This window comes from Microbacterium marinum (assembly GCF_014204835.1).
Taxonomy (GTDB): Bacteria; Actinomycetota; Actinomycetes; order Actinomycetales; family Microbacteriaceae; genus Microbacterium; species Microbacterium marinum.
Genome location: NZ_JACHMD010000001.1, coordinates 1,526,809 through 1,972,163, shown reverse-complemented (window position 1 = coordinate 1,972,163; position 445,355 = coordinate 1,526,809). Strand labels below are relative to the sequence as shown.

Annotated in this window: 480 protein-coding genes, 8 tRNA genes, 1 other RNA gene, 1 pseudogene and 2 riboswitches (2 of these 492 only partly in view); of the genes and pseudogenes, 198 read left to right on the top strand and 292 right to left on the bottom strand. The window is 69.4% G+C overall.

Going from position 1 to position 445,355, the window contains the following annotated elements:
• Positions 1–178 carry the 3' portion of a globin gene (locus BKA24_RS09740; RefSeq protein ID WP_343066059.1) on the top strand. 272 nt of this gene lie to the left of the window's left edge, so only the last 178 of its 450 coding nucleotides appear in the window; its start codon lies beyond the left edge, outside the window; the stop codon is at positions 176–178.
• A gap of 2 nt (positions 179–180) precedes the next feature.
• Here the strand turns inward: BKA24_RS09740 and BKA24_RS09735 are convergent, their stop codons facing one another.
• Positions 181–846 carry a DUF8185 domain-containing protein gene (locus BKA24_RS09735; RefSeq protein WP_184217541.1) on the bottom strand — a complete coding sequence of 222 codons (666 nt, stop codon included), beginning with the start codon at positions 844–846 and terminating at the stop codon, positions 181–183.
• A 55-nt stretch (positions 847–901) separates the two neighbouring features.
• Between BKA24_RS09735 and BKA24_RS09730 the strand changes: the two genes are divergently transcribed.
• Positions 902–1,768 carry an acyl-CoA thioesterase domain-containing protein gene (locus tag BKA24_RS09730; protein ID WP_184217540.1) on the top strand — a complete coding sequence of 289 codons (867 nt, stop codon included), beginning with the start codon at positions 902–904 and terminating at the stop codon, positions 1,766–1,768.
• 23 nt (positions 1,769–1,791) lie between these two features.
• Here the strand turns inward: BKA24_RS09730 and BKA24_RS09725 are convergent, their stop codons facing one another.
• The 5 genes from BKA24_RS09725 to msrA all read right to left on the bottom strand — a co-directional run bounded on the left by BKA24_RS09725 (position 1,792) and on the right by msrA (position 5,811).
• Complete coding sequence (locus tag BKA24_RS09725) at positions 1,792–2,271, bottom strand: thioesterase family protein (protein WP_184217538.1); 480 nt, start codon at positions 2,269–2,271, stop codon at positions 1,792–1,794.
• Positions 2,264–3,943, bottom strand: coding sequence for an energy-dependent translational throttle protein EttA (gene ettA, locus BKA24_RS09720; RefSeq protein ID WP_184217536.1), 1,680 nt, complete (start codon positions 3,941–3,943; stop codon positions 2,264–2,266). The genes BKA24_RS09725 and ettA overlap by 8 nt, the downstream gene beginning before the upstream one ends.
• A 174-nt stretch (positions 3,944–4,117) precedes the next feature.
• A complete protein-coding gene (locus BKA24_RS15635; protein WP_343066057.1) occupies positions 4,118–4,630 on the bottom strand; it encodes a DUF6993 domain-containing protein in 513 nt (170 codons plus the stop codon).
• A 40-nt stretch (positions 4,631–4,670) separates the two neighbouring features.
• Positions 4,671–5,135 (bottom strand): single-stranded DNA-binding protein, encoded by a 465-nt coding sequence (locus BKA24_RS09710; RefSeq protein ID WP_184217534.1) that lies wholly within the window; start codon positions 5,133–5,135, stop codon positions 4,671–4,673.
• Positions 5,136–5,286: 151 nt separating this feature from the next.
• Entirely contained in the window at positions 5,287–5,811 is a 525-nt protein-coding gene (gene msrA, locus BKA24_RS09705) for a peptide-methionine (S)-S-oxide reductase MsrA (protein WP_184217532.1), read from the bottom strand.
• A gap of 120 nt (positions 5,812–5,931) precedes the next feature.
• Between msrA and BKA24_RS09700 the strand changes: the two genes are divergently transcribed.
• The gene (locus BKA24_RS09700) at positions 5,932–6,168 is read left to right on the top strand and encodes a hypothetical protein (protein ID WP_184217530.1); all 237 of its coding nucleotides are present in this window, start codon (positions 5,932–5,934) and stop codon (positions 6,166–6,168) included.
• A gap of 18 nt (positions 6,169–6,186) precedes the next feature.
• On the opposite strand, the gene yczR is transcribed toward BKA24_RS09700, so the two are convergent.
• Positions 6,187–7,602 (bottom strand): MocR-like transcription factor YczR, encoded by a 1,416-nt coding sequence (gene yczR / locus BKA24_RS09695; RefSeq protein ID WP_184217529.1) that lies wholly within the window; start codon positions 7,600–7,602, stop codon positions 6,187–6,189.
• Between the two features lie 61 nt (positions 7,603–7,663).
• On the opposite strand from yczR, the gene yczE reads away from it, so the two are divergent.
• From yczE to BKA24_RS09660, 7 genes are all read left to right on the top strand, one after another.
• Entirely contained in the window at positions 7,664–8,272 is a 609-nt protein-coding gene (gene yczE / locus BKA24_RS09690) for a membrane protein YczE (RefSeq protein WP_184217527.1), read from the top strand.
• A 41-nt stretch (positions 8,273–8,313) separates the two neighbouring features.
• Positions 8,314–8,386: transfer RNA gene (locus tag BKA24_RS09685), tRNA-Arg, on the top strand.
• Between the two features lie 47 nt (positions 8,387–8,433).
• Positions 8,434–9,051, top strand: coding sequence for an oligoribonuclease (gene orn, locus BKA24_RS09680; RefSeq protein ID WP_184217525.1), 618 nt, complete (start codon positions 8,434–8,436; stop codon positions 9,049–9,051).
• Between the two features lie 34 nt (positions 9,052–9,085).
• Positions 9,086–9,161 (top strand) — tRNA-His (locus tag BKA24_RS09675).
• 26 nt (positions 9,162–9,187) lie between these two features.
• The gene (locus BKA24_RS09670) at positions 9,188–9,538 is read left to right on the top strand and encodes a metallopeptidase family protein (RefSeq protein ID WP_184217523.1); all 351 of its coding nucleotides are present in this window, start codon (positions 9,188–9,190) and stop codon (positions 9,536–9,538) included.
• Positions 9,538–9,828, top strand: coding sequence for an ATP-dependent Clp protease adapter ClpS (gene clpS / locus BKA24_RS09665; protein WP_184217521.1), 291 nt, complete (start codon positions 9,538–9,540; stop codon positions 9,826–9,828). The genes BKA24_RS09670 and clpS overlap by 1 nt, the downstream gene beginning before the upstream one ends.
• A complete protein-coding gene (locus tag BKA24_RS09660; RefSeq protein WP_184217519.1) occupies positions 9,825–10,313 on the top strand; it encodes a DUF2017 family protein in 489 nt (162 codons plus the stop codon). Before clpS ends, BKA24_RS09660 begins: the two co-directional genes overlap by 4 nt.
• A gap of 4 nt (positions 10,314–10,317) precedes the next feature.
• Here the strand turns inward: BKA24_RS09660 and BKA24_RS09655 are convergent, their stop codons facing one another.
• The 6 genes from BKA24_RS09655 to gatC form a co-directional block, all read right to left on the bottom strand.
• Complete coding sequence (locus tag BKA24_RS09655) at positions 10,318–10,893, bottom strand: nucleoside/nucleotide kinase family protein (protein WP_184217517.1); 576 nt, start codon at positions 10,891–10,893, stop codon at positions 10,318–10,320.
• Positions 10,877–11,197: a hypothetical protein gene (locus tag BKA24_RS09650; protein ID WP_184217515.1), complete on the bottom strand. Its 321-nt coding sequence runs from the start codon at positions 11,195–11,197 to the stop codon at positions 10,877–10,879. Before BKA24_RS09650 ends, BKA24_RS09655 begins: the two co-directional genes overlap by 17 nt.
• Positions 11,198–11,230: 33 nt before the next feature.
• On the bottom strand, positions 11,231–12,505 hold the full coding sequence (dinB, locus tag BKA24_RS09645) for a DNA polymerase IV (protein ID WP_184217513.1): 1,275 nt from the start codon (positions 12,503–12,505) through the stop codon (positions 11,231–11,233).
• 73 nt (positions 12,506–12,578) lie between these two features.
• Positions 12,579–14,096, bottom strand: coding sequence for an Asp-tRNA(Asn)/Glu-tRNA(Gln) amidotransferase subunit GatB (gene gatB / locus BKA24_RS09640; protein ID WP_184217511.1), 1,518 nt, complete (start codon positions 14,094–14,096; stop codon positions 12,579–12,581).
• Complete coding sequence (gene gatA, locus BKA24_RS09635; protein ID WP_184217509.1) at positions 14,096–15,607, bottom strand: Asp-tRNA(Asn)/Glu-tRNA(Gln) amidotransferase subunit GatA; 1,512 nt, start codon at positions 15,605–15,607, stop codon at positions 14,096–14,098. The genes gatB and gatA overlap by 1 nt, the downstream gene beginning before the upstream one ends.
• Positions 15,604–15,903: an Asp-tRNA(Asn)/Glu-tRNA(Gln) amidotransferase subunit GatC gene (gatC, locus tag BKA24_RS09630; RefSeq protein ID WP_184217507.1), complete on the bottom strand. Its 300-nt coding sequence runs from the start codon at positions 15,901–15,903 to the stop codon at positions 15,604–15,606. The genes gatA and gatC overlap by 4 nt, the downstream gene beginning before the upstream one ends.
• 56 nt (positions 15,904–15,959) lie before the next feature.
• Here gatC and BKA24_RS09625 point away from each other — a divergent pair, with 56 nt between their 5' ends.
• Complete coding sequence (locus BKA24_RS09625) at positions 15,960–17,660, top strand: long-chain-fatty-acid--CoA ligase (RefSeq protein ID WP_184217505.1); 1,701 nt, start codon at positions 15,960–15,962, stop codon at positions 17,658–17,660.
• Between the two features lie 26 nt (positions 17,661–17,686).
• Here the strand turns inward: BKA24_RS09625 and ligA are convergent, their stop codons facing one another.
• Positions 17,687–20,080 carry an NAD-dependent DNA ligase LigA gene (gene ligA, locus BKA24_RS09620; protein WP_184220665.1) on the bottom strand — a complete coding sequence of 798 codons (2,394 nt, stop codon included), beginning with the start codon at positions 20,078–20,080 and terminating at the stop codon, positions 17,687–17,689.
• Between the two features lie 59 nt (positions 20,081–20,139).
• Between ligA and BKA24_RS09615 the strand changes: the two genes are divergently transcribed.
• The gene (locus BKA24_RS09615) at positions 20,140–21,162 is read left to right on the top strand and encodes an epimerase (protein WP_184217503.1); all 1,023 of its coding nucleotides are present in this window, start codon (positions 20,140–20,142) and stop codon (positions 21,160–21,162) included.
• On the opposite strand, the gene mnmA is transcribed toward BKA24_RS09615, so the two are convergent.
• On the bottom strand, positions 21,119–22,216 hold the full coding sequence (gene mnmA, locus BKA24_RS09610) for a tRNA 2-thiouridine(34) synthase MnmA (protein WP_184217501.1): 1,098 nt from the start codon (positions 22,214–22,216) through the stop codon (positions 21,119–21,121). The two genes, BKA24_RS09615 and mnmA, sit on opposite strands and share 44 nt — an antisense overlap.
• Positions 22,217–22,226: 10 nt before the next feature.
• Positions 22,227–23,411 carry a cysteine desulfurase family protein gene (locus tag BKA24_RS09605; RefSeq protein ID WP_184217499.1) on the bottom strand — a complete coding sequence of 395 codons (1,185 nt, stop codon included), beginning with the start codon at positions 23,409–23,411 and terminating at the stop codon, positions 22,227–22,229.
• 51 nt (positions 23,412–23,462) lie between these two features.
• Here BKA24_RS09605 and glgX point away from each other — a divergent pair, with 51 nt between their 5' ends.
• From glgX to glgB, 3 genes are all read left to right on the top strand, one after another.
• Positions 23,463–25,550 (top strand): glycogen debranching protein GlgX, encoded by a 2,088-nt coding sequence (glgX, locus tag BKA24_RS09600; protein WP_184217497.1) that lies wholly within the window; start codon positions 23,463–23,465, stop codon positions 25,548–25,550.
• 75 nt (positions 25,551–25,625) lie between these two features.
• On the top strand, positions 25,626–27,701 hold the full coding sequence (locus BKA24_RS09595; protein ID WP_184217495.1) for a maltotransferase domain-containing protein: 2,076 nt from the start codon (positions 25,626–25,628) through the stop codon (positions 27,699–27,701).
• Positions 27,698–29,836, top strand: a complete 2,139-nt coding sequence (glgB, locus tag BKA24_RS09590; protein ID WP_184217493.1) for a 1,4-alpha-glucan branching protein GlgB — start codon at positions 27,698–27,700, stop codon at positions 29,834–29,836. Before BKA24_RS09595 ends, glgB begins: the two co-directional genes overlap by 4 nt.
• Positions 29,837–29,890: 54 nt before the next feature.
• On the opposite strand, the gene BKA24_RS09585 is transcribed toward glgB, so the two are convergent.
• Both BKA24_RS09585 and BKA24_RS09580 read right to left on the bottom strand, forming a co-directional pair.
• On the bottom strand, positions 29,891–30,820 hold the full coding sequence (locus BKA24_RS09585) for a tetratricopeptide repeat protein (RefSeq protein ID WP_184217491.1): 930 nt from the start codon (positions 30,818–30,820) through the stop codon (positions 29,891–29,893).
• Entirely contained in the window at positions 30,820–32,592 is a 1,773-nt protein-coding gene (locus BKA24_RS09580; protein ID WP_184217487.1) for a DUF8094 domain-containing protein, read from the bottom strand. The genes BKA24_RS09585 and BKA24_RS09580 overlap by 1 nt, the downstream gene beginning before the upstream one ends.
• A gap of 159 nt (positions 32,593–32,751) precedes the next feature.
• Here BKA24_RS09580 and BKA24_RS09575 point away from each other — a divergent pair, with 159 nt between their 5' ends.
• Entirely contained in the window at positions 32,752–33,825 is a 1,074-nt protein-coding gene (locus BKA24_RS09575) for an AI-2E family transporter (protein WP_184217485.1), read from the top strand.
• Between the two features lie 4 nt (positions 33,826–33,829).
• Here BKA24_RS09575 and BKA24_RS09570 read toward each other — a convergent pair whose 3' ends face one another.
• The 8 genes from BKA24_RS09570 to rpsB form a co-directional block, all read right to left on the bottom strand.
• Positions 33,830–34,111: a hypothetical protein gene (locus BKA24_RS09570; RefSeq protein WP_184217483.1), complete on the bottom strand. Its 282-nt coding sequence runs from the start codon at positions 34,109–34,111 to the stop codon at positions 33,830–33,832.
• A 4-nt stretch (positions 34,112–34,115) separates the two neighbouring features.
• Entirely contained in the window at positions 34,116–34,745 is a 630-nt protein-coding gene (locus BKA24_RS09565; RefSeq protein ID WP_343066053.1) for an aggregation-promoting factor C-terminal-like domain-containing protein, read from the bottom strand.
• Between the two features lie 159 nt (positions 34,746–34,904).
• A complete protein-coding gene (locus BKA24_RS09560; protein ID WP_184217481.1) occupies positions 34,905–35,459 on the bottom strand; it encodes a DivIVA domain-containing protein in 555 nt (184 codons plus the stop codon).
• Positions 35,456–36,484 carry a phosphatidate cytidylyltransferase gene (locus BKA24_RS09555; RefSeq protein WP_184217479.1) on the bottom strand — a complete coding sequence of 343 codons (1,029 nt, stop codon included), beginning with the start codon at positions 36,482–36,484 and terminating at the stop codon, positions 35,456–35,458. Before BKA24_RS09555 ends, BKA24_RS09560 begins: the two co-directional genes overlap by 4 nt.
• A 6-nt stretch (positions 36,485–36,490) precedes the next feature.
• Entirely contained in the window at positions 36,491–37,045 is a 555-nt protein-coding gene (frr, locus tag BKA24_RS09550) for a ribosome recycling factor (protein ID WP_184217477.1), read from the bottom strand.
• 56 nt (positions 37,046–37,101) lie between these two features.
• Positions 37,102–37,821, bottom strand: coding sequence for a UMP kinase (gene pyrH, locus BKA24_RS09545; protein WP_184217475.1), 720 nt, complete (start codon positions 37,819–37,821; stop codon positions 37,102–37,104).
• Positions 37,822–37,906: 85 nt separating this feature from the next.
• Positions 37,907–38,734: a translation elongation factor Ts gene (tsf, locus tag BKA24_RS09540; protein WP_184217473.1), complete on the bottom strand. Its 828-nt coding sequence runs from the start codon at positions 38,732–38,734 to the stop codon at positions 37,907–37,909.
• A 79-nt stretch (positions 38,735–38,813) separates the two neighbouring features.
• Entirely contained in the window at positions 38,814–39,710 is an 897-nt protein-coding gene (gene rpsB / locus BKA24_RS09535; RefSeq protein WP_184217471.1) for a 30S ribosomal protein S2, read from the bottom strand.
• A 285-nt stretch (positions 39,711–39,995) separates the two neighbouring features.
• Between rpsB and BKA24_RS09530 the strand changes: the two genes are divergently transcribed.
• Positions 39,996–40,496 carry a murein hydrolase activator EnvC family protein gene (locus tag BKA24_RS09530; RefSeq protein WP_184217469.1) on the top strand — a complete coding sequence of 167 codons (501 nt, stop codon included), beginning with the start codon at positions 39,996–39,998 and terminating at the stop codon, positions 40,494–40,496.
• 1 nt (position 40,497) lies between these two features.
• Here BKA24_RS09530 and BKA24_RS09525 read toward each other — a convergent pair whose 3' ends face one another.
• From BKA24_RS09525 to BKA24_RS09485, 9 genes are all read right to left on the bottom strand, one after another.
• Positions 40,498–41,394 carry a tyrosine-type recombinase/integrase gene (locus BKA24_RS09525; RefSeq protein ID WP_184217467.1) on the bottom strand — a complete coding sequence of 299 codons (897 nt, stop codon included), beginning with the start codon at positions 41,392–41,394 and terminating at the stop codon, positions 40,498–40,500.
• A 77-nt stretch (positions 41,395–41,471) separates the two neighbouring features.
• Positions 41,472–42,632 carry a DNA-processing protein DprA gene (gene dprA / locus BKA24_RS09520; RefSeq protein WP_343066052.1) on the bottom strand — a complete coding sequence of 387 codons (1,161 nt, stop codon included), beginning with the start codon at positions 42,630–42,632 and terminating at the stop codon, positions 41,472–41,474.
• Entirely contained in the window at positions 42,629–44,152 is a 1,524-nt protein-coding gene (locus tag BKA24_RS09515) for a YifB family Mg chelatase-like AAA ATPase (RefSeq protein ID WP_184217465.1), read from the bottom strand. The genes dprA and BKA24_RS09515 overlap by 4 nt, the downstream gene beginning before the upstream one ends.
• A complete protein-coding gene (locus BKA24_RS09510; protein ID WP_184217462.1) occupies positions 44,149–44,511 on the bottom strand; it encodes a YraN family protein in 363 nt (120 codons plus the stop codon). The genes BKA24_RS09515 and BKA24_RS09510 overlap by 4 nt, the downstream gene beginning before the upstream one ends.
• Before the next feature lie 87 nt (positions 44,512–44,598).
• Positions 44,599–44,922, bottom strand: coding sequence for a DUF2469 domain-containing protein (locus tag BKA24_RS09505; protein WP_184217460.1), 324 nt, complete (start codon positions 44,920–44,922; stop codon positions 44,599–44,601).
• 63 nt (positions 44,923–44,985) lie between these two features.
• Entirely contained in the window at positions 44,986–45,645 is a 660-nt protein-coding gene (locus tag BKA24_RS09500; protein WP_184217458.1) for a ribonuclease HII, read from the bottom strand.
• Positions 45,642–46,388 carry a signal peptidase I gene (gene lepB, locus BKA24_RS09495; protein WP_184217455.1) on the bottom strand — a complete coding sequence of 249 codons (747 nt, stop codon included), beginning with the start codon at positions 46,386–46,388 and terminating at the stop codon, positions 45,642–45,644. The genes BKA24_RS09500 and lepB overlap by 4 nt, the downstream gene beginning before the upstream one ends.
• Positions 46,389–46,527: 139 nt before the next feature.
• Entirely contained in the window at positions 46,528–46,875 is a 348-nt protein-coding gene (rplS, locus tag BKA24_RS09490; RefSeq protein ID WP_184217453.1) for a 50S ribosomal protein L19, read from the bottom strand.
• A 152-nt stretch (positions 46,876–47,027) separates the two neighbouring features.
• Positions 47,028–47,498: an MFS transporter permease gene (locus BKA24_RS09485; protein WP_184217451.1), complete on the bottom strand. Its 471-nt coding sequence runs from the start codon at positions 47,496–47,498 to the stop codon at positions 47,028–47,030.
• Between the two features lie 51 nt (positions 47,499–47,549).
• Here BKA24_RS09485 and map point away from each other — a divergent pair, with 51 nt between their 5' ends.
• A complete protein-coding gene (gene map / locus BKA24_RS09480; RefSeq protein ID WP_184217449.1) occupies positions 47,550–48,332 on the top strand; it encodes a type I methionyl aminopeptidase in 783 nt (260 codons plus the stop codon).
• Positions 48,333–48,336: 4 nt separating this feature from the next.
• Here the strand turns inward: map and trmD are convergent, their stop codons facing one another.
• From trmD to rpsP, 4 genes are read right to left on the bottom strand one after another with little or no spacing between them, the layout of a single operon-like run.
• The gene (gene trmD, locus BKA24_RS09475; protein WP_184217447.1) at positions 48,337–49,032 is read right to left on the bottom strand and encodes a tRNA (guanosine(37)-N1)-methyltransferase TrmD; all 696 of its coding nucleotides are present in this window, start codon (positions 49,030–49,032) and stop codon (positions 48,337–48,339) included.
• A 1-nt stretch (position 49,033) separates the two neighbouring features.
• Complete coding sequence (gene rimM / locus BKA24_RS09470) at positions 49,034–49,642, bottom strand: ribosome maturation factor RimM (RefSeq protein WP_184217445.1); 609 nt, start codon at positions 49,640–49,642, stop codon at positions 49,034–49,036.
• 1 nt (position 49,643) lies between these two features.
• Entirely contained in the window at positions 49,644–49,874 is a 231-nt protein-coding gene (locus BKA24_RS09465) for an RNA-binding protein (RefSeq protein WP_184217443.1), read from the bottom strand.
• A gap of 4 nt (positions 49,875–49,878) precedes the next feature.
• Positions 49,879–50,298 (bottom strand): 30S ribosomal protein S16, encoded by a 420-nt coding sequence (gene rpsP, locus BKA24_RS09460; RefSeq protein WP_184217441.1) that lies wholly within the window; start codon positions 50,296–50,298, stop codon positions 49,879–49,881.
• Between the two features lie 185 nt (positions 50,299–50,483).
• Between rpsP and BKA24_RS09455 the strand changes: the two genes are divergently transcribed.
• Positions 50,484–51,641, top strand: coding sequence for a glutamate--cysteine ligase (locus tag BKA24_RS09455; RefSeq protein WP_184217438.1), 1,158 nt, complete (start codon positions 50,484–50,486; stop codon positions 51,639–51,641).
• Positions 51,642–51,664: 23 nt separating this feature from the next.
• Here BKA24_RS09455 and ffh read toward each other — a convergent pair whose 3' ends face one another.
• Together ffh and BKA24_RS09445 are read right to left on the bottom strand one after the other, a co-directional pair.
• Positions 51,665–53,218, bottom strand: a complete 1,554-nt coding sequence (ffh, locus tag BKA24_RS09450; protein WP_184217436.1) for a signal recognition particle protein — start codon at positions 53,216–53,218, stop codon at positions 51,665–51,667.
• A 12-nt stretch (positions 53,219–53,230) separates the two neighbouring features.
• Positions 53,231–53,779 carry a TetR/AcrR family transcriptional regulator gene (locus BKA24_RS09445; protein ID WP_184217434.1) on the bottom strand — a complete coding sequence of 183 codons (549 nt, stop codon included), beginning with the start codon at positions 53,777–53,779 and terminating at the stop codon, positions 53,231–53,233.
• A 58-nt stretch (positions 53,780–53,837) separates the two neighbouring features.
• Here BKA24_RS09445 and lipB point away from each other — a divergent pair, with 58 nt between their 5' ends.
• From lipB to BKA24_RS09430, 3 genes are all read left to right on the top strand, one after another.
• Entirely contained in the window at positions 53,838–54,479 is a 642-nt protein-coding gene (gene lipB / locus BKA24_RS09440) for a lipoyl(octanoyl) transferase LipB (protein ID WP_184217432.1), read from the top strand.
• Positions 54,476–55,498, top strand: a complete 1,023-nt coding sequence (gene lipA / locus BKA24_RS09435) for a lipoyl synthase (protein ID WP_184217430.1) — start codon at positions 54,476–54,478, stop codon at positions 55,496–55,498. The genes lipB and lipA overlap by 4 nt, the downstream gene beginning before the upstream one ends.
• Positions 55,499–55,635: 137 nt before the next feature.
• Positions 55,636–56,034, top strand: a complete 399-nt coding sequence (locus BKA24_RS09430) for a hypothetical protein (protein WP_246367074.1) — start codon at positions 55,636–55,638, stop codon at positions 56,032–56,034.
• A 15-nt stretch (positions 56,035–56,049) separates the two neighbouring features.
• Here the strand turns inward: BKA24_RS09430 and BKA24_RS09425 are convergent, their stop codons facing one another.
• From BKA24_RS09425 to smc, 4 genes are all read right to left on the bottom strand, one after another.
• Positions 56,050–56,550 carry a DUF2004 domain-containing protein gene (locus BKA24_RS09425; protein ID WP_184217428.1) on the bottom strand — a complete coding sequence of 167 codons (501 nt, stop codon included), beginning with the start codon at positions 56,548–56,550 and terminating at the stop codon, positions 56,050–56,052.
• A 46-nt stretch (positions 56,551–56,596) separates the two neighbouring features.
• Positions 56,597–57,469, bottom strand: coding sequence for a signal recognition particle-docking protein FtsY (gene ftsY / locus BKA24_RS09420; RefSeq protein ID WP_184217426.1), 873 nt, complete (start codon positions 57,467–57,469; stop codon positions 56,597–56,599).
• 23 nt (positions 57,470–57,492) lie between these two features.
• On the bottom strand, positions 57,493–57,837 hold the full coding sequence (locus BKA24_RS09415) for an excalibur calcium-binding domain-containing protein (protein ID WP_221417304.1): 345 nt from the start codon (positions 57,835–57,837) through the stop codon (positions 57,493–57,495).
• Positions 57,838–57,946: 109 nt separating this feature from the next.
• Positions 57,947–61,447, bottom strand: a complete 3,501-nt coding sequence (gene smc, locus BKA24_RS09410) for a chromosome segregation protein SMC (protein ID WP_184217424.1) — start codon at positions 61,445–61,447, stop codon at positions 57,947–57,949.
• A gap of 353 nt (positions 61,448–61,800) precedes the next feature.
• On the opposite strand from smc, the gene BKA24_RS09405 reads away from it, so the two are divergent.
• Positions 61,801–62,142 carry a hypothetical protein gene (locus tag BKA24_RS09405; protein WP_184217422.1) on the top strand — a complete coding sequence of 114 codons (342 nt, stop codon included), beginning with the start codon at positions 61,801–61,803 and terminating at the stop codon, positions 62,140–62,142.
• Between the two features lie 59 nt (positions 62,143–62,201).
• Positions 62,202–63,284 carry a GNAT family N-acetyltransferase gene (locus BKA24_RS09400; RefSeq protein WP_184217420.1) on the top strand — a complete coding sequence of 361 codons (1,083 nt, stop codon included), beginning with the start codon at positions 62,202–62,204 and terminating at the stop codon, positions 63,282–63,284.
• Positions 63,285–63,324: 40 nt separating this feature from the next.
• Here BKA24_RS09400 and mutM read toward each other — a convergent pair whose 3' ends face one another.
• The 6 genes from mutM to BKA24_RS09370 form a co-directional block, all read right to left on the bottom strand.
• Positions 63,325–64,218: a bifunctional DNA-formamidopyrimidine glycosylase/DNA-(apurinic or apyrimidinic site) lyase gene (mutM, locus tag BKA24_RS09395; RefSeq protein ID WP_184217418.1), complete on the bottom strand. Its 894-nt coding sequence runs from the start codon at positions 64,216–64,218 to the stop codon at positions 63,325–63,327.
• 12 nt (positions 64,219–64,230) lie between these two features.
• Entirely contained in the window at positions 64,231–64,926 is a 696-nt protein-coding gene (rnc, locus tag BKA24_RS09390) for a ribonuclease III (protein WP_184217416.1), read from the bottom strand.
• Positions 64,927–64,936: 10 nt separating this feature from the next.
• Positions 64,937–65,146, bottom strand: coding sequence for a 50S ribosomal protein L32 (gene rpmF / locus BKA24_RS09385; RefSeq protein WP_018188062.1), 210 nt, complete (start codon positions 65,144–65,146; stop codon positions 64,937–64,939).
• Between the two features lie 2 nt (positions 65,147–65,148).
• Positions 65,149–65,706, bottom strand: coding sequence for a YceD family protein (locus BKA24_RS09380; RefSeq protein ID WP_184220649.1), 558 nt, complete (start codon positions 65,704–65,706; stop codon positions 65,149–65,151).
• 65 nt (positions 65,707–65,771) lie between these two features.
• Positions 65,772–66,269 carry a pantetheine-phosphate adenylyltransferase gene (gene coaD, locus BKA24_RS09375; protein ID WP_184217414.1) on the bottom strand — a complete coding sequence of 166 codons (498 nt, stop codon included), beginning with the start codon at positions 66,267–66,269 and terminating at the stop codon, positions 65,772–65,774.
• Between the two features lie 39 nt (positions 66,270–66,308).
• Positions 66,309–68,462 (bottom strand): ATP-dependent DNA helicase RecG, encoded by a 2,154-nt coding sequence (locus BKA24_RS09370; protein ID WP_184217412.1) that lies wholly within the window; start codon positions 68,460–68,462, stop codon positions 66,309–66,311.
• A 50-nt stretch (positions 68,463–68,512) separates the two neighbouring features.
• Between BKA24_RS09370 and rsmD the strand changes: the two genes are divergently transcribed.
• Positions 68,513–69,070, top strand: coding sequence for a 16S rRNA (guanine(966)-N(2))-methyltransferase RsmD (gene rsmD / locus BKA24_RS09365; protein WP_184217410.1), 558 nt, complete (start codon positions 68,513–68,515; stop codon positions 69,068–69,070).
• A 6-nt stretch (positions 69,071–69,076) separates the two neighbouring features.
• On the opposite strand, the gene thiL is transcribed toward rsmD, so the two are convergent.
• The gene (gene thiL, locus BKA24_RS09360; protein ID WP_184217408.1) at positions 69,077–70,045 is read right to left on the bottom strand and encodes a thiamine-phosphate kinase; all 969 of its coding nucleotides are present in this window, start codon (positions 70,043–70,045) and stop codon (positions 69,077–69,079) included.
• A 22-nt stretch (positions 70,046–70,067) separates the two neighbouring features.
• On the opposite strand from thiL, the gene BKA24_RS09355 reads away from it, so the two are divergent.
• Positions 70,068–70,559 (top strand): DUF3515 family protein, encoded by a 492-nt coding sequence (locus BKA24_RS09355; RefSeq protein ID WP_184217405.1) that lies wholly within the window; start codon positions 70,068–70,070, stop codon positions 70,557–70,559.
• Positions 70,560–70,565: 6 nt separating this feature from the next.
• Here the strand turns inward: BKA24_RS09355 and BKA24_RS09350 are convergent, their stop codons facing one another.
• From BKA24_RS09350 to leuC, 6 genes are all read right to left on the bottom strand, one after another.
• Positions 70,566–71,645, bottom strand: coding sequence for a D-alanine--D-alanine ligase family protein (locus BKA24_RS09350; protein ID WP_184217403.1), 1,080 nt, complete (start codon positions 71,643–71,645; stop codon positions 70,566–70,568).
• Positions 71,545–72,657 (bottom strand): NAD(P)H-dependent glycerol-3-phosphate dehydrogenase, encoded by a 1,113-nt coding sequence (locus BKA24_RS09345; RefSeq protein WP_184220646.1) that lies wholly within the window; start codon positions 72,655–72,657, stop codon positions 71,545–71,547. Before BKA24_RS09345 ends, BKA24_RS09350 begins: the two co-directional genes overlap by 101 nt.
• Positions 72,658–72,682: 25 nt before the next feature.
• Entirely contained in the window at positions 72,683–73,444 is a 762-nt protein-coding gene (locus tag BKA24_RS09340; RefSeq protein WP_184217401.1) for a 1-acyl-sn-glycerol-3-phosphate acyltransferase, read from the bottom strand.
• A 4-nt stretch (positions 73,445–73,448) separates the two neighbouring features.
• Positions 73,449–74,813 carry a UDP-N-acetylglucosamine 1-carboxyvinyltransferase gene (gene murA, locus BKA24_RS09335; protein ID WP_184217399.1) on the bottom strand — a complete coding sequence of 455 codons (1,365 nt, stop codon included), beginning with the start codon at positions 74,811–74,813 and terminating at the stop codon, positions 73,449–73,451.
• Positions 74,814–74,879: 66 nt separating this feature from the next.
• Positions 74,880–75,476, bottom strand: a complete 597-nt coding sequence (gene leuD / locus BKA24_RS09330; RefSeq protein ID WP_184217397.1) for a 3-isopropylmalate dehydratase small subunit — start codon at positions 75,474–75,476, stop codon at positions 74,880–74,882.
• A gap of 2 nt (positions 75,477–75,478) precedes the next feature.
• Positions 75,479–76,924: a 3-isopropylmalate dehydratase large subunit gene (leuC, locus tag BKA24_RS09325; RefSeq protein WP_184217395.1), complete on the bottom strand. Its 1,446-nt coding sequence runs from the start codon at positions 76,922–76,924 to the stop codon at positions 75,479–75,481.
• Positions 76,925–77,159: 235 nt separating this feature from the next.
• On the opposite strand from leuC, the gene BKA24_RS09320 reads away from it, so the two are divergent.
• Positions 77,160–78,479, top strand: a complete 1,320-nt coding sequence (locus tag BKA24_RS09320; protein ID WP_343066047.1) for an O-acetylhomoserine aminocarboxypropyltransferase/cysteine synthase family protein — start codon at positions 77,160–77,162, stop codon at positions 78,477–78,479.
• Complete coding sequence (locus BKA24_RS09315; protein WP_184217391.1) at positions 78,476–79,786, top strand: LLM class flavin-dependent oxidoreductase; 1,311 nt, start codon at positions 78,476–78,478, stop codon at positions 79,784–79,786. Before BKA24_RS09320 ends, BKA24_RS09315 begins: the two co-directional genes overlap by 4 nt.
• A gap of 72 nt (positions 79,787–79,858) precedes the next feature.
• On the opposite strand, the gene BKA24_RS09310 is transcribed toward BKA24_RS09315, so the two are convergent.
• The 5 genes from BKA24_RS09310 to BKA24_RS09290 form a co-directional block, all read right to left on the bottom strand.
• Complete coding sequence (locus tag BKA24_RS09310; RefSeq protein ID WP_184217389.1) at positions 79,859–80,773, bottom strand: ABC transporter substrate-binding protein; 915 nt, start codon at positions 80,771–80,773, stop codon at positions 79,859–79,861.
• 46 nt (positions 80,774–80,819) lie between these two features.
• Positions 80,820–81,545 (bottom strand): ABC transporter permease, encoded by a 726-nt coding sequence (locus BKA24_RS09305; RefSeq protein ID WP_184217388.1) that lies wholly within the window; start codon positions 81,543–81,545, stop codon positions 80,820–80,822.
• Positions 81,542–82,213, bottom strand: a complete 672-nt coding sequence (locus BKA24_RS09300; protein WP_184217386.1) for an ABC transporter permease subunit — start codon at positions 82,211–82,213, stop codon at positions 81,542–81,544. The genes BKA24_RS09305 and BKA24_RS09300 overlap by 4 nt, the downstream gene beginning before the upstream one ends.
• 16 nt (positions 82,214–82,229) lie before the next feature.
• Positions 82,230–83,072, bottom strand: coding sequence for an ATP-binding cassette domain-containing protein (locus BKA24_RS09295; RefSeq protein ID WP_184217383.1), 843 nt, complete (start codon positions 83,070–83,072; stop codon positions 82,230–82,232).
• A gap of 90 nt (positions 83,073–83,162) precedes the next feature.
• Positions 83,163–84,245 carry a TerC family protein gene (locus tag BKA24_RS09290; protein WP_184217381.1) on the bottom strand — a complete coding sequence of 361 codons (1,083 nt, stop codon included), beginning with the start codon at positions 84,243–84,245 and terminating at the stop codon, positions 83,163–83,165.
• Between the two features lie 203 nt (positions 84,246–84,448).
• Between BKA24_RS09290 and BKA24_RS09285 the strand changes: the two genes are divergently transcribed.
• A complete protein-coding gene (locus BKA24_RS09285) occupies positions 84,449–85,009 on the top strand; it encodes an RNA polymerase sigma factor (RefSeq protein ID WP_184217379.1) in 561 nt (186 codons plus the stop codon).
• Positions 85,006–86,109, top strand: coding sequence for a DUF4349 domain-containing protein (locus BKA24_RS09280; RefSeq protein ID WP_184217377.1), 1,104 nt, complete (start codon positions 85,006–85,008; stop codon positions 86,107–86,109). Before BKA24_RS09285 ends, BKA24_RS09280 begins: the two co-directional genes overlap by 4 nt.
• Positions 86,110–86,183: 74 nt before the next feature.
• On the opposite strand, the gene BKA24_RS09275 is transcribed toward BKA24_RS09280, so the two are convergent.
• Positions 86,184–86,259: transfer RNA gene (locus tag BKA24_RS09275), tRNA-Glu, on the bottom strand.
• A gap of 117 nt (positions 86,260–86,376) precedes the next feature.
• Between BKA24_RS09275 and BKA24_RS09270 the strand changes: the two genes are divergently transcribed.
• The gene (locus BKA24_RS09270) at positions 86,377–87,015 is read left to right on the top strand and encodes an MBL fold metallo-hydrolase (RefSeq protein WP_184217375.1); all 639 of its coding nucleotides are present in this window, start codon (positions 86,377–86,379) and stop codon (positions 87,013–87,015) included.
• Between the two features lie 64 nt (positions 87,016–87,079).
• Here the strand turns inward: BKA24_RS09270 and BKA24_RS09265 are convergent, their stop codons facing one another.
• The 4 genes from BKA24_RS09265 to BKA24_RS09250 are packed head-to-tail and all read right to left on the bottom strand — an operon-like array spanning position 87,080 to position 91,190.
• Positions 87,080–87,349 carry an HPr family phosphocarrier protein gene (locus BKA24_RS09265; RefSeq protein ID WP_184217373.1) on the bottom strand — a complete coding sequence of 90 codons (270 nt, stop codon included), beginning with the start codon at positions 87,347–87,349 and terminating at the stop codon, positions 87,080–87,082.
• Positions 87,350–87,380: 31 nt separating this feature from the next.
• Positions 87,381–89,435, bottom strand: a complete 2,055-nt coding sequence (locus BKA24_RS09260) for a fructose-specific PTS transporter subunit EIIC (protein ID WP_184217371.1) — start codon at positions 89,433–89,435, stop codon at positions 87,381–87,383.
• Entirely contained in the window at positions 89,428–90,411 is a 984-nt protein-coding gene (locus tag BKA24_RS09255; protein ID WP_184217369.1) for a 1-phosphofructokinase family hexose kinase, read from the bottom strand. Before BKA24_RS09255 ends, BKA24_RS09260 begins: the two co-directional genes overlap by 8 nt.
• Positions 90,408–91,190 carry a DeoR/GlpR family DNA-binding transcription regulator gene (locus tag BKA24_RS09250; RefSeq protein WP_184217367.1) on the bottom strand — a complete coding sequence of 261 codons (783 nt, stop codon included), beginning with the start codon at positions 91,188–91,190 and terminating at the stop codon, positions 90,408–90,410. Before BKA24_RS09250 ends, BKA24_RS09255 begins: the two co-directional genes overlap by 4 nt.
• A gap of 320 nt (positions 91,191–91,510) precedes the next feature.
• On the opposite strand from BKA24_RS09250, the gene BKA24_RS09245 reads away from it, so the two are divergent.
• On the top strand, positions 91,511–93,631 hold the full coding sequence (locus tag BKA24_RS09245) for a YhgE/Pip domain-containing protein (RefSeq protein WP_184217365.1): 2,121 nt from the start codon (positions 91,511–91,513) through the stop codon (positions 93,629–93,631).
• Positions 93,632–93,731: 100 nt separating this feature from the next.
• Here the strand turns inward: BKA24_RS09245 and BKA24_RS09240 are convergent, their stop codons facing one another.
• Positions 93,732–94,505, bottom strand: coding sequence for a hypothetical protein (locus BKA24_RS09240; RefSeq protein ID WP_184217363.1), 774 nt, complete (start codon positions 94,503–94,505; stop codon positions 93,732–93,734).
• 148 nt (positions 94,506–94,653) lie between these two features.
• Here BKA24_RS09240 and BKA24_RS09235 point away from each other — a divergent pair, with 148 nt between their 5' ends.
• A complete protein-coding gene (locus tag BKA24_RS09235) occupies positions 94,654–96,666 on the top strand; it encodes a DUF262 domain-containing protein (RefSeq protein WP_184217362.1) in 2,013 nt (670 codons plus the stop codon).
• Between the two features lie 8 nt (positions 96,667–96,674).
• Here the strand turns inward: BKA24_RS09235 and BKA24_RS09230 are convergent, their stop codons facing one another.
• From BKA24_RS09230 to BKA24_RS09195, 8 genes are all read right to left on the bottom strand, one after another.
• On the bottom strand, positions 96,675–96,920 hold the full coding sequence (locus tag BKA24_RS09230; protein WP_184217360.1) for a hypothetical protein: 246 nt from the start codon (positions 96,918–96,920) through the stop codon (positions 96,675–96,677).
• Positions 96,921–97,017: 97 nt separating this feature from the next.
• A tRNA-Gln gene (locus BKA24_RS09225) sits at positions 97,018–97,089 on the bottom strand.
• A 73-nt stretch (positions 97,090–97,162) separates the two neighbouring features.
• Positions 97,163–98,677: a glutamate--tRNA ligase gene (gene gltX / locus BKA24_RS09220; protein WP_184217358.1), complete on the bottom strand. Its 1,515-nt coding sequence runs from the start codon at positions 98,675–98,677 to the stop codon at positions 97,163–97,165.
• 49 nt (positions 98,678–98,726) lie between these two features.
• Entirely contained in the window at positions 98,727–99,959 is a 1,233-nt protein-coding gene (locus BKA24_RS09215) for an MFS transporter (protein ID WP_184217356.1), read from the bottom strand.
• Positions 99,952–100,719, bottom strand: a complete 768-nt coding sequence (locus BKA24_RS09210; RefSeq protein ID WP_184217354.1) for a fumarylacetoacetate hydrolase family protein — start codon at positions 100,717–100,719, stop codon at positions 99,952–99,954. Before BKA24_RS09210 ends, BKA24_RS09215 begins: the two co-directional genes overlap by 8 nt.
• Positions 100,720–100,721: 2 nt before the next feature.
• Complete coding sequence (locus BKA24_RS09205) at positions 100,722–101,822, bottom strand: branched-chain amino acid aminotransferase (protein WP_184217352.1); 1,101 nt, start codon at positions 101,820–101,822, stop codon at positions 100,722–100,724.
• 50 nt (positions 101,823–101,872) lie between these two features.
• Positions 101,873–102,925, bottom strand: a complete 1,053-nt coding sequence (locus tag BKA24_RS09200; RefSeq protein WP_184217350.1) for a 3-isopropylmalate dehydrogenase — start codon at positions 102,923–102,925, stop codon at positions 101,873–101,875.
• Positions 102,926–102,979: 54 nt separating this feature from the next.
• Complete coding sequence (locus tag BKA24_RS09195) at positions 102,980–104,527, bottom strand: MFS transporter (protein WP_184220644.1); 1,548 nt, start codon at positions 104,525–104,527, stop codon at positions 102,980–102,982.
• Positions 104,528–104,592: 65 nt separating this feature from the next.
• Here BKA24_RS09195 and BKA24_RS09190 point away from each other — a divergent pair, with 65 nt between their 5' ends.
• Entirely contained in the window at positions 104,593–105,135 is a 543-nt protein-coding gene (locus BKA24_RS09190; RefSeq protein WP_184217348.1) for a TetR/AcrR family transcriptional regulator, read from the top strand.
• Between the two features lie 186 nt (positions 105,136–105,321).
• Here the strand turns inward: BKA24_RS09190 and serA are convergent, their stop codons facing one another.
• The 9 genes from serA to BKA24_RS09145 all read right to left on the bottom strand — a co-directional run bounded on the left by serA (position 105,322) and on the right by BKA24_RS09145 (position 115,447).
• Positions 105,322–106,926 (bottom strand): phosphoglycerate dehydrogenase, encoded by a 1,605-nt coding sequence (gene serA, locus BKA24_RS09185; RefSeq protein WP_184217346.1) that lies wholly within the window; start codon positions 106,924–106,926, stop codon positions 105,322–105,324.
• A 123-nt stretch (positions 106,927–107,049) separates the two neighbouring features.
• The gene (locus BKA24_RS09180; RefSeq protein ID WP_184217343.1) at positions 107,050–107,394 is read right to left on the bottom strand and encodes a hypothetical protein; all 345 of its coding nucleotides are present in this window, start codon (positions 107,392–107,394) and stop codon (positions 107,050–107,052) included.
• Positions 107,395–107,398: 4 nt separating this feature from the next.
• Entirely contained in the window at positions 107,399–107,875 is a 477-nt protein-coding gene (locus tag BKA24_RS09175; protein ID WP_184217341.1) for a hypothetical protein, read from the bottom strand.
• 257 nt (positions 107,876–108,132) lie between these two features.
• A complete protein-coding gene (gene ilvC, locus BKA24_RS09170) occupies positions 108,133–109,158 on the bottom strand; it encodes a ketol-acid reductoisomerase (protein ID WP_184217339.1) in 1,026 nt (341 codons plus the stop codon).
• A 45-nt stretch (positions 109,159–109,203) separates the two neighbouring features.
• Positions 109,204–109,713: an acetolactate synthase small subunit gene (ilvN, locus tag BKA24_RS09165; RefSeq protein WP_184217337.1), complete on the bottom strand. Its 510-nt coding sequence runs from the start codon at positions 109,711–109,713 to the stop codon at positions 109,204–109,206.
• Between the two features lie 2 nt (positions 109,714–109,715).
• Complete coding sequence (locus tag BKA24_RS09160) at positions 109,716–111,518, bottom strand: acetolactate synthase large subunit (RefSeq protein ID WP_184217335.1); 1,803 nt, start codon at positions 111,516–111,518, stop codon at positions 109,716–109,718.
• A 39-nt stretch (positions 111,519–111,557) separates the two neighbouring features.
• Complete coding sequence (ilvD, locus tag BKA24_RS09155; RefSeq protein WP_184217332.1) at positions 111,558–113,264, bottom strand: dihydroxy-acid dehydratase; 1,707 nt, start codon at positions 113,262–113,264, stop codon at positions 111,558–111,560.
• 9 nt (positions 113,265–113,273) lie between these two features.
• Positions 113,274–114,041, bottom strand: coding sequence for a trehalose-phosphatase (gene otsB / locus BKA24_RS09150; RefSeq protein WP_184217330.1), 768 nt, complete (start codon positions 114,039–114,041; stop codon positions 113,274–113,276).
• Complete coding sequence (locus BKA24_RS09145; protein WP_184217328.1) at positions 114,038–115,447, bottom strand: trehalose-6-phosphate synthase; 1,410 nt, start codon at positions 115,445–115,447, stop codon at positions 114,038–114,040. The genes otsB and BKA24_RS09145 overlap by 4 nt, the downstream gene beginning before the upstream one ends.
• A 73-nt stretch (positions 115,448–115,520) precedes the next feature.
• On the opposite strand from BKA24_RS09145, the gene BKA24_RS09140 reads away from it, so the two are divergent.
• Positions 115,521–115,775 (top strand): cytochrome c-type biogenesis protein, encoded by a 255-nt coding sequence (locus BKA24_RS09140; protein ID WP_184217326.1) that lies wholly within the window; start codon positions 115,521–115,523, stop codon positions 115,773–115,775.
• A gap of 7 nt (positions 115,776–115,782) precedes the next feature.
• On the opposite strand, the gene BKA24_RS09135 is transcribed toward BKA24_RS09140, so the two are convergent.
• From BKA24_RS09135 to BKA24_RS09125, 3 genes are read right to left on the bottom strand one after another with little or no spacing between them, the layout of a single operon-like run.
• The gene (locus BKA24_RS09135; protein ID WP_184217324.1) at positions 115,783–116,964 is read right to left on the bottom strand and encodes an acetyl-CoA C-acetyltransferase; all 1,182 of its coding nucleotides are present in this window, start codon (positions 116,962–116,964) and stop codon (positions 115,783–115,785) included.
• Positions 116,961–117,611: a CoA transferase subunit B gene (locus tag BKA24_RS09130; RefSeq protein WP_184217322.1), complete on the bottom strand. Its 651-nt coding sequence runs from the start codon at positions 117,609–117,611 to the stop codon at positions 116,961–116,963. The genes BKA24_RS09135 and BKA24_RS09130 overlap by 4 nt, the downstream gene beginning before the upstream one ends.
• Before the next feature lies 1 nt (position 117,612).
• The gene (locus tag BKA24_RS09125; protein WP_184217320.1) at positions 117,613–118,386 is read right to left on the bottom strand and encodes a 3-oxoacid CoA-transferase subunit A; all 774 of its coding nucleotides are present in this window, start codon (positions 118,384–118,386) and stop codon (positions 117,613–117,615) included.
• Between the two features lie 100 nt (positions 118,387–118,486).
• Here BKA24_RS09125 and BKA24_RS09120 point away from each other — a divergent pair, with 100 nt between their 5' ends.
• Positions 118,487–119,275 carry an IclR family transcriptional regulator gene (locus BKA24_RS09120; RefSeq protein ID WP_184217318.1) on the top strand — a complete coding sequence of 263 codons (789 nt, stop codon included), beginning with the start codon at positions 118,487–118,489 and terminating at the stop codon, positions 119,273–119,275.
• Between the two features lie 6 nt (positions 119,276–119,281).
• Here the strand turns inward: BKA24_RS09120 and BKA24_RS09115 are convergent, their stop codons facing one another.
• The gene (locus BKA24_RS09115; RefSeq protein ID WP_184217316.1) at positions 119,282–120,697 is read right to left on the bottom strand and encodes a dihydrolipoyl dehydrogenase family protein; all 1,416 of its coding nucleotides are present in this window, start codon (positions 120,695–120,697) and stop codon (positions 119,282–119,284) included.
• Between the two features lie 133 nt (positions 120,698–120,830).
• Here BKA24_RS09115 and BKA24_RS09110 point away from each other — a divergent pair, with 133 nt between their 5' ends.
• From BKA24_RS09110 to BKA24_RS08960, 32 genes are all read left to right on the top strand, one after another.
• On the top strand, positions 120,831–121,613 hold the full coding sequence (locus tag BKA24_RS09110; protein ID WP_184217314.1) for a glycosyltransferase family 2 protein: 783 nt from the start codon (positions 120,831–120,833) through the stop codon (positions 121,611–121,613).
• Between the two features lie 8 nt (positions 121,614–121,621).
• Entirely contained in the window at positions 121,622–122,428 is an 807-nt protein-coding gene (locus BKA24_RS09105) for an endonuclease/exonuclease/phosphatase family protein (RefSeq protein ID WP_184217312.1), read from the top strand.
• Positions 122,425–123,027, top strand: a complete 603-nt coding sequence (locus BKA24_RS09100; RefSeq protein WP_184217310.1) for a DUF2238 domain-containing protein — start codon at positions 122,425–122,427, stop codon at positions 123,025–123,027. The genes BKA24_RS09105 and BKA24_RS09100 overlap by 4 nt, the downstream gene beginning before the upstream one ends.
• Positions 123,012–123,227, top strand: coding sequence for a hypervirulence associated TUDOR domain-containing protein (locus BKA24_RS09095; protein WP_184217308.1), 216 nt, complete (start codon positions 123,012–123,014; stop codon positions 123,225–123,227). The genes BKA24_RS09100 and BKA24_RS09095 overlap by 16 nt, the downstream gene beginning before the upstream one ends.
• Before the next feature lie 61 nt (positions 123,228–123,288).
• Positions 123,289–124,287, top strand: coding sequence for a magnesium/cobalt transporter CorA (corA, locus tag BKA24_RS09090; RefSeq protein WP_184217306.1), 999 nt, complete (start codon positions 123,289–123,291; stop codon positions 124,285–124,287).
• Positions 124,288–124,400: 113 nt separating this feature from the next.
• Positions 124,401–124,877 carry a DUF2975 domain-containing protein gene (locus BKA24_RS09085; RefSeq protein ID WP_184217304.1) on the top strand — a complete coding sequence of 159 codons (477 nt, stop codon included), beginning with the start codon at positions 124,401–124,403 and terminating at the stop codon, positions 124,875–124,877.
• On the top strand, positions 124,877–125,101 hold the full coding sequence (locus tag BKA24_RS09080) for a helix-turn-helix domain-containing protein (protein WP_184217302.1): 225 nt from the start codon (positions 124,877–124,879) through the stop codon (positions 125,099–125,101). Before BKA24_RS09085 ends, BKA24_RS09080 begins: the two co-directional genes overlap by 1 nt.
• A complete protein-coding gene (locus BKA24_RS09075; RefSeq protein WP_184217299.1) occupies positions 125,098–128,685 on the top strand; it encodes an SCO7613 C-terminal domain-containing membrane protein in 3,588 nt (1,195 codons plus the stop codon). Before BKA24_RS09080 ends, BKA24_RS09075 begins: the two co-directional genes overlap by 4 nt.
• A gap of 261 nt (positions 128,686–128,946) precedes the next feature.
• Positions 128,947–130,176 (top strand): tyrosine-type recombinase/integrase, encoded by a 1,230-nt coding sequence (locus BKA24_RS09070; RefSeq protein WP_184217297.1) that lies wholly within the window; start codon positions 128,947–128,949, stop codon positions 130,174–130,176.
• Positions 130,177–130,223: 47 nt separating this feature from the next.
• Positions 130,224–130,448 carry a helix-turn-helix domain-containing protein gene (locus tag BKA24_RS09065; protein WP_221417303.1) on the top strand — a complete coding sequence of 75 codons (225 nt, stop codon included), beginning with the start codon at positions 130,224–130,226 and terminating at the stop codon, positions 130,446–130,448.
• 25 nt (positions 130,449–130,473) lie between these two features.
• Positions 130,474–130,722, top strand: coding sequence for a hypothetical protein (locus BKA24_RS09060; RefSeq protein ID WP_184217295.1), 249 nt, complete (start codon positions 130,474–130,476; stop codon positions 130,720–130,722).
• The gene (locus BKA24_RS09055; RefSeq protein WP_184217293.1) at positions 130,719–131,255 is read left to right on the top strand and encodes a hypothetical protein; all 537 of its coding nucleotides are present in this window, start codon (positions 130,719–130,721) and stop codon (positions 131,253–131,255) included. Before BKA24_RS09060 ends, BKA24_RS09055 begins: the two co-directional genes overlap by 4 nt.
• Complete coding sequence (locus BKA24_RS09050) at positions 131,252–131,839, top strand: hypothetical protein (protein ID WP_184217291.1); 588 nt, start codon at positions 131,252–131,254, stop codon at positions 131,837–131,839. Before BKA24_RS09055 ends, BKA24_RS09050 begins: the two co-directional genes overlap by 4 nt.
• Positions 131,839–132,054, top strand: coding sequence for a hypothetical protein (locus BKA24_RS09045; protein ID WP_184217289.1), 216 nt, complete (start codon positions 131,839–131,841; stop codon positions 132,052–132,054). Before BKA24_RS09050 ends, BKA24_RS09045 begins: the two co-directional genes overlap by 1 nt.
• A 10-nt stretch (positions 132,055–132,064) precedes the next feature.
• Entirely contained in the window at positions 132,065–132,496 is a 432-nt protein-coding gene (locus tag BKA24_RS09040) for a hypothetical protein (protein WP_184217287.1), read from the top strand.
• A complete protein-coding gene (locus BKA24_RS09035; protein WP_184217285.1) occupies positions 132,493–132,990 on the top strand; it encodes a hypothetical protein in 498 nt (165 codons plus the stop codon). The genes BKA24_RS09040 and BKA24_RS09035 overlap by 4 nt, the downstream gene beginning before the upstream one ends.
• The gene (locus BKA24_RS09030; RefSeq protein WP_184217283.1) at positions 132,987–133,433 is read left to right on the top strand and encodes a hypothetical protein; all 447 of its coding nucleotides are present in this window, start codon (positions 132,987–132,989) and stop codon (positions 133,431–133,433) included. Before BKA24_RS09035 ends, BKA24_RS09030 begins: the two co-directional genes overlap by 4 nt.
• Before the next feature lie 33 nt (positions 133,434–133,466).
• Complete coding sequence (locus tag BKA24_RS09025) at positions 133,467–133,691, top strand: hypothetical protein (RefSeq protein ID WP_184217281.1); 225 nt, start codon at positions 133,467–133,469, stop codon at positions 133,689–133,691.
• 6 nt (positions 133,692–133,697) lie between these two features.
• Entirely contained in the window at positions 133,698–134,270 is a 573-nt protein-coding gene (locus tag BKA24_RS09020; protein WP_184217279.1) for a phage tail tube protein, read from the top strand.
• A gap of 15 nt (positions 134,271–134,285) precedes the next feature.
• Positions 134,286–135,035, top strand: coding sequence for a phage tail tube protein (locus BKA24_RS09015; protein WP_184217277.1), 750 nt, complete (start codon positions 134,286–134,288; stop codon positions 135,033–135,035).
• A gap of 95 nt (positions 135,036–135,130) precedes the next feature.
• Positions 135,131–135,784: a hypothetical protein gene (locus tag BKA24_RS09010; protein WP_184217275.1), complete on the top strand. Its 654-nt coding sequence runs from the start codon at positions 135,131–135,133 to the stop codon at positions 135,782–135,784.
• 32 nt (positions 135,785–135,816) lie between these two features.
• Positions 135,817–136,221 (top strand): hypothetical protein, encoded by a 405-nt coding sequence (locus BKA24_RS09005; protein ID WP_184217273.1) that lies wholly within the window; start codon positions 135,817–135,819, stop codon positions 136,219–136,221.
• A gap of 11 nt (positions 136,222–136,232) precedes the next feature.
• Positions 136,233–140,321 (top strand): phage tail tape measure protein, encoded by a 4,089-nt coding sequence (locus BKA24_RS09000; protein WP_184217271.1) that lies wholly within the window; start codon positions 136,233–136,235, stop codon positions 140,319–140,321.
• Complete coding sequence (locus BKA24_RS08995; RefSeq protein ID WP_184217269.1) at positions 140,321–141,265, top strand: hypothetical protein; 945 nt, start codon at positions 140,321–140,323, stop codon at positions 141,263–141,265. The genes BKA24_RS09000 and BKA24_RS08995 overlap by 1 nt, the downstream gene beginning before the upstream one ends.
• Complete coding sequence (locus BKA24_RS08990; RefSeq protein ID WP_184217267.1) at positions 141,262–143,502, top strand: hypothetical protein; 2,241 nt, start codon at positions 141,262–141,264, stop codon at positions 143,500–143,502. The genes BKA24_RS08995 and BKA24_RS08990 overlap by 4 nt, the downstream gene beginning before the upstream one ends.
• Before the next feature lie 11 nt (positions 143,503–143,513).
• Complete coding sequence (locus BKA24_RS15795) at positions 143,514–143,648, top strand: hypothetical protein (protein ID WP_281385744.1); 135 nt, start codon at positions 143,514–143,516, stop codon at positions 143,646–143,648.
• Positions 143,645–144,322, top strand: coding sequence for a hypothetical protein (locus BKA24_RS08985; RefSeq protein ID WP_184217265.1), 678 nt, complete (start codon positions 143,645–143,647; stop codon positions 144,320–144,322). The genes BKA24_RS15795 and BKA24_RS08985 overlap by 4 nt, the downstream gene beginning before the upstream one ends.
• Entirely contained in the window at positions 144,322–145,047 is a 726-nt protein-coding gene (locus BKA24_RS08980; RefSeq protein ID WP_184217263.1) for a hypothetical protein, read from the top strand. Before BKA24_RS08985 ends, BKA24_RS08980 begins: the two co-directional genes overlap by 1 nt.
• A gap of 131 nt (positions 145,048–145,178) precedes the next feature.
• Complete coding sequence (locus tag BKA24_RS08975) at positions 145,179–145,598, top strand: hypothetical protein (protein ID WP_184217261.1); 420 nt, start codon at positions 145,179–145,181, stop codon at positions 145,596–145,598.
• Between the two features lie 21 nt (positions 145,599–145,619).
• Positions 145,620–146,939, top strand: a complete 1,320-nt coding sequence (locus tag BKA24_RS08970) for a hypothetical protein (RefSeq protein ID WP_184217259.1) — start codon at positions 145,620–145,622, stop codon at positions 146,937–146,939.
• 45 nt (positions 146,940–146,984) lie between these two features.
• Positions 146,985–147,521 (top strand): hypothetical protein, encoded by a 537-nt coding sequence (locus BKA24_RS08965; protein ID WP_184217257.1) that lies wholly within the window; start codon positions 146,985–146,987, stop codon positions 147,519–147,521.
• Positions 147,518–148,480: a hypothetical protein gene (locus BKA24_RS08960; RefSeq protein WP_184220920.1), complete on the top strand. Its 963-nt coding sequence runs from the start codon at positions 147,518–147,520 to the stop codon at positions 148,478–148,480. The genes BKA24_RS08965 and BKA24_RS08960 overlap by 4 nt, the downstream gene beginning before the upstream one ends.
• Before the next feature lie 57 nt (positions 148,481–148,537).
• Here the strand turns inward: BKA24_RS08960 and BKA24_RS08955 are convergent, their stop codons facing one another.
• From BKA24_RS08955 to BKA24_RS08775, 38 genes are all read right to left on the bottom strand, one after another.
• A complete protein-coding gene (locus tag BKA24_RS08955) occupies positions 148,538–149,011 on the bottom strand; it encodes a hypothetical protein (protein WP_184217254.1) in 474 nt (157 codons plus the stop codon).
• The gene (locus BKA24_RS08950; protein WP_184217252.1) at positions 149,008–149,538 is read right to left on the bottom strand and encodes a hypothetical protein; all 531 of its coding nucleotides are present in this window, start codon (positions 149,536–149,538) and stop codon (positions 149,008–149,010) included. The genes BKA24_RS08955 and BKA24_RS08950 overlap by 4 nt, the downstream gene beginning before the upstream one ends.
• A 59-nt stretch (positions 149,539–149,597) precedes the next feature.
• Positions 149,598–150,356: a hypothetical protein gene (locus BKA24_RS08945; RefSeq protein ID WP_184217250.1), complete on the bottom strand. Its 759-nt coding sequence runs from the start codon at positions 150,354–150,356 to the stop codon at positions 149,598–149,600.
• Positions 150,353–150,760, bottom strand: a complete 408-nt coding sequence (locus BKA24_RS08940; protein ID WP_184217248.1) for a hypothetical protein — start codon at positions 150,758–150,760, stop codon at positions 150,353–150,355. Before BKA24_RS08940 ends, BKA24_RS08945 begins: the two co-directional genes overlap by 4 nt.
• Positions 150,757–151,161, bottom strand: a complete 405-nt coding sequence (locus tag BKA24_RS08935) for a hypothetical protein (protein ID WP_184217246.1) — start codon at positions 151,159–151,161, stop codon at positions 150,757–150,759. Before BKA24_RS08935 ends, BKA24_RS08940 begins: the two co-directional genes overlap by 4 nt.
• Positions 151,151–153,760 (bottom strand): bifunctional DNA primase/polymerase, encoded by a 2,610-nt coding sequence (locus BKA24_RS08930; protein WP_184217244.1) that lies wholly within the window; start codon positions 153,758–153,760, stop codon positions 151,151–151,153. The genes BKA24_RS08935 and BKA24_RS08930 overlap by 11 nt, the downstream gene beginning before the upstream one ends.
• Positions 153,761–153,836: 76 nt before the next feature.
• A complete protein-coding gene (locus tag BKA24_RS08925; protein ID WP_184217241.1) occupies positions 153,837–154,784 on the bottom strand; it encodes a hypothetical protein in 948 nt (315 codons plus the stop codon).
• A 21-nt stretch (positions 154,785–154,805) separates the two neighbouring features.
• Entirely contained in the window at positions 154,806–155,765 is a 960-nt protein-coding gene (locus BKA24_RS08920; protein ID WP_184217239.1) for an AAA family ATPase, read from the bottom strand.
• Positions 155,766–155,826: 61 nt separating this feature from the next.
• Positions 155,827–156,861: a hypothetical protein gene (locus BKA24_RS08915; protein ID WP_184217237.1), complete on the bottom strand. Its 1,035-nt coding sequence runs from the start codon at positions 156,859–156,861 to the stop codon at positions 155,827–155,829.
• A 177-nt stretch (positions 156,862–157,038) separates the two neighbouring features.
• On the bottom strand, positions 157,039–157,419 hold the full coding sequence (locus tag BKA24_RS08910; RefSeq protein ID WP_184217235.1) for a WhiB family transcriptional regulator: 381 nt from the start codon (positions 157,417–157,419) through the stop codon (positions 157,039–157,041).
• Positions 157,403–157,693: a hypothetical protein gene (locus BKA24_RS08905; RefSeq protein WP_184217233.1), complete on the bottom strand. Its 291-nt coding sequence runs from the start codon at positions 157,691–157,693 to the stop codon at positions 157,403–157,405. Before BKA24_RS08905 ends, BKA24_RS08910 begins: the two co-directional genes overlap by 17 nt.
• Complete coding sequence (locus BKA24_RS08900) at positions 157,690–158,103, bottom strand: hypothetical protein (protein WP_184217231.1); 414 nt, start codon at positions 158,101–158,103, stop codon at positions 157,690–157,692. Before BKA24_RS08900 ends, BKA24_RS08905 begins: the two co-directional genes overlap by 4 nt.
• Before the next feature lie 121 nt (positions 158,104–158,224).
• Positions 158,225–160,183 carry a helicase-related protein gene (locus BKA24_RS08895; RefSeq protein ID WP_184217229.1) on the bottom strand — a complete coding sequence of 653 codons (1,959 nt, stop codon included), beginning with the start codon at positions 160,181–160,183 and terminating at the stop codon, positions 158,225–158,227.
• Positions 160,180–160,419 (bottom strand): hypothetical protein, encoded by a 240-nt coding sequence (locus BKA24_RS08890; RefSeq protein ID WP_184217227.1) that lies wholly within the window; start codon positions 160,417–160,419, stop codon positions 160,180–160,182. The genes BKA24_RS08895 and BKA24_RS08890 overlap by 4 nt, the downstream gene beginning before the upstream one ends.
• The gene (locus tag BKA24_RS08885; RefSeq protein ID WP_221417302.1) at positions 160,416–160,682 is read right to left on the bottom strand and encodes a hypothetical protein; all 267 of its coding nucleotides are present in this window, start codon (positions 160,680–160,682) and stop codon (positions 160,416–160,418) included. Before BKA24_RS08885 ends, BKA24_RS08890 begins: the two co-directional genes overlap by 4 nt.
• Complete coding sequence (locus BKA24_RS08880; RefSeq protein ID WP_184217222.1) at positions 160,679–161,248, bottom strand: hypothetical protein; 570 nt, start codon at positions 161,246–161,248, stop codon at positions 160,679–160,681. The genes BKA24_RS08885 and BKA24_RS08880 overlap by 4 nt, the downstream gene beginning before the upstream one ends.
• Positions 161,249–161,398: 150 nt before the next feature.
• Positions 161,399–161,845 carry a hypothetical protein gene (locus BKA24_RS08875; protein WP_184217220.1) on the bottom strand — a complete coding sequence of 149 codons (447 nt, stop codon included), beginning with the start codon at positions 161,843–161,845 and terminating at the stop codon, positions 161,399–161,401.
• Between the two features lie 14 nt (positions 161,846–161,859).
• Positions 161,860–162,168 (bottom strand): hypothetical protein, encoded by a 309-nt coding sequence (locus tag BKA24_RS08870; RefSeq protein WP_184217218.1) that lies wholly within the window; start codon positions 162,166–162,168, stop codon positions 161,860–161,862.
• Complete coding sequence (locus BKA24_RS15790; protein WP_281385743.1) at positions 162,165–162,293, bottom strand: hypothetical protein; 129 nt, start codon at positions 162,291–162,293, stop codon at positions 162,165–162,167. The genes BKA24_RS08870 and BKA24_RS15790 overlap by 4 nt, the downstream gene beginning before the upstream one ends.
• Positions 162,290–162,472 carry a hypothetical protein gene (locus BKA24_RS08865; RefSeq protein WP_184217216.1) on the bottom strand — a complete coding sequence of 61 codons (183 nt, stop codon included), beginning with the start codon at positions 162,470–162,472 and terminating at the stop codon, positions 162,290–162,292. The genes BKA24_RS15790 and BKA24_RS08865 overlap by 4 nt, the downstream gene beginning before the upstream one ends.
• Before the next feature lie 15 nt (positions 162,473–162,487).
• The gene (locus tag BKA24_RS08860) at positions 162,488–162,850 is read right to left on the bottom strand and encodes a hypothetical protein (protein WP_184217214.1); all 363 of its coding nucleotides are present in this window, start codon (positions 162,848–162,850) and stop codon (positions 162,488–162,490) included.
• Positions 162,847–163,383: a hypothetical protein gene (locus BKA24_RS08855; RefSeq protein ID WP_184217212.1), complete on the bottom strand. Its 537-nt coding sequence runs from the start codon at positions 163,381–163,383 to the stop codon at positions 162,847–162,849. Before BKA24_RS08855 ends, BKA24_RS08860 begins: the two co-directional genes overlap by 4 nt.
• Positions 163,380–163,910: a hypothetical protein gene (locus tag BKA24_RS08850; protein WP_184217209.1), complete on the bottom strand. Its 531-nt coding sequence runs from the start codon at positions 163,908–163,910 to the stop codon at positions 163,380–163,382. The genes BKA24_RS08855 and BKA24_RS08850 overlap by 4 nt, the downstream gene beginning before the upstream one ends.
• Positions 163,911–163,913: 3 nt before the next feature.
• The gene (locus BKA24_RS08845; RefSeq protein ID WP_184217207.1) at positions 163,914–164,468 is read right to left on the bottom strand and encodes a hypothetical protein; all 555 of its coding nucleotides are present in this window, start codon (positions 164,466–164,468) and stop codon (positions 163,914–163,916) included.
• A gap of 2 nt (positions 164,469–164,470) precedes the next feature.
• Positions 164,471–164,800 carry a hypothetical protein gene (locus tag BKA24_RS08840; protein ID WP_184217205.1) on the bottom strand — a complete coding sequence of 110 codons (330 nt, stop codon included), beginning with the start codon at positions 164,798–164,800 and terminating at the stop codon, positions 164,471–164,473.
• Positions 164,797–165,168, bottom strand: a complete 372-nt coding sequence (locus tag BKA24_RS08835; protein WP_184217203.1) for a hypothetical protein — start codon at positions 165,166–165,168, stop codon at positions 164,797–164,799. Before BKA24_RS08835 ends, BKA24_RS08840 begins: the two co-directional genes overlap by 4 nt.
• Positions 165,169–165,263: 95 nt before the next feature.
• Complete coding sequence (locus BKA24_RS08830) at positions 165,264–165,662, bottom strand: hypothetical protein (RefSeq protein WP_184217201.1); 399 nt, start codon at positions 165,660–165,662, stop codon at positions 165,264–165,266.
• Positions 165,659–165,877, bottom strand: coding sequence for a hypothetical protein (locus BKA24_RS08825; RefSeq protein WP_184217199.1), 219 nt, complete (start codon positions 165,875–165,877; stop codon positions 165,659–165,661). Before BKA24_RS08825 ends, BKA24_RS08830 begins: the two co-directional genes overlap by 4 nt.
• A 118-nt stretch (positions 165,878–165,995) precedes the next feature.
• Complete coding sequence (locus BKA24_RS08820) at positions 165,996–166,295, bottom strand: hypothetical protein (protein WP_184217197.1); 300 nt, start codon at positions 166,293–166,295, stop codon at positions 165,996–165,998.
• On the bottom strand, positions 166,292–166,552 hold the full coding sequence (locus BKA24_RS08815; protein ID WP_184217195.1) for a hypothetical protein: 261 nt from the start codon (positions 166,550–166,552) through the stop codon (positions 166,292–166,294). The genes BKA24_RS08820 and BKA24_RS08815 overlap by 4 nt, the downstream gene beginning before the upstream one ends.
• Entirely contained in the window at positions 166,549–167,046 is a 498-nt protein-coding gene (locus BKA24_RS08810) for a hypothetical protein (RefSeq protein WP_184217193.1), read from the bottom strand. Before BKA24_RS08810 ends, BKA24_RS08815 begins: the two co-directional genes overlap by 4 nt.
• Positions 167,046–167,342 carry a hypothetical protein gene (locus BKA24_RS08805; protein ID WP_184217191.1) on the bottom strand — a complete coding sequence of 99 codons (297 nt, stop codon included), beginning with the start codon at positions 167,340–167,342 and terminating at the stop codon, positions 167,046–167,048. Before BKA24_RS08805 ends, BKA24_RS08810 begins: the two co-directional genes overlap by 1 nt.
• On the bottom strand, positions 167,339–168,031 hold the full coding sequence (locus tag BKA24_RS08800; RefSeq protein ID WP_184217189.1) for a hypothetical protein: 693 nt from the start codon (positions 168,029–168,031) through the stop codon (positions 167,339–167,341). Before BKA24_RS08800 ends, BKA24_RS08805 begins: the two co-directional genes overlap by 4 nt.
• 257 nt (positions 168,032–168,288) lie before the next feature.
• Positions 168,289–169,455 (bottom strand): hypothetical protein, encoded by a 1,167-nt coding sequence (locus BKA24_RS08795; RefSeq protein ID WP_184217187.1) that lies wholly within the window; start codon positions 169,453–169,455, stop codon positions 168,289–168,291.
• 493 nt (positions 169,456–169,948) lie between these two features.
• Complete coding sequence (locus tag BKA24_RS08790) at positions 169,949–170,089, bottom strand: hypothetical protein (protein WP_184217185.1); 141 nt, start codon at positions 170,087–170,089, stop codon at positions 169,949–169,951.
• Positions 170,090–170,114: 25 nt separating this feature from the next.
• The gene (locus BKA24_RS08785; RefSeq protein ID WP_184217182.1) at positions 170,115–170,435 is read right to left on the bottom strand and encodes a hypothetical protein; all 321 of its coding nucleotides are present in this window, start codon (positions 170,433–170,435) and stop codon (positions 170,115–170,117) included.
• Positions 170,436–170,465: 30 nt separating this feature from the next.
• A complete protein-coding gene (locus BKA24_RS08780; protein ID WP_184217180.1) occupies positions 170,466–170,891 on the bottom strand; it encodes a hypothetical protein in 426 nt (141 codons plus the stop codon).
• Between the two features lie 46 nt (positions 170,892–170,937).
• On the bottom strand, positions 170,938–172,515 hold the full coding sequence (locus tag BKA24_RS08775) for a hypothetical protein (protein ID WP_184217178.1): 1,578 nt from the start codon (positions 172,513–172,515) through the stop codon (positions 170,938–170,940).
• A gap of 873 nt (positions 172,516–173,388) precedes the next feature.
• On the opposite strand from BKA24_RS08775, the gene BKA24_RS08770 reads away from it, so the two are divergent.
• From BKA24_RS08770 to BKA24_RS08685, 18 genes are read left to right on the top strand one after another with little or no spacing between them, the layout of a single operon-like run.
• Positions 173,389–174,249 carry a DUF2637 domain-containing protein gene (locus BKA24_RS08770; protein WP_184217175.1) on the top strand — a complete coding sequence of 287 codons (861 nt, stop codon included), beginning with the start codon at positions 173,389–173,391 and terminating at the stop codon, positions 174,247–174,249.
• A complete protein-coding gene (locus tag BKA24_RS08765; RefSeq protein ID WP_184217172.1) occupies positions 174,246–174,542 on the top strand; it encodes a hypothetical protein in 297 nt (98 codons plus the stop codon). The genes BKA24_RS08770 and BKA24_RS08765 overlap by 4 nt, the downstream gene beginning before the upstream one ends.
• A complete protein-coding gene (locus tag BKA24_RS08760) occupies positions 174,539–174,916 on the top strand; it encodes a hypothetical protein (protein WP_184217170.1) in 378 nt (125 codons plus the stop codon). Before BKA24_RS08765 ends, BKA24_RS08760 begins: the two co-directional genes overlap by 4 nt.
• Positions 174,913–175,143 (top strand): hypothetical protein, encoded by a 231-nt coding sequence (locus BKA24_RS08755; protein ID WP_184217168.1) that lies wholly within the window; start codon positions 174,913–174,915, stop codon positions 175,141–175,143. Before BKA24_RS08760 ends, BKA24_RS08755 begins: the two co-directional genes overlap by 4 nt.
• Positions 175,137–175,364: a hypothetical protein gene (locus tag BKA24_RS08750; protein WP_184217166.1), complete on the top strand. Its 228-nt coding sequence runs from the start codon at positions 175,137–175,139 to the stop codon at positions 175,362–175,364. Before BKA24_RS08755 ends, BKA24_RS08750 begins: the two co-directional genes overlap by 7 nt.
• Positions 175,361–175,702 carry a hypothetical protein gene (locus BKA24_RS08745; protein WP_184217164.1) on the top strand — a complete coding sequence of 114 codons (342 nt, stop codon included), beginning with the start codon at positions 175,361–175,363 and terminating at the stop codon, positions 175,700–175,702. Before BKA24_RS08750 ends, BKA24_RS08745 begins: the two co-directional genes overlap by 4 nt.
• A complete protein-coding gene (locus BKA24_RS08740; RefSeq protein WP_184217162.1) occupies positions 175,699–175,929 on the top strand; it encodes a hypothetical protein in 231 nt (76 codons plus the stop codon). Before BKA24_RS08745 ends, BKA24_RS08740 begins: the two co-directional genes overlap by 4 nt.
• On the top strand, positions 175,929–176,414 hold the full coding sequence (locus BKA24_RS08735) for an NUMOD4 domain-containing protein (protein WP_184217160.1): 486 nt from the start codon (positions 175,929–175,931) through the stop codon (positions 176,412–176,414). The genes BKA24_RS08740 and BKA24_RS08735 overlap by 1 nt, the downstream gene beginning before the upstream one ends.
• On the top strand, positions 176,395–176,649 hold the full coding sequence (locus tag BKA24_RS08730) for a hypothetical protein (protein ID WP_184217158.1): 255 nt from the start codon (positions 176,395–176,397) through the stop codon (positions 176,647–176,649). Before BKA24_RS08735 ends, BKA24_RS08730 begins: the two co-directional genes overlap by 20 nt.
• On the top strand, positions 176,646–176,915 hold the full coding sequence (locus BKA24_RS08725) for a hypothetical protein (protein ID WP_184217155.1): 270 nt from the start codon (positions 176,646–176,648) through the stop codon (positions 176,913–176,915). Before BKA24_RS08730 ends, BKA24_RS08725 begins: the two co-directional genes overlap by 4 nt.
• Positions 176,912–177,097 (top strand): hypothetical protein, encoded by a 186-nt coding sequence (locus BKA24_RS08720; protein WP_184217153.1) that lies wholly within the window; start codon positions 176,912–176,914, stop codon positions 177,095–177,097. The genes BKA24_RS08725 and BKA24_RS08720 overlap by 4 nt, the downstream gene beginning before the upstream one ends.
• Positions 177,094–177,348 carry a hypothetical protein gene (locus BKA24_RS08715; RefSeq protein ID WP_184217151.1) on the top strand — a complete coding sequence of 85 codons (255 nt, stop codon included), beginning with the start codon at positions 177,094–177,096 and terminating at the stop codon, positions 177,346–177,348. The genes BKA24_RS08720 and BKA24_RS08715 overlap by 4 nt, the downstream gene beginning before the upstream one ends.
• Entirely contained in the window at positions 177,345–177,668 is a 324-nt protein-coding gene (locus tag BKA24_RS08710) for a hypothetical protein (protein WP_184217148.1), read from the top strand. Before BKA24_RS08715 ends, BKA24_RS08710 begins: the two co-directional genes overlap by 4 nt.
• Complete coding sequence (locus BKA24_RS08705; RefSeq protein WP_184217145.1) at positions 177,665–177,901, top strand: hypothetical protein; 237 nt, start codon at positions 177,665–177,667, stop codon at positions 177,899–177,901. The genes BKA24_RS08710 and BKA24_RS08705 overlap by 4 nt, the downstream gene beginning before the upstream one ends.
• Positions 177,898–178,641: an exonuclease domain-containing protein gene (locus BKA24_RS08700; RefSeq protein WP_184217143.1), complete on the top strand. Its 744-nt coding sequence runs from the start codon at positions 177,898–177,900 to the stop codon at positions 178,639–178,641. The genes BKA24_RS08705 and BKA24_RS08700 overlap by 4 nt, the downstream gene beginning before the upstream one ends.
• Positions 178,642–178,670: 29 nt before the next feature.
• On the top strand, positions 178,671–179,105 hold the full coding sequence (locus BKA24_RS08695) for a hypothetical protein (protein WP_184217141.1): 435 nt from the start codon (positions 178,671–178,673) through the stop codon (positions 179,103–179,105).
• Positions 179,102–179,332, top strand: a complete 231-nt coding sequence (locus BKA24_RS08690; RefSeq protein ID WP_184217138.1) for a hypothetical protein — start codon at positions 179,102–179,104, stop codon at positions 179,330–179,332. The genes BKA24_RS08695 and BKA24_RS08690 overlap by 4 nt, the downstream gene beginning before the upstream one ends.
• Positions 179,329–179,625 carry a hypothetical protein gene (locus tag BKA24_RS08685; protein ID WP_184217136.1) on the top strand — a complete coding sequence of 99 codons (297 nt, stop codon included), beginning with the start codon at positions 179,329–179,331 and terminating at the stop codon, positions 179,623–179,625. The genes BKA24_RS08690 and BKA24_RS08685 overlap by 4 nt, the downstream gene beginning before the upstream one ends.
• 56 nt (positions 179,626–179,681) lie before the next feature.
• On the opposite strand, the gene BKA24_RS08680 is transcribed toward BKA24_RS08685, so the two are convergent.
• Positions 179,682–179,936 (bottom strand): hypothetical protein, encoded by a 255-nt coding sequence (locus BKA24_RS08680; RefSeq protein WP_184217134.1) that lies wholly within the window; start codon positions 179,934–179,936, stop codon positions 179,682–179,684.
• Between the two features lie 275 nt (positions 179,937–180,211).
• Between BKA24_RS08680 and BKA24_RS08675 the strand changes: the two genes are divergently transcribed.
• The 10 genes from BKA24_RS08675 (at position 180,212) to BKA24_RS08630 (ending at position 192,879) form a co-directional block, all read left to right on the top strand.
• Complete coding sequence (locus BKA24_RS08675) at positions 180,212–181,645, top strand: DNA sulfur modification protein DndB (protein WP_184217132.1); 1,434 nt, start codon at positions 180,212–180,214, stop codon at positions 181,643–181,645.
• A gap of 64 nt (positions 181,646–181,709) precedes the next feature.
• On the top strand, positions 181,710–182,294 hold the full coding sequence (locus BKA24_RS08670) for a hypothetical protein (protein ID WP_184217130.1): 585 nt from the start codon (positions 181,710–181,712) through the stop codon (positions 182,292–182,294).
• Entirely contained in the window at positions 182,284–183,981 is a 1,698-nt protein-coding gene (locus BKA24_RS08665; RefSeq protein ID WP_184217127.1) for a hypothetical protein, read from the top strand. The genes BKA24_RS08670 and BKA24_RS08665 overlap by 11 nt, the downstream gene beginning before the upstream one ends.
• A gap of 49 nt (positions 183,982–184,030) precedes the next feature.
• Positions 184,031–185,527, top strand: a complete 1,497-nt coding sequence (locus BKA24_RS08660; RefSeq protein ID WP_184217125.1) for a hypothetical protein — start codon at positions 184,031–184,033, stop codon at positions 185,525–185,527.
• Positions 185,528–185,575: 48 nt separating this feature from the next.
• A complete protein-coding gene (locus BKA24_RS08655) occupies positions 185,576–186,727 on the top strand; it encodes a hypothetical protein (protein ID WP_184217123.1) in 1,152 nt (383 codons plus the stop codon).
• Positions 186,728–186,739: 12 nt separating this feature from the next.
• On the top strand, positions 186,740–187,207 hold the full coding sequence (locus tag BKA24_RS08650) for a hypothetical protein (protein ID WP_184217121.1): 468 nt from the start codon (positions 186,740–186,742) through the stop codon (positions 187,205–187,207).
• A 2-nt stretch (positions 187,208–187,209) separates the two neighbouring features.
• Positions 187,210–188,382, top strand: a complete 1,173-nt coding sequence (locus BKA24_RS08645) for a phage major capsid protein (protein WP_184217119.1) — start codon at positions 187,210–187,212, stop codon at positions 188,380–188,382.
• A gap of 93 nt (positions 188,383–188,475) precedes the next feature.
• A complete protein-coding gene (locus tag BKA24_RS08640; protein WP_184217117.1) occupies positions 188,476–188,880 on the top strand; it encodes a hypothetical protein in 405 nt (134 codons plus the stop codon).
• On the top strand, positions 188,873–189,859 hold the full coding sequence (locus BKA24_RS08635) for a hypothetical protein (RefSeq protein ID WP_184217115.1): 987 nt from the start codon (positions 188,873–188,875) through the stop codon (positions 189,857–189,859). The genes BKA24_RS08640 and BKA24_RS08635 overlap by 8 nt, the downstream gene beginning before the upstream one ends.
• Positions 189,856–192,879: a hypothetical protein gene (locus BKA24_RS08630; RefSeq protein ID WP_184217113.1), complete on the top strand. Its 3,024-nt coding sequence runs from the start codon at positions 189,856–189,858 to the stop codon at positions 192,877–192,879. Before BKA24_RS08635 ends, BKA24_RS08630 begins: the two co-directional genes overlap by 4 nt.
• On the opposite strand, the gene BKA24_RS08625 is transcribed toward BKA24_RS08630, so the two are convergent.
• Positions 192,876–193,178 carry a hypothetical protein gene (locus tag BKA24_RS08625; protein WP_184217111.1) on the bottom strand — a complete coding sequence of 101 codons (303 nt, stop codon included), beginning with the start codon at positions 193,176–193,178 and terminating at the stop codon, positions 192,876–192,878. The two genes, BKA24_RS08630 and BKA24_RS08625, sit on opposite strands and share 4 nt — an antisense overlap.
• Positions 193,179–193,297: 119 nt before the next feature.
• Here BKA24_RS08625 and BKA24_RS08620 point away from each other — a divergent pair, with 119 nt between their 5' ends.
• Genes BKA24_RS08620 through BKA24_RS08610 form a run of 3 tightly spaced genes read left to right on the top strand, consistent with a single transcriptional unit; the run spans position 193,298 to position 196,217 of the window.
• Entirely contained in the window at positions 193,298–194,221 is a 924-nt protein-coding gene (locus tag BKA24_RS08620) for an immunoglobulin domain-containing protein (RefSeq protein ID WP_184217109.1), read from the top strand.
• A gap of 2 nt (positions 194,222–194,223) precedes the next feature.
• The gene (locus BKA24_RS08615) at positions 194,224–194,718 is read left to right on the top strand and encodes a hypothetical protein (RefSeq protein WP_184217106.1); all 495 of its coding nucleotides are present in this window, start codon (positions 194,224–194,226) and stop codon (positions 194,716–194,718) included.
• Entirely contained in the window at positions 194,715–196,217 is a 1,503-nt protein-coding gene (locus BKA24_RS08610; RefSeq protein ID WP_184217104.1) for an Ig domain-containing protein, read from the top strand. The genes BKA24_RS08615 and BKA24_RS08610 overlap by 4 nt, the downstream gene beginning before the upstream one ends.
• Positions 196,218–196,467: 250 nt before the next feature.
• Here BKA24_RS08610 and BKA24_RS08605 read toward each other — a convergent pair.
• Positions 196,468–196,543: transfer RNA gene (locus tag BKA24_RS08605), tRNA-Lys, on the bottom strand.
• 93 nt (positions 196,544–196,636) lie between these two features.
• On the opposite strand from BKA24_RS08605, the gene BKA24_RS08600 reads away from it, so the two are divergent.
• Positions 196,637–197,470 carry an inositol monophosphatase family protein gene (locus BKA24_RS08600; RefSeq protein ID WP_184217094.1) on the top strand — a complete coding sequence of 278 codons (834 nt, stop codon included), beginning with the start codon at positions 196,637–196,639 and terminating at the stop codon, positions 197,468–197,470.
• Positions 197,471–197,474: 4 nt separating this feature from the next.
• Complete coding sequence (locus tag BKA24_RS08595; protein ID WP_184217092.1) at positions 197,475–198,035, top strand: hypothetical protein; 561 nt, start codon at positions 197,475–197,477, stop codon at positions 198,033–198,035.
• A gap of 76 nt (positions 198,036–198,111) precedes the next feature.
• Here BKA24_RS08595 and ssrA read toward each other — a convergent pair.
• Together ssrA and BKA24_RS08585 are read right to left on the bottom strand one after the other, a co-directional pair.
• Positions 198,112–198,484, bottom strand: a transfer-messenger RNA (tmRNA) gene (ssrA, locus tag BKA24_RS08590).
• Between the two features lie 117 nt (positions 198,485–198,601).
• On the bottom strand, positions 198,602–199,015 hold the full coding sequence (locus tag BKA24_RS08585) for an NUDIX domain-containing protein (protein WP_184217090.1): 414 nt from the start codon (positions 199,013–199,015) through the stop codon (positions 198,602–198,604).
• A 42-nt stretch (positions 199,016–199,057) separates the two neighbouring features.
• Here BKA24_RS08585 and BKA24_RS08580 point away from each other — a divergent pair, with 42 nt between their 5' ends.
• Genes BKA24_RS08580 through BKA24_RS08570 form a run of 3 tightly spaced genes read left to right on the top strand, consistent with a single transcriptional unit; the run spans position 199,058 to position 201,423 of the window.
• Positions 199,058–200,539, top strand: coding sequence for an SDR family NAD(P)-dependent oxidoreductase (locus BKA24_RS08580; protein ID WP_184217088.1), 1,482 nt, complete (start codon positions 199,058–199,060; stop codon positions 200,537–200,539).
• Entirely contained in the window at positions 200,536–200,754 is a 219-nt protein-coding gene (locus BKA24_RS08575) for a putative acetyltransferase (protein WP_343066041.1), read from the top strand. Before BKA24_RS08580 ends, BKA24_RS08575 begins: the two co-directional genes overlap by 4 nt.
• Before the next feature lie 9 nt (positions 200,755–200,763).
• Positions 200,764–201,423 carry an SIMPL domain-containing protein gene (locus BKA24_RS08570; RefSeq protein ID WP_184217076.1) on the top strand — a complete coding sequence of 220 codons (660 nt, stop codon included), beginning with the start codon at positions 200,764–200,766 and terminating at the stop codon, positions 201,421–201,423.
• On the opposite strand, the gene smpB is transcribed toward BKA24_RS08570, so the two are convergent.
• The 4 genes from smpB to prfB form a co-directional block, all read right to left on the bottom strand.
• Positions 201,424–201,900: an SsrA-binding protein SmpB gene (gene smpB / locus BKA24_RS08565; RefSeq protein ID WP_184217074.1), complete on the bottom strand. Its 477-nt coding sequence runs from the start codon at positions 201,898–201,900 to the stop codon at positions 201,424–201,426. It lies immediately after the preceding gene.
• A 95-nt stretch (positions 201,901–201,995) separates the two neighbouring features.
• Positions 201,996–202,910, bottom strand: a complete 915-nt coding sequence (gene ftsX, locus BKA24_RS08560) for a permease-like cell division protein FtsX (protein WP_184217064.1) — start codon at positions 202,908–202,910, stop codon at positions 201,996–201,998.
• A complete protein-coding gene (ftsE, locus tag BKA24_RS08555; protein ID WP_184217062.1) occupies positions 202,907–204,007 on the bottom strand; it encodes a cell division ATP-binding protein FtsE in 1,101 nt (366 codons plus the stop codon). Before ftsE ends, ftsX begins: the two co-directional genes overlap by 4 nt.
• Positions 204,008–204,069: 62 nt before the next feature.
• Positions 204,070–205,182: a peptide chain release factor 2 gene (gene prfB, locus BKA24_RS08550; protein ID WP_184217060.1), complete on the bottom strand. Its 1,113-nt coding sequence runs from the start codon at positions 205,180–205,182 to the stop codon at positions 204,070–204,072.
• A gap of 26 nt (positions 205,183–205,208) precedes the next feature.
• Here prfB and BKA24_RS08545 point away from each other — a divergent pair, with 26 nt between their 5' ends.
• The 5 genes from BKA24_RS08545 to opgC all read left to right on the top strand — a co-directional run bounded on the left by BKA24_RS08545 (position 205,209) and on the right by opgC (position 211,807).
• A complete protein-coding gene (locus BKA24_RS08545; RefSeq protein ID WP_184220638.1) occupies positions 205,209–206,483 on the top strand; it encodes an MFS transporter in 1,275 nt (424 codons plus the stop codon).
• Between the two features lie 100 nt (positions 206,484–206,583).
• The gene (locus tag BKA24_RS08540; protein WP_184217057.1) at positions 206,584–208,590 is read left to right on the top strand and encodes a glycosyltransferase family 2 protein; all 2,007 of its coding nucleotides are present in this window, start codon (positions 206,584–206,586) and stop codon (positions 208,588–208,590) included.
• 1 nt (position 208,591) lies between these two features.
• The gene (locus tag BKA24_RS08535) at positions 208,592–208,924 is read left to right on the top strand and encodes an STAS domain-containing protein (RefSeq protein ID WP_184217055.1); all 333 of its coding nucleotides are present in this window, start codon (positions 208,592–208,594) and stop codon (positions 208,922–208,924) included.
• Positions 208,917–209,336: an ATP-binding protein gene (locus BKA24_RS08530; RefSeq protein ID WP_184217053.1), complete on the top strand. Its 420-nt coding sequence runs from the start codon at positions 208,917–208,919 to the stop codon at positions 209,334–209,336. The genes BKA24_RS08535 and BKA24_RS08530 overlap by 8 nt, the downstream gene beginning before the upstream one ends.
• Positions 209,321–211,807, top strand: a complete 2,487-nt coding sequence (gene opgC / locus BKA24_RS15785) for an OpgC domain-containing protein (protein WP_184217051.1) — start codon at positions 209,321–209,323, stop codon at positions 211,805–211,807. Before BKA24_RS08530 ends, opgC begins: the two co-directional genes overlap by 16 nt.
• 34 nt (positions 211,808–211,841) lie before the next feature.
• Here opgC and BKA24_RS08520 read toward each other — a convergent pair whose 3' ends face one another.
• The 4 genes from BKA24_RS08520 to BKA24_RS08505 all read right to left on the bottom strand — a co-directional run bounded on the left by BKA24_RS08520 (position 211,842) and on the right by BKA24_RS08505 (position 213,389).
• Positions 211,842–212,249 (bottom strand): pilus assembly protein TadG-related protein, encoded by a 408-nt coding sequence (locus BKA24_RS08520; RefSeq protein ID WP_184217043.1) that lies wholly within the window; start codon positions 212,247–212,249, stop codon positions 211,842–211,844.
• The gene (locus tag BKA24_RS08515; RefSeq protein WP_184217040.1) at positions 212,249–212,713 is read right to left on the bottom strand and encodes a TadE/TadG family type IV pilus assembly protein; all 465 of its coding nucleotides are present in this window, start codon (positions 212,711–212,713) and stop codon (positions 212,249–212,251) included. Before BKA24_RS08515 ends, BKA24_RS08520 begins: the two co-directional genes overlap by 1 nt.
• On the bottom strand, positions 212,688–213,077 hold the full coding sequence (locus BKA24_RS08510; protein ID WP_184217038.1) for a TadE/TadG family type IV pilus assembly protein: 390 nt from the start codon (positions 213,075–213,077) through the stop codon (positions 212,688–212,690). The genes BKA24_RS08515 and BKA24_RS08510 overlap by 26 nt, the downstream gene beginning before the upstream one ends.
• A 123-nt stretch (positions 213,078–213,200) precedes the next feature.
• Entirely contained in the window at positions 213,201–213,389 is a 189-nt protein-coding gene (locus BKA24_RS08505; protein WP_184220917.1) for a helix-turn-helix domain-containing protein, read from the bottom strand.
• Positions 213,390–213,470: 81 nt separating this feature from the next.
• On the opposite strand from BKA24_RS08505, the gene BKA24_RS08500 reads away from it, so the two are divergent.
• Positions 213,471–213,869 (top strand): DUF2510 domain-containing protein, encoded by a 399-nt coding sequence (locus BKA24_RS08500; RefSeq protein ID WP_184217036.1) that lies wholly within the window; start codon positions 213,471–213,473, stop codon positions 213,867–213,869.
• A 77-nt stretch (positions 213,870–213,946) separates the two neighbouring features.
• Here the strand turns inward: BKA24_RS08500 and BKA24_RS08495 are convergent, their stop codons facing one another.
• The 26 genes from BKA24_RS08495 to BKA24_RS08370 form a co-directional block, all read right to left on the bottom strand.
• Positions 213,947–214,582: a hypothetical protein gene (locus BKA24_RS08495; protein ID WP_184217034.1), complete on the bottom strand. Its 636-nt coding sequence runs from the start codon at positions 214,580–214,582 to the stop codon at positions 213,947–213,949.
• Positions 214,579–215,298 (bottom strand): hypothetical protein, encoded by a 720-nt coding sequence (locus BKA24_RS08490; protein WP_184217032.1) that lies wholly within the window; start codon positions 215,296–215,298, stop codon positions 214,579–214,581. The genes BKA24_RS08495 and BKA24_RS08490 overlap by 4 nt, the downstream gene beginning before the upstream one ends.
• 1 nt (position 215,299) lies before the next feature.
• Positions 215,300–215,698, bottom strand: coding sequence for a phage holin (locus BKA24_RS08485; protein ID WP_184217030.1), 399 nt, complete (start codon positions 215,696–215,698; stop codon positions 215,300–215,302).
• A gap of 5 nt (positions 215,699–215,703) precedes the next feature.
• On the bottom strand, positions 215,704–216,117 hold the full coding sequence (locus BKA24_RS08480) for a hypothetical protein (protein ID WP_184217028.1): 414 nt from the start codon (positions 216,115–216,117) through the stop codon (positions 215,704–215,706).
• A 52-nt stretch (positions 216,118–216,169) separates the two neighbouring features.
• Positions 216,170–218,884: an immunoglobulin domain-containing protein gene (locus BKA24_RS08475; RefSeq protein ID WP_184217026.1), complete on the bottom strand. Its 2,715-nt coding sequence runs from the start codon at positions 218,882–218,884 to the stop codon at positions 216,170–216,172.
• A gap of 4 nt (positions 218,885–218,888) precedes the next feature.
• Positions 218,889–221,183 (bottom strand): phage tail tape measure protein, encoded by a 2,295-nt coding sequence (locus BKA24_RS08470; protein ID WP_184217024.1) that lies wholly within the window; start codon positions 221,181–221,183, stop codon positions 218,889–218,891.
• A 4-nt stretch (positions 221,184–221,187) separates the two neighbouring features.
• The gene (locus tag BKA24_RS08465) at positions 221,188–221,325 is read right to left on the bottom strand and encodes a hypothetical protein (RefSeq protein ID WP_184217022.1); all 138 of its coding nucleotides are present in this window, start codon (positions 221,323–221,325) and stop codon (positions 221,188–221,190) included.
• Between the two features lie 107 nt (positions 221,326–221,432).
• Complete coding sequence (locus BKA24_RS08460) at positions 221,433–221,798, bottom strand: hypothetical protein (RefSeq protein WP_184217020.1); 366 nt, start codon at positions 221,796–221,798, stop codon at positions 221,433–221,435.
• 16 nt (positions 221,799–221,814) lie between these two features.
• A complete protein-coding gene (locus BKA24_RS08455; protein ID WP_184217018.1) occupies positions 221,815–222,375 on the bottom strand; it encodes a hypothetical protein in 561 nt (186 codons plus the stop codon).
• On the bottom strand, positions 222,372–223,376 hold the full coding sequence (locus BKA24_RS08450; protein WP_184217016.1) for a phage tail tube protein: 1,005 nt from the start codon (positions 223,374–223,376) through the stop codon (positions 222,372–222,374). The genes BKA24_RS08455 and BKA24_RS08450 overlap by 4 nt, the downstream gene beginning before the upstream one ends.
• Positions 223,373–223,687: a hypothetical protein gene (locus BKA24_RS08445; RefSeq protein WP_184217013.1), complete on the bottom strand. Its 315-nt coding sequence runs from the start codon at positions 223,685–223,687 to the stop codon at positions 223,373–223,375. The genes BKA24_RS08450 and BKA24_RS08445 overlap by 4 nt, the downstream gene beginning before the upstream one ends.
• Positions 223,688–223,699: 12 nt before the next feature.
• Positions 223,700–224,164 carry a hypothetical protein gene (locus BKA24_RS08440; protein ID WP_184217011.1) on the bottom strand — a complete coding sequence of 155 codons (465 nt, stop codon included), beginning with the start codon at positions 224,162–224,164 and terminating at the stop codon, positions 223,700–223,702.
• A complete protein-coding gene (locus BKA24_RS08435; RefSeq protein ID WP_184217009.1) occupies positions 224,161–224,526 on the bottom strand; it encodes a phage gp6-like head-tail connector protein in 366 nt (121 codons plus the stop codon). The genes BKA24_RS08440 and BKA24_RS08435 overlap by 4 nt, the downstream gene beginning before the upstream one ends.
• Positions 224,527–224,598: 72 nt before the next feature.
• On the bottom strand, positions 224,599–225,018 hold the full coding sequence (locus BKA24_RS08430; RefSeq protein ID WP_184217007.1) for a hypothetical protein: 420 nt from the start codon (positions 225,016–225,018) through the stop codon (positions 224,599–224,601).
• Positions 225,018–226,265 (bottom strand): phage major capsid protein, encoded by a 1,248-nt coding sequence (locus tag BKA24_RS08425; RefSeq protein WP_184217005.1) that lies wholly within the window; start codon positions 226,263–226,265, stop codon positions 225,018–225,020. Before BKA24_RS08425 ends, BKA24_RS08430 begins: the two co-directional genes overlap by 1 nt.
• A gap of 10 nt (positions 226,266–226,275) precedes the next feature.
• Positions 226,276–226,953 carry an HK97 family phage prohead protease gene (locus tag BKA24_RS08420; protein WP_184217002.1) on the bottom strand — a complete coding sequence of 226 codons (678 nt, stop codon included), beginning with the start codon at positions 226,951–226,953 and terminating at the stop codon, positions 226,276–226,278.
• A gap of 3 nt (positions 226,954–226,956) precedes the next feature.
• Complete coding sequence (locus tag BKA24_RS08415; RefSeq protein WP_184217000.1) at positions 226,957–228,123, bottom strand: phage portal protein; 1,167 nt, start codon at positions 228,121–228,123, stop codon at positions 226,957–226,959.
• Positions 228,120–228,308 carry a hypothetical protein gene (locus BKA24_RS08410; protein ID WP_184216998.1) on the bottom strand — a complete coding sequence of 63 codons (189 nt, stop codon included), beginning with the start codon at positions 228,306–228,308 and terminating at the stop codon, positions 228,120–228,122. The genes BKA24_RS08415 and BKA24_RS08410 overlap by 4 nt, the downstream gene beginning before the upstream one ends.
• Before the next feature lie 11 nt (positions 228,309–228,319).
• Positions 228,320–229,750, bottom strand: a complete 1,431-nt coding sequence (locus BKA24_RS08405) for a terminase large subunit (protein ID WP_184216996.1) — start codon at positions 229,748–229,750, stop codon at positions 228,320–228,322.
• A gap of 40 nt (positions 229,751–229,790) precedes the next feature.
• Positions 229,791–230,420: a hypothetical protein gene (locus tag BKA24_RS08400; RefSeq protein WP_184216994.1), complete on the bottom strand. Its 630-nt coding sequence runs from the start codon at positions 230,418–230,420 to the stop codon at positions 229,791–229,793.
• A 681-nt stretch (positions 230,421–231,101) separates the two neighbouring features.
• Positions 231,102–231,758 carry a M23 family metallopeptidase gene (locus BKA24_RS08395; protein WP_184216992.1) on the bottom strand — a complete coding sequence of 219 codons (657 nt, stop codon included), beginning with the start codon at positions 231,756–231,758 and terminating at the stop codon, positions 231,102–231,104.
• A 152-nt stretch (positions 231,759–231,910) separates the two neighbouring features.
• A complete protein-coding gene (locus BKA24_RS08390; protein ID WP_184216990.1) occupies positions 231,911–233,041 on the bottom strand; it encodes a hypothetical protein in 1,131 nt (376 codons plus the stop codon).
• Positions 233,028–233,270, bottom strand: coding sequence for a hypothetical protein (locus BKA24_RS08385; protein WP_184216988.1), 243 nt, complete (start codon positions 233,268–233,270; stop codon positions 233,028–233,030). The genes BKA24_RS08390 and BKA24_RS08385 overlap by 14 nt, the downstream gene beginning before the upstream one ends.
• Before the next feature lie 253 nt (positions 233,271–233,523).
• On the bottom strand, positions 233,524–234,030 hold the full coding sequence (locus BKA24_RS08380; RefSeq protein ID WP_184216986.1) for an XRE family transcriptional regulator: 507 nt from the start codon (positions 234,028–234,030) through the stop codon (positions 233,524–233,526).
• Positions 234,030–234,221, bottom strand: coding sequence for a hypothetical protein (locus BKA24_RS08375; protein ID WP_184216984.1), 192 nt, complete (start codon positions 234,219–234,221; stop codon positions 234,030–234,032). The genes BKA24_RS08380 and BKA24_RS08375 overlap by 1 nt, the downstream gene beginning before the upstream one ends.
• A gap of 51 nt (positions 234,222–234,272) precedes the next feature.
• On the bottom strand, positions 234,273–234,446 hold the full coding sequence (locus tag BKA24_RS08370; RefSeq protein WP_184216982.1) for a transcription initiation factor IIB family protein: 174 nt from the start codon (positions 234,444–234,446) through the stop codon (positions 234,273–234,275).
• Positions 234,447–234,509: 63 nt separating this feature from the next.
• Between BKA24_RS08370 and BKA24_RS08365 the strand changes: the two genes are divergently transcribed.
• Positions 234,510–234,839 carry a hypothetical protein gene (locus BKA24_RS08365; protein WP_184216980.1) on the top strand — a complete coding sequence of 110 codons (330 nt, stop codon included), beginning with the start codon at positions 234,510–234,512 and terminating at the stop codon, positions 234,837–234,839.
• 26 nt (positions 234,840–234,865) lie between these two features.
• Here BKA24_RS08365 and BKA24_RS08360 read toward each other — a convergent pair whose 3' ends face one another.
• From BKA24_RS08360 to BKA24_RS08270, 20 genes are all read right to left on the bottom strand, one after another.
• Positions 234,866–235,045: a hypothetical protein gene (locus BKA24_RS08360; RefSeq protein WP_184216978.1), complete on the bottom strand. Its 180-nt coding sequence runs from the start codon at positions 235,043–235,045 to the stop codon at positions 234,866–234,868.
• Positions 235,046–235,065: 20 nt separating this feature from the next.
• On the bottom strand, positions 235,066–235,947 hold the full coding sequence (locus BKA24_RS08355; RefSeq protein ID WP_184216976.1) for a hypothetical protein: 882 nt from the start codon (positions 235,945–235,947) through the stop codon (positions 235,066–235,068).
• A gap of 10 nt (positions 235,948–235,957) precedes the next feature.
• Positions 235,958–236,185: a hypothetical protein gene (locus BKA24_RS08350; protein WP_184216974.1), complete on the bottom strand. Its 228-nt coding sequence runs from the start codon at positions 236,183–236,185 to the stop codon at positions 235,958–235,960.
• Positions 236,178–236,300 (bottom strand): hypothetical protein, encoded by a 123-nt coding sequence (locus BKA24_RS15780; protein ID WP_281385742.1) that lies wholly within the window; start codon positions 236,298–236,300, stop codon positions 236,178–236,180. The genes BKA24_RS08350 and BKA24_RS15780 overlap by 8 nt, the downstream gene beginning before the upstream one ends.
• Positions 236,297–236,614 carry a DUF3310 domain-containing protein gene (locus BKA24_RS08345; protein WP_184216972.1) on the bottom strand — a complete coding sequence of 106 codons (318 nt, stop codon included), beginning with the start codon at positions 236,612–236,614 and terminating at the stop codon, positions 236,297–236,299. Before BKA24_RS08345 ends, BKA24_RS15780 begins: the two co-directional genes overlap by 4 nt.
• Entirely contained in the window at positions 236,592–237,053 is a 462-nt protein-coding gene (locus tag BKA24_RS08340; RefSeq protein ID WP_184216970.1) for a single-stranded DNA-binding protein, read from the bottom strand. The genes BKA24_RS08345 and BKA24_RS08340 overlap by 23 nt, the downstream gene beginning before the upstream one ends.
• 2 nt (positions 237,054–237,055) lie before the next feature.
• Positions 237,056–237,280 (bottom strand): hypothetical protein, encoded by a 225-nt coding sequence (locus BKA24_RS08335; protein WP_184216955.1) that lies wholly within the window; start codon positions 237,278–237,280, stop codon positions 237,056–237,058.
• A complete protein-coding gene (locus BKA24_RS08330; protein ID WP_184216953.1) occupies positions 237,264–237,908 on the bottom strand; it encodes a hypothetical protein in 645 nt (214 codons plus the stop codon). Before BKA24_RS08330 ends, BKA24_RS08335 begins: the two co-directional genes overlap by 17 nt.
• A 336-nt stretch (positions 237,909–238,244) precedes the next feature.
• On the bottom strand, positions 238,245–238,538 hold the full coding sequence (locus BKA24_RS08325; protein ID WP_184216951.1) for a hypothetical protein: 294 nt from the start codon (positions 238,536–238,538) through the stop codon (positions 238,245–238,247).
• Positions 238,535–238,741, bottom strand: a complete 207-nt coding sequence (locus BKA24_RS08320) for a hypothetical protein (protein ID WP_221417300.1) — start codon at positions 238,739–238,741, stop codon at positions 238,535–238,537. Before BKA24_RS08320 ends, BKA24_RS08325 begins: the two co-directional genes overlap by 4 nt.
• 17 nt (positions 238,742–238,758) lie before the next feature.
• Positions 238,759–240,078, bottom strand: coding sequence for a DNA cytosine methyltransferase (locus BKA24_RS08315; protein ID WP_184216947.1), 1,320 nt, complete (start codon positions 240,076–240,078; stop codon positions 238,759–238,761).
• Positions 240,075–240,467 carry a hypothetical protein gene (locus BKA24_RS08310; protein ID WP_184216945.1) on the bottom strand — a complete coding sequence of 131 codons (393 nt, stop codon included), beginning with the start codon at positions 240,465–240,467 and terminating at the stop codon, positions 240,075–240,077. The genes BKA24_RS08315 and BKA24_RS08310 overlap by 4 nt, the downstream gene beginning before the upstream one ends.
• Positions 240,464–241,168 (bottom strand): hypothetical protein, encoded by a 705-nt coding sequence (locus BKA24_RS08305; RefSeq protein WP_184216943.1) that lies wholly within the window; start codon positions 241,166–241,168, stop codon positions 240,464–240,466. Before BKA24_RS08305 ends, BKA24_RS08310 begins: the two co-directional genes overlap by 4 nt.
• On the bottom strand, positions 241,165–242,025 hold the full coding sequence (locus BKA24_RS08300; protein WP_184216941.1) for a PD-(D/E)XK nuclease-like domain-containing protein: 861 nt from the start codon (positions 242,023–242,025) through the stop codon (positions 241,165–241,167). Before BKA24_RS08300 ends, BKA24_RS08305 begins: the two co-directional genes overlap by 4 nt.
• Positions 242,022–242,177 carry a hypothetical protein gene (locus tag BKA24_RS08295; RefSeq protein ID WP_184216939.1) on the bottom strand — a complete coding sequence of 52 codons (156 nt, stop codon included), beginning with the start codon at positions 242,175–242,177 and terminating at the stop codon, positions 242,022–242,024. The genes BKA24_RS08300 and BKA24_RS08295 overlap by 4 nt, the downstream gene beginning before the upstream one ends.
• A complete protein-coding gene (locus tag BKA24_RS08290; RefSeq protein ID WP_184216937.1) occupies positions 242,174–242,329 on the bottom strand; it encodes a hypothetical protein in 156 nt (51 codons plus the stop codon). The genes BKA24_RS08295 and BKA24_RS08290 overlap by 4 nt, the downstream gene beginning before the upstream one ends.
• Entirely contained in the window at positions 242,326–242,487 is a 162-nt protein-coding gene (locus tag BKA24_RS08285; RefSeq protein ID WP_184216935.1) for a hypothetical protein, read from the bottom strand. Before BKA24_RS08285 ends, BKA24_RS08290 begins: the two co-directional genes overlap by 4 nt.
• Complete coding sequence (locus BKA24_RS08280) at positions 242,480–242,911, bottom strand: hypothetical protein (protein ID WP_184216933.1); 432 nt, start codon at positions 242,909–242,911, stop codon at positions 242,480–242,482. The genes BKA24_RS08285 and BKA24_RS08280 overlap by 8 nt, the downstream gene beginning before the upstream one ends.
• 37 nt (positions 242,912–242,948) lie before the next feature.
• Entirely contained in the window at positions 242,949–243,101 is a 153-nt protein-coding gene (locus BKA24_RS08275; RefSeq protein ID WP_184216931.1) for a hypothetical protein, read from the bottom strand.
• A gap of 112 nt (positions 243,102–243,213) precedes the next feature.
• Entirely contained in the window at positions 243,214–243,483 is a 270-nt protein-coding gene (locus BKA24_RS08270) for a helix-turn-helix domain-containing protein (RefSeq protein WP_184216929.1), read from the bottom strand.
• Between the two features lie 119 nt (positions 243,484–243,602).
• Between BKA24_RS08270 and BKA24_RS08265 the strand changes: the two genes are divergently transcribed.
• The 3 genes from BKA24_RS08265 to BKA24_RS15940 all read left to right on the top strand — a co-directional run bounded on the left by BKA24_RS08265 (position 243,603) and on the right by BKA24_RS15940 (position 245,822).
• Positions 243,603–243,860: a helix-turn-helix domain-containing protein gene (locus BKA24_RS08265; protein WP_184216927.1), complete on the top strand. Its 258-nt coding sequence runs from the start codon at positions 243,603–243,605 to the stop codon at positions 243,858–243,860.
• Positions 243,861–244,084: 224 nt separating this feature from the next.
• The gene (locus tag BKA24_RS16000) at positions 244,085–244,408 is read left to right on the top strand and encodes a helix-turn-helix domain-containing protein (RefSeq protein WP_484502669.1); all 324 of its coding nucleotides are present in this window, start codon (positions 244,085–244,087) and stop codon (positions 244,406–244,408) included.
• Positions 244,374–245,822 (top strand): recombinase family protein, encoded by a 1,449-nt coding sequence (locus BKA24_RS15940; protein ID WP_343066037.1) that lies wholly within the window; start codon positions 244,374–244,376, stop codon positions 245,820–245,822. Before BKA24_RS16000 ends, BKA24_RS15940 begins: the two co-directional genes overlap by 35 nt.
• A gap of 149 nt (positions 245,823–245,971) precedes the next feature.
• Here BKA24_RS15940 and BKA24_RS15935 read toward each other — a convergent pair whose 3' ends face one another.
• From BKA24_RS15935 to BKA24_RS08240, 3 genes and pseudogenes are all read right to left on the bottom strand, one after another.
• Positions 245,972–246,883 (bottom strand): type II secretion system F family protein, encoded by a 912-nt coding sequence (locus BKA24_RS15935; protein WP_184216920.1) that lies wholly within the window; start codon positions 246,881–246,883, stop codon positions 245,972–245,974.
• Positions 246,880–247,737 (bottom strand): type II secretion system F family protein, encoded by an 858-nt coding sequence (locus tag BKA24_RS08245; protein ID WP_184216917.1) that lies wholly within the window; start codon positions 247,735–247,737, stop codon positions 246,880–246,882. The genes BKA24_RS15935 and BKA24_RS08245 overlap by 4 nt, the downstream gene beginning before the upstream one ends.
• Positions 247,734–248,417 (bottom strand): annotated as a pseudogene (locus BKA24_RS08240) (TadA family conjugal transfer-associated ATPase); the annotation flags it as partial. The gene BKA24_RS08245 and the pseudogene BKA24_RS08240, both read right to left, overlap by 4 nt.
• Positions 248,418–248,578: 161 nt before the next feature.
• On the opposite strand from BKA24_RS08240, the gene BKA24_RS08235 reads away from it, so the two are divergent.
• From BKA24_RS08235 to BKA24_RS08225, 3 genes are read left to right on the top strand one after another with little or no spacing between them, the layout of a single operon-like run.
• The gene (locus BKA24_RS08235) at positions 248,579–249,685 is read left to right on the top strand and encodes a tyrosine-type recombinase/integrase (protein ID WP_246367070.1); all 1,107 of its coding nucleotides are present in this window, start codon (positions 248,579–248,581) and stop codon (positions 249,683–249,685) included.
• On the top strand, positions 249,685–250,017 hold the full coding sequence (locus tag BKA24_RS08230) for a helix-turn-helix domain-containing protein (RefSeq protein ID WP_221417299.1): 333 nt from the start codon (positions 249,685–249,687) through the stop codon (positions 250,015–250,017). Before BKA24_RS08235 ends, BKA24_RS08230 begins: the two co-directional genes overlap by 1 nt.
• Positions 250,018–250,019: 2 nt before the next feature.
• Positions 250,020–252,458 (top strand): site-specific integrase, encoded by a 2,439-nt coding sequence (locus tag BKA24_RS08225; protein WP_184216913.1) that lies wholly within the window; start codon positions 250,020–250,022, stop codon positions 252,456–252,458.
• A 110-nt stretch (positions 252,459–252,568) separates the two neighbouring features.
• Here BKA24_RS08225 and BKA24_RS08220 read toward each other — a convergent pair whose 3' ends face one another.
• Both BKA24_RS08220 and BKA24_RS08215 read right to left on the bottom strand, forming a co-directional pair.
• Positions 252,569–254,020: a hypothetical protein gene (locus tag BKA24_RS08220; RefSeq protein ID WP_184216911.1), complete on the bottom strand. Its 1,452-nt coding sequence runs from the start codon at positions 254,018–254,020 to the stop codon at positions 252,569–252,571.
• Entirely contained in the window at positions 254,010–257,498 is a 3,489-nt protein-coding gene (locus BKA24_RS08215) for an AAA domain-containing protein (RefSeq protein WP_246367067.1), read from the bottom strand. The genes BKA24_RS08220 and BKA24_RS08215 overlap by 11 nt, the downstream gene beginning before the upstream one ends.
• A gap of 942 nt (positions 257,499–258,440) precedes the next feature.
• On the opposite strand from BKA24_RS08215, the gene BKA24_RS08210 reads away from it, so the two are divergent.
• Genes BKA24_RS08210 through BKA24_RS08195 form a run of 4 tightly spaced genes read left to right on the top strand, consistent with a single transcriptional unit; the run spans position 258,441 to position 263,025 of the window.
• The gene (locus BKA24_RS08210) at positions 258,441–259,937 is read left to right on the top strand and encodes a DHA2 family efflux MFS transporter permease subunit (protein ID WP_184216907.1); all 1,497 of its coding nucleotides are present in this window, start codon (positions 258,441–258,443) and stop codon (positions 259,935–259,937) included.
• A complete protein-coding gene (helR, locus tag BKA24_RS08205; RefSeq protein WP_184216905.1) occupies positions 259,934–262,207 on the top strand; it encodes an RNA polymerase recycling motor ATPase HelR in 2,274 nt (757 codons plus the stop codon). Before BKA24_RS08210 ends, helR begins: the two co-directional genes overlap by 4 nt.
• A gap of 27 nt (positions 262,208–262,234) precedes the next feature.
• Positions 262,235–262,447: a hypothetical protein gene (locus BKA24_RS08200; protein WP_184216903.1), complete on the top strand. Its 213-nt coding sequence runs from the start codon at positions 262,235–262,237 to the stop codon at positions 262,445–262,447.
• Between the two features lie 44 nt (positions 262,448–262,491).
• Positions 262,492–263,025 (top strand): GNAT family N-acetyltransferase, encoded by a 534-nt coding sequence (locus tag BKA24_RS08195; RefSeq protein ID WP_184216901.1) that lies wholly within the window; start codon positions 262,492–262,494, stop codon positions 263,023–263,025.
• A 344-nt stretch (positions 263,026–263,369) separates the two neighbouring features.
• Here the strand turns inward: BKA24_RS08195 and BKA24_RS08190 are convergent, their stop codons facing one another.
• Complete coding sequence (locus tag BKA24_RS08190) at positions 263,370–263,870, bottom strand: ATPase, T2SS/T4P/T4SS family (protein WP_184216899.1); 501 nt, start codon at positions 263,868–263,870, stop codon at positions 263,370–263,372.
• Positions 263,871–263,985: 115 nt separating this feature from the next.
• On the opposite strand from BKA24_RS08190, the gene BKA24_RS08185 reads away from it, so the two are divergent.
• Positions 263,986–264,067 (top strand) — tRNA-Leu (locus tag BKA24_RS08185).
• 75 nt (positions 264,068–264,142) lie between these two features.
• Positions 264,143–264,913 carry a VTT domain-containing protein gene (locus BKA24_RS08180; protein WP_184216897.1) on the top strand — a complete coding sequence of 257 codons (771 nt, stop codon included), beginning with the start codon at positions 264,143–264,145 and terminating at the stop codon, positions 264,911–264,913.
• A 12-nt stretch (positions 264,914–264,925) separates the two neighbouring features.
• Here BKA24_RS08180 and ku read toward each other — a convergent pair whose 3' ends face one another.
• Positions 264,926–265,789: a non-homologous end joining protein Ku gene (gene ku / locus BKA24_RS08175; protein ID WP_184216894.1), complete on the bottom strand. Its 864-nt coding sequence runs from the start codon at positions 265,787–265,789 to the stop codon at positions 264,926–264,928.
• A 60-nt stretch (positions 265,790–265,849) separates the two neighbouring features.
• Here ku and BKA24_RS08170 point away from each other — a divergent pair, with 60 nt between their 5' ends.
• Positions 265,850–268,234: an ATP-dependent DNA ligase gene (locus BKA24_RS08170; protein ID WP_184216892.1), complete on the top strand. Its 2,385-nt coding sequence runs from the start codon at positions 265,850–265,852 to the stop codon at positions 268,232–268,234.
• A gap of 10 nt (positions 268,235–268,244) precedes the next feature.
• On the opposite strand, the gene BKA24_RS08165 is transcribed toward BKA24_RS08170, so the two are convergent.
• The 4 genes from BKA24_RS08165 to murI form a co-directional block, all read right to left on the bottom strand.
• Complete coding sequence (locus tag BKA24_RS08165; protein WP_184216890.1) at positions 268,245–269,156, bottom strand: cation diffusion facilitator family transporter; 912 nt, start codon at positions 269,154–269,156, stop codon at positions 268,245–268,247.
• 87 nt (positions 269,157–269,243) lie between these two features.
• On the bottom strand, positions 269,244–269,849 hold the full coding sequence (gene rdgB / locus BKA24_RS08160) for an RdgB/HAM1 family non-canonical purine NTP pyrophosphatase (protein ID WP_184216888.1): 606 nt from the start codon (positions 269,847–269,849) through the stop codon (positions 269,244–269,246).
• Positions 269,849–270,586: a ribonuclease PH gene (gene rph, locus BKA24_RS08155; protein WP_184216886.1), complete on the bottom strand. Its 738-nt coding sequence runs from the start codon at positions 270,584–270,586 to the stop codon at positions 269,849–269,851. Before rph ends, rdgB begins: the two co-directional genes overlap by 1 nt.
• Positions 270,583–271,410 carry a glutamate racemase gene (murI, locus tag BKA24_RS08150; protein WP_184216884.1) on the bottom strand — a complete coding sequence of 276 codons (828 nt, stop codon included), beginning with the start codon at positions 271,408–271,410 and terminating at the stop codon, positions 270,583–270,585. Before murI ends, rph begins: the two co-directional genes overlap by 4 nt.
• A 40-nt stretch (positions 271,411–271,450) precedes the next feature.
• On the opposite strand from murI, the gene BKA24_RS08145 reads away from it, so the two are divergent.
• Positions 271,451–272,782, top strand: a complete 1,332-nt coding sequence (locus BKA24_RS08145; RefSeq protein ID WP_184216882.1) for a nicotinate phosphoribosyltransferase — start codon at positions 271,451–271,453, stop codon at positions 272,780–272,782.
• Here the strand turns inward: BKA24_RS08145 and BKA24_RS08140 are convergent.
• The 3 genes from BKA24_RS08140 to BKA24_RS15930 are packed head-to-tail and all read right to left on the bottom strand — an operon-like array spanning position 272,761 to position 276,207.
• A complete protein-coding gene (locus BKA24_RS08140; RefSeq protein ID WP_184216880.1) occupies positions 272,761–273,027 on the bottom strand; it encodes a DUF3039 domain-containing protein in 267 nt (88 codons plus the stop codon). The genes BKA24_RS08145 and BKA24_RS08140 overlap by 22 nt on opposite strands.
• Positions 273,028–273,067: 40 nt before the next feature.
• Positions 273,068–274,621, bottom strand: coding sequence for a hypothetical protein (locus BKA24_RS08135; RefSeq protein ID WP_184216878.1), 1,554 nt, complete (start codon positions 274,619–274,621; stop codon positions 273,068–273,070).
• Positions 274,597–276,207 (bottom strand): ATP-binding cassette domain-containing protein, encoded by a 1,611-nt coding sequence (locus tag BKA24_RS15930; protein WP_343066033.1) that lies wholly within the window; start codon positions 276,205–276,207, stop codon positions 274,597–274,599. Before BKA24_RS15930 ends, BKA24_RS08135 begins: the two co-directional genes overlap by 25 nt.
• A gap of 193 nt (positions 276,208–276,400) precedes the next feature.
• Between BKA24_RS15930 and BKA24_RS08125 the strand changes: the two genes are divergently transcribed.
• From BKA24_RS08125 to BKA24_RS08115, 3 genes are all read left to right on the top strand, one after another.
• Entirely contained in the window at positions 276,401–277,093 is a 693-nt protein-coding gene (locus BKA24_RS08125) for an NTP transferase domain-containing protein (RefSeq protein ID WP_184216876.1), read from the top strand.
• 66 nt (positions 277,094–277,159) lie between these two features.
• Positions 277,160–278,038 (top strand): hypothetical protein, encoded by an 879-nt coding sequence (locus BKA24_RS08120; RefSeq protein ID WP_184216874.1) that lies wholly within the window; start codon positions 277,160–277,162, stop codon positions 278,036–278,038.
• Positions 278,039–278,047: 9 nt separating this feature from the next.
• Entirely contained in the window at positions 278,048–278,263 is a 216-nt protein-coding gene (locus BKA24_RS08115) for an SCO4848 family membrane protein (protein ID WP_184216872.1), read from the top strand.
• Position 278,264: 1 nt separating this feature from the next.
• Here BKA24_RS08115 and BKA24_RS08110 read toward each other — a convergent pair whose 3' ends face one another.
• Positions 278,265–279,536 (bottom strand): hypothetical protein, encoded by a 1,272-nt coding sequence (locus BKA24_RS08110; RefSeq protein WP_184216870.1) that lies wholly within the window; start codon positions 279,534–279,536, stop codon positions 278,265–278,267.
• A gap of 115 nt (positions 279,537–279,651) precedes the next feature.
• On the opposite strand from BKA24_RS08110, the gene BKA24_RS08105 reads away from it, so the two are divergent.
• Positions 279,652–280,668, top strand: coding sequence for a glycosyltransferase (locus BKA24_RS08105; protein ID WP_221417568.1), 1,017 nt, complete (start codon positions 279,652–279,654; stop codon positions 280,666–280,668).
• Between the two features lie 33 nt (positions 280,669–280,701).
• On the opposite strand, the gene BKA24_RS08100 is transcribed toward BKA24_RS08105, so the two are convergent.
• The 3 genes from BKA24_RS08100 to BKA24_RS08090 are packed head-to-tail and all read right to left on the bottom strand — an operon-like array spanning position 280,702 to position 284,921.
• A complete protein-coding gene (locus tag BKA24_RS08100; RefSeq protein ID WP_184216867.1) occupies positions 280,702–282,144 on the bottom strand; it encodes a CDP-glycerol glycerophosphotransferase family protein in 1,443 nt (480 codons plus the stop codon).
• Entirely contained in the window at positions 282,141–283,379 is a 1,239-nt protein-coding gene (locus BKA24_RS08095; RefSeq protein ID WP_184216865.1) for a CDP-glycerol glycerophosphotransferase family protein, read from the bottom strand. Before BKA24_RS08095 ends, BKA24_RS08100 begins: the two co-directional genes overlap by 4 nt.
• Positions 283,380–283,427: 48 nt before the next feature.
• Positions 283,428–284,921 (bottom strand): S1C family serine protease, encoded by a 1,494-nt coding sequence (locus BKA24_RS08090; RefSeq protein WP_184216862.1) that lies wholly within the window; start codon positions 284,919–284,921, stop codon positions 283,428–283,430.
• 103 nt (positions 284,922–285,024) lie between these two features.
• Here BKA24_RS08090 and BKA24_RS08085 point away from each other — a divergent pair, with 103 nt between their 5' ends.
• Positions 285,025–286,233 carry an aminotransferase class I/II-fold pyridoxal phosphate-dependent enzyme gene (locus BKA24_RS08085; protein WP_184216860.1) on the top strand — a complete coding sequence of 403 codons (1,209 nt, stop codon included), beginning with the start codon at positions 285,025–285,027 and terminating at the stop codon, positions 286,231–286,233.
• On the opposite strand, the gene BKA24_RS08080 is transcribed toward BKA24_RS08085, so the two are convergent.
• Together BKA24_RS08080 and BKA24_RS08075 are read right to left on the bottom strand one after the other, a co-directional pair.
• Complete coding sequence (locus tag BKA24_RS08080; protein ID WP_184216858.1) at positions 286,234–287,043, bottom strand: carbon-nitrogen hydrolase family protein; 810 nt, start codon at positions 287,041–287,043, stop codon at positions 286,234–286,236. It abuts the gene before it with no gap.
• On the bottom strand, positions 287,040–287,561 hold the full coding sequence (locus BKA24_RS08075) for a DUF6328 family protein (RefSeq protein WP_184216856.1): 522 nt from the start codon (positions 287,559–287,561) through the stop codon (positions 287,040–287,042). Before BKA24_RS08075 ends, BKA24_RS08080 begins: the two co-directional genes overlap by 4 nt.
• An 82-nt stretch (positions 287,562–287,643) precedes the next feature.
• Here BKA24_RS08075 and BKA24_RS08070 point away from each other — a divergent pair.
• Positions 287,644–287,717, top strand: a tRNA-Met gene (locus BKA24_RS08070).
• 81 nt (positions 287,718–287,798) lie between these two features.
• Here the strand turns inward: BKA24_RS08070 and BKA24_RS08065 are convergent.
• A complete protein-coding gene (locus BKA24_RS08065; RefSeq protein ID WP_343066029.1) occupies positions 287,799–288,269 on the bottom strand; it encodes a MarR family winged helix-turn-helix transcriptional regulator in 471 nt (156 codons plus the stop codon).
• Between the two features lie 73 nt (positions 288,270–288,342).
• Between BKA24_RS08065 and idi the strand changes: the two genes are divergently transcribed.
• From idi to BKA24_RS08030, 7 genes are read left to right on the top strand one after another with little or no spacing between them, the layout of a single operon-like run.
• Positions 288,343–288,891: an isopentenyl-diphosphate Delta-isomerase gene (idi, locus tag BKA24_RS08060; protein WP_184216852.1), complete on the top strand. Its 549-nt coding sequence runs from the start codon at positions 288,343–288,345 to the stop codon at positions 288,889–288,891.
• Positions 288,888–289,952 (top strand): polyprenyl synthetase family protein, encoded by a 1,065-nt coding sequence (locus BKA24_RS08055; RefSeq protein WP_343066028.1) that lies wholly within the window; start codon positions 288,888–288,890, stop codon positions 289,950–289,952. The genes idi and BKA24_RS08055 overlap by 4 nt, the downstream gene beginning before the upstream one ends.
• Complete coding sequence (locus BKA24_RS08050) at positions 289,949–290,803, top strand: squalene/phytoene synthase family protein (RefSeq protein ID WP_184216850.1); 855 nt, start codon at positions 289,949–289,951, stop codon at positions 290,801–290,803. The genes BKA24_RS08055 and BKA24_RS08050 overlap by 4 nt, the downstream gene beginning before the upstream one ends.
• Positions 290,800–292,353, top strand: a complete 1,554-nt coding sequence (gene crtI, locus BKA24_RS08045; RefSeq protein ID WP_184216848.1) for a phytoene desaturase family protein — start codon at positions 290,800–290,802, stop codon at positions 292,351–292,353. Before BKA24_RS08050 ends, crtI begins: the two co-directional genes overlap by 4 nt.
• Positions 292,354–292,357: 4 nt before the next feature.
• Entirely contained in the window at positions 292,358–292,687 is a 330-nt protein-coding gene (locus BKA24_RS08040) for a lycopene cyclase domain-containing protein (RefSeq protein WP_184216846.1), read from the top strand.
• Positions 292,684–292,992 (top strand): lycopene cyclase domain-containing protein, encoded by a 309-nt coding sequence (locus BKA24_RS08035; protein WP_184216843.1) that lies wholly within the window; start codon positions 292,684–292,686, stop codon positions 292,990–292,992. The genes BKA24_RS08040 and BKA24_RS08035 overlap by 4 nt, the downstream gene beginning before the upstream one ends.
• Entirely contained in the window at positions 292,989–293,864 is an 876-nt protein-coding gene (locus BKA24_RS08030; RefSeq protein ID WP_184216841.1) for a prenyltransferase, read from the top strand. The genes BKA24_RS08035 and BKA24_RS08030 overlap by 4 nt, the downstream gene beginning before the upstream one ends.
• Positions 293,865–293,879: 15 nt before the next feature.
• Here the strand turns inward: BKA24_RS08030 and BKA24_RS08025 are convergent, their stop codons facing one another.
• Both BKA24_RS08025 and BKA24_RS08020 read right to left on the bottom strand, forming a co-directional pair.
• Positions 293,880–296,804, bottom strand: coding sequence for a UPF0182 family protein (locus BKA24_RS08025; RefSeq protein WP_184216839.1), 2,925 nt, complete (start codon positions 296,802–296,804; stop codon positions 293,880–293,882).
• 79 nt (positions 296,805–296,883) lie between these two features.
• A complete protein-coding gene (locus BKA24_RS08020; RefSeq protein ID WP_184216837.1) occupies positions 296,884–298,005 on the bottom strand; it encodes a S16 family serine protease in 1,122 nt (373 codons plus the stop codon).
• 126 nt (positions 298,006–298,131) lie between these two features.
• Between BKA24_RS08020 and BKA24_RS08015 the strand changes: the two genes are divergently transcribed.
• On the top strand, positions 298,132–299,541 hold the full coding sequence (locus tag BKA24_RS08015; RefSeq protein ID WP_184216835.1) for a zinc-dependent metalloprotease: 1,410 nt from the start codon (positions 298,132–298,134) through the stop codon (positions 299,539–299,541).
• Between the two features lie 790 nt (positions 299,542–300,331).
• Here the strand turns inward: BKA24_RS08015 and BKA24_RS08010 are convergent.
• Together BKA24_RS08010 and nudC are read right to left on the bottom strand one after the other, a co-directional pair.
• Positions 300,332–302,044 carry a UvrD-helicase domain-containing protein gene (locus BKA24_RS08010; RefSeq protein WP_184216833.1) on the bottom strand — a complete coding sequence of 571 codons (1,713 nt, stop codon included), beginning with the start codon at positions 302,042–302,044 and terminating at the stop codon, positions 300,332–300,334.
• A complete protein-coding gene (gene nudC / locus BKA24_RS08005; RefSeq protein WP_184216831.1) occupies positions 302,041–302,940 on the bottom strand; it encodes an NAD(+) diphosphatase in 900 nt (299 codons plus the stop codon). The genes BKA24_RS08010 and nudC overlap by 4 nt, the downstream gene beginning before the upstream one ends.
• A 64-nt stretch (positions 302,941–303,004) precedes the next feature.
• On the opposite strand from nudC, the gene BKA24_RS08000 reads away from it, so the two are divergent.
• Complete coding sequence (locus tag BKA24_RS08000; RefSeq protein WP_221417297.1) at positions 303,005–304,252, top strand: protein kinase family protein; 1,248 nt, start codon at positions 303,005–303,007, stop codon at positions 304,250–304,252.
• A 4-nt stretch (positions 304,253–304,256) separates the two neighbouring features.
• Here the strand turns inward: BKA24_RS08000 and BKA24_RS07995 are convergent, their stop codons facing one another.
• Positions 304,257–307,544, bottom strand: a complete 3,288-nt coding sequence (locus tag BKA24_RS07995) for an ATP-dependent DNA helicase (protein WP_184216828.1) — start codon at positions 307,542–307,544, stop codon at positions 304,257–304,259.
• The gene (locus BKA24_RS07990; RefSeq protein WP_184216825.1) at positions 307,541–310,615 is read right to left on the bottom strand and encodes an ATP-dependent DNA helicase; all 3,075 of its coding nucleotides are present in this window, start codon (positions 310,613–310,615) and stop codon (positions 307,541–307,543) included. The genes BKA24_RS07995 and BKA24_RS07990 overlap by 4 nt, the downstream gene beginning before the upstream one ends.
• A gap of 140 nt (positions 310,616–310,755) precedes the next feature.
• Between BKA24_RS07990 and BKA24_RS07985 the strand changes: the two genes are divergently transcribed.
• Positions 310,756–310,977: a DUF3107 family protein gene (locus BKA24_RS07985; RefSeq protein WP_184216823.1), complete on the top strand. Its 222-nt coding sequence runs from the start codon at positions 310,756–310,758 to the stop codon at positions 310,975–310,977.
• A 1-nt stretch (position 310,978) separates the two neighbouring features.
• Positions 310,979–311,266 (top strand): hypothetical protein, encoded by a 288-nt coding sequence (locus BKA24_RS07980; RefSeq protein ID WP_184216821.1) that lies wholly within the window; start codon positions 310,979–310,981, stop codon positions 311,264–311,266.
• Between the two features lie 27 nt (positions 311,267–311,293).
• Here the strand turns inward: BKA24_RS07980 and BKA24_RS07975 are convergent, their stop codons facing one another.
• Positions 311,294–312,010: a ferritin-like fold-containing protein gene (locus BKA24_RS07975; RefSeq protein ID WP_184216819.1), complete on the bottom strand. Its 717-nt coding sequence runs from the start codon at positions 312,008–312,010 to the stop codon at positions 311,294–311,296.
• A 187-nt stretch (positions 312,011–312,197) separates the two neighbouring features.
• Between BKA24_RS07975 and BKA24_RS07970 the strand changes: the two genes are divergently transcribed.
• On the top strand, positions 312,198–313,709 hold the full coding sequence (locus tag BKA24_RS07970) for a DEAD/DEAH box helicase (protein ID WP_184216816.1): 1,512 nt from the start codon (positions 312,198–312,200) through the stop codon (positions 313,707–313,709).
• 36 nt (positions 313,710–313,745) lie between these two features.
• Here BKA24_RS07970 and BKA24_RS07965 read toward each other — a convergent pair whose 3' ends face one another.
• Positions 313,746–314,621, bottom strand: coding sequence for a PHP domain-containing protein (locus tag BKA24_RS07965; protein ID WP_184216814.1), 876 nt, complete (start codon positions 314,619–314,621; stop codon positions 313,746–313,748).
• Positions 314,622–314,674: 53 nt separating this feature from the next.
• Between BKA24_RS07965 and BKA24_RS07960 the strand changes: the two genes are divergently transcribed.
• Genes BKA24_RS07960 through BKA24_RS07950 form a run of 3 tightly spaced genes read left to right on the top strand, consistent with a single transcriptional unit; the run spans position 314,675 to position 318,946 of the window.
• On the top strand, positions 314,675–315,688 hold the full coding sequence (locus tag BKA24_RS07960) for an endonuclease/exonuclease/phosphatase family protein (RefSeq protein ID WP_184216812.1): 1,014 nt from the start codon (positions 314,675–314,677) through the stop codon (positions 315,686–315,688).
• A gap of 46 nt (positions 315,689–315,734) precedes the next feature.
• Positions 315,735–317,171 carry an aminopeptidase P family protein gene (locus BKA24_RS07955; RefSeq protein WP_184216810.1) on the top strand — a complete coding sequence of 479 codons (1,437 nt, stop codon included), beginning with the start codon at positions 315,735–315,737 and terminating at the stop codon, positions 317,169–317,171.
• The gene (locus BKA24_RS07950) at positions 317,168–318,946 is read left to right on the top strand and encodes a gamma-glutamyltransferase family protein (RefSeq protein ID WP_343066026.1); all 1,779 of its coding nucleotides are present in this window, start codon (positions 317,168–317,170) and stop codon (positions 318,944–318,946) included. The genes BKA24_RS07955 and BKA24_RS07950 overlap by 4 nt, the downstream gene beginning before the upstream one ends.
• On the opposite strand, the gene BKA24_RS07945 is transcribed toward BKA24_RS07950, so the two are convergent.
• A complete protein-coding gene (locus BKA24_RS07945; RefSeq protein WP_184216808.1) occupies positions 318,928–319,599 on the bottom strand; it encodes an alpha/beta family hydrolase in 672 nt (223 codons plus the stop codon). The genes BKA24_RS07950 and BKA24_RS07945 overlap by 19 nt on opposite strands.
• The gene (locus BKA24_RS07940; RefSeq protein WP_184216806.1) at positions 319,596–320,333 is read right to left on the bottom strand and encodes a YflT domain-containing protein; all 738 of its coding nucleotides are present in this window, start codon (positions 320,331–320,333) and stop codon (positions 319,596–319,598) included. The genes BKA24_RS07945 and BKA24_RS07940 overlap by 4 nt, the downstream gene beginning before the upstream one ends.
• 72 nt (positions 320,334–320,405) lie before the next feature.
• Between BKA24_RS07940 and BKA24_RS07935 the strand changes: the two genes are divergently transcribed.
• From BKA24_RS07935 to BKA24_RS07925, 3 genes are read left to right on the top strand one after another with little or no spacing between them, the layout of a single operon-like run.
• The gene (locus tag BKA24_RS07935; RefSeq protein WP_184216804.1) at positions 320,406–321,677 is read left to right on the top strand and encodes a magnesium transporter MgtE N-terminal domain-containing protein; all 1,272 of its coding nucleotides are present in this window, start codon (positions 320,406–320,408) and stop codon (positions 321,675–321,677) included.
• Positions 321,677–322,204, top strand: coding sequence for a DUF1003 domain-containing protein (locus tag BKA24_RS07930; RefSeq protein ID WP_184220611.1), 528 nt, complete (start codon positions 321,677–321,679; stop codon positions 322,202–322,204). Before BKA24_RS07935 ends, BKA24_RS07930 begins: the two co-directional genes overlap by 1 nt.
• On the top strand, positions 322,201–323,328 hold the full coding sequence (locus BKA24_RS07925) for a P-loop NTPase (RefSeq protein ID WP_184216802.1): 1,128 nt from the start codon (positions 322,201–322,203) through the stop codon (positions 323,326–323,328). The genes BKA24_RS07930 and BKA24_RS07925 overlap by 4 nt, the downstream gene beginning before the upstream one ends.
• Positions 323,329–323,338: 10 nt before the next feature.
• Here BKA24_RS07925 and BKA24_RS07920 read toward each other — a convergent pair whose 3' ends face one another.
• Positions 323,339–323,737: a twin-arginine translocase TatA/TatE family subunit gene (locus BKA24_RS07920; RefSeq protein WP_246367064.1), complete on the bottom strand. Its 399-nt coding sequence runs from the start codon at positions 323,735–323,737 to the stop codon at positions 323,339–323,341.
• 73 nt (positions 323,738–323,810) lie between these two features.
• On the opposite strand from BKA24_RS07920, the gene BKA24_RS07915 reads away from it, so the two are divergent.
• Positions 323,811–324,449, top strand: a complete 639-nt coding sequence (locus BKA24_RS07915) for an O-methyltransferase (RefSeq protein WP_184216800.1) — start codon at positions 323,811–323,813, stop codon at positions 324,447–324,449.
• A 60-nt stretch (positions 324,450–324,509) separates the two neighbouring features.
• Here the strand turns inward: BKA24_RS07915 and BKA24_RS07910 are convergent, their stop codons facing one another.
• The 3 genes from BKA24_RS07910 to dapE all read right to left on the bottom strand — a co-directional run bounded on the left by BKA24_RS07910 (position 324,510) and on the right by dapE (position 327,038).
• Positions 324,510–324,683 (bottom strand): DUF3117 domain-containing protein, encoded by a 174-nt coding sequence (locus tag BKA24_RS07910; protein WP_184216798.1) that lies wholly within the window; start codon positions 324,681–324,683, stop codon positions 324,510–324,512.
• A 94-nt stretch (positions 324,684–324,777) separates the two neighbouring features.
• Positions 324,778–325,977: a hypothetical protein gene (locus tag BKA24_RS07905; RefSeq protein WP_184216796.1), complete on the bottom strand. Its 1,200-nt coding sequence runs from the start codon at positions 325,975–325,977 to the stop codon at positions 324,778–324,780.
• The gene (gene dapE / locus BKA24_RS07900) at positions 325,959–327,038 is read right to left on the bottom strand and encodes a succinyl-diaminopimelate desuccinylase (protein WP_184216794.1); all 1,080 of its coding nucleotides are present in this window, start codon (positions 327,036–327,038) and stop codon (positions 325,959–325,961) included. The genes BKA24_RS07905 and dapE overlap by 19 nt, the downstream gene beginning before the upstream one ends.
• Positions 327,039–327,113: 75 nt before the next feature.
• On the opposite strand from dapE, the gene dapD reads away from it, so the two are divergent.
• On the top strand, positions 327,114–328,058 hold the full coding sequence (gene dapD / locus BKA24_RS07895; protein ID WP_184216792.1) for a 2,3,4,5-tetrahydropyridine-2,6-dicarboxylate N-succinyltransferase: 945 nt from the start codon (positions 327,114–327,116) through the stop codon (positions 328,056–328,058).
• Positions 328,059–328,087: 29 nt separating this feature from the next.
• Here dapD and BKA24_RS07890 read toward each other — a convergent pair whose 3' ends face one another.
• From BKA24_RS07890 to BKA24_RS07850, 9 genes are all read right to left on the bottom strand, one after another.
• Positions 328,088–328,495 carry an SHOCT domain-containing protein gene (locus BKA24_RS07890; protein WP_184216790.1) on the bottom strand — a complete coding sequence of 136 codons (408 nt, stop codon included), beginning with the start codon at positions 328,493–328,495 and terminating at the stop codon, positions 328,088–328,090.
• 47 nt (positions 328,496–328,542) lie between these two features.
• Complete coding sequence (locus BKA24_RS07885; protein ID WP_221417552.1) at positions 328,543–329,814, bottom strand: citrate synthase; 1,272 nt, start codon at positions 329,812–329,814, stop codon at positions 328,543–328,545.
• A gap of 125 nt (positions 329,815–329,939) precedes the next feature.
• The gene (gene dapC / locus BKA24_RS07880) at positions 329,940–331,046 is read right to left on the bottom strand and encodes a succinyldiaminopimelate transaminase (protein ID WP_184216786.1); all 1,107 of its coding nucleotides are present in this window, start codon (positions 331,044–331,046) and stop codon (positions 329,940–329,942) included.
• 7 nt (positions 331,047–331,053) lie between these two features.
• A complete protein-coding gene (gene fdxA / locus BKA24_RS07875) occupies positions 331,054–331,374 on the bottom strand; it encodes a ferredoxin (protein ID WP_184216783.1) in 321 nt (106 codons plus the stop codon).
• Between the two features lie 9 nt (positions 331,375–331,383).
• Complete coding sequence (locus BKA24_RS07870; protein WP_184216781.1) at positions 331,384–331,767, bottom strand: histidinol dehydrogenase; 384 nt, start codon at positions 331,765–331,767, stop codon at positions 331,384–331,386.
• Positions 331,768–331,793: 26 nt separating this feature from the next.
• The gene (locus BKA24_RS07865) at positions 331,794–332,108 is read right to left on the bottom strand and encodes an AzlD domain-containing protein (protein ID WP_184216779.1); all 315 of its coding nucleotides are present in this window, start codon (positions 332,106–332,108) and stop codon (positions 331,794–331,796) included.
• On the bottom strand, positions 332,105–332,833 hold the full coding sequence (locus BKA24_RS07860) for an AzlC family ABC transporter permease (protein ID WP_184216777.1): 729 nt from the start codon (positions 332,831–332,833) through the stop codon (positions 332,105–332,107). Before BKA24_RS07860 ends, BKA24_RS07865 begins: the two co-directional genes overlap by 4 nt.
• 17 nt (positions 332,834–332,850) lie before the next feature.
• Complete coding sequence (gene typA / locus BKA24_RS07855; protein ID WP_184216775.1) at positions 332,851–334,764, bottom strand: translational GTPase TypA; 1,914 nt, start codon at positions 334,762–334,764, stop codon at positions 332,851–332,853.
• Between the two features lie 83 nt (positions 334,765–334,847).
• On the bottom strand, positions 334,848–336,623 hold the full coding sequence (locus BKA24_RS07850) for a dipeptide ABC transporter ATP-binding protein (protein ID WP_246367061.1): 1,776 nt from the start codon (positions 336,621–336,623) through the stop codon (positions 334,848–334,850).
• A 44-nt stretch (positions 336,624–336,667) separates the two neighbouring features.
• Between BKA24_RS07850 and BKA24_RS07845 the strand changes: the two genes are divergently transcribed.
• A complete protein-coding gene (locus tag BKA24_RS07845; RefSeq protein ID WP_184216771.1) occupies positions 336,668–337,276 on the top strand; it encodes a PH domain-containing protein in 609 nt (202 codons plus the stop codon).
• Positions 337,277–337,284: 8 nt separating this feature from the next.
• Here BKA24_RS07845 and BKA24_RS07840 read toward each other — a convergent pair whose 3' ends face one another.
• The 5 genes from BKA24_RS07840 to BKA24_RS07820 all read right to left on the bottom strand — a co-directional run bounded on the left by BKA24_RS07840 (position 337,285) and on the right by BKA24_RS07820 (position 344,925).
• Entirely contained in the window at positions 337,285–338,484 is a 1,200-nt protein-coding gene (locus tag BKA24_RS07840) for an ABC transporter permease (RefSeq protein ID WP_184216769.1), read from the bottom strand.
• Between the two features lies 1 nt (position 338,485).
• The gene (locus tag BKA24_RS07835; protein ID WP_184216767.1) at positions 338,486–340,003 is read right to left on the bottom strand and encodes an ABC transporter permease; all 1,518 of its coding nucleotides are present in this window, start codon (positions 340,001–340,003) and stop codon (positions 338,486–338,488) included.
• 173 nt (positions 340,004–340,176) lie between these two features.
• Positions 340,177–342,012 (bottom strand): ABC transporter family substrate-binding protein, encoded by a 1,836-nt coding sequence (locus tag BKA24_RS07830; RefSeq protein ID WP_343066023.1) that lies wholly within the window; start codon positions 342,010–342,012, stop codon positions 340,177–340,179.
• 265 nt (positions 342,013–342,277) lie between these two features.
• Positions 342,278–343,963, bottom strand: a complete 1,686-nt coding sequence (locus tag BKA24_RS07825; protein ID WP_184216765.1) for an alpha-amylase family protein — start codon at positions 343,961–343,963, stop codon at positions 342,278–342,280.
• Positions 343,960–344,925 (bottom strand): TIGR03885 family FMN-dependent LLM class oxidoreductase, encoded by a 966-nt coding sequence (locus BKA24_RS07820; protein ID WP_184216763.1) that lies wholly within the window; start codon positions 344,923–344,925, stop codon positions 343,960–343,962. Before BKA24_RS07820 ends, BKA24_RS07825 begins: the two co-directional genes overlap by 4 nt.
• 100 nt (positions 344,926–345,025) lie before the next feature.
• Here BKA24_RS07820 and BKA24_RS07815 point away from each other — a divergent pair, with 100 nt between their 5' ends.
• Positions 345,026–345,811, top strand: a complete 786-nt coding sequence (locus BKA24_RS07815) for a CPBP family intramembrane glutamic endopeptidase (RefSeq protein WP_184216761.1) — start codon at positions 345,026–345,028, stop codon at positions 345,809–345,811.
• 235 nt (positions 345,812–346,046) lie between these two features.
• Positions 346,047–347,051, top strand: coding sequence for a type IV toxin-antitoxin system AbiEi family antitoxin domain-containing protein (locus tag BKA24_RS07810; RefSeq protein WP_184216759.1), 1,005 nt, complete (start codon positions 346,047–346,049; stop codon positions 347,049–347,051).
• Positions 347,052–347,120: 69 nt separating this feature from the next.
• Here BKA24_RS07810 and gcvP read toward each other — a convergent pair whose 3' ends face one another.
• From gcvP to BKA24_RS07785, 5 genes are all read right to left on the bottom strand, one after another.
• Positions 347,121–349,925 carry an aminomethyl-transferring glycine dehydrogenase gene (gcvP, locus tag BKA24_RS07805; RefSeq protein WP_221417547.1) on the bottom strand — a complete coding sequence of 935 codons (2,805 nt, stop codon included), beginning with the start codon at positions 349,923–349,925 and terminating at the stop codon, positions 347,121–347,123.
• Positions 349,926–349,978: 53 nt separating this feature from the next.
• Complete coding sequence (gene gcvH, locus BKA24_RS07800) at positions 349,979–350,359, bottom strand: glycine cleavage system protein GcvH (protein ID WP_184216755.1); 381 nt, start codon at positions 350,357–350,359, stop codon at positions 349,979–349,981.
• The gene (gene gcvT / locus BKA24_RS07795) at positions 350,356–351,474 is read right to left on the bottom strand and encodes a glycine cleavage system aminomethyltransferase GcvT (RefSeq protein ID WP_184216753.1); all 1,119 of its coding nucleotides are present in this window, start codon (positions 351,472–351,474) and stop codon (positions 350,356–350,358) included. The genes gcvH and gcvT overlap by 4 nt, the downstream gene beginning before the upstream one ends.
• A gap of 7 nt (positions 351,475–351,481) precedes the next feature.
• Positions 351,482–352,837: an L-serine ammonia-lyase gene (locus BKA24_RS07790; RefSeq protein ID WP_184216751.1), complete on the bottom strand. Its 1,356-nt coding sequence runs from the start codon at positions 352,835–352,837 to the stop codon at positions 351,482–351,484.
• A gap of 89 nt (positions 352,838–352,926) precedes the next feature.
• Positions 352,927–353,016, bottom strand: a riboswitch (glycine riboswitch).
• 1 nt (position 353,017) lies between these two features.
• A riboswitch (glycine riboswitch) is annotated at positions 353,018–353,104 on the bottom strand.
• A gap of 75 nt (positions 353,105–353,179) precedes the next feature.
• The gene (locus tag BKA24_RS07785) at positions 353,180–354,349 is read right to left on the bottom strand and encodes a MarP family serine protease (RefSeq protein ID WP_184216749.1); all 1,170 of its coding nucleotides are present in this window, start codon (positions 354,347–354,349) and stop codon (positions 353,180–353,182) included.
• Positions 354,350–354,488: 139 nt separating this feature from the next.
• On the opposite strand from BKA24_RS07785, the gene BKA24_RS07780 reads away from it, so the two are divergent.
• The 6 genes from BKA24_RS07780 to BKA24_RS07755 are packed head-to-tail and all read left to right on the top strand — an operon-like array spanning position 354,489 to position 360,965.
• On the top strand, positions 354,489–355,169 hold the full coding sequence (locus BKA24_RS07780; protein WP_184216747.1) for an NUDIX hydrolase: 681 nt from the start codon (positions 354,489–354,491) through the stop codon (positions 355,167–355,169).
• 10 nt (positions 355,170–355,179) lie between these two features.
• Positions 355,180–356,493 (top strand): quinolinate synthase NadA, encoded by a 1,314-nt coding sequence (nadA, locus tag BKA24_RS07775; protein WP_184216745.1) that lies wholly within the window; start codon positions 355,180–355,182, stop codon positions 356,491–356,493.
• Positions 356,490–358,013 carry an L-aspartate oxidase gene (gene nadB / locus BKA24_RS07770; protein ID WP_184216743.1) on the top strand — a complete coding sequence of 508 codons (1,524 nt, stop codon included), beginning with the start codon at positions 356,490–356,492 and terminating at the stop codon, positions 358,011–358,013. Before nadA ends, nadB begins: the two co-directional genes overlap by 4 nt.
• Positions 358,013–358,867: a carboxylating nicotinate-nucleotide diphosphorylase gene (nadC, locus tag BKA24_RS07765; protein WP_184220605.1), complete on the top strand. Its 855-nt coding sequence runs from the start codon at positions 358,013–358,015 to the stop codon at positions 358,865–358,867. Before nadB ends, nadC begins: the two co-directional genes overlap by 1 nt.
• Entirely contained in the window at positions 358,867–360,006 is a 1,140-nt protein-coding gene (locus BKA24_RS07760; protein ID WP_184216741.1) for a cysteine desulfurase family protein, read from the top strand. The genes nadC and BKA24_RS07760 overlap by 1 nt, the downstream gene beginning before the upstream one ends.
• Positions 360,006–360,965 (top strand): glycosyltransferase family 2 protein, encoded by a 960-nt coding sequence (locus tag BKA24_RS07755; protein ID WP_184216739.1) that lies wholly within the window; start codon positions 360,006–360,008, stop codon positions 360,963–360,965. The genes BKA24_RS07760 and BKA24_RS07755 overlap by 1 nt, the downstream gene beginning before the upstream one ends.
• A 10-nt stretch (positions 360,966–360,975) precedes the next feature.
• Here BKA24_RS07755 and BKA24_RS07750 read toward each other — a convergent pair whose 3' ends face one another.
• Entirely contained in the window at positions 360,976–362,850 is a 1,875-nt protein-coding gene (locus BKA24_RS07750) for an ABC transporter ATP-binding protein (protein WP_184220602.1), read from the bottom strand.
• Positions 362,851–363,033: 183 nt separating this feature from the next.
• On the opposite strand from BKA24_RS07750, the gene BKA24_RS07745 reads away from it, so the two are divergent.
• Positions 363,034–364,485, top strand: coding sequence for a DHA2 family efflux MFS transporter permease subunit (locus BKA24_RS07745; protein WP_184220599.1), 1,452 nt, complete (start codon positions 363,034–363,036; stop codon positions 364,483–364,485).
• A 58-nt stretch (positions 364,486–364,543) separates the two neighbouring features.
• Here the strand turns inward: BKA24_RS07745 and BKA24_RS15765 are convergent, their stop codons facing one another.
• Positions 364,544–364,666 carry a hypothetical protein gene (locus tag BKA24_RS15765; protein WP_281385741.1) on the bottom strand — a complete coding sequence of 41 codons (123 nt, stop codon included), beginning with the start codon at positions 364,664–364,666 and terminating at the stop codon, positions 364,544–364,546.
• 86 nt (positions 364,667–364,752) lie between these two features.
• On the opposite strand from BKA24_RS15765, the gene BKA24_RS07740 reads away from it, so the two are divergent.
• Positions 364,753–365,301, top strand: coding sequence for a type 1 glutamine amidotransferase domain-containing protein (locus tag BKA24_RS07740; RefSeq protein ID WP_184216737.1), 549 nt, complete (start codon positions 364,753–364,755; stop codon positions 365,299–365,301).
• 26 nt (positions 365,302–365,327) lie between these two features.
• Here BKA24_RS07740 and BKA24_RS07735 read toward each other — a convergent pair whose 3' ends face one another.
• Positions 365,328–365,879 carry a copper resistance CopC family protein gene (locus tag BKA24_RS07735; protein WP_184216735.1) on the bottom strand — a complete coding sequence of 184 codons (552 nt, stop codon included), beginning with the start codon at positions 365,877–365,879 and terminating at the stop codon, positions 365,328–365,330.
• A 164-nt stretch (positions 365,880–366,043) separates the two neighbouring features.
• Here BKA24_RS07735 and BKA24_RS15615 point away from each other — a divergent pair, with 164 nt between their 5' ends.
• The gene (locus BKA24_RS15615) at positions 366,044–366,352 is read left to right on the top strand and encodes a hypothetical protein (RefSeq protein WP_246367058.1); all 309 of its coding nucleotides are present in this window, start codon (positions 366,044–366,046) and stop codon (positions 366,350–366,352) included.
• Between the two features lie 2 nt (positions 366,353–366,354).
• On the opposite strand, the gene BKA24_RS07725 is transcribed toward BKA24_RS15615, so the two are convergent.
• Complete coding sequence (locus BKA24_RS07725) at positions 366,355–366,702, bottom strand: helix-turn-helix domain-containing protein (protein WP_184216733.1); 348 nt, start codon at positions 366,700–366,702, stop codon at positions 366,355–366,357.
• 72 nt (positions 366,703–366,774) lie between these two features.
• Here BKA24_RS07725 and BKA24_RS07720 point away from each other — a divergent pair, with 72 nt between their 5' ends.
• Positions 366,775–367,113, top strand: a complete 339-nt coding sequence (locus BKA24_RS07720; RefSeq protein ID WP_184216731.1) for a DUF7882 family protein — start codon at positions 366,775–366,777, stop codon at positions 367,111–367,113.
• Between the two features lie 122 nt (positions 367,114–367,235).
• Entirely contained in the window at positions 367,236–367,433 is a 198-nt protein-coding gene (locus BKA24_RS07715; RefSeq protein WP_184216729.1) for a hypothetical protein, read from the top strand.
• A 40-nt stretch (positions 367,434–367,473) separates the two neighbouring features.
• On the opposite strand, the gene BKA24_RS07710 is transcribed toward BKA24_RS07715, so the two are convergent.
• Together BKA24_RS07710 and BKA24_RS07705 are read right to left on the bottom strand one after the other, a co-directional pair.
• Positions 367,474–368,247 carry an alpha/beta fold hydrolase gene (locus tag BKA24_RS07710; protein WP_184216727.1) on the bottom strand — a complete coding sequence of 258 codons (774 nt, stop codon included), beginning with the start codon at positions 368,245–368,247 and terminating at the stop codon, positions 367,474–367,476.
• Positions 368,248–368,321: 74 nt separating this feature from the next.
• Entirely contained in the window at positions 368,322–369,293 is a 972-nt protein-coding gene (locus BKA24_RS07705) for a helix-turn-helix transcriptional regulator (protein WP_184216725.1), read from the bottom strand.
• Positions 369,294–369,391: 98 nt separating this feature from the next.
• On the opposite strand from BKA24_RS07705, the gene BKA24_RS07700 reads away from it, so the two are divergent.
• Together BKA24_RS07700 and BKA24_RS07695 are read left to right on the top strand one after the other, a co-directional pair.
• Complete coding sequence (locus BKA24_RS07700; RefSeq protein ID WP_184216723.1) at positions 369,392–369,847, top strand: VOC family protein; 456 nt, start codon at positions 369,392–369,394, stop codon at positions 369,845–369,847.
• 95 nt (positions 369,848–369,942) lie between these two features.
• Positions 369,943–370,572 (top strand): hypothetical protein, encoded by a 630-nt coding sequence (locus BKA24_RS07695; RefSeq protein ID WP_184216721.1) that lies wholly within the window; start codon positions 369,943–369,945, stop codon positions 370,570–370,572.
• Between the two features lie 7 nt (positions 370,573–370,579).
• On the opposite strand, the gene BKA24_RS07690 is transcribed toward BKA24_RS07695, so the two are convergent.
• Together BKA24_RS07690 and BKA24_RS07685 are read right to left on the bottom strand one after the other, a co-directional pair.
• The gene (locus tag BKA24_RS07690) at positions 370,580–370,888 is read right to left on the bottom strand and encodes a hypothetical protein (protein WP_184216719.1); all 309 of its coding nucleotides are present in this window, start codon (positions 370,886–370,888) and stop codon (positions 370,580–370,582) included.
• Positions 370,888–372,402, bottom strand: a complete 1,515-nt coding sequence (locus BKA24_RS07685; RefSeq protein WP_184216717.1) for a PspC domain-containing protein — start codon at positions 372,400–372,402, stop codon at positions 370,888–370,890. Before BKA24_RS07685 ends, BKA24_RS07690 begins: the two co-directional genes overlap by 1 nt.
• Positions 372,403–372,516: 114 nt before the next feature.
• Between BKA24_RS07685 and BKA24_RS07680 the strand changes: the two genes are divergently transcribed.
• Together BKA24_RS07680 and BKA24_RS07675 are read left to right on the top strand one after the other, a co-directional pair.
• On the top strand, positions 372,517–373,770 hold the full coding sequence (locus BKA24_RS07680) for an ATP-binding protein (RefSeq protein ID WP_184216715.1): 1,254 nt from the start codon (positions 372,517–372,519) through the stop codon (positions 373,768–373,770).
• Positions 373,763–374,422 (top strand): LuxR C-terminal-related transcriptional regulator, encoded by a 660-nt coding sequence (locus tag BKA24_RS07675; protein ID WP_184216713.1) that lies wholly within the window; start codon positions 373,763–373,765, stop codon positions 374,420–374,422. Before BKA24_RS07680 ends, BKA24_RS07675 begins: the two co-directional genes overlap by 8 nt.
• Positions 374,423–374,460: 38 nt before the next feature.
• Here BKA24_RS07675 and BKA24_RS07670 read toward each other — a convergent pair whose 3' ends face one another.
• Both BKA24_RS07670 and BKA24_RS07665 read right to left on the bottom strand, forming a co-directional pair.
• Positions 374,461–375,147 carry a peptidase M56 family protein gene (locus BKA24_RS07670; RefSeq protein ID WP_184216711.1) on the bottom strand — a complete coding sequence of 229 codons (687 nt, stop codon included), beginning with the start codon at positions 375,145–375,147 and terminating at the stop codon, positions 374,461–374,463.
• A gap of 71 nt (positions 375,148–375,218) precedes the next feature.
• Positions 375,219–375,767: an RNA polymerase sigma factor gene (locus BKA24_RS07665; protein WP_184216709.1), complete on the bottom strand. Its 549-nt coding sequence runs from the start codon at positions 375,765–375,767 to the stop codon at positions 375,219–375,221.
• Positions 375,768–375,869: 102 nt separating this feature from the next.
• Here BKA24_RS07665 and BKA24_RS07660 point away from each other — a divergent pair, with 102 nt between their 5' ends.
• Both BKA24_RS07660 and BKA24_RS07655 read left to right on the top strand, forming a co-directional pair.
• The gene (locus BKA24_RS07660; RefSeq protein ID WP_184216707.1) at positions 375,870–376,271 is read left to right on the top strand and encodes a hypothetical protein; all 402 of its coding nucleotides are present in this window, start codon (positions 375,870–375,872) and stop codon (positions 376,269–376,271) included.
• Between the two features lie 5 nt (positions 376,272–376,276).
• Positions 376,277–376,633: a hypothetical protein gene (locus tag BKA24_RS07655; RefSeq protein WP_184216705.1), complete on the top strand. Its 357-nt coding sequence runs from the start codon at positions 376,277–376,279 to the stop codon at positions 376,631–376,633.
• Between the two features lie 29 nt (positions 376,634–376,662).
• On the opposite strand, the gene ychF is transcribed toward BKA24_RS07655, so the two are convergent.
• Positions 376,663–377,736 carry a redox-regulated ATPase YchF gene (gene ychF / locus BKA24_RS07650; RefSeq protein WP_184216702.1) on the bottom strand — a complete coding sequence of 358 codons (1,074 nt, stop codon included), beginning with the start codon at positions 377,734–377,736 and terminating at the stop codon, positions 376,663–376,665.
• A gap of 62 nt (positions 377,737–377,798) precedes the next feature.
• Here ychF and BKA24_RS07645 point away from each other — a divergent pair, with 62 nt between their 5' ends.
• Together BKA24_RS07645 and BKA24_RS07640 are read left to right on the top strand one after the other, a co-directional pair.
• Positions 377,799–378,416 (top strand): 3'-5' exonuclease, encoded by a 618-nt coding sequence (locus BKA24_RS07645; RefSeq protein ID WP_184216700.1) that lies wholly within the window; start codon positions 377,799–377,801, stop codon positions 378,414–378,416.
• A 49-nt stretch (positions 378,417–378,465) separates the two neighbouring features.
• A complete protein-coding gene (locus BKA24_RS07640) occupies positions 378,466–379,782 on the top strand; it encodes a DNA recombination protein RmuC (protein WP_184216698.1) in 1,317 nt (438 codons plus the stop codon).
• On the opposite strand, the gene BKA24_RS07635 is transcribed toward BKA24_RS07640, so the two are convergent.
• Positions 379,760–380,050 (bottom strand): hypothetical protein, encoded by a 291-nt coding sequence (locus tag BKA24_RS07635; RefSeq protein ID WP_184216696.1) that lies wholly within the window; start codon positions 380,048–380,050, stop codon positions 379,760–379,762. The two genes, BKA24_RS07640 and BKA24_RS07635, sit on opposite strands and share 23 nt — an antisense overlap.
• 137 nt (positions 380,051–380,187) lie before the next feature.
• Complete coding sequence (glpX, locus tag BKA24_RS07630) at positions 380,188–381,177, bottom strand: class II fructose-bisphosphatase (protein WP_184216694.1); 990 nt, start codon at positions 381,175–381,177, stop codon at positions 380,188–380,190.
• A gap of 188 nt (positions 381,178–381,365) precedes the next feature.
• On the opposite strand from glpX, the gene fbaA reads away from it, so the two are divergent.
• Positions 381,366–382,397, top strand: a complete 1,032-nt coding sequence (fbaA, locus tag BKA24_RS07625) for a class II fructose-bisphosphate aldolase (RefSeq protein ID WP_184216692.1) — start codon at positions 381,366–381,368, stop codon at positions 382,395–382,397.
• Between the two features lie 51 nt (positions 382,398–382,448).
• On the opposite strand, the gene BKA24_RS15925 is transcribed toward fbaA, so the two are convergent.
• The 3 genes from BKA24_RS15925 to BKA24_RS07610 all read right to left on the bottom strand — a co-directional run bounded on the left by BKA24_RS15925 (position 382,449) and on the right by BKA24_RS07610 (position 386,489).
• Entirely contained in the window at positions 382,449–384,821 is a 2,373-nt protein-coding gene (locus BKA24_RS15925) for a peptidoglycan DD-metalloendopeptidase family protein (RefSeq protein WP_184216689.1), read from the bottom strand.
• Positions 384,822–384,933: 112 nt separating this feature from the next.
• Positions 384,934–385,458 (bottom strand): DUF6264 family protein, encoded by a 525-nt coding sequence (locus BKA24_RS07615; protein ID WP_184216687.1) that lies wholly within the window; start codon positions 385,456–385,458, stop codon positions 384,934–384,936.
• Positions 385,455–386,489: a 4-hydroxy-3-methylbut-2-enyl diphosphate reductase gene (locus BKA24_RS07610; RefSeq protein WP_184220594.1), complete on the bottom strand. Its 1,035-nt coding sequence runs from the start codon at positions 386,487–386,489 to the stop codon at positions 385,455–385,457. The genes BKA24_RS07615 and BKA24_RS07610 overlap by 4 nt, the downstream gene beginning before the upstream one ends.
• Positions 386,490–386,574: 85 nt before the next feature.
• Between BKA24_RS07610 and xseA the strand changes: the two genes are divergently transcribed.
• From xseA to BKA24_RS07575, 7 genes are read left to right on the top strand one after another with little or no spacing between them, the layout of a single operon-like run.
• Positions 386,575–387,873 (top strand): exodeoxyribonuclease VII large subunit, encoded by a 1,299-nt coding sequence (gene xseA / locus BKA24_RS07605; RefSeq protein WP_184216685.1) that lies wholly within the window; start codon positions 386,575–386,577, stop codon positions 387,871–387,873.
• Between the two features lie 10 nt (positions 387,874–387,883).
• A complete protein-coding gene (locus BKA24_RS07600; RefSeq protein ID WP_246367055.1) occupies positions 387,884–388,105 on the top strand; it encodes an exodeoxyribonuclease VII small subunit in 222 nt (73 codons plus the stop codon).
• Positions 388,105–388,722 carry a DUF4245 family protein gene (locus BKA24_RS07595; protein ID WP_184216681.1) on the top strand — a complete coding sequence of 206 codons (618 nt, stop codon included), beginning with the start codon at positions 388,105–388,107 and terminating at the stop codon, positions 388,720–388,722. Before BKA24_RS07600 ends, BKA24_RS07595 begins: the two co-directional genes overlap by 1 nt.
• The gene (locus BKA24_RS07590) at positions 388,719–389,366 is read left to right on the top strand and encodes a carbonic anhydrase (protein ID WP_184216679.1); all 648 of its coding nucleotides are present in this window, start codon (positions 388,719–388,721) and stop codon (positions 389,364–389,366) included. The genes BKA24_RS07595 and BKA24_RS07590 overlap by 4 nt, the downstream gene beginning before the upstream one ends.
• Positions 389,367–389,396: 30 nt before the next feature.
• Positions 389,397–390,794: a class II fumarate hydratase gene (locus BKA24_RS07585; RefSeq protein WP_184216677.1), complete on the top strand. Its 1,398-nt coding sequence runs from the start codon at positions 389,397–389,399 to the stop codon at positions 390,792–390,794.
• 10 nt (positions 390,795–390,804) lie between these two features.
• A complete protein-coding gene (locus tag BKA24_RS07580; RefSeq protein ID WP_184216675.1) occupies positions 390,805–391,785 on the top strand; it encodes an ATP-binding protein in 981 nt (326 codons plus the stop codon).
• Positions 391,782–392,438 (top strand): response regulator transcription factor, encoded by a 657-nt coding sequence (locus BKA24_RS07575; RefSeq protein ID WP_184216673.1) that lies wholly within the window; start codon positions 391,782–391,784, stop codon positions 392,436–392,438. Before BKA24_RS07580 ends, BKA24_RS07575 begins: the two co-directional genes overlap by 4 nt.
• A 62-nt stretch (positions 392,439–392,500) precedes the next feature.
• On the opposite strand, the gene phoH2 is transcribed toward BKA24_RS07575, so the two are convergent.
• Positions 392,501–393,856, bottom strand: a complete 1,356-nt coding sequence (gene phoH2, locus BKA24_RS07570; RefSeq protein WP_184216671.1) for an RNA 5'-3' helicase PhoH2 — start codon at positions 393,854–393,856, stop codon at positions 392,501–392,503.
• 187 nt (positions 393,857–394,043) lie between these two features.
• On the bottom strand, positions 394,044–394,829 hold the full coding sequence (locus tag BKA24_RS07565) for an isoprenyl transferase (protein WP_184216668.1): 786 nt from the start codon (positions 394,827–394,829) through the stop codon (positions 394,044–394,046).
• Positions 394,830–394,949: 120 nt separating this feature from the next.
• Between BKA24_RS07565 and trhA the strand changes: the two genes are divergently transcribed.
• Complete coding sequence (trhA, locus tag BKA24_RS07560; RefSeq protein WP_184220591.1) at positions 394,950–395,654, top strand: PAQR family membrane homeostasis protein TrhA; 705 nt, start codon at positions 394,950–394,952, stop codon at positions 395,652–395,654.
• Here trhA and BKA24_RS07555 read toward each other — a convergent pair.
• Positions 395,626–395,913 (bottom strand): hypothetical protein, encoded by a 288-nt coding sequence (locus BKA24_RS07555; RefSeq protein ID WP_184216666.1) that lies wholly within the window; start codon positions 395,911–395,913, stop codon positions 395,626–395,628. The two genes, trhA and BKA24_RS07555, sit on opposite strands and share 29 nt — an antisense overlap.
• Positions 395,914–395,972: 59 nt before the next feature.
• Here BKA24_RS07555 and BKA24_RS07550 point away from each other — a divergent pair, with 59 nt between their 5' ends.
• The gene (locus tag BKA24_RS07550) at positions 395,973–396,377 is read left to right on the top strand and encodes a DUF4307 domain-containing protein (protein WP_184216664.1); all 405 of its coding nucleotides are present in this window, start codon (positions 395,973–395,975) and stop codon (positions 396,375–396,377) included.
• 70 nt (positions 396,378–396,447) lie between these two features.
• On the top strand, positions 396,448–396,930 hold the full coding sequence (gene greA, locus BKA24_RS07545; RefSeq protein ID WP_184216662.1) for a transcription elongation factor GreA: 483 nt from the start codon (positions 396,448–396,450) through the stop codon (positions 396,928–396,930).
• A gap of 10 nt (positions 396,931–396,940) precedes the next feature.
• On the opposite strand, the gene ilvA is transcribed toward greA, so the two are convergent.
• The 3 genes from ilvA to BKA24_RS07530 form a co-directional block, all read right to left on the bottom strand.
• The gene (gene ilvA / locus BKA24_RS07540; protein ID WP_343066017.1) at positions 396,941–398,185 is read right to left on the bottom strand and encodes a threonine ammonia-lyase; all 1,245 of its coding nucleotides are present in this window, start codon (positions 398,183–398,185) and stop codon (positions 396,941–396,943) included.
• On the bottom strand, positions 398,182–399,372 hold the full coding sequence (locus BKA24_RS07535; RefSeq protein WP_184216658.1) for an AI-2E family transporter: 1,191 nt from the start codon (positions 399,370–399,372) through the stop codon (positions 398,182–398,184). Before BKA24_RS07535 ends, ilvA begins: the two co-directional genes overlap by 4 nt.
• Before the next feature lie 61 nt (positions 399,373–399,433).
• The gene (locus BKA24_RS07530; RefSeq protein WP_184216656.1) at positions 399,434–400,003 is read right to left on the bottom strand and encodes a LemA family protein; all 570 of its coding nucleotides are present in this window, start codon (positions 400,001–400,003) and stop codon (positions 399,434–399,436) included.
• Positions 400,004–400,268: 265 nt separating this feature from the next.
• On the opposite strand from BKA24_RS07530, the gene BKA24_RS07525 reads away from it, so the two are divergent.
• Both BKA24_RS07525 and BKA24_RS07520 read left to right on the top strand, forming a co-directional pair.
• Entirely contained in the window at positions 400,269–401,288 is a 1,020-nt protein-coding gene (locus BKA24_RS07525) for a putative oxygenase MesX (RefSeq protein ID WP_184216653.1), read from the top strand.
• On the top strand, positions 401,288–402,316 hold the full coding sequence (locus tag BKA24_RS07520; protein ID WP_184216651.1) for a methionine synthase: 1,029 nt from the start codon (positions 401,288–401,290) through the stop codon (positions 402,314–402,316). Before BKA24_RS07525 ends, BKA24_RS07520 begins: the two co-directional genes overlap by 1 nt.
• 77 nt (positions 402,317–402,393) lie before the next feature.
• Here BKA24_RS07520 and BKA24_RS07515 read toward each other — a convergent pair whose 3' ends face one another.
• Together BKA24_RS07515 and BKA24_RS07510 are read right to left on the bottom strand one after the other, a co-directional pair.
• Positions 402,394–403,746: an HNH endonuclease signature motif containing protein gene (locus BKA24_RS07515; protein WP_184216649.1), complete on the bottom strand. Its 1,353-nt coding sequence runs from the start codon at positions 403,744–403,746 to the stop codon at positions 402,394–402,396.
• Positions 403,747–403,795: 49 nt separating this feature from the next.
• A complete protein-coding gene (locus tag BKA24_RS07510; RefSeq protein WP_184216647.1) occupies positions 403,796–404,338 on the bottom strand; it encodes a P-loop nucleotide/nucleoside kinase family protein in 543 nt (180 codons plus the stop codon).
• A gap of 69 nt (positions 404,339–404,407) precedes the next feature.
• Here BKA24_RS07510 and BKA24_RS07505 point away from each other — a divergent pair, with 69 nt between their 5' ends.
• Both BKA24_RS07505 and BKA24_RS07500 read left to right on the top strand, forming a co-directional pair.
• Entirely contained in the window at positions 404,408–405,235 is an 828-nt protein-coding gene (locus tag BKA24_RS07505; RefSeq protein WP_184216645.1) for a hypothetical protein, read from the top strand.
• The gene (locus BKA24_RS07500; protein WP_184216643.1) at positions 405,232–405,429 is read left to right on the top strand and encodes a hypothetical protein; all 198 of its coding nucleotides are present in this window, start codon (positions 405,232–405,234) and stop codon (positions 405,427–405,429) included. The genes BKA24_RS07505 and BKA24_RS07500 overlap by 4 nt, the downstream gene beginning before the upstream one ends.
• On the opposite strand, the gene BKA24_RS07495 is transcribed toward BKA24_RS07500, so the two are convergent.
• A complete protein-coding gene (locus BKA24_RS07495) occupies positions 405,430–405,603 on the bottom strand; it encodes a DUF1272 domain-containing protein (protein WP_246367319.1) in 174 nt (57 codons plus the stop codon).
• A gap of 147 nt (positions 405,604–405,750) precedes the next feature.
• On the opposite strand from BKA24_RS07495, the gene BKA24_RS07490 reads away from it, so the two are divergent.
• A complete protein-coding gene (locus BKA24_RS07490) occupies positions 405,751–406,095 on the top strand; it encodes a VOC family protein (RefSeq protein ID WP_184216639.1) in 345 nt (114 codons plus the stop codon).
• A gap of 178 nt (positions 406,096–406,273) precedes the next feature.
• On the opposite strand, the gene BKA24_RS07485 is transcribed toward BKA24_RS07490, so the two are convergent.
• Both BKA24_RS07485 and BKA24_RS15605 read right to left on the bottom strand, forming a co-directional pair.
• Positions 406,274–407,629 carry a DUF222 domain-containing protein gene (locus BKA24_RS07485; protein WP_184216637.1) on the bottom strand — a complete coding sequence of 452 codons (1,356 nt, stop codon included), beginning with the start codon at positions 407,627–407,629 and terminating at the stop codon, positions 406,274–406,276.
• A gap of 231 nt (positions 407,630–407,860) precedes the next feature.
• A complete protein-coding gene (locus tag BKA24_RS15605) occupies positions 407,861–408,334 on the bottom strand; it encodes a DNA alkylation repair protein (RefSeq protein ID WP_343066014.1) in 474 nt (157 codons plus the stop codon).
• A gap of 248 nt (positions 408,335–408,582) precedes the next feature.
• Between BKA24_RS15605 and BKA24_RS07475 the strand changes: the two genes are divergently transcribed.
• Positions 408,583–409,410, top strand: coding sequence for a GIY-YIG nuclease family protein (locus BKA24_RS07475; RefSeq protein ID WP_184216633.1), 828 nt, complete (start codon positions 408,583–408,585; stop codon positions 409,408–409,410).
• Between the two features lie 101 nt (positions 409,411–409,511).
• On the opposite strand, the gene BKA24_RS07470 is transcribed toward BKA24_RS07475, so the two are convergent.
• From BKA24_RS07470 to BKA24_RS07440, 7 genes are all read right to left on the bottom strand, one after another.
• A complete protein-coding gene (locus BKA24_RS07470) occupies positions 409,512–410,144 on the bottom strand; it encodes a hypothetical protein (RefSeq protein WP_184216631.1) in 633 nt (210 codons plus the stop codon).
• Between the two features lie 98 nt (positions 410,145–410,242).
• Entirely contained in the window at positions 410,243–411,052 is an 810-nt protein-coding gene (locus BKA24_RS07465; protein ID WP_184216629.1) for a hypothetical protein, read from the bottom strand.
• Between the two features lie 190 nt (positions 411,053–411,242).
• Positions 411,243–413,714 (bottom strand): hypothetical protein, encoded by a 2,472-nt coding sequence (locus BKA24_RS07460; protein ID WP_184216627.1) that lies wholly within the window; start codon positions 413,712–413,714, stop codon positions 411,243–411,245.
• A 59-nt stretch (positions 413,715–413,773) separates the two neighbouring features.
• Entirely contained in the window at positions 413,774–414,025 is a 252-nt protein-coding gene (locus tag BKA24_RS07455; protein ID WP_184216624.1) for a hypothetical protein, read from the bottom strand.
• Between the two features lie 11 nt (positions 414,026–414,036).
• On the bottom strand, positions 414,037–414,807 hold the full coding sequence (locus BKA24_RS07450) for a hypothetical protein (protein ID WP_184216622.1): 771 nt from the start codon (positions 414,805–414,807) through the stop codon (positions 414,037–414,039).
• A 203-nt stretch (positions 414,808–415,010) separates the two neighbouring features.
• Entirely contained in the window at positions 415,011–416,759 is a 1,749-nt protein-coding gene (locus BKA24_RS07445; RefSeq protein WP_184216620.1) for a DUF2075 domain-containing protein, read from the bottom strand.
• Positions 416,746–417,120, bottom strand: a complete 375-nt coding sequence (locus BKA24_RS07440; protein ID WP_221417295.1) for a nucleotide pyrophosphohydrolase — start codon at positions 417,118–417,120, stop codon at positions 416,746–416,748. The genes BKA24_RS07445 and BKA24_RS07440 overlap by 14 nt, the downstream gene beginning before the upstream one ends.
• 65 nt (positions 417,121–417,185) lie before the next feature.
• Between BKA24_RS07440 and BKA24_RS07435 the strand changes: the two genes are divergently transcribed.
• Positions 417,186–418,265 carry a type I restriction endonuclease gene (locus BKA24_RS07435; protein WP_184216618.1) on the top strand — a complete coding sequence of 360 codons (1,080 nt, stop codon included), beginning with the start codon at positions 417,186–417,188 and terminating at the stop codon, positions 418,263–418,265.
• Positions 418,240–418,644 (top strand): hypothetical protein, encoded by a 405-nt coding sequence (locus BKA24_RS07430; RefSeq protein ID WP_184216616.1) that lies wholly within the window; start codon positions 418,240–418,242, stop codon positions 418,642–418,644. The genes BKA24_RS07435 and BKA24_RS07430 overlap by 26 nt, the downstream gene beginning before the upstream one ends.
• 20 nt (positions 418,645–418,664) lie before the next feature.
• Here BKA24_RS07430 and BKA24_RS07425 read toward each other — a convergent pair.
• From BKA24_RS07425 to BKA24_RS07385, 9 genes are all read right to left on the bottom strand, one after another.
• A tRNA-Leu gene (locus tag BKA24_RS07425) sits at positions 418,665–418,737 on the bottom strand.
• 128 nt (positions 418,738–418,865) lie between these two features.
• Positions 418,866–420,278: an FAD-dependent oxidoreductase gene (locus tag BKA24_RS07420; RefSeq protein WP_184220586.1), complete on the bottom strand. Its 1,413-nt coding sequence runs from the start codon at positions 420,276–420,278 to the stop codon at positions 418,866–418,868.
• Positions 420,279–420,298: 20 nt separating this feature from the next.
• On the bottom strand, positions 420,299–421,597 hold the full coding sequence (locus BKA24_RS07415) for a S8 family serine peptidase (RefSeq protein ID WP_184216614.1): 1,299 nt from the start codon (positions 421,595–421,597) through the stop codon (positions 420,299–420,301).
• Positions 421,594–422,067, bottom strand: coding sequence for a DUF501 domain-containing protein (locus BKA24_RS07410; RefSeq protein ID WP_184220583.1), 474 nt, complete (start codon positions 422,065–422,067; stop codon positions 421,594–421,596). Before BKA24_RS07410 ends, BKA24_RS07415 begins: the two co-directional genes overlap by 4 nt.
• 84 nt (positions 422,068–422,151) lie before the next feature.
• On the bottom strand, positions 422,152–422,661 hold the full coding sequence (locus tag BKA24_RS07405; protein WP_184216612.1) for an FtsB family cell division protein: 510 nt from the start codon (positions 422,659–422,661) through the stop codon (positions 422,152–422,154).
• Between the two features lie 40 nt (positions 422,662–422,701).
• Complete coding sequence (gene eno, locus BKA24_RS07400; protein ID WP_184216610.1) at positions 422,702–423,982, bottom strand: phosphopyruvate hydratase; 1,281 nt, start codon at positions 423,980–423,982, stop codon at positions 422,702–422,704.
• A 136-nt stretch (positions 423,983–424,118) separates the two neighbouring features.
• Positions 424,119–424,784 carry an O-methyltransferase gene (locus tag BKA24_RS07395; protein ID WP_184216608.1) on the bottom strand — a complete coding sequence of 222 codons (666 nt, stop codon included), beginning with the start codon at positions 424,782–424,784 and terminating at the stop codon, positions 424,119–424,121.
• Between the two features lie 254 nt (positions 424,785–425,038).
• Entirely contained in the window at positions 425,039–426,031 is a 993-nt protein-coding gene (locus tag BKA24_RS07390; protein ID WP_184216605.1) for a DUF1648 domain-containing protein, read from the bottom strand.
• Entirely contained in the window at positions 426,021–426,377 is a 357-nt protein-coding gene (locus BKA24_RS07385) for a GntR family transcriptional regulator (protein WP_184216603.1), read from the bottom strand. The genes BKA24_RS07390 and BKA24_RS07385 overlap by 11 nt, the downstream gene beginning before the upstream one ends.
• Before the next feature lie 64 nt (positions 426,378–426,441).
• Between BKA24_RS07385 and BKA24_RS07380 the strand changes: the two genes are divergently transcribed.
• A complete protein-coding gene (locus BKA24_RS07380) occupies positions 426,442–427,692 on the top strand; it encodes an APC family permease (protein ID WP_343066011.1) in 1,251 nt (416 codons plus the stop codon).
• Here the strand turns inward: BKA24_RS07380 and BKA24_RS07375 are convergent.
• From BKA24_RS07375 to BKA24_RS07355, 5 genes are all read right to left on the bottom strand, one after another.
• Complete coding sequence (locus BKA24_RS07375) at positions 427,676–428,479, bottom strand: SGNH/GDSL hydrolase family protein (RefSeq protein WP_184216599.1); 804 nt, start codon at positions 428,477–428,479, stop codon at positions 427,676–427,678. The two genes, BKA24_RS07380 and BKA24_RS07375, sit on opposite strands and share 17 nt — an antisense overlap.
• A gap of 240 nt (positions 428,480–428,719) precedes the next feature.
• Positions 428,720–429,175 carry a YdeI/OmpD-associated family protein gene (locus BKA24_RS07370; RefSeq protein WP_184216596.1) on the bottom strand — a complete coding sequence of 152 codons (456 nt, stop codon included), beginning with the start codon at positions 429,173–429,175 and terminating at the stop codon, positions 428,720–428,722.
• Positions 429,176–429,230: 55 nt separating this feature from the next.
• Positions 429,231–430,487, bottom strand: coding sequence for a histidine--tRNA ligase (hisS, locus tag BKA24_RS07365; protein WP_221417535.1), 1,257 nt, complete (start codon positions 430,485–430,487; stop codon positions 429,231–429,233).
• Positions 430,488–430,707: 220 nt separating this feature from the next.
• The gene (locus BKA24_RS07360; RefSeq protein WP_184216592.1) at positions 430,708–431,517 is read right to left on the bottom strand and encodes a MazG nucleotide pyrophosphohydrolase domain-containing protein; all 810 of its coding nucleotides are present in this window, start codon (positions 431,515–431,517) and stop codon (positions 430,708–430,710) included.
• Positions 431,475–432,620 (bottom strand): Na+/H+ antiporter NhaA, encoded by a 1,146-nt coding sequence (locus BKA24_RS07355; protein ID WP_184220580.1) that lies wholly within the window; start codon positions 432,618–432,620, stop codon positions 431,475–431,477. Before BKA24_RS07355 ends, BKA24_RS07360 begins: the two co-directional genes overlap by 43 nt.
• Before the next feature lie 94 nt (positions 432,621–432,714).
• Here BKA24_RS07355 and BKA24_RS07350 point away from each other — a divergent pair, with 94 nt between their 5' ends.
• The 3 genes from BKA24_RS07350 (at position 432,715) to gdhA (ending at position 438,573) form a co-directional block, all read left to right on the top strand.
• Positions 432,715–434,163: a basic amino acid/polyamine antiporter gene (locus BKA24_RS07350; RefSeq protein ID WP_343066009.1), complete on the top strand. Its 1,449-nt coding sequence runs from the start codon at positions 432,715–432,717 to the stop codon at positions 434,161–434,163.
• Positions 434,164–434,245: 82 nt separating this feature from the next.
• Complete coding sequence (locus BKA24_RS07345; RefSeq protein WP_184216590.1) at positions 434,246–436,915, top strand: phosphoenolpyruvate carboxylase; 2,670 nt, start codon at positions 434,246–434,248, stop codon at positions 436,913–436,915.
• Between the two features lie 299 nt (positions 436,916–437,214).
• The gene (gene gdhA / locus BKA24_RS07340; protein ID WP_343066008.1) at positions 437,215–438,573 is read left to right on the top strand and encodes an NADP-specific glutamate dehydrogenase; all 1,359 of its coding nucleotides are present in this window, start codon (positions 437,215–437,217) and stop codon (positions 438,571–438,573) included.
• Positions 438,574–438,834: 261 nt separating this feature from the next.
• On the opposite strand, the gene mfd is transcribed toward gdhA, so the two are convergent.
• The 3 genes from mfd to BKA24_RS07320 all read right to left on the bottom strand — a co-directional run bounded on the left by mfd (position 438,835) and on the right by BKA24_RS07320 (position 443,752).
• Positions 438,835–442,422, bottom strand: a complete 3,588-nt coding sequence (gene mfd, locus BKA24_RS07330) for a transcription-repair coupling factor (protein ID WP_184216586.1) — start codon at positions 442,420–442,422, stop codon at positions 438,835–438,837.
• A 42-nt stretch (positions 442,423–442,464) separates the two neighbouring features.
• Positions 442,465–443,049, bottom strand: coding sequence for an aminoacyl-tRNA hydrolase (pth, locus tag BKA24_RS07325; RefSeq protein ID WP_184216584.1), 585 nt, complete (start codon positions 443,047–443,049; stop codon positions 442,465–442,467).
• Positions 443,050–443,116: 67 nt separating this feature from the next.
• Positions 443,117–443,752 (bottom strand): 50S ribosomal protein L25/general stress protein Ctc, encoded by a 636-nt coding sequence (locus BKA24_RS07320; RefSeq protein WP_184216582.1) that lies wholly within the window; start codon positions 443,750–443,752, stop codon positions 443,117–443,119.
• 226 nt (positions 443,753–443,978) lie between these two features.
• Here BKA24_RS07320 and BKA24_RS15760 point away from each other — a divergent pair, with 226 nt between their 5' ends.
• Together BKA24_RS15760 and gndA are read left to right on the top strand one after the other, a co-directional pair.
• Positions 443,979–444,101 carry a hypothetical protein gene (locus BKA24_RS15760; RefSeq protein ID WP_281385740.1) on the top strand — a complete coding sequence of 41 codons (123 nt, stop codon included), beginning with the start codon at positions 443,979–443,981 and terminating at the stop codon, positions 444,099–444,101.
• Between the two features lie 129 nt (positions 444,102–444,230).
• Positions 444,231–445,355, top strand: partial view of an NADP-dependent phosphogluconate dehydrogenase gene (gene gndA / locus BKA24_RS07315; RefSeq protein WP_184216580.1) — the 5' portion only. Its footprint extends 471 nt past the window's final position; only the first 1,125 of its 1,596 coding nucleotides appear in the window; it begins with the start codon at positions 444,231–444,233; the stop codon falls past the right edge of the window.

Below are 445,355 nucleotides of genomic sequence, written 5' to 3'. Positions count from 1 at the left end.
CGCGCACATGCGCGCGGCCGTCGATGAGCTGGAGCTCTCCCCCCTGCACGAGTCGACGCTGTGGGACTACCTCCAGCGCGCCGCGCACGCCATGGTCAACACCTTCGAGCCGACAGGGATCGGGCCGACCCGTCCCGGCGGGGCAACCGATCTCACGGTGCACCCCGAGCCCTCCTGAGGTCAGCGACCGCCCGTCGTCCGCACCGCCGTGAGCCCGGTGGGGTTGCCGGCTCGCACCAGGACATGCCCCCGCTGCATGGACAGTCGCGTCCAGGTGCCGGTCCGGTGGACGCCGACCGCTTCCTCGCCGCCGAGGAACCCCATCGCATCGGCGGCGAACGCTGCGCCTGCGGGGGTGGCGAGGAGCGTAGCATCCGTCCGCCCCCACACCGCGGACCGGACACTCCGGACGACGTCATCCCCGGGATTGGCGGGCAGCATCCGCGCCACCTCGTCGACGCCACGGCGGGCGACCTCCCGCATCGCCCCGGTGGCGAGCTCTCCCACGCGCAGCCAGCCCGACCGCGGCGGCGAGATGCCCGCCCAGGCGGCCGAGATCCCGCTGTCCGGAAGGGCCACCCGGCCCTCTTCCCCGGCGCGCAGGGCCCCGGCATCCACGACGAGGTCGCACTCGAGCTCGGGATCGGTGTGGACGAAGCGCATGGCGAGGACCGTCGGCGTCTCCTCCCCGAACCCACGGGGAGACAGCGGTGCCGTCGAGACGGCCATGACCCCGGATGCCGCCCGCAGTCGGACGGCCGGATCGGACAGTCGCGCCGCTCGACCGGCGAAGGTCAAGAGGTCAGCCGCCGCGCGCGGATCGGGGAAGACGAGCTCGTGGGACATCCGACCTAAACTACCAAGCGAGCGTGTGCGTGGCCGCTCGGAGCGGAGCGTGACGGTGAGTGGACCGAGCCTCGTCGACGGGCTTCTCGCCGTCCTCGACCTGTCCTCGAGCGACGCTCGCACGACGGAGGACATCTTCACCGGCGTCTCGCAGGTGATGCCCCTCGGGCGGGTCTTCGGCGGCCAGGTTCTCGCGCAGGCCGTCGTCGCCGCCGAGCGCACCGTCGAGGAGGGACGCGCGGCGCACTCGATGCACGGCTACTTCCTCCGGCCCGGCGACTCCGCTCGCGGGATGACCTTCTCCGTCGACCGGATCCACGACGGGCGCTCCTTCTCCACCCGGCGCACGCAGGCCTTCCAGGACGGCGTCCCGATCTTTTCAATGATCGCCTCGTTCGAGACGCACGCCGATGGACTCGAGCACGCCCACACCATGCCGGCGGTCCCCGGTCCCGACGAGATCCCGAGCGAGATGGACATCGAAGGGCTCCACCCGATGTCCAAACGCCATTTCGACCGCAGCCCCGTCGAGATCAGACACGTCGATTCCCCCATCTACGAGTCGGTCGTGGGCGCGCATACGGCGCACCAGGCGGTCTGGATGCGCACGCGCGGCGCCGTCCCCGACGACCCGCGCCTGCACCGCGCGGCGCTCGCCTACATGAGCGACCTGACCATCCAGGAGTCGGTCCTGCGGGCGCATGGCGTCGCCTGGGGAACGCCGGGGCTGAAAGTGGCGAGCCTCGATCACGCGATGTGGTGGCATCGCCCGGCCCGGGTCGACGAGTGGCTGCTCTACGTCCAGGAATCGCCGAGCGCCCGAGGCGGCCGAGGGCTCGCGACGGGACGGATCTTCGCGCAGGACGGCTCGCTGGTCGCGAGCGTGGCCCAGGAGATCATGGTCCGGGTCCCCGCGAGCTGACTCCTCGTCGCGCCGGACGCGCGTCAGCGGCGCCCGAGCGCCGGGAGCGGGTCACCGAGATACGGCTCCCACGCAGCCCGCGTCTCCGGCGACAGCCGGACGGGTCTTCCCGTCGCGGCATCCACCTGGACGATCACGGTGGAGGCCCGCGCGTACAGCACGACGGGGTCGGTGCCCACCGGCGAGAACACCTCGTAGTTCACCTCGGCACTCGATCCGCCGATCTTGCCGAACCACATCTGGATGTCGATCGGATCGCGCTGGTACGGCACCGGCGCGAGGTATTCGATCTCCTGCCGAGCGATCAGCGTCAGCTGCGCCGCGCCATGACTGGCGTCGATGACGGCCGTCGGGACGGCACGCTCCGTTGCGCCCGGGAGCCAGAAGGCTCGCACCCGCGCCTCTTCGAGGAGCTTCAGCATGGACGCGTTGTTGACATGGTTGTACGCGTCGAGATCGCCCCACCGCAGATGGATGGGGACGCGGATGCGGGCGTCAGTCACGCGTCAGCTTGCGGTACGTCGACTTCGCCGGGTTGGCCGCATCGGCACCGAGGCGCTCGATCTTGTTGGCCTCGTACGCCTCGAAGTTGCCCTCGAACCAGTACCACCGGTCAGGGTTCTCCGCCGTGCCCTCGTAGGCGAGGATGTGCGTCGCGATGCGGTCGAGGAACCACCGGTCGTGAGTGATGACCACGGCACAGCCGGGGAACTCGAGCAGGGCGTTCTCGAGCGAGCTCAGCGTCTCGACGTCGAGGTCGTTGGTCGGCTCGTCGAGGAGGAGCAGGTTGCCGCCCTCCTTCAGCGTCAGCGCGAGGTTCAGACGGTTCCGCTCGCCACCGGAGAGCACGCCGGCTTTCTTCTGCTGGTCCGGCCCCTTGAAGCCGAACTTCGAGACATACGCCCGCGAAGGGATCTCGGTCTTCCCGACAGTGATGATGTCGAGGCCGTCGGAGACGACCTCCCAGAGCGTCTTGCTGGGGTCGATGTTGGAGCGCGACTGATCGACGTAGCTGATCTTCACCGTCTCACCGATCTTGAGGTCACCGCCGTCGAGCGGCTCGAGGCCGACGATCGTCTTGAACAGCGTCGTCTTGCCGACGCCGTTGGGGCCGATCACGCCGACGATGCCGTTCGGCGGGAGGCTGAAGCTGAGCCCGTCGATCAGCGAGCGACCGTCGAAGCCCTTCTGCAGCTTCTTCGCCTCGATGACGACGTTCCCGAGGCGCGGCCCCGGCGGGATGGTGATCTCCTCGAAGTCGAGCTTCCGGGTCCGCTCGGCCTCGGCGGCCATCTCCTCGTAGCGCGCGAGTCGCGCCTTCGATTTGGTCTGGCGTCCCTTGGCGCTCGAGCGCACCCACTCGAGCTCTTCCTTGAGTCGTTTGGCGAGCTTCGCGTCCTTCTTGCCCTGGACGTCGAGTCGCTCGCCCTTCTTCTCGAGGTAGGTCGAGTAGTTGCCCTCGTATCCGATGAGGCGGCCGCGGTCGACCTCGGCGATCCACTCGGCCACGTTGTCCAGGAAGTACCGGTCGTGCGTGATCGCGATGACGGCGCCCTTGTATGCCTGGAGGTGCTGCTCGAGCCAGAGCACGCTCTCGGCGTCGAGGTGGTTGGTGGGCTCGTCGAGCAGGAGCAGATCGGGCTTCTGCAGCAGGAGCTTCGCGAGGGCGACACGGCGCTTCTCACCACCGGAGAGCGGAGCGATCGCGGCGTCGGCGGGCGGTGTGCGCAGGGCGTCCATGGCCTGAGCGAGCTGGGAGTCCAGGTCCCAGCCGTCGGCCGCGTCGATCTCCTCCTGCAGCGTCCCCATCTCGGCCAGCAGAGCGTCGAAATCGGCATCCGGGTCGGCCATGAGCGCGGAGATCTCGTTGAATCGGTCGAGCTTGGGCTTGATCGCCACGCCGTCCTGGATGTTCTCCAGGACGGTCTTCGTCTCGTCGAGCTCGGGCTCCTGCATGAGGATGCCGACGGAGAATCCGGGCGAGAGCTTGGCCTCACCGTTGGAGGGTGTGTCGAGCCCGGCCATGATCTTGAGGATCGTCGACTTACCGGCGCCATTCGGGCCGACCATGCCGATCTTCGCGCCGGGCAGGAACGCCATGGTCACGTCGTCGAGGATGAGCTTCTCGCCGACGGCCTTCCGGGCGCGGACCATGGAATAGATGTATTCGGCCACGAGGGCACCACCTTCGAGTCAGAGGGACCGCACTGAGGCGGCGGCTCGTCGTCAGGAAGCCTGCGGGAGGAACCTCGGAACGAGCGGGAAGTCTGATCCCAGCCTAGCAATCCACGAGGTGCCGGCGCAGTCGGCGGGTGCGCGGGACCGCGGGACGCCGCCCCGGCGGAGCCATCACCAGTCGATGGTGCGCGTCTCTCCGACCAGGCAGTTCTCCGCCGGAAGCTCCGGGAGCACACGGGTGATCGGACCCCTCACCGACGGGCCGACCTGACCGACGAGACATTCCGTCCCGATGTGCACGGAGAACTGGATGCTGTCTGCAGGATCGTCCACCGAAGTTCGGTCGAACGTGACCTCCATGGCGTCCTTTGCGAAACCCGCATCGACCAGCGCATCGATGTAGTCACGACCGGCGACCGATCGGCCTGCATCCCACACACCCTCGACGACGTCGGTGAAGCGCTCGAGGTTGGCCGACGCGTCCCCTCCGGGGATCTCGGGCGCCGGAGTGGGCGTTGCGGTCGGGGACGGCGCCGTGGGTGCGGCCGTGACGGTCGCCGTCGGCGATGAGCTCGCCGACGGGCCCGCACCCCCCGGTGTGCAGGCGGTCACGGATGCCGCGAGGAGGACAGCCGAAGCGACGACGAGCAGACGGGACGGGGTCTCGTGTTGGTGTCGGCGCACGGGCACAGTCTAGGGGGTGCGGGCAGCGAGTCCGCTGAGATCAGAACGGCCCCTCCCCCGGCGCCGGCGCCCAGCCGGACGATGAGGCGACGGTGGCGTCCACAGGCTCGGCCGGGGTCTCCGGTGAGGTCGGTGCCGGCGTTTTGACGGTCGGCCGGCCGGTGAAGACCGTGGTGCCGAACTTGAGCTCGGGCCCGATGGCGGCGGCGACGATCTCGGCCGAGGTTCCGCTGCGATCGCCGTTCTCCCACCGTCGGATGGTGAGCGCGCCCGAGACGATCACGCGCTGGCCTCGACGGATCGACGCGAGCACGTTCTCGCCGAGGCCGCGGAACGCGGAGACGTCGTACCAGCTCGTCGCTCCGTCGACCCACTCTCCGGACTTCGTGTCGAGGTGCCGGTCCTGGGTCGCGACCCGCAGTGCCGCGATCGTCGTGCCGTCGGCCAGGCGCCGCAGCTCAGGTTCCGCGCCGACGTTGCCGACGATCGTGATGTGGTCCTTCATGGTGTTCCTCTCTCGAAACCGGATGCTCCGGCGTCCGCGTGCCCGGCGGACGCCGGAGCACACTCATGCTGGGACAGGTGCGGCTGGCGGAGACGACGATGTCCTCGCCCCGGGGAACCGGGACGAGGACATCAGGGGTGTGGAGGAGGCGTCAGGCCTTGACGTACTCCGCGAAGCGGGCGCGCACCTTGTTGACCTTCGGCACGGCCACGGCCAGGCAGTAGCCCTGTCCGGGGTTCTTCGCGAAGAAGTCCTGGTGATACTCCTCGGCCGGATAGAAGGTGGTCAGGGGCTCGGTCGTCGTGACGATCCCGCCGTCCCAGAACTCGGACGCGCGTTCGAGGGCCCGCGCGAACTCCGCGCGCTGCTCGTCGTCGGCCGGGAACATCGCGGAGCGGTACTGGGTTCCCACGTCGTTGCCCTGGCGGTTCAGCTGGCGCGGATCGTGCATCGTGAAGAACGCGTCGAGGATGACGTCGGCGGGGATCACGTCGGGATCGAAGGTGACTCTCACGGCCTCGGCGTGTCCGGTCGTCCCGGTGCATACCTGCTCGTAGGTCGGGGCGACGGCCGTGCCTCCCACGTAGCCCGACTCCACCTCGCTGACTCCTTCCAGAGCGCGATAGGCGGCATCCAGGCACCAGAAGCATCCGCCGGCAAGAACGTACGTCGTCATTTCGAGGTTCTCCTTGTGTGTCGTTTCGTCGTTCAGCACAACGCCCGGCGGTCGGCGGGTGTTCCCTCGCGGGCGATGTCGGAGGGTCCGCCTAGCGTTCGGAGCATGGAGGTGAAACGAATGATCCGATCGCCGGCTCCGGCCCTGCCGGTCCGCTTCCGAGGATACGAGCTGCGCGCCGTCGGACTCGACCTCTGGCGCGTCGTCGACGCCCAGGGTCGCGTGATCGGCCATGTGGCGATGCGAGGCGATCGGGTCGAGGCGCGGCGTTTCCACCCCACCCGGGGCGCGTTCCTGCCCCTCGGGGACTTCTGTCGGCTCGAAGACGCCGTGGCCGCGCTCCATCACTCGCGGTGATGCGACCGTCGCGGGCGCTCAGACGATCGCGGCCATCACGTCGGTCGCCTCAGCGGGGGCGCCTGCGCGCACCGAAGGCCACACCTGGGCGAGGACGTCGACCGCGTCGCGGAGCTGCCGCGGAGGCGCCGTGAAGGGAATGCGGAGATGACCGTCGTGGCCGCCGTCGAGGGCGAAGCGCGGGCCCGCGGAGAGGTGCACGCCCCGATCACGCGCCGCCATCACGAGTGCGCCGCTGAGCGGTGCGTCGAGCCCGACCCAGAGCGAGACTCCCCCCGCGACGTCGGGCACGTGCCACTCGGGAAGGCGCGTGCGCAGCTCCGCGACGACGGTGTCACGTCCGGTCCGCAGCAGCGCGGCACGCTGGGGCAGGATCTCGGGCATCATCCGCAGCAGACGCGCAGCGATGGCCTGCTCGAGCTCGGGCGTGCCGAGATCGCGGTGCGGGCGGAGCCCGACCAGCCGGCGCACGAGCGCCGCATCCGCGCGGACCCATCCGATGCGGAGTCCGCCCCACACGGACTTCCCGAGCGACCCGATCCGGACGGCTCCGATGCCGAAGTCTCCCTCCGGGACGCCCGAGGGGTCGATGGCGAGCTCCGCGGTCGTCTCGTCCAGCACGAGCGTCGTCCCCGCTCGCGCGGCGGCCGCGCGGATCGTCGCGATGTCCCGCGCGTCCATCGACCGACCGGTCGGATTCTGGAACCACGGCATCAGGTAGCCGATGGTCGGGCGCGCGCGGCGGAATGCCTGCTCGGCGCGATCGAGGTCCCAACCGCTGTCGGTGCTGACGGGCAGGCCCGTGAGCCGCGCGCCGGTGGCACGCACGGCCTCCGCTGCGTGGGGATAGGTCGGCGTCTCCATGAGGGCGATGTCGCCGCGGCTGAGCAGTCCCGCGGTGACGAGGTGGATCGCATGCTGACCGCCGTTGGTGACGAGGATCTGCTCGACGGTGGTGGGGATGCCGCGGGCCGTATAGCGATCGGCGATCGCCGCACGCAGCGCGGTGCTCCCGACGATGTCGTAGCCGGGCCGTCCCACCAGGGAGGCGGCATCGGCGGCGGCGTCGGCGATCACCCCCGCGAGCCCGGGCCACGCTGCGGGGCTGGCCTGCTGGAGGTCGATGCCGTCGGCACCCGAGAGCACCCGCCCCGAGGCGCGTCGCGCCTGGGGCAGGGTCACGCTGCCCGAGCCGCGCGCGCTCTCGATGTGACCGCTGCGTCGGAGGCTCCGGTATGCGGCGGCGACCGTCGTGCGGCTGACCTCCAGGATCTGCGCGAGCTCGCGCTCGGCGGGGAGCGCGGTGTAGGCGGCGAGTCGGTTGTCCAGGCACAGCAGGCGGATTCCGTCGGCCAGGGCCTCGTAGGTCGGCATCCTGGTCCGCCAGCCGCCCAGCGCAGCGGAGAGGGCGCGGGCACCGATGCGCGAATCCATGAGGCCACCGATCGAAGATTGGACTGCTGTGATGGGTCCAATCGTACGGTCAAATGGATGCATGCTGTTGCGCCTGATCCGACTCTTCCTCGGCCTCATCGTGTACGGGGTGGGCTGCGCCCTCCTGGTGCAGGCCGGAGTCGGCCTCGATCCGTGGACCGTCCTGGCGGAAGGTCTCTCCCTCCAGACAGGAATCGGGATCGGGTGGATCGTGGTGATCCTGGGCGCCGTCGTCCTCCTCCTCTGGATCCCCCTGCGCCAGCGCCCGGGGTTCGGCACGATCGCCAACATCCTCGTGGTCGGCACGGTCATGCAGGGCGCATTGGAGATCATCCCGCCGGTCGAGGGCTTCGTCTGGGGCGTGCTCGTGTTCCTGCTCGGCATCGCCGCGATCGCCGTGGCATCCGCCGTCTACATCGGCACACGGTTCGGACCCGGTCCCCGTGACGGTCTCATGACGGGACTCCACGCGCGGCTGGGATGGCCGATCTGGCTCTGCCGCTTCATCGTGGAGGGCACCGTGCTCCTGACCGGGTGGCTGCTCGGAGGGACGGTCGGGCTCGGCACAGTCCTGTTCGCGGCGCTCATCGGACCGGCGGTGCACCTCGCGATGGACCTGTCGGCGCGCTGGGAGACGCGCCGCGCACCGGGGACGCTCGTGGCGTCCTGACTCGACGCAGCGGCAGGAGCGGTAATCTGGGCGGAGTCCTTCCCTCCATAGCTCAGTGGACAGAGCGAGCGGTTTCTACCCGCCAGGTCGGGGGTTCGAATCCTCCTGGAGGGACTCTCGGTCACCGACACCGGTCGTGGCCGCATCGGGAGGAGCCCACCGTGGCAGCGGAGAACGACCGACTCGTCTGGATCGACTGCGAGATGACGGGGCTCGACCTGAGCGTCGACGAACTCGTCGAGGTCGCCGTCGTGATCACCGACTTCGAGCTGAACGTGCTCGATCCGGGATTCCAGATCGTGATCAAGCCCGATGCCTCGGCTCTCGAGAACATGAACGACTTCGTCACGAAGATGCACGAGTCCTCGGGTCTGCTGACCGAGATCCCGGGAGGTGTGAGCCTCGCCGACGCGGAGTTCCAGGTGCTCGAGTACATCCAGCGGTTCGTGCCCGAGGGCAAGGCTCCCCTGGCGGGCAACACGATCGGCACCGATCGGATGTTCCTGGCTCGCTACATGCCGCGCGTCGATCGGTGGCTCCACTACCGCAACGTCGACGTCTCCAGCGTGAAGGAGCTCGCCCGGCGCTGGTATCCGCGGGCATACTTCAACGCGCCCGCGAAGGACGGCGGTCACCGCGCCCTCGCCGACATCCGCGAGAGTGTGCGCGAGCTCGCGTACTACCGCGACACGGTCTTCGTCCCGGCACCCGGACCGTCCAGCGACGATGCGCGAACGGCCGCTGCGGCCGCGGTGTCGTCGTTCGCTGCCGGGGTGTAATACACTTGTGGGGTTGCCCGGAAACGGGCACATGGTGGGTATAGCTCAGTTGGTAGAGCACCTGGTTGTGGTCCAGGGGGTCGCGGGTTCAAGTCCCGTTACTCACCCCATTCACTCCCCTCGGGAGGGCGTGGTCATGGTCGAGTTGGATGCCGAGGCATTCGAGGGCCTCGTGTCCGCCGAGATCGATGCGCTCCCCGCCGAGATGCTCGCCGGACTCGACAACGTCGTGTTCGTGGTGGAGGACCGTCCTGAGGACGGCAGCCTCGATCTGCTGGGCTTGTACGACGGGCTCGCCCTCACCGAGCGCGACCGATACGGCCTCGGCGAGCTGCCTGACCGCATCATTGTGTACCGCGAGCCCCATCTGGACGCCTGCGACGACCTCCCCCAGCTGCGCGACGAGATCCACACCACCCTCGTCCACGAGATCGCCCACTTCTACGGCATCGACGACGCGCGCCTGCACGAGCTCGGGTGGGCGTGATGTCGACCGCGATGCCGATGGAGGATCTGCACGTCGATCTCCGAGCCGCCTCCTCGGGTCCGTGGCAGACCGTGGTCTGGAACGATCCGGTGAACCTCATGGGGTATGTGGTCCACGTGTTCCGCACGTACTTCGGCTACTCCGCTGAGGAGGCCAACCGGCTGATGCTCGCGGTGCACCACGACGGCCGCGCGATCGTCGCCGAGGGCGGGCGCGAGCAGATGGAACTCCACACTCAGGCGATGCACGACTACGGGCTGTGGGCCACGGTCCAGCAGGCGGGGACATGAGCGGGCCGCGGATCACCCTCGAGCTCAGTCTGCTCGAGGCGGCACACCTCGCCGATCTGGTCGGACAGTTCGACGAGCTCCTCGCATCCGGGCCGGTCGGCGATCCCGCCGTCGATCGGTTGTCCCCCGCCGCGTACCGAGACGATGAGGCGGCCTCGGCGGAGTTTCGGCGCCTGACCGAGGGTGACCTGCACGCCCGTCGTCGAGCGGATGCCGCACTCATGCGTGCGAGCCTGCGTCATCGGGGTGCGGTCCCGCTCATCGACGATCTCGACCGGGCGGAGGCGGAGGAGTCGCTCACGGTGGTCCTCGACGCGGAGGCGACATCGGCCTGGCTGAAGACCCTGGCGGCGCTTCGACTGGTGCTCGCGAGTCGCCTGGGGATCGTCGACGATGACGACCACGAGGGCGGGGATCCCCGCTACGGCGTGTACGACTGGCTCGGGTACCGGCTCGACGGTCTCGTGCAGGCGCTGGGTTCCTGAGGCGTCAGGGCAGTTCGACCGTGAGGTCGGCGAGCGAGCCTGGCCAGTGCGTGAGGATGTGACGATCCTCCTGGAGCGCCCACCGTTCCCAGTGGGGTCGGAAGGTCTCGCCGTCCCGCCGCAGCGCTCGCTCGCGCCGCGCCGCCGCCGGTGCGTCCACCCACACCCGCAGGTCGGCGATGCCGGCCGTGTCCGCCGTGACGGCGCCCGCGCCCTCGACGATGAGGACGTCCGCCGGACCGCGACGGCGTTCGCGCCCCCATGCGCCCTTCGTCCAGTCCCATCCCCGCCAGACCAGGGGGCGTCCGAAGCGCGCCTCCCGGAGCATCCCGGCGAGGGCGTCGGATGCCGCCGCGAGGCCATCCCACCCGGGGTAGACCTCATCGAGCCCGAGGCACGCGACCGTCGTCGGGGGTGACCAGAGGTCCTTCAGGCGGCTCGCGAGCGTGCTCTTGCCCGCCCCGGAGCGGCCGTCGATCAGGATGATCAGAGGTCGACGCGACCGCTCCTCCGCCGCAGCGTGGAGTCGCTGGGCAGCCGTGGTGATCGCCGCGCCGAGGGGATCAGCGCTTGAGGGCACGGATGATGCGGCTGAGCGCCCGTCCCGCAACCCAGATGAAGGGGATGCCGACGGCGAGCAACGACACCAGGTTGGGCTCGAACCGGAGGTCATCGCCCTTGCGGATGTACGCACCGACCGGGATCACCACTCCCCCACCTCCGCCGCCCGCACCACCGGAGGTGTCCTCGCCGGCGCCGAAGCCCGACCAGGCGAGTGCGACGGGGATCACACGGATGCCGTCGATGTCCTGCTGCTCGCCGTAGACGGTGTCTGCGCCGAGGGAGGCGAATTGCTTGCCGAGTTCGAGAGGGAGGGTGGCCATGTGTCCACGGTAGCCGTCGGAGCCGCTTCGCGCTCAGGTATCTCCGGCGTCCGGATTGCGCGGTGGTCGCGGGTTGGTGGGAAGCGCGTTGACGTCACGACGAGGCCCGAGCGTGCTCGCCCTCGTCACGGCGCCGCGGCCGAAACGAGAACGAGCGTCGTCGAGGGCGGCATCGACGCGGCGCCAGTCTTCGTCGTCGTCCCAGAGCGCCATCCCACCGAAGCCACCGCCGACGAGCTTCTCGGCCCGCACCCCAACCAAGCGGACCGGCTGAGACAGCTCGATCTTCGAGAACAGCTCGATGGCGACGTCGCCGATGCGCTGCCCCACATTCGTGGGCTCCGGCACGCTGACCGAGCGGGACAGGGTCGTGAAGTCCGACAGACGCACTTTGACGGCGATGGTGCGAGCCTCCCACCCCCCTGCGCGGAGCCTGCCAGCAACCCGATCGGCGAGACGTCGGAATTCGCTGCGCAACGTGGCCATGTCGGCGACGTCTTCCAGGAACGTCTCTTCGTGTCCGATGCTCTTTTCGGTGTGCTCGGTCTGCACCGAACGCGGATCATGTCCGCGCGCGAGCTGTGAGATCCGGGCGCCCAGCGCGGGTCCGAGCGCCCGGTCGAGCACCCCGCGGGGCGTGCGGAGGACGTCGGAGACCATCCGGATGCCGCGGGATTCGAGGGCCTCGACGGCTTTGGGCCCGACGCCCCAGAGCGCCCCAACGGGCCGTGACGCGAGGAAGGCCTGGGTCTCCGCCTCGCTGACGATGAGGAGGCCGTCCGGCTTGGACGCCGTGGAGGCGATCTTGGCGACGTGTTTGGTGGCGGCGACGCCGACGCTGCAGGTGAGGCCGGTCTCCGCCAGCACACGAGCGCGCACCATCCGGCCGATCCGGCCCGGGCTGCCCCACAGTCTGCGGGCGCCGCCGACGTCGAGGAAGGCCTCGTCGATCGACAGCGGCTCAACGAGGGGGGTGATGTCGCGGAAGATCCCCATGACCTTCTTCGACACCTCCGAATAGCGCTCGAAGCGCGGGACGACGACGATCGCCTGCGGGCACAGCTGCAGTGCACGGCCGACCGACATGGCGGACCTCACCCCGAAACGGCGCGCTTCATAGGACGCACTCGAGACGACGCCGCGCCCCTCCATCCCGCCCACGATCAGGGGCCTGCCCGCGAGCGACGGGTCGTGGAGCACCTCGACGGACGCGTAGAAGGCGTCCATGTCGACGTGCAGGATGCGTGTCCCGGTGTCGTCGGCATCGTCGGCAGAGACGATCCGCCCCGTCCCGTCGCCGCGCCCCATACCTCCATTGTCGACGATGCCGCCGACACCGAGCCCGGATCGGGCATCGGCGCGGCGGCATCGACGATCGGAGTCAGGCTTGCCCTGCGCGCTCCAGGATGAGCTCGCGGACGCGTGCGGCATCCGCCTGGCCCTTCATGGCCTTCATGACGGCTCCGATGACGGCGCCGGCGGCCTGCACCTTGCCGTCCTGGATCTTCGCGAGGACGTCAGGCTGCGCGGCGAGGGCCTCGTCGATCGCGGCGATGAGTGCACCGTCGTCCGAGACCACCGCGAGCCCCCGCGCGTCGACGACCTGCTGCGGCGTGCCCTCACCGGCGATGACGCCTTCGAGCACCTGGCGCGCGAGCTTGTCGGTGAGCGTGCCGGCATCCACCAGCTTCTGCAGTTCGGCGACCGACGCGGGCGAGACGAGAGCGGCGGGCTCGGCGCCCTGGGCGTTCGCGACGCGGGTGATCTCTCCTGTCCACCACTTGCGGGCGGATGCCGGCGACGCTCCGGATGCGATCGTCGCCTCGACTTCGGTGAGCAGCCCGCCGTTCGCGACGTCCTGGAACTCGAGGTCGGTGAAGCCCCACTCGGACTTGAGTCGGCGGCGGTACACCGCGGGCGCCTCGGGCAGTGCCGCCCGCAGCTGTTCGATCAGCTCTTCCGACGGCTCGACGGGGAGCAGGTCGGGCTCCGGGAAGTAGCGGTAGTCATCCGCATCGGACTTGGGACGACCGGGCGACGTGCGGCCGGTGTCCTCGTGCCAGTGGCGGGTTTCCTGCGTGATCGTGCCGCCCGCGGCGAGGATCGCCGCCTGCCGCTGGATCTCGTACCGCACCGCGCGCTCGACCGAGCGCATGGAGTTGACGTTCTTCGTCTCGGTGCGGGTCCCGAGCTTCTCCTGGCCGCGGGGGCGCAGCGAGACGTTGGCGTCGCAGCGGAGGTTGCCGCGCTCCATCCGCGCCTCCGAGATGCCGAGCGAGCGCACGATGTCGCGGATCGCGGCAACGTAGGCCTTCGCGACCTCGGGTGCCCGGTGCTCGGTGCCGAAGATCGGCTTCGTGACGATTTCGACGAGCGGCACGCCGGCGCGGTTGTAGTCGACGAGCGAGTACTCGGCGCCCTGGATGCGGCCGGTCGAGCCACCCATGTGGGTGAGCTTGCCGGCATCCTCCTCCATGTGCGCGCGCTCGATCGGGATCTGGACGACGTCGCCGCCCTCCAGCTCGATCTCGACGCTGCCCTCGAAGGCGATCGGCTCGTCGTACTGCGAGATCTGATAGTTCTTGCCGAGGTCGGGGTAGAAGTAGTTCTTCCGCGCGAACCGGCTCGACGGCGCGATCGAGCAGCCGAGAGCGAGGCCCAGGCTGATCGAATACCGGACCGCGGTCTCGTTGACCACCGGCAGCGAACCCGGCAGGCCCATGTCGACCGGGGCGACGAGCGTGTTCGGCGCGGCGTCGTGGTTCGCCTCGTTCGCCGGGTTCCCGGCGGGCGAGAACATCTTGGTCTCGGTGTTGAGCTCGACGTGGACCTCGAAACCGAGCACGGGCTCGAACAGCTCGAGCGCCTTGTCGAAGTCCATCAGCGCGTCCTTGGCCATCAGCGGGCTCCTCCGAGGATCGGGGCACGGTCGAGGATCGGACCGCCCCAGCTGTCGACGAGCAGCGCTTCCAGCGCAGCCCCGACGCGGTACAGGCGGGCGTCCTCGCGGGCGGGGGCGACGAATTGGATGCCGACGGGCAGACCGTCTTCAGCCGCAAGACCCGACGGGATCGAGATCCCCGGCACGCCCGCGAGGTTCACCGGGATGGTCGTGACGTCGTTGAGGTACATCTGGATCGGGTCGTCGAGCTTCTCACCGAGACGGAACGCCGTCGTCGGCGCAGACGGCGTCGCGATGACGTCGACCTGCGCGAACGCCTCGTCGAAGTCGCGCTGGATGAGCGTCCGGACCTTCTGGGCGCTGCCGTAATAGGCGTCGTAGTAGCCCGCCGACAGGGCGTAGGTACCGAGGATCACGCGGCGCTTGACCTCGTCGCCGAATCCGGCGTCGCGGGTGGCGGCCATCACGTCCTCGACGGTGCCGCCGGGCACGTCGACCCGCATGCCGAACCGGACCGAGTCGAACTTCGCGAGGTTGCTGGAGGCTTCTGCGGGCAGGATCAGGTAGTACGCGGCGACACCGTACTCGAAGTGCGGTGCGCTCACCTCGACGATCTCGGCGCCGGCGGCCTCCATGGCGGAAAGCGACGCGCGGAACGACTCCGAAACGCCCGCCTGGAACCCGGTGTCGTCGAGCTCGCGGATGACGCCGACCTTCAAACCCTTCAGCACCTCACCGGTCGCGCCCTCACGGGCCGCGGCGGCGAAGGACGGCCAGGCGTCGGTGAGCGAGGTGGCGTCGTGCGGGTCGTGCCCGCCGATGACGTCGTGGAGCAGTGCCGAGTCGAGCACGGTCCGCGAGACGGGTCCGACCTGGTCGAGGCTGGAGGCGAGGGCGATCGCGCCGTAGCGGCTGACACCGCCGTAGGTCGGCTTCATGCCGACCGTTCCGGTCACGTGCGCGGGCTGACGGATCGATCCGCCGGTGTCCGAGCCGAGGGCCAGCGGCGCCTCGAAGGCGGCGACGGCCGCGGCCGAGCCGCCACCGGAACCACCGGGGATCCGGTCCAGGTCCCACGGGTTGCGCGTCGGGCCGTACGCGGAGTGCTCCGTCGATGACCCCATCGCGAACTCGTCCATGTTGGTCTTGCCGAGGGGCACGAGTCCGGCGGCACGGGCGCGGGCGACGACGGTCGCGTCGTAGGGGGACATGTACCCCTCGAGGATCTTCGATCCGCTCGTGGAGGGCATGTCGGTCGTGACGAGCACATCCTTGATGGCCAGGGGCACACCGGCGAGGTCGCCGAGTTCTTCGCCGGCCGCGCGGCGACGGTCGATGTCGGATGCCACCTCGACGGCGTGATCGGAGACGTGGAGGAACGCGTGCACCTCGCCGTCGACGGCAGCGATCCGATCGAGGTGGGCATGCGTGGCCTCGACGCTCGAGATCTCGCCCGAACGCAGCTTCGCGGACAGGTCCGCAGCGGTCAGCTTCAGGATGTCGCTCACTGCTCCTCCCCCAGGATCGCGGTCACGCGGAAGCGGCCGTCGGCGGCATCCGGCGCATTCTGGAGCACCTCGTCGACGGTGAGCATGTCACCGGGGACGTCGGGGCGGAAGACGTTCCGGAGCGGGATCGGGTGGCTCGTCGCGGCGACCTCGGGGGTGGCGACCTCCGAGACCTTCGCGATGTTGTCGACGATGGCGTCCAGCTGGCCGGTGAGGCGCTGCACCTCGTCGTCACTCAGCTGGATCCGGGCGAGCACGCCGAGATGGCGAACGAGATCGGGGGTGATTTCTGACACTCCCCCAGTCTAGTTCGGGCAGCACGTGCGCCCGGAGACGGCCGTAGGCTGGCGGGGTGACTACGACGTACGACCCGCCCCGTCCGTGGATCGCCAGCTACGCGGACGGCGTCCCCGACGACCTCGACGCCATCGACGGCTCGCTGGTCGACATCGTCTCGCGTTCGGCGGCCGATCATCCGACGGCGCCGGCGCTGGAGTTCTTCGGGCGCACGATCGACTACGGGACGCTGCAGGCGCAGGTCGAGCGGGCCGCGGGATACCTGCACGAGGCGGGTGTGCGCCGGGGCGACAGGGTCGCACTCATCCTGCCCAACTGCCCGCAGCACATCGTCGCCTTCTACGCCGTGCTGCGTCTGGGTGCCGTCGTCATCGAGCACAACCCGCTCTACACGCCGCGCGAGATGCGCAAGCAGTTCGAGGACCACGGGGCGAAGGTGGCCATCGTCTGGAGCAAGCTCGTCGAGTCGCTCCTCGAGTTCCCGGGAGATCTCGCCCTGCGGACGATCGTCGCGGTCGATGTGACCACCGCCATGCCGTGGCGACTGCGCGTCGCCCTCCGGCTGCCGGTAGCAAAAGCCCGCGCCTCGCGGGAGGCCCTCCACTCGCCGATCCCGAGGGCCCGCGTCCGTGGAACCTGGAACGATGCGGTGTCCCACGCCGCGCTCCCGGCATCCCACCCGGGCCCCGACACCGACGACCTGGCGCTGATCCAGTACACCAGTGGCACCACCGGCAACCCGAAGGGCGCCGCCCTCACGCATCGGAACCTCCTCGCGAACGCGGCCCAGGCCCGCGCATGGGTGCCGACCATCACCCGCGGAGAGGGGTGCGTGGTCTACGCCGTGCTGCCGATGTTCCACGCGTACGGACTGACGCTCTGCCTGACCTTCGCGATGTCGATGGGCGCGCGCCTCGTCCTGTTCCCGCGGTTCGATCCCGATCTCGTGCTCGCCGCGCACAAGCGGCATCCCGCCACCTTCCTCCCGCTTGTGCCGCCGATCGCGGAGCGCCTCCTGGCTGCAGCTCGTGACCAGGGCGTGTCGCTGGCGGGAACCGAGGTCGCGATCTCGGGTGCGATGGCGCTTCCCCACGAACTGGTGGTGCCGTTCGAAGCCGAGTCCGGCGGGTTCCTCGTGGAGGGCTACGGGCTCTCGGAGTGCTCGCCGGTCCTCATGGCGAACCCCGTGGCGGACAATCGCGTACCGGGGACGGTCGGTCTGCCTCTGCCCGGAACGGAATGCCGGGTGGTGGATCCCGACGACCCGACCGTCGATGTCGCCCCCGGTGAGCGTGGCGAACTGCTCGTCCGCGGACCGCAGGTGTTCTCCGGCTACTACGGAAAGCCCGAGGAGACGGAGAAGGTGTTCGTCGACGGCTGGTTCCGGACGGGCGACATCGTGACGATCGACGACGCGGGGTTCGTCCGCATCGTCGACCGCATCAAGGAGCTCATCATCACGGGCGGCTTCAACGTCGCCCCGACGGAGGTCGAGATCGCGCTCCGTCAGCACCCGAGCATCGCGGATGCCGCGGTGGTGGGTCTTCCCAGCGTGCGCTCCGGCGAGGACGTCGTGGCCGCGGTGGTCGTGAACCCGGGGGCGAGCTTCGACGAGGCGGCCGTGCGGGAGTTCGTCCGCGGCATCCTCACGCCGTACAAGGTGCCGCGGCGGCTCGTTGTCGTCGAGGAGCTCCCGAAGTCTCTCATCGGGAAGGTGCTGCGCAAGCAGGTCCGGGAGCAGCTGCTCGCCGACTGAGCCGGCGTGGAGACCGCTGGCGCCGGTCAGGCCTCCGGCGCGGGTCCGAGGGCGGCGGGCCCCTGCTCGACGAGCACGCGGAATTGCGTGGCGTCGATGATCCGCACGCCCAATTGCTCCGCCTTGGCCAGCTTCGAGCCCGCACCCGGCCCGGCCGCGACGAAGTCGGTCTTCTTCGAGACGGAGGATGCCGCTTTGCCGCCGGCCGCGAGGATCGCCTCCTGTGCACCTTCACGCGTGTAGCCCTCGAGTGTGCCGGTCGCGACGACGGTGATGCCCTCGAGCACGCCACCCTCCACGACTGCCGCGCCGGGGCCGGGATGACCCGGCGTGGCGAGCTGCGCGCCCGCCCGTTCCCATCGGTCGACGATCTCGCGATGCCAGTCGACCGAGAACCAATCGATGAGTGAATCGGCGATGATGCCGCCGACGCCCTCGACCGCAGCGAGCTCGTCGCGAGACGCGGCCCGGATGTCGCGGATCGACCCGAACCACTGCGCGAGCGCGCGCGCCGCGACCGGGCCGACGTGCCGGATGCTGAGCGCGACGAGGAACCGCCATAGCTCTTTGGTCTTCGCCTTCTCGAGCTCTTCGATGAGCGTCAGCGCCTGCGCGGACGGCTGCGGGCCGGTGAGGCCGTCCTTCTTCTCGGCAGCCGACGGGTTGCGACGGAAGGGAGCGCGCCGGATCACCTCGCCGCTGTCCTCGTCGATCTTGGGCGCGCCCGTCTCGCCGTCGCGGACGACGACCTCGATCGGGACGAGATCGTCGAGGGTGAGCTCGAAGAGCCCTGCTTCGGTGGGCAGCGCGGGCTCTGCAGGGTCGAGCGGCTGCGTGAGCGCCGCCGCGGTGACTTCGCCGAGAGCCTCGATGTCCAGCGCACCGCGCGAGCCGATGTGCTCCACCCTCCCCCGCACCTGCGCCGGGCAGGCGCGTGTGTTCGGGCACCGCAGGTCGACGTCGCCCTCCTTCGACGGGGCCAGTGGAGCGCCGCACTCCGGGCATTCGGTCGGCATCACGAACGCGCGCTCGGTGCCATCGCGGAGCTCCGCGACCGGTCCGAGCACCTCGGGAATCACGTCGCCGGCCTTGCGGAGCATGATCATGTCGCCGATCAGCACCCCCTTGGCCTTGACGACGTCCTGATTGTGGAGCGTGGCCTGCCGGACGACGCTGCCGGCGACGTGCGCCGGCTCCATCTGGGCGTACGGGGTCGCCCGACCCGTCCGGCCCACGGACACGATGATGTCGACGAGGCGGGTCTGGACCTCCTCGGGCGGGTACTTGTAGGCAATCGCCCACCGTGGCGCGCGGCTTGTCGAACCGAGCTCGTCGTGCAGGGCGAGCTCGTCGATCTTGACGACGATGCCGTCGAGTTCATGGGCCACCGAGTGGCGCTTCTCGCCGTACTCCTTCACGAAGGCCACGACTCCGTCGACGGAGTCGAACGTGCGCGGATATGGGCTGACCGGGAGCCCCCATTCGGCGAGGAGCTCGTACACCTCGCTCTGGGACGCGACCGGGGGGTTGGGCCAGGCGCCGATGCCGTGGACGAACATGCGAAGCGACGCGAGCCGCGCCTCCCCTGCCTCCAGCTCGAGACCGGACTTCTTGTCGAGCTGCTGCCGCAGCCCGCCGCTCGCCGCATTCCGCGGGTTCGCGAAAGCGGGGAACCTCCGCGCCGCGCTCTTCTGCGTCTTCTCCTCGTCGAACCGTGGGCGCGCAGCGGCATCCGACACCACGCGCTCGCGCAGTCGCGCTTGGAGCGCGTTCAGCTGCTCGAACTCTGCCACCGGGATGAACACCTCGCCGCGCACCTCGACGAGGGCCGGATGCCCCGAGCCGTCGAGGCGGGCGGGGATGCCGGCCACGCGCACGGCGTTCACCGTGACGTCTTCACCGATGCGGCCGTCGCCGCGCGTCGCGGCCGAGACGAGCACACCGTGCTCGTAGCGGAGGGAGATCGCGAGGCCGTCGATCTTCAGCTCGGTGAGCCAGCGGACATCGCGCCCAGCGGATGCCTGCGCCTTCCCGCACCACTCGCGCAGTTCGTCCTCCGAGAAGACGTTGTCGAGGCTCAGCATCCGCTCCGCGTGGGTCACAGGCGCGAGCATCGACGCGTCAGCGGCACCGACCGTCTGCGTCGGCGAGTCCTGCCCCTGAAGCTCGGGGTGCGCCCGCTCGAGCGCCTCGAGCTCATGCATCCAGGCGTCGTAGGTCTGATCGTCGACGAGCCCCACGTCGCCGCCGTAATACGCCTCACGGGCACCGAGGATCTGCTCGGTGAGGGAGCCCGCGCGCTCGCGCGCCTCGTCGAGGGTCAGGTCGGGGAGTTCTCCGTCAGCCACATCGACAGTGTAGGGAGCGGTGCGGACACCGCCCGTCCGGTGGCGCGGGCCGATGCGATGCGGTAGGCCCATCGGCCGTGCGCGGAAGCCCTGCCGCGTGGGCCCCGCCGTCACCGACTACCGTCAGAGGCATGGACTCTCCCTCACCGCGCGCGGTCGTCGCCGGCGCGTCGGGTTTCGTCGGCCGACATCTCGTCGAGGCCCTGGCATCCGATGGATACGACGTGATCCGCATCGGGCGCAGCGAGCAGGTGCAGTGGGACGACCAGCCCGCCGTGGATGCCGCCGTCGACGGCGCCGACGTGATCGTGAACCTCGCCGGGAAGTCGGTCAACTGCCGCTACACGGATCGGAACCGGGACGAGATCCTCACGTCCCGGACCACGACGACGGCGGCGTTGCACGGAGCCGTCACCCGTGCGTCGGCACCACCCCGGCTCTGGCTGAACTCGTCCACCGCGACGATCTACCGCCACGCGACCGACAGACCGAACACAGAATCGACGGGCGAACTCGGCGCAGGGTTCTCCGTCGACGTGGCCCGCGAGTGGGAGCGCGTTTTCTTCGAAGGCGACCTTCCCGCGACGCGCCGGGTCTCCCTGCGCATGGCGATCGTGGTCGGGGACGGCCCCGCCACGCGGATGCTGCTGACCCTCGCGCGCATCGGGCTCGGCGGGCCGCAATACGACGGGTGGACGCCGCCCCACCGGCGGTATCGCGGCATCGGCTCAGGGCCGACCGGAGGCCGAGCGCCCTGGTACCGGACCCGCGGACGGCAGCGGTTCAGCTGGATCCACATCGACGATGTGATCGGGGCCATCCGCTTCCTCGACCACATCACCGACCTGAGCGGCCCCGTCAACCTCGCCGCTCCGACGCCCACCGACAACCGCACGCTCATGCGCACCCTCCGTCGGGTCGTCGGCGCACCGTTCGGGCTACCGTCGATGCGGTGGATGCTCGAACTCGTGATGTGGGTGCTGCGAACGGAACCCGAACTCGTCCTCAAGAGCCGGTGGGTGCTCCCGGAACGCCTCACCGAGGCGGGCTACCGGTTCGTGCACACCGATCTCGAGCAGGCGCTCCGCGAGGTCGCGGCGAGCGGGCGGGTCAGGCGTCGACCGGCACCGCGGACACGGTCCGCGCGATCGTGAACTGCCCGATGACGCGGGTCCCGTCGTAGAGCACCGCGGTCTGTCCCGGGGCCACGCCGTCGAACGGCTGCTCCGGGACGACGCGGAGCTCGCCGCCTGTGAGCGTCGCATGCGCCGGCACCGGCTCGGCGTGCGCCCGGATCTGCACGTGGCAGTCGAACGCCGCGGCATTCGGTGCCCGTCCGGCCCAGCTCATCCGGTCACCGGCGATCTCGGCTGTCGCGAGGGCTTCCTTCGGGCCGACGACCACCGTGTTGTTGACCGGGCGCACCTCGAGGACGAAGCGCGGCTTGCCGTCGGCTGCGGGAACGCCCAGCTGCAGGCCGCGACGCTGACCGACCGTGAACGCGTGCGCCCCCTCGTGGCGGCCGACGACACGGCCGTCGCGATCGAGGATGTCGCCCTGCTCGGCGCCGACCTTCTCGGCGAGCCACCCGCGGGTGTCGCCGTCGGGGATGAAGCAGATGTCGTGGCTGTCGGGCTTCTGCGCGACGGTCAGTCCGCGCTCGGCTGCCTCGGCACGGACGACGGCCTTCGACGGCGTCGTCCCCAGGGGGAAGTAGGTGTGCGCGAGCTGCTCTGCGGTAAGAACGCCGAGCACGTACGACTGGTCCTTCGCCTCGTCGGACGCCCGGTGCAGCTCTCGGCCCGAGGCGGTGTCGACGAGTGTCGCGTAGTGCCCCGTGCAGACCGCGTCGAACCCGAGCTCCAGCGCTCGCTCGAGAAGCGCGGCGAACTTGATCTTCTCGTTGCAGCGCATGCACGGGTTGGGCGTCCGGCCCGCGCGGTACTCGTTGATGAAGTCGTCGATCACGTCATCGCGGAAACGCTCCGAGAAGTCCCAGACGTAGAACGGGATGCCGAGCAGGTCGGCCGCCCGCCGCGCGTCCATGGCGTCTTCGATCGTGCAGCAGCCGCGGCTGCCGGTGCGGAGCGTCCCGCCCGCACGCGACAGCGCCAGGTGCACGCCGACCACGTCGTGCCCGGCATCCACGGCGCGCGCCGCCGCGACGGCGGAGTCCACGCCGCCACTCATCGCCGCCAGTACTCGCATGCCGTCCAGTCTACGAGCGGCTCGTTGCGCGGGCGCTGGAAGCGCGGGCGCGGGCGTAGGCATCCGGGAGTGCGCCGAGCAGCGCGGCCACGTCGTCGGCCGACGACGTACGGCCGAGCGAGATCCTCAGGACGGAGCGCGCGGCCCGGTCGTCGTAGCCGAGGGAGAGGACCACGTGCGAGGGTTCGGCGACTCCCGCCTGGCAGGCGGACCCCGTCGAGACCTGGATCCCGCGCTGATCGAGAAGGAAGAGCATCGTCTCGCCGAGCGCTTCCGGGAGCAGGACATGCACGTGGCCGGGCAGCCGGTCGGTCTCCGATCCGAGGAACACCGCGTCCGGGACCACGGAACGGATGCCGCGCCGCACGCTGTCAGCGAGATCCCGGAGCCGGGGGCCTTCGGTGTCGCGTTCCGCCGCGGCCGCCTCGAGGGCGACAGCCAGGGCCGCCGCACCGGCGACGTCCTGACTTCCTGACCGGAGACCGCGCTGCTGCCCGCCGCCGTGGAGGACGGCCGCGAGCCGCGCGTGACGGGAGACCACGAGCGCACCCGTCCCGACGGGCGCTCCGACCTTGTGGCCGGAGATGCTCATCGCGACGAGCCCGTCGGGGGTGCGGTGACCGCCGCGCAGCTCGGAGAATCGGAGATCCAGATGCCCGATGGCGCCCACGGCATCGAGGTGGAGCGGAGTCCCCGCCTGCGCCGCAGCGTCGGCGAGGTCGGCGGCGGGCGATATCGTGCCGACTTCGTTGTTGGCCACGAGTGCCGTGGCGAGGGCTGCGCCGGCGGATGCCGTGGCGAACCGTTCCGGCGCGATCCGGCCGTCCGGCTCGAGGGCAACCGAGCGCACCCGGGCGCCCTGGGCGGCGACGAGCCATTCCACCGTGTCGAGCGTGGCGTGGTGTTCGCCGTCCGGGAGCACGATGTCGTCGTGACCCGTCGTCCGCGCCCACCAGAGGCCTTTCACGGCGAGGTTGACCGACTCGGTGCCCCCGGACGTGAGCACGACCTCGATCGGGTCGCAGCCGAGCACGGCCGCGATCCGTTCGCGCGACTGCTCGAGGATGCGCCGCATGTCTTGTCCGGCCCCGTGCACCGACGATGCGTTCCCGGCGTGATCGGCGACCGTCAGCCAGGCGTCTCGCGCCTCGGGTCGCAGCGGGGTCGCGGCGGCGTGATCCAGATACACCGCCATGCCGAGGTCCTCTCATCGGGGTGCGTGGTCGTCATCACTACTGTAGAACGCATGGGATTTCCGGAGGCCGACGTCCGTGCGAGCACCGGGGCCGACCTTCACGACCCCGCCCTGGACGACCTCGGGGTGCGGCTGCATGACGGCGGGGGCACACTCCGCATCTGGTCCGCACACGCGGATGCCGTCGAGCTGGTGGTGTTCGACGACCTCGACCTGGACTGGATCGTCGAGGTCGCTCCGATGCGTCCCGTCGGTGGCGGCGTCTGGGAGGTCAGTTCGTCCGCCCTCGTCGCCCATGCCAAATACGCCGTGCGTGTGGATGGACCGCATGGCGCGGGGATGACGTTCAACCCGGCGACTCTTCTCGCCGACCCGTACGCACGCGGCCTCGTCTCCCCCGGTATCGGTTCGTGGCGCTCGGCCGTCGTCGAGACGTCCTTCGACTGGGGAGACGCCGCCCCACCCCGCACACCGTGGGACCGCACGGTCATCTACGAAGCCCACGTGAAGGGTCTCACCAAGCGGCATCCCGATGTCCCCGCCGCCTTGCACGGCACGTACGCCGGTCTCGCCCACCCCGCGATGATCGATCATTACCACCGGCTGGGCATCACGGCGCTCGAGCTCCTCCCGGTGCACGCCCACACGAGCGAGCCGCGCCTGCTCCAGCTCGGTCTGACGAACTACTGGGGCTACAACACCGTCGGATTCTTCGCTCTCCACAGCCCCTACGCGACAGCGGCCGCCCGCGCCGAGGGACCGAGCGGGGTGCTCCGCGAGTTCAAAGGGATGGTGCGGCTCCTCCACGAGGCGGGACTCGAGGTCATCCTCGACGTGGTCTACAACCACACCTCGGAGCAAGGGCTCGGCGAACCCCGCTCGAGCCTCCGCGGGATCGACAACCGCTCGTACTACCGCCAGCACGATGACGGCAGCTACATCGACGTCACCGGCTGCGGCAACTCGCTCGACACCTCGACCGGCGCGGCGTCCCGTCTCGTGCTCGATTCCCTCCGCTACTGGGCCGAGGAGGTGCGCGTCGACGGCTTCCGCTTCGACCTCGCCCCCACCCTCGGCCGCGACGCTGAGCACACCTTCTCCCCCGAACATCCGCTGCTCCGTGCGATCGCCGAGGACCCCCGCCTCGAGGGGGTCAAGAAGATCGCTGAGCCGTGGGACGTCGGGATGGGAGGCTGGCAGACGGGCAACTTCGGCGCGGGCTGGTCGGAGTGGAACGATCGCTACCGCGACCGCGTCCGAAATTTCTGGCTGAGCGACATCGACTACGCACGACGTGCGGACACCACGCCGGTGGGAATCGGTGGCTTCGCCTCTCGCCTGGCGGGTTCGGCCAACACCTTCTCTCCCGAGCGCGGTCCCCTGGCCGGCGTCAACTTCATCACCGCGCACGACGGCTTCACCCTGCGGGACCTCGTGTCCTACGACGTCAAGCACAACCTCGGCAACGGCGAGGAGGGGCGCGACGGCGCCGACACCAATCGCTCGTTCAACCACGGTGCCGAGGGTCACACTGACGACGCCCGGATCCTGTCCACGCGGCGGAAGGCGATGCGGAACCTCCTCGGGACCCTGCTGCTGTCCGCGGGCGTCCCGATGATCACGGCGGGCGACGAGTACGCGCGGACCCAACGGGGCAACAACAACGCGTACTGCCACGACTCCACACTGACCTGGCTCGATTGGGAGCACGCCGCCTGGCAGCAAGACCTGTTCGCGCACGCGGCGCGACTGATCCGCCTGCGGCAGGAGAACCCCGCCCTGCGCCCGGTGCGGTTCGCGCACGCCGAGATGTCAGTGCCGAGCGCGTCCGTCATCGACTGGTACGACGAGACCGGGCGGACGATGTCGATCGACCGCTGGACGGACGCCTCCCACCGAACCCTCCAATACGACGCACGATCGACCCCGGAGCACGAGGAACCCAATCGCATCCTCCTGGTCATCCACGGACGGGAGGACGGGGCGGAGGTGGTGCTGCCCGAACTCGACGGTGTCTCCCGGTACGTCTCGCTGTGGTCGAGCGAGGACGAGCATCCGCGCGAGGGCGGAGAGCACCTCGCGCCCGGATCGATCGTCACGATGTCCGGCACGTCGATGCAACTCTTCCGGAGCGAGTAGCACCCGGGTTTAGGGGTTTCCCGCCTCGAGCGCAAGCCGGTTTCCGAGCCGGAGTGCTCCCGGTAGGTTCGTGACGTGGCATCCACGACGCAGTCAGCATCCGTTCGCAGCACCGCCGAGATTCCGCTCCGGTCGGTCAAAACCCCCCGGAAGGATGCCGCGACGCGCAATGCGCGGCTCCCGATCGGGCCCCATCGTCCCAGTGTGCCCGGTGGCCGGTTCGCCCCGTCTGCCGTCGTCGGCGAGGCGGTCCCGTTCACGGTGACGGCCTTCCGCGAGGGTCACGACCGCATCGGCGTCCACCTCCGGCTGACCTCGCCGAGCGGGGAGTCTACGCTCCACCGGCTGTCGCCGCTCCACGATGGTTTCGACCAGTGGCGAGTGCATGTCGCCCCGCTCGAGCAGGGGCTCTGGAAGTTCCGGTTCGAGACGTTCGCAGACGATTTCGCGACGTGGCAGCACGCCGCCGATCTGAAGATCGCCGCCGGTGTCGACGCCGCGCTGATGAGGGAGATCGGAGCGGCGCTCTTCGAACGCGCCGCCGCCGAACGCACGCGTCCCCCGGCCGAGAAGGCCGCGCTCACCGCCGCCGCACGGGCGCTGCGCGACGACGCGGTTGCCGATGACGCGGCGCTGATCATCGTGCGCGATCCGCAACTCGCGCGCGCATTCGCTGATCGCCCGGTCGCCTCGCTCGTCTCCGTCCACGAGGAGCAGAGCCTGCTCGTCGAGCGCGAACGCGCCGGCGTGGGTGCCTGGTACGAATTCTTCCCCCGCTCCGAGGGCGCCGAGCGCCGGGAGGACGGCACGGTGCGCAGCGGGACCTTCCGGACGGCTGCGCTGCGCCTGCCTGCCGTCGCTGAGATGGGATTCGACGTCGTCTACCTGCCGCCGATCCACCCGATCGGTGAAGTCAACCGCAAGGGCCCCAACAACTCCCTCACGACCGCGCCGGGCGACCCCGGCTCCCCCTGGGCGATCGGGTCGTCCGCCGGCGGTCACGACGCCGTCCACCCCGACCTCGGGACGCTCGAGGACTTCCGGGACTTCGTGGCCGCGGCATCCCGCGTCGGGCTCGAGATCGCGCTCGACCTGGCGCTCCAGGCGGCACCCGATCACCCCTGGGTCACAGCCCACCCGGAGTGGTTCACGACCCTCCCCGACGGATCGATCGCCTATGCCGAGAACCCGCCCAAGAAGTACCAGGACATCTACCCGATCAACTTCGACAACGACCCCGAGGGTATCCGCGCCGAGGTCCTGCGGATCGTCCGGCACTGGATCGACCAGGGGGTGAAGATCTTCCGCGTCGACAACCCGCACACGAAGCCTCTCCAGTTCTGGGAGTGGCTGATCCGCACCGTGTGCGCGGAACACCCCGACGTCGTGTTCCTCGCCGAAGCGTTCACCCGGCCGGCGCCGCTGCAGGCGCTCGCCCAGAGCGGCTTCCAGCAGAGCTACTCGTACTTCACGTGGCGCAACACGAAGGAGGAGCTCGAGGAGTTCCTCGGGTGGATCTCGGACGACACCGCCGACTTCATGCGGCCCAACCTCTTCGTCAACACCCCCGACATCCTCACCGAGTACCTGCAGTTCGGCGGACGCCCCGCGTACAAGGTGCGGGCGGCGATCGCGGCGACGGCGGGGGCGAGCTACGGCGTGTACGCCGGCTACGAGCTCTACGAGAACGTCGCTCGGCCGGGCTCCGAGGAGAACATCGACAATGAGAAGTACGAGTACAAGTTCCGCGATTGGGCGGCGGCCGAAGCCGCCGGCGACTCGCTGGCGCCCTACCTGCGCCGCCTCAACCAGATCCGCCGCGAGCACCCCGCGCTGCGTCAGCTGCGCGGCTACACGACGCAGTGGAGCGAGGACGACGCGATCCTCACCTACGTGAAGCACCTCGATGCCGCGCTCTCCCCCAGCGGCGCCGCCGACACGATCATCGTCGTCGCGAACGTCGATCCGCATTCGGCGCGGGAGACGACAGTGCACATCGACTCCGAGATCTGGGGCCTGCCCCGAGGTGTCGACTACGAGGTCGAAGACCTCGTCACCGGACAGACCTGGGTCTGGAACGAGCACAACTTCGTGCGCCTGGACGCTTTCGTCGAACCCGTGCACATCCTGGCAGTGAAGGAGCGATCATGACCCGACCCGACGACGTCACCCTCGAGACCGTGGCGGCGGGGTCGTACCACGCGCCGCACGACGTGCTCGGTCCGCATGGGGTCGCCGATGGGTGGGTCGTCCGCGCACGGCGTCCGTTCGCCGATGCGGTCGTCCTGGAGCGCGCCGGCGAGGAGCCCGTCGCACTCACCCACCTGGCGCACGGGATCTGGGAGGGCGCGCTGGAGGCGCAGCCGGGCGCGTACGAGATCGTCGCGTCGTACGGCGGCGCCCCGGACTACCGCGCCGACGACCCCTATCGCCACCTCCCCACCCTCGGCGAGGTCGACCTCCACCTCATTCGGGAGGGTCGCCACGAGCGACTGTGGGAGGCCCTGGGCTCGCAGGTGCGCCGCTTCGACGGTGTGAGCGGGGTCTCGTTCGCCGTGTGGGCGCCGAACGCACGTGCCGTCCGTGTCACGGGAGATCTGAACGGATGGGACGGAACGCAGCACGCGATGCGCTCGCTCGGTTCGAGCGGCGTCTGGGAGCTCTTCGTTCCCGGCATCGGCGTCGGCGTCGCCTACAAGTACGAGATCCTCACGTCCGACGGACGGTGGATCATGAAGGCCGACCCGATGGCGCGCCGCGCGGAGGTGCCGCCCGCGACCGCCTCCGTGGTCACCGAGAGTTCCTACGCGTGGCAGGACGATGCCTGGATGACCGAGCGGGCGGAGACATCCGTCCACAGTCGTCCGATGTCGACGTACGAGCTGCACCTCGGATCGTGGCGCCCGGGACTCGGGTACGTCGAGGCAGCCGACGAGCTCGTCGCGTACGTCACGTCGCAGGGATTCACCCACGTCGAGTTCCTCCCGCTGGCCGAACACCCGTTCGGCGGCTCGTGGGGATACCAGGTCAGCGGCTACTACGCCCCGACGAGCCGGTTCGGGACGCCCGACGAGCTCCGCCACCTGATCGACCGGCTCCACCAGGCCGGCATCGGCGTCATCATGGACTGGGTCCCCGGTCACTTCCCCAAAGACGAGTTCGCGCTCGCGCGCTTCGATGGCGCCGCACTCTACGAGCACCCCGACCCCCGCCGCGGTGAGCATCGCGATTGGGGCACGTACATCTTCGACTACGGCCGCAACGAGGTCCGGAACTTCCTTGTCGCGAACGCGCTGTACTGGTTCGAGGAGTTCCACGTGGACGGCTTGCGGGTGGATGCCGTCGCCTCGATGCTCTACCTGGACTATTCGCGGAACGAGGGCGAGTGGGAGCCCAACATCTACGGTGGGCGCGAGAACCTCGAGGCCATCCGCTTCCTCCAGGAGGTCAACGCCACGGCCTACAAGCGCTACCCCGGCATCGCGATGATCGCCGAGGAGTCGACGAGCTTCCCGGGCGTCACCGCTCCGACCGATGCGGGCGGGCTGGGGTTCGGGTTCAAGTGGAACATGGGGTGGATGAACGACTCCCTCGTGTACATGGGGCGCGACCCGCTGTACCGGTCGCACCACGAGGGCGAGCTGTCGTTCTCGTTCGTCTACGCCTTCAGTGAGAACTTCGTCCTGCCGATCAGCCACGACGAAGTCGTCCACGGTAAGGGGTCGCTGTTCACACGGATGCCGGGAGATCACTGGCAGCAGCTCGCGAACATGCGCGCCTTCCTGGCGTACATGTGGGGCCACCCCGGCAAGCAGCTGCTGTTCATGGGCCAGGAGTTCGGGCAGATGTCGGAATGGTCCGAATCCCGAAGCCTGGATTGGTGGATGCTCGATCAGCCCGCGCACGCGCAGCTCCAGCAGTTCGTCGCTGCGCTGAACCGGGTGTACCGGGCCGAGGCGCCCCTGTGGGAGCGCGACAGCGACGGGTCTGCGTTCGTCCGGGTCTTCCCGCACGCGGCGAACGCGAACATCCTCGGGTTTGCTCGGCACGACAGCGCCGGAGGCAGCGTGGTCGTCCTGTGCAACTTCTCGGGTTCCCCGATCCACGACGTGGATCTCACGCTGCCCGCCGCGGGCCCGTGGGAAGAGATTATGAACAGCGATGCGCAGGAGTTCGGCGGCTCTGGGGTCGGCAACCTCGGCGGCGTGACGACCGACGCGCACGGCAACACCCGCCTCGTGCTTCCGCCGCTCGGAGTACTCTGGCTGCGTCACCGCGGCGCGTGAGAACGAGGAAGGGCCCGGCCGCATGGCCGGGCCCTTCCTCGTTCTCTCGGTCTCTCAGAAGAGCAGGCTGGTGAGCTGGCGACGCGCCTGCAACACCCGGGGGTCCTCTTCGCCGACGACCCCGAAGAGTTCGAGCAGCCGGTCGCGCACCGTGGTCCGGTCTTCCGGACCCGACGCGGCGAACAGGTCGAGCAGGCGTCCGAAGGCGTCCTCGACATGACCGCCGGTGACGTCGAGGTCGGCGACATCGAGCTGGACGCGGACGTCCGCCGGTGCGGCGGCGGCCGCCGCCCGCGCGGCCGCGAGGTCGAGGCCCTGGACGCGGCCGAGCAACCGGACCTGGGCGAGCCCCGCCTTCGCGTCCACGTCACGGGGGTTCTCTGCCAGGGCTTGCTCATAGGCCGATGCCGCGGCCGCGAAATCGCCCCTCTCGATCGCGTCGAACGCCTCCTGATGGAGCGGAGGCAGCGCCGGCTCCTCCGGTTCCTGTACGTCGCCGCCGGTGGGCATCACTCCGGTGACGCCATGGGTCGCGGCGAGCTCCAGCAGCTGCGTGAACACTTCCCGGACCTGCTGCTCCGGCACCGCACCCGTGAACAGCTGCACCGGCTGACCCGCGACGAGTGCGACCACCAACGGAATCGACTGCGCGCGGAAACTCTGTGCGAGCTGCGGGTTCGCGTCGACGTCCACCTTCGCCAGGACGAGGCGCCCGCCGAACTCCTCGACGAGCTTCTCGAGGACCGGACTCAGCTGTTTGCAGGGACTGCACCACTCCGCCCAGAGGTCGACGACGACCGGCACGGTGCGGGAGAGCTCCAGCACCTGGCCGAAATCGGCATCCGTCACGTCGAAGACGAGCGGCGGGCGATCGGGTGAACCCGCGGTCGGGGCCCCGGCCGCAGGGGGTGTGGCGGGGCGGCCGCGCAGCGAGGAGAGGTCTACGGCGCCACGAAGGACCGCGCCGGGGGCGGGAGTGCTCATCAGTCGACCACCTTGGCATCGAGGATGTTGGAACGGGAGGCGATCAGCTGGATCTTCTCGTTTGACCCCTGCGCGGGCACGAAGAAGTAGAGCTGATCGGCGTAGCGGGTCGTGAATCCCGATTTCGATTGCGTGACGCCCGAGAGCGCCTTCACGACGACGTTGTCGCCGAGTTTGATGACGGCGTCCTCGTCGGTGGGGACGACGCTTTCGCTCTCCACGACCGTGACGGCGACGATGGCGCCGCTGTCGAGCGTCACCAGCGAGAGCGGCTCGGCGGCGCCCGCGCGCGCCCGGAAGGAGACCTTTCCGGTCTCCTCGCCCGTCTTGTTGAAGTTCTTCAGCAGTGTGGCGCGGTTCTCCGCCACCTGTGCGCGGAAGGGGTCGTTCTCGCCGTCGAAGACAGCCGCGAACTCGCTGTCATCGCCGTTGTTGAGGACGTCGGCGTACGCACCGGCCACCGCCTCCGGCGCCATCACGAGGAACGGGGAGTTCGGCTCCACGGCCACCGCGCCGACGTAGCCGGCGGCGAGATTCATGCTGGCGTCGGCGCGCAGGCTCGACAGATACGTCAGCTTGTAGTCCGACCAGGGGTCCTCCTGGCGCACCGTCATGATGGTCGCAGCGCCGTCTGACTCCTCGACGACTGCCAGGAACATCCGCGGCCAGCCGTCCTGCGCCTGCGGGAGGAAGGCGGTCACGGGCGCGGACGGGATCGCTGCGAGCGGCGCCTGGTCGTCGATCTCCTTCTGCAGGGTGTAGTTGGTCTTCCGCTCCGTGAGGGCGGGCCCCGCCAGACGAGCGGATGCGGCATCGGCGTCGGCGGCCTTGTCTGCGGCGTTCACCTGCTCGGCGATGCGGTCGAGGATCCGCTCGGCCTGGGTCTGCGTCACCGCGGGCGCGCCCTGGCCCTCGGGGACGATCACGGACTCGGTGGGGCTGGGTGTCGGGCTGCTGCCCAGCTCCGGCCAAGCTCCTGGCGTGCAACCGGCCAGCAGGGCGACCGTCACCGCGGCCGTCGGCACGGCGAGGACGGACTTGCGTCCGAGGGACAGACGGCGCCGGCGCGGGGTGGAGGCGATAACACCCTTTTCCGATTGCTCCAGCGACAGGTCGATGGGTTGAGTCGCGGCCAGCGGGAGACCCTTGCGTCGGGGCCCGCGCGACCTGCGGACGTGTCGGAGGGCGAGGATGTAGAGGAAGATCCCGACGAGGAGGACGATGCCGCCCGCCACGATCAGCGGGCCTGCCCACGGTGTCGTGGCGCCCGTGGGCCACGAGATGCTGAACGACGACGGAGCCGGCGCGACGCCGTCGGTCGCGATGAGCAGGCTCATGTCCTCCGGGAGCTGCAGCGTCGTGGCGAGGTCGCCCTCCTGCTGGAACTCATCGAGCCAGAGGTCCGAGCCCACCGGGTCCGCCGTCAACGACTCGCCCTCCCCCTGCTCCACCGTCGCGGAGACGAGTTCGGAGGTCGGCTCCCCGGCGTCGCTCATCGTGACATGCGTGTAATCGGTCGGCGCGAGCCACTGCGTGAGATCGCCCGTGCGAGCGTAGGCCGCGAACACCGCGTCCCCATCGACGCGGAGCGTCTGCGCACCCGGCCGGCTGTCGAAGACCGATCCGTCCACCAGCACATACGGCGCATCGTCGTCGGTCGTCACGGAAGCGGTCTGGGTGGCGGGAGCCTGCAGGATCGTGCGCTGGGCGATGCCCGCTCCGATCATCAGGGTCGCCAAGACGAAGGCCGTGATCGCCCACACGAATCGCACGAATCGATACCTCTCTCCCGGTGATCGCCGTCCCAGAGGGCGAACACTCGACGTTCCAGCCTAGCGAAACGTCCTGGCAAAGGCGTGGGAGGGCGGGTCTTCCTTCATCTGCGGGCAGCCATGGCTAGGGTGAGACCCAGTCACCTTGGAAGGTCGCCCGTGAAGATCCAGCACCCGTTCCGCACCGCGCTCGTCGCCACTCTCGGCGTCGGGGTCGGCATCCTCCTCATCACCGGCGTCCAGAACCTCTCGACCGTGCTGCTGTACATCGGCACCGCGCTGTTCCTGGCGCTAGGCCTCGATCCCGTGGTCACCTGGTTCGAGCGCCGCGGACTCCCCCGCTGGAGTGCCCTGCTCGTGACGTTCGCGGCGCTCCTCGCCGTCGGCACCGGACTCGTCCTCATGGTGATCCCGATCCTCACGGGACAGATCGCGTCGCTCATCACCCGCGTCCAAGAGATGGTGCAGAGTGCGATCGACGGTGAGTGGAACCCGGTGAACGCTGCCAGGGATTGGCTCGGCGACACCTTCCCACTCCTCCAGGTCGACGTCGTCCTCGACTACGTCAACGACTGGTGGACGTCGCTGAACTTCGCGGAGATCGGCGCCGGCATCGGAACGGGGCTGTTCTCGGTGGGCGCGGGGATCGTCGCCTTCGTGACCGGCGCGATCATCGTCACGATCCTCACGATCTACTTCACCGCTTCGATGCGCTCGCTCAAGCGTTCCGTCTACCAGCTCGTCCCGGCATCCAAGCGCGAGCGCTTCATCGACCTGTCCGACCAGATCACGGCCTCCGTCGGCTACTACGTCATGGGGCAGGTGACCCTCGGCGTGATCAACGGCATCCTGAGCGCGATCTTCCTCTCCATCGTCGGTGCCCCCTTCCCGGCGGTCCTGGCCGTCATCGCCTTCTTCTTCTCGTTGATCCCGCTGGTGGGAACCCTGACCGGTTCGGCGATCATCGTGCTCGCCTGCCTGGGCCTGGCATCGCCTCTCACCGCGCTGGTGGCCCTCATCTGGTACCTGATCTACATGCAGGTCGAGGCGTACTTCATCTCCCCGCGCATCATGAGCCGGGCCGTCTCCGTCCCCGGCGCCGTCGTCGTGATCGCCGCCCTCGCGGGCGGATCGCTCCTCGGACTCCTAGGTGCACTCATCGCCATCCCGGTCGCCGCCAGCGTGCTCATCATCTATCGGCAGGTCGTCATCCCCCGCCAGAACGAGCTCTGAGCGGTCAGGCGACCCGCCAGCAGGTCTGATGCCAGTGGCGCCGCGCCGCGAGGTCCGCGGCGTCGCCCAGGACGCCGTCGGCACGCCACACCACCAGATGCGCCACACCCACCGCGATCGTGCGACCGCAGCCGGGACACGTGTACTCCTTACGCGCCTGCGGTGCGGACAGCGGCTGCACCGTCCACTCGGCGCCGCGGCGACGCTCGGTGCGCTTCCACCCGCTCAGCAGGCGGTCGAACGACGCATCCGGTTCGGACGGACGCCGGCGATTGGACCGCGGCATCCGCTCAGTACCAACCCGACCGCTGCGACATCGCCCAGGCGCCGCAGGGTGTGCCGTACCGGCCCTGGATGTATCCCAGCCCCCACGTGATCTGGGTGGCGGCGTTGCTCTCCCAGTCCGCAGCCACACTCGCCATCTTGTTGCCGGGGAGGGCCTGCGGGATGCCGTAGGCGCCGCTGCTCGCGTTGTACGCATTCACCCGCCAGCCAGACTCCTTATTCCACAGGGCCACGAGGCAGGCGAACTCGTCATCGCTCCAGCCGCGCGCGGTCACCATGCCGTACGCGACGCCCTGAGCGCTTGCCGGATCCGGGGTCACGAACGGCGGCGACCACACCTCCTGCGTCTGCGCGGCGCCCGACTCGCTCGATCCGCCGACCGGTTCCGGCGTCGGAGTCGGTGTCGGTGTCGGCGTAGGCGTGGGCTTGATGTAGACGCTGTAGTCGCTGTCGCGTTCCAGCGCGATGACGGCCGTGTCGCCCGCGTTGTAGACCTGCGCGTCGGCGATCGCGGTGGCGTACAGCGAGGTCGGACTGAGTGGCGCGGCCTCGGCGGGCGCGGCGATCGACGTCAGCGGGACGACGTACGCGCCGACGAACGCGGCACTCGCGAGGGCGGCGAAAGCCCCCAGCACGCCGCGTCGACGGGACCAGCGCGGCGGAGGCGCACTCGGCCGCCGGGACGCCGTCGGCGTGCGCCGAGCCAGATTCCCGGAGGTAGGAACCACCTCATCACCACTGGTCACAGTGAATCCGATCTTAGCCACGGGGCGAGCAGGGGTGCCAGGCGTGCGTCAACCGACCGCGAGCATGACATCGACGACGGCGTCGAGGACGGCGTCGACCTGCGCCTCGTCGTAACCGCCGAGCTGCATGCGGAACGCGACGCCGCGCACCTGCTCAACGGAAAGCCCCTCCCCGTTCTCGAGGTAACGGGCGATCCGTCCGGCGACGAGATCGACCTCATCGATGCGGTATCCGAAGCGAAGCCCGGAGACGCGCTGAAACTTCTTGCGCTTGGGCCGGGACAGGCGATCGAGCACCTCCTGGGCGAGCGTTCGCGACGCGCCGACCCACGCGCGCGCACCCCGACGCGACATGGCGTCCGCACGCTCGCGCTTCGCGAACGCATCCTCGATTCGGGCCAGGGCTGCGTCGACGGCGGCGGGCTCGTAGCCCTCGCGCACGAGAGGGAAGCCCGCTGCCCGAACCTGAGCGGACGTGACCTGCGCTGACTCCGATTCGAACGCGGTGCGGGCTGCGCCGAGGAACGAATCCACGGCGGCGGGGTCGTAGCCCTTGCGACGGCCCGAGACGGCGGGGAAAGCGGCGGACGGGGTGTCGTTCATACGAGTGCGCTCATCGGTGACAGGAGGAAGAACAGGGCGATGCCCGGGACCATGGACGGGAGGATGGAGTCGAGACGGTCGAGGACGCCGCCGTGCCCGGGGAGGAACGAACTCATGTCCTTGATCCCGAGGTCGCGCTTGATCAGCGACTCGCCGAGATCGCCGACCGTCGCGGAGAGCAGGATCGCGAGCCCGAAGACGAGCCCCGCCCAGATCGGGATCTGGAGCATGAAGACGCCGAGGAGGGCTCCGGCGATCAGGCTCGCCACAACGGCGCCGGCGAACCCCTCCCACGTCTTGTTCGGGCTCACACGCGGGGCCATCGGGTGTCGGCCGAAGGCGATTCCGCTCGCGTATGCCCCCGTGTCGACGGCGACCGCGACGACGAGAACGGCGAGGAGCCAGTACTCCCCGTGATCCTGCTTCAGGATCGCCAGCGTCAGACTTCCGTGGAAGGCGACATAGATCGGCACGAACCCGCTGAGAAGCACGTCCGAGACGACGTCTCCGTAGCGACGCCCGTCGCGCGCTGTCATCTGCGCGACCAGGCGCCAGATGATCACGAGCACGACCGAAGCGAAGGTGACGAGCCAGTGCGTCAGATATCCGGCGAACACCGCCGCCATGATCACGACACCCGCGAACATCTGCGGGATCACGTCGATGCGCCGGCCCGCCTGCTGCAGCGCCCGTGAGAACTCGAAGATGCCGAGGAGGCACAGGGGCACCGCGAAGGCGATGAACGCCCACTTCACGAACAGCAACGAGCCGAGGACCACGACGCCGATGCCGACGCCGATCAGGATCGCCATGAAGAGGTTGCGACCGGAGCGGGCGTTGATCCGCTCGTTCGCCTCTTCGAACTCGACGCGCGCCCGCTCCATCTGGTGCTCGAACTCCGAACGCGCGTTGCGCATGTGGCTCGAGAACGCCGTGGGCTCGTTCAGCGCCGGTCCCCCGCGTCGCAGCGGCCGCGCAGGCGGCCCCTCGGGCGCGGGCGCCGACTCCGATCGTTCGTCGCTCATGGGTTCTCAGACCTCGAGGAGCTCTGCCTCTTTGCGCTTGAGCGCCTCGTCGATCAGGTCGACGTGCGTCTTGGTGAGCGCGTCCAGCTCCTTCTCCGCACGAGCCAGGTCGTCGTCGCTGACCTCGCCCTTCAGAGCGTCGAGCTCGTCCTTCGACTTGCGACGGATGCCGCGGACGTGCACCTTCGCGTCCTCCGCCTTCGACTTCACGAGCTTGACGTACTCCTTGCGGCGGTCCGCGGTGAGCTCGGGCATCGTGACGCGCACGATGTTGCCGTCGTTGGTGGGGTTCGCACCCAGGTTGGGCATGTCGCGGACGGCCTGCTCGATCGCCTTCAGCGCCGACTTGTCGTACGGCGTGATGACGAGGGTCCGAGCCTCAGGGGCGTTCAGGGACGCGAGCTGCGCGAGCGGCGTGGGGGTCCCGTAGTAGTCGACCTGCACCTTCTGGAACAGCTGAGGGTTGGCCCGGCCGGTGCGCACGGTCGCGAAGTCCTCCTTCGCCGCCTCCACCGCTCGGTCCATGCGGGTCTTCGTGTCGGCCAGGGTCTCGGCGATCACGGTCACTCCATTCGTCGGTACGTCCGGTCAAGTCTAGTCGGCGCGGTGCCGTCTCCTCAGACGCTGACGAGCGTGCCGATCGACTCGCCAAGCAGGGCGCGGGTCACGTTTCCGGCAGGCTCCATGCCGAACACCCGCATGTCCATGCCGTTGTCCATGCAGAGGCTGAACGCGGTCGAGTCGACGACCTTCAGCCCGCGCTGCAGAGCGTCGCGGTAGGTGATCGTGTCGAGCTTCTGCGCCGTGGCATCCGTCTTCGGATCGGCGGTGTAGACGCCGTCCACCCCGTTCTTGGCGACGAGCACCTCGACGGCGCCGATCTCCAAGGCACGCTGAGCGGCGACGGTGTCGGTGGAGAAGTAGGGCAGCCCCGCGCCGGCGCCGAAGATGACCACCCGCCCCTTTTCGAGGTGGCGCTCCGCGCGACGCGGGATGTACGGCTCCGCCACCTGGGTCATCGAGATCGCCGACTGGACCCGGGTGGCGGCGCCCGCCTGCTCCAGGAAGTCCTGCAGCGCCAGGGCGTTCATCACGGTGCCGAGCATGCCCATGTAGTCGGCACGCCCGCGGTCCATGCCGCGCTGGCTCAGCTCGGCGCCACGGAAGAAGTTGCCACCACCGACGACGACGGCGATCTCCACGCGGTCGACGGCTGCGGCGATCTCCTGGGCGATCTGGCTGACGACGTCGGGGTTGACCCCCAACTGGCCGGCGCCGAACGCCTCTCCGGACAATTTCAGGAGGACGCGGCGGCGTCCGGTGTTCTCATCGATCACGCGGGATCCTCTCGTCTGGTGAAGACTATCGAACGGCACGGAAAAGGGGTTCGCATCTTGCGATGCGAACCCCTTGCCGTGATGCTTACGCGCCGACCTTGAAGCGGGCGAAGCCGGTGACGGTGATACCGGCATCGGCGGCGACCTTCGCGACGGACAGCTTGTTGTCCTTCGCGTAGTCCTGGTCGAGCAGGGCGACCTGCTTGAAGAAGGCGTTCACGCGGCCCTCGACGATCTTCGGGAGGGCGGCCTCCGGCTTACCCTCGCCGCGGGAGATCTCCGTGACGATCTCGCGCTCCTTCTCGACATCGGCCTCGGGGACCTCGTCGCGGGAGAGATACGACGGGTTCGCGAACGAGATGTGCTGCGCGATCGACCGAGCGGTCTCGGCGTCATCGCCCGAGTAGGCGACGACCACGCCGACCTGCGGGGGCAGGTCCTTGCTGGTCTTGTGGAGGTAGATCTGGAACGCGTCGCCCGACAGCGTGCGGACGCGGCGCAGCTCGACCTTCTCACCGATGATCGCGGCCTCGTCGCTGATGAGCTCCGCGACGGTCTTGCCGCCGGCGTCAGCGGCGAGGGCGGCCTCGGCCGAGTCAGCGCCCGCAGCTGCGGCCGCATCGAGGACCTTCTCGGAGAGCGCGATGAAGCGGTCGTTCTTCGCGACGAAGTCGGTTTCGGCGTTCAGCTCGATCAGCGTGACCTTGCCGTCCTGCTCGCGCGCAGCGACCAGGCCCTCGCTCGTGGAGCGGTCGGCACGCTTCGCGTTGCCCTTCGCGCCCTTGAGGCGGAGGATCTCGACAGCCTTCTCGAGGTCGCCGTCGGCCTCCTCGAGCGCCTTCTTGGTGTCGACCATGCCCGTGCCGAGCTGCTCGCGCAGAGTCTTGATGTCGGCGATGGTGAAGTTTGCCATGGGTGGCGGCTCCTCAGTTGTGATGGTGATTGTCCAGATGGCGGTCGCCCCGCTGATGTCGGGGCGACCGCCGGAAGGATTACTCCGCGGACTTCTCCTCGGCCGGAGCCTCGGTCTCCGCAGCGGCGGTCTCGGTGGACTCGGCGGCGGGAGCCTCGGTCGTCTCCGCGGCGGGAGCCTCGGTCGTCTCGGCGGCGGGCGCCTCCTCGGCGGCCGGAGCAGACTCCAGGAGCTCGCGCTCCCAGTCGGCAAGGGGCTCGGCGTCAGCGGACTCGTCGGTCGGCTGGTGACGCTGGATGAGGCCCTCGGCGGCGGCGTCGGCGATGATGCGCGTCAGCAGGCTGACCGAGCGGATCGCGTCGTCGTTGCCCGGGATCGGGAACTGGAACTCGTCCGGGTCGGCGTTGGTGTCGAGGATGCCGATCACGGGGATGCCGAGCTTCTGAGCCTCGCTGACGGCGAGGTGCTCGCGCTTCGCGTCGACGATCCAGATCGCGGAGGGCGTCTTGGTGAGGTTGCGGATACCACCCAGCGACTTGTGGAGCTTGTCGAGCTCGCGCTTCTTGAGCAGCAGCTCCTTCTTCGTGAAGCCGCTCTCAGCGGGGTTCTCGAAGTTGAGCTCCTCGAGCTCCTTCATGCGAGCGAGACGCTTCGACACGGTCGAGAAGTTGGTGAGGAGGCCACCCAGCCAGCGCTGGTTGACGTAGGGCTGGCCGACGCGCGTGGCCTGCTCGGCGATGATCTCCTGCGCCTGCTTCTTGGTGCCGACGAAGAGCACGGTGCCGCCGTGGGCGACCGTCTCGCGGACGTACTCGTACGCCTTGTCGATGTACCCGAGCGACTGCTGCAGGTCGATGATGTGGATGCCGCTGCGCTCGGTGAGGATGAAGCGCTTGACCTTCGGGTTCCACCGACGGGTCTGGTGTCCGAAGTGGACGCCGCTGTCGAGCAGCTGGCGAATGGTGACGACAGCCATGGCCGTTCTCCTGTTCTTTGGGTTGATCGCGTCGGACCGGTGGTCGCGACGAGCCTGGTGCCCGGCACGCACCCGCTCCGTGAGGAGACCTGAGGGTGGGTTGCCGCGTCATCGACGCCGGGAGGCGTCGGGCCGCTCTGGGCACGCGTAGTCACCCCGACATGCGAGGTGCCCTGCCAGTGTAGCAAGAGCGCGGCCTCCTCCCCGCCGCTGCGCGGCCCGAGTTTCTTCGCAGATGCCGGACAGACGTGGGCGCGCTGACGGCGCGCGCCACACGATGCTCGGATGAGCGTCCGTGCCACCCGTCTGCTGTCCGCCGTCCTCCTTGTCGCGGCATCCCTTCTCCCCGCTCATGTGGCCCGCGCGGTGGACGGGGCTCCGGTCTGGGATCTGCCGATCGCAGGCGCCGCGGTCGTCGCCCGGTTCGAGGCGCCCGCCCACCGGTACGGGCCCGGACACCGCGGGATCGACCTCGCGCCGCCCTCAGCCGACGCCGGCGTCCTCGCGCCGGCCGACGGCGTGGTCGCCTTCCGTGGCGATGTCGCCGGCCGGGGCGTGATCACGATCGATCACGGCGGTGGCTGGGTGACGAGCATCGAGCCTGTCATCACGGATCGCGGTGTCGGAGACGCGGTCCGGCGCGGCGATCCGATCGCCGCCATCGACCGCGGAGGTCACGCCGCCGCGGGCACCGTGCACGTGGGCGTCCGGCTCCACGGCGAGTACGTGAACCCCCTGCTGCTGGTGCGCGGGATCCCGAGGGCCGTGCTGCTGCCGTGCTGCTGAGTCAGGCGCGGGGGTGAGCGAGGCGGTACGCCGCGGCGAGACGCTCTGTGGATACGTGGGTGTAGATCTGCGTGGTGCCGAGGCTCGCATGGCCCAGCATCTCCTGGACGGCCCGGAGATCGGCGCCGCCGTCGAGGAGGTGGGTGGCCGCCGAGTGTCGCAGCGAGTGCGGGCCGACGTTGCTCGCCCCGACGACGGGGGCCAGGGTGCGTCGGGTGAGCTCGTAGACGGTTCTCGGGTTGAGCCTTCCTCCGCGGGCGCCGAGGAAGAGCGCAGCCTCGCTCTCGTCCGCGACAAGCGAGGGTCGGCCGCGAACGAGATACGCGTCGACGGCGGCTCGCGCGGGCGCTCCGAGCGGCACCACCCGCTCTTTCGATCCCTTACCGAGGACGCGCACGGTCCCGCCGGAGGAGTCGAGGGAGGCGAGGTCAAGCCCGCAGACCTCGGAGACGCGGAGCGCGCCACCGTACAGAACCTCGAGGACGGCGGCGTCGCGCAGCGCGACCGACTCGCCCGCATCGGCGGTCCGGCGCATATCGTCGAGCGTGTGGGAAAGCGTGGCGGCGGATGCCACGGTGGGCAACGTCCTCCCACGCTTCGGGGAGATCAACCGCACGGTCGGATCGCTCGAGACGACACCGTGCTCGAGGGCCCAGGCGAAGAATCCGCGCACCGTCGCGGTGCGTCGTGCCAGCGTGCTGCGGGCGATGCCGTTCTGCGTGGCGACCCATTGCCAGTCCCGGAGGGCATCGATGTCGATGACCTCGAGAGGGACGTCGCCGGTCATGGCGATGAGATCGTTCAGGTCGGCCCGGTATGCACGCACCGTCGCGGGCGACAGCCGACGCACCTGCGACAGGTGGTCGGTGTAGGCCGTGGCCGCAGCGGAGATCTGCACGCTTCTTAGGATGCCGCGCCGTCACCCGGGACGGGCGGAGTGCGCACGGGTGTCGTCGACCGGGCCGCGCGGCGGTGTCAGCGTCCGGTGCTGAGCCAGCCGGCGGCTGTCCGTCTCGCCGTCCCTTCGAGTTCGGCGAAGCCCAGCAGGGTCTGCGCGTCGTCCACCGAGAAGCCGGCACGCCGGGCGACGTCGGCGAGCGGCCGGGGAGACCGGGTGCTGAGTGCGTCGGCGAGCCTGCTGGTGTGGTCGGTCCGGGTTCCTTCCGGCAGCCGCGTCCCCGCCGTCTCGCCGAGGAGCTCACGGACCTCGTCGACCGATGTCACGCAGCGCGCGTCATACTCGCGCAGCAGGCGGTGGCACCCCGCGGATGCCGCACTCGTGACCGGGCCCGGCACCGCCCCGAGCGGTCGGCCGAGCGACGCGGCGTGGCCCGCGGTGTTCAGCGACCCGGATCGCCAGCCGGCCTCCACCACCACGGTCGCCGCCGACAGCGCGGCGATGAGCCGATTGCGTTGCAGGAATCGCCACTTCGTCGGCGTCGTGCCGCAGGGGGCCTCGGCGATGACGGCTCCTCCGCTGGCGGCGACCCGCCGGAGCATATCGGCGTGACCGGCGGGATACAGCCGATCGACGCCGCCGGCCAGCACAGCGATGGTGGTCCCGCCGGCGGCCAGGGCTGCACGGTGGGCCATCCCGTCGATTCCGTACGCCCCGCCGGACACGATCGCGATGCCGGATGTCGTCAGCCCTGCGGAGAGCTCCGTCGCGACGTGCTCGCCGTAGGCGGTGGCGGCCCGCGCGCCGACGAGGGCTACCCCCGGCGCACCCGCCGTCGCGCCCAGCGCGCCGCGCACCCAGACCGCGTGCGGGGCGTGCGCTCCGAGATCGGAGAGGCCGACCGGCCATGCCTCCTCGAGCGGAGTCAGAAGACGGGAGCCGGAGCGCCGCGCTCGGTCGAGAGCATCGTCGACGGTGCTCACACGCGGCATCCAGCGGGCCAGTCCCGCCTTCCAGCGTTCATCGGAGGTCTGCCGTCCCGCCCCTTCGAGAGCGAGATCGAGGGCATCGGCGGCGCCGAGCGCGTCGATCGCGGCACCGGCGACCGCGTCGCCCGGCTCCGTGAGGCACGTCCACACGGCGCGCGCATGGCTCTCCCGCAGAGCCTCCTCCTCGGCGAGCACGCCCTCGGAGACGAGACCCGCCATCCGCTCCCGGATCCGCTCGAGCGCGATCACTCCGCGACCCCGCGCTTCAGGTAGAGCGCCCGGCCGATGTCGGCCGGAGTCAGGGCGTCCCGCTCCGCGAGGTCCGCAACCGACCAGGCGACCCGCAACACCCGGTCGTAGCCGCGGATCGTCAACGCTCCCCGACGCAACGCCTCATCGAGCGGCCGACGGACGGCGGGGCCGGGCGCGCAGGGCCCGGATCGGAGCCACTCCCCCGTCGCTTCCGAGTTCGTCGCCCACCCTGTGCCGTGCAGTCGGCGCTGTGCGCGGTCGCGCGCGGCGGCGACGCGATCCCGAGCCGCGGCGGTGGTCACGACGTCGGTGTCGGCGGCGGCGGTCACGGCGACCCGAGGCAGGTGCAACTCCATATCGACTCGGTCGATCAGAGGGCCGCTCAGTTTGCCGAGGTACCGCCTGATGGCGAGCGACGGGCAGGTGCAGGCACCGCCGCGCACACCGTAGTTTCCGCACGGGCAGGGGTTGGTCGCGAGGAGCAGCTGGAAGCGCGTCGGGAAGGTCGCCTGGAAGCCCGCGCGATGGATCTCGATCACCCCGCGCTCGAGGGGTTGCCTCAGCGCGTTCAGTGCGTGGCCCCCGAACTCGCCGGCCTCGTCGAGGAACAGCACGCCGCCACTTGCCCTCGCGATCGCGCCCGGTACGGCCGACCTGCTGCCTCCACCCACGAGGGCAGCAGCACTCGCGGTGTGATGCGGCGCCTCGAAGGGCGGCGTGCGCGGCAGGGCCGTCACCGGCATGCCCGCGAGCGAACGCACCGCCGCGACGTGGAGCGCAGCGGCGTCGTCGAGATCGGGGAGGATGCCGGGCAGGCGACGCGCGAGCATCGTCTTGCCCGCGCCAGGAGGGCCACTCATCATGACGTGGTGCCGGCCGGCAGCAGCGACCAGGAGCGCGTCCACCGCGTCCTGCTGGCCGATCACCTCGGCGAGCTCGGGGGCGTCGGCCTCCTGTTGTGGGGAGGTCGCCGCCTCCACCGGGGCCTCGTCGATGCAGGGGACGTCGAGGCCATGCAGCCTCGCGACATCGCGGAGACTGATCGCGCCGCAGACGTGCATCTCGGAGACGAGCGCAGCCTCCGCGGCGTTCGCCCACGGGACGACGACCTGCGTGAAACCGGCCCGGGCGGCGGCGACCACCGCCGGGAGGACACCGGGCACGGGGCGCAGGCGACCGTCGAGCCCCAGCTCGCCGATGTGCACGGTTCGTGCCAGCGAGGCGGCATCCAGAGCCAGCTCCGTCGCGACCGCCGCGATCGCGACGGCGACATCGAGCCCGGTGCCGCGCTTGGGGAGGTTCGCCGGGGACAGGTTGACGGTGACGTGACGTCGCGGGAGGGCGAGCTCGCTGTTCGCGCACGCGTTCTGCACACGCTTCTGCGCCTCGGCGACCGCCTTATCGGCGAGGCCGATGATGGAGAACCCGGGAATCTGGTTCGACAGGTCGGCCTCGACCTCGACGAGGTCGCCGGTGAGGCCGCTGAGGACGACTGACCACGTGCGGCTGACGCTCATCGGAGGTCCTCGAGGTGCTCGAGGACCGCGGTCGCCGGGTCCTCCCCCGTGATGCCGATCAGGTCGAGTCGCAGACGAAGTCCGCGAGCCGCCTCGGGATGGGCCACTACCCACGCGCACGCCAGGCGCCACAGCCGATCGCGTCGCCGGAGATCGACCGCCGCGAAGGGGTGGCCGAACCACTCGGTCCTGCGCGTCTTGACCTCGACCACGACGAGGTCGCGCCTGCGGGCCGCGACGATGTCGAGCTCGCCCTCGCGGTGACGCCAGTTGCGGTCGATGATCCGATAGCCGCAGTCCTGGAGGTAGGCGGCGGCCCGCTGCTCCCCCGCGCGACCCCGGTCGTCTTTCGCTGCCATGACGCCAGACTGGCGAAGCGGCACACTCCCGAGCCGGTCAGGACACAGACTGTGGAGTCCGCCGGGGGGGCGGACGCTGGGGAGGAATCAGCCGTCGAGTGAGAGCTCGTCGGGCAGCTGGAAGTCCCGACGCTGCAGCTCCTCGACGTTGACATCCTTGAACGTCAGGACGCGCACCGACTTGACGAACCGGTCTGCACGGTAGATGTCCCACACCCACACGTCGGTCATCGAGATCTCGAAGTAGAAGTCGTGCTCCGTGTCACGGCGGAGGACGTTGACCTCGTTGGCGAGGTAGAAGCGTCGCTCGGTCTCGATCACATACTGAAACTGACCGACGACGTCGCGGTACTCCTTGTACAGCGCCAGCTCAAGCTCACGGTCGTAATCCTCGAAGACTTCGTCATCCATGGTGAGTCCATCCTAGGAGAGCGCCGAGGCGATGACGCGCCCCGGCGGCGCGGATGGTGATCGTCAGAACAGTGTCGGAGCGGCGGCGATCGACCACGAGGCGCGATGGTGGATGCTGAGCCCGTGGGCGCTGATCGCGGCGCGGTGCTCGGCGCTCGCGTATCCCTTGTTCTGCGCCCATCGGTATGCCGGATGCTCCTCGTGCAGTGACATCATCAGTTCGTCTCGCGCGACCTTCGCGATGACGGATGCCGCGGATGCCGAGGCGCAGTCACGGTCGGCCTTGATGATGGGCATGACACCCCGTCCGATCGGGGCGATCGGAGTGATGTAGTCGTGGTTGCCGTCGAGGATGACGAGCGCGTCGTCGATCTCCACACCGAACTCTCGCAGCCCGTCGATCGCGCGCACGGCCGCCAGGCCGAGCGCTCTGATGATGCCGACGCTGTCGACTTCCGCAGCGCTGGCCCACCCGACGGCGCTCGCGGGAACCCACTCCCGCACGCGGGCGGCGACCGAGGCGCGCCTGCTCTCGACGATGAGCTTGGAGTCGCGGAGGCCTTCGGGCACGCGCCGCCGACTGAGTGCGGCATCCGCCACCGCCGCACCGACGGCGACCGGTCCGGCGAGGGCGCCGCGGCCCACCTCGTCGCACGCGATGACGAGCGCGTGATCGCGCAGGAGGCGCCGCTCGACGCTCAGGCGGGGTGCGACGACGGTCACTGCGGCTCCGTGTCGGGGACGCCGCTGAACACATCGTGATGGCCGTCGATCATCCCGAGCCGGTCGAGGGGCCACGTCTTGATGAAGGCGCGACCGACGATGTTCTCGATCGGCACGAATCCCTGGCCGGGCTGGTCCTGGTGGTAGCGGGAATCCTGGGAGTTGTCCCGGTTGTCGCCCATCACCCACACCGAGTCCTCGGGCACGGTCACGTCGTACTCGAGCTCTCTCGGGGCGCTCTGCGAGGCGCCGAGTTTGAGGTAGTCCGCCTCATCGAGTGGCACGCCGTTGACCGTGGTCTGGCCGAGCGCATTGCAGCAGACGACGTGATCGCCCGGAAGGCCGATCAGACGCTTGACGAGATGATCCTCGCTGTCAGATGCGGTCAGACCGACCAGCGACGTGATCCAGTCGACGGCTGCGGCGAGCGGGGGCTGGGGCGGCTCGTAGGTCGCCGGGAGCCATCCGCCGGGATCGCGAAAGACGACGACATCACCCCGGTCGTAGCCGCCGAATCGAGGGGTGAGCTCGTCGACGAGAATGCGGTCCTGCTCCTGCAGTGTGTTCTCCATCGAGCCGGACGGAATGTAGAACGACCGGACCAAGAACGTCTTCACGAGGAACGAGACCAGGATGGCGACGAGGAGGATGACGAGGATGTCGCGAAGGAAGAGCCACGGCCCGCGGCCTGCTTTCGCCCGTGCGGGCAGATCCGTCGAGGGCGACGCGGGTTCCGTGCTCATGCTGTCCTTCACCGGCCCGTCCGGCGATCGGTGGGCACAGTCCAGGGTCGCACATCCCGACCGGAGCAGACGGCGAAACTGCCGTCAAACGACGGATGCCCCGAGACCGTGGTCCCGGGGCATCCATCGTGAAGAGCGCTCAGCTGTCGCGCTTCTCCTTGATCTTGGCCTTCTTGCCGCGCAGTTCGCGCAGGTAGTAGAGCTTCGCGCGACGCACGTCACCGCGGGTGACGACCTCGATGTGGTCGATCACCGGGCTGTGCACCGGGAAGGTGCGCTCGACGCCCACCTGGAAGCTGATCTTGCGGACCGTGAAGGTCTCGCGCACACCGTCCCCCGAGCGGCCGATGACGACGCCCTGGAAGACCTGGATACGCGAGCGGTTGCCTTCGGTGATGTTGACGTGCACCTTGACGGTGTCGCCGGCGTTGAAGGTGGGGATGTCGGATCGCAGCGAGGCTGCGTCGACGGAGTCGAGGATCTGCATGATCGTCACTTCCTGCGACCGCCCCAGGTCGACCGCGAGAGTAAGAGGGAAAAAGGATGCGGTGCCCCCGACGCCTGAGTCGGCGTCGTGCTCCCCTGAGGCAGAGACCGGTCAGGGCACGAGGATCCATTCTGCCATGGATCCTCTGCGCCTCAAAACGCGTCGTCGGCCGGTGGGCGGCGTTCCTGAAGCACCACCACGGGCGGCGACTGCTCGGCTGCCGGCGCCGTGTATCGGCGCAGCAGCACCGACGGTCGCGCCTCCTGGAACAGCTGCCAGAGCGAGGACCAGAGAACCGCCAGATATACCGCTGTCGCACCGATCAAGAACGGCCAGAACCACGCCTGGACGAAGAATCCGACGGCGATCGTCAGGAGGTGCCACAGGGCGACACCGCCCACGTCGAGCCAGGAGAGCGAGCGACTGTGTCGCACGGTCCCCCGCATCCGGACCAGGAACGTGAGGAGCAGCTGACCGAGAAGCACCGAGGGGATCGCGATGAACAGCACCCACGCCAACGCCCACCCGCCGGCGTCGGAGACGATCCACCCGATGAGGATCCATACCGGCAGGACGACGGCGGACGGAGCCATCCACTGGAACATCGCTCGACGCAGCCACATGCTCCGATGCTACGCCGACCCGGCAGAATGGAGCCTGAGGGAAGGAACCCCATGATCGAGCTGCGCACACCCCCCGAGATCGAGGCGATGCGCCCGGTCGGCCGATTCGTCGCCGAGGCTCTCGCCACTCTCCGTGAGGAGACGCGCGTGGGCACGAACCTGCTCGCGATAGATCGACGAGCCCATGACCTGATTCGCCGGGCGGGGGCGCAGTCCTGCTATATCGACTATCACCCCTCCTTCGGCGCGAGCCCGTTCGGCAAGGTGATCTGCACGTCCGTCAACGACGCCGTGCTGCACGGCCTGCCTCATGACTACGCCCTCCGCGACGGGGACCTCGTCTCGCTGGATTTCGCGGTGTCGATCGACGGCTGGGTGGCTGACTCCGCGATCTCCTTCGTCGTGGGCACGGCGCGGGAAGAAGACCTCCGCCTCATCGACACGACCGAGCGCGCGCTGGCGGCTGCGATCGACGCCGCCGTCGTCGGCAACCGCATCGGCGACATCTCTCATGCGATCGCCGAGGTGTCGCGCGCCGACGGCTACGCCATCAACACCGACTTCGGCGGACACGGCGTCGGCAGGGTGATGCACGGGGACCCGCACATTCCCAACGATGGAAAGCCCGGTCGCGGGTATCCGCTGCGCGCCGGCCTCGTCGTGGCGCTGGAGCCCTGGCTCCTGCAGTCGACCGACAAGCTCCTCACCGACCCCGATGGGTGGACGCTCCGCAGCGTCGACGGCTCACGCGGAGCACACTCCGAGCACACCGTGGCGATGACGGAGGATGGCCCCCTCGTGCTGACCGACCGCTCCCACCTCGGCGTCGACTGATCGATCAGTCCGGGAGGAGGTCGGGCCGCCGCGTGCGTGTGCGTTCCACCTGCTGCGCGTGGCGCCACTCGCCGACGCGGCCGTGATGCCCGCTCAGGAGGACGTCCGGAACGTCCAGACCGCGCCACGACGCCGGTTTGGTGTAGGAGGGGTACTCGAGCAGGCCGTCCTCGTGCGACTCCTCCACGAGACTGAGGGGGTTGCCCACCACTCCGGGGACGAGACGGCCGACGGCCTCGATCATCGCCATCGCCGCCACCTCGCCGCCGTTGAGGACGTAGTCGCCCAGGCTGACGAGACGCACGCGGCCGAGCCCGGCGGCGTAGCTGAACACCCGCTCGTCGATGCCTTCGTACCGACCGCACCCGAAGACGAGGTGGCGCTCTCCACTGAGCTCGCGGGCGGTCGCCTGCGTGAACCGTTCGCCCGCCGGTGACGGGAAGATGATGACGGGATCGTCGGAGGCGCCGTCGTCGGACGCGATGGCATCCAACACCTCACCCCAGGGTTCGGGTTTCATTACCATCCCGGCGCCGCCGCCATAGGGCGTGTCATCGACCGTGCGATGCCGATCGTGCGTGTGGTCTCGCAGGTCGTGAACCCGCACATCGAGGATGCCCGATCCTCGGGCGCGCCCGAGCAACGAGACTTCGAGGACGTCGAAGAAGGCGGGGAAGATCGTGACGACGTCGATGCGCACGTCAGTCTCCGGACGTTCCTTCCGAGGACGCGTCGACCGCTTCGGTCTCGTCCTCGTCGGTGGGCAGGTCTTCGAACAGGCCTGCAGGCGGCGTCACGACGATGCGGCCCCCGGCGGCGTCGACCTCGGGGACGATCGCCTTGACGAAGGGCACGAGCACCTCGCGGCCATCGCCGAGCCGGACGGTGAGGAGGTCCTGGGCCGGCAGGTGGTCGACCTGAGTGATCCGACCGATAACCTGGCCATCGCGCACCACGTCGAGGCCGACGAGCTGGTGGTCGTACCAGGCGTCGTCTTCGACGCGTGCGGTCTCGTCATCGTGGTCGAGCCAGAGGATCGCCCGCACGATCGACTCGGCGGCGGTGCGATCCTCGATTCCTTCGAGGAAGACCACGGGATGCGAGTTCATCCATTTGAACTCGCGAACGGTCACCGTCTTGCCGTGCCAAGGAGACGACTCCGGCACCTGGAGGGTGAAGACCGCACCGGCGGTGAACCGACCGTCGGGGTCGTCCGTGTAGAGCTCGAGCTTGAGCGCACCCTTCAGGCCGTGCGCTTTGACCAGACGCCCCACGCGCAGCTGCGTGTGAGCGGAGCGGGCGGCCGACATCTCAGTCGTCCGCCACATCGACGCGGACGCGTCGCCCGTCGGCGAGAGCCGACACCAGCGTCCGCAGGGCTTTCGCCGTGCGACCGCCGCGCCCGATCACGCGACCCCGGTCATCGGGGTGCACGCGAACTTCCAGGACATCGCCGCGGGGCGACGTGCTGGAACGGATGGTCACATCGTCGGGGTGATCGACGATCCCCTTGACGATGTGCTCGAGCGCGGCGGGCAGCAACGGATTACTCGGCGTCGGTCGACTCGGCCGGCGCGTCGGTCGCAACCTCGGCGGCGGGCTCTTCGGCCTTCTTCTCCGCCTTCGGCTTCACGACGGACTTCTTGGACGAGTCCACGACGAACTCTTCCTTCGCCGCGGCGGTCTTGACCGTCGAGACGGCGTTCTTGTCGCCCTTGAACTTGCCCCAGTCGCCGGTCAGCTTGAGGATGGCCGCGACCTGCTCGGTCGGCTGCGCGCCGACGGAGAGCCAGTACTGGGCACGCTCGGAGTCGACCTCGATGAACGAGGGCTCCTCGGTGGGGTGGTACTTGCCGATCTCTTCGATCACGCGGCCGTCGCGCTTGGTGCGCGAGTCGGCGACGACGATGCGGTAGTAGGGGGCGCGGATCTTGCCGAGGCGCTTCAGACGGATCTTGACAGCCACAATTCTCCTGAATGGTGTTGTGAAAGGTGATGAACGTCGCCTGGAGCGTGGGGTGCACACCCGGCGGGAGCTCTGCGGTGGACCTCCGAGCTGGATAGAGGGTCGAGCAAGGCGGTCCAACCGTCCATTCTGCCAGATAGCGAGGGATGCCGCGAACACGTCGAACGGCGTGCCACACTGGCCCCATGACGGTCAGCTTCGCGCCCTCCGCTCGCTCGACGGTCGGCATCGAATGGGAGATCATGCTCGCCGACCGCGACAGCGGCGACCTGGTCCCCCGGGCGCCGGAGGTGCTCGAGGTCGTGGAGGCGGCGACCGAGCACGAGCGTCACACCGTCACGGGCGAGCTCCTCACGAACACGATCGAGGTGACCAGCGGCGTGGGCGACACGGTCGCTGCCGCGGTCGACGACATCGCCGATGCCATTCGCGCAGTCCGTACCGTGACCGACCCCCACGGCATCGAGTTGCTCTGCGCGGGGAGCCACCCCTTCGCGCGCTGGTACGACCAGCAGGTCACCGACAAGACGCGGTATCACAAGCTCGTCGAGCGCACCCAGTGGTGGGGGCGGAACATGCTCATCTGGGGCATCCACGTCCACGTCGGCGTCGAGGACGTCGCGAAGGTCTTCCCGATGATCAACGCGCTGTCCGGATACCTCGGTCATCTGCAGGCGCTGTCGGCCTCGAGCCCGTTCTGGGCCGGTGACAGAACGGGCTACGCGTCCAATCGCGCTCTCGTCTTCCAGCAGCTCCCGACCGCGGGTCTCCCCTGGCCGCTGACGTCGTGGTCGGAATACGAGGGGTACCTCGAAGACATGGTTCGCACCGGGGTGATGGAGGACGCCACGGAGGTCCGCTGGGACATCCGTCCCGCCCCGAGATGGGGGACGATCGAGATCCGCGCGTGCGACGGGATGTCGACCCTCCCCGAGCTCGCTGCCGTCGCCGCTCTCGTCCAGGTCCTTGCCGAGCACTTCTCCCGCATGATCGACGAGGGCCGGGAGCTCCCGACGATCCAGTCGTGGTTCGTCCGCGAGAACAAGTGGCGCGCGGCGCGCTACGGGCTCGACGCCAAAGTGATCGTTGATGCGGCCGGCACCGAACGCCTCGTCGGAGAGCATCTGCGCGAACTGGTCGATGCTCTGGAACCCATCGCCGCCGAGCTCCACTGCGCGAAGGAGTTCGCGGGCGTGCGCACGATCCTCGACCAGGGAGCGAGCTACGCCCGTCAGATCAGGGTCGCGGATGCCGCCGACGGCGACCTCCGCGAGGTCGTCCAACACCTCATCCGGGAGTTCCGGGGCGGTCCCACGCTCCGCGAGACCGTCTCGCTGGGCTGAGCCCGGAGGACCCACCTCCGGGCTCAGCCCTTGCCGAAGAGCTTCTGGATCTCCGCGAGATCAGCCTCGGAAGGCTGCGACGCCCCACCCAGGCCGAAGCCGGAGCCGGTCGGAGCGGAGGCGGCAGCGGTCAGCCCGGCATTCTCCGCAGCGCGCTTGGCCGGGTTCCCCGAGCGCGAGCCACCGGAGGACTTCTGCTTCTTGTTGCCGCGCTTGCTCGAGGCGCCGGGCTTGCCGCCGACCGCTCCCATGCCGGGCATGCTGGGGACGCCACCTCGCGCCACGGTCTTCATCATCTTCGCGGCCTGGTCGAAGCGCTGCACCAGCTGATTCACGTCGGTCACGGTCATTCCCGATCCCCGCGCGATGCGCAGTCGACGGGACCCGTTGAGCACCTTCGGGTTCCGACGCTCCACCGGGGTCATCGACCGGATGATCGCCTCGGTGCGGTCGATCTCGCGTTCGTCGAAGCTGTCGATCTGCTGCTTCATCTGGCCCATGCCCGGGAGCATCCCGAGCATCTTCTTCATCGAGCCCATCTTCCGGACCTGTTGAAGCTGCTCGAGGAAGTCCTCGAGGGTGAACTGCTCGCTGGCGAGCTTCTCGGCGACCTTCTGCGCCTCCTCCTCATCGAAGGCCTGCTGCGCCTGTTCGATGAGTGTGAGGATGTCGCCGAGGTCGAGGATCCGGCTGGCCATGCGGTCGGGGTGGAACGCCTCGAGGTCGTCGAGCCCTTCGCCGGTCGAGGCGAAGATGATCGGGCGCCCCGTGATCGAGGCGACCGAGAGGGCCGCGCCGCCGCGCGCGTCGCCGTCGAGCTTGGAGAGTACGACGCCGGTGAAGTCGACACCGTCCTGGAAGGCCTTCGCGGTCGCGACGGCATCTTGACCGATCATCGAGTCGATGACGAAGAGGACCTCGTCGGGGTCCGTGGCGCGACGGATGTCGGAGGCCTGCTTCATCAGCTCGGCGTCCACACCGAGACGGCCGGCGGTGTCGATGATGACGACGTCGTGCTGCTGGCGCCGGGCGTGCTCCACGCCATCGCGAGCGACCTTGACGGGATCACCGGTGCCGTTGCCCGGCTCCGGGGCGTAGATCGCGGCACCCGCGCGCTCCGCGACTACCTGCAGCTGGTTCACGGCGTTCGGTCGCTGCAGGTCGCAGGCGACGAGAAGCGGCGTGTGGCCGTCCTTCTCGAGCTGCTTGGCGAGCTTTCCCGCGAAGGTCGTCTTTCCCGAGCCCTGGAGACCCGCGAGCATGATGACCGTCGGGGGCTGCTTGGCGAACTGGAGCCGTCGCTGCTGGCCACCGAGGATGCCGACCAGCTCCTCATTGACGATCTGGACGACCTGCTGCGCGGGGTTGAGCGCCCGGTTGACCTCGTCGCCCAGCGCACGCTCGCGCACCTTGCCGGTGAAGTCCTTGACCACCGTCAAGGCGACGTCGGCATCGAGGAGAGCGCGACGGATCTCGCGCACCGTGCCGTCGATGTCGGCCGCGGAGAGCTTCCCCTTGGTGCGGAGCGTGCGGAAGGTCTCGGTGAGCCGATCGGAGAGCGTGCCGAAAGTTGCCATGATGACGCAAGTTTACGCGAGCGTGAGCCTCGCGATGTCGAGCGCGTCGCCGAGCCGCACGGACAGCGGTCGACGGCCCGCCCCGTCCTGCGCCCACTGCCGGACGGCGGCCATCACCGCGCCGGCGTGGGCCGCGCCGACGACGTCCGCGCGCAGCGCGCCGACGCCCTGTGCGCGGAGGCGCTGGGAGATGGCCGCGGCGATCCTGGCCTGCCGCAGGCCGGCATCCCGTTCCAGCTCATCACCCACCTGCATCGCATCGGCGTTCTTGAACGCGAGTGCGAGGGCGTCCGGGGTGAAGTCGGAGGCGATGGATTCCACCGCTTCACGCAGACCCGTGTCGTCGAGCCGCTTCGTGAGCTCGTCGATCCGCGCGTCGAAGCCGGCCCAGAGGATCGCCGCCTTCGATTCGAAGTAGTTGAAGAAGCTCGACCTGCTCACGCCCGCGCGCGCCGCGATGTCGGCGACCGCCGTCCGCTCGTATCCCTGCTCCAGGAAGAGCTCGCAGGCGGCCTCGGAGATCGTCTCCCGCGAGGAGGCTTTCGGGCGGCCGGTCGACATGGGATCACTGTACCGATGTATGTTGTTGGACACCGTCCAAGAACTACCGGAGGCATGGATGATCGATATCCGGACCGTGGGGCTCGCACCCTCCTTCGTTCCGTACCACGCGGGCTGGGACCTCCAGCGCCGCACGCACGCCGAAGTCGCATCGGGACGGGCGAGGGACACCCTCCTCCTCCTCGAGCACGAGGCCGTCTACACCGCGGGTGCGCGCACCCTCCCCAGCGAACGACCGACCGACGGAACGGCGGTGGTCGACGTCGACCGGGGCGGCAAGATCACCTGGCACGGGCCGGGTCAGCTCGTCGGATACCCGATCGTCCGGTTGCCTGACCCCGTCGATGTCGTCGCTCATGTGCGCCGGATCGAGGATGTCCTCGTCGCGGTCCTCCGGACCTGGGGCATCGACCCTCTCACGGTGCCGGGCCGGAGCGGGGTCTGGGTCCGGGCGAACGGACGGCTCGACAAGATCGCCGCCGTCGGCGTCCGTGTGGAGCGGGCGACGACGATGCACGGCTTCGCGGTGAACTGCAGCAACTCCCTCGACCCGTTCTCCGCCATCGTGCCGTGCGGTATCACGGATGCCGGGGTGACCTCCCTCAGCGATGTGCTGGGCGCGGTGGTGACGCCGGCCGCGTTCGCGGAGGCGCTCTCCCCCGCGTTCGCCTCGGCTTACGGCGTCGGAGTCGCCGCGTGAGCGCCTGCGGTCAGGCCGACGGTGCCGGTGCGAGCGCGCCCGGCGGGCGGAAGCTGCTTCGCCTCGAGGTCCGCAACGCGCAGACACCGATCGAACGCAAACCCGAATGGATCAAGACCCGCGCGGCGATGGGACCCGCGTACCGGGATCTCCACACACTCGTGAAGGACGAGGGTCTGCACACCGTCTGCCAGGAGGCGGGGTGCCCGAACATCTACGAGTGCTGGGAGGACCGCGAGGCGACCTTCCTCATCGGGGGTTCGCAGTGCACCCGGCGGTGCGACTTCTGTCAGATCGATACTGGAAAACCTGCGGCCTACGACATCGACGAACCCCGCCGCGTGGCCGAGAGCGTTCGGCGGATGCAGCTCCGGTACGCGACGGTGACCTGCGTCGCCCGAGACGACCTGCCCGACGGTGGGGCGTGGCTGAACGCCGAGACCGTCCGCCAGATTCGCTCGCTCAATCCGGGAACGGGAATCGAGCTCCTGGCGACCGACTTCAACGGCGACCCGGGCCTGTTGAGCGAGGTGTTCGAGTCCCGTCCTGAAGTCTTCGCCCACAATGTCGAGACGGTGCCGCGGATCTTCAAGCGCGTTCGTCCCGCCTTCCGTTATGAACGATCGCTTCGTGTGCTCACCCTCGCCAGGGATGCCGGTCTGATCACGAAGTCGAACCTCATCCTCGGGATGGGCGAGAAGCCCGACGAGGTGGTGGAGGCAATGAAGGACCTGCGGTCGGCAGGGACGGACATCCTCACGCTCACGCAGTATCTGCGCCCCACTCCCCGTCACCTCCCGGTCGCCCGCTGGGTGACGCCCGCCGAGTTCGTGGACCTCCGCACGATCGCAGAGGACCTCGGATTCCTCGGAGTCCTCGCGGGACCGCTCGTGCGCTCGTCGTACCGTGCCGGGCGCCTCTGGGCGGCATCCATGCAGTCACAAGGACGAGAGATCGCCCCCGAGCTGGCGCATCTGGCGGATGCCGCACGGGAAGACGGCTTCCTCCGCGCCGTCTGATCGGCACCTCCTCCCCAGCACAGCGACGGGCCCGACGTTCACCCGGAGGCGAGGCGATCGAGTTGCTCAGCCGCGACCTTTCGTAGCGTGTGGGCCGAGCGCTCGCGACCGCCGGCGCTCGGACGGAAGGGAGAACGATGCGCACGACCATGGAGAGCACGCTCAGCGGGGGCACGGAGGGACGGACGGTATCGAGCCGGCAGTGGGCGCGACGGGCGCCCTGGGCGGTGCTCGCGGTGGGACTCGCCGCAGGAGGGACACTGCTGATGCCCACCCTCAGCAGCAGCGCCGCCGACGCCGCACCCCCGCCCGACACGGTCGTCCAGGTGACCGGCGACGCCGCGAACGGGTTCGAGATCCTCTACGCCGACGGCAGCGGCCTCTTCCCGCCGACCGACTCCGAGGCCCTCGCGGAGTGCAGCGAGTACGACACGCGTGTCGAACGCGTTCGCTGCCGAACCGAGGTCCGCACGTGGTACCGCGATCTCGCGGTACTGCAGCAGGCGCTCGACTGGGCGAACGCCGCCGACGACTGATCCGACCCGATCGCCTCAGTCAGCGCTGGTGACCGATTGCACCGACCCGTCCACATTCAAGTTGACCAGGAGGACGTCGTCGGTGGAATCGGGATCCAGCGCGTACTCCAGGACGGCGAAGGGATCCTTGCCGCCATGCTCGTCGGCGAGGATCGTCATGCTCATCAGCTGCAGCGACCGGATGACGTCCATGTGGACATCGCCTGACACGTCCACCAGCAGATCATCGATGTCCTCCCCGAGGACTTCCTGCTGTTGGAGGATGTACTCGGTCACCTCGCTCGTGCGGTCATCCAACTCGGACACCATCGCGTTGCGGGATCGGAGGTCGATGTCCTCGAGCGCCGCGATCATCGCCGCCGCCACATCGAGGGCGGCGATCGACACGTCGTCCTGATCGGGCGCGGTCAGGTCGACCGTGACCCGCTGATCGCCGAAGTCGACGACTTCCGACCAGAAGATCGATCCGTCCGGACCGGACTCGAGGAGTCCGAAGTAGTCGTGCTCGATCGCCATGGGTCCATGAAACCAGCCTTGCCGTCGCCGCGCGAGCGGCGCTCCGTCAATCGACGAGCGCTGCAGCGAAGACGTGCGGTGTGAACCCCGTGAGATCGCCGATGCCCTCGCCCTGGCCGAGGAGTTTGACGGGGATGCCGGTGCGCTCCTGAACCGCCAGCACGAAGCCACCGCGCGCGGACCCGTCGAGTTTGGTGAGCACGAGGCCGGTGACTCCCGCATGCTCGAGGAACGCCTCGGCCTGCATGACGCCGTTCTGTCCGGTCGTCGCGTCCAGGACGAGGAGGACCTCGCTGATCGGCGCCTGCTTCTCGATCACGCGGCGGATCTTCGTGAGCTCGTCCATGAGCCCGCCCTTGGTGTGCAGCCGACCTGCGGTGTCGACGAGGACGATCTCCGTCCCCGTCCGGATCGCGTGCTCGATCGTCTGATAGGCCACGGAGGCAGGGTCCTGCCCCTCGTGCTGAGGCCGGACGATGCTCGCTCCCCCACGCTCGGCCCACGTCGCGAGCTGCTCGACCGCCGCGGCGCGGAACGTGTCCGCCGCTCCGACGACGACGGTGCGCTGGAACCGGCGCAGGTAGGCCGCGAACTTCCCGATGGTCGTCGTCTTGCCGACGCCGTTGACTCCGACGACGAGGACCACGGCGGGACGCTCGCTGAGCCTGAGTGTGGTGTCGAACTTGGCGAAGTGCTCTTCGAGCGTCTCGCGGAGCATCCGCTGGAGATCCTTCGGATCGGTGGTGCGATAGCGATCGACCTTCTCCCGCAGCTCCTCGACGATGCGCTCCGAGATGTCCGGCCCGAAATCGGCGGTGAGCAGAGCGGTCTCGAGGTCATCCCACGTCGTCTCGTCGATCGTCGGCTTCACGAACATGCCGCGCAGTGCGCGACCGAGGGACCAGGAGCTTTCCGCCATGATCTCCAGGCTAGTTGACCCGATCAGCCCTTCTCGCAGGCGATGCCGTCCTTGTCGCGGTCCATCTTCGAGTTCGCCTGGTACAGCGCGGTGGAGAAGGTCGGCTTGACCTTGAACGGCTTGTTCTTCCCGCTCACCTTGTTGTACTTCACGCCTGCCTTGGCCACGCCGCCCTTGTGCACCTTGTTGAGCGCGGTGCAGTTCGCGAACGTCTTCACCGTGGGCTTCTTCGCGGGCACGAGGTGCACCGCAGTCCCCGCGACAACCGACGTCGTCGACACCATCACGGCCGACGCCGCCGCCGGAGAACCCACGAGCGCCCCCGCCACGAGAAGCGCGACCACTGTTCGGCCTGTCACCCTGCGCATCGACATCGTCATCACAACCCCCATTCACCCCAGGAGACGCCCCGTCCCCGTGCACAGGGTACACAGGCCTGCGTACCCATGGCGGCGTACGCAGAACTGCGTGGGGACGTCAGATCGCGGCCCGCTCGCGGACACGCTGACCGACCACGGCCGACACCCCGTCCTGGCGCATCGAGACGCCGTAGAGGGCGTCGGCGATCTCCATCGTCCGCTTCTGATGGGTGATGACGATCAGCTGCGACGATTCGCGGAGCTGTTCGAACACGCCGAGCAGGCGGCCGAGATTCGCGTCGTCCAGGGCGGCCTCGACCTCGTCCAGGATGTAGAACGGGCTCGGTCGCGCCTTGAAGATGGCCGTCAGCAGGGCGACGGCTGCCAAGGACCGCTCCCCGCCGGAGAGCAGCGAGAGTCGCTCGATCTTCTTCCCGACAGGACGCACCGCGACCTCGATGCCCGTCGTCAGCGGGTTGTCGGGATCGGTCAGGGAGATGCTTCCCGTTCCGCCCGGGAAGAGGATCGGGAAGACCTCGCCGAATGCCGCCTTGGTGTCCTCGAATGCCGCCGTGAAGATCGACTGCATTCTCTCGTCGAGCTCCTCGATGATCGTCAGCAGATCCTTTCGGGTCTGAACCAGATCATCGAGCTGCTCCGTCAGGAACGAGTGGCGCTGCTCGAGCGCGGCGAACTCCTCCAGCGCGAGCGGATTCACCCTCCCGAGCTGGCCCAGCTTCCGGTCCGCCTCCTGAAGTCGTCGGCGTTGCTGGTCCCTGTCGAAGGGCACGGCGTCCTCGCCCTCGACCAGGAGGATGGGGACGTCGGGGCCGTATTCCGCGAGGAGAATGTCTTCCGAGAGCGCGAGCTCCGACGACGCGCGTTCCAACAGACTCGTGACGTGCAGCTTCTTCTCGTGGATCTGAAGTTCCAGGCTGTGCACGGAATCGGTCAGTCGCGCGAGGCGAGCGCGCACCTCGGCGTCCTGGCTGCGCAGCGACGCGAGTTCCGCCGTCACCGCCGTACGAGTCTGCTCCGCCCGTTCCAGCTCGACCCTCGCCTGAGCGACCGAGCGGTCGACGGAATCGAGGATGGCAGGGAGGGAATCGGCGACCTCGGAGGCGAGTGCACGCTGTGCTCGACGGATGACGGCCCTCCGAGCCGCCTCCTCCGCCGCCGCGCGCTCCCGCTGACGCTGCCGTTCAAGCTGTTCGACGCGTGCTTCCGCGGCGCGGACGCGTTCCTTGAGGGTCTCGACCCCGAGCCGCGACTCCATCTCGGCGGAGCGCGCAGCCTCGAGGGCGTCGAGCAGACCGTCGCGCGCCGAGGCATCGAGGATCGGGCGGGGCGTCTCGAGCGCCTGCTGCAAGGTTTCGGCCGCGGTGCGAGCGGTCGCATCCGCGTCGTCGGCGGCGGCGATCGCCTGTCGAAGTCCCACAGCCAGACGCTCGGACTCCGCGACGGCCGCCTCGTGTCGCACCGTCGCACGATTGAGCGTCTCGGCGTGTGCGGCCAGCGCGGAATCGTGATCGCGGAGCGCCTCCAATGCCTCCCGTGTGCGTGCACGTGCACTGTCCCACGTACCCTGCGCGTCGGACAGTGCTTCCCGCAGCGAATCGACGACGACGGAGATCTCCGCGAGTCGCTGCGCCGCGGCATCCCGTTCGGCTGCGAGTTCGAGACGCGAACGCGACTGCCCTGAACCGGCACGGATCGTGCTGGCGGTGACGAGCTCACCGGCACGGGTCGCCACGGTGATCCGCGCACCTTCCGCGGCGGCGGCGCCTGCCGCAGCCGACGCCGACTCGAGATCGTCCGCGATGACCACGTCCGCGAGGACGGCGAGAACGCCGTCCGGACCCGTCACGACATCGACGGCACGCCTGCATCCCGGCGGGCAGACCGCCTCAGACACCGTCGCCCCCGCGAGCGCGATGTCCAGGACGCCCAGATCCTCGCGGCGCGCAACCTCGATCGCATCGCGAGCGGAAGCGAGATCCTCGACCAGGACGCCCTCTGCCAGCGTCCCGAGCGCCGCCGCGACGGCGGCCTCGAAACCCGGAGTGACCTTCACCGCGTCGCCGACGAGACCGCGCACGCCGTCCTGTCCGAGCGCGACGACAGCGGCAGCCGCATTCCGGATGTCCAGTGCACGGCCGAGCGCAGCCGTCTCCGCGAGAAGGGACTCGCGCTCACGTTCCGCCGCGTGCAGCCGGTCGCGGATGGCACTCAACGCGGACTCGGCATCGTTCGCGTCGCGCTGGGCACGCTCGTACGCCGCGGCGTGGTCCCCGGTGGGAGCGCCCGGAGCATCGTCGGCGGACGTGACTGCGGCGAGCGTCGCCTCGGCCTCGACGCGGCGTTCGTCCGCCGCGTCCCAGGCCCGCTGCTGCCGGTCGACCGCGGCACGGAGGGCGTCGCGCTTGGATGCCGCGGCATCCGATCTCCCCCGGAGGGAGGCGAGGCGCATGTCGTGCTCGGAGACCAGAGCGCTCTGGGCGGCGATGTCCGAATCGAGCGCGTCGAGCTCGGCCCGGGCACGGATGACATCGCGCGCCGCCGCCGCCGCCGCATCCTGGGCATCTCCCAGTCCCGACGCGATCGTGTCGATGTCCTCGCGGGCGTCGTCGATCGCGGCTTGTGTCACCGTGACGGCATCGGTCGAGGTGGGATCCTCCTCCTGCAGGAGCGTGAGCCGCTGGCCGGCGAGCGAGTAGAGCCCGCGCAGGCGTTCCTGCACCTGTCCGAGCTCGAAGGTGACGGCCCGGGCGCGGTCGACCGCTTCCGATCGCTGGTCCGCTTCGAGAGCGGCGATGCGGTGCGCGGCCTGTTCGGCCTGGTCCTGCAGGACGAGCCGCTCGGCGTGTCGCTCCTGTTCTCCCCGGGCGTGTTCGGCGAGTTGCGCCCGGAGGGTCGCGAGCTCGTCCGCGTACAGCCGTGCCTTGGCGTCTCGGACGACGGCCGCGATCGTGGCGGCTTCCCGGGCGATCTCCGCCTGCTTCCCGAGAGGCTTCAGCTGACGGCGGAGCTCTCCGGCCAGATCGCTCAGTCGGGTGAGGTTGGTCTCCATCGCCTCGAGCTTGCGGAGCGTCTTCTCTTTGCGACGGCGGTGCTTCAGGATGCCGGCGGCTTCCTCGATGAAGCCGCGTCGCTCTTCCGGACTCGCTTGCAGAACGGTGTCCAGCCGCCCCTGGCCCACGATCACGTGCATCTCGCGTCCGAGTCCGGAATCGCTCAGCAGCTCTTGGACGTCGAGTAGGCGGCAGGTTTCGCCGTTGATCGCGTACTCGCTCGAGCCGTTCCGGAACAGCGTCCGACTGATCGTCACTTCGCTGTACTCGATCGGGAGGGCGCCGTCGCTGTTGTCGATCGTGAGCTGCACTTCCGCGCGCCCCAGCGGACCGCGCGTCGACGTGCCGGCGAAGATGACGTCTTCCATCTTCCCGCCGCGGAGAGTCTTGGCGCCCTGCTCGCCCATGACCCACGCAAGCGCGTCGACGACGTTGGACTTGCCGGAGCCGTTGGGCCCGACGATGCAGGTCACGCCTGGTTCGAGCAGGAAAGAGGTGGGTTGCGCGAACGACTTGAAGCCCTTGAGCGTCAGGCTCTTCAGGTGCATGCGGGTCCGCCTCCGGCTCGGGTCTCGGTCCACGGTAGCGGACGGATTCCGCGCAAGACTTGACGGCGCGCGGAAGGCAGGTCTAGTGTCAGTGCTCGCGTCAGAAGTCTGAGAAAGGAGGTTCCCGACATGATGACCGACATCACCACCACCGACCGGGCGTTCACCGCTCTGCGTCCTGGAGCGGGAACCGTCTCCTTCGGCGCCACGGCGAACACCCGCGCGTAACGCGCCGCTGTTCCGACGATTCACCTGAGCGTCTTCGCTCAGGTGACGCCACGCCCCGAGTCGCTTCCCGCGACTCGACCGGCGATCCGACTCGCCCACCTCCCGTGGGCCGGATCCCCCGTCGCTTGACCGCGACCTCCCTCGTGCTGCGGCACGATCCTCGCCGCACCCTCGCGGCATCCATCACCCCATCCGAATCGAGCACGCTCATGTCAACGATCCACGCGCCGCAGCGCATCTCGGCGGTTCCCGCCGCGCTGCAGCATCCCGACCTGGCAGACCGCACGGTCCGCCCGAACCTCATCGACCGCGTCGCGATCAAGGTCGCCGTCCGGCTGCTCCTGTGGAGCACCCGGCCCGGCCCCACTCGCAACGCCCTCCGCGCAGTGCGCGGAGCGGATGCCGCGCGTTCGCGACGCGAACGCGTGGCGGCCCGCGCATTCCACACCTGCGCACCCCTCCGGTGACCCCCTCCCGGGGCCACGGCTCCCCCGCCGTGGCCCCGGCACACGAAAGCAGCACTCTCATGCACACCCCCATCGACTTCACGGTCCATCCGTTGGTCATCCCCGCACGCCTCGAAGATGAGGACGCGTCGGACTTCATCCAGCTCACCGAGGTCCGCAACCGGATCTACCGCGAGATCGCCGGCAACGACGACGAGACGCTGACGCCGGCGCAGCTCCTGCCGCACTACGCACCGAACCCCGACGAGATCCGCGTCGTCCACGTGGTGCGCGTCGGCGGTGAGATCGTCGGTCGTGTCGGCGTCGACGTGCCGCTCGAACCCGGTTCGAAAGTCGCCTACTGGCTCATCGAGCTCCTCGAAGCCGTGCAGGGTCGCGGTCTCGGTCGCGCCCTCTATCCCCTGGTCGAGGAGACGGCTCGCGCCCACGGGCGCACCGTCCTCGAGTCGTGGGCCGAGCACCCCGAGGCGTCGGGGCCGACACTGCCTTCGCCGACCGGGTTCGGCGAGATCCCCCGCGATCGAGCGGCGCGGTTCTACCTCGACCTCGGGTACACGCTCGAGCAGGTCGATCGGAAGAGCACTCTCGAGATCGAGGCCGCGCTCCCGCACGTCGCCACGCTCCTCGACGCTGCGCGGACGCGCTCGACCGGCTACCGCGTCGAGCAGTGGACGCTGCCGACGCCGCCCGAGCATGCCGCCGGCTACGCGTGGGCGAAGTCTCGGATGTCGACGGACGTGCCGACGGCAGCGCTCGAGATCGACGAGGAGACGTGGGATGTGGATCGGCTTGCGCGCCACGATGCGCGCTTCACCGACGCCGGCCAGACGGTGCTGGTGACGGTCGCGATCCACGAGGAGAGCGGTGACGTCGTGGCCTTCAACGAACTCGTGAGCGGAGTGGACGAATCGGCGACGACGCACCAGATGGACACGCTCGTCCTGAAGGAGCACCGGGGACACAAGCTCGGCCAGCTCGTGAAGTGCGCCGGGATCCTCCGGTGGCACGAGATCGCTCCGCACTCCGGGCGCATCCTGACGTTCAACGCCGAGGAGAACCGCCCCATGCTCGACATCAACGAGGAGATCGGCTTCGTTCCGCGCGCCTACATCGGCGCGTGGAAGAAGACGCTCGCCAGCTGAACGTCTGCGTGACCGCGGCTCCGGGAATCCGGCGCCGCGGTCACCGGCGTCGCTGGCACCTGGGGCAGTAGTGGCTCGAGCGGTTGGTGAAGCTCACCCGGACGATCGGCGTCCCGCACCGTGGGCAGGGCTGGCCGGTGCGCCCGTAGGCGTTCAACGAGTGCGCGAAGTAGCCGGCCTGCCCGTTGACGTTCACGTACTGCGCGTCGAAGCTCGTCCCGCCCTCGGCGAGAGCCTTGTCCAGGACCGCCCGGACCTCGGTCAGCACGCGCGCGACCGTGCGCGTCGCCAATGATCCGGCAACCGTCTCGGGGTGGACCCGCGCAGCCCACAGCGACTCGTCGGCGTAGATGTTGCCGATGCCGCTCACGACAGTCTGGTCGAGCAGCACACGCTTCACGGCGGACTTCGAGCGCCCGAGGACTAGACGGAATGCGCTGTCGTCGAAAGCGGCATCCAGCGGATCGCGAGCGATGTGCGCGACCTGCGACGGGACGACCGGACGCTCGCTTCCCCGCCCGCCGGGTGCTCCGTCGGGCGTGGAGAGCAGATCGTCGATCGCGAGCGAACCGAAGGTGCGCTGGTCTGCGAAGACGAGGGCGAGATCGCCGTGGTGCGGATGCCGGATGTCGAACCTGATCCGTTCGTGACGCTCCGCGGGAGCCCCGGAGGGACGAAGCAGCATCTGCCCGCTCATCCCGAGGTGCCCGACCATCGCGGTGGCGGAGTCCTCGAGCGGAAGCCACAGGAACTTCCCCCGCCGCACCGCCGCCGAGACCGCGCGGCCCGTGAGCTCGGCGGCGAAGTCGTCGGCGGTGCCGGGATGCCGGGTGAGCGCCCGGTCGTCGGCGACGGTGACGGCCTCGATGCGGGAGCCGACGACCGCGGGTTCGAGGCCGGCGCGGACGACCTCGACCTCGGGCAGTTCAGGCACGCGGTCGGCTCGTCACTGGTCGGTGGCGGACAGCGACCGCCAGAGGGCGAGGGCACCCGCCATCTCGGCCTGCTTCTTACTCGACCCGGTGCCGCGAGCGGTTGCCTTGCCAACGGTGACCGTCGCGGTGAAGACCCGGTGGTGGTCGGGGCCCTCGGCCTCGACGGTGTACGCGGGCGGCGGGAGCTCGAGCCGGGCGGCGAGCTCTTGGAGACTCGTCTTCGGATCCATGGCTGCGCCGTAGCGCTCGGGGTCCGCCATCAGAGGAGCGACGAGGCTCAGGACCAGTCGGGTCGCGGCGTCGGGGCCCGCTGACAGGTAGGTCGCGCCGATGATCGCCTCGGTGGTGTCGGCGAGGATCGAGTCCTTGTCACGCCCGCCGGTCTGGTCTTCGCCGCGCCCGAGGCGCAGGTGCGGTCCAAGATCGATGCCACGCGCGACTTCCGCGAGGGCGACCGTGGAGACCACACTCGCGCGACGTTTCGCCAGCGAGCCCTCATCGAGGTCAGGATGACAGCGGAAGAGGTGCACGGTCACCGCTTGTCCGAGGATCGAGTCCCCGAGGAACTCCAGACGCTCGTTGTGGGCGATCCCGCCGTTCTCGTAGGCGAACGAACGGTGCGTGAGGGCGAGCGACAGAAGCTCGGGGTCGATGTCGACCCCGAGCTTGTCGGTCAGGGCGCTGAGCCCTGCAGATGCGTCTGTCACGACGCGCCGATCAGATGTCGGCGACCTTGCGGCCCTTGTACTCGAGGAACAGCTCCGTGCCCTGCGAGTCGGTGACGACCTTCGCCTGGTGGGGACGGCTGTAGACGACCTTGCCGTTCTCGATGGTCTTGACGAGCGTGGGGGCCTCGGCCTTCCACTGCGCGCGACGCGAACGGGTGTTGGAGCGGGAGACCTTCCGCTTCGGGGGGTTACCTGCCATGGTCAGCTCTTCTCTGTGTCGTCGGCGTCGGGGCGTGCTGCCTCGTCGTCGTGGTCTGGGGTGGGGGCCGTCAAGGCGGCCAGCGCATTCCAGCGCGGGTCGATCTGCGTCTCCGGCACGGTGTTCTCGGTCAGCTTCTCACCCGTGACCGGGTCGAGCCCGGGGCAATCCGGCTGACACACCGGCTGGAACGGAAGCGACAGGACGATCGCATCCCGCACCAGATTTTCAAGATCCACGTGGTCGTCTTGAACCTGGAAGTCGGTCGCTTCGTCACCAGAATACCCGAAGAGCTCCTGAAACTCGACTTCGAGGGGGTGTGTCAGGTCCGTCAGACACCGACTGCACACGCCTTCGTAGGTCGTGTCGACGTCTGCAGAGACCAGGATGCCCTCGTGCACGGACTCGAGCCGGACCGCAACGTCCACCGTCCCGCTCGCCGGGATGAAGGCCACACCTTCCCCCCACTTCTCCGGTGCCGGGACCGACAGGTCGAACTCGCGCATCTCGCCGGGCTTGCGGATGAGGTCGCGGACGGGAAGGACGAACGGACCGCTCACATGCTTTCTGACCACGATGGACTATCGTACGCGGCCCTCACCCGAGGTGGCGCGACGTCCCGTCGTCAGTCGGTCGTCGCGCCGGTGTCGAGGAACCGCGCGACCGCCGGCGGCACGAACGGTGAGACGTCGCCGCCGAGGGATGCCACTTGGCGAACGAGTGAGCTCGACACCAGCGCGTGTGCGGGGTCGGGCAGCAGGAACACCGTCTCGACGTGCGCGAGGTGACGGTTCACGATGGCCATCGGTGTCTCGTACGCGACGTCCACCTGCGACCGGATCCCCTTGACGAGGACACCCGCACCGACGTCCGTCGCGTAGTCGACGAGAAGCCCCACGCTCCACGCGGCGACGACGACATCGCCCTCGATGTCGCTCTCGGAGATGGACTGCTCCAGCAGGTTCAGCCTCTGGGCGATGGGGAGCATCGCCTCCTTGCCGGGGTTGTGCACGACCAGGACATGAAGCTGGTCGTAGAGTCCGGCCGCGCGGCGGATGACGTCGAGGTGACCCAGCGTCGGCGGGTCGAAGGACCCGGGGACGACGGCGATCCGGTTGCTCATACTCCGAGCCTAACCGGGCGCCGACGACGGCCGCACGGATCAGTTCTTGGCGAGCGCCGCCCGTTCGGCGCTGCTCACGCGGGCCGAGATGGATGCCGCGAGGCCCGGGTGTCCGCTCAGGGTCGGATCCGCGTCGAGGACGCGCTCCGCCTCAGCCCGGGCGATGCCGATGATGTCGGCATCCGCCACGACGCGCAGGAGTCGGAGAGAGGACCGGACGCCGGACTGCGCGTCGCCGAGCACGTCACCCTCGCCACGGAGTTCGAGGTCGACCTCGGCGAGTTCGAACCCGTCGGACGTCGCCGCGACAGCTTCGACGCGCGTGCGCGCCGGGGTGTACGGGTCGGCTTCGGTCACGAGGAGGCAGAGACCCGGCACGCTGCCTCGCCCGACCCGCCCGCGCAGCTGATGCAGCTGCGAGACGCCGAACCGGTCGGCCTCGAGAATGACCATCGTGGAGGCGTTCGGCACGTCGACGCCGACCTCCACCACGGTGGTGGCGACGAGGACGTCGATCTCGCCGCGCGCGAAGGCCTGCATGACGGCGTCCTTCTCGTCCCCCGGCATCTTGCCGTGGAGGATCTCCACACGGATGCCGCGGAAGTCGGGGTGCCCGGCCAGCAGCTCAGCCGCCTGCACCACGCCCCAGCGGGTCTTGCTCTCGGCGGCATCCGTCTCCTCCGCGGGGACATCGTCGGCGGATGCTTTCGCCGCGTCGATCGCGGGGCAGACGACGAACGCCTGGTGCCCCTTCGCGACCTCTTCGGCGACACGGGCCCAGACGCGCGCGAACCACGCCGGCTTCTCGCCGACCGGTGCGACGAAGCTCGAGATCCCCGGGCGACCTTCGGGCATGGTGCGGATCGTGGAGACGTCGAGGTCGCCGAACACCGTCATCGCGACGGTGCGCGGGATCGGCGTGGCGGTGAGGACGAGGACGTGCGGGGAGGTCCCCTTCGCGCGGAGCGTTTCGCGCTGCTCGACGCCGAATCGGTGCTGCTCGTCGACGACGACGAGGCCGAGATCGGCAAAGGTGGTCGATTCGCTGAGCAGCGCGTGCGTGCCGACGACGATGAGCGCCTGACCTGCGGCGGCGCGCAGCGCCGCCTTCCGACGTTGCGCAGCCGGGAGCTGCCCGGTCAGGAGCGTCGGCATGAGCTCGGGTGCGAGCTGCGGGCCGAGCATGCGCGTGATCGACCGGAGGTGCTGGGCCGCGAGCACCTCGGTCGGAGCGATCAGCGCCGACTGCCCGCCGCTCGCCGCCACCTGCAGCATCGCGCGGAGGGCGACGAGGGTCTTCCCCGACCCCACCTCGCCCTGCACGAGCCGGTTCATCGGCCATTCGCCGACGAGATCGGCCGCGATCCGATCGCCGACCGTGACCTGGTCGGGCGTCCGCTCGAACGGCAGCGCGGCGTCGAACGTCTCGAGCTGGTGACCCGCCGGGCGCGGGATCGCCGCCATCATCCGCACGAACTGCCGCTGCTGGAGGAGCGCCGCCTGCAGCACGAAGGCCTCGTGCATGCGAAGGGTCCGCTGCGCGGGGGCGACCTGATCGGGGAAGTCCGGTGCGTGCACCCGCAGCACCGCGGTGCGCGCGTCGAGGAGATCCTGCGCGACGCGGAACGTCTCGGGGAGCGGATCCGGCACCGGGCCGAGGTGCTTCAGCACCTGATCGACCGCCTTCTTCACCATCCAGCTCGGGAACGTCCCCGTGGCCGGATAGATCGGGATCGGCATGTTGCGCCACGCCTCGGCGTTCATCCGAGCGGATGCCTCGTCGTCGAAGAGGTCGTAGTCGGGATGGGTCAGCTGCAGCGCGCCGCGGTACTCGCCGACCTTGCCCGAGAACACCCCCTGACGGCCGGGTTGCAGATCCTTCTGCCGCCACGCCTGGCCGAAGAAGGTCAGCGACATCGTGCCCGCTCCGTCGGAGATGACGACCTCGAGCAGATCGCCGCGCCGCCCGCGCATCTGCCGGGTGCTGGTCGAGCGCACCTCGGCGACGATCGTCACCATCTCGCCGACCGGCAGCGAGTGGATCGGGGTGAGCTGACCGCGGCTCGCGTAGCGCCGCGGGTAGTGCCCGAGGAGGTCGCCGACCGTCACCATCCCGAACGCGCGGGACAGCGACTTCGCCACCTTCTCCCCCACGGCCTCGTCGAGACGCGTGTCGAAGGCGAAGGGAGGCATGCATCGAGTCTACGAGCGACCCGCGACGCCGCCGCCGGTATCGTGGCGGGGTGACGAGGATCATCGCAGGGGCAGCCGGATCGTTGACGCTCGGCGTCCCGGGGGCCGGCACCCGCCCCACCAGCGAACGCGTCCGCGAGTCGCTCTTCGGTGCGCTCGATGCCGCCGATGCGATGACGGATGCCGCGGTCCTCGACCTCTACGCCGGATCGGGCGCGCTCGGACTCGAGGCCGTCAGCCGCGGCGCGGCATCCGCCGACCTCGTCGAACGCGCCCCGAAGGCCGCGCAGGTCGCGGACCGCAACGCGAAGGCTGTGGCGCGGTCGGTGCCGGGCGCGCGGCTGACCGTGCACCGCGCCGCTGTCGACGCCTTCCTGCAGCACGGCGCGACGATGTGGGACCTGGTCTTCATCGACCCGCCGTACGACCTGTCCGACGCGGAACTGGGTGGGACCCTTGCACTGCTGCTCCCGCGCCTCACGGACGACGCGCTGGTCATCCTCGAGCGCTCGAGCAGGTCGCCGCACCCGATGCTGCCGGCGGGGATGGTCGTCGAGCGTTCGAAGTCGTACGGGGACACGACGCTCTGGTGGCTCGGGCGGGAGTGACCGGCCTCAGCCCCGCGCGGCGTCCCAGTCCTGATACGGGTCCCAGCCGCCTCGACCGCTGAACGGCACACCGCCGACCGTGACCGCACAGGCGCCGCGCTCTCGCACGGTGCCGATGCGGCGGAACCCCTCCGGCATGGCGTCCGCGGGGAACGTCGCGAGCAGTGCGTGGTCTTCGCCGCCGGTGAGCGCGTCGTCGTCGAGCGATGAGGAGAGATCGAGCGTGACGCCCGAGGCGTCCGCAAGACGGGTCGCGTCGAGGATGAGGCCGTCGGAGACGTCCATCATCGCGGTCGCGCCCGCTCGGGCAGCGACGGAGCCGAGGGCGATCGGCGGCGTCGGACGAAGCTGCGCGACGACATCGGATCGCTCGGCGTCGGACAGCACGGAAGGCTCCATCGACATCGGGGTGCCGTCTGCCCCGCGGAACCGGTCGAAGAGGATCCGGAGCCCACGCGTCGCCGGACCGAGGTCGCCGGCGACCGCGACGATGTCGCCGCGCCGCGCACCGGAACGGCGGACCGGAGCACCGTCGAGCACGCCGAGCGCCGTCACGGCGACCGTCAGCGTGTCCGAGACCGTCAGATCGCCACCCTCTATCGCGCAGCCCGGTGCGAGTTCGTCGCACGCGGCGCGCAGACCCCGCGCGAGGTCTTCGACGAACGTCACCGGCATCGCATCCGGCACGGCGAGGGCGACGAGGAGCGCCGTCGGACGGGCTCCCATCGCAGCGACGTCGGCGAGGTTGACGGCCGCCGCCTTGCGTCCGAGGTCCTCACCGCTCGACCATGCCAGCCGGAAGTCGGGCCCGTGGACGAGCGTGTCGGTCGTGGCGACGAGCCGCTCCCCCGGGACGGCCAGCACGGCGGCGTCGTCACCGGGACCGACGAGCGCCGTCGAAGATCCCTCGAGCACAGCGAAGATCCGGCGCAGGAGGGCGGCTTCGTCGAGGTCTCGCACTCGGGGTTCGCTCACGCCTCCACGGTAGCCTGGAGGGATGCTCCGCCCGCGCGCCGTCCTCCTCTCCGTGCTCCTTTTTGCCGGCGCCGGGGTGCTCGCCGGGTGCTCGTCGACCGTCGCGCTCGAACCGCCCACCGATGCGAACGATCCCCGCTGCGCGGACGTGATGGTCCGTCTCCCCGAGGTCTTCGAAGACCACGAACGACGCTGGACCGACGCGCAGTCGACGGCGTCGTGGGGCGACCCGTCCGCCGTCATCATCGCCTGCGGGGTCACCCCGCCCGGGCCGAGCACTTTGCCGTGTCAGACGGTCTCGGGGATCGACTGGATCATCGACGACACCGAAGCGCCGATGTACCGGCTCACGACCTACGGCCGGGTTCCCGCGATCGAGATCCTCGTCGACAACGACATCGCGTCCTCGAGCGGTCCCGTCGACACGGTGAGCCGGCTCATCACGGACGAGTTCGACGTCGAATCGCAGTGCACGACGCTCGACGAGGCGACGCCCGTCCCCGACGCACCCTGACCGGAATCAGCGGGCGAGTTCGATGAGCTCCGTGATCAGCTCGGGGTAGCTCATGCCGCTCGCGATCCAGCAGGTCGGGAACATCGAGATCGGGGTGAAGCCCGGCATCGTGTTCACCTCGTTGACGAAGAACTCCGTGCCCGTGTAGAAGAAGTCGACCCGGGACAGGCCCTGGCCGCCCACCGCCTCGAACGCACGCGCCGCGATCCGCTGCATCTCGGCGAGTTCCCCCTCGTGGAGGTCGGCGGGGCAGACGAGGTCGACGCCGTCCGCATTCAGGTACTTCGCCTCGAAATCGTAGAAGTCGCGCCCCGAGACGACGATCTCGCCGGCGACACTCACCCGCGGCACGCCGCCGTCGCGACCCTGGAGCACGCCGCACTCGACCTCGCGCCCCGAGACCCCCTGCTCCACCAGGACCGTGTCGTCCTCAGCGAAGGCCGTCGCGAGGGCGGCATCCAGTTCGGACCAGTCCGACACCTTCGAGACGCCGACGCTGGAGCCTGCCCGGGCGGGCTTGACGAACGCGGGAAGCCCGAGCGCGCGGATCCGCCGCTCCCAGAGATCGGGAGTGCGGTCGAGGTCCGCGCGGGTGACCGTGACCCACGGCACCACCGGGACGCCCGCCGCGTGGAGGATGCTCTTCGTCGTGTGCTTGTCCATCCCGATGGCCGACATCAAGAGGCCCGCACCCACATATGGCAGGTCGATGAGCTCCAGGAAGCCCTGCACGGTACCGTCCTCGCCGAAGCGGCCGTGGAGGATCGGGAACACGACGTCGACGTCGCCGAGCGACTCGACGCGGCCGTCGGGATGCCGCACCTGCAGCTGCCGCGTGAGCGTCGAATCGGGCCAGATGATCCGGGTACCGTTGTCGGCGACCTCGGGAAGCCGGTTGGGGTCCAGGGCGAACTTGTCGGGATCGTCGTCCTCGAGGACGAACGCGCCGTCGCGGGTGATCCCGACGGGGATCACCCGGAAGCGGTCACGATCGATCGCCCGCAGCACCCCGCCCGCGGTTGCGGAACTGATCGAGTGCTCGCTCGATCGCCCGCCGAAGAGCAGTACCACCGCCGCCTGATTCATTCGTCGTCCTCTCGCCGGTCGGCTCGTCGTCGTCCGTCGTCAGGTGCGGAGCGATATCCCGCGGGTTCATCGTCCCGTCGAGCACCATCTTCACCTGCTCGACGATGGGCATCTGCACGCCGGCCTCGCGGGCCAGGTGGAGCACAGGGGCGACGGACGCGAGACCCTCGGCTGTCTGGTCCATCTGCTTCACGACTTCGTGGAAGCTGTAGCCCTGGCCGAGGAGGCGCCCCGCCGTGTTGTTGCGGCTCAGGGGCGACTGGCAGGTCGCGATGAGGTCGCCGAGCCCTGCCAGGCCCTGCAGCGTCTCGGGCTGAGCACCCTGCGCCACGGCGAAGTCGGTCATCTCGACCAGACCCCGCGTGATGATCGAGGCCTTGGTGTTCTCGCCGTAACCGACACCGTCGACGATGCCGATCGCCACAGCGATCAGGTTCTTCAGCACGCCGCCGAACTCGGTCCCGATCACGTCGGTGTTGACGAAGGTACGGAAGTATCGGTTCCGTGCGCGCCGCGCGACCGCCTCGGCCGTTTCCTGGCTCGACGAGGAGATGACGGCGGCGGTCGGGTGCTGCCGGGCGATCTCGAGGGCGAGGTTGGGGCCGGATGCCACGGCGATGCGCGCCGGATCGCACCGGAGCTCGTGCTCGAGCACCTGGCTCATCCGGAGCCCGGTCTTCTTCTCGACGCCCTTCATCAGGGACACGATCGGCGCGTCGCTCCCGCCCAGCAGCGGACGGACACCCTTCAGGTTCTGCCGGAGCGCCTGACTGGAGATCGCGATGTAGACCTGCGTCGCGCCGTCGAGCGCTTCGGCGAGGTGGTGGGTCGCGCTGAGGTTCCGCGGCAGGTTGATGCCGGGGAGGTACTGCGAGTTCCGCTTGCCCTCGCGGATCTCGTGCGCCTGTTCCGCGCGGCGCGCCCACATCATGACGTCGGCGCCGCCGTCGGCGAGCACCTTGCCGAAGGTGGTCCCCCAGCTTCCCGCTCCCAGCACGGCGACGCGCGGCATCGCCACGTCCCGACGCGCGGTTTCCTTAGGAGTCAAGGCGCCCCGTCTCGGTCTGTCCGTGCTGCGACGGATTCCAGCGCTCTGCGGGCGGTGTCTCGTCACGGAGACGCCCGAGGAGGATCGAGACGTCGCGCATGACGGCATCCGTCGCTGCGGTGAGCGTCGCCGGCGAGGTGCCCGCGAAGGCAGACAAGTCGACGGGCGGGCCGAGGAGCATCTTGACGCGTCGACGCGGTGGCCAGAAGCGGAGCTTGCCGTAGCGCGGCAGGATCTCCTGCACGCCCCACGTCGCCACCGGGATGACGGGGATCGGGGTGGATGCCGCGAGGGCGAGGCGCACCGCACCGGTCTTCCCGCGCATGGGCCACATATCGGGGTCGCGGGTCAGCGATCCCTCGGGGTAGACGATCACGCCGCGTCGATCGGCTACGAGGGCGGTGGACTGAGCGAGGGTCTGCTTCGCGGCGGCCGCTGTCGAGGCGCGGGCCACCGGGACCATGCCCGTGGCACGCAGGAGCCATCCCAGCACGGGCACGCGGAACAGGCTCTCCTTCGCCATGAAGCGCGGAGCCCGTCCCAATCGCCACGTGGCGACCGCCAGGATGAGCGGATCGAATTCGCTGTAGTGATTCGGCGCCAAGACGTACGAGCCGTCGAGCGGAAGGTGCTCGCCGCCCTCGATCTCGATCTTCGCGAACCACCCGACGGCGGGCACCACGAGGGCCGCGGCCGGCCAGAACACGCTCGGCCGACTCTTCTCCGCGGAGGCGCGGCGACGTCCGGTCACGGAGTCACTCTGTCACGTCGAAGTCGGCGCCGAGGTCCGTCAGCTTCTCGAGGAACTTCTCGTAGCCGCGACGGATGATGCCGATGTTGCGGACCGTCGACTCGCCCTCGGCCGCGAGAGCGGCGATGACGTAGCTGTATCCGCCCCGGAGGTCGGGGACGACGACGTCGGCCGCGTGGAGCGGCGTCGGGCCGTTGATGACCGCCGCCTGCTCGAGGGCGCGCCGCGGGACGCGGCGGTCGGAGCTCGCGATGCCCTCGGGGTGCACGACGATGTCGGCGCCCATCTGCACGAGCGCACGAGTGAAGCCGAGACGGTTCTCGTAGACCGTCTCGTGGACGATCGACTCGCCCTCGGCCTGAGTGAGCGCGACGATGAGCGGCTGCTGCCAGTCCGTCATGAAGCCGGGGTGCACGTCGGTCTCGACGGTCACGGGCTTGAGTGCGCCGCCGCGGCGGAATCGGATGCCGTCCTCGGCGATGTCGAAGTCGCCGCCCGCCTTCCGGAACACGTTCAGGAAGGTGAGCATCTCCTGCTGCTTCGCGCCGCCGACGAAGATGTCGCCGTCGGTCGCGAGTGCCGCGCAGGCCCACGACGCAGCCTCGTTGCGGTCGAAGATGCTCCGGTGGTCGTAGCCGCGGAGCGACTCGACGCCCTCGATGAAGATCACGCGGTTCGGCTCATACGAGATGATCGCGCCCATCTTCTGCAGGACCGCGATGAGATCCATGATCTCCGGCTCGATGGCCGCGTTGCGCAGCTCCGTCGTGCCCTTCGCGCGGACCGCCGTCAGCAGGACCTGCTCGGTCGCGCCGACGCTCGGGTACGGAAGCTCGATGTTCGCCCCGTGCAGACCGCGCGGGGCCGACAGGCGGATGCCGCTCGGGAGCTTCTCGACGATCGCGCCGAAGGAGCGCAGCGCGTCGAGGTGGAAGTCGATCGGACGGTCGCCGATGCGGCATCCACCGAGGTCGGGGATGAACGCCTGTCCCAGGAGGTGCAGCAGAGGGCCGCAGAAGAGGATCGGGATGCGCGACGCTCCGGCGTGGGCGTCGATCTCCTCGAAGTGGGCGGACACGGCGCCGCTCGGGTCGAGGCGCAGCACGCCGTCCTCGATGTCCTCGACGCTCACGCCGTGGACCTCCAGCAGCGACCGGACGACGTGCACGTCGCTGATGTCCGGGACATCGCGCAGCACACTGGCGGTCTCACCGAGCAGTGCGGCGACCATCGCCTTGGTGGCGAGGTTCTTCGCGCCCTTGACCTCCACCCGACCGCTCAACGGTCGCCCGCCGCGGATCGTCAGGGTCTGTCCGAGACTGTTGCCTCCGGCCGGTGTCGGCGCGGAGTCGCTCAGGAGTGTGTTCATCGAGGGGACCTCATCTGTGTGTCGAGGATGCGTCGGGCGCGCTCCGTTGTGCGGGGCGCGTTCCGGCTAGAGGACGGGGAGTGTCCGCGGCCGCCACGCCTCGCGGCGCGCCTCGAACTGCGCGATCTTGTCTTCGTTGCGCAGCGTGAGCCCGATGTCGTCGAGTCCTTCGAGAAGCCGCCATCTAGTGTAATCGTCGATCTCGAACGAGGCCTGGACGTCGCCGACCTGCACGGTGCGTGTCTCCAGGTCGACGGTGATCTCACGCCCCGGTTGCGCCTCGAGCGCCGCCCAGATCGCCTCGAGGACGTCGTCGGTGACCACACCGGTGACCAGCCCCTGTTTGCCCGCGTTGCCACGGAAGATGTCGGCGAACTTCGTGCTGAGCACGACCTTGAATCCGTAGTCGCGGAGTGCCCAGACGGCGTGCTCGCGGCTGGAGCCGGTGCCGAAATCGGGACCGGCGACGAGCACGGATGCCGCTCGGTACGGCTCCTGATTGAGGATGAACTCCGGGTCCTGTCGCCAGTTGGCGAACAGGGCGTCCTCGAAGCCCGTCTTCGTGACCCGCTTCAGGTACACGGCGGGGATGATCTGGTCGGTGTCCACCGCAGAGCGCTTCAGCGGGGCGCCGACACCGGTGTGACGGGTGAATGCATCCATGTTCAGGCCTCCGTTCCGACGAGTGCGTCGAGATCGCTCGGGCTCGCCAGCCGGCCGAGCACGGCGGTCGCCGCGGCCACGAGCGGCGACACGAGGTGCGTGCGCCCGCCCTTGCCCTGACGACCCTCGAAGTTCCGGTTGCTCGTCGAGGCGCAGCGTTCTCCCGGCGCGAGCTGATCGGGGTTCATCCCGAGGCACATCGAGCAGCCCGCGAAGCGCCATTCCGCGCCGAACTCCGTGATGATCTTGTCCAGACCCTCCGCCTCGGCTTCGAGCCGCACACGCGCCGACCCCGGCACGACCATGACCCGCACACCGGGCGCTTTGGTACGGCCCTGGATGAGCGAGGCGAACTGTCGCAGGTCCTCGATCCGACTGTTCGTGCAGGAGCCCATGAAGACGGCATCCACCGACACGTCCTTCAGCGGCGTGCCCGGGACGAGGTCCATGTACTCGATCGCCCGTTCCGCGGCCGCGCGCTCGTTGGGGTCGGCGATGGCGGAGGGCGTGGGCACGACACCGCTCAACGACACGCCCTGACCGGGGTTCGTGCCCCAGGTGACGAACGGCTCGAGCTCGTCGGCGTCGAGGAACACCTCGGCGTCGTAGACGGCGCCCTCGTCGGAGGGCAGGGTGCGCCAGTATTCGACCGCCGCATCCCAATCGGCACCCTGCGGCGCGTGGGGCTTGTCCTTGACGTAGGCGAAGGTCGTCTCGTCGGGCGCGATCATGCCGGCCCTGGCTCCGGCCTCGATCGACATGTTGCACATCGTCATGCGCCCCTCCATCGAGAGGGAGCGGATCGCGGAGCCGCGGAACTCGAGGACGTATCCCTGTCCGCCGTTCGCCCCGATCTTGGCGATGATGGCGAGGATCACGTCCTTCGCGGTCACCCCGGGCTTGAGGTCGCCCTCGACCGTGATCGCCATGGTCTTGAACGGCTTCAGCGGCAGCGTCTGGGTGGCCAGGACGTGCTCGACCTCGCTCGTCCCGATCCCGAACGCCATCGCTCCGAACGCGCCGTGCGTGGAGGTGTGAGAATCGCCGCAGACCACGGTGACGCCGGGCATGGTGAGGCCGAGCTGCGGGCCGACGACGTGGACGATGCCCTGCTCCTTGTCGCCCAGCGAATGCAGACGGACGCCGAACTCCTCGGCGTTGCGGCGGAGCGTGTCGATCTGCGTGCGGCTGGTGAGGTCGGCGATCGGCTTGTCGATGTCCCACGTCGGGGTGTTGTGGTCCTCGGTGGCGATCGTCAGATCGAGGCGGCGGACGGGGCGGCCCTCGGCACGCAGGCCGTCGAACGCCTGAGGACTCGTGACCTCGTGCACGAGGTGCAGATCGATGTAGATCAGGTCGGGTTCGCCGCCCTCGCCCTTGACGACGAGGTGGTCGTCCCAGACCTTCTCGGCGAGGGTACGGGGGCGGTCGGGTACGGAAATGCTCATGCTCTCTCGTTCTCCAGGAAGGGGATCAAGCCCGCAACGAACTCCGCGACGGGAGAGGGCTCAGAGCGAGCTCCCGCCGCGGCCGCTAAGGAGGAGGCGAGCGATCCGCATGAGGCGACATTACCACCGGCGTCGCACCCGGACCTCTCCCCGCCGGCGTCACACAACGACGCACGAGTGTGGGCACCTCCGGGCGCCGTGCGAGGCTGAGCGGGCTGGGAGAAGGGAGCAGACCGTGACGGAGCCGATCAGAAGCGGATTCACGACGCGGCAGGTGCACATCGGATCGGATGCCACGGCGGCCAGGCCCCGTGCCCTCCCGATCCACCTGACCGCCGGCTTCACCTTCGATTCCTTCGACGACGCCGCTGCGCACTTCGGTGCCGGTGACGGGTTCGGCTACACGCGGACCGGGAATCCGACGGTGGATGCCGTCGAGCGCAAGCTCGCCTCCCTGGAGGGAGGTGCCGAGGCGCTGCTGCTCGCCAGCGGTCAGGCGGCGATCTCGGTGGCGCTTCTCGGACTGCTCACGGCGGGCGACCACGTGGTCAGCTCCACCCACATCTACGAGGGCACGCGCGGACTCCTCCTCGAGAACCTCGCCCGCCTCGGAGTCACGAGCACCTTCGTCGACGAGATCGCGGATCCCGACGCGTGGCGCGCCGCCATCACCTCCCGGACCCGACTGCTGTTCGCGGAGTCGATCGCCAACGCGCGCAACGACGTCCTCGACATCGCCGCCGTCGCCGCGATCGCCGACGAGCACGGGATTCCGCTCGTGGTGGACAACACGTTCGCCACTCCGTACCTCGTGCGGCCGATCGAACACGGCGCCGCAATCGTCGTGCACAGCGCCAGCAAGTTCCTCTCCGGACAGGGCGCCGTCCTCGGCGGAGTGATCGTCGACGACGGCCGCTTCGACGCCGCCCGCTCCGGCGCGCTGTTCCCCCACCTCGCGGCATCCCCCTCAGGCGAGGCCGGTCTCTGGGAGCGCCACGGCGGGCACGCCCGCATCGCGTACCTGCGGGAGAGCGTCGCGCCCCGTTTCGGCCCGACACCGTCCCCGCTGAACGCCTTCCTCATCGGACAGGGAACCGAAACCCTCAGCCTCCGCGTCGAACGGCAGTCCGCCAACGCACTGGCCGTGGCGGAATGGCTCGAAGCCCGGCCCGAAGTCGCCTCCGTCGCCCACGCCGGACTTGCCAGCCACCCCACGCACCACATCGCGAAGCGATACCTGAGCGGCGGGTACGGCTCGGTGTTCACCGTCACGCTCCGCGGCGGGATCGACGAGGCCCGGGCCTTCGTCGAGGCGCTGCAGGTCATCACGCACATGACCCACCTCGGTGACGTGCGCTCCCTCGTGCTGCACCCCGGAACCACCAGCCACGCGCGCCGAAGCCCCGAGCAGCGCGAAGCGCACGGCATCCTGCCCGGCACCCTGCGCCTGTCCATCGGCATCGAGGACGTCGACGACCTGATCGCCGACCTCGATGCGGGATTGCGCGCCGCGGCATCCATCGGCGAACGCTTCGACATCGAGGTCGTCGCATGAGCCGGCAGCAGCACTTCGGCTGGTTCCTCGCTCGCGGGTTCGGACCGCACGGCTGGGGGCACCCGTACCTGGACTGGAACTACCGCTGGACGAGTCCCGAGCTCTACCAGGACTCGGTCCGGACCCTCGAGCAGGCCGGGTTCGACCTGCTGATCATCGAGGATGCCCCGTCGCTCGGATCCCCCACGACGATCGATCTGCGCGTGCGTCAGGCGTTCGGCGGCCCGAAGCTCGACCCGCTGCTGCTCGCGCCGTACCTCTTCGCGGCGACGCAGCACCTCGGCATCGCGCCGACCGTCAACCCCGCGGCGTACCTTCCGTACACCGCCGCGCGCCAATTCGCGACGCTGCAACACCTGAGCGGGCACCGGCTGGCGCTCAACGTCGTCACCGACACCGGTAGCGCGCGACACTTCAGCGCCGCGCCGCAGCTCGGCCACGATGCCGCGTACGACCGCGCCGAGGAATGGCTGGGCGGCGTCCGCGATCTCTGGCGCAGCTGGCCCGAGGAGGCACTCATCGCCGACCCCGCGCGGGGGCGATACGCCGACGGCTCCCGCCTCGCGCACACGCAGCACCGCGGCGAGTACTTCGACTTCGACGGCCCCCTCAACGCCATCCCGTTCACCGACGGTGAGCCCGTCGTCGTGTCGCCCGGCGGGTCCGGCCGAGGCCTCGGGTTCGCCGGCGCGAACTCCGACGTCCAGCTGGCGCTCGCGCCGATGAACGAGGCATCCGTCCGTGCCTACCGCGCCCGCATCCGCGACGCCGCGATCGCGGCCGGGCGACAGCCCGAAGACGTGACCGTGCTCTTCGCGATCCAGCCGGTGCTCGTCAGTTCGGCGGAGGAGGCGGACCGCCTCGTCGCGGCATCCCACTCCCCCAGCGACGAAAAGCTCGCCGTCATCGCCGAGAAGCAGTCGAGCGACCTCGAGACCGACCTCACGGCGCTGGATCTCGACGCACCTCTGGACATCACCGTCTTCGGCGACCATGTCTCGCACGGGAGCATCCGCCGCCTGGTCGGCGATCACGGACCCGACGCACCGCTGAGGACGATCCTCGCCGGTCACGCCCGTCTCGGCCGCCTGGCCGACGGGACCGGGTGGGTCGGCACCGCCGGGGAGCTCGCGGACCGCATCGAGGAGTACGGCACGTGGGGCAACGACGGTGTGCTCCTCTGGGGCGATCTGCACCCTGTCACCGTGCATCGCACGCTCGACGAACTCGTCCCGATCCTCCGCCGACGCGGCATCCTCCGATCGGAGTACGCCGGCTCCCTCCGAGCGAACCTCCGTCCGTTCTGACCGAACGGACGAGCGGGGCGCACGACGCACGAAGGGCCGGGAACCAAGGTTCCCGGCCCTTCGTGCGAGAGGTCAGCTGAGACCGTTCTCCTCGAGCCAGGCGGCGGCGATGTCGGCAGCGGACTGCTTGTCGACCGTGGACTTCACGTTGAGGGCGACAAGGCCCTCGGGCGTGAGGGCGGCGCTCACTGGGTTGATGACGTCGGCGATCTCGTCGGCGATCGACTCGCTCACCACCGGGACGACATTCGAGGCCAGGAAGAGGGCTTCCGGGTCTTCGAGGATGACGAGGTCCTCGGTCTGGATGCGCGGGTCGGCGGTGTAGACGTTGGCGACGTTCACGGTGCCGGCCACGAGCTCCTCGACCGTCGTCTCGCCCGTGCCGCTGAACTCGACGTCGATGCCGTAGACGTCCTTCAGACCGGTGGGTCCGTAGGGGCGCTCTGCGAGCTCGGGCGGTCCACCGAGGGTCAGCGCCTCATCGACGTTTGCGAGGTCAGCGATCGTGGTGAGGTCGTACTTCTCGGCGAACTCCCGCGTCACGGTGTAGGAATCCTGATCCGACGCCGTGGACTGTTCGAGGACCGTGAGTCCGTCGGGTAGGGCCTCGCCGAGCGCCGTGTAGACGTCTTCGGGGCTCCGCGCCTCGGTCTCGGCGTCGAAGAACTGCAGCAGGTTGCCGCTGTATTCCGGGAACAGGGAGATCTCACCGCTCTCGAGCGACGGGAGGTAGGCGTCACGCTGGCCGATGTTGAACGAGCGCTCGACCGTGAAGTCGGCGCCTTCGAGGGCCTGGGCGTAGATCTCGGCGATGATCTCGTTCGAGTAGTACGCCTGCGAACCGATCACGATGGTGTCGGTCGATCCCTCAGAGGATTCGTCGCTGGGCGTGTCGAGGGGGTTCGACGAAGCGCAGCCGGCGAGGGCCAGGCCGCCGACGGCGATGAGCGCCGCGAGGCTCGCGACGCGGGTGCGGGGTGTGGTCATGCTCTTTCCTTACTGTGTGTGCTGTGCAGGAGTGTGGGTCGGGATCTCAGGCTGCCGCGGGTGCGATGCGGCGCCGCCGCGTCGACCGATCCGGTCGGCGTGACGCGGCGCGCACGCCCCGAGGAAGGGCGAAGGCGATCAGGAGGGCGAAGAGCGCGTCGAGGACGAGGGCCAGGACGGCGACCAGGAGCGCACCCCCGAGGACCATGTCGAACCGACGGAGCGGAAGACCGGTGATGATGTACTGGCCGAGCCCGCCCAAGTTGGTGTACGCCGCGATGGTCACGGTGGCGACCACCTGCAGTGTGGCGGCGCGAAACCCACCCAGCAGCAGCGGCAGGCCGAGGGGCACCTCCACGCGCCACAGGACCTGCCAGGGGGTCATGCCGACGGCGCGCGCCGCATCGATCGTCGAGCGATCGATCGCCTCCAGGCCGGTGTAGGCACCGGCAAGCAGCGACGGTATGGCCAGGAGCACGAACGTCACGATCGCGGCCTCCGGCTTGTGCAGGACGCCGAGGAGGAGCACGAGCAGCAGGAGCAGCCCGAAGGACGGGATCGCGCGCGCCGCGCCGGAGATCGCGACGGCGATGTCCCGACCGCGTCCGGTGTGACCGATGGCCCAGCCGGCGGGAACGGCGATCAGCGCCGCGATGACGACGGCGATGAAGGAGAAGGCGAGGTGCTGGCCCAAGGCGACCGGGATGGAGACGAGGCCGCCTCCGGGATTTCCGCTGAAGATCCACGCGAGCGCGTCGGCGATGAGGTTCATGCCGCTCCTCCTGCCACCACCACGGGCCGCGCTGAGGCGCGCCGTGTCCACGGCAGCGCGATGCGCCCCAGGAGCACGAGGAGGACATCCACGACGACGGCGATGAGCGCAACGGCGACGATTCCCGCGAGGATCTCCTCGATGATCCGTCTGCCGTAGCCGTTGGTGAACAGGTAGCCGAGGTTGGTCGTTCCCACCAGGATGCCGACGGTCGCCAGCGCGATCGTCGAGACCGACGTGACGCGCAGACCGGCCAGGATCACCGGCCCGGCCAGCGGGAGGTCGACTCGCACGAATCTGCGGGCGGACCCGTATCCCATCGCGACGGCGGCCAGCCGCGCATCCGGGTCGACGGAGTCGAGGCCCTCGGCGACCGCCCTCACCATGAGGGCGACGCCGTAGAGGACCAGCGCGATGATGAGGTTGAGTTCGCTCAGCAGGCTGATGCCGAGCGCGGTGGGCAGCAGGACCAGCAGAGCCAGCGACGGCAGTGTGTAGAGCAGACCGGTGATCGTCAGCAACGGGCCGCGGACGAGGCGGAACCGCCACGCCACCGCGCCGAGCGGGATCGCGATGAGGAACGAGAGCACGATCGCGATCAGGCTCTGCCGGATGTGCTCCAGAGAGAGCGCCCAGATGAGATCGAGGTTCTCGAGCACCCAGGTCACGGACGTGCGCCTTCGCTCATCGTTCGTCCCACTCGGCGGGGGCGTCCGGGTCGACGAGAGCGCCCTGCGTGCGCCCTTCGGCGTCCACCACGACGGTGCCGCCGGCCGTCTGCTTCAGGTGCAGGGCCCGCCTTCCGCGGTCCACACCGACGAAGCGGGCGACGAACTCGGATGCCGGGGTCTCGAGGATCTCGCTCGGGGTGCCCACCTGGGCGATCTTCGCGCCCCGCTCGAGGATGACGACCTGATCGCCCAGCAGGAACGCCTCGTCGATGTCGTGGGTGACGAAGACGACCGTCTTGGCGAGTTCGCGCTGGAGTCTGCTGACTTCGCGCTGCAGCTCCGCCCGGACGATGGGATCGACGGCCCCGAAGGGCTCGTCCATGAGGAGGATGTTCGGGTCAGCGGCAAGGCCTCGCGCAACACCCACGCGCTGCTGCTGGCCACCGGAGAGCTGGTGGGGGTAGCGGTCCGCGACCCGGCGATCGAGCCCGACGACATCGAGCAGCTCGAGAGCGCGGCCCCGCGCGTCCCGTCGAGCGGTGCCGTTGAGGATCGGGACCGTCGCGATGTTCTCGGCGACCGTCTGGTGCGGAAGCAATCCACCGTTCTGCATGATGTAGCCGATGCTGCGCCGCAGGGCCACGGCATCCCGCTGCGAGATGGCCTCACCGTCGATCTCGATCGTGCCCGCGGTGGGCTCCACCATGCGGTTGATCATGCGCAGGAGCGTTGTCTTGCCGCAGCCCGACGACCCCACGAAGACAGTCGTCTTGTGCGCGGGAAGCACCAGGTTGAAGTCGTCGACGGCAGCGGTCCCATCGGGGTATCGCTTCGAGACGGAGCGGAATTCGATCACCGGCGCACCTCCACGGGTGCTACCTAAGCACAGGACCCCGACATCGACGGGCTCTGGCGTAATCGGGCGACGCAGTGTATACCCGGGTCCTCAGGCGCCCGAGCGGTCCTCTCGCTCCTCCGGCTTCGGGTCGACGCCCGCGGGTGCGCCCTTCTCTTCGGCCACGGCCTGCGCCGCGCGGGGCGGCGTGGGCGCGCGCATCTCGTCGCGTCGGGAGGCCGCGAGGCTCGCAACCGTCGCCACGACCATCGACGCGATGATGACGCCCAGCGACATCCAGGTCGAGATCACCGGCACCCACTCGATGTGCTCCCCGCCGTTGATGAACGGCAGCTCGTTCTCGTGCATCGCATGGAAGACGAGCTTGACGCCGATGAAGGCCAGGATGAACGCGATGCCGTAGTGGAGGTACCGCAACCGATCGAGCAGACCGCCGAGCAGGAAGTACAGCTGACGCAGCCCCATGAGCGCGAAGATGTTCGCGGTGAAGACGATGAAGGGGCTCTGAGTGATCCCGAAGATGGCCGGGATCGAGTCGATCGCGAAGAGCAGATCGGTCACGCCGAGGGCGGCGAAGACGATGATCATCGGCGTGAAGACCTTCTTGCCGTCGATGACCGTCCGGACCTTCGCCCCGTCATACTCGTCGCTGATCCGGATGGTCCGCCGGAGCAGGCGGACCACGAAGCTCTCCTTCTTCACCTCATCCTCGTGCTCCTCACCGGGGAACGCCTGGCGCCAGGCGGTGTAGATGAGGAACGCGCCGAAGATGTAGAAGACCCAGCTGAACTGCTCGATGATCGCCGCCCCGAGCAGGATGAAGATGCCGCGCAGCACCAGCGCGATGATGATGCCCACCATCAGCACCTTCTGCTGCGACTTCCGCGGCACCGAGAACTGACTCATGATCAGCACGAACACGAACAGGTTGTCGATCGACAGGCTGTACTCGGTCAGCCATCCGGCCACGAACTGCCCGGCGTACTCACCGCCCGCGAACACCCACATCAGGAGCGCGAACAGCAGAGCGAGGGTCACGTAGAACACGACCCACAGCGTCGATTCCTTCGTCGAGGGCACGTGGGGCCGCTTGATGATGAGCAGCAGGTCGGCGACCAGGATGAGGATCAGGACGACGAGCGAGCCGACCTCGAATGCGACAGGGAGCTCCATACGAGCCTTTCACGTGGGATGCCGAGAGTCTCTCCCCCGCCGGCGGCGGCGCGGGCCCGGATCTCCGCTGGAGGGAGGTCGTGATGACGGACGCGCGAGAGCGGGATACTCCCTCTCGATGAACCAGCGTACCGGCAGCATCGGCTGTGAGACGATCGAGCCGGATGCGACACTCCCCCGCTGAGAGAACGATTGAGGGCGCGATGAGCGAAGCGGTCGGACGTACCGACGCGGAACTGGTCGCTGCCGCCGCCGGCGGGAGCGAAGCGGCTTTCCGCGAGCTCTATCGCGCCTACGCCCGACCGGTGTACTGGATCGCCCACGGCCTGGTCGGGAGCACAGCCGATGCGGAGGACGTCATGCAGGAGACCTTTCTGGTCGCGTGGCGGAAGATCGGCACGCTCGACCTCGTGAGCGAGTCGCTCCTGCCGTGGTTGGTCACGATCTGCCGCTTCCAGAGCGCGAATCGGATACGCCGTCAGCAACGCGACCGCGCACATACGGCCGCCGCGATCGACGAGACGATCCCCGCGATCGTGAACGTCGAGGATCAGGTGATCGGCTCGGCGCTGGTGGAGCGGGTGATCGCAGAACTCGGCACCCTGTCCGCCCTCGACCAGGACATCTTCCGCCTGTGCGCCACGGAGGGGCACGCCTACCAGGCCGCTGCCGAGCAGCTCGGTGTGTCCCACGCGGTGGTCCGCAATCGTCTCTCCCGAATCCGCACGCGCTTGCGCCGTGTCGTCGAACCGGAGGGTTCATGAACAGTCACGATGTCGACCTGCCCGAGCTGACGCAGTCCCGTCTCGACGAGATCGAGCGCGACCTCTTCCGCGACATCGGCGTGGAGCGGCGTGGAGCCGACGCACGGCGGCGCACCCGCCGACGGCGCGCGTGGGCGGCCAGCGGTGCGGCCGCCGCCGTGCTCGTGGTGGCCGCCGTGATCGGCCCGACCCTCGGCGGCGGCGGGCTGGGTATCGGCGTGGCCGGCTCGGGTGCCGAGGGCGCCGCAGACGAGGGGGCGTCGTGGAGCCGGGACGATCTCGGCGGCGACAGCGACAGCGGTGCCGTCGCGCCCGAGAATGAGGAGTCCGCGGGCCAGGCGGACACGCCCAGCGCGACCTCCACCACGCGCGAGGTGATCGCCACCGGGACCGTCTCTCTGGAGGTCGACGACGCAGCCGCGGCGGCCGACGAGGTGACCGAGCTCGCCGAGCGAGCCGGCGGCTACGTCGAGTCGCTCAACATCCGAGCGGACGGTGCGGACGCGGGATCCGATCAGAGCATCGACTCCCTGTCGTATCCCGAGTACTCGACGGATGACGCCTGGCTCACCGTCAGGGTGCCGGCCTCGGCGCTCACCGGCCTCATCTCCGATCTCGGCGATCTCGGAGACGTCCGCGCGTCGGAGATCCAGCGTGACGATGTCACGGCGGAGGCCGTGGACCTGCGTGCGCGAGTCGACGCGCTCGCGGCATCCGTCGATCGTCTTCGGAAACTGATTTCGGAGGCCGACACGACCGCAGACCTCCTCGCCGCGGAAGACGCGCTGGCCGAGCGGCAGGCCGAACTCGACTCGCTGCGAGGCCAGCTCGCAGTCCTGGACGATCAGGTGGCACTGTCGAGCCTCACCGTCTCGCTCGTCCAGCCCGACGCGGTCGCGAAGGCCGACCCGGCCGGATTCGGAGACGGACTGGGCACCGGATGGAGCGCCCTCGTCGCCACACTCAACGGGCTCGTCATCGGACTCGGCTTCCTGCTCCCCTGGCTGGCAGCACTCGCCCTCGTCGCCGTCGTGATCTGGCTGATCGCGAGAGTTCGCTCGCGGCGACGCGCACCCCGCACGGGGCCCGACGGCGAATGACGGCCCGCCTGGGCGCATGATCACCGCGGGTGAACGACGAAGCCCTCGACCGATCGGTCGAGGGCTTCGTCATCTGGTGACCCCAGCGGGATTCGAACCCGCGTTACCGCCGTGAGAGGGCGGCGTACTAGGCCGCTATACGATGGGGCCGTACTTTTCGTTTCCTCCGGGCTCCGGAGGCAACCGTTCAAGTATGCCATGGGCTGAGAGCGGACGCCAAATCGGACGCCGCTTGCCCCCGGCGCGCCGGCTGGGTTGACTGGGACCATGCGCGTCACGAAGCACGAACATGCCTGCATCCGCCTCGATTCCGAGGGCAAGACCCTCCTGATCGACCCGGGCACCTTCACTCTCCCGCTCGAGGACCTGACCGATCTCGTCGGCGTGGTGCTGACCCACGAGCACCCTGATCACTGGACGCCGAAGCAGCTCGACCAGATCCTCGCCGACGCGCCCGGGACGCCGATCATGGGGCCCGCCGGGCTTGCTGCCGCGGCATCCGATTACGACATCTCGATCGTCGCTCCCGGCGAGACGGTCGATGTCGGACCCTTCCGACTAGAGTTCTTCGGCGGAACGCACAGCGTGATCCATGAGTCGATCCCGGTCATCGACAACGTCGGCGTGCTCGTGAACGACGCCTTCTACTACCCCGGTGATTCCTATGCCGTTCCGGAGGGCCGCGACGTCGCTCTGCTGGCCGCCCCCGTCGGAGCGCCCTGGCTGAAGATCGGCGACGCGATGGACTATGTGCTCGCCGTCGGCCCACGGCGGGCGTTCGGCACGCACGACATGACACTGTCCCGCATCGGACTCGACATGCATCGCGACCGGCTCCGCTGGGCGACCGAGCAGAACGACGGGGAGTTCCTGGTCCTCGAACCGGGCGAAGCCACGGACGTCTGAGACGACGAACGACGGATGCCGCGGGGTTCTCCCCCGCGGCATCCGTCGTTCAGCGTCTGATCGTTCAGGCGGCGTCGTGATCCGTCTCGAGGAATGCGACCAGGCTGTCGAGGGCGGCGTCCGCGCCGTCGCCCTCGGCCTTCAGCGTGACGACCGTGCCCTGGGTGGCACCCAGCCCCATGAGGGTGAGGATGCTGCCGGCGTTGAGGTCGGGGCCGCCTTCGACGGCGATCGTGACGGGCACGCCGGTCTCCTTGACCGCCTGCACGAAGAGCTTCGCGGGACGGGCGTGCAGGCCTGAGCTGCTCGCGACGGTTGCGGTCCGTTCGGCCATGGGTGTTCCTCCTTGAGTAGGTGTATCGAGACTATGCGGTGACGGGTTCGGCGGACACATCCGCGGCGATCGGGGTCCGCCGCGCGAAGCGCTTGAGGACCACGACGAGGACCGCGCTGATGAGGGTTCCGATCGCGATCGAGAGGAGCCAGAGCCAGAAGTTCTCGATCGCGAAGAAGACGAACACACCGCCGTGCGGGGCCTTCGCGGTCACCGCGAAGAACATCGACAGCGCGCCGGTCACGGCGCCGCCGGCCATCGCCGCGGGGATGACGCGGAACACGTCCGCCGCCGCGAACGGGATCGCGCCCTCGGAGATGAAGGCTGCGCCCAGCAGCCAGGCCGCCTTGCCGTTCTCGCGCTCAGCGCCCGTGAACAGACCCCGGCCGAGCACGGTCGAGGCGAGTGCCATCGCCAGCGGCGGCACCATACCGGCTGCCATGACGGTCGCCATGATCTGCAGGTAGCGGTCGTCGCCGGCGATCCCGGCGGCGAGGTTCGCCGTCGCGAAACCGTAGGCGACCTTGTTGATCGGGCCACCGAGGTCGAAGCACATCATGAGGCCGAGGACGACGCCGAGGATGATGACCCCCGTGCCGGTGAGGCCGCTCAGCCACGTCGTGAGCACGCTCATCAGCCAGGCGATCGGACCGCCGAGGACGAGGAGCATGAGTCCGGAGGCGAAGATCGAGGCGAGCAGAGGGATGATGACGACCGGCATCAGGCCGCGCAGCCAACGCGGGGTGTCGAGGCTGTTGAGCCACCAGCCGGCGAGCCCGGCGAGGAGACCGCCGACGATACCGCCGATGAAGCCCGCACCCATGAGCCCCGCAACCGACCCGGCCACGAAGCCGGGCGCGATGCCGGGCCGGTCGGCAAGACCGTAGGCGATGTACCCCGCGAGGGCAGGGACGAGGAATGCCATCGACGCGTTGCCGATGACGAACGCGACGGAGCCGAGGTACTGCCCGAGGGGGCCCAGTGACGAGGTGATGTCGGTCGTCGGCAGGTTCCAGAGCGTGTTGCTGAGCACGACGTTCTGCGCGTTGTCGGTGACGTTGTAGCCACCGAGCAGGAATCCGAGGGCGATGAGCAGACCGCCGCCCGCGACGAACGGGATCATGTAGCTCACACCGGTGAGCAGGGCGCGCTTCACGCTGCCGCCGAGGGACGCCCGCGGTGCGGCGTCGGCGGACGTGGCGGCCGCGGTGCCGCTCACCCGTGCAGCCGTCGGGTCGGATGCCGCGGCGACGGCCTCCGCGATGAGCTGGGCCGGCTGCTCGATGCCGCGCTTCACGCCGGAGCGGACGACCGGCTTTCCGGCGAACCTGGCCTGCTCGCGGACGTCCACGTCGACGGCGAAGATGACGGCGTCCGCCTCGTCGATGATGCGCTGATCGATCGCCTTGTACCCGCTCGATCCCTGGGGCTCGACGACGAGATCGACGCCTTCGGCGGCACCGCTCGCGGTGAGGGCGTCGGCCGCCATGAACGTGTGCGCGATGCCCGTTGCGCAGGCGGTGACGGCGACGATCCGGGCGGGTCGCCCGTCGATCGTGAGGGCACCTTCACTGCGGGATGCCGCGGCGGCCGCCTCGCGTCGCGAGGTGGGTGCCGCGGATGCCGGTGCCGGGTCGTCGGCGATCGCGCCGCGGACGATCTCGAGGACCTCTTCCGCCGTGGTCGCCTGTCGGAGCCCTGCGGTGAAGTCGTCGCGCATGAGGCTCCGAGCGAGCTTCGAGAGAACCGCGAGGTGCTCCTCCGCGGCGGTGTCGGGCGCGGCGATGAGGAAGACGAGGTCGGCTCCCCCGTCGGGTGCGCCGAAGTCGACCGGAGGGGCGAGGCGGGCGAAGGCGAGGGACGCCTGCGTCACCGCTGCGCTCTTGGCGTGCGGGATCGCGATGCCTCCGGGGAGCCCGGTCTCATCCTTCTCCTCGCGCGCCCAGGCGTCCGCGGCGAGCCGGGCGGCGTCGTCCGCACGGCCCTGCGCGGCGACGCGCTGGGCGAGCGCCTCGATGACGGCGCGCTTATCGGCGCCGAGCGGTTCGTCGATGCTGACGAGCTCCGCGGTGATGATCTCAGTCACGGTGACCTCCAGTGGTCGGGTTGTTCATCTGGTCGAGTCGCCGAACGGGCACGTCGCCGCTCGGCAGGTCGTCGGGTGTGGGCGGCTGGGTGCCCGGGAGGGATGCCGCGGCGGAGCCGTAGCGGATGGCGCCGCGCAGCGCCGCCTGGGGGCCTGCGCCGGCCGTCAGGGCCAGGAGGTACCCGGCGAGGGAACTGTCACCCGCTCCCACAGTGCTGCGCACGGTCGTGGGCGGCGGAGTCCCGTGCCAGGCGCCGTCGGCCCTCACGAGGACGGCGCCGTCGCCGCCGAGTGTCACGAGCGCCGCACCCACGGCGGCGGGGACCAGCGACGCGGCGGCCTGCCGAACGGTGTCGGGCAGCGACACCGTCGTGTCCCACTCCGTGGTGATGAGCTCGGACAGTTCCTCGTCGTTGGGTTTGATCAGGTCGGGACGACCGTCCTCGACGACGGCGCGGAGCGCGGGGCCGGAGGTGTCGACGGCGATCGCGGGTGAGCTGGCCCCCCACCGCTCCCGGACGGCGCGGATGAGCTGAACGTAGTAGTCATCGGGGAGGCCGGGAGCGAGGGAACCCGCGAGCACGAGCCAGTCCGCTCCCTCGGACGCGTCGACGACCGCAGCCGTCAGCGCAGCGGCATCCGATTCGGCGAGGCTGAGACCGGGGAGGTTGATCTTGGTCGTCACGCCCGCGGCGTCGGCGATGGTGATGTTGCTGCGGACAGTGCCCGCGACAGGGACCGCGCGAACAGGCAGAGCCGCGCTCCGAAGCGCCGCGGCGAAGGGGTCCGCCGAGTCGAGCGGCACGACGGCGACGGTGGGCACACCGGCGGCCCCGATGACGCGGGCGACGTTGATGCCCTTTCCTCCGGCGTCTTCGCGCGAGCCTGTCGCCGTCTGCACCTCGCCGACCTGGAGCGTCGCCTGGAGAGAGACGGTCCGGTCGAGGGACGGATTCGTGGTGACGGTGACGATCATGCGACGAGAACCTCCACACCGGCGTCGTCGAGAGCGTCCGCGAGCTCGCCCGCGGGCTCGGCGTCGCTGATCAGCACGTCCACGTCTGACAGCGGAGCGAACGACACGAGCAACTCGGCGTCGAACTTCTCCGAATCGGCGACCACGACAACGCGTCGCGCCGAGGCCACGACAGCGCGTTTGACCGCCGCTTCGTCCGGATCGGGCGTACTGAGACCGAAGCCGGCCGCGACACCGTTCGTGCCGATGAAGGCGATGTCAGGACGCAGACGCCCGATCGCCTCGACCGTCTGCGCGCCGACGGCCGCCGCGGTGAGACCGCGAACCCGTCCCCCGATCGCGGTGAGGCCCACCTCGGGGACACCGGCGAGGGTCTGCGCGACCGTCATGGAGTGCGTGACCACCTCGAGACCTGGCCGGGCATGTCCGCCGGCCGCGACGAGCTGGGCGATGGCCGCCGTCGTCGTTCCGGCATCCAGATACAAGGCGCCGTCGAGCTGGTCCCCGAGCAGCGCGAGCGCGGCGTCGGCGATCTTCTGCTTGACGATCCCTCGACGTGCCGACCGCTCGGCGAGCGAAGGCTCGGCGGTGCTGGCACGGGAGCGGCTGACGGCCCCGCCGTGCACGCGTCGAAGGATGCCGTCGCGTTCGAGTGCTGCCAGGTCGCGCCGGACGGTCTCGGTCGTCACGCCGAATCGCTCAGCGAGTTCGACGACACCGACGCGGCCGTCGGAGGCGATGAGCTGCGCGATGAGTTGCTGCCGCTCCGTTGCGTACATGTGGTCCTCCTCGAGTGAGCCACACGTTACAACTCTTTCCCACACAAAGCAACATTCCGCCGGGCCGCGTGCGAGTCTTTTGTTCCCGATCGACAAAGACACTCGGCGTCAGACTTCTGAGACTTGGTTCCACGCGTCAGAGTTTGTCGGCGCGGACGTCTGGGCGTCGATCGGCTGTTACCGTCGATCCGCTCGCGACTGTCGTTCCCCATCGATGACGATGCGGAACCGTCGACGCACCCGAGCATCCCGAGCCGGCGGGTCCCCGCCTGATCGACCGCTCGCCTGCGCCCTGCAGGCGCGACTCCTTGGAGACCTCGATGACGAGATCACACACCCATGAGCACGGCCTCGGCATGAAGATCACCGTGGCCGTCCTCGCCGTCCTGCTCCTCGCCATGACGACCTTCTACCTGCTCACCGCGGCGAAGCTGAACGACGGCGCGGGTCAGCTCGCGGCCGGCGCCACCGAGGCGCGGAGCGGGTCGGTGGACGTCGCCGACGGCGCGGACCGGTTGGCCGACGGCGCGGGGCGCCTCTCGGACGGCGCTGCCGCACTCGACGAGGGCGCGACCACCGCGGCGACGGGCGCCGAGAAGCTCGCCGACGGCGCGGGCTCCGCAGCCACCGGAGCCGGTGCACTGTCCACCGGTGCCGGTTCGCTCGCCATCGGCGCGCTGACTCTTTCCGAGGGGACGACGAAGAACCGCGACGGCGCAGCGCGCCTCCGCGACGGGGCGACGAAGGCCGCCTCCGGTTCCACCCTGCTCGCCGACGGCGCACAGGACGTGTCGGAGGGCATCGGAGCGGCGAAGTCCGGCATCGGCCGCCTCGGTGACGGCGCCGACACTCTCGCGGGCGGCGCGGGCCTCGCGGCCGACGGTGCCGACCGACTTTCGGCAGGTCTCGGCACAGCGGCCGACGGCGCAGGTCTGCTGGCCGACGGCATCGGCAACGCCTCGGATGGCGCTGGTCGCCTGTCCGACGGCGCCTCGTCCGCAGCCCAGGGCGCTGACGACCTCGTCGCAGGCGTCGGGCAGGTCGCCGCCGGCGCCGCCACGCTCGACGCGGGCATCGGCTCGGCCTCGACAGGCGCGGGCCAGCTCGCGACCGGCATCGCGGGTGTCGCAACGGGCGCTTCAGCTGTTGCTGACGGCGCCGCCGCGGCGAAGTCAGGCGGCGAGAAGCTCGCCGCCGGTGCCACGTCGCTCGCCGCAGGTGCGGCCAAGCTCCGGGACGGCGCCGCGCAGGTCCGCGACGGCGCTGCGGGGGCTGTGACCGCCACCTCGAGCGTGCCGGGCGGGGCCGCCGCAGTCGCCGGCGGTGCCTCGAACCTCCAGGCCAGCCTCGAGGCGCTTGCCGCGAGCGAGACCGACCCCACCATGAAGGCGAAGCTCGACGGTTTGGCCGCCGCCGCCAAGGGGCTCGCGACCAACGCGGGCGCTGTGAGCGACGGGGTCGCGAAGCTGCACGGTGCTTTGAGCACGGTGTCGACGAATGTGGCCGGTATCGCCGCAGGCGCGGGCGACGTCGCGACCGGTGCGACGGGAGTCGAAGCAGGGGCAGCAGATCTGAAGACAGGGCTCGGCTCGCTCGCCGCAGGTTCAGCTGACCTCTCGAAGGGACTCCAGACCGCAGCCACGAAGTCGGGCGAACTCGCCTCCGGGCTTTCTGCCATCGACGCCGGCTCAGGCAACCTCGTCGCCGGCCTCGGCCAGGTGAAGGGCGGCTCCGACAAGCTCGCTGGCGGGCTCACCGCTCTCGAGCGGGGCGCGGGCGATCTCGCGGGCGGTCTCGAGACCGCAGCCACGAAGTCGGGCGAGCTCGCGGCCGGTGTCTCGACGGCTGCCTCGAAGTCGGGCGAACTCGCTGCGGGCGCTGCTCGCGTCGCCGCCGGTGCGGGCGAACTCGCCACCGGTGTGGCCACCCTCGATGAGCGTACGGACGCCCTCGCCGCCGGTGGTCAGCGGCTCGCGTCGAAGGCCGGCGATCTCCGCGACGGCCTGTGGACCGTTCAGAGCGGGACGCAGCGACTGGCAGACGGCTCGCTCCGACTCGAGTCCGGCGCCCAGAACCTCGCCACCGGCGCCGGAACGCTGGCCGCCGGAGCGGACTCGCTGGCCGAGGGAACGTCGAAGCTGTCCGAAGGAGCGGGCAGCCTCTCCGCCGGCCTGGGCACCCTCTCCGCCGGAGCCACCGAGCTCTCCACCGGCTCGACGACCCTGTCCGACGGCGCCACGACGCTTGCCGACGGCACCGGCCGCCTGAGCGACGGGAACTCGCAGATCGCCGACGGCACCGGGGAGCTCGCGGCGGGCACCTCGAGCCTGACGCCGATGGTCCTGCCGTGGATCTTCGGAGCGCTCATCGTCGGCCTGGTCGCGATCATGCTGTGGCTGGGCCACCGCGTGGCGCATCGCCGTCGCACAGCGCAGCTGTGATGACTAGCGCAGCTGTGAGTAGCAGCGCAGCCCTGATCTGATCGCAAGCAAGACGCCCCCGGCCTGATGGCCGGGGGCGTCTTGCGTCAGCAGCGGAAGGTCACGCCTCGCTCATCGCGAGGACTTCCTTCTGCCCGCGCGCGGCGAGGGCCGCAGCGCGCGCGGCGATGCGGCGCTCCTGCTCGGCCTGGGCCGCGTCGATCGTCTCCTGATCGAGGGGGACGCTCTCCACCTTGTTCACGCCGTTGTACTTCGCGATATAGGCGTCGAGCTCGGGGCCCGACTCCCACGAGGTGATGAGGCAGTAACGCGGAGCGTCACCCGGGTGGTACGCGGCGTGCCACAGACGCTGCGTGTCGATGACCAGCTGTGCGCCGGCGGGGAGGGCGATGCGCGTCTCTTCGCTCGGGTCGGTGCGGTTCTCACGCAGGACGAAGAAGCTGTCCTTGTCGTCGGTGAGGTTGAAGAAGCTGCGCACGACCCAGCCGGTGCCGTCGGGGTTCAGCCGGTTGTTGTCGTCCTGGTGCAGGTTGTACAGCGCGTCGGCGTAGGTGTTCGGCTGCAGCTCGATGATGCGGCAGCGTCCCACGTTGGAGCCGGGCTCGAGAGCACGCTCCGTCAGCGTCGGAGCCTTCTCGGTCTGCTCCGGAATCCAGACGCCATCCTTGTCGGTGCGCGGCGGCTGGTGGTTCCAGAAGCCGTTGCACTCGATCTCGCCCTTGGCCGAGGCGAGAGGAGCGAAGCGGGTGTCGCCGGAGGACTTCCAGTCGACGTACTCGATGTCGAGCCACTCCTTCGGATCGATCTCCTTGCCGTAGCTGTCGAGGACGACGTAGCCGGTCTCCTCGAGTGCAGCGCTCTTGATGTAACCCATGCGGATCAACCTTTCTGTCGGGCGAGCGAAGTTTTTACAGGCCCGACTGAGGCAAGCCTACGCACGACCCCTCCGCGCGTCCTGGAACCGGGCCGGGAAAATCCGCGGACGATAGGATCGAAAGGCTGCGAGGAACGATTCGGAGACCATGAGCACTGCCACGAACGTCGAAGCGACCGCCGTCAACACGATCGATTGGTTGTCGGCATCCGACACCACCATCGTCGTCCCGGTCTATCAGCGGCAGTACCGATGGGACATCGGCGGGTGCGAGCAGCTCCTCGGCGACATCCGGGCCGTGTCGCAGACCGACGCCGACAGCACCCACTTCATCGGGTCGATCCTCTCGACGGCGAGCACGTCGGCAGATGACGAGGCGCACCTCGTCCTGATCGACGGTCAGCAGCGCATCACCACCCTCATGCTGCTCATCGCCGCGCTCCACCACACGCTGCGCGACGACGACCCCACGCTCGCGGCGGAACTCGAACGGGTCCTGGTCCGGGAAGACTCCCCCGACCGCACCAAGCTCCGACCGCACCGGGCCTGGGCCGAGGTCTTCGAGAGCGTCGTGCTCGACCGGCGCGCTCCGGGTGACGCCCAGCGCGAATCGCGCTTCGATGACAACTACGCGTTCTTTCGCAGCCAGATCCGACCCGACGAGGCGGCCGCCATCTGGCGTGGCCTGCGCAAGCTCGAGCACGTCTCGATCACCCTCGGCGCCGGCGCCAACGCGCAGCAGATCTTCGAGAGCCTCAATTCGACGGGCGAACCGCTCCGCGACCACGAGCTCATCCACAACTACGTCCTCATGGGGCTCTCGCATGCGGAGCAACGCGAGATCGAGACCGAGTACTGGCTGCCCATCGAGGAGAACACGGCCGAGCAGATCGGAGCCTTCTGGCGCGACTACCTGGTGATGCTCACCGGCCGTGAGGTGCTCGTCGAGGGTGAGCGCGGCGTGTACGACGCCTTCCGACACGAGTTCCCCCGTCTCGACGTGGCGACCCTGCGCGCGCACGCCGCCGACTGGCGGGAGCTCTCCGAGATCTACCGCCTTCTCCTGTCCCCCCGAGAGGCGCAGGATGCCGCGATCTCGTCGCGCTTCGCCGCCGTGAGCATCCTCGGCCGAGGCATGTATCCGCTCGCCATGCGGCTCTACCGCGACCACCTGCACGGTGATCTTCCGGCATCCGATTTGCTCGCCTCACTCGACGACGTCGAATCGCTGCTGCTGCGGCGTACCGTCGTCGGCCTCCCGATCGATCGCCTCGTCGCCCGCTTCTGCCGGGCCGCGGACCTCGGCCGTGACGCGCTCCTGCGCGCCATCGCACGGATCACCCCGTCGGACGAGCGCACGCGCGTCGGGCTGCGATACGGCGAGCTGCCCCATCCGCACTTCGTCCTGGCGCGCCTGGCGGGCCTCGCCCCCGACGAACCACTCGACCTCGATCACGTCATGCCGGTCTCGCCGTCCGACGACTGGTCCGGCGACGGCGACCATCGCTGGGCGGAGTTCACCGAGGACCAGCAGAACGCACACCGCGCCCTCGCTGCCACCCTCGGGAATCTGACGCTCGTCGAACCTCCCATCGCCGAGCAGGTCTTCGACGCGTCCTTCGCCGCGAAGCGCTCCGCCTATGCCGGAAGCGGTGTCGCGTTCACCCGGGAGGTCGCTGAGGCGCCGTCCTGGGGCACCTCGCAGATCGGCGCCCGGACCGAATCGCTGACGGGACGGTTCATGGAGACGTGGCGACGACCCGCCGTGGTCGGGATCGACGACGACAACCTGACCCCCATCCTGGACGCGAAGAAGCGACGCGGCTGGCCCCGCGGCTGGCAGCGGGAGTTCGATTACGTCGAGTACCGCGGTGAGCACTGGGAGGTGCCGGACGTCCGCTACCTGTTCAACCGCGTCTTCAAGCGGCTTTGGGCCGATTCCCGCGACAGCGTCATCGACTTCAGCGCACGACGCGGCGGTCCGGTGTACCCCGCCCAGGCATGGAACGGCCACTGGGACGAACTCGCCCCGGGTCACCACCTCTACATGGGATGGGACTCGAAGTACATGCTGAGCGCTGTCCAGGGCGTGCTCGAGGAGGCCGGCTGGGCCAGCGAGGTGTTCGTCAAGTACTCCTACATCGGCGACGCGATGCGCTGAGCGGGGCGTCAGTCCCCGTCGCCGCCGGCCTCGCCGACACCGCCGCCGGGAGTTCCCCCCTCCAGCGGGAGGAACTCCGTCACGGGCACCTCGATGGATGCCGCGTGCTCGGGGCCGGCACCGAGCAGATCGGGCCGCCACGGCGAGATGGCCTCGCCGCTCAGCAGCTCGGCATCCGTGCGATCGGGCAGCGGCTCGGACGGGAGACCGGCCCACTCGGACGGCTCTTCGGGGCGCGAGGAGAAAAGACCCATGCTTCATTCTGACCCGCCCGCGTCGGAAGGGAAACCCATCTCAGAGCGTCGATCCCGAAACGGCAAAACCCCCGCCGGAGCGGGGGTTTTCACCTTGCTGGGGTACCTGGACTCGAACCAAGAACAACGGAACCAGAAACCGCCGTGTTGCCAATTACACCATACCCCAAGGGGGTCCGACCGAAGCCGTTCCGAGGGTCAAGCTTAGCCCACGGCTGGCTCCGGTCCAAACCGGCGGCCTGTCAGCCGCGTGTCGCGCGGAGCCGCTCGAGGCGCGCGAGCGTGACATCCTTGCCGAGCAGTTCCATCGACTCGAACAGCGGCGGCGACACGCGACGCCCGCTGAGAGCGACGCGCGCGGGCCCGTAGGCGACACGCGGCTTGAGTCCGAGGCCGTCGATGAGCGCGCCCGCCAGAGCCGCCTGGATCGCGTCAGCGGTGAACCCGTCGGCGGGCACCGCCGAGAGCGCGTCCGCCGACGCCGCGAGCACCTCGGCGGCGTTCGCCGGCAGCCCCTTCAATGCATCGTCGTCGTACGACTCCACGTCGCGGAAGAGGAATCCGAGCAGTCCCGGCGCCTCGCCGAGCATCTGCATCCGCTCCTGCACCAACGGCGCCGCCTTGTGGAGCATGTCCCGCTGCGCGTCGGTCGGCGGCACGCTCATCACGCCCGCGCCGACGAGGTAGGGGGTGAGACGCGCCGCGAACTCCTCGGGTGCCAACATCCGGATGTGGTCACCGTTGATCGACTCGGCCTTCTTCTGGTCGAAGCGGGCCGGGTTCGGGTTCACGTCGACGATGTCGAACGCCTCGATGAGCTCCTGTCGGCTGAACACGTCGCGGTCGGCGGCGATCGACCAGCCGAGGAGTGACAGGTAGTTGAGGAGGCCCTCGTGGATGAAGCCCTTCTCGCGCTGCAGGAACAGGTCCGCCTTCGGGTCGCGCTTGGAGAGCTTCTTCGTCCCCTCCTCGCCCAGCACGAGCGGCATGTGCGCGAAGCGCGGCACGAACGTCGTGACTCCGGCATCCACCAGAGCGGCGTAAAGGGCGAGCTGGCGCGCGGTCGAGGGCATGAGGTCCTCGCCGCGGAGGACGTGCGTGATCCCCATCAGTGCGTCGTCCACCGGATTGGTGAAGGTGTAGAGCGGGATGCCGCCGGCACGCACCACCACGAAATCGGGGAAGGAGCCGGCCGGGAAGGTCACCTCGCCGCGGATCAGGTCGACATAGGTCAGGTCGACGTCGGGCACGCGCAGCCGCCAGGCGGGCTCTCGTCCCTCCGCGCGGAAGGCGTCCTTCTGCTCCTGGGTGAGCGCGCGGTCGAAGTTGTCGTAGCCGAGCTGCTTCGCCCGCCCGTTCGCGGCGTTGCGCGCGTCGATCTCCTCGGCGGTCGAGTACGACTCGTACACGGCACCGGAGGCGATCAGCTTCTCGAGGACGCCACGGTAGATGTCGTGCCGCTGAGACTGCCGGTAGGGCGCGTGCGGTCCGCCCGTCTCGACGCCCTCGTCCCAGTCGATCTCCAGCCAGGTCAGCGCGTCGATGAGCTGGCGGTAGCTCTCCTCGCTGTCACGCGCCGCATCGGTGTCCTCGACCCGGAACACCATGCGACCGCCGGTGTGGCGCGCATAGGCCCAGTTGAAGAGGGCGGTCCGGACCATACCCACGTGGGGCAGACCCGTCGGCGACGGGCAGAAGCGGACCCGGACGTCGGATCCGGAGGCGGTCGTGGTGGCGGGGTGCGGTGCGGCAGACATCGCTTCCCAGTCTACGTCCGCGCTCTCCCCGACCCGGGCGCGTCGGCGGTCAGCGGCGCGCGTACGGCGAGAGCACGGTGATCGCCACCACCACGACCAGGGCCACCATCGCCAGCCCGCCGTACCCGATGAGCTGGAGCACCCCGCCGGCGAGGACGGAGCCGATGGCGGCGGAGAGCGTCATCGCGGTGTCGCTGCGACCCTGCCGGCGCGGTCGGAGGGCGGTGGGCGTCGCCTCCGTGAGCAGCGCCGCTCCCCCGACGGTGGCCGCGCTCCACCCGAGACCGAGCAGGACGAGGGCGATGAGCACCGCGGTGGCGGACTGCGGCGCGACGGCTGCGGTCACGAGTGAGGCGGCCAGGATCGCTTGGCCGAGCAGGATGGTGCGCAGCCGCCCCCAGCGGTCCGCCAGCACGCCGAAGACGGGTGAGAGACCGTACATCCCGAACACGTGGAGCGCGATCGTCACCCCCACGATCGTCGTGACATTGCGCGGGTCGAGGTGGGAGAGGTGCACGGGCGTCATCGCCATCACGGATGCCATCACCACGTGCGAACCGGCGACCGCGAAGACTGCGTAGCGCGCGACACGAGGACTGTCCTGCTCAGCGACAGGCGCAGGACCCGACCCCGCCGATCGCGCCAGCGCCTGCGCGATGCGCAGCGGGTCGGGCCGGAGGCCGACGAGGTACAAGCCCAGGGCCAGCACCTGCGCGACGATCGAGAACGCATAGGAACCGGTGAGCGGCGGCATCCCGAGCCACCCGCCCACCACCTCCCCCGGTGTCAGCATCAGGGGTCCGAGGACGCCCCCGATGGTCGTCGCCCAGACCACGGTTCCGAGGTCCCGGCCCCGGCGGGTCGGCGCCGACAGGTCGGTCGCCGCGAACCGCGACTGCAGGTTCCCCGCGTTGCCGGCGCCGATCAGGATGACGCCGACCAGGAGCAGTGGGAACCACCGCACTGCTGCCGCGGTGATCACCAACGCGATGCCGATCAGGGCGAAGAGGTTCCCGAGCGTCAGCGCACGGCGCCGTCCCCGAGACGCGGCGAGGCGTGCCAGCGGGATGGCGCACAGGGCGGCACCGAGGGTCACCGACGCGGTTGCCAGCCCGGAGAGCGCCTCCTGGCCGGAGAGATCGGCCGCCAGGAGCGCGCCGAGGGACACCGTGGCTCCGAAGGCGACGCCGCCGAGCACCTGGCCGGCGGCGAGCACGGCGACTGTGCGCCGCTGGACGCGGGCGACCCCGTCGGGAGTGAGGAGGTCCGCGTCCTCAGGCATTCCGCGCCGTGTTGCGCAGGATTCCCAGCCCGGTGATCTCGACCTCGATGACGTCGCCGGCCTCGAAGGATCCGATCCCTGCCGGGGTGCCGGTGAGGATGACATCGCCCGGCAGCAGGGTGAACGCCGCCGAGACGTAGGCGATGATCTCTCGCACCGAATGAACCATGTCGGAGATCGGACCGTCCTGACGGACCTCCCCGTTCACCCGCGTCACGATGCGGGCATCGCCGTCGACGTCGAAGTCGGTCTCGATTGCGGGGCCCAGGGGGCAGAAGGTGTCGAACCCCTTGGCGCGCGCCCACTGTCCGTCAGAGGACTGCAGGTCGCGGGCGGTGACGTCGTTCGCGATGGTGTACCCGAACACGTAGTCGAGCGCCTGGTCGGCGGACACGTTCTTCGCGACGCGGCCGATGACGACGGCCAACTCTCCCTCGTAGTCAGTGCGAGCCGACTGCGTGGGGCGCACGATGGCGTCGTTCGGTCCGATGACGGAGGTGTTCGGCTTGAGGAACAGCAGGGGTTCCGCCGGCGCCTCTCCGCCCATCTCGGCCGCGTGATCACGGTAGTTCTTGCCGACGCCGATGACCTTCGACCGCGGGATAGACGGCGCCAGGAGGGTGATCTCCGCGAGCGGGACGCGCTCCCCCGTGGTGTCGAACCCGGAGAAGAGCGGGTCGCCGGCGAGCTCGACGACCTCCTTCTCGTCGATGATCCCGTACCGGATGGACTCGGCGCGGCTGTACCGGACGATGCGCACGATCAGCCGTCCAGCCGAACGAGCCAGCCGTGGGTGTCCTCGGCGCGCCCGTACTGGATGTCGGTGAGGTGCTGACGCAGTTCGAGGGCGAGCGTGCCCGACGGCTGCGCGTCTTCGAAGTCGGGCGTCTTCAGGGCGCCGATCGGGGTGACCACGGCCGCGGTGCCGCAGGCGAAGACCTCGACGATGTCGCCGGATGCCACGCCGTCGCGCCACTCGGCGAGAGACACCGCCCGGCGTTCGACGCGGTGGCCCCGGTCCTCGGCGAGCTGGAGGATGGAGTCCCGGGTGATGCCCGCGAGGATCGACTCCGACTGAGGGGTCACGAGGGTGCCGTCCTTTTTCACGAAGACGACGTTCATGCCGCCGAGCTCCTCCACGTTGCCGTCCTCGTCGAGGAAGACCACCTGGTCGCAGCCCTGCTCGTACGCCTGCGCCTGTGGCAGGAGGCTGGCCGCATAGTTGCCGCCGGTCTTCGCCGCGCCCGTGCCGCCCTTGCCGGCGCGCGCGTAATCCTCGCTGAGCCAGATCTTCACGGGGGTGACGCCGCCCTTGAAGTACGCACCGGCCGGGCTCGCGATCACGTAGTAGGCGACCTTCTCTGCGGGCCGCACGCCGAGGAAGGCCTCCTTGGCGAACATGAACGGACGCAGGTAGAGGCTCTGGTCGGCGCCCGCGGGCACCCAGTCGCCGTCGACGGCGACGAGCTCACGCAGCGACTGCAGGAAGTGCTCGACCGGGAGCTCGGGGAGGGCCATGCGGCGAGCCGAACGCTGCAGACGGCGCGCGTTCTCCTCGGGGCGGAAGGTGTGGATCGACCCGTCGGCGTGGCGGTATGCCTTGATCCCCTCGAAGATCTCCTGTCCGTAGTGCAGCACGGCGGCGGCCGGGGACAGCGAGATCGGTCCGTACGGCTGGACGCGCGGACGATGCCAGCCGCCCTTCTGCGACCAGCAGATGTCCACCATGTGATCGGTGAAGTTCGTCCCGAAACCGGGGTTCGCGAGGATCTCCTCGCGGGCGGCGGGCGTCGCGGCGGCGAGGTTCTTCGTGACCGCGAAGGTCAACGGGGCCGGAGCGGTGGTGGGGTCGGTGAGGGTCATAGTCAGTCCTGTTCCTCGCGCGGCGTCTGCGCGGCGCGCATCTGCCCAGATTACGCCCGGAGGCGTGCGGTGATCGCGTCGCCGACCTGCGCGGTCGTGCGGGTGGAGCCGTCCCGTGACTCGATGTCCTCCCGGGCGGCGCGGGTGACGCGCGCTGCGGCATCGCCCAGCCCGAGGTGGTCGAGGAGGAGGGCGACGGAGAGGATCGCGGCGGTGGGATCGGCGATCTGCTGGCCGGCGATGTCGGGCGCGGAACCGTGCACGGGCTCGAACATCGACGGGAACGCGCCGTCGGGGTTGATGTTCCCCGATGCGGCGAGACCGATGCCTCCGGTGACGGCGCCGGCCAAGTCGGTGAGGATGTCGCCGAAGAGGTTGTCGGTGACGATCACGTCGAAGCGGCCCGGGTTCGTGACCAGGAAGATCGTCGCCGCGTCGACGTGCAGATAGTCTACGGCGACCTCGGGGTGCTCGGATGCCACCTCGTCGACGATCCGCTTCCACATCCCGCCCGCGTGGACGAGCACGTTCGTCTTGTGCACGAGGGTGAGCTTCTTCCGCCGCGCCTGCGCCTGCGTGAACGCGAACCGCACGACGCGTTCGATGCCGTAGGCCGTGTTGACCGACGTCTCGTTGGCAACCTCGTGCGGCGTGCCCGTGCGGATGGAACCGCCGTTGCCGACGTACGGTCCCTCGGTGCCCTCGCGGACCACGACGAAGTCGACGTCCCCCGGATTCGCGAGCGGCCCGGGCACGCCCGGATAGAGCCGGGACGGCCGCAGGTTGACGTAGTGGTCGAGCGCGAAGCGGAGCTTCAGGAGCAGTCCCCGCTCGATGTTCGCATCCTTCAGACGGGGGTCCCCCGGCATCCCGCCGACGGCCCCGAGGAGGATCGCATCGTGTTGGGCGATGGAGGCGAGGTCGTCATCGGTGAGGGTGTCGCCCGTCTCGAGGAACCGGGCCGCGCCCAGGGAGAACCGGGTCTTCTCGAAGCGGACGCCCGCCTCGGCGGTGACCGTGTCGAGAACCTTCTCCGCTTCGGCGACGACCTCGGGACCGATGCCGTCTCCGGGGATGACAGCCAGCTTCACGACACGCGACATCGCACTCCTCGTGCTCACAGACAGGCAGGACCCGGACGCACGGCGGTGCGGGGATCAGTGATCGACGCGCGAGGTCCGGGATCTCTCCAGCGTAGCGGCCGCCACCACGGCGGCGCAGACGACGAGGCCGGCGCCGATCAGCGAGGTCACCGTCACGCCCGAGTCGAAGGCGTGTGCCGCAGCGGACAGCACCTCGGCACCGACGTCGGCAGGGAGCGTCTCGGCGACGTTGACGGCACCGGCGAGAGTCTCCCGGGCAGCCTCGGCGGCCTCTGCGGGCACCGAATCGGGCAGATGGATGCCGGAGCGGTACAACGCGGTGAGGATTCCGCCGAGAACAGCTGTCCCCAGTACCGCTCCCAGTTCGTACGCGGTCTCTGAGACGGCGCTCGCCGCTCCCGCCTTCGCGGGCGGCGCGCTTGCGAGAACGAGCTCGTTGGAGACGGTCTCGGCAGCTCCGATGCCCAGTCCGAGCAGCGCGAACGCCGCGATGAGGGTGCCGAGAGCCGCGGCATCCGTGGAGAAGGCGATCACGAGGTATCCAGCGACGGAGAGCGCGAGCGCCGTGGGCACGACGATCCGGGCGGAGACGCGCCGCGAGATCGGAACCACCCCGAGGCCCGCGATGATCATGAGCGCGAGTCCCGGGACAAGCGCCAGCCCGGCCTGCAGCGGCGACATGCCGATGATCAGCTGGAGATGCTGGGTCACGAAGTACAGGAAGCCGACGAGCGCCACCACACTCAGCAGGTTGACGAGGAGGGCCCCCGTGAACGAGCCGATCGCGAACAGCCGCATGTCGAGCATGGGGGTCGACGAACGGAGTTGGCGCCGCACGAACAGCCAGCCGAAACCGAGACCGACCACCACGAGCACCAGCGGCAGGACCCCGGCACCGTGCACGGCGAACTCCTTGATCGCGTAGACGATCGGCACCATCGTCGCCATCGAGAGAACGATGCTCAGCGGGTCGATGCGTCCCGGCTTCGGGTCGCGGCTCTCCGGCACGAGGAACGGCGCCAGGACCAGCAGCGGGATGAGGACGGGCACCGCCATGAGGAACACCGACCCCCAGGCGAAGTGCTCCAGCAGGATGCCGCCGACGATCGGGCCGAGAGCCGAACCCGCCGAGAACATCGACGCCCACACCGCGATGGCCAAGCGGCGCTGGTCGCGATCGGTGAAGATGCTGCGCAGCAGCGACAGCGTGGAGGGCATCAGCATCGCGCCGAAGACACCCATACCGGCCCGGGCCGCGATGAGGAGGCCTGCGGTCGGCGCGAACGCGGCGAGAGCGGACACGGCGGCGAAGCCCGTCGCGCCGACGAGCAGGAGCCGCCGGCGACCGAACCGATCACCGAGGGACCCCATGGTGACGAGGAGCCCCGCGAGCACGAGGGGGTAGGCGTCGATGATCCAAAGCTGCTCGGCGCTGGAGGGCGACAGATCGCGGGCGATCTCGGGCAGCGCGAAGCTCAGCACCGTGTTGTCCACGGAAACGAGGAGCACCGGGAGCATGAGGACGACCAGTGCCGTCCAGCCGCGCCATCCCTGCTTGCGCCCGCCCGCGTCGGCGACGCGGAGTTCTTCCGTCAACGTCATCATTTCTTCACCGTCCAGCCGGTATAGTAACAGAGGGCGAACCGAAGTCGGGAGACGATGAGGGTATGAGCAGACCGCCGCGCGCGAAGGAGAGCGTCCTCGACGCGTTCGAGGCCGCCCTGTTGGCCGAAGGCGCACGCGGCGCCACCATGGAGGCGGTTGCCGCCGCCGCCGGGGTCTCCAAGGGCGGACTGCTCTATCACTACGCCACGAAGGAAGCCCTCGAGAACGCGCTCCTCGAACGCATGAAGAAGCTCGTCCACCTCGACGTCGAAGCGATGCAGTCCGCTCCGGGAGGGATCATTGCAGCCTTCGTGCGCACGTCACTGGAGACCGGGACACCACTCGACCGCGCCATCGTCGCGGCGTCGCGCCTCGCACAGACGGGCCACGCTGCGGCGGCGGACGCACTCCGCGGCGTGCGGGAGCTCTGGGAGGACGCGCTCCGGCCGCACACGCGCGACGAGACCGCACTTCAGCTCGTGCTCCTGGTGAGCGACGGTCTGTACTTCAACAGCGCGCTCGCCGCGGGCGCCCTGCCGGGCCCACTCCCCCGCGGCGCCGCACTGGACGCGCTCGTCGCCCTCGTGGAGCGCGCCGCGCGCTGAATCACGCCCGCGAGTCCGCGCCGCTGCGCCGAACGCCGCTGAAAGCGCCCTCCAGTGCCGAAAGCGCCGACTATTGCGCGCCACAAGACTGCGCGCTCGGCACGGAGGGGCGCTTTCGGCGCGAGCGACGGCGCGCTCGACCGCGAGCCTGGCGGTCGCGCGTGCGTCGCGTCGCGCTGCCGGCGGTCAGACCTCGGTGAGCTCGATCTGACGGAACAGGTCCGCCGCGACCGCCTGGCGAAGCTCCTCGAGCATCGTCTCGGGGACCGGCGAGTCGACGGTCAGCACCGACAGTGCGCGTCCGCTCGCGTCGGGACGGGCCACCTGGAGACCGGCGATGTTGATGCCCGCCTCCCCCAGCTTCTGCCCGTAGATCGCGACGATGCCGGGACGGTCCGCGTAACGCATGACGACGTGGTACCGGTTGATCGGCACCTCAACCTCGTAGCCGTTGATGCCCACGACCTTCGGCACCATCCGCGTCCCGGCGAGAGTGCCCTCGACGGTGAGCACGGTGCCGTCGGCGAGCGTGCCGCGGAGGATCGTGATGTTGCGGTAGAGCGGGCTCTCGGACTCGACGATCAGTCGCGTCTCGATGCCGCGCTGCTCGGCGAACAGCGGGGCGTTCACGTACGAGACGTTCTCGCTGACGATGTTCGTGAAGATGCCCTTGAGCGCCGCCAGGCGATACACGCTGACGTCGTAGTCGGCGAGCTCGCCGCGCACTTCGATGTCGAGGCTCGTGAGTGCGCTCGGCGCGAGGCCGGTGAAGATCTGCCCGAGCTGCTCCACGAGGGCGATGCCGGGGCGCACGAAGGGGTCGATGACGCCGCCGGCGACGTTCACGGCATCCGGAACCAGATCGCCCTCGAGCGCGAGCTTGACCGACTTCGCGACGGACACGCCCGCCTTCTCCTGCGCCTCGTCCGTCGATGCGCCCAGGTGCGGCGTGACCACGACGTTGGGGAGCGAGAGAAGCGGGAACGCGGTGCCGTCCTCGACCGGGGGCTCAGACGTGAACACGTCGAGCCCGGCGCCAGCGATCTGCCCGGTCGTCAGCGCCGTGTACAGAGCCTCCTCGTCGATGAGTCCGCCACGGGCGACGTTCACGACGTAGGCGGACGCCTTCATGATCTCGAACTGCTCGGTGCCGATCATCCCCGTGGTCTCGGGCGTCTTCGGCATGTGGATGGTCACGAAGTCACTCGTCGCGAGGAGGTCATCGAGCGGGAGGAGCTGCACACCGAGCTGCTGTGCGCGGGTGGGGGTGACGTAGGGGTCGTAGGCGACGACCGAGACGCCGAATGCCTGCACGCGCGCCGCGATCAGCGCGCCGATGCGACCGAGGCCGATGATGCCGACCGTCTTCTCGAACAGCTCCGTCCCGGTGAACGACGACCGCTTCCACGCGCCGGCGGCGAGCGACGCGTGCGCCGCCGGGATGTGCCGGGCGAGGCTCAGGATGTGACCGACGGTGAGCTCGGCGGCGGAGATGATGTTCGACGTCGGCGCGTTGACGACCATCACGCCGGCACTCGTCGCGGACTTGATGTCGACGTTGTCGAGCCCGACACCGGCGCGCGCGATGACCTTCAGCTGCGGCGCGGCGGCGATCGCCTCGGCGTCCATCTTGGTCGCCGAGCGGATGAGGACCGCTGCGGCATCGGCGAGAGCCGGGAGCAGCGCGCTGCGGTCGGCCCCATCCACGGAGCGGATGTCGAAGTCGGGCCCCAGGGCCTCGATCGTGGCGGGCGAGAGTTCTTCGGCGATCAGGACGACAGGCTTGGGCACGGCAGACCTTCGGGTACGCGGGGGTGGGACGCCACGATGTCAGACACACCAGGGCCCGACGACGGTACGCGGCACGGCCAGCCTACCGGGCGCACCGGCCTCCTCCCGACCGTGTGACATCGGTCAGCTACCGACGAGCGAGTTCCCGTTCGTGATGGCGTAGGTCAGGATGTTCAGCCAGAACACCGCGACGAGCCCCAGCCCCACGAGCAGGATGATCGCAAGCTGCACGAGAGCGCGGCGACGGCCGAGGAGCACACCGGCCACGAAGACGATGATCGGGAAGAGCACCGAGAACAGCAGCACCGCCCATCCGGCGCCGTTCAGCCCCTCCACGGCGCCCGCCTGAGCGATCAGGAAGCCCACGGCCACCCAGACGGCGTAGGCGTAGAACAATCCGAAGAATCCCGCGATGGCAGCGGGGATCCACGACGCAGGGCGACGAGCAGGAGAAGAAGAAGTCGTCACGGGGTCACACTCCGGTCACGAACGGCCACGGCAGGAGGAGGAAGACCCCGACCACGAGCCACGCGAGGCGCACCCACACCGCCGACGAACGGGTGAGCAGCAGCGTGCCGCCGAACCAGAGGGCGGGAGCGGCCACGGCGAACCACTGCGCGGGGACGACCGCGCCAGGAGCGAGGTAAGGCGAGATCGCGAGCGCCGTACGGGCACCGCCGAGCACCCAGCCGACCGTGTACAGCAGGTAGATGCCGCCGAGCAGCCCCAACGTGACGAGTGCTGCACTGCCGAGGGACGTCGTGTCGCTCGCTGGCTCATCCCCGACGGACGGCGACGGAGCAGAGTCCGCCGGCGCCTCGCTCCCCTTGCCGACCGCGCGCCAACCCTCAGGAAGGACGGCATCGGACTTCTCGGCACGGGGCGGACGCGTCGGCGAGTCGTCGCCTTCCCACCGGAAGGCGTCGTCGTCGGAGGAACCGGAGGCCATGTCCGAAGTCTAACGACGCCGAAGGCCCGACCCCTTGTAAGGGTCGGGCCTCCGTGGCTCGATTCGGGCCGGTCCCGGCGGATACGCCGAGAGCTGGATGCCGAAGGTCAGCGCGCGACCGAGCCTTCGGTCGTCTGCGCGCCTTCGGCGCGGTCGGTCAGCGCGCGGCGCTTCGCTCCGCCGTCTGCGCGCCTTCGGCGCGGTCGGTCAGCGCGCGGCGCTTCCCTCCGCAGTCTGCGCGCCTGCGGCGCGGTCGGTCAGCGCGCGGCGCTTCCCTCGGTGTAGTCCGAGTCCTGCTGCTTCCACGCGAACAGCGCGCGCAGGTCCTTGCCGACGGCCTCGATCGGGTGCGATGCCGCCTTGGCACGGAGCTCCTGGAACTCGGTCGCGCCGCCGTCCTGGTCGTCGATGAAGCGCTTCGCGAACGCGCCGTTCTGGATGTCGGCGAGGACCGCCGCCATGTTCTCCTTCACGCGCGGGTCGATGACGCGCGGGCCCGAGACGTAGTCGCCGTACTCGGCCGTGTCGGAGACCGACCAGCGCTGCTTGGCGATGCCGCCCTCCCACATGAGGTCGACGATCAGCTTCAGCTCGTGGAGCACCTCGAAGTAGGCGATCTCGGGCTGGTAACCGGCCTCGGACAGGGTCTCGAAGCCGTACTGGACGAGCTGCGAGACACCGCCGCACAGGACGGCCTGCTCGCCGAACAGGTCGGTCTCGGTCTCTTCGGTGAAGGTCGTCTTGATGACACCGGCACGGGTGCCCCCGATCGCCTTCGCGTAAGAGAGCGCGACGTCCCACGCCTTGCCCGACGCGTCCTTCTCGACGGCGATGATGTCGGGGATGCCGCGGCCGGCGACGAACTCGCGACGGACCGTGTGCCCCGGCGCCTTCGGGGCGACGAGGATGACGTCGACGTCGTCGGGCACCTCGATGTAGCCGAAGCGTACGTTGAACCCGTGAGCGAAGGCGAGGGTCTTGCCGGCGGAGAGGTGGGGCTTGATCTCGTCGTTGAAGATGCCGCGCTGGTGCTGATCCGGGGCGAGGACCATGATGAGGTCGGCCCACTCGGCGGCATCCGCGACGCTCTTGACCTCGAAGCCGTCCTCGGTGGCCTTCGGTGCCGACTTCGAGCCGTCCTTGAGGGCGATGACGACCTCGACGCCGGAGTCGCGGAGGTTCTGGGCGTGGGCGTGGCCCTGGGAGCCGTAGCCGACGATCGCGACCTTCTTGCCCTGGATGAGCGAGATGTCGGCGTCTGCGTCGTAGAGGATCTCAGCCATGTTCTTGTGTGTCTCCTTGTAGATATCGGTTCGGAAAGTCGTGCGTCAGCCGCGGAGGACGCGCTCGGTGATGCTCTTGCCGCCTCGGCCGATGGCGACCATGCCCGACTGGGCGAGCTCCTTCACGCCGAAGGGCTCGAGGGCGCGGAGGAAGGCGTCGACCTTCCCGCGGTCGCCCGTGATCTCGACGACGAGGGCGTCGGTCGCGTAGTCGACGACGGAGGCCCGGAAGAGGTTGACGACCTCGATCACGTTCGAGCGCGTCTGATTGTCGGCGCGCACCTTCACGAGCATGTGCTCGCGCTGCACGGATGCCGCCGGGTCGAGCTCGACGATCTTGATGACGTTCACCAGCTTGTTGAGCTGCTTGGTCACCTGCTCGAGCGGAAGCTCCTCCACGTCGACGACGACGGTGATGCGCGAAAGACCGGGCACCTCGGTCACACCCACCGCGAGGGAGTCGATGTTGAAGCCGCGGCGGGCGAACAGGCCCGCCACGCGCGTCAGCAGACCGGGCTTGTCCTCCACGAGGAGGCTCAGGACGTGCTTGCTCATCGTCAGTCCTCCTGATCGAACGCGGGAGCGTGCTCACGCGCGTACTGGATGTAGCTGTTGCTGACGCCCTGCGGCACCATCGGCCAGACCATGGCATCGGCGCTCACCACGAAGTCGATGATGACCGGGCGGTCATCGATCTCGAGCGCGCGCTGGATGGCGGCATCCACTTCGTCTTCCTTCTCGACGCGGATCGCGGCGCAGCCGTACGCCTCGGCCAGCTTCACGAAGTCGGGCACGCGGATGCTGTCGTGGCCGGTGTTCAGGTCGGTGTTGGAGTAGCGACCGTCGTAGAACAGCGTCTGCCACTGCCGCACCATGCCGAGCGACGAGTTGTTGATGATGGCGACCTTGATCGGGATCTTGTTGATGACGCAGGTCGCGAGTTCCTGATTGGTCATCTGGAAGCATCCGTCGCCGTCGATCGCCCAGACCACACGATCCGGCTCTGCGACCTTGGCGCCCATGGCCGCGGGGACGGAGTACCCCATGGTGCCCGCACCGCCGGAGTTCAGCCAGGCGTTCGGGCGCTCGTACTTGATGAACTGCGCCGCCCACATCTGGTGCTGGCCGACGCCGGCGGCGTAGACGCCCTCGGGGCCGGTGAGTTCGCCGATGCGCTGGATGACGTACTGGGGCGCCAGCAGCCCGTCGGACGTCGGCGCGTAGCCGAGCGGGAACTCGTCGCGCAGCCCGTCGAGGTAGGACCACCAGTCGGAGATGTCGGGCTTCGCGCCCGCGGTCGCCCCGACGAACGCCGCGTCGAGGTCGACGAGGACGTCCTTCAGATCGCCGACGATCGGCACGTCGGCGGTGCGGATCTTGGAGATCTCCGCCGGGTCGATGTCGACGTGCACGACCTTCGCGTGCGGAGCGAACAGGGCGGCCTTGCCGGTCACACGGTCATCGAATCGCGCTCCCAGCGCGACGATCAGGTCGGATTCCTGCAGGGCGAGCACCGCGGGGACCGTCCCGTGCATTCCGGGCATGCCCAGCTGCTGTGGGTGCGAGTCGGGGAACGCACCCCGCGCCATCAGCGTCGTGACCACAGGGGCGCCGGTCGCCTCCGCGAGTCGGAGGAGCTCGGGCGCGGCGTGGGCACGGACGACGCCGCCACCGACGTAGAGCACGGGCTTCGCCGCCTCGGCGATCAGCTGTGCGGCGGCCTGGATCTGCTTGCCGTGGGCCTTCGTCACCGGACGGTAGCCCGGGAGCTCGATCTTCGGCGGCCACACGAAGGGCGCCTCCGCCTGCTGTGCGTCCTTCGTGATGTCCACGAGCACGGGGCCGGGACGACCGGTCGACGCGATCTCGAACGCGCTCGCGATGGCGGCGGGGATCTCCGCGGCATCCTTCACGAGGAACGAGTGCTTCGTGATCGGCATCGTGATGCCCACGATGTCGGCCTCCTGGAAGGCATCCGTGCCCATGAGGGTCGAGAAGACCTGCCCCGTGATGGCCACGATCGGCATCGAGTCCATGTACGCGTCGGCGATGGCGGTGACGAGGTTCGTCGCGCCGGGGCCGGAGGTCGCGATCGCGACGCCCACCCGACCGGATGCCGCGGCGAAGCCCTCCGCCGCGTGTCCGGCGCCCTGCTCGTGGCGGACCAGGATGTGCCGGATCTCCGACGTGTCCATGAGGGGGTCGTAGACCGGGAGGATCGCGCCGCCCGGGAGACCGAAGACGTCGGAGACGCCGAGCAGCTCGAGTGAGCGGACGACGGCCTGCGCTCCGGTCAGGACGGGTGTGGATGCGCCTCCGGCCGGCGGACGGGGCACAGCGGCGAGAGTGTCTGATGACATGGAGATACCTCTGCGTGATGGGAGGGGGTGTGCGGGGGCCTATCCCGTCGTCGCGCCCTCCGCAGCGGAGCGCACGAGCTTCGAGTACTTGGCCAACACGCCACGGGTATAGCGCGGGGGAAGCGGCTCCCAGCCAGAGCGGCGGGAGGCGAGCTCTGCCTCGTCGACGAGTAGATCGAGAGAGCGAGCTGCGATATCGACCCGTATCAGATCACCATCGCGCACGAAGGCGATGGGACCAGCGTCCACCGCTTCGGGTGCTATGTGGCCGATGCACAGGCCGGTTGTGCCGCCTGAGAATCGTCCGTCCGTCAAGAGTAGTACATCTTTTCCGAGCCCCGCGCCCTTGATGGCCGCCGTGATCGCGAGCATCTCGCGCATGCCGGGACCGCCCTTGGGGCCTTCGTAGCGGATGACGACCACACTGCCGGCTTCGATGTCTCCGGCGGCCAGCGCATCGATCGCTGCGCGCTCGCGCTCGAACACGCGCGCGGGGCCTTCGAAGACGGCGGCGTCGAAGCCCGCGGTCTTCACGACGGCTCCCTCGGGTGCCATCGAACCGTGGAGGACCGTGATGCCGCCGGTGGCGTGGATCGGGTTGTCGAACGTGTGGATGACCGTGCCGTCGATGGGGTCGGGGTCGAGGTCGGCCAGGTTCTCGGCGAGCGTCTTGCCGGTGACCGTGAGCGCGTCTCCGTGCAGCAGGCCCTCATCGAGCATGGCCTTCATGATGACGGGGATGCCGCCGTGGCGGTCGACGTCGTTCATGACGTACTTCCCGAACGGCTTCATGTCGGCGACATGAGGAACCTTGTCGCCGATGCGGTTGAAGTCGTGGAGCGACAGATCCACCTCAGCTTCACGCGCGATCGCCAGCAGGTGGAGCACGACGTTGGTGGAACCACCCAGAGCCATCGCCAGCGCGATCGCGTTCTCGAACGCCTCCTTGGTCAGGATGTCGCGCGTGGTGATCCCCTGTCGCAGCAGGTTCACGACCGCCTCGCCCGAGCGGTGCGCGAAGTAGTCGCGGCGCCGGTCGGCGGAGGGCGGTGCAGCCGAGCCGGGCAGGCTCAGGCCGAGCGCCTCGGCGACGGACGCCATCGTGTTGGCGGTGTACATGCCGCCGCAGGCACCCTCTCCGGGCGCGATCGCGCACTCGATGCGCTTGAGGTCCGCCTCGCTCATCTTGCCGGCGAGGCACGCTCCGACCGCTTCGAAGGAGTCGATGATCGTGACGTCCTTCTCGGTGCCGTCACTGAGCTTCACCCAGCCCGGCGCGATCGATCCGGCGTAGAGGAAGACACTCGAGAGGTCAAGCCGCGCCGAGGCCATGAGCATTCCGGGGATGGATTTGTCGCATCCTGCGAGCAGGACGGAGCCGTCAAGACGCTCGGCCATCATGACGGTCTCGACGGAGTCCGCGATGACCTCGCGGCTCACCAGCGAGAAGTGCATGCCCTCGTGGCCCATCGAGATGCCGTCCGACACGGAGATCGTGCCGAACTGCAGCGGGTACCCGCCGCCGGCGTGGACGCCCTCTTTGGCGCCCTGCGCGAGCCGGTCAAGGCTGAGGTTGCAGGGGGTGATCTCGTTCCAGCTGGACGCGATGCCGATCTGGGGCTTATCCCAGTCCTCGTCGCCCATACCCACCGCGCGGAGCATTCCGCGCGAGGTCGTGGCTTCGATGCCGTCGGTCACCGCGCGGCTGCGGGGCTTGATGTCGATCGTCTCGTCGGGTGAGGGCATTCTCGAAGTCTATTGCCGCGACGCAGTGCGTCGCGTCGCGATGGTCGACAGCAATCCGGCCAGTTCGCTGGTGTCTGCCACACGAACGGATGCCGCCGTCTCACCTCCGCCGACACGGATGCCGAGGTCACGCTCTCCCAGCGATCGGAGCGCGTCCTCGTCGGTGACGTCGTCGCCCGCGAAGACCACCGCATCGGCCCCGATGAGTTCGCGGAGGTGGGCGACGGCGGCATCCTTGCCCTCGGTTCGGAAGGCGAACTCGACGAGGTTGTGGCCCTCGCGGCGGCGCCACTGCGGGGCGCCTTCCGACACGAGTTCGTCCACCTTCTCGCGCAGGCTCGCCGCGGCGCCCCGGTCCCGAGCGGTACGCAGGTGCACGGCGAAGCCGAACGTCTTCGGTTCGATCCACGCCCCGTCGACGGCGGCTGCCAAGTGCTCGGCGTCAGAACGGAGCCGGTCACGGAGCGCGACGGCATCCGGGTCTGTCTGCTCGTCAGAGACGGCGCCCGGCGCCCAGTACTCGGCCCCGTGTGATCCCGCGAGGAGCACCGGAGAGGCGTCGTCGTGCTCGGCGATCACGCGGAGGTCCGCGAGCGACCGCCCCGACACGAAGGCGACCGTCGTGTCGGGCGCACGCACGAGGGCGTCGATCGCGGCGCGCGCCTCCCCCGTCATCCGAGCGGTCATCGGCTCGTCCACGAGGGGGGACAGCGTGCCGTCGAAGTCGAGCGCGACCAGCAGCCGGTCTGCGGCGACGACGGCGTCGAGGTCACTCATGACCGCTGGCTCCGCACGGCATCGAGGTCGGTCAGGAACCGCTGCGACCAGCGGGCGACGTCGTTCTCCCGCACCCGGCGTCGCAGGGCGCGCATCCGACGCTCCCGTTCCTTCACCGGCATATCGATCGCCTGCATGATCGCGTCCTTGAGCCCGACGATGTCGTGCGGGTTCACGCTGATGGCCTGGGTGAGCTCGTCCGCGGCGCCGGTGAACTCGCTCAGGACGAGGACGCCGCCGCCGTCGACCCGGCTGGCGACGTACTCCTTCGCGACGAGGTTCATCCCATCGCGGAGGGCCGTGACCAGCATGACGTCGGCGGCGAGATAGAGGGCGACCATCTCCTCGCGGGGATACGAGTGGTGCAGGTACTGGATCGCCGTGTAGCCGAGCTCGTCGGCATCGCCGTTGATCCGGCCGACCGTCAGTTCGATCTCGTCCCGCAGCTGCATGTAGGTCTGCACGCGCTCACGACTGGGACTTGCGACCTGGACGAGCGTGACGTCGTGCACCGAGAGGCGCCCGTCCGACAGGAGTTCGCCGTACGCCTTCAGACGGTGGCGGATCCCCTTCGTGTAGTCGAGGCGGTCCACACCCAGCAGGATCGCCTGCGGGCTGCCGAGGCTCGCGCGGATCTCGGCGGCGCGCGCCTGGATGTCGGGCCGTCGGGCGAGATCCTCGTACACGGACGCGTCGATGGAGATGGGATACGCACGGGCGATCGCCGTGCGCGTCCCCTCCCCCTCGGGCACGGCGATCGAACCGGCCTTCGTGTCGTAGCCGAGCTGGCGGCGGACCGCCCGGGCGAAGTTGCCGGCATCCGCCACGCGCTGGAAGCCGATGACGTCGGCGCCGAGGAGCCCTTCGAGCACCTGCTTGCGCCAGGGAAGCTGGGCGTAGATGCCGTAGGCCGGGAACGGGATGTGGTGGAAGTAGCCGATGGTGACGTCGGGCCGCAGCTCGCGGAGCATCTTCGGGACCAGCTGCAGCTGATAGTCGTGGACCCAGACCGTCGCGCCCTCAGCGGCGTTCTCCGACGCCGCCTCCGCGAAGCGCCGGTTCACGCGCACGTACGCGTCCCACCAGGTGCGGTGATACGTCGGCGTGGCGATGACGTCGTGATAGAGCGGCCAGATGGTGTCGTTGGAGAAGCCCTCGTAGTAGAGCTGGATGTCATCGGCCGAGAGCGCGACGGGGACGAGCCGGAGTCCGTCGAACTCGAACGGCTCGATCTCCACACCGGCCTGACCCGGCCAGCCCACCCACGCGCCGTCGTTGCGGCGCATCACGGGGTCGAGTGCGGTGACGAGGCCTCCGGGCGAGCGTCGCCACGGCTCCGCCTCGTCATCGGTGCGATCGACCGGCAGACGGTTGGACACGACGACGAAGTCGGAGGCGACGCTCACGGGATTCCTCTCGGTGGATGGACTCAGGCTAACAAGCCATCCACGTGCCTCCCGGCCGCGCTAGCGTGGTGGTATGCGCGCTTACCTGTTCGGAACCGGACTCCTGTCGGCCATCACGGGCGGCGTCACTCTTCTGCGCACCGCGCGCAGCGACGAGCCCTTCACCTGGCGAACCGCGCTGGCATGGCTCAGCTGGGGGATCACCCTGGCACTCGCGATCGGGAGCGTCGTCGACACCCGCCGCGCACGGCGCGCGAAGCTGATCCCCCTCGACTCGCCCGTCGAGGGAGACCAAAAGCGCCTGCTGCGGGAGCGCCTGAAGCGCTGACCCGCGTTCAGCGGGTGAGGATCATCGCCTCGCCCTGACCGCCTCCGCCGCACAGGCCGACCGCGGCCGTCCCGCTGCCCCGGCGCGCCAGCTCATGCACGGCGTGCACGACCAGTCGAGCGCCGGACGCCCCGATCGGGTGACCGATCGCGATGCCGCCGCCGTGCACGTTGACGATCTCCTCGGACACCCCCAGCTCTCGCTGGGACTGCGCGACGACGGCGCCGAACGCCTCGTTGATCTCCACGAAATCGAGATCCGCCGCTGTCAGCTGCTGCCTGCCGAGGGCCTGGGTGATCGCGCGCGCCGGCTGCGACTGCAGGGAGTTGTCCGGTCCCGCGACCTGTCCGACTGCCCCGACGACGGCGAGCACCGTCCAGCCGTTCGCCTCGGCCAGCGCACGGGTCGTCACGACGACCGCTGCCGCGCCGTCGGAGATCTGCGAGGCGTTGCCCGCAGTGATCGTGCCCTGCGGATCGAATGCCGGCCGGAGGGCGGCGAGCGAGTCCACCGTGGTGTCGGGCCGGATGCCCTCGTCGCGGGTCACCAGCGTCGGATCCCCCCGCCGCTGCGCCACCTCCACGGAAACGATCTCGGCGTCGAAGACACCGGCATCCTGCGCCTGTGCTGCGCGCTGGTGCGACAGTGCCGCCACCTGGTCCTGCGCTTGTCGCGTGAGCCCGAGCGCGGGATTGTGTCTCTCGGTCGAGGTCCCCATCGACACGCCGTCGTACGCGTCGGTCAGTCCGTCGTACGCCATGTGGTCGAGGACCTCGACCGACCCGTACGTCCACCCCTCGCGCGAGCCCATCAGCAGGTGCGGGGCGCGCGACATCGACTCCATGCCGCCCGCGACGACGACCGAGGCATCGCCGGAGGCCACCATGCGCTTCGCGTCGATGATCGCGGTGAGCCCGGACAGGCAGACCTTGTTCACGGAGCTCGCGGGCACATCCCATCCGACCCCGCCGGCGATCGCCGCTTGACGGGCGGGATTCTGCCCCGATCCCGCAGGCAGCACCTGGCCCATCACGACGGCGTCCACCGCCGAGGCGGCCACTCCCCCGCGCGCGAGCGCTCCAGCGATCGCGAACCCGCCGAGCTGGGGGGCGGAGAACGAGGAGAGCTGTCCGCGGAGCCTCCCCTGCGCGGTCCGGGCTGCTGCGACGATGACGATGTCCTCGGTCATGGGGTGCTCACTTCTTCGGAGAGGATCAGGGGCGGTTCGGTGGCGGCGCGGACGTCGTCGACGCTCACACCGGGAGCGGTCTCGACGAGCACCAGGCCGGCGTCCGACACGTCGATGACCGCGAGGTCGGTGATGATCCGATCGACGACACCACGACCGGTGAGCGGGAGCGAACAGTCGTGGACGATCTTCGCCGATCCGTCGCGGGCAGTGTGCTCCATGAGCACGATGACGCGCGCTGCGCCGTGCACGAGGTCCATCGCGCCGCCCGGACCCTTCACCATCTTCCCGGGGATCATCCAGTTGGCGAGATCGCCCCGCGCCGACACCTGCATCGCGCCGAGGATCGCCGCGTCGATCTTCCCGCCCCGGATCATCCCGAAGCTCGTCGCCGAGTCGAAGAACGAGGCGCCGGCGAGGGTCGTCACGGTCTCTTTGCCGGCGTTGATGAGGTCGGGGTCGACGTTTCCCTCCGACGGGTAGGGCCCGACACCCAGGATGCCGTTCTCCGACTGCAGAACGACCGTCACCCCGTCGGGAACGTGATTGGGTACGAGGGTCGGCAGGCCGATCCCGAGGTTCACGTACGAGCCGTCGGTCAGCTCGGATGCCGCGCGGGCGGCCATCTCCATCCGTGACAGTGCCATCTCAGCGTCCTCCCCCGGCGACGGTCCGTCGCTCGATGCGCTTCTCGATCCCGGTGCCAACCTCGACGATGCGGTGCACGAAGACTCCTGGGAGGTGGACCTCGTCGGGGTCGAGTTCGCCGGGCTCCACGAGTTCCTCGACCTGCGCGATGCAGACGCGTCCCGCCATGGCGGCGAGCGGGTTGAAGTTGCGGGCGGCTTTGGTGAAGACGAGGTTGCCGTGGCGGTCGCCGCGACGCGCGTGCACGAGGGCGAAGTCGGTGACGATCGCTTCCTCGAGGACGTACTCCGCCGCCCGTCCCCCCGGCGCGAATGTGCGCACATCCTTCGGCGCGGATGCCACCGCGACACCGCCCTCGCCGTCGTACCGCTGCGGCAACCCGCCCTCCGCCACCTGGGTGCCGACGCCGGTCTGCGTGAAGAACGCCGCGATGCCCGCACCACCGGCGCGGAGCTTCTCGGCCAGGGTGCCCTGCGGCGTCAACTCGAGCTCGAGTTCGCCGGAGAGGAACTGCCTCTCGAACTCCTTGTTCTCGCCCACGTAGGAGGACGTCATCTTCCGGATGCGCTTCGCCCCGAGGAGTACACCGAGGCCCCAGTCGTCCACACCGCAGTTGTTCGACACGACGGAGAGGTCGGTCGTCCCCTGATCGAGAAGGGCCTCGATCAGGGCGATCGGGTTGCCGGAGAGACCGAATCCGCCGACGGCGAGCGATGAGCCATCGCCGATGTCGGAGACGGCTTCGGCTGCGGTGGGGATCGTCTTGTCGATCACGTCACACTCCTTCGTGTCGTCCCTCCACCTTGCGACTGCGCCTCGCGATGCGCCAACGCTCGCTTGCGATGTGGACGAGAGCGCGCTTAGTGTCCACATCATGGACAGCACGCCCTCCGTCCCCGGCGCCCAGGCGATCGCGCGCGCCGCCGCGCTTCTCCGGCTGGTGTCGGCCGGCGGGACGGAGGGTCGCGGCATCCAGGAGCTCGCCGCGGAAGCCGCGCTGACACGGTCGACGACGCATCGACTGCTGTCCGCCCTCCGCGCCGAAGGCCTCGTGGATCAGGACGAGCGCACGTCGCGGTGGCTCCCGGGACCGGAGCTGTACCTCATGGGCTCCGCCGCCGCGCCTCGGTACGACATCGCTCATCTCGCCGGCGACATCGTCCGGTCGCTGGCGGTGAAGACCGAGGAGAGTGCGTTCCTCTCGGTCCGGCGGGGCGACGAGACGGTCTGCCTCACCCGCGAGGAGGGCGCCTTCCCGATTCGATCCTTCGTCCTCAGCGAGGGAGTGCGATTCCCACTGGGGGTGGCCTCGGCGGGTCTCGCCATCCTCGCGTTCCTCCCGGACGACGAGGTCGAGGTCTACCTCGACCGGCACGCCGACCTCGCCACGCGGTGGGGCTCAGCCCACGATGCGGACGCGCTGCGCAGGCGCGTGCGCGAAACGCGCGACCGTGGCTACGCCGTGAACCCCGGGCTCATCGTCGAGGGATCGTGGGGCCTGGGTGCCGCGGTGTTCGACCAGACCGGCCGGCCGGCATTCGCCCTCAGTCTGACGGGCGTCCAGTTCCGCTTCGACCGCGACCGCCTGCCGACGCTCGGGCGCCTGCTCCTCGCCCACGCGCACCAGCTCACGACACGGATCCAGTCGAGCCGGCGGCGCTGATGCCGGTCAGAGGCCGTACTCCTCCAACCAGCGGAGCCACACCTCGCTGATCGTCGGATACGCAGGGACCGCGTGCCACAGCCGGTGGAGCGGAACCTCGCCCACGATGGCGATCGTGGCGGCGTGGAGCAGTTCGGCCGTGTCCGGTCCGACGAACGTCGCGCCGACGAGGACGCCCCTCGCGTCGTCGACCACGGCACGGGCAGTGCCCTCGAAGCGATCCGAGTGGGTACTCGCTCCAGCGATCCAGGAGAGGTCGTAGTCGATCACGGTGACATCGAGACCGTCCGCGCGAGCCGACGCCGCGGTCGCACCGACAGCTGCGACCTCAGGGTCGGTGAAGACCACCTGCGGGACGGCGGAGTGGTCGGCCGTCGCCGCGTGCCGGCCCCAGGCCTGGGTGTCGAGATCCTCACCGCGCGCCCGGCGGGCGATAACGTCGCCGGCGATCCGCGCCTGATACTTGCCCTGGTGGGTGAGAAGCGCCCGGTGCGTGACGTCGCCGGCCGCGTACAGCCACTCGGACCCGCGGACCCGGAGGGTGTCGTCCACGTCGATCCAGCCACCGTCCTCGAGCCCCACGACGTCCAGCCCGATACCGCTGGTTCGCGGCACCCGCCCGGTGGCGACGAGGATCTCCTCGGCCTGCACGACCGCGCCGTCCGCAAGAGTGACGGTCACGCCGTCCCCGGCACGTTCCACGCGCGTCGCCTGCGCGCCGGTTCTCACCGTCGCGCCCGCTGCGTGCAACGAGGCAGCGACCGCCTCGCCTGCGATCTCCTCCATCCCGCCGAGCAGACCGGAACGGGCGATGACCGTCACCGTCGAGCCGAGCGCGACGAACGCCGTCGCCATCTCGACCCCCACAACGCCGCCGCCGAGGATCACGAGCGACGCGGGCACGTCGCGCACCGCCGTCGCCTCGCGGCTCGTCCACGGGGCGGCATCCACCAGGCCGTCGATGTCGGGAATGAGAGCCGCCGAGCCCGTGCAGACGGCCACCGCGTGCCGGGCGCGGAGAACGGTCGCCGTGCCGTCCGCCGCCTCGACGCTCACCTCGCGCTCCGCTGTCACTCGACCGAACCCACGGATGAGGTCGATCCCCACGCCCTGCAGCCAGTCGACCTGCGACGTGTCCTGCCACTCGTGGACGATCCGATCGCGGCGCGCCAACACGGCAGCCACGTCGACGCCGCCCGTGACGGCCTCGGCGGCGCCCGCCACATCGCGGGCGGCGCGGAGCGCCGCGGGTGCGCGAAGCAGGGCCTTCGACGGCATGCACGCCCAGTACGAGCACTCGCCTCCGACGAGCTCGCTCTCCACGATCGCGACGCTCAACCCGCCGCGGACCGCACGGTCGGCGACGTTCTCTCCGACCGGTCCCGCTCCGATGACGACCAGGTCGTACTCTCGAGTGCTCATACGCCCACGCTACTGATGCAGATGCTGTCGGGGCAGGGCTTGCGCCCAACGGTCCATTGACACATCCTCATCGCCAGGTCAAGGCTCCCCCCACCAGCGCCCACGGGCGGGCTCATGATGTGAGGATCGGGAGATGAACCTGGTCACGGCCTCCGCCCCCGCGGTATCGGTCGTGATCCCGGTCAAGGATGACGCCGCTGTGCTCGAACGGTGCCTCCGTGCCCTCGCGGCGCAGTCATCGCCGCCGGACGAGGTGATCGTCGTGGACAACGCTTCCTCCGACGACACGGCCGCAGTCGCCGCCGCAGCGGGTGCACGCGTCGTCCGATGCGAGACGCCCGGCATCCCCGCAGCCGCCGCGGCCGGATACGACGCCGCCCGCCATCCCCTCATCCTCCGCCTCGACGCCGACTCGATCCCCGGCTCCACCTGGGTGGCGGCGATGCGCACCCGTGCAGCGGCGCGGCCCGACGCGGCAGCCCTCGTCGGGGCGGCGCGTTTCGCCGACGGCCCCACCGCGCTCCGGACACCGTTGGCCATCGTCTACCTGGGGTCATACGCGCTGGTGGGCTCGCTCACGCTCGGACACCTGCCTCTGTTCGGTTCGAACCTGGGCATCCGTGCGCGCGCGTGGCGGGCGGCTCGCCACCGGGTGCACCGAGAGTCGACGCGCATCCACGACGATCTCGACCTCGCGTTCCACATCGGGGAGCGGCATCCGATCGCCTTCGCACGGGATGCCGCGGTCGGGATCTCCATGCGACCCTTCGGCGATGGACGCGGTTTCGTCCGCCGGCTGCGCCGCGGACTGTCGACCGTCGTCATCCACTGGCCCGCCGATTTTCCCCCCGTCCGGTGGACGAAGGTGGCGATCAACCGGGCGCGCCTGCGGCACGCGAGACGGAGCCGGACATGAGGAGCGTCATGTCGACCACCACGCCGGACGATGCGATCCTCGTCACGTCGTACAACGTCCGCCGCCCCGTCCCCGAGTTCCTGACCACACCCGCGGATCGATGGTCGCGACGAGCGCCGAACCTCGTATCCGCTCTCCGACGGGAGCGACCCGCGATCCTGGCCGCGCAGGAGGTGCTCCCGCACACCGCGCGGACCATTCTGGCGGCGCTCGGCCCGACGTACCGGCGGTACGGCGTCGGGCGTGGGCGCGGAGGTCGCGGAGAGGGCTGCCCGATCTTCTTCGACAGTGAACGACTCCATCTCGTCGCAGGCCGGCAGGTCGCGCTGAGCGACGATCCCGACACCGCGGGCGCCCGAGGGTGGGGCAATCCGATCCCGCGCGTCGCCACGACGGCCGTGTTCCGCGACCGTCGGACCGGAAAGAGTCTCGGAGCCGTCAACACCCACCTGGACCCCTTCTCCGAGCGATCCCGCCTGCGGTCTGCGCTCGCATTGCGGCAGCTCGCGGCCGACTCCCCTCACCCCACCGTGCTCTTCGGCGACTTGAATGCGGGCGCCTCCTCCCGCACCGTTCGCACTCTCCTCGAGGGCGGGCTCCTCGCCGATGCCTGGACGCGCGCGGAGCGCCGACTCACTCCCGCGTGGCGGAGCTTCGCGCGATACCGCCGCCCCCGCCTCGGCGATCGCATCGACTGGATCTGCACCACGGCAGGAGTCCGGGTGCTCACGGCGGCGATCGAGCACCGGCCCGAAACCGGCGGGTGGCCCTCCGATCACCTGCCCGTGTACGCAGCGATCGAGGTGGACTCGTGATCGAGAACTTCCTCCGTCCCCCGCGCGGCGCCGGTGAATGGCTCGCCGACGTGCTGCGCGTCGTCGGCGCGGCGAGCGTGCTCGTCGCCTTCCTGTGGTGGGAGCCGACCGACGGCGGCGTCGTGGCCGCCGCAGTGCCGGCGATGCTGGCCCCCAGATTCGCCGGCGTACGCGCGGGATTCGACATCGCGTACGGAGCCGTCGTCCTCATCGCTGCCTGGAGCAACGTCCTCGACCTGTACCGCAGGCTCCCCTCGTGGGACCTCGTGGTGCATTTCGCCGCGACCGGCCTCATCGCCGCCGTTCTGTTCGTCCTCCTGTGTCGCGCGGAGGTCATCGCCTCCGCGCGAGCGCGCCGGGTTCGGCTGGTCATGATCCCGCTCCTCGGCCTCGCCGTGAGCGCACTGTGGGAGATCGTCGAATGGGCCGGAAAGACGTTCGTGACCGACACGATCTTCGTGACGTATCAGGACACGATCGGCGACATCGCGTTCGGTGGCCTCGGCTCCATCGCCGTCGCGATGCTCGTCACCGCCGTGCCGATCGAGCGCACCACCGCGCTCCCGAAAGAGAAGGAGAAGGCATGGCCGAGGAACTGAGACAGGGCGACCGGGTCAGCTGGAACACGCCGCAGGGCCGGACCCAGGGAAAGGTGGTGTCCCGTCGGACGGCTGACTTCGAGTTCGCCGGACAGACCTTCACCGCGTCAGCCGACGAGCCCGCATTCATCGTCGAATCGGACAAAAGCGGCGGGCAGGCGGCCCACAAGCGCTCCGCGCTGCGCAAGCTCCCCGCCTGACCCGGGCACCGCCGCAGCGAGTCGCGGCCCACGAAGACTGCGCGCGGACCACAATGAACGCGTGCCCATCATCGACAACGCCGTGTACGTCAGCGGTCATCGGATCGACAACCCCGCCAGCCTGAGTGAGACCTTCGAGCACACCCGCGCGCACAAGGGCATGGCCTGGATCGGGTTGTTCCGGCCCACTCCCGAGGAGATCGCGGCAGTCGCGGAGGAGTTCTCGCTGCACCCGCTCGCCGTCGAAGACGCGCTGTCGGGTCACCAACGTTCCAAGCTCGAACGCTACGGCGACATCCTCTTCGCCGTCCTCCGTCCGGCCCGGTATGTCGACGAGTCCGAGACCGTCGAATTCGGCGAGCTTCACGTGTTCGTCGGGCCGGACTTCGTCGTGACGATCCGGCACGCCGACTCCCCCGACCTGGCTCGGGTGCGGACGAGGTTGGAGCAGCAGCCCGACCTCCTGGGCATGGGCCCCGAGGCCGTTCTCTACGCGATCCTGGACGAGGTGGTGGATGAGTACGCCCCCGTGGCATCCGGGGTCGAGAACGACATCGATGAGATCGAAGACGCCCTCTTCAGCCAGGGTGACACCCACCTGTCGCAGCGCATCTACGAGCTCGCCAGGGAGGTCATCGCGTTCCATCGCGCGACACTCCCTCTCGCCGACATGCTCCAGAACCTGCTCCAGGGCGCGGACAAGTACCGGGTGGACATCGAGCTCCAGCGCGCGCTCCGCGACGTTCTGGACCATACGCTGCGGCTGAACGACCGGATCGTCACCTTCCGCACCGTGCTGGACAACGCGCTGACCACCCACGCCACCCTGGTCACCCAGCGGCAGACCGAGACGGGTCTCGCGCAGAACGAGCAGGTCAAGAAGATCTCGGGCTGGGCCGCGATTCTGTTCGGCCCCACACTCGTCGGGACCGTGTACGGCATGAACTTCGACCACATGCCCGAACTGCATTGGGTCGCGGGCTACCCGCTCGCGCTCGGACTGATGGTGGCGACCTCCGTGACCCTGTGGGCGGTGTTCCGGCGAAAGCACTGGCTCTGATCGACGGGCGCGCTGGCTGTGAAGTAGCCGTGCGCCGGCCGAGACGCTTGCCGCAGGTCGATAGATATGCGTTGATTATCGATAGGTGACTACCGCTTATCGATAGGTTGACCATGAACCGCGCCACCATCGCCGCCCTCCGGGCACTGCTCGCTCTGATGATCCTGCTGCTCCTCGTCGCGCAGACCGTCGCCCTCCCTCTCACCGCGGCCGGCTGGGCACGAAGCTTTCCCGAGTTCGCCGGACTCCAGGCCCCGTGCCTGGTGATCGCCATCGTGTTCATCGTCTGCGTGCAGGTCGTCCTCGTGTGCGTGTGGCGGATGCTCGACCTCTTCGCTGCCGAGGGCCCGTTCAGCGCACGCGCCTTCCGTTACGTCGACACGATCATCACCGCGATCGTGGTCGCCGACGCGCTCATCGTGGTGGCGCTCGCACTGCTCACGGCCACATCCGCCGCGAACCCCTCGATCCTGCTGCTCGGGCTCTTCGGCGTCGTCGTCGGCGCCGGGCTCGCGTTGCTCGTCGGGGTGCTTCGTGGGCTGCTTCGCCGGGCGATCACCCTCGAGCAGGATCTCTCGGAGGTCGTGTGATGCCGATCATCATCAATCTCGACGTCGAGCTGGCCAAGAAGAAGATGTCGGTCGGGGACTTCGCCGCCGCCATCGACATCACCCCCGCGAACGTGGCGGTGCTCAAGAACGGACGCGCGAAAGCGGTGCGCTTCACCACGCTCGACGCCATCTGCCGGGTTCTGGAGTGCCAGCCGGGCGACATCCTGCAGTGGGTGCCCGACGAGACGGATGCCGGATCATGAGCGCTCCGAGTCTCGCCCCCTCCTGGAGCGAGGCCGCGATCGCGCATCTTCGGGACGCCACCCGCTGCCCGGTGTGCGGGCGATCCATCCTGGTGGAGGCGCGATGCCGCGTGTGCGGCGCTGACCTCGCGACGGAGGATGCCGCTGCGCTCTGGCGCGCGTCACAGGCCGCCGCAACGGCGCTGGAGGAGCGCGAGCGGGTCCGCCGCCGGATTCCTGTCATCGTCGCCCCCGCCGCCGTGCGCACTTCGACGCCGCCGGAGGGATCCCCGCGCCCGGAGTCGGATCCGGCGACGCCGCGCGCCACCACCGGCGGCGCAACGACCGTCCAGTCGGTCCTCGCGGTCGCCGGAGCCGGGCTGTTCGCGATCGCCGCGCTCATCTTCAGCTTCTTCAACCCCGACCTCACCGATCGCGGCGCGAGATCCCTCGTCCTGCTGTGCGTCACCGCGCTCTTCCTGGCGGGCGCCGCCCTCCTGCACCGACGTCGGCTGCACTCCTCCGCCGAGACCGTCGGAGCTCTTGCCGTCGTCTTCATCGCTCTCGATGTCACGGCGGTCGCGGGGCTGACGTCGGCGGCGCTGAGCGGGTGGGTGTCGGCCGCGGTCAGCACGCTCGTCGCCGGCGGTGCGCTCGCCCTCGTCGGCGCACGCATCGGCATCCGGTCCTGGTCGGCGCCGGGACTGGTCGGACTCGCCTTCGTGCCCGCAATGCTCGGCGCAGCAGACGGCACTGCCGGCGCGGCCGCGCTGGGGTGGCTGGGCACGATGGCGGCCGCTATGTCGCTCATCGTCGTCGCCGATCGCGGCGCGGGGATCAGCCAGGGCGCACGCCGAACCGAAATCGCCACGCTCACCGCGGCGCAGCTCGCAGCGGGGCTCCTCGCCCTCGTGCACGTCGTGGGAGTCGGCGACGACGTGGTCGAGACGATGGCCGCCGGCGCGGCCGCGCTGATCACGGTCAGCCTCATCGCGGTCGCCTCGGCCCGCCGCACCACGCCCCGATTGTGGGCCTTCGTCGCGGGCGGTGCGCTCACCGCCGGGGCGGCGGCCGCCGCGATCTCGGTCGGGACGGGGATCGCCCTCCCCTCGGTGTCAGCTGTCGCCCTCCCGCTCGCCGGGGCCGCTGTCGGGCTCATCGGAACTGCACTCCTGCGGGGCACGGATGCCACGTGGGCCCGCGCCGGCGCCCTCATCGTGCTGGCGCTGACGGCCCTGCCGTCGGTCGCCGTCGTGGGGATCACCGCGGTCTTCACCCTCACCCGCACGGACGACGAGTCGATGTGGCCGTCGGTGGTCGCCGCCGCGGGCCTGTCCGTCGCGGCGGTCGCCCTGGTCGTCACCGGGAGGGTGGCACGTCGCCGTGCCTCCCGCGCGCGCGGATTCCGTGCGGCAGCCGCGTGGGTCTCGGCCCTCGCCGTCTTCGCCCTCGTCGTGACTCCGTACGGACCGCCGGAGGCCACCGTTGCGGCCGGCGCCGCGATCGCGGCGGCATCCGGAGAGGCGCTGCGCCGGCGCTCCGGCAGGGTGCGCATCGTCGGACTGTCACCGAGGCTCGCGTTCGCACTGACGGGTCACGCCGCCCTGGGCGTCGCCGTCGTCTTGGCATGGTCCACGGCCGAGCTCGCGGTGGCGAGTTGGCCCGGTGTCCTCGCTGCGGCGGTCTGGACGGCTCATGCCGCGCCCGCCCGGTTCCGCTGGCTGCACGTCGCCGCGGCCTACGGGTACTCGCTCATCGTCGCGGCGACGGCGCTCGCACTGCTCGGCCTCGCGTCGGTGCCGGTCGTCAGTCTCACGACGACGGCGGCGGCCGTGGTGGCCATCGTCGCGACGTTCGTGCGCGCCGTGCCGGTGCACGCGTGGTGGGCGGTGCTCGGGGTCACGGCGGTGCCGTTCGTCTTCGGGGTCCTCCAGGTCGTGGAGGAACGGAGCGGCTGGACGGCCCTGTCCACCGGCATCATCTTCGTCCTCGCGCTTGTGCTCCTGCTCACCCGGCGCGCGGGTCTCGTCCCGCCCCTTCGAGCGGTGTTCGCGATGCTGCTCGTGCCCTCCCTCGCCGTCGTGGTCGTGTGCGTGGGAGCGTGGCTGCTGCCCGTCAGCGGCTCCCCGATCGTGCTGCCGGTCGTGGCCGCCATCGTCGTCTGCGCGTTGCCGGCCGCGGGATCCGTCGAAGCGACCTTCGCGCGTCGCGTCCCCGCGAGTCGGATGCCGGTTCTGCTGCGCACCGCGATGGAGTCGTCGGCGCTCCTCACCGGAGTGATCGCCGTCGCGCTGGCGCTCGGCCGGACGGCTGCGGGGCTCCCGACAGCCGTCCTCGTCTTGACGATCCTCGCCACCGGCACGGGAGCGGCTGCGGCCGCGGGGCGGCGGCGCATGCTGTGGTGGCTGGCGGGGATCTCCGCGACCGGCGCTCTGTGGTGCGCGTGGCGCTTGTGGGACGTTCAGCTGCTCGAGGCGTACGTCCTTCCACCCGCGCTCGGCGTGGTCGCGGTGGGCGCCGCCCTCGCCCGGACGGCGCGCCGTGGCAGCCGGCTCTACGCGGGAGGGTTGCTGGCGGCCGTCCTGCCTTCCGTCGTGGCGCTCGCCGGGATGGGCGGAGAAGCGCGGATGTGGTCCCTGCTCGGCGCCTCCGCGGTTCTCGCGTCGGTCGGTGCCCTGGTGCGCTCCGACAGCGCGTGGGGTTCCCTCCGCACCCCGACGCTGGTCGTCGCGGTGCTGGCAGGGTCGGCGGGAACCATCGTCGCCGCTCGAGTCGGGCTCACCGCGCCGGATGGCCCGGGGGTGCTGGTCGCGCTGGGGCTCGGCTGCCTCGGCGCCCTCCCTGCCGCCGTCGCCGGCGTCGCCCTCACTCGGACGACGGAACGACGACTCGCTCATCGGTGGGCACTCGCACCGGCGCTGATGTATGTCGCCGTGGCGCCGTGGCCCGCCATCCGGACCGATGCCCCGGAGACCTGGCCGATGTGGGCCGTCATGTTGGCGATCCTCGCCGGTGTCGTCACGATCAGCGCTCTGCAGCGCCGCGGCAGGGGCGACATGTTCCCCCCGGTCTGGTTCGTCTTCGCCCTCGCCTTCGCCACGTCCGTCGCCGCGTGGAGTCCGCGCGAACTGCGGGTCGAGTGGTTCTCACTTCCTCTCGGCGTCGCCCTTCTCATTGCCGGTGCGCTGCACCTCGGCGCTTCGCACGCCCCCGAGCGGGGCACGCTCGCCTCATGGCCGGCGAGATGGTCCGGCTCGTGGGCCCTGCTGACCCCGGGACTCGCGGTCATCCTGGGCGCATCGATCGCCGCCACCTTCACGGACCCTCAGACATGGCGGGCGATCCTCGTCATCGTCATGGCGCTCGCGGCGATCCTGATCGGCGCGCGCGGTCGTCTTGCGGCGCCCTTCCTCGTCGGCGTCGTGGTCCTGCCACTCGAGAATGTCTCGGCCTTCTCCGTGCAGATCGGTCGCGGGATCGATTCGATGCCGTGGTGGATCACCCTTGCGGTCGTCGGCGCCGTCCTGCTGATCCTCGCGGTCTCGTACGAACGGCGCGATGGTGAGGCGGCGGCGCTCGGCGCGCGGCTCCGGGACCTGCGATGAGTGCCGGGGACGGCGGCGAACGCAGCCCGGGATGCAGAAAGCCCCGGTGACTGGCGAGAGTCATCGGGGCGATCCGTGCACCCCCAGGGACTTGAACCCTGAACCCACTGATTAAGAGGCAGATCTAAGTGGCACGCGCAATGCCGCATAACACCGCAAACCGCGTAAATCCGCACGTATTGTGTTGCGAGTCACTGATTGTGTAAGCTCAAAACGGCACGAAATCGCATTCACTATGGCACGTAGAAGGCACGAAATCTCATGGCTCAGAAGGAACAACGCAAGCGGTCCAGCGCCTGGGGAACCATCCGCGCGCTCCCCAGCGGCCGCTTCCAGGCACGCTACATCGGCGCCGACGGCAAGCAGTATTCGGCGAAGACCGCGCAGGGCGTGTCGCTCACATTCGGGACGCGGACCGACGCCCGCGCGTGGCTGAACAAGAAGCAGCGGGAGATCGCCGACGGCTCCTGGGAGACCCCGGAGGAGTCCGTCAAGCGCCGAGTGCGCGAGGCTGAGCAGGCCAAGGCCCACCGCTTCGCGACCTACGCCGAGTCGTGGATCTCCGAGCGTCGCAACAAGCGGGGCGAGCCGCTGTCGGTGAAGACGGCGTACGACTACCGCCTGCAGGTGAAGAACGGGCTCGCCTGCTTCGCGGACGATTCGATCACGGAGATCACGGCGGCGCGGGTGCGCGCATGGCACGCCGAGCGCTCGGCGAAGGCGGCCACCGCGGCCGGCAACGAGGCCCGCCTCCTGCGAGCGATTATGAACACGGCGATCATCGACGAGATCATCACGAAGAACCCGGTGGACTCCGCGCTCGCGATGTCGAAGACGGGCATCAAGCATCGACCGCCGACGATGGCCGAGCTCGCGACGATGCTCGAGGCGATCGAGCCGCGCTTCAAGCTCGCCATCCTCCTCGGCGCGTACGGCGGCCTCCGCCTCAGCGAGTGGCGCGCCCTGCGGCGCTGCGACCTCCGGAAGGAGGGTGAGCGCTACGTGGTGCACGTCCACCGCCAGGCGCAGCACGTCTCCTCGCAGGGGTGGGTGGTCGGCAAGCTCAAAGGCAAGGATGACGACGTGGAGCGCGAGGTGTCGCTCCCCATCGCCGCGACCCCCGATGTCGAGGAGCACCTCCGCGCGCACGTCGGTCGCGCGCGGACCGCCCTCCTCTTCGCACCCGGGGAAGGCTCCGAGTTCCTTCACAACGCCCAGTGGAACTCCCGGTGGAACCAGGCTCGCGAGGCCGCTGGCCTCAGAGTGCGTACCGAGGACGGGTGGGAGTCGATCTCGCGCGAGCACGACCTCCGAGCATTCGCCGGCACCATGCACGCGCAGACCGGCGCGACCCTGCGCGAGACCATGGCGTTCCTCGGCCACAGCACGACCGTCGCGGCCATGACGTATCAGAAGACCACCGGTCGCGACGCCGAGCTGGCCGACCGAATGCCGTTCCCTGCAAGTTCTTCCGGCACGAAGGGCTCTTGAGCCATCTTGTGCGCTACCGTGATGATCGAGAGAGAGGACATCCGTATATGCACGCCGTCGAACCCGACCAGACTCCGACCACCCTTGCCCCGAGGTGGGGCACCATCGAAGACGTCATGGCGCACCTCAAGGTGTCGCGTGACACCGTCCGCCGCATGATCGCCCGCCAGGAGATCCAGGCCCGCCGCTTCGGCCCGCGCCTCATCCGCATCGACCTGAACCAGCTCGACGCCAGCAGCACGCCCGTCGTGTTGACCGAAAAAGCCGCCTGATTTAGCGCGCAAAACCGAGGACACCATGCGAAACTCCCACGACCACCTCTTCCCCATCCCCGAAACCCTCCTGCAGCCGCGGCTCGCTGAGGCCGAGTATCTGACCCTCCAGGCTGCCACCCCTGACAGCATCCGCCGAAGCGTCGGCGCCATGACGGTCGCCGAGTACCGCGACCTCGACGACCGCATCGAGGCGGAGATCAAGCGCTTGCACGAGCTGCGCGAGACCGTCATCGGCTTCCGCACGATCGCGAAGGGCGAGGTGCTGCGATGACCGTCGACTTCGCCGCCCTCCTGCGCAACCCTCGCGACGTCGAGGCCCCGGCGGGCTCGATCAACGCGGCCCTCCTGGCACTCCCCCAGCAGCGCACTCACACGCACGACCTCAAGGGTGCGCTCCTGTACTTCCCCCGCACCGACCAGGTGATGGTGCCCTACGAGTATCGCGTCGGCGGCTGGGCAGTCGTGGTCGTGCACAACGGCCCGCGCGCACCGAAGCACGATGGCTCAGATGGACGGACGGCCGGCGACTTCGTCTACAAGCCGAACGGTCACAGCCTCTTCATCTCCGAGCTCGAGATGCAGACCGCCATCGAGATGAAGGCGACCGACACCTTCCATCTGACCGTCTACATCGGCGGCGACCTCGAGCGCGACGTCGACATGACGCCCCCGCCCTGGGGTGGGGACCAGAACCTCGAAGGAGTCACGCGACTCGCCGAGGTGAACCGCGGCCACGGCAACATCGTCGAGGTCCATCAGGAGACCACCTTCTCCGGCGGCGACTGGTGGGAGGTTCAGGTATGACCTCCGTCGTCCGCCGCGACTGCACCTGCCCCTCCGGTGACGGCTCCCTGCGCTGGCCCTGCCCGCAACATCCGCCCCTGGGCGCGCCCGATATCCCGCCGCGCGATGCTGACCTCATTGCCGAGCTGCGCGGCTTCGCCGAGGGCTCGACCAGCGCGCGAGCCACCCTCATGCGCGATGCCGCGGACGCGATCGAGCGACTCGCGCTCGGACAGGAAGCACGAGACGACGAACGCGACGCGCTCGCGAAGGCGATGTGCGCCGTCGAGAACCGCTCGAAGGCCGCTTCGCTCGAAGAGGTGCAGGCGGGCATCCAGCGGTGGACGCGGCACCGCTACGAGGCTGACCGGCTGATCGACGAACTGGCTGACGCGGGCTACGAAGTCCGCGCCCGGAAGCACCCGGAACCCGAGATCACCAAGGCAACATGGGACTACGCGGCTCTCGTGAAAGAGGCTGAGGGGCTCTACGGACGCGCGGTTGAGCATGACGACGTGGACTACGAGGTGGGGCTGATCCAGCGCCTCGGTCTCGCGCTACACGAAGCCGCTCTCCGGGTGCCTGTCGGAGAGGGGGAGCAGTGATGGAAGCGCGAGACGACGAACGCGAGGCGCTGCGGTCCGACATCGCTGACGAGATCAGCGGCGTCCAGGTCGGGACCGGATACGAGTCGACGACGATCGGGATCACTGCGGCACTCGAAGCCGCTGACCTGCTGATCGCCGCTGGCTACAGGAAGCACCCGGAACCCGAGATCACCGAGGCGGAGCGACGCCCCAACGCCGCCGCGAGCCGGTAGCCTACGGCCCATGTCTCCTCTCAAGCCGATCTCCGCGAGTCTGGACTGGACCGCCGAGATTGTGGAGGCCATCCGGCCGGAGCTTCGCGCTCGCATCAACATCATCTCGCCCGGCGAGCCCGGGAAGTGGAACGCGACCACCGACTCGATCGAAGGCAACAAGCCGGATACCACGCTCATCAGCGATCGCCCGGCGCGCTTCCGCCGGCGCAGCGACTTCCGCAGCACGGATGCCAGCGACGAGACTCGCACGAGCACGCAGTGGCGCGCCACGATCATCCGCGAGGATGGCGACCCCGTGTTCCCTGACGGCGCGGTGATCGTCATCACCAACCCGCATCGTGCCGTCGAGCTCGCCGGCGTCCGCGCGCTGATCAAGGAGGCCACGGCCTCGAGCGAGTCGCCGGTCCTGTTCATCGACTTCGCGACGGTGCGCGCATGAGCTCCTCCTTCTCGATGACGGGCCTCGACGTCGGCGCACTGCGCGCGGGCTTCGAGTCCCGCGTGAGCGCCCACGTCGACGAGGTGATCGGCGAGGTCGCGCACCTCGGCAACGACCTGGTCGAGCGCATGCAGAGCATGATCCTGGCCGCGCACACCCCCACCGGTCGCGCCCGCGTCGCCTCCAGCAGCGAGTCCGACCACTACGGCCCGCTCGGCGCACAGGCCGGTCGCTACGTCACCGGCGAGTTCTACGAAGGCGTCGACTCCGCTGTCGCCGTGGAGCGCGCGGGGCGCGGCTCGCTCACCGCCGGTGGCAACCTGGTCGTCGCCGCCGAGGTCATCCTGACGTGGGGCTGGCTAGAGAACTGGCGCGACTACTTCGAGGACCAGGAGTGGGGCACCGACACGATCGAGGCGGTCGGCGCCCTCGGCGACTCTTTCACGCTCGCGCTCACGCGAGTCCCTGAGCTCCTGGAACGGGTGGCGCGATGACGTTCGATGGATCCAACGAGGCCACCTTCATCCTCTCGAAGGAGACGGGCATCGGCTCGCTCCTCGGCGGCCGCATCTGGGAGATGCAGGTGCCCGAGGGCGTCAAGCTCCCCGAGCGCCCCGACAAGCGCGGCATCAAGCCGTACGCGACCGTGCACTTCGGGTCGACGTTCCCGATCGCAGGGACGAAGACCATGGCAGATGGCGCGCAGGGCGGGGCGTGGATGCTCCCCTTCCAGGTGTACGTCTACGCCTCCAACCCCGAGGATCTCCGCGAGGCGTGCTCGATCGTGCAGCACCGGCTCGTCGGCCTGCAGCCGAACACCGTGAGCGGCGATGAGGTGACCTGCAACGGCGGGCTCGCCAAGCCGCGGAAAGACACGAGCGCTGGCGCGCCGCGCCTGGTTCGGCCGATCTTCTTCCAGGTTGTCTGCCGGAGCTGATTATCCCGCCGGGGTCACCTTAGACTCCGCGCCATGAACCGCACGCTCCTCTACCGCGACGCTCAGTCGGGCGCGCTCGGGGAGTTCCCCGAGCAGATGGCGGCCTTCCACCCCCAGCTCATCCTCGTCGAGGATGAGGCCATCGTTGACGCCCCCGAAGGCGACGCGGCGACGGCCGAGCCCGACGGCGACGCGGCCACCTCCGACCCCGAGGCCGACAGCGCGGCCACCACCACCGGCAACGCCAAGAAAGGCTGACCTCGCATGAAGCTCCTCCCCGGCAACGAGACCCTCCTCGCTATCCCGGCCATTCTCAAGGCCGGTATCCCCCAGCTCGTCAGCGCCACGGGCGCGATCGCACCGATCAGCGCCCCGACGAAGGCGATCCTCGACTCCTGGATCCCCAAGACGGTCCCCGAGAACTCCCCGATCGCCGGTGGCAACATCTCCGCCGCGGTCCAGGACAACCTCGCCCTCGGCCTGACCGGTTCGCAGCGCTCCGGCTCCCGCACGATCACCTCGGTCGGCCGCGGCGAGAAGCTCACGCAGTTCAACTTCCAGGCCAACGTCACGATCCTGCGCGAAGGCGTGCTCGGCGCGAAGTCGACCTTCACGCTCGCGAAGAACCTGACCCGCGCGCAGGGTGTGCCCTACATCCTCGCCCACCGCCTCGGCGCGCGGCAGACCGCTCTCGCCACCGTCGGTGAGGACTGGTCGTTCTACTACGCCATCACCGGCCAGCCGATCCCCGGCTACGGCGACGGCGCCGACCAGACCATCGCGGTCAACTTCGTCCCGAAGAACATCGTCAACATCGCCCACGCGCTCGGCGCCTGATAGGAGATCCCGCACATGAACGCCACCATCGTCTCCAACAAGCGCATCGGCTGGTTCGTCGGACCCGACACGACCATCGCCGACTGGGAGAAGCCGTCGCTCGCGAACGTGCAGGCGCTGACCAACTACTCCCCCGCCATCCGCACCGACGGCACCGACTTCGGCCTCCAGGCCACCGAGATGACCGACGACCGGTCGTTCGCGGATGAGGCCGGCGCGCAGGCGCTCGGCTACTCCGCATTCGGCGGCAACGTGTCCTCGTTCATCCCGGCGGCCGCCGACACCGCGTCGGTGGTCCGTCAGGCGCACACCACGTTCAAGAAGCCGCGCACCAAGCTCGCCGTCGCCCAGCGCTTCGGCGTGCCGGAGGCGCAGCCGATCGCCGCGGGCGACGAGATCAACCTCTTCCGCGTCATCACGGACGCCGAGAACGTGGAGCGGCGCCAGACCGGCTACTCCACGACCACGGAGCTCGTCGACCAGGACGACCACCTCGTCAACTACATCGTGCCCCCGGCCGTCGCCGCCTCCGTCACGGTGACCGGCGCATCCGGCGGCGCGGTGGGCAGCGTCGGCCTCCTGGCGGCCGAGTACCAGGGCCACGCCATCACCGTCGGCGCACAGTGGGTGTCCTCCAACCCCGCCGTCGCCACCGTCCACCCTGGCGGCGTCGTGGAGTACCTCTCCGCCGGCACCGCGCAGATCACGGCGGCCTACCCCGGCGCTGCCACGTCCGCCAACAAGGCCATCACCGTCACCGTCTGATCCACCGCGGGGGCGGGCGTGACACGCTCCGCCCGCCTCCGCCTCAATCCCATCCGCACGACCCCGCAGTACCCACGAGAAGAGGAACTCCACCCATGTCCGAGCGCACCGCAGACCAGATCATCGCCGAAGCCACCGAGTCGTTCGACCTCATCGACACGCTCGAGCACCGCCCCCTGGTCACCGACTCGATCACCCTGTACAGCGACGAGCCCGCCGGCCGCGAGCTCGGCGGCATCGAGCAGCTCTACAAGGAGGTCAAGGGCATCCGCGTGCCCGCCGGGAAGCGCCGCTGGGGCGCGCTCGGCGAGATCGACCTCCTCCGCGAGACCAACAAGGATGGCGTCAACGACGAAGCCATCTCCGCACAGCTCACGATCGCCGAAGCCGCGAAGGCGAAGCTCGAGGCATCCGCCCTCACCTTCCACTTCCAGGGCCTCCCCGAGTTCATCATGGAAGAGGCCCGCGCCTCCGCCCAGGCCGCCGTCGGCATCGAGAAGATGTCGGAGATCACCCCCGAGCAGGGCGAACAGTTCTCCGACCGCCTCTCCGCTGAGATCGTCTCCCGCATCGTCACGGTGATCGTGGACGCGAAGGGCCGCACCGCCCCCGTCCCGTCCGCCGACGCCATCCCCAAGGCGCGTACGCGCTTCCCCCGCACCGAGTGGGCCCGCCTGGCCGCGAAGATCAGCGAGGTCCAGTACGCGGCCTCCATCTCCGAGCAGGCCGTCGGCAACGCGGATTTCTAGCCGAGTATCTGGCGACCGGCGGCGTCAGGTACTTGCACCTCATCCGCGCAGCGATCACCGCCGGCATCCGCCCGTCGGCGATGATCCTGCGCACCCAACCGTCGGCACCCTGGGATCGCTGGGACTTCCTCCTCCTGGAGGCGTACCAGATCGTCCAAGACGAGCGCTGCGACTGCGGCAACCCGATCTGGCTCTGCCACCACACGAGCAACGACATCCAGTTCCGCATCGACGAGGTCACCTGCGAGGCGACGGCGTACCGCGAGCGGCAGGAGGAGTCGCGCTACGGCGGGCCCAACCAGAAGCGCCCTCACGGCGTCTCCCTGCGCGCCATCCCGTTCAGCCCTTCCGGCGCGCCCCTCGCCAGCTTCCGACGTGACTACTACCGCGCCCAGGCGAAGAAGCGTGAAGCGTTGAACGCCGACGCTGGCCGGTAGGCTCCGCCACCATGTACGACGGACTGAGTCAAGATGCGCAGATGCGCCTCAAGATCGTCCTCGAAGGCGTCCGCGACCTCAACGCGATGGTCGAGATGCTCGGCGGCGACGCTCCCGCCGCGGGCCGCAAGGCGGTCACCGCGATCTCCGAGATCAACGACGAGCTCAAGAAGACGCGCCAGGCCGCCAACGACTCCGGCTCCGCTCTGCAGAAGTCCGCCAAGGAAGCGGACGCAGCCTGGAAGAAGGCCGTCCAGGGCGTCAAGGACTACAACGCCGAGTACCAGCGTGCCACGCGCAACAAGGTGCTCGGCATCAGCTCCGACGGCGAGCGGCCCTTCTCCTCGTTCTCCGAGGCCGAGAAGGACCGGATCCTCGCGATCGACGACGCGGCACGCGCGGACATCGTCGGCGCCATCCGCACCGAGCGTCGCGAGCATGAAGAGCTCGCCAAGGCTGTCATCGCCGGCGAAGAGCGCATGGCGGCGGCCGCCGAGAAGCGCGCCGAAGCAGAACGGATGCGCGCGCGGGAGTCCGCCGACCGCGGCCGCAGCAGCTACACCACCGGCGACTTCGACCGCGACTTCGCCGCCCTCAGTGGCGGCATCGACGCGTCCGCCGAAGCGGAACGGAAGATCGCCCTCGCCCGCCTGGAGGCGGAGCGCCGCGAACGCGAGCTCCTGGCGCAGGAAGTCGTCGCTGGCGAAGCCCGCATGGCCGCGGCGACCAACAAGCGCGTCGAGGCGGAGCGCGCCCTCGCCCGCGAGTCCACCGCGCGCGGCCGCCGCAACGCCGGCGCCGAGTGGGACCGCGAGCTCATCGGGCTGCAGGACGAGATTGCGCGCAAAACCGCGACGACCAATGAAAACCTGATCAGCCAGCGATACGCGCTCTACGACGTCGCCTCCACCGCCGGCATCGCGGGCGGCTCGCTCGTCGCGCTCGTCTCCGCCTACACGATGCTCGCCGCCAACCGTGAGGCGGCGTTCACCGACGTCCTCCGCACCACGCGCGTCGACGCCGACAGCGAGCTTGCCGTCACCCTCCGCAAGGAGCTCGAGGAGCTCGCGCAGGAGATCCCCAAGTCGTTCGCCGAGATCTCGGACGTCGCCACCAAGGCCGCCCAGCTCGATATCCCCGTCGAGGGCATCCAGGAGTTCACCGAGGCGACCATCAAGTTCTCGGCCGTCACCGGCGTCGCCTCCGACACCGCCGCCCTCTCCTTCGGAAAGATCGGCAACGTCCTCGGCCTCGCCGGCGAGGAGTACACCCAGTTCGCGTCCGCCGTCGCCTACGCCGGCGTGCGATCGGCGGCCACGGAAGAACAGATCCTCTCCGTCGCCAACAAGCTCGGCCCCGTCATGGCGCAATACCGCGCCACTGCCGACGAGGTCGCCGGCCTCTCTGCCGCGTACGCATCCGTCGGCGTCGAGTCCGAGCTCTCCGCCGGCACGACTGGCCGCGTGTGGGCCAAGATCCAGCTCGCCGTCGACCAGGGCGGCACCACCCTCGAGAACTTCGCCCGCGTCAGCGGCATGTCCTCCGAGCAGTTCCGCTCCTCCTGGGGCGAGTCCGCCGCCAACACCTTCGTCACCTTCGTCGGCGGCCTCCAGCACGTCGAGAACTACAACGAGGCCCTCCGCTCCCTCGGCATCGAAGCCACCCGCGACGGCCGCTCCCTCGGCGCGCTCTCCGCCGGCGTCGACAAGGCTGTCATCTCGATGCAGGCCGCCCGTGAGGGCATGTCGAACGGCTTCCTCGACGAGTCCGCCGCGCAGATCTTCGACACCGTCGTATCCAAGCTGCAGCTCGTGCTCAACGCCTTCGACCGCCTCGCCGGCGTCGTGGGCGGCTCTACGCTGGAGGCATTCGGCGGCCTCCTCGACGTCCTCGCCGACACCCTCAACAACCTCGCCGAGTTCGGCTCCAACCCGGTTGGGCAGTTCTTCCTCGGCCTGGGCATGATCCTCACCGGCCTCATCGGCGTCCTCCTCCTGTTCGGCGGAGCTCTCGCCGGCGGCACCGCGGCCCTGTTCGCCATCCGCACCGCCATCACCGGCCTGCAGGCCACCGCCACCGGCGCGCAGCTCACCATGCTGCAGTTCATCGGCGGCCTCTTCGGCGTCCAAGCCGCCGGCAACGCGGCCGCGGGCGGCATGAACGCGGCCGCCATGGGCGCGCGTGCCCTCCGCGTCGCGATGATCTCCACCGGCATCGGCGCCGTGGTCGCCATCCTCGGCACCCTCATCGGCGCGGCGGTCACTGCGGGCGACCAGGAGGAGAATCTCGCCACCTCCGCCGACAAGGCCAACCAGGAGCTCGCAGCACAGGAGGCTCGCGCGGCCGCCGCGGCCGAAGAGATCCGCAAGCTCACCCAGGAGCTCAACGACGCCGTCGAAGCCGCGAATGCGATGGCAATGGGCAGCGCCGACCTGGAGGGGTCGCTCTTCGACCTCGGCCAGTCGATGCAGCAGAACGGCAAGCAGTTCGACGCGTACTCCACCGGCGGCCGCGAGAACATGCGCAGCCTGTCGTCGGCGATCGCCGCAGCCGTCGCGATCGCGGACGGCGACGCGCAGCTCCTCGCCAACCTCCTCGCCGGCATCCGCGAGCAGCTCCTCTCCATCGGCGCCGGCGCCGACGCAATCGCGATGGTCGAGCGGGCCATCGAGGCGACCGGCGTCGCGGCGACCGACGCGATCGTCACGAGCAACAGCCTCGCCGTCGGATTCGCGCACGTCGACGAGAACGCCCGCAACGCCGCCAAGGGCGTCGACGAGCTGGGCGAGAAGGTCCGCACCGTCTCCGACTACGCCAGCGACCTCGGCTCCATCATGGACCGGGCATTCGAGATCCGCTTCGGCGCGCAGGACGCCTACGACCGCGTCCTCGATACGTACGACAAGATGCGCTCCGAGGCCAAGCGCGCCGCGGAGTCCATCGACGACCTCCGCGCCCAGATCATGCAGACCGAGGCGGACCTGCGCGTCCTGCAGGGCGAGCGGGTCGGGCAGGAATACTTCCTCTCCGTCGCCACCCGCTACGGCGACACCGCCCGCGCGGCCGCGATCTCCGGCGACATCGCCCGCAACAGCGCCGACCAGAACTCCGCGCGCACCGAGATCCGCGGACTCAACGGCCAGGTCGCCGAGGAGCAGGACGCGCTCACCCGCTCGATCGAAGGCAACTCGGAAGCCGCACGCCGCAACCGCGAGGCGCTCGACGAGCTCGCCCAGGAGCACATGGAGTACCTGGAGGCCCTCGCCGCGTCGGGTGCAAGCCAGGAGACGCTCGAGGCCGAGACCCGTCGTCTCAAGGACGAGTTCATCGACTTCGGTGTGTCGATGGGGTACAACGCCGACGACCTCGAGCAGCGCTACGGCCCCGCCTACGATGACGTCGCCAAGATCATCCGCGAGTTCCCCCGCGACATCACCGTCGACATCGACGGCCTCGACCCCGCACAGGCCGCCCTCAACGAGTGGCTCGAGAAGAACAAGGATCACCGCATCGACGTGCCGGTGAACGTCCAGGCCAACAAGAACGTCACGGCCGAGAAGTTCACCGACGTCGGCCAGATCGCGGGCAACAGCTTCAAGACCGCATTCGCGACCGCGATGGTCAGCGGTGCGCAGGCCGGCGCCGCGGGCGCGAGCGTCAGCAAGAACAACCAGCCGAGCTTCTGGGAGCAGATCTACCTCAACTGGCAGGCTGGCCTCGATGCCGCGTTCGGCGCGCTCGGGTTCTCCGAGGGTGGTTACACCGGCGACGGCGGCAAGCACGACGTGGCAGGCCTCGCGCACAAGGGCGAGTACGTCTTCCCACAGGAGGCGGTGCGCTACTACGGCGTCGAGAACCTCGCCCGCGCGCACCGTGTCGCCCTCCGCGGCTACTCCAGCGGCGGCCTCGTCGGCGGCCCTGCAGGAGCCTTCGGCGGCTCCCTCGGCATGGAAGGTGGCGGCCCGCTGCGCCTGGACGCATCCACCATCGACGCTCTCGCGCAGGCGATGAACGATCGGCCGGTCTTCCTTATGGCAGACTCCCGCGTCATCGCCCAGCTCGTCTCCACGGGCAACGCCGCCTACACGAGAGGGTCGTAATGGCAGGTCTGATCTGGTTCGGCAACCGCGAGCGGCAGCAGTGGATCCTCGAGCCGCGAGTGGGCATGGACTGGTCGGTCGTCAAGCGCTCCAACCTTATCCAGCTCGAGCACGGCGGCGTCTACCGCGACGACTCCGTCGCCTCACACCGAGAGGGCCTGCCCGAATGGGAGGGCACCCCGGACGAGCTGCGCGCCATCCGCGACTTCTACAACGGCGTCCACGGCCCCGGCCCGTTCTACTGGGCAGACCCCACGATCGCCGACATCAACATCCTCTCCCCCAACTGGGCGACCCCCGGCATTACCGCCGATGGCGACTGGCCGCAGATCCACTCCAGCGCGCCCGCGGCCGACACGGTGGGGCCCAGCGCGTACGGCGTCCCGACCCGCGCGGTGCGGCACACCCCGACCAACAACTACACGACCGCCGCGCCCGCGCAGCGCTTCACCGTCCTTATTCCCGAGGGATATAAGCTCGCGTTCGCCTCGTTCGGCTACCGCACCGGCACCGGCGTCGTCGCCCTCCGCGGGTACACCGAGAACGGTCTGACCCGGAACGAGTTCTTCGAGCCGCTCGACCCCGCGCAGGGCGGCTTCCACTCCACGAACCTGTTCCGCCACTCTGACGGCTACCGGATCGTCGACATCTTCCTCGCCCGCGAGAACCTCACGGCATCCACGATCACCCTCGCTGGCCTCCGCGCCTGCCTGATCCGCGAAGACGTCACCGCCGTCGACCCGATGTTCGCCTCCGGGGAGGGCGCCGCCGCGCTCGAGTTCTCCGGCGGCATCCGCGAGTCGATCATCTGGTCGGGACGGGACCGGGCGATGCGCCGCAAGTCGATGAGCGTCAAGCTCGTCGAGGTCGAGAACACCGCCGCGATCATCTCCACCCCCGTCGGCACCCCGGCACCCACCTCCTTCGACGGAGGCACCCCGTGAGCATCAAGGTGGAATCGGCCGGGTCGGGCTCGTTCGGCGACGTCGGCTCGTGGACGGTCAGCGAGACGGTCACTCCCGCGATCGCCAGCGACGCCGGCGGCACCATCGGCGACGCCTCCCTCACCGTGCGGCGCACCGGTGACACCGACCTCGCCGGCGGCAATGCGCTCACCATCACGCACCCGACCCTCGGCGTCACCCGCGCCGAGGTGCACACGGTCACCGACGCGAGCCCTGCGCAGGCGACCCTCATGGCCGACTCCCCGCTCGGCCGGTTCCTGTCGGGTCGGATGATCGTGCCCGGTATCGAGTCCGGGACGCCCGCCGCGGCCCTCGACGTCGCCATGCAGGCATCGGGCACCCGCCGGCAGATCGGCCCGAACGCGAAGGACGACTACTGGTCCCTCGCCGGCCACTCCGTCGGCTTCACCGCCACCGGCGACATCATCCACCCTGCCTCGACCGATCTCGTCCTGCAGAACAACCAGATCCTCGTCACCGCGACCCCTGGCGAGAAGGCGCTGTACCAGGAGATCACCGGCTTCTGCGCGATCTCCCGCTTCTCCACCGCGGGGCTGCCGACCACCGTGCTCGGCGACACCATCCAGCTTCGCGAGCGCACCTACGTCAAGTTCACCGTCGCCCCCACGACGGCAGCGCTGACTACCACGACGTTCCAGGTCGACTTCGGACCCTCGTTCCGGCAGTTCGGCAACAGCCGCGTCGCCAACGGGTGCATGATCCGCGTCTCGTACAACCAGAACAACTCCGGCGGTCAGCTCACCACGACCATCGTGATGCAGGACGCCGCCGGAGTCGCCCAGACGGCCACCTCCACGACCGAGCGGCACGCCTCCCTCCTGCGAACCGGCCCGATCGTCGTGAGCCTGGGGATCAGTCAGAGCTCGGCAGGCGCGGTCAACCTTCGCGCCCGCGCTCAGAACGCCGATGCGAGCGTGGAGACCACGGCTACCAGCATCAACGTGAAGCCCACTCGTTTCCGGATGTACTCGAAGCAGTTCACGATCACTCAGCCGCTCTCCGCCGGCGGCATCCGCGACCTCGTCATCCGCCGCGGCGCCGCTGACACATGGGCGAACTTCCACGGCGTGGCCTACGTCGCACCGGCCGGCTTCGTCGACGAGACCACGAGCGCCCATCAAGGCTCCCCCATCGCCCAGCACGAGGGCGAGCTGTGGGAGTACGTCAAGCAGGTGTGCGTCGCCCGCGGCGTCGAGCTCGCGGCCACCCCGGCCGGCATCACCCTCCGGGAGATCGGCTCCCGCACCCTCGACATCACCCACCGCGCATCGGCCTCCCGCACCATCTCCCAGGCAGTCCAGGCGCGCAACATCGTGGTCGTGAACCAGAACACCAAGGCGCTCGTCACGCCCCAGGACGAGGCGTACAGAGCCACCACGATCTACAGCATCGGCGTCGGCGAGACCCGCACGTTCGACGTGCGCGTGCCCGACGGCATCCGGTTCCTGTGGTCGCCGCGCCCCTGGTACTACAGCAAGGATGTCAACGGCATCGTCTTCAACCTTGCGCAGTACGCCGACGGGTATGCCGAGCTCGAGGCGGGCACCGTCGGCCGCTACTTCGTGACCGCGCAGGACGGCTTCCCGATCAGTCCCGTCGCCTGGACCGACTTCGGCGGCCGCGTCACCGTCGCGATGAAAGACGGCAAGGCGACGCTCACCATCACCGGCCCCGCACAGCAGATCCCCGGCATCCCCGGCCCGTACCGCATCGGCGAGACCGACGGATCTACCGCCTACGCCGTGCTCCGCCTGCACGGCGTGGGAGTCACGAGCGACCCCGTGACCGTCACACTCCCCTCCGGCGCACCCCACGCTGACACCCGCGTCGAGACCACCTCCCCCGTCAACAACGTCGCCATCGGCAACCTCGGCGAGGTGTACGACGCGGCCGCATGGGCCGCCACCCGCGTCGCCGGCCCCAACCTCACCCTCAACGCCAGCATCCCGATCAACCGGCTCGCCGGCTTCGGTCTCACCGCCGGCGCCCTCATCACCCACCGCGACAACCTGTACCGGGTGAACACCTGTCAGATCACGGGCGGTGTAGCGACCATCTCCGCCAGTAGACTCGCCCGCCTCAGCGACTCCCCCGGCAAGACCCGCACCCTCGCCCAGTACGCCACGGCGTGGGCGGGGGCAACCCTCCGGGATCACTCGATCGCCCCGCTCGCACTCACAGCACCGACACCGTAGAAGGAGAGACGATGGCACTCGAAGGCGCCAGCGCCAACCTCGGCTCCGAATCCCGCGAGTGGGTCGCCACCGTCGAGCGACTCATCCTCGAGCAGCAGCGCACCATCGCCCGCCTCGAGGGCGAGCTCCGGGCGGTCGTCCGATGATCACCCTCCCCAACGGCGTCAAGGTGCCCGACGGCTCCGACCTCGCCGACCCCCAGATCCTCCTCGGTGACGTCGCCCGCTCCATCTCCGACGCGCTCGGCGGCCTCGGCACCGGAAAGCGCCAGCCTCACCTCTATGCCGTCGCCAACCAGACCGAGAAGACCGCCCTCGCCAGCCTCACCACCCTCCAGGACGGCGACCGCGTCTTCGTCGCCGATACCGGATGGTGGGAGCTGCGCAGCGGCGGCGCGTGGATCGTGTGGGAGACCATGCAGGCCGTCGCGTGGCCGTTCGCCCACACCGGCGTCAGCCCGGGCAACGGCACCGGTGCATTCTCGTACTTCCTTCGCGGCGACCTCGTCCACCTCTCCGGCTCATTCCGCTTCGGCAGCACCACGAGCGTCACCACCTCCAGCGGGGCCCTCGCGCTCCCCTTCGTCCACGCCGACGGCACCACCACGCCTCTCGTGCTCGGCACTTGCAGCGCGCAGTCGGGCGGCGCGTTGTTCTGGCAGGGGGTCGTCGTGGGGCAGTCGGGCACCGCCTCCGGAGCTATGCGCTTCGACGTCGGCGCGGCATCCGGCGTCCTCGCCGCCCTCTCCGCCACGGCCCCGCGCGCGTGGGGATCCGGCGACATCCTCAGCTTCGACATCCGCTGGCGACGGAAGCTGTAATGGGCACCGCGCACGCCAACGGCGTCTGGCTCCCCGGGGCGCGGGAGCCGATCGACTGGCAGATCAGCCCGACCATCATGGCCGCCGCCGCAGGCAACGCGATCGCCGGCCGCAGCGACGGCACCCCCCAGCCGCGCCTCTTCCGCGCCGCCAACGCGACCGAGGCCGACGCCGTGAAAGACGCTGGCCTACGCCCTGGCGACCAGATCTACCGCCTCGACACCGACTGGGTCGAAGAGCTCGGGCCGGAGGGGTGGAAGGTCGTGAAGACCTACCGCGCAGTCCCCTACGCCCCCTACGGCGCCTACGCCCAGCACGGCCTCGGCTACTCACCCACCGGCGACGACCACGCCTGGCTGTACTGGGTCGACGGCGAGCAGGTCACCATCCAGGCGCACATCCGCTGGGCCTCCGGCGCACCCACCCTCTGGAACAGCTCCTTCCCCGCGCGCATCTACCTCCCCGAGGATCTCCCGATGCGCTACATCGACCAGAACCTCGGCACCCTCGGCGTCGCCCACTGCACCATCGGGTCGAACCAGCGCATGGGCTACGTCGCCGGCGTCTGGGGCTCCTACTCCGACGGCGTCGACACGACCGGACTCATGTACGCCGCGGTCACCTTCATCGCCGACGGCGAGGGCTCAGCCGCCATGGCGCAGGGCTCCCCCGAGACCTGGACGACCAACAGCTCCTTCTCGGTCCGGTTCACCTACATCACCTGATCCACCGCCGGAAGCCGTTTAGCCGACGGGCCACACCTAGACTCCCCCGCGCCAAGACCGAAGGAGGAGCAGATGCCCCGAGGCAACACCTACGCGACGTCGCCCTCCCAGCACCCCGCAGGACCGAGCGCATGAGCGAAGAGACGCCCCCGATCGGCGTAGTCGTCATCTCGCCCGACGCGGTCTACAAAGAGGTGCTCCAGATGAAGACCGACCTCGGCGACATGACCGGCCTCCTCAAGCAGCACATCGCGCTGCAGGAGCGTCAGAACGCCGGCATCGAAGAACGACTCCAGAACCACGGCACCCGCCTCGGCAACCACGACACCGACATCTCCGGCCTCAACGCCCGCGTCGGCGTCGCCGAGAGCGACCTCCGCGAGATCAAGGCAGACCGCGCCCGCCGCGACGCCGAGACCGTCCGCCGCGAAAACCGCAAGGCCCCGTGGTGGCAGATCGTCGCCACCATCATCGGCGTCGGCGGCTTCGTCTTCCTCCTGATCAACCAGTACAACTCGCAGCTCGAGTTCATCTCACGCCTCACCCCGTAGTCCGCCAGAGAGAGGGCACCCGTGGCGCATCACCTCGCACGAACCGACCTGGAAGGCAACGAGGACTTCCTCGCCGACCTTCTCGATGACGACATGACCCGCGACTCCATCTGCGAGAAGTGGAACGCGTCCGCCGGCTACGTTTCCGGCCGCCGCCGCAAGGCACGCGACGAGCGCGCCGGGAAGCCGCCGGTCATCCCCGCCACCGACGGGCCCACCCCCTCCGCCACCGGGAAGGCGGACGAGACCTTCGACGTCGACATCCATGGCAACGTCAAGATGGAGAAGCTCGCCGACCGGATCATCCCCCTCGCGGAGTGGCTGGAAGATCTCCGCAAGCAGGGCTTCGACCCCGACGACTTCACGTACTCCGTCGGGCACTCCGTCTGGACGCAGCACACCCGCGCGCAGGTCACCAAGACCCTCTACGCCAACCGCTTCTCCGCCACCCTCCGCGCCGCCGCGACCAAGGAGCTCCTCGTCTCGCACGAGGAGGTGATGGAGGCGATCCGCACCTTCCAGTACATCCCCGCCGACCGCGCCTACCAGGACAAGGGCTTCTTGCTCATGCCCACGGACCTCCAGGTCGGCAAGGTCGACATCGCCGGCGGCACCGCGCAGACCGCCGAGCAGGTGCTCCAGTCATTCGCTCGCGCCGCGGAGATCATCAAGGAAGAGCGGCCCCGCGAGGTCGCAATGGTCGACGCCGGCGACGTGATCGAGAACGTCTACAACACCTCAAGCCAGCTCGGCACCAACGACCGCGACCTCCCGCATCAGGTCGTCGAAGCGATGTTCCTCATGCAGCAGGGCATCCAGATGCTCGCCCCGCTCACCCGCGAGCTCCGCTACGCCGCCGTCAGCTCCAACCACGGCGCCTTCCGCACCGGCCCGAAGTCCCCCGGCGGCGACGCCCACGCCGACTACGGCCTCGCCGTGGCGAAGATGCTCGGCAACGCCCTCAAGCTCAACCCGGCCGCGTTCGGCCACGTCACCGTGCAGACCCCCGAGCCGCACATGGAGTCCCTCGCCTTCACGATCGCCGGCACCGAGGTCGGCGCGCTCCACGGGCATCAGACCGCCTCCCCCGACAAGATCGCCGACTGGTGGAAGGGCCAGGCCCTCGGCCGCCTCCCCGTCGCCGACGCTGACATCCTCCTCGTCGGCCACTGGCACTCTCTCCGCGTCCAGCAGGCGGGGGACGGCCGGTGGATCATCGTCGGCCCCTCCAGTGACCGTGGCTCCTCCTGGTTCACGAACCTCAAGGGCGACTCCGCCACCTCCGGGATGCTCTCGTTCTTCACTGCCGGCGGGCAGTGGTCCGATCTCCGCATCCTCTAGACTCCCCGCCGCCAAGCCACACCCCACACCGAGAATAGGATCCCCATGACCACTCAGCCGTTCTGGGCCAGCGCTGCCGCCTGGTTCACCGACTCGCGTCGCGCCGCGCTGCAGGCGCTCATCGCGAGCTCCCTCACGCTCCTCGCCGTGACCGGCCTCCTCAACCAGGAGCAGTCGTTCGCCCTCGGAGAGCTCTCCGCCTCCCTGCTCCTGCTCATCCAGGGCGTCATCGGTCTCTCGCTCCTGCGGGACAGCGAGTGGTCGACATGGCTGGGCACCAAGGGGCGCGCGCTCCTGTACGGGGCAGCTACCGCCCTCGGCCCCGTCGGCATCGCCTTCCAGCTCTGGGGCTCCGAGGTCTCCGCGCAGATCGCCACGATCGCTACGATCATCGCCTCCATCGCCACCGCATTCGTCCAGACGGTGAACGTCCACACCCTGAGCCCCGGCGAGGTCGAGGTGCTCGATCTCCCCGAAGATGTCCGGGAGGTCATCGCCCAGGCCGTCGCGCAGAAGGCGGGTGGGAGCGTCGCCGAGATGCCGGTCGAGCCCACCGACTCGAACGGAGGCACCGGGCGATGAGCGTCCGCGCCTCCGAGCTCCGCCCCTGGATCCGGTCGTGGTATCGCGACTGGGAGGGGTGGTGCCAGCGCCTCATGTGGAACGTCGTGAACGAGTTCGGCACCCTCAAGGTGACGTACTCCACCGCGTACGCCGCGTACAAGGACTCGAAGATCGTCTCGAAGAACGCGAGCAAGGCGACCGCCGGCGCCTTCCACTACTGGAAGTACATCGCGCCTGACAAGGCTGGGATCCGCCGGCGTCTCGACCACGTGGCCCTCGACCTCGGCGGCGGCCGCGTCTTCATGGCGTCGCGCCGCGTCGAGTCGCCCCACTGGCAGGTCAACGCCGGCGTCACCACGGTCGCCGAGTTCACCAAGGTCACCGGCTTCACCTACCTCGGGTGGTCGCGGACCAACGGCAAGAACACGGTCACCGTGATCGACGACCTCAGCCCCGCCCCGGCGCCCAAGCCGGTGAAGACGCCCGCCAAGCCGAAGCCCGCGCCGAAGCCGAAGCCCGCGCCGAAGCCGAGCGGGAGCACGCTGCGGATCGTGCTGCCGACGTGGTGGTTCACCTTCCCGACCGCGCAGGCCGCGCGCACCGCGACGAAGGGCGTCCAGGGCCGCGGCGTCGGTCCCGGCACCTACGCGGTGCGGCGCACCTCCGGCGGGGCGTACGAGATCGCCGAGGGCGTCTGGCTGAGCCCGCAGGCGAAGAAGCATGTCCGCGGGAAGAAGGTCGTGAAGCCGACCCCCACCCTGCGACCGAAGCTCCGCCTCCCCAGCTACCACTGGTACAAGACGGCGGCGCAGGCCGAGGCCCACACCTCGCCGCGCGGCGGCCAGTACGGCGGCGGCACGATGCTCGAGGGCCCGTACGACGTCCACGAGGTCAGCCGCGGCGGTGCCCGCAAGGTGTACTCCAACGCCAACGGGTGGTGCTGGGTCTCCCCGCAGGCAGCCAAGTACCTCGTGTGATTTAGCGCGCAAAACGAAGCCCCACCCTCAAGTCGCGAGGGTGGGGCTTCGTCGTTGCTACGCGGCCGCGGTGCGAGTGCGCGGCTTCGGCGGCCAGATCCGCTTCATGGTCGGCCGGTGGTCGCGCACTTTGAGGTAGGCGATCGCGTGGCGCGCGGAGTCGCGGGCGTGCTCCTGCCCGACGAACCAGAAGCCGACGCGCTTGAGGAGGATGTCGTCGGCGTGGGCCTTGTAGGTGTTGAGCTGCCAGGTGATCTGCACGTCCGAGTCGCTCCACCGGTCGATGACCGCGCCCTTGATCAGAAGGGGCGTGACGTCAGGGCTCACCGTGCGGCCATCGTCGACGAAGTCTTCGGCCACGATCTCGTCGATGTGCTGGCGAGTCTGGAAGCCGCGTGCCCACGAGACGAAGCCGTCGAGCCCGCCGGGGATCTGCCCGTGCTCGATGAGGTTGAGCGGCGTCACGACGCCGTAGTGCCACACGGAGTAGCCGGTGGTGCCGCCCGGGTCGAGGGACAGGAGGATGGTCACGCCGCGACCTCCGCCCATGTCGGGATGCGGCTCGGATCCTTGAGCCGGCGGGAGTCGAGCCACTGCCGGGCGGTGAGGTTTCCGATCGGAATGACGATCTCGTCGAGGGCCTCTGCCGCGTCGGAGTTCTCGAGCTCGTCGGCGAGCCGGTTGGCGAACTCCTTCCACGCGCGGATCCAGCCCTGGCCGCCGCCAGCCTCGTGAGCGATGCGACGCTCGGTCCTCTCGACGGCGATCTGCAGCATCCGGTGGAAGGAGCGGGCCTTCCCGTACCGGATCGCGTCGCAGAGGGGGTCTTCGGCGAGGCGGCGGATCGAGGCCTCCACGCGGCCCATGCGCCCCACGAGCGACGACTCGGTGCGGTGGATGAGGCTGGAGTCCATGAAGGGCGACTGCCAGGCGGTGGTCGCGTAGACGTCTTGGGCGACGGCATCGTCGTAGGCGACGTCGTCCATCTGCAGGAGCTCGGCGAGGGTGTGCGGGTAGACGTAGGGCCGTGAGGTGACGGCGGGTTTCGGGTTGGGCATGGTGTTCCTTTCGGGATGGTGTGGGTCGTGCAAGGTAGGTCAGTGGGCGGATGGGCTGGTTACGCGGCCGCGTCCCAGATGCCGTCGCGGGCGTCGGCGGCTCGGGCGGCCGCCTTCTTCTCTGCGGCCTTCTTGTCGGCGGCGGTGGGGGCGAAGTCGGCGAGCCACTCTTTGAGGCCGAGGGGCGCGGGGATCTCCTCCTCGAGCTCGATCTCGTTCGGCTCGCGGCCCTTGGTGTAGCCGACGCGGATCTCGCGGCCGTCGAGCGGGTCATAGGTCTGGGCGATCTGGAAGCCGCCGCCGCCGGGGTTGCGGAGCCAGATGGCGCCGCCGCCGCAGTCGATCGGTTCGCCGCGCTTGAGTCCCCAGGTGGCGTGCATCGCGAGACGGATCTGCCCCGTGGCGTCACGCTTCACCGCGCCGACGGCCACGGTCTCCAGGTAGTAGCCCGGGTAGCGGACGTCGCCGGCGGCGTAGTCGTTGTCGGCTCCCTCCTTCGATGCCTCGACGTAGCGCACGGGCGGCATGGACACGATGCTCTGCTGCACGCGCAGCTCCCACCTGTGGCTCGTGAGCCGCTTACACACCTGCGCGGGGGTGCTGCGGGGCGGCAGGGCGGCGATCTGGGCCGGGGTGAGGTCGAAGGCCGCGGTGACCGTCTCGGCGAGTTCTACGGGCTCCTGCGGCTCGTCCTCCCCCGCCTTCGCGCGCGCGGCGGCCTTGCGGGCGGCGTGGTAGTCGCGGAAGTAGGCCTCCCAGGAGACGCCGGGCGCGGCCTCGGTCGGGTACTGGAGGGGCGTGCGCTGATCGGCGCTCACCGAAATGCCACCGGCTCGCGGGGGCGGTCCCACGGGTTGACAGCCGGCGGCGGCCAGTCCTCCTCGCCGACGTAGGTGACGGGGCCACCGAACGCGGCGCTCATCCACTGCTCCTCGGTGAGGATGCCCGGTGAACCGGCGGGGGCGGCGAGGAGGTGGCGGAGGGCTCGGAAGATCGTGTCCGCGTCGTCGACGAGGCCGGCGGGGATGATGACCGACTCCGACAGGAACGGCGGCACCTGCCCCCAGCCGAGCACGCGCCCGGGTGAGCCGGATGCCGCGGGGCTGGGCTGGATCAGGAACGGCACGTCGAGGGCGGCTTTCGCGGCGCGGAGCATCGCCCCCCGCTCGGGCGTCAGCGCCGACCACGGGTGGATCGGCAGCGGCCGCACGTCCCCGCTCATTCGACACCCTCGCGGGCGAGGGTGGCGCGGCGGAGCTGCGTCTTCACGGTCGCCACGGTGACGCCGAGGATCTTCGCGAGAGTGCCGGCGGAGGTGCCCAGCTCGACGATGCGGGCGGTGAGGACGTCGTTGAGCTTGCCGACGGCGCGCAGCTCGAACTCCTCGAGGATGAGGTCGAGGGTGGCGGCGTTGAAGCGGCCGCCGGTGCGGTCGGTCTTCGTGACGATCTGGCGCACCTCGTGCATCTTGACGCCGGAGATGGCGACGATGTTGGTGAGGGACCAGAGGTTCTGCGCGGCGAGCTCGCGGACGGCGCGCTCGCGCCAGGCCAGGTCGTGTCGACCGGCGTAGTGGTAGATGGCGGCGGCCCGCTTGGTGGCCTCCCAGTTCTTACGCTGCACGGGCGTAGCCTCCTGCTCTGAGAATCTTGGTTCCGGTGTTCTGGTCGATGCTGGCTCGGCCTTGGGCGACGAGCTCGCCGATCATGTCTTCGACGTCGCGCCTTCGGTTGGCGAACCTGGGGAGGCGGTGGATGTCGGCGAACGAGACCACTCCTCCCCGCTCGAGGAGCGCCTTCTCGATCATGTTGACCTCGCGGGTGCGGAGGGACTCGTCGGTCGCGGCGACCATGATGAGGATGTTCGCGGCCCACTCCTCGGTCTGCTCGGCGGCGACCAGGAGGTCTCCCATCTCGATCCGGGTGCGGCCGGAGGAGAGTGCGACGAGTGCGGCGCAGCGCAGCACGGTCTCGGTGAGGCGGCGGAAGGTAGGCCTGAGCCGCTCCTCGTAGGGCGAGTTCTTCGCGATCTCCTGCAAGGTGACGGCGATGTTCTGGTGGCGGCGGGCGACGTCGGCGGGGATCCGCATGCGCGCCGGCGCGCCGGAGGGCGTGGAGACGGACTGCACGGCGGCGGCGAACTCGGCGGCCCACTGCTGGTACATGGCCTTGCCGGAAGCGACGGCGGCGGTGTCATCGTCGCCCTCGGCGGCGAGGTCTTCCTCGGTGAGGAATCCGCCGGCCATCATCGTGACCGACTCGGTCGGCATGTCGCCGATCCCCCACACGAATCGGTTGAGGAAGCCAGACTCCCAGTCGGCCGGGCTCATCACGTCGGCCATGCCCTGCGGGGTGCCCATGAGGTGGACGGTGAGGTAGGCCTGCGCGGCGCGGCCGGAGATCTCCTTGTCGGTGCGGCGGAAGATCGCGTCGATCTCCCCGTCGAAGGCGAGCGTGAGGACGCCGGGCACCTCGGAGTACGGGCTGTTCGGCTTGCGCCACGTCGGGATCTTCGTGTGGGCCTCGTCGAGGTGGAACCACGTGGCCTTCCCGTCGCGCTCGATGAGCGTGCCTTTGAGGGATTCGCCGGTGTGGTCACCACCGATCGACGGGCTCTCGCTGAGCATGTAGTACGCCTTGAAGATGTGCCGCGGCGGCCGCAGCGCCTCACTCTTACCGGTCGTGGTGCGTCCCACGATCGCCTGGAAGAGGTTGACGGGTCGGTCGTTCGCACCGGGCCGCGGGAGGACTCCCTTGGGCGAGAAGATGACAGACAGCACCGTCCACCGGTTCATTCGGTAGTACGGCTCGTTGACGGCCTCGAACGTCTTCCGCGCCCAGTCGAGGTAGCGGGCACCGAACCAGTCCACGGTGGCCGCCTGCGCGCGCTCCTGCTCGTTGATCAGGGTGACGGAGGGGCCGGCGGCTTGGGGCGGAGGCGCGGGCAGGGCGATGATCGGCGCGGGCGCGTCGTCGGCGATGGTGCCGGTGGTGAGCGTCTCGATCGCGGCGGCGACCTCGGCCCAGAGCTGCTCGATGGTGATGCACTTCGAGTGCGGGTCGGAGTAGGTCTGCCCGCCGAAGGTGATCGGCTGGAGGGATGCCGCGCAATGCCAGACGAGGGTGGCCGCTTCGATCTCCTCCACTCCCGCCTCGAGGAGCGCGTGCAGGAGGCCTGCGCGGTGCGCGGCGCGCTGGGAGGGCTCGGGCGCGTGTGCCCACGCGGCGACGAACGGGCGGCCCTGGATGGTCGGGTACGGGCGGTCTGACGGGAAGCCGCGCCAGGCCTGCAGCGCGGGGAGGTCGGGCTCGGGCGGCGACTCAAACTGCCCCGCGGTGACCTTCTGCGCGGAGTGCCACTGCTCGTCGATGTTCTCGGGGCCCCACGACGGATAGGTGGGGGTGTACTGCAGGAGGATGCCGTGGGCCTGCTCGGGCGTGAGCGCGTACGCGTTGGAGCGGGCGATGCGGGAGAGCCAGCATGCCTGGTGGAAGACGGTGTCGTGCCACCCGCTGCCGGGTGCCCACACGTCGGGGAGTGACTGGAGGCGGGCGATGATGGTGCGGATCTTGCGCTCTTCGTGGCGCGTGGCGGATGCGGGGATCTCGCCGCTCCACTGTGCGCCCTGGTGCCCGTACTCCCGCTCGTCGAGGCGGAGGTATTCGATCCACGCCTCGGGGAGGTACTCGAAGTCGTCGACGTGCGGGGGCTCGGCGAGGAGCTCGCCTTCGGCGTCGTACCAGAGGTAGGGCGCGCCGGTCTCGGGGTGAATGGAGGGCCAGGCGACGGTGTACCTGTGGTGCGCCTGGATGATGTCGATGTGGACGTTCTTCGGCTCGACGCCGGGGATGGGCGGCTTGCCGTACATCTCGACCGGCTCGCGGAGGGCGAAGAACTGCTGGCGGGCGGGCGAGTCAGCGCCGCGCGCGGTGGACGACGGGGTTGCCGGGAGCGGGCCGAGCTTGGCCTCCAGCTCGCGGAGCTGGTCGGCACCGTTCTTCGGGCCGTAGTGGTCGACGTCGATGCCGACGTAGAGGTTTGCGCGCAAACCGACGTTCTGGTGCGCCCACTCGGGGTCGGCGCTCCACTGCGCGATCGACTCCGCGGTCACGGAACCGTTGCGGCCGGTGGCGCCCTGGACGGGGGGCGTCTTCCCCTTGACGGGGAACGGCAGGAAGCCGCGCTGCAGGTACAGACCGGCGACCTGGGCAAATGTCGTCACGGGGGACGCTCTCCTTCGGGTGAGGCGTGGGAACGCGGGCGGCGCGTGGGCTATACGCGCCGCCCGCGTGGGGCGATCAGTACGCGGTGGTGTCCGAGTACGCGACCGCCTGCAGTCCTCCTGCGGGCTGCTGCTGCTGTGCGGCCAGGGCGGCGGCCGCGGCCTGCTGCTGGGCGGCCCACTCGTTCACCGGCGGGGTGCCGGGGTCCGGGATGACCTGGCCGGGGAATGCCGGGTTGGCCGGGGCCACGTACTGCTGCTGAGCGGGCGGCTGCTGGTACGGCTGCTGAGCGACCGGAGCGACGGCCGGGATGCCGCCACCCATCGCCGGGATGCCGCCGCCGACCTGGGGAATGCCGCCGCCGACGGTGGGGATGCCGCCGCCGACCTGCGGGATGCCGCCGCCGACCGTGGGGATGCCGCCGCTGGCCGCGCCGCCCTGGAGGGACGGGTGGTCGGGGATGAGCGCTCCGGCCGGGGTGAGCCACGGTGCCAGCGATCCGCCAGCGGGAAGCGTCGGGGTCCGAGCGAAGTCGGCGTCCGCGGCGTCCACGTCGTCGATCTCGTTGGAGCCGAGCGGGTTGTGCTCGTCGGGCACCTTCGGCTTGCCGAGGATGATCGTGATGACGCGACCCTCCACGTTCGACGGGAGCGGGGCCCCGGCGATGATCTGCTCCTCGGTCATGCCCATGATCTTCGTGAAGAAGTTCCAGAACATCCACGCCGATGCGCCGTCGGGGTTCTTGTCCGTGGGGGCGAAGTTCGTGAACAGCGGGATCCGCACGAAGAACGTGCGGCGGGCGCCGAGGGGCGAACCCTCGAGGATCTGCACCTGCAGGCGCACACACTGCTTGCCGGCGTTGCGGCTGCCAGCCTTGGCGAAGTCCTCGACGCCCTTGTTCTCGATGATCCGGGCCTGGTAGCGGCCTCGCAGGAGCGGGGTGAAGTCGCCGCCACCGGAGCGGTCGGCGGCCTCCTTGGCGGCTGCGGCGGCGTTGGGGCCGATCTGTGCGGTGAATGACATGGTGTCGTCCTCTCGTGCGGGTTAGGCGGCGGCCGCGGGCGCGGTTGCCGTGGTCGTGACGGGCTGGGGGTCGGTGGGGGCCTGCGGCTGGACCGCGGCGGCGATCTGCTCGGCGGGCATGGTGGGGATCTGCGTGGCGGCGACCGGGGAGGCGACCTCGCCGCGGATGAGGCCGTACAGCAGGTCCATCGAGAAGTTGTCGATGCGGTTGGGCAGGAACGAGGAGTAGCGCTGCTTGGAGATCGCGCCGTCGGTGCCGGAGAGGTCGGCGATGATGTTGACCTCGCCGTTCTCCAGCTCCTCCTTGCGGAGGTAGACGACCACGGACGGGATGCCCGCGGCGTTGTCCTTCATCGAGCCCTGGAACTTCGGCTTGAGGGTGGAGACGCCGGTCTTCTTCGCCTCCTTCTCGTCGACCTTGGTGTGCACGAGGCCGATGCCGAGCATGTCGGGGTGGTTCTGGAGCTGCCAGAGGACGTTGCTCGTCCACTTCGCGACCTCGCCCCAGCCGCCCTGCGTGTTCAGCTTGGTGTGGTCATCGTTCCACGTGTTGGCGAGGAACCACTCGATCGCGGTCTCCTGCGCCACGTCGAGGGTGTCGACGATGAGGTACTGGAAGCCGTAGGCCTTGCCGTTCTTCATCAGGTCGTTGAAGTAGTTGTGGAACTTCACGAACGCGTCGGGCTGGGTCTTGTCGATGCGGATGATCGTGATGAGGCCGGCCTTGTGCTTGGCGCGCAGGACGGGGTCGTTGAGGAGAACCTCGGTGCCGTTGTCGATGTCGAGCACGACGCCACGGTCGAAGCCGCGTACCTTCGCGATCGTCAGCGCGGCACGCGACTTACCCTGGCCGGGCTCGGCGTGGATCATAATGCTGCCCGGCTCACCGAAGTCTTCGATGGGGGCGATGTCCTGAGCCCAGATGGGCATGGGGAGCTGGGTGACGGGGGCCGCGGGTGCGGCGGGGGTTGCGGAAGACATCGAGTCCCTCTCTCTCGGTCGTGCAGTCTATTGACGGTTTGCGCGCTAAATCCGTTCGCCGTCAGGCGGCGACGGGATCCAGCGTGGGGATGACGGGAATGCCGGTTGCGGGTGCCATGTCGACGCCCTGGTCGATGAGCTCCTGCGCGCGGAGCTGCTTGGTGGTGACCTCGCGGGCCGGGAGGCCGAGGTCGTCCCACTCGATGTCGAGGCGGCGGCGGGCCTTCTCGTGCTCGCCGCTGCAGAACTTGCAGGCCTCGTGCGAGGCGAAGCTGGAGATCTCCGCGCCACCGGCGAGGGCAGCGACGATGTCGGTGCCGCGCTGGATGAGCGCGTCGGTGTAGGCCTCGTCGTAGTTGAACGACACGACCAGGATGTCGTGCTTGCGCTCGGGGTCGTCGTACCCGGAGAAGGCCGGGTTGTCGAAGAAGCCGGTGCCGTCGCGTGCGATGTAGACGATGGAGGCGCGGGCGGCGCCGGAGGCGCGCATGTAGAGGTTCTGCTGCCCGTAGTACCAGAGGTGCTTGTGGGCCATGGCCTGCCGCTCCTTCTGGAACTCGACGTACGAGAACGAGACGGTGGTGTGCTCGTCGGCCTTGAACTTGAAGCCGCCCTTGTACGCCTTCGTGTCTTTGGCCTGCGTCCACCGCGGCTCGAGGCCCACGCGGTGCTGTCCGCGCTCCTGGAGGATGTCCTCGAGGATCGCCATGAGGTGGCGCTTCGAGCCCTTCCAGTCGAGGATGCTCTTGTTGGTCAGGCGGGCGTCGAAGTGGCCGGGGATCTCCCCGTATCCGGGGATGACGGCGCAGGTGACGCGCTGCTCCATCTCGGCTCCCGGGTGGAGGGCCTGGGCGATGTGCTGTCGGCCCTCCAGCCCGTTGTGGAGAAGGGTGCCGAGTGCGCGGCCGAGGTAGGGCCGCTCGGCGAACTCGTTGAACCGCTTGTGCCCGGCGAGCTCCGCCGCCAGGCAGTTGTCGCACGGGTTCGAGAACGAGGACGCGCCGATCTGGGTCTGGCGATCGCGCTCGGTCTCGGCGTTGATCATCGAGATCGCGAGGTAGCGGATGTCGCTGTCGCTGACGATCGTGTCTCTCATCATCCTGCCCACCTCCTGTTCTTGAACTTCGCTCGTGCTGGGGTGTTGGTCTGGGAGGGAGGGGCGGGACGCTTGAGGCGTCCCTTGCCCCTCCTGGGGATGCCTCCGCTGCCGGTCATTTGATTGTTCCTCCTGTCGTCCCCTGGCGGGGATGACTCAACCATATACGTATATGGATCAGGGGGTCAATAGGGTCGCCGAAGAAACTTCGAGCTCCTCGTCGAGGTCGTCGTCCAGCTCAACGACCTGCAGCTCTCCGAGGTCGTCGGTGATCGCCATTTCCGCGGTCCTGCGGAGATGCCACTGCCTGCCGTTCACCCACGCGATGCCACCGTGCACGCCCCACGCCGGCTTCTCGTGCAGCGCCGACGCCCTGCACAGCTCCATGAGCGGGCACGGCGCGCACATCTGCCTGGCGACCTCCGCGGAGGGCGGGGTCACATAGTCGGCGTACGCCGGGCCGGAGCCCGCGCAGTACGGCTGCGGCGCGGCGGGCTTCTCATTGGCGAGCTCCAGGGCGGCCGTGAATCCCGGCAGCGGCTCACGCGGCGGACGCATCGGGCACCTCCCCCACTGCGGGCTCCAGGCCGGCGGCTTGGCGGAGCTGCGTGATGATCGAGACGCCCGGTTCGGCGGCCGCCCCGTCGAGCACGAGGCGCACCGCGCCAAGGCGATCGCGCAGCTCGTCGCGCTCCTCGCGCAGGGCCTCGACCTCGAGGTGGCGGCTCCACTCCTCGAGGTCCGCCTGTAGGTCACCGGTGGTCCCGGCCCCATCCCTCCACGTCAGGAAATCTTCGGCGGCGCGGATTTGCGCGCTAATCTCCATGGTCATGCTGCGGTCCTTCTCTCTTTGAGGCCCACGCCGGGCGGCGGGGCAAACTGTCGGTGGAGCTCCAGGAGCTCCTCATTGCGCCGGATGTCGCCCCAGACGCTGCGCCATTCGGCGTCCACCTCGGCGCGCTGATCGGCATCCATGTGCCGCGCGCGGATGCCGCGGGCGATGTTGCCGCGCACGTCGAGGTCTTCGGCGACCCACGACGCGGGCATCCCTTCGGCCATAAGCCCTTGGGCCCACGCCTCCAGCTCGAACGGCAGCGGCGGCGCATGCGGTGCCGGTTCTCGCAGCTTGAACTCCACCTCGGCACGCGCGACCGTGCGCTCGCTCACGCCGAACGCGGCCGCGATCGCGCCCCGGTCGTCATCGTGAATGGCGCGCAGCTCGACGAGCCTTTCCAGGCTCACTGTTTTCCCCACGGTTCTCCTCTCCGTCGACCGGATAGTACCAGGCCGACGTGTCATATCGGTATCACGGACGCCGCCGGGCTGCGGCGCCCCTGTTGTTTCGGTTGGGTTCACTCGGCGTTCACGCGGCGATCGTGATCGACTGCCGGATGAGCCACTGCTTGTGGATGAGGTTCTGCAGGCTGATCTCGTCGACGGTGCCGCGCATGACCAGGCGTGCGTGCTGGAAGTCGTCGATCGACACCTCGCGCCACTGGCCGTCCTCACCCTGCTGGGCGACGCGGCGCTTGAGGCGACCGGGGCGCAGGAATCGGCGGATCGCCTGTGCGTTGACGGCCGGGTTGCCGTCCGCTTCGGAGATCCAGATGACCTTGTCGCAGACCGTCTGGAAGCCGTCGAGGCCGACGCCGAACGACTGGACGGTGCAGATGATGTACGGGAACTCCCCCGCCAGGAAGGCGCGCTTGAGCTCGCGCCGCTGGGGCTTGGAGAGGTCGCCGGTGTAGGCGCGGGCGTCGACGCCGGCGCGCTGCATGCGGCGGGCGATGAAGTGGGCGCCGATCTTCGAGTCGGTGTAGATCGCGACCGGCTGCCCTGCCCACGCCTTCTCGAGGATGTTGCGCAGCGGCAGGAGCTTCGCGGACTCCGCGTCATCGGCCATCGCGACCTCGCCGTTCTCATCGAAGGAGAGCTCGGCGATCGTCACCTGCCGCAGGCGGATGTGAAGCTCCGGGGGAAGCTCGGTGACCAGCGGCTCCTCTTCGCCTTCCCAGTTCATCACCCACGTCAGCATGTCGGCCTGGAGATCCTCGAGCTGCGCAGCCTGCGCCGGGCTCGGGTCGACGTAGACGAGCTGCGCCGGCGGGATCGGGTCGGATGCCTCGCGGCGGATGTAGCACGGGAGGGTCGCGATGAACGCGCCCGGCTCCTTCTCCCCCACCGTCTTGACGAGGGCCACGCCACCGGGCGAGTAGCGCGGGTCGCCATCCTCGTCCAGGACGGGCGCGCGTTCCATCCACCGGGTCTTCCACACGTCGTGATTGGTATCGATGTAGGGCTCGTCGGTGGCGGGGTCGATGCCGGGCCAGGCCAGGCGCGTGACCGACCACATATTGTCGGGGTCGTTGAGGAACCACGTGCCGCTCATGGCGAGCATGAACGCGCCGTCGCGCATCGACAGGACGGTGCGACGCCCCTGCGACCACTTGTTGGCGACCACGTGCACCTCGTCGAAGACGATGAGGTCGACCGGGCCGCGCTTGCGGTTGCGCATCTTGCGGAACACGGCGAGGTGGATGGACTTGGTCTGGTAGACGGGGCCAGCGGCGGGCCCGATCATGTCGAAACGGCGCGCGACCTCCACGGCGACCTGCTCGACCTCGCCACCGTCGGGCGTCTCGATGTCGTGGACGATGGTGGCCCATTTCGCCTCGGGGCGATCGCGGAGGACGAGCTGCCCCTTCACCTGGCCCTTGCGCGGGTTGGTCGTCTTGTGACGCTTGAACAGGAACGGGTGGACGCCGCGCTCGTTGCCACCAGCGGGGTTGAATGCCGGGTTGGGGACCGGGCGCGACTCGAAGTCTTGCGCGACCAGGAAGTGCGATCCGGCGATGAAGAAGCCGTCCTCCCCCGCGAGGAACGCGGCAAGCTGCGCGCGGCCGGCGGGCGTGCCGTTCATCACGCGCGCGCGGATCTTGCCCTCGGACTGCGCGTAGATCCGCTCCACCCACTGGTCGTGGGTGTCGGGGAGGGCGATGAACAGGCCGCGCTTGAAGCCGCCGCGGAGGGCGATCTCGGTGGCCTGGACGGTCTTGCCGACGCCCATGTCGTCCGCGAGGAGCGCGCCGTCTGACTCGCCGTGCTCCTCGAGGATGCGGCGGATCGCGAACTCCTGCGAGGGTGCGATGCGACCGTGCTTCTTCGACTCCTCGTCGTCCATCCCGGGCACGTTCTCCCGGATGACGAGGATCTCGCGCATGGTCTTCTCGTCGTGCATGTGGATGTAGCGCAGCATCACCTCGGGGTGATCCTTGTGCGGCTTCCACAGCTCGCCGCCGCACTGCTCGCAGACGTTGGTCATGGCTTCTTGTTCTCCCGCCCCTCCGCGAGGAAGCGCTCCAGTTCGGCGCGCGCTTCGTCGACGACCTCCTGCGCGAGCGGCTGCATCGCAGCCAGCGCCTCGGAGACGGACGTGCCCTCGGGCCCGCCGCCCTCCAGGTGGGCGAGCCAGAAGTCGGCCGCCCACCAGTAGGTGGAGGCATCCCCGCCTCCGATGTAGCGGTCGAACTCGGCGAGGATCGGGTTGTCGGCGCTCACGAGATCGCGACCCGGAGTGTGGCACGGATGAGATCCCAGTGATCGCGCGCGAACCCGCCGCCGTTGTGGAGGCTGCGCTCGTCCGGCGTGGCGGCCGCGTCCCATTCGGCGAGGAGGGCCATGCCCGGCGCGTTGCGCTGCGCCCGGTCGGCCTCGATGGCGGCGGCGATGTAGGTCCGAATGGCGGCCCATGAGCGGGGCGTGCTCTTGGCTACCGATGGAGCAATCTCTTTCGCGATCTGCTCGGGCGTCTTCACGCTCACGCCGCCAGTCCCATGCTGCGGGCCCAGTCGAGGACGCGGGTGCGGTACGTGGCATCCTCGCCCTGGACGAGGGCGACCACGGGGTTGCGGCCCGACTCGGGCGTCCAGGAGGGTGTGACGGCGGTGAGGCGTCCGCCTGTGATCTGGAACTCGGCCTCGGTGGGCGCGCTCGTCGGGTCGTCGTGGCCGAGGGCTGACAGGAGGGGGGCGAGAGTGCCGGCGGCGGGGCGGATGATGATGGTGCCGGCGTCGGTGGCGGTGAACTCGGTGACCACGGCGATCTCGCCATCCACGTCGGCGACCACTTCTCCGCCGACCGAGATGATCTTGCCCGCGGCGATCGAGTCGTAGGCGGTGCGCCGGTCGGTGGTGTGGAAGCTCGGGAGCATGGAGGCGATCGAGTGACCCTCCTCCTGGTTGGCGACGTATGCGATCAGGTCGCGGCGTCCCTTGGCCGCGCTCAGCTCGGTTTCGAGCTGCTTTCGCAGGCGAGCCTCAAGGGACTTCTTGAGCTTGCGGAACTCGGCATCTGCCGCCTCCAGGCGGGCGAGAGTGTCGGTGGTCATCGTGGTGCTTCTCCTTCGATTCGAGAGTAGGGGGTCACCAGCCGAGGGCGCGCCATTTGGCGAACGCGTCGGTCTCGGCGTCAGGCGTAGGGGTGGTGGGCGCGAGCTCGCTGGCCTCGGTGGCGGCGGCGGTCGGCGCGTTCTGGGTGGTCATCGGGTGGCGTCCTCGGGTGTCGGGCAGGTGGGGAGATAGTGCGCAAAACGGGGGTCCGCTCCCCACGCGATGGCGAGCCGGTCGGCCTCGCATTCGTCCATCGCCGTGCCGTCGCGGTGCTGGGTGACGTGGGCGTATTCGTGGAGGGTGAGATAGCGGAGGGAGGTGGGGGTGAGACCGGGCGAGAGGTAGATCGTGTTCGGCGTGGCGGAGTGGAAGCATCCGCCGTTGCCGCCATCGGAGGCTGCGGCGCCGCAGTTGGTCTCGACGTCGGAGGTGAAGACTACCTCGACGTCATGCGCGCCGATGCCCGCGAGGATCTGGGGCGCGGTGAGGGCGGGCTGCGCGGGGATGGCCGAGCGGGCGCGACTGGGCGCGGTCACCGAAGCGTGCGTGATGCACACCGTCGCGATGATCGCGGCCGCGACTCCCGCCAGTGCCATCCCCGCGCCCCCGTTCACGCTCGAAGCTCCGCGAGGGTGTCGATGGCGGCGTGGAACGGGGCGAGGGTGCCGCAGCATCCGCCGTCCCATTCGAGGTTGCCGTCGGTGGGCGCGCCGCACTGGGTGCAGATGCCGAACGTGCGGCCGACCTCGCAGAATCCGCAGCCGTCGAGGCAATCGGCGCGGTGCGCCTCCTGCTCCTCGGCGTCCACGTCCCACCACGACGGGGTGGCGTCGGGGCGGGGGTGGCCGTGCTTCTCGGCGATGGCACTGTAGTAGGCGCTGGCGTCCGCGTTGGACTGCTCGATGGTGTACGGGCTCACTGGTTGCTCCCCTGGTCGAAGCCGGCGCTGTAGGCCTGCATGACGGGCCCGTGCATGGGCGGGTTGTACGGCTTGCCGGCGGTCGCGTCTGCGAGGCCACGCTCCTGCCATTCGCGGATGGTCACGCGCTCACCTCCCACTCGGCGACGATGTGCGCGCCCTCGCGGACGACGTGGGATTGGGCGGGCGGGGTGAGGCCGTCGATGTTGTGTGCGAAGTGGTCGGCGACCTCCCTCAGCACGGATGCGATCTGATCTCCCGACTTGGCGGCGGGAATGTTCAGAGTGAAGCTGGGGGTGCTCATACTGGTTCCTTCGTTCTAGTGGGGGGTGGACAGGTTGGCGAGGCGGGTGAGGACGCGGCGGGCGTGATCGATGTGGGCAGTAGACGGCTGGACGCCGGTTCCGATGGCGACGGCTGTCCGATCGAGCGGCGCGATCTGGGCGATCCAGTGCTCCAGCCGAGATGGACGGCGACCGCCGACGACGTAGCCGACAGGGCCGCTGTCCTTGTCCTCGCGGTAGGCGACCAGGATCGGGTTCGGCTCGTTGTGCTGGGAGTAGGGCACCTCCCGGTCAGGCTCGGCGAACGCGCACCCGTAGCACTCCTCGCCGTGCAGGCGGCAGTCACCGTACTCGATGGTGCCCTCGAAGTGGTCGGGGCTCACGCTGGCGAAGATCATGTGAGGCTCCATTCCTGCCCGGTCTCCGGGTCTCCGTCGTAGATGCGGCCGTCGTTGATGTAGACGCGCATCCGGCCGATGGGGTTGGGGGTGTCGATCTGGACGATGGTGATGACCTCGACGATGTCGGCGTCGATCTCCCCGAGCTGGTCGTCGTCCGACTCGGGCTTCCAGTCATAGGCGTGCAGGCTCTCCAGCCGTCCGCGCCGCTGGGCGGAAAGCTCGTCCGCCAGGTCGGCGGCTTCCACGTCGGAGAGGGAGAGGTTCGCGATGGGCGGCAGGCCAGCGTCCTCGGGGTCGTCGCGGTGGATCTGGAGGTAGGTCCATTCCCCCGCCTCGTCGGAGGCGTGCGAGACCTCCCAGTGCTTGGCGGTGGCGTACTCGGTGCGCTGCGCCCGGTCGGCCTCGATGGCGTTGGTGAGCATCGTGAAGATGGCTTCGGTGCTCATCTGGACGTGGGGGCCGTAGAGCGGCAGGCCTCGGCCGATGTGCTTGTCCATCGCGTCCTGCGCGATCTGCTCGGGAGTGTTCATGCCTGCGCCTCCTGCGGGTCGAGGGCGTTGACGAGCGCGGCGAGCGTGCCCGCGAGGGCGTCGACAGCGGCGGGGCTCACGGCCTCGAACGAGAGGGCGGTGCGCGCGTCTGCGATGAGCTGCGCGAGGTCTCCGACCTCATCCGGCCAGATGACGGTGGGGTAGACCTCCAGGATGGTGCCGTCTTCCTGGACGATCTCGCGCCACTCGCCGGTGCTCTCCTCCTCGTCGTGGTTGTGGGTGTACGCGCCGGGCTTACAGTGGGCGAGCACGTGACGGACACTCTCCCCGAAGCCGTAGCTCGCGCTGTCCCAGTACCCCATGCCCGAGATGTCGAGACCGCCCTCGTCGGTAATCTCGGGCTCGTTGCCGTTGTCGCTCGTCGCATTCAGCACGGCGTCGATCGCGAGCTTCTGCGCCACGTCGGGGTCGGCGGCAACCTGCTCGGCGGTCCAGCCGATCAGGCCGGGGAAGTTCTCCTTCGGGATGATGGCATCGTTGAAGCTGAGGTTGTAGTGCATGCCCATGAGTTAGTTCTCCTTGGTGGTGTTGGGGCGGCCATCGGCCGGGAGGAAGTAGAGCGCGGTGCCGTCCGAGAGGTCGTAGCCGTTGGTGCGGCGGCCCTTCGGAATGCCCGCGAGGCGGTGGCCTCGGAATCCGGTGCGGACGATTCTCACGTCCTCGTAAACGTGGTAGCCGGTCGCGCCGCCGCTGTAGCGCCCGATCACAGCGACTGTGCCGCGCGGGGCGGGGGCGGCGGGGTCCACGTCTTCGGCGGCGAGAGGGCGCGCGCCTCGGGCGATGAACGCGGCCAGCTTCTCCTGCTCCAGCGTCCACGTGTGGAGGGTCTGGAGGAGGTAGATGGCGGTGTCTTCGTCCTTGTCGGTGGTGCCGGTGGTGGCCGGGTTGAGGCTCGGGAGGTGGCCCTTGAAGTCGGCGTTGTAGGCGTAGCGGCCTGCCCGGTCGAGCTCGGCGCGGCGCGCCTTGTACTCGCCATAGAACGGCCGCACGAGGTCGCGCTGCTCCTCGTGGCTCATCTGGAGCCAGCCAGCGGCGGTGAACGGGGCGAGGGTGGTCGCGGTCATGGTCAGGCCTCCCGCTCGATGATGAAGCGTCCGCCGCCGTCGTGGCGGAACAGGAACGAGTCCCCCTCGTCCCAGGTGAAAACCTCCATGTCGGCCGCGATCGAGTCGAGCACGTCCCACTGCGGGTGCTCTTCGCCGTCGGCGTCGTGCATCACGCTCTTACCGTCGGCGTCCAGCAGGTCCGCGACCGCCAGGCGCGGGGTGTCGTTGATTTCGAGGATCACGGCGTGGATGCCCTCGGTCATCTGCCGCTCCATCTCGGCGACTGCGGCCTCGCGGAAGTCGCGCTGCGCGGTCCAGTAGTGGTCGCGGGCGTCGGTGTAGTCGCTCACTTGGCGGCCTCCATCCCGGCGAGGACGGCGGCGCGGAGCATGGCGCGGACGTTGCTGGCGGGGATCGCCCATTCCTCGGCGGCGCGGGCGGTCTCGTCCTCGTCCGCGATCTGGCGGGCGATCGCGTCGGCCTTCGCTTCGAGCTCGCGCGCCTGGTGGCGAGCGTTGATCGCCTCCCATGCGTCGCTCTTGTAGTTGTCGCCGTGGCCGGTCGCGTTGCCGATCAGCTCGCAGATGCCGCGCATGTATTCGGTCTCATCCCAGAAGGGCAGGCGGTCCTCGCCAGCGAACAGGTCGGCGGCGGCGTCGATCAGCGCGGCGCGGGTGGTCTCGGTGCGGTCCTCGGCGGGGGTGGTCTCGGTGCTCATGGTGGCGGGTGCTCCTTCGGTGGTCGGGGTCGGGAAGTGGTGCGGGGTGGTCTCGGGGTGCGGGAAGCGGGAGCAACCCGGCGCGCTGCACAGCCTCACGCGGCCACCTCCCCCGCGTATAGCTCATACGCCTCGGGGCCGTAGGTCTCGGCGTAGGCTCGCGCGGCCCGGGTCGCGTCGCGGAGGTTCGTGATGCTCCGGTGGTTGATGCCGCGCTCGTAGTCGATGCGGGAGGAAATCTCAGTGCCGCCGGGGTCGGTGCGGTCGTCGCAGTGCAGGAACTCGACAGCGTTCGTGATGACGTACTCGGCGCGCTGGCCCTCACGCTGCACAACCTCCACGCCGACAGCATCCGTGATGACGGTGAAGGTCCCGTCATCGTGCTGCCTCCAGTAGCGGCGACTGTACTCGGTGCCGCGCTGGTCGTCGCCGAGCGAGCACCCGAACCGGTCCGCGCTCAACCGCCCCCCCTCCTGCCAGATGTAGCCGGTCACGCGTCCACCTCCGCCCGGTGCGGCTCGTAGGCGTGCTCCCGACTCTCCCCGGCCTCGCATGCAGTCGGCTCGGTGGGTTGCGGGTCGCGGAGGTCGCCACGGGTGACGATGTGCTCGCGCCCGAGGGAGTCTTCGACGGTGACGGTCTCGCCGGAGATCGCGACCGGGTAGACGGTCTGGCCGCGTTCCAGTGAGGCCTCGGGGAGGTAGAACATTCGGTGATCCTTCGGTGTCAGACGGTCCAGAGGCCATAGGCGCACAGTGCGACGCCTGCCAGGGTGAGCGGTGCCCAGAACGCGGCGCGGATGGTGCGCCGGAGGCGTGCGGCGCGGGTCATGCGAGGATGCCCGCCGCGTAGTGGAGGGCTGCGCGGATCTGCGCGCGGCTCGGGGTGACGATGTGGCCCGCCGCCGATGAAAGCGTGTACGGCCGCAGGAGGAGTCCGCTACCGAGGTCGATCCAGCGCGCCGCGAGCCATCCGGCGCGCCCGACGGGTGCCATCTCATAGGCGGTGAAGATGAGCGCGCGCTCCTCGCGAGTGAGGCGGGGGAACGCGTCGAGCACGTCGGCGAGGGCGTGCAGCTCGTCGGGCGTGGTCTCGGTGGCCGGGTTGGCGGGGGCGGCGGCGCTCATGCGGCGAGTCCTTGCCGCTCGCGCGCTGTCTGGGCGCGCTCGACGTGGTCGGGGTCGTCGCCCTCCTCCTCGGAGTCTCCGAGGGCGTGGAAGTCGCGCACCCGTTCGGCGGCGTCCTCCAGACCGGCGGCGGTGAACACGTCCGCGAGGGCGTCGGCCTCGTGACAGGAGAGGGCGGGGCCCACGTCGTGCAGGGTGTAGGCGTCGAATGCGTCGGCGAGGGTCGCGACGGCGGCGGCGAGCGTGGCGGCGGTCATCGCCCCTCCCCCTCACCGATGGCTGCCAGCAGGGCGCGGGCGGCGGTGGCGATCTTCTCGCGCGCGGTTCGCTCAGATGGGATTTCCCCCCGGTCCACGGCGGCGTTGTACGCCAGCGCCTCGCGCAGCTCGCGCGACCGGTCGCCGACCGATGAGGCTTCCTCGCGAGTGTCGAGCCGTTCGGCCAGCGCGTCGGCGTAGTTGCTCATGCTGAGACTGTCCGACCGGGTCGCGAGCTGCCGCACCTCGTGCAGGGCGTCGTGAAGGATGAAACGCGCTTCCCGCTCGGCATCCCTCACCGCCTCGCGCGCGGTCGCGGTGAGGAGCGCGTGCAGCTCCTCCCCCGTGATGCTCCGGGCGATCTCCTCGGCGCGCCGAGGGTCAATGCTCGGGCCGTATGAGCCGCCGCCGGGTGACACGTGGCGGAGCATGGCCGAGCCGACGGCGTGGCGCGCGCACTCCTGGAAGCGGGCGGGGATGGTGTTGGCGATCATCACAGCTCCCCCTCACCAATGGCGGCGAGCAGCGCGTGGGCGGCGTCGCGTAGCTCGTCCTCGCGGTAGTTCGGCGCGTCGGCGTCGTAGGCGCGGATGATCTCGCGGAGCGCGTGCGCGGCGTCGCTGACGTGGGCGGCGTGGTTGGCGGCGACGGTCTGCGGCGTCATCTGATCGCGGCGAGCCTCGGCCCATTCGGACATGGGGAGGGCGCGGGCGGCGGCGCGCAGGCGGTCGGGGAACGCGTAGGCGCTCTGGGCATCAACGAACGCGCGGGCGGTGTCGCGGTAGCTCATGCGCCCATCCCCCAAAGCTCCTCAGCTGCCTCGGCGAGCCCTTCGATGAACACTGACGGCAGGCCGCGTTGGGCGCTGCTGAATCCCCAGTGCACGGACACGTGACGTTCAGCGGTCTCGATGAAGACATTCGGACCGCCCAGACCGATGCACACCTCTACGTCGCGGTAGCTGCGATCGTGGCCCGCGATCACATAGCGAATGTCGAGCGCGTCGGCGAGGTAATCCATACCACTCGCGGGCACCCAGTCGCCCATGATTTGCTCGCGGGTCGGCGGCTCCTCCTGATCCTCGGGCCAGTCGGTCGCGAGGCCGTCGTCGTCCGCCTCGAAACGGTCGGCGGTGGTGAGGGCGTCGTCAAGCTCGCGCGGCGTGGTGCCGAGCCGGTCGGCGAGGGCGTCGAAGTCCTCCGCCGTGTCGCCGTTCTCGCGGTTGATCCAGCCGAACGGCGCGTCACAGTCCACGTTCGCCCAAATGTCGCGGGCGATCCGGTCGGCGATCTCCTCCGCCTGGCTCGGCTCACGCTTCGGCTCGGGGGCGGTGTAGCCCTCGCGGGCGGCCTCGACGGCTTCGGCCAGCAGCGCGGCGACCTGCTCGCCGTTGCGGTTCCAGTGCGGCTGGATCGCGTGCGCGGCCAGCACGGCGGCGGCGATCTGTTCGGGGGTCTGCGGTTCGGTGTGCGTGCTCATGGTGTCCTCCTCGGGACGTGGGGCGGGGTGTGTGGGTGTGTGGGGGTGTGGGGGGGGGGGTGTGGGGGTGTGAATGCGAGCGGGTGGGGCGCGTTTTGCGCGCTAAACGGTGGCGCCGAAACGGTCGGCCCAATCGGGGTGCGGCGGGTGGGTGGCGTGGGTGCTGCGGGTGCGCCCGTGCTTGACGGCGTAGAACCGGGCGCGGTGCCAGGCGCGGGCGCGGCGGCGGGCGGCGAGGCGGGCCAGGGCGCGGGCGATCATGCTGCCACGTCCGCGGGGGCCTCGGCGTCCTCGGCGGGCGGCTGGCCGTAGGTGGCGTGCAGGGTGCGCAGGGCGTCGCGGCGTTCGGCGTCGGCGATCGGCTCGGGGACGTCCTCCAGGATGGCGGCCTCCTCGAGCGCTGCCATCCATTCACGCGCGGCGGTGAGGGTGCGGGCGTTGGCGTGTTTCGCGCCCTGGAGGGGCGTGGGCACGGGGACGGTGAGCCGCGCGGCGCGGTGGTACACCACGTAGCCGCCGCCGTCGCCCTTGCCGACGCCGTAGATGCCGGATGCCGACATGTGGGAGAGGGTGCGAACCTTGCCGCTCGGGTCGGTGAACGTGTCCGCTGCGGTGCGCGGGAGGTTGTTGCCGTGGCCGGTGAGCACGTCCGCGCGGGCGGCATCCCGGCAGGCCGTCACGAGGGCGGCGCGGGCGTCGCTGGGGGTGTGCGCGGCGACGTTGGCGGCGTGGGTGGCTGCCAGCTCGCGCCCGGTGCGGACGCGCACCACGTCGGCGGCGTCGAACGCGGCGCGGAGCCGGTCCGCCTCGGCGCGGAGCGTGTCGGCGTCGGGTGCGGGCGTCCCCCATGTGCGGGCGCTGGCCTGGCCGTTTGCCTCGCGCCATGCGTGGCGGGCGTCGTCTGCGGTGCGTTCGGCTGCGGTGTGGGCGTCGCGGGCGGCGAGCGTGGCGGCGTCTGCGACGGGCTGCCGACCGTAGGCGGCCATATTGTCGGCGTACAGGCGGGCGAACGCGTCGTCTGACATGCGCGGGACCGCCGGGGAGGTTGCGACCTTGTTACGGGCGGTGGCGCGCCGTTTGGCGACGGCGGGACCGCGTAGGGCGGCGTCGGTGTGGGTGAGCATCCATGCGGCGGCGCGTGCGTCCTGCGCGGCGCGGTGCGCTGCGCGGCGGGCGTCGATGACGGCGGCGGCGTCGGCGTGAGCCGCGAGGGCGTCACGGTAGGCGGGGAGGTCGACCACGCGCACACCGGCGGCGGCGGCGGCGTCGGCGTAGTTACGGGCGTCGGGGGCGTCGGGGTACGGGTGCGCGACGCTGGCGCGCTGGCGGAGCGTGGCCGGGTCGATGCTGGCGGCGGCGACGTTGGCGGCCGTGGGGGCGGCGTCGGTGGCGGTGGCTGCGGTGGCTGCGGTGGCGGTGTGCATGTCGTGATCCTTAGGTGAGGCCGGGTGTCGGCGGTGGATACGTGTACAGGGTACGGGGTGGGTGTAGGGAATGCAAGCGCGCGGCCTACGTTGGATTAGCGCGCTATTTACCTACAGGGGAGGGCGGAGCGTAGGCGGCGGAGCGTGGGTGCCTACATGTAGGGCGGAGAGTGTAGAAAAATACGGGGTGTAGGCCTACACCGCCCCGATTCTATGTAGGGGGCGATATATGGCCGTTTTCGGCGGTGTGTTTTCCGAATGCGTATTTAGTTGTCAATGATCGAGCCGAAGTTAGGCAGATCGGAGATGGCGGGTATGTGGGTGAGTGTATGTGTGTATATGTGTATATGTGGAGATACGGGGTATCGCTACGCGGAAACGCGGGGGGTGTGAATCCCGGGCGTGTCGGCACGGTGGAGGGCGTTCTACGGCGGACCGGTGTCGCCTCGCGACGCGCGCGCGTGCGCGTGATACACCATGTTTGCGCGTTTGCCTAATCGGCGCGGCGGGCGTGGCCGTGGCGGGTGGCGGGTTGGCCGTGTTTGAGGGCGCGGGCGTGGCGGCGGTCGAGTGTGGCGGCGCGGGCGGCGGGCTGGCGGGTGCGGTCACGGTGGAGGGTGGCGGGGGCGTGCATGGTGTCTCCGATTCTGTGTGAGGGGTTAGGCGGGGTTGGGGGCCATGATGACGCCGGTCGCAATACAGGCGGGGTCGGCGTGGAGGGTGTCTACGATGGCGGCCCATGCGCGGGCGTCGAGTGTGCCGCGTACGGCGTGATGGCGGCGGGCCATCGTGCGGCCGTCGGGGTAGACGGTGACCTCGGCGACGGGGCGGAGGGTGTCGCCGTGGCGGCGGGTGACGAGGTAGTCCCGCCATTGAACGGGCGCGCCCCATTGCTCGCCGCCCTCCACGTGCATTAGTTCGGCGGTGAGGTTCGGGGGGAGGTTGGGCAGCGTGGGGGCGGCGGACGCGGCGGTGTGCATGGCGGTGGGTTTCCGTTCGGTGTGGGGGTGTCAGAGGGCGGCGCGGACGGCGTGGGCGCGGTCGGCGCAGCGGTCGGATTCGGCGGCGGCCCGGTTGGCGCGCTGTAGGTGTGTTTCGGCGGCGTCGGTGTGGCCGTTTGCGAGGGCGTCGGCGTGGCGTCGCACGTGGATATCCCAGGCGCGCCCCTCAAGCCGGGCGAGGCCGTCGAGAGTGTCGGCGAATGAGGCGCGGCGGGCGGGGTGCACGTCTTCCACGCGTAGGGCGGTGAGGCCGGGGTGGGCGCGGGCGGTGTCTGCGGAGATGCCGACGCGCCCGGTCATGGGGGCGTACGGGGTGATGGGGGCGTGTGTGTGGGTGTCGGCGACGACGTAGGCGTAGTTCCCTACGTCGGCGAATGCGCGCGCGAGGGCGTCGAGAGTTTCGCGGTTGTCGGCGGGGCGGGTGAGGGTGTGCATGGCGGTTGTCTCCGAGGGTTTGCGGGCTAAATGGGGGCGGGGTGGCTTAGTTGCCGTCGTTGCCGACGTACAGGGCGCCGAGGGTGTCGCCGGTGCGGTCGATGCCGCGCGCGAGCTGAGAATCCAGGGAACGCTGGATACTGAGGGCGTAGGACTCACGAAACGCGCGCGTTTTGGTGGCGTGGAACGTGCAGCATGTCCCGCCGTCGATGTCGTGGTGCGCGTTGATCGGGTCGGCGATAGCGCGGGCGCGGTAGGCGTCAAAGTCGCCGCGCGCCTGGACCGTGGCGGGGTACTCAGGGCCAGCGGCGACGACGTAGGCCAGGCCGCGCGGTGTCCACGGGTTGGGGCGGTAGTCCGCTGCGGCGCGTTCGGCATCCTCGCGCGTGCCGGTGACACTCTCGGCATAGTAGTTGTCGGAGGATCGGACGACGTGCCACAGGGCACCGGCGGCGGTGTCCTCCACCGGCGCGGGCGCGGGCGCGGCGTCCTCGGCGGCGCACAGCCCGCTAAACGCGCATGCGGGGTGCTCGCATCCGGCGGGGATACCGGCGCGGCATCCGAGAGTGACGGGGCATTCCGGGTGCCCGCATGCGGGGGCGGTGTCCTCGGCGGGCGCGGGGGCGTCCTCGGCGGGGGCGTCCTCCACCGGGGCGGGCGCGGGCGCGGGCGCGTAATCGTCGGGGTGTGTGGCGGTGAGGCCGCACACGGGGCACGTGTCGCCCTCGGCGTAGCTGCGGGATACTGCCACGGTGAGGGGCGCGCCGGTGAACGGGTGCACGGTGCCGAATGCGACCACAGACATCGGGTCGGTGAGGGTGGCGACGATTAGGCCGGGGCCGTCCTCATCCGGGCGGGCCACCTCCGCATATCCCCACGCCGGGCGGCCGGTGTAGGCGTCGGTTGTGCCGTTCACGTGCCACGCGCCATGCGCGGCCAGCAACGCGGGGAGGTCGGCTGCGGGCACGTCATGCGCGTGCATCTCGCGATATGCCGGGCGCGTACGTGCCGGGGGCACCGGTGCGGGCGTGGCGGGCGTAGCGGGCGTGGCGGGCGCGTAGGCGGCATCCTCCCACGCGTCACCGCACCGGGGGCACCGGGCGTGCCCGCTGGCCGTGCGCACCTGCGCGCCATCCTCCAGCCACGTCGCGTGCCCGTGCGCTGCGCAGTAATCCGCGTGCCCTTGGGTGACTACCCGGTCAGTCCAATGGGCGTCGGCAGGCTGCGCTAGCGGGAAGTCTGCGGCGTACAGGGTGAGGTCGGCAGGCGCGGCGTCCTCGGCAGGCGCGGCGTCCTCGGCAGGCGCGGCGTCCTCGGCAGGCGCGGCGTCCTCGGCAGGCGCGGCGTCCTCGGCAGGCGCGGCGTCCTCCGCCACGCGCGGGCCACCCGTCGCGAGGTCGCGCATGTCGTCACCTGCGGCGTAGGGCGTACGCGTGCCGTCATCGTAGGTCACGTCGAACGTCCGGCGGCCATACTGCCCCACACCATGCGACACAATGGCGGCCACGGTCACCGTGTCGGCCAGGCCGGAATAGCTGCGCAGCACGTCCCCCGGCTGGAGGTCGGCAACGCGTACAGGCGTGTCCCCGGTAACGCGGTCGGTGCCGTAGTGCATGGTGTCCATTGGTTCATCCCCTTGGGTCGGTGTCGTGCTTGCCCGGATGGGCTACGCCTAGCCTAGTCCCGGCTGTATACGTGTCAAGGGTATTTCATACAGTCACGCGGGAAGATTCACCGAAGATTCACCCCACGCGGGCGGGGGCGGACGCCGCCGAAACCACTCGCATTCCCGCGAACGCCGCCGAAACGGCCGGCAGATCTGGCCGCCCCCGCGCAGATTTTTCTTCCCCATCCCCCACAGGTCAGCCGCGAACATATTTTGCGCGCTATCCGCCGGCGCCCCTCCCCCACTCCAGCCCATTCCGGCGCCCCTCGAGCGCGTTACGCCCTCCCCCGCCCCCTAAACTCGCCGCAAGCCCCCAGCGAGACGCGCGCGACTCCTCCTCTCCGCCGCTCCGCTGGGGGCCTTCTCGCGCCCCGGTCGAGCCCATGCAGCCCCCACACCACCGCCGCGCCGGCTCCGCACAGCCCCCACGCCACCCCCGCATCACGCCGAATCTCCGCCGATCCCCCACCCCGCCGGCACAATCCGCCCGAGATTCCCCGATATTCATCCCCCACGAAGCGTTTTAGCGCGCAAAACCGCGCTAGGTTTAGACGTATCAGCCGCTACCACGGTTGACCGGCCGAAGAACCTTCCCCCAGAGCCACAAGCTCGCCCCGGAAGTCACCACACAGGCCACCTCGCAGGCGCGCCAACGCCCGCAGGCATCGTCGGGATGACGAAGCCGGCTCACGACAGGGTCGCCACCCACACGGGCACGTCAAGCCCACGCCAGCAGGGCCGCCGAACGGTCCATAGCCCCGCCCAGTAGGCGGCCCTGCACCCCGCACCCCGCACCCCGCACTCATCCCGCCCTCCCACGAGAGGACCACCATGACGATCCCCACCATCACCCCCGCATCCCCGCACGAGCTGGACCCGCCGCTGGGCACCTTCCCCGCCCCGACCGTCCCGCTCCGCCGCGACATCCCCGCCGGCGCGCTCATCGTCGAGACCCCCGAGAACCCGCAGATCGGCGACACCGTCCGCGTCCTCGGTGTCGGCGCCCCCGCCCAGCCCGCCCCGGCCGAACCCGCCGCCCCGCAGGCACCGAGCGCCGTGCGTACCGAACCGGCTGCGCCGGTGGAGACGGCAGCCCCCGCCGAGACGAAGCACCGCGCCCGCACCGGCGCCGGAGCCCGCTTCAACCCCGACCACGTCGGGATCTACATGGCCGTCAACTGGGGCGTCGTGATCGTCACCGTCGCCGCCGTCCTCGTGTCCTGGCAGGGCCTCACCGCGGTCGCCGCGTGGATGCTGATACCGCCGGTGTTCGCGTGGATCGTCCCCGTGATGCTGGACGTCACCATCGTCGTGTTCACCATCGGCGTCCTCCCCCGCAAAGCCCGCGGCGAATCGACCTGGCTCCTGGCCCTCGGCGCCTACCTGCTCACCGCGATCAGCGCCGCCGCAAACTTCGCCCACGTCGTGCTCGAATCCCCCGCCGGCACCCCCGAGCTGCAGAGATACGCCGGTGCCAGCCTCGCGGCCCTCGCGCCCATGCTGATCCTCCTCACCACCGAGGTTCTCGGCCTGCTCATCACCAAGCCCAACAAGCAGCAGAAGGCCCACGCCGCGCGCCTGCAGGCCGCCCGCGAACGCGCCGAGCTCGCCGCCGTCACCGAGACCCCCAAGCCCCGCACCCCGCGCAAGCCCGCCCGCAAGACCGCCCCGAAGAATGGAGCCCAGAAGTGACCGACACCACCACGCCCGGCAACGCCCGCATCATCATCGACGGCAGCACCATCCCGGAGTCGTTCGACTCGTCCGACCCGACCAGCGTGCTCCGCGCCCTCCGGGACGACGCCGTCCGCCAGCTCAAAGGCACGCGCCGCGAGCTCGAGCTCGCCGAGAACCGCGCCATCACCCTCCGCGCCACCGCCACCTCGCTCGAGGAGACCGTCGACCGGTACAACGCCGCCCTCGCCTTCCTCCTCGGCACGGCCGTCACGATCGTCGGCGACGCGAGCGAGGCGGCCGCAGCATGAGCGCCACCGACACCGTCAGCAGCGCCCCCGCCTTCATCAGAAGGCCCGACCTGGAGCAGGCGGCCGTGGTGGAGACCCTGCCCGCCCGCCTGCTCCTGCAGATCCGCGAAGGCTCCCTCAACCTCGTCGCCGAAGGCACCGTCCGCTCCTACGAGCGCGCGGCCGCCGACCCGACTCAGCCCGGCGTCGCCGCCGACGCCAGGATCAGCCACGCCATCCCCGCCCGCGACATCATCGACCTCCTCGGCCACGCCCTCGCCGACAAGGTCGCCGACTGGCGCCTCACCGCGGACGCCACCGAGACCGCCCGCATCGAGCAGTACCTCGCCGAGCTCCGCGACGTGATCTTCCGAGCCGGGCGGGCCGCCGCGTGAACCGCAACGGGAAGACGGCCGGCTACACCGTCATCAGCAAGCCCGGCCACCGCTGCAACCTCCCCGACGTCGCGGCCCACGCGCCCGGCACCGTGGTCCGCTGCGACGGGACCATCCTGCGGGGTGGTCAGGAGCGGTCGTGCGGCCAGCAGTGGAGGCTTTTCGAGCGCTTCCACCTCTTCCGCGCCCCCTCCCGAGTCTGGCAGGAGGAGGACTTCTCATGGTGACCCGCTTCGCCCGCCACGCAGCCGTCGCGGCCGTCATCATCGTCGCGTACATCGCCTACCTGCTCCTCACGAGCGCCGCCCTCGCGGTCGTCGCGGCCGCCGCCCTCGCCATGGCGTGCGCGTTCGCCGGCGGCTACCTCGCCGGGTGGGTCTGCGGCCTCATCAGCCGCTTCATCAAGCGCCACCGCCGCCCCCGCCACCGCGAAGGCTTCGCCCAATGACCGCCCGAAACCCGTTCCGCATCATCCGCAAGGCCGTCCGCGCCGTCGCACTCACCCTGTTCGCACTCTTCGTGGTCGCGTTCTTCGGCCTGCTCGGCTCGATCATGCTGGAGCGCTACACGTTCGGCGAGATCCTCCTCGGCGCCGCCGGCCTCGTCGGATTCTTCACCGTCGTCGGCCTGCTCCTCAGCTTCGGCAGCGCGATCAAAGACGCATGGCTGCGCGCCGAGCGCCGCCACGACACTCGCCGCCGCAAACTCCTCGCCGCCCGCCGGCAACTCACCTCCGACGCGGCCCGATTCCGCGCCACCCTCGACGAAATGAAGCACACCCCGTGACCACCACCCCCACCGCCGAGCTCGACAGCACCGCGGCCGCCGCCCTCATCACCACCGACATCCTCGCCATCCTCGAGGCCTGCACCGCCGAAGGCTTCGCGATCGAAGACGTCAGCTACGAGGCGGACTCCGAGACCGGCACCCTCCACGCGAGGATCCACAGCGCCGACGGCGCGCCCCGCTTCGCGGTCGTGCTGGGCATCGTCGCCCTGCCCGACCCCTCCTGATGGGCGAGGAATGGCGACCGGTCGTCGGCCACGAGGGGGACTACGAGGTCAGCAGTCATGGCCGCGTGCGCTCTCTCAAGCGCTCCGAGTCCGTCATTCTTCGCCGACTCCGCCGACCGAATGGCTACCTCGCTGTCAGCCTCTACCGGAACGGAAGGGCGCGGCGCATCGGTGTTCACCGCATCGTCGCCGAAGCATTCATCCCGAACCCGGACGACCTCCCCTTCGTCCGCCACAAGAACGACGTGAAGTACGAGAACCACGCCTCGAATCTCGCATGGGGAACCGGTGGAGATAACGCGATCGACCGCGAGCTCAACACCCCCAAGGTTCCCCGAACCCACTGCAAGCGCAATCACCCGCTCATCGAAGGCAACACCTACATCGACCGCGGAACGATCGTGTGCGCAACCTGCAAGAAAGCCCAAGTCGCGGCATCCGCCGCACGAAAGAAGGAGAACCGCATTGTCGACCACCGCCCGTAAGTTGCGCAAGAAGCTCCACCGCCTCGCCGGCTACTCCGCCGAGACCCGCTTCCAGAAGAAGCCGAAGGTCGCCACCCCCGTCGCCCTCCGCTCCTTCGTCACCGCGCCCGTCTTCCGCAACGCCGGAGACGCGCTCCCCACCGAGTCGCTGCGCGCCCTCGTGCCCGGCCTCGGCACCTCCCGCGCCTCGAAGCGGATCGTCCACTTCATCAACAACGGAGGCCGCAAGGGATGAGCAGCCAGTACGAGCAGAACGTCGTCATCCCGCGAGAGCTCGAGGCGACCCGTCCCGCGATCCTCGCGGCCATCACCGCCGGGATCGTCGAGCTGGGCGACCGTATCGTCGCCGACGGCCGCCGCGCCATCTGGGACAAGGTCGCCATCGTCACCGACGAGGAAGAGATCGCCGAGGGCGGCTACGGAGAGATCCACCAGGTCGTCTTTCAGCGGTCGTTCCGCATCTCGGTGCAGACCGTCTCCCCCGACGAGGTGGCCGAATGAACGCGCGCAAGACTGGCCCCAGCGCCGACACCCTCGGTCTCATCGCCGCCATCGCGCTCTTCGTGGTGATCGCCGCGATCGCCTTCGGCATCCGCTTCTGGATCACCGGCGGCGACTTCGGCTGCGTCTTCGCGAACGACCCCGCCCTGTGCGTGGCCGTGAAGTCGGGAGTCAGCGGATGAGCACCCCAGCAACGGGCGGCTTCACCGGCCCGCGGCTGACATCGCTCGCATCCGCACGGGGCGCCGCCCACCTCGGCGAGGTCGTCATCACCGCCGACTTCATCCGCGGCATGCGCGCATTCAAGACCGCGATCCAGGAGCTCGGCCACGGCGCCTACGACCTGGGCAGCGTCGAAGACCACACTCTGGCCGGCGAAGTCCGCCGCCAGCTCAACGACCAGACCGGACGGAAAGAGAGCCCCACCGCATGAGCAGCCCCATCCCCACCGAGACCCCCGACCCCCTCATCCCCGAGCCGACCCCCGAGGATCTCGCCGACCTGGACGCGCTGCCCGAAGCGCGCATGGCGCGCCTCTCGCTCCTGATCGACGACAAGCGCTACGGCGTCGCCGTGGCGTTGCCCGACGGCTTCCCGATCAAGTTCGAGGACGAAGAGGCGCAGATCGAGCTCTACGCGCTGCAGCTCGCGTCGATCGCGTTCGAGACGTTCAAAAAGCACTTCGCCGACGACGTGACGCCCGGCCCGGACGTCATGCGCCCGGAAGCGCCCGAGAGTGAGGTGCAGCCGTGATCAGGAGCGAGCACAGCCTCACCGAGCGTCTCGGCGCGCCCGCCCCCGCCCCCACCGCGGAGGACGCCCAAGCGGTCCGCACCGCGATCATCACCCAGTTCCCGAAAGGCCGCGACGCGCACGTGCGCGCCGAGCTGGAGTCGATGATCCTCGGCGAGGTCACCGAGCCGGCGTCCGCACCGATCCCGCTGCACCGCGCAGCGCAGCTCCCCCAGGCGCAGGCCGCAGCATGAGCGCGCGCACCGCCTCCGAGCTGTTCGTCTTCGACACCGAGACCACCGGCGTCGACGCGACCACCGACCGGATCGTCACGGCGTACGCCGCGGTGATCGGCCCGGACGGTCACGTGCGCCGCGAGGTCAACCTCGTGGTCGACCCCGGCGTGGAGATCCCCGCCGGCGCGGCGGCGGTGCACGGCTACACCAACGAGCGGGCGCGGGCGGAGGCCAACGCCTCCCCCGCGTCCGCGGTCGCCCTCCTGATCAACCTGATCACCACGGAATGCGCGATCGGCGGCCGCCCCCTCGTCGTCCACAACGCCTCATACGACCTCACCCTCCTCGAGGCCGAGCGGCGCCGCCACGCGCCCGCTGTGCCGCCGCTGCGCTTCGCGCCGCCCACGCACCCGATTAGCGCGCAAAATCAGGCCGTGCGGGTGATCGACACGCTCGTCCTCGACAAGAAGATCGACCCCTACCGTCGCGGCAAGCGCACGCTCACCGTGATGGCCGAGCACTACAGCGTCCCGCTGTCTGCGGAGGACGCGCACAACGCGAGCTCCGACGCGGTCGCCGCCGGCCGCATCGCGCAGCGCCTGCTCCGCCACAAGGCGGTCGCCGCCCTCTCGCTCGACACGCTCCACGCCCGACAGGTGGGCTGGCGCGAACGTCAATGCGAATCCCTCCAGGCCTACTTCCGAAAGACCGACCCCACCGCAGTCGTCCGCCCGGAATGGCCCCTCCTGCCCCTCTGACCCGCCCGACCAACCACGAAGGAAGCATCATGGCACTCACCACCGCCGAGGCGATCGACGCCCTCATCCTCAGCCTGCCCATCAAGGACGAGCGCGACATCTGGCGCATCGAGATCGTCGGCACCGGCGTCGTCCGCCTGTACACCGTCGACCGCGCCGTCACCTCGCTCCCCGGCCGCGAGCTCGCCCGCCACGACTTCGACGCCTGGGGCCACCCCACCGGCAACGCCGTCCTCCCCGACGACCCGGCCGCCAATCGCGTCATCGTCGGCTTCGACCCGGCTGCCGAGGAGTCCGAAGAGACGGCGACCGAGGCGCCCAGCGCGCCGCAGGGCACCCTCGCGGTCGGCGTCATCGCCGCCACGGGAGCCGCCCAGGCTGTCGCCGGCGCGATCAACGCGGCGGCCGACGCCGAGAAGGCCGCGGCCGCGGACGCCGTGCGCAACCAGGACGTGACCGCGTGAGCGCGCTCGTCACGGCGACCGGCACGCACCCGGGCAACGCCCCCACCCTCCTGATCACCGGGGGCCGCGGCAACACGGACGACGCAGGCAGGCAGATCCACCTCGCCTTCCGCGACAGCGGAGCCGACAGCGAGAAGGTCATGCAGGCCTGGTTCAACGTCGACGCGATCCTCGACGCCATCACCGACGCCACCCCCACCACCCCGACCCCTGGAGCATCCGCATGAGCGCGCCCGCCGACACCATCATCAAGTTCAAGCTCGTCGTGGAGAAGCGCGCCGCCGTCGTGCGAGACGGGGACAAGCTCTCAACCAACATCGAGCGGTTCAACAAACTCCCTGATGAGCCGACGTATTTCGTGGAGCAGACGGGGTCGTACAAGGAGATCTCGGAGGCGGCGGTGAAGCTGAACGAGGCGCAGATCCGCTCCGGCTACCTCGACTACCTCTACTCCCCCGACCTCGCGGACGCGGAGCCGGCCAAGCCCACGCCGCCGCGCGCGGCCAAGACGGCGGAGTAGCCCGCAAACGCGAAGGGAGGGCAGCCCCCAGGCGCCCTCCCTTCGTCGTTCCACGCTCAGGCTGTTGCGGGTGTGAGCGCCTCCCCGAGCTCACACTGTGCAGCGCGTGCACAGCGGCTAGCCGACTCGATCGCCGGTGCGGCGGTCGTCATCTTGGCGAGAGCTGCCATCCCCAGAACGCCCAGCTCGCGCTCGAGCATCCGCTCGAACATCCCGCGGTCGAACTCGTAGGTGAACCCCCGACCGACCAGATAGACGACATCCCCTTGGGCATCCAGGGTGATTTCCCTGCCGCCGTCTAGCTCTTTCACACGCGATCCCACGTCCGCGCCCCTCCTTGTTCCCAGAGCGAGTGCATCCCGCCGCATGGAAGCATATGTGAGCGACGGCGACCTTTGGAACGCGCTAATCGACAGGACGGTGGACGCCAGATGAACAACAAGGTCCATAGATTTGCGCGCTAAGATGCCGCAATCACGCATACGTCTCACAGACGCTTCCTCAAGGTTCTGTCAAGGGGCAGCGTGGCTTCTTGCGGCACTATGCCGCAGGGTCCATCATGGACACGCCTCGAAAGGAGCGCACCGTGTCTACTGCACAGATCAATCCAACACTCATGCCTTCGTCGTACCAGACCAAAGAGCAGTTCTTCGCGACCCGCTACAAGCAGGGGCAGCGGACCGTCTACGGGTTGAACCTCACCCCGGACCAGCTCACCTCCCTCGTCGCGCGCCCCGACCCGAGCGTCGGCACGCCGGGCAACCGCCGCATCCGCCCCTCGCACGCGCAGGGTTTTGCTCGCTACTTCATCGAGAATGACAACTGGGTGGCACCCGGGATCATCCTGCGCGCTCCGGCCATCTTCGAGTTCGCGACCGATGGGATGCCCGCACTCCCCGACATTGAGTTCGGCCTCATGGGCTACTCGAAGCGCCACCAGGGCGACATCCACATCCTCGACGGCCAGCACCGAATCCTCGGCTTCTTCCTCGCCCTCGACGTCCTCAACGACGACATCGACAAGGCCCGCTCCAAGCGCGCCGCCGCCAAGCGCACCGGACTGGATGCGAAGGGCGTGGCGATGTTCGACAAGGAGATCCGCGAGCTGGAAGCCGCGCGCGACCGGTTCTACACAAACCGGCTCGCCGTCGAGGTGCACGTCACCAAGAGCACCACCGAGGCCCGCCAGCTCTTCTTCGACATCGCCGACAACGCGCTGGGCATCACCGCCTCCACCAAGGCACGCTTCGACTCGACCAAGGCCGTCAACCGCGCCCTCGCGATCGTGCTCGAGGCCGACAACGCTCTCCTCAAGAACCACGTGGAGATGGACCAGGACCGCGTCCAGCGCAACAGCCCGTACCTCCTCTCGGCCCGCCAGGTCGTGGAGATCGTGCGCGTGCTCACTGTCGGCTTCGACGGGCGCATCAGCCGCTACCAGAACGCGACGCTGAACGAGGAGCAGGTGGCGCGCGAGGCGCTCGAGTTCTTCTCGATGCTCACCGAGCAGCTCCCTCCGCTGAACGCGTACGCGCACAGCCAGATCACCGCGGCGACCCTGCGCGACACGATGCTCCTGGGCAACCCGCTCTTCCTGCGCGTGCTCGCCGGCGTGCAGTACGAGCTCGTCACGCACCACGCGTGGACGAAGCCGAAGGTCGCGGAGTTCATCGGGAAGCTCGCCAAGCACACCGTCAACCGCGCGCACGAGAACTCGATCTGGCGTCTCCACGCCCCCGAAACCGCGTTCAACCCGAACGCCGCCGGCCCCAACGGTCGACGGGCCGACTCGAACGCCCTCGTGAAGGCGATCTCCGAGTGGGCGATCGACGGCGCGCCGTTCGTGGACGCCGACGCGCTGCCGGCGCCGGTGGAGCCGGAGCCCGAGGTCGACCCGGACGAGGGCATCGACTTCGCGCCCGACCACTCGACCCGGGCCCTGGACCGGGAGGAGCGGGAGGCGATCGAGGAGATCTCGAAGGCCTCCAAGGCTCGAGCGAAAGCGGTCGCCACGAAGTAGCACCCGGAAGCCCCGCCCCGCCGCAAGGTGGAGGCGGGGTTTCTCGTGCGTAGACTGCGCGGCCATGACCGCCCGCCAGCTCGAACCGAAGGTGAACCGAGGTAAGACCCTCGACGACACCCTGATCGAGCTGTCCACCGCCGGCCTCAGCCGCGCGGAGATCTCCCGGCGCATCGGCGGCGTCCTCACGCCCGAGCGCGTCGACGAGCGGCTCAACGCCCTCCTCGAGGCTCCCGACTGGCTCAGCGACGCCAAGCAAGAGCGTGCCCTCCTGCAGCTCGTGCGCCTGAACCTCATGGACCTGCGCGCCGACCTGGACGGGTACAAGGAAAGCGTTCTCCGCGGGACGGACGAGCTCTCCGGGCCGCGCCGCGACGCGTACAACGACAACCTCAAGCTGCAGCTCGCCTACATCGACCGCATCTTCACGCGGTACGACAAGCGCGCCCGCGCCACCGACGAAGACCTGAACACGTGGTCTGTAAATGTGGGCCGGGAGCTGGGCTCCATCGTCGACGAGGCCCTCGCGTACATGAAGGGCGCCCTGCGCGGCGAGATCGCCGCCACCGAGTGGGACCAGCTCAAGATCGAGGCGATGCAGCACGCCTGGAGCCGGATCGAGGAGAAGCAGGTAGAGCGTGCTGCTTGACGGCGTCGCGTTCGACTCCGCGATCCAGGAGCTCACCGAACGCTCCAAGAAGTCGCTCTACCGGACCGACTTCGCAGCCTGGCTCTCCGACGTCATGCACGAGCGCATGTACGCGAAGATGGCCGAGATCAGCCACGACGTGCTCTTCGGGAAGAACCCGCGCACCCTGATCAAATCCGCCAACGGTACGGGCAAGACCCACGGCGCCGCGCGGTGGGTGCTGTACTGGATCACCGTCTACCCCGCCGACGAGTCCCTCGCCATCTGCACCGCGCCCACCCTCGCGCAGGTCCGCATGGGCATCTTCGCGTACCTCAAAGAGGCCTACGGCTACCAGAAAACGCTTGCCCAGTCACAGGGCCGCGCCATGCCCTGGCCCGGCTGGATCAGCGAGCAGGACGCCTGGCAGTACCACACGCCCGGCGGTAACCGGGTGCTCGCCGTCGCGCGTGTCCCCGGTGCCTCAGACGCGGTCTCGCAGTTCCAGGGTCTCCGCAAGACCGGTGGTCGCAACTTCATCATGCTCGACGAAGCCGGCGGCGTGAAGGAACCGATCTACCGCGCCATCGACAAGCTCATGACCTCGGATGACTCCCGCATGGCCGGCATCGGGAACCCCGACAACCTCGGCACCCCGTTCCACGAGCGCTTCATCGACGAACGCTTCGCCCGCGAGTACCAGCTCCACACCATCACCGCCTACGAGACCCCCAACCTCACCGGCGAAGTCGTCTACCCCGACAACCCGGAGAAGGAACGCCTCCTGCGCTCCGGTCTCACCTCCGCCCGCTTCGTCTTCGAGATGGAGCGCATGCTCAAGACCGGCGGCGAGATCGTCTACGACCCGAAGTTCGACGCCGAGCGCAACCTCACCGGCACCCCCAATGGCGCGTTCAAGTCGATGGTCGACGGCGAGTTCCCCGCCGAGGGCGACAACACGTTCTTCTCCGGCACCCACATCGGCAACGCCCGCGCCCGCGAGATCGACCCCACCGGCAGCCGCGTCATCATCGGCTTCGACCCGGCCGCCATGGGTGGCGACGAGTCGGTGGTCATGGTGAACCGCGGCGGCCACTGCCGCATCTTCGGCGAGACGATCAGCTACGACGAGGGAGGGCAGACGCGCCAGACCACCGGCCTCTGGTCCCACGAGGATGAGGTCACCGCGGCGCGCCGCATCCACGCGATCGCCACCCACCTCGGCGCCCACGAGGTTCGCATCGACGCCGGCGGTCTCGGCTCCGGCATCGCCGCGCAGCTCATGCGCCTGCCCGAGTTCCGGGAGAAGTGCTACGAGCTGATCAAGGTCGACGGCTCCCGCCCCTCGCAGAACAAGCGCCGCTGGGCGAACACCCGCGCCGAGAACCACGACCAGCTCCGTGATCTCCTGCGCGGCGAGAGCCTCGACCTCGACCCTGACGACAAGGCCCTGCGCTCCCAGCTCCAGGCCGTGACGTTCGACTACGACAAGTACCGGGCCATCGCGATCACTCCGAAGAAGGAGATGCGGACGGAGATGAACGGCTCCCCCGACCGCCTCGACGCCCTCATCCTCGCCACGATCAACACCAAGCCGCTCACCGAGAACGAGCTCCGCGGCCTCGAGGGCGGCGAGACACTCCTGCAGGATCCCCGCGACCTCCTCGACGAGCTCTTCGATCCGGAGTCCGAGTGGTATCCGATGTGACGCCGATCGAGCATCATTTGCGCGCTAATCGCACCTAGACTCCCCGGCTATGTCGTCCGAACTTCGCGCTTTCGCTGAGGATCTCGCAGAATCCCTCACCGAGGCCCATGCCGCCGGGAACGAGGCGGGCGTCGAACTGCTCACCGAGCACTTCGATCGCATCATGGGCATGCTCAAGCGCGAAGACCGCGGCTGGAACACGCTCTTCGGCGGCGATGAAGACTCCGAGTTCGGCCTCACCCTCTCCGACCTCAAGCAGTGGGCCGCGAAGATCGAGGAGGCCATCCCTGGCGCGCCCTGGATGGGCCGCGGCTTCCGCCTGCGCCGCGACTTCATCTGGAAGGGCGGCATCCAGTACGGGAACCTCCCCGAGGGCGGCACGCAGGGCCTCGCCAACATCAAGAAGAAGACCCTCACCGACCAGAACCAGCGCGAGTTTTTCGCGCCGTCCGCCCGACACCGCCGCGAGCGACGCCTGTTCTCCAGCTCGATCGCCCTGTGGATCGGCAACGACAAGACCAAGCAGCTCGAGTCCCTCCCCCTCCGACAGGTCACCGGCCAGCTCACCGACCCGAACGGGCTCGGGCAGATCTGGGCGTACCTCCGCGAATGGACCAAGGTCGACCTCGCCTCGGGCCGCACCACCCACATGAAGAAGTGGTACTTCGTCGAAGAGTTCAAGGACAAGCGCGTCCTGAACATCAAGGATCCCGCCGGTCAGCGCATCCCCGTCGACCAGGACCACGTCATCTTCGACCAGCACGCCAACCGTGCCGACGGCTTCGCGTACGGCTCCCCCGACGCCCTGGCCGCGTTCATCTGGAACGGCATCGTCCGCGACGCCTACATGGACGGCCTCTCCGTCACCGGCGCGCTCGCGCGCTTCGCCTACAAGGCGACCGCGAAGAACAAGAAGGCCGCCGACAACGCGGCCATGGAGTACGCCAACGCCGAGACCGCCGGCGGCATGGCGATCGTCGGCGGCGCCAACGACCTCACGCCGCTGTCGTCCGCGGGCAAGGGCTACGACTTCTCCACCCTCCGCGCAGTGCTCGCCGTCATGGCGACCTCGCTCGACGTGACCGCCATCGCCCTCTCCGCCGACTCCTCCGACGAGGGCGGCTCCGCGTCCGCGGCGACTCTCGACCTCCCGACCCGCCTGGCGATGACCACCCGCCGCGACGAGCACGTCGAGCTCGACATCCGCGTCCTCAAGTGGCTCGGCATGAAGGAACAGCCCGACGTCCAGTTCCTCCCCTACGACGCCAGCGACGAGACCTACCGCGTCATCCAGGGCTTCATGCTCGGCTACCAGAACAACCTCTACACCGAGCAGGAGGCGCGCGACTTCGTCGACAACCTGCTGGGCCTACCCCACGGCACCCCGCCCTCCGGCGCCAAGCGGCCGTTCGGCGACCTCTCCGGCGGCGGCAAAGCGGCCCTCCCGCAGACCGCCAGCCCCAACCAGGGCAAGAGCAACGGCACCGGCGGACAGCAGGGCGGGAACGCCTCCAACGACATCCAGGACGACAGCGCCGGGAAGTAATCGACGGGAAGCGTTTTGCCCCGAAACGTGACCCTAGACTCCCCGCCCATGAGCCAGGAACACGCCGACGAGCAGGACAACCTCGTCGTCCACGAATCCGGCTACCGCCAGGGCACCCGCGCCGTCGTCCCCGAGAGCGACGGCCAGAAGTTCAAGGTGCGCGTCATGGGCTGGGAGCCGGGCGCGACCGTCGTGGAAGGCTCCAGCGCCGACTACCCGATCGACCGCATCAAGCGCGACTTCGGCGCCTCGTTCCCCAAGGGCACGCGCATGCGCGCCAACCACGACTCGATGTGCGAGGCCGGCGGCGACATCCGCCGCATCTGGGCCAAGACCACCTCCGAGCTGTGGGAAGAAGAAGACGGCATGTACGCCGAGGCGATCGCCGCCGAAGGCGAGCCCTCCGACTTCATCCGCCAGTTCGGCGACGTGATCGGCACCTCGGTCACCGTCTCCGTCGAGCTGCAGAAGCAGGTACTCCTCGACGAGGACGGCAAGCCCGAGCTGAACGCGGATGGCGACCCGATCTACGTGCCCGCCAAGAGCGAGCGCGGAGCGTGGATCGTCGAGCGGTTCCTGCCCCTCACCGAGGCGCCCTACAACTCGATCGACTTCGTGGAGGTGCCCGGCGCCGACGGCGCGGTGGTCACCCTCGCCCTCGAGAGCGCGCGCCGCATCGTCGAAGGCACGACCATCCGCGAAGCCGCCACCTTCGCCATCGACCTCGCCGGCAAGCGCGAGAAAACTTCCCTCGGCGTCGCTGAGGGTGCACAGCCTGGCTCCACCCCGGCGCCCGGATCCACCACAGAGAAGGAATCTCGCATGGAACAGAAGGACATCGAGGCCCTCGCCGAGGCCCTCACCGCCCCCTTCAAGCCGCTGCTCTCCTTCGTCGCGGAGCACAAGGCAGCGGCCGACGCCGCAGCCGCCGGGGCCGCCCCGGGTGAGACCGCAACGGAGAGCGCGATCGAGAAGGCCATCACGGCTCTCGAGGCGATCGACGCCGCGAAGCTCGTGAGCAAGACCGCCAAGGAGTCGCTGATCGCGGACGTCAAGGCCGGCAAGGACATCACGGAGGCGCTCGCGCACGCCGTGGCAGTCCAGGCCGAGTCGATCGCCGAGAGCGCCGCCCAGGGCCCCGAGTACACCCTCGCCGAGGGTCGCTCCCACTCGTTCGCCATCGCCGGCCTCCAGGGCTGAAAGGACTGACTCATGGCAAAGGCAACTCAGCAGGTCTTCTCGTTCAGTGACGACAAGACCGAGACCTGGATCCTCGACGCGGCAACGCCGAAGGACACCATCGTCGCCCAGTCGGGCCGCGTGGGTGTCACCATCACCGACACGCTCGGTGTCAACAAGCCCGCCCACGTCGTCGGCCAGTTCTCGATCTCGGGCTACAACCGCCCGGGCGTCTCGCTCGAAGACGTCGACAACGTCCCCAACGGCAAGTTCGCCGTGCAGGTCGCCGTCGACGGCGTCTACGAGTTCGCGGGCGTGAAGGTCACCATCGCGGGCGGCGTCGACGCCCCGACCACGACCGCCAACCACACCCCCGTCTACGTCACGTCCGACGGTTCGCTCACCCTCGAGTCGGCCAGCAACACCAAGGTCGGCCGCGTCGTCTACCCGCCCACGTACACCAAGGCAGCAGGCAAGCTGCCCATCGCGATCGGACTCTGATCATGGCTGACATCAGCACCCTCCTCGAGAAGTACAAGAACGCCTTCGACCTCGACGGGAAGCTCCGGGTTGCCCCCGGCGTGACCGAGAAGAAGGTCAAGCGCGTCCAGGGCCTCTACGAGGCCGCCCTCGCCGGTGACCGCATCGCCGAGGCGACGCTGTCGGAGCTGTTCGCCAGCTCGGACGCGCCGTTCGCGATGTCCCACCTCATCAACCTGCAGACGATCCCCCAGCTCCCGGAGGAGGAAGAGAAGACGATCGGTGGCCTCGTCGCCGAGCGCAAGGTGCGGGACTTCAACCCCGTCACCCTCTTCTCGCTCATCTCGGGCAAGGGCGTCGAAGGCGTGGGCGTCGACGACCAGGGCGCCGCGGCGATCGTCCCCGAAGGCGGCCGCTACCCGCTCGTGTCGGTGAAGTCGGACCTCGAGAGCTTCTACCAGAAGCTCAGCAAGCGTGGTTTCCGCTTCGACTACACCTGGGAGTCGCGCGTCAACGACACCGTCGGGTTCTTCGAGGCGCTGCCCGACGAGCTCCTGCGGACCACGGTCGACACGCAGTACGCGGAGATCTTCGACGCCCTCGACATGGCGAAGACGGCCCTCGGCGCGTTCACGCTCCCCGACGGCACGGTCGTCCCCTCCAACGCTCTGCCCTCGCCGGAGGCGATCATCGCCGCCGACATGCAGATCGGCCTCCGCCAGATCAACGGCCGCAAGATCGGTGAGATCAGCCGCTACAACGTCTTCGTGCCCATCGGTGGCAAGAAGCCGCTGGAGTGGAAGATCGAGCGGTACTTCGCGACCATCGACATCACCAACCCGTCGACCGGCGTTCGCATCACGCCCCCGCCGATGCGCTCGCTGTTCCCGAACATCACGATCGTCGAGACGGAGCGCCTCACCGGCACCTCCTGGAAGATGGTTCCGGCCCCCGGCACGACCAAGGGCCGCCCGGTGTGGGAGATCCTCAAGCTCCGCGGCTACGAGCTCCCCGAGCTGCGCGTGCGCAGCGACGCGGGCTTCCACCTCGGCGGCGGCAAGGTCGACCAGTTCGAGGGCGGCTTCGAGAACGACTCGCTGTCGTTCCGCTACCGCTACGTCGTGGGTGGCGTGCTGTGGGACGAGAAGTGGGTCGGCGTCTCCAACGGCACCGGCGGAAACCCCGTCGCGCCGTAAGCGTGACCTGACGGCAGGGCCCCGGTCTTCGGATCGGGGCCTTCGCCGTTCCCAGCGTTTTAGCGCGCAAAACACCCCCTAGACTCCCCGCTCATGAACCCTGGCGTCTACCCGATCTCCGCGGATTCGCCTGTCGGCCGCGTCCGCATCCACGTCGGCGACACCGAGAGCCAGGGCGAGCTCCTCCCGCCCGTCCCCGGGCAGGTCAACTACGCCGTCTGGAGCGATGCCGCGCTCGAGGCGTACCTCACCACCGCCGGCGGCAACGAGCTCCGCGCGGCCGCGCACGCGGTCAACACCCTCGCGATCGCCTACGCGCAGCAGGGCCGCGTCGGCGTCCGCGCAGACGACCTCCAGCTCACCATGCCCGACCGCGGCGCGCCCCTCGCGGAGATCGCGGAGCGCCTTTACCGGTCGGCTGACGCCGCGGATGCCGCGGCCGCCGACGACGTCTTCACCTTCGCCCCCGCACCCAAGAGGCGGTACACCTGTGTCTAACCCGCCCGGAACCCTCCGGTACGGTCGCGTCTACGGCCGCTTCGTCTCCTTCATCGCCGACGGCCCCGACGAGGGCGACGAGCCCGACGAGGTGCCCCTCAACGGCGCCGTCACCCTGACGCCGTCGATCACCGACCTCCGGTGGCCGAGCGCCGACCCGCCGCGCATGGCCGTGATCAAGCAGGCCATCTGCCCGATCATCAACGGCGACATCTACCCGCCGGGGACCACCAAGGAGCAGGCTGGCACCATCCCGCAGGGCGTCTGGATCGTCGCGACCGATCAGCCCGACGGCGAGCCCGACAAGGTGCAGTGGACGGCCTCGTTCCAGCTCCAGGATGTCGCCGTCCAGCCCGCCACGACCCTCTTCGACGTCCCACACCTGGGCGCCGCGAACCTCGCTCTCCTCGTGCCGGCGCAGCCCCACCCGGGCGTCATCAAGGTCGTCTCCAGCGAGGACCGCATGGCCGCCGAGGCCGCGGTCGTCGCGGCGGGTGAGCTGCTCGACGACATGCGCGAGACCCTCACCGCAGCGCCCGCCACCGCCAAGATCGTCGGCGACAACCTCGTCCTCACCACCGTCGGCGGCGTGGATGCCGTTGCCGGCAACGTGCGCGGCCAGAAGGGCGACAAGGGCGACATCGGCGACCTCTCCCCCACTGCCATCGGCGCCCAGTCGGGCTCCGTCGGGATCTCGAGCCTTCCCCTCACCCGCACCTGGCCGCTGAACGGCAACATCACCCTGCAGACGATGCCGTCCTTCTCCTCGAGCATCGCCGGCACTGTCACCCTCATCATCCGCCAGGCCGCGACCGGCGGCCCGTACACGGTGACTTTCCCGAGCAACATCGTCTGGTCTGGACCCCAGGGCGCTCCGGCGCCGGTCATGCCGACGCAGCCGAACGCCGAGATGACCATCCACCTGTTCTGGACCGGCCAGCGCTGGCAGGGCGTCCTCGGCGGGGTGTTCGTCCCGTGACCCGCGAGCTCGTTCGCGACGCGTTCGGCCAGCCCGTCGAGAACCTCTGCACCAACCCCTCCTTCGAGCGCGTCGTGCCGGGGACCACGATCTTCCGCCGCAACCTCGCGATAAACCCAGGATTCAAGCGCGCGGCCACCGGGACGACGGTCGTGCGGCGGAACATCTGGGCGGGCAGTCGGCTCGCGACGACCCTCTCCGGCGGCGCGGTGCTCACCCAGGGCACCACCGTCGACGGGCGCCTCGGCGACACGTTCACGCAGGGCTCCGTCCATGCTCAGGCGATCTACCGACTATTCGTAGCCCTCGCCGAGCTCCGTGACGGGGTGACCTACACGGCCTCCGCGACGATCAAGAACCTCGGCACAGAGGAGGTGCTCGTCACCACGGATTGGTGTGACATCGCGGGCCCCGACGCGTACTGGCGCCTCGCCCCTGGCGAGACCCGCCGCGTCCACGCGACAAGCTCCCGACCCCAGTACGGCACCGTCTACCGCTTCGCTGACTTCCAGGTCCAAACCCTCGGCGGCGCCGTCCACATCAGCGAGCAAATGGTCGAGGCTCGACCCGTACCCCTGCCCTTTTTCGATGGCAACACGCCCAACACGCTCGGCATCGCCTGCTCCTTCGAGGGTGCCGCCAACGCCTCGCCGTCGGTTGCGAAGGCTGCGGCCGTAGAGGTGTGGCGGAACCTGGCGAAGAACCCCTCCCTCGCAGTCAACTCGGCCGGATGGACAGCGGGCACGCCCGCAGGGATCACCGGAACGCGCAATCCGGTCGGACCCTCGGGCCCCACGTGGGACCTAACCCTTCCCGCAACGATCGGCGAGCACCTCCGCGCCGCGTTTGGCCTCGCTGACGAGCCGATCACCGTCAATGCGGGGCAGGTCATCACTGTCGCCCTCGATGTCTATGCACCCAACGCGGCCAATGGCGTATATGTGCAGGTAACCACCCCGACCACCGGCGGCACGACCTACCCCGGAACGCTCGGGGCATCGGTCCCGCAGGGCTGGAGCCGGTATGTCGGAACCTTCACCGTGCCCGCCAACACCACCGGCACGATCGGGCCGAACGCGTTCACCTTCATGGTGCCGCCGGGCCAACTCGTCGCCGGCTCGCAATGGCGAATCACGCGAGCCACGATCGTCCTCGGCCCTCACACCGGCGCCTACTTCGACGGCGACACCACCCCTGACGCCGATCTCGCCCCGGCGTGGCTCGCTACCGCCGGCTCATCACAGGCCGTCCTTCACGGTGTCGAGATCGGCAACGTCCCAGTCCAGCCGACCGCAACGCGCGTCATCAAGAACTGGGCGCGCGGGGGCCTCCGCATCATCCCGACGGGGACCAGCAACTTCTCCTTCGCGCACCTGACGAACCTCGTGCCGAACATGAACGCCCTGCTTGCGCCCGGCACGACCTGGACAATCCTTGCTCGGCTCACCCTGGACGGGCCACTGACTGGCTCGCTCAACGGGAGCGCCCGCAAGATCGCAGTGAACTTCGCCACACCCGGGGGCAACGTATCCTTCGCGTCGGCCGCCACGCTGAATGCAGCGGGCGTCTATCAGGCGCGCCTCACCTTCACCGTGCCAGCCGACCGCACGATGCTCAACTACGCGATCCTCATGCACGGCTCGAGCAACCCGTCGGAGAGCGTCTACTGGAACGACTTCGCCCTCGTCCCGGGCCCCTACGACGGCCCCTACTTCGACGGCGACACCATCGACAACACCGGCATCGCCTATGGCTGGGAGTCGACCGCGCACGGCTCGGCGAGCACCGCGAAGGCAGCCCTCGTCGAGGTGCGGCGAAACCTCATGCTGTACCCCTCCCCGGTCGCAGTCAACGAGACCTACTGGACACAGCGATGGTTCGGCAGCGCCGGCGGAACCGGCACCTCGACGATCGAGTCGGGCGGCTTCGGCGGGCGGCGCTTCTACCGGAAGACGTGGACCAACACCCCCGGCGGCCCGGAGGACACCGGGATCGTCGCGCGCATGAACGGCATGGTCGCGGGCAAGGTCTACACCGTCCTCATGCGTATCCGCGCATCCGCGGCCGTCGCGATCCGAACGCAGACCGGAAACGGCGCCTCGCTACGAGTCGACGCCGCGACCCTCGCGACCGGCGGGACCGTGGTCGGCGTCATCGCCCCGAACAATGCGCCGTACGCTCGGCGCTACTTGGTCCCGGGCGAGTGGACGCTGCTTCGCGCCACGTTCACCATGCCGGAAGGGTATGGCTGGATCAACTTCTTCCCATACATCGGCAACGCCTCGACCGACACGGGACCGAACTGGGCCGCCGGCGACACACTCGATGCCATGGACGCGCTCGTCATCGAGGGCGACTATGCCGGCGAATACTTCGATGGCGACACGTCGCCCGATGCCGACCTCGTCCCGGGCTGGGCTGGTGCCGTGGGCGCCTCGCCGAGCGCCCTGCTCGGCGCACAGGTCGACGGAATCCCGCTGTCGTCAGCGCGCGCCGCAGTCCTGTCAACCGCATGGATGAAGCGGAGTCGCTACAGCGTCCGCATGATTCCTCTGCGCTCCGATATCACCGACAATCACATCGCCATCGGTGGTGACACCGGCGGATTCCGCCTGGGCATGCGACCCGGTGGCACGTACACGGCTCTCGCAACGATGCGACTCGCAGGAGCCCAGACGGGGAACGTCGCCACGAATGCTCGCAGGATCCGACCCATCTACAGGGCCGCCGCCGGCAACTACGTCGAGTTGCCCTCCGCCGCTGCCCCGAATGCGGCGGGGCAGACGACGCTACGCCACACCTTCACGATCCCGGCGGACGCCACCGAAGCGTTCCTGCGAATCCAGATGGGGACGGCCGCCGGCGGCGGCGATATGTGGGTTGACGAGCTCGCCCTCATCGCGGGCGATTACCCCGGCCCGTACATCGACGGCGACATTCCCGGCTGCGTCTGGCGGGGCACCCCGCACGCCTCCTCGAGCATCGGCTACCCCCAGCTCGTGCAGCTCGCGGCGGCCTAGCTCCTGCGGGTGACGGCGTTTCGCCACACCATGACGGAGCGGCGGCCGCCGCGGGCCTCCCACTCGACGCACACGACGCGATCGTTCCAGCCGGTGGCCTCGGCGGCGATACGGGTGGCGGGCGCGTCGGTCCAGGAGATCCACGCCCACACGGGCACGCCAGGGCGCTTCCACTCGATCTCGGCGGGGCCGTAGGCCTGCATCGGGAGAGTGGTGGGCGCGAGGGTGGCGGCGGCTTGGGCGATGCGGGCGTCGTTGAGGCCGTCGTAGTGCGCTTCGTAGCGGCGGTTCTTCGTCACGGGTAGCCGGGATCCTTCCTCCGGCCGAGGATGCCATCGTACGCCGACATCGCGGGAAGGCGGAGCGGCCCCTGGCGCACCTTAGACTCCCCGGTTGACCACCGGAAGGAGAGCGCTGGATGCCTCGTAGAGACCTGATCTCCGTCCGCCGCGGCACGCTCTCGCAGTGGACGGCCGTCAACCCGATCCTCGGCGCGGGCGAAATGGGCCAGATCACCGACGGCGGCCAGAACGCCATCGTCATCGGCAACGGCACCGCGCGCTTCTCCGAGCTCACCCCGGTCGGCGTCGTGAACCCGACCCTCGTGACCAACGCGGCGACCGCGGCCGCGGAGGCAGCCGCCCCTCCCGCGGTGCAGGCAGCGCTCCCGACGGCCGTGCAGGAGTACCTCGCGGCGAACCCCCTCGCGCCGACGTCGGTGTCGATCACGCCCCACCCGACCTTCCCGGGCGTCGTGGAGCTCGTCGCCTCTAGCGCCCCCGTTGTCACGCAGCAGCCTGCCAGTGTCGAGCTCGCCGCCGGCGCGACCGCGACGTTCACCGCGGCCGCCGCCGGCTCGCCCGCCCCGTCGGTGAAGTGGCAGACCTCCGCCGACGGGGTCACCTGGACCGACATCGGCGGCGCGCTCTCCTCGAGCTACACGACCCCCGCCCTCGCGGAGGCTGACACGGGTCGCCGCTACCGCGCCGTATTCTCGAACCCGTCGGGCACCGTGCAGACCTCGGCCGCTCAGGTCACCGTCACCTCGAGCGGCGGAGGCGGCACCGCACCGGTGGTCACGCAGCACCCGAGCGGCGGCACATACGCCGTCGGTACGCAGGTCACCCTCACCGCGGCCGCAACCGGTTCGCCGGCGCCGTCGGTCTACTGGCAGTCGCGCGCCTACCCCAACACGACGTGGAGCACCGAGACCGGCAGCGGCGGCACCTCCTACACCTTCCAATGCGCCGGGACGCCGGTGGAGTACCGGGCCGTCTTCTCCAACGCTTCCGGCACCGCTTACACCGACGCCGCCTACGTCTCCGACGGATCGGAGTTCTGACGATGACCCTCTTCGCCACGGTCGACCCCGCGACTGGAAAGATCGACCGCGCCGTCATCCCCGACGGCATCGGCGGCGGCACACCCGGCGGAGGCTCCGGCGATACCGGCCCCGGCCTCATGTCGTTCTCCTGGTTCCTCAGCGGCCAGGTCACCGTCCGCGACATCGACCCCCGCCAGATCACCCCGCCGTTCGGCACCGTCGAGCTCCTGGGGATGTCCGCGACCGTGCGGGGTATCGCCAACGTTCCCGCCTCCGGTCAGACGACCGTCCGCGCCTACGTCAATGGGTCGACCGCCGGCGACCTCACTCTCCCCGCCCTGGTACAGTCCGCGGCCTTGTGGAAGCAGAATCCGAGCTCGGCTGGCCGGATCTTCGAGTCCGCCCCCGCCCTCCAGCCCTCGGCGGTCCTCTCCCTCGCGATCGCCACCGTCCCCACCTCCAGCGTTCTCCCCGAAGGGATCACGGTCACCATCTGGTATCGGTGGTCGGCATGATCCTCGAGGCTCCTGCGGCGATCACCGCGCGGCCACTCACCCCCGCTGGCGGCGCCGGCGTCGCCTGGATGGTCGTGGATGCCACCCCTGACGGGGCGGTCGCGGCGGATTACAGCTCGATCGTGGCAGCCGGCCTCGAGCTCATACCCCCGTCCATTCGTGAGCCGTTGGAACGCTGGTCGTCTCGCTCGGGTATCACGCGGAAGCTCAACATCGCCGTCGCGAGCAACTCCGACAGCTCCGCCGCCATGGCAGCGCTATTCCGACTCACGGGGTGGTCTATTCCCGACGGCTGGGGCGGGAGGTACGGCGACCGCGCGTTCGTTCAGATCAACCGTCAGAAGTCGACGACGATCCATGAGTACGCCCACCACATCGACTACCTGTGGCGCGTCAGCAACGGCCAGCCCGAGGGTGCGCTCAGGAATGAGGCCGAGTTCACGTCCCTGTTCGCCGTCTCGATGCTGACGATGGAAGAGGCACTCTACGGCCACAACTCGAGCGCTGAATGGATCGCCGAGCTACTCACGAAATCCATCGACATCAACTACAACGGGGCCCGCAGTAATCACCCCAGAATCTTCCTTGGTCTCTGCGGAGACAACACCGCCGTCGCCGGCCACGTGCGCGCGCTGCTGCTTGACATCTTCCCCGACCTCCCAGCCTTCAGTTGGGGCTCGAGCTGGATCGCAAGCCCCCCGGAGCCCTCCATCACCGGCTACCCTCTCGGCGACATCTCCGTAGGCGCCGGGGTCTCGTGCCGCCTCTTCGACGAGTCAGGACTGCCGGTCACGTGGTCGATCAGCGCCGACGCCCTGCCCGCGGGCCTCGAGCTCACTGACGGCATGATCCACGGCAACGCGGTCGCGCCTGGCCCCTACGCGTTCACCGTACGCGTCTCGAGCTCCGGCGGCACGATGGACCGCGCGTTCACCGGGTACGTTTTCGATCCCTCGCGCCCCAAGCCGGTCATCACCACCACCTCCCTCCCCGCGATCATCCGCACCGAGCCCTACAGCTTCCAGCTCCAGGCGACGAGCCCGGACCCGATCACGTGGAGCCTGCCCGACCCGACCCGGCCGCTCCACGCCGGGCTCACGCTCTCGCCGAGCGGTCTCATCTCCGGCACGACCAGCGATGGCACGCCCCGCACCTACAAGGTCCGCGCGAGCAGCTACGGCGGGTACGTCGACCTCACCGTCAATGCGAACGTGACAGCTCGCATCGCATTCACGACCAAGCAGCTCCCCGCCCTCAAGGTCGGATCGTCGGTCGGTCGCATCGCGATCGACGGGACAGGCGCCAATCTCGAGGAGAAGGGGCTCGTTGCTGGCGCGCTCCCTTCGGGGCTGCAGTTCGAGTTCGGCGACCCGTCACTACCCACCTTCGCCCTCTTCGGCATCCCGAATGCGGCCGGCCCCTACAGCTTCACCCTCCGCATGGCGAACGAGTACACCTCGGCTGAGCAGACCTTCACCGGCACCGTGTCGCCGGCCTGAGTTAGCCTGGGATCCGTTTCAGGCAAGGGACGGGGGCAAGGGCACCGGCACGCACCGCCGGTGCCCTTCTTCGTGCCCGCGAGACCCCTCCGCTATGGCACGTAGAAGGCACGACGCCGCACAAAGTGGCACGCCAACGCTCTGCACTATGGCACGTAGATGGCACGCGGCTCCCCCGCCGTGCCATAGTGCGTGCCCTCAGAAGGCCCCCGGAACGCGAAAAAGGCCCGGATTTCCGGGCCTTTCTCTGTGGTGCACCCCCAGGGACTTGAACCCTGAACCCACTGATTAAGAGTCAGTTGCTCTGCCGATTGAGCTAGAGGTGCGTGATTCGGAATGTTCCGAACCGAGGGTCAACACTAGCATCACGATCGCACACCGCGCCAATCGAGCCACCTCGGCGCCCGTATCCTGGAGAGGTGACATCCCCGACCACTCCGCAGTCCTGGACCGCGCCGTTCGACGGTGATCTGACATCCGACCTGAGGCTGGCGCTGCAGATCGCCGACGCGGCCGACGGCGTCTCCATGGCGCGCTTCGATGCCGCAGACCTCGACGTCCGGACGAAGGCCGACGCATCGCACGTCACGGAGGCCGATCTGGCCACCGAGCGCGTGATTCGCGAGATCCTCGCTGCGGAGCGGCCCGAGGACGCGGTCTTCGGCGAGGAGTTCGGAGTCACCGGTCACGCGCGCCGCCAGTGGATCATCGACCCGATCGACGGGACCGCGAACTATCTGAAGGGCATCCCGATGTGGGCGACGCTGATCGCCCTCGCCATCGACGGCGTCCCCCGCGTGGGAGTGGTCAGCCAACCCGGCATCGGACGGCGGTGGTGGGGTGCCTCAGGCCTCGGCGCGTGGACGAACGCGACCGACGGATCGCCGCGCCGATTGGCCGTCTCGGATGTGGCATCCGTCTCGGAGGCGAGCATCAGCTTCCAGAGCATCCAGCAGTGGCAGGATGCCGGCCGTCTCGATGCCCTGCTCGATCTGTCCCGTCGCGTGTGGCGCGACCGCGGGTACGGGGATGCCTGGCCGTACATGCTCCTCGCAGAAGGACGCCTCGAGTTCGTCTCCGAGTTCGACGTCAAGGAATACGACATCGCGGCGCATGTGCCCATCGTCCTCGAAGCGGGCGGCCGCTTCACCGATGCAGACGGCGCTGAGTCCGTTGGCACGCGTTCGTCGCTCGCCACCAACGGCATCCTGCACGATGATTTCCTCGCACTCGTGCGCGGAACCGGCGCCTGAGACGATGACACGCCGCCCTCGCGCCCTCGCCGCCGTTGGCGTCGCCTTCACCCTCGCTCTGGCGGGTTGCACGGGCACACCCGCGCCCGCCCCGAAACCGGGTTCCTCCGAGGGCGCGCAGCCGCAGGCGGAGAGCCCGACACCTTCCGCGACGGTCGATCCTGCTGACGTGACGTGCGAGAACATGCTCAGCGAGGACACCGTCGCCGAATTCACCGACAACGACTGGTCGGTGCGGGAGGACCCGTTCGTCATCCTCGACCTCGAACTCCCCGACGGGACCTCGTGCACGTGGGGCGACTTCTCCTCCCCGACGAGCGATGATCTGGTCCTCTTCGGCTGGGCGCCCATCGACGCCGACGACGCAGCGAGCATCCAGGATGCGCTCGTCGCCGAGGGCTGGCTGCGCGAGGACGACGCCGCAGGTGCGCTGGTCACCGAGGACCCCGCGCTCGCGCTCCGCCTCGACGCGGACGGCTACGGGATGACCTACCGCTTCGGGGACGGCTGGGTGACCGTGTCCGACACCAAGCAGGGACTCGACCTCATCGACGTCCGTCCCTGATCTCGCCAGGACAAACGAAAGCCCCTCGACGCCGTCGGTGAACGGTGTCGAGGGGCTTCCTCGTCGCGACAACGGTTCGTGGAGATGGGGGGAATCGAACCCCCGTCCATCGCTGAGAGACGGCGTCTTCTCCGGGCGCAGTCTGTAAAAGGCGTTCTGCTCGGCCCCGACATTCAGTACAGACACATAAGTCGACGGGCCCAGCCTGAAGAAAGTCCCGCGTGACGCTCAGGCGACGTCACGCAGCAAGATCCCTTAGATGACGCCAAGGACCGTGACGGGATCAGTCACGGATTGACGGACTCGGGCTCGCTGCTCAGGCAGCGAGGGCGAAGTCGGACTGCTTCTTTTCGGCAGTTATTGGTTCGCAGAGATCGTTAACGAGATAACCCTGCATCCTCGGCCCGCTTCCCGCAGAGTCACAGGCGATGTCGAAACCGATCATCCCCGTAACGCCTGGCGGCGTGTGGACCGTTGTCGCACTGTGGAATTGTCACCCGAATGCCGAAGCACCCGAGCATCACAGCTTACAACGGATGCCGCACCGTCGCCATTCCCGCCGAACCTCAGGCGGGCAGGAAGTACTCCGCCGCCAGCGGTGCGACCTCCACGGTCGCGGCATCCGATCGCGACACCCAGCGAAGCTCGGCGATCTCGGCCGACGCGACAGGCGTCTGCCCACCGATGTCGACGCGGAACACGTCTGCCTCGACGACGAAGCCCGGCTCGTTCGCCGCGCTCGCGCGGAACTCTCCCAGCGGCTCGACCGCGCTCGCCGCCACCTTGAGTCCGAGCTCTTCCGTGAGTTCCCGCACCAGGGTCTCCGCGGGCGTCTCCCCCGGCTCGGGCTTGCCACCGGGCTGCATGAAGGCCGTGGTGCCGGCTTTCCGCACCAGGAGCAGGCGACCGTCCGCATCGACGATGACCGCAGCGGACACGCGGATGCGGGCGGTCACGGGTGCGGCGTCCGGGCTGGTCACCCCCGCACGCTAACAGGTGCGCGTCCCGGCGTAGAATCTCGTGTGCCCGAGAACGAGTCCACCCCCACCGCCGACGCTCCCAGCGGCATCGACCCCGCCGACCTCGCAACGACGCTCCGGGTCTTGGACGCGCTGGCAGACGTCGACCAGACGCACCCCGACTACGTCACCGTCCGCCGCGCGACCGCGGCGATGTTCAAGGCGACGAAGAAGGTCCGTCGTCGCGAGATCCGCGACGCGATCGCGGCGGCAGACCGTGCCGTCGTCCACTCCACCGCCACCGGGGCGCCCGACCGCATCGACGACGAGACACGCGGCATCCCGATCAGCACCCGGACGACGACCCCTTCCGCCGGAACACTCCGCAAGGCCCGCGGCTGCTACATCTGCAAAAAGCCCTACACCGTCGTCGACGCGTTCTACCACCAGCTCTGCCCCGAGTGTGCGGCGATGAGCCATGACAAGCGGGACGCCCGCACCGACCTCACCGGCAAGCGCGCGCTGCTCACCGGCGGACGCGCCAAGATCGGCATGTACATCGCTCTCCGGCTCCTCCGCGACGGTGCGCACACCACGATCACCACCCGCTTCCCCCGCGATGCGGTGCGCCGGTTCAGCAGCCTGCCCGATGCGTCGGACTGGATCCACCGGTTGAAGGTGATCGGAATCGATCTTCGCGATCCCGCACAGGTCGTGGGGCTCGCCGACGACGTCGCCGCAGCGGGGCCGCTCGACATCCTGATCAACAACGCCACGCAGACGGTCCGCCGCTCCCCCGGCGCGTATCAGCCGCTGGTGGATGCGGAGCTGTCCCCGCTTCCCGATGGACCGCTCCCGGAGCTGGTGACGTTCGGGCACACGAACGACCAGCACCCCCAGGCCCTGGAGCGCTCCGTCACCGCGCATCCGATCCTCGCCGCTGCGGCATCCCGTGCGGAGGAGCTCACCGAGCAGGCGATGGCGGCGGGGTCGAGTTCGCTGGAGCGTCTCGCAGCAGGAACCGCCATCGACGCCGGCGGCCTCATCCCCGACCTCGACCACAGCAACTCCTGGGTGCAGCGCGTAGAGGAGGTCGATCCGCTCGAGATGCTCGAGGTGCAGCTGGCCAACACGACGGCCCCCTTCCTCCTCGTGTCGAAGCTTCGTCCGTCCCTCGCCGCCAGCTCCGCGAGGCGGACCTACATCGTGAACGTCAGCGCCATGGAAGGCGTGTTCAACCGCGGGTACAAGGGCCCCGGCCACCCGCACACCAACATGGCGAAGGCCGCCGTGAACATGCTCACCCGCACGAGCGCGCGGGAGATGTTCGAGACGGACGGCATCCTCATGACGAGCGTCGACACCGGGTGGATCACGGATGAGCGCCCCCACCCGACGAAGGTTCGCCTCGCCGAGGAGGGGTTCCATGCTCCGCTGGACCTCGTCGACGGCGCGGCGCGCGTCTACGATCCGATCGTGCGTGGCGAAGCGGGTGAGGACCTCTTCGGAGTGTTCCTGAAGGACTACGCGCCGGGCCAGTGGTGAGAGACCTGCCGCTCCCCGGGCGACGGGTCGTCGTGCGGTATCTCCTCCCGTCGGGTCAGGCGACCGACGCGCTCGGCGAGCTGCTCTCCGCTGATGACGACGTCATCGTGGTGGCCGGAAAGCGTGGCGAGGAGCGGATCCCCCGCGGTGCCGTCATCGCCGCCAAGGAGGTTCCGCCGCCGCCGGCGCCGCGGCCGCGTCGCACTGCGCCGTAGAGTCGTCGCATGAGCGAGCTGATCGTAACCGTGCGAGGGACGAGCGAATCGCGCATCGCACCGGAGCGGGCCACCGTGCGGGTGGCCGCCGAGACCGACGGTGGCGACCGCGCCGCCGTGATCGCCGACGTTCACCGGGCCGTGGAGCCGCTGCGCGCTTCGCTCGCCGACCTCCAAGCGCGCGGCGCCGTCGAGACCTGGTCGAACCCTCGCGTGTCGATCTGGGCCGAGCGTCCGTGGAACGATGCGGGAGCGCAACTCGAGCCGGTGCACCACGCCAGCCTCGTCCTGACCGCGGTCTTCGCCGATCTCGAGGCGGTGTCCGGCTGGCTCGACGACGTCTCGGCTGGGCCCTCCGTCCGCATCGACGGCATCGACTGGCACCTCACGCCCACGACCGCGCGTCGGCTCGAGCGGGAGACCGCGGCCGCGGCGGTCGGCGACGCCGTCGAACGCGCCACGGCGCACGCGGGCGCGATCGGCCGCACGAAGCTCGAGCCCCTCGACGTCGCTGACGCCGGCCTGCTCTCGCCCGCACCTGAGCCGGCCGCCGAGCGCGCAGCGCTGAAGGGCATGATGATGGATGCCGCCGGCTCCCCCGGCTTCGCCGTCACGCCCGCGGACGTCGTGGTCACCGCCGCGGTGGATGCGCGCTTCAGAGCGAGCTGATCACTCGCCGAGACGGTTGCGGCTGCGCATCGCGCGCTCAGCCTCGCGCTTGTCCTCGCGCTCACGGATGGTCTGACGCTTCTCGAACTCGCGCTTGCCCTTCGCGACCGCGATCTCGACCTTCGCCCTGCCGTCCGAGAAGTACAGCTTCATCGGGATGAGCGTGTACCCGCCCGCCGAGACGGCGTGCGAGAGCTTCACGATCTCGTCCTTGTGCAGCAGGAGCTTGCGCGTGCGCTTCGCGGCGTGATTGGTCCAGTGCCCCTGGGAGTACTCCGGGATATGCACGGCGTCGAGGAAGGCCTGGCCGCCGTCGATGAAGGCGTAACCGTCGGTCAGGTTGGCGCGCCCCTGTCGGAGCGACTTCACCTCCGTGCCGGTGAGCACCAGCCCTGCCTCGTACGTCTTCTCGATGGCGTAGTCGTGACGCGCACGACGATTGGTCGCGATGACCTGCTCGCCGCGTTCCCGGACCATGATGACTCCTCCCGCGCGCTCCCGCGCGTCCCGACGCGACCCTCGCGCGACCGGCCTGCCAGTCTAGCCCAGGCGAACGCTCGGACGTACGGCGCTCAGGCGCGGAGCCACCGACGGATGGCGAAACTCGCGGACGCCGCTGCCAGCACGAGTCCGAGCACGACGATCACGGGAACGACGAGCGCGGCATCCGCCATCCCCACCCAGGTGGTGACGAAGTCCACTTGACCGCGGAGGTACCCGTTCACCCCGAATTGGAGTCCGAGGATGATGGCGACACTCGCGAGCGCCGAGCCCACCAGGGCCGCGAAGACACCCTCGAGGATGAACGGCGTCTGGATGAAGCGGTTCGACGCACCCACCAGCCGCATGATCCCGAGTTCCTTCCGCCGGGCGTATGCGGACAGACGGATGGTGGTGGAGATCAGCAGGACCGCGGCGACCAGCATGAGGCCCGCGATACCCACCGCGATGTAGGTGGCGACATTCAGCGCGGAGAAGAGCGGGTCGAGGTACTGCATCTGGTCGGTCACCTCCTCGACCCCGTCCATCCCGGTGAAGGCCTCCGAGATGACATCGGTCTGCGTCGGGTCGGTGAGATTCACCCAGTATGTCTCGTTCAGCTGCGCCGGCGTGATGAACGCCTCGTAGTCGTCGCCCATGAGCTCCAGGACGTTCGCGTACGCGGTGTCGCGGTCCTCGAACCGCACCCCCCGGACGACGTCGCTGAGCGCAGGGCTGTCGAGCTTCTCCTTGACCGCCGCGAGCTGCTCCTCTGTGGCGACACCGTCACTGCAGGTCGTCTGCGTCGAACCCTCGCGGCACATGAAGACGGCGACCTGGGCACGGTCGACCCAGTAGTCGGACATCTTGCCGATCTGCACCTGCATCAGGATGGCGGCCCCGACGAAGGTCAGCGACACGAAGGTGACCAGCACGACGGAGACGACCATCGAGGCGTTCCGGCGGAGTCCGCTGAAGGCCTCGCCGAGGACCAGTCCCACTCTCATGCGGTCGGCCCCACTTCCTCGTCGTCCCGCTTGCCGAGCCCCAGCCGATCCGCCACACCCAGTCCGTCGATCGAGGCGAGGTCAATCTCCGGGGAGTCGATCGGCGTCGACCGCGTCCCGGTGTCCGGCTCTGCGCGGCTCGCGGCAGACACCTCCGGCTCAGCGGGCTCGACTTCGGCCGGAGCCGGCACGAAGGTCTCGTCGACGGGCGCGGGCGCGACCACCGGCACCGCCGGGAGCACCGTGTCGGGCTCCGGGGCCGGCGGGGTCGGAGCGGCATCCACCCACGATTGCTCGGCGTCGGCAGACGATCCGTTCGAGGCGATCTGCTTCTGGAGTTCGAGGACGGCCGTCAGCGCCGCGGTCGCCGCCGCGCCCTTCACCGTCTCGGGAGCCAGCGTGGGAAGGCCCGACGTGTCGCCGTACCCGCCGTGACGCTCGTCGCGCATGATCACACCGCCGCTGAGCTCGATGACGCGGCGCTGCATCTGGTCGACGAAACCCGCCTCGTGCGTGGCCATGACCACCGTCGTGCCGCCCGCGTTGATGCGGGCCAGCAGCTGCATGATGTCGATCGAGGTCGCGGGGTCGAGGTTGCCGGTCGGCTCGTCGGCCAGCAGGATCTGCGGCCGGTTCACGATCGCGCGGGCGATCGCGACACGCTGCTGCTCACCGCCGGAGAGCTCGTGCGGCAGACGCTTCTCCTTACCCTCGAGCCCGACGAGCGCCAGCGCCTCGGGGACGGACTGCTGAATGAACGCACGGCTCGAACCGATGACCTGGAGAGTGAAGGCGACGTTCTGGAAGACGGTCTTCCCCGGCAGCAGCCGGAAGTCCTGGAAGACCGACCCGATGTGGCGTCGGAAGTACGGCACTTTCCGCGTCGTCAGGCTCCGCAGGTCGCGGCCGAGAACCACGACGCGCCCCTCCGACGGGGTGTCCTCCCGCAGGATCAGGCGCAGACACGAGGACTTGCCCGAACCGGAGGCGCCCACAAGGAAGACGAACTCCCCGCGCTGCACGTCGAACTCGACCTCGCTGAGCGCCGGCTTGTTCGTCCCTCGGTACCGCTTACTGACGTTCTCGAACCGGATCATGACCTGACGAGCATAAGCGCGCGGGTCGTGGCAGCCGTCAGCGACACTCCCCGCACCGCGGGTCAGTCGTCGTCGTCCTTGCGCTTGCGCCAGCGGATGCCCGCGGCGATGAAGCCGTCGAGGTCACCGTCGAAGACGACCGTGGGGTTGCCCACCTCGTGGCCGGTCCGGAGGTCCTTGACCAGCTGCTGGCCGTACAGGAAGTAGGAGCGCATCTGGTCGCCCCAGCTGGCGGTGATCGTGCCGGCGAGTTCTTTCTTCTTCGCGGCCTCTTCTTCCTTCTGGAGGAGCATGAGCCGCGTCTGCAGGACGCGCATGGCGGCGGCGCGGTTCTGGATCTGGCTCTTCTCGTTCTGCATCGACACGACGATGCCGGTCGGAAGGTGCGTGAGCCGCACGGCTGAGTCGGTCGTGTTGACCGACTGACCGCCGGGACCGGACGAACGGAAGACGTCGACGCGGAGGTCACCCTCGGGAATGTCGACCTCCTGGGCCTCCTCCATCACCGGGATGACCTCGACGGCGGCGAAGCTCGTCTGCCGCTTATCGGCGGAGCCGAAGGGACTGATGCGCGCGAGGCGGTGCGTACCCGCTTCGACTGACAGGGTGCCGTACGCGTAGGGGGCGTCGACCTCGAAGGTCGCCGACTTGATGCCCGCGCCTTCCGCATAGGACGTGTCGAGCACCTTCACCGAGTACTTGTGGCGTTCGGCCCAGCGCAGGTACATGCGCATGAGCATCTCGGCGAAGTCGGTGGCGTCGTCGCCGCCGGCACCGGAGCGGATGGTGACGACCGCGCCCCGGTCGTCGTACTCGCCGTCGAGGAGGGTCTGCACCTCGAGCTGACTGATGACCTTCTCGAGGTCGACGATCTCGCGGCGCGCCTCGTCTGCGGCATCCTCGTCGTCCATCTCGTGGGCGAGCTCGACCATGACGTCGAGGTCATCGAGGCGCTGCTCGATCTCGGTCACGCGCTTGAGCTCTGCCTGGCGGTGGCTGAGCGCGCTGGTGACCTTCTGCGCCTTCTCGACGTCGTCCCAGAGGTCGGGCGCGCCCGCCTCTTCGGACAGTCGTGCGATCTCGGTGTGCAAGGCGTCGACGTCGACGACCGCCTTGATCTCACCGAAGGTGGAACGGAGGGCCTGGATGTCGGCAGACGGATCGAATTCGAGCATGACACTCCAGAGTAACGTGGATGCCGATGTCCGACCGCCCCGACTCCCCCACCGCCCGGGAAGTCCTCTGGCGATTCGGTCCCATGGTGTACGCACCGACCGTCCTGTTCGCGATCGGCGAGGGGTCGGTGATCCCGCTCATTCCGATCATCGCCGGTGGTCTCGGCGCTGACGTGGCGCTCTCGGCCCTCATCGCGTCGCTGCTCGTGATCGGGCAGCTGATCGGCAACATTCCCGCCGGGTGGGCGGTCGCGCGCTTCGGCGAGCGGCCCACGATGATCGCCGCGGGGAGCCTTGCGCTCGTGACCGCGGTGACCGCGGCGCTCATTCCGGCACTGTTCGCCTTCGCGGCCGCTGTCTTTCTCATCGGCTTCTGTGCGGCGGCGTTCGGGCTCGCGCGCCATTCCTTCATGACGACACGGGTTCCCCTCGTCTTCCGCGCCAGGGCCCTGTCGCTCCTGGGCGGCACCTTCCGCTTCGGGATGTTCACCGGGCCGTTCATCGCCGCCGCCCTGATCGGCCTGTTCAGCGAGGAACGGTCGACGATCTGGTTCTTCGCCGTGTGCCTGGTCGCGCTCATCGTCCTCGTGAGCTTCGGCCCCGACCCCGAACGGCAGTTCGCGGCGGAGGCCCCGCGCCCTCGCGATGTGGAGGATTCCGGTGAACCGGTGTCGGGCTCGATCCCCGTCGTCGAACGTCGTGGTGTCTTCCGCACGATGTGGCGACATCGCCGCGTTCTGTCGCGCGTCGGACTCGCGGCGGCGTGTCTGTCGGCCGTGCGATCGGCGCGACAAGTGGTGCTGCCGCTGTGGGGCGTCTCGATCGGCCTCGATGCCCAGTCGATAGCCCTCGTCGTCGGCATCTCGGGCGCGATCGACTTCGCCCTCTTCTACGCGAGCGGTCAGGTGATGGACCGCTTCGGGCGCCTGTGGGCGGCACTGCCGGCGATGATCCTGATGGGCGGCGGCTTCCTCGCCCTGTCGGTGACGCACGCCGGCTCCGCCGCCGCGATGTGGTTCGCGATGTTCGCGGCGGTGCTCGGCGTCGGAAACGGTCTTTCCAGCGGCATCCTCATGACCATCGGCGCCGACCTCGCGCCGGCCGACGATCCCGCACCGTTCCTCGGGTCATGGCGCACGTTGACGGATGCCGGTGGCGCCACCACCCCGCTGCTGGTGTCCCTCCTGACCGCCGCCTTCTCCCTTCCGGTCGCCGCCGCGGCTGTCGGGCTCGTCGGCGTCCTCGGCGCGGGGGCCTTCCTGCGCTGGCTCCCGAAGTTCGTCCCCCACTCACGCGCCTGAGACATCCAGCCGACGCATAGCGAAGCCGCGACACGCTCGCAACCGCCTCCCGAGTCGTTCCGTCGGATGACAGGCTGACCGAGCGACCGAAGGGAAACTGATGGTTGTCGAGACGACACTCCAGCGCGACGGAACCCGCCGCGAAAACGAGCGACTCGCCCAGGCGGCGACTCGGCGGCTTGCGCTGGTCCGCGTGATCGTGCTCCTGTCCGCCATCTCGGGTATCAACTACGTGACCTGGCGCTGGCTCGCCTCGGTGAACTGGGAAGCCTGGTGGATCGCGGTGCCCCTGGTCCTCGCCGAGACCTACAGTCTGATCGACTCGCTGATCTTCGCCCTGGGCGCCTGGCGGCTCCGCGAACGCCACGATTCACCGAAACTCACGCGTGAGGTGACCGTCGACGTCCTCATCGCCACGTACAACGAGCCGCTCGACCTCGTCATGAAGACGGCACGTGCGGCCAAGGCCATCACCTACCCGCACGAGACGTGGATCCTCGACGACGGCGACCGCGAAGAGCTACGCGCTCTCGCCGAGGCGGAGGGAATCGGCGTGATCACACGTTCGCAGGCTTGGCGCGACCGTCCTCGTCATGCCAAGGCCGGCAACCTCAACAACGCGCTGATGGTCACGGAGGGCGAATTTTTCCTCATCCTCGACGCCGATCAGGTGCCCTCCCCCCACATCCTCGACCGCACGCTCGGCTGGTTCGAAGACGAGCGTGTCGCCCTCGTCCAGACGCCGCAGTGGTTTGTCAACGTGCCCGTCTCCGATCCCTTGGGCAGCCAGGCTCCGCTGTTCTACGGACCCATCCAACAGTCGAAGGACGGCTGGAACGCTGCCTTCTTCTGCGGCTCGAACGCCATCCTCCGGCGGGAGGCGCTGATGCAGCTCGGGGTGTCGCGCTACGTCGACGAGGTGACCCTGGCCGTCAATCGCGGCGTTCGGTCCTCTCGACGCGTGCTCTCCCGCGCGCGGCGCGACCACGGAGCCGACCCCCGCATCGCCGCGGCGCTCGATACGGTCGCCGAGGCGCTCGATCAGGTCAAGGTGGAGATCGCCCGCGGTGACGCTCTCGCCGATGTCACGTTCGCCTTCCACGCGCGCATCGACCGGGTGCGCCGGGAGCTCAGCGATCAGGACATCACCGACCTCCACGCCGAGCTCCGCGGGCTGGCCGACGTGACCGCGGACGCTGCGTCGTTGGCCGCGATCGACGAGGTCACCCTCGACTCGCTCGGAGACCGGTCGCTGTCTCCGCTGGCGGCGCTGGAGTCCATCTCGCTCCTCGTCTCGTCGTTCGATGTCGGACGCGACGAAGAGGCGCAGGCGGTCATGCCCCTGGCGACCATCTCGGTCACCGAGGACATGGCGACGTCGATGCGCCTGCACGGGCTCGGCTGGCGGTCGGTGTACCACGACGAGGTGCTCGCGAAGGGTCTCGCGCCCGAGGACCTCTCAACGATGCTCACGCAGCGCCTCCGCTGGGCACAGGGCACCATGCAGGTGATGTTCCGCGAGAACCCGCTCGTGCAGAAAGGCCTCGGGTGGGGGCAGCGCATCATGTACTTCGGCACGATGTGGAGCTACCTCGCCGGCTTCGCGGCCCTCGTGTACGTCGCCGCCCCCATCCTGTACCTGACCTTCGGGGTCATGCCCGTCCAGGCCTGGAGCGTGGACTTCTTCGTCCGCTTCATCCCGTTCTTCGTGCTCAATCAGATCCTGTTCCTGGTCGTCGCCAAGGGCAGACCCACCTGGCGCGGCGCGCAATACTCACTGGCCCTGTTCCCCGTGTGGATCGCGGCGGTCAAGACCGCGTTCGACAACGTCTATCTGGGGCGCCCTCTCGACTTCTCTGTGACACCGAAGACGCGGGTCGCCGAGGGTCGACCTCGGTGGGACCTCGTGCGTCCGCAGCTGATCGTCATCGGCGCGCTCATCCTCTCGCTCGTGGCGGTGTCCATCCGCTACGCCGTCGGACAGGCCGAGGGGATCGCTCCACTGATCAACATCGCGTGGGTCCTCTACGACCTCGCCGTCTTCAGCATCATCATCCGCGCCGCTCTCTACTCACCGGACAAGCACCCCGAACTCAAGGAGTCCTGACATGCAGCTCGACATCGATTCCCGCGACGGCGGACTTCTCATTACCCCGCAGGGCCGACTGACGATGGTGTCGGCGCGTTCCTTCAAAGAGCAGGTCGCCGAGAAGATCCAGAGCAGCAGCGGGTCCGTCACCGTCATCGACCTGTCCCAGGTCGAGTTCATCGATTCGTCCGGGCTCGGCGCGCTCGTGGCCTGCCTGAAGACTGCGCGCCAGGGCGGCGGCGACCTGAGGCTCGCCGCACCCAGCGAGCAGGTCACGATGATCCTCGCGATGACGAACCTCGATCGGGTGCTGCGCCCCCGCGCGACGGTGGCGGAGGCGTTCGGTGACTGACGGCATCCACCGCAGTCTCGTCGCGGAGGTGGCCGTCGAGAGTCTCGACCGGGTTCTCGACGAGCTGGCCGCCTTCTGGTCCGAGGCCGGAGACACGGACGCCCGTGTCCGCTTCGCGTTCGAGACCGCGGTAGCCGAGATCGCAGGCAACGTGATCGAGCACACCGTCGCCGCCGGCAGTGCGAGCGGACGTCACTTCACGCTGGACCTCCGAGCGGATGCCACGCTGCTCACCGCCGTCTTCCGCGACGACGGCCTTCCCGCCGAAGTCGATCTGAGCGCGATCACGATGGCGACGGCGGACGACGAGAGCGGGCGTGGCCTCGCCCTCGCTCTCGCCGCCGTCGACCGACTGGACTACCGGTACACGGACGGCCGCAACGTGTGGACCCTGGAGTGCCGACGCTCGTGACGCGTGCGATCACCCGCCTCCTCATCGCCACCGCGCTCGCGGTGGGGCTGGGCGCAGCCGCGGTCGCGCCGGCGTCAGCGCTGACTCAGGACGAGGGCGACGTGTGGTTCGGTCCCGAGCTGGACTGGGCGGCCGATTCACCCGACGGGTACGAGGACCGTCTCGGGCAGACGCCGGCGACTTACGCGATCCGACTCCCCTACCCGTTGGATGCCGATGGGCGCGACGCCTGGCAGCGGGCGGCGACGGATGTCGCCGCCCAGGGCAGCGTGCTCGTCCTCACCGTCGAGCCGCGCGTGTCGCTCGAAGACGTCACGTCGAGCGACGCGGTCGCCTTCAACGACGCGCTGGAGGAGCTGCACACCCAGTACGGCACCCATCACCTGATCCGCTTCGCCCCCGAGATGAACGGGTCGTGGACGACCTGGGGGCAGCAGCCGACGGCGTTCATCGATGCCTTCGAAGCAGTCGCCGATGTCGTCCACGGAGGCGACTCGGGCGCCGAGATGGTGTGGGCGCCGTCGTACGGTTCGGGTTACCCGTTCGAACGGGCCGACGGACGCCTGAATGACCTCACTCCGACCGATCTCCGACTGCTCGACACCGATTCGGATGGCATGCTCACCGAGTCGGACGACCCCTACGGTCCGTATTTCCCGAAGGAGTCCGCTGTCGATCGTGTCGGACTCACCATGTTCTATTTCGCGAAGGGCGAGGCCGGCGCTTCCGCCGGGCGAGACGTGCCGCTCGAGGTGAACAGTGCGCCGGAGCCCGGCGAGTTCGCGAGCCGCCTCGCCGAGCGGTGGGGGTACACGACCGCGCAGGGCGACAGCTTCTACGAGCGCTTTGTCGTGGATGCCGGATTCCCGTTCGCCCTCGACACCGGAGCGCTGTACGACTTCGCCCTCGAGGGCGACAGCGAGACAGCCGTCAAGCAGGGGTGGTGGCGCCAGGTGCTGGCCGAGCTCCCCGACCACCCCGGGATCGACTCGATCACCTGGGTCGAGGCGGAGCGCGAGGAAGCCGAAGCGGGAACGGCCGAGGTCGATTGGCGCGCCACGGCATCCGCCGATCTGGCGAAGCGCCTGAGCGACGACCTCAACGCGACCGGCGTGATCCGCTGGGGCCCGGTCACCGAGGTCGTGACCGAGGAGCAGGGCGCGGCCGCGACGGTCCAGGTGCGCGAGGGCGGCGACGAGATCCAGTGGATCACCGGGAGCGCCGCGGTGCTGGCGCTTGCCTTCCTCGCGTCGGGTGTCATCGGACGCACCCTGCCGCGCTGGCGGTACACCGACGAGTCGTCCTCCAGGGATCTGCGCATCGACATGATCCGCGGCTTCGTGATCATCGTGGTCGTCGTCACGCACATCGAGGTGACGAGTCCGTATTCGTTCGCGGCGTTGAATGTGATCGGTGCGATCACGGGCGCCGAGCTGTTCGTGCTGCTGAGCGGGATCGTGCTCGGGATGGTCTTCTGGCCGGCGGTCAGACGCGTCGGCGAGTGGGCGGCGGCGAAGGCGGCCTGGGCGCGTGCACGGAAGCAGTACCTCGTCGCCCTGGCGGTGATCCTGCTGATCTTCTTCCTCAGCTTCGTGCCGTTCATCGACGCGAGCGCCGTGATGACGTTCACCGATCGTGGCACCGGGGAGGCGGGAGAATCGTCGACAGGGCGCGTCTACAACCTCTATCCCAACGCCGACAGACTCCTGGACTATCCGCCGCCGTGGTACGCGGTCCGGCAGCTGCTCCTGCTGGAGATGGGCCCGTGGCCGTTCAACATCATGGGCCTGTTCGTCGTGCTCAGCCTCGCCTATCCGGCCCTCATGTGGCTGATCAAGCGCCGGCTGTGGTGGGTCGTCCTGCTCGGCAGCTGGGCGACGTACGCGGTACACGACCTCTTCCCCGACTATGCGCCCGTCTCCTCGCAGTTCAACGCCGTCTTCCCGCTGCTCGCGTGGCAGGTGCTGTTCACACACGGTCTCGTGATCGGGTACTACCGTCGCCAGATCATCGGCGCGCTGACGACGCCGATCGGAAAGGTGCTCGCCGGCGCGTTCGTCGTCGGTTACGCCGGATTCCTCGTCTACCTGTGGGCTGGAGACACCTATGGCTTCACGCCAGCACCGTTCTCCCCGGACCTGTACGGCAGCCTTTACGACTCGGGATACCAGCGCATCGACCTCGACTGGGGCCGTCTCCTGGATCTACCGCTCGTCCTGATCTGCAGCTACGCAGTGCTGACCGTGGCGTGGAAGCCGTTGAACGCGGTGATGGGGTGGCTGTGGGTGCCGTTGGGTCAGGCGAGTCTGTACGTCTTCATCGTGCACGTGTTCTTCGTCCTGGCGGTCGCGAACATCCCGGGGCTCGATCGCACGAGCCTGTGGCAGGGAACGATCATCCACACGGTCGTGATCGCCCTGCTGTTCCTGATGGTGAAGAAGAAGGTGCTGTTCTCCGTGATCCCTCGGTGACGGATGCCGCGAACATCGGACTCAGTCGGTGGGATCACCGCAGGGCCGTCCGGCTGGTGGCCGTCGCCTCCAGCCGGACCCCGTCGGGAACGAACATCGCCGCGATCGGCGGGCTCCACCTCGTCGTCACGGTGACGCGGGCAGACCGGCCGTCTGGAGTGTCGGCCGCCACCACCGCCATGTCGCCGTATGCCGCCGTGATCGAGACGGCCTGCTCGTGCACGCCGTCTCGGGTCAGTTCGGCAACCGGCTCCCCGCCGGCCGCCGACAGCGTGAATCCGTCCGCGCCGGCGAGGGCTGCGGCATCCGCGACGGCCTGCGTCCGCTTCTGTGCGAGGTACAGGCTGGTGGCGTCGACGCACACGAGAATGAGCGCGATCGCGAGCATCGCGTACCCGATCGTCAGCAGCAGGACGCTACCCTCATCGTCATCCCTGCGCATCAGGGCTCACCCCAGTACCGGGAGACCTTCTGCACCGACGTCGACTCGACCTCGACCCGCGCCGATTCGTTCAGGCCCAGCACCGGCGGCACCAGGGGCAGGGCGACCCGTGCACCCACCGTCACACGCAGCGTCTCCCCCGCCGCCGGGCACTCCGGCGCGTCTCCGACACACGACACCGACACCGACACGGCCGCAGGGTCCAGCCCGTACTCGGCGACCAGCGCGTCGAGGACCCGCTCCGATCTCGCGTCCGCAGAGCCCGCACTCTCCGACGTGGCCACTGTCCGGGCGAGGTGACGCGCGGTCGTCTCCACTCCCAGCGCCTGCCCCTGGATCGTGCCCAGGGCGACGATCAGGTAGACGAGCGGGACGAGGAGGATGACGCCCCCGACGATGAACTCGAGCGCACTCGAGCCGTCCTCGTCTCGGGCGAGGTCAGTCCAAGCTCTCCGCAGGCGCATGGACGGTCACCTCCCACCCCTGCGACACCCCGAGCAGACCCACGAGGGGGAGCCGCGTGATGACCGTGACCTCGATGGTCTCGTGTCCGAGAGCGGTCGATTCGCGCGCAGTGGCGCCGTCGACGAAGTCGCCGCCCACAGCGCCGGCGATCACGGCCTCCGCCCGGGTGGCGCCTTCCGCCGTCTCCACGTCGGCGAGGGCGGCGTGATAGGCACCCTCCACGGCGGCGTCGTGCACGACGTTCCGGACGTAGACCGCCAAACCCAGCTGCAGGACACCGAGCGTCAGAGCCGTGAGGAGCACCCCGACGAGCACGAACTCGACCGGAGTCGAGCCGCGATCGTCGGCGAGCAACCCGCGCATGGCTCTCAGAAGCTCGAGACCTGGTCGATCGCCTGCTGGAACAGCTGTGCCAACGCGGGACCGGCGAGGGCCCAGATGACCACGACGAGGCCTGCCGTCATGAGTGTGAGTGGTGTTCGATCCCTACTGGCGGTGATCGCAGCGGCGACCTTCGAGGTACGCCGCGAGGCAGGGCTCAGCGACGAGCCACCTCCCGCGCGGAACGCGTTGCGTCCCGTGGAGGTCGCCAGCCTCGAGCGCGAGCCGGACAGTGACGACGTGGCGACGGGCGATCGCCGCAACTTCCGTTGTCGTGAAGAGTCGGTCGAGCATGAGGCGAGGCTAGCGACGCCACCGGCCGCGGCCGGCCGGGTAGTCGGAATGTGGTAACCGTGATCCCCTATGCTCCGCGGCATGACGATCCCCGCCGGGTGGTATCCCGACCCCGAGAACACCGCCTACCGTCGCCGGTGGACCGGCACCGAATGGACCGACGAGCGGGAACTCGCCCCGCCCGTCCTGCTCCGACGTCGCGGCCCAGGGGTGCTCGGGGTGATCTCTATCGCGATCGGCATCGCAGCCCTGGCGTTCGGGCTGCTCGGCGTGTTTCTGCAGATGCCCGGGTCGCTGTGGACCGGCGTCGTCGGCGGGCTCTTCATCGCGGCCGGCTCGATGCCCCGACCGCCCGTCGTCGTCGACGGGTCGCCACGCCTCCCCGCGTGGAAACGATTCGTGCTGCCGATCCTGTTCTTCGCGGTGGTCGCCTTCATCATCTATCTATTCGTGTTGATCGTCGGGATGATTTCTAACTGAGCCCGAGCGCGAACGACGAAACGCGCCGCCCCCGGCCCTGAGAGGCTGGGAGCGGCGCGTTTACCGGGAGAGCGACATCAGTCGTAGTGGAACGGCGTTCGCATCGGGAGAACGGCGAGGAACGCGGCACGCACGGCACGAGCCCGCGCGACCGTGTTGCCCGCGGCGCGTAGGAATGCCGACGCGTCGTCGAGTACCTGCCACGCGAACAGTTCCGCGAACCACTCGACGCTGCTCTCGCCGGCGTAGTTCCCTGACGGGATCCCGGGTCGCACGTCGTTCCATAACTGTTGCCACTCGGGGAGCGTGCTCAGAGGTTGACGTGACCCGTTGCCGCCGGCGGCCATGCGATTGAACATGTAGTCGACGTGATGCCCGAACTCGTGCACGAGGGTTCTGGTCCGCGCTCTCGACGTGACCCAGATGTCTCCCGTGTACCGGCCGGCCACTGCACGGCCATCCGCGCCGGCGTCATCGAACCCGAAGTGAATCGACAGCGAGCGCACGACGCCCTGAGTCTGATCGGCCGAGTCGTGCGGGTAGAGCCGCGGCGCCTCGAACACTTCACGGATCTCGGCGGGAATCCGGTCGTACTCGGCGAGGTGTTGCGCCAGGGTGTACGCGCCCTGCACGGGTACGACCGCGTCGGCCCAGCAGTGAAAGTTCGGACGCTGGATCGGCACCGCCAGCACCGGTCCCGCGTGCTCGATCACAGGTATTCCCACCAGACCTGAACGACGACGTCGCGCGGCGGATATGCCGGCTCGAGCGAGATCGCGGGATTCGGGAAGACCTCGACGATGTCGACGGCGACCCGCGCCCCGTTGCCGATCGTGACCGCGAGCGGGATCGACCGATCCGCCGCGGCGCGCGTGTCCATCTCCGCGACCACTCCCCCGTTCACGGTGAGCCGCAGCGCCAGCCCGCCGGGTTCGTAGATCACGCCGTCGACGGTGAGTTTCGTCAGCCTGCAGAGGGCAGACGGCGATCGCCACGGCGTACCAATCCGCGGCACGAGGTCACCGGGGAACGAGTAATCGACCGACTGCCGACCTCCCCCGATCTCGCCACCGCCGGCGGCCAACCGCGAGTAGAGATCCTGCCAAACGGCCACGGCCTCCGGTGACGGCGCGAGCGTCGCCGGGTCGACGTCGACGAGCGATCGGAATGCGTACTCGTCATCACCGGCCGGCACGATGACGAATCGCTCGTCGACGCCCGAGACACCTTCGACCGTGATCCGCCAGACGCCCGAGGCGAGGGTCGCCTCGCCCGCACCATCGTATAGATCGACGTCGAACGCGGCCGTCGAGCGGATGACATCTGCCGATGAATCCGGCTGCAGCAGCGCGCACCGTACCCGCGACCCGGTCGGAGCGTCTGCTCCGTCCGGGCGCGGGTCGGCGAACGCGAACGTCACACGCGCCACGTCAGACCGTGTCCGGCTTGAGGTAGATCACGCCGAGCACCGAACCGATGATCGTCAGAACGCCGGCGACGACCTGCAGCGCCTCGTCGACCTGATCGGGCGAGAGGATCCCGAACGCGACGAGCAGCGCGCCCACCGATCCGGCGCCGGCGTACAGCGCCGCGCGACCGACAGACGTGTACCAGCGCGCACGGCCCGCCCATGTGAGGTTGGACAACTGCACCGCCGCGGCGATCGCGGCGAGCACGCCCTGCACGACGACGAGGATCGGCTCGGCGTGGGCCGGGGCGAGCGTGCCCGCCCCGGTGAGAACTGCCGTGACGGCGATCGTCACGGCGTAGATCTTCGACCGGCGGTCCTCCGTGAACCATGCCGCGAACTGCTCCCAGAAAGTGTTCATAGCGTCTACTCCTTTCCGGCGGGTTCGCCCGCCTGAATGTGTTCGTCGAGCCGCCGGCGCACTCTGCCCACGCTCGTTTTCAGCGACGCCGTTTGGCGCCGCACATGCGCGACGTCGGCGGCCGTCGCGTCCTGCCGCTGAGCGATCTCGCCCTGCTGCAGCACGACGGCCGCGACGGTCGCCTCGAGTTCCGCGACCCCCTGCACCGTCTGCTCGGTTCGGTCTTTGATCGACCGCCCGCCATTCGGCTTGAGTTCGTACTCGATCGCCGCCAGCGTCGCCGGCAGGTTCGCCAGCGTCTCGGCCAGGACGACCGCGGCGTACAGACCACGGATGATCTGTTTCGCAGCCGGCCACCCCTTCCAGACGCCGCCACCGACCGCGGCCGCGCCAACGACCCACAGCACCGCCTCACCCACGGTCAGCCCCCCGAGCCATGCCCCGATACCTTCCACCGCATACCCCGTTCCCCTAGTCCCAATAGACGTCGACGAGAGCGATGTTCGAGATCGCGGTTCCCCCCGAGTTCGTGAACACCGCGCGGTAATTGCCGGCGTTCGACATGTCGGCCGTGAATGCCAGAGGTGACACCGTCGCCCCGGGTACGTCGACGAACGGCGATCCCGGCGGGTTCGAGCGCTGCCACTGCAGCGACGGCAGGGGATCCCCCGACGCCGCGGCCGAGATGGACACCGGCGACCCGACCTGTGCCCCCGTGCTCGCCGGGTGCTGTGTCACCGCGGGCGCGCCAGGTGCAGCCATGATGACGCGCGCCTCGCGCGTCCACTCATCGCCGAAGAGCCCGGCCGCGTTGCACCGGTAGCGACGCTCCGAGTGCGCCGGCTCGAGAGTCGGCGTCGTGTAGGACGTACCGACCCCGACGTCGCGCCACTCCACCCCCGGGCGCTCTTGCATCTGCCAGCGATGCGACGTCGCGCCGCTCGTGGCGACGGTGAACGTCATCGTCGAGCCGGCATTGCGCGCACCGTCTGCCGGCTGAGTGACGATCGTCGGCGGGGATCCGGCAACCTGCCGCAGCCCGTACGTTCCGATCATGCCGTTCTCGACCTCATGCGAGATCCGCAGCCGGCTCGAGGTGATGCGGGCGACGATCCCCGGTTGACGACCGCGCCAATCGGTGAGCCTGACGAGATCTCCGATCTGCCAGCGCGGGTCGGCCGGCACGGTGACCTGAGCGAGCGTCGCCCGCGGGGATCCCGTGGCCGAGAGGAAACCGTCGATGAACGCGCGTGTCGTCCACACGTCCTGTCGCCAGTCCGAGTCGGGGAACGCGTACACGCGATCTCCCCATGTCGCGGCGCCGGCGTTCGTGCGGTCGATCGTTACCGGACTATCCCAATAGTCGCCGAACTGCACGCCGAGGATCCACAGCGCCGGCGAGCCCGCGCTGAGGTTGTACGGCACCGGACCAGAGACACCGCCGGCCTCGGTCCAGTCCCAGGGCCAGACCGGGAAGAGCGCCTGCCCCGAGTTATTCAGGAAGTGCACGCGGATCGTGCGGGTGTCGAGCGGCTGGATCCATGCCGAGAGTTGCATTCCCTCGTATCGGACCAGCCCGCCCGGATCCTGACAGACCGCCATGCCGAGAGCCGCCGTGTAAGCGCCGCCCTGCTGCTGGATGATGCTCACTTTCTGCTGATACGACAGCACCGGATCGCCGGTCGCGAGATCGAGATATGAGGATCCCGGCTCGATCGAGAACAGATCACTCAGCATGAACGACGGCTGTGCCGCAGTTTCCTCCGTCTCGGCGCCGAGGCCGGCGTCGACGCCGCGCAGCGGCCGCACAGTCGCCGTCGCGCGCGTCACGACACTGTCGAGAGACACGGACGGGTGCAGATCGTCGACTAGGTCGACGTCCCACGTCGCGACGGGGATCAGCCCATCCGCGATCATCGCGCGAGTGCGGAACGCGAACCGGCCGCTCTCATCGAATCCGACCATGCCGAGTTCGGCGGCCGCGATCTCTTTCAGGACGTCCCACGACTCGCGGCCGTCGACGGCAGGGATGCCGATCACGTCGAGCGCGCCCTGAGCGACGTCGGCCTCGGGCGAGTGAGCGACGTAGCCGGCGCTCGGCCGGGTGTTCGTCGTCGGCTGCCAGTACGCGGCGACGCCCTGCACGCCGCCGGCGTCCCACTGCACATAGTTGATCTCTTGCGCCGACACGGTGATCGGCCATGCGGTGTCGGACGCGAACACCTGAGCGGCGTCGATCCACAGTCGCCGGTAGTTCCCGCCGACCTCGAAACAGAGATGCCGCCACCCGGTCGCCACGTTCGCCGACATGATCTCAACCGCGCCGCCCCCGTTGGTCGCCTCGACGACGACTTTTCCGCCGGTTACGCGCAGAATGAACCGCGAGCCCTCAAGCAGCACAGACAGGACGGCGCGACTCATGCCGCTTGTTACGTTCACGAACGCCTCGAACATCGACCGGCTGCCGCCGTAGTTGCGTCGGGTCTTGAAGAACCCGCGCAACTGCTCGCCGGTCGCCTTCGGAGCGACGGCGAATCGGGACGGCTCGAGCCACCCGTCGACCGGGACGCCGGCACCCTGTGGGTACGTCCATCCGATGTCAGCGAGCCACCCCCCGACACCCGGAACGTACAGTTCGCACGCGTCCGAGCGAGGCGCCGGCGTGACGCGAATCCCGTTCTCATGCAGGATCGCCGTCACGACCGCCGAGGTGTTCGTCGGGTGGCGACCCTCGCGGCCGCGACGGTCCATGTTCGACCCGTACGGCTTGAGCCGGACCGGCTTTGTCAGTCGGTCGGCCGCGTCGCGAGCGGTCAGCACGAGGTCGCCGGATTCCTCGGACGCGTCGAGATCGTTCACGAGGCCGGCGAACACCGGCACGGTCAGCCCGTCGTACCCGACCGCGCACGACGTCGCCGACTGCAGCCACGCGGCCGCCTCAGACGCCCGCAACAGACGTGGCGCGGACGCCGCGTAAGCATCCCCGCGAACGGTCATCTCCGCTGACACCGAGCCGACGACATCGGACGCCGCGTCGGGCAGTTCCCCGTCGAGCGAGCGAATGACCTCGATCTCTCGAGCCCACCCGTTCGCCGCGCCGAGGTTGCCGCCCGGGGACGGGGCGGCGACCGTGAGCGCGTCGCGCTCTCCGATCGCCGCCTCGAATCCTGCCGGACCTGCCTGCATCCTGTTACCTCCGCTTTCGCTTGTGGCGTTCGACCGCCTCGTACACTGTGCGACCGTCGAGATTCAGCACGACGTGCGTCACCTCGCCGTCGCCGCTTCCGCCGAGCCCGTAGTCGCCTGCTTGCGACAGCGGCACGACCGCCTCGGGACCGGCCTCGCCGATGAGGGCGAGCGTCGGCCCGAGTGCGACGCCGCCGGCCGCGAGCGCGGGGATGACGATCTTGTCGAACCCGATGTGATTGCCGCCGATGAACGGCACCCAGTCGGGAATTGAGATGTCGATCGCGCCGAGTGTGTTGTTCCAGAGCCAGGCGAATCCGGTTGCGATCGCGTGGCCGGCGCCCATGATTCCATCGCCGATGAAGTTCATAACGCCGGTGACGCCGTCGCCGAGGCTACCGAACCAGTCGCCGATCTCGCCGAGGCGATCGCCGATCCAGTCAGTCGCCGTCTCGGCGCCGGTCATCATGTTTTCCCACACGTCGCCGAAGAACGCCGAGACGCCGTCCCAGTTCTCGACGAGCCAGATGCCGGCCGCGACGAGCAGCCCGATCGCGACGAGGATGCCGGCGATGATCCATGTAACCGGGGATGCCCACCATGCCGCGTTGTTCGCGATCATCGCGCCGGTGTTCGCCGCGGTCGCGGCCGTGCCGGCGACCTGAGCCCCACGGAACAGCAGCATCGCACCGGCGAGCGGACCGAGCGCGCCGAGCACGCCCGAGATCTCCCCGCCCCAGACGGCCCACGTTCGAGCGAGGTCACCCATCGGCCCATCCGTGTCTAGGAATCCCTGGATCATCAGATCCTTGTCGCGGCTCATGGCCTCGATCTCTTTCATCGGCCCATCGGTGATCGCCTGCCCGACGCGGTCGGCTGCACCGGCGACGTTCCCCATCGCGTCGACGGCCGTCGACGGGTCCATCGCGTAGAGCGCGCCCTGCAGATCTTCGGCTTTCGTGCCGAAGAACTGCACCGCAAGCGCGTTCCGCTCGACCGGATCCGTCACGCCGAGCAGCCCGTCACGGACCATCTGCAGCGCGCGTTGCGCCTCGGGGCCACCGGTTGCGATCGCGTTCGCCGCCCACGCGGCGTCGATCCCCAGCCGCTCGTACGCCTTGCCGAGCGGGGTCGTGTTGTCAGCCGCGGCCGCGTTCGCTTCCGCGACGTCGGCTGCCGCCTCGGCGCTCGCCTTCTGAGCATCCGCGACGCGCTCGTGCGCCGCCTGAACCTGTGCGGATCCCTCCACCCCGGCACGGTCGGCATCGGCCTTCTCGCGCCGCAGTTCCTCCGTCGCCTCGCGCTGCTGCTCGAGCGCGAATATCGCCTGATCGACGGCGAGGGCCGCCTCGTCGCGATCGAGTTGCGTCGCTTCCGAGTCGCCCGCCACCTTCGCGGCGTTCTCCTGTGCACGCTGCAGCGCCAGTTCGGCCGACCGGGTGCTGAGTTCCGCCCCCTCGAGTTGATCGGCCATGTCGGCGAGATCCATCGCGGCCTGCGCGCGGGCCTCATTGAGCGACTGCTGAGACGCGATCTCGTTCTGCTGAGCACGGGCGAGGGATGCGCCGGCCTGCTCGACCCGCTCGTACGCGGCCGCCATTTCCTCGGCCGTCTTCACGACGGGTTCCTGAGCCCGGATCGTGAACTCTTTCAGCGCGTCCGCGAGAAAGTCACTGTTTCGAGCGCCGGCCTCCATGCCCTGATTCATCAGCCCGAGCGACTGCTGTGCGTCGAACCCGAGTTTCGCAAAGAACGGCGAGTACTCCGTGAAGGTGTCGAGCAGATCCTCGCCACGGTTCGCGGTCGACGCGAGGCCGGCCGCGATCACGTCCATACCCTCATCGACCGAGTCGACGAGATCGTTCTTCACGAGCGCGGACACGCCGCCGATCGTGCGCGCGACGTCTTCCTCGAACACGGTCGACACCGCGAGCGCCTTGCCGGCGACGCGCTCGAGGTCGTCGTCGGCCATCTCGCCGAGGTTGCGACGAATGTCGCCGATCGCCGAGTTCACCTCGGGCGCTTCCCCGAACCCGTCAGCCCACACCGCGGACGCGACCGCCCCGAGGCGGTCGGCCTCGTCGCCGGCGACGCCGAGTTCGGCGGCGAGTTCCGCCGTCGACTGCTGGGCCTCGAATGCGCCCATGAACGCATCCTGGACACCGCCGGCGAGCATCGCCGCCGAGATGCCGCCGGCGGCTTTCTTCACGAACGACCCGAACCCGTCGAAGACGCTCCGGGCTTCGGTGTCGTCCGCGAGGATGCTAATCAGGAAGTCTTTGCCACCCTTCGCAGCCACGAGATCACCCCCTCTTTCCGCGGCGCGCGAGCGCTGCAGACCTCTCTCGCTGCTCGCGCGCATTGCGCTCGCGGTCGGCGAGGATCTTGTCGGCCGTTACGGCGAGATGCCCCCAAAGATCGGCATCCAGCGCGTAGATCACTTCCGGCGTATAGGCCGGGAAGTAGTCGTGCCGCCCGATGAGGAACAGCCGCTTCCGCAGTTGGTCCTCGACGAACGGCTCGTCGTACTCGAGTTGCTGCTCGGGGGTCAGCCCTCGCTCGGGGCGGTGCCCTCCGCGTCGCTGATTGCTGACGACTGAGGGTCCGGGCTCTGCTCACCCTCCGATTCCTCGAAGTCGGCGACCTCGCCGTCGCCGGCGGTCATCCGCGGCCGCCAGTACCCGATACGGTCATCGCCCATGAGATCGGGCATCCGCTCGCCGCAGCCGTGCCGCTGCAGCGTCGCGAACACGGGGAGCATGACGATCCACTCGACGGACTGCATCACGTCGAACATGTCGCGCGGGGTCGTCTTGAGATCCCGCCGGTACTGCGTCTGCGCGAGCACCTTCTCGGAAACGTTCGGCTTGACGACGTCGACGACACGGTCGTCGGTGAGGCGAATCTGAGGCATGAGCGGCCCCCTTCTCTTAGTGGTCTGAGATCTCTTTCAGCGCTTCATCGAGCGCCGAGTCGACGCGGGCCGCCATGCGGGCGGCCCCGTCATACGCGGGGCGCCAGAAATACGGCTGCCCCTGTTGGTCGACGTAGGGCTCTCTGCCGAACGTCTTGTGCCGGAACCGCTTCGCCTGCCAGAACGTCGCCCCGGTGCGCTTGGCGCCGGTCGTCCTGACGGTGATCGCGGTTCGGTTCTTACCGAAGACGACGCGCGTTTTCAGCGAGTCGGAGATGCCGCGGCGCAGCCCGCGCGACCGCCCTGGCCGCTTCGTGTCCGTCTCTTCGTAGACGTTCACGGTGCGGAACCGGGCGCGGCCGTGCTGATCGCGGACCCGCCGGCGCCGCTTCCCCGCGGCACGGATGCCACGAGGGAGCGGGCCGGCGAGGATCTTCCGCTGCTCGCCGATGATCTCGTCGCCCGAACGCCGCATGTCGCGGCGCAGCCGGCGAGCGAGTTTCGGGGAGAACTCGCGGATCCGCTCGAACTTCGCCCGCGTCTCCGTCGTCGAGAGGGTGACGCGGGGCGCGGTCACGGGGTCGTGTCCAGCGTGCGGTACGTGATCCAGATCGGCTCGGCCGCGGTCCCGTTGTCGAACGCCTCGAAGTCGATCGACTGCGTGATCGGCTCGCCGCCGTTCGACGCCGGAACTTCGCCCTTGAGGCGGATCGCGGGAAGAGCGATCTGCAGCGCGGCGGTCCCGTTCGTGAACGTCAGCAGCATCGAAAGATTCTGCTGATTCAGGTACGCATCTCGCAGGTCGTTGTCGGTGTACTCCACCGTCAGTTTCCCCGTGACCTCGGGACGCCCGAGGACCGGCTGCCGCACGCGATATCCGGCCCCGCCGAGGTTGTACCCGTTCGAGTCCAGATTGCGCTTGACAGCGACCGACGCGTCGCGAACGTTGCCCTTCGGTGCGCCGAGCACAGTCGCGAGCGCCGTCGTCGTCGGGGCGGCGAGCGTGGCCGTCCCAACACGAATCTCACCGCCTACGAACGTGAACAGCGAGTCGACCGCGGGGTACGACGCGGCCGTCGCGGCGACGTCCGTGAGCAGCCGGCGAATCGTCGCCGACAACTTTGCCTGAACGTACTCACCTTCCTTGGCCGAGATCTCGAGCGAGTCGAAAGCGCAGCCGGCGAACGTGTGCGGGTGCGTGTACACACCGTCAAGCGTGGGCAACACCTCCTGGATCGTGAACGTCGGGTGCGGGTCCGTCTTCGACAGTGTGTGAACCTGCTGATACAGGCCGGCCGAGACGAGAGTGTTCGTCACGGAACCCATGACCGCATTGAGCAGCATCCCGAACCCCGACGTCGGAACCTCGATCTCGATGTCGGTCGAGCCCTCGAACCGCGAGATCGAGTGACGCGACGACCGCGCGACGCCCTTGCCGGGTCGCAGCCCGCGACCCTTCACGGTCTGTACGTCGTAGGTCGCTTTCGCCTCCGACTCGACAAACCGTGTCGGCGTGACAGCGACGCCGTAGTTCACCTCTCGACCGATTCCGACCGAGTAGTCGAGTTGCGTGCTCACTTGTCGCCGTCCTTTCCATCGGTGGCGGATGCCGCGGGCGCGGGATCCGTGCTCGTCTTGCGGGCCGGCTTCGTCGACGTCGCGTCGACGACCGGCTCGTCAGGCTCTCCGGGCTCGGTTTCGGCGGCCGGCTTGCTCATCTCGGCGACGAGCGCGATCGCCTCGTCGTCGACCGGCTCGTAGTTCGCCGACTGGCCGGCGAGCAGCGGCGCGATCGCCGCCGGAACGTCGAACTCTTCGTCGCGATCGACGATGCGGCCGAGCGCCGGGATCTCGAGCGCGCCGAGCGGACTCTGATTCTTGAACTTCACGGGTTCCCCCTCTCAGACAGCCCGCACACGGTGCGAGCAAACGAACGTCGCGGCTACCTCGACTTGGTAGCCGCCCTCCACCTCTTCGCCGTCCCATTCCGCGGAACCGGTGAGGGTCCACGAAACGGCGCCGCCGAGGGTCGTGTTATCGGCGTGCTCGACGTAGGTCGAGATCTTCGCCAGCAGTTCGGCCGCGCGGCCCCATGCCTTCGTTACGGCCTCATCGTCGTAACCGGGCGCGAACGAACCGACGTTCAGATCGAGCGTGATCGTCTCGTCTCGGCTCCGTCGCGCCGCGACGGTCGCCGGATCCGAGGCGACACCCACGCCGCCCAGGGCAACCCAGTCGAACTCGGTCGGTTGGCCGGCGAATCCGGCGAGCACGTCGACGCGCTCACCCTTCACAGCGGCGCGCACCGCGGCGAGTAGTCCCGAGCGGGCGCGCAGCGCGGCCGAGTCCGGTGTGATCGACGTCACTCGGCATCACCCGGATACAGGCGCGGCGGGTACGGCTTGAGCCACCCGGCGACCTTGCTCGGCAGATCGACGCCCGCCATGCCGGCGGCCGGGTCTTCACCCTCGGTCGGCCGAGCGCGCGGCCCCTTTTTCTCCTGCTGCCACCAGAGTTTCGCGACGGCCCGGGCGGCGAGCACGAACACGGTCGGCACCTTCCCGTCGACCTCGTGGCGGGTCGGCTCGGTCGAGCGGCCCGTGTGAACGTCGATGCGCTCGCACGCGGCGGCCATGAACAGTTCCAGTTCGCCGGCGTCGTCCTGCCCGACGTCGTATTGCAACGCCTTCCGCAGATCGGCGGCGTGTAGCGGCCAGTTGCTCGCCATGCCTCCCCCTTCGTTTGTGGGAGCGGCCCGGGTGGTGTGTGCACCCGGGCCGCTCTTGTCACTGCGCCGAGATCAGTCGGCGGTGACGTAGCCGGCGGCGAGGTACGCCTCGGCTTCGGTTGCGGGGAGCGTGATGGGCTCCCCCACAGCGGGCCAGGGCTCGCCGTTGCGTGTGCCGGTGATCGTCACGGCGACGAACACCTCGACCTCGTCGACGTCGGCGATGCCCGAGTCGAACTCGTCGTCGGCGTCAGCCGGCGTCGCGTCGGTCGACGCGTCGTCGGCGTCCGTCGGCGCCGCGTCGGTCGACGCGTCCGCGGCGTCATCCCCGGCGGGTGCCGGCGCGGTCGTGGGCTCGTCGCTGACGGGCGCCGGCCGCTCCGCGTCGGGTACGGCGGGCGCCGAGGACGCGGCGGCATCCGCCGTAGCGGACACCTCCGCGCCCTCGATCTCGCCCGACTCGGCCGCGGTGACCTTCGTCGGGCGGCCCATCAGGACGCGCCGCCGATGAAGTGCTTCACGGCCGAGGCGTCCATGAGACGCCCGTCAGCCCGCAGCACGCCGCGGAACGCGACCTGATCCGAACCGAACAGCGCGTGGTCGGAGCGCTCGACGCGGGTGTTTCCGACGAGGCGGATCCAGTAGCGCGAGAAATCGCCGAAGAAGATCGACTTCGCTCCGAGGCCGACGCCCGCGATGAAGGGGTCGCGGTGCACGGGCGCGCCGAGCAACTGCGACGCGGTGCCGGTCTGGCCGTTCGGCTCCCACAGGTAGCGGCCCGAGGAATCCTTCATCTTGCGGACCGAGGCGACGGCCGAGTTCGACAGCACCCACGCGGCGTTCGCGTGGTACGGCGCGAGCACCGATTCCTGCAGGTCGATCAGGTTTTCCCACGTCGGCGCACCGCCGGCGCCCGTCGCGCCGGTGACGCCGGCGGTCGTGGCGTTCGCGATGCCGTGGGGCGCAGCGGTGCCCGTGCCGGTGGCGAGATCCTGGCCGAGCGCGGCCGAGATGTTCTCACCGATGAGGCGGGCCGTCAGCCCCTCGATGTCGACGAGCGAGTCGACGACGAGGTCGTTCGAGATCCCGACGAACTGGCCGAATCGCTTCGTGCCGAAGGTCACCTGATTGAACGACGGGTCGGTGCCGCCGACCTGCACGAGTTCGGCGGTCGACGCGGCCGAGCCGAACGACGCGAGCCGGGGCAGGATCACGTCTTCGCCCTTCTCGGTGACGAGCGTGTACGCGCCCGCGGCGTAGAGCCCCGAGAACTGCCGCAGCGGCTCGAGCAACTGCTGCAGGTAGGTCTTCCCGACAGCGTTGCCGCCGGCGGCCGCGACGCCGACCGAGAGCGCACGCGCCTCGCCCGACATGATCGCACGGACCTCGGCCGCGCTCGGCACGTAGTCCGTGAACCGGTCGCGGTTCTCGCCGTTCAGCACGCCGCGGATCTCGTCGGCGAATCGCTTCACGTCGACGGCGTTGCCGAATGCGGACCGGTTGCCGAGCAGATCGCCGGCGAAATCGGCGGCGCGCTGCTCGAGGTCGCGCTGCTGGGAGAGCAGCGTGATCCGGTCGTCGAACTCGTTGTAGGCGCGTTCCAGACGCTCGAACTTCTCGCGCTCGTCGGCCGTGAGGGCACGCTCGGACGCGATGTCGGCGAGCGGCTTGCCCTCCGTCTCCCACGCCTTGCGCTGCTCGTCGGCGAGTTCCTTGATACGGGTTGCGATGGCAGTCATCGTTACCTCCTCATCTCCCGCGCTTGCGGGTTCGGGACGCGAGCGCGGGATGCGTCTCGCGAGTCTGTCGAGCCGCGGCACGTTCGGCCGCGGCGATTTCCCACTCACCGGGCACAGCCGGCGTGGGTGTCAGGGATGCGCGCGCCTCGTCGACGTCGCGCTGCTGCAGTCCGGTCGTCGCGGCCCAGTACGCCGGATCGGCGACCGGGGAGACGTCCGACAGGACGAGACGGGTAACGCGCCGCACGAGGCGCCCGTCTGCGTCCTCGCGCCAATCGACGTCGAGCGCGTGGAACGCGAACGACGAATGCCGGTAATCACCACGTTCGGCGAGCACAGCGACGTCGCGGCCGGCGCCCGTGTTGGGCAGGTCGACCTCGTAGCGCACCCCGACCTCGTCGATGTACAGCCGCAGCGTTTCGGCGTCGGTCGTACCGAGCAGCAGTCGCGAGTCGTGCTCGGCTCGAGCGATGACTCGCGTGTGCAGCGCCATGTCGACGACGCCGCCCTCGAGCGGTGCGCCGGCGGCATCCGGGGCGATCTCTTCGACCCACCCGCCGAGATCCCGCGACAGCGAGTCGAAGACGACCGCGTAGCCGGCCAGGATGCCCGGGCTCTTCGATCCCTCGGGCGCGGCGCGCAGTTCGACCTCGCGGTCGATCACGCGCCGTTCGATGCTCTGTGTCATCGGTCAGACCTCCTTTGTGATTGCGGTGGAGGTGGCGTCGGACTGCGACTCGCTCTTGTTCGTCGCGAACCACTGCTGCCATTCCTCGATTTGCTTTGCGGTCGGCGCCGGCCGCCCCAGGGACTCGCGCGCCTCGGACAGAAAGCGCGTGCCGTTCCGCAGTTCCTCGGTCATCGCGCGGGCGCTCTCGAGGACTCCGGGGCGCTCGAGCACGGTCAGGTCGTATGTGACTTCCGTGTCGGTCGGGAGCACGTCGCGGAACGCCGCCGAGGCGCGCCCGCTAATCCCCCCGAGCGTCTGCACGCGGAACGCTTTCTGATCCATCTCGCGGTTCGAGTAAGTGCGGGACGAGCCGGCTTTGCCGCCGACGACCTCGGGCGGCACGCCGAAGATGATCGCGATCTCAGTCGCCGACGCCTCGATCGTCTGCAGGAATTGCGCCTCTTCGGGAGAGATGCTGATCCGCTGATATGCCCACTCGCCGGGGAGCGCGACCGGCTTGCCCGAACGCGCGGCGCGAACGAAATCGTCTCGCGCTTCGGTCAGCACCTCGCCGCCGACCCGTGCCGTCTTCGCCTGCAGGATCGCCGGCGGGATACTCGATTCCTTGAGGAACCGCCGGCCGAACGACCGTGCCAGGCCGGACCACTCGAACGACGCCGCGAACTGCTCGATCGGTGACAGCCCCATGACCGAGCCGGCCGTGACGAACTCGCGGATATGCAGCAGATTGCCGCCGCGCTTCACGAGATCGACCTGCGTGCCCAACACTCGGTAGACCGGGTTCGCGAGGTTCGACTCGTCGACGGTCACGAACTCGAACGGGATCCACTGGCAGTAGCGCCGAGAGTCGTCGACGAGGCCGAATGCGTTTCCGCGCGTCTTCAGTTCCGCGACCATCGCGAACCGGGATTCGTAGGCCGAGAGGATCGGCGACGGATCCGTGAGGATCTGAGGCGCCTCACTCATCGGCTGCCGGACGCCGCCGCGCATCTGCGTCGCGGTGATCTCAGCCTGTGCCCATTGATCGGCGATGTGCCGGACAGCGCCGTACGCGGCGACCTGCTGCAGTGCCGACGAGTTCGACGAGCCGAGGCCAGAGAACGCCGGCCCCCAGATGTCGGCCCGGGTCAGATCGCGCGTCTCGGCCTCGCGGGTGAACAGACTCATCGGATCCACACCCGCGGGATCGGATGCGCGATCGTCCAGACGAGGACGCCGGCGACGATGAACGCGACGGGCGCCGACCACATCGCCACGCCGGCGACGATCAGCGCGACCGCGACGAGTTCGACGGCCGCCGTCGTCCGCTCGCCGCGGCTCTTGTCGGGGGTCGTGATGTCAGGCGATGTCATGCGCCCTCCCTTCATTTCGAGTTCGCAGCGCGCAGCGCGGCGACAGGGTCGTATGCCAGATCGGGCAGTTTCAGCGCGAGCATTCGCACGGCGTAGGACGCGGCGACGAGCGCCGTGATCGGGCGCAGCGACTTACCGCGTACCCACTTCCAGCCGTCGCCGACTTTCGACGTCTGAGCGGCCGCGAGCGCGTCGGTCAACTCCGCTTGCTCGAGGTGCGCGACGCGCTTGTTCAGCACGAGATCGAGCAGCCCGGGAGCGGCGACCATCATGTCGGCGGCCGGCATCGGCTCGGCCTCGATCTCCGCGGCCACGAGATCGGGGAGCAGTGTGCCCGTCGTCTTGTGCTCGTAGTAGACCGCGCCCGGGTCATGCTCGAGCAGTTCACGTAGGCCGATCAGGCGATCGTCGCCGTCGCCCTCGCCGTGCACGAGCCACCCCGTACCGGGGCCGTCGCTGACGACTTCGACGTGATACTGCCCGCGCTTGTTCACCCCGGCGACGACGATCGACGCCCAGTCCCGATCGGGCGAGATGTCGACGACGTAGACGAGTTCGGGTCGCGCGATCTGAGAGTCGGCGTCGCCGACGACTGCCCAGCGTTCCTCGGGGATCTTCCAGTCGCTCGCGAGGTCGTCGCCCCACCAGTTCAGGAACGGGCGATAGAACCCGTCTTTCATCGTGTCCCGGAACACGGCGATCTTGCCGACTGTCGTCGTGAACCCGAGCGCCGGCATACATGCCCACCACGTCAGCGGGTCGTCGGGGTCGGCATCCTCGGGCGCCGAGTATTCGACATACAGGGTCCGATATCCCGGGTTATTGAGCGCCCGCGGATCCGCGCGCAGCAGTTCGGAGCGGGCTCGACCGGCCTCGGCCTTCTTCCAGAGGAACGGCGACTTCGCTTTCGACTCACCGACTGTCGAGATCCACATGCTCTGTGAGTCGGGCACGGCGGTCGTCGCCGGGAGCAGCGCGGCCTCGAGGCGATCGTCTTTCTGAGCGAACACCTCGTCGCCGATCGTCAGGCCGAGCGTGCCTCCGTGACCGGCGTCCTCGGTCGGCGCGTCGATCGCCCATTTCGAGCCGTTGCGAAAGCGCATGTGCTCGTCGCCGTGCGACAGATGCAGCGTCGCGCCCCGCCGGTTCGGGACCAGTTGCCCCTTGAACTTCGACCCGAGGATGCGGTGATGATGCTCTTCGACCAACTTCTCGAGCGCCTTCGCCCGAGTCTGCGCGATGTAAAGCAGATACTGCCGGTCGGGCCACATCATCATGCGGTGCATCCCCCACGGGATGACGAGCGACGACTTCCCCGACTGACGGGGAACGATGATGACGATCTCTGAGTACCAGAGCATCCCCGTCTCGGGGTCGATCTCGAACGCGACGTCGAGCACGTCACGCTGCCACGGCATCGGCTCCCAGCCGAGCAACCGCATACAGCCGACAACCTCGTCGGCGATCGTCTCGCGCGCCGGGTTACGCGGGGTCGACCACCTCGGCCGCGTCTCCACCCCGGGCGGCTGCCCTGATCGCTTCCACGATGTCACCGGATCCGCCCCCCTCATCACCGCCCGAGAGGTCCGCGAGAACTTGCCTCATCGCTTCCACGGTCGATTTGTAGAACCGCGCGTTATCCGGGTCGTCGAGCGCTCGAGCGCCCCGGTACACGAGTTCGTGCCGCATCCGCGTCGCCGCGTCGGCGGGGTCTGTGAGCGCCTCACGCGCGGCCGCTTCGATCGGGCCGTCGACGAACTGCCGGAACCCTGCAGCGCGCAGCCGATCGGCGGCGACCTTCGCAGCGACGAGCCCGCCGCCGGCGTCGAACAGCGCGTCCTCGATGATCGAGAGCAGCGCATCTCCGTTCGACTCGTGGCGGAACGCGGGACGTGCCGGCGGCGCCGGCGTGGGTTCGGTTTGTGGGTTCGTGGGTACGCGCTTTCGGCGTGTGGGTACGGGCTCGCCGGCGGCCGCTCGAGCCGCGTCGCGCTCGCGCCGGCGGGCATCCGTGTTCGCGGTCTTGCAGGGCTCGCAGCGGCACCCCGCTTTGTACCGGCGCACGGTGCCATGCCGCGGCATCCGTGGCTTCGCGGGCTTTTCGGCCGTCATCCTTCGCACCTACTTTCGATCTCGCTGCACACACCGTTTCCGTCAGCGGCCGACAGCCGCTCGAACACGACGCGTTTGCGACGCGCACCTCAGATCGACCCCGACGACCCCGCCACGGACCCACACGAACCCACAGGCGAGATGAAACGAATCGGGGAGAGGGATTTTTGGTCGCGGCGAGGGTGAGGCGTGAGGTCGGTCGGCAAAAAATCGAACATCACTCCGGGCGGTGGCCTCGACCCCATTGCCTCGAGCGGTGCCCGTTGCGGGCGATCGGTCGATCTTTGCGAGCAGCGTTGCATCCGAAGTGAGCGGGCCGAAGGTTAGAGCGGATCCACAGGCCCCCCTTACTCCGGGGTATGACGTGGTCGAGCGACGGGCCGAGACGGTGCCCCCGTCTGAGTCCGTACACGACCGGCTTTCTGCACAGATGACAGATCGAGCCAGCAGGACAGACGTCAGCCAGCAGCCGCAGATAGTCGGCACGCGAGGGCATCGGGTCGACACCTCGAGATGCGTACGACATGCCGGCACCCCCGATCCCCGCGCCGCCGGCGACCCCGTGCGAGGCGAGCAGCCACGGCCACCCGGCCCCGCACGGTTCGACGACTACCCCTCCCCCGGGGCGCCTTCACTTTCGATCGGCTCGGCCGGCTCGTCGACGATCTCGACAGGCGCGCCCTACTTGCGGATCTTGTTCGCGGCGGACGGGTGCAGCCACACGTCGCCATTCGCGTTCGAGCGCACGAGGATCGCCCCGTTCGAGGCGACCTTACGAATCGTGTACGGGCCGCTGAGCATCGTCTGCCCCTTGCCCTTGCCACGCTTGCCGCGCATCGCGACAGCGGCAGCAGCGGTCGCGTACCAGTACCACGAGCCGAGAACGATCTCGCGGCCGACGAGCGTGCGCGCAACCTTCGCCGGCGTCGGCTTCGGCGCCGGCTTCGGCGCCGGCTTCCCCGACTTCTCGACGTAGCGATCGAGCCATTCCTCGAACGACAGGCGCTCACCCGTCGCGCGAACGAGGATCCACGCGTGAACGTGAGGGCCAGTCGTCGCGGTGCCCGTGTTGCCGGATCGAGCGACGCCCGACCGCCAGGCGACACGCCCCGGCTTCACCGGCTCGCTGAGATGCTGAGCGACGAACACGAACCGATCGCCCGTGAGGCGCAGCCCGAACCCGCCGTCGCTCGTGTCGCGCCGCGTCAGCGCGCCGGCGAACGGCGCGTCGACGAGCGAGCCCATCGGGCACGCGTAATCGGTAGCGGCGCCGACACCGCGACGCGCGTGCTCCGCGCGGTCAGCGGTCACCGGATAGTCGAAGAATCGCTTGCTCATGTGATCCCCTCTCACTCGCACATGTGGATGCGGGCGAGCACCGACCCGAACCGTCAGTACTCGCCCGCGCGCCGCTTACTTCACGTCCGGCATGACGCGCCGCGCATTGCTTCGGTATCCGCGGTTACCGGCCCGGTCGAACCCGGGACGTTTCAGAGGACGGTGAGCGACTGCAGGTCGAACCCGTCGGGTGTGATGTCGAACACGAGCAGACCCGGATCCGAGTCGTCGCCGGCGACGTTCCGATACCAGTCGGACCCGTTGTCGAGCGTCGGCGCCTGGATCCACCACTTCGAGCGCCCCGTGTACGGGTTACGCCCGGTCGGCAGGATCGACAGGTGGTGATAGTGCCCCGTGAGCAGCACGTCGGCGGCGCCGACCGGCTGCCCGCCGTGCTGCTGCCCCCGCCACCAGTTCACAGCCGCTCCGGGCCGGAACTGATTGCCGTGCACGACGCCGATCACCGTGCCGAGCACGTCGAGCGTCACCGCCTCGTCGTACGCCGCCGGCCGATGCCAGGTCGCGTCGAGCCCCTTCGCGTCGGCCACCTTCGCGACCTGCGAATGCACGAACAGCCCGAGGTCGTCGGACGGCTTGCCGAGAACCTGTTTCCCGGCGCGCCAGGCGGTGTGATTGCTCGGCACCGCCAGCACGTCGACGCGCCCATGCCGGCCCATGACGAGCACGAACTCGTAGACCTCCGTCGCCGCGAGATCCATCTGCTGTGCGAGCGACAGATCGTTCGTGAACATCGGATTACCGCCGGACTCGAACCCCTCGAACAGATCCCCGACGTCTGCGAGCACCGTGCGCGACGGGCGCCGGCGCTTGAGTTCGGCCGCGAGCGCGACGCGCTTCTCGGCCAGGCGCTCGACGAGTTCCGGCGTACCGCCCCGCGAGCCTGTCTTGCCGATCTGAGGGTCGGCGATCAGGACGACCGTCACCCGCTCGCCGGCGGCCGGCTGCAGCGGCTTCCGAGGCTTGCGGCGCGCGGCCGCGTACAGCGCCGGCAGACTGAGCGACTGTGCTCGCGGCCGATGCTTGAAGAAATACGACACCCGCCACTCGCCGTTCGCGAGTTGCTTGCGCCACTGATTGATCGTGCCGACGACCTCGATCTCGTCGGGGTCGTACCCGAACTGTCGGAGCAGTTCGGCGTCGTTCTCGACGGGAGGAATCGGGCCGGTGACGACCTCCGTCTCGCCGCCGATCGTCTCGTGGCGAGCGCGCCACTCGGGCGGCACGCTCGGCGTTTGAGCGGCGATCGCGTCAGCGACTGACACGGTGAACCCCGCGATCCTCGCGCCACCGCGCGATCTGCACCTGAGACGCCTCGAGCCCATGCTCGGCCAGGATGCGGCGCACGTCGGCGTGCTTCCAGTCCCGGTCGCGCAGCATGACCTCGACGGCATCCCGGTCGCGCTCGTCGAGCGTTTCGAGGTACGCGTCGAGTTTCGTGCGCGCGCGAGGCGCCCGCGGCGGTCCCCCTGCAATCGCGTCAGCAATGGACATGCGACCCCCTTCGCTCGGGAAAGACTGCGCCCCGTCCGCGGCGTGCATCAGCCGCTCGAACGGCGCACTCGACGGCGGCCAGAGGTTGTGAGCGTGAGCAGACGTGACGGGGCGAGATCCCCGGTCGGGCACGACCGGGAAGACCATACGGGAACGACGGAACCCCCCGGCCAGATCAGCCGAGGGGTTCCGATGAAGTCAATTCTTCCGCACGCGTAGCGTATCACAGATTGGTGACAAGGGTGACAAGGGTCTATCGACGAGCGACCCGGCGGGCATTCCGCTTCGCCGTCTCTCGCACCTCCGCGAGAATCTGCTCGTTGTCCAGGCGTTCCTCTCGCAACACCGGCGCCCCGGGTACTGCCGGACTCACCTCGGGTTCGCGGTCGAGTACTGAGACGCGTTGCGGACTCAACTGCAGCATCACCGCGACGTCGCGCACAGTCAGCCCCTCCGCTCGGAACGCCGAGATCGCCCGTCGCACGACGATGCCCGACAGCGCCTCGGCATTGCGCGCCTGGGCGCGAGTGTCGAGAACTTCGCGCAGTATGCCGCGGATATCGTTCGCGGTGAATGACTCCGAGATCTCGACGACCTCGACGTCGACCGCCTCGACCTCTTCCCCGAGCATCGCCGCCGCGTCGATCACCTCGTCGGCGACCTGATCGAGCCGCTTAGCCTGCGTGAACAGCCCCGGGATCGCCGGAACCTCGACGGCCCACCAGTCGCCCGACCGGGTCGCGTTCGCTGTAACTCGCATCACTTCTCCCCTCCCAGGAACTTGAGAATCCCGCGCGCCGTGAGTTCGTTCACTTCCGAGTGACGCGGGATCGTGGTCTGCTTGTCGCCGATGCGAACGTGAGTGTGGCGCCCGCCCTCGGTGTAGACGGCCGACTCGCCCTGAGCCTTCGCGATCTTGTTGATTCTCTTGACGAGTTCGCCGCGCTTCATGCTATCAGTCTATAGGTGTAGACGGCAGGTTGTCTATGCCTATTTACTAAATCACCCTCCGACGCCCGGGAGGTCGTCGCCAGCGCTCGGCCGCTCAACCCACGGCACCTCGAGCGACCACCCGCAATAGCCACAGACATACTCGCCGTCGCTCTCCCGCATCACCGTTCCGCAGCGCTCGCATGACGGCTGCTCGCCGGCCTCGAATCCGTCACTCGGGATCATGGCGCGAGTCTATGTCGGCGTAACATGAGATCGTCTCGGCCGGGGAAAGGATCTCGGCCGCACATGGGCACCAGCAAGCGTTACGCCGCCGGCGTCGATCGGCAGATGAACGAACGCATCCTGCAGCGCACCGCGGCCGCCGGCCCCCTGCAGTCGCTCACGTCGACCGAGTTGCGACTCGACGAGGTGCCCCTGACGATCGACCCGCAGCCGCGCCGGAAGGTCCGCGCATGGGTCCGCTTCGGCGACACCCCCGTACGCGTGAACGCGGTCGCGGCCCGATGGACACCCGACGCGATCGGCCTCGAGTTCACTGTCGACGGCGCCGCTCACCGCTGCTGGGTCTGGGTCGGCGCCGTCGACGAGATCGACACGCAAACAGCGGGGCGATGAGATCCGCTCTCATCGCCCCGCCGCTATCACTTGCGCCCGCCGGCCTTCATCCGCCGGCGTTTCTCTTGCTCTGCTCGAACGACGTCGCCGAGCGATCGGAACTTGCCGGCCCGCCGGATCGTCACTGTCGGATCGGCCGTGTACCGCTTCACCGTCCGTTCGGAGATCTGCAGGGCCGACGCGATCTCGCGCGTCGTGCCCCACATCTCCCCCGCCTCGTCGGCGATCAGGCGACCACCGCCTCACGCTCGCCGCGGCGCTCGTCGACGAACTCGGCGATCCGCTCGGGCTCGAGGATGCCGCGCGATCGCGCGACGAACTCGGCCAGGCGGTCCGGGTCGACCTGCTCACTGTGCGCCGTCTTGAACGAGTAGTCGGTGACGAACTGCTCGGCGAGGAACATGTCGCGGTCATCGCCGGACCAGTCGCACCCGCGGCGCTCGCACACGAACCGGACACGGCCGGCTCGGGACGGGATCACGCGGACCATTCGCAGATCGCAGATCGGGCACGGTGACTTCGCCCACCGGCGCTGATCGTCGAGCCGCCATTTCTGCAGCGCGTCGCCGACCGTCCACCAGCCGCGCGCCTCGGGGTCGCGGCCCTCGCCGCGGAATGCGTCAGAGAGCATCCGAGCCCGATCGGGGTCGGACATCGCGCCGGCGTATGCCGCGAGGATCACGTCGGCGCACGCTCGAGCGTCGGCGTATGCCTCGTCAGACTCGGCGCCGGCCTCGAGTCCCGATGGGCTGTACGGGTGCCCCGGGAACTGCAGATCGAGAGCCCACCCGCGCAGCGTCCGCATGATGTCGTCGGACGCGTCGACGAGATCCGAGGCCACCGGCGCCGGCAACTCGACACGGGATGACGAGACGATCTCGCGATCGAAGTTCCACCCCGATTTCATCGGGTCAGCCTTCGATCGGAGGTGCGCCACCATGTCGGGCGCCTCGTCGACGAGCAGCCGCACGCGGCGCCAGCACGGCCCGCAGACCGCGGATCCCGGCTGCACCTTCGCCGGCGCGCATCCCTTGCACGAGGTATCCGTCGACGTCCCGTAGGACACGCATTCCGAGTAGTGCCTACCGCGCTCGGCGTGATCGAACACGCACAGATCCTCAGCCACCGATCCCCCTCGCTTTCGCCACAGTCACCATTGCGAGCCGGCCGCCACGGCGGCCGCCGACCCGCCACACCCGTTCGCCGCGTAATAGCCGGTCGAGCCATTCGACCTGCCACGGCATCAGCGGCACGCCGATCGACTCACCGAACCGGGCGAGGCGGCGCCGCCGGCGGATGCCCCGCCCGACACGGCGCCGCTCCCGGCGCGTCAGACGATCAGCCACGCCGACCGCGACGGAAAGATCGCACGAACCCGGCCGACATCGCCGCGAGGATCAGCCCCGCGACCGCCAGCACGAACACGGCGAGCACCCACTGCACGAACTCGAACGCGGTCACTCGATCCCCTCGCTCGCGAGCGCCGCCGACCGCGCCTCGCCGTGCTCGCGGATCTTCCGATCGACTTTCTCCCGCCGGGTGCGCTCGATCTCACGGTCGATGTACCACCGCGCCTTTTCGAGATCTTCGATCTCCCGGGCCGGATCCTTCGCCCCGGCGCGCGCGATGTACTTCACCGCGTTACCCCGGCAAAAGTTCAGATGCTCCGTCAGGTCGATCACCTCGACCCCCGGGAACCGGGTGTAGTGCGACGGATGATTGACGGCGTCGGTCGACGACGGCGCCTCGGACTCAGAACGGCGTGTCGTCGCCATAGGCCGGCGCCCCCTCTCCGCTCGGCGTTGATGACCACGCGTCGTTCGGGCCGGTCGCCGGCGTCGACTGACGCGAGGCGACACGCTGCACGTTCGCGGTCGCATAGCGCAGAGACGGGCCGATCTCGTCGACCTCGATCTCGGTCGACGAACGCGGGTTGCCGTGCTCGTCGCTGTACGACCGGATCTTGAGGCGGCCCGTCACGATGACCCGCATCCCCTTTCGCAGCGACCCCGCGACGTTCTCGCCGAGTTCGCGCCACGCGCTGCAGCGGATGAACAGCGCTTCGCCGTCTTTCCACTCCCCCGACTGCCGGTCGAGCGCCCGAGGCGTCGATGCGACCGTGAACCCCGCGACCGCGAGCCCGTTCTGCGTGTGCCGCAGTTCCGGGTCGGCGGTCAGGTTGCCGACGACCGTCAGCACCGTTTCCCCTGCCATGTTCAGACCTTCTCTCTCGTGTGTTTCACGTCTCTTGTGTGCTGCAGCATCCGCCGCCGCATCTCCGTCTGCTCGTCGTAGTCCCGACGAGCGATCTCGTCAGCCGGCGGCATCCCGAACCCCTCGAGCCGCAGCCGCGACACCCGGTCGCGTGACCGTGAGAGCCGCGCCAGGTAGTCGGCGAACCACTCGTCGGCGATCGTCGTGCCGTCAGAACGGCTCTTCATCCGTCGCGACCTGTTGCGTGTACCGCTCTTGTGCGATCCATCGGTCGTGACGTCGGCGAGCGGTGCCGCATGGGCCACAGTCGGCGAACTGGCCGCCAGGGTGATCGGGGCACCCGATGTTCGGAGCGTCCAGCAGCAGCGGCCGGCGAGGTGTTCGGGGTCGCTCTTGCGCTTGCTCCCACGCCGCCCACTCGCTCGCCCGCTCGGCTTGCTCGGCACGCACCCGCGCCTCGGCCCGCTCTCGCGCGCTCGCTCCCCCCACAGCCACGGGATCCCGTGGGATCCCCCGATCCGGCGCCGGCGGGCACTCCGAGGGCGGCGCCCCGCGGGTGTCGGCGCGCAGCCGGTGCCGCAGTTCCAGGTACTCCCGGCCGCCGACGTCGTAGGTCTGCAGGAATCCGCATTCCTCGAGCAGCAGCACATGCTCGATCACGAGATCCGTCGCCGCTCGCCCCGGGTAGATCGCCGCGGCGATCAGTTCCGGCACCAGTTCCCGCCGGCCCTCGAGATCCGTGTGCAGCCACAGGCCGAGCGCGGTCGGCTTCGCTTCGTCCGGCGCTCTCAGGTAGCCGACGAACTCGAGGTCGCTCGGCGCGATCGTCCGTTGCTTCGTTCCAGCCCTGCTCATTACCCCTCGCGAATCCCTCGAAACACAGGTCGACGGCGAGGCGCAGATGCGCGTCGTCGACCTCGAAACACTCCGACCAGCCGCGGCCCATCGGGAGCACGTCGAGCGCGTCGCGCTCGTCGCGGAATGCGGCGGGGAACCACCGGCGCAGCGATCGCAGCGCCTCGCGTTCCCACGTCGCGTCGGTGCCACGCGCGAGCACGAGCACCTGCCCGCCGGTGCGGGTCATCATGTGAACGCGGCTGAATCGCCAGGCGCGTCCGACCTTCACGAGATGCCGGCCGTGCCCGAAGTAGTCAGCCCATGCGACGACGTACGTCATCGCGAACCGCGGCATCATGCGTAGATCTCTTCGTCATGCGCGGCGGCCCACTGCCGCTCGAACTCGACGAACGGCATCCGCGGATGCCGCGTCCAGTGATCGAGCAGTTCCTCGGACGCCCACCGGCGCGCGCGCGCCGCCGGCCCCAGGAACAGCGACATCGGGTCGATGCCCCGGGCGCGACCCTCCGCGTTCACGAGCCGGCCGTTCGTCTCCGTCTCGGCGCGCGTGTACACCGCGAGCAGCACCTCGTCGTATGCCTCGCGGCACTCACGCCACCGCGCGAACCCCTCAGCGATCAGACTCATCGGAACACCACGCCCATCTCCCGGCGCGTCTGCGCGCGCCAAACCTTGTGTGAATCACTGACCTTGCTGCAGAGCCCGAACTCGTCGAGCCTCTTCACCCGCTGATTGCAGGACACGAGCGCGCACACCGGAAAGCGCTGCTGCCGCTTCTCGATCTCGGCGAGGGCGGCCAGCGTGACGCGCTCTGACCGGGCGCTCTTCACCCACCCGCCCTCTTCCATCAGGCGACGACCGCTCGGGCGGGGCTCAAGAGCTCGTCGATAATCGCGCCCGCCATGAGTGGCGGGACGGCGTTGCCGATCTGCAAGAACTGCTTCACCTTCGACCCCGCGAACGGGAAGTCGTCGGGATACGACTGCAGCGTCGCAGCTTCATCGGCCGTCATCTTGCGAGAGCCGTTCCACTTGTTCCGGTCTGCCTTGCTCGTGATCGCGGGCGCCGGCTGCTCGGCCAGTCGCTCGCCACGCTTCGATGGATTACCGCCCGTCCCGTAGTTCGATCGGAGGGACCAGCTACGGGACTGAGCCGTGATCGTCTGAGCGGGCACCGTCGACGGTCGCGAGTGGTAGTCCCCGCGCTCTCGCCCCCTCGGAACCTGATTGCCCACGAGCATGAAGCCACCAGGCTCCATCCCGCCCGCTGAGGCTCGGATCGTGAATGCCGGCTCAGTCGCAGCCCGCCCCGGGCGCTCGCCGTATCGCTCCACCATGCCCTTGCCCATCGCCTTCTCAGCGTGGAACTCGTCGAACCCGAGCACGTCGGCCATGCTCAACCAGGGCGCAACGTCCGAATCGAGTCGCTTCGGATCGCGTTCGTAGTAGCGCGAGTGCGTCGGACGGGGCATCGCCGCGGCAACTCCGTCCGCTCGCGCGATGAGCACAGCGCGACGCCGGGTCTGTGGCACGCCGTACTGCTCGGCACGCATGATGCCCGTCCAGACCGAGTAACCCATCTGCTCGAGAACGGCCGCGCACGCCTCCCAGACGGGCAGCACGGGCGGCACCTGCTCCCAGGCGATGTACGTCGGCCGGTCGCGGTGAACGTGCGCGAGCGGTGTCAGGACGAGCGCAGTCCGATCGTCTGTCTCGGCGCCGAGCGCGCGCAGTTCCAGCGGGTCGCGATACGCGCCGTCGTCGATCGCGCGCAGCACGTCGTCGAGCGCGGCCCGCCCCGCGCCCTTCCCCGCGAGGCTGAACGACTGGCACGGCGGCGACGCGATCTGCAGCGAGTGCTCGAACGTGATCGGGTCGTCGGAAAGCAAACCGTCCCATACGTCCCGGTAGATTGTCTCCATCCCGGCAGCGTCGCGGGATGCGACCGCCTCGGGCATGATCTCGACGCCGCCCTCGCGGATGCCGCGAGCCTGCAGCGCGACGCCCCATCCGGTGCCCGCAAAAAGATCCAGCGCACGAACGCCCTGGTCGGCGAACCGACCCTTAGACTCCGCGGCATCATGCGCCACGACACCGTTCGCCCAGCCCTCCACGACGTCGACTTCGAGCCGTTCGGCCTCGACGACGCCCTGCTCGATCACGCTCACGCGACAGCCCCCTCGGGCGCCGTCGTCGTGAACGTGCCGTCATCCGCGAGGTACACCAGCCCGTGCACGCCGTGCTCGATCGCGACGAACCGCGGGTCGGCCCATGACGACACGAGGTAGCCGAGCTTCGTCGCCTCGACGATGTTCGCGTGCATCCACCCGTGGCATCCGGTCGTCCCCGACCCGCACGCCAGGACGAGGTTCGACGCGACGTCGTCGCCACCACGCGACCGCAGCCGCCGGTGATGCCGCGACCCGCCCTCCCAGATCACCTCGCCGCAGCGGATGCACCGCTGCTGATCGCGGGCGTCGACGAGGTCGTTCAGCGCGCGGAGGTCCGCACCCGTGGCGACGTGCCGGCGCGCCGGCTTCGGGTAACCGATCGTCATCGCTGCCCGCCCTGCCGCTTTCCCGAGTCGCGGGATCCGCGCGACTTGCTCTTGCGGGCTGATCCCGGCTTCGCGGCGGGCAGCACGACGTCCTCGAGCCGGTGCACGCCGCGCGACGGCGGTCGGGGCACGGCGACGCTCGCGGGGCGCACGGCGGGCCGCGGCGGGCGCGGCACCTCGGGGCGCGGCGGCGTCGGCACCTCGGGCCGTGGGGGCGTCGGGATCTCGGGGCGCGGCACGACGGCGGCTTCCCAGACGGCAGGATCGACGATCGGTGCGTCGACGCGCATGTCGTCAGGCTCTCGCTTGTCCGTCCCAATCACGTCGCGGAACGCCCGAGCGAGCGCGGCGCGGATCGTCGATGCGCCGAACAACGTCATCGGGCGACGGGTCCAGAGATCGAGCCAGATCTCATCCGCGGGTGCGGACTCAACCCACGAGCGGGTGACGTGCGTCGCCGCACCGGCCCGGTGCACGACGACGCGGGCGCCGACCGGCGGCCGATCGCCGAGCCACAGCGCGGACCACGTCTCACCGTCCGAGGTGAACTCGGGCGCGCCGATCGCGACGGCGTCGCCGGTGCTGATCGCCAGCCGCTCGTACTCGGCGAGCGTGTGCGTCACGTCCTCGGGCGACGGCGCCGCGGTCGGCATCCGGTGAATGCGCGACGGGGCGTCGTCGACGGGCAGTTCGATCGTCATGCTTGGTTCTCCGTGTTCTGTCGGTCCGTGTGGTCGTAGATCGCCCACATCGGCGGGCGCACGAGCTGAATGTGTTGCGGGTATCCGGGCCACATGCCGGACTCGATGCCCGCGGCGAAGAGTCGGCGCGCGGCGGCGGCACTCGCGACCCCGATCTCGACGAAATCGGCGTCGAGCATGAGCGCATTCGCGAGGTACGGCGGCTCCTTCTCGACGACGATGAACGCGAACCCGTCGAGTTCGATCTCGGCGGCCGCGGCGGTCACTTCGTAATGCGCCTGCTGCACGTCGTACCGAAGATCCGCGGCCGCGCGAGCGAACGCCGTCGCCGTCGCGTCGCTCGCTTTCGTCTTGAGGTCGACCCCGATGCGGCGTCCGCCGCCGGCGCCGAGCAGATCGAACCGGCACCGCAGCGGCACGCCCGTCTCGGGGTCGGTGCTGAACACCGACGCCTCGCGCGGACCCACCTGCTCGAGCAGCGCAGCGGCGCCGCGGTGAGCGAGCACAGACTCGGCCATAGCGTCGACGACGTCGATCTCGTGTTGCTTCATCGGCACGCGACCCGCCGCGCGCTGCACGTCGGCCCACGCCTTCGCGGCCTTCGTCGACGCGGCGCCATTCTCGGCGAGCAGTTTGGTCGGGTAGGCGACTGCCTGAGCGCCGATGCCGAGCACTTTCGAGTGCGTCGCCGTCCCGATGTCGTAGACCTTTTTCGGCGGCGACGGATTGCGGCGCGCGTGCTCGAACTTCGCCGGCGCGACGAGCAACTGACGCGCCCCCGTCGACGACAGCGCCGGGTGAGCGTGATAGACCGACTCGTCGAGATCGAGCACCAGCCCGTCGAGATCGTCGCTCATCGCCGCCCCCATCCGAAGAGGTCGCGGACGACGATCGACGCCAGGATCTCGGCGCCCGACGCCAGCCCGAGATTCGCGCCACGGCGTGCGGCGCGCGGCTTGAGCACCGCCTGATAGGTCGCGCGCCGGCCGCTCTTCCGCTTCCGGTTCACGCGCCGGCCTCGCTCTCGGGCTCGAGCCGGTGCGCCGCGGATCCGTCGCACCGCGTGCACCACCAGGCGGCGACCTTCGATCCGACGAGACGAGCCCACCGGCGCCGGCCCGAGCACCAGCGGCACGCCTGCGCCTGCATGACATCGCTCATCCCTCGACCTCCGCGAGTTCGTTCGTCACGTTGCGGGACCGGCGCAGTTCGCGGCGGTCGTGAAAGCGCTCGTCGCGCTCGGCGCGGCGCTGGGATGCGACAGCCCGTCGCACGCGCTCGTCGCGCCCGTCGACGGATGCCCGCCGGGTGTCACCCATGACGAGCGACCCGCGTCTGAGGCACCCACACGCCGCGATCCAGGACGTGATAGGTCGCGACGATCGTGTTCTCGTCGGGCGACCACGCGACGCCGTATCCGAGCAGCCCGCGCGAGGTGAACTCGCGGTCGCCCCACGCGTCGCGGGCGAACTGAATCGCGACCTCGTCGTCGAGAAACCGGATCAGACGCGCGTAGACCTGAGCCTGCTCGGCGTGCGCCTCGTCGCTCAGCGGCTCGAGAGACGGCGTCTGTGTGAACACGCCCCAGATCCACGCGGCCGAGTCCTCGATGTCGCTCTCGCTCATCTCGGGCGCGTGGCCGGCGAGCGATTCGATCGACCGAATAGCGGTCCAGGTCCGCATCATCCGCTCGTGACGCTCCCACGCGGCGAGAGCGATCTGTTCCTTGGTGTGCTGATCCATGAGAATGTGCCCTTCGATTTGGATCGGATACCGGCGGCTAGTTGCGCGCCGGACGAATGCAGATGGACGCCACGGCCGCGACAGCGGCGAGCACGCCCACGAGTGAGATGCCGGCGAACACGCCGGACGCGAGAGCGGGGATCAGCAGCACGGCCGCGAACGCGAGCAGCGCCGCCTCGTACCGGTTCATGCCGCCGCCAGGACGGCTGCCGCGGCCTCCGCGTTGCGTGCGTCCTCGAGTTCGCGCTCGGCGATGACGGCGAGCATCCCGAACCGCGCCCACGCGGCGGCGCTCGGCTCAGTCACGCCGCGTCCTCGGTCGCGGACTCGTCGTCCTGCTCGGCGTTCTCCCAGCCCTCGGGGAGCAGATCGCTCACCCGGACGCCGAGGGCGCGGGCGAGTGCCGCCACCTCCCAGACGCTGAAATCAGCCTCGCCGGCCAACTTGCGCCGCAGCGTGGACGTGGGGATATTCCCGCGACGAGCGAGCCATGCGACAGAGCGATCGTCAGCGATTCGGGCCGTCTCGATCGCGTCGATGAGATCGCCGCGCTGAGTGTTCGGGGTTGCCATACGGCGACCTTCGCACCCGTTTGGGTGCCGTGTCAACTCCGCCCAGCAAGAAAATCGATACGGGCGCAAGGGCACCCGTATCGGTTCCTTTTCACCCATATGGGTGCTAAGGTGCCCGCATGACTACCGAGTCTGAAAACTACGGCGAACGCTTCAACGCCGAGGTCGCGGCGGACCTACGTGCCGCGCGATCTCGTCAGCGAAAGTCGTTCCCCGAGATCGCCGACACGACCGGCATCCCTCGTAACACGCTCTTGCGCTACTTCAACGGGCAACGGGATATCCCCATGCCCGCGTTCGGCCGCATCGCTCGAGCGCTCAACCTCCCGGTGGGCGAGACGCTAGACGCGATCGCCCAGCGTCTCGAGCAAGACTGACGGCGACACGCCGAGCAGCCGAGCGCGCTCTGCCAGATTCCCCACCGTGCCCACCGCACCGAACATGAATGCCGGGATCATGTCGAACACAACGTCTCCATCGACGCTCGCGCCCCTCGCCAGCACGACCCCATCCCCAGGAACAGCCATTGCCCCCACTGCCTCTCTGTCGGGGCTACTTGCTGACCGACCGCCGCACTATATGCGATCTCGCATAACAGTTCGTGAACCGCATTCCCGAAAGTGGGATTCGCTATCGTCCTCCCGTGCCCACGCGAGCCGAACCGGTGAGTCGCGAGGTCGTACGAATCATCCACGACCACGCCGACGAGACGTTCACGACTCAGGTCGAACTCTCCCGGAAATCCGGCGTGACACAGTCGCAGATCTCTCGGCTGTACGGTCATCGCGCGCCGCTCTCCGTCGCCCACATGTTCGCGCTTTGCAGCGCTCTTGGCATTTCGGCACCGGCGGTATTAGCCGAAGCTATCGATCGCGTAACGGCGCCGCCTCGTGAGCGCGGCAGTACGCCCCCAACGGCGCCCTGAGCCCTCCCGGCGCGCCATAGCGCTCATCCGCGTGTCGAAGGAACGCGACGGCATGACCTCCCCCGAGGTGCAGCGTCACGCGATCGAATCCTTCGCACAAGCGAACAACATCGTCATCGTCGACACCGTCGAAGGACTCGACGAGTCGGGTTCCCGATCACGTTCGGCTTGGTGGCCGCGCCTCGAGCAGACGATCGACCGCATGGCGGCCGGTGAGATCGAACTCATCGTCGTGTGGAAGTTCTCGCGGATCGGCCGCGCCCGCCTTCGATGGGCCGTCGCTCTCGATCGCGTCGACTCCCTCGGCGGCTCGATACTCTCGGCCACCGAACCGATCGAGTCATCGACGGCGTCGGGCAAGTTCGCTCGTGGACTACTCGGCGAGGTGAACGCCTATCAGGCCGACCTCATCGGCGAGACATGGAAAGACTCGCATGATCGGCGCGTACGCCACGGGATGCCCGCGAACGGCAAGCCTCGATTTGGCTACGCATACACCCGCGAGACAGGGTTCACCCCCGATCCCGTCTCCGGGCCGATCCTCGGTACGTGCTACAGGCGCTACATCGCCGGCGAATCGATCTATTCACTCGTCCGATGGATGAATGACGGACCGACCCGCCCTGTCACCGGCTACGGCCCAGCCGGCGACGGCCTATGGTCAGACCGCACCCTACGACGCGTACTCGACTCAGGATTCGGCGCAGGCCTCATCCGCCACCACGGCGAACTGCACAGCGGCATCCACCCGGCCGTAATAACTCCCGACGAGTGGGCGGAATATCTCGACGCTCGAGAACGGCGACGCGGGCACTCGCGCGGCGAACGATCCGAGTATCTGCTGTCCGGTCTAGTTCGGTGCGCTTGCGGATCCCCCATGCACGCGGGGCTCTACGGCACGAACCGCGCAGCGAAATATCGCTGCAAGGATGCCCACGAGAAACGAACCCACGCGGGCGGCTATGTGACCGCCGACCTCGTCGAGCGTCACGTCGTCGACTGGCTGAGACGCCGCCACGAGGATGCTCTCGCCGCACGCGACGAGTATCGCGCGGCGACCCCCCGACCCCGAGCCGTCGCCGACCCGAGCCGAGAGATCCGCAACCAGATCGCACGCACGCAATCGGACATCGACCGACTCTCGACGCGCGCAGTCGAACTCGACATGCCGCGCGACGTGTATCAGCGCCAACTCGCCCCCATGACCGAGCGACTACAGCGACTCGAGGCCGAGGAACGTTCGATCGAAGCACGCGCGCGCAAGCCTCTCGTGATGCACAGCGTCGACGTCTTCACCGACTGGGAATCGTTCAGCATCCCGCAGCGCCGCGAGATGCTACGCGCCGTCATCCATCACGTCGAAGTCACTCCGGGCCGCCCCCGAGCGACGATGCGCGTCGTCGGCCGCGAGTAGGTATCACGACCTATTGACGAGGGTGATGAGCACCCAGCCGGGCACGTCGCCGCGATCGTCGGATCGGACCTCGCTCAGTGAACCCCACGCGGTGCGCAGTCTCAGTGCCACTGTTCGGATCATGTGTTCATTCCTTTCCATCGTGTGGGTCATCCGACCCCGAGCCGCAGCATGACGATGCCGGGGAAGACCGCGAACAGGACGCTCATCGGAAGGAGGAGGAACACGATCGGGAACAGCATCGCGATCTCCTTCCTCCCGGCCTGTTCGATGAGGCTCCGCTTCGCGTCCTCGCGTGCATCGGTGGCCTGCGCCTGGAGCACTCCCGCCAGGGGTGCTCCCCGGTCGACGGCTGCGACGAGATGTTCGACGGCGCGAGAGAGCGCCGCGACGTCCAAGCGACGCCCGAGACCCGTGAGCGCATCCGAGAGGTTTGAGCCGGTGCCACTGTCGAGGACGGCGCGACGGATCTCGGCGGTCAGTTCGCCGGAGCCGATGTCGCCGACCCGCTGCAGCGCATCGCGGAGCCCCTCCCCGGCCGCCAGGCACAGCGAGAGGAACTCCAGCACCGTCGGCAGCTCCTCCTCCACTCTCGACCGACGGCGTCGGGCGGCCGCTGTCAGTCGGACGTCCGCGGCCGCCGCCGCGACGGCTGCGGTGAGGACGGGGATGAGCACTGACGCCCCCGTGAACCGGCCGGTGACCGCAAGAGCGACGACGACCGCCGCCCCCGCGACTGCACCGCCGAAGAGCCACCCCAGCTGCCGGGCTCGGAACCACGCGGCATCCCGCCCGATCCCGGCTTGCCGGAGACGTCGCTCGATACCCGCCGCACCCCCCAGCGAAGCAATGAGCCGGTCGCGACGGTCCCGCCACGACGCGGGCGCGGGAGCGAGAGGGGTGAGACCCCGCGGGTCGGCGATGTCTCGGAGGTAGGGGGCGATGCGCCTCGTGAGCGTCGGCGCGGCGATGCGCGGAGCACGGCTCGCGAGCAGGGCGACGCCGGCGGCGAAGGAACCGCCGAGGATCACGGCGAAGGCGAGATCGGTGAGAGCGGTCACGCGAACCACCGCCGCGGCTCGGGAAGTCGACCGATGCCGATCATGAGTCGGAACGCGACCGCCGACACGGCGGCGCCGACGAGGATCACCATGACGCCGTCAGGACTCGAATACGCGGCAGCGCCCTCGGGACGCAGCGCAAGCAGCCCGAGGATCACCCACGGCGCGACGACCCCGAGCACGGCCGCGCCGCGGATCCAGGACTGTCGCGCTTCGATCTCCGCGCGGAGGGTCGCCTCGGCCCGAACCGACGCCGAGAGCGATCGGAGGACGGTCGTCAGCTCGGTGCCGCCCACCTGGCGCGCCATGCGGAGCGCCTCGATGATGCGATCGGCGACCGGGTCGGCTAGGCGCTCCTTGAGCCGGAGCGCGCTCGAGTCGAAGTGCCCGGACGCCGCGACGTCGCCCGAGAAAGCCGCGAAAGCGGGCCGAAGAGGGGGCGGACCGACCTCGCCCAGAGCGGCGACGGAATCGGGCAGTGACATCCCCGAGCGCACGGAAGCCACGAGGAGATCGCAGACGTCCGGCCAGAGCGCGCGTCGCGACTTCAGAAGGCGCCGGCCGCGCGCGCGAAGCCATGCCGTGGGCGCCAGCAGCGCGGCCGCCGCCGCCACCGCGGCGAAGGCCGGGAGCGCCGTCACCAACCACACCACGGCACCCGCGACCGCCGCCGCGACGACCGAGACGACGGCGAGGTGACCCGGAGTCGCGTGGCCGTACCCGGCCGCCGCGAGCATCCGAGCGGCGCGGCCGGCTGAAGATCGCTGCACGCGGCCCGAACCCGTCGGCCACAGCCAGGGAGAGAGGGCCAGCAGCAAGCCGCCCGCGAGTGCGATGCCGAGGAGGGTCGTCATGCGAGATTCACCCCGACCGGCTCCGTGTCGACCATGCCGCCTGTGACGGTGCCGGTGGTCCGCATGATCTCCGCGACCCGCCGCCGCCCCGACGCGTCGCGAACGCAGTGGACGACGAGGTCGACGGATGCGGCGAGGGCGGGCAGGAGGAAGTCGCGATCGATGTTCCGCCCCGCCAGCAGCGGGAGCGAGGACAGTTTGCGCAGGGCGTCGGTCGCCGAGTTCGCGTGCACGGTGGCGGCGCCCGGCACGCCCGTGTTGAGCGCGAGGATCAGGTCGAGCGCCTCCGCATCGCGCACCTCGCCCACCACCAGCCGGTCGGGCCGCATCCGCAACGCCTCCTTCACGAGGCGGCGGAGGCTCACCTCGCCCGTGCCTTCGAGGCTCGGCTGTCGACCTTGCATGGCGACGACGTCGGGTGCCCGGACGGCGAGCTCGAACGTCTCCTCGACGGTGACGATCCGATGCTCGGGGGGACTCGCCGCGATGAGCGCGCCCAGGAGCGTCGTCTTCCCTGCGTGGGTCGCGCCGGAGACGATGACGCTCTGTCCGTCGCGAACAGCGGCCCCCAGAAGGGCGGCGGCATCGGCGCTCAGTGAGCCCGCCGCGACCAGGTCGTCGAGCGAACGGAATCGGGTGAGGAACTTTCGGATGTTCACCGCCCAGTGGCGCCGCGTGATGAACCGTTAGGTGTTGCGTGAAATCTAACACTCGACAGGTGCTGGAGCGTATCGTTCGGCGTTAGCGGCGGTTGCGGGGACCTCGCTATCCATCGTAACTGAGCGGGTCTGGGACGCATCGCTCGACAGATGTGTCGCGAAACACTAGGTTGTGTCATGAAATGACACACGATGGCCCATCGGTATCAACGCGTCCCGTACTGCTTGGGGACAGCAATGTCGCGTTTATCAACAAGCCCCAGGCGATGTGGGATGCGATGCTTGATGGTTGGGTCGGTCAGCAGGCGAGCCGCGGGTTGGCCCGTTCGACGATCGATTCGCGTCGGGCGGTTCTGGTTAGGTTTCAGCGGTTCACAGAGTTGTACCCGTGGGAGTGGACGCCTCAGGATTTGGAGGATTTCACGGTCGATGCCGGCTCTCGGCGTCGTCTTGCGTTGTCAACGCACAGGCAGAATCACGATTCCATTCGACTGTTCTGTGAGTACCTCACGGATAGTGCGTATGACTGGGTGGCGTTGTGCGAGGAGTCGTTCGATGCGATCCCGTCTCAGATCTGCCTGCCATGGAACAGCGTTCGGCACAGGTCCGAGTATGAGGGGCAGCCTGGGCGGCGGCCGTTGACGTATGACGAGGTGGAGCGGTTCTTCGAGGTGGCTGACTCTCGAGTGGCGCGACTGGTATCGGCGGGCAGGAAGGGTGCGTTAGCAGCTCTGCGTGACGCGCAGCTGTTCAAGACCGTGTATGCGTTTGGGTTGCGTCGTGCGGAGGTCCGTGGGCTTGATCTGGCGGATCTGCATTTCAACGCTCAGGCACCGCAGTGGGGGCACTACGCCGCCCTTCATGTCCGTCATGCGAAGGCGAGCAACGGCGGTGCCCGCCGCCGTCGAACGGTGCTGCTGGTGCCGGAGATGTCGTGGTGGGTTGCGGGGATGCAGCAGTGGGTTGAGGAAGCGCGTGCGCGGTTCGCTCCTGGGGAACTGGTCGCGATGTGGGTCACGGAGCGGCGGACTCGTGTTTCGGCGGCATACATCGACACCCGATTTCAGGTTGTGCGGGACGAGGCAGCCCTTGACTCCTCTCTCACGCTGCACTCGCTTCGCCACTCGTATGTGACGCACTTGATCGAGCATGGGTATGCGGATCGTTTCGTGCAGGAGCAGGTGGGTCACCGTCACGCGTCGACGACGTCGATCTATACGTCGGTGAGCGGGGACTTCAAGAACCGTGTCCTTGCGGATGCGCTCAGCAGGATCAACACTTTGGAGTGATGGTGCGTATCGAGACGACATGGAACCTGCGGCGGTTGATGGCGGAGCGGGGCATGTATCAGACGAGCGATCTTGTCCCGTTGCTTGCGGAGCGGGAGATCTTCATGTCCCGGGAGCAGGTGTATCGCCTCGTCGCGCATCCGCCTCGTCGCTTGAACTTCGACGTGATCGGGGCGATCTGTGACGCCCTCGAGTGCGAAGTCCACGACCTCATCACCTGGCGGCGTGCCGAGCAGAAGAAGGTCGTCGGGTTGGAGCCAACCCGCACTGGAGTGGGCGATTTGCGACCAGTCCCAGCGAAGATACGCAGGCCCGAGCAGCGTAACCGCTGATCGTGGTTGCGCCGCTCACCGTCGGCGATCTGCGGCGCCGGCTCAGCGTCCTCGCCAACGCTCTGATGGAGGCGGGCTCGGGACTGCCCGCCGCTGTCGTTGTCCGCGACATCCTGCGCATCACGTCACCGCTGCAGCGTGCGCGGCTGTTCGCCGAGCTGCGCCGTCGACCGACCTTGTTCCGGGATGAGCAGCAGCCGGGAACGGCCGCTGCGCAGCGGTTCACCCTCGCGTTGATCGCGCGAGGGCACGGTCTGCGTCCGCCGCGCTGTTCGCGGTGTGGGCGTGAAGGGCTGGCGAAGCACCATGACGGGGCCGGGGGCAAGTTGTGCAACCCGTGTGTGTCGCTGGTGCGTGCACCGGTGTGCGTGATGTGCGGGCGGAGGGATCATCGTTACCGCACGCGTGACGGCGCTCACTATTGCGCGAGTTGCTGGTGGACTACACCCGCGGGTGTATCGGAGCGGGCGGCGCTGAATGCGCTGGAGGCGCGAGCGCTTCAGACGCGGCGCGTTGTGTTCATCACTCGGACGGTTGCCGCGCGCTGCGATGCTCCGCTGACATCGATCGTCCGTGCGGTGCTGACCCCGGTGACCAGCGGGCGTGTGCTCGCGGTCATGGTCCGCGAGCTCGAGGCCTACCCGGACATCCTGACGGTGAACCCGGGACTGGCGGGCAGGTCGCTGCAGCAGGTGATCCGGTTTCTCGTCGGCCAAGGCTTTCAAGGGCTCATCCTTCCTCGTTGTCCTCGGTGCGGACGAAATGATGTCGTGCTCCCGCTTCGCTCAGCCGGCGTTCACTTGTGCGGCGCGTGCCATCGACGTGAACACAGCACCGCGTGCGAGCAGTGCGGGCGAGTTCTGGCGTTGCGGCCGCAATCGGACGGTCGAAGGCTCTGTGCCGCGTGCGACCAGCGGAACCCTGCGAACCACCGGGTCTGCTCCGGATGCGGCCGCTTCGGGCGAGTCGCGGTGAATAAGGACACCGGGCCGCTATGCGGCCAATGCTATGTTCCGCCGAGCCACACCTGCGATCGCTGTGGCGGTTCCGCGCCGATCGCTTCCCGGATCGGCGGCCGATCCCACTGTCTCCGGTGCTACAACCAGTTGCGCAGCCGACCTGCTGTCTGCCCCGGGTGCGGGGACTTGAGGCTGGTCGCGTACTGGCACGTCGACAGGTACGTATGCGCCGGGTGCGCGGAAATGCCCGCGCACCTCGCGTGCCGGCGATGCCGCTCCGAGTCGGTCCGCATGAATGGTGTGCTCTGCTCCGACTGCGCGCAGTCCGAGTACGTCGACAAGCTTCTGTCTGGTGTCGACGGCCGGGTCATCCCGGCGCTCGAGCCGCTTCGCACGGTTCTGCTCGACGATACGCGCGCGTCGGTATCGACGATCACGTGGGCGCTCCGGGGCCGTGGCGCGAAGGTAATCGCAGCGATGGCGAGGGGCGACTTGCCCATCTCCGCGGCCTCCCTCGCCGCGGTTACCCCGGAAGGGGTCGTCACCCACCTTGGATCGCTGTTCCACGCCGCTGGAATCATCGACGCTTCCGATCTCCTCATTGCGAGGTATCAGCTTCGCGTCGCGGCCATCATGCCCGAGATTCCCGGTTCGTGTCGCATCCTGACCGAACAGTACGTCCGCTGGGAGATCCTCCCCCGACTGCGCTCCTTCGACACCACGCGCGACTCGGCCCCGGTGCTCCGTCGCGAGACGAGACGGTTGAAGACGATCAGGGACCTGTACTCGTTTATAGACGCGTCCGGTCACGAGTTCGCGACCGTGCCCCAGCGCGTCCTCGACCAGTTCGCGACCCGATGCTCGCCTGCTGATCGCGGACAGCTTTCACCCTTTCTCCGGTGGGCGCGCGGGCAAGGCGCGACGCGGGTGCGGATTCAACCGCACCGAACGAATGGGGTTGCTCCAGCGACGGGCGACACTGATCGTTGGCGGCACGTGCGCACGTTACTCGCGGATGAGAATCTGCCCTTGAAGGTTCGAGTAGGGGGATTGCTGATCCTGCTACTCGGCCAACAGGCCACACGCGTCGTCAGGCTCAGGCTCGACGACGTCCGTGTCCACGAGGATGTCGTCGAGATCACGCTCGGAGAAGACCCCGTCGCGCTACCGCGCGTTGCAGGCGAACTCATCAGCCGTCTTCGCGCCGAGCGCATGGATAGCCGCAACGCCAGCGAGTGGCTCTTCGTCGGTGCTTCTCGGGGGCAGCACCTCTACGGGAGCTCGTTGCGGTCCGCACTGCGGAACGCGGGCGTGCCCGTCGGAGCCGGACGCGTCAGCGCCCTCCTGCACCTGGCTCGAACCGTCCCCGCGCCGATCCTCGCCGACCTGCTCGGACTATCCGCCACCGCGGCCGCGAACTGGTCCGAAGCGGCCGCGCGATCCTGGAGCGACTACCCGAGAATCCGCACGACAAGCCAGTGATTTTATCGGGTGTCATGGCAATTGCCGTCGGCGATTGGGCGGCGTACCCGACCTTGTGTTGAAAGGGGCTTCCGAAGTCTGGCGGGCCACGCCACGCGCGGACTGTGGGCTCAGTGCTGCCGGGTGGTTCCTCGCGAGAGTTCGGCGGTGCGGCCGCGTTGAGTGGGGACGGATGCGTGCGCAGCCGAGACAACGGACTGAACCATTTCCGTTCCGCGCACGATCGTGGGTCGATCATCCCCGAGCCGATCCGAGAGCGTCGCAAGTTCGGCGAACGGACTTCCGGGGAAGACCGTCATCGATGTCTGGTCGATCACGATGAAACTGGCTTCGTGTGCGGGCTTGGTGTTGCTGAACTCGATGCCGCTGTCGGGGAACTCTCTTGCCAGCTCGTCCAGTGTGGCTGCATCCGTCTTAGACAACTGTTGGCGGGGCGGCGTTTCAAGTGTGATGGGACACCCAGCCTGCAGCAGCTGCCGGATCACGGCGACGAAGTGCTCGGCTCGGTGGGTCGGCCACAGCCTGGACGCGGAGATCAAAACTCCCTGCTCGGCGGCAAGCAGCGCAACCTCGGTGTCCTCTGCGGCTTCCCTCACCGACAGTCGCCGCACCGGCGCTGCTGCCAACTGAGTGCGGATCTTCGAGCGCCGTGCGTCGAGTGCGTTCTCGTCGCCGCTCTCAGCGGTGATTGGGGTCAGTCGGCGCAATTCCTCGAGTGCGTCCTCGACGAGCACGTCCGGCGCCCTCGCCTCTAGCACCTCGCCCGGCAGGAGCCGGTCAACACGGCGCCGGTCCTCGTCGATGCGCTGCGTCAACCGCATCGAGTCCAGCAGCCCGTGTTCGCGGATCAGCGTCTCAATTCGCTCGTCCTGGCGGCCGTCAACGCACACCCGCAAGTACCGGTCCTGCGGGTCTGTCTCGGACTCGAACAGCAGCGCCGTTGCGGCCAGGTAGTGCTTGGTTGTCGATTCCACCCCCAGCACGGACAGTAGTGTGCTCTCTCGCTCCGGGCGGACCGGGTCAACGCCGAGGAATCGTGCAGTGTCGTCGGGTCCGTAGTCGATGTCGATGTCCGAGTCGGGGTTGAGGACCAGTCGCGGGTCGTCGTCGAGATCGTCGGCGGTGAGCACCAGGTCTCGCTTCAACGAGACGGGTTCTCCGGATAGGCCATCGATCAGGTACGTCACCGTACGTTCGATGACGCGTTCCTGCACCAGCGTGCTCACCAGCGTCTTGCCGGTGGGGCTCAGTTGTAGCACCGCCTCATCAGCGGTTGCGTTTACTGTCAGGTATCGGTCGAGCAGCAGGTCGGCAATGATCGCGTCGACCAGACGGGCCGGCAGGTTGAGGAAGCGGGTGACGTCTTCGGCGCGTTCCACGCCGACGCTGATTGCTCGCAGCACGAATTCGGTGAATGTCGATACCGGGCTCTTCTTCAGAACCCGGCACCGCACCACAGCTCGCCAGATCGGGACCGCCGCACTCCGCGTAGACAGCAATCGGAACCCATCGCGTCGGAGCAACACGTCTGGGTTGGCGCCCAGGCGGCCTTCAGTGTCCATTGCGACCTCCCGCAGCAGCGATCGCGCGGGCAACCTCGGCGAGCTTGCGCGATCTCCGACGATCACTTGAGCCATCCGCCATCGCCCGGTTTCCGACGATCACCAAGCCGTCGCGTGCACGTGAGATCGCGACGTTCAACCTCTCCGGGGAGCCGAGGAAGCCGACGTCGCCGCGCCGGTTGCTCCGAGTCAGGGAGACGATGCAGATGTCCGCTTCCTGGCCCTGGTACGAGTCGATGGTGGCAGCCTTGACTCGCACCACTTTGAGCTTCGATTTCGTGCTGCTGAGCACTTCCTGCAAAGTGCGCACCTGCGCCGCGTATCCCGCGATCACGGCAACCTCCACCTCGTCAAGACCGAGCAGCACGGCATAGTTGTCAATGGTTCCCACCAGCTCGGCCACAGTGCGGGCCTCCGCCCTGTTCTCGTAGCTCAGACCAGAGCGCCGTTCGCTTTCCTTCCGTCCGGTGTCCCGCCACGTCACCGCGCCACCCAGAGCTCGCTGGACGAGGGGTGAGACCTCTCGGGCGCCCGAACGCAGCTCGCCGCCGTAGAACACGTCGCTGACCACCTTGCCGATCGCGGGGTGCATCCGGTGCTGGTGGCTGAGCACAGCGACGGACTGTGTAGGGAGCCCGGCACCCAACTCGGTGAACAGTCGCTCGTCGACCTCAGCGCGTGTCAGCTCGCGTTCCGCGAGGAAGTCGGCGTCGACCAGCGCTGAGTCCAGGAACGGCGGCAGCTGCTTCTCATCGCCGACAAGCACCCACTGCCTGGCGTTCGCCATCGGGACCATCAGTTCCGTGGGAGTCGCCTTGGATGCTTCGTCAATGATGCACAGGTCGAACTCCACCCGCTCGGCGCCCTTGGAGCCGGTCAGTGCCACGCACGTGGAGGCAACCACCGAGGCGCGGAACAGTAGCGCGACCCGGAACTCGCCGGTCGGACGGAAACGCTCCAGCCATTCCTCCGCGACCAGTTGCAGGGCCTGGACTCGTTCATCGTCGGTCGACATCGATGCGTCGATCCGGTGCAGCATGTCTTCCTCGTCGGCGGCATCCGCGAGATCGCCGACCGCCCGCAACTCCGCCACCGCTCGCTGGGTGTCCTCCCTAAGCTCCGTCAGTCGCTCACTGAGCTGGACGACACGCTCACGCAATCCCTCCAGCTGCCGGATCGCGGGAGACCGTTGCTCCAGATTCACCCCCAGCTGTTCGACCGCGTCGGTGAGCTTGGCGAGGTCGCGAGCGACGACGTCTGCCGTGTCAGCCGGAGTGGTGTCCAGTCTGCTGACTGCAGCAAACAGCTTCTCGATAGCCGCCCGTGTGGTCTCCTGCTCCTTGCGCGCCACGCCGAGCGCCACCTCCACCTCCACCAACTCCGCTTCCGTGCGGGTGCGACGTTCCACCTGTGCTCGCAGCCGCGTGGCGGTGCTGCGAGTCTGCACGTCAAGGACGCCGGCGGAGTGGAGGTGGTCTTGCACGAAGGCGGCGACCGTTGCCTCGGTCTCTGCCCGCCACGCTTCCAGCTGGGACGGTACCGTCCAGGCTTCCGAGCTCGGCGACAGTTGGTCCGGCGATCCGATCCGCAGCACGGATGCCGCCGGGGTCACCTTCGCCACCTTGCTGAGCGCGTGATCCAAGGCGATATGTGTCTGCGACGCGAGCAGGATCTGCGCATCCGGCTTGATCCGCAGCTGCTGTGCGACGAGTTCCGCAATGAGCGTGGTCTTCCCTGTGCCGGGCGGGCCCTTCACCAGGCTGATGCCCTGCGCACCCAGCACCGACGCCACCGCGTTGCGTTTGGCGCCGTCCAGGTGGTCTTGGACGAACTTCTCGACGTGGTGCTCGACGGGGAGCGGGTTCACGGCAGGGTTGCTCAGGATGTCCTTGAGGTCGGCACGAACCGCGCGCCCTTCGAAGACGCGACGGACCGCGTCCTGTTCCCGCCGCAGCTTCGAAACGGTGCGTTCCGCGTCGACAGCCAGCACGCCCCTGCGTGGCAGGTCGTCGGGGTTCCCCTCGTTCACGTAGAACACCACGGCGTTGCCCTCGATCGCTTCCACCTCGCCGCGCACGAACCGTCCCGTCGTGCTGCGGATCACGCGCAACTCTCCGAGTTGAGGATCCGCGGAGCGGTCAGTGGTGGTGAGGTAAACCCGTGCACCCTCGACTCGGAGCGCGGAGTATGTGACGTCCTTGCCTCTCTCACGCGCGATCGCAAACTTCGCGTCAAGGACCCTCTCCCACCGATCGTGTACCTCGACACGCGAGTGCTGCTCGGGGTTGGCTGCTTCGCGTTCCGCGAGGGTTCGAAGGAGTTCGCTGATCGCGGCATCAGCTTCCAAGGGGCGTATCGGTGTCGCGACCCAACGGATCGTCGCACCGACGCCGCGCTTGCGCAGTCGCTCGAGGTGCGCGACCGGCGGGCGCCAGACGTGCTTCACGAAGATCGACCCGGTGCGTGACTCGTGCGGTGCGACCGCCGCCAGCAACGACTGTCCTACGAGGAGAAGGCCTTGCTTGTCGGCCGCCTTCGGGTCACGGACAAGACGGACGCGGGGGCCGAACTCGCGACGGAACTCCTCGAAGCCAGCCGTCTCGGCAAGCGTCACGTCTCGAAAGATCTGAGTCACGTTGACGGGCAGGTGGATCCCGATTTCTGGGACATCTTGCGCTACCGCTTCGCCCTTGGCGATCTGCTCGATCTCGGCGAGCACCACGCCGGCGCTACCGGGGCGTTGCTCCTCCTCCTCGCTCAAGCATCTGGCCAGCAGCAGCCGAATGGGTTCGGGCACGACCACCCGGCCCAGCGCCGCGGCGGGGGTGGTGCCGTTGAGTTCGAAGTCACCGAGGAGGCAGCAGATCACTAGCACGGCGAACGAGTAGACGTCGTAGGCGGGGAGCGGGTTCTCGGTTCCCGATTCTGGTGGACAGTAGGGGCGCGTTCCCAACTGGCTCATCGTCTTTCCGAAGCTCGTCACCTCCCGGTACCGCATGGTGCCGAAGTCCGCCAGCTTCACCTGTGCACCGTCCACCAGCACGTTGCCAGGCTTGAGGTCTCGGTGAACCCAACCTTTCGCGTGCAGGACACTCAACCCGGTGAGGATCTCCAACGCGATCGGTCGCAGCTGCTCCCAGCTCAGGGCCTCGCGTGTCACCACTGCACCGAGGTCCACACCGCACCACTCGAATGCGATCCATGGTGCACCATCGGCGGGAGTGCCGAACCCGACCACCTGCAGCAGGTTGGGGTGCGCGTCGAGCCGGCTGTACACGTCGAGCTCATTGCTCCAGGACAGCTCCAACGTCCGCGGATCAACATGCGTAACGGGCGCGAACAGCTTCACCGCCACGTGCGCGCCGGTCTCGTTGTCATACGCCCTGAAAAGTCGCGCATGACCTCCGGAATTTAGCTCATCACGCGGCAGCACAAAGCGATTGTCCAGAACAACCGGCCCAGTCCCCAAGCCACTCATCCCCAGAGGCTATCGCCCACGCGCGACAGGGTTAGGCGTCTCGTGCCCGCAAGTCTCGACCGGTCGGGCCACTGCCTCACATGTCTGGCCAGCACGGCTGGCCTGGTCTCTCGCCACGGCCAATTGGCTCTACTTCTCGATGATCCGCTGCGATCAGGCGAGGGACTCTCGAACGGCGCCTCGACAGACGCGATGCGCCCGCACGGAAGATGAGCCAGGCGAAGCGGGATCGCTACCGTGTGGAGCGCAGGACACGGACCGGCACACGTCGCATGGTCCGGTCGACTGCGGCGTCCCGCTGCTGCACGCCCACACCCACAACCGGGAGAACGGACCCGTTGGCACCAGTCTCACGTCGGCGTCGACGCGTTCAGGTACGTGCCCATCCCGTTCACGCTCGTCGACGCATGGCCATACGACCACCGCGGGGAGGAGGAAGAGTTCGCTGCGATCGTTCGTGAACAAACCGTGACGGGCCAGACTTCAACCCACAGCCTCGATTCCCTCGACACGGCCGCGATTCCCTCGCGCAGACGACTACGAAACCGAGCTCGCCCGTACCTGACTGCCTCGACAGGGGGCGAGTCGTAGGTCTCATCGCCTTCGCGAGGATGAGTACGTGCAGGCCTCGTAGCTGGCAGCGGTGTGACCGCCGCCGTGGTGCTCGATCAGGTGGGTCCGGATCGCTGGTGCGAACAGGGCCTCCGCGCTGGCAGTGGCGCGGACGAACGGTATACGTCAATGCGACACAAAGGTAGGCACTCGCATGATCGGGGATGCGCGAGCATGTTGGCTCAACCGGGTGTTCGGGAGCTGCGATGGAGGACAGACTTCCCCCCGCATTTTCAGAATATAGCGGAGACGGGGGCTTGCCGCAAGACCCCCCTCGCGAGGGAAGATCGTTGACTGCCGCGCCGAACACTCGACTTCGCAAGGGGAATTATGTCTCAAAGCCGTTCTGCCAGCCCGCTCACGGTGGCTCTGACGGTGATCGTCGGCACGGTGCTGATCGGCATCGATATGACGATCGTGAACATCGCGATACCGCAGCTGACCCGGGACACCGGTGCGCCGTTGACGATGATCCAGTGGGTCGTCACCGGATACACACTCGCGCTGGCTACGGTCATGCCCGCGACCGCGTGGGCGATCGCACGGTTCGGCGCCAGACGCGTGTTCCTCGTCTCGATCTGCCTGTTCACTGCCGGATCCGCGCTCGTGGCCGCCTCGTGGAGCCCGGAGTCGCTCATCGCTTTCCGCGTCGTGCAGGGCGTCGGCGGCGGGTTCGTCATGCCGGCGTCCATGACGCTCGCGCTCGCTGCGACGCCGGGCGAGCAGCGCGGCAGGATCATGGCGGTGCTCGGGCTCCCCGTCCTCATCGGACCCGTCCTGGGCCCGGTGGTCGGCGGGCTGCTGCTGGACAACCTGTCCTGGCGGTGGATGTTCCTCATCAACGTGCCGTTCGGGATCGCCAGCCTCCTCCTCGGACTGCGCAACCTCCCGAAGACACCGAAGGGCCCTGCCCTCCCCCTCGATGTGCGCGGGCTGCTGCTACTCCCGCCCGCGATGGCGCTGCTCGTCCTCGGGACCTCGTTCGCGGGCTCCAGCCTGCTGACCGCCCAGGTGCTGCTCCCGGTCGGCGTCGGGCTCGGGCTGATCGCGTTCTTCATCTGGCACGCGCTCCGCGCGAACGCACCGCTCCTCGACATCCGCGTGCTGACCAGGCCGTTCACCGGGTCCGCCGCGATCGTGCTGTTCCTGTTCACGAGCGGCTGGGGCGCGGGCATGCTCCTGGTGCCCCTGTACTGGCAGGTCGTGCGCGGCGAGAGCGCCACCACCGCGGGACTGTTCGTGGCCCCCGCCGGACTCGCGGCGGGTATCGCCATCCAGATCTCCGGACGCCTGATCGACCGCGTCGCACCGCTGAAGGTCATCGGCACCGGCCTGACCGTCGCCACGGTAGCCACGACCGCGCTGCTTCTGCTGATGGGCACGGACACACCCGCGTGGATGCTGGTCGCGCTGTGGACTACCGTCGCGGTCGGGGCGGGGTTCACCATCATGCCGATGTCGACGGTCGCCACCCGCGCCCTCGACGGGCCTGCCATCCCCGCCATGGCCACCGTGCTCGGCGTCATCAACTACATCTCCAGCGCGATCTGCATCGCCGTCGTCTCCGTCGTGCTCACCTGGCAGCTCGCCGCCCGCCTCCCGGACCTCCCGGGAGAGGGCATCGGCGCGCTGCTCGTGCTGGACCGGGACGAGTTCGCCGTCATCGCGCCACAGGTCGCCGGGGCCGTCCAGTTCGCCCTCTGGGTGCCGGTCGCGCTCATGGCGGCAGCGCTGATCGCCGCCAGCGTGGCGCTGAGGAACGCGCGGGCACCGCAGAAGGCGGACACCTCCGTGGCCGAGTCGTTGACGAGCTCGGAGAACGCATGAACAGGACCGGACACGACGTCTTCGATCTGCCCGAACGCCTCGCCGCGAAAGGCGATCCGGCCCTCATCGGGGCCGACCGTGACCAGTTCGCGGCGATCGCCGCGAGCCTCGCCGGCCAACGAGCGCAGACGACCGCGAGGCTCGACGAATTGCGCCGGTCTCCGGGCGGCTCGGGGCAGGCGGCGATGGAACGTGATCTGGAGATCCATCGGCTGACCGCTCACCTGCGGATGCTGCGCAGGTTCGACATCGATCTGTGCCTGGGACGGATGAGCGCGGCCGATGGTGGCCCTCCCGTCTACATCGGACGAACCGGGCTGACCGACGGGTACGGTAGGCGGCTTCTGACCGACTGGCGGGCTCCCGCCGCCGAGCCATTCTTCGCCGCCACGCTGCAGAACCCGATGGGGCTTGCCAGCCGGCGCCGCTACCGGTGGACCGGCGGACGGGTGACCGACTACTGGGATGAGGCGCTCACCGCTGCAGGGCTCGAGAACGATGCCGCACTCGATGATCAGTCGGCGTTCATCGCCACTCTCGGCGCGCACCGGTCGTCACGGATGCGGGACGTGCTCGCGACGATCCAGGCCGACCAGGATGCCATCATCCGGACCGACTCCCGTGGCGCCCTCGTGGTCGACGGCGGACCCGGCACCGGCAAGACCGTCGTCGCCCTGCACCGGGCCGCGCACCTGCTCTACTCCGAGCCGCGTCTGACCCAGGGCGGGGGCGGGATGCTGTTCGTCGGCCCCACCCCGGCGTATCTCGCCTACGTCGAGGACGTGCTGCCCAGCCTCGGTGAGGAGAACGTGCGGATGTGCACGCTGCGCGATCTCGTCCCCGAAGGCGCCGCCGCCTGCGACGAGCCCGACCCGCGCGTGGCCAGGCTCAAAGAGACGTTGGATGCGGCCGCGCTGATCGAGGCGGTCTTGCGGGCCCGGGTCCGTCCGCCGCGCCGAGCGGTCCAGGTCGAGACGCCGTGGGCGGATCTGATCATCGGCAGAGCCCAGTGGGACGAGGCCTTCGACGCCGCGGACCCCGGCGCCCCGGTCAACGAGGCGCGCGACGAGGTGTGGGAGGAGGTGCTGGAGATTCTTGCCGCTCAGCTGGACAATCCGGAGGTCCCGGCGCACGTGGTGCAGCGCTGGCTGCGGCAGGACGACGAGCTCACCAGCGTCTTCGTGCGAGCATGGCCGTTGCTGGACCCCGCCGGCCTCGTCGCGAGCTTGTGGTCGTCGCCCGACCTCCTCCGGCGATGCGCTCCGCAGCTCTCCGCCGACGACGTGGAACTGCTTCAGCGTGCGGACCCCTACGCGTGGACTCTCGCCGACCTTCCGCTCCTGGATGCCGCCCGCCGGCGCATCGGCGACCCGGAGGACGTGCGGAGCCGGCATCGCCGCGAAGCGGTCGTCGCGGCCGCCCAGGACCAGATGTCGCACGTGATCGAGGATCTCGTCGAGAGCGACGACAGCGAGATGCGGATCATGTCGATTCTGCGCGGTCAGGACGCGCAGAACGTCCTCGCCGGCGTGGACGCGCCACCGGTTGCAGACCCTGACCTGCTCGCGGGTCCGTTCGCCCACATCGTGGTCGACGAGGCGCAGGAGCTCACCGACGCGCAGTGGCGGATGCTGCTGCGCCGTTGCCCGTCGCGCAGCTTCACTATCGTCGGCGACCGCGCCCAGGCCAGGCACGGCTTCCCCGGGACCTGGCAGGAACGCCTGGAGCGGATTGGGTTCCGGGACGTCCGCCAGTCGTCGCTCAACATCAACTACCGCACGCCCGAGGAGATCATGGCGGTCGCCGAACCGTTCATCCGCGCCGCCATCCCGGAGGCCAATGTGCCGACCTCGGTGCGCAGCAGCGGCATCCCGGTCGCCTTCGCCGCGGCGACCGCACGCGACGCGATCCTGACCGAGTGGTTGGACGATCACGCCGACGGCGTCGCCTGTGTCATCGGCGATCCCGGATTCACCGGCTCCGGGCGCGTGCGATCGCTGAATCCCGAGGGGGCGAAGGGACTCGAGTTCGACCTCGTCATCATCGTCGATCCGGAGAAGTTCGGCGACGGCATCACCGGCGCGGTCGACCGGTACGTCGCGATGACCCGCTCAACCGAACGGCTCGCCGTCCTCACCACCGCACCGACCGATGCAGGGCGCAACCGAGCGGGGGATGGGCGGGGCGACAGCATCACTGCCCAACAAGCGGTACCAATGCGGCATGACCGCCCGCGTCGCGAGGTGAGCGGCTCAACACCCTTGCCTTAATGGTCGCTGCCGCTCCAGACGGCAGCGATGCTCGTGATGGGCGCCGCTGCGCTGCTCGTCCTGCAACTTGCTCCGACGGTCGGGGGCCTGCTCGTGGCGCTTGCGCTACTCGGTCACGCGGCGTGGGACTTCTACCACCATCGCGCCCGCCGAGTGGTGAGCCGTCACCTCGCGGAATTCTGCGGAGTGCTTGATGTCTTGGTCGCGATCCTCGTCGTAGTCGTCACCTTCAGCTCATGACCCCGAGCGGGGTCCGGTGGGGGCGGATCACAGATGCGTCCGGCGTGCTGCTGCGCCCACCCGCCGACGCCGACGTTCCGGGGGTGTTCGCCGTCCACCGCGACCCAGCCGTCTATCGGCACGACCCGCAGGAGACCCATCCCGACCCCGATCACACCGCCAGGTTCCTCGCCCCGATGCGCGCCCACTGGGCCGAGCACGGGTTCGGTTATTGGGCGGTGCTCGTGCCGAGCGCGGTGTGGCCCGACGGCGTCGCGGGAGCCGACAGCGATGACGCCGACCGGGTGCTCGCGGGCCTCGGCGGCATCCAGCACCACACGCTGGCCGGCCGGCCAGTGCTCAACGTCTACTACCGGTTCGCCAGAGCGGCCCAGGGCCGTGGTCTGGCCAGGATCGTACTCGACCGCGCTATAGAGATCGCGCCGCTCGTCGCAACCGGAGTGGACATCGTCGTACGCACCCGACCGGCGAGCACAGTAGCGCGGCATGTCGCCGAGCGCGCCGGATTCATCGACGAAGGACTGGAACCAGGTAGCACCGACATGCAGATGCTGCGACGCAGGGCCTGGCACCGATAGCGCTGCGAGAAACTCACTCGCCTTCGCTATCACGTCGAAGTGCTGGTCAATGCGGTCGAGGGAGAGTTCCTGTCGCAGCGTGCAGGCGCTGTTCTGGTTCGCAAACAGCCCCGTTCTCCCAGTACGCGTCGTTCACTGGGACCGTGCGAATCCACTCGACCGGACCCACTCGGCGTCCTCGTCGGCCTCGGTGTCTCGATGCGTGTACGAGCCAGCGTGGGCCTGTGACGAGAGATGGACGGGAGCGCCGCCGACCGTGATGAGCGCTCATCGAAGCGCACGGGTGGCCCGATTACTTTAGAGAGGATGGGGACTCACCATCGGCGAGCCGGGGAATTGTGCACTTACGAATATTTGACTCCGCCAGTGTCCGGGATCACGACGTGCAGGCGTGAGCCGTCGGGAAGGGAGGCGTCGACGAACGGTTGGCTGAGGTCGACGCGGCGCCCCGTGGCCTGCAGCATCCGCTCGACGAGGTCTCGCACCGCGGTCTCGCTGAGCACCAGCGGGGCTCGTTCGCTCCGGCCACCTCGGGCGACATAGATGCGATCCGGCGCATTGATCCAGATCTCCTCGACCTCCGGGTCGTCGAGCAGCGCCTGCACGGGCCCGTAGCCTGCGACGGAGGCGAGGAGGGCACGAACGGATGCCGCCTCGTCGTCGATCACGTCGACGCCGCGTGCGAGGGCGAAGTCGTTGTGCCGACGCACCTCGCTGCGCGCGATGTGCGCGGCGCGGTCGGGGTCACGAGCCGGATCGACCTCCTCCGAGCGGAGTCGTTCCCGCACGCGCTCGGCGACGACGTCGAGCCCTGTCCGGGGGCCTGTCACGGTCGCGAAGCTCATGGTCAGCGATCATTCCAACGGCCTCGCCAGGCGGACGAAGTTATCCACACGCCCCGCGGGAGCGAGGGGCCGCTCACCGGACTCGCGGGCTCGGACACCTAGACTGAACGCACTCGCGGGAGTGGTGAAATCGGCAGACACGCAGGATTTAGGTTCCTGTGCCTTCGGGCGTGTGGGTTCAAGTCCCACCTTCCGCACGAGGCAGTCCGCTGCGTCACCCTTGCATCCCGAACCACCGCGCCGTCCTGGCGTGCCGTCACCGAGGAAGCCCCGTGCACCCTTTCGCTCTGATCCCCTGGCTCGACCCCGAGACGATCATCAACGCGGCCGGCCCGTGGGCCCTCGTCGTGGTCTGTTTCATCGTCTTCGCCGAGACGGGTCTGCTCGTCGGCTTCCTCCTCCCGGGCGACACGCTGCTGATCATGGCGGGGCTCCTCTCCAACCCGGTGACCCACGCACCCAACGGCGTCTTCGGCGTCAACGTGTGGGTGGTGGGCCTCCTCATCGGCCTCGCCGCGTTCGTCGGCGGAGAAGTGGGCTACCTGATCGGCCGCAAGGGCGGACCGGCGGTGTTCGAGCGCAAGGAATCGGGCCTGTTCAGCCGCAGCAACGTCGAACGCACCAACGCGTTCTTCGAGCGGTACGGCGGCGTGACGGTCATCCTCGCGCGCTTCGTGCCCATCGTGCGCACGTTCGCACCCGTCGCCGCCGGCGTCGGCAAGATGTCGTGGCACAAGTACTCGCTGTACAACCTCATCGGCGCCGTCCTCTGGGGCTTCGGGCTCACGGTGATCGGCTACCTCGTGAGCCTCATCCCGGGCGTCGGCGAGTTCGTCGCCGAGTACATCGACGTGATCCTGCTCGTCGCTGTCGCCGGGACGATCGTCTTCATCGTCTGGCACTACTTCGCCGAGAAGCGGAAGGTCCGCCGTGAGATGGCGGCCGGTCCCGACGGCGTGACCGACGCGGCTGAGGCGCAGGAGCTCGTCCTCGAGCGCGAGGCCTTCGACGAGCGCCCTGACGACGAGCGCCCGACCCGCTGACTCAGGCGTCGCTCACGATGCCTTCTTCTTCGCCGGCTTCTTCTTCGCCGCGGGCTTCGCGTCGTCGCCGGCAGCGGCCTTGCCCGACCGCGCGGCCCGGCTCTTCTCGACGCTGGCCCGCAGGGCCTCCATCAGGTCGATGACCTCGCCGCCCGCGGCATCCGTCTTCTCACCGAACGTCTCCGCGGTGTCGAACGCGTCGCCCTTCTCGAGCTTCGCCTCGATCAGCGTGCGCAGCTCCTGCTGGTACTCGTCGGTGAATTCGGTCGGGTCGAAGTCGCTCGAGAAGCTGTCGACGAGGGATGCCGAGAGTTCGAGCTCCTTGCTGGAGATCCGCACCGTCTCCTCCAGCGACGGGAACGACACCTCCCGCACCTCGTCGGCCCACAGGAGCGTCTGCAGCACGAGCACGTCGCCCCGGACGCGGAGCGCGGCGAGCCGCGTCTTCTGGCGGAGCGCGAAGCGGACGATCGCGGTGCGATCGGTCTGTTCGAGTGTCCGCCGCAGCAGAACGTACGCCTTCGGAGAGCTCGAGTCGGGTTCGAGGTAGTAGGCCTTGTCGAGGGTCAGCAGGTCGATCTGCTCGGTCGGCACGAACTCGACGACCTCGATCTCACGGCTGCGCTCACTGGGGAGCGCAGCGAAGTCGTCGGACGTGAGGACCACTGTCCGCTCGCCGTCGTCGTAGGCCTTGTCGATGTCGGCATACGGCACCACCTCGCCGTCGATCTCGCAGATCCGCTGATATCGGATGCGACCGCCGTCGGCCGCGTGCACCTGGTGCAACGACACGTCGTGGTCCTCCGTCGCCGAGTACACCTTGACGGGGACGTTCACGAGCCCGAAGGTCAGCGCACCTTTCCAGATCGCTCTCATCCCACCAGTAGACACCCGTCACAGCCCGCCGCCATAGGGGTTGCGCACTAATCTGGGCGCATGCCAGCCGCTCCGCAGGACGTCGTCGTCGACGGACGTCGCCTGCGGCTCACCAATCTCGACAAGGTCATGTACCCCGAGACGGGCACGACCAAGGGCGAGGTGATCGACTACCTGACCCGGGTGGCCCCCGTCATGCTGCCGCACCTCGACGGGCGGCCCATCACCCGCATCCGATGGCCCGACGGCACCGGCGAAGGGTCGTTCTTCGCGAAGCACCTCGAAGCGGGCGCGCCGTCCTGGGTCGCACGCCGGCCCATCGAGCACTCGACGGGCGCGAAGGACTATCCGCTCGCCGACGGCATCCCCACCCTCGTGTACCTCGCCCAGGTCGCGTCCATCGAGCTCCACGTCCCCCAGTGGCGTTTCGACGAGGAGGGGCGACGACAGCGTCCCGACCGTCTCGTCCTCGACCTCGACCCGGGTCCCGGCATCGGACTGACCGAGTGCGCCGAGGTCGCTCGATGGGCGAAGGCGATCCTCGAAGACCTCGGCATGGCACCGCTGCCGGTCACCAGTGGGAGCAAAGGCATCCACCTGTACGCGCCGCTCGACGGTTCGCGGACGAGCGAGGAGATCAGCGCGTTCGCCAAGGAACTCGCGCGCGCCCTCGAGGCCGACCATCCCGACCTCGTGGTCAGTCAGATGTCGAAGGCGCTCCGGCCCGGCAAGGTGTTCCTCGACTGGAGCCAGAACAACGGCAAGAAGACGACGATCGCACCGTACTCGCTCCGCGGTCGAGACCGTCCCACCGTCGCCGCTCCCCGCTCCTGGGACGAACTGGCGGACCCCGACCTCCGGCACCTCCTTCTCGACGAGGTGCTCAGCCGCGTCGCGGAGCGCGGCGATCTGTTCGCCGCACTCGCGCCTGCCGGAGGCGGACCCTTGACGTCGTACATCGCGAAGCGATCGGCCGAGCGCACCCCCGAGCCTGTGCCTGACTCCCCCGCCGCGGCCCGCCAGGGAGATGCCTCCCGCTTCGTCATCCAGGAGCATCACGCCCGCCGGCTCCACTACGACCTGCGACTGGAACGGGACGGGGTACTCGTCAGCTGGGCGGTGCCCCGCGGCATCCCGGACTCGCCCTCGAAGAACCACCTCGCCGTGATGACCGAACCGCATCCGATGGAGTATCTCGACTTCGCCGGTGACATCCCCGCCGGCGAGTATGGCGCCGGGTCGATGTCGATCTGGGACGCCGGCACGTTCACGCTGGAGAAGTGGCGCGATGACGAAGTGATCTTCACCGCGACCGGGCGGGACGACGGCCCCCTCGGCTCGGCGCGACTCGCCCTCATCCGCACGAGCGGGAGCGGTGAGAAGTCGCAGTGGCTCCTGCACCGGATGAAGACGGATGCCGCCGGCCCGCCGGCCCGCCCGCGGTCCCCCCGCGGGGTCGACAGGACCGCTCCCGGGCCACGCGACCTCGCTCCGATGCTCGCGAGCTCGTCCACACCCCCGCTCGCGCGCCGCGCCGCCGAGCGCTGGGGACCGTGGGTGGAGTTCAAGTGGGACGGTGTTCGGGCGATCGGCATCTGGGACGGCGCGCGACTGCAGCTCCGTGCCCGCAGCGGGACAGACATCACCGGCCGATACCCCGAGCTGACGGCGATCGATGCCGGTCTGGGAACGCGACCGTGCGTGGTCGACGGCGAGATCGTCGCGCTCGACGAACGGAATCGGCCGAGCTTCTCCCTCCTGCAGCACCGGATACATCTCACCGGGCGAGCCGAGATCGAGCGCGAGGCCCGGCGGATCCCCGTGCAGTTCATGCTGTTCGACGTGCTCGAGATCGACGGGACGGATGCCGCCCCGCTCCCCCTCGCACAGCGTCGCGAGCTCCTGGAGGCGGTGGCAGGCAGCGCGATCGACGCGATCGTCGTCCCTCCCGTCGCGGACGACGTCGACGACGCCCTCGCGACGGCGGAGCGGCTCGGCTTGGAAGGCGTCGTGGTGAAGGACCCGTCGTCGACCTACCGCAGGGGGCAGCGGAGCGAGCATTGGCTGAAGGTGAAGCTGACGCTGATGCAGGACGTGGTCATCGGCGGCATCCGTCCCGGCAAGGGCGGTCGATCCGGCACGATCGGTTCGCTGCTGATGGGAATCCCGGGGCCGGACGGCCTCCGCTACGTGGGCCGGGTCGGGTCGGGCTTCAGTGACGCGACGCTGGCGCGACTGACGGCACTCCTCGAACCGCTGCGCGACGACGTGAACCCGTTCGTCGACATCGGTGCGGTCGAGGCGTCCGACGCCCTGTGGGTCCGGCCGGAAGTGGTCGGCGAGGTCGAGTACGCCGAGGCGACGCCGAACGGCACCCTGCGGCATGCCCGCTGGCGCGGCATCCGACCCGATAAGGCACCCGCGGAGGTGGAAGCCGAAGCTTGAGCGCCACGCATCAGGCGTGAGCGTCGTGCTCGATATGCCCCGCGGGCTCGAGCTGGAAGGTCGAGTGCGCCACATCGAAGTGGTGCGACAGACACGTCTGCAGGCGCGAGAGCAGCTCCCCCGCCCCCTCGTCGGCGAACAGCTCCGGTGCGACCACCACGTGGGCGGTGAACACGGGCGCGCCGCGCGTGAGCTGCCAGACGTGAACGTCGTGCACGTCGACCACGCCCTCCGTCCCGAGGATGTGGTCGCGGATGTCCGCGACGCGCGTGCCCGCCGGCGCGCGCTCACCCAAGACGGCGAAGACCTCGCGCAGCAGGCTGATCGCCCGGGGGACGATCAGCGCCGCGATGACGAGCGAGGCGACGGCGTCGGCCGGCATCCACCCCGTCACCCAGATGACCGCCGCAGCGACGAGCACGACGACAGACCCCAGGAGGTCGCCGAGCACCTCGAGATAGGCTCCTCGCACGTTGATGCTCGTCCGCTGTGCGCTGCTCAGAACGTAGAGCGAGACACCGTTGGCGACGAGGCCGATGATCGCCACCACGAGCATCGGCAGGCCCTGCACCTCGGCGTCTGCGGGACTCATCAGGCGCCGAACGGCTTCGACGGCGATCCAGGCGCCGAGCGCGATCAGGATGACCGCGTTCAGCAGGGCTCCGAACACCTCCGCCCGCTGATACCCGTACGTCTGGCGCTCATCGGCTGGTCGCGCCGCCACCGACGCCGCGATCAGAGCGATCACGAGGCCCGAGCTGTCCGTGAACATGTGTCCGGCGTCCGCGAGGAGGGCGAGCGAGCCTGTCAGCACCGCGCCGATCACCTGCACCACGAGCACGGTCGCGGTGATCCCGAGCGAGATCGCGAGGAGGCGACGAGGGTGCCCGGAGCGGATGCCGGCGGGCGCGTGGTCGTGCATGACTCGAGGCTACGACGGCGCGGCCGCCCGATCCGCCTGATCGGCGAACTCGGGAATGAGTCCGATTCTCAGGCTCAGCGCCTCAGGTCACAGCGCGCTGAGCAGCGGAGCCAACGACACGAAGGCGCGCGCCCGGTGCGAGGTCGCGTTCTTCTCTTCCGGGGTGAGCTCGGCGGCGGAACGGCCGTCGGCATCGTCCGGCAGGAACACGGGGTCGTACCCGAAGCCGTTCTCACCCCGGGGCGCGGTCGCGAGCCGTCCGCGCCACACACCCTCGACGACGTGCTCGGCACCACCGGGCACGACGAGGGCGATCGTCGACACGAACTGAGCCGCGCGATGCGGGTCGGCGACGTCGGACAGCTGATCGAGGAGCAGCTCGTAGTTGGCGACGCCGTCCTTGCGGTGCCCGGCCCAGTACGCGGAGAACACCCCGGGCGAGCCGCCGAGCACGTCGACACTGATGCCGGAATCGTCCGCCATCGCAGGCAGGCCGGTGTGCGCCGCTGCCGCTCGCGCCTTGATCAGCGCGTTCGCCGCGAAGGTCACGCCGTCCTCGACCGGCTCGGGACCGTCGTAACCGATCACCTCGAGGTCGGGACGCGTCGCCGCGACGATCGCGCCGAACTCCTCGACCTTGTGCGCGTTGTGCGTCGCGAGGACGACCTGACGCCGAGGTGTGGCATCCGTCATCAGGATGCCGCCAGCGCCGCGCTCTGCTCGTCACGCAGCGAGCCGCAGCCCGCGACCCCGAGCTCCAGCAGCGCGTCGAGCTCGCGCTTGTCGAAGGGGGCGCCCTCAGCCGTCCCCTGGACTTCGACGAAGAGCCCGCGACCGGTGACGACGATGTTCATGTCGGTCTCGGCGCGGACGTCCTCGACGTATGCAAGGTCGAGCATCGGCTCGCCGTCGATGATGCCCACCGACACGGCCGAGACGGAATCGATGAGGGCCTTCGCATTCTTGCCGACGAAGCCCTTCGCGCGACCCCACTCGATGGCATCGGCGAGGGCGACGTACGCTCCGGTGATCGCCGCGGTACGCGTGCCGCCGTCGGCCTGCAGCACGTCGCAGTCGATGACGATGGTGTTCTCTCCGAGCGCCTTGGTGTCGACGACGGCGCGCAGCGCGCGGCCGATGAGGCGCGAGATCTCGTGGGTGCGGCCGCCGACCTTGCCCTTGATCGACTCGCGGTCGTTGCGCGAATTGGTCGCCCGCGGCAGCATCGCGTACTCCGCCGTGACCCAGCCCTTCCCCTTGCCGGTGAGCCACCGCGGAACGCCGTTCGTGAACGAGGCGGTGCACAGCACCTTGGTGCCCCCGAACGAGATCAGGGCCGACCCTTCGGCGTGAGCACTCCACCCTCGTTCGATGGTGACAGGGCGCAGCTGGTCGACGGAGCGGCCGTCGGCACGGGTGGTCGCGGTCATGGGGTTCCCTTCGGTAGGTCGATCGCACCGGTCTGCACGAGACGGACGGCGCTGACGCCGCGACCCATGAGACGGTCGGCGAGCCGGATGAAGTCCTCCGCGGACTCACCCGTCGCCTCATACACGTGTGTGGGCCGAGCCTCGGGCCCGGCGAGGAGGTCGCGCGAGACGAGCTGACGGTAGACGTCCTTCGCCGTCTCGGTGTCGCTCGAGACCAGGGACACGTCCGGTCCCATCACATAGCTGATGGCCCCTTCCAAGAAGGGGTAGTGCGTGCACCCGAGGACGACGGTGTCGACGCCCGCATGCCGCAGCGGCGCCAGGTACTCCTCGGCCACGCGCAGCACGTCGGGCGTGTCGGTGACGCCTGCCTCCACGAAGTCGACGAAGCGCGGGCACGCCTGCGCGAAGACCGTCAGACGCTCGTCGACGCCGAGCATGTCCTGGTAGACGCCCGATCCGATCGTGCCGGATGTCCCGATGACACCGATCCGTCCGTTCCGCGTCGTGGACACCGCGGTCCGCACGGCCGGCCCGATCACTTCGACGACGGGGACGTCGTACCGCTCGCGCGCGTCGCGCAGGAGAGCGGCGGATGCCGTGTTGCAGGCGATCACGAGCATCTTCACGCCCTCGTCCACGAGGGTGTCGAGTACCTCGAGGCCGTACCGGCGGACATCCGCGATCGGCTTCGGCCCGTAGGGCGAGTGCGCGGTGTCACCGATGTAGACGATCGACTCTCGCGGCAGGAGCTGCGAGACCGCTCGCGCCACCGTGAGTCCGCCGACCCCGGAGTCGAAGATCCCAATGGGTGCGTCCGTCACGGTCGTCCAGCCTACTCCGGGCGCTGGATAGAGTTTCCGCATGAGCACCCCCACGGCGTTGCTGACCGACCGGTACGAACTGACGATGCTCGACGCCGCCCTCCGGGACGGCACGGCGGCGCGCCGATGCGTCTTCGAGCTGTTCGGTCGGCGCCTCCCCGGCGGGCGTCGTTTCGGTGTCGTCGCCGGGACCGGCCGCCTGCTCGGCCTCCTGCGGGACTTCCGCTTCGACGAGGCCGAGATCGCCTTCCTGCGCGACAACGGTGTCGTCAGCCGCGAGACCATCCGCTATCTGGAGGACTACCGCTTCACGGGCTCCATCACGGGATACCGCGAAGGCGAGATCTACTTCCCCGGCTCCCCCATCCTCACGGTGGAGGGCACCTTCGCCGAAGCGGTCATCCTCGAGACCCTCGCCCTGAGCGTCCTCAACCACGACTCGGCCGTCGCGACGGCCGCCGCCCGGATGAGCATCGCCGCCGGCGACCGCCCGCTCGCGGAGATGGGCTCCCGACGTGCCGCGGAGCGATCCGCCGTCGCCGCCGCCCGTGCCGCGTACATCGCCGGCTTCTCAGCGACCAGCAACCTCGAGGCCGGACGCGCCTGGGGCGTCCCCACGATGGGCACCGCGGCTCACGCCTGGACGCTCCTGCACGACACCGAGGAGGACGCGTTCCGGAGCCAGATCGCATCGCTCGGCGTGAACACCACCCTGCTCGTGGACACCTACGACATCGCCCAGGGCGTCGCGACCGCCGTCGCCGTCGCCGGGACCGAACTCGGCGGCGTGCGACTGGACTCCGGGGACCTCCCGACCGTCGCCGCCTCCGTTCGCGCCCAGCTCGACGACCTCGGCGCGACGTCGACGAAGATCACGGTCACGAGCGACCTCGACGAGTTCGCGATCGCCGCTCTCGCGGCATCCCCCGTCGACTCCTACGGGGTCGGGACATCCGTCGTCACCGGCTCGGGGTCGCCGACCGCGGGCATGGTCTACAAGCTCGTCGCCCGCCAGGCGAACGACGGCGGCTGGGTCTCGGTGGCGAAGGCGTCGACGTCGAAAGCCTCAGTGGGCGGGCGCAAGACGGCGTTCCGACTGCGTGATCCCCACGGCGTCGCCACCGCGGAGTCGATCGTCGTGGCCGACGGCTTCGAGCAGTCGCCCGCCGCCCGTGATCGCGCAGATGCGCGCGCCCTGCAGGTGACGCTGGTCGAAGGCGGCGACATCGACGTCGCGCACGAGGGAGCAGACGGTGTCGCAGCCGCTCGTGCGCACCACCTGCGCGTGCGAGAGGAGCTGCCGGTGATGGCGCTCGCGCTCAGCCGCGCCGACCCCGCGCTGCCGACGGTCTACGACGTCATCGACGCGTAGATCTCCTTGCACGTGGGGCACACCGGGAACTTCTCCGGGTCGCGCCCGGGCGTCCACTTCTTTCCGCACAGCGCCCGCACGGGCTTGCCGGTGATCGCCGACTCGAGGATCTTGTCCTTTTTGACGTAGTGGGAGAACCGCTCGTGGTCGCCCGGCTCGATCGTCTCCTCGCGGATGAGTTCCTCGAGCTCACGGTCGAGAGTGGCGAGGCCGCCCTGGTCGGGGCTGTCGATCGGGGTGCTCATGACCCCGATTCTAATCGTGAGGAGCGGCATCCGGCCCGGCTCACATCGTCTCGGCGAACTCCATGAGACGACTCGATCGACGCTCGAACACGACACCGCCGACGATGACACCCGCCAGCAGCACGACAGCGCCGATGATGATGCCGCCCCACAGTGCGGTCCACGCGTAGTCGGGGCCGCGGTTCAACGCCAGCCACCCCCACCACAGCGCCGGGGCGCTCACCACGATCGCACCGAAGAACACGAGCGCCTGCGCCATCCCGCCGCCGGTGCGCTGCGGCTGCTCGAACGGGCCATCCCCGGGACGCGTCACGGCGTACGGCGCCGCAGCCGAGGACACCGAGCCGAGGCCCAGACCACAGGCGAACAGGCTGACGCAGACGCCGACCATCGCCGGAAGGATCGACCACCGATCGTGCACCCAGACCGAGAGCGTGATCGCCGCGGCCAGGAGGGGCACGGAGATGAGCATGATCGGAGCGAGACGTCCGACTCGATCGGCAATCCCCCGCACACCCGAGGAGATGTGCATCCAGATGCCGGTGGAGTCGTACGCGAGATCGTTGTGGGCGAGCCATCCCAAGAACAGCGCCATGAGCGGCGGCGGGATCAGCGCGACCGTCTGCACGGGAACGCCCACCACCAGCAGCGGGACCACGACGAGCACCGAGGCGATGGGCACGATGACGATGTTCGCGAGGTGTCGTGGGTCTGAGAACCAGTACACGACGCTGCGGGCGGCGATGACGCCACTGGGAAGGCCCGGCATGACGGCGAACCATCCCAGGCCTCGGCGCTCGCGGACCGGAACGGGACGTTGGATGGTCGTGAGCATGCGTCGCACGAGCCACCACCACAGCAGAACGAGAGCCAGCAGCGTCAGCAGCGCGATGACGACCGAGCGAGCCAGATCACCGCCGGTCCGGAGCGGAATCGCCCAGGCCGCGCCGATCGGGCTCACCGCCAGTGCGGACGCGGCTTCCGTGAGCTGCGTGGGCAGGCCGCCCGACCAGTCCAGCGAGACGAGGAAGACCGCCGCCGGGACGACCAGGACCGATGCCGCGACGACCAGGAGCCCCGTCAGCTGGGGACCTCTCCGATCGCGGAGCGCCAGGGCACCGATCGCCATCGCGCACCGTGCGCCGACGACGCAGGTCGCAAGCCCGAGCACGGCGGCGAACACGGCGAGCGGGACAGAAGCGCCCTGCCCGGCCCAGGCCGCGACGACAGCGACGCCGAAGGCGATGACGACCATCGCCGGCACACTGACGAGGGACGCGAGGACGATGGTCGCCGCAAGGCGCCCAGGGGGAAGGCCGAGCGGACCGAATCTGCGCGGATCGAGCGGATCCTCCGCTCCGGCGAAGAGGGGGACCAGCAGGAAGCCGGCGACGACGAGGGATCCCGCCGTGATCAGCAGGGTCGAAGCCGTGCCGGATGCCGCGTCCCCGAGCCTCACGACGGCGACGCACACGGCGACGACGGCGACGACAAGCGCAAGCGTGGCGAATACACGCCGGGCGACGACCGCGGGACGGGCGCGGACCGATCCCGCCAGCAGCGCGAGCCTCAGTCCGAGTACGTGTGCAACCACTCGAGACCCTCCACGTCGCTGCGTCCCCCGGCGAGCTGCACGAAGCGTTCCGCGAGGGTGTGGTCCCCACGCACCTCGTCGACGGTGCCGCGAGCGAGGACCTGACCCGCCACGATGACCGCGACGCCGTCGCACACCCGCTCGACGAGATCCATGCCGTGGCTCGACAGGATGACGGTGCCGCCGGAGGCGACGTACGTCGAGAGGATCTCGAGGATGACGCCGCTGGAAACCGGGTCGACGGCCTCGAACGGCTCGTCGAGGACGAGCAGTCGCGGCGCGTGGATCATGGCTCCGGCGAGGAGGAGCTTCTTGGTCATGCCCGCCGAGTAGTCGGAGACGGGGCGACCGAGGGCGCTGGTCAGATCGAACGCGCGCGCAAGGTCGGCGGCACGCTCGGCGACGACCGCGGGCCGGAGGCCTCGGAGGACGCCGTAGTAGTGCAGCAGTTGACGCCCCGAGAGGCGGTCGAAGGTGCGAAGCCGATCGGGCAGCACCCCCATCTGGGCCTTCGCTCCCCGGGGGTCGCGACCGAGGTCGACGCCCGCGATCTCCACGGTTCCGGAATCGGGGCGCAGGAGGCCTGCGATCATCGACAGGGTCGTCGTCTTGCCGGCACCGTTGGGCCCGACCAGACCGTAGAAGCTTCCGGCGGGGATCTCGAGGTCGACAGCGTCCACCGCGCGCGTCTGACCGAAGGACTTGGTGACGCCGCGCAGGCGCAGCGCGGGAGCCTCGCCGGCGTTTCCGGCGATGTCGTGGGGCGGATGCCACGGCGCGGGCACTGCCGCGGGCTCTCCACCCTCGGCAACCGCCTCGGCGTCATCCGCGTCACCGTCGCCGAGGAGCAGTTCGAGATCGGACGCTTCGACGTCTGAGCGTTCCGGTTCCTTGAAGGTCTCCGCGTCGGCATCCATCACCGGCTCAGGCTCAGGCTCGATGACGGGCTCAGGCTCCGGTTCGGGCACGACCACCGGTTCTGGCTCGGGCTCGGGCACGACCACCGGTTCTGGCTCGGGCTCGGGTTCGACCACCGGCTCCGGCTCGGGCTCGGGCTCGACCACCGGCTCCGGCTCGGGCTCGGGTTCCGACTCCGGCTCGGGCTCGGACGCCGGCTCGGGCTCGACGACGGGCGCAGGGTCCGGCTCGGGCAGGATCACCTGTTCAGGCTCAGGTGCAGGCTCGACGAAGGCCTCCGGCTCCGGGGCGACGAGAGGCTCGGGCGTCGCCATCGGTTCCTGGGCCGCGCCCTGGTAGCTCGCGGCCGCGACAGCGGCGGGGATCTCGGGCTTGTCGGGGACGGCAGGCGCCGCGGGCGCGTTCTTCCGCGGTGCGCGCTTCTTCCGGGGCGGCCGCGATGCGGCCGGCAGGGGCGGTTTCGGCGGGATGTCGTCTATCCGTTCCGCAACAGCGGAATCCGCACCCTGAGCGCCGCTCGGCGAGGGTGGCGACATGGTGTCGCGTCCGTCTGCGGCGTCGGCGCGAGCTGCGGCCGCTTCGGCCGCGGGCACCGCCGGCGGCGGGGGCGGAACGGCGGAACCGCGATCCGGAGCCAGGTCCGTCTCGGGCTGCGGCCGGGGCGGCATGGCAGTCACTCCTCAAACTTAGCAAGCGAGTTCGGCGCATCCGCCGTACGATCGACCCGGGGCGTTTTGTCACGATAAGACAACGTCACCGGGGTGTTCGGCGCCTTTTCAGGTGGTCTCGCTACCATGAGAGACGGCACGAAGAGGTGTCCATCAGATGAACGGACAGTGACCACACCGTCAGGAGCAACTCGTGACCACCCAGATCGTCATCCTCGCCGCAGGCATGGGCTCGCGTCTGGGACGCAGCCTTCCCAAGCCCCTCACCGCGCTCGGCGACGGCCGCACCATCATGGGGCAGCAGCACGACAACATCCGCGCGGCGTTCGGCGCCGACGCGAAGATCACCACGGTGGTCGGCTACCGCGCAGAGACCGTCGTCGACGCGTTCCCGGATGCCGAGTACGTCTACAACGACCGTTACGACCAGACCAACACCTCCAAGAGCCTCCTCCGCGCGCTGAAGGCGACAGGCAAGGGCGGCGTCCTCTGGATGAACGGCGACGTCGTCTTCGACCCCCGCGTCCTCGGCCGCGCACTGTCGCTCATCGAAGCGGAGCAGTCGTTCGTCACCGTCAACACCGCGAAGGTCAGCGACGAAGAGGTCAAGTACACCGTCGACGCCCAGGGCAACATCGCCGAGCTCTCGAAGTCCGTCGTCGGCGGCCTGGGAGAAGCCGTCGGGATCAACTTCATCTCCCGCGCCGACAAGGCAGCCCTCATCGCGCAGCTCGGCCGCGTGGACGACCAGGACTACTTCGAGCGCGGCCTGGAACTGGCCATCGCGGAGAACGGCGTGCGCGTCCAGCCGCTCGACATCTCCGACCTCTACGCGGTCGAAATCGACTTCGCCGAAGACCTCGAGCGGGCGAACCTCTTCGTCTGACCCGGGCATCGACGCGCTGTCAATGCCCAGCGCTCATCCAGCGCTCGGTTCTACGATCGGTCTGCCATGACCGACGTTCCTCGCATCCATTCGCTCCCCGCAGACTCCCCGTGGGCGGGCGGACTCCCGCCTGAGGGTTCGGACGAGCACCCGCGGGTGATCCGGATGCTGGACCGCGTCCTCGCCGTCCAGCGGCCCGCGGTCGTCGCTCACCTGCGTGGCATCCGACTGCGCCATCCGGATGCCACGACCGCAGACATCGCTCGCATCCTCGAGCGCCGGTACCTGACCGCCGTGACCACCGGTGGTGCGGCAGTCGGCGCCACGGCGGTCGTGCCCGGGATCGGCACCGGCATCACCCTCGCCCTGAGCGGGGTCGAGACGGTCGGCTTCCTCGAAGCGAGCGCACTCTTCGCCCAGTCGCTGGCCGAGCTCCACGGCATCCGCGTCGAGAATCCCGACCGAGCGCGTGCGCTCGTCCTCACGTTGATGGTCGGGAAGGAGGGTGTCGATCTCGTCTCGCAGTTCGCGCGTCAGGCCGGCGGCACGGGACCCGCACGAGACAAGTACTGGGGTGACCTCGTCACGAAGTCCCTCCCGCGCGCGATGATGGGCCCCCTGGTCGACCGGCTCAAGACGGCCTTCCTGCACCGGTTCGCGGCGCAGGGCGGGGCATCGCTGATCGGGAAGGCTCTTCCCTTCGGCGTCGGCGCGGTCGTCGGCGGGACCGGCAACCACATTCTCGGCAGACGAGTGGTCGTGAACGCGCGACGCGCGTTCGGCGCTCCCCCAGCGCGCTTCCCGGCGGACATCGAACCAGCGCCCGGCGCCGTGCCCCTCGAGCGCGCAGCGGGGCGAGCCGTCGGCGGTCTGCTGCGGCGCCGCGGTCCGAAGCGGCTCGAACAGCCCGCGCAGGGCGATGGACCGGCGCTTCCCGAACAGTAGGCTCGGACGGTGACTCCGCTGCTCATCGGTCTTCTGCTGGTCAACGCCGCGTTCAACGTCCTGGTGTGGCCGACCTTCTACCGGCGGGTGGCGCGCGACCCGCGTGCGCGCGACGCATCGGGACGGCCCGCACGGTTCCTGATCGTGCACGCCGTGCTGATCGGTGCAGCCCTGCTCCTCGCCGCGGCGTCAGCCGTCGTCGCGATCATCGCGTTGACGGCCTGACTCACTCCTCGTCGAGTTCGGCTTCTTCGGCCTCGTCGTCGGGAGCATCCGCGGTGACCGCGTGCCAGCGGTCCCACTCCAGCATCATCCGCGCGACGGCATCGTGGAACCGCGCGGATGCCGCCCCGGGTGAAGTGTCTCCGAAGTAGTGGCGCACCCAGTGCTCGAGCCGCGCAACGGCGTCGGGGTCGGTGCGCACCCGTTCCACTGCCGCGAGCAGCTGTGCGGGTGTGCCGGGGTCGAGCCACTCCGCGTCGGCGAGATACCCACCGGTGTCGACGGTCGCTTCGGGCTCGATCGGACGGGTGACCAGCAGCGGCAGACCCGCGGCCAACCGGTCGTAGACCATCGCAGAGATGTCGACGACGGCAACCTCGGCGACGGCCAGCTGCCACCCGAGGTCGGGACCGTCGTCGAAGACATGCTGCGCGGTGCGATCGGCCGCGTTCGCCGCCTCGATGGCGGCGACGATCCGACGATGGGCAGCACCGTAGTCGGCGTCGACGACACCCGATCGGGGGTGCGGACGGTACAGGAGCCGATGGTCGGGCGAGGCGAGGACCGCCCGGACCAGATCCTCGCCGTGCGAACGGATGCTGCCGTAGAAAGCCGAGGGCCGATCGCCCTCCCAGGTCGGGGCGTAGAGGACCACCACGCGGTCGTCCGGCGTGTACGGCAGGTCGCCGGAGAAGTGGTCGGCCTGCGGCCGGCCGATGGCGATCGTGCGCGAGTCGAGGTCGTACTTCCACAGCACACGCGCCAGTCGCGCGCGCGCGGCATCCCCCGCGATCAGGGCGTAGTCGTACGCCTTGAACTGGTTCGTGGTCATGTACATCTTGTCGGACTCACCGTGATTGATGAACACGTGCCAGCGGTGGCCGTATCGGAACATCTGGAAGTTCCGGGTGTTCTGATTCACGTAGAGGACGATCCGCAGATCCTGCGTGAAGATGTAGGACTCCAGGTCGCGCACTGTCGGGACGAAGGCCACCGGCAGGGATCCGTCATCGATGAGGGCGCGCGCACCCGTCGGATTGCGGCTGAGCACCACGACCGGCCAGGCCTTCGAGAGCAGCTGGAGCGGTTTGTACCACTGCCGGATCTGGTACATGTTCACGTCGCCGTCGGCGAAGTACACCGCGATCCGGTAATGGTCGCTCGGATGCCGGGGCTCACTGCGGAGTCGACGGCGGACGTCGCCCACGGCGCGGCGGTTCGCGACAGCCTTCTCGACCAGCGCGAGCACTTTCCTCACGTCACCGAGCGCACCCATCCGTCCATTCTACCGAGAGGGCTCCCAGCGGCCGTCGTGGCATGATCGACGGGTGCATGACGACCTTCCCGCCACTCGGGACGCCGCAGTCCCGTCGCCGGGAGTGAGCTTCGTCATGCCGGTGCTCAACGAGCGGGACTACCTCGAGAACGCCGTGGCCACGGTGCTGAGCCAGGAGGTGGCGGAGCCGCTCGAACTCATCCTCGCGCTCGGCCCCTCCCGCGACGGGACGACCGCCCTCGCCGAGCGCATCGCCGCGCGTGATCCGCGGGTGCGGCTCGTGGCGAATCCCGCGGCCGACATCCCGGTCGGGCTCAACCTCGCCATCCGGGCCGCACAGTACGAGACGATCGTCCGTGTCGATGCGCACTCCGAACTCGACCCCGGGTACACCCGGCAGGCGCTCGCCACCCTCCGCAGGGTCGGCGCCGCCAATGTCGGGGGGGTGATGCGGGCGGACGGTCGAACCGCATTCCAGCGGGCGGTCGCCCGCGCCTACAACTCACGGATCGGGCTCGGCGGCGGCGCCTATCACGGCGGCGCAGAGGAAGGTCCCGCCGAGTCGGCGTACCTCGGTGTGATGCGTCGCCGGGTGCTGGAAGACGTCGGCATGTTCGACGAATCCATCAGACGCGGGGAGGACTGGGAGCTCAACCTCCGCATCCGCGCCGCGGGGTATCGCGTCTGGTTCGACCCGAAGCTGGCCGTCACATACTGGCCCCGGGAGAGCTGGGCGCGGCTCGTCCGCCAGTTCATCGCCACGGGAACCTGGCGCGGCGAGCTCGTGCGGCGGTTCGGTCGCCGGAATTCGCTCCGGTTCTTCGCGCCGCCCGCCCTGGTCGTCCTCGTCGCCGTCGCCGCCGTGGTCGCGGTCCTCCACGCCGTCGGAGCCCTTGCAGGGGCCGCCGGCATCCTCGCGTGGACCCTGTACGCGCCGCTCGTCGCCTACGCCGCCATCGTCCTGTTCGTCGCGGTCGCCTCGGGCGGCTCACTGCGCGAACGGATCTGGCTCGCCGCCGTTGTGCCGAGCATGCACCTCGCCTGGGGCCTCGGTTTCATCGGCGGTCTCACGCGCGGGGCGAAACACACCGTCGACACCTCACGCCTCGACCGCAACACCCCGCTCCCCTGACGGCAGGGCGAAGCGGAAGGACGCCCGAGCAGGTCAGCGCGTGGCGATGAACCCCTGATCGATCAGGCGAGCGACGACGCGCTCCGCCGCACGGCCGTCGTCTCGCGCGTTGAACCGCTCCCGCCAGGCGGCGTACCTGTCGGCGAACCGAGCGGGCCCCGCGGCATCCGACACGGCCGCCGTGAGCTCCTCCTGGGTCGCCACGATCGGACCGGGCGCGCGCTCGGCGAGGTCGAAGTAGAACCCCCGCAATTCGCCGCGGTAGTGCTCGAGGTCGGGTGCGAAGAAGTACATCGGCTTGCCGGTCGCGCTGAAGTCGAACATCACCGATGAGTAATCGGTGATGAGGGCGTCGGCGACCAGGAGGAGGTGGGCGATGTCGGGGTACCCGGTGACATCGATCACCCGCGCTCCGACGGTGTCGGCTCCCGGGATGAGTGTGCGCGAGTGGCCCCGGACCAGGAGGACCGCATCGGCATCCCGCGCCAGCTGCTCCACGTCGAGGAAGTCGACCATCTGCTCGCGGTCGTCACGCCAGGTCGGCGCGTAGAGCAGGACGCGCTCGCTGTCGCCGATCCCGAGCGCGCGTCGCACCGGGGACGGGTCGCCACTGGTCAGAACGTCGTTGCGCGGGTAGCCCTCCACCCATACCGGGCGGCGCAGGAAGGCGTACGCCTTGGCGAGGATGCCCGCCGCATACGGGTTCTGCGCGAGGAGGACATCCCACCGACGACTCTCCCGCACCACCGCGACCGCCCGGCGCGGGTCGAAACCCGGCCGATGGAGCGCGAGCCGCTTGAGCGGCGTGCCGTGCCAGGTCTGCAGGACGCGCTGCCCCCGCCGACGGCGGTACCGGCGGCGCAGCCAGTCGTTGACCACGAGCAGGCGGGATTCGCCGCGCGCGCGCCACCACTCCGGCGTCCCCTCGATGACGGGCACCGCACCGTCGGGCACCGCGACGGACCCGTCGACGACGCTCCAGTACCGGACGACGTGAGGGGCGACGCGCGCGATCTCGGCATCGATGGCTCGAGGATTGCAGCTCGCGTTGCGGCCGTAGAAGCTCTCGAAGAAGACACTGTCCGTCAGCGGCTCCCGCGTGCGGACGTACTCCCGCTCAAGCGCTGCCTGCCCGGAGGACGTGAGACGGTCGGGATCCACCGGCGCGGATGCCACGACGCGTCCGGCGTGGATTCGTGCGTTCAGGGGCCCGAGGCGGGCGAGCGACGCGTCCGCGAGTGACGCGGCATCCTCATCGACGAGCACCGAGTACTCACCGCTCGGAATGGGCAGCACCTCACCGCCCCAGCGCGACACCGTGAGCGGGATGGTGGCCGTCCAGCCCGTCTCCGAGGTTTCGACGGTCCCGCTCACGCGGGCTCGTCGCCCCTCGAGACGGACGGAGCGCGGGGCGGACGTCGCTGCCGCGAGGACCAGTCGCGGTTCGTCGCCGGCGTGCAGCTGTGCGCTGATCATCGGCGCTTCCTCTCCCAGGACTGGACGATGGCACGATACACGCGTTCGGCGCTGCGGCCGTCGCGATGAGCATGAACCCGGCGACTCAGCGCCCGTGCGCGTTCGACGCGAGCCGAACGCTCTTCCTCATCGCTCAGCACCGTGGCGAGCTGCGCTGTCGCAGCCGACCAGTCAGCGGCGACCTCCGGCCCCGCGACGGCGCGGTAGTCGCCGTAGAAGCCCCTCGTGGCTGCGTAGTCGGCCTCATCCGGGGCCAGGTACACGACGGGCAGCGACACGATCGCGGTGTCGAACACCAACGACGAGTAGTCGGTGACCAGCACGTCGATCCCCGGGAGCACCGGCGTGACCTCGGGAAGCAGGTCGCTGCCGAGGCTGCGCACGCGTGGCCCGCGCGCCTCGGTGCGGTAGTCGCCCGCACCCAGCGGGTGAGACCTCACCAGGAGGACGGCGTCTTCGCGGTCGAGGACCTCGAGGATCTGCTCCCACTGACCTTCCGTGGGGACAGCCGGGTCGGCGGCACCATCGCGCCAGGTCGGTGCGTACAGCACCAGTCGCCGGTCTCCGACCTCGCCGACGGCGCCGGCGATCACGTCCCGCGCCCTCTCGCGCCGCGTTACGGCATCGCCGTCGAAGAGCACGTCGGTGCGCGGCTCGCCCGTGACCGGCACGCGGGCGTCATCGAGCCCGAAGGCCGATTCCAAGCGACCGCGCACGAGGTGCGACGCCGCCGGGATCAGCCGGATCCGCCGTTGGGTGCGGCGATACGCGGCCCGCACGAGTCGCGAGAGACCGGGGATGGGGAGGGGTGCCCGTGCGGTGACCGGCGAATCCAGCCCGATGCGCTTCAACGGGATGCCGTGCCACAGCTGCACCAGGAACGCGCCGTCGAGCGCGTACCGATTGACGTCTCCGGCACCGTGGGTGACGACGGCGAATCGCGCACGCGCCGTGAGCCAGAAGCCCCGCAGGGAATCGCGCCGTGCCGTGGGGATGCCGTGGCGCGCGGCATCGGCGGCATCCTCAGCAGAATCGACCAGCCACACCGCCGGGTGACCCCCCGATGCCACGTGCGGCCAGAGTGCCAGCGCACCTTCTCCGATTCCGATCGCGCAGCCGAAGACCCACGCGTCGGCGCGTCGCGGGATGAGCTTCGTCGCGAGCGCCCCCAGCAGATGCAGCGGGACCCTCGCCAGCTGAGCGGCATTGCCCGAACCGAAAGAGAACGACCCCACCCCGCGAGCCTATCGCGGGGTGGGGCCCCGGGCGGGAGCCCGGTCGGGTCAGTCGGTGAGCTCGCCGAGCGTCACCTCCGCCGAGAGCGTCTCCCCGTCGCGTACGTAGACCAGCGAGGCGTCGGAACCGGCGGCGAGGGCGCGCACCTGGGCGGTGAGGTCGGTGGCGTCGCGGATCGGCACGCCGTTGAACTCGGTCACCACGTCGCCCGCCTTCAGCCCCGCCGCGGCGGCGGCGCCACCGGAGGTGACCTCGCTGATGAGCGCACCGGCGATCGAGCTGTCCTCTGCCTCTGCAGCGTTGCCGACCATCGCGCCGAGCAGGCCGTGCGTGGCGGCACCGCCCTCGATCAGTTCGTTCGCCACCCGCTCGACGACGTTCGACGGAATCGAGAATCCGACGCCGATGGAGCCCGCCTCACTCGACGCGGAGGAACCGCCCGCCGTGGCGATGGCGACATTCACGCCGATCAGCTTGCCCTCGTCGTCGACGAGAGCGCCGCCGGAGTTGCCCGGGTTGATCGCGGCATCCGTCTGGATGACGGCGATCGAGATCGTCCCTCCCGAGCCGCTCTGCTGCTGACCCTGTCCGAAGTCGAACTGGAACGGCGAATCCTGCTGGCCTCCCTGCGGGTCGTCCTGCTCGCCGCTGTCGGGCACAGCCGAAGACGCGATCTGGATGGAGCGGTTGAGCGCGCTGACGATGCCCGTCGTGACAGTGTTCGACAGGCCCAGCGGGGCGCCGACGGCGACCGCCGTGTCGCCGACGTTGAGCGAACCGGAGTCGGCGAACTCGATCGGGGTGAGGTCCGACGCGTCCGTCAGTTTGATCACGGCGAGGTCGTACATCGGGTCGGTCCCGACGATCTCCGCGTCGTACACCTTGCCGTCCGAGGTCGTCACCCGCAGGGTGGGGTCGCTCGTGGCGCCGTCGAGGGTGACAACATGCGTGTTGGTGACGACGTAGCCGTCGTCGGACAGGATGACGCCTGAGCCTGTGCCACCGCCGTCCGAGGACGAGGCGGAAATCGTGACGACGCTCGGCAGGGTTATGGCGGCGATGCCGGTCGTCTGGTTCACCTGGTCGGGGTCGTTCACGGTGACCTGCGTGGGGTTGCTCTGCACCACGGTGCCGCTCGAGCTCTCGAACATCGAGGAGCCGATGGCAGCGCCCCCGATTCCCGACACCGAACCGACGATCGCGGCGGCGACGAGGACGGCGACGATCTTGCCGGCGCCGACCTTCGAGTCTTCGCGGCGTTCCGGCTCGGTCACCACCGGCGTCTGCTCGGCGGGAGCCGGCTGACCGAACGCCTGGCCCGACCATCCGTACGGGTACGCCTGGGTGGCGGGCTGGTGGCCGCCGTGAGCCGGAGGGGTGGGCGACGGGGACGTCTGTGCGGCCGCCTCCGACGCGAGTGAGGCGCCGGGAAGCGGCGGGCGCGGCGGGAGACCCGCTCCGGCGTCGTGGGAGGTGTCGGCGTTCGAGATCGCGCCGTTCGCACGATCGTCGTCCGCTCCGGGGATGCGCGGTTCGCTCATGGGATGCTCCTTCTTCGAGGCGATTCCAGAGTGCAACTCGACTCTGTGGATCAGCTATGGCGCCCCTCCGATCAGCCTATGGGTCCCGATGTAGCCTGAGGCCGTGCTGAACATTCCCGGGTCGTGGCAGCGAACCGCGCGCGGCGCGGGGCTCCTCTCCCCCGACGGTTCCCTGCGACCGACGATCTTCGCCGAGATCACCGCGCTCGCCACACAGACCGGCGCCATCAACCTCGGCCAGGGCTTCCCTGACGAGGATGGCCCGCCGGAAGTCCTCGCCGCCGCGACAGCGGCCATCGCCTCGGGAGTGAACCAGTACTCCCCCGGGCGCGGACACCCGGACCTCCTCCAGGCGATCGCCGAGCACCAGGAGCGGTTCTACGGCATGGCCCTCGACCCCGCTGCGGAGGTGCTGGTCACCGCCGGTGCCACCGAAGCCCTCGCCGCAACCCTGCTGGCTCTGCTCGACGGGCCGGATGACGAGGTCGTGGTGTTCGAGCCGTATTACGACTCGTACGCGGCAGCGGTCGCCCTCGCCGGCGCGACGCTGGTGCCGGTACCGCTCCGCTGGCCGAGTCTGGCCCCCGATCTCGACGAGCTTCGCGCTGCGGTGTCCGACCGCACGCGCGTCATCCTCGTGAACGACCCGCACAACCCGACCGGGACGGTGTTCTCTGCCGAGGTGAAGCGCCAGATCGTCGATCTCGCCCATCGAGTGGATGCCACCATCGTCACCGACGAGGTCTACGAGCATCTCGTGATCGACGCGCCGTTCGTGCCCATCGCCACGCTCCCGGGCGCTCGGGAGCGCACGGTCTCGATCTCTTCGGGCGGCAAGACGTTCCGGACGACCGGCTGGAAGATCGGCTGGGCCACCGGGCCGGCCGAACTCATCGGCGCGGTGACCGCGGTCAAGCAGTTCCTGACCTACGTCAACGGTGCCCCGTTCCAGCCCGCGATCGCGGCGGGTCTTCGCCTTCCGGATGAGTTCTTCGCCGGGATCGCCGACACGCAGCGAGTCCGGCGGGATCTGCTCGCCCTCGGACTGCGAGAGGCCGGATTCGATGTTGCCCCCTCAGCCGGGTCGTACTTCACTGTCGCGGACGCCCGACCGCTGCTGGAAGCCGGCGAGGACGCCGCCGCCTTCTGCCGTGCGCTGCCGGCGCGTGTGGGAGTCGCCGCGATTCCGATCAGCGCCTTCGTCTCCCCCGAGCATCACGACGAGTTCTCCACTCTCGTCCGCTTCGCCGCGTGCAAACGGACCGAGGTCATCGACGAGGCATCGCGCAGACTCGCGGCATCCGCTCGCTGATCAAACCTTCGCGACCACGTCGTATCGCCGCAGTCGGAGAGCCGGGTTGAGGCGACGCACGCGTTCCACCGCGGCGACCTCCACGTGCGCGACGGCGACGTCGGTCGCTGTTCCGACGCCGGCGATCTGGACGCCCTGCGGATCGATGACGATCGAGGTGCCCACCCCCAGCGGAGGCGGGTGGTCCGCCCCGGCGACGTACAGCGTGTTCTCGATGGCGCGGGCATGCAGGAGCGTTCGCCAGTGATGCTCCTTCAGCGGGCCCCGCACCCATTCCGCAGCGACCAGCACCGCGTGCGCGCCCGTATCGGCCAGCGTCCGGGCGACCTCCGGGAAGCGCAGGTCGTAGCAGGTCATGAGGGCGAACCGAGCGCCGTCGACTTCGAATGTCTCCGGCGGGGTGATCTCGCCCGCCTCGACCCAGTCCGACTCGCGCTGCCCGAACGCGTCGTACAGATGGAGCTTCCGGTACGCCGCGACGACGCCCTCACCGTCAACGGCGACGACCGTGTTGCGCACGCGCGACCGGTCGGTGGCCTGTTCGACGAGCCCGGCGACCACGTGGATGCCGAGCTCTCCGGCCAGTGACGTCAGCGCCGTGACGAACCGGCCGTCCAAAGGCTGCGCGTGCTCGCTCAACGAATCGTCGAACGGGTCGACGAAGTAGCTCGAGTACTCGGGGAAGAGGACCACCCGGGCGCCGCGAGCGGCCGCGCGGGTCGCGAGGGATCGGATCGCCTCGAGGTTCGCGGCTTCGTCCGCCGAGGGTGCGAACTGCGCCACGGCGAGTCCGATCGCTGCGTCGGTCATCGGGTCCTCCCGGATCGGTCTCGGTCTCGGTCTCGGCGGAGCGTCAGCGGCACGACGACCCACATCACGAGGATCACCGCCGCGAGTGCTCCGCCCGAGATCCAGGATGCCGCACTGCCGAGGACCACGTCGAACACGAAGGCGACCACTCCCACCAGCAGGAGCGAGACCGCGCCGAGCGCGACGAGCAGACACCCGTGGCCGAAGCGGACGACGGTGGGCTTGGCGCGCCGGGCGAACAGCAGCCGGTGGAGGGCGACAGGCGCGAGGGCGACCACGGCACTGAGCGCGGAGAGGACGATCAGGACCAGGTAGAGCGTCCGCTGCTCCGCGCTCAGATCCGAGAACGCGGGCTGGAACGCGAGTGCCAACAGGAACCCGGTGAGGATCTGCGTGCCGGTCTGCAGCACGCGCAGCTCCTGCAGGACGTCGCTCCAGTTGCGATCGGCGCGCTCGTTGCGCGTCTCGTCCCGGCCGTCCACGCGGTCATCGCGCGGCTCATCGTGCTCGAGGGGCATGCCACCATCCTGGAGCAACACACCCGGGAGGCGGGCTCGGTTCGACGCTCCCCCTCAGCCGTGCTAGTGTTTTCTCTTGTGCCGCGGGGTGGAGCAGCTCGGTAGCTCGCTGGGCTCATAACCCAGAGGTCGCAGGTTCAAATCCTGTCCCCGCAACAAGAAGAAGAAGGCGTCCCCGCTCAGGGGGCGCCTTCTTCGCATGTACGGCGGCCCGCACAGCCTCCGTGCACGCTCGGGTCAGTCGCCCGCCATGACGTTCTCGATGTCGCCGAGGAAGCGCACGATCGAGCGGAGTTCGCCGTCGTCATACGGCGCGAGCGCGTCGCGCATCGCGACGAGCCGCGCGCCGAAGTGCCGGAAGAACTCTGCCCTCGCGGCATCCGTCAGCACGATGATCCGAGATCGCCGATCATCCGGATGCGGGTCGCGTCGAAGGTATCCGCCGGCCGACAGCCGGTCGAGCAGCTTCGTCGTCGACGCCGTGGAGATCGCCAGGTGCGTCGCGAGGTCGTGCGGCTTGACGACCTCGCCATGGCGTTCGCGGATGACGAGCATGCGGATCGCGGCCAGATCGGTGGCGTTCATGTCCATGTCACCGCGCATCTCGGCATACATCCGGTCCATGGCGTCAGAGAAGGTCTGCACGGATTCAAGCGCGGTCAGCACCAGGGCGTCCCGCTCGGAGCGCACGGAGTCGGATCTGTCCACTGTTGGACACCCTCCCTGCCGATATGTACGATGACGAATGTCGCTAGATAATCTAGCAATAAACGGAGTGAGAATGTCAGACATCGAGTACGTCGTCCTGTTGGACGATGACGGTCGCGAGATCGGCACCGCCCCCAAGTCGAGCGTGCACGGAACCGACACGGCGCTCCACCTCGCCTTCTCCTGCCACGTCTTCAACGACGCAGGCGAGGTCCTGGTGACGCGCCGCGCCCTCGACAAGACGGCATGGCCGGGTGTCTGGACGAACTCGTTCTGCGGACATCCAGCACCCGCGGAGCCGGTGCTCGACGCCGTCCACCGCCGAGCCTCGTACGAACTCGGGCTCACCATCTCCGACGTCGAGCTGGTGCTGCCCCTCTTCCGCTACCGTGCGACCGACGCATCCGGCATCGTCGAGCACGAGATCTGCCCCGTCTACACCGCACGGGCCTCGTCCGACCTCGCCCTCAACCCCGACGAGGTCGTCGAGTCGCGGTGGGTGCGACCCGAGGACCTCGGCGCGTCCCTTGTCACGACGCCGTGGGCGTTCAGCCCGTGGCTCGTCCTGCAGGCCGAGCAGCTCCCGCTGTTCGCCCCCGTCCTCCAACGGAGGGCATCGTGATCCGCATTCCGGATGCCGCGCGGCGAGAGATCGACGACGCGCTCGAGCTCGCGCTGGGGCGTCTCCGTGCCCGCTCGGCGGCTCTCGGCGAGTCGGCCGCCGCCCTCGGCGTGGCCACCGCGGCTGCGGCCACCGGGGGCAAGAAGCTCCGCCCGGCGCTCGTCGTGGCCGCGTTCGAGTCCTTCGGCGGCGACATCGCGCACACACCTGGGCTGTGGCGCGTCGCCGCCGCGTTCGAGCTGCTGCACGCCGGGTTCGTCGTCCACGACGACCTGATCGACGGCGACGTCGAGCGTCGCGGTGTCCCCAACGTCATGGGCGCGTTCCGAGAGCGTGCCCGGGCCCGAGGCGGCGACGACGCCGACGCGACGACGCTGGGAGCCGCGGCGGCCGTCCTTGCCGGCGACCTGCTCCTGTTCGAGGCCACGCGCCTCATCGCGACCGCACCGGTGCCCGCCCCTCAGCGCGCCGCGCTGTTCGTCCTCCTCGATGACGCGCTCCTCGTCTCCGCCGCGGGCGAACTCGCCGACGTCGAGCAGTCCATCGGGGACGACCTCCCTCCCACGTCGTCGCTGCTGCGCACGGCGCGGGACAAGACCGCGTTCTACTCGTTCCAGGCGCCCCTCGCGGCCGGAGCGCTCCTCGCGAACGCGAGCGAGGACCAGCGCGCCGCTCTCGAAGCGGCCGGATCGGAGATCGGGATCGCCTTCCAGCTCGCCGACGACCTGATCGGGACATTCGGATCCCGCGCGCAGGCCGGCCGCGAGCCCGGCGCCGACCTCCGCGCGTCTAAGCGCACCCCCCTCATCTCCCTCGCCGCCGAGACCGAATGGTGGCCGCAGGTCGCGTCCGCACTGGCCCTCGCGCCCACCGGCCCCATCGCCATCCGCGACGCGCAGCGCGAGCTCGCCGCAAGCGGCGCCCGCGAGCGCGCCGTGGAGCTCATCGAAGCCACCCTCCGCTCGGCCCGCGGTCGCGCGGCCGACGCCTCGCTCCCCCGCGACGCCGTCGTCCTGCTCGCGACGCTCGCCGCGGCCGTCGAGGAGCGGATCCCCCGGTGACATCCTCGCTCTACGACCAGACGGCCACGGCCGCCGCGGCATCCGTCATCCGCGCCTACTCCACGTCGTTCGGCCTCGCCACGAGGCTGCTCGGGCCTCGTGTCCGCGGGCACGTGCGGAGCGTCTACGCCCTCGTCCGCGTCGCCGACGAGATCGTCGACGGCGCCGCAGCCGCGGCGGGTCTCCCCCTCGCGGCGCAACGGGACACGCTCGACGCGCTGGAACGCGAGACCCTCGGCGCGATGGCGTCGGGATTCAGCGCGAACCTCGTCGTGCACGCGTTCGCGCAGGTCGCGCGCGAATGCGGCATCCACGCCGACCTCGTCGAACCGTTCTTCGCTTCGATGCGCACCGACCTCGAGACGACCGAGCACGACTCCGCGTCCCACGACGCCTACGTGTACGGGTCCGCCGAGGTCGTCGGCCTCATGTGCCTGCAGGTGTTCGTCAACGCGGGGCGTCCGGACGCACCGGTGCAGGCCTCGCCCGCTCTCGTCGCCGGAGCACGGCGTCTGGGCGCCGCCTTCCAGGACATCAACTTCCTCCGCGATCTGGCGGACGACGCTGAGCGACTCGGGCGGGACTACCTCGGAGCCGACCGTCCGTCGTCGCGCACCGCCGTCCTCGACCGCATCGACGCCGATCTGGATGCCGCGGCCCTCACCGTCGCCGATCTGCCCGCGGACTGCCGGAGCGCGGTGACGGCCGCCCACGACCTGTTCGCCGAGCTCGCGCGCAGACTTCGGTCGTCGGACGGCACCGGCGCGCGCGTGCGCGTCCCGGACCCGGTGAAGGCGGCCATCGCGGCGCGAGCGGCAGCGGGAGCCCGACCTCGACGGAGGAACGCATGACCCGCCGGGTCGCCGTCATCGGCGGCGGTATCACGGGTCTGGCCGCCGCGGCGCTCCTGGCCGATCGCGGCGACGACGTGACGGTGTACGAAGCGCTCGATGACGTCGGCGGGCGGGCAGGGTCGTGGGAGCGCGACGGATTCCGGTTCGACACCGGGCCCAGCTGGTACCTCATGCCGGAGGTGTTCGACCACTTCTTCGCACTGCTCGGGACGACAGCCGCCGCGGAACTCGACCTGGTCCGCCTGGAGCCGGCGTATCGCGTCTACGGCGAGGGAGAGACAGAGCCCTTCGATGTGGTGTCGGGCCGTGAAAGCGCCGTCGCCGCCTTCGACGCTCGCGAGCCCGGAGCGGGGGCGACCCTCGAGCGGTATCTCGACTCGGCGGCGGAGATCTACGATCTCGCGGTTTCGCGCTTCCTCTACGACCCGTACGTGTCGTGGAAGGGCCTCGCCCACCCCGACGTCCTCCGCCGGCTGCCGGCGCTCGCCCCACTCCTGACCCGATCGCTCGCCTCGCATGTGGACGCGCGCTTCGACGATCGGCTGCTGCGTCAGATCCTCGGCTACCCGGCCGTCTTCCTCGGCAGCTCCCCGTACGTCGCACCGAGCCTCTACCACCTGATGAGCCACCTCGACCTCGACGACGGGGTCCTCTACCCCCAGGGGGGATTCACGCAGGTCATCGCCGCCGTCGAGCGCCTCGCCCGCTCGCGGGGCGCACGCGTGCACACCGGCACCAAGGTCGCCCGCATCATCACCGTCGGCGATCGCACGACGGGGATCGAGCTGGCGGGCGGGGAGATCGTGTCGGCGGACGTCGTCATCTCCACGGCGGACATGCACCACACCGAGACCGAGCTCCTCCCCCCGGAGGCGCGCACACGATCGAACGCCTGGTGGGACAAGCGCGTCTCCTCCCCCGGCGCGCTCCTCCTGCTCCTCGGGGTGGAAGGCGAGCTCCCGCAGCTCTCGCACCACACTCTCCTCTTCACCGAGAAGTGGGAGGAGGGCTTCGACGCGATCTTCGGCGCCGGTGCCCGTATCGCACCGGAGATCCCGGACCCCGCCTCGCTCTACATCTGCCGCCCGAGTGCCACCGACCCGAGCGTCGCGCCTCCCGGCCACGAGAATCTCTTCGTGCTCGTCCCCATGCCCGCAGCGCCCGAACTCGGTCACGGCGGTGTGGACGGCGACGGCGACCCCCGGATCGAGACCGCCGCGGATGCGGTGATCGAGCAGATCGCGCAGTGGACCGGCATCCCGGACCTCGCCTCACGCATCCGCGTTCGCCGCACGATCTCGCCCGCCGACTTCGAGACCGACTTCGGCGCGTTCCGCGGCGGCGCGCTGGGCCTCGCCCACACCCTCGGACAGTCGGCGATGTTCCGCCCCGGAAACCGGTCGAAGCTGGAGAACCTGTACTACGCCGGCCATTCAGTGCTGCCGGGGGTGGGGCTTCCCATGTGCCTGATCTCGGCGGAGCTCGTCGTGAAGCTCCTCGACGGCGACACGGGGACGGGCCGCCTTCCAGTCCCCCCGGAGCGCTGAGCGCGTGCCCGGACTGTACCTGCTGTTCCTGGTGCTCTCCGCCGCCGGCATCGCGGCGCTCGATCTGCGGTTCCGGCTGGTGATGCCGGTCCGCCCGGGGCGCGCCTGGGCGGCGATCGCCCTGGGCACCGCGTTCTTCGTACTGTGGGATCTCGTCGGGATCGCGACCGGCGTCTTCGTCCGCGGTGAGAGCCCCCTCCTTCTCGGGATCGACCTCGCACCCCACCTGCCGGTGGAGGAGCCGGTCTTCCTCGCGTTCCTGTGCTACCTGGCCCTCGTCCTCCACGCGGCCGCCGGTCGCGTGCGGCGACCCAGACGAGAGGATGCCGCGTGACGTACGTCCTCATCGTCATCCCCTTCGTGGTCGCGACCGTCGCGCTCACCCTGGCCACCGTGCGCCGTCCGCGCTTCGGGGACCGCATGCGCCGGTCCGCCCTCGCGGCTGCCGGCCTCGTCGTCCTCACCGCGGTGTTCGACAACCTCATGATCGCCGCCGACCTCTTCACCTACCCCGAGCACCTCATCAGCGGCATCCGCATCGGCCTCGCGCCCATCGAGGACTTCGCCTACCCGGTGTGCGCGGCCTTCGCCGTTCCGGCGATCCTGACTCTGCTCCGCCCCCGAGAGGATGCCGCATGACGGCCACCGGCTTCATCCGCCAGCTGATCGTCTCGTCGCGCCCGGTCAGCTGGATCAACACCGCGTACCCGTTCGCGGCTGCCTACCTGGTCACGGCGCGCGAGATCGATCTGACCCTGATCGTGGGCACCCTCTTCTTCCTGGTGCCCTACAACGTCGCCATGTACGGCATCAATGACGTCTTCGACTACGAATCCGACCTTCGCAATCCCCGGAAGGGCGGCGCGCACGGAGCGATCCTCGACAGGTCGCTGCACCGGCCCACCCTCTGGGCCGCTGCCCTCTCGTGCGTTCCCTTCCTGATCTTCCTCGTCACCGTGGGCGCCCCGGCCTCGTGGGTCGTCCTCGCGGTCAGCATGCTCGCCGTGGTCGCCTACAGCGCGCCGCCGCTGCGCACCAAGGAGCGGCCCTTCGCCGACTCCCTCACGAGCAGCACGCACTTCTTCTCGCCCGCCGTCTACGGACTCGTCCTGGCGGGCGCCGCCTGGTCGTGGCAGCTGGCCGCGGTGATCGTCGCCTTCGCGCTGTGGGGCGTGGCCTCCCACGCGTTCGGCGCGGTCCAGGACGTGGTCGCCGACCGCGAGGCGGGGATCGCTTCGATCGCCACGGTGCGCGGCGCCGCCTGGACGGTCAGATTCGCGATCGCCGCCTACGCGGCATCCGGCCTGGTGATGCTCGCGACCTCGTGGCCGGGCCCGCTCGCGGCGATCGTCGCCGTCCCCTACCTCGTGACCGTCTGGCCCTATCGGTCGCTTGCCGACGCCGAGTGCGGCGCAGCGACCCGCGGGTGGGACCGCTTCCTGTGGCTCAACCAGTTCGCCGGCTTCGTCGTCACCCTGCTGCTGATCTGGTGGTGGGCGCTCACATCCTGAGCGCCCACCACCCGATCACTCGCCGTCGAGCTCGATCAGGCGCTCGAGCACCTGCGTGAGCTTGTCGTCCGCCTCGCCATAAGCCGCCCAGTCGCCGTCGGCCATGGCCGCGTTCCGGTCCATCATGGCCTGCTGCGCTTCCTGCAGCAGTCGGTCGAACTCGTCGGTCGGCACGCTCGGGGTGCCCGGCTCCTCGGGGTCGACCGGATCGGTCGTCTCACCGGGCGTCGGCGTCGCCGACGGAGTCGGGTTGGTGCCCTGGTCACCCGTGGTCGCACCGCTGTCGCCGCCGAACAGCGAGTCGAGCGCCTCCTGGAGGGTGTCCTCGAAGGCGACCTCCTCACCGAACGCGACCAGGATCTTCCGGAGTGTCGGCAGCTGCGTGCCGCTGGAGGCCTGGACGAACACCGGCTGCACGTAGAGCAGACCGCCACCGACGGGCAGGGTCAGGAGGTTGCCCGGGAGGACTTCCGACTGCCCACGGTTGAGCAGGTTGAGCTGCTGCGAAATGGTCTCGTTCGAGTTGAACGTGTTCTGCACCTGGCCGGGACCGGGCACCGAGACCTCGGCGCTGATCTCGAGCATGCGGAGCTTGCCGTAGCCCTCGGCCTTGACGCCGTCCTCGTTGCCCGCGTTGCTGTCGACGGCGAGGTACCCCATCAGCACGTTCCGCTCACCATCGCCGACCGAGGCCGGGATGAAGGAGGTGAACATCGAGTACGACGGTTCGTCCTGCCCGGGCATCTGCATCGTCAGGTAGTACGGCGGCTGCAGGTTGGCCTCGGCCACCGGGTCCTGCGGGGTGCGCCAGGCGTTGTCGCGCCGGATGAAGGACTGCGCGTCATCGACGTGGTATGTGCCGAGCATGGCGCGCTGGACCTTGAAGAGATCGGTCGGGTAGCGCACGTGGCTCATGAGGTCGCCCGACATCTCCGAGATCGGCTCGAGGCTGGTCGGGTAGACCTTCTGCCATGCCTGGAGAAGCGGATCCTCCTCGTCCCAGGCGTAGAGCGTCACCGAGCCGTCGTAGGCGTCGACCGTCGCCTTGACCGAGTTCCGCATGTAGTTGATGTCGTCCAGCGCCACCCGCGGCGAGGTGTTGGTCGTGTCCGAGATCGAGTCGCGAAGGCTCACGATCGATGAGTACGGGTAGTTGTTGCTGAGGGTGTACCCGTCCACGATCCACACGACGCGGCCGTCCACCACGCTGGGGTACGGGTCGCTGTCGAGCTCGAGGTACGGCGCGACCTTCTGCACGCGCTCGCGCGGGTTGCGGTCGTAGAGGATCTGCGACTTCTCGTTGATCCCGTCGGAGAACAGCATGTCCGTCGACTGGAACTTCAGCGCGTAGATGAGGCGGTTGAAGGGATCGCCGATGCTCGGCCCGCCGTCGCCGGTGAAGGTCGTCCGCGTCTGCGCGGCGCCGTCCTCACCGCGGGGGTAGTCGAGTTCGACGGGGTCCGTCTCCTCGGGGGCGCCCACGATGGAATACGGCGGCGAGAACTCACCGAAGTAGATGCGCGGCTCGTATTCGGCCCCCGCGGTCAGCTCGCCCGCGGTGGGGATGCCGCGCTCGAGGAACACCGGGTTGCCGTCGTCGGTGCGCTCGTTGCCCTTGGCGGCCACCATGCCGTAGCCGTGGGTGTACACGAGCGTGTTGTTGTACCAGGACTGCGCCGTGCCGAGCTGGTCGAGGTTGAGCTCGCGGACGGAGACGACGGTGTCCTGGACTTCGCCCTCGATCTCGTAGCGGTCCACGTCGAGCGGATCGGTGAAGCGGTAGTACGAGCGGTACTGTTCGAGCTGACGCACGGTCGGCCCGATGACGGCCGGGTCCATGATGCGCAGGGATGCCGTCGTTTCGGCATCCGCTCGCAGCTGACCCTCCTCGGCCGTCGTGACCGCCTCGTAATCGGTCTTCTTGAGACCGTCGATGCCATAGGCGAACTTCGTCGCTTCGAGGTTGCGCTCGACGAACTTCGCCTCATAGGTCTCGAGGTTCGGGGCGACCTGGAACTGCGTGACCGCCCACGGGTACGCGACGCCGACGACCAGCGACGAGACGATGAGCAGCGCCGTGCCGATCAGGGGGAAGCGCCAGCGGCCGATGACCGCGGTCACGAGGAAGAGCACCGCGACGATCGCGGCGGCGATCGCGAGGATCGCGAGGCCCGGGATCACGGCGTTCACGTCGACGTAGCTGGCGCCCGTGAAGCGGTCGCCCTGCGTCGTGAGCGTCTTGAACCGATCGAGCCAGAGGCTCACGGCCTGCACGGCGAGGTACAGCCCGGCGATGATGGCGAGCTGGATGCGCGCGGCCTTGGAGATGCGGAGCTCCCGCTGACCGACGCGCACGGATCCGTAGAGGTAGGCCACGATGGCGGTGACGAGCAGGCTGATCAGCAGCACCGCGGAGGCGAACCCGAGAGCCGCGCTGTAGAACGGCATCTGGAACAGGTAGAAGCCGGTGTCCATCCCGAACTGGGGGTCGGCCTCGCCCGTGGGCACGCTGTTGGCCCAGAGCCAGACCGTCTCCCACTGCGCAGATGCGGCGAAGCCGGCGAAGAATCCGAAGAAGACCGGGATGCCCCACATCGCCAGGCGACGGAGGGGCTCGACGACCTCCTGGTAGTGATCGAGCTGCGAGCTCAGTCGCGCGTAGACGGGACGCAAGCGATACGCGAGCTGGATGGCGGCGAACACCGGCAGGGCCATCGCGACGAAGCCGACCGCGAACATCACGACGCGGGCGAACCACTGCGTGGTCAGGACCCCGTCGAAGCCCAACTGGCGATACCACTGCCAATCCGCGTACAGGCTCGCGAATGCGAAGAACGCCATGACGAGCACGATGAGGACGCCGATGGTGATGGCGATCGCGCGACGGACAGGATTCGGAGGCGAGGGCGTGGCCGGGCCCGCAGTCGGTGTCGAGGTCACCCTTTCATCCTAGGCGGGGCATACAGCCGCCGGACGTCGCGGCCCTGCGCTCACGGCGTAATCGCAGTCGCCGGCGCGCTCACCCCGCGGCGCAGCGCGGCAGCTCGTCGACACCCTCACCAGAGCGGATCGCCTCGAGGGCATCGAGCGAGTCCTCCAGGGTGGCGACGGAGACGACGCGGAGGTCGCCCGGGATGTGACCCACGACCTCGTCGCAGTTCTCCTCCGGGGCGAAGAAGTAGTCGGCCCCGGCATCCTCGGCGCCGTACAGCTTCTGACGGATGCCGCCGATCGGTCCGATCGCGCCAGCGGCGTCGATGGTCCCGGTGCCGGCGATGTGCTCGCCGCCGGTCAGCTCGCCCGGGGTGAGGGTGTCGATGATCCCGAGGGCGAACATCTGTCCGGCGCTGGGTCCGCCGATCCGGTCGAGCTGGATGGTCACATCGATCGGGAAGTCGTAATCGTGGCTCGTGGTGACCCCGATGAGCCACACGGTCTTCCCGTCGTCCTCGGTCCGTGTCGGCGTGACCGTCTCGGTGACGTCCTCGCCGGCGCGCCGGACCACCAGGGAGACGGGGTCCCCCTCCCCGGCGTTGATGACGTCGCGCAGCTGCTGGGTGGTCTCGATCGCCGTCCCGTCGGCCGAGACGATGCGGTCGTCCTCCTGCAGGATGCCGGCGGCAGCGGAGTCGCGGCTGAACCCGTACACGCTCACGTGCGGGCGGACGTCGTATCCGAGCTCGGTCAACGCGGCGGCCGTCGCCTCCTTCTGGGAGTCGACCATGAGGGCCGCGCTCTCCTCGTTGCGCTGCTCGGTCGTCGTGCCCTCGGGGTAGATCTGCTCGATCGGGAGCACGGCCTTGGCCGGATCGAACCACGCCATCGCGAGTTCGAACCACGACGGCGTCTGCTCCCGGTTGCCGATCACCTGGACGGTCGTCAGATCGAGCGAGCCCTCCGCGGGATACGTTTCGGCCCCCGAGATCGAGATGAGTGGGACGTCCTCCCCCTCGGCGTTCTCCGCGCTGCCCAGCGTGTTCACCACGGGGCCCTGCCGCTGGATCACGTATGCCGTGGGGAGGAAGGTCAGCACCAGGAGGGCGACGAGCGCCACCGCGAGCGCCCAGACGCCGACGGAGGCTCGTCCGGAGAGCCGACGCCGCGGGGCGGGGGCGGGAGTGTCATCGACGAACAGGGACACGCGGAACCTTCTTCCGTCGCTCGTTCGCGACCGGCGTACACGGGACGGCTCCCGCTCGGACCGTGCGATGGAAACCCGCGACTAGCGTAGAACCAGATCTCGCCCCTCTGCTGAAAGGCGCCTGACATGACCGATGACGACCGACCCGGCGACGACGATCTCGCCGAGATGCTGCGTCGACTGCTCGGCGGCCAGGGCGGCATCGATCCCGAAGAGCTCCAGCGCCTTTCCGGCGGGGCGATCGACCCCGCGATGATGCAGAACGTGGCCCGGTACCTCCAGGACGCCATGTCCGGAAGCGATGACGGCATCGACTGGTCGTCAGCGCGCACGCAGGCGCTCCACATCGCCAACCAGGACGGGCTCGGCATCACCGCCGGTACGCGTCAGGACTTCGATCAGGCGTTCACCCTCGCAGCCCTGTGGCTGAGCGAGGCCACCTCCATCTCTGACCTAGCGACGCCGCCGCGCGCCATCACCCGCGGCGAGTGGGTCGAGTCCACCCTTCCGGTCTGGCAGGAACTCGCCGAGCCCGTGGCATCCTCAATCAGCGACGCCCTGATGTCGGCGCTCGAATCGCAGACCCCCGAAGAGATGCGGTCGGCGATCGAAGGTGCCGGGCGGCTCATGCGACGCGTCGGCGGCGCGCTGTTCGCCGGTCAGCTGGGCGCGGTGATCGGACGGCTCTCGCTCGAGGTCGTGTCCGGCGGCGACGTCGGCATCCCGCTCATGCCGGACGGCGAGGCGACGATCCTCCCGCAGAACTTCGCCGACTTCGGCCGCGACCTCGAGATCGACCACGATCAGCTCGCGCTGGCACTCGCCACCCGGGAACTCGCGCACGCTCGACTGTTCCGCCACGCTCGCTGGCTTCGCCTCCACGTGATCTCCCAGATCACCGACTTCGCGCGCGGCGTGCACGTCGACGTCGACGCCCTCGAAGAGATGGCATCCCGGTTCGACCCGTCGTCGCCCGACGAGCTGCGCGCCGCCATCGAGAGCGGCGCACTCCTGCCGCAGCGATCGGAAGCCCAGGTCGCCGCACTGACGAGGCTCGAGAACCTCCTCGCCACGATTGAGGGGTGGGTCGACGTCGTGACCGCGGACGCGCTGACGCGTCTCCCGGCCGCGGACCGAGTCGCCGAGACCGTCCGACGTCGTCGCGCCGCCGGCGGCCCGGGCGAGCGCGCCATGGCCTCCCTCGTCGGGCTCGAGCTGCGACCGCGACGCCTGCGCGAGGCCGCGGCGATGTGGCGAGCCGTCACCGACGCCGTCGGCGCCGCCGAGCGCGACAGCCTGTGGGACTACCCCGACCTGATGCCGACCGCCGAAGACATCGACGACCCCGCGGCGCTGGTCGCGCGTCTGCAGGCGCGCGCCCGCGGCGAGGAGCCCGAACGCGACGCCTTCGACGACGCGCTCGCGGCACTGCTCGACGAGGAAGCGGACAGCGGCTCATCGAGCCCCGACCCGGCCGAGCGCGCGGACGACCCCGACGACGAGGCGGAAGGACCGGCCGGCCCGCGACCGGTCTGACCGCCTCCTCCCCCGTCGGGCTCACCCGCCGCGCGACGTCCGCGCTGTGGACAACCACGACCATGCGGCCGGTCGCGGGATGAGAATCGCGGCATGCTCCGTCTCGCCGCCTCGCACCCGCCCCTCTGGCGAACGCCGTCCACCGTCCAGCTCGGCCCCGACGACACGAGACCGTTGGAGGGCGTGAACCCCTGGCAGGAACGTCTCCTGGACGAGCTCGTGACCGGCATCCCCGACGCGCGCTTCGCACCGCTCGCGCGAGAGCTCGGCGCGAGCGACGACGAGGCGGCATCCTTCCTCGACCGCATCCACGACGCCCTCGCCCCCGCTCCCACCCGCCCGACGCCGGTGCGTGTCGAGCTCCCCGTCGACCTCCCCCGCGACGACGAGGCGACGCTCGTGGCCGGTCTCACGGCCGCCGGGGTCGAACCGGTCGAGGTAGAGCGCTGGGCACCGGCGGAGGCAGGCGAGCGCCTTCCCGTGCTGCTCGTCGCCCACCACCTCGCCGACCCGCGGCGGACGGCTCGCCTGGTCGCCGACGACGTGCCGCATCTTGTGCTGGAACTCTCCGGAGAGCGTGTGCAGGTGGGCCCCCTCGTCACACCGGGCGCCTCGGCCTGCCTGGCATGCGTCCACGCGGCCCGGCGCGACGCCGATCCGGAATGGCCCCTCGTCGCCGCTCAGCTGCTGGGCCGCCCGGCCCCGCCCACGGCGCGAATCCTGCTGCTGGAGGGCGCCATCCTCGCTGCGCGCCTGCTGACCACCGGCGAGACCGGCCGGTCCGCGGTGCTCACAGCCGAGGACGCCCGCCGCGACTGGCGCGAGCACCCGCCTCACGCACAGTGCCTGTGCCGATCTCCTGAAGGAAACGCGACCGCTGACGCTCCCGTGCGCCCGATGCCCGCGACCAGCTCAGTGACAGGCTTCGCGCGGCCCGCGTGATCCCGACGTACGCCAGTCGCCGTTCCTCGTCGACCTGCTCGAACGTCGTGGCATACGAGATCGGCAGCAGCCCCTCGTTCATCCCGATGAGATGGACGTGATCCCACTCGAGACCCTTCGCAGCGTGGAGAGTCGCCAGGGTCACCGTCTGAAGCGCCGGTTCGTGCTGCGCCTTCGCCCGCGCCGCCAGCTCATCCGTGAAGGCGCGGAGGGTCGTTCCTTCCGGCGCGTCTTCCGCGAGGCGGAGCACCGCCGCTCGCGCCTCCCAGGAGTCGCGCAAGGCCCCGCCCGCGGGCGGCGGGTCGTCGGTGAGTCCGAGCGAGCGGAGGACGTCTCTCACGGTCGAGGCGAACGATCCCGCGAGCGGAGCCACCGACGCGCCCCGCAGCGCCATCAGCGCCTGGCGCACCTCCGGCAGATCCCAGAACCGCTTGCCCCCCAGGACCGTCGCTGCGATCCCGCGCGCCGAGAGCGCTGCGAGCAGCGGCGCCGACTGCGCGTTGAGCCGATAGAGCACGGCGATGTCGCGGGCGGCGATCCCGCGGGAGAGCTGCGCGGCGACGCGATCCGCGATGCCGCTCGCTTCGGCGGCATCGTCGTCGAAGGCGATCACCTCGGGCGCAGGACCCGGCTCGGAATCCGTCGCCAGGTGAAGGGCGCCGGGGCGCCCCCGCATCAGCTCGTTGGCCACCGCGAGCACGGCGGCATCCGATCGGTAATTCCGTTCCAGGCGCACGACGCGCGCGTCGTCGTACCGGGATGCGAAATCCAGCAGGTAGCGCGGGTCTGCACCGGCGAACGAGTACACCGTCTGCGACGCATCGCCCACGACGCAGACGTCGCGGCGGTCACCCAGCCACAGCTCCAGCAGCCGATGCTGCACCGGCGAGACGTCCTGGAACTCGTCGACGGTGAAGTGCCGGTACTGCTCCCGGACGGCGGCAGCCACGCGCGGCTCCGACTCGATCATGCCGGCGCACGCGAGGAGGACGTCCTCGAAGTCGAGCTGGCGTCGCTCGTCCTTGACCCTCTCGTACTCGCGCTGGAGGTCGACGAGACGTCCGATCGCGAGCGACGGGATGCCGTTGGGGCGCGCGGCGGCGTACTGCTCGAGCGACCGCATCGTCACCTTCCGCCACTCGATCTGCGACGCGACATCGCGCAGGGTGGCGGCATCCAGTCGGAGCCCGATGCCGTCTGCCGCCTGGCCGAGGAGGCGGACCTTGCTGTCGATGATGGCGGGGGCGGTATCCCCGGCCACCTGCGGCCAGAAGAAGTTCAGCTGCGCGAGCGCGGCGGCGTGGAAGGTGCGCGCGGCGACCCCCTCGATGCCGAGGCCGCGCAGGCGACCGCGGAGCTCCCCGGCGGCCTTCGTCGTGAACGTCACGGCCATCACACGACCGGGCGAGTACGCGCCGGTGTCGACGCCGTGCGCGATGCGATGGGTGATGGTGCGCGTCTTGCCGGTGCCCGCACCGGCGAGGATGCAGACGGGACCGCGCAGGGTCGACGCCGCCTCCCGCTGCTGATCGTCGAGCGCCGCGAGGGGGCTCTCCGTCACCGCGAGCTCCACCGCGTGATCAGGCTGCGGGCGATCGAGGCCGGTCCGGGCAGACGGACCTCCCCCTCGCCCGCGAGTCCTCGACGGACCTCGTCGCGGCTGAACCAGCGGACGTCGACGATCTCCTCGCCGTCGGGACGGGCCTCATCGTCGTCGATCGCGTGAGCGGTGAAGCCCAGCATGAGCGAACGGGGGTAGGGCCATGCCTGTGACCCGCGATAGCGCAGTCGGTCCAGTCGCACGCCCGCCTCCTCGGCGACCTCGCGGTGGACGGTCGTCTCCAGCGACTCCCCCGCCTCGACGAAGCCCGCGAAGGTGGAGTACACCGGAGTGTCGCCCCACGCCGCGTTCCGCCCGAGCAGCAGCCGTTCCCCGTCTGCGCTGGCGACGGCGACGATGACCGCCGGATCCGTCCGCGGGAAGTGCGTGCGCCCGCACGAGGGGCAGACCCGGGACCAGCCGGCCTGGGAGACCTGCGTGTGCGCGCCGCACGCGGGGCAGAACGGCGCGTCGATGAGCCAACGCCCGATGCTGAGCGCCTGGACGAACCGCCCCGCTTCGTCCGCCGGCAGATCGCCGCCGACGGCGCGGAGCGATGCCCACTGCCCCCGCGGCGGCGCCGGCTCCTCGGCGGAGGCCGATATCGCGGCGACGAGCATGGCTCGCCCGTCCGCGTCACGACCGAGGAACGCCCATTCGGCGCCGTCCGGCGCCTCGCTGGGAGCTGCGAGGGCCAGCGCACCCTCGTGGACGGGGGCACGATCGCCGTGGAGGAGCACGACGCGTGAAGACGGGTCGACGCGTGCGGAGCTCAGCAGCTCCTCGTCCATCCGCTCGTCGGCTGCGCGATCGATGACGGCGCGGGCGAGGGGCGGTGGGATGTCCTTGGTGGTCATCGAGGACCTCTCTTGCGGGCGTGGCGCGGATGCGTCACGGTGTGCGCGACCTACCCTTGGGGGCATGGCACGCTCTCCTCTCACTCTAGCCGCGGCGGCCACGGCGGCCCTTTCGTCGTCGTCGCGGAGCGGCGTCGCCATCGTCGGAGCAGCGCCCCTCTCCGAGGGCGGCGCCGGACGCTTCGACAGCGCCCTGCTGCACGTGGCAGACGGTGGTCGCCTCGTCGTGCGCGTGCCGACGTCCGACGACGCGGAGGCCGATCTGGCACGCGAGGAGAAGGCGCTGGCGGGTCTCACCATGGGCGTGCGCTCCCTCCTCGGATTCGCGGCCCCCGAAGTGCTCGGCCGCACTCGGCTCGGCGACCGTGTCGCCCGGGTCCAGACGCACCTCGCCGGGTATCGGGTGGATGCCGCGCACGTCCCGCCCGGTCGCGGCGTGGCGACGGCACTCGCGCACGCGATCGCTTCGGTCCATGATCTGCCGGCGTCGGTGGTGCAGGCGGCGGGCCTGCCCACGGCGACCGCTGCTCAGGTGCACACGCAGACCGAGGAGCTGCTCGATCGCGCAGAGGCCACCGGTCGGTTGCCGTTCGGGCTCCTGCGGCGCTGGAGCCGCGCGCTCGGCGCGGAAGCACTGTGGCGATTCGAGCCGACGGTGACCCTCGGCGGAGTCGACCCGTCCGCCTTCACGTTCGCCGACGACGACGGGGTCCCCGTCATCCGCGGTCTGCTCTCCTGGGCGGGACTTCGCGTCGGCGATCCCGCGGAGGATCTGCGCTGGGTCTCCTCCGCCCCCGATGCGCGGGGCGACGTCCTCGCGGCGTACGCGGCCGCGACCGACCATGCGCCCGATGCGATGCTCGGGGAGCGTGCCCGCCTGCACGCGGAACTCGAGTTCGCGAAGTGGCTCGTCCACGGGCACGAGATCGGGTCGGCCTCGATCATGGACGACGCCGTCGCCCTGCTGGATTCGCTCGACCAGAGCGTCCGCGACGAGCCGCCGATCGCCGCCGGCACCGTGACCGTCGACGACGCGATCGCCGCTCTCGGGCGCGTGCCGGACGGCCGCGCCGAGGCCATCGACACGTCGATGCAGACCGACGCCTACGACCCGGGCTCGATGGATCTCTTCGAAGACGAGGAGGAGCCCGAGACGACGACCCACGCCGCCGGCGACGCGGACCTCGAGACGGAGCCGATCGGGTTCGGAGACTGGACGCCCGACGAGGAGCCGGCGACACCCGACGACGACGACCGCGACCCGGGCGACGCGGCCCGCAACGCGCTTCGGCGCTGGACCGGCACCGCCTGAGCGCTCACGCCCGCAGGATCAGGTCGTCGCCCACGTAGAACAGCGCGACGTCGATTCGGTCGAGGGGAACGCCGTGCTTCGCGTGGTACGCCCGACGGTAGAGCTCCAGCTGGAGCAGGCGCTCCTTCTTCTCGGCATCGGTACGCGGCGGGCGCCCGGTCTTCCAGTCCACGATCTCGATGCGATCGCCGCGGCGGTAGACCGCATCGAGCTTGCAGATGATGATGTGCGGACGGCCGTCGCCGAACGGATCGGGGTCGGCGTAGTCGATCTCCGTCTCGACTTCGAGGGGCTGCAGGTCCGCCCACTCCGAGGCGAGGAAGACCCCTTTGAGCCGCTCGAGGTCGGCGGCATCGGGTGAGGCGGCATCCGCGTCGGAATTCTCCTCCCAGAGGGTGTCGTCGATCGAGCGGCCTCGGCCGGCGATACCCGACCGCTGCTCGACCCAGCTGTGGAACAGCGTGCCCAACCGGGTCTGCCGGTAGGGGCGCTCCGGCATCGGGCGCGCGGCGGCGTCAGCGGCGGCTCGATAGTCGGCCACGAAGTCCTTGAACCGCGACGCCGGCATGCGCGTGGGTGCCACCAGGTCGCGTCCCGCCGCACGCGCGGCTCTTTCCGCGAGGAGAAGCTCGAGATCGCGCGTGGGAGCCGGGCGCTCCGCTCCCCGCGCAGCGCGCACCCGCTCAGCTGCGTCGGTCACGCGCGGACGGCGGATGCCGAGCGGATCCATCGGCCAATGGAGAGTGGCCTGGGTGCCCTCGAAGGGGTTCTCCCCGGCATCCACGTCGTCCGGGAGGGCGATGCCGAGCTCCGCCGCGATCTCGCGGAGGAAGGGGCTGACCGCCCGCGGCTTCTTCGTGCCCGCCCATCCCGACCCGGTGAGCAGCAGGTGCTCGCGCGCCCGGGTCACGGCGACGTACGCGAGGCGCCGCTCCTCCGCCAGGTGGCGGGCACGGATGCCGTCGGCGTAGTCCTCGAACGCCGCTTTCAGATGCTGCTGCGACGGCGCGTCGCCGGCGCGCCACGCGAGCCTCGGAAGCCAGGCGTGATCTCCCCGGAAGGAGTACGGCAGGACGCCGAAGCCGAGCCATCCCTTGCCGTCCTGCAGCCGGGCGGGCAGCTCGTCCTCCACACCGCGCACGACGGCGACCGCGTCCCACTCGAGTCCCTTGGATCCGTGGATCGTGAGGAGCTGAACGACGTCGTCCTCAGGAGGCTCGGTCCGCGGTGCGAACTCGTCCTGCCGCTCTGCTCGGTCGAGCCACGCGAGCAGGGCACTGAGCGAGCCCCGGTCGTCGGTCTGCAAGAACCCCTGCAGCTCGTCGACGAAGGCCCGGAGCTGATCGCCGGCGGTCCGCGCTGGCCCCCGCGCCTCGTTCGCCGCCAACTCGACGTCGAGGCGCAGTTCGCTCTCGACGAGCCGGACGAGTTCGGGGATGGGCAGGGACGCCGCGCGCCGAAGACCCGCGAAGACGAGCCCCGCCTCGCGCAGTCGGACCCGCGCTGCCGCGGTGAACGGCGCCAGCCAGCCGTGATCGGGCTTCTGACGCGCGAGGAAATCGAGCGCGATGACGAGCGAACCCGCGTCGCCGTCGGCGGACGTGCGCATCGCCTCACGTACGGCGTCCGGCAGCGGCTGGAGGGCGGAATCGTGCCGGGAGAGCCGGGTGGCCAGCTGCGACAGTTCTCGGAGATCGGCGAGACCGATCGACCAGCGCGGGCCGGCGAGGAGGCGGATGAGCGACGAGCCGGCGCGGGTGTCGTCGATGACCCGGAGCGCTGACACCACGTCCACGACCTCAGGCGTCGACAGGAGCCCGCCGAGGCCCAGGATCCGGTGCGGGATGCCGCGTCGTCCCAGCGCGTCGGCGAATCGCACCATGTGCTTCTTGCTCCGCACCAGGACGGCCCCCGTCGTGGGCCGCCCCGCTGCGGCGCGCGCTTCACGGACTCCCTCGAACCAGGCCGCGACGCGATCGGCTTCCGCGTCGACATCGGGATCGACGGCGATCGCGACCTCTCCGCGCGGCGCTCCCGGCCGCGGACGCAGGGCGCCCACCGGCACCGGCGAGCTCGCCGCCAGCGGGGCGAGCACCGCCTTCGCCGCCCGCAGCACGTCGCTGCTGTTGCGCCAGCTCGTGAGAAGCGAGTAGTGCGCCGCACCGGCATCCCGCCCGAAGGCGACCGCGAAATCGCCGAGGTTCCCCGCGCTCGCGCCCCGCCAGCCGTAGATCGATTGGTGCGGGTCGCCGACGGCCATGACCGACGTGCCGCCGAAGACCGTGGACAGCAGGTCGGTCTGCACGACCGAGGTGTCCTGGTACTCGTCGAGCAGCACGACGCGGTAGCGCGAGCGCAGCTCCTCGGCGACGACGGCGTGCGCGCGCACGATCTGCAGGGCCCCGGCGACCTGGTCGGAGAAGTCGATCACTCCCTGACGCCGCTTCTCGGCGTCGTAGCCTCGGGCGAGGTCGACGAGCACGCCGAGTCCGCCCACCTTCTCGGCCGCCGTTCGCACGTCGGCGTACACGGTCGTGCGCGCCGAATCGCTCGGCCGCTCCAGCACGTCCTGGAAGCCGTCCGCGAAGGCGCTCAGGGCGTCGAGATCGACGAGATTGTCCACACCGTCCCGCGCGATGCGCAGGGCCGCATCGATGATCGTCGACGGCCGCTCGAGCCTCTCGGGGAGCCGCGGGTCGGCACTCGCGAACACCACCCGCCGCATGAGGAGCCAGGCTGCCGATTCGCTGAGGACGACCGCATCGGCGTCACGCCCCACGCGGACCGCGTTCTCCCGCACGATCCCGTCGGCGAAGCTGTTGTACGTGGAGACCGTGGGGCGGTCGAGGAGCGCGTCGCCGTCGTCACTCGTCGCCTGGACGGGCGCGAGGGCGTCCAGCGCGGCGATCCGCTCCGACTCCGTGGCGCCCGCCTGTTCGAGGGCCGGGAACACGTCGAGCCGCCCCTCTGCGTGGAGACGGCCGAGGTGAGGCAGGAGCCCGCGGCGCTCGTAGTCGCTCAGGCGCTGGAGGCGGCGGCCGATGCGCTCGGCGAGCTCACCCGCCGCCTTCCTCGTGAACGTGAGTCCGAGGACCTCGTCGCGTCGCACGAAGCCGTTGGCGACCAGCCACACCACGCGGCCCGCCATCGTCTCGGTCTTGCCACTGCCGGCACCCGCCACCACGAGGGCTGGAGCCATGGGCGCCGCGATGACCGCCGACTGCTCGGTCGTGGGCGGGAACTGTCCGAGCGCCGCCGCGAGCGCCTCCGGGCTGATGGACGAGGGTGTCATGATGCGCTCACCGCGCCGATCGTGTGGATGCGGCACAGACCGCGCACGTGGTCGTCACGGCAGTGCTCCTCGAAAGGCGCCTCGAAACTCGTCCTCCGCATGATCCGGATCGCCCCGTCGACCCGTGCGAGGAAGGCGGCGCGCGTCTCGTCGTCGAACGGCGGCTGGTGCGGCTCCGCGTAGGGCGCGTACCGCGTCTTCTTCAAGACGAGCAGCTTCGCGCCGCCACCGATCCCCCCTGCCACCTCGCCGATCGCGCCGCGTTCGAACGCCAGCTGATACGCGGCGAGCTGCGGGTTGGTGGCGACGGCCTTGTCCCCCGTCGCTTCGCTGCGGCCCGTCTTCAGGTCGACGATGACCACCCGTCCATCAAGGTGGCGTTCCACACGGTCGATGTACCCGCTCAGGACGGCCGGGTGCGCGGCATCCGGCAGAGGGATCTCCACCTCGAAGTGCGGTTCGGCGCTGACGAGCTCGACGCCGTCGCGTGCAGCCGCACGGAGGTAGGCGGCCAGTCGCGACACGAGATCGCGCGCCCGGCGCGCCTCGGACTCGCCGACCCAGGCCGCATCGAACTCGAGCTGACCCCACCGGTCGGCGACGAACTGCCAGAGCGCGTCCTCATCGGCGGACGTCGCCTCCTCCAGCGCGGCGTGCAGCAGCGTACCGAGACCCTGAACCGCCGTGCCCGGGTCTCCGCCGAGGTCGCCGATCACCCAGTCGAGCTGACACTGCTCGAGCGCGTGCAGACGCGACGGGGAGATCCGCAGCGGCGCGGTGTCGGGATCGCGGATGGGCTCGAGCGAGGTGGGAGGGGCCACGCCGTACCAGGTGTCGGGATCGGCACCCGCGACACCCGCGTCGGCGAGCAGGGCCAGCTGCCCCGCGGCGTGGACGCGCGCGGACTCCGCGCTGCGGGGGTCCGTCAGCGCACGGCGGTGCACGGCGACCAGACCGCGGAGGGTGAGCGGGTGCGCCGCCTCCGGGGGTGCGGGCTCCGCCGGCGGCAAGAGCTCGAAGAGCACGCTCGGCCCGGTGTCGTCGTCATCGACGGCGGTCACGATGACCCGGCTGCGCGCACGGGAGACCGCGCGCGCGAACAGTCGGAGCTCGTCGTGCAGCACGGTGCGCCTGCGGTCGACCGGATCCGGGAAATCGTCGCCCTCGGCGAGCCGCCAGGTGTCGAGCATGCCGCCGCGGACGCGGAGGTTCGGCCAGACACCGTCCTGCACACCGGCGATCACGACCGTGTCGAATTCGAGCCCGAGGGCGCCCGCGGGTGTCGAGACCTGCACACCCGCGGCCTTCGCCGAGGTCGTCAGCCGGTCTTCGGCCACGCCCGACCCCAGGACGGAACGGAGGTAATCCAGCGGCGTCGTGCCGTCCTCGCGCTCTCCGTGTCGCTTGGCCGCGTCGAAGAGGGATGCCACGGCGGACAGGTCGCGTCGGGCCTGCTCCGCCAGCGGTCCGTGCCCGTCCGAGAGCTCCCGGAGCTCGCGCTCCCGGCCCTGCTTCTCCCAGACCGTCCAAAGCAGTTCGTGCGCGGTCGCGCCCGCCGAGATCCCTTCGCGCACCGCCGCGACCGTCTCGGCCACCCGGGCCGCGCGTCTCGCCTCCGGAGTATCGATCAGGTCGAACTCGAGCGGATGCCGCAGCGCGGACTCCAGCACTTCGCGACCGGATCGCTCCCCTCCCGACGCCAGCTCGGCGTGCCGCAGCGCGCCGCGGAGGCGGCGGAGCTCGACGGGGTCGAGACTGCCGCCGAGCACGAGCAGGACGTCGTCGGCATCCCACTCGGCAGGTTCGCGCGCCGAGATGTCGACCACCTCCAGCAGGGTGCGGACGATTGCCGTGTCAGCGAGTGCTCGCGCGGGACCGATCGCACTCGTGGGCACGTCGCGCGCGGCGAGCTCGGCTTCGAGTGCGGCCACCTGGCGGGTGTCGTGCGCAATGACGGCGCAGTCCGACCAGTCGACGCCGTCGTGGACGTGGCGCTCGCGGAGCAGGCGCGCGATGACGTCGACCTCCTCCGCCGCGGAGCGGAGCGCGAACGCGCGCACACTCCCGTCCATCGCCGCGCCAGAGGGTGCCCGACGGTGAGCCGCCATGGCGGCCGCTCCGATGCGCGCCGTCACCCGTGCCAGCAGATCGCGCTGCGGCGCGGTCCCGCGGTGTGCACCCTCGAGGACGTGGGTCGTGGTGGCGAGGCGGGCGAAGTGCTCGGGTCGCGCACCGCGGAAAGACCCCGAGCCGACGTCGGGGTCGCCGAAGGCGAGGACGGCGACCCCTCGGCGCCGGAGCGCCTCCAGCAGCTCGACGCCCCCGAGCGTGAGTTCCTGTGCATCATCGACCAGGATGACCCGAAGTCCGTCGAGGACGTCCACCGACCCCTCGCCGAGGCGGTCGGCGAGGTCGACCGCCTCGCGCACGAGTCCCGCCGCGTCGCGGTGGGCGCCGCGCATCCGGGAGCGCACGAGCGCATACTCGCGCGCGAACGAGGCCACCGACGCCCACGCGTCGTGACCGGTGCGCTCCGCCCGCTCGGCCAGGTCGTCCGGGGTGATGCCGAGGGTGGTCATCTCCGCGAGGAAGGCGCGGAGCTCTGCGCGCATCCCGGCGGTCCCCCGAACCTCAGCCGACATCCATTCCGGCCATCGGGATGCCCCGTCGCGCTCGTCTTCCGCGTCGCCGGCGAGGAGGTCGGCGATCAGCCGGTCCTCATCGGGGCCGGTGAGCAGCCGAGGAGGCTCCTCGCCCCGCGCGACCGCGTGCGCGCGGACCAGCAGATAAGCGAACGCGGCGACGGACCGCGCCAGGGGTCCGCTCGTGGCCACGCCGACCGTGAGGGCGAGGGTGTCGCGGAGCGCCGTCGCCGCCGTGCGGGTCGGGGTGAGCACCATGATCTGCTCGGGCGCGACGCCCTGCTCGACGAGGCGGACGACACGCTCGACGACGGTCGACGTCTTGCCGCTTCCCGGGGCCCCGACCACGACGCCGGACGCGTCCAGCGGCAGCTCGATCACGCTCCGCTGCGACTCGTCGAGCGAACGCGGACGGAGTGGATGACCCATGGGCTCCACGGTAATCGGCCGCGCCGACACCGACCGCGCCGCGTTCGCCCACAGCGTGCCGGGCGGGGGCCGCCGCCCGAAGCGGTGTCGTAGGCTCGGAATGCGCCCGCACCGGCGGCGCAGGGAAGGCAGGCACCACCGTGGAGATCCGCATCGGAATCGCGAACTCGCGCGAGCTCAGCTTCGAGTCGACCGAGACGGCGGACGCCGTGAGGTCGACCATCGCGTCGGCTCTGGACTCGGGTGCCGCGTACGTCACCCTCTCCGACGCGAAGGGCGCGACCTACCTCGTCCCGACCGCAGGCATCGCCTTCGTGGAGGTGGGGACGGACCAGTCCCGCCGCGTCGGCTTCGTGGCCTGACGTGCTGATCGTCCTCGCCCTCGTGATCGGGGCAGCGTTCGGAGCGGCCGCGCACTTCGCTCTTCCCGGCCGGGCGCTGCGCGGCGCGGCACTCGGACCAGTCGGCGGCGCCGCCCTCGGCGCGCTCGCCTGGACGGCGCTGACCTGGTCGGGCCTCGGTCCCGATTCGGTGTGGGTCTGGCTCGTCTCGGCGCTCCTGCCGGCGATCGTGGTGCCGCTCGCGCTCACCGCCCTCACGCGGGCGCGCACACGCGCGGATCAGCAGACGCGGAGCGCCCTCGGCATCTGAGGGCCCCGAAGAGCGCCCGGACCCGGGTCAGGCGTCGAGCCCGATGGCGGTCATCCGCTTGGAGTGAGCCGCCAGCAGCTGTGTGAACACCGGCTCCACCTGCTTCTCATCCGCCCGGTCGAGCCCGCCCGGCCGCAGCGCGCCGCGCGCGACGAGAAGCGTGTCACCCACGAGGCGTCGCCCCCACATGCTGAGGATCGATCGCCATTCGTCGTCGGCGGCGATGGCATCGGTGATGATCCCTACGAGCGCCGAGCGATCGGCATCCGCTCGCAGCACCGCCGCCACCCGACGCCCCGTGTCGCCGTAGCTGCCGGAGAGTGACAGATAGAAGTCGTCGAGCAGGCCCGCGGTGATGTGGACCGAGAGCATCGTCTCGAGAGCCCGGGCGCCGTGGGTCGCCCGACGGAACACATCGAGCGGCTCCCGGAACGGGAGCATCAGACGGAGGGGGTCCTCACCTCGGTCGCGGATGAGGTCCAGGAGGCCCTGGTGTTTGAGCAGCGCGGCACCCGCGGCGCGCGAGAGCGACTCCTTGTGCGAGAGCTCGGGACTGCGCTCGATCAGTGCGCTGATCGTCTCGACGTACCCCAGCTGCAGGTACGCGGCCTGTCCGAGGTAGGTCGCGACATCGGGTGCCAGCTGCTCGAAGTCCACGCGTCGGACGTCGCTCGCCTCGTCGCGGGAGCGCAGACGGAGGACACGACCGGGCGGCCTGCGCCGCTGCCAGAACCACCTCACCACGGTGTCAGCCTACGCGGGCGGATGCCAGGGCGCCGACATCCGGCCCCGTGCCTTCCGGGGCGCCGCCTGCCCCTCCGGTAGGGTGGGAGCGTCCCGGCGACGGATCGGGACCCCGCGCCTGTGGCTGAGTGAAGGGCGTGGACCTTCATCGCGGCGGCCTCTCACCGCCAGACAGGCACGGAAAAGAATGACCACGTTCGCAGAGCTCGGCGTCGACCAGGACATCGTCGACACCCTCGCCGCCAAGGGCATCGTCGACGCCTTCCCCATCCAGGAGCAGACCATCCCCCTGGGCCTTCCGGGGCAGGACATCATCGGCCAGGCCAAGACCGGTACCGGCAAGACCTTCGGCTTCGGCATCCCGGTCGTCCAGCGTCTCGGCCTCGACCCCTCCCCCGGCGTGAAGGCGCTCATCGTCGTCCCCACCCGTGAGCTCGCCGTCCAGGTCTACGAGGACATGGACATGCTGACCTCCGGCCGCTCGACGAACGTCGTCGCCATCTACGGCGGCAAGGCCTACGAGGGGCAGATCGACCAGCTGAAGGCCGGCGCGCAGATCGTCGTCGGCACCCCCGGCCGCCTCATCGACCTCAACAACCAGCGACTGCTCGACCTCTCGAACGCGACCGAGGTCGTCCTGGACGAGGCCGACAAGATGCTCGATCTCGGCTTCCTCCCCGACATCGAGAAGATCTTCCAGAAGGTCGCCCCGGTGCGGCACACCATGCTCTACTCGGCGACCATGCCCGGTCCGATCGTCGCGCTCGCGCGCCGGTTCATGTCGAACCCGATCCACATCCGCGCGAGCGACCCCGACGAGGGCATCACGCAGAAGAACATCAAGCACCTCGTCTACCGCGCCCACTCGCTGGACAAGGACGAGGTCATCGCCCGCATCCTGCAGGCTGAGGGCCGCGGCAAGACCGTCATCTTCACGCGCACCAAGCGCGCCGCGCAGCGCCTCGTCGACGAGCTGAACGACCGTGGCTTCAATGCGGGCGCGGTCCACGGCGACATGAGCCAGGAGGCGCGGGAGCGCTCGATGGCGGCGTTCAAGGCGGGGAAGAAGGACGTCCTCATCGCCACCGATGTCGCCGCCCGCGGCATCGACGTCGACGACGTCACGCACGTGATCAACCACACCATCCCTGACGAGGAGCAGACCTACCTGCACCGCGCCGGGCGCACCGGCCGCGCCGGCAAGACCGGCATCGCGGTCACCTTCGTGGACTGGGAGGACCTGCACAAGTGGGCCCTCATCAACCGCGCGCTCGAGTTCGGTCAGCCCGAGCCGGTCGAGACGTACTCGTCCAGCCCGCACCTTTTCACCGACCTCGACATCCCGGCCGGCACGAAGGGGCGCATCGCCACGGCCCCCAAGGCCGCTCCCGCGCGCACCGCCGCTCCCGCCCGGGCCGCAGACGCCGCCGCTGAGGGCACCGGGGAGGGCGGCTCGCGCCGCCGCCGCCGCCGTCGCAACGGCTCGGAGGACGCCAAGGTCGGATCGACCTTCACCGAGGGCTCCGCGTCGTCGGGCGCAGACGCCGCCGCGTCCGGTGGCAACGACCGGTCCGCCGACGGCGCCGGCACCCACGACGGTGCGGGCAAGGAGCACCACGACGGCAAGCCGGCCCCCACCCGCCGTCGACGTCGCCGTCGCGGCGGCGCCGGCTCGGGCGCTCCGGTCGCGGGAGCCTGACCACCGCGCACCGCCCGTCCCGCCGGCGTTGCGTCGTCACGGCGTGACGGGCGCTGTCCCCTGCCCGAGCGCGATGATGCGATCCACCATCTCGTCGGCGGTCGTGTACTCCCCCGGCAGATTCGGTTTGCCGCGCCCGTGGTAGTCGCTCGATCCCGTCGCGATGAGGTCTCGCGCGGACACGAGGGAGCGCAGTCTGCCCAGCGCCGGCTCGACGTTCTCGCGGTGACCGAGCTCGAATCCGGCGAGCCCCGCGTCGATCAGGCGAGCCAGCAGCCGATCAGGGAGCAGCCCGCCGCGGCCGGCGGGGTGCGCGATGATCGGCACGCCCCCTGCTGCGCGCACGGCGGCGACCGCGGTCACCGGGTCGGGCGCGAACAGGTCGACGTAGTAGGGGCTGGAGGGATGGAGGATGCCGCCGAACGCCTCGCCCCGGTCACGCACATGACCACGCGCGACGAGCGCGTCGGCGATGTGCGGTCGCCCGACGGTCGCCCCGCTCGCCGTCTGATCGACGATGTCCGCCCAGTCGAGGTCGTAGTCGCGTCCGATCCGGTCGGCCATCCTGCGGGCGCGCGTGAGGCGCGAGTCCCGGATCCGGTCGGTCAGGGCGCGGAGGCCGCTGCCATCCGGGTCGAACAGGTAGGCCAGCACGTGCACGCTGCGCCACTCATGACGCGCCGAAAGCTCCATCCCGGGGAGGAAGGTCATCCCGAGCGAGACCGCGGCATCCGCCGCTTCCGCCCATCCCGCCGTCGTGTCGTGATCGGTGAGAGCGGCGGTGCGGATGCCGTGGCGGTGCGCGGCGGCCATGACCTCGGCCGGCGGCTCGGTGCCGTCGGAGTGGTCGGAGTGCAGGTGCAGGTCGCTCGGTCCGGAGTGCCCCGCCGGCGATGCGTTCCCGGCTGACATCCTCCGAGCGTATCGCGCAGAAACTCCACAGCCTGCCCGTCTAGGGTCGCTGTGTGCTGCGACTGCTGGGGATCCTCGTGACGATCGTCGCGGCCGTCGGCGCCGCCCTCGTCACCTGGCCGCAGTTCTTCCGCCTCGAGCGCGAGTTTCCCTTCGCCCAGCTGGTCTCCCTGCGCCCCGTCCTCGCGGTGGCCTTCGCCGTCGTGGCTCTCGTGGGTCTTCTCCTCTGCGCCGGTCGCCGCACCCGAGGGTTCGGTGCCGGTATCGCGATGGTCGCGGTGCTCGCCTGCGTGGCCAACGTCGGCGTCCTCGCCTGGCGCGGGCTCGGAAGCACCGACCTCCCCGACCCGACGGACGACAGCATCCGGGTGATGACGTGGAACACGGCGGGCGAGGCGACCGACGTGGATGCCGTGGTGAAAACGGCCATCGCCATGCAGGTCGACGTCGTGGCGCTCCCCGAGACCAACGCCGACACCGGCGAGGCGATCGCGATCGCCATGCGCGAGCGCGGCAATCCGATGTGGGTGCACGAGGAGAACTACGAGGGCTGGGATGCCACGTACACGACGCTGCTGATCTCCCCCGACCTCGGCGACTACTCGGTCGTCGAGTCGCAGTCGTCCGGGACGACCAACACGTCGATCGTCCCCAGCGTGGTGGCGATGCCGGTCGACGGCGACGGTCCCACGATCGTGGCGGTCCACGCCGTCGCGCCGCGGCAGGACGACATGGCCGACTGGCGCAACGACCTCCGCTGGCTGGCAGATCAGTGCGCGAGCGAGAACGTCATCATGGCGGGCGACTTCAACGCGACGGTCGATCACATGGACCGGTTCGGGACCGACGGCGGCGATCTCGGCCGGTGCATCGACGCGGCTCGGACGACCGGCAACGGCGCCGTCGGAACATGGGATACCGCCTGGCCGGCTCTGCTGGGCACGCCGATCGACCACGTGATGTCCACCGACGTGTGGCGCGCCACCGGATCGGTCGTCCTCACCTCGCTCGATGGAACCGCCAGCGACCACCGGCCGGTCATCGTCCAGCTCGAGCCGGCGGGCTGAGCGCTGCGGGCGTGACCGACGCCTGCGACGGTGCGAGACTGGACAGATGAGCACCGACGAGCGCGACACGATCGCACCGGACGACAGCGCGACGACGACCGAGACCGCCACCCCCGCGACCACGAACCGCAAGCAGCCGTTCCCGCGGGGCTTCCTCGACACGATCTCCGAGGGCTGGGCGGAGCGTCCCGAGTCGACACCCCCGCAGCGCGCGCAGGCCCCCTACGCCACCGCTCGCCGCGCGGCCGTGTCCGCCGCGTTCCCGGGACGCCGGCTCGTCATCCCCGCGGGCTCCTACAAGCAGCGCTCGAACGACACCGACTACCCGTTCCGCGCGCACTCGGCCTTCGCGCACCTCACGGGGTGGGCTGCCGACGCCGTGCCGGACTCCGTGCTCGTCTTCGATCCCACCGACGACGGACACGACGTCACCCTGTATCTCCGTGAACGCGCCGACCGCACGACGACGGAGTTCTACGCCGATGCCACCATCGGCGAGTTCTGGATCGGTCCGCGCCCCTCTCTCGCCGGCGTCGCCGCCGACCTCGGCCTGGCCACCGCGCACGTCGACGGGTTCGCGGCATCCGAGGCGGACCTCGTCCTCGACGAGGACGACGACCTCACCCGGTTCGTCTCCGAGATGAGGCTCGTGAAGGACCCGTTCGAGATCGCACAGATGCGCCTCGCGGTCGACACCACCGCCCGCGGGTTCGACGACATCGTCGCCGAGCTGCCCCGCATCATCGACACGCCCCGGGGCGAGCGGGCGATCGAGGGCGTCTTCCACCTGCGCGCGCGCACCGACGGCAACGGCGAGGGCTACGACACGATCGCGGCATCCGGTCCCCACGCCTGCTACTTGCACTGGACCCGCAACGACGGAGCGGTCGTCCCCGGAGACCTCGTCCTGATCGACGCGGGCGTCGAGGTCGACAGCCTGTACACCGCCGACATCACGCGGACCCTTCCGGTCTCCGGCACGTTCTCCCCCATCCAGCGGAAGATCTACGAGACGGTGCTGGAGGCGGCGGATGCCGCATTCCGCATCGCCCGCCCGGGCGTGCGGTTCCGCGCGCTGCACGAAGCGGCGATGGAGGTCATCGCGGCACGCGTCTCGGAATGGGGCCTGCTGCCGGTCACGGCCGACGAAGCCCTCGACGCCGACCGCGGCGGCCAGCACCGCCGGTACATGGTGCATGGCACCAGCCACCACCTCGGCATCGATGTCCACGACTGCGCCCAGGCGCGGCGGGAGATGTACTACGACGGCGAGCTGCAGCCCGGGATGGTCTTCACGATCGAGCCCGGACTGTACTTCCAGATCGACGATCTCACCGTTCCCGAGGAGTATCGCGGCATCGGAGTCCGCATCGAGGACGACATCCTCATGACCGAGTCCGGACCGGTGAACCTCTCGGCCGACATCCCCCGTACGGCCGACGACGTCGAGGCGTGGATCGCCCGGTCGGGCGTTCGCGGGTGAGTTTCACCCCACCGCCGCCGTTCACGACCCGCCCGCAGCTTCGGGGCACCTTCGGGATGGTCGCCGCCACGCACACCACGGCGGCGGCCGTCGCACAGGCCGTGCTCGAGCGCGGCGGGAACGCCTTCGACGCCGTGTGCGCGGGCGGATTCACCCTCCACATCGCCGAACCGCACCTGAACGGCCCCGGCGGCGACCTCGTCGGCCTCTTCCAGGTCGCCGGCGCCGACGAACCCACCGTGCTCATGGGCCAGGGTCCTGCGCCCGCAGCGGCGACGATCGACCACTTCCGCGCAGAGGGGCTCGACCTCGTCCCCGGCGCCGGGGCCCTCGCCGCCGCGATACCGGGTGCCGTCGACGCGTGGCTGATCCTGCTGCGCGACCACGGTACCTGGGAGCTCTCTGACGTCCTCTCCTACGCCATCGGCTACGCGCGCGACGGCCACCCACTCCTCCCCCAGGCCGCGGCGACGATCGATCGCGTCGCCGACCTCTTCCGCGAGAACTGGCCCACCTCCGCGGACCTCTGGCTCGTCGATGGGGCCGCACCCGCCGCCGGAGCGCTCCACCGCAACCCCGCCTACGCCGCGGTCCTCGAACGACTCGTGGCCGCGGGCGACGGCGCGGCATCCCGAGCCGAACGCATTCAGGCCGCGAGGCGCGAGTGGAGCACCGGCTTCGTCGCGCGCGCGGCGTCGGCCTTCGCCGCGGTGCCCCACCGTCATTCCACCGGCGGCGACCACGCAGGCGTCATCGACGAGGCGGACTTCTCGGGGTTCGAGGCCGGGTATGAGCGTCCCCTCCGTGCGCGCTTCCGGGGCCGCACCGTCTTCAAAGCGGGCGGATGGACCCAGGGACCGGCGCTCCTCGCGGCGCTGCGCATCCTGGATCCGCTCGAGGACGCGCTGCTCGACCCCGCCACGCCCGCCGGCGCGCACACGATCATCGAGACTCTCAAACTCGTGCTCGCCGACCGCGACGCGCACTTCGGCGACGGGGCGCAGGTCGAGTGGCTCCTCACCGATTCCGCGACGGATGCCCGCCGGCGCGAGCTCGGCGATGCGGCATCCGCGCAGTGGCGGCCGGCGACAGCACCCGACGGATCCGCCTGGCAGCCCCCGCTGCGGCGCCCCGACGGCACGGTCGTCCCGGGCACGGGCGAGCCGACGGTCGCGAAGAGCGGCGAGACACGAGGAGACACCTGCCAGATCGACGTCGTCGATCGGTGGGGAAACATCGTGGCCGTCACGCCGTCGGGCGGGTGGCTCCAATCCTCCCCGACGATCCCCGAGCTCGGCTTCTGCCTCGGCACCCGGCTGCAGGTGTCCTGGCTCGATCCCGCTTCGCCCAGCGCACTCGCGCCGGGACGGCGCCCGCGCACGACGCTTTCCCCCACCCTCATCCACGACGGCGACACCACGATCGCCCTCGGCACCCCCGGTGGCGATCAGCAGGACCAGTGGCAGCTGCCGGTGATCGTCCGCATGCTCGCGGGTGGCTACTCCGCGCAGGAGGCCATCGATGCGCCGACACTGCACACGACCGCGATGGTGGACTCGTTCTGGCCCCGCAGCTGGACGCCGGCCGGCGCCGTCGTGGAGGACCGGATCGGCGCCGACGTCGTCGACGAGCTGCGCTCGCGCGGTCACGACGTCGTCCTCGCGGGAGAGTGGGCTCTCGGCAGACTGTGCGCCGTCGGTCGGGACCGCGCGACCGGCGCGGTCTGGGCCGCTGCCAACCCGCGCGGGATGCAAAGTTACGCCGCGGGTCGCTGAACCCGCGTCCGCAGCCACAGCAGCGCGGACCGTGCGACGTCCGCGCCCACCTCTTCGGGAGTGCGTCGGGCACCCTTCACCTCGAACGAGTGACCCCCACCCTCGGTCCACACGATCTCGGCATCCTGGCACGCGTCGACGGCGGCCTCGAGATCGGACAGCGGCTGGAGGAACGGATCGGCGGTCCCGGCCAGGAACAGCTGCGGGGCGCTGATAGCGGGCAGGTGCACCGTCCGCGCCTTCTCGGGTCGCCCCGGTGGATGCAGCGGGTACCCGAGGTACACGAGCGCGGCCGGATCGATACGACCCTCGGCCGCCGCCATCGACGCCATCCGACCGCCGTAGGACTTGCCTGCCGCCACCCACGGCAGGCCCGCGGCGAGCTCCGACACGCGGTCGGCGACTGCCGCCCACGTCTCGATCGCGTGCGCCGCCGGTCCCGGCATCCGACGCCCCGCCTGCAGATACGGGAAGGTGAAGCGCACCGTCGTCACTCCGGCGCCGGCGAAGGCCGCGGCGGCGCCGGAGAGGAACGGGTGGTCCATTCCGGCGCCAGCTCCGTGGGCGAGAGCCACGACGGCCCAGGCATCGTCGGCGTCGTCGACCCGGTCGTCGATCTCGACGGGCCCCGCGGGCAGGGCGACCGTGATCACCGCGACGGGGCCGTCGCAGGCGGCTCGGCCGGGGGCTCCGGGGCGGGGTCGACCTTCTCCTCCGCCGGCGGGACGGGATCGGATGCCGGGGTCGGCGCGATCCGCTCACCGTAACGGGGCGGCTCTTCCGGCCCCGGCGCCGGGCGCGGCTGCTCGGGGACAGGCGGCGGGGCGGGGTCGACGCGCTCCCCCGGGGCGGCGGCGGAGCCAGGGTCGACCCGCTCGCCGTAGCGCGGTGGAGTGCCGAGATCGACCGGCGCGGGCGTACGCGGCGCCGCCGCGGGGCCGAGGAGGTCTTTCGCGCGCGAGAAGCTGCGCGGGAGGACGGTCACGTCGTAGTGGTCGGCGATCACCTGGGTCACGGAGGTGTAATCCCGCCGACGCCGGATGATCGAATAGCTGATGATGCTCATCAGCATGCCGAGGGCGATGCCCACGAGCATCACCCCGACGAAGAGCTGCAGCGCCGCGCCCGGGCTCCCGAGCACGAAGATCGCGGCGAACAGCAATCCGAGGAGCACGCCGTTGATCGCCCCCGAGCGCGCGGCAGTTGCGTATCCGAGGCGGCCCGTGACGCGCTCCACGGACCGCAGCCCGCGGCCGACGATCGCGATGTCCTGCGCCGGGACGTCGGAGGAGATCAGGGTCGACACCGACTTCTGCGCGGCCTCGTACGACGTGTATTCGGCGACCGTCGCGCCGTGCTCCTTCGGGGCCCCACCCAGCATGCTCATCTGCCCATCTTGACACGCGACCCTCTGCACCGGCCGGGAGTGCGCAGGCCGGTCGCGGACTACGCTGGACGGGTGAGCACGCAGCGGGTCTTCGTCGCACGCCTGACGGGGTGCGCAGTCTTCGACCCCGCGGGCGACCGGCTCGGCCGCGTCCGCGACGTCGTCGTCATCTATCGGAAGGACGATCCGCCCCGCGTCGTCGGGCTCGTCGTCGAGATCCCCGGCCGCCGCAACGTCTTCCTCTCGATCGGCCGGGTCACCTCTATCGCGAGCGGTCAGGTCATCACGACGGGCTTGATCAACGTGCGTCGGTTCGAGCAGCGCGGCGGCGAGGTGCGTGTCATGACCGAGCTGATCGGGCGGAGCGTTCACCTGAACGACGGCTCGGGCTCTGCCGTGATCGAGGACGTCGCGATCGAACGCGATCGCCTCGGCGACTGGCAGGTCGGGCAGCTCTTCCTTCGCAAGCCCAAGACGAGCGCCTCGCCCTTCGCGAAGGGCCCGACGACCTTTGCGCAGTGGAGCGATGTGCGTGACCAGCAGGTCGCCGGGCAGACCCAGTCCGCCGAGCTCCTCGTCGCGTCGTACTCGGAGTTGAAGGCCGCCGATCTCGCGAACACGCTGCTCGACCTGCCCGAAGAGCGACTTCTGGAGGTCGCCGAAGAACTGCCCGACGAGCGCCTCGCCGACGCCCTCGAAGAGATGCCCGAGGACGAGCAGGTCCACATCCTCGAAGCGCTGGGCGACGAGCGGGCTGCCGACATCCTCGACGCGATGGAGCCCGACGACGCCGCAGATGTGCTCGGCGCGCTCTCCGACGTCCGCGCCGAGCAGCTGCTCGATCTCATGGAGCCCGAAGAGGCGGAGGACGTCCGCGCCCTGCTCGAGCACGGTCCCGACACCGCGGGCGGTCTCATGACGAGCGAGCCGATCGTCCTGTCGGCGGATGCCACCGTCGCCGAAGCACTGGCACTGATCCGCCGCCACGAGCTGCACCCGGCGCTGGCCGCGGCCGTCTTCGTGACCCTCCCGCCGTACGAGACGCCGACGGGCCGACTCCTCGGTGTCGTCCATTTCCAGCGCATGCTCCGGTACCCGCCGCACGAGCGACTGGGGGCCATCATCGACGACTCGGTGGAGCCCGTCCACGTCTCCGCCACCGCGGCGGAGGTGGCGAGGATGCTCGCCAGCTACAACCTCGTCTCCCTTCCGGTCGTCGACCGCGCTCACCACCTCGTCGGAACGGTCACCGTCGACGACGTGCTCGACTATCTGCTCCCCGACGACTGGCGCTCTCACGACGCCGATGACGACGCATCGACGCAGCGGGCGGTGCGTCGATGATGGCGCGCGCCCCGAAGTCGGGGTTCGAGGCGCCGCGCGGCCGTCGCACCGGCGTGCTCGTGCGTACGCCGCAGCCGTCCCGCGACCGGTTCGGCCGCTTCACGGAGTGGATCGCCCGCGCCATGGGCACCCCGGCGTTCTTGCTCATCCTCACGCTGTTCTGCGTGGCCTGGATCGTCTGGAACACCGTCGCGCCCGGCAGCCTCCGCTTCGACGACGCGGCGCTCGGGTTCACGGCCCTGACACTCATGCTCTCCCTGCAGGCGTCGTACGCCGCGCCGCTGATCCTGCTTGCGCAGAACCGGCAGGACGACCGCGACCGCGTGCAGATCGAACAGGACCGCCAGCGGGCGGAGCGCAACCTCGCCGACACCGAGTACCTCGCCCGCGAGGTCGTGGCGCTGCGCATGGCGCTGACCGACATGCAGAGCGAGACGGTCACCCGCGACGTGCTGCGACAGGAGCTGCGCGCGCTCCTGAAGGAGTGGGACGAGCGCGACCCGACGTCGTCGGACGAACGGCCGTGACCGACGTCGACGACGTCCGCCGGGCGGTCGCGGCTGTCACCGATCCGGAGCTGCGCCGCCCCATCGGCGACCTCGACATGGTCCGCGGGATCACCGTCGACGGAGGCGCCGCGACGGTCGAGATCGCCCTGACGATCGTCGGGTGTCCCGCCGCGGATCGGATCGAACGCGATGTGCGGGGCGCGGCGGCATCCGTCCCGGGCATCGATCACGTCACCGTCTCGGTCGGGGTCATGACGCCGTCGGAGCGGGCGGCCCTCGTCGAACGGATCCGCGGACCCCGGCAGATGCCGTTCACCGCGGACTCGCTGACCCGCGTGATCGCGGTGACGAGCGGGAAGGGCGGCGTCGGGAAATCGACCCTGACCGCCAACCTCGCCGTGAGTCTCGCGGGCCGAGGCCTCGCCGTGGGCCTCATCGACGCAGATGTGCACGGGTTCTCTATCCCGGGCCTGCTCGGCCTCGTCGACGCCGACGGCAGACCGCCGCAGCCCACCCGGATCGACGAGCTGATGCTTCCGCCAGTGGCCTTCGGGGTGAAGACCATCTCCATCGGGATGTTCCTCCCCCCGGATGCCCCTCCGGCGGTGGCGTGGCGCGGACCGATGCTGCACCGCACCGTGCAGCAGTTCCTCACCGACGTCCACTTCGGAGATCTGGATGTGCTCCTCATCGACATGCCGCCCGGCACCGGCGACGTCGCGATCTCGGTCGGCCAGCTGCTCCCGCACGCCGACGTCCTCGTGGTGACGACGCCGCAGGAGGCCGCCGCCGACGTCGCGGTGCGGAGCGGTCTCGTCGCGAGGCAGACGGGCCAGCGCGTGGTCGGCGTTGTGGAGAACATGGCGCCGCTGACCCTCCCCGACGGGACGGTCCTCGATCTGTTCGGCAGCGGCGGCGGCGAGGCGGTCGCGCGCATGCTCTCCGACGGCGACACCGACGTGCCCCTGCTCGGCTCCGTCCCGCTCAGCCCGGCGCTCCGTGCCGGCGGCGACGCCGGCACGCCGGTCGTCGTGGGCGCTCCCACGGATGCCGCGGCGGTCGCCATCGATGCGGTGGGTGCCGCGCTCATGGGTCAGCGCCGCTCGCTCGCCGGCAGGTCCCTTCCCGTGCGACCGAGCTGACGCAGCCGGATCAGGTCGCTTCGGTGTCGTACGGCGTCGCCGCGGAGCGGGAGCGAGGCCCGGCATCCGTTGCCTCGGCGACCACCGCCGTGGCCGCCTCGGTCGCCGTGGCCGCCTCGGTCGCCGTCGCAGCAGTCACCGGCCGGACGGACGGCTCCTCGATGAGCGCCTCGCGGATGATGCGCCGCGGGTCGTACTGTCGCGGATCGAGCTTGCGCCACTCGATCTCGTCGAAGTCGGGACCCATTTCCTCCTTGACCCGGGTGCGGGCCCCGTCGAGCCATTCCCGCAGACGCCGGGCGAACCGGCCGAGGGATGCCGCGTACCCGGGCAGCCGCTCCGGCCCCAGCAGGACGGCGGCGATGAGCGCGATGAGGAGGATCTTCTCCAGATCGAGCCCGTTCGACATGCCTTCCAGGTTACCCGTGCGCCTGAGGCGTCCGCTGCGTGACGCCGCCTAGGCTGAACACGGAGGTCCCACCATGGCCGAATACGATGCCACCCGCAGGTATGCCGACGAGGCGATCGTCGAGCCCGACACGATCGCGCGGGCGCGTGCCCACGCGCTGGAGATCGGCGCCGACCCGTTGAGCGCAGCCGTCGGCGCGCAGTGCGCGGTCATCGCGGCGGCCAGTCGCGCCCTCAACATCGTCGAGATCGGCACCGGCGGCGGCGTCTCGGGCCTCTGGCTGCTGCGCGGCTCGCCCCGGGCGACCCTCACCACGATCGACAAGGAGCCGGAGCACCTCGCCGTCGCCCGCTCCGCGTTCGCCGACGCGAAGATCCCCGCGGCACGGGCACGGTTCATCACCGGGCGGGCGGCGGACGTCCTCCCCCGCATGAACGAGGCCTCCTACGACATCGTGCTGGTCGATGCCGATCCCGAGGGCGTGATCGAATACGTGGAGCACGGCCTGCGTCTGGTCCGCTCGGGCGGGACGGTCCTCGTCCCCCGCGTGCTCGCCGGCGGTGCCGTGGCCGACCCGGTGCGTCGCGGTCCGCTCGAGACGGCCTACCGTTCACTCATCCAGGAGACGCAGTCCTCGCCTGCAGTCCTCGGCGCGCTCTCCATCGTCGGCGAGGGACTCCTGCAGCTGACGACGGTCGCCCCCGACGCCTGACGCGTCGAGAAACGACGAACGGCCGGTCCCCCGACCGGCCGTTCGTGTGTGGTGGTGACGTCAGGCTGCGCCGACGACTCCCGCCAGGACGCTGTGGAGTTCCTTCGCCTCATCGTCGTTGACGGACACGACCAGGCGTCCACCCCCCTCGAGCGGGACACGCACGATGATGAGGCGGCCCTCCTTGACGGCTTCCATAGGTCCGTCTCCGGTGCGCGGCTTCATGGCTGCCATTGTGGGGCTCCCTTTCGTCTTCGGCCTACCGGATAAGTCTACCGGGTGGGCTGAACCGGTTCGGCGCAGGGAAAGCGGTCGCCGACATCCCCCGTCACGGGATGCGGAAGTAGGTGTCGCCGAGGGCGAGCATCTCGTGGATCCACCACCACTGGCCGAGGAGGCAGGCGGCGAGGACACCGAACCGCCACCATCGTGACCGCGGCGCGGCGAACGCGCCGACCATCGGGGTGAGCGGAAGGAGAAGACGGAAGACGCTCGACTGCGGGAAGAACACCGCGAGGAGGTAGACGAGGTAGCTGGCTGCCCACAGCCGGATCTCCATGCCCTGGAGCCGTACGCGGCGCGACCAGAGGAGTGCCGCGGCCGCTCCCGCCACGAGGGCGCCCAGGCAGAGGTACCCGAGGACCTCGGGAAGTCCCCACAGCCCGAACCACATCCCGGCCGCGGTCACGAAGCCCCCGAACGGTACGAAGCCCTCCTCCTCGCCGACCCAGCTGCGCCGCCACGCGAGCTCTGTCTCGAGATAGGCGGACGGGTCGCCCGTCACGACGCCCGCGATCACCTGCCACGAGAATCCGACGACGGTCGCGAGCGCGCCGAGCGCGACGATGTGGATGATCTGCCGCCGCGGCAGCGGGTCGCCGGACCGCCCGAACCATCGTGCGATCCCGTAGAGGCCGAGCAGCAGCGCGAAGGCCAGGACGCCCGGCCTGGTGTAGCCCATCAGCGGAACGAGGACGTAGAGCCAGCCGAACGAGCGACGGGTGAGCGCCCACAGTGCGAGGAGCAGCCAGAGGAGGAAGAGCGACTCCGCGTAACCCATCTGGAAGAGCGCCGCGAGCGGTCCGTTCGCGAAGAACGCCACCGCCCAGAGGGAGGCTCCTGCACCGATGCGTGGCCGGAGCAGGTGGAACAGCGTGAGGGCGGCGAGGTATCCGGCCACGAGCGACACGGTGATCGCGGCCGCCGGGTACCCGCCCAGGAGTGCACCCAGGGCCTGCGACAACGTCGGGTACACCGGCATGAACGCCCATGCGTTCTCGGCCACCTGGCCCGACTCCGACAGTGGGAGCTCGGTCGGGTATCCGGATGCCGCGATCAGCCAGTACCACTGACTGTCCCACCCCATGGCGAGGGAGCCGACGGTGGCGTCGGCACCGAAGCGGGAGTTCGGCCCGGAGAGTTCTGCCGCGAACCAGAAGAAGAGGGTGGTCAGGCTACGGGCGAGGAGATAGATGAGGGCGACGAGCCCCGCCGATACCGCGGGCGAGGTCAGGCGCCGGTGAGCCATGCCCGCAGACCCCGCTCCACATCCTCGATCTGAGCGAGCGGCACGCGCTCCTCGTCGTGGTGCGCGAGGTGCGGATCACCCGGGCCGTAGTTGACGGCCGGCACGCCCATCGCCGAGAACCGTGCGACGTCGGTCCAGCCGTACTTCGGCTGCGGCACGGCGCCGACAGCGGCGACGAACTCCTGCGCGAGCGGCGCATCGAGGCCGGGCCGCGCGCCCTCGGCGAGGTCGACGATCTCCACCTCGAACCCTGCGAGGACGTCCCTGACGTGCGCCTCGGCGGCTGCGCCGTCCTTGTTGGGCGCGAAGCGGTAGTTGACTTCCACCTCGCAGGCGTCGGGGATGACGTTGCCGGCGATTCCGCCGCCGATCCGCACCGCATTCAGACCTTCGCGGTAGACCAGACCCTCGACCGAGACCTCCCGGGGTCGATACTCGGCCAGCCGGGCGAGGATGGGGGCGGCTTTGTGGATCGCGTTCTCGCCGATCCACGCACGCGCACTGTGTGCGCGTACTCCGGAGGTGCGGACGATGGCGCGGAGGTTGCCGTTGCATCCCCCTTCGACCTGCCCGTTGGAGGGTTCGCCGAGGATCGCGAAGTCGGCGGCGAACAGATCGGGACGGGATGCCGCGAGCCGCGTGAGCCCGTTGAGTTCGGCAGCGACTTCCTCGTGGTCGTACCACATCCAGGTGAGGTCGACGCGGGGGTCGGTGAGCTCGGCCGCGAGTTTCAGCTGAACGGCGACGCCAGCCTTCATGTCGACCGTTCCCCGCCCCCAGAGGTACGGCTGGCCATCGATCTCGATGTCGCGGGTGGGAACGTTGCCGTTGATGGGCACGGTGTCGATGTGACCGGCTATCGCGACGCGCTGCGCACGACCGAGAGCGGTCCGCGCGACGATCGTGTCGCCGTCGCGGTACACGTCGAGGTGGTCCAGCCCCTCCAGCGCCGCGAAGATGGCGTCGGCGAGGGGCGTCTCATCGCCCGACACGCTCGGGACGTCGCAGAGAGCGCGGGTCAGATCGACGGAGGACGCGCGGAGATCGAGCGTGGTGGGCATGGCGCCCAGTCTATCGACGGCGATCAGAGCGCCTCCCGCGACGGCGCACCCGAGCGCGCCCGATACGCTGGAGGAGTGAGTGACTTGCGGCATGTGTGGGGTATTGGACTGGCGACGCGGAGCTCGAACGGGACGGTGCTGGACACCTGGTTCCCGGCTCCCGCCCTCGGGGCTGCGCCGGCAGCCCCCGACACCGCCGTGCTGGATGCCGCGGCCGGAGCCGACGAGCGCCGGGACGTGACCCTCGAGGTCGTCGTCGTCGACATCGATCTCGACGCCGCGCCCGCGAGCACCTCAGACGCCTACCTGCGTCTGCATGCCCTCTCGCACCGTCTGGTCGCCCCCAACGAACTCGATCTCACCGGCATCTTCGGACACCTCCCCAACGTCGCCTGGACCAACGCAGGCCCCGTGCACCCCGACGACCTCGAGCGGCTCCGACCGTCGCTGCAGCGCGCCGGCATCCAGGTGCAGGGAGTGGATAAGTTCCCGCGCCTCACCGATTACGTGACGCCCGCCGGCGTCCGGATCGCCGATGCCTCACGTGTCCGCCTCGGCGCACACCTCGCCCCCGGCACGACGGTGATGCACGAGGGCTTCGTGAACTTCAACGCCGGGACGCTGGGCGCCTCGATGGTCGAAGGACGCATCTCGCAGGGCGTGGTGGTCGGGGACGGCAGCGACATCGGCGGCGGAGCATCCATCATGGGAACGCTCTCCGGCGGCGGCACGCACCGGGTTTCCATCGGCGCCCGCACCCTCCTCGGCGCGAACGCGGGCATCGGCATCTCGCTCGGGGACGACTGCATCGTGGAAGCGGGACTGTACGTCACCGCCGGCACGAAGATCGTCCTCTCGGCGGAGGCGCCGCTCCACGACGGCTCACGACCGGTCGTGAAGGGCGCCCAGCTCTCGGGCCAGAACGGCATCCTCTTCCGGCGCAATTCGCTGTCGGGCGCCGTCGAAGCGGTCCGGCGCGACGGTGTCGGCGTGACGCTCAACGCGGAGCTCCACGCCTGAGTCCGACGCGCTGATCCCGTCGCGTCGACTCAGCCCCGCAGGGCGGCGCTGCGCGCGTCGCGGTGCTCGTCGTCGGAGATGACGCCGCGGGCATGGAGGTCGTCGAGCTCTGCGAGCCGCTCCTCCAGCGTCTTCTCCGGCGTCGGCGTGACCGTCGGTGTCGCGGGTGCGAGGACGTCGCTGCGGAGCACCTTTGCGGCGATCGCGGCATCCACCGTCAGGGGATCGACGCCGGCGTCCTTCAGGACGCGGTACTTGCGCATCCCCACCACCGCGGAGAAGATCACGCCGGCGATCGCCACCACCACGACCAGCCCGAGCAGGGCGCCGAAGCCGTTCTGCGCGGCGGCCATGCCGTTGTCGTAGAACGGTCCGACCCCGGTGTCATCGAACGGGATCTCGTCGGTCGGGATGAACTCCCCCCAGAGCATCGTCATGGCGACACTGTAGCGCGCGTCGCCCGACCGCGGGGGTCAGCGCGCGATCAGCCGTGAAGCGGGTAGTCGCGCTCGGTCGCGCCGACGTACAGCTGCTGCGGGCGGCCGATCTTCGTCTGCGGGTCCTGCTGCATCTCTCGCCAGTGCGCGAGCCAGCCGGGCAGACGCCCGATCGCGAACAGCGGCGTGAACATCCGCGTGGGGAAGCCCATCGCCTTGTAGATCACACCGGTGTAGAAGTCGACGTTGGGGTAGAGCCGCCGCTCCTTGAAGTACTCGTCGTTGAGGGCGATGTCCTCGAGCTCGTTGGCGAGGGCGAGCAGCGGGTCGGTGACACCGAGCTCACGCAGGACCTCGTCCGCGGACTCCTTCACCAGCTTGGCGCGCGGGTCGTAATTCTTGTAGACCCGGTGCCCGAAGCCCATGAGCTTCACGCCGTCTTCCTTGTTCTTGACACGCTCGACGAACCGCTGGACGCTCTCGCCGGAGTCGCGGATGCGCGCCAGCATGTCGAGGACCGCCTCGTTGGCGCCGCCGTGGAGCGGGCCGTAGAGGGCGTTGATACCCGCCGAGATCGAGGAGAACTGGTTCGCGCCGGTGGAACCGACGAGACGCACCGTCGAGGTGGACGCGTTCTGCTCGTGGTCCTCGTGCAGGATGAGCAGTCGCTCGAGCGCTCGCGACATCACCGGGTTGATCTCGTACTTCTCGGCGTGATTGCCGAAGTTGAGCTTCAGGAAGTTGTCAACGAAGCTCAGCGAGTTGTCGGGGTACAGGAACGCCTGCCCGATGCTCTTCTTGTGCGCGTAGGCCGCGATGACCGGCAGCTTTGCGAGCATGCGGATCGTGTTGAGCTCGACGTGCTCGGGATTGTGCGGGTCGCTCTGGCCCTCGTAGTACGTCGACAGTGCAGCCGTGGCCGCCGAGAGCACCGACATCGGGTGGGCGGTGTGCGGCAGCGCCGAGAAGAAGTGCTTCAGGTCCTCGTGCAGAAGCGTGTGGCGGCGGATCTTTTCGTCCCAGCCCGCGAGCTCGTCGGCGGTGGGCAGTTCGCCGTAGATCAGCAGCCAGGCGACTTCGAGGTACGTGCTGTGCTTCGCGAGCTGCTCGATGGGGTACCCGCGGTAGCGCAGGATGCCCTGATCGCCGTCGATGTAGGTGACCGCGGACTTGGTCGAGGCGGTGTTGACGAAGCCGTAGTCGAGTGCGGTGTGGCCGGTCTGCTTCGTGAACGTCGCGAAGTCGACACTCGGAACCCCTTCGCTTCCGGCGATGAGCGGAAGATTCGCGGTCTTGTCACCAACGGTGACGGTGGCCATCTGGGGGGTGTCCGCGTTAGTCACGAAGCCTCCTTGCGGTCGTCGGGAGCGGTCTTTACAGCCTAACGGTGCGACAGCGCCTCTCCTGACGCCGCCAACGGATCACCGGATCTGCGAGAGGAATGCTACGAACCGGCCAGTCGGCGGGCGGCGGCCTGGATCCGCTCGTCGGGTGCGGTCAGCGAGAAGCGGACGTGCTCCGGATGGTGCGCCCCGTAGAAATGGCCGGGGCCAGCGAGGATGCCGAGGTCGGCCAGGTGATCGAGCGTGGACCAGGCGTCCTCCCCCGCCGTCGCCCACAGGTAGAGTCCCGCCTCGCTGTGGTCGATGCGGAAACCGGCCGATTCCAAGGCCGGGCGCAACAGTGCGCGTCGCGCACGGTAGCGCTCGCGCTGCGCATCGACGTGCGCGTCGTCCCCGAGCGCTGCCGCCATCGCGGCCTGCACGGGAGCCGGGACCATCAGGCCGAGGTGCTTGCGGGCGGTCAGCATCGGCGCGATGAGATCGGGGTCGCCGGCGATGAAGGCGGCCCGGTAACCGGCGAGGTTGGACTGCTTGCTGAGCGAGTACACCGACAACAGGCCCGACGTGTCCCCGCGCGTGACACGCGGATCGAGGATGCTCGGCACCGCGGCATCCGCCCACGGCGCGTCCCAGCCCAGTTCTGCATAGCACTCGTCGGACGCGATGACCGCGCCGAGCTCGCGGGCACGGGCCACCGCGGCGCGCAACTCGGATACATCGACGACCCGGCCATCGGGGTTGCCGGGCGAGTTCAGCCAAACCAGCCGGGTGCCCTCGGGCCAGTCGGCCGGGTCATCGGCGGCGAGCGGCGTGGCCCCCACCAGGCGGGCGCCGACCTCGTAGGACGGGTAGGCGGCGCGAGGATGGACGACGACGTCTCCTGCTCCGAGACCCAACAGGAGCGGCAGCAGCGCCACGAGCTCCTTGGACCCCACAGTCGGCAGGACGTGGTCCGTCGTGAGGCCCGGGACGCCGCGCCGACGCGCGTACCAGTCGACGATCGCCGCGCGCAGGGCGGGGGTGCCGACCGTCTGCGGGTAGGCGTGCGCATCGGTCGCCGCGCGGAGCGCGTCCGCGACGACCGCCGGCGTGGCATCGACGGGAGAGCCGATGGACAGGTCGACGATGCCGTCCGGGTGCGCGCGTGCGCGCGCCGCGTACGGGGCGACCGAGTCCCACGGGTAGTCCGCCAGGTCGTGGACGCTCATCCGGAGCTCAGTGCGCCTGCGGCGGCAGAGCGGCGATGATCGGGTGATCCTTCGCGATCACACCGACCTTGGCGGCGCCGCCGGGCGAGCCGATGTCCTCGAAGAACTCAACATTCGCGTTGTAGTAGTCCTGCCACTCGTCGGGCAGGTCGTCCTCGTAATAGATCGCCTCGACGGGACACACGGGCTCGCAGGCGCCGCAGTCGACGCACTCGTCCGGGTGGATGTACAGCGAGCGCTCACCCTCGTAGATGCAGTCGACGGGGCATTCGTCGATACAGGCACGGTCTTTCACATCCACGCACGGCAGGGCGATCACATACGTCACAGGACGAGTCTAGTTCTTCGGCCGGGGGGTGGACGCCGAGGGCCACGCGACGATGAGAGCCGCCAGCAGCGGCACGGCGAACGTCCAGATGACTCCCGTCGTGATCTCGCCTTCGGAAGCCGCCGGCACCACGACCGACCCGCCCGGGCCCCGCCCCGAGAGGACGACCGTCGCGATCAGCGCGCCGACTCCCGCCGCCAGCGACGACGTACGCTCGCCCGTCAGTGAACGGACCGCCACCAGCAGCGCGACCAAGCCGATCGCGGCGGTGAGGAGACCGACCGGGACGACACCCCACATCGCCGCCTGTCCGATCACCGCGGCGACGCCGTAGACGAATCCGATGACCGCGGCCATGAGCCACGTGGCGATGCGGACGAGGGTGGAGCTCACTCCCCCACTGTACGTCGGACCGCTGGTCAGATCGCCCAGCCGAACCAGCGAAGCCCCGCGGCAACGGCCGCCGCAGCGACCACGACGACCAGGAACGGTGCGCGCAACGCCAGCAGGCCTGCCGCGACCAGGACCGCCGGGACGCGCGCGTCGACCATGATCGCCTGTGCGTCGCCGAGGGTCTGGACGGCGACGAGCGCCGCGAGCAACGCGACCGTCAGGAGGTCGATGATCCGTGCCGGTCGCGGCGCGTCGAACAGTGACGGCGGGATCAGGTAGCCCACCGCCTTCAGCGCCACGCACACGATCGACGCGACGAGGATCGCGGTCCAGAGGGTCACGATCGTGCCTCCGATCCTGCGTCCTGCGGGTGCGCGGATGCCGCATCGCGACGGCCCCACCAGTTCGTCCATCCGACGACGACGGCCACGAGAGCCGCCACCAGGACGGGGATGCCCGGCATGAGCGCCGGGGTGAGGACAGCGGCGACGATCGCCGCCGCCGCGCCCACGGCCACTGCCTGCCGGCGACGCAGTCGCGGCCACAGCAGTGCCAGGAACGCCGCCGCAGCGGCCGCGTCGAGTCCATACGCCCGCACGTCGCCGAGGACGTCACCGAGGAGCGCTCCCGCGAGCGTGGCGGCGTTCCAGCCGAGGTAGATCCCGACGCCGGTCACCCAGAAGCCCACTCGCCGCGCCGCGGCATCTGTCTGCGCGAGGGCGACAGCCGTCGACTCGTCGATGGTGAAGTGGGATGCCGCCGCCCGCCGCCAGCGGCCCTCGCCCACGACCGGCGACATCCGCATGCCGTAGGCGACGTTCCGAACGCCAAGGAGGCTCGCCGAGGCGATCGCCGCCGCCGCGAGGCCGCCACCGCCGATGACGCCGACGAATGCGAACTGCGATCCGCCGGTGAACATCAGCAGGCTGAGGACGCACGCCTGCCACACGTCGAGCCCCGAGGCGACCGCGAGCGCGCCGAACGAGATGCCGTACGCGCTTGTCGCGATCGCCACGCCGGCCGCCTCGCGCCACGCGCGACGGACCGGCGACGGTTGTGCCGCCATGGGCTCCCCCGGTCGGGTCAGGCGTTCGCGTCCTGGCGCTTGCGCTGCGACGCCACGCGACCGCGGATGGTCGCGTCCAGCTCGACCTTGCGGATGCGGACCTTCTCGGGCGTGACCTCGACGCATTCGTCGTCCCGGGCGAACTCGAGGCTCTCCTCGAGGGTGAGCACGCGCGGCGGCGTCATCGACTCGAAGGAGTCGGAGGTCGACGAACGCATGTTCGTGAGCTTCTTCTCCTTGGTGATGTTCACGTCCATGTCGTCGGCGCGCGAGTTCTCGCCGATGACCATGCCCTCGTAGACCTCTTCGGTCGGCTGCACGAAGAAGCTCATGCGCTCCTGCAGGGCGATCATCGCGAAGGGCGTGACGACGCCGGCGCGGTCGGCGACGATCGAGCCGTTCTGGCGGGTCGAGATCGCGCCTGCCCACTCGTCGTAGCCGTGCGAGATGGCGTTGGCGATGCCGGTGCCGCGGGTGATGGTGAGGAACTCGCTGCGGAACCCGATGAGACCGCGCGAGGGGACGATGAACTCCATGCGCACCCACCCGGTGCCGTGGTTGGTCATCGTCTCCATGCGGCCCTTGCGGCCGGCCATGAGCTGCGTGATGGCGCCGAGGTGCTCTTCGGGAGCATCGATCGTCAGGTGCTCGAAGGGCTCGGTCAGCTTGCCGTTCTCGTCACGACGCGTGACGACCTGCGGCTTGCCGACGGTGAGCTCGAAGCCTTCACGGCGCATGTTCTCGACGAGGATCGCGAGAGCGAGTTCGCCACGGCCCTGCACCTCCCACGCGTCGGGCTTGCCGATGTCGACGACCTTGAGCGAGACGTTGCCGATGAGCTCGCGGTCCAGGCGGTCCTTCACCATGCGGGCGGTGAGCTTGTGCCCCTTGACCTTGCCCATGAGGGGCGAGGTGTTGGTGCCGATCGTCATCGAGATCGCGGGGTCGTCGACGGTGATCGCGGGCAGCGGGCGGACATCCTCGGGGTCGGCGATCGTCTCGCCGATGGTGATGTTCTCGATGCCGGCGATGGCGACGATGTCGCCGGGGCCGGCCGACTCCGCCGGGAAGCGCTCGAGCGCCTTGGTCTTGAGCAGCTCGGTGATGCGGGCGGTGGTGTGGGTGCCGTCGTGACGGACCCAGGCGACCGTCTGTCCCTTCTTCAGGGTGCCGTTGAACACGCGCAGCAGCGCGAGACGGCCGAGGAACGGGCTGGAGTCGAGGTTCGTGACCCACGCCTGCAGCGGGGCCTCGTCGTCGTAGGACGGTGCGGGGACGTGCTCGAGGATCGCTCCGAACAGCGGCTCGAGGTCGTCGTTGTCGGGCAGCGAGCCGTTCTCGGGGCGGTTGCGGGATGCCGCGCCCGCGCGACCCGACGCGTACACGACGGGCACGTCGAGGAGCGCGTCGACATCGAGGTCGGGCACGTCGTCCTGCAAGTCGGAGGCGAGACCCAGCAGAAGGTCGTGCGCCTCTTCCTCGACCTCCGCGATGCGGGCATCGGGGCGGTCGGTCTTGTTGACCAGGAGGATGACGGGGAGCTTGGCCTCGAGGGCCTTCCGCAGCACGAAGCGGGTCTGCGGGAGGGGGCCCTCCGAGGAGTCCACCAGCAGGACGACACCGTCGACCATCGACAGGCCGCGCTCGACCTCGCCGCCGAAGTCGGCGTGACCGGGCGTGTCGATGACGTTGATCGTGATCGGCTCGTCGGTGTGCGCACCGTTGTACGTGATCGCCGTGTTCTTGGCGAGGATCGTGATGCCCTTCTCACGCTCGAGGTCGTTCGAGTCCATGGCGCGCTCTTCGACGTGCGCGTGCTCGCCGAACGATCCGGTCTGACGGAGCATGGCGTCGACGAGCGTCGTCTTGCCGTGGTCGACGTGAGCGACGATCGCGACGTTGCGCAGATCAGGGCGGAGGGCGTGGGCCATGAGGGTCCTCAACAAAGCGAAATGGGGTGCCACCCGGATTCGGGGGCACCCCATTCTACAAGCGCTTCGCCGACCGCCCGCCGTCAGGCTGTCGGAGACTCGGCGCCGGAACGGATCAGGGCGGCGCGGGCCTCGCGCCGCTCGCGCTGCTGATCGGGGTCGGGCACCGGCACGGCGGCGATGAGCCGCTGCGTGTACGGGTCCTTCGCGCCACGGAGGATCTCGTCGCGCGTACCGACTTCCACGAGCTTGCCGTGGTGCATCACGGCGATGCGGTGGGCGAGGATGTCAACGACCGCGAGGTCGTGGCTGATGAACAGGCACGCGAACTTCAGCTGCTGCTGGAGTTCCTGCAGCAGGTCGAGGAAGCGGGCCTGCACCGACACGTCGAGGGCCGACGTCGGCTCGTCCGCGACGAGGAGCTCGGGCGCCAGGGCGAGCGCGCGGGCGATGCCGACGCGCTGCTTCTGCCCGCCCGACAGCTCGTGCGGGAAGCGGTTGCGATACGAGGTGGGCAGCTCCACCTGGCTGAGCAGGTTCTCGACGCGGCGGTCGAGGTCCTTCCCACTGGCCTCACCGGCCAGCAGCAGCGGCTCGCCGATGGACTGGCCGATCGGCATACGCGGGTTCAGCGACGACGCCGGGTCCTGGAACACGATGCCGGTGCGACGGCGGATCGCGGCCAGGTCCTTCAGCGACGCGTTCGAGATGTCGGTGCCGACGGCGGTGAGCGTGCCCTCCGCGATGGGGAGCAGACCGATCGCCGCACGACCGAGGGTCGTCTTGCCCGAGCCCGACTCGCCGACGAGGCCCATGATCTCGCCGGGATAAACCTGGAGGTCGATGTTCTCGGCCGCGCGGAAGGCGGGGATCCGCCCCCGCTTGGGGTACTCGATGGCGACGCCCTCGAAGGAGAGGACCGGCGCCTGGCCGGTCTGGGACGGCTGCACCTCGTCCAGCGCGTGCTCGCGGATCTCGGCGATCGACGAGACACCCTCCACGTCGACGGTCACACCGGCTTCGACCGGCTCGAGGACGCCGAGGCCGAGGTGGGGAACGGACGCGAGGAGCGACTTGGTGTAGTCGTGCTGCGGCGCGTGGAAGATCTCGTCCACGGTGCCCGACTCCACGACGACGCCGTTCTTCATCACCATGATGCGGTCGGCGAGGTCGGCGACGACCCCCATGTCGTGGGTGATCAGGATGATCGCCGAGTCCAAACGGTCGCGCAGGTTGCGCATGAGGTCGAGGATCTCGGCCTGGACGGTCACGTCGAGCGCCGTGGTCGGCTCGTCGGCGATGAGCAGCAGCGGGTCGCACGAGATCGACTGCGCGATCATGGCTCGCTGACGCTGCCCACCGGAGAGCTGGTGCGGGTACTTGTGGAAGGACTGCTCCGGGTTGGGCATCTCGACCATGCGAAGCAGCTCGATAGCTCGCTCCTTCGCCTTCGCGGGGATCAGATCGCGGTCGTGCGAGCGCAGCGCCTCCATGATCTGGAAGCCCACCGTGTAAACCGGGTTCAGGGCCGTCATCGGCTCCTGGAAGATGACCGAGATGTCGTTGCCGCGCAGCGAGCGCAGCTCGGCATCGGCCATCCCCTGCATCTCGCGACCCTGGAGCTTCATCGATCCCGTGACGCGCGCGTTGTCGGGCAAGAGGCCGAGCAGCGCCATGGAGCTCGTGCTCTTTCCCGAACCGGACTCGCCCACGATGGCGAGGACCTCGCCACGGTGGAGTCGATAGTTCATCCCGATGGCGGCCGGGTAGAACTTGCCGTCCACCCAGAAGTCGACGCCCAGGTCGTCGACCTCGAGAATCGTCTCCGCCGCGGGTGCGGTGGCCGCAGAGGCCGTCATGGAGTGAGTCATGCGTTGTGTTCCCATCTGGAAAGCTGGAGGTCATGGCGTTCGAACAGGTCCGATACCGTCCGCTCGCGAGCCGCGTGCTCGCCGCTCTGACCGTCGTGGTGTGTGCGATCGGCGTCGTGGCGCTGATCGCAATCGATGTGAGGGATGCCGCGCGCTACAGCTGGCCGCTGATGCTCGTCGCCGTCCTGGTGTGGGCCATGTTCTGGCGACCCGAACTGGTCGTCGAAGAACACGGCATCACGGTGGTCAACGTCTTCCGCACCGAGTTCGTGCCGTGGCCGGCAATCGTCATGGTCGACACCAAGTGGGCCCTCACCCTGCGGACGGCGGACCGTCTGATCCGCGTCTGGGCGAGCCCGGCCCCCGGTCGGCACCGACTGCTCGGTCTCTCGCGCAGCGACTTCTCCGGACTCGGCGACACCGCGCGCGGGGCGCACGGCTCGCTGCGCCCGAGCGACGCCCTGTCGGTCCCCAGCGGGAACCTGGCGCAGCTCATCCGCGGACGCTGGGAGCGCCTCGCCGAGGAGGGTGCGCTCGAGGCCGGCGCAGAGCTGGGCGCGAGCGGCACCACGTGGCACGTGGCGACGATCGCCGTGACGGCCGCGCTGGCGGCCGCCACGGTGATCGGCATCCTGGTGTAGGAGCGACATCAGCGGCTCTGGTCGGTCCCGTGACCCTCGTGCGGATCTTCCGGACGCGGGTCCTGACTGCCGGCGGTGTCGCCCGTGTACGGGGCTCGGCCGGGCATCGTCACCGACGGGGCGTCCGTCGAGGGCGTCGTGTCGACCGTCGCGGGCGCATGCGCCGCGGACGGGCCCATTCCCGCTCGTGCCATCGCGCGGGCGCTCGGCATCTTCTTCTGGCGGGGGTCGAACGCGTCGCGCAGACCGTCACCGATGAAGTTGACGCACAGGGCGATCACGATGATGAAGACACCGGGCCACCAGAACAGCCACGGACGCGTGGAGAACGCGGCCTGGTTGTCGGAAACGATCTTGCCCAGTGAGGTGTCGGGCGACTGCACACCGAACCCGATGTAGCTGAGCGCGGATTCCAGCAGGATCGCGCCGGCCATCAGGAGCGTGGCGTTGACCACGATGACGCCGACGGCGTTGGGCAAGATGTGGCGGAAGATGATCCGTCGGTCGCGGGCACCGGACACACGGGCGGCATCCACGAACTCACGCTCGCGCAGGGTGAGGAACTCACCGCGAACGAGTCGGGCGAGGGTCGTCCACGCGAACAGACCGATGATGACACCGAGCACGGCGGCACCGAGGTTGCCGAAGGTGCGACCGAGCACCGAGCCGATGACGATGAGCGGGATCGTGATGACGATGTCGGTGAAACGCATCAGCACGGCATCCGTCGCCTTGCGGTAGTACCCCGCGAGAGCGCCGATGACCACACCGATGATCGTCGCCACGACACCGGCGATGACCATCACCATGATCGACTGCTGCGCACCGCGCATGACGACCGCGAAGATGTCGCGCCCGACCTCGTCCTGTCCGAACGGGTGGTTGCCGAAGCGGATGCCGGCTCCCCCGAGGAACTCCGGGATGAGGCTGAGCGTCGGTGCACCGCGGTTCTCGACCGGCGGGATCTGCGTCCAGGTGTACTGCCACCAACCGGGGATGCGGATTCCCCACAGGCTGATGCCCACCGAGGTGAACGACAGCAGCACGATGAAGGCGAGGACGAACATCGCGATCAGCGCGCCGCGGTGACGGAAGAACCGACGCCGGACGATCTGGCCCTGGCTGAGACCCTCGGTCTCGCGCTGCTCGATCGTGGCTTCGGCGTTGAGCGTGCCCGTGGTCGCGGGCTCTGGGGTGACGGAGGTCATGTCAGCTCACCTTGATTCGGGGGTCGAGCGCCGCGTAGACCAGGTCAGCGATGAGGTTGAAGACAACCGCCAGCGTGCCGGCCACGACGAAGAAGGCCATCACGGGGTTGGGGTCGACAGCCCGGATTCCCTCGACGAACAGACGGCCCATGCCGGTCCAGCCGAAGACGGTCTCCGAGATGACCGCGCCACCCACGATGGCGCCCACGTCGAACGCGATGATCGTCGTGATCGGGATCAGCGCGTTTCGGAAGGCGTGACGCACGATGACCGTCCGCTCGGTCAGGCCCTTGGCGCGCGCCGTCCGGATGTAGTCCTGGTTCATCACCTCGAGCAGGCTCGCCCGCGAGTAGCGGGTGTAGCTCGCGAACGAGATGAGGATGATCGCGATCGTCGGCAGGAGCAGGTGAGTGTAGAGATCGATGCCCTGCACCCAGAAGTTGCCGCCGAGACTCGGCGTCGACGAGCCCACCGTGGCGATGGGCCGGCCACGCACGCGACCGGAGGCAGAATAGGCCGCCCAGTACGACATGTACTTGTCGAGCGCGATCAGACCGGCCGCGATGACGGCGGTGAAGATCGCGGTCCGGATGACCGGGGCGCGGTCGGGCTTGCCGAAGAGCCAGCCCACGATGCCGCCGACCAGGATGGTCGCGACGGCCAGCACCAGGAACAGTCCGAGGCCCATGCCGTTGAGGAACGAGGTCATCGCCGGGTAGTACAGCGCGATGCCGAGGACGGCCATCGTCAGCGAGGCGTAGAGGGCCTTGCGGTTGCGCAGACCCGTCGAGATCGCGGTGACGGCGAACGCCGTTCCGATCGCCAGGACCGCGTAGACGACGATGCCGATGCTCGGATCCGCGAACCAGCGGGTCACCGAGAGGTAGATCAACACGCCCGCCGTGGCGACGGCGCCGATGCCGAAGACCACGAGCTTGCGCACGAGCGATCCGCCGACGATCGACATCCACAGCAGGCCCGCCACGATGGCGAGGACCACGATGACGGGTGTGGCTATCTCCGGATCGCCCAGCCAGTTGTTGACCTGGATGGCGCCGTACTGCTTGAGCAGAACAGCCACCCAGAAGATCGGCAGCGAGAAGAAGAGGAACGAGATCAGCGTGACGGTGTAGTCGAAGCCGCTGTACTGACGCAGCGCCGAGACGATACCGACCGTGATGCCGAGGATGATCGCGACGATCGTCGCGGTCGTGACCAGTGTGATGGTCGACGTGAGCGCGTTGGCCAGAAGCGCATTGACGGGCTGGTTCTGCACGCTGACACCGAAGTCACCGCGGAACAGACCACCCAGCCAGAGGAAGTAGCGCAGCGGCGCCGGCACATCGAGGTTGAGGAGCTTGGTCCGAGCTTCGATGAGCTGCTCCTTGTTGGGAGCGTTGGACTGCCGGAGCTCCTCGAGGGGGTCTCCGGCGAGCGACGTCAGGATGTACATCAAGAACGTCGCGGCGAACAAGACGAAGACTGATGCGATCAGCCGTCGGATGATGAATGAAGCCATAGGGGTGCGGCCACCTGTCGATCGGGAGGGCGCAGCGCAGGCCGATCGGGCCGGCGTCGCCACGCAGTGTGAAGAAGCCTAACAAGCGAAGGTGCAGGCCCCCGAGGGGACCTGCACCCCAGTCTTCCGTGTCGCCCCCGCCGGATCACGGCAGGAGCGACACGGACGACGGCTTACTCTGCTCCGGTGACCGACCAGTCCCAGGCGTTCCAGAACACCGTCGGGGCGAGGATCGAGGACTCGATACCCTCCACGCGGCCGCTGAACGCGGTGACCTCGGGGAACTGGAAGATGGTGACGCCGTAGAAGTCCTCCCACAGCGCCTTGTCCATCTGTGCCTGCAGCTCGATCTGCTTCGCGGAGTCGAACGTGGTGTTCAGCTCGGCGACGATCGAGTCGACCTCATCGTTCGAGTAGTAGTTGAGGTTGTTGATCGCGCCCGTCTGGAACGTCGGCAGCGAGTTCGTCACGCCGAGGCTCGTGGACTGCCATCCGAAGAGCGAGGCATCGTAGGCGCCGGGGGTGCCCAGCAGGCCGCCCCAGTCCTCGGAACCACAGTCGGTGACCTCGAAGCCGGCCTCAGCAGCGGACTGCTGGATCAGCGAGAACTCGTTGACACGGCGCGGGTTGTTCGATGCGTAGAGGATGCAGACCGAGGTGTCGGTGATGCCCGACTCGGCCAGCAGGGCCTTGGCGCCCTCGATGTCGACCTCGGCGAAGTCCGCCGACGTGTTCGAGGCTGCCGACTCGTCGTAGCCCTCGGCACCCGGGACGAAGAGCTGCGAGTCACGCAGGATGGCGTCGTCACCGATGATCGGCTTGATGAGGGTGTCGACGATCTCCTGACGCGGGATGGTCTTCAGGAACGCCTCGCGGACCTTCGGGTCCTTGAAGATGTTCTCCGGGTTCTTTCCCTTGTCGAACTGCAGGTCGACGTGCTCGTAGGTACCGCCGAGGCTAGTCGCGACGGTGATGTCGTCGATCGCGTCGAGCGCGGTGACGAGGTCGGCGGTCGCCTGCGGCTGGATGATGTCCACCTCACCGTTCTCCAGGGCCTGGACCGCGGCGAGCGGGTCCGGGATGAAGCGGATGGTGATCTCCTCGATGTTCGGGGAGTTCTCACCGGCGTACTCGGGGTTCGCCGTGAGGGTGATGAACTGATCGGCCTCGAAGTTGCTGATCACGTACGGGCCGCTGCCCACGACGAGGTCGGGGTCGTCGGGCATCGCGGTGAAGTTGAAGCCGCCGTTCCAGAACGACGAGATGGGCGCCAGGGCGGCGGCATCCTCGTTCTGGATCGCGTCGATGACAGCCTGCTTGGCCTCGGCGGCGTCCTCGAGCTCGAGGGCCTTCTTGCCGACGACGTGAGCCGGCAGCGGCGACGGGAACGAGAGCTCCCAGTCGACGAACGGCTTGTCGTACTCGAGGGTGATGGACTTGCCGTCTTCGCTGACCTCGGGGGTCTTCGAGACGAGGCCGAGGCCGGCGTCCGGGGTGGCGCCCGAGTCGAAGTAGACGACATCGGTCGGGAACGCGTCGGTGAACTCACCCGTCTCCGGGTCGGTGAACTCGCCCGGGTCGAAGTCGGGGGTGTCCAGGGAGCGCGACAGCGCGGCCCAGTTCAGGAGGAGGTCGGCGGCGTCGACGTCGGTGCCGTCGGACCACTTCACACCGTCCGCGATCGTGTACGTGACGACCAGCGGGTCCTCGGAGACGAGCTCGTAGGAGCCGAAGGACTCGTTCTTCACGAGCTCCGGGGTGTTGTTGTAGTAGTTGAAGCCGTCCAACACCAGGTAGTTGATGTTGTTGTTCGCGGTGGCGTTGCCGAACGACGTGTTGCCGTTCATCGAGTAGAACGCCTGGTTCCACGCGGCGGTGATCGACGAGCCTTCGACAAGTCCGGAGTCGTCCCCGTTGTCGCCCGTCGAACCACCCGGCGCGCACGCCGAGATCGCGAGAGCTCCGGCAGCGGTGATCGCCACCGCAGCCGAGATGCGCCTGATTCTCACTGTTCCTCCTGTGCAAGGGTTATGCGCCCGCACTGAATACAGTCCGGGCACGGATACGGACACACTAAGCAGGGCCCGCGGATGCCAGCAAACAGGGTCGGCAATCGTTACATATCCTTAACTCGGAGCCACAGACGCGTGACAATCTGACAAATCGGATGCCGCGACGCACAATTTTCTGCACGATCGGGCCGCGTGTCGGAGGCGTCTTCCGGCCGTCGTGGCGTACGGCCGCAGCGACGTCGAGCGACGCGACAGTGCTCGATCAGCGACGCCGCACAGCCGCGTCAGGGCGATCGAACGAGAGCCAGCACCATCCGTACGGACCCAGCTCGACGTCGACATCGACGCTCGTGCGGATCGTCGTCCCGTCGAACCGGTCGGTGAAGGTGACGGGGTCGCCGTCGGCATCGACTCGGAGGGTGGCCGTCTGCGGCTCTGCGCTCAGGTTGTGCAGAGCGAGCATGGCCCACCCGTCGGAACGCGCCACGTGCGCCAGGACCGACCGCTGCCGAAGCGCGACCACCTCCACCGCTGCCCACGCCAGCGATGGCTCGGCGCGGTACGTCTGCGACAGGCGGCGGATGTGATGCCAGAGGGACCGCTCGTCACGGCGCTGGTCGGCGACGTTGACGCGAGCCGGAGCGTAATCGCCGTCGGGAAGCGGACGCGGGAATCGGCGCGTGGGGGCGGTCGAGAACCCCCCACCGTCATCGGCCGTCCACTGCATCGGCGTGCGGACCGCGTAGCGACCCGGCACTGCGAGCTGCTCCCCCATGCCGATCTCCTCGCCGTAGAAGAGCACGGGCACGCCGGGAATCGAGAACATCAGCGAGTAGACCATCCGCACGGCACGCTCGTCGTCCAGCATGGTCGGCAGTCGACGCCGGATGCCGCGGCCGTAGAGCCGCATGTCCTCATCGGGTGCGAAGGCCGCGAAGACCTCCGCCCGCTCCTCCTCCGGCAGCTTGTCGAGGGTCAGTTCGTCGTGGTTGCGGACGAAGTTCGCCCACTGGCTGCCGTCCGGGAGTTCGGGCCGCTCGCGAAGCGCCCGCCGGACGGGGCCGGCGTCTGCGCGGGCGAGCGACAGATACAGCTGTTGCATGGTCACGAAGTCGAACTGGAGATGCAGCCCCGACGAGTCACCCTTCGCCTCGAACCATTCGAGCTGCTCCTGGTGCGTGAGGTTCACCTCGCCGAGGAGCACCGCATCGCCTGCCCGGAGCGCGACGAACCGCTGGAGGGCGCGCAGGTGGGTGTGCGCGTCGTACTGGGGCGCGGCGTCCGGCGCCGTCTGGTGATGTCCGGCCCCACTGAACAGGAACGGGACGGCGTCGATGCGGAAACCCGAGACGCCGAGCTCGAGCCACAGGCCGAGGTTGCGCTCGATCTGCTGCTGCACGTCGGGGTGCGCGACATTGAGGTCGGGTTGGTGGGCGCGGAAGTGGTGCAGGTAGAACTGGCCGGTCTTCTCGTCACGGGTCCACGTCGAATCCTCCTCACCGGGGAACACGGGCGGGTCGGGGTTCGCCGGCGGCTCGTCGCGCCAGACATACCAGTCCCGCTTCGGGTTCGTGCGGGAAGAACGGGCCTGCACGAACCACGGATGCTTCGACGAGGTGTGGTTCATCACGAAGTCGAGGATCACGCGCATGCCGTGCGCACGGGCGACCCGGATCACCTCGACGAGATCGCCGAGGGTGCCCAGGCGCGGATCGACGGCGAAGAAGTCGGTGATGTCGTACCCGTCGTCGCGGTCTGCCGTCGGGTACAGCGGCATCAGCCACAGGCAGGTCACCCCGAGGTCGGCGAGGTCGTGGATCCGCGTCGCGAGCCCCTGCAGGTCGCCCGTGCCGTCCCCATCGGAATCCTGGAACACCTGCACGTCGAGGCAGTAATAGACCGCGGTCCGCCACCAGCGGTCCGCCGCGTCGATCGGACGGGGGCTCATGCGGCATCCACCACGTGAGGGAGCACCCGCTCGCCGAACACGTCGACGAACCGATGCAGGTCGGGTCCGACCTCGTGGAGATACAGCTCATCGAGCCCCGCCGCGAGCAGCTCCTCGATGCGGCCCCGATGGCGGCCCAGGTCGCTGGAGACGAAGACCGCGGTACGGAGCTGCTCGTCGGTGGCATCCGCCGTGCGCTGCTCGAAGTCCTCGGGCTGCTCGAGATCCCACGCCTCCGGCGCGGGAACGAGATTGCTCTGCCACTGCTCCTTCGCGACGGCGAGCGCCGCGCTCTCGGAAGGCGCCCACGCGAGATGCATCTGTCCGCAGACGGGACCGCGGCCCCCGGCATCCCGGTACCGGCGAACGATCTCGGCGAGCTGGGTCGGCTCGGAGGCCACAGTGATGAGCCCATCGGCCCAGGCGGCGTGACGCTCGGCCGATTCGGGCGTCACCGCCGCAGCGAGGAGCGCGGGCGATTCCGCCGGGCGGGACCAGACCCGGGCCCGGTGGACGACCACCTCGCCGCGGTGGCTCACCTCCTCGCCCGCCAGCAGTCGGCGCATCACGTCGACGCTCTCGACCAGGCGTCGCTCGCGGGTCGGCTTGTCGGGCCAGGGGTCGCCGGTCACGTGTTCGTTCATCGCCTCGCCCGATCCGAGGGCCGCCCAGAAGCGCCCCGGGAACATCTCGCCGAGGGTCGCGATCTTCTGCGCCGCGATCGCCGGGTGATAGCGCTGGCCAGGCGCCGAGACGACGCCGAATCGAAGCGACGTCGTGGCGAGAGCGGCCGCCAACCACGACCACGCGTAGCCGCTGTGCCCCTGCCTGCGGCTCCATGGCGCGAGATGGTCGGAGCACATCGCCGCCTCGAACCCCGCCGACTCCGCGTGCTGGACCGCCGACAGCAACGCACTGGGCGGTAGTTGTTCGTGCGAACAGTGGAATCCGATGACCGTCATGCACCCACGCAATACGGTGCGCCGTCGACCGTCAAGGAACGCGGCGAGGATTGCCGAGGCCGTGAGGGTTTGGTACGGCGTGACCTGGCATCCTGGCTCGATGGCGTCGACGTCTCCTCCTCTCCCCGTCTCCCGCGCTCGGCTGTGGTGGGAGATCGCGATCATCCTCGCCCTGTCGATCGGTCGGTCCGCGGTGTACTCGGTGATCTCGCTCATCGAGGCACTCACCCGGGCGCCGCTGGGCGACCAGCAGACGTCGCTGAACCCCGGCGCGGGCGTGACCGCGTTCTGGGACGTGCTGGAGCAGGTGCTCGGGTATCTCTTCGGGCTCGCGCCTGTGGCGCTGGCCATCTACCTGCTGTGGGAGCCGGTGGCATCCGGATTCCGGAGGATCGGCCTCACGTTCGAACGGTTCGGCCGCGACGTCGGCGGCGGGCTGCTGCTCGTCGCCGTGATCGGGGTGCCCGGCCTCGGCCTCTACGCGCTGGGGCGCACGCTCGGGATCACCGTGCAGGTGGACGCCTCGCCGCTCGATTCGTCGTGGTGGACGATCCCGCTGCTGCTGCTCGCGGCGCTGCGGGCAGGACTGCTCGAAGAGGTCGTCATGGTCGGGTACTTATTCGACCGGCTGCGGCGACTCGGCTGGAGCACGTGGACGATCATCCTGTCGACCGCAGGGCTGCGCGGCGCGTATCACGCGTACCAAGGATTCGGCCCGCTGGTCGGGAACGTCGCGATGGGCATCGTCTTCGGCTGGGTCTACCACCGCTGGGGCCGCGTGATGCCGCTCGTCATCGCCCACGTCGTGATCGACGTGATCGCGTTCGTGGGCTACCCCCTCGCCGCCGCGTGGTGGCCCGGCGTGTTCGCCCCGCCCCGCGGGTGACGCGCGCGCGGCCGGGCGCCGCGCGGCATCCACCTTCTCGACCGCGAAACAGCAGTCGGAGCCCGAGACGTTGGTCTGATGTCGACGTCTCGGGCTGCAACTGCTGTCTCGCGGAAACGGGGGTGGCAGGGACGAGGGCGGGGGCGCCTTCTCCACAGGGGGTGGACGGGCGGCGGCATCCACGATTCGTGGGCGGGTGGGCGCCTCGCGTGCGCCTGCGGGACACGATCTCGGGATGCCGCACATCGTCGCGCCGCAGATCGCGCCATGCCCTCTGCCGCTGTTCCGAGCCGTCGACGTCCCACACGTCTCGCGCGCACTGCAGCGGGGCGACGTCATCCGACTCCATCGCGGCATCTACGCCCCTGCCGCGCCGTGGCGCGAGCTGCCACCGTGGGATCGATACCTCGCGAGAGTGCACGCTGCCGCGCGGATTCACGACGGCCTCGTCTTCTCTCACGAATCCGCCGCCGCGCTCCTCGGGCTTCCGATCTTCGGTGATCCGAAGGCCGTGCACATCGTGGCGAGGGAGACCCTGACCGCAGGCCAGCGGACCGGGATCCGTGTGCATCGCAGCGAGACCGATCGTGAACTCCTCGATGCGGCCTCGTTCGCGCTCACGACAGCCGCCGAATGCGCCGTCGATCTCGCACGGAGCCGCTCCGAGATCGTCGGGCTGAGCGTCGCGGATGCCGCGCTCCGAACCGATCCGGGTCTCACGGTCGAGTCGCTCGTGGCGCGGAACGAAGCGCGCCTCGATTCGCGCGGACGGCGCGTGGCTCGATGGCCGCTGCACCGAGCGCGGGCCGAACCCGAATCGACGCTGGAGTCAGCGAGCCGCGGCGTCATGGAGATGCTCGGCTACGCCGAACCGCAGCTGCAGACGCGATTCTCGGATGCTGGGACAGAGGATCGAGCGGACTTCTGGTGGGCCGACGCCTCGGCTGTCGGGGAGGCAGACGGCGATCTCAAGTACGACGGCCGATTCGGCGACCCGCTCGAGCAGCTCCGCCGTCGACGCGAACGCGATGCGCGGCTGCGCCGCCGCGGCATCCGGCATATCCTGCACTGGGCCTGGACCGATGTCGCCGATCCGGATCGGCTCGACCGCATGCTCGCCACTGCCCGGATTCCCCGGGTCGCGCCACCCGACCACCACCGCCTGTACACCGCACGGTCAACGCTCGGCTCCGCTGCCAGGTCCGCGAGACAGCAGCGGGAGCCCGAGACGTCGGTCTGACGTCAACGTCTCGGGCTGTGACTGCTGTCTCGCGGTCAGGGGCGGGATGCCGGCAGCGCGGCGCGCGGGTCAGGCGAAGGCCTCGATGGGCGGGCAGGCGCAGACGAGGTTGCGGTCGCCGTACGCGTTGTCGATGCGGCGCACGGGCGGCCAGTACTTCGTGCGGACGAGGGTGTGCACGGGGTACACCGCCGTCTCGCGGGAGTACGGGTGCGTCCACTCGCCGGCGACCACCGCCTCCGCGGTGTGGGGCGCGTTCACCAGCGGGTTGTCGTCCGCGGGCCAGTCGCCTGCGGCCACGGCATCCGCTTCGGCCTTGATCGCGATCATCGCTTCGACGAACCGATCGAGCTCGGCGAGGTCCTCCGACTCCGTCGGCTCCACCATGAGGGTCCCCGCGACCGGGAACGACATGGTCGGCGCGTGGAATCCGTAGTCGATGAGGCGCTTGGCGACGTCGTCCACCGTCACGCCCGTCGACTCCTTGAGCGGACGCAGGTCGAGGATGCACTCGTGCGCGACGAGGTCCCCCTCCCCGGCGTACAGCACGGGGTAATGGTCGCGCAGGCGCGCGGAGACGTAGTTCGCAGCGAGCACCGCCGCGCCGGTCGCCGCCCGCAGTCCGTCCGCGCCCATCATCCGCACGTACGCCCACGAGATCGGGAGGATCGACGCCGAGCCGTACGGCGCCGCCGACACCGGGCCACCGTCGAAGACGAACCCGCCCGCGTGCTCCGCGCGCTGCGCCATCGGGTGAGAGGGCAGGAACGGGGCGAGGTGCGCTTTGGATGCCACCGGGCCGACACCCGGCCCGCCGCCGCCGTGCGGGATGGCGAACGTCTTGTGGAGGTTCAGGTGCGACACGTCGCCACCCAGGTCGCCGAACCGGGCGAATCCGAGCAGCGCGTTGAGGTTCGCTCCGTCGACGTAGACCTGACCGCCCGCATCGTGCACGGCGGCGGTGATGTCCATGACGTCGTGCTCGTAGACGCCGTGCGTCGACGGGTACGTGATCATCAGGGCGGCGAGGTTCTCGGCGTGGGCGGCGACCTTCGCGCGCAGGTCGTCGAGGTCCACGTTGCCGGCCTCGTCGCACGCGACGACGACCACGCGCATGCCGGCGAGGACAGCGGATGCCGCGTTCGTGCCGTGCGCCGACGACGGGATCAGGCAGACGTCGCGATGCTGATCACCCCGCGAGTGGTGGTATCCGCGGATCGCGAGCAGACCCGCGAGCTCACCCTGGGAGCCCGCGTTGGGCTGCAGGGAGACCGCGTCATAGCCGGTCACCTCGGCGAGCCAGGACTCCAGCTGGTCGATCATGACGAGGTAGCCGCCGACGTCCTCGAGTGGAGCGAACGGGTGCACCCGCGCGAACTCCGGCCACGAGACGGCCGCCATCTCGGTCGCCGCGTTGAGCTTCATCGTGCACGAGCCGAGCGGGATCATGCCGCGGTCGAGGGCGTAGTCACGGTCGGACAGCTGCTTCAGGTACCGCATCATGGCGGTCTCGGAGCGATGGGTGTTGAAGACCGGGTGCGTCAGGTACTCGTCGGCGCGTCGCAGCGACGCGGGGAGGTGCGCGTTCCGGTCGCGGAGCGGCACGAACACCTTGGAGGTCTCGACGCCGAACACGGCCGCCACGGCCTGCAGGTCGGCGACGGTGGTGGTCTCATCGACCGAGAGTCCGACCGAGTCGCTGTCGCGGAACCACAGCTGGTAGCCGCGGCGCCGGGCATCGGCGACCACGTCCTCGGCGCGCCCGGGCGTGCGCACCACGAGGGTGTCGAAGAACGCGTCGTGCTCGACCTCCGCGCCGGCGCCGACGAGCCACTCGCGCAGGAGCGAGGTCTTGGCCGTGACCTCCTCGGCGATCCGCCGGAGCCCTTCGGGCCCGTGGTAAACCGCGTACATCGATGCCATCACCGCCAGCAGGACCTGCGCGGTGCAGATGTTGCTGGTCGCCTTCTCACGGCGGATGTGCTGCTCGCGGGTCTGCAGCGAGAGTCGGTACGCCGGCGCGCCCGACGCATCCATCGACACGCCGACCAGACGCCCGGGCAGCTGACGCTCGAGACCGGAGCGGACGGCCATGTAGCCGGCGTGCGGGCCGCCGAAGCCCATCGGCACACCGAAGCGCTGCGTCGTGCCGACGGCGACATCGGCGCCCATCGACCCGGGCGAGCGGAGGAGGGTGAGGGCCAGCAGGTCGGCCGCGACGACGACGAGGCCCTTCTGCGCCTGCACCGCCGCGATGACCTCGGTCGGATCCCAGACCCGCCCGGAGGCGCCCGGGTACTGCACGAAGGCGCCGAAGACGTCGAGGTCGGCGGGTGACGGCGACTGGTCGTAGGCGGTCTCGTGGATCTCGACACCGACGGCCGCGGCCCGGTGGTGCAGGAGCGCCTTCGTCTGCGGCAGCGCGTCGGCGTCGACGAGGAACACGTTCGACGACGACTTCGACGCCCGCCGGGCGACGAGCATCCCCTCGACGACCGCGGTGGACTCGTCGAGCATCGACGCATTCGCCGTCGCGAGCCCGGTGAGGTCGGTCACCATCGTCTGGAAGTTGATGAGCGCCTCAAGGCGGCCCTGCGAGATCTCGGGCTGGTACGGCGTGTACGCCGTGTACCACGACGGGTTCTCGAGCACGTTCCGCTGGATGACCGAGGGCGTGAGCGTGTCGTAGTAGCCGAGCCCGATCATCGACCTCGCCACCCGGTTCTGCGCGGCCAGGTCGCGCAGCTCGGCGAGGGCCTCGGCCTCGGTCGCCGCGGGCGGGATGATGCTCTCGCGCTCGGCGACGTGGATCGCGTCGGGGACGGCCGTGTTGACGAGCGCCTCGACGGAATCGCGCCCGAGGACGCGGAGCATCTCGGCCTGCGCGGCCGCGTCTGTGCCGATGTGGCGGCCCTGGAAGGCCGAGCTCACGCGTCGCCGCCCGTCAGCGCGACGTAGGCGTCGCGGTCGAGGAGGTCACCGGTGGGCGAGCCGTCGATGCGGATCTTCACGAGCCAGGCGTCGAACGCGCCCGCGTTGACGCTCGAGGGGTCGTCCACGACGGCGTCGTTGATTTCGACGACCTCACCGGTCAGCGGAGCGTAGAGCTCCCCCACCGACTTCGTCGACTCGATCTCGCCGCAGGTGTCGCCCGCGGTGACCGACGTGCCGACCGACGGGAGCTCGACGAACACGACGTCCCCCAGCTTCTCGGCGGCGTAGTCGGTGATGCCGACGGTCGCGACGTCGCCGTCGAAGGCGATCCACTCGTGCTCGGCGGTGTAGGACAGGGCGGTGAGATCGGTCATTTCTGTCTCCGGTAGAAGGGAAGGGAGGTGACGGTCGCGGGGATGCGGGTTCCGCGGACGTCGATGGTCAGGGCGGTGCCCTCGGCGGATGCCGAGGGGTGGACGAACGCCATCGCGACGGGATGGCCGAGGGTGGGGCTGAGCGCGCCGGAAGTGATCTCGCCGACGCGCGTATCGCCGTCGTACACCTCGTAGCCGGCGCGGCCGGCCCGGCGGCCTTCGGCGACGAGGGCGACGAGCACGGGGGCGTCGGTGAGGTCGCGGCCGGCGAGGCCGTCCTTGCCGACGAACGCCTCCTTGTCGGATGCCACGACGCGGCCGAGCCCTGCCTGCGCAGGGGCCAGGTCGCGACCCAGCTCGTGGCCGTACAGCGGCATCCCCGCCTCGAGGCGGAGGGTGTCACGGGCGGCGAGGCCGGCGGGGACGAGGCCGTGCGATGCACCGGCATCCGTCACCGCCTGCCAGAGGGCGGCAGCGTGTCCGTTCGGGATCATCAGCTCGAACCCGTCCTCGCCGGTGTAGCCGGTACGCGCGATGAACAGGTGAGAGCCCTGGAACGTGCCGGCGGTCCAGGCGTAGTACCCGAGGTCGGCGAGGTCCGGGTCGACACCCTCGATGCCGGCGGTCTGCTCGAGGATGGCGCGGGCGTTCGGGCCCTGCACGGCGATGAGCGACACGGCGTCGGTGATGTCTTCGACGGCCGTGTCGGGGACGTCGACGGCGTCGAAGGCTGCAGCCACGGCGGCACGATTTCCCGCGTTCGAGATCACGAGGAAGTCCTCATCGCCTCGCCGGTAGACGATCACGTCGTCGACGATGCCGCCGTCTTCCGCGAGGACGAGCGAGTACTTCGCCTTGCCGACCTTCATCGTGGAGATGCGACCCGCGAGCGCGAAGTCGAGGAACGCCCCCGCGCCGGACCCGGTGACAAGGAACTCCGCCATATGCGAGATGTCGAAGATGCCGGCGGCCGTCCTGACGGCGTGGTGCTCGGCGAGGTCGGAGGTGTAGCGGACGGGCATGAGCCAGCCGCCGAAGTCGGTGAAGGACGCTCCCAGGCCCTCGTGGACCGCGTGGAGCGGTGAGCGCCGCGGCTCGGTGGTCGGGTCGGTCATCGGTTCCTCAACATTCCACGACGTTGACGGCGAGGCCGCCCAGCGCCGTCTCCTTGTACTTGCTGCTCATGTCCCGCCCGGTCTCGCGCATGGTGACGATGACGTCGTCGAGCGACACCTTGTGGCTGCCGTCTCCCCACAGGGCCATCTTGGCGGCGTTGATCGCCTTCGCCGCGGCGATCGCATTACGTTCGATGCACGGGATCTGGACGAGTCCTCCGATGGGGTCGCAGGTCAGGCCGAGGTTGTGCTCCATCGCGATCTCGGCGGCGTTCTCCACCTGTCGCGGTGTTCCGCCGAGCACCTCCGCCAACCCCGCGGCAGCCATGGACGATGCTGAGCCGACCTCGCCCTGGCATCCGACCTCTGCGCCCGAGATCGACGCGCGCGCCTTGTAGAGCACTCCGATCGCGGCGGCGGTGAGCAGGAACGGCACGGCGACGTCATCGCGCGCGCGATCGGGCGCGGCGTAGTGGGTCGCGTAGTGCAGGACGGCGGGGATGATCCCGGCGGCGCCGTTCGTCGGCGCGGTGACGATGCGCCCGCCCGACGCGTTCTCCTCGTTCACCGCCAGCGCGACGAAGTTCACCCACTCCTGCCACAGCGCCGGATCGTTTCCCGCCGGATCGGTGGCGACGAGACGGGCGTGCCACGCCGGCGCCCGGCGGGCGACCTGCAAACCGCCCGGCAGGAAGCCCTCGCGCGCGGCGCCCGAGGCGACAGACGCCGTCATCACGTCGGACAGCGTGTGGATGCCGCCCCGGATCTCGGGGTCCGTGCGGGTCGCTTCCTCGTTGCGCAGCTGCACCTCGGCCATCGACAGGTTCTCGCGCTCACAGTGCGCGAGGAGCTCCGCAGCGGTCTCGAACGGGAACGGCACCGGCGCGTCGACGGCCTGCGCCGCGGTCTCACCGTCGCGCGTGATGAACCCGCCGCCGGTCGAGTAGTAGATCGCGTCGTCGATCAATGCATCGCCGTGCCAAGCCTGCAGCCGCAGGCCGTTGCTGTGACCGGGGAGCTCGGTCAGCGGGTGCAGGACGATGTCGTCCTCGGCGAACGCGACGTCACCCGCGCCGCCGACGCGCAGGCGGCCGGACTCCCGCATCGCGGCGAGGCGCTCGTCGACCTGCTCGGGCAGGATCTCGTCGGGCCGGAACCCCTCGAGGCCCAGCAGGACCGCGCCGAGCGTGCCGTGCCCGCGCCCGGTCGCGGCGAGCGACCCGTACAGGTCGACCTGCAGGCGCGTGACGCGGGCGGCATCCAGGCGGGAGATGAAATCGGATGCCGCGCGCATCGGCCCCACGGTGTGCGAACTCGACGGTCCGAGACCGATGGTGAAGAGGTCGAACACGCCGATGCTCATGAGCGCAGGTTCGTGCGGCTCGCCGGAGGCGACGGGTGGGACGAATGGATCACGGGGAACTCCTGACGACGCAACGGACTGCGGTGAGTTCCTCCCCCTCTGTCATAGGCCTGAGAGATTTCGCGGGCGGTGCCCGCTTGCCCCGTCGGCGGGCATGTGGATGCCGCTTTTCAGAGTGACCATGTCGGCTCGGTACGGGGGCCTGAGAGATTCCGGGGAGGGATTGCTCCTTCGGCAGCCGCGAGCGGCTTCTCCCGAGACGACGTGATGGTCCGGTCTTCGATTTGCCGCGAGCCTATCACCGCGATCCCCCGGCTCACAGGGTCACGCGGTGCGCGGTGATCAGCGCGTGCAGGCGCCCGACGACACGGCCCGGTCGTCGGGGCTCACCTCGAGCGCCGGTGCCAGCTCCGTGGTGGTCATCGCGTAGCCGCGCTGTTCGTCGTCCTCGCCTCGTGCGAAGACGACACCGGTGACGTCGCCGTCCTCGGTGAGGAGCGGTCCACCGGAGTTGCCCGGACGCACGTTCGCCTCGAGCGCGTAGATCTCCCGCGGCGCCGAGTCTTCGTCGTAAATGTCGGCGACGATCGCATCGCCCACCGAGAGCACGTACGCCGCGCCGCTGGTGAAGGGGCCGCCCAGCGGGTAGCCCTGGACGGCGACGGGAGTGCCCGCCGGGACGGGGTCGACGATCGCGAGCGGCTCGGCGCCCAGGCCGTCGACGGCGATGACGGCGAGGTCGTCGACCGGGTCGAAGTAGACGATTCGGCCCTCCTTGGCCTCCCGACCCGGGAGCTCCACGAGCGGCGTCTCCACGCCCGCCACGACGTGCGCGTTGGTGACGACGAGGTCCTCCGCCGCGACGAATCCCGATCCGGTGAGCGACGCGCCGCAGGCGTAGGCGTTCCCGCTGATGCGGGCGACCGACTCGGCGGCATCCTGCAGGCTCGGGTCGTCGAGGGATACGGGCGGAGCGGTGGGCTCGACCTCGGGAGCGAGCAGCTCGCCGACCCTGGGGATGCCCTCGTCAACCACGAAGCCGCGGAACTCGGCGAGCGCCGAGTCGACCTGCGGCGGGGTGAGCGCGTCGATGGCGCCGAGGACGCGGGAGGACGCCACCGCCGGCGCGACCCCCGGCATGCCCGACCCGACGACGGCACCGGCGACGAGGGTCAGGATGACCGCGGCGGCGGCTGTGTTGACGAGTCCGCCGAGCGCGCGATCGAGGGGGGCGAGTTTTGCACGGTCGACGCCTCGGCGCACGCGCGCGCCGACAGCCGTGCCGAGGGCGGCGAGGGCGACGACGATCGCGATGGCGATGATGGCGAGGACGAGGCTGCGGTACTCCCATCCGCTGAAGGTCGGGGCTACGACCGGCGTCAGCCAGACGGCGACCACGACACCGAGCACCACGCCGATGAGGGTTCCCGCCGTGGCGACGAGCCCTCGCAGGATGCCGCCGAGGAGGGCGGCGATCAGGACGAGGACGACGATGATGTCGACGATCAGCACGAGCAGCCTCCTGGTTGAGGCGTACCGGAACGGGCGGCGGAGTCCTCGGGATCAGCGTAGAGCGGCGTGCCTGTGAGTCGGCGGAACTTGCCCTTCGTGTCATCGGCACCCTAAGATCGAGGGCGAGGTTAAAGTCACCATGACCAGAACATCCGCTCCCGACATCCGCGTGGCCGTCTCGACGGTCATCTTCAGCCTGCGCCCGGGCGCCGAGTCCCGCGATGCGAGCATCGTGCTCCCGCTCGTGAGGCGAACCCGCGAGCCCCACGAGGGACGGTGGGCACTGCCGGGCGGCTGGGTCGATGCCGACGAGAACCTCGAGGCGACCGCGTCTCGCACCCTCGCCGAGACCACGGGCCTCGCGCCGAGCTACCTGGAGCAGCTGTACGCCTTCGGCGATGTCGACCGCTCCCCCACCCGCGTCGTGTCGATCGTCTACTGGGCGCTCGTCCGCGAGGACCTCTCCCGCACCGCCGAGCAGCACAACGTCGAGTGGTTCGATGCGACCGATCTGCCGCCGCTCGCCTTCGACCACAACCACATCGTCGACTACGCGCTCTGGCGGCTGCGGAACAAGGTCGGCTACAGCCGCATCGCACACGGCTTCCTGCCGGAGGACTTCACCCTCGCCGATCTCCGCGAGGTGTACGAGGCGATCCTCGGCCGCCGACTCGACCCCGCGAACTTCCGCCGACAGGTCGAGAGCTCGGGCACCCTCATCCCCACCGACCGATTCCGGACCGGCAGCCACCGGCCCGCGCGCCTCTACCGCTACAACCAGGACGTGGAGCTGGCCGATCGCGGCCCGCTCCCCCAGTGAAGGACTCGACATGGCCGCTTCCCTCATCACCCTCCAGCCGCGCCCGGTCGACCCGAGCGTCGATCACGAGATCCAGGCGATCGTCGCCGGCCGCGGGGATGCCGAGACGTGCAACACCGATCTGGCCGCGGCGCCGTGGGCCTTCGACACCCGGCCCGGGTACGGACCGGGATCGTCGATGGGCGACGTCATCCCCACCGGCGCGCCCCGGCAGGGCGAACTGCCTGCCGAGTACCGCGAGGCGAGCGAGGTCGAGCTGGCGGCGCGCATCGTCGCGGCGAAAGAGGTGCTCGGCGACCGTGTCGTCATCCTCGGGCACTTCTATCAGCGGGAAGAGGTCGTCACCCACGCCGACTACGTCGGAGACTCGTTCCAACTCGCGAACGCCGCACTCGAGCACCCCGACGCCGAGGCGATCGTGTTCTGCGGCGTGCACTTCATGGCAGAGACCGCGGATCTGCTCTCCCGTCCCGAGCAGGCGGTCATCCTCCCCAATCTCGCCGCGGGCTGCTCGATGGCGGACATGGCCGACATCGACCAGGTCGAGGAGTGCTGGGAGCAGCTCGCCGACGTGTACGGCGACATGGAGACCCCGGACGCCGACGGCCTCCTGCCGGTGATCCCCGTGACGTACATGAACAGCTCGGCCGCCATCAAGGGCTTCGTCGGCCGCCACGGCGGCATCGTGTGCACGTCGTCCAATGCGCGCACCGTCTTGGAATGGGCGTTCGCCCGCGGGCGCCGCGTGCTGTTCTTCCCCGACCAGCACCTCGGCCGCAACACGGCCAAGGCGATGGGCGTCCCGCTGGAGCAGATGCCGATGTGGAACCCCCGGAAGGCCCTCGGGGGCTCGACCGAGGCGCAGCTCGAGGATGCCCGCGTCATCCTGTGGCACGGCTTCTGCTCGGTGCACCGCCGGTTCACGGTCGATCAGATCGCCGCAGCCCGCGCCGACCACCCCGGCGTGCGCGTCATCGTCCACCCGGAGTGCCCGATGGACGTGGTGGATGCCGCCGACGAAGCGGGCTCCACCGACTACATCCGCAAGGCCATCGCCGCGGCATCCGAGCCGACGACCTTCGCGATCGGCACCGAGATCAATCTCGTGCAGCGCCTGGCCGCGCAGTTCCCCCAGCACGAGATCTTCTGCCTCGACCCGGTCGTCTGCCCCTGCTCGACGATGTACCGCATCCACCCCGGCTACCTCGCCTGGGTGCTCGAGGGACTCGTCGCGGGTGAGGTCCACAACCGCATCACGGTTCCGGCCGACGTGGCGGATCCCGCCCGCGTCGCCCTCGAGCGCATGCTGGCGGCGAAGCCGTGACCCGCGTCGTCGTCGTCGGGTCCGGCATCGCGGGCCTGACCGCCGCGCGCCATGCGGCCGCCGCGGGGTGCGAGGTGACCGTCGTGACCAAGTCGACGGTGGATGCCGCGGCGACCCGCTACGCGCAGGGCGGCATCGCCGGGGTGATGTTCGCCGACGATCGGATCGCCGATCACCTCGCGGACACGCTCGCCGCCGGCGCAGGTCTGAGCGACCCGGCGGCCGCCTCGGTGCTGGTGTCGGAGGGCCCCGCACGGATCCGCGACCTCGTCGAGCTGGGCGTCGCGTTCGACCGCGAGGCGGACGGCGAGTGGGTCAAGGGTCTCGAAGCGGCTCACTCGTACCCGCGCGTCCTGCACGCCGGCGGCGACGCCACCGGCGCGGAGATCGAGCGGGCACTGGTGGCGGCGACCGGCGGCATCCGTGTGATCGAGCACGCCTTCCTCGTCGACGTCGTGACCTCCGACGGCCGCGCGGGCGGCGTGGACGTGCTCCTCGACGGGGCGACCACGCCGACCCGCCTCGACGCGGACGCCGTCGTGCTCGCCACGGGCGGCGCCGGGCAGCTGTACGCGCACACGACGAACCCCGAGATCGCGACCGGCGACGGCATCGCGGCGGGAGTGCGAGCCGGCGCCGCGGTGCAGGACCTCGAGTTCGTCCAGTTCCATCCGACGGTGCTCGCCGTCGGCGCGCCGTTCCTCGTCTCGGAGGCCGTGCGGGGCGAGGGCGCTGTGCTGCGCGACGAGCGGGGCGCGAGGTTCGTGCTCGAGGCGCACCCGGACGGCGAGCTCGCGCCCCGCGACGTCGTCGCCCGCGCCATCACCGACGCGATGGCCCGCCAGGGCGGTCGCCCGGTGCTGCTCGACGCGACCGCGGTCCACAGCGCGGACGCCGATGAGCGTGCCGCCTTCCTCGCGCGCCGGTTCCCGACGATCGACGCCGCGATGCGCGAGCGAGGCCTCGACTGGGCACGCGAGCCGGTGCCGGTCACGCCCGCGGCGCACTACCTGATGGGTGGCCTCGTCACCGATCTCGAGGGACGCACGAGCGTGCCCGGTCTGTACGCGGCCGGCGAGGTGGCCCGTACCGGCGTGCACGGCGCGAACCGGCTCGCGTCGAACTCGCTCCTCGAGGGAGCCGTCTTCGGCGCCCGTGTCGGCGCGGCGGTCGCTCGCGACGCGGATGCCGCGTGGCCGATGCCCCGCACCGCTTCCTCCCCAACGGCGCCGCGCAGCGTCGGCACCGCGCCGCTGACGCGCCTCGAGCTGCAGCGGCTGATGTGGACGGAGGTCGGCGTCCAGCGCACCGGCGACGGACTCCGCCGCGCAGCGCGCCGGCTCGCGCAGGCGGCGGCGCCGCTGCGCACCGACGCGACCGTGCGCGAGCGGGAGGACGAGAACCTCCGCCAACTCGCGGCGCACGTCGTGGATGCCGCGCTGGCACGGACGGCATCCGTCGGCGCGCACACGCGCACCGATGCGGTCGACGCCGCACAGAGCTGGGAAGGGGCAGCATGATGCTCACCACCGCCGTCATCGACCGGGTGGTCGCGGGTGCTCTCGCCGAGGACGCGCCGTGGGGCGACATCACGAGTGAGGCGCTCATCCCCGTTGAGGCGACGGCGACCGCCGAACTCGTCGCCCGCGAACCCGGTGTCTTCAGCGGCGGGGACGTCTTCGCTGCGGCGTTCCGGCTCACCGATCCCACGACGGAGATCGAGGTGCGCGTCACCGACGGCACGGCGTTCGCACCCGGCGACGTGCTCGCCGTCGCGAGCGGACCTGCCCGGGCGGTGCTGACCGCTGAACGGATCGGTCTGAACTTCGTGCAGCGGCTCTCCGGCGTCGCGACCCTCACTGCCGCGTACGTGGCCGCCGTCGAGGGCACCGGTGCGCGCATCGTCGACACGCGCAAGACCACACCGGGTCTGCGCGCGTTCGAACGTCACGCCGTGCGCAGCGGCGGCGGACACAACCACCGGTTCTCGTTGTCGGATGCCGTGATGGCCAAGGACAACCATCTCGCCGTCCTCACGCGCGCCGGACTCTCTGTGACCGAAGCCCTGCGCGTGGCGAAGACTCGACTCCCCCACACGATGCACATCGAGGTCGAGGTGGATCGCCTCGACCAGCTCGACGCCGTGCTCGCCGCCGGGGTCGGCACGATCATGCTCGACAACTTCTCGCTCGAAGACCTGCGCGCGGGCGTCGCGCACATCGCCGGCCGCGCCACCGTCGAGGCATCCGGCGGGGTATCGCTCGACACCGTCCGCGCGATCGCAGAGACCGGCGTCGACGTCATCTCGGTGGGCGCCCTCACCCACTCGGCTCGGGCGCTCGATCTGGGACTCGACATCGACATCGCGAGCTGATGCTGTACCTCGACCACGCGGCGAGCGCACCCGTCCGGCCCGAGGTGCGTGAGGCGATCCTCCCGTTTCTCGGCGACCGGTTCGGCAACGCCTCCAGCCATCACACGGTGGGCGAAGACATGGCTGCCGCTCTCGACGACGCACGCCGGCGGGTGGCGCGGGTGTTCGGGATGCGCCCCGGCGACATCGTGTTCACCTCCGGCGGCACCGAGGCGAACAACCTCGCGATCAAGGGCGTCGCCATCGCGGCCGCGCTGCGACGCGGCATCCGTCCGCACATCGTCACGTCGCCGCTCGAGCACGAGTCAGTCCTGGCGTCGTGCGACTACCTCGAACGGGTGCACGGCGCCGCGGTGACGCGGGTCGCCGTCGACGGGGGCGGGCGCATCGACCCCGACGAGGTGCGCGCGGCGCTGCGCGAGGACACGGTGCTCGTCACCGTCGGATACGCGAACAACGAGATCGGCACGGTGCAGGATGTCGACGCGATCGCCGCCGTCACCGCCGAACTACGGGTGCCGCTGCACCTGGATGCCGTGCAGGCAGCGGGCTGGCTTCCCCTCGCCGGGACGGGCGCCGCTGCTCTGTCGGTCGCGGGCCACAAGCTCGGCGCCCCGCACGGCACCGGGGTGCTCGCGATCCGGGGCCGGATCCCCCTCGAGCCGCTGCTCCACGGCGGTGGACAGGAGCGCGGTCGCCGCAGCGGCACGGAGCACGTCGCCGGGGCCGTCGCGATCGCCGTCGCCCTCGAGCTGGCCGAGGCGGAGCGCGTCGAGGCGTCCCTCCGCGTCGGCACGCTGCGCGATGCCTTCGCGTCGCGCGTGCTCGCACTCGTCCGCGAGGCAGAGGTCACCGGGGACCCCGAGCACCGGCTGCCCGGCACCGCGAGCTTCACATTCGCGGGCGTCTCCGGAGAGGCGGTGCTCCTCGAGCTCGAGCGGCGCGGCGTCGTCTCCTCCAGCGGCTCGGCGTGCGCCGCTGGGAGCGACGAGCCCTCGCACGTCCTGATCGCGCTCGGAGTGGCCCCCGAGATCGCGCAGACGGCGGTGCGATTCACCTTCGGCCACCACGCCGCGGGCGATCCCGCACCCGTCGCCGCCGCCGTCGCTGCGGCGGTCGCGGCGGTACGATCACGGTGATGAGCAGCCCGACCGTCACCGTCATCGTGCCCGGACGCGACGTGGGCGCCTTCGCCGCGGAGGCCCTCGACTCCCTCCGCAGCCAGACCTACACGAGCTGGCAGGCGATCCTCGTCGACGACGCCTCGCACGATGAGACGTCCGAGGTCTTCGCGCACGCGGCATCCGATCCGCGTTTCCTGCTGATCAGCCACGACGTCGCCCGCGGGCTCGGCGCGTCGCGCAACGAGGCACTGGCGCTCGTGGACACCCCGCTGGTCGGCTTCCTCGACGCCGACGACGTCATGACCCCGGGAGCGCTCGCCACCCTGGTGGGAAGTCTCGACGAGAGCGGCAGCGACATCGCGGTCGGCGCGTACGTGCGACTGCGACCGGATGCCGCCGGCGTGTACACCCCCGGCCCCATCCAGCCCTGGGTCGCCGCCGCGACCGACCCCGCCCGGCAGCGCACCACGCTCGCCGAGCACCCCGCGGTCTCGGGGAACATCGTCGCCTGGTCGAAGGTCAGCCGGATCGAGCTGTGGCGTCGGGGAGGTCTGGCCTTCACCGAGGACAAGGCCTACGAGGATCAGGTCGTGGCGCAGCGGCTGTACTCCCGAGCCCGCGGGATCGATGTGGTGCCCGACGTCGTCGTCCACTGGCGTGAGCGCGCCGACGGGACCTCGATCACGCAGCGTCGTCACCGTATCGACGTGCTCCAGGACTACCTCGACGGGATGCGGGCAGGCCTCGCGATCCTCGACTCCGGCGCTCATCGCGAGGCGGCGCGCGCGCGCGTGGCGCTGATCCTCGCCATGGACGTCCCGGCCCTCGTCCGGGTCGCCGAACACCACCCCGACGATGCCTACCGGCGGCTGCTCGGATCTTTCACGAGAGACCTCGCCGCGCGTGCCGACCGAGAGGGCATCGTTCTCGATCCCGAGGCCGAGCCCCTGCTCGCCGCGGCGCGACTGTGGTGAGCCGCCCGAGTCACTGCACGTCGAGCCGACCGGCCGCCAGCTGCTGACGGGCGAGGTCGGCGTAGAGCCCACCTCGCGCGAGCAGATCGGCGTGCGTGCCCGATTCGACGATCCGGCCGCCGTCGACGACATGGATGACGTCGGCGCCGACGACCGTCGAGAGCCGGTGCGCGATCGACAGCGTGGTCCGACCGCGCGCCGCGGCGTCGATCGCCGTCTGCACGACACGCTCCGAGACGGTGTCCAGCGCGCTGGTCGCCTCATCGAGCAGCAGGACGGGCGGGTCCTTCAGCAGCACCCGAGCGATCGCGATGCGCTGCTTCTCGCCGCCCGACAGCCGATATCCCCGCTCCCCGACGATCGTGTCGTACCCGTCCTCGAACCCGGCGATCGCGTCGTGGATGTTCGCCGCCACGCAGGCGGCCTCGATCTCGGCATCCGTCGCGTCCGGCCTGGCGTACCGCAGGTTCTCGCGGATCGTGGCATGGAAGAGGTAGGTCTCCTGCGAGACGAGACCGACATGATCGATGATCGAGTCGCGGCGGAGCGCGCGCACATCCTCTCCGGCGAACAGCACCGTGCCCGAGGTCGCCTCGTACAGCCGCGGCGCGAGCGAGAGGATCGTCGACTTGCCGGCGCCGGAAGGCCCCACGAAGGCCACGTGCCGCCCCGGCTCTGCGACGAACGAGACGTCGTCGAGCGTCGCGCGGGCTGCCGGCGCGGCATCCGGATACCGGAAGGACACCCCTCGGAACTCGACCCGCCCGATCGGGCCGGGCGCGTCGGGGACCGCGATCGCGTCAGCGCGATCGGCGATCGCCGGCACGAGATCGAGGTACTCGAAGATGCGGGCGAAGAGGGCGCGCGAGGTCTGCAGGTCGAGGGCGACCCGCATGAGGCCCATCAGCGGCATGAGCAGCCGCGCCTGCACCGTCGTGAACGCGACGATCGCCCCCGCCGACAGCGACGCCCCGTCGCCGGAGATGAACAGGCCCGCCACCAGGTAGATGACCGCCGGCACCGATGACATGATCACCTGCACGACGGCGAAGAAGCCCTGCCCGCTCATCGCCTGCCGCACCTGCAGACCGATCTGCGTCTGGTTCTCGGCGGAGTAGCGCGCCGATTCCGCGTGCTGCCGATTGAAGGATTTCGACAGCAGGATGCCGGACACGCTGAGCGTCTCCTGCGTGATGGCGCTGAGCTCGGACAGCGACTCCTGCGTCTGCCCCGCGATGCGGGCGCGCACCTGGCCGACGCGCCGCTGCACCGCGATGAGGAGCGGCATGAGGATCACCGCGACGATCGTGAGACGCCAGTCGATCAGCACCATCGCCACCACGGCGGACGCCACCGTGACCGTGTTCCCCAGCACGCTCGTGACGGTGTTGGTGAGCACGCCCGACACGCCACCCACGTCGTTCTGCAGGCGCGATTGGATCACGCCGGTCTTCGTCCGCGTGAAGAAGGCGAGATCCATCGCCTGGAGATGATCGAACAGCCGGACGCGCAGATCGCCGGTGACCCGGTTGCCGACCGTGGAGGTGAGCCACGTCTGCGCGATGCCGAGCACCGCGGAGAGGACGAACAGGCCGATCATCGCGCCGACGAGGACGGCGAGCAGCGGCATCCGCGGTTCGGAGCCGCCCTGCGGGAAGAGCGCATCGTCGAAGACGCGCTGGACGAGCAGCGGCGGGATCACCCCGAGGGCAGCGCCCGCGACGACGAGCACAGCCGTGACGGCGAGCCGTCCGCGGTACGGCCGGAACAGGGCCACGACGCGGCGGCCGAGGTCGGGCACGCGCGGCGCCTCAGCGTTGTCGCGGCGCTGTGCCGCCTCGTCGACGGCGCGGAAGCCGTGACGCCCGCCGCCAGGCCCGCGCATACTCACCTCGTCACCCTAAACCCGCCAGAAAACCGGTGGACCGATTCGCGGCATCCGGGAATGGAGGGGCCCGCGTGCTCGTTAGGGTGGAGAGCTTGCGTTGTCGGGGACGACCGCGGGCCTCGATACGACACGTTCAGGAGCCACTCTGTGACCGATTCCGTCCGAACCGCCCCGGCTCCGATGCTCCGCCCCGAGGAGAGCCGCGTCGTCTGGCTGCTGCTCGCCGCCGCATTCGTTGCGATCCTCAACGAGACCACCATGGGCGTCGCGATCCCCCACGTCGCCGAAGACCTCGGCGTGACCGAGAACGCGGCGCAGTGGCTGACCACGGCGTTCATGCTGACGATGGCCGTCGTCATCCCGACCACCGGCTTCCTGATCAAGCGGTTCACCACCCGTCAGGTGTTCGTGACCGCGATGTCGCTCTTCTCGCTGGGGACGCTCATCGCCGCGATCGCGCCGGCCTTCCCCGTGCTCATCGGTGCGCGCGTCGTGCAGGCGTCGGGCACGGCGATCATGATGCCGCTGCTGATGACGACGCTCATGACGATCGTGCCGCCGCAGTCGCGCGGTCGCATGATGGGTCGCGTCTCCATCGTCATCTCGTTCGCGCCCGCGATCGGCCCGGTCATGTCAGGCGTCATCAGCGAGGCGTTGAGCTGGCGGGTGACGTACGGAATCGTCCTGCCGATCGCCCTGATCGCCCTCGCCGTCGGCGCGAAATGGATCCACAATCTCGGCGAGCGGACGCACGCGCCGCTCGACCTGCTCTCGGTCGTGCTGTCGGCGTTCGGATTCGGCGGTCTCGTCTACGGGCTGAGCCAGATCGGCGGCGGGCACGGCGGGTCGGCGTCGGCGGAGACCGCGGCACCGTCGTCGATGATGCTCATCGTCCCGATCGCCATCGGTCTCGTCGCGCTCGCGCTGTTCGTCTGGCGTCAGCTGCGACTGCAGCGCATCGATGACGCACTGCTCGACCTGCGCGTGTTCCGCACCCGCAACTTCACCCTCTCGATCCTGCAGGCGACGATCATGTCGATGGCCTTCTTCGGGACCATCATCATCCTGCCGCTCTATATGCAGAACGTCCTCGGGATGTCGTCGACGGCGGCGGGATTCGCCGTCTTGCCCGGCGCGATCCTCATGGGTGTCGCAGCTCCCTTCATCGGCCGCATCTACGACGCGAAGGGCACCCAGGTGCTGCTCGTGCCCGGTGCGGTGCTCGTCGTCGGCACGCTGTGGGTCTTCACGACGTTCGACGAGAACGTGGCGGTGTGGGCCGTCGTCGTCGCGCAGACGGTGCTGTCGCTCGGACTCGCGATGTCGTTCACGCCGCTGTTCACGGCGGCGCTCGGGTCGCTCGACAAGGCGTTCATCTCGTACGGCTCCGCGATCATCAACACCGTGCAGCAGGTGGCGGGGGCGGCGGGCATCGCCGTCATGGTGACGCTCATGACCACCACCACCGCCGCGCAGATCGCTGACGGGGTGGATGCCGCGGCCGCGGGCGCCGCCGGCACGCACATGGCGTTCCTCGTCTCGGCGATCATCGCGATCCCGCTGCTGGTGGGTGCGTTCCTCATCACCAAGCCGGCCGACACCCCCGGTGAGCCGGTGGACGTCGGCCACTGACCGGCATCCGGAAACGACGAAGAGCCGCCCTTCGGGGCGGCTCTTCACGTCTCGCGACTCAGTTGGTGCTGCAGCACCCGCCGCCGCAGCACGACGCACCCTCGTCGACGACCTCAATGAGATTCTTGTCGTCGGTGACGATCGGCTGCAGGGTCGGCGTGGGGAGGTTCGAGGTGGCCATGCACGCCATGTTACGCCCGATAATCGGGCGCCGGGCCGCGGTCAACCCCCTTCGGCGCGCCGCCGGCTCCGCCCTACCGTCGGACCATGAGCACTCTCACCGGAAAGCGCGTCGCGTTCCTCGCGACCGACGGATTCGAAGACAGCGAACTGACCTCTCCCTGGGGCGCACTCTCTGAGGCGGGGGCTGAGCTCGTGATGGTCGCGCCCGGCTCCGATCCGATCTCGGGCAAGAACGGTCATGAGCAGCCGGTCGATCTGACGACGTCCGATGCCGATGCCGCCGACTTCGACGCCCTCGTCCTGCCTGGCGGCGTCGTGAACGCGGATCATCTGCGGATGGACGCCGACGCCGTGCGGTTCGCGCGTGACTTCTTCGCGCAGCACAAGCCGGTCGGCGCTATCTGCCACGCCGCGTGGATCCTCGCCGAGGCCGACGTCCTCGGGGGACGCAAGCTGACGAGCTACCCGAGCCTGCGCACGGATCTCGTGAATGCGGGAGCGGTGTGGGAGGACGCGGAGGTCATCGTCGACGCGGGCCTCGTTTCCAGCCGGACACCCGACGATCTGCCGGCGTTCAACGCCAAGGTCGTCGAGGAGATCGGCGAGGGCCGTCACTCCGGTCAGACGGCCTGAGATCCGCTCGTCCGGCGGCGCCGGCCCTACTCGGGTCGGCGTGCTCCGCCTTTCCGACGAGCCACGACCAGGACGACGACCAAGACACCGACGATCAGGATGAGACCGACCGCGGTCAGGGTCAGCGCGAGCGCGGCATTGCTACCGCTGTCCGCGGTCGAGTCCTCCGCGATCGGCGCGGCGCTATCCGGGAGGGGTTCGCCGTCGCCGACGGTGAACGGGATGGTCCCGCTGATCGGGTGCCCGTCGCTGGAGACCGCACGCCACTCGACCACGTAGCCCGCGTCCGCGTTCCCCGCAGTGGCGTCGATCGGAACGGTGAGGGTGTTGGTCTCGATCACCGGGTCACCGGCCGTGAGGTCTGCGCCCTCGGCGTCGATCACCGCGATCGCGGCGCCATCGGTCATGATGGCCGCCGAGTACGTGAGGACGATCTCGCTCGGGAGGGCGTCCAGCTTCGCCTCCGCCGCCGGCGAGCTGCCGACCAGTTCATCGTGAGCGGATGCCGGTGCGGCGACCGCGAACACACTCACCAGGGTGAGAGCTGCGACGGCCAGGACCGAGCGGAGATACGACAACGGGAACCACCGATCTGCGCGCGTTGGGAGAAGGCGCGCCCTGCCATTGTCTCAGCCGCCGGCCCGGCATCCGCCGCTAGCGATCTCTCTCGCGCCGCGCAACCCCGACGGCGGCTCTGTTCGGCCGACGTAGCCTTCACTCGACTCACGAGAAGGAGATCCAGATGAGCGAGCACGACGTCACACCGGATGCCGCCAAGCCGAGCCAGGCGGAGGGCGAAGATCTCGACCGCAGCGATGTCCACGAGGTGATCCCCGCCGAAGGGCATGCCTCCCAGGCGGAGGGCGAGGACACGTCTGCGTCCGACCCGGATGAGGCGGGCTCGGGGGTTGAAGACCCCGAGGACCGTGGCGCTCCCGTGGCAGAGTCCCACATCGAGGTGAGCGAGCACGACGGACGCACGCGCGTCGACATCGCTGACGACGCGGAGATGCGGCCGGGGCCGGGACCGGGCCAGCCCGAGGCCGACTGACCTCAGCGCCCGAGGAGATCCTGCGGGCGGACCCCGTACACCTCGACGTGTGTCCGCGTGAGCGAGCGCTCGGCGAAGCCCCATCGCGCGGCGATCTCAGCCACCGAGGCCCCACCCTCCAGATCGGTCTGGACCAGCTCCCCGTGCGCCGCGTCGAGGCGGGCGGCGAGGAGGTGCTGTGCCGGTGTGCGAGCCGCGAGGGAGTGCGAGCGGAACGCGCGGTCCAGAGCGAATGCCTCGAGCGCGGTGACCACGACGGACCGGAAGACCGTGGTCGCGAGGAGGTCGCTCCCCAGCGCACTCGAATTTTCGAAAGCCATCGTCGACACCGACTCCCAGGCTGGGGCCATCGCGGCATCCGGACGGGCGCCACGGCGTCGCCTCGAATCGCATAATGGATACACAAAGCCCAGAGGAGTCACGTGGGAAAGTTCATCTACAACGACCGGATCCGCGTCGATCTCGACGACCGGATCCTCGCTCACATCCAGATCGTCATGACCACGAAGCTCCGCCGCGGCGAGGGCTTCACGTTCATGTGGCGCAACGATGCCAGTCTCGGCGATGGGCGACAGGTCGTGTGGATCCACCCCGGCGCCGACCTCAGCTGGCAGTTCCACGGGAGCCGCCAGCCCAGCCTCAATCCTGCCTGGCTCGACGCGCTCAGCCACGTCGCCAATTCACCGTCGGGGCTCTACGTCGTTCCCGAGCCTGCCGCCGGCGCCGCCGGTTCGGCGCCCACCGGCGAGCCGCTGGCGTGACGACGCCGCGGATGCCACGGTGAATCATGGCCGCTGAGACCTCGATCCTGATCGATGCGTCCTTGGCGACGACGGATGTCACCGAGGCGGAGCAGACCCTCTCGTACCTGTGAGATCACCCGGTGCTGTCCGTGTCGGGCGACACCTTCTCCCTCCGCCGACGCACCCACGTCGACCACCGACTGCAGCTGACCGCTCTCGAGCTCTCCGGGCTGACGCACCTCGCGATCGAGGTGAACCGGTTCGTCGGTGTCGCCGAACTCGTCGACGGGTCGCTCCGGGCGACCTCCAACGACGAGCTCCTCGACGTCGGCGCATGACAGGTCGATGCCGCGGAGCGTGTCGCCGCGGCATCCACCCTCAGTCCCAGCCGAGATAGTCCTCGATCTGGAAGGCGGTCTCGCCCGGGTGCGTCATCGGGAAAAGGTGACCGGCGCCGGGGATGCGCACGACGCTCGCACGGTCGCGTGCCGTCGCCTGCAGGTCGTCGCCCGAGGAGGGCACGGTGATTTTGTCGTCCCCGCCCTGGATGATGAGCACGGGGAGGCTCGGCGCGAGGCTCGCCCACTCCGCCACCGGCGTCGAGGCCAGCGCCGCGCTCTGCAGCTCTTCGACGCCCAGGTCGCGCGAGCGCGAGAACACGTCCCACGCCACGGCGAGATCGATGCCCTGTCCGACGAGGACCTGGATCGCCGTCCGGTCGTCGGTGTCGACCGGGGCCGAGAACGCCGTCTTCAGGGCTCGCGCCGCGTCGTCGTCGAGGGGTCGAGTCCCCTCCACGCCGAGGAGCAGCACACCGCTCGCCCGCCCGGGGAAGTCGAGGGCGACCGTTCGCGCGACAGCGCCACCGAAGGCGTGCCCGCCGATCCACGCGGCGGTGACGCCGAGGTGGTCGAGGACGTCGACGACATCCCGAGCGAGATCGTGCATCGTGGCCGACCCGCCGGTGGGGCGGCGCGAGCCGATGCGGATGATCCGGAACCCCTCTTCCTCGAGGATGCTGGCGAGGCCGCCGAGGTAGGCGACGTCGAGGCCTTGGGCGGGCAGCAGGACGAGCGCCGGGCCCTCGCCTTCGTCGATGAACGGGATGGCGCGGCCGCCCTGGTCGAAGCTCTGGCGCTGGATCTCAGTCAATGGGGGTCCCTGTGTCGAATCGGTGCAGGTGTCCGGTTGGTACCCATCAACGCTACCGTCCCTCGCTCCCGAGGTCAGGTCGACGCGTACCGGTGGGCGAGGATGGCGAACGCCGCGGCCAGCTCGGGAGGGCCGACGACCTCCATGGGCACATCGAATCGACCGAAGGATGCCGCGAGCGAGCCCCAGGACCACGATCCCGCCGTGAGGACGGTCCTGCCATCCCCGTGCGCTTGGGCCGTGCCGTCGCCGACGAACGGGAGCACCTCGCGGATCGGGAGATCGAGGATCACCGAGCCGCGGCACGCCCACTCGTTCACGTTCGACCCCTTGAATCGAGCGGCCACGAACTCGCTCAGGTCACCGCCGGGCACCGAGCGCGGGGCGAACCGCGGACCCGTCGGGATGCGCGGCGTGATCCTGTCGACACTGAACAGGCGCCAGTCGTCACGTTCGAGATCCCATGCGACGAGGTACCACCGCCCCTGCGCGGTGACGATGTGGTGCGGCTCGACGCGACGGGGCGGGAGCTCGAGGTCGCGCGGCTGGGGCTCGCCCCGGGGTACGTAGTCGAACCGAAGGACTTCCGATGCGCGGATGGTCTTCGCGAGGCTGATCAGCACGTCCGCGGAGACGTGCATCGGCGCGGCCTCCCCGGGGCGCGTTGCGGCAGAGATCACGTCGAGCGTGTCGAGGCGATGGCGCAGCCGTGACGGCATGACCTGACGGATGGTCGCCAGCGCCCGGATCGCGGCATCCTCGATTCCGACGCCCGAGACCGAAACGGTCTGCAGCGCGACCGCCACCGCAACGGTCTGATCCTCGTCGAAGAGCAGGGGCGGCAGTTCGCTGCCCGCCTGGAGCTGGTACCCGCCGTCGTGGCCCATCGTCGCGTCGATGCGGTAGCCCATCTCGCGGAGGCGATCGACGTCGCGGCGGACCGTGCGATCGCTCACCCCGAGGCGCGACGCCAGCACCGACCCGGGCCACACGCGGGCGGTCTGCAGCAGCGACAGCAGGTCGAGCAGTCGGGTCGTGGTGGACATGCTCCGAACCTATCCGCCATCTAGGACAGAACCTGACCTAGACGGCTGTGACGCTGGGTCTACGGTCACACAGGCCGGAATTGATGAAGGAGCACACAATGGCCATCCAGACCACCACCCACCTGAACTTCCGCGGCGACGCCCGCGCGGCGCTCGACTTCTACGGCTCGGTGTTCGGCGGCCACGTCGTCGTCAACACCTACGCCGAGTTCGGCATGCCGGCCGAAGCTCCCGGCGCCGACAACGTCGTGTTCGGACTCGTCGCCGCCGAGAACGGCTTCCGCATCGCCGGGTACGACGTGCCGGGCGGGTTCGGAGGCGGCGTCGTCGGGGCCGGGTCGACCCGCCGAGAGCAGCACACGACCATCACCGACCAGGCCGTCTTCGTCTCGCTGGGCGCCGATTCGCTCGAGGAGCTGCAGAGCTACTGGGACGCACTCGCCGTCGGAGCGGCGATCGTCGAACCGCTCGCCGCCTCGACGTGGAGCGCCGGCTTCGGCATGCTCACCGACCGATTCGGCGTCACCTGGAGCGCGTCGGTGACTGCCGCCTGACCCCGGCGCACGGATGCCGTGGCGGCCCGACCTCGCCGCGGCATCCATTTCGCATCTATTGACTTTCGATAGATGACCGACCAAGAATCGAGGCGATGGCTGCGCGTCCAAGATCGTTCCTCCCCGACTTCATGCCGGACGAGTCGGCGGAAGAGATGTCGCCCGCGGAGCGCGGGCGTATCTGGACCCGGTGGATGTGCGTCGGCGCAATCATCCTCAGCATCGGGCTCATCGCCACAGTCGCGGCCTTCGCGGCGGGGCGTCGCAGCCTCGACGTCCTGGGCATCGAAGGGACGTATGCCGCCGTCGTCGCAGCCCTTGTGGTGATGATCGCGGTGACGGTGTTGGCGTTGACCCTGCGCGGAGCGCTGGCGTTACTGGCGCTCGTTCCGGCCGCCGCGTGCGTGGTCGTCGGGTTCATCACGATGCTCGTCGCGCCGAACCCGCTCGTCGAGGTGAAGATTGCGAACTGCCGGTCGCCGTACGTGGTCGGCGAGGGCGGTGGATTCGGCACGATCTACCGCCGCGAGGGACTCGTGCTCGAAGAGCTCGAACGCTTTCACACGGACGACTGGTACGCACCGTTCACGACCGGCGAGTACGCGGCATCCGCTGACGAACACCACGTCGAACTCCGATTCTTCCTCCGAAGCCCGCTGGAACCGCTCAGCCTCAGCGAAGGCCCGGTGACGCTCCTCCCGCTGGACGGCGTTGTCTGCGAGTAGGTGCGCCTCAGCCCCGCTCGCGGGTTCGCTGAGCGCGGCGGAGGAGGCCGATGAGGCCGCAGACGAGGACAAACGCGCCGATCACGAGCAGCACGTAGGCGATCGCGGCGCTCGGCTGGAGCTCGAACAGCCAGTCCTGCACCGCCTCGATGGCGTCCGCACCGGAGACGAGCCAGAGTCCGCCGGCCGCGCACGTGAGGAGCACCAGCCCCCACACAATGCCCGCCCAGCGCACCCTCGCACGCGCCAGCGGTTCGGCCAGCGACGCCGCATCCACTTCGGTGATGTCGAGGAGCTCGGTCGTTTCGTCGGTCATCAGTTGCCCGCCCTGTCTGCTGCGTCGCCCCTCGGCGGCGTGATCCGAATGATGATCGACCCTGCGTCCTGGCTGAGGTCGATGGTCTGCACCGCGGTCGTCCGGTCCCCCGAGACCAGCGTCGCGGAGACGCGCTGGCGGCCGTCCTCAGCGGAGATCGTCGTGGCGCGCGGGTCATCGCCGAGGAAGTACTCGGACGTATCGTCCTCGTTGAGCCAGATCCCGACCGTATCGGCGATGTCTGCCGTGAGCCGGAGTTCGACCCCGGGCTCGACCCAGATCCACGTCGTCCCCACACGCTTCTCGATCTCGAGCGATCCGCTCTCGCCCTCGGGATCGAGGTACACGGACAGGTCACCGACGAGCTGCCGAACAGGACCGTCTGACGAGCCCACGAGGTTCGAGACCCCGTACGAGCCGATGCGCAGACTGTCGCGCACCGGCACCGCAGTCGCGGCCACCCCGACGGTCAGGGTCACAACGGCGACGAACGCGAGGAACCCACTCCGCCAGCGCAGCGCGCCGGCGACCACCAGGGCCGCGGCGATGACGGCGAGCGCAGCGAAAGCACCCCGCGCCAGGGCAACGTCGAACCGCTCCCCCAGACCGACGACGGCACCGACGATGACGGCGATGCCGACCGTCGTGACGACGTAGGCCGCGGGTGTCCGCGGCTTCGTGAGGCGCCGCACCCGACGGCGCTCAGCAGCCTCGGCGGCGAACTGCTCGGCGTGCACCTGGCGCTCCGCGCGCGCTTCATCGCGCGCGACGCGGGCGATGTCCTGCTGCTCTCGCCGCCACGCGTCTTCCTGCACCCGCCAGGCGGCGTGCTGCGCCTTCCACTCTTCAAGCTCGTCCGCTCGATCCGGCGTTGGCGGTGGTGTGAGGGGGACGGATGCCGCGAAGCTGGCGACATCCGTCCCGGTGGCGTCCGCGCGCTGGGTCGTGCCCGTGTCGACCAGCGTTGCGGGCGCGTCCGAGACCGCGGCGGAAGCCGTTCGCGGTGCAGTCTCGGAGGGTGTGAGTCCGGCGCGGGTGGCGGCGCGGACGATGATCGCGATGAAGGCGATGGTGAGGATGATCAGGAACAGTGTCCAGAGGGCAGCGACGACACCCCAACCGTCTCCGCCGCTCAGGCGCCCTGTCGTTCCCAAGATCACGGCGACCGGAGCGGGCAGGAGTCCGAGCAGCAGCGCCGCCACGATCCCGGCGTGCGCGGATGCGAGGCGCCCCTCGAGCGCGTCGCGCAATGGCACACGGTCCTTCGCGTCGGGGAGCACCGCCCACGCGACGCCGTAGAGGAAGAGCGCCGGGAAGCCGAAGAGGCCGACGACGATGAGCACGCCGCGGACAACGAGCACGTCGATGCCGATGCGCGCGGCGATGCCGACGGCGACGCCCCCGACCCAGCCGTATCCACGCACGAGATCGAGGCGAGCGACCCACGCGAAGAATCGCTCGGTGGCGCGGTGCGGCCTCGGCGGTGCCGGCGGCGCGGCGGTGGTGTTCGTCATGCATTCATCGTCCGCCGACCGACGCATCGGCCGCGATGGGGTGATCCCCTGACTCGACCCTGATTCGGTCCGCTGGCAGCTCGCGGGCCGTCGAAGCGGTGGTTTGATTGCGGCATGTCGACCTCTGCTGGTGTGCTCGCCGCTGTTCCGCCACGCCCGGTGCGCCCGAAGCGGCCGGCATCGCTCCGCGTCCCTCTGGCACTCCCCCGTGCGTGTGCGGTGTCGGGCGTGAGCGCCGGTCTCGCCCGACACCTCGGCGCACCCGTCGACGTCGTCCGCGCGCTCTTCGTCGTGCTGGGTCTTCTCGGCGGCGCGGGCGTGCTCCTCTATGCATGGTTGTGGGCGGTGACGCCGCGGGAATCCGGATCCGACACGATCACCCGCTCGGTGCCCGTCGCGTGGTTGCTGCTCGCCGCGACAGGAGCAGGCCTCATCGCGCTCATCCCGGCGACGCGGGACCCGTACGCGCTGTCGTGGTCGCTCGCGGTTCCCCCGATCGTCCGCGACTTACCGATCTTCCTCGTGGTCGTCGTCGTCTCGACGGTGACACTCGCGGTCGCGGCCGGAACCTGGGCCGCGCTGGTCGATCGTGTAGACAGGGCGCGCGGCGCTCGGCACGCGCTCACCGTCCGCGGGACCGCGGCGGGGGCGCTCGTCGTCACGTTCATCGGCCTCCTCGACGGGTACCCGATGACCCGACTCGAGCTCCTCATTGCGCTGCTGCCGGTCGCGGGCGTGGTCGCGCTCGCATCGACGAACGTCATCGTGAAGCTTCGGGAGCTCTCGCACGAGCGCATCACCCGCATCCGCGAAGAGCATCGGGCCGAGATGGCGGCTCATCTGCACGACTCAGTGCTGCAGACGCTCGCCCTCATCCAGAACCGCAGCGGGGCATCGAGCGAAGTCGCGCGACTCGCGCGGGCGCAGGAGCGCGAGCTGCGAGCGTGGTTGTACGACGGCGATCAGCCGGCCGACAGTGATCTGCCGACGGACCTCCGCGACTTCGGCGGCGCGCTCGAACTCGACTATCCGGTGCGCGTCGAGGTGGTCTCGGCGGGCATGTCATCGGAGCGCGCGAGCGGCGAGATCGCCGCGGCCGCGCGCGAGGCGATGCTGAACGCTGCGCGTCACGCCGGAGGTGATGTGTCAGTGTTCATCGAGGGACGCCCGTCCGGAGTCGACGTGTTCATCCGCGACCGTGGTGAAGGGTTCGACGTCGATGCCGTCCGCGGCGACCGGCTGGGCGTGCGGGAGTCGATCATCGGACGGATGAGGCGTGCGGGTGGCTCCGCCACGGTGACCTCGTCCGAGGCCGGCACTGAGGTTCATCTCCAGTTCGGGTCGACGGTCGGAGGCGCAGGTGAGTGACAGCATCCGCGTCGTGATCGTCGACGACCATTCGATCTTCCGCTCCGGACTCCGGGCGGACCTCGCCGAGTCGGTGGAGATCGTCGGCGAGGCATCCGACGTCCCCACGGCCATCGAGACGATCGCGTCGACTCACCCCGACGTGGTGCTGCTCGACGTGCACCTGCCGGGAGGGAGTGGTGCCGATGCGACCGGTGGCGAGGATGTCATCCGTGCCGCGCCGTCGCCGGGCGCACGCTTTCTCGCGTTGAGTGTGTCGGATGCCGCCGAGGACGTCGTCCGCGTGATCCGCGCCGGCGCTCGCGGCTACATCACGAAAGGATCGTCGGGCGCGGAGGTGAGTCGGGCCGCGCACGCCGTCGCCGGCGGCGATGCGGTGTTCTCACCACGCCTGGCCGGGTTCGTGCTCGACGCGTTCGGCGCAGCGGCCGGCGAGACCGCGGCGGTCGACGACGAGCTCGACCGTCTGTCGGCGCGTGAGCAGGAGGTGATGCGTCTCATTGCCCGCGGCTACGCCTACAAGGAGGTGGCGTCGTCGCTGTTCATCTCGATCAAGACGGTCGAGACGCACGTGTCGGCGGTGCTGCGGAAGCTGCAGCTCTCGTCGCGCCACGAACTGACCGCCTGGGCGTCGGAGCGCCGGCTGCTCTGAGCTGAACTGAGTTCCCGCCGCGGGATCCGCCCTGCGTCTCATCCGATGGTGTACTCGCCGATCTTCGTCTCACCGTCTTCGAGGTAGACCGGCACCACGTGCCGAACACCTCTCTGACGCTCCTGCCACTCGAGCGCATCCGCCGGCGTGCGAAAGGACTGTCCCGCCGTCGTGCCATCCGCGTCGGCGAGCTCAGCGGCGTAGACGTACCCCTCATGTCCGTTGTCAGCGACGACGGCGACGAGGTCAGGCTCCCCCTCGGGACCACCGCCAACGCCGTACGAGTCGCCGTTGGCGTTCACACCGAGCGGCATCCGTACGGCGTTGAGGAAGGTGATGGTCACACGCCACCGTTCCCCCGAACTCGCGGTGACAGTCACCTCGCCGTCAACGTCCGCGAGCGGGATCTCGACGGAAGCCCAGTCACCCGCTTGGCCGACGTCGTCCGTGTCGCACCCCATCGACCCCGCATTCGCCGGGAATTCGAAGGTGCCGGCGCTGAGACAGGTCAACTCGACGCGGATCTTGTTCGCGGCGCGAGGGACGGGGTCGAGCACCACCGTCTGGGTGCCAATGCCGTCATGGGAGCGGGATTCTCCGATGACCGTCTTGTCCTCGCCTCCGGGGAGCGCCCCGATGACGCCCGCCACGGCGAGGCCCCCGCCCGCTACCAGGGCGAGAGTGAGACCGCCCACGAGTGCCAACCGAGTCGTGATCCGTGTCACGGGCTTCCGCGCGTGAGCAATCAGTTGCTCTCGGAGTGCGGATCGGAAGGATGAGTCGATGTCCTGAGCGTTCATGCGGTTCCCTCCTGCGCAGCATCCGGAGTGCCCAGGTGCGCACGAATGCGCGCGCGAGCTCGCGTGAGTCGTGTGCGGGCGGCACCTGCGCTGATGCCGAGTGCTTCGCCTGCCTCGCTGGACGAGAATCCCTCCAGGACGGAGAGGACGACGAGCTGCCGATCGATTCGGTCGAGGGGTGCGAGCATCGTTTTGACGGAGTCACGCTCGGAGATCTCCTCGGCAACCGACCTGACCGGCTCGCTGCGCGGAAGTGTGTCGAGGAGCTTCCGGTATCTCGCTGATGCACGGCTGAGGTTCCGAAGCGCGTTGGCCGTCGTGACGAGCAGCCACGGGAGCGGCGACCCTTCGACGGTTCTGACGCGCTCGCGCTCGCGCCACAGTTCGAAGAAGGCGACCGCCGTGGCATCCTCTGCATCGCGTCGGTCTCCGGCGAGCCGTACCGCGTGCCGGAAGACCCGATCGACGTGGAGCTCGTAGAGCTCGGCGAGCGCGCGCTCATCGTCGTCGCCCACGACCCGTCGCCACAGCTCGGTGTCCCCCATACCTCGTATTGTCCGGCAGGGGCCGGATCGTTACATGCGCACTACGGTCTCGGAGCAATCTCCGGGATGACGAGTCCCTCGCCTTGCCCATACATTGGCGTCATGACGCACGCTCGGCGACCAGCCCTGTTCCTGCTCGCTGTCATCGCGCTCACAGCGACCGGATGCTCGTCGACCGCAATGCCGGAGTTCGATCGGGTTCAGGTGCCCGCAGATCGACCAGAGGTCGTGGTGGAGTCATCGGAGGACGCGCTCGACGCGGCATCCCTTCGGTACATCGGAGGCGCGGAAGGGTACGACGTCTACCTCGCGCGTGGCGCCGAAGACGACGAAGTGCTCTGTCTTTCCCTCGTCCGCGACGGCGGCTGGGACAGCACGTCCTGCGGATTGCACGGCGTGTCCGTCGGCATCCGCCCCGGCGTTGCCGTCACCACCAGCAGCGACCGGCTGGGTGGCGAGATGCGGGAGATGATCACCGAGAGCGTCTGGATCTCTCGGAAGTAGATCGCATGGCACTCAGATGGCGTCGGAGATCAGAGGGAATCGCCCTGGTGGGCGTCGTTCTCGTCGCGCTCGCCACCGGCTGCGGATCGTCGACGCCGGTCGATGAACGCGGGCCGCAGCCCATCGTCGGGTGGGCCAACGGCGGCGAGCTCCAGATCGTCTACGTCGACACGTGCAATGGTGATCCCGAGGCCACGGTCGTCGAGGACGCCGACACGGTCACCATCTCCGTGACGTCCACGGCGCGCGCCTCGGGTGAGGAATGCCAGGACAGCCTTCGCATCCCCCTCGACGCGCCTCTCGGCGACCGCACGGTGATCGACGGAGTGACCGGCGATCCCGCGCCCGGCATCGAGGGGTGACGTCCGGGCGAGCTCGCGGGCACGCGACCTCAGTTGTTGAAGCGGAACTCCACGACGTCGCCGTCCTGCATGACGTAGTCCTTGCCCTCGAGGCGGGCCTTGCCCTTGGCTCGGGCCTCGATGACCGAACCCGTCTCGACGAGGTCGTCGAACGAGATCACCTCGGCCTTGATGAAGCCCTTCTCGAAGTCGGTGTGGATGACGCCCGCGGCCTGCGGCGCCTTCCAGCCCTTCTCGATCGTCCAGGCGCGCGACTCCTTCGGACCCGCGGTGAGGTAGGTCTGCAGGCCGAGCGTGTCGAAGCCCACGCGGGCGAGCTGGTCCAGCCCCGACTCGTCCTGCCCGGTGGATGCCAGCAGTTCAGCGGCATCCTCCGGGTCGAGATCGGTGAGCTCAGACTCGATCTTCGCGTCGAGGAACACCGCCTGCGCGGGCGCGACGAGGGCGGCGAGCTCGGCCTTGCGTGCGGCATCCGTCAGCACCGCCTCATCGACGTTGAAGACGAAGATGAACGGTTTGGCGCTCAGCAGCCCCAGCTCTCGGATCGGGCTCAGGTCGATCCCCGACGCCGACAGCAGCTCGCCGCGCTGCAGCGCCTCCTGGGCAGCCTTCGCCGCCTCGAGCACCGAGGGGTCGAGCTTCTTGCCGCGGACTTCCTTCTCGTACCGGGTGATCGCCTTCTCGAGCGTCTCGAGGTCGGCGAGCTGCAGCTCGGCGTTGATGGTCTCCATATCGTTCTTCGGGTTGACCGCGCCGTCGACGTGCACGACGTCGTCATCGGCGAACCCGCGCACGACCTGCGCGATGGCGTCCGCCTCGCGGATGTTCGCGAGGAACTTGTTGCCGAGCCCCTCCCCCTCGCTCGCGCCGCGCACGATGCCGGCGATGTCGACGAACGACACCGTTGCGGGCAGGATGCGCTCGCTGGAGAAGATCTCGGCGAGCTTCTCGAGCCGCGGGTCGGGCAGGTTCACGACGCCGACGTTCGGCTCGATCGTCGCGAACGGGTAGTTCGCCGCGAGCACGTCGTTCTTGGTCAGCGCGTTGAAGAGGGTGGACTTGCCGACATTGGGCAGTCCGACGATTCCGATGGTGAGAGCCACGGGACTCGAGTCTACGCGGCGCGCCTGCTCCTGCCGTGCGCGGATGCCGCGAGGGTGGAGGCATGCCCCTGGACTTCACCGCGATCGACTTCGAGACGGCGAACTCCTCCAACGCGTCGGCGTGCGCCGTGGGACTGGCCCGCGTGCGGGACGGTCGCGTCGTGGCATCCGAGGGCTGGCTCATCCGCCCGCCGGCCGGGCACGACCGCTTCTTCGAGATCAACACCGGCATCCACGGAATCACCGAAGCCGACGTCGCAGACGCCCCGACCTGGGCGGAGCAGTACCCGCGACTGCTCGCGTTCCTCGGCGACGACGTGCTGGTCGCCCACAACGCCGGCTTCGACATGCGCGTGCTCCGCACGGCCTGCGAGGTCACCGACCTGACGCCGCCCGCGGCGCGTTCGCTGTGCAGCGTGCAGGTCTCGCGCAAGACGTACGAGCTGCCGTCGTACCGCCTGCCCGCCGTCGCCGCCGCGGTCGGGCACCTCGACTTCGCGCACCACGACGCGACGGCCGACGCACTCGCGTGTGCACTCATCGTCATCGATGCAGCCGCCCGCGCCGGCGCGACCGACGTCGTCGAGCTCGCGATGCTCCTCGGTCTGCGGATCCCGCAGATGGTCGTGTCCGCGCCCGCCGAGCCGTCCGCACCCGCAGGGGCCGACGTCGCCGCCTGACCGCGCGCCGCGCCGGCCGATGTCGGCGGCTCCCGTCACCATGGTGCACATGGATGCCGCACTCGTGATCGCCCTCGCCGCACTCTGCGTCGCCGCCGGGTTCCTGGCCGGCTGGGCGGCGTCATGGGCTCGCGCCGCTGCGCGCCGTGAACAGCTGACTGCACGCCTCGCCGCCGCCGACTCGAGCCGCACCGCACTCGAGACGCAGCTCGAGCAGCAGCGCACACTGCAACGCGACTTCGCCGCACAGGCCCGCACCGAGCAGGCCGCGCGCGACGAGCGCGACCGACGCGAGCAGCTGCTGCTGCGCGCCCTCGCGCCCGTGCAGGAGTCGCTCACCTCGATGCAGCAGAAGGTCGAGCACCTCGAGCGCGACCGGCAGGAGCAGTACGGTTCACTCGCCGAACAGCTCCGCCGCTCCCACGAGTCCGATGAGGCACTGCGCGCGACGACCGAGTCGCTCGCCGGCGCACTGCGCTCGGGTAGCGCCCGGGGCGTGTGGGGCGAGACACAACTGCGACGCATCGTCGAGTCGGCCGGCCTCACGCGGTACGTCGACTTCGAGACGCAGACCTCGATCACCTCGGATGCCGGTGCCGGTCGGCCCGACCTGGTGGTGCGCCTCCCCGGCGACAAGGCGCTCGCGGTCGACGCGAAGGTGCCGCTCGACGCGTACCTCGAGGCCGCCGAGATTCCGGTCACCGCGACCGGCGACGCGGGTGCACGCCGCAAGCAGTTGCTCGCGCAGCACGTCCGCGCCGTGCGTGCGCATGTCGACGCCCTCGCGAAGAAGCAGTACTGGTCAGGCCTCGACACGAGCCCCGAGTTCGTCGTCTGCTTCATCCCCAGCGAATCGCTGCTCGCAGCCGCGCTCGAAGAAGACCCCGCGCTGCTCGAGTACGCCTTCGGCCGTCGCGTCGCACTCGCGTCGCCGGTGAACCTCTGGGCGGTGCTCAAGACCGTCGCCTTCACGTGGACGCAGCAAGACGTCTCCGATGAGGCGAAGCGGCTCTTCCAGCTCGGCAACGAGCTGTACCAGCGGCTCGGGTCGCTCGCCGGGCACGCCGACGACCTGCGCCGCGCCATCGAACGCACCGTCGACAGCTACAACAAGTTCGCCGGCTCGCTGGAGAGCCGCGTGCTCGTCAGCGCCCGACGCTTCCCGGGGATCGACGACACCAAACTCGAGTCCGTCGCCGCGCCGCGCACCGTCACGAATGCGCCGCGCCGCCTCACGGCACCGGAACTGCTGGGGTCAGAGTCGCTGACTGAGGACATCAGCGACGCGACCACCGTGACCGCAGACCTCGGGAGCCTCCGGGATCGAATCGGCGACCCGGACGTCAGAACGGGAAGAAGTTCATGAGGGCGATGGTGGCCACGGACACACCGAGGAACGCGCCGATCATCCACCACGCGCTGATCTGGTGCCCGGGGGGCATGCGGCGACGCAGCAGCACATCTGGCCGACGCGCCGGATCATTCGCAAGCGAGATCTGCCCCGTGGTCGCCGGACGGTCCACCGCGATCGGGATCTGGCCCGTCACCACGGGGATCTGTCCGGTCGGAGTCGCGGGCAGCTGGCCGGTGAGCGAGAGCTGACCCGTGCGGGGATCGCTGGATGCTGCGGGCATTACCACTCCTGACGCGAATCGATCAGTGCCGGGACGCTGACACCACAGCCCATTGTGCCAGAGCGCGCGCGCCTGGCCTCGGACACCCGATTTCAGCGCGTGTCCGCGCGCTCCGCGGCGTCACCGAGTGCGGCCGGTCACAGCCACTTCGAGGTGAGGTGCTCGGAGGAGATCCGCCGAAGGGTTCCAGAAGCGCCGCGCAGGACGACGCTCTCGGTGTACACGAAATCACCTTCGCGGCGCACACCGGCGACGAGTTCACCGTTGGTCACACCCGTCGCCACGAAGATCGTGTTGTTCCCGCGGACCATGTCGTCCGCCTCGTAGACGTGATCATCCAGGCGGAGACCGGCATCGATCCCCCGCTGCTTCTCGTCGTCGTCGCGCGGCCACAGACGGCCCTGGATGTGGCCGCCGAGAGCCTTGATCGCGCACGCCGTCACGATGCCCTCCGGGCTGCCTCCCACACCCACGCACATGTCGGTGCGGGCGTTGTGTCGGGCGGCATTGATGCCGCCGGCGACGTCGCCGTCACTCATCAGACGCGTGCCCGCGCCGGCCTCGCGGATCTCCTCGATGAGACGTGCGTGGCGCGGTCGGTTCAGCACCGAGACCACCAGCTCATCGACGGGCTTGCCGAGCGCCCGAGCCAGTCGGTTGATGTTCTCCGCGATCGGGAGTCGGATGTCGACCACACCGACGCCCGCCGGGCCGGTGACGATCTTGTCCATGTAGAACACGGTCGACGCGTCGAGCATGGCACCGCGGTCTGCGACAGCGATCACCGAGAGGGCGTTGTTGCGTCCCTCCGCGGTCAGTGTGGTCCCGTCGATCGGGTCCACGGCGATGTCGGCCTGGGGTCCCCTGCCCGTACCGACCCGCTCGCCGTTGAAGAGCATCGGCGCGTTGTCCTTCTCGCCTTCACCGATCACGATGACGCCGTCGAAGTTGACGGTGGTCAAGAACGCGCGCATCGCGTCAACGGCGGCCCCGTCGGCGAGCTCCTTCTTGCCACGGCCGATGAACGGCACGGAGCGGATCGCCGCGGCCTCGGTCGCCCGCACCAGCTCGAGAGCGAGGTTGCGGTCGGGGTGCAGAGGACTCATGTCGGCAGTCAGGCTCACCATGCTGCTCAGCCTAGGGGCGCGCGTCCTCACGTCCCTTGCTGTTCCGGTCACGCGAACCAGAAAGAATCGCCGTTCTTGACACCCGCGAAGGCCGGCTGACCCACGCGGCATCCGTCGACCACCGCGGACACCGGCACGGCTTCGATAGAGTGGCGATGAATCACCGGACACTCCCGAGGAGCACACTCATGCCCGTCGCCACCCCCGACCAGTACGCCGACATGCTGGACCGCGCGAAGGCGGGCGGCTTCGCCTACCCCGCGATCAACGTCTCGAGCTCGCAGACGATCAACTCCGTCCTCCAGGGCCTGACCGAGGCAGGATCCGACGGCATCCTTCAGGTCACCACCGGAGGCGCTGACTACTTCGCCGGCCACACCGTCAAGGGCCGCGCCACCGGCGCCCTCGCCTTCGCGAAGTACGTCACCGAGGTCGCCAAGAACTACCCGATCACGGTCGCCCTCCACACCGACCACTGCCCGAAGGACGCGCTCCCCGGGTTCGTTCTGCCCCTCATCGAGGCCTCCGAAGAAGAGGTCCGCGCCGGGCGCAACCCGATCTTCCAGTCCCACATGTGGGACGGTTCCGCGGTGCCGCTCGATGAGAACATCGAGATCGCGAAGGACCTGCTCCCCCGCCTCAAGAACATCAACGCGATCCTCGAGATCGAGGTCGGCGTCGTCGGCGGCGAAGAGGACGGTGTCCAGCACGAAGGATCGAACGACGCGCTGTACACGACCGTCGCCGATGTGACCAAGGCCGTGGAGGCCCTCGGACTGGGTGAGAACGGCCGCTACATCTCCGCGCTGACCTTCGGCAACGTTCACGGCGTCTACAAGCCCGGCGGCGTGAAGCTCCGCCCCGAGCTGCTCGGCGAGATCCAGGAGGGCATCGCCGCACACTTCGGCACCGGCCCCAAGCCCCTCGACCTCGTCTTCCACGGCGGCAGCGGATCGAGCGACGACGAGATCGCCCTGGCCGTCAGCAACGGCGTCGTGAAGATGAACATCGACACCGACACGCAGTACGCCTTCACCCGCTCGGTCGCGGGCTTCATGTTCGCCAACTACGAGGGCGTGCTGAAGATCGACGGCGAGGTCGGCAACAAGAAGCAGTACGACCCCCGCGCCTGGGGCAAAGTCGCCGAGTCGGCCATGGCCGAGCGCGTCGTCGCCGCCACCCAGCAGCTGGGCTCGGCGGGCAAGTCGCTCGCAGCCTGACCTCACGAGAAGGGGCCCCGGTGGATCACCGGGGCCCCTTCTCGTGTCTGCTCAGTAGGACGAGACGCCGAGCACGTCGCGGGGGTAGAGGGCGTACCGCACGCCGTCGACGGTGAACGCCGTGTGGAGGTGCGGCCCGGTCGAGCAGCCCGTCGACCCGACCTCCCCGATCTTCTGCCCCGCCTTCACGGTGGCACCGTTGGACACCGAGAACTTGCTCAGGTGTGCGTACACCTGGACGAACTTCGTGCCGTCGATGGTCGAGGTGATCTCGACTTCCCACTGAAGGGTGTCGTTCGGCGCCCAGGACGGACATCCCGACTTGATCCAGATCTTGCGGGTCACGACTTTCCCACCGCGCATCGCGTAGATGGGCGTCCCCTTCGCGGCGGCGATGTCGTCGCCGCTGTGCCCGGAGTACGTGGTGAAGGTGCCGTTCGGCCGGATCGGATACGCCCAGCCGTATCGTCCCGCAGTCGAGGCGGTGGCCGCCGTCGAGTCGGAGAACGCGGCCATCTTGGCGCTGGTCCAGACGACCGTGCCATCCGGCGTCCGGAGGGAAAGGATGCCGTCTTTGGCGAGCGACAGGGTGTCGGCGCCGGAGCCCGCCGTACCGCTCGTCCAGACGATGGTTCCGTCTCCGTCGAACAGCACCAGGTCGCCGTCAGCGGTGAACTGGAGAAGCGGTTCGATCGTGCCCGTGGTGCGCGAGGTGCGAAGCGGCACCGCATTCTTCGTCAGAGCCACGTTCCCGTCGCCGAGCGGCCCGAATCGGTAGACGCCGTCGGATGACGCGAGGTACGTGCCGACGCGGAGGGACGTTCCGGGCCGGATCGTCGAGCCGAGGGATTTCGACACGGTACGTGTGGACGACGTCTTCGTGACGGTGACGTAGTCGGCCTTCGAGGCCGTGACCGAGACGCTGATGGTCCGTCCTGCAGCCCACGTCGGGACGGACCAGGTTGCCTGGGTCGCGCCGGCGATCGCCTTGCCGTCGACGCGCCACTGGTAGCGCAGCGTCGGGGCGGGCTTCCAGGAACCGGTCGTCGCGGTGAGGGTGCGACCGGATGATGCGGTTCCGGTGACACTCGGGGTGGGCGTGGCGGAGAAGGTCCACTTCACCGCCACCGAGCGGGACGTCCGGGATGCCGACGTGTAATCGCTCTTCGACCCGGCGATGCGCACCGAGACGGCCGTCCCGCCGTCCGCGTCGGTGAGCGTGTACGTCTTCGCGGTCGCTCCCGCGATGGGCTCGCCGTCGCGGAGCCACCGGTAGCGCAGGGTGACGGGCGAGGGACCCCAGGACCCGGCGACGGCGGTCAACGTGGAACCGACCGTCGGCGTACCGGTCTGAGAGATCGAGGAGGGCACCGTGAGGATCTTGCGCACGGTGACGACCGAGCTGATCACGGTGGTCTTCGTGTAGCCCTTCTTCGTCCCCGTGGTCCGCACGGTGAGCCGCTGGCCCGCGTCTGCGCGGACGAGTGTGTAGGTCAGTGCCGTCGCGCCGGTGATCGGGGTCGACCCGCGGTACCACTGGTGCGTGAGGGTCGCGTCACGCGGATCCCACGCCCCGACTTTCGCGGTCAGCTTCTTCCCGACGTCCGGCGTACCGGAGATCGTCGCCGGCGACGCCGTGACGAACGGCAGACCGATCGTGACGGCGGCGGAGGTGCGGCTGGCGCTCGCGTAACCGCTCTTCATCGCCGTGACGCGCACGCTGATCGGTTTGTCCCGATCGGCCGTCGTCGGGGTGTACGTCCGCGCCGTGGCGCCCGAGATGGCAACGCCGGAGCGGAGCCACTGGTAGCTGAGCACGACGGGTGTCGGACCCCATGCCCCCGGCGTCGCCGTGAGGACGCGACCGACGGAGGGCTGGCCGCTGATCTTCGGTGTCGCGGGCGTCAGCGTGGCGGCTGCGACCTTGGCTGTCGCGGACGACGTCATCGTCTTGGTCGTGTAGCCGGTGCGCTTGCCCGTCACCGAGACCGTCACGGTCTTCCCGACCGCCGACGCAGGAAGGGTCCAGGTGCTCTTCGTCGCACCCTTCACGGCGGTGCCCGAGAGCCGCCACTGGTACGTCAGTGTCGCCGTCGGCTTCCAGGTGCCGGGCTTGGCCGTCAGGGTGCTTCCGAAGCGAACGGTCCCCGAGATCGTCGGCCTCGGCGCCGTGGTGAACGTCTTCGAGGTCGGCGTGGGGGTCGGCGTCGGCGTCGCGGTCGGCTTCGGTGTCGGTGTCGGCGTCGCGGTACGTGTGGGCGTCGGTGTCGGTGTCGGCTTCGGGCTGGCCGTGGCCTTCGGAGTCGCGGTGGGCGTGGCCTGCGGCGATGCGGCGACGGCCGACGTTCCGACGGACATCGAGATGACCAGCGACAGCACGGCGATGCCCGCGGACCAGCCGAGCCGGGTGGTGGAGCGCGCCACGGCGATTCCTCCTCGATCAGCGCGCGAGGGGATCACCGCGCATCGCACAGGGTATCAGCGCGAAATGGAACGCTCCAACCGCGCACGCGGCGGTGCGCGAAAGGTCAGGCGCTCATCCGCCCGACTGGAAGTACGCCCCCACGGCCGGGTCTCCGAGGAGCGGGACCACGAGGCAGACGCTCACGATCAGGAAGGTGACGATGGCGCCCACGAGCGGGATCCACCAGCTGATCCGTCGTCGCGAGAGCGACAGCCACGACAGCAGCGCGGTGACGATCCAGCCGCCGGCGTACACGCACGCGCCGACCGTGCCCCACACCCTGCCCTGCGCGGAGTTCGTGAACTCGCCGTCCACTCCGGCAACCTGCATCCAGGTCTCCGCGAAGGCGGTGAAGTCGACGAGCTGCGGCACGGCGCTGATCACGGTGATCAGGCCGTAGACCAGGAGCAGGACGGTGATGACCCGGTCGGCCGTGCGGGTGGGCTGGGCGGCGACGGTCGTGGCGGGAGCGGTGGGCGGGTGCGGGTGGTCGGATGCCGCCGGCGCGGCATCCGGTGCGGGATGACGGATCGCCGCGCGCTGCTCTTCCGGGGTGGCGTACTCCCCGTACTGCGGACGGGGCCGGGGGTCGCTCACGAGCGGTTCCGGCCTCCGAGCGCGCGGTCGTCACGACGACCGGCGATGTCCTGGCGCAGCTCCTTGGGGAGGGAGAACATCAGATCCTCCTCCGCCGTCTTGACCTCCGCCACGTCGGCGTAGCCGGCGCCGGCGAGGTCGGCGAGCACCTCCTGGACGAGGACCTCGGGCACCGAGGCTCCCGACGTCACTCCCACGGTCTCGACACCCTCGAGCCACTCCTGCTGGATCTCGCTCGAGTAGTCGACCCGGTAGGCGGCCTTCGCTCCGTATTCGAGGGCGACCTCGACGAGACGGACGCTGTTCGACGAGTTCGCCGACCCGACGACGATGACGAGATCGGCATCCTGAGCGACCTTCTTGATGGCCACCTGACGGTTCTGGGTGGCGTAGCAGATATCGTCGCTGGGCGGGTCCTGCAGGTTCGGGAAGCGCTCGCGAAGACGGCGCACGGTGTCCATGGTCTCGTCGACGGAGAGCGTGGTCTGCGAGAGCCAGACGACCTTGTTCGGGTCCTTCACCACGACGGTGTCGGCCTCGTCGGGCGAGTTCACGACGGTGACGTGGTCGGGCGCCTCGCCCGCCGTGCCTTCGACCTCTTCGTGTCCGTCGTGGCCGATGAGGAGGATCTCGAAGTCGTCGCGCGCGAATCGGACCGCCTCGCGGTGCACCTTGGTCACGAGCGGGCAGGTGGCGTCGATCGCTTGAAGTCCCCGATCGGATGCCGCGTTGACGACGGCCGGTGAGACGCCGTGCGCGCTGAAGACGATGTGCGCACCCTCGGGCACTTCGTCGACCTCGTCGACGAAGATCGCGCCCTGCGACTCGAGTTCGGTGACGACGTGAATGTTGTGCACGATCTGCTTGCGGACGTACACGGGAGCGCCGTAGCGCTGCAGGGCCTTCTCCACGGCGATGACGGCGCGGTCCACGCCTGCGCAGTATCCGCGGGGCGCGGCGAGGAGAACGCGCTTGCGGCCGGCGACGGGGAGGTCGACGAGCCGTCCGCGGGCTCCGGGGATCCGGGGCATCGGCAGCGAGACGGCAGTATTGGTCACCCCTCGATTCTACGAACACGCGCCTGGGTGTGGGACGTGTGCGCCAAGATGGGTGTCCGTGACGAGCTTCCAGACCGCTCCCGGCCAACCCGGGCAACCCGCGCCTCCCGACGCCGTCCACCCTCGCGACTCGTCGCCCGAGTCCCCGACCTCCGTCTCCCGCCTGAACGAGACGATCCGCGACTTCGTGCAGAAGTGGGGCGCGGTGTGGGTGGAAGCCGAGATCACGGCGTGGAATCTGCGCGGCGGCCACGTGTTCGGTCGACTGAAAGACGCCGGGGGCGAAGGGATGCTGTCGTTCCGGATGTGGTCGTCGACCCTGCAGCGCACGCCCGATGACCTCGCCGTCGGCGACCGTGTCGTCGCGTGCGTGAAGCCCGACTACTTCGTGAAGACCGGCGATTTCAGCTTCACCGTGTCGGCGATGCGGCACACCGGACTCGGCGATCAGCTGGCTCGACTCGAGAAGCTGCGCGCCACCCTCCGCGCCGAGGGCCTGTTCGACCCGGCACGCAAGAAGCCCCTCCCCTTCCTCCCGCACGTGATCGGCCTCATCACCGGAGAGCGCAGCGACGCCGAGAAGGACGTGCACCGCAACGCCGAGCTGCGGTGGCCGCACGTGCGGTTCCGCACCGTCCACGCCGCGGTGCAGGGCGACCGCTGCGTGCCCGAGACCATCGCCGCCCTCGCCACGCTCGACGCCGACCCCGAGGTCGACGTCATCGTCATCGCCCGCGGCGGCGGTGACCCGCAGACCCTGCTCGGCTTCAGCGACGAGCGCCTGCTGCGGGCGGTGGCCGCGGCATCCACCCCCATCGTCTCGGCCATCGGTCACGAGAACGACCACCCGCTGCTCGATGACGTCGCCGATTTGCGCGCCTCGACCCCGACGGATGCCGCAAAGCGCGTCGTCCCGGATGTGTCGGAGCAGCGCGCGCTCGTCCAGCAGCTCCGGTCCCGGGCGCGGACGCGTCTCACGCAGCGCGTCGCGCACGACATCCACGCCCTCGAGCAGCTCCGCTCCCGTCCGGTGCTGCGCGACCCGGCATCCCTCCTCACGAACCGCTCGCAGGAGCTGTTCTCGCTCACCTCGCGCGGCCGCGAGGTCGTCCGCCGGAGCTGGGATGCCGCGGCGCGCACGACCGCCGAGCTGCGCGCGTCGCTGCGGGCGCTGTCCCCCGGGGCGACCCTGGACCGCGGTTACGCCATCGCCCACCTCGCCGACGGCGTCATCGTGCGCGATGCCGCTCAAGCGCCTGCGGGCTCGCAGGTCGCGGTGACGGTCGCGCGCGGTTCGTTCGCCGCGCGCTCCGAGGGCGAGATCCCGGAGTCGGGACAGCCGGGGACGCCGACTTAGGATGGACACCATGACCAGCGACGCCGCCGACGTGTCGAGCCTCACCTTCGAACAGGCCCGCGACGAGCTCGTACAGGTGGTCGCGCAGCTCGAGCAGGGTGCGCCGACGCTCGAGCAGTCCCTCTCGCTGTGGACGCGCGGTGAGGCCCTCGCCGCGCGGTGCGAGGAGTGGCTGCTGGGCGCGAAGCGCCGTCTCGATGAGGCCCGCCCGTCCGACGGGGCGTCGTCCTGATGGCACGCCAGCGTATCGTCGCCGAACTCGGCCGACCCGAGACCGCCGACGAGACGGCGGCGCGCAAGGCGGCCGCCTCGCAGCGGTATCGGTCGAGCAAGACGTTCCGCAACCTCATCGCGGCCCTCATCGTGTGCGTCGCGATCGTCGCCGTGGTGTACTTCGGCGTCCCCCGCGGCACGCCCGAGCCGCCCGAACCCGTCGACGTCGACGTCGCCGCAGCGGCGGCGGTCGAGACGGTCGGGCACGCGGTGATCATCCCCGACGCGCCCGAACAGTGGCGGACGAACTCGGCCCGCATCGAGGGCGGGGTCTGGCGCGTCGTCTATGCGCCGGCGACCGGGTTTGTGCGTGTCTCGCAGGCGTTCGACGCCGCCGAGGACTGGGTGGCACGCGAGCTGGGTGGCTTCGCGCCGACGGGCACCGTCACGATCGACGGCATCGAGTGGGACGAATACGACCTCGCCTCCCCCGTCGACAACATCTCCTACGGGCTGGCGACGAGCGCCGGCACCGACACGATCCTGATCTACGGCGCCACTGATGCGGATGCCGCGGCCGAGGCCGCCTCCGGCCTCGGCGAGCAGATCCGCGACCTTCGAGAGGAGCTCCGATGAGCACGACCACCACCCCCACCGGCGTCTGGAACGCGATGCTCGAGGGCAATCGCCGCTTCGTCGCGGGCGAGCCGCGACACCCTCGCCAGGACGCCGAGCGCCGCCACGAGCTCGCCCACGTGCAGCGTCCGACAGCCGCGCTGTTCGGGTGCTCCGACTCGCGCCTGGCCGCCGAGATCATCTTCGACGAGGGCCTCGGTGATCTGTTCGTGGTCCGAAATGCCGGCCAGGTCGTCTCGGACTCGGTCATCGGCAGCCTCGAGTACGCGGTCGCCGTGCTCCAGGTGCCGCTCATCGTCGTGCTCGGCCACGACGAGTGCGGTGCGGTGCGTGCCGCGATCGATTCGACCGGCGCCGACGCCCCCGCACTGCCGGCGAACATCTGGCGGCAGGTCGCACCGATCGTGCCCGCGGTCCGCCGCGTGCTGAAGGCGACCGACGGCACCACGGCCGAGTCGGTCGACGCGGAGGCGGTCGGACGCGAGCACCTCCGCGACACCGTCGCGGGCATCCTCCGCGCATCCGAACTCATCACCGAAGCGGTCGCCGAGAACCGCCTCGCGATCGTGGGTGCGAACTATCGCCTCGCGGACGGCACCGCGATCCCCGATGTCGTCGTCGGCCTGACCGACGCCCAGAACTGACCAGTCACCAGAAACGAGGACGTGCACGACATGGCTGAACCGACCGAGTACCGGATCGAACACGACACGATGGGTGAGGTGCGGGTCCCCAAGGACGCGCTGTACGCCGCGCAGACCCAGCGCGCCGTCGAGAACTTCCCCATCTCGGGGAGCGGGCTCGAATCGACGCAGATCGCCGCGCTCGCCCGGATCAAGAAGGCCGCGGCGCTGGCGAACAAGGACCTCGGCACCCTCGACGGCGCGATCGCCGACGCGATCGCGTGGGCGGCCGACGAGGTCGTGACGGGCCGTTACGACGAGCACTTCCCGGTCGACACGTACCAGACCGGCTCGGGCACATCCTCGAACATGAACATGAACGAGGTCCTCGCGACGCTCGCGACGCAGAAGCTCGGTGCGACGGTGCACCCGAACGACCACGTCAACGCGTCGCAGTCCTCGAACGACGTCTTCCCCACCTCGGTGCACATCGCCGTCACCCAGGCGCTGATCGACGACCTGATCCCGGCGCTCGACCACCTCGCTGTCGCCCTCGAGGCGAAGGCCGAGGAGTGGAAGAGCGTCGTCAAGAGCGGGCGTACCCATCTGATGGATGCCACGCCGGTCACCCTCGGCCAGGAGTTCGGCGGCTACGCCCGTCAGATGCGCCTCGGCATCGAGCGTGTGCAGGCGGTCCTCCCCCGCGTGGGCGAGGTCCCCCTCGGCGGCACGGCCGTCGGCACGGGCATCAACACGCCGCTCGGATTCCCGCAGAAGGTGATCGAGCTGCTCGCGTCGGACACCGAACTGCCGATCACCGAGGCGAAAGACCACTTCGAGGCGCAGGCGAACCGCGACGGGCTCGTCGAGGCGTCGGGCGCGCTCCGGACGATCGCCGTCTCGCTGACGAAGATCAACAACGACATCCGCTGGATGGGATCGGGACCCAACACGGGTCTCGGCGAGCTGCACATCCCCGACCTGCAGCCGGGTTCGTCGATCATGCCCGGCAAGGTCAACCCGGTCGTCCCCGAGGCGACCCTCATGGTCGCCGCCCGGGTCATCGGCAACGACGCGACCGTCGCGTGGGCCGGCGCGTCGGGGTCGTTCGAGCTGAACGTGGCGATCCCGGTCATGGGCACCGCCCTGCTGGAGTCGATCCGGCTGCTCTCCAACGCCATGCGGGTGCTCGCGGACAAGACGGTCGACGGCCTGCAGGCGAACGTCGAGCGGGCCGCCGCCTACGCCGGCATGTCGCCGTCGATCGTGACCCCGCTCAACAAGCTCATCGGCTACGAGGCAGCCGCGAAGATCGCGAAGTACTCGGTCGCGGAGGGCATCACCGTCCGCGACGCCGTGATCGCACTGGGCTACGTCGAGCGCGGCGAGCTCACGGAGCAGCAGCTCGACGAGAAGCTCGACCTGCTCTCCATGACGCACCCCGGGTGATGATCAGCCGGTGAACAGCGCCGCCGACGCTCCGCGCCGGGCCGCACCGGGACTGGGGGTCCTCCTCGCCGTTTCCGGTGCCGGCCTGATCGCTGTGGGTGCGGCGGCGCTCGTCGTGGTGCTGCTCATCGCCCCCGAAGCGGCGGGCTGGGTCGCGCTCGCGTGGGTGCTGGCCTCGGCGGTCGCTCTGGTGAGCATCGGCGTCGTCGCGTGGGCGGTGCTCGAACGGCGTCCCGAGGACGATGCCGACGCGCGCGATGCCGCGGAGAGCGCGTTCGAGGCGCAGCGGCGGCTGCTCGACGACGTACGCCACGAGCTGAAGACGCCGATCACGATCGTGCGCGGTCACCTCGAGGTGATGGATGCCGACGATCCCGAGGACGTCGCGGGTATCCGCGACCTCGGGATCGCGGAGCTCGACCGGATGACCCGGCTCATCGGGGACATCGACGTCCTGGCCGCGGTGGAGGGCGGGCAGCTGTCGTACGGCGACGTCGACGTGGCGGTGCTCACACAGCGCGTCGCGGAGATGGTGGCCGTCATCGGCGACCACGGCTGGGCGATCGAGCAGACCGCCCACGCGGTGATCCGCGCCGACGGCGACCGGCTGCTGCAGGCGTGGCTGCAGCTGGCGGACAACGCGGCGAAGTACTCGCCCACCGACTCGTCCATCGAGATCGGCAGCGCGGTCCACGCCGCCGGCGCCCAGCTCTGGGTGCGCGATCACGGCCCCGGCATCCCGCCGTCACTGCGCCATCGGATCTTCCGCAGGTTCGACCGCGGACAGGGGAAGCGTCACGTCGGCGGGTCGGGGCTGGGCCTTGCCATCGTGGATGCCATCGCGAAAGCGCACGGCGGTCATTGCACGGTCGCGGACACCCCCGGCGGCGGTGCTACGTTCACCCTTGAGATCCCGATCGGCACGCGGGGGGCGCTCCCGTCCCCCATCCGCGCCGGCGATGTCCTCCTTCAGCGAGAGGCCACCGAATGACCCGCATCCTCATCGTCGACGACGAGCCCCACATCGTCTCGCTCGTCACCCGCGCCGTCCGGGCGGAGGGGTTCGACGCCGTCGGCGCCGAAGACGGGCCCGAGGCCCTCGATCTCGCCCTCGCCGGCGACGTCGACCTGATGGTGCTCGACGTAGGCCTGCCGAGCATGAACGGCTTCGAGGTGCTCCGGAACCTGCGGGCGGCGGGGGTCGGCATCCCGGTGATCATGCTCACGGCCAGGAGCGGCACGAGCGACACGATCGAGGGCCTGGATGCCGGGGCGAGCGACTACGTTCCGAAGCCGTTCGCGGTCGCCGAGCTGATGGCGCGCGTGCGGTCGCGGCTCCGCGAGACCGTCGCCAGTGCACCGGTGATGCTCTCCCGGGGGTCGGTGGTGCTCGACATCCTCGCGCGCCGCGCGACGGTGGGTGGGCGCGACGTGGACCTCTCGGCGCGGGAGTTCGCGTTGGCGGAGCAGTTCCTGCGGCATCCGGGCGAAGTCCTCACCCGCGAGGTGCTCCTCAGCCGCGTCTGGGGCCTCGAGTTCGACCCCGGGTCGAACGTCGTCGACGTGTACGTCCGGTACCTGCGCGCGAAGCTCGGCCCCGACCACATCGCGACCGTCCGCGGCGAGGGCTACCGCTGGGACTGAGCACGACGGCACACGCGAACGGCCCCCGACACGCCAGTCGGGGGCCGTTCGCGTTTCGGGTGTCAGCTGAGCTCGCCGGCCTCGAGCAGGTCGGTGACGAGCGCCGCGATGGCGGAGCGCTCGGAGCGCGTCAGCGTGACGTGGCCGAAGAGGCCGTGGCCCTTGAGCGTCTCGATCACCGAGGCGATGCCGTCGTGGCGGCCGACCCGCAGGTTGTCGCGCTGGCCCACGTCGTGAGTGAGCACGACGCGCGAGTTCTGGCCGATGCGGCTGAGCACCGTCAGCAGGACGTTCCGCTCGAGGGACTGGGCTTCGTCGACGATCACGAACGCGTCGTGGAGTGAGCGGCCGCGGATGTGGGTCAGCGGCATCACCTCGAGCATCCCGCGGGCGACGACCTCTTCGAGGACGTTGCCCGAGACGACGGACCCGAGGGTGTCGAACACCGCCTGACCCCACGGGTTCATCTTCTCGCCCTGATCGCCGGGGAGGAATCCGAGGTCCTGGCCGCCGACTGCGTACAGCGGACGGAAGACGATGATCTTCTTCTGCTGCTGCTGCTCGAGCACGGCCTGAAGGCCCGCGCAGAGGGCGAGGGCGGACTTGCCCGTGCCCGCCCGGCCCCCGAGCGACACGATCCCGACCTCGGGGTCGAGGAGCAGGTCGATCGCGATGCGCTGCTCTGCGGAGCGACCGTGCAGGCCGAACACGTCGCGGTCACCGCGGACGAGCTTGTAGCTCCCGTTGCCGGTGACGCGGCCGAGGGCCGAGCCCCGCTCGGAGTGGATGACGAGACCGGTGTTGACGGGCAGTCCGCGCACGTCCTCGCTGAGGCCGATCTCGCTGTCGTAGAGGTCGCTGACGTCGTCGCCCGAGACGTCGATCGACGCGATGCCGGTCCAGCCGGAGTCCACAGCCTGTTCGGCGAGGTACTCCTCGGCATTCAGGCCGAGGGATGCCGCCTTGACGCGCATCGGGAGGTCTTTCGAGACCACGGTGACCGACTGGCCGTTCTGGTTCAGGTGCATCGCCACGGACAGGATGCGGGTGTCGTTGTCACCCAGGCGCATGCCAGCAGGGAGCACGCTGGCGTCGGTGTTGGTGAGTTCGACGCGGAGCGTGCCGCCGTCGCCGACAGGGACGGGGAAGTCCAGCCGGCCGTGCTCGACGCGCAGTTCGTCGAGGTGACGCAGGGCCTGGCGGGCGAAGTAGCCGATCTCGGGATCGTGCCGCTTGCCCTCCAGTTCCGTCACGACGACGACCGGGAGCACGACCGAGTGCTCGGCGAACCGGAACAGTGCACGCGGATCGCTCAATAGCACCGACGTATCCAGCACATAGGTGCGCAGATCCTGGTCGGCGGCCGCCTCCGCGACCGAATCGATGTGACGCTGCTTCTCAGGTGCTCGTGTGGTCACGACCCACTCCCGCCCCGGGTGTTCCCCGGCAGTCACGAGTCGACCTGGGTCACGAGTCGTGTGAAGGCCGACTCGAACGGGCTCCGTGCCCGTTGGGATGAACGTACGACCGCGACGCGGCATCCGAGCAATCCGACACGCCGCCGATTGATGAGCGGCGTGTGAACGGTGTGTGACGCGAGCGGACTCAGCCGCCGAAGCGCCGATCGCGGTCGCCGAAGTCGCGGATCGCACGGAGGAAGTCGACCTCGCGGAGGTCGGGACCGAGCGCCTCGACGAAGTAGAACTCGCTGTGCGCAGACTGCCACAGCAGGAAGTCGCTGAGCCGCTGCTCGCCCGAGGTGCGGATGACCAGGTCGGGGTCGGCCTGCCCGCCGGTGTAGAGGTGCTCGCCGATCTGCTCCGGCGTCAGGCTCGCCGCGAGCTCCTCAAGCGACCCACCCTGCGCGTTGTGCGCGGCGATGATGCTGCGGACGGCATCCACGATCTCACTGCGGCCGCCGTAGCCGACGGCCAGGTTGACGTGGAGCCCGTCGTTCTCGCGGGTGCGCTCCTCGACGGTGCGGAGGCTGCGGGCGAGATCGGGCGGGAGGATGTCGGCGCGCCCGACGTGCTTGACCCGCCACCCGGGCTCCTGCGAGAGCGTCTCGGCGAGCTCGGCGATGATCTCGATGAGGTCGGTGAGCTCCTGCGAGTCGCGCTTGGTCAGGTTGTCGGTCGACAGCAGGTACAGCGAGACCACCTCGATGCCCAGCTCGTCACACCACCGCAGGAACTCGTGCATCTTGGCCGCCCCCGCGCGATGACCGTGCGACACGGTCGGGTAGCCGAGCTGGCGCGCCCACCGGCGATTGCCGTCGATCATCATCGCGACGTGGTGCGGCACGGAGCGGGCCTGGATCTCCCGGCGCAGGCGCGAGCTGTAGAGCCGGTAGAGCAGGCCCTGTCCCTGGGTCGAACCGGCGCGAGTCACGTGCCTACGCTACCCCTGCACGCCCGCGGGGGCGGGTGGCCCCACCGTATGTGTCGGGCGGCATGGCGCCGCGCGTAGGCTCGGGATGTGACCCGACCCACGCCGGCCGACGGCGCCGAGATGCCGCAGCTCCCCCTCATCGAGGCGGCCGCCGTCGGCGCTCACGCCGAACTGAAGCCCACCTGGCGCGGCTGGATCCATGCCGGGACGTTCCCGGTCGCGATCGCCGCCGGTGTCGTCCTCATCGTCCTGGCCGAGGGCACTCCCGGCAAGTGGGCTGCCGCGGTCTTCATGGCCACCTCGCTCCTGCTGTTCGGCAACTCCGCGCTCTACCACCGCTTCGATTGGGGTCCGCGGACGAAGATCGTGCTCAAGCGCATCGACCACGCGAACATCCTGTTGCTGATCGCGGGCACCTACACCCCGATCGCGACCCTCGCCCTCTCCCCCGGCAAGGGGACGCTGCTGCTGATCCTGGTGTGGTCGGGTGCCCTGCTCGGCATCCTGTTCCGGGTCTTCTGGATCCACGCGCCGCGGTGGCTGTACGTCGCGCTCTACCTGCTGCTGGGCTGGGCGGCGGTCATGTATCTCGTTGACCTGCTGAACGTGAACGTCGCGATGATGGTGCTCGTGATCGTCGGCGGGCTGCTGTACACGGGCGGGGCGATCGTCTACGCGCTCAAGCGACCGAACCCGTGGCCGGGCCACTTCGGCTTCCACGAGATCTTCCACGTGTGCACCGTGCTGGCGTTCCTGTGCCACTGGACCGCCTGCCTGCTCATCTCGCTCGAGCCGCTCAGTCCTTCGCTGGGGATCCCGGGCTGAGATCGCCGTCGTCGCGACGCTCCGGCGCGCCCTCGCCGCTCTCGCGCGCAGCTTCTTCGGCGTCGAGCTGCTCGCGCACGTCGACCCGGTACTGCGCCCGGCGAATGCGGCGCAGCATGTCGATGGCCAGCAGCACGATGACGACGGCGACCACGGCGATGGCGATGAAGCCCGCAACTCCGGGTGTCACGCTCTCGGCGCGGACGGTCGAGGTCGGCGTCGGTGTCGGCAGGGCGGCGAGCCAGCGAAGGTCGGGCATGGAACCTCATCTCTCAGCCAGAGCGATAGCCTGGAACTCCAGCCTAGATCGGATTCCGCATGACCCTGACCGACGTCGAACGGATGCTCGCCGACCGCTACGGCCGCGGCGTCTCGTCGTCGAGGCGGCGCCTGTGGTGGATCTCGGTCATCGTGGTCGCGGTGCTCGCGACGGCGGCGCTCGGCTGGTCGACCGTGAGCGGCGCGCTGCGCACCGTCGACGCGGAGACGACCGGCTACGAGGTCGTCGACGACCACACCGTCGACGTCCGCGCGAACATCTCGATCGCGCCGGGCACCGCGGTGGCCTGCGCGTTCGAGGCCCAGGACACCGAGCACGGCATCGTGGGGTGGCGGGTCGTCGAGTACGCGGCATCCGACAGTCATCTGCGCGCCGTCGTGGAGACCGTACCGACCGTCGCGGAGGCGACGACAGGTTTGGTCCGCTCCTGCTGGATCCCGTAGTCTGTGGGTTCACGCGCCCCGGCCCGATGCCGGGGCGTTTGGCTTACCCACGAAGACATCGGGAGATCACATGTCCACGGAGACCTTCCTCACCCAGGAGGCGTACGACCGCCTCGCCGCCGAGCTCGAAGAGCTGTCGACGACCGGTCGTGAGGAGATCGCCAAGCGCATCGAGGCCGCGCGCGAAGAGGGCGACCTGAAGGAGAACGGCGGGTACCACGCCGCGAAGGACGAGCAGGGCAAGCAGGAGGCGCGCATCCGCACGCTTCAGCAGCTGCTGAAGGACGCCAAGGTCGGCGTCGCCCCGGAGTCCGACGGCACGGTCCAGTCGGGCACCGTCGTCACGGCGATCGTCGCCGGCGGCGAAGAGGTCTTCCTGCTCGGCAACCGCGAGATCGCGGCGAACAGCGAGCTCGACGTCTACAGCGAGGCGTCGCCGCTCGGCGAAGCGATCCTGGGCCTCAAGGAAGGCGCGAAGACCTCGTACACCGCGCCGAACGGCCGCGAGATCTCCGTCGAGGTCGTGAAGGTCGAGACGTACTCGGGCCAGTGAGCCCGAACGCTCAGTCCTGGACCCTCCGCGGCGCGTAACCCGCGTCGCGGAGGACGGCGAGCACCTGTGCGCGGTGCTCCTCGCCGCGGGTCTCGACCGACAGCTGCAGGATCACCTCGCTGATCTGCAGGCCCTGCCCGTGCCGGGTGTGCAGCACCTCGATGACGTTCGCGCCCACCGACGACAGCAGGTCGGACACGCGCGCGAGCTGGCCCGGCCGGTCGGGCAGCGGCACCTGGATCGTCATATACCGACCGGATGCCGCGAGTCCGTGCGCCACGACCCGCTGCAGCAGGAGCGGGTCGATGTTGCCGCCGGAGAGGATCACCGCGGTCGGTCCCGTCGGCGTGATCTTGCCGGTGAGGATGGCTGCGACGCCCACGGCGCCGGCGGGCTCGACGACCTGCTTGGCGCGCTCGATGAGCACGAGGAGGGCGCGGGCGATGTCGTCGTCGGTGACCGTGACGACCTCGTCGACGAGGTCGCGGATGATCTCGAACGGGATGTCGCCGGGCCGCTTGACCGCGATGCCGTCGGCGATCGTCGGGGTGGTCTCGGCGACGACGGGGCGGCCGGCCTCGAGGGAGAGCGGGTAGGCGGCGGAGTTCTCGGCCTGCACGCCGATGACGCGGATCGTGCGGCCCTGTTCGGCGGCGCGGGCCTTCGCGGCCGCGGCGACGCCGGCGATGAGGCCTCCCCCACCGATGCCGACGATGATCGTGTCGAGATCGTCGATCTCGTCCATCAGCTCGAGACCGAGCGTGCCCTGGCCGATGACGACGTCGCGGTGGTCGTAGGGCGGGATGAAGATCGCGCCGGTGCGCTCGGCGAACTCCTTCGCGAGCTGCAGCGGGGTCTCGACGGTCGCGCCCTCGAGGATGACATCGGCGCCGTAGCCGCGCGTCGCGAGGAGCTTCGGCACCGGCACACCGAGCGGCATGAAGATCGTCGCGGGGATGCCGAGCTTCTGGGCACCGAGCGCCACGCCCTGGGCGTGGTTGCCGGCGGATGCCGCGACGACGCCGCGGGCGCGCTCCTCGGCCGTCAGCCGCGAGAGACGGTAGGTGGCGCCGCGGATCTTGAAGGAGCCGGTGCGCTGCAGGTGCTCGAACTTCAGGTGCACGGGGGCGCCGAGCACGCCCGAGAGAAAGTCGGACCCCTCGACGGGCGTGTGCAGGATGACGTCGGACAGTTCTGCGGCGGCATCCGTGAACTCCGACAGGGTCGGGTGGGTGGTGGAGATCTCGACGGTCACGTGAAGGACTTCCTGTGTTGCCGGGGCACGGTGCTCCAGATGAGGTCGTTCGGTCTCGGGTCGACCGGGTGCTCCCATCCGCGTCGGGAGAGGTAGAGCCACACGACGTTGACGAACGCGGCGAGCGGCACCGCGAAGACGGCGCCCGCAATGCCAGCGATCATCGCGCCGCCGGCGACGGCGAGGACGACCGCAAGCGGGTGGACCTTGACGGCCGCGCCCATGAGGAGCGGCTGGAGGATGTGCCCTTCCAGCTGCTGGACGCCGAGGACGATGACGAGCATCCAGAGGGCGATCCAGGGGCCGTTGTAGACCAGGGCGAGGAAGACGGCGAGGGCGCCGGTGAGGACTGCGCCCACGAACGGGACGAACGCGCCGAGGAAGACGAGCACGCCGATGGGCGCGGCGAGCGGCACGCCGAGCGCGAAGGCCCCGACGCCGATGCCGACCGCGTCGATGGTGGCGACGAGCAACTGGGTGCGCGCGTAGTTGATGACGGTGCGCCAGCCGGCGCGTCCGGCGCCGTCGACGGCGGTGCGGGCGCGCTGCGGGAAGAGACGGACGGTCCACTTCCAGATGCCGCCGCCATCGGCGAGCGTGCAGATCAGGATGAAGATCGCGAGGAGGACGCCGGTGACGATGTGCCCGAGCGTCGACCCGACGGCGAGGGCGCCCGACCAGAGGAGTTGCGCCTGCTCCTGGATGAGCTCGAAGGCCTGGTCGATGGCGCCGTCGATCTGCAGCTCGGTGAGGTGGAGCGGACCGTCGACGAGATACGTGCGGAACTCGTCGAGGGCGACGACGGTGCGGTCGCGGACGCGTCCGGCTTCGCGGGAGATCTGCCAGATCGCGAGCCACAGCAGGCCGGTGGCGACGGAGAGCGCGACGACGACGGTGAGGAGCACCGAGAGCCAGCGCGGCATCCGATGGCGGATCAGGAAGCTGAACAGCGGCCAGACGAGCGCCGTCACGAGGATCGCGGCCAGCAGCGGGATGATCAGCAGCTTCAGCTGGATGACGATCCAGATGAGGACGGCGATCGCCGCGGCGATGAGGAGGAAGCGCCACGCGTACGCGGTCGCGAGGCGGAGGCCGCGCGGCATCGAATCGGCGATCTCCGTCGACACCGTGCGCTGCCGGATGGTGTCGAAGAAGCCGCCGCGTGGCTTGTCGCCGCCGGTGCTCATCCGCTCATCCTAGGTCGGTTCATATGCCGCGCGCGGTGCGCGAGGGCGCGGCATCCGCTCGTCAGAACTGGATCCGCGGGGGTTCGGCGATGGCGGCGCCGTCGACGACCTCGAAGAACTCGCGTTCGGTGAAGCCGAGGCGACGGGCGAACATGTTGTTGGGGAACACCTTGATCTTCGTGTTCAGCTCGCGGACGCCGCCGTTGTAGAACCGGCGCGACGCCTGGATCTTGTCTTCGGTGTCGACGACGGCCTGCTGCAGCTGGAGGAAATTCTGGCTGGCCTGCAGCTGCGGGTACGCCTCGGCGACGGCGAACAGCGACTTCAGCGCCTGCTGCATGTGGCCTTCGGCGACGCCCGCCTCCGCGGGGCTCGAGGCGGTGAGGGTTTCGGCGCGCGCCTGGGTGACGTTCTCGAAGACCGCCTTCTCGTGCGCGGCGTAGCCCTTGACCGTCTCGATGAGGTTCGGGAGCAGGTCGGCGCGGCGCTTGAGCTGCACGGTGATGTCGCTCCACGCCTCGTCGACGCGCACGTTCAACGAGACGAGCGAGTTGTACGTCGCCCACAGGTAGATCCCGACGACGACGATCAGCACGCCGACAGCCACGAGCAGTGGCACCAAGAAGTCCATGTCTCCCCCTCCGATTCAGCGAGATTCATCCTATGCGCGCGGGTCTCCACGCGGGCTGTGGATCCGCGTTGCGTCGTGTGACGCGGCCGATGTGCGCGCTGAGCGGGTGTGGGACACACTGGAGTCAATCGCAGCATGACGCGAAGCCTCGCGCCCGCTTTGCTCTCGGCCTTCGCGCCACGGCATCCTCCCCGGGCACGCGCTGCGGCTTTCTGAACATCGAGTCAGCAGGCCGCCTGGCCTGCCCGAGCAGAAACGGCTTGTCATGCGTCTCACCGAATCGTCCGTGCCCGTCTTCTCGATCGAGACGACGCGTTTCGACGAGGACTACCGTCCCGTCGACGGCACGCGGATCACGACCAACTTCGCGAACCTCGCCCGGGGTGAGGACCGCGAGGAGAACCTGCGGAACACGCTGCGGATGATCGACCGGCGCTTCAACGACCTCGCGAACTGGGACAACGAGACCGGCGACCGCTACCGGCTCGAGCTCGACATCGTGACGGTGAGCGTCGACATCGACGACGCCTCGGGTGGGGGTTCTTTCCCGCTGATCGAGGTGCTGCATCCCCTCATCGTCGACACGAAGACCGGGCAGCGGATCGACGGGATCGTCGGGAACAACTTCTCGTCGTACGTGCGCGACTACGACTTCAGCGTCGTGCTGCCGGCGCACAACGAGGGGCGGACGGGCTTCAGCGCGCCGGACGACTTCGGTGTGCTGCACGGCAACCTGTTCAAGAGCTTTCTCGAGTCGGACGCGTACGCGGAGCAGTTCGCGACGCAGCCGGTCGTGTGCTTAAGCGTCTCGACGTCGAAGACGTACCGTCGGTCGGCGAACGTGCACCCGATCCTCGGGGTCGAGTACACGAGCGAGTCGTCGCCGACCGATGACTACTTCGCGAAGATGGGGATGCGCGCCCGGTACTTCATGCCGCGCGGGAGTGCGGCGCCGCTGGCGTTCTACTTCGTCGGCGATCTGCTGGGCGATTACACGAACCTGGAGCTGATCGCGACGATCAGCACGATGGAGACGTTCCAGAAGATCTACCGGCCCGAGATCTACAACTCGAACTCCGCGGCGGGTGCGGTGTACCAGCCGAGCCTGACGGCGTCGGACTTCTCGCTGACGCGGGTCGTGTACGACCGCGAGGAGCGGAGCCGTCTGGCGGTGGTGCAGGGGAAGTTCGCGGAGGAGTTCTTCATGACGCCGCACGAGGCGACGCTGCGGGAGTGGTCGGCCGGCTATTCCGCGCGGAACAACGACGAGCAGGGAGACCGATGATGACGAAGCTGCTGCCCACCTCCACCGCCGGGAGCCTGCCGAAGCCGTCGTGGCTGGCCGAGCCGGAGAAGCTGTGGTCGCCGTGGCTGCTCGAGGGCGAGGATCTCGTCGAGGGCAAGCGGGACGCTCTGCGGTTGTCGTTGGCCGATCAGGCGCAGGCGGGGATCGACATCGTGAGCGATGGCGAGCAGACGCGCCAGCACTTCGTGACGACGTTCATCGAGCACCTCGACGGGGTCGATTTCGCGCAGCGGGAGACGGTGCGGATTCGCGACCGGTACGACGCGTCGGTGCCGACGGTCGTCGGTGCGGTGTCGCGGAAGCAGCCGGTGTTCGTGGCGGATGCCGCGTATCTGCGTGCGCAGACGTCGCAGCCGATCAAGTGGGCGCTGCCGGGGCCGATGACGATGATCGACACGCTGTACGACGCGCACTACAAGAGCCGCGAGAAGCTGGCCTGGGAGTTCGCGACGATCCTGAACCAGGAGGCGAAGGAGCTCGAGGCCGCGGGCGTCGACATCATCCAGTTCGATGAGCCGGCGTTCAACGTGTTCTTCGACGAGGTGAACGACTGGGGTGTCGCGGCGCTGGAGCGCGCGTTCGAGGGTTTGACGTGCGATGTGGCGGTGCACATCTGTTACGGATACGGGATCAAGGCGAACACGGATTGGAAGGCGACGCTCGGGCACGAATGGCGCCAGTACGAGCGGACGTTCCCGAAGCTGCAGGCGTCGGGGGTCGACATCGTCTCGCTGGAGTGTCACAACTCGCATGTGCCGGTGGATCTCATCGAACTGCTGCGCGGCAAGCGCGTGATGGTGGGCGCGATCGACGTGGCATCCGCTCAGGTCGAGACGCCCGAGGAGGTCGCGGCGACGCTGCGGTCGGCGCTGCCGTTCGTGGAGCCTGAGCTGCTGTACCCGTCGACGAACTGCGGCATGGCGCCGCTGCCGCGTTCGGTGGCGCGGGGAAAGCTCGCCGCGCTGAGCGCGGGTGCGGAGATCGTGCGGCGGGAGCTCGCCGGCTGAGGCGGACGGATGCCGGTGGCGCGGCGGCTCGCGCATCGCGAGTGCGTTCTCGCGGGCGCGGTCGAGTGAACCGGGCGTCAGAACGGGGCGGCTGCGGCGAGCGGTGCGACGGCAGGAGTGAACGCGACGGCCGGGGTGGGTGCGTCTTCGCGGTAGGTCCTGCCGAGGGGTGAGGTCCATTCCAGGACGCCACCCTTCAGTTGTCGCACTCTCCAGGCGGTGAATTGCTTCATCGAGTGGTGGCGTTGGCACAGGTGCGCGAGGTTCGACGTCTTCGTCGGCCCGCCGAGCGCCGCGTCAAGCGTGTGGTCGACTTCGCAGCGGATCGCGGCCAAGCGGCATCCGGGGAATCGACAGTGCTGGTCTCGGCCTTGCAGGTATCGGCGCATGGCGGTTGGCACCCGGTACGAGTCGACTTCGAGCACGGCGCCGGTGACCGGGTGGGTGATGAGCCGCTCCCAGATGGGGTTACCGGCGGCGAGTTGGCGGGCGGTCTCGGCGTCGATCGGTGAGCGGCCGACGAGATCGCAGGCGTCGCCGGTTCCGTTGAGGACGTGCGACGGGATGACCACCTGGACACGAGCGCGGATCGCACCGAGCGGCCCGGCGGTGGTGCCGCGGGTGTCGTCGAGGGCCGGCGTTCCCACGAGGAGGAGGTCGGCAAACAGGTCGGCTCGGACCTGGTCCATCGTGCGCGCGTCGGTGGCGATGATCTCGGCGCGGGACGGGTCATCGATCCCGAAGGCATCACCGCCTGCGGCCGCGGCCCGCTCGCCGCGGGTGTCGATGATCGCCCGTCCCTGCTGCGTGAGCCGGTCGTGGATGCCCTCGGCGATGACCGTCGGCACCGTGGCGATCAGGTCGCTCATGCCGTCCCGGCCCGCCACGATCCGGACGCACCGGGCGGCGGCAGCCTCTTCGTGCCGCTGGGAGAACGAGCGCGGGTGCATGCGCTGTGCGAGCATCTCGAGTTCGGCGCGCACGCGGTTCGGGGTGTCTCGTTCGCACCGGGCGATGGCGGCATCCGCGAATGAAGCACGCAGCTCGGGCGGCAGGACCGTCCCGGCATCCCGGATCACCATCACGTGACCGCGGACGATCGTGCCCGCCTCCCATGCCGCCATCGCGGCCGGGTAGTCCTCGACGATGGTGCGGGCTTCTTCCATGCGCCGTTGCATGGTCCGGTCGGTGACGCGCGCCACTCCCCCGAGTTCGGCCGCGATGGAACGCTCGACCATGTCGCGTTCGCGCACGCGCTGCGGCGATCCGGCGACGGTCCGCTCCGCGAGCGCGGCGGCCGCGGCGAGCATGCGGATCTCCTGGATCTGCGCCGCAGCGAGGGCGGCCCCGATGCCCTCGGCCCCGTGGACGATCTCGGCGAGCGACGCGGTGAACGCGTCGGAACCGGGAGTGCCGTGGGGGCTTGTCATACCTCCATGATGGTGAGGGGGTCCGACATTGAGCGGCCGGATTGGGGCCTCAGAAGGCCTCGCCAGATGAGGAATCTCTCATCTTCACCGAGGCGATGTGGGCAAGCGCCGCAGCGACGTTGTCTTGCTGCGAGAGCATCGAATCGAGCCGCAGACGCCCACGCGTCCACTCAGTGAAAGCAGCCCTCCGCTCGACGACCGAGTCCCACGTCGGTTCGGGAAATCCGACGATGTCACGGCGACGCTCGGTCAGCCGGCGCCGGTGCTCCGTCTCGTCGCTGCAGAAGACCTCGACGAACGCGAGCGGCTCCCCCAGCTCGGCCGCGAGTGCTTCCCACTGCCCGCGAGCGGCGTCGGCGTCGTTGACCGCGTCGATCACCACGTCGTGCCCGAGCAGCATCTGCGCGCGGGCGAGGTCTTCGGCGATGACGTACGCCGCGAGCCCGGTGGGCTGATCGCGCGCGACACCCGCGCGCCACATCGCCGCTTCGATGGGATCGACGGACAGCAGCGAACAACCGAGCGCTCGCGCGATCTCGCCGGCCAGCGTGCTCTTGCCTGAGCCCGGGAGCCCTGCCATTGCGATCAGCATGTTCCGATCATCGCGGACATCATCCGCGCCGGCGACCCCGCGTCACCGGCGTGACATAGGGTCGCGAGGGTGACTGGTCAGCGCACCCATCGGTACCTTCGGCTGTCGCTCGTGGGGGTCGTGTTCGCGCTGGCTGTGGCGGTGACGGCCGAGACGGTGCGGACGGGTGTTCTGCTGCCGTCGATCAGCGACTACTACTACTCGCCCGCGGGTGGCGTGTTCTCGGCGGCGCTGGCCGCGACGGCGGTGGCGCTGCTGGCGTTGTCGGGGCGGGATTTGGAGTCGGTGCTGCTCGATGTGGCGGCGATCTTCGCGCCGTTGATCGCGATCGTGCCGACGGGGTTCCGGCTCGAGCCGGTCGTGCCCGATGCCGTGATGCCGACGGTGCTGAACGGTGTGGCGACGTACCTCGTGGTGCTGGGCGCGGTGCTCGTGTTAGCGATCGTCCTGACTGTTCGCGGGCAGATCCCGTGGCGTCGGACTGTCGCGATCGGTTCGGTGGCGCTCGTCGTGGGCGTGGGGCTGGCGGTGCTGGCGTTCGCGCCGGGGCTGCGGGAGCAGTTTCCGTTCGCGGGCGGGGTGAATGTGCACCTGGTGGTGACGGTGTGCTTCTTCTCGGTGTTCGCGGCGATCCCGATCGTGAACGCGCTTCCCCGCACGCGCGATCCGGCCGCCCCTCGGCCGTCGCGTGCGGTGCGGGTGGTGTACTTCGTGATCCCGGTGGCGATGGTGATCGATCTGCTGATGACGGTGATCATCGGCATCCGGATGCCACACACCCCCGCTGTCTTCATCGGTGAAGCCATCGCGCTCGGGCTGTTCGCCGTGTTCTGGGCCGTGCAGACCGTCGAGCGGTGGGATGCCGCCGACCCGCCGAGCCTCGTGGCGGCTTCATGACCGGCACCCCAAGCGGCTTCGAGTACACCACCCGCGGCTCGCAGATCGAGATCCGACACGACGGCCGGCTCGCAGCGACACTGCGGGGTCGCGCCGCGGAGAAGTTCCTCGACGACGTCGAACGACGCGATCCGCAGCACGTGATGGCGCGGGTGACGGGCAACTACAAGCGCGGGAACGAACGGCGCACGTGATCAGGAAGCGGCCACGCGTGTCGGCCGCCGCTCGAGCGCTCCCCCACAGTTCGGGCACGCCCCGCCGGGAAACGTGTCGACGCAGCCTGCGCACCAGGTGCACTCGTACGAGCAGATGTAGGCCTCGCCGTCCGCAGCGGCGGCGGTTCCGCAGGACTCGCAGGTCGGACGCATCTCGAGCATGGCCCGACCGTACCGAGACATGCCTCCTCGCTGCGATGTGCGAGACCGACAGCCCTAGCGTGATTCCGGCCACGCGCATTCGCTGCACCCGCGCAAGCCCCCTACCGGAGAGGCGCTCTCAGGAGCAGGATGCCGCACATGGCAAGCATCTATTCGATCGTGTGGGGCGTGCGCGACATCACGCGTGCGGTGGAGTTCTGGACTGCGGCGCTCGACTACGTGCCGAAGCGCGAGCCGGGCGATGACTGGGCCAGTCTCGTGCCGCGGGAGGGCACGGGCGTGCAGCTGTCGCTCATGCTCGTCGGGTCGGACAAGCCGCAGCGGCACCATCTCGACATCCTGGCCGAGGACCGCACCGCCGAGGTCGAGCGGCTGGTCGCCCTCGGCGCCACCACGGTCGACGACTGGGACTACGAGGACGGCGCCGACTACATCGTGCTGCGCGACCCCGACGGCAATACGTTCTGCGTCGTCTCCGACTGACGACGTCGTCTCCGGGTGGTTGCGCCGTCTCGGGTTGACCGAGCGGATGCCGCGCCGCCGACGTCACCGCAGCCGACGCCGCGTCCTTCCGGGGATCGCGGCGCGAAAGCGACCACGTCAGTCTCAAGCGGGCGAGCACGTCAGTCTCGAGCAGGCGAGCGCGTCGCCGGCGAGAGGATCAGAACGGTGCGAGCGAGGTGTCGGCAGGAGCGAACGCGACGGCCGGTACCGGTGCGTCTTCTCTGTAGATCCTGCCGAGGGGTGAGGTCCATTCCAGGACGCCACCCGACAGTTGTCGGACCCTCCATGCCGTGAACTGCTTCATCGAGTGATGTCGCTGACACAGGTGACAGAGATTGCAGGTCTTCGTCTTGCCGCCGAGCGCGTGATCGTGGTTGTGGTCGACTTCGCAGCGGATCGCGGCGGTGCGGCATCCGGGGAATCGGCAGTGCTGGTCGCGGGCTTGCAGGTAGCGGCGCATCTTTTCCGGCACGCGGTACGAATCGACCTCGAGAACTGTCCCGTTGACGGGGTGGGTGACGATGCGTTCCCACATGACGGTTCCGCCGGCGAGTTGTCGGGCGGTTTCCGCGTCGATGGGCGACCGCCCGACGAGGTCGCAGGGCTCTTCGTTGTCGCGCGTGCCGCCGCGGGTGAGTGCGAGCGCAGGGATGACGACCTGCACGCGTGCGCGGATCTTGCCGAGGGGACCTGCGGTGGTGTCGCGGGTGTCGTCGAGCGCGGGAATGCCGGCGAGGAGCATGTCGGCGAAGAGGTCGGCGCGCACCTGGTCGGTGGAGCGCGTGTCGGTCGAGACGATTTCTGCGCGTGATGCGTTCGCCTCGTCGTGGGCGAAGCTGCCGCTGGCGGCACGCTCGCCCCGGGTGTCGATGACCGCTCGAGCCATCTGTGTCAGACGGTCGTGGATCCCCTCCGCAATGACCGTGGGCACCGTCGCGAAGAGGTCGCTCATCCCATCTCGCCCGGGAACGATCCGCACACACCGGCCGGCGGCAGCCTGCTCGTGCCGCTCGGTGAACGTGCGCGAGTGCATCCGCTGCGCGAGCATCTCGAGCTCGGCGCGGACCCGGTTGGGCGTATCGCGCTCGCACCGCTCGACTGCGGCCGAGGCGAAGTCGCCGCGAAGGTCGAGGGGCAGCACCGAACCGGCATCCACAATCACCATCACGTGACCGCGAGTGATCCGACCGGCTTCCCAGGCGTCGAGGGCGATCGCGTAGTCGTCGACGATGGTGCGTGCCTCGTCGATCCGGCGCTGCATGGTGCGGTCGGTGACCCGCGCGACACCGCCGAGCTCGGCGGCAACGGACCGCAGCACCATGTCGCGCTCGCGCACCTGCGCGGGTGAACCTGATGCCGTGCGGCGCGCGAGCGCGCCTGCGGCTGCAAGCATGCGGATCTGCTCGACCTGGACTGCGGCGAGCCGGCGCTCGATCCCCTCGGCCCCATGGACGACCTCGGCGAGCGACGCGAGGAAGGCGTCGGAGCCGGGAGTCTCGTTGGGGCTGGTCACACCTCCATGATGGTGAGGGGTTCCGACATTGAGAGGCCGAAATCTGCGGTCAGAACCCCAGGCTAAATGAGAGTTCCCTCATCTACGAAAACCCGCCGCCGGCGTCGCAGCAACCAGTTCCCAACACTTCCTCGTGCAAGTGTTGGTAAGCCAACCGGCGCACTCAGATCTCGTGGGCGGTTGAGCTACATGTCGTCTGCGACGAACCGGGCGGATGCCGCGCCGCCGGCGTCACAGCAACGCGACAGCCGCCCGGAGCGAAGCCGAATCCGACTCCGCCCACCGCGCGACGATGCGCTGCGCCCGCTCCGCGTCGGCGCCGGTCAGCCTCGCGAGCAGCGGCGCGACGACGTCGCCCGCGAGCGGCTCGATGAGCTCCGGCACCCGCGCGTCGCGGAGGAACCCCTCAATCCGGGTGAGGTCGTTGCCCGTAAGCGTGCCGACTTGCCCCTGTAGCAGCACGACCGTTGCGAGCCGTCGCTCGAACACCGGCACCGACCACAACTCCGAGGCGAGCATGACGATGTCGTCGTGGCTCAGCCCTCGGTGTCGTCGCAGCGCATCGCGCACGGTGCCGCGGATCGCCCCGGTCGACGACCCGTAGACCCTCAGCCCGCCGACCGAGTCATCACCGTCCGCCCACGTCCGCCACTCGGATGCCTCAGCCCGCAGCGTGCGGTCGATGAAGTCGGCAGGTGATTCCACAGTTCTATTCTCGAGGGCTCTGCCCTCGGCGACGGCGCCGGTGAGCGACCAGCGAGTGTGGCGCGATCGCAGGGCGAGGCTCGATCCTTGAGCGGGCGACGCGCGATGAGGGGACGGTGGCGTGCCGCGCTTCGGCTGGGGACGCGATGTCCCAGCGATCGGGCGCTCAAGGGGCTGCGCGAAAGCGCTCTGCCTCGGTCGACGACCGGTGCCAGGACTCCTAAGCATGGCGGCACTAGCCTTTCTTCATGGCTCCGATCTTGCTCGCAACGTTGCTGCCTCCCGGGTTCGATCCGATCCACTGCAAGCTGCACTTCGCGGTCTTCAACGGTGATTCATTTCCCATCGATGCGCTCGGCAACGATCCCGATCTGTGGCAACGCTGGAACTCTTGGCGCAACGTCAATGACGACTTCAATCGACGATTCATCTTTTCGCTGGCGCAGGATCGACATGACCCGTCGCTGTGGTTGTTCGGCGGGATCTGGGAGGTTGTGGGGCGTCGCCCTGAGCCACGACAGCACTCCTATGATGTCGTTCTGCGAGACGACCTGATGGGCCCGTACATCAAGAGGCTTTACGTGCGAACGACGCTCAAGGGTCGTAACCGACGCCGGAACATGGAGGCATGCCTCAACGAGATGACGGTTTCGATGATCGCTGAAGAGCCATTCGTGGGTGATCCGTTCCCCGGCCATGACCGCATCGATCATTCGCTCGCCGAGATTCAGGCGATCGTGAGACAGGCCCGACCCGACTGGCGCATCGCACTAGAGCACATGAAGGGGGTCTACGTCATCCACGACACGGTGACGGGAGAGCCCTATGTCGGGTCGGCTTACGGTGATACGGGCATCTGGCAACGCTGGTCCCAGTACGCCCTCACGCTTCATGGCGACAACATCGGTCTGAAGGCACACCTCGCTGCCAAGGGCGAGGACTACTTCCAAAAGACGATGCGGTTCGCCCTGCTGGAGTTCTGGTCGATGCGCACAGACGATCAGCACGTCATCGACCGAGAGACCTACTGGAAGGGAGTCCTGGTCTCCAGATCGCTAGGCCACAACAGAAACTGACACACCGCCGCGGCCCACCGTTGATCCCCAAACTTCGCGGGCAAGCTTGATCCGTATACGGGCATTGCGCGCATGAGGAGCATCGTGGGCGGCTCGGCGTCCTATCCCAAGACGGCGGTGACGGCGTCGGCTGCGATATTGACAGATGTCGTCGAGCTGACCATCGTTCCTTGGACGATCGCCCAAACGTTCTCATCGAGTGCGTAGCCAAGGTAAGTTCCTATACCTTCGGGGACCCCTTTCGAGAACATGGCGATGTCGCCGCGCGCGGTCTGTTCGTACTCGTCGGACGCTTTCAGGGCAGACACAAGCTCCGATGCCGACGCGCCATCGACTGCGAGAACGATCACGTAGAAGCCGCCGTCGGAATACGGGATGCCGTAGCTGCAGCCGACCGCATCGATCGCGGTTTCAAACGTCTGACGCGCTGCCGGCCCCAGCACCGACGGCGGCTCGATCGCATCGAGGGGGGCTGGGCCCTCCACCCTGTCGTCATTGAGAGTGACACGGACCTGCTCGATACTGAGCAGCTCCGCGCAACTCGGCACCGCAATCGGCTCCGGCGAGAGTGTGGGATCAGGCGTCGGCGTCAAGCTCGGTGTCTCAGTGGCCAGCGACGCGCCGTCTGTGTCGGGCGATGCTGACGAGACGGTGCCAGGCGGCTCTGCCGAACACCCGCAAAGCGCCACGAGGAGTGCTGTCAGAACTGCGATCCGGACGCGGCGCGAGGGCATGCCTCGACCCTATCGATCGGCGCCACTACCTACGGCGGGTCAGGATCCTCATGCGGGCGGTGCCCGGGAGAGGGACGCCTTCGTTCACGCCCTGCCGATCACGCGTCATCGACAACTTTCAGGGCGCGCTCCCGGATCGTGTCGTAGCCGGAAGCGTGAAGGATCCCGAGCTCGCGAGGATCACCGCCACTCACGCGGTTGAGGGTGAACTTGCTGGGGAACTCGTCGAGTAGCAATCGCTCATGCTCGAACGGGGCGCTCGTGCGCGCAGCATAGATGCGAGTGGTATCCAGTGCCCGAAAGCTGTCGATCGACAAGATTGAGGTGCTCACCGTCCCGAAGACTAGGCGGTCCAGTGGCTTGCTGTTCGTCCAATGCTGTCGGATGCGCTTCATCACCCCGACCTGACGTCCAGTCGTGCCGACGTACACCTGCTTGTAGTCGTCGAGCACCATCACGTAGACGCCCGGAACCGCGTTCCACCGTTCGAGATCGGTCACGACCCGTACCCCGGCGATACTTCTGACCGCGGTCTGAACCGCGTCGTCAAACTCGACCTCGTCGAGTTGAGCGAAGTACGCCATGTTCAGGTCGAAGTTCTCCAACGCCAGTGAGCGCGCTCGAGTGCACCATTCTTCGGAATAGTTCCGATGATCCTCGTCGACGAAGTCTTCCATCCGGGCGTCCCACGTTCTCGGGGAAAGCGCCCGCGGGAACCATAGTGAGTTGCGCGTGCTCACCCGCGTGTACGTGTCCCGTGTCAGTCGCAGTCCATGAACGGATCCCCGCTGCACGCGGACACCGAAGTGTGTCACCGCCACTTGCCCCATCACGTGGCCTTCGCATGCATCCCGGTCGTGGCCGGAGCGCGCGGACCAGTCGCAGTACTCCACTGTGATCGTCCCCATCCGGAAAGCGTACGCACAGGAGCCACCCGCACGGCGAGGACCCTCCCCACGTGGATCGCTGGATCCCCCTGCGGGCAGTGCCCGATCAGCGGACCGTGAAGCGCGATCTCGATTCGTGACACCCCGCGGTCGCTACCCGCGAGCGCCTTCTGCCGTGCGCGGGACCAGGCATCGGAAGTCCAGAGAGGTGCTACCGCTTCCTTTTCTTGCCTTTCGCCTTTCCGCGGAGCCTGACAGTGGTCCGCCGCGCGGACGGTGGCGGCATCGATCGCGACATCCGGGCGACCGACGTGAGCGACATTTGAGCAGTTAAGGCATCCAGTGCGGGATCTTCCTCCCGTTCGTGGTTCCCGTAGCCGACGTTCACAATCTCGCCACTAGACGAAACGACCAGTCCGAGAGATCGGTCGGCATGCACCTGGTGAACTTTAACCCGGGCGTACCTCTCTAGCTGAGTCGTCGCTTTGGCGACGGACATGCCGAGCGGAACCGAGCCGATGAACAGCCCGAAGTGGCCCTGGGCACTCATCTGACTCATGAAGGCGTTGTGCCACTTTCCATCGGCACGCGTCGCCGCGGCCGTCCGCTCTATGGCGTTAGCGATACGGCTCTGGGCATCGCCGCTGAATGCCAACAGGTCGGCTCCAGCGCGAAGCCATCCAGGCTTGCGATCACGAGTCATGCTGTTTACGAGCGCCGCAATGCGAGCCTCCGATCTGAAGGTCGGCTTCGGATAGTCATTCGTATCGGTCGCACCTCCAGACTCCGCGGCGTACATCCACTGATCCAGTGGGTCAGTGTGTGTCGCGACTGTCTTCGGGACAAGCGACCGCTGAAATCGCCTGCGTTCCGCCGCCGTCGCGGGGGGCGCCGCCGGGTTGGCAGCAGCGACGACGTCAGGATCGTCCTCGAGAAAGAGTCCGTCACTGAGGAACGACATGAATAGATCAAGTTCGTCGACGGCGTGGAATACCTGCGCGAATGTCGGCGACGTCCGTCGGCGCAGATAGAGCAACAACTCGGCGGGTTCCTCAACGAGGCGGCTGATAACAGCGAGATCATGTAGCGACACGATCCACGGGACTCGCTGTGTCGTGACCACGCCAGCACGAACCATCGCGTCCAGCGCGATGCCAGCTGGCCCGAGGTCCTCGAGGGTGACCACCACGCAGTGAACCTCGCGAACCCCGTCAAGGCTGAGCCAACCGGATGGCGTGTGCAAACCATGATTAGCTTCGATCAAGGCACGAGCCCGATCAGCCTGAGAAGCGGCCTCACCAACCGTCTTCGCGAGATCCGAGGCGAGTTTCACGGCGTTCCCGCCGCGACTTTCCTTCCTGAGCCCGGCTCCCTTCACTTCCACACAGATGGCGACGTCTTCCGCGACGATGAGACAGTCCATCTCGGTCTGCTTCGCGGACGACCTGACGTCGGTTTCATCCTGCGCGACGACCTCAGGCCCCTCACCCGCTGCGGGCGCCCAGTACTTCAAACCCGTGAACTTCTGGGCTGGTCCAATCATCTTGCCGAAGTAGTCGCCCGCAAGCCCTTCAGAGACCCTCGTCCTCACGCCCACGTAGCGCGCCTTCGCCTTCTCTGACAATCCCTTCTCAACCGCGGTCCGAACCATGTCGTCCCCAAGTTGTGCCCCTGTGGAGAGATAGTTACCCGCGGCATCGACCAGCAGCGACTTCGAGCTGAACGGGTTATCGCCCTCAAGGTACGACCGAACATTGCTCGCTGGATCGCCGGAGTCGAAGGGCACCGCAAAGAGTGTGAGCACTGCACGAACTATCGACACTTCGGACTCTGAACGAACGGCGATCTCGTCCGCGGTGAACGATGCTCGCGCACCAGGATGAATGAAGAGGTTGGCCAGGCCCTTCCACGCTCTCTCCCGCGTGTCCTCCGGCAGAGAACTGAAGTCCCAGCGAGCGGCCGCTGCTTCGTCATCGAAGGCACCGTAGAACTGGTCCGCGGCTGCGTTGAGCCGGTCGCCACTAAACTCGTGGATCGCGCGACGGATTGCGATGTACTCGGTGTAGCTGAATCCGAGCATCTCAGTCATGTCCCTGGAGACCTGATCGTCGCCAAGGAGCTTCGGATCGTGCTCGTCGCGAATGCTCTGATACTGACGGTTGCGCACAAATAGCTCGTACGTCTTGAGCGATTGAGCAATCTCCGCCTTGGCGGCGCTCTCGGACGATCCAGCGGAGGCGGCCATGGGAGGGGTGAGAGAGACGAAGTTCGCGAGAAAGAGCAGTTCGCGGGCAGCTTCGGCGATCTGCTCAACCGCCTCCCCAGGATTCGCGTCAGATGGTTCATGTGCCTCGCGCGCGCCACGGGCGAGCAGGACAACGGCGGCAAGTTCAATTACCGCCGGCATGCCGTCGTGCTCACGCTCGCTGTATCCCACCAAGCTCATCGGTAGCTCGCGCATCTTGAGCGACTCGAGCACGTCAAAGGCGTCGAACGGTTCGGCTGCGTCTTCGATCCGTCTAACCGCCGCCGCGATCAGGCCCGGGGCAAGTTTCACGAGGTCCGCGTGGGAGTCAATGTCGGGTAGGCGCGCCAGTATCCCCGCCATTCGCTCAAAGCCGATCTCAATCCCTCGCGCGTCGGCCTCGACCATCTCAAGGTCGGGAAGCTTTCTTCTTGCCACCCTCCAAGTGTGGATGGTGCCCCCGACAATCGTTGCTACTTCGGAAGCTCGCCCGCGACTTAGTCCCGCGGCGAACGGTCGCGACGGTTGGCGACGTGCCGGGCCGATAACTGGAGTAGCGGGCGGATCGCACCTCGCGCCGCTGTCGCCAGGTCGTAATCGCTGTGCAGGTCGCCGCCGCCCCGGCCGCGCACGAATCCGACCGTCCAGCCGTCTGCATCTGGCTCGAACGTTATGCCGAAACCCTCTTGCTCGCCGAGGGCAATTAGCTCGCCCACTGCGCGTAGCGTTTCATCATCGAAGTTCGCCAAGGAATACCCTCCTATTCTGCGTCACGCTTCAGCATCTGTGCCGTGCGCACGACCATTACGGTCGCTTGCGCAGCTGCGAACGCGTCAACGTCCGTGATGTCTCCATGAGTGACCTTCTGAGCCAGGTCCCACACGGCCCTCATCGTGGAGCGCAGCTCCGCCTTGTCACGTCCGCTCGCGAACTTCGCGAGGAACAGATCGAACCACGCCTTCGCGTCTGCGCCCTTCGGTGGTTCCTGCCCCTCAGGCACGATGGTTGGGTCCGCGATCAGCTTGCTGAAGTCAATCAGAATCTCCCGGCTGCGTCGCCCTACGTCTTGCCAGCCGTCGCGGTCTCGTGCGCTGGAGTACTCCTCGACGAGACCTGCGATTCGGCCATTGAGGTTTTGCCACGTCGGCGTGTCATCGCCCGCGGCGGGGTCATGGATGCCGCCGCGAGCTTCGATCTGGTCGAGCCGAGTGAGGGCGTTCTGCGTCAGTTCGCGAACGTAGCTCCGACGCTCCTGGTATGTCGCGAGGTTCTGGGAGTAATACCCATACCAGTCCCAGAGCCCATCCCAGGGGAACGGTGGCGGGAGTCCAAGGCGTCGGAAGTTCGCGTTTAGTGTGCGCGTGTCTCGCTGCCACCGCGAATCCACGTTCTGTATGCGCTCGCCGCCAGTCCCAACGGCGACGATCGTGTTTGCCTGCGCCTGAAGTAGCTGTCTGAGCGTGGCGATGTCTACGGCGGGAGGGGTCTCGCTGCGGCTGGGATCGAACAGGCCGTCTATCGCGTCGGTCACGCACCCCATCTTGGCGGACAGGCGCGACACAGCGATTGGCGCATTCCACACCCGCAAGCGGGTCGTCGAGCGGGCCGCGCGACTGATGACAACTGCGGCTGCGCACGAGACCGCGTTCTGCGCTCGCATAGCCGGCGCGCAAGGAAGCCCGGCTACGGTCGCTCCTCTGACGCAGTGTTGCGATCGGTTGGGTTGAATTGGATCTACTGCTTCGCCTCGGCCAGAGCGCGCTCGACATATGCCCGCAGCTCCGGATCGCATACGTAGACGTAAGTTCCGCGGATCCCCCGCGTCAGCAGCACCCCATAGATGTTCCGGATGAACTCAAGCAGGTCGCCGTCGGAGTAGACGATCCCCAGCTGCTTGTTGTTCTCCTTGCCCTTCGCGTCGCGGTACGAGTCCCGGTCGATGTAAAGCCGGCCCGCTACTGAGTCGTAGCGCAGGTCATTGCCGATGATGACGCCCGCGTAATTCAGGTCGTACCCCTGCACGGTGTGGATCGAACCGACCTCGTCAATCGACCCGGGGCTGCTGATCCAGTCCTTCGACTGACTGTTCCAACGCAACTGCAGCCCGTCGAGCTCGATATCGAAGGCCATCTTGTCGCGATTGCTCTTCCAGTCCCACGCGTAGCCAGCGATAAGACGAGCAAGTCCGTGCTCGGCGTTCCGGGCGAAGATCTCCGCGCGCATCTCTGCCAGGTTGTCGAAGAGCCGAAGGTCATAGTCTCCGAAGTCCGGGCGACCGCCGGACTCCGCTTCGCCACGAAGCATCCCCCGGACGAATGCGACGTAGTCGGCGCCCGCGTGCACCCGCATCTGCGTCGCGAGCGGGTAGCGGCGATGCTGAGCTCGAGCATCTTCGGCAAGCCCGCGAAGGATCGCCTGCGGCAGATCCGCCGGGCGCACCGTCTGCTCGACATCGAGGAGGTAGATCTGATGCGCGCTTTGCGCTCGGATCCAGTCCAGCTGAGTCTTCACGGGATCGTCGGCCCCGAACAACTTCTCATTGCTGATGATGAAGCGCTTGTTGTTGACGCCGGACGACTGGTTCGCCCGCTGATTCAGCCGGTGCGTCTCATCCACGATCAGGATGTCCCAGCGCGTATCCGACGTCCCGACATCGAACGGGCTGAGGATCTGCTCCGGGGCGATCTTCGGCGTCTTCTTGAACACCCGCTTGATTGACTCACGAAGCGACTGCTGTGGAACGACGAAGCCAATGCGAAGGTCGCGGAGCAGCTCCCGATTCTCGGGCACAAAGAACTCGGCGAACATCGAGTCCGACTCAATCTCGTCAGCGTCGCTGTAGTCGCGGATGTCCGCGAGCAGCTTCATCAAGAAGATCGCAACGATTGTCTTGCCAGTACCGGGATGCCCCTCGATCACACTCGACGACGGTGTGCCAGCCGCAAGATCCTCGAGCAGACCCTCGACGATGTCCTCGACAGCGACTGCTTGCTCAGGTGTGAGCACCTTGAACGGTGACAGCTTAAAGAGATCGCTATTCTCGATCTCCGGAATCGTCCGCTGGAAGATCCCCTCGGCGCGCAGCTGCTCAAAGATGTCACGAAAGCTCTCGCGGTAGACGTCGCGCTCGTAGTAGCGCGCGTCGATGATCCCTTCGTTGCCGTTCATCACCGTGAACTGCCCATCCCCCGCGAGCCATCGGATCAGGTGCGACTCGAGGTCCAGACACGCCGACTTATTGAAGGTCTCATCGAACACGACGCGAACGCTCCGTAGCCCATCCTTCGCGGGGTTGGCGAGATGCTGCTTCATCCTCGAAGCCGCGTTGACGGTCTCACCGACATAAACGGATGCTGCACCCTTCGCCTCGCCGCCATCGATCACGTATACGACGGGCCAGTTTCTGCGACGCTCGTCTCCGCGAGCCCATTCCTTGAGAGCAGGCTGCGAAAAGGTCAGCTGCTCGATCTCAAAGGGCGTCATACTTCGCGCTCCGCCCCTTCGCTCGATCAGCCGGGTACTTACGCTCGGTGATGGCCAGCTTCTCGAGGACGATCTGGTCAAGGTCGACACCGAGCCGCATGGCAAGCAGTGTGCAATAGGTCACGACGTCAGCAAGCTCTTCTCGCACGCGTGACGCGTCAGCGTCATCACCCCACTGGAAGCATTCGAGCAACTCGGCAGCCTCGATGGATACGCTCTTCGCAAGGTTGACCGGCGTGTGAAACTGCGCCCACTCCCGCTCCTCGACGAACGAACTCAGGGCCTTACGCACGCGCTCACTTGTCACGAGTGCGACCGTATCAGGGCGGATCGCGCAGCAACGCTCCACGGGTCCGCCCATGCGAAGCATCTCTCCGATACGCTCGGGCCTATTCACGCACATTCGATGCGATCCTGGGGGAAACGATGGAGTTTGTGGACCGTCTCGCCGCGTTGGCGGCGAAGGTGAAGAACCAAGCCGAGGCAATCGGTACCGAAGAGGCGACGAAGAACGCATTCGTTATGCCATTCATCTCGACGATCCTCGGCTATGACGTCTTCGACCCACTCGAGGTCGTCCCCGAGTTCACAGCCGACGTTGGCACGAAGAAGGGCGAGAAGGTCGACTACGCCATCGTGCGCGATGGCGAGGTGCAGATCCTCATCGAGTGCAAGCCCTCCCTCGGCCAGCTCAAGATCGAGCACGCGTCCCAACTGTTCCGGTACTTCTCGGTGACCAACGCGCGCCTCGCCGTGCTGACGAACGGTGTGGTGTGGCAGTTCTACACCGACCTCGATGCGCCGAACCGAATGGATGCGAAGCCATTCCTCGTGCTCGATCTGCTCGACATCGACGAGACGCTCATCGCCGAGATTCAGAAGCTCAGTAAGGAGAGCTTCGACCTCGATTCGATCATCAACGCGGCGGAGGAGCTCAAGTACGTCGGCGCGCTCAAGCGTGAGATCGCGGCACAGTTCCGTGAGCCGTCCGACGAGTGGATCAAGTTCTTCACCACTCGCGTGTACGACGGTTCCTTCACGCAGCGTGTGCGGGAGCAATTCACCACGCTCGTCGGCAAGGCATCAAAGCAGTTCCTCACCGAAAGTGTGAACGATCGCCTCAAGACCGCGCTTGGCGCCTCCACTCCCCTCTTGGTCGCAGAGGAAGCAGTCACGAGCGAGCCCGTCGTAGCGCTCGACCTCGATCGCGACACAGAGATCGAGACCACCCTCGAGGAGCTCGAGGGTTACCAGATCGTGAAAGCGATCGCGTGCGGCGAGGTGAAACCGAGTCGAATTACGCAGCGTGATGCCAAGAGCTACTTCGCGGTACTCCTCGACGACAACAATCGGAAGCCGCTCGCGCGCCTCCACTTCAATTCGAAGCAGAAGTACCTGGGCCTGCTCGACGAAGAGAAGAACGAGACCCGTCACGCGATCGAATCCCTCGACGAGATCTACCAGCACGCTGACGCAATCCGTGCTGCTGTTCGTCGATACCTATAGAGGGGTCGGGATGCCGTCGATCCATTCCTCGCCAACGCCGGCTACGCCGAGCCTGACGCCGCCGGAACCTGCCACATCTAGTGACAACGCGGTCGCCATTGAAGCTGACGACGCCACCCTCAGGCTGATAGCTGACGCGGACGCGATCACTCACGGTGTGTGTTGTCGCGACGCCGAGTGGCGCATCACCTTCTGTGGCGCCGAGGAGGACACACTCAACATGGCAGCAGAGAACTACTGCTCTATGTGTGCTGAGGAGATTCTTCGGCTCCTGCCGAATGCATTCGAGAATGACCCCTTCATCTGCCCGAAGGACCACAAACCGTGTCCCCCGCTGTTCGAGGTGGAACTTCGGGTCATGAAGGAGATCAACAAGTAACTCGAGCCAAAGTCGTGTTGTACCCCCGCTGGGACTCGAACCCAGACTGAAGCGATTTTAAGTCGCCTGCCTCTGCCATTGGGCTACGGGGGCCCTCCGCCAGCGTAGCCGCCAGCCGCGGGCGAGCCGGGCCGCAGCGCGCGCTCACCCAGGCGGCATCCGCGGATCAAACGACGAACCCCGCCGGCCACAAGGGCAGGCGGGGTCCAATCGAGCGTGAGTCAGGCCTTGGCAGACTCGCCAGCGGTCGGAGCGTTCTCGCCGGCGACGCTCTTCGGCTCGATGGCGGGCGCGGGGGCAGCCTCGGGCGCGGCCGGACGGGGACGAGCGGCGAACTCCTCGAACACGTAGCGGGGGTTCTGCAGCGCCTCGAGCGAGACGTTGTCGCGGCCCAGCCACAGGTTCTGCCACCAGTCGCCCACAACACGGAACTTGCGCTCCCACGACGGCATCGCCAGGCCGTGGTAACCACGGTGCGCGATCCAGGCGAAGAAGCCCTTGATCGCGATGCCCTTCGACTGGAACACACCGTTGTACAGACCGAGACCCGCGACTGCACCGAGGTTGTGGTGGATGTACTCGCTGGGCACCTCGCCGCGCAGCACGGCCGTGAGGTTCTTCGCGAGAAGCTTCGCCTGACGCACGGCGTGCTGAGCGTTCGGCACGCAGTAGCCGCCCACACCCTTACCGGTCAGGTCGGGAACAGCAGCGACGTCACCGGCAGCCCAGGCGCCCTCGACGATCTCCTCGGGCGTACCCACACGCAGGTCGGCGCGCGCACGGATGCGGCCACGCTCCTCGACGGGCAGGTCGCTGCCGCGGACGACGGTCGGGTTCGCCATGACACCGGCGGTCCAGATGATCACATCGGTCGGGATGACCTGACCGGTGGAGAGCTCGACGTTGCCGTCGACAGCACCCTTCACCTGGGTGTCGAGGTGCACGTTGGCACCGCGCTTGGCGAGGTCCTTCAGCACCCACTCGCTCGTCTTCAGCGACACCTCGGGCATGATGCGCCCCATCGCCTCGATGAGGTGGAAGTGCGTCTCCTCGAACCCGATCGTCGGGTACGACTTCAGCAGCGCGCTCGCGAACGCACGCGTCTCGGCGAACACCTCGATACCGGCGAACCCTCCACCGACGACGACAACGGTCAGCAGGCGATCGCGCTCAGGCCCGGGAGGCAGGTTCGCGGCGCGGTCGAAGTTCGTGAGGATGCGGTCACGGATCGCGACGGCCTCTTCGACCGTTTTCAGACCGATCGCGTTCTCGGCGATGCCGGGAATCGGGAAGGTACGCGACACAGCGCCGGCGGTGACGACGATCTGGTCGTACGTCTCCTGCCACGGCTCGCCGACCTCGGGCGTGACCGTCGCCGTCTTGTTCGCGTGGTCGATGCCGGTGACCTTCGCGACCACCACGCGGGTGCGCTTCAGGTGACGGCGCAGCCCCACGACGACGTGACGAGCCTCGATCTCACCCGCAGCCACCTCGGGGAGGAACGGCTGGTACGTCATGTACGGGAGCGGGTCAACGATCGTGACCTCGGCCTCCCCCTTGCGAAGGTGCTTCTCGAGCTTCCACGCGGTGTAGAAGCCTGCATAGCCTCCACCGACGACCAGGATCTTGGGCACAGTGGTAGTCACGAGTCGGATTACTCCTTGATTGGGCGGCTCGGCGAACGCGAGAGGCGTGCCGACTTGATGCGACGGGCAGCGGCGGTGACCCCGAGCACGACAAGTATAGACCCCAGGCTCAGCGCCACGAGCGGCACCGTGCCGTACCGCAGCGTGTCCGCACTGGGCAGCAGCGCCGATCCCGCCTCGGTCGGCGGCTCCGCCTCGGGCAGGGGCGCAACCGTCGCGGGAGCGGTCGTCGGCGTCGGTGCCGACGGCGCATCCGCGCGCCGATACAGCCGGATCCACTCCGCCAGATCACCCATCGGGTTCTCCGACACCGCCGGCACCGACCGCGACACCGCCGCCGCCGCGTTCACCGTGCCGTAGCCGTACAGCGCACTCGGAACGGTCCGCTGCGCCGCCGCTGGATCGGCCGTCTTGATGATGCGGTTGATGACGTTGGCGGCATCCAAGTCGGGATGAGCCGACCGCACCAGCGCGGCGATCCCCGCGACCAGCGGCGCAGCCCCACTCGTGCCCTCCCAGATGACGAGGTCGCCGTTGGCCGACAGCCCCAGCAGCTCCTCACTCGGGGCCGACACACCGATGGTGATCCCCTGAGTGGATGCCGAGTTGCTCGCCCGACCTTCGCGATCCACACCGCCCACGGTGAGCACCCCGGGGATGGTGGCGGGCGCGCCGACCTCTTCTGTACCGCTCTGGCGGTTGCCGGCCGCGACGATCACGACGACGTCGTTCTCGGCGGCGTAGAGGAAGGCGTCATCCCACTTCGGGTCCCAGTCGAGGGTGTTCGTCGTGAAGGAGAGGTTGATGACGTCGGCCCCGTGATCGACGGCCCAGCGCATCGCCTCGGCGACCTGATCGACGAACGGCACGGTCGCGTCGTCGGTGAACCCGACCGACAGCGACAGCAGCTCGGCGCGGGGCGCGACGCCCACCATGCCCTTGCCGCTCCCGGTCCCCCGCGCCGCGGCGAGCGAACCCACCCAGCTGCCGTGATCGGAATCGGAATCGCCGATCGGCGTGCGCCCGTCGGGCGTGCCGATGCCGGAGAAGTCGGCGCCGCCCACGACGGCATCCTTCATCTCGTCCGCGCCCTCGCCGATGCCGGTGTCGATGACGGCGATCGTGGTGCCCTCGCCCCGCGTGGTCTTCCACGCCGTCTTCACGCCGTACTCGTCGAGCCAGTACTCCATGTTGCGGATCGGATCGACCTGCGGCTCAGGATCGGCGGTCGGCGTCGGCGCGGCGGCACTCAACAGCACCGATGCCGCCACGACGGCACCGGCGAGCACGGCGCGCCGGAACCTCATCCGGTCGCCTCGCGCGGTTCCGCACACGTGCAGCGCTCCGGCGACCAGGTGCCGCGGGCCAGCGCGAGATCGCCGATCGGGTTCACGCCGGGCCCCGCGGCGAGCGAGTGGGCGGCGAGAGCGTGCAGGCACTTCACCCGGGTCGGCATCCCGCCGGCCGAGATGCCCTCGATCTCGGGCACCTCACCGTGCACGGCACGATCGGAGAGGTAGGCCGCGTGCGCGCTGGCGTACTGCGAAGCCACGTCTTCGTCGCCCTCGAGCAGCTCGGTCAGCTCCCGCATGACCTGCGTCGCCTCGAGCGCCGACATCGCCGCCGTCGCGCCCGGATGCGTCAGGTAGTAGAACGTCGGGAACGGCGTGCCGTCGGGCAGCCGCGGCTCGGTCGCCACGACCGTCGGGTTGCCGCACACGCACCGCGCCGCGATGCCGACCACACCGCGCATGGGACGCCCCAACTGCGCACGCATCGTGTCGTGGTCGGCGTCGGTCGCGGGTGTGAGGGTCGGATGAGGCACCGCTCAAGGGTACCCGGGCGCGGCATCCGCTCGCGGTCAGCCCGACGTGACCGACCGCGCCAGCCCCGCCTCGGTCACCGAGCGGAGGAACTGCGTCATCCAGTCGGTGCGCGTCTCTTCGACATCGTCACTGACCGGCTCCTGCTCCGGGGCGAGGATGCCGCCGGGCACGTCATCGGCGATGAGGTACACGACCTCGCCGGGACGCATGTAGTACAGCCGCTCCCGCGCCTGCGCCGTGATGTACGACTCGTCGCGCCAGCGCTCGCGCTCGGCTTCGAGTTCGGCGACGTCATCGTGCGTCGCCTCGACCGCCTGCTCGAGCGCGGCGATCTGCTGCCGCTGCTCGACGTACGTGCCGATCGTGGGGACCAGGACGAACGCCGCGAGGACGACGAGCCCCAGCATGATGCCCATGAACCCCGACACGCGGACACCGCCGACCCAGTCGCCGACATCGACGCGCTTGCGCGCGGCATCCGCTCGTCTGGTCTTCCCGGGGGAACCGCCGGAAAAACGAGGAGAGGGAGCCGATGGTCTGTCCATGGCTCCCCCTCTCGTCAGGATTTCAGTGCTGCGTTACGCCTCAGGCGGTGAAGCGCGGGAAGGCTGCGGCGCCGATGAACTCGGCCGCTTCTCCCAGCTCCTCCTCGATGCGCAGAAGCTGATTGTACTTCGCGACGCGCTCGCTCCGAGCGGGCGCGCCCGACTTGATCTGACCCGAGTTCACGGCGACCGCGAGGTCGGCGATCGTGGTGTCCTCGGTCTCACCCGAACGGTGCGACAGCATCGTGGTGTAGCCCGAGCGGTGCGCCAGGTCGATCGCGTCGAGCGTCTCGCTCAGCGTGCCGATCTGGTTCACCTTGACGAGCAGCGAGTTCGCGGCACCGCGCTTGATGCCGTCGGCCAGGCGCGACGGGTTCGTGACGAACAGGTCGTCGCCGACGAGCTGCACCTTCTTGCCCAGACGCTCGGTGAGGGCGGTCCAGTTCTCCCAGTCGTCCTCGGCGAGCGCGTCCTCGATCGTGACGATCGGGAACGAGTCGACCAGGTCGACGTAGTAGTCGGTGAGCTGCTCGGCGGTCCAGTCCTTGTTGTCGAGGCGGTAGACACCGTCGTTGAAGAACTCGGTCGCGGCGACGTCGAGGCCCAGGGCGATCTCGGAGCCGGGCGTGAAGCCGGCCTTCTCGATCGCCTTCACCAGGAACTCGAGGCCCTCGCGGTTGCTGGGCAGGTCGGGGGCGAAGCCTCCCTCGTCGCCGAGGCCCGTCGCGTAGCCGGCCGACTGCAGCTCCTTCTTCAGGACCTGGTACACCTCGGCACCCCAGCGGAGCGACTCCGAGAAGGTCTGCGCACCGATCGGCGCGAGGAAGAACTCCTGCATGTCGATGCCGTTGTCGGCGTGCTCGCCACCGTTGATGACGTTGAACAGCGGCACGGGCAGGACGCGCGCGTTCGGGCCGCCCAGGTAGCGGAACAGCGGCAGGTCGGCGCTGTCGGCCGCGGCCTTCGCGACGGCGAGCGAGACGCCGAGGATGGCGTTCGCACCGGTGCGCGACTTGTTCTCGGTGCCATCGGTCTCGATGAGGATCTCGTCGATGATGCGCTGCTCGCTGGCGTCGACGCCCTCGATGGCCGGGCCCAGCTCGTCGATGACGGCCTGGACAGCCTTCAGCACACCCTTGCCGCCGTAGCGGGTCTTGTCGCCGTCACGCAGTTCGTACGCCTCGAACGCGCCGGTCGATGCGCCGGAGGGAACGGCTGCGCGCTGGACGATGCCATCGTCGAGCAGCACCTCCACCTCGACGGTCGGGTTGCCGCGCGAATCCAGAATCTCGCGTGCGCCTACTGCCTCGATCAATGCCACGGGGGTTTCTCCTTGCTCGTGGGGGTGAAACGGGAGCGTCTTCGATCCGCTCCCGAGTCTAGTGATGCGCAGGATGCCGCACAGGACGGGCGTCGGGTTGTTGCGGCGTTGTTCGGCTCGGGGTCAGACGACGAGTTCAGACGACGAGTGCGAGAGCGATGCCGTCCCAGCCCTTGCGGTCGAGGGTCTGCAGCGCCGTCGCGTCGAAGCGCGGGTCGTCGCGGAGCATCTCGAGCCCCGCGCGCACGCCGTCGACCTGACTGTTCTCGCCGGGGACGACGACCAGGCCGCTGCGCACGACATTGTCGACCACGACGACGGTGCCGGGGTGGCCGAGCTTCGCGGCCCAGTCGAGGTAGAGGGTGTTCGACTCCTTGTCGGCGTCGATGAAGACGAGGTCGAACGGCTCCTCGGTGGTCAGGGTCGGCAGCACGTCCTCGCCACGCCCGACGCGGATGTCCACGCGGTCGCCCACGCCCGACCGGTCGAGATTGCGGCGTGCGACCTCCGCGTTGTGCGGCTCCGCTTCGATCGTGACCACCGCGCCGTCGGCGGGCAGCGCCCGGGCGAGCCAGATCGTCGAGTACGCGCCGAGCGTGCCGACCTCGAGCACCCGCTTCGCCCCGCTCATCCGGGCGAGCAGGTGCAGCAGCTTGCCGTTGAGCGGCGCGACCTCGATCTCCGGCATCCCCTCCTCCGCGAGGGAGGCGACCGACGCCCGCAGCGCCTCATCCTCCGCCACGAGCATCTCCGTCAGGTACGCGTCGACGTCGTTCCAACGGTCAGCGGTGGGGTGCGTCATGGCATCCATTCGACTGCGGATGCCGCGGTGCGGTCAACCGGCGATTCAGGCGCGGTGCGTGAATGCAATGGATTCGAGCCGACACGCCGGGGGTCGGCGGGCGGATGCCGCGTGTCGCGCGGCATCCCTTGCCATCTGTTCGCGGGGAGTTGTGCACAACGGCGGACCCGGTGGGGCGCCACGCCGGCCCGGGGCATCGGCGCGCGGCGTGTCGCGGTGCGCGGTCCGCCGCTGTGCACGGCGAGCGGGGGTGACTAAGCCGAGCGGCGGGCGGCGAGCGCGGCCAGGAGCGCCGTCGCGGTCGCGGCGTCGTCGACGGTCACGGTCACCGAGCGGCCGTTCGTGCGCTGCACGCGGATGCCCTCGCCCGCCCGGAGGACGACGCCGAGGCTCCCGCCGGGACCCCACCGCAGCCCCCAGCCGCCGAACTCCGCCATCGGCGAGACGTTCACGACCTCGGCGGACACGATGTCCGCGACGGGGACGGCGACCCGCGGCCAGCCGACAGCCGACGTGGCCGTGAGGCCGTCGGCATCCACTCGCACGTGGAAACGGCTGCTCGCGACGACCATGATCGCGAGGAGCACGGCGATCGCTCCGGCGAGCAGCGTCGCCCACGTCGACGCCGTCAGCACCGCGACCATGACGGCGACCGCGACCGTGAGGGCGACCGCCGAGGCGAGCACGACCCGCCCCGCGGGAGCGACCGTGACGGCCTGCGTCCATAGGACGCGCTCCCCCGGTGCGAGCGGCAGGGCGTCAGGCGTGTGGGTGGCGACGGGATGCCACGGGGCGTGCGGCTGCAGCATCCATCCGACCGCGCCGACGGCGACACCCGCGAGCAGCGAACTGACCACGACGAGCGCCGGCAGCTGTGCGTCGGCACCGCCGACCTGGAGAACGAGGGTCCACGTCATGAGGGTCGACAGCAGCACGGCGACGCCGAGCGCGACCGCGCCGAGCAGACGGTAGGCAGCGCCGTGCTCGCCGCGACGCAGCGAGCGGAACGCCACCCCGAAGAGGACGGCGGGCAGGCCGAGACCGAGGACGGCGGTGAATACCGGGACGGTCCACGCCGGGCTGAAGCCGTCGGGGGTGCCGTCGAAGCCCCAGTGCGTGGCGACGACGCCCGGGAGGCTCGGGAGAGCAAGCGCCTGGATGACCACCGCCGCAGCGACGACGATCGCGGGGAGGATCAGCGCCACCAGGGTGAACCGGGAGCGGACGCGGGCGAGGTCAACGGCCATGAGCGGCCTCCTTCACGAGAGCGGACAGGGTGTCGGCGGAGACGCCGACGGCGGCGGCCTTGGCCACGAGGGCTTCGATGTCGTCGCGCAGGCCGGACAGGGCCGCGGCATCCGCGACGACGACAGCTCCGCGACCACGGCGGAGCTCGATCAGTCCCTCGTCGCGGAGGTCCTGGTACGCGTGCAGCACGGTGTGCAGGTTGATCTGCAGGGACTGCGCGATCTCGCGCGCGGAAGGCAGGCGCTCGCCGACGGCGATGCGCCCCGACGCGATCTCGGCGCGGACGGCGCGGGTGACCTGCGTGAACAGGGGTTCCGGGCTGCCGGGATCGATGCGGATGAGCATGTCGCTTATTCTAGTGGTTATAGAACAATGTCGCGAGTTCTTCTCGGCTGGGTACGCTTCGCCCGTGAGCTCCCCCGCCCTGCAACGCCGACTCGGGCTGCGCGACGCCGTGTTCCTCGGCCTCGGATCCATGATCGGCGCGGGCGTGTTCTCGGCCTTCGCCCCTGCCGCGGATGCCGCCGGCGCGGGCCTCCTGCTCGCGCTCGCCCTCGCCGCGGTCGTCGCGTTCGGCAACGCGACCTCGACCGCGCAGCTCGCCGCCGTCCACCCCACCTCGGGCGGCGTCTACGCCTACGGCCGCGCCGAACTCGGACCGTGGTGGGGATACGCCGCAGGCTGGGGCTTCGTCATCGGCAAGACCGCGAGCTGCGCGGCGATGGCGCTCACCGCGGCGGCCTACCTCGCGCCAGCCGGCTGGGAGCGGCCGGTCGCGGCCGTGGTGGTCGTCGCGCTGGTGACGGTGAACCTGTTCGGCATCACGCGGACCGCCCTCGTGACCCGCGCGCTCGTCGTCGTCGTCTTGGCCGTGCTTGCGGTCGCGGTCGTCTCGATCGGTGCCGGCGCGGCCTCGTCAGAGGATGCCGTCGGGTTCGACGGCCTCTTCGAGGGCGGCGTCTACGGGACCCTCCAGGCCGCGGGCCTGCTGTTCTTCGCGTTCGCCGGGTACGCCCGCATCGCGACGCTCGGCGAAGAGGTCCGCGACCCGCAGCGCACCATCCCCCGCGCGATCGTCCTCGCCTTCGCCGGCGCGCTGGTCACCTACGCCGTCGTGGCAGTCGCCGTCCTCGCCGCGCTCGGGCCGGACGGCCTCGCCGCATCGGCCGCGCCGATCGCCGACGCCGTGGCGCAGGTCGGAGCGACGTGGGCGGTGCCCGTCGTGCAGGTCGGCGCGGCCGCGGCATCCCTCGGGGCACTGCTCGCCCTCATCGCCGGCATCGGACGCACCACGTTCGCGATGGCGCGCGAGGGCGACCTGCCACGCGCGCTCGCCGCGGTGCACCCGCGGTGGCACGTGCCGCACCGGGCCGAACTCGCGCTCGGCGCGGTCGTCGTCGCGCTCGTGCTGCTCGTCGACCTGCGCGGCGCCATCGGCTTCTCGTCGTTCGGCGTGCTGCTGTACTACGCCGTCGCAAACCTCGCCGCGTGGCGACAGCGCGGCGAGGCGCGGCGGTACCCGCGGGCGCTGCAGGCGATCGGGCTGGTCGGCTGCGTCGTCCTCGGCTTCACCCTCCCCTGGCAGGCCGTCGTCTCCGGGTTCGGCGTCGTCGCCGTGGGGCTGGTGCTGCGGGCGGTGCGGGTCAGCCGTCGGGCGTGAGCGCCGCCACAAGCTCGGGAAGCAGGGCGTCGGCGGTGCGGCGGTAACCGAGCGCGCTCGGGTGGAACCGGTCGAGGCTGAACATCCCGTCGGGGTCGATGAGGAAGAACGGGCCCACCGCACGGCGGAGCGACACCACGCGCGCGCCCGCAGCCTCAGCCTGCACCGCCTGCGCGGCGGCGAGCTGCTGCGACACCCGCGACCCGATCGAGCGCAGCGGCTGAGGCACCGCGCGAAGCGCGCCGAGGTCGGGGCACGTGCCGACGACGACCGCCGCTCCCCTGCCCCGCATCCGGGCGACGGCGGTGCCGAGGTGGGATGCCGCCGTCGCGACCGGCACGCGGTGGGTGACGTCGTTGCCGCCGACGACGATGACCGCTACGTCGGGGTGGTAGTCCGCCGGCAGGTCGTCGATCTGCGCGTCGAGGGTCGAGGATTCGGCGCCGACGACCGCCGCGGTGCGGAGGCGGACCGGCCGCTGCAGCTCGGCCGCGAGCCCTTTCGCGAGCCGCCCGCCGAGCGTGTCCTTGCGCCGGTGGGCGCCGAGGCCCGCGGCGATGGAGTCGCCGAGCATCACCAGGTCGACCGGCTCCCCCGGCAGGGCGCTGCGCCACACCCGGTCGGCGTCGAGCGCGTCCTCGCCCAGCGGCTTGCCGATGCGGCGCCGCGCGATCGCCGCCTGCCGCTGCAGACCGAGCCGCGCCCCGAAGAGCAGTGCACCGCCGAGGGCCAGGACGGCGGCGGCGGGTCGTAGCAGCGGAAGGGAACGGCGTGCTCGACGAGCCATGCCCCCAGCCGACACCCCGGCGGTGAACGGCGGGTGACGCGGGAGGCGGGCGCGGGGTCGCGGCGGTTGGCGCGGGGTCGCGGCGGCCGTGTGCACAACGGCGGAGCCGGGCGGGCGACACGCCGGGGTCGCGATGCCGCGGCCGGCGCGTCGCGGCGGCGCGTCCGCCGTTGTGCACAGCGGGACGCGCGGGTGACGTGCGGGACGCGGGTGACGCCCGGGACGCGGGTGACGCGCGGATCAGTTGGTGCCGGGGGCGCGCAGCTGGTCAACGGTCGCGGCGATGCGCTTCTCGCGGGTCTCCGGGCGCTTCGCGTCGGCGACGGCACGGGCCAGCTCCTTGCGGCGCGACGGGGCCAGGGCGTCGAACGCGGCCTGCACCTGCGGCTCGGCGGCGAGCGCCGCGGCAAGCTCGTCGGGAACGTCGACCTCGCGCGCCGACGTGTCGAGCTCGATCGTGGCGTCCACCTCGTCGCCGATCTCCACCCCGAGCTCGGCGCGTGCCGCCTTCGACATGCCGACCAGGTTCTTGCCACCCATCACACCGAGCCGCAGCCGGGCGGTGCGGCCCGCGATCGTCACGGTCACGGCGGCACGTTTGCCGCCGCCGAGCTCTTCGACCTGGGCGTCGGACAGCTCGATCGACGTCGCCGGGCCGTTCTTCGGGAGGACCGTGTGCACGTGCAGCGTCGCCATTCTCCGCACGCTATCAGCGCGGCATCCGCCCGGCGAGAGGTGCCGCGAGATCGGCTCAGCCGAGCGGGCGGACCTCGAGCGACTCGGCCGACTGCCCGGATGACACGGTCGCGAAGCCCGTGTACCCGTCGGCGCCGGCGCGCTCCAGCAGCGCCTTGAGGTTCTTCGTCCGCTGCTCGAGCCGCACGCGCGCGCCCTGCGCGACGAGCGCCGCCTTCAGCGCGGCCAGCTCCGCGACGGGCACGTCGCGATCGTGGACGAGCACGACGGCGGATGCCGCGTCACCGGCATCCGCTCCGACGAGGTCGACGAGCCGTTCGAAGCCGATCGAGAAGCCGACGGCCGGGACGTCCTGGCCGAGGAAGCGGCCGATCATGCCGTCGTAGCGCCCGCCACCGCCGAGCGAGTACGACACCGACGGGTGCGCGAGCTCGTAGATCGTGCCGGTGTAGTAGCCCATGCCGCGGACGAGGAACGGGTCGAACGTCAGCGGAACGTCGCTCTGGCCGCGCGCGGCGGCCACAGCCTCGCCGATGCCGACCAGGTGCGCGACGACCTCGTCGTCGACGCCCTGGGGCAGCGCCTTGCGGATCTGCGCCTCGCCGTACGGGAGGTACTCGCGGGTCTGCGGACGCCGAAGGAACGCCTCGAACGCGGCGACGGCCGCCTCGTCGGCACCGCGGTCGCGGAGCTCGGCGACGACACCGTCCGGGCCGACCTTGTCGAGCTTGTCGATCGTGATCAGCACGCCCGGACGCGCCTCGGGCGAGAACCCGAACACGTCGAGCATCGCGTCGAGCGCGCGACGGTCGTTGATGCGGATCGTGCCGCCCTCCAGCCCGAGCGCGTCGAGCACGTCGAGGCTCGCGACGAGCAGCTCGACCTCGGCCCGCGGGGTCGCGTCGCCGATGATGTCGATGTCGCACTGCACGAACTGGCGGTAGCGGCCCTTCTGCGGACGCTCGGCGCGCCAGACCGGGGCGATCTGGATGGCGCGGAACACGGCGGGCAGCTGGCCACGGTTCGTCGCGTAGAACCGGGCGAGCGGCACGGTCAGGTCGTAGCGCAGGCCCAGGTCGGAGAGCTTCGCGGGGTCGTCGGCGGCCTCGCGGATGCCGTCGGCGTCGAGGCCGCGGCGCAGCACGTTGAACGCGAGCTTCTCGTTGTCGCCGCCGATGCCGGCGTGCAGCCGCTCGTAGTCCTCGACGACGGGCGTCTCGATCTCGTCGAACCCGTGCGCGCGGTAGCGGTCGCGGATGACGGCGAGCACGCGCTCGCGGCGGGCCTTGTCGGCGGGGAGGAAGTCGCGCATGCCGCGCGGCGGGTTCACGGATGCCACCGGACCATTGTTCCAGGTCGCGCGGCGGCGGCGTTCTCCGGGGGTTCGGGAGGCGGCATCCGTGTGACCGCGAGACAGCAGTGGGAGCCCGAGACGTTGGTCTGGTGTCAACGTCTGGGGCTATGGGTGCTGTCTCGCGGTCGGGTGGCGGGTTCGGGAGGCGGAGCGCGGGAGGCGGAGCGCGGGAGGCGGGTCAGGGGCGCTCGGCCGCGCGGATGTTCTCCTCGAGGGCGCGGAGGCGTTCGCGGAGCGCGCGCTCCGCGTCCCAGCCGTGCTCGCGCGCGCTCGCGACAAGGGCGAGGAGCGCGTCGCCGAGCTCGGCCTCGGACCGCGGCATCCGCTCATCGTCATGCCCGCGAGACAGCAGTGGGGACCCGAGACCTTGGTCCGATGTCGACGTCTCGGGCTGTGACTGCTGTCTCGCGGTCACAGGCTGCTGTCTCGCGGTCACAGGTGCCGCGGCCCCGACCTGGCGGGCCTTGCCGAGGAGCTTCTGGGCGAGGGCGAGCGACGGCATGTGGTGCGAGACGCCGTCGAGCACGCTCGTGCGCGTGCGCTTCTCGGCCGCCTTCGCGGCGTTCCAGTGCACAAGCACCTCTTCGGGCGTCGTCGCGACCGCGTCGCCGAAAACGTGCGGATGCCGCCGCGTCATCTTCTCGGTGAGAGTGGATGCCACGTCGTCGATGTCGAACGCGCCCTCCGCCGCCCGCGACGCGATCTCGGCGTGGAAAAGCACCTGCCACAGCAGGTCGCCGAGCTCCTCCCGGAGATCGTCGCGCGTTCCCGCCTCGACGGCGTCGACCAGCTCTGCGGCCTCCTCCTCGAGGTAGGGCACCAGCGCGCGGTGGTCGATCTGCTGCGTCCACACGCAGCGATCGCGCACGGCGCGCATCGTGTCGGCCGCGGCACGCAGCGGATCGACCGCGGGCGCAGGGTCAGCGGCGCGCGGCGCTCCCCCGCTCAGGTCGCGGGCGTCGTCAGGGCGAGGCGTCGATGGTGCCATGCCCGCAACGATACGAGGATCGCGGCCACCAGGAGCGAGATCGCCGAGCCCGCGAGCACGCCGAGGGTGGCCTGGTCGCGGGTCGCGGCATCCACCGAGAACGCCAACTCCGACATCAGCAGCGACACGGTGAACCCGATACCGCCGAGGGCTCCGGCCGCGAGCAGATCGCCGAACGCCAGCCGCGTGCCGCCGAGGAACATCGACAGCCACCCGGCGAGGGTGATGCCGACGATCTTGCCCACCGGCAGCGCGAGCGCCACACCCCAGAAGGCGGGCGAGAGCTCGGTCGGCGACACCTGCGGGATCGCGACGAGCGATGCCGCCAGCGCGAACACCGGCAGGACGATCGCGTTCACCCACGGCTCCAGCGCGTGGCGGGTGCGCAGCGCCGGCTGCTGGTACATGACGAGCCCCAGCGCGACGCCCGCGATCGTCGCGTGCACGCCCGACTCGTGGACGAAGAACCACACCGCCAGAGCCACCACGACCATGAGCACCGCGATCGCGCGTGTCCCGCGCCCGCCCAGCTGGCCACTCAGCAGCCGGAACACGACGAGCAGCACGACCGCCGCGCCGAGCATGAGCAGGTCAACGTCGCTCGTGAACAGCACCGCGATGAAGAGGATCCCCACGATGTCGTCGAGGATCGCGAGGGCCAGCAGGAACACCCGCAGCCCCGACGGCAGCCCCTTGCCGAACACCGCCAGCACACCGAGGGCGAACGCGATGTCGGTCGCGGTCGGGATCGGCCATCCGGCAGCCGTCTCACCGCTCCCCGCGATGATCAGATACACCGCGATCGGCACGAGCACGCCGCCCGCGGCGGCGATGATCGGCTGCAGCGCCTTGCGCGGAGAGTTCAACTGGCCGTTCGTCAGCTCGTACTGCAGCTCGACAGCCGCGACGAAGAAGAACACCGCAAGCAGACCGTCGGCGATCCAGTGCCCGACCGAGAGCGTGAACACCCCCGGGATGCCGACGTACGCCCCCTTCACGGCGGCGGCTGCATCGGCCGCCGGAGAATTCGCGAGGACCAGGCCCAGGGCGGCGGCGATCAGGAGGAGGAGCGCGGGGAACCGCGCAGAGCGGAGGAGTGTCACGGAGGGCCTTCCGGGGTCGGCGAACGGATCACCGACCAGACTTCCCGGCACACCGGCATCCATTCTACCGGGCCGGCGAACGTAGGCTGGGAGGGTGAAGCCCGCTCCCCCCGCGCCGGGCGCCACCTCCCCGCAAAGCTCCACGCGCGTGTCGATGTTCACGCTCGCGACGTTCGTGATCGGGTCGATGGTGGGCGCCGGCGTGTTCTCCCTCCCCGCAAATTTCGCCACCGCCACCGGTGGCGCCGGTGCGCTCATCGCCTGGGCCGTCGCCGGCGGCGGCATGCTCATGCTGGCGCTCGTGTTCCACCGACTCGCGATCCGCCGCCCCGACCTCGACGCCGGGATCTACAGCTACGCGAAGGCGGGGTTCGGCAACTACGTCGGCTTCTTCTCCGCTTTCGGGTACTGGGCGTCGGCGTGCGTCGGCAACGTCTTTTACTGGGTGTTCATCATGTCCACCCTCGGCGCGGTGTTCCCCGGGCTCGGCGCCGGCGACACCGTGCTCGCCGTCGCGCTCTCGTCGGTCGGTATCTGGCTGTTCTTCCTGCTGATCCGCCGGGGCGTGCGCGAGGCGTCCGCGCTCAACCGCGTCGTCAGTGTCGCGAAGACGGTGCCGATCCTCGTCTTCGTCGTCCTCTGCCTCACGGTCTTCGACCCCGCCGTGTTCGCCGCGAACTGGTCGGGCGGAACCGGCGAGGGCCTGTTCGAGCAGGTGCGGGCGACCATGCTCGTCACCGTCTTCGTGTTCATCGGCGTCGAGGGCGCGAGCGTCAACTCGCGTCACGCCCGCCGGCGCTCGGACGTGGGACGGGCGACCGTCCTGGGCCTCCTGAGCGTGCTGTCGGTGTTCGCGTCGGTCACGATCGTCTCGTTCGGTGTCATGCCCCGTGACGAAATCGCCGCGCTCCGCCAGCCCTCGATGGCGGGAGTCCTCGAGCACGCCGTCGGCGGCTGGGGCGCGGTCCTCGTCGGCGCAGCACTCGTCGTCGCCGTCCTCGGCGCCTACCTCGCCTGGACCCTCATGGCGGCCGAGGTCCTCCTCTCCGCCGCGCGATCGGGCGACCTGCCCGCCTTCCTCCGCCGCACGAACGCGAAGGACACGCCCGTCGGCGCCCTCACCCTTTCGTCACTCCTGGCCCAGGTCATGCTCGTCGTCGTCCTCGTCGCCGACGACGCCTTCAACGTCGCGCTCGAACTGACGAGCGCGCTCGCCCTCATCCCGTTCTTCCTGTCGGCCGCCTACGGACTGAAGCTCGCCCTCACGGGTGAGGGGTACCGACGCGGTGAGGGTCGGGCACGGGATGCCACGATCGCGGCGCTCGCAACCGTGTACACCGCCTTCCTCCTCTGGGCGGCCGGCCCCACCTACCTTCTGCTGTGCCTGGTCATCATCGTCCCCGGGACGGTGCTGTTCGTCCTCGGGCGACGCGAGCAGGGCGCCCGGGTCTTCCGGCCCGTCGAATGGGTGCTGTTCGCCCTCGCCGCGGCCGGCGCGGTGACCGCCGCCGTGCTCCTCGTCACCGGCGCCATCGTCCTCTGAGAGCGGGAGCGCGCGGCCCCGGATCCGTTCGCGCGGCGTCATGTGGAAAAGCGGCACCCCCGCGCCGGGCTACCGTGGACGAGTGCACGAACTGACCCACACCGAAGCCATCGATCTCGTCGGACGGTACGAGGCGGAGCAGGAGATCCCCGAGCAGATGCGCGCCGACGTGCGCGCCCTCGGATCGCTGCTCGGACGCGTCCTCCGCGAGAGCGGATCGCCCGGGCTCTTCGACGACGTCGAACGCCTCCGGGTCGCGACGATCCAGGCGTACACCGATGAGACACCCGAGGCGTTCGCCCGGGCGGCATCCATCGCCGACGGCTTCACCCTCGAACGCGCAGAAGAAGTCGCACGCGCCTTCACCGCCTACTTCCACCTCGTGAACCTCGTCGAGGAGCACCAGCGCGTGCGGATCCTCCGCGAGCGCGGCGGGCGCGTCGAGTCCGCCGACGCCGCCGACTCGATCACCACCGCCTACCGTCGGCTGTCGGAGGAGATCGGCGCCGAGGCCGCACTCGAGCGCTTGCAGGGACTCCGCTTCCACCCCGTCTTCACGGCGCACCCCACCGAGGCCCGCCGTCGCGCGGTGTCGTCGAGCATCCGACGCCTCGCCGAACTGCTCGGCGAGCGGGATGCCGCGGAACCCGACAGCGTCGACCAGCGACGCACCGAGCGGCGGATGCTCGAGGAGGTCGACACGCTGTGGCGCACCGCGCCGCTGCGGCCTGAGAAGCCCTCTCCCACCGATGAAGTCCGCGCCGTCATGGCGATCTTCGACGAGACGCTGTACACCGCCGTCCCCCACGTCTACCGCCGCATCGACGACGCCCTGCAGGGCGACGACGCCGGCGCACGCGCCCCGATCGTCCGGCCCTTCGTCCGCATCGGCTCGTGGGTCGGCGGCGACCGCGACGGCAACCCGTTCGTCACCGCGAAGACCACCCGCAAGGCCGCCGCCATCGCCAGCGAGCACGTGCTCCTCGGCCTGGAGCGCACCGCCAACCGGGTCGGTCGTACCCTCACCCTCGACGCCGAGTCCACCCCGCCCAGCACCGAGCTCATCGCCCTCTGGCACCGGCTGAAGGATGCCGACGAAGACGCGGCATCCGACATCGCCAAGCGCTCCCCCAACGAGCCGTATCGCCGGATCATGCTGCTGCTGGCGCGCAAGATCGCCGCCACCCGCACGCGCGACGCCGACCTCGCCTACCGCGACCCCGAGCACCTCCTCGCCGACCTTCGGACCGTGCAGGACTCGCTCGTGCGCGCCTCCGCCTCGCGGCAGGCGTTCGGTCACCTGCAGCAGCTCATCTGGCAGGTGGAGACCTTCGGCTTCCACCTCACCGAGCTCGAGGTTCGTCAGCACTCGGCCGTGCACCGGAAGGTGCTCGACGAGTTCGAATCCGGCGCGGCACGCTCGGAGCTCGCCGACGAGGTGCTCGAGGTGTTCCGCACCATCGCGTTCCTGCAGGAGCGCTACGGCCCGCGCGCCGCCGGTCGCTACATCGTGTCGTTCACGCAGTCGGCGCAGGACCTCGCCAACGTGCACCTGCTCGCGCGCCACGCCGTCGGCCCCGACGGCGCCGTCCCCGTGCTCGACGTGATCCCCCTGTTCGAGACCTTCGCCGACCTGCAGGCCGCACCCGGCATCCTCGCCGAGATCGTCGAGCACCCCGCCTTCGCCTCGCGACTGGATGCCACCGGTCGCCGCCTCGAGGTCATGCTCGGCTACTCCGACTCGTCGAAGGACGTCGGCCCCGTCGCCGCGAACCTCGCCCTCTACGAGGCGCAGGCGGCCATCTCGGGCTGGGCCGTCGAGCAGGGCATCGAGCTCACGCTCTTCCACGGTCGAGGCGGCGCTCTCGGTCGCGGCGGCGGCCCCGCGAACTCCGCCATCCTCGCGCAGCCGCCGCACTCCGTCGACGGTCGGTTCAAGCTCACCGAGCAGGGCGAAGTCATCTTCGCCCGGTACGGCGACCCTGCCATCGCGGTGCGCCACATCGACCAGGTCGCGGCCGCCACACTGCTGGCATCCTCTCCCTCGATCGAGCACCGCAACCGCGATGCGGCAGAGCGGTACGCCGAGGTCGCGGACGTGATGGATGCCGCCTCCCGCGAACGGTTCTTCTCGCTCGTGAAAGCGCCCGGATTCGCGCCGTGGTTCGCGAAGGTCACCCCCATGGAGGAGATCGGCCTGCTCGCGCTCGGCTCACGCCCCGCACGCCGCGGGCTGTCGGTCGAGTCGCTGGAAGACCTGCGAGCCATCCCGTGGGTGTTCGCGTGGACGCAGGCGCGCATCAACCTCGCCGGCTGGTTCGGCCTCGGGACCGCGCTCGACACCGTCGGCGACGAGGCGAAGCTGCGGCGCGCGTACGACGAGTGGCCGCTGTTCCGGACGCTGATCGACAACGTCGCGATGAGCCTCGCGAAGACCGACGACCGCATCGCGCGGCACTACCTCGACCTCGGCGACCGCGACGACCTCGCGACCCTCGTCCGCGAGGAGATGGCACTGACCCGCGCGTGGGTGGTGCGTCTCACCGGCGGCACCGAGCTGCTCGCGAACCGCCCGGTCCTCGGGCGCGCCGTCAAGATGCGGAGCCCCTACGTCGACGCCCTCTCGCTGCTCCAGCTGCGCGCCCTGCGCGGACTGCGCGCCGCCGAGGGCGGACAGGTCGACCCCGACCTGCAGCGCCTCCTGCTGCTCTCCGTGTCGGGCGTCGCCGCCGGACTCCAGAACACCGGCTGACGTGGCGCGTCGTCAGTCGACGCGGAGATCGTGCGCGTGGCGCGACAGCGCGGCGCCGTAGCGCTCGGTGAGATGCACCATGAGGTCGGGCGTGCGATCGCTCCCGACACGGTCGCGGTCGACCCGACCAGCACATGCGAACCGATGTGCATCGTGACCTCCTGCGTCATTCGTCGCCGTCCTCAGCGAATGGGCGGATGTCATCGACGTCGAGGCCGTCCACGAGCCCCGCTAGGGTGAAACAGGCCGCGTCCCTGCTCGATCACTCCCACTTCGGCGCGCCGGAAAGCTCCACCACCGTGACCGAATCCCTCGCTCCTCTGCCTGCCTCCGTCGACGCGGTCTTCGAGACCGTCACCGCACGCAATCCCCACGAACCCGAGTTCCAGCAGGCGGTGCACGAGGTCCTGCAGTCGATCGCCCCCGTCCTCGAACGTCACCCCGGGTTCGCGTCGGGCGGCATCGTGGAGCGGCTCGTCGAGCCGGAACGCCAGATCATGTTCCGCGTGCCCTGGCTCGACGACGCCGGCACCGTGCGCGTCAACCGCGGGTTCCGCGTGCAGTTCTCCTCCGTTCTCGGCCCGTACAAGGGCGGTCTGCGCTTCCACCCGAGCGTGAACCTGTCGATCATCAAGTTCCTCGGCTTCGAGCAGATCTTCAAGAACGCGCTCACTGGGCAGGGCATCGGCGGCGCCAAGGGCGGCAGCGATTTCGACCCTCACGGGCGGTCGGATGCCGAGATCATGCGCTTCTGCCAGTCGTTCATGAACGAGCTGTACCGCCACCTCGGCGAGCACACCGACGTTCCCGCCGGCGACATCGGCGTCGGAGGACGCGAGATCGGCTACCTGTTCGGGCAGTACCGCAAGATCACCAACCGCCACGAATCGGGCATGTTCACGGGCAAGGGCGTGCAGTGGGGCGGCGCCGAGGTACGCACCGAAGCCACCGGTTACGGTGCCGTCTTCTTCGCCGAGGAGATGCTCGCGGTCCACGGCGCCTCGCTGGAAGGCACGCGCGTCGGCGTGTCGGGGTCGGGCAACGTGGCGATCTACGCGATCTCAAAGGCGCGCCAGCTCGGCGCGGTGCCGGTCACCGCCTCGGATTCGTCCGGGTACGTCGTCGACGATGCGGGGATCGATGTCGACCTGCTGCGGCAGATCAAGGAGGTCGAGCGCGGCCGCATCGCGGAGTACGCGACGCGCCGTCCGTCAGCGCGGTTCATCGAGGGCGCGCGGCCGTGGGAGGTCGCCGTCGACATCGCGATCCCCGCCGCGACGCAGAACGAGCTCGACGAGACGGATGCCGCTGCGCTCATCGCCGGCGGGGTCCGCGCGGTTTCGGAGGGCGCCAATATGCCGTGCACGCCCGGCGCGGTCGCCGCGTTCCAGCGCGCGGGTGTGCTCTTCGGCCCCGGAAAAGCGGCGAACGCCGGCGGCGTGGCGACATCGGCGCTCGAGATGAGCCAGAACGCATCGCGCCAGCGGTGGAGCTTCGACGACAGCGAGGTGAAACTGCGCGCGATCATCGCCGACATCCATCGCGCCGCCTTCGCCGCGGCCGAACAGTACGACCGCGGCGGCGACTACGTCGCAGGGGCCAACATCGCAGGGTTCGAACGGGTCGCGCACGCGATGCTCGCTCAGGGAGTGATCTGACCCGATGAGCGCGCCCTCACGATGTCGACCGTGCCCGTGCAGGTGCTGCTGATCGTCGTGCTCTTCGCAGCCAACGCCTTCGACGTGGCACTGAGCCCACGAGCGCCCTCGCGCTGATCCCCTACTTCCTGACGGCGGGGTTCGGTCTGCGGGTCGCGCTCGCCGAGCGCCGGGGCGCCGGCATCCGGGCTGCGGGATGGATCGCGGTCGCAGCCGTCGTGCTGCTGGCATCCGGCACACTCACGCTCTGACCGCGGCGGGCTACGCGTCGCTGTCGGCGGCGGGCAGCGGGAAGATCTGATCGAGCAGCTGTGCGGTCCACGCGATGAGGTCGGCATCTGCGAGCGGCTCGCCGGCCGCCGTCGGGAGCGGCACGACCATCGCGTCTCCCCCGGCGACGACCTTCGCCTTGGGGTGCAGGCGCTGCAGGCGCACGCGGATCGAGTCGGGCAGCTGCGCCGGCGCGATGCGCAGGTTCGGCCCCATCGCGACGACGTCGGACAGGCCGGATGCCGCGGCGCGACGCCGCAGCCGCGCGATCGCGATCAGTCCCTCGACCTCGGCCGGCGGCGCACCGTAACGATCGGTCAGCTCCTCGAGCACCAGGTCGATCGCGTCGGGCGCGGCTGTGACCGCAGCCGCAGCGGACAGCTTCTGGTACGCCTCGAGGCGCAGCCGCTCGCTGTCGATGTACGACTCCGGGATGCGCGCCTGCACGGGCAGCTCGAGCCGCAGCTCGGTCGGCCCTTCGGTCTCGTCGCCGCGGAACGTCGCGACGGCCTCGCCGATCATCCGGAGGTACAGGTCGAACCCGACACCGGCGATGTGTCCGGCTTGTTCGGCACCCAGCAGGTTGCCGGCGCCGCGGATCTCGAGGTCCTTCAGCGCGACCTGCATGCCCGACCCGAGATCGTTGTTCACCGCGATCGTCTCGAGACGGTCGGCGGCGGTCTCGCTCAGCGGCTTGTGCTCGTCGTACAGGAAGTAGGCGTACGCGCGCTCCCGACCACGACCGACACGGCCGCGCAACTGGTGCAGCTGCGACAAGCCGTACTTGTCGGCGCGGTCGATGATCATCGTGTTGGCGTTCGCGATGTCGAGACCGGTCTCGATGATCGTCGTCGACACGAGCACGTCAGCGCGACGCTCCCAGAAGTCGTCCACGACCTGCTCGAGTGCGTGCTCGCCCATCTGTCCGTGCGCGACGGCGATACGCGCCTCGGGCACGAGTTCGGCCAGCTGCGCGGCGACGCGCTGGATCGACGACACCCGGTTGTGGACGAAGAACACCTGCCCCTCGCGGAGGAGCTCGCGCCGGATTGCGGCGGCGATCTGCTTGTCGCTGCGCGCACCGACGTAGGTGAGGATCGGATGCCGGTCCTCGGGCGGCGTCGCGAGCGTCGACATCTCGCGGATGCCCGTCACCGCCATCTCGAGCGTCCGCGGGATCGGGGTCGCGCTCATCGCGAGGATGTCGACGTTCGTCTTCAGCTTCTTGAGCGCGTCCTTGTGCTCAACGCCGAACCGCTGCTCCTCGTCGATGATCATCAGCCCGAGATCCTTGAACGCGACCTTCTCGGTGAGGATGCGGTGCGTGCCGATCACCATGTCGACCGTGCCGTCGGTGATGCCCGCGAGGGTCTCGCGCGCTTCCTTGTCGGTCTGGAAGCGCGACAGCGGCCGCACCTTGACCGGGAACCCGGCGAAGCGCTCGGTGAACGTCTCGAGGTGCTGCTTGACGAGCAGCGTCGTCGGGACGAGCATCGCGACCTGCTTGCCCTCCTGGATCGCCTTGAACGCGGCACGGACGGCGACCTCGGTCTTGCCAAAGCCGACGTCGCCGGAGAGCAGGCGGTCCATCGGGATCGGCTTCTCCATGTCGGCCTTGATCTCGTCGATCGTCTGCAGCTGATCGGGCGTCTCGGCGAACGGGAACGCCTCTTCGAGCTCGCGCTGCCACGGCGTGTCTGGACCGAACGCGTATCCCTTCGACGACATGCGCGCCGAGTACAGCTTCACGAGCTCGACCGCGATGTCGCGGACCGCCCTGCGCGCCTTGCCCTTCGCGGCGGCCCAATCCGAGCCACCCATCTTCGACAGCTGCGGGGCCTCGCCGCCGACGTACCGCGACAGCAGGTCGAGCTGGTCGGTCGGGACGAAGAGCTTGTCGCCGGGGTGCCCGCGCTTGGACGGCGCGTACTCGAGCACGAGGTACTCTCGCGTGCTCTTCACGGCGTTGCGACCGCCCGACGAGACCTCGCGCTGGACGAGCTCGACGAACTTGCCGATGCCGTGCGTGGAATGCACGACGTAATCGCCGGCCTTCAGCTGCAGCGGGTCGACGACGTTCTTGCGGCGCGACGCGAGCTTCTTGACGACGCGATTGTCGCCGCCGATCGTGCGGCCGTAGAAGTCGCTCTCGGTGAAGACGGCGAGCTTCGCGCCCCCGAACTGGAAGCCCGCCTCGAGCGTGGCGACGGTCGAGACGGCGACCCCCGGCTCGGGCACGTCGTCGATCGCGTCGACGGCGCGCGCCGCGAGACCGCGCTCCGCGAGCACGTCGCGGGAGCGTTCGACGAGTCCGGTTCCGGATGCCGCGACCACCACGCGCCACCCGTCACCGAGCAGACGGGCGATGTGCTCCGTCGCGCCGTCGACGTTGCCCTGGAACGAGGGCACCGCCGTCGCGGGCACGCGGACGGCACCATCAGCGGACTCCACAAGACCCTCGGCCTCGGCGTCAGCAGCTCCGGAGTCGAACGTGCTGAACGTCCACCAGGTGCCGCCGCGGGCGGATGCCGCCTCGCGCAGATCGGGGAGCGAGAGGAAGTCGCCCGCGCCCAGGTCGACCGGGCTGTCGCCGCCCGCGGTCGCGGCGCTCCAGGCCGCCTCGAGGAACTCGCGGTTCGTCTCGCTCAGCGTCATCGCGCGGGTGACGGCACGCTCCGGGTCGACGACGGCCACCGCGGCGCTCTCGGGCAGGTAGTCCACGAGCGGGAGCACCGCGTCGGCGACGGCCGGCAGCAGCGACTCCATCCCCTCGACGGGAATGCCCTCGCTCATCTTCTCGAGCATGGTGCCGAGGCCCGGCATCCGGTCGCGAAGGGATGCCGCGCGCTCGCGGACGCTCTCGGTCAGGAGGAGCTCGCGGCTGGGCAGGAGGGTGACGCTCCGCACCTCACCGGGCAGCGACCGCTGGTCTGCGACGGAGAACGCCCGGATCTGGTCGACCTCGTCGCCGAAGAAATCCACGCGGAACGGGTGATCGGCGACCGGCGGGAACACGTCGAGGATCCCGCCGCGCACCGCGAACTCGCCGCGGCGGGAGACCATGTCGACGCGGTGGTAGGCGAGCTCGACGAGCCGCCGCACGACATCGCCCTGCTCATGGCCGCGCGAGCCGACGTCGAGCTGGACGACACCGGCATCCGTCAGCCCTGCCGCGATCGGCTGCAGCGCCCCGCGCACGGACGCGGTCACGATGAGCGGCGAGGAGCCGTCCCAGTTGGCGGCGTCGCGAAGCACACTGAGGCGGCGCCCGACGGTCTCGGCGCTGGGGCTCAGCCGCTCGTGCGGGAGCGTCTCCCACGCGGGCAGATGGCGGACGGTCGCTTCCGGCAGAAGACACTGGAGAGCGGCACCGATGCTCTCCGCCCGGCGACCGGTCGGAGCCACGAGAAGCAGAGCGGCGGGGCGTCCGGCCGCCGCGCGGCGCTGGAGGAGGCCGGCCAGCAGGGGCGCATCGACGCCGGTCACCGCCGAGAAATCGGCATCCGCGGAACCCGCAGCGAGGGCCTCCCGGAAACTGTCAGCCTGCTCGAGGGCGCGCACGATCCCGGGAATTGTCACCGGAGAAGTCTACGCGCGGTCCCGGACACGCGGCGCGACGGCTCAGGCGCGCGGCGCGTGGTGCCGCTGCTGCGCCGCGAGCAGGCCCTCGTCCACGAGGAGCTCGACGGCGTCCGCGGCATCCGAGATCGCGATCGGGAGCGCCTGACGCTCGGACGCGCCGAACGGGTCGAGCACCCAGTCCGCGGGGTCCTGACGCCCGGGCGGACGTCCGATGCCGACGCGCACCCGCGGGAACTCCGGCGTCCCCAGCGCCTTGGCGACGTCGCGGACGCCGTTGTGGCCGCCGTGACCGCCCCCGGTCTTCAGCTTGAGGGTGTCGAACGGGATGTCGAGCTCGTCGTGGATGACGATGACGCGCTCCGCCGGGATGCCGTAGAACTTCGCAAGGGATGCCACGGGCCCGCCCGACACATTCATGAAGGAGTTCGGCTTCGCGAGCACGAGCTTCGCCGCGCCGGGTCGCAACCAGGTCTCCGCAACACGGGCGTTCGCCTTGTGGGCGCGAAGCGTCTCGGATCGCCGCGCCGCGAGCTCGTCGATCACCATCTGACCGACGTTGTGGCGAGTCGCCTCGTAGCGCGGCCCGGGATTGCCGAGGCCCACGATGAGCCAGCTGTCTGACATGACCGTCCTTTCGACGACGAAGCCCGTCGCTGCGAGTGCGGCGACGGGCTTCGTTCGGAAGAGCTGATTACTCTGCGGCGTCCTCGGCGGGAGCGTCCTCGGCAGCTGCGTCAGCGGCCTCGTCGCCCTCGGTCGCCTCAGCCTCGTCCTCGACGGGGGCGGCGGGCACGGACACGGCGACGATGAGCGTCTCCGGGTCGGCCAGCAGCGTCGCGCCGCGGGGCAGGGTGATGTCGGCGGCGGTGATCTGCGCGCCCTCTTCGAGGCCCTCGACCGAGACCTCGACGTTGCCGGGGATGTGGGTGGCCTCGACCTCGAGCGAAACGGAGGTCGCGTCCTGCACGGCGATGGTGCCGGCGAAGGACTCACCGGTGACGACGACGGGGACGTCGACCTGGATCTTCTCGCCCTTCTTCACGACGAGAAGGTCGATGTGCTCGATGATCTGGTGCACGGGGTCCTTCTGGACGTCCTTGACCAGGGTGAGCTGCTGCTCGCCGTTGATCTCGAGCTCGAGGACCGCGTTGGCGCGGCGGACGAGCAGGAAGACCTGGTGTCCGGGAAGGGCCACGTGGACGGGGGCGGTGCCGTGACCGTAGATGACGGCGGGGATCTTGCCGGCGGCGCGGAGGCGGCGGGCGAAGCCCTTACCGAACTGCTCGCGCAGCTCGGCGACGACCTTGGTGTCGGTCTCAGTCGACATGAATGTTCTCCTTGCGGGCCATCGCGGCCCAAGTGTCTTCCGCGCCCGGGGGCACGTCAGGGATGGTCTGTGTTTCGACTCGAACGCGTGCGCGTGAGGAAAGCCGCGAAGCCTGCATCACCGCGTCGATCACGGACGCACGTGAGCGCGTCCCTCGCCGAAGTTCGCACTGAGTCTACCAGGCCCGGATAGGCTGGAACACTGACCCCTGAGCGACGGAGGAACGATGGATTACGGATGGATGTCCCACGCACTGCTGTGGTTCGTCGGTGGACTGACCGCGCTGACGGCGGTGCTGACCGCGGGCGCGTTCTTCTCCATGGGCCGCTCGAACCAGTACAACGACTGACGCGTCCGTCCGCTGCGGGACACCGGCCGTAACGCCGCGCCGGGCGGCCCGCGCGAGCCGATAAAGTTGGCCTCGGGCCCGGGCATCGCCCGACCACGGCCCCCTCTTTCCGAAGACCTGGAGTTTCGCATGTCGTCGACCCCTTCGCCCACCGGACCTTCGACCGATCAGGATCAGGCTCCGGACGAAGCCACCCAGAAGCACGAGGGGGCGCCGCAGCCCGAGGAGGTCGACCGTCCCACGACGCCGCACGCGAGCAGCGACGGCGCCGGCGACGGTGAGGGCCCTGCGAACATCGGCGTCGTCGGCCTTGCGGTGATGGGCTCGAACCTCGCCCGCAACCTCGCCTCCCGCGAGGGGAACACGGTCGCCGTGTTCAACCGGTCGCGCTCGAAGACCGACGAACTGGTCGAGGCGCACCCCGAGGCGGAGTTCGTCCCCGCCTTCACGTACGAGGAGTTCGCCGCGTCGCTGCAGAAGCCGCGCACCGCGATCATCATGGTCAAGGCCGGGCGGCCCACGGATGCCGTCATCGACGAGCTGATGCGCGTGTTCGAGCCCGGCGACATCATCATCGACGGCGGCAACAGCCTGTTCACCGACACCATCCGCCGCGAGAAGGCTGTTTCCGAGGCCGGTTACAACTTCGTCGGCATGGGCGTCTCGGGCGGCGAGGAGGGCGCGCTCAACGGCCCGTCCCTCATGCCCGGCGGTCCCGACGAGGCGTGGGTCACCCTCGGCCCGATCCTGAAGTCGATCGCCGCGGTCGCCGAGGGCGAGCCGTGCGTCACGCACGTCGGCCACGACGGTGCCGGACACTTCGTGAAGATGGTCCACAACGGCATCGAGTACGCCGACATGCAGCTCATCGCCGAGGCGTACGACCTCATCCGCCGCGGCACGGGCAAGACCCCCGCCGAGATCGCCGACATCTTCGCCGAGTGGAACCGCGGCGAGCTCGAGAGCTACCTCATCGAGATCACCGCCGAAGTGCTCCGCCAGACGGATGCCGCCACCGGCAAGCCCCTCGTGGACGTCATCGTCGACCAGGCCGGCGCCAAGGGCACCGGCGCCTGGACGGTGCAGACCGCCCTCGATCTGGGCGTGCCGGTCTCCGGCATCGCCGAGGCCACCTTCGCCCGGTCGCTGTCCTCGCACCGCGAGCAGCGTGACGTGTCGGGATCCCTGCCCGGCCCGTCCTCCGAGGACTTCTCCGTCGAGGATGCCGATGCGTTCGTCGAGCAGGTCCGCCTC

What these genes read in the sequence shown, in the direction of transcription:
- BKA24_RS09735 (WP_184217541.1), bottom strand. Translation starts at nt 846, where the DNA reads ATGTCCCACGAGCTCGTCTTCCCCGATCCGCGCGCGGCGGCTGACCTC.
- BKA24_RS09710 (WP_184217534.1), bottom strand. Translation starts at nt 5,135, where the DNA reads ATGAAGGACCACATCACGATCGTCGGCAACGTCGGCGCGGAACCTGAG.
- msrA (WP_184217532.1), bottom strand. Translation starts at nt 5,811, where the DNA reads ATGACGACGTACGTTCTTGCCGGCGGATGCTTCTGGTGCCTGGATGCC.
- BKA24_RS09700 (WP_184217530.1), top strand. Translation starts at nt 5,932, where the DNA reads ATGATCCGATCGCCGGCTCCGGCCCTGCCGGTCCGCTTCCGAGGATAC.
- yczR (WP_184217529.1), bottom strand. Translation starts at nt 7,602, where the DNA reads ATGGATTCGCGCATCGGTGCCCGCGCCCTCTCCGCTGCGCTGGGCGGC.
- yczE (WP_184217527.1), top strand. Translation starts at nt 7,664, where the DNA reads ATGCTGTTGCGCCTGATCCGACTCTTCCTCGGCCTCATCGTGTACGGG.
- BKA24_RS09670 (WP_184217523.1), top strand. Translation starts at nt 9,188, where the DNA reads ATGGTCGAGTTGGATGCCGAGGCATTCGAGGGCCTCGTGTCCGCCGAG.
- clpS (WP_184217521.1), top strand. Translation starts at nt 9,538, where the DNA reads ATGTCGACCGCGATGCCGATGGAGGATCTGCACGTCGATCTCCGAGCC.
- BKA24_RS09660 (WP_184217519.1), top strand. Translation starts at nt 9,825, where the DNA reads ATGAGCGGGCCGCGGATCACCCTCGAGCTCAGTCTGCTCGAGGCGGCA.
- BKA24_RS09650 (WP_184217515.1), bottom strand. Translation starts at nt 11,197, where the DNA reads ATGGCCACCCTCCCTCTCGAACTCGGCAAGCAATTCGCCTCCCTCGGC.
- dinB (WP_184217513.1), bottom strand. Translation starts at nt 12,505, where the DNA reads ATGGGGCGCGGCGACGGGACGGGGCGGATCGTCTCTGCCGACGATGCC.
- gatB (WP_184217511.1), bottom strand. Translation starts at nt 14,096, where the DNA reads ATGGCCAAGGACGCGCTGATGGACTTCGACAAGGCGCTCGAGCTGTTC.
- ligA (WP_184220665.1), bottom strand. Translation starts at nt 20,080, where the DNA reads ATGGGCCTACCGCATCGCATCGGCCCGCGCCACCGGACGGGCGGTGTC.
- BKA24_RS09615 (WP_184217503.1), top strand. Translation starts at nt 20,140, where the DNA reads ATGGACTCTCCCTCACCGCGCGCGGTCGTCGCCGGCGCGTCGGGTTTC.
- mnmA (WP_184217501.1), bottom strand. Translation starts at nt 22,216, where the DNA reads ATGCGAGTACTGGCGGCGATGAGTGGCGGCGTGGACTCCGCCGTCGCG.
- BKA24_RS09605 (WP_184217499.1), bottom strand. Translation starts at nt 23,411, where the DNA reads ATGGCGGTGTATCTGGATCACGCCGCCGCGACCCCGCTGCGACCCGAG.
- glgX (WP_184217497.1), top strand. Translation starts at nt 23,463, where the DNA reads ATGGGATTTCCGGAGGCCGACGTCCGTGCGAGCACCGGGGCCGACCTT.
- glgB (WP_184217493.1), top strand. Translation starts at nt 27,698, where the DNA reads ATGACCCGACCCGACGACGTCACCCTCGAGACCGTGGCGGCGGGGTCG.
- BKA24_RS09585 (WP_184217491.1), bottom strand. Translation starts at nt 30,820, where the DNA reads ATGAGCACTCCCGCCCCCGGCGCGGTCCTTCGTGGCGCCGTAGACCTC.
- BKA24_RS09570 (WP_184217483.1), bottom strand. Translation starts at nt 34,111, where the DNA reads ATGCCGCGGTCCAATCGCCGGCGTCCGTCCGAACCGGATGCGTCGTTC.
- BKA24_RS09560 (WP_184217481.1), bottom strand. Translation starts at nt 35,459, where the DNA reads ATGAACGACACCCCGTCCGCCGCTTTCCCCGCCGTCTCGGGCCGTCGC.
- BKA24_RS09555 (WP_184217479.1), bottom strand. Translation starts at nt 36,484, where the DNA reads ATGAGCGACGAACGATCGGAGTCGGCGCCCGCGCCCGAGGGGCCGCCT.
- tsf (WP_184217473.1), bottom strand. Translation starts at nt 38,734, where the DNA reads ATGGCAAACTTCACCATCGCCGACATCAAGACTCTGCGCGAGCAGCTC.
- rpsB (WP_184217471.1), bottom strand. Translation starts at nt 39,710, where the DNA reads ATGGCTGTCGTCACCATTCGCCAGCTGCTCGACAGCGGCGTCCACTTC.
- BKA24_RS09530 (WP_184217469.1), top strand. Translation starts at nt 39,996, where the DNA reads ATGAGCGTCCGTGCCACCCGTCTGCTGTCCGCCGTCCTCCTTGTCGCG.
- BKA24_RS09515 (WP_184217465.1), bottom strand. Translation starts at nt 44,152, where the DNA reads ATGAGCGTCAGCCGCACGTGGTCAGTCGTCCTCAGCGGCCTCACCGGC.
- BKA24_RS09510 (WP_184217462.1), bottom strand. Translation starts at nt 44,511, where the DNA reads ATGGCAGCGAAAGACGACCGGGGTCGCGCGGGGGAGCAGCGGGCCGCC.
- BKA24_RS09505 (WP_184217460.1), bottom strand. Translation starts at nt 44,922, where the DNA reads ATGGATGACGAAGTCTTCGAGGATTACGACCGTGAGCTTGAGCTGGCG.
- lepB (WP_184217455.1), bottom strand. Translation starts at nt 46,388, where the DNA reads ATGAGCACGGAACCCGCGTCGCCCTCGACGGATCTGCCCGCACGGGCG.
- rplS (WP_184217453.1), bottom strand. Translation starts at nt 46,875, where the DNA reads ATGCAGATCCTCGACTCCGTCGACGCAGCCTCGCTGCGATCCGACATC.
- BKA24_RS09485 (WP_184217451.1), bottom strand. Translation starts at nt 47,498, where the DNA reads ATGTGGCTGCGTCGAGCGATGTTCCAGTGGATGGCTCCGTCCGCCGTC.
- map (WP_184217449.1), top strand. Translation starts at nt 47,550, where the DNA reads ATGATCGAGCTGCGCACACCCCCCGAGATCGAGGCGATGCGCCCGGTC.
- rimM (WP_184217445.1), bottom strand. Translation starts at nt 49,642, where the DNA reads ATGTCGGCCGCCCGCTCCGCTCACACGCAGCTGCGCGTGGGGCGTCTG.
- BKA24_RS09455 (WP_184217438.1), top strand. Translation starts at nt 50,484, where the DNA reads ATGACGGTCAGCTTCGCGCCCTCCGCTCGCTCGACGGTCGGCATCGAA.
- ffh (WP_184217436.1), bottom strand. Translation starts at nt 53,218, where the DNA reads ATGGCAACTTTCGGCACGCTCTCCGATCGGCTCACCGAGACCTTCCGC.
- BKA24_RS09445 (WP_184217434.1), bottom strand. Translation starts at nt 53,779, where the DNA reads ATGTCGACCGGCCGCCCGAAAGCCTCCTCGCGGGAGACGATCTCCGAG.
- lipB (WP_184217432.1), top strand. Translation starts at nt 53,838, where the DNA reads ATGATCGATATCCGGACCGTGGGGCTCGCACCCTCCTTCGTTCCGTAC.
- BKA24_RS09430 (WP_246367074.1), top strand. Translation starts at nt 55,636, where the DNA reads ATGCGCACGACCATGGAGAGCACGCTCAGCGGGGGCACGGAGGGACGG.
- BKA24_RS09425 (WP_184217428.1), bottom strand. Translation starts at nt 56,550, where the DNA reads ATGGCGATCGAGCACGACTACTTCGGACTCCTCGAGTCCGGTCCGGAC.
- ftsY (WP_184217426.1), bottom strand. Translation starts at nt 57,469, where the DNA reads ATGGCGGAAAGCTCCTGGTCCCTCGGTCGCGCACTGCGCGGCATGTTC.
- BKA24_RS09415 (WP_221417304.1), bottom strand. Translation starts at nt 57,837, where the DNA reads ATGCGCAGGGTGACAGGCCGAACAGTGGTCGCGCTTCTCGTGGCGGGG.
- smc (WP_184217424.1), bottom strand. Translation starts at nt 61,447, where the DNA reads ATGCACCTGAAGAGCCTGACGCTCAAGGGCTTCAAGTCGTTCGCGCAA.
- BKA24_RS09400 (WP_184217420.1), top strand. Translation starts at nt 62,202, where the DNA reads ATGCACACCCCCATCGACTTCACGGTCCATCCGTTGGTCATCCCCGCA.
- rpmF (WP_018188062.1), bottom strand. Translation starts at nt 65,146, where the DNA reads ATGGCAGGTAACCCCCCGAAGCGGAAGGTCTCCCGCTCCAACACCCGT.
- coaD (WP_184217414.1), bottom strand. Translation starts at nt 66,269, where the DNA reads ATGAGCAACCGGATCGCCGTCGTCCCCGGGTCCTTCGACCCGCCGACG.
- BKA24_RS09370 (WP_184217412.1), bottom strand. Translation starts at nt 68,462, where the DNA reads ATGCCTCCCTTCGCCTTCGACACGCGTCTCGACGAGGCCGTGGGGGAG.
- BKA24_RS09355 (WP_184217405.1), top strand. Translation starts at nt 70,068, where the DNA reads ATGCTCCGCCCGCGCGCCGTCCTCCTCTCCGTGCTCCTTTTTGCCGGC.
- BKA24_RS09350 (WP_184217403.1), bottom strand. Translation starts at nt 71,645, where the DNA reads ATGAATCAGGCGGCGGTGGTACTGCTCTTCGGCGGGCGATCGAGCGAG.
- BKA24_RS09345 (WP_184220646.1), bottom strand. Translation starts at nt 72,657, where the DNA reads ATGCCGCGCGTCGCCGTGCTGGGAGCGGGAAGCTGGGGGACCACCTTC.
- murA (WP_184217399.1), bottom strand. Translation starts at nt 74,813, where the DNA reads ATGAACACACTCCTGAGCGACTCCGCGCCGACACCGGCCGGAGGCAAC.
- leuD (WP_184217397.1), bottom strand. Translation starts at nt 75,476, where the DNA reads ATGGATGCATTCACCCGTCACACCGGTGTCGGCGCCCCGCTGAAGCGC.
- leuC (WP_184217395.1), bottom strand. Translation starts at nt 76,924, where the DNA reads ATGAGCATTTCCGTACCCGACCGCCCCCGTACCCTCGCCGAGAAGGTC.
- BKA24_RS09315 (WP_184217391.1), top strand. Translation starts at nt 78,476, where the DNA reads ATGAGCCGGCAGCAGCACTTCGGCTGGTTCCTCGCTCGCGGGTTCGGA.
- BKA24_RS09310 (WP_184217389.1), bottom strand. Translation starts at nt 80,773, where the DNA reads ATGACCACACCCCGCACCCGCGTCGCGAGCCTCGCGGCGCTCATCGCC.
- BKA24_RS09305 (WP_184217388.1), bottom strand. Translation starts at nt 81,545, where the DNA reads ATGAACCTCATCGCCGACGCGCTCGCGTGGATCTTCAGCGGAAATCCC.
- BKA24_RS09290 (WP_184217381.1), bottom strand. Translation starts at nt 84,245, where the DNA reads ATGGAGCTCCCTGTCGCATTCGAGGTCGGCTCGCTCGTCGTCCTGATC.
- BKA24_RS09285 (WP_184217379.1), top strand. Translation starts at nt 84,449, where the DNA reads ATGAGCGAAGCGGTCGGACGTACCGACGCGGAACTGGTCGCTGCCGCC.
- BKA24_RS09280 (WP_184217377.1), top strand. Translation starts at nt 85,006, where the DNA reads ATGAACAGTCACGATGTCGACCTGCCCGAGCTGACGCAGTCCCGTCTC.
- BKA24_RS09270 (WP_184217375.1), top strand. Translation starts at nt 86,377, where the DNA reads ATGCGCGTCACGAAGCACGAACATGCCTGCATCCGCCTCGATTCCGAG.
- BKA24_RS09265 (WP_184217373.1), bottom strand. Translation starts at nt 87,349, where the DNA reads ATGGCCGAACGGACCGCAACCGTCGCGAGCAGCTCAGGCCTGCACGCC.
- BKA24_RS09255 (WP_184217369.1), bottom strand. Translation starts at nt 90,411, where the DNA reads ATGATCGTCACCGTCACCACGAATCCGTCCCTCGACCGGACCGTCTCT.
- BKA24_RS09250 (WP_184217367.1), bottom strand. Translation starts at nt 91,190, where the DNA reads ATGTACGCAACGGAGCGGCAGCAACTCATCGCGCAGCTCATCGCCTCC.
- BKA24_RS09245 (WP_184217365.1), top strand. Translation starts at nt 91,511, where the DNA reads ATGACGAGATCACACACCCATGAGCACGGCCTCGGCATGAAGATCACC.
- BKA24_RS09240 (WP_184217363.1), bottom strand. Translation starts at nt 94,505, where the DNA reads ATGGGTTACATCAAGAGCGCTGCACTCGAGGAGACCGGCTACGTCGTC.
- BKA24_RS09235 (WP_184217362.1), top strand. Translation starts at nt 94,654, where the DNA reads ATGAGCACTGCCACGAACGTCGAAGCGACCGCCGTCAACACGATCGAT.
- BKA24_RS09230 (WP_184217360.1), bottom strand. Translation starts at nt 96,920, where the DNA reads ATGGGTCTTTTCTCCTCGCGCCCCGAAGAGCCGTCCGAGTGGGCCGGT.
- gltX (WP_184217358.1), bottom strand. Translation starts at nt 98,677, where the DNA reads ATGTCTGCCGCACCGCACCCCGCCACCACGACCGCCTCCGGATCCGAC.
- BKA24_RS09215 (WP_184217356.1), bottom strand. Translation starts at nt 99,959, where the DNA reads ATGCCTGAGGACGCGGACCTCCTCACTCCCGACGGGGTCGCCCGCGTC.
- BKA24_RS09205 (WP_184217352.1), bottom strand. Translation starts at nt 101,822, where the DNA reads ATGACCCTCACCGACCCCACCACCGCTCCGGCCCCGTTGACCTTCGCG.
- BKA24_RS09200 (WP_184217350.1), bottom strand. Translation starts at nt 102,925, where the DNA reads ATGTCGCGTGTCGTGAAGCTGGCTGTCATCCCCGGAGACGGCATCGGT.
- BKA24_RS09195 (WP_184220644.1), bottom strand. Translation starts at nt 104,527, where the DNA reads ATGACGTTGACGGAAGAACTCCGCGTCGCCGACGCGGGCGGGCGCAAG.
- BKA24_RS09190 (WP_184217348.1), top strand. Translation starts at nt 104,593, where the DNA reads ATGAGCAGACCGCCGCGCGCGAAGGAGAGCGTCCTCGACGCGTTCGAG.
- BKA24_RS09175 (WP_184217341.1), bottom strand. Translation starts at nt 107,875, where the DNA reads ATGGCCTCCGGTTCCTCCGACGACGACGCCTTCCGGTGGGAAGGCGAC.
- ilvC (WP_184217339.1), bottom strand. Translation starts at nt 109,158, where the DNA reads ATGGCTGAGATCCTCTACGACGCAGACGCCGACATCTCGCTCATCCAG.
- ilvN (WP_184217337.1), bottom strand. Translation starts at nt 109,713, where the DNA reads ATGAGCAAGCACGTCCTGAGCCTCCTCGTGGAGGACAAGCCCGGTCTG.
- BKA24_RS09160 (WP_184217335.1), bottom strand. Translation starts at nt 111,518, where the DNA reads ATGTCATCAGACACTCTCGCCGCTGTGCCCCGTCCGCCGGCCGGAGGC.
- ilvD (WP_184217332.1), bottom strand. Translation starts at nt 113,264, where the DNA reads ATGCCCTCACCCGACGAGACGATCGACATCAAGCCCCGCAGCCGCGCG.
- otsB (WP_184217330.1), bottom strand. Translation starts at nt 114,041, where the DNA reads ATGAGTGACCTCGACGCCGTCGTCGCCGCAGACCGGCTGCTGGTCGCG.
- BKA24_RS09140 (WP_184217326.1), top strand. Translation starts at nt 115,521, where the DNA reads ATGCGCGCTTACCTGTTCGGAACCGGACTCCTGTCGGCCATCACGGGC.
- BKA24_RS09135 (WP_184217324.1), bottom strand. Translation starts at nt 116,964, where the DNA reads ATGACCGAGGACATCGTCATCGTCGCAGCAGCCCGGACCGCGCAGGGG.
- BKA24_RS09130 (WP_184217322.1), bottom strand. Translation starts at nt 117,611, where the DNA reads ATGGCACTGTCACGGATGGAGATGGCCGCCCGCGCGGCATCCGAGCTG.
- BKA24_RS09120 (WP_184217318.1), top strand. Translation starts at nt 118,487, where the DNA reads ATGGACAGCACGCCCTCCGTCCCCGGCGCCCAGGCGATCGCGCGCGCC.
- BKA24_RS09115 (WP_184217316.1), bottom strand. Translation starts at nt 120,697, where the DNA reads ATGAGCACTCGAGAGTACGACCTGGTCGTCATCGGAGCGGGACCGGTC.
- BKA24_RS09110 (WP_184217314.1), top strand. Translation starts at nt 120,831, where the DNA reads ATGAACCTGGTCACGGCCTCCGCCCCCGCGGTATCGGTCGTGATCCCG.
- BKA24_RS09105 (WP_184217312.1), top strand. Translation starts at nt 121,622, where the DNA reads ATGTCGACCACCACGCCGGACGATGCGATCCTCGTCACGTCGTACAAC.
- BKA24_RS09095 (WP_184217308.1), top strand. Translation starts at nt 123,012, where the DNA reads ATGGCCGAGGAACTGAGACAGGGCGACCGGGTCAGCTGGAACACGCCG.
- BKA24_RS09085 (WP_184217304.1), top strand. Translation starts at nt 124,401, where the DNA reads ATGAACCGCGCCACCATCGCCGCCCTCCGGGCACTGCTCGCTCTGATG.
- BKA24_RS09080 (WP_184217302.1), top strand. Translation starts at nt 124,877, where the DNA reads ATGCCGATCATCATCAATCTCGACGTCGAGCTGGCCAAGAAGAAGATG.
- BKA24_RS09075 (WP_184217299.1), top strand. Translation starts at nt 125,098, where the DNA reads ATGAGCGCTCCGAGTCTCGCCCCCTCCTGGAGCGAGGCCGCGATCGCG.
- BKA24_RS09070 (WP_184217297.1), top strand. Translation starts at nt 128,947, where the DNA reads ATGGCTCAGAAGGAACAACGCAAGCGGTCCAGCGCCTGGGGAACCATC.
- BKA24_RS09065 (WP_221417303.1), top strand. Translation starts at nt 130,224, where the DNA reads ATGCACGCCGTCGAACCCGACCAGACTCCGACCACCCTTGCCCCGAGG.
- BKA24_RS09060 (WP_184217295.1), top strand. Translation starts at nt 130,474, where the DNA reads ATGCGAAACTCCCACGACCACCTCTTCCCCATCCCCGAAACCCTCCTG.
- BKA24_RS09055 (WP_184217293.1), top strand. Translation starts at nt 130,719, where the DNA reads ATGACCGTCGACTTCGCCGCCCTCCTGCGCAACCCTCGCGACGTCGAG.
- BKA24_RS09050 (WP_184217291.1), top strand. Translation starts at nt 131,252, where the DNA reads ATGACCTCCGTCGTCCGCCGCGACTGCACCTGCCCCTCCGGTGACGGC.
- BKA24_RS09045 (WP_184217289.1), top strand. Translation starts at nt 131,839, where the DNA reads ATGGAAGCGCGAGACGACGAACGCGAGGCGCTGCGGTCCGACATCGCT.
- BKA24_RS09040 (WP_184217287.1), top strand. Translation starts at nt 132,065, where the DNA reads ATGTCTCCTCTCAAGCCGATCTCCGCGAGTCTGGACTGGACCGCCGAG.
- BKA24_RS09035 (WP_184217285.1), top strand. Translation starts at nt 132,493, where the DNA reads ATGAGCTCCTCCTTCTCGATGACGGGCCTCGACGTCGGCGCACTGCGC.
- BKA24_RS09030 (WP_184217283.1), top strand. Translation starts at nt 132,987, where the DNA reads ATGACGTTCGATGGATCCAACGAGGCCACCTTCATCCTCTCGAAGGAG.
- BKA24_RS09025 (WP_184217281.1), top strand. Translation starts at nt 133,467, where the DNA reads ATGAACCGCACGCTCCTCTACCGCGACGCTCAGTCGGGCGCGCTCGGG.
- BKA24_RS09020 (WP_184217279.1), top strand. Translation starts at nt 133,698, where the DNA reads ATGAAGCTCCTCCCCGGCAACGAGACCCTCCTCGCTATCCCGGCCATT.
- BKA24_RS09015 (WP_184217277.1), top strand. Translation starts at nt 134,286, where the DNA reads ATGAACGCCACCATCGTCTCCAACAAGCGCATCGGCTGGTTCGTCGGA.
- BKA24_RS09010 (WP_184217275.1), top strand. Translation starts at nt 135,131, where the DNA reads ATGTCCGAGCGCACCGCAGACCAGATCATCGCCGAAGCCACCGAGTCG.
- BKA24_RS09000 (WP_184217271.1), top strand. Translation starts at nt 136,233, where the DNA reads ATGTACGACGGACTGAGTCAAGATGCGCAGATGCGCCTCAAGATCGTC.
- BKA24_RS08995 (WP_184217269.1), top strand. Translation starts at nt 140,321, where the DNA reads ATGGCAGGTCTGATCTGGTTCGGCAACCGCGAGCGGCAGCAGTGGATC.
- BKA24_RS15795 (WP_281385744.1), top strand. Translation starts at nt 143,514, where the DNA reads ATGGCACTCGAAGGCGCCAGCGCCAACCTCGGCTCCGAATCCCGCGAG.
- BKA24_RS08985 (WP_184217265.1), top strand. Translation starts at nt 143,645, where the DNA reads ATGATCACCCTCCCCAACGGCGTCAAGGTGCCCGACGGCTCCGACCTC.
- BKA24_RS08980 (WP_184217263.1), top strand. Translation starts at nt 144,322, where the DNA reads ATGGGCACCGCGCACGCCAACGGCGTCTGGCTCCCCGGGGCGCGGGAG.
- BKA24_RS08975 (WP_184217261.1), top strand. Translation starts at nt 145,179, where the DNA reads ATGAGCGAAGAGACGCCCCCGATCGGCGTAGTCGTCATCTCGCCCGAC.
- BKA24_RS08965 (WP_184217257.1), top strand. Translation starts at nt 146,985, where the DNA reads ATGACCACTCAGCCGTTCTGGGCCAGCGCTGCCGCCTGGTTCACCGAC.
- BKA24_RS08960 (WP_184220920.1), top strand. Translation starts at nt 147,518, where the DNA reads ATGAGCGTCCGCGCCTCCGAGCTCCGCCCCTGGATCCGGTCGTGGTAT.
- BKA24_RS08950 (WP_184217252.1), bottom strand. Translation starts at nt 149,538, where the DNA reads ATGCCCAACCCGAAACCCGCCGTCACCTCACGGCCCTACGTCTACCCG.
- BKA24_RS08940 (WP_184217248.1), bottom strand. Translation starts at nt 150,760, where the DNA reads ATGAGCGGGGACGTGCGGCCGCTGCCGATCCACCCGTGGTCGGCGCTG.
- BKA24_RS08925 (WP_184217241.1), bottom strand. Translation starts at nt 154,784, where the DNA reads ATGTCATTCACCGCACAGATCGGCCCCAACGCCGCCGCAGCCGCCAAG.
- BKA24_RS08920 (WP_184217239.1), bottom strand. Translation starts at nt 155,765, where the DNA reads ATGTCTTCCGCAACCCCCGCCGCACCCGCGGCCCCCGTCACCCAGCTC.
- BKA24_RS08915 (WP_184217237.1), bottom strand. Translation starts at nt 156,861, where the DNA reads ATGAGAGACACGATCGTCAGCGACAGCGACATCCGCTACCTCGCGATC.
- BKA24_RS08910 (WP_184217235.1), bottom strand. Translation starts at nt 157,419, where the DNA reads ATGCGTCCGCCGCGTGAGCCGCTGCCGGGATTCACGGCCGCCCTGGAG.
- BKA24_RS08905 (WP_184217233.1), bottom strand. Translation starts at nt 157,693, where the DNA reads ATGACCATGGAGATTAGCGCGCAAATCCGCGCCGCCGAAGATTTCCTG.
- BKA24_RS08895 (WP_184217229.1), bottom strand. Translation starts at nt 160,183, where the DNA reads ATGACCAACGTCTGCGAGCAGTGCGGCGGCGAGCTGTGGAAGCCGCAC.
- BKA24_RS08880 (WP_184217222.1), bottom strand. Translation starts at nt 161,248, where the DNA reads ATGACCACCGACACTCTCGCCCGCCTGGAGGCGGCAGATGCCGAGTTC.
- BKA24_RS08875 (WP_184217220.1), bottom strand. Translation starts at nt 161,845, where the DNA reads ATGGCACTGGCGGGAGTCGCGGCCGCGATCATCGCGACGGTGTGCATC.
- BKA24_RS08865 (WP_184217216.1), bottom strand. Translation starts at nt 162,472, where the DNA reads ATGAGCACCCCCAGCTTCACTCTGAACATTCCCGCCGCCAAGTCGGGA.
- BKA24_RS08860 (WP_184217214.1), bottom strand. Translation starts at nt 162,850, where the DNA reads ATGATCTTCGCCAGCGTGAGCCCCGACCACTTCGAGGGCACCATCGAG.
- BKA24_RS08855 (WP_184217212.1), bottom strand. Translation starts at nt 163,383, where the DNA reads ATGAACACTCCCGAGCAGATCGCGCAGGACGCGATGGACAAGCACATC.
- BKA24_RS08850 (WP_184217209.1), bottom strand. Translation starts at nt 163,910, where the DNA reads ATGGGCATGCACTACAACCTCAGCTTCAACGATGCCATCATCCCGAAG.
- BKA24_RS08845 (WP_184217207.1), bottom strand. Translation starts at nt 164,468, where the DNA reads ATGACCGCGACCACCCTCGCCCCGTTCACCGCCGCTGGCTGGCTCCAG.
- BKA24_RS08835 (WP_184217203.1), bottom strand. Translation starts at nt 165,168, where the DNA reads ATGAGCACCGAGACCACCCCCGCCGAGGACCGCACCGAGACCACCCGC.
- BKA24_RS08825 (WP_184217199.1), bottom strand. Translation starts at nt 165,877, where the DNA reads ATGTTCTACCTCCCCGAGGCCTCACTGGAACGCGGCCAGACCGTCTAC.
- BKA24_RS08820 (WP_184217197.1), bottom strand. Translation starts at nt 166,295, where the DNA reads ATGAGCGCCGCCGCCCCCGCCAACCCGGCCACCGAGACCACGCCCGAC.
- BKA24_RS08815 (WP_184217195.1), bottom strand. Translation starts at nt 166,552, where the DNA reads ATGACCGCCGCCACGCTCGCCGCCGCCGTCGCGACCCTCGCCGACGCA.
- BKA24_RS08810 (WP_184217193.1), bottom strand. Translation starts at nt 167,046, where the DNA reads ATGATCGCCAACACCATCCCCGCCCGCTTCCAGGAGTGCGCGCGCCAC.
- BKA24_RS08805 (WP_184217191.1), bottom strand. Translation starts at nt 167,342, where the DNA reads ATGAGCTACCGCGACACCGCCCGCGCGTTCGTTGATGCCCAGAGCGCC.
- BKA24_RS08800 (WP_184217189.1), bottom strand. Translation starts at nt 168,031, where the DNA reads ATGAGCACGCACACCGAACCGCAGACCCCCGAACAGATCGCCGCCGCC.
- BKA24_RS08795 (WP_184217187.1), bottom strand. Translation starts at nt 169,455, where the DNA reads ATGCACACCGCCACCGCAGCCACCGCAGCCACCGCCACCGACGCCGCC.
- BKA24_RS08790 (WP_184217185.1), bottom strand. Translation starts at nt 170,089, where the DNA reads ATGCACGCCCCCGCCACCCTCCACCGTGACCGCACCCGCCAGCCCGCC.
- BKA24_RS08785 (WP_184217182.1), bottom strand. Translation starts at nt 170,435, where the DNA reads ATGCACACCGCCGCGTCCGCCGCCCCCACGCTGCCCAACCTCCCCCCG.
- BKA24_RS08780 (WP_184217180.1), bottom strand. Translation starts at nt 170,891, where the DNA reads ATGCACACCCTCACCCGCCCCGCCGACAACCGCGAAACTCTCGACGCC.
- BKA24_RS08775 (WP_184217178.1), bottom strand. Translation starts at nt 172,515, where the DNA reads ATGGACACCATGCACTACGGCACCGACCGCGTTACCGGGGACACGCCT.
- BKA24_RS08770 (WP_184217175.1), top strand. Translation starts at nt 173,389, where the DNA reads ATGACGATCCCCACCATCACCCCCGCATCCCCGCACGAGCTGGACCCG.
- BKA24_RS08760 (WP_184217170.1), top strand. Translation starts at nt 174,539, where the DNA reads ATGAGCGCCACCGACACCGTCAGCAGCGCCCCCGCCTTCATCAGAAGG.
- BKA24_RS08750 (WP_184217166.1), top strand. Translation starts at nt 175,137, where the DNA reads ATGGTGACCCGCTTCGCCCGCCACGCAGCCGTCGCGGCCGTCATCATC.
- BKA24_RS08745 (WP_184217164.1), top strand. Translation starts at nt 175,361, where the DNA reads ATGACCGCCCGAAACCCGTTCCGCATCATCCGCAAGGCCGTCCGCGCC.
- BKA24_RS08735 (WP_184217160.1), top strand. Translation starts at nt 175,929, where the DNA reads ATGGGCGAGGAATGGCGACCGGTCGTCGGCCACGAGGGGGACTACGAG.
- BKA24_RS08725 (WP_184217155.1), top strand. Translation starts at nt 176,646, where the DNA reads ATGAGCAGCCAGTACGAGCAGAACGTCGTCATCCCGCGAGAGCTCGAG.
- BKA24_RS08720 (WP_184217153.1), top strand. Translation starts at nt 176,912, where the DNA reads ATGAACGCGCGCAAGACTGGCCCCAGCGCCGACACCCTCGGTCTCATC.
- BKA24_RS08715 (WP_184217151.1), top strand. Translation starts at nt 177,094, where the DNA reads ATGAGCACCCCAGCAACGGGCGGCTTCACCGGCCCGCGGCTGACATCG.
- BKA24_RS08710 (WP_184217148.1), top strand. Translation starts at nt 177,345, where the DNA reads ATGAGCAGCCCCATCCCCACCGAGACCCCCGACCCCCTCATCCCCGAG.
- BKA24_RS08700 (WP_184217143.1), top strand. Translation starts at nt 177,898, where the DNA reads ATGAGCGCGCGCACCGCCTCCGAGCTGTTCGTCTTCGACACCGAGACC.
- BKA24_RS08695 (WP_184217141.1), top strand. Translation starts at nt 178,671, where the DNA reads ATGGCACTCACCACCGCCGAGGCGATCGACGCCCTCATCCTCAGCCTG.
- BKA24_RS08685 (WP_184217136.1), top strand. Translation starts at nt 179,329, where the DNA reads ATGAGCGCGCCCGCCGACACCATCATCAAGTTCAAGCTCGTCGTGGAG.
- BKA24_RS08670 (WP_184217130.1), top strand. Translation starts at nt 181,710, where the DNA reads ATGACCGCCCGCCAGCTCGAACCGAAGGTGAACCGAGGTAAGACCCTC.
- BKA24_RS08660 (WP_184217125.1), top strand. Translation starts at nt 184,031, where the DNA reads ATGTCGTCCGAACTTCGCGCTTTCGCTGAGGATCTCGCAGAATCCCTC.
- BKA24_RS08655 (WP_184217123.1), top strand. Translation starts at nt 185,576, where the DNA reads ATGAGCCAGGAACACGCCGACGAGCAGGACAACCTCGTCGTCCACGAA.
- BKA24_RS08650 (WP_184217121.1), top strand. Translation starts at nt 186,740, where the DNA reads ATGGCAAAGGCAACTCAGCAGGTCTTCTCGTTCAGTGACGACAAGACC.
- BKA24_RS08645 (WP_184217119.1), top strand. Translation starts at nt 187,210, where the DNA reads ATGGCTGACATCAGCACCCTCCTCGAGAAGTACAAGAACGCCTTCGAC.
- BKA24_RS08640 (WP_184217117.1), top strand. Translation starts at nt 188,476, where the DNA reads ATGAACCCTGGCGTCTACCCGATCTCCGCGGATTCGCCTGTCGGCCGC.
- BKA24_RS08620 (WP_184217109.1), top strand. Translation starts at nt 193,298, where the DNA reads ATGCCTCGTAGAGACCTGATCTCCGTCCGCCGCGGCACGCTCTCGCAG.
- BKA24_RS08615 (WP_184217106.1), top strand. Translation starts at nt 194,224, where the DNA reads ATGACCCTCTTCGCCACGGTCGACCCCGCGACTGGAAAGATCGACCGC.
- BKA24_RS08610 (WP_184217104.1), top strand. Translation starts at nt 194,715, where the DNA reads ATGATCCTCGAGGCTCCTGCGGCGATCACCGCGCGGCCACTCACCCCC.
- BKA24_RS08595 (WP_184217092.1), top strand. Translation starts at nt 197,475, where the DNA reads ATGACACGCCGCCCTCGCGCCCTCGCCGCCGTTGGCGTCGCCTTCACC.
- BKA24_RS08570 (WP_184217076.1), top strand. Translation starts at nt 200,764, where the DNA reads ATGAGCGAGCTGATCGTAACCGTGCGAGGGACGAGCGAATCGCGCATC.
- smpB (WP_184217074.1), bottom strand. Translation starts at nt 201,900, where the DNA reads ATGGTCCGGGAACGCGGCGAGCAGGTCATCGCGACCAATCGTCGTGCG.
- ftsX (WP_184217064.1), bottom strand. Translation starts at nt 202,910, where the DNA reads ATGAGAGTGGGACTGGTCCTCGGCGAGGCCTTCAGCGGACTCCGCCGG.
- ftsE (WP_184217062.1), bottom strand. Translation starts at nt 204,007, where the DNA reads ATGATCCGGTTCGAGAACGTCAGTAAGCGGTACCGAGGGACGAACAAG.
- prfB (WP_184217060.1), bottom strand. Translation starts at nt 205,182, where the DNA reads ATGCTCGAATTCGATCCGTCTGCCGACATCCAGGCCCTCCGTTCCACC.
- BKA24_RS08545 (WP_184220638.1), top strand. Translation starts at nt 205,209, where the DNA reads ATGTCCGACCGCCCCGACTCCCCCACCGCCCGGGAAGTCCTCTGGCGA.
- BKA24_RS08540 (WP_184217057.1), top strand. Translation starts at nt 206,584, where the DNA reads ATGGTTGTCGAGACGACACTCCAGCGCGACGGAACCCGCCGCGAAAAC.
- BKA24_RS08535 (WP_184217055.1), top strand. Translation starts at nt 208,592, where the DNA reads ATGCAGCTCGACATCGATTCCCGCGACGGCGGACTTCTCATTACCCCG.
- BKA24_RS08520 (WP_184217043.1), bottom strand. Translation starts at nt 212,249, where the DNA reads ATGCGCAGGGATGACGATGAGGGTAGCGTCCTGCTGCTGACGATCGGG.
- BKA24_RS08515 (WP_184217040.1), bottom strand. Translation starts at nt 212,713, where the DNA reads ATGCGCCTGCGGAGAGCTTGGACTGACCTCGCCCGAGACGAGGACGGC.
- BKA24_RS08510 (WP_184217038.1), bottom strand. Translation starts at nt 213,077, where the DNA reads ATGCGCGGGTTGCTCGCCGACGATCGCGGCTCGACTCCGGTCGAGTTC.
- BKA24_RS08505 (WP_184220917.1), bottom strand. Translation starts at nt 213,389, where the DNA reads ATGCTCGACCGACTCTTCACGACAACGGAAGTTGCGGCGATCGCCCGT.
- BKA24_RS08500 (WP_184217036.1), top strand. Translation starts at nt 213,471, where the DNA reads ATGACGATCCCCGCCGGGTGGTATCCCGACCCCGAGAACACCGCCTAC.
- BKA24_RS08485 (WP_184217030.1), bottom strand. Translation starts at nt 215,698, where the DNA reads ATGAACACTTTCTGGGAGCAGTTCGCGGCATGGTTCACGGAGGACCGC.
- BKA24_RS08475 (WP_184217026.1), bottom strand. Translation starts at nt 218,884, where the DNA reads ATGCAGGCAGGTCCGGCAGGATTCGAGGCGGCGATCGGAGAGCGCGAC.
- BKA24_RS08460 (WP_184217020.1), bottom strand. Translation starts at nt 221,798, where the DNA reads ATGCCTCAGATTCGCCTCACCGACGACCGTGTCGTCGACGTCGTCAAG.
- BKA24_RS08435 (WP_184217009.1), bottom strand. Translation starts at nt 224,526, where the DNA reads ATGGCGAGCAACTGGCCGCTACACGCCGCCGATCTGCGGAAGGCGTTG.
- BKA24_RS08430 (WP_184217007.1), bottom strand. Translation starts at nt 225,018, where the DNA reads ATGGGCCGCCCGACGAAGGTCACCGCGGCCGAGTCGGGCGAGATCGAG.
- BKA24_RS08425 (WP_184217005.1), bottom strand. Translation starts at nt 226,265, where the DNA reads ATGACTGCCATCGCAACCCGTATCAAGGAACTCGCCGACGAGCAGCGC.
- BKA24_RS08420 (WP_184217002.1), bottom strand. Translation starts at nt 226,953, where the DNA reads ATGACACAGAGCATCGAACGGCGCGTGATCGACCGCGAGGTCGAACTG.
- BKA24_RS08415 (WP_184217000.1), bottom strand. Translation starts at nt 228,123, where the DNA reads ATGAGTCTGTTCACCCGCGAGGCCGAGACGCGCGATCTGACCCGGGCC.
- BKA24_RS08410 (WP_184216998.1), bottom strand. Translation starts at nt 228,308, where the DNA reads ATGACATCGCCTGACATCACGACCCCCGACAAGAGCCGCGGCGAGCGG.
- BKA24_RS08405 (WP_184216996.1), bottom strand. Translation starts at nt 229,750, where the DNA reads ATGCGGTTGCTCGGCTGGGAGCCGATGCCGTGGCAGCGTGACGTGCTC.
- BKA24_RS08400 (WP_184216994.1), bottom strand. Translation starts at nt 230,420, where the DNA reads ATGACGGCCGAAAAGCCCGCGAAGCCACGGATGCCGCGGCATGGCACC.
- BKA24_RS08395 (WP_184216992.1), bottom strand. Translation starts at nt 231,758, where the DNA reads ATGAGCAAGCGATTCTTCGACTATCCGGTGACCGCTGACCGCGCGGAG.
- BKA24_RS08385 (WP_184216988.1), bottom strand. Translation starts at nt 233,270, where the DNA reads ATGTCCATTGCTGACGCGATTGCAGGGGGACCGCCGCGGGCGCCTCGC.
- BKA24_RS08380 (WP_184216986.1), bottom strand. Translation starts at nt 234,030, where the DNA reads ATGCGAGTTACAGCGAACGCGACCCGGTCGGGCGACTGGTGGGCCGTC.
- BKA24_RS08375 (WP_184216984.1), bottom strand. Translation starts at nt 234,221, where the DNA reads ATGAAGCGCGGCGAACTCGTCAAGAGAATCAACAAGATCGCGAAGGCT.
- BKA24_RS08370 (WP_184216982.1), bottom strand. Translation starts at nt 234,446, where the DNA reads ATGATCCCGAGTGACGGATTCGAGGCCGGCGAGCAGCCGTCATGCGAG.
- BKA24_RS08365 (WP_184216980.1), top strand. Translation starts at nt 234,510, where the DNA reads ATGGGCACCAGCAAGCGTTACGCCGCCGGCGTCGATCGGCAGATGAAC.
- BKA24_RS08360 (WP_184216978.1), bottom strand. Translation starts at nt 235,045, where the DNA reads ATGTGGGGCACGACGCGCGAGATCGCGTCGGCCCTGCAGATCTCCGAA.
- BKA24_RS08345 (WP_184216972.1), bottom strand. Translation starts at nt 236,614, where the DNA reads ATGGCGACGACACGCCGTTCTGAGTCCGAGGCGCCGTCGTCGACCGAC.
- BKA24_RS08340 (WP_184216970.1), bottom strand. Translation starts at nt 237,053, where the DNA reads ATGGCAGGGGAAACGGTGCTGACGGTCGTCGGCAACCTGACCGCCGAC.
- BKA24_RS08335 (WP_184216955.1), bottom strand. Translation starts at nt 237,280, where the DNA reads ATGAAGAGCCGTTCTGACGGCACGACGATCGCCGACGAGTGGTTCGCC.
- BKA24_RS08330 (WP_184216953.1), bottom strand. Translation starts at nt 237,908, where the DNA reads ATGAGCAGGGCTGGAACGAAGCAACGGACGATCGCGCCGAGCGACCTC.
- BKA24_RS08325 (WP_184216951.1), bottom strand. Translation starts at nt 238,538, where the DNA reads ATGAGTCTGATCGCTGAGGGGTTCGCGCGGTGGCGTGAGTGCCGCGAG.
- BKA24_RS08310 (WP_184216945.1), bottom strand. Translation starts at nt 240,467, where the DNA reads ATGACGATCGGTTACCCGAAGCCGGCGCGCCGGCACGTCGCCACGGGT.
- BKA24_RS08305 (WP_184216943.1), bottom strand. Translation starts at nt 241,168, where the DNA reads ATGACGATCGAACTGCCCGTCGACGACGCCCCGTCGCGCATTCACCGG.
- BKA24_RS08300 (WP_184216941.1), bottom strand. Translation starts at nt 242,025, where the DNA reads ATGAGCGACGATCTCGACGGGCTGGTGCTCGATCTCGACGAGTCGGTC.
- BKA24_RS08290 (WP_184216937.1), bottom strand. Translation starts at nt 242,329, where the DNA reads ATGAGCGATGTCATGCAGGCGCAGGCGTGCCGCTGGTGCTCGGGCCGG.
- BKA24_RS08285 (WP_184216935.1), bottom strand. Translation starts at nt 242,487, where the DNA reads ATGGGTGACACCCGGCGGGCATCCGTCGACGGGCGCGACGAGCGCGTG.
- BKA24_RS08280 (WP_184216933.1), bottom strand. Translation starts at nt 242,911, where the DNA reads ATGGATCAGCACACCAAGGAACAGATCGCTCTCGCCGCGTGGGAGCGT.
- BKA24_RS08275 (WP_184216931.1), bottom strand. Translation starts at nt 243,101, where the DNA reads ATGAACCGGTACGAGGCGGCGCTGCTCGCGTTCGCGGCCGTGCTGCTG.
- BKA24_RS08270 (WP_184216929.1), bottom strand. Translation starts at nt 243,483, where the DNA reads ATGGCAACCCCGAACACTCAGCGCGGCGATCTCATCGACGCGATCGAG.
- BKA24_RS08265 (WP_184216927.1), top strand. Translation starts at nt 243,603, where the DNA reads ATGACTACCGAGTCTGAAAACTACGGCGAACGCTTCAACGCCGAGGTC.
- BKA24_RS08245 (WP_184216917.1), bottom strand. Translation starts at nt 247,737, where the DNA reads ATGACGACCCTCCTCGGCATCGCACTCGCGGGCGGCTTGCTGCTGGCC.
- BKA24_RS08235 (WP_246367070.1), top strand. Translation starts at nt 248,579, where the DNA reads ATGACACACGATGGCCCATCGGTATCAACGCGTCCCGTACTGCTTGGG.
- BKA24_RS08230 (WP_221417299.1), top strand. Translation starts at nt 249,685, where the DNA reads ATGGTGCGTATCGAGACGACATGGAACCTGCGGCGGTTGATGGCGGAG.
- BKA24_RS08220 (WP_184216911.1), bottom strand. Translation starts at nt 254,020, where the DNA reads ATGGACACTGAAGGCCGCCTGGGCGCCAACCCAGACGTGTTGCTCCGA.
- BKA24_RS08215 (WP_246367067.1), bottom strand. Translation starts at nt 257,498, where the DNA reads ATGAGTGGCTTGGGGACTGGGCCGGTTGTTCTGGACAATCGCTTTGTG.
- BKA24_RS08210 (WP_184216907.1), top strand. Translation starts at nt 258,441, where the DNA reads ATGTCTCAAAGCCGTTCTGCCAGCCCGCTCACGGTGGCTCTGACGGTG.
- helR (WP_184216905.1), top strand. Translation starts at nt 259,934, where the DNA reads ATGAACAGGACCGGACACGACGTCTTCGATCTGCCCGAACGCCTCGCC.
- BKA24_RS08200 (WP_184216903.1), top strand. Translation starts at nt 262,235, where the DNA reads ATGCTCGTGATGGGCGCCGCTGCGCTGCTCGTCCTGCAACTTGCTCCG.
- BKA24_RS08190 (WP_184216899.1), bottom strand. Translation starts at nt 263,870, where the DNA reads ATGAGCTTCGCGACCGTGACAGGCCCCCGGACAGGGCTCGACGTCGTC.
- ku (WP_184216894.1), bottom strand. Translation starts at nt 265,789, where the DNA reads ATGAGAGCGATCTGGAAAGGTGCGCTGACCTTCGGGCTCGTGAACGTC.
- BKA24_RS08170 (WP_184216892.1), top strand. Translation starts at nt 265,850, where the DNA reads ATGCCAGCCGCTCCGCAGGACGTCGTCGTCGACGGACGTCGCCTGCGG.
- BKA24_RS08165 (WP_184216890.1), bottom strand. Translation starts at nt 269,156, where the DNA reads ATGCACGACCACGCGCCCGCCGGCATCCGCTCCGGGCACCCTCGTCGC.
- rdgB (WP_184216888.1), bottom strand. Translation starts at nt 269,849, where the DNA reads ATGACGGATGCCACACCTCGGCGTCAGGTCGTCCTCGCGACGCACAAC.
- rph (WP_184216886.1), bottom strand. Translation starts at nt 270,586, where the DNA reads ATGACCGCGACCACCCGTGCCGACGGCCGCTCCGTCGACCAGCTGCGC.
- BKA24_RS08145 (WP_184216882.1), top strand. Translation starts at nt 271,451, where the DNA reads ATGAGCACCCCCACGGCGTTGCTGACCGACCGGTACGAACTGACGATG.
- BKA24_RS08140 (WP_184216880.1), bottom strand. Translation starts at nt 273,027, where the DNA reads ATGAGCACCCCGATCGACAGCCCCGACCAGGGCGGCCTCGCCACTCTC.
- BKA24_RS15930 (WP_343066033.1), bottom strand. Translation starts at nt 276,207, where the DNA reads ATGCCGCCCCGGCCGCAGCCCGAGACGGACCTGGCTCCGGATCGCGGT.
- BKA24_RS08120 (WP_184216874.1), top strand. Translation starts at nt 277,160, where the DNA reads ATGACCGACGTTCCTCGCATCCATTCGCTCCCCGCAGACTCCCCGTGG.
- BKA24_RS08110 (WP_184216870.1), bottom strand. Translation starts at nt 279,536, where the DNA reads ATGGGTGCGCTCGGTGACGTGAGGAAAGTGCTCGCGCTGGTCGAGAAG.
- BKA24_RS08105 (WP_221417568.1), top strand. Translation starts at nt 279,652, where the DNA reads ATGCCGGTGCTCAACGAGCGGGACTACCTCGAGAACGCCGTGGCCACG.
- BKA24_RS08100 (WP_184216867.1), bottom strand. Translation starts at nt 282,144, where the DNA reads ATGATCAGCGCACAGCTGCACGCCGGCGACGAACCGCGACTGGTCCTC.
- BKA24_RS08090 (WP_184216862.1), bottom strand. Translation starts at nt 284,921, where the DNA reads ATGAGCGAACCGCGCATCCCCGGAGCGGACGACGATCGTGCGAACGGC.
- BKA24_RS08080 (WP_184216858.1), bottom strand. Translation starts at nt 287,043, where the DNA reads ATGACCGACGCAGCGATCGGACTCGCCGTGGCGCAGTTCGCACCCTCG.
- BKA24_RS08075 (WP_184216856.1), bottom strand. Translation starts at nt 287,561, where the DNA reads ATGCCCCTCGAGCACGATGAGCCGCGCGATGACCGCGTGGACGGCCGG.
- idi (WP_184216852.1), top strand. Translation starts at nt 288,343, where the DNA reads ATGTCAGACATCGAGTACGTCGTCCTGTTGGACGATGACGGTCGCGAG.
- crtI (WP_184216848.1), top strand. Translation starts at nt 290,800, where the DNA reads ATGACCCGCCGGGTCGCCGTCATCGGCGGCGGTATCACGGGTCTGGCC.
- BKA24_RS08030 (WP_184216841.1), top strand. Translation starts at nt 292,989, where the DNA reads ATGACGGCCACCGGCTTCATCCGCCAGCTGATCGTCTCGTCGCGCCCG.
- BKA24_RS08015 (WP_184216835.1), top strand. Translation starts at nt 298,132, where the DNA reads ATGACCGATGACGACCGACCCGGCGACGACGATCTCGCCGAGATGCTG.
- nudC (WP_184216831.1), bottom strand. Translation starts at nt 302,940, where the DNA reads ATGACCACCAAGGACATCCCACCGCCCCTCGCCCGCGCCGTCATCGAT.
- BKA24_RS08000 (WP_221417297.1), top strand. Translation starts at nt 303,005, where the DNA reads ATGGCACGCTCTCCTCTCACTCTAGCCGCGGCGGCCACGGCGGCCCTT.
- BKA24_RS07995 (WP_184216828.1), bottom strand. Translation starts at nt 307,544, where the DNA reads ATGACACCCTCGTCCATCAGCCCGGAGGCGCTCGCGGCGGCGCTCGGA.
- BKA24_RS07990 (WP_184216825.1), bottom strand. Translation starts at nt 310,615, where the DNA reads ATGGGTCATCCACTCCGTCCGCGTTCGCTCGACGAGTCGCAGCGGAGC.
- BKA24_RS07970 (WP_184216816.1), top strand. Translation starts at nt 312,198, where the DNA reads ATGACCACGTTCGCAGAGCTCGGCGTCGACCAGGACATCGTCGACACC.
- BKA24_RS07965 (WP_184216814.1), bottom strand. Translation starts at nt 314,621, where the DNA reads ATGTCAGCCGGGAACGCATCGCCGGCGGGGCACTCCGGACCGAGCGAC.
- BKA24_RS07955 (WP_184216810.1), top strand. Translation starts at nt 315,735, where the DNA reads ATGAGCACCGACGAGCGCGACACGATCGCACCGGACGACAGCGCGACG.
- BKA24_RS07940 (WP_184216806.1), bottom strand. Translation starts at nt 320,333, where the DNA reads ATGAGCATGCTGGGTGGGGCCCCGAAGGAGCACGGCGCGACGGTCGCC.
- BKA24_RS07930 (WP_184220611.1), top strand. Translation starts at nt 321,677, where the DNA reads ATGGCGCGCGCCCCGAAGTCGGGGTTCGAGGCGCCGCGCGGCCGTCGC.
- BKA24_RS07920 (WP_246367064.1), bottom strand. Translation starts at nt 323,737, where the DNA reads ATGTCGAACGGGCTCGATCTGGAGAAGATCCTCCTCATCGCGCTCATC.
- BKA24_RS07915 (WP_184216800.1), top strand. Translation starts at nt 323,811, where the DNA reads ATGGCCGAATACGATGCCACCCGCAGGTATGCCGACGAGGCGATCGTC.
- BKA24_RS07910 (WP_184216798.1), bottom strand. Translation starts at nt 324,683, where the DNA reads ATGGCAGCCATGAAGCCGCGCACCGGAGACGGACCTATGGAAGCCGTC.
- BKA24_RS07905 (WP_184216796.1), bottom strand. Translation starts at nt 325,977, where the DNA reads ATGGCTCACCGGCGCCTGACCTCGCCCGCGGTATCGGCGGGGCTCGTC.
- dapE (WP_184216794.1), bottom strand. Translation starts at nt 327,038, where the DNA reads ATGCCCACCACGCTCGATCTCCGCGCGTCCTCCGTCGATCTGACCCGC.
- BKA24_RS07890 (WP_184216790.1), bottom strand. Translation starts at nt 328,495, where the DNA reads ATGACGATGCTCTGGGGGGAGTTCATCCCGACCGACGAGATCCCGTTC.
- BKA24_RS07885 (WP_221417552.1), bottom strand. Translation starts at nt 329,814, where the DNA reads ATGGCCACCGTCACCGTTGGTGACAAGACCGCGAATCTTCCGCTCATC.
- dapC (WP_184216786.1), bottom strand. Translation starts at nt 331,046, where the DNA reads ATGAGCGTCCACGACCTGGCGGACTACCCGTGGGACTCGGTCGCCCCG.
- BKA24_RS07860 (WP_184216777.1), bottom strand. Translation starts at nt 332,833, where the DNA reads ATGGCGGCACAACCGTCGCCGGTCCGTCGCGCGTGGCGCGAGGCGGCC.
- typA (WP_184216775.1), bottom strand. Translation starts at nt 334,764, where the DNA reads ATGGCCCACGCCCTCCGCCCTGATCTGCGCAACGTCGCGATCGTCGCT.
- BKA24_RS07850 (WP_246367061.1), bottom strand. Translation starts at nt 336,623, where the DNA reads ATGACGGCCTCTGCGGCCACCGCACCCGCGGCGGAGACGATTCTCGAG.
- BKA24_RS07845 (WP_184216771.1), top strand. Translation starts at nt 336,668, where the DNA reads ATGGCGTTCGAACAGGTCCGATACCGTCCGCTCGCGAGCCGCGTGCTC.
- BKA24_RS07840 (WP_184216769.1), bottom strand. Translation starts at nt 338,484, where the DNA reads ATGACCTCCGTCACCCCAGAGCCCGCGACCACGGGCACGCTCAACGCC.
- BKA24_RS07835 (WP_184216767.1), bottom strand. Translation starts at nt 340,003, where the DNA reads ATGGCTTCATTCATCATCCGACGGCTGATCGCATCAGTCTTCGTCTTG.
- BKA24_RS07825 (WP_184216765.1), bottom strand. Translation starts at nt 343,963, where the DNA reads ATGAGCCCCCGTCCGATCGACGCGGCGGACCGCTGGTGGCGGACCGCG.
- BKA24_RS07820 (WP_184216763.1), bottom strand. Translation starts at nt 344,925, where the DNA reads ATGACGGTCATCGGATTCCACTGTTCGCACGAACAACTACCGCCCAGT.
- BKA24_RS07815 (WP_184216761.1), top strand. Translation starts at nt 345,026, where the DNA reads ATGGCGTCGACGTCTCCTCCTCTCCCCGTCTCCCGCGCTCGGCTGTGG.
- BKA24_RS07810 (WP_184216759.1), top strand. Translation starts at nt 346,047, where the DNA reads ATGCCGCACATCGTCGCGCCGCAGATCGCGCCATGCCCTCTGCCGCTG.
- gcvP (WP_221417547.1), bottom strand. Translation starts at nt 349,925, where the DNA reads ATGCTCCGCGTCCTCGGGCGCGATTCCGTCGAGGCGCTCGTCAACACG.
- gcvH (WP_184216755.1), bottom strand. Translation starts at nt 350,359, where the DNA reads ATGACCGATCTCACCGCCCTGTCCTACACCGCCGAGCACGAGTGGATC.
- gcvT (WP_184216753.1), bottom strand. Translation starts at nt 351,474, where the DNA reads ATGACCGACCCGACCACCGAGCCGCGGCGCTCACCGCTCCACGCGGTC.
- BKA24_RS07790 (WP_184216751.1), bottom strand. Translation starts at nt 352,837, where the DNA reads ATGAGCATCGGCGTGTTCGACCTCTTCACCATCGGTCTCGGACCGTCG.
- BKA24_RS07780 (WP_184216747.1), top strand. Translation starts at nt 354,489, where the DNA reads ATGACCAGAACATCCGCTCCCGACATCCGCGTGGCCGTCTCGACGGTC.
- nadA (WP_184216745.1), top strand. Translation starts at nt 355,180, where the DNA reads ATGGCCGCTTCCCTCATCACCCTCCAGCCGCGCCCGGTCGACCCGAGC.
- nadC (WP_184220605.1), top strand. Translation starts at nt 358,013, where the DNA reads ATGCTCACCACCGCCGTCATCGACCGGGTGGTCGCGGGTGCTCTCGCC.
- BKA24_RS07760 (WP_184216741.1), top strand. Translation starts at nt 358,867, where the DNA reads ATGCTGTACCTCGACCACGCGGCGAGCGCACCCGTCCGGCCCGAGGTG.
- BKA24_RS07755 (WP_184216739.1), top strand. Translation starts at nt 360,006, where the DNA reads ATGAGCAGCCCGACCGTCACCGTCATCGTGCCCGGACGCGACGTGGGC.
- BKA24_RS07750 (WP_184220602.1), bottom strand. Translation starts at nt 362,850, where the DNA reads ATGCGCGGGCCTGGCGGCGGGCGTCACGGCTTCCGCGCCGTCGACGAG.
- BKA24_RS07745 (WP_184220599.1), top strand. Translation starts at nt 363,034, where the DNA reads ATGCTCCGCCCCGAGGAGAGCCGCGTCGTCTGGCTGCTGCTCGCCGCC.
- BKA24_RS15765 (WP_281385741.1), bottom strand. Translation starts at nt 364,666, where the DNA reads ATGGCCACCTCGAACCTCCCCACGCCGACCCTGCAGCCGATCGTCACC.
- BKA24_RS07740 (WP_184216737.1), top strand. Translation starts at nt 364,753, where the DNA reads ATGAGCACTCTCACCGGAAAGCGCGTCGCGTTCCTCGCGACCGACGGA.
- BKA24_RS15615 (WP_246367058.1), top strand. Translation starts at nt 366,044, where the DNA reads ATGAGCGAGCACGACGTCACACCGGATGCCGCCAAGCCGAGCCAGGCG.
- BKA24_RS07725 (WP_184216733.1), bottom strand. Translation starts at nt 366,702, where the DNA reads ATGGCCCCAGCCTGGGAGTCGGTGTCGACGATGGCTTTCGAAAATTCG.
- BKA24_RS07705 (WP_184216725.1), bottom strand. Translation starts at nt 369,293, where the DNA reads ATGTCCACCACGACCCGACTGCTCGACCTGCTGTCGCTGCTGCAGACC.
- BKA24_RS07700 (WP_184216723.1), top strand. Translation starts at nt 369,392, where the DNA reads ATGGCCATCCAGACCACCACCCACCTGAACTTCCGCGGCGACGCCCGC.
- BKA24_RS07695 (WP_184216721.1), top strand. Translation starts at nt 369,943, where the DNA reads ATGGCTGCGCGTCCAAGATCGTTCCTCCCCGACTTCATGCCGGACGAG.
- BKA24_RS07690 (WP_184216719.1), bottom strand. Translation starts at nt 370,888, where the DNA reads ATGACCGACGAAACGACCGAGCTCCTCGACATCACCGAAGTGGATGCG.
- BKA24_RS07685 (WP_184216717.1), bottom strand. Translation starts at nt 372,402, where the DNA reads ATGACGAACACCACCGCCGCGCCGCCGGCACCGCCGAGGCCGCACCGC.
- BKA24_RS07680 (WP_184216715.1), top strand. Translation starts at nt 372,517, where the DNA reads ATGTCGACCTCTGCTGGTGTGCTCGCCGCTGTTCCGCCACGCCCGGTG.
- BKA24_RS07665 (WP_184216709.1), bottom strand. Translation starts at nt 375,767, where the DNA reads ATGGGGGACACCGAGCTGTGGCGACGGGTCGTGGGCGACGACGATGAG.
- BKA24_RS07660 (WP_184216707.1), top strand. Translation starts at nt 375,870, where the DNA reads ATGACGCACGCTCGGCGACCAGCCCTGTTCCTGCTCGCTGTCATCGCG.
- BKA24_RS07655 (WP_184216705.1), top strand. Translation starts at nt 376,277, where the DNA reads ATGGCACTCAGATGGCGTCGGAGATCAGAGGGAATCGCCCTGGTGGGC.
- BKA24_RS07645 (WP_184216700.1), top strand. Translation starts at nt 377,799, where the DNA reads ATGCCCCTGGACTTCACCGCGATCGACTTCGAGACGGCGAACTCCTCC.
- BKA24_RS07640 (WP_184216698.1), top strand. Translation starts at nt 378,466, where the DNA reads ATGGATGCCGCACTCGTGATCGCCCTCGCCGCACTCTGCGTCGCCGCC.
- BKA24_RS07635 (WP_184216696.1), bottom strand. Translation starts at nt 380,050, where the DNA reads ATGCCCGCAGCATCCAGCGATCCCCGCACGGGTCAGCTCTCGCTCACC.
- glpX (WP_184216694.1), bottom strand. Translation starts at nt 381,177, where the DNA reads ATGGTGAGCCTGACTGCCGACATGAGTCCTCTGCACCCCGACCGCAAC.
- fbaA (WP_184216692.1), top strand. Translation starts at nt 381,366, where the DNA reads ATGCCCGTCGCCACCCCCGACCAGTACGCCGACATGCTGGACCGCGCG.
- BKA24_RS07610 (WP_184220594.1), bottom strand. Translation starts at nt 386,489, where the DNA reads ATGCCCCGGATCCCCGGAGCCCGCGGACGGCTCGTCGACCTCCCCGTC.
- BKA24_RS07600 (WP_246367055.1), top strand. Translation starts at nt 387,884, where the DNA reads ATGACCAGCGACGCCGCCGACGTGTCGAGCCTCACCTTCGAACAGGCC.
- BKA24_RS07595 (WP_184216681.1), top strand. Translation starts at nt 388,105, where the DNA reads ATGGCACGCCAGCGTATCGTCGCCGAACTCGGCCGACCCGAGACCGCC.
- BKA24_RS07590 (WP_184216679.1), top strand. Translation starts at nt 388,719, where the DNA reads ATGAGCACGACCACCACCCCCACCGGCGTCTGGAACGCGATGCTCGAG.
- BKA24_RS07585 (WP_184216677.1), top strand. Translation starts at nt 389,397, where the DNA reads ATGGCTGAACCGACCGAGTACCGGATCGAACACGACACGATGGGTGAG.
- BKA24_RS07575 (WP_184216673.1), top strand. Translation starts at nt 391,782, where the DNA reads ATGACCCGCATCCTCATCGTCGACGACGAGCCCCACATCGTCTCGCTC.
- trhA (WP_184220591.1), top strand. Translation starts at nt 394,950, where the DNA reads ATGCCGCAGCTCCCCCTCATCGAGGCGGCCGCCGTCGGCGCTCACGCC.
- BKA24_RS07555 (WP_184216666.1), bottom strand. Translation starts at nt 395,913, where the DNA reads ATGCCCGACCTTCGCTGGCTCGCCGCCCTGCCGACACCGACGCCGACC.
- BKA24_RS07550 (WP_184216664.1), top strand. Translation starts at nt 395,973, where the DNA reads ATGACCCTGACCGACGTCGAACGGATGCTCGCCGACCGCTACGGCCGC.
- greA (WP_184216662.1), top strand. Translation starts at nt 396,448, where the DNA reads ATGTCCACGGAGACCTTCCTCACCCAGGAGGCGTACGACCGCCTCGCC.
- BKA24_RS07535 (WP_184216658.1), bottom strand. Translation starts at nt 399,372, where the DNA reads ATGAGCACCGGCGGCGACAAGCCACGCGGCGGCTTCTTCGACACCATC.
- BKA24_RS07530 (WP_184216656.1), bottom strand. Translation starts at nt 400,003, where the DNA reads ATGGACTTCTTGGTGCCACTGCTCGTGGCTGTCGGCGTGCTGATCGTC.
- BKA24_RS07525 (WP_184216653.1), top strand. Translation starts at nt 400,269, where the DNA reads ATGCGTCTCACCGAATCGTCCGTGCCCGTCTTCTCGATCGAGACGACG.
- BKA24_RS07520 (WP_184216651.1), top strand. Translation starts at nt 401,288, where the DNA reads ATGACGAAGCTGCTGCCCACCTCCACCGCCGGGAGCCTGCCGAAGCCG.
- BKA24_RS07515 (WP_184216649.1), bottom strand. Translation starts at nt 403,746, where the DNA reads ATGACAAGCCCCCACGGCACTCCCGGTTCCGACGCGTTCACCGCGTCG.
- BKA24_RS07510 (WP_184216647.1), bottom strand. Translation starts at nt 404,338, where the DNA reads ATGCTGATCGCAATGGCAGGGCTCCCGGGCTCAGGCAAGAGCACGCTG.
- BKA24_RS07500 (WP_184216643.1), top strand. Translation starts at nt 405,232, where the DNA reads ATGACCGGCACCCCAAGCGGCTTCGAGTACACCACCCGCGGCTCGCAG.
- BKA24_RS07495 (WP_246367319.1), bottom strand. Translation starts at nt 405,603, where the DNA reads ATGCGTCCGACCTGCGAGTCCTGCGGAACCGCCGCCGCTGCGGACGGC.
- BKA24_RS07490 (WP_184216639.1), top strand. Translation starts at nt 405,751, where the DNA reads ATGGCAAGCATCTATTCGATCGTGTGGGGCGTGCGCGACATCACGCGT.
- BKA24_RS07475 (WP_184216633.1), top strand. Translation starts at nt 408,583, where the DNA reads ATGGCTCCGATCTTGCTCGCAACGTTGCTGCCTCCCGGGTTCGATCCG.
- BKA24_RS07470 (WP_184216631.1), bottom strand. Translation starts at nt 410,144, where the DNA reads ATGCCCTCGCGCCGCGTCCGGATCGCAGTTCTGACAGCACTCCTCGTG.
- BKA24_RS07465 (WP_184216629.1), bottom strand. Translation starts at nt 411,052, where the DNA reads ATGGGGACGATCACAGTGGAGTACTGCGACTGGTCCGCGCGCTCCGGC.
- BKA24_RS07445 (WP_184216620.1), bottom strand. Translation starts at nt 416,759, where the DNA reads ATGACGCCCTTTGAGATCGAGCAGCTGACCTTTTCGCAGCCTGCTCTC.
- BKA24_RS07440 (WP_221417295.1), bottom strand. Translation starts at nt 417,120, where the DNA reads ATGGGCGGACCCGTGGAGCGTTGCTGCGCGATCCGCCCTGATACGGTC.
- BKA24_RS07435 (WP_184216618.1), top strand. Translation starts at nt 417,186, where the DNA reads ATGGAGTTTGTGGACCGTCTCGCCGCGTTGGCGGCGAAGGTGAAGAAC.
- BKA24_RS07415 (WP_184216614.1), bottom strand. Translation starts at nt 421,597, where the DNA reads ATGAGGTTCCGGCGCGCCGTGCTCGCCGGTGCCGTCGTGGCGGCATCG.
- BKA24_RS07410 (WP_184220583.1), bottom strand. Translation starts at nt 422,067, where the DNA reads ATGCGTGCGCAGTTGGGGCGTCCCATGCGCGGTGTGGTCGGCATCGCG.
- BKA24_RS07405 (WP_184216612.1), bottom strand. Translation starts at nt 422,661, where the DNA reads ATGGACAGACCATCGGCTCCCTCTCCTCGTTTTTCCGGCGGTTCCCCC.
- BKA24_RS07395 (WP_184216608.1), bottom strand. Translation starts at nt 424,784, where the DNA reads ATGACGCACCCCACCGCTGACCGTTGGAACGACGTCGACGCGTACCTG.
- BKA24_RS07390 (WP_184216605.1), bottom strand. Translation starts at nt 426,031, where the DNA reads ATGGCCGTTGACCTCGCCCGCGTCCGCTCCCGGTTCACCCTGGTGGCG.
- BKA24_RS07385 (WP_184216603.1), bottom strand. Translation starts at nt 426,377, where the DNA reads ATGCTCATCCGCATCGATCCCGGCAGCCCGGAACCCCTGTTCACGCAG.
- BKA24_RS07375 (WP_184216599.1), bottom strand. Translation starts at nt 428,479, where the DNA reads ATGGCTCGTCGAGCACGCCGTTCCCTTCCGCTGCTACGACCCGCCGCC.
- BKA24_RS07370 (WP_184216596.1), bottom strand. Translation starts at nt 429,175, where the DNA reads ATGGCGACGCTGCACGTGCACACGGTCCTCCCGAAGAACGGCCCGGCG.
- hisS (WP_221417535.1), bottom strand. Translation starts at nt 430,487, where the DNA reads ATGCGCGACTTCCTCCCCGCCGACAAGGCCCGCCGCGAGCGCGTGCTC.
- BKA24_RS07360 (WP_184216592.1), bottom strand. Translation starts at nt 431,517, where the DNA reads ATGGCACCATCGACGCCTCGCCCTGACGACGCCCGCGACCTGAGCGGG.
- pth (WP_184216584.1), bottom strand. Translation starts at nt 443,049, where the DNA reads ATGTCAGACAGCTGGCTCATCGTGGGCCTCGGCAATCCCGGGCCGCGC.
- BKA24_RS07320 (WP_184216582.1), bottom strand. Translation starts at nt 443,752, where the DNA reads ATGTCGACTGAGACCGACACCAAGGTCGTCGCCGAGCTGCGCGAGCAG.
- BKA24_RS15760 (WP_281385740.1), top strand. Translation starts at nt 443,979, where the DNA reads ATGGATTACGGATGGATGTCCCACGCACTGCTGTGGTTCGTCGGTGGA.